Here is a 381,890-nt window from a genome sequence, read left to right as displayed (position 1 = left end):
TGATCTTTCCCGGGCGGCCGGTGAGCCGGTTACCTGCGCCGCGCGATCCGGAACATGGCCGCGTGGCCTGGCCGGAGGCGGGCGTCACGGTCCTGCTGGTGACGCTGTTCTGGCTCGTGGACGCCGCGGTGGTGGTGCTGCTGACGGCTTCGGTCATGCTGATCCTCGCTCCTGTGCTGGTCCGTCACGACATGGTCGAAATCGCCGGGTGGCGGGTGGACAACACCGGTGAGGCGTGGTTGGCGGTGCCCGCCGGCATCCTCACACTCGTCCTGCTGGCGTACGCGGTCACCGCGCTGGCCTGCGGCCAGGCGGCCCTGGTGCGGCACCTGCTGGACCCGCCCGAAGCCCAACTGGCCGAAGCGGTCCAGCAGCTGCGCCGCTCCCGAAGCGGGCTGGTCGACGCGTTCGAAACCGAACGCCGCCGGATCGAGCGCGATCTCCACGACGGCGTCCAACAGCGCCTCGTCGCGCTGACCATGACACTGGGCAGCGCCGAACTGGACCTGACCGACGGCCCCGGCCTCGACCTCGTGCGCGAGGCCCATCAGCAGGCCGAGCAGGCCCTCGCCGACCTGCGCACCACGATCCGGGGCATCCACCCCCAGGTACTGACCGACCATGGTCTCGCCGCGGCCGTGCACGAGATCGCCGGTCGGTCACCGGTCCCGGTCCACCTCGATCTCGCCCTCGACGGCCGGCTCCCCCCGGCCGTCGAGGCCGCGGCCTACTTCTTCGTCAGCGAAAACCTCACCAACGTCGCCCGCCACGCCCGGGCCCGATCGGCACAGGTGCACGCGTGGACCGAGGACCACGCACTGATCGTCTCGGTGGTCGACGACGGCGTCGGCGGCGCTGACCCGCAGGCCGGCACCGGCCTCGCCGGACTGCGCGCCCGGCTCGACGCCCTCGACGGCGACCTGCACATCACCAGCCCCGCCGGCGGCCCGACCCAGGTGAGGATGACGTGCCCAATCCACTGACGCCGCAGCCGAAGGCACTGCGCATCGTGGTCGCCGAGGACGCGGCCCTGCTCCGCGAAGGGTTGGTGCGAATCCTCGAACGCGCTGGCCACGACATCGTCGCGGCCGTCGCAGACGCGCAGGCCCTGCTCACGTACGCGGCCAACTGCCGCCCCGACCTCGTCGTCACCGACATTCGCATGCCACCCACCCACACCGACGAGGGCCTGCGCGCGGCGGCCACCATCCGAGCCGCCCATCCCGGCATCGCGATCCTGCTGCTGTCCGCCTATGTCGCCGACGCCTACGTCGGCGAGCTGCTCGACTCCGCCCCCGGCGGCGGCATCGGCTATCTGCTCAAGGACCGGGTCGGTCACGTACGCGACTTCCTCGACAGCGTCGACCGTGTCGCCGCGGGCGGCACGGTCATCGACGCCGAGGTCGTCCGCCAGCTCGTCGTCCGCCGGCAGACCGACGGTCCGCTCGCCGGCCTCACCGAACGCGAACGGGAGGTGCTGGCGCTCATGGCCGAAGGCCACACCAACCACGCGATTGCCGGCAAGCTGTTCGTCAGCGAGGCCGCGGTGCGCAAGCACATCGGCAACATCTTCGCCAAGCTCCCGCTCGACCCGCACTCGGACCGCCGGGTGTCGGCCGTTCTCACCTACCTTCGCGGCTGACCGAACGGGATCGATCACGCCTGTCAGGCGTGCCATCGGATCGGCCGGGACCGCGGGTGCCGCGTGCGTCGGGGGCGTGGAACTGGAGCTGGTCACGGACTTCTGCACCGCAACGGCGGCCACGCGCACCAAGACGAGAGACCCGTGAAGGGCTCGTTGACCTGCGGAAGAGTGGGCCGCCAGGGACTCGAACCCTGAACCTATGGATTAAAAGTCCACAGCTCTGCCATTGAGCTAGCGGCCCGCGCTGCTCAGGGTACCTGAACGGCTTCCGAGCCACGGCGTCGCTGAGGCCCACCCCCGCAGCCCCACTCACCGCCCGTCGACCATGCGTCGGACAAGCAGAACGCCCACCGGGCAAGGCTCCAGGACCGGACGCGAAGCCAGCGCCGGCACGGCAGGGGCTGACGACAAGCCGACTGTTCTCGCGTGACACAGCCCCGGATACTAAGACGACCGCGAGGCGGAGCGAGGAGTCTGGATGAGTGACGAGCCGGCACTGCGCACAGCCGCCAGAAGCGGTGACCTGGACGCGATGGCGGACCTGGGCGACCTTCTCGTCGCCGACTACACAGTGGCGCAGGAGCTGGGGATGCCGCCGTCGTACCGCGTACGCATCGACGAGGGTGCGGCCTGGCTGCGGCGGGCGGCCGAGTCGGGTCACCTGAGGGCCCTGCTGCTCAGCGCCCAGTTCGCCGCGCAACGCGGGCAGACCAATGAGGAAGAGCGGTGGCTCACGCGGGCGGCCGACAGCGATGATCTCCAGGCGTGTGAGCGACTGTGGGGCTTCTACGTCCGGCAGGGACGGCGAGCCGAGGCCGAAGCCTGCTATCGGCGGATGATGCCGAGGAAGGCCGAGGCGGGAGACCCGTCGGCGATTCTCCAGCTCGCCCAGCAGCTGGCGATGGGGGGTCGCCACGACGAGGCCGAGCGCTGGTACGACCGGCTCTCCTACACGCCGGCCTTCGACTGGCAGCAGCTCGGCCGGGAACTCGTCGAGCAGGGTCGGGTGGCGGAGGCGCGTCCGTGGTACGAGCGGGCCGCCGCGACCGGGGACGGCCACGCGCTGGCGTCGCTGGGTGATTTCGAGGACCGCTGTGGTGATCCGGCCGCCGCCGAGGAGCGCTACCTCCAGGCGGTCAGGGCCGGAGCGGAGTTCGCCACGGTACGGCTGGGTCTTCTCCTCGAACGCGGGGAGCGGCACGAGGAGGCCGAGCGGTGGCTGCGGGCCAACCCACTCGGTGAAGCGGACCTGCTCGCCTTCCTGGAGCGTCGCGGCCGGACGGAGGACGCCGATCGCGAACGTCGACAGCAGGCCCAGCTCCGACCGCTCCCGCCGTCGCCACCGGAACCTGTTCGTAACGCCCCTGGTAGTGAGCTGACAGTGGCCGCCGCCGTGGTGATCACCGCAGGCGTCGTGCCCTTCCTCCAGGCGCTTCTCGCGCGGGCCGCCGAGGACACCTACGACGGTGTGCGCGGGTTGCTGCGGCGGCTGGTCGCCTCGCGCGGGCGTCGGCGCGCCGCACAGGAGCAGTCGAGCAGCCTGCTCGTCATCGAGGACCCCGGTCGCAGCGGTCTCAAGCTGCATATCCGTACCGATGCGACCGACGAGGCGCTGCGCGCGCTCGGTGACCTGGAGCAGATCGTCGACAAGGCTGACCGGCCCGGCGCCAGGGTGGCCTGGGACCCGGCGACGCGGACCTGGCGCATCTCCGAGCGGTAAGGGGCGGCAGGCATGGCCGCGCCGGCTCGGGGAACCGTGCGGGCATGAGGATGAGCAGCACCCCGGCCGTGGCGGCGTCGAGCGAGGAGACCGGGCCCGACGGCGTACGCGAACCGGGCGGCGAGGTGCACGCCTGGTTGCCCGGGCAGAACCAGACCGTCTGCGGGCTGCCGCTGAGCCGTACCCGGCTGCGCCGCTTTCCCCACGTGCGGTTCGACTACACGGGCACCGACGTGCTCACCGAGGCCGACCCGGTGGGCTGGATCTGTCCCCGCTGCCTGGCCGCCACCAGCGGCCGGCGTCCGGGCGAGAAGCGCTGGGTCCGGAACGCACCCCGCCCCTGACGGCGGGATTGGAGGACGGCTGACCGGGTACGGGTCGGGCATGCGGATCGTGGTCGTGGGAGCGAGCGGCAACGCCGGTACCGCCCTGTTGCGGCGGCTGCGCCGGGAACAGGGCGTCGACCTGGCCGGGGTGGCGCGGCGGCTGCCCGGCCCGGACGCCGGTGAGCCGTACGACCAGGTGGAGTGGCACTCCTGCGACATCGGGAAGCCCGGGGCGGCCGACCAGCTCACCGAGGTCTTCGCCGGGGCCGACGCGGTCGTGCACCTGGCCTGGCAGATCCAGCCCAGCCACGACCAGCGCGTGCTGCACCGGACCAACGTCGGCGGCAGCCGCGCGGTGGTCGACGCGGTGGTTCGGGCGAAGGTGCCGGCCCTGGTGTACGCGTCGTCGGTCGGCACGTACGCCCCCGGCCCGAAGGACCACCCGGTGAGCGAGCGGTGGCCGGCGACCGGGGTGCCCGGCTCGTCGTACAGCCGGGACAAGGCCGAGGTGGAGGCGATGCTCGACCTCGCCGAACGGGAGCACCCGGAGTTGCGGGTGGTGCGGATGCGTCCCGGTCTGAACTTCCAGCGGGCGGCGGCCACCGAGATCACCCGGTACTTCCTCGGCCCGTTCGTGCCGGTGCGGCTGCTCCGCTTCGGCCGGATCCCGCTGGTACCGACCAACCGGCGGCTGCGCATGCAGGCGGTGCACACCGACGACGTCGCCGACGCGTACGCCCGGGCGGTCCTGGGTGATGCGCGCGGTGCCTTCAACCTGGCGGCGGACCCGGTGCTGACCCCGGAGCTGGTGGCCCGGCACTTCCACGGGTGGACGGTGCCGGTGGCCGGCCCGGTGCTCCGGACCGCCGCCGCGCTGACCTGGTACGCCCGGTTGCAGCCGATCGACGCGGGCTGGGTGCAGCTGGCCCTGAACGCGCCGCTGATGTCCAGCGAGCGGGCCGAGACCGAGCTGGGTTGGCAGCCGCGCGTCGACGCCCTGGCCGCGCTGAAGGAGCTGTTCGCCGGCATGGCGCACGGTGCCGACACCCGGACCCCGCCGATGGCCGGCGGCCTGCGGGTGACCACGCCGTTCCCGGGCCACGGCAACCCCTACTGAGGTCAGCGCAGCGTCGAGCCGGAGACGGTGGGGTTGCGGGCGCCGAGGAAGAAGATGCCGGGGTAGCCCTGGGTCTCGAACTGCCCGCTCGGGTTGCGCCGGAGCGTGGACTTCTCGATCGTCATCGTCCCGGTGCGGTTGTTGCTGACGAAGAAGACCGCGCCGCCGCCCTCGTTGGCCTTGTTGTTCTCGATGATCGTGCCGGCGAGCCGCACGGTGAACTCGTTGCCGTCGCAGTAGATCGCGCCGCCGCTGCCGCCGCCCGGCGTGCCGGCCTTCGCCGGGTTGGCGCCGGTGCCGATCGCCTCGTTGTCGCGCAGGACGCTGTTCAGCACCACCCAGGAGACGCCGATGCTGCTCAACGCGCCGCCGTTGGAGCAGGAGCCGCCGGTGAAGGTGCTGTTCACGACGTACACCGGCTTGTTCTCGTACTGGCTCAGCACCCGGACGGCCGCGCCACCCAGGTCGGGGCCGGTACGGTCGCAGCGGTTGCGGAGGAACGTCGAGTTGACGATCTTGAACCGGCCACCGCGTACGAAGATCGCGCCACCGCCGCCGCCCTCGCTCTCGTCGCCGGTCGAGTTGCCCTCGACGAACGTGAGGTTCTGCACGGTGAGCTGCGGGTGGTCCTGGTTCTGGCAGTGCGAGGTGGTCCAGCCCTGCGCGCCGTCGCAGGTGTTCATGTAGAGGATCCGGCGCTGCCCCTGGCCGCTCAACGTGACCTTGCCGCCGCCGTCCAGCACGACCTTCGGGCCGTTGGCGTTGCGGACCTTGGCGGTGGCGGTCATCTTGATGGTGACCGGCGCCGGTCCACAGTTGAACGTGATGATACCGCCGGCCGCGACGGCCTTGACGACCGCAGCGGAGGTGCAGCTCGCCGGGGTGCCGGTGCCGATGGTGCGGGTCGGCTTCGAGGTGTCCACCGCGCGGGCGTCGGCCGGCACGCTGGTGCCGCCGTTCGGGTTGCCGGCCTTCGGGGCGGCGCCGGCCGGGGCCGCGGAGGGCTTCGGGCTGGCGCTGCGGCCGGGGCCGCCGAGACCGGAGCGGGCTGCCGGAGCGAGCGCCGCACCGGGGGCGGACGGCGCGACGGACACCGTGGACGTGTCGGCGACCGGGGCCGCCGTGGGAGGCTCGGACGATCCACAGGCGGGCAGTGCGGCGACGGCGACGGTGAGGGCGGCCAGGACGGCGGCGGACTTCAGATGCACCCCGTGATGGTAGGGGTCGGGACCGACCGGGGACCGGACAGTTAAGACGTTTCTAAGGTGGCAGCCGGTCTCAGAAGTCGGCGAACAGGTACGGCAGCTGGCGCGGGAAGAGTTTCCGCAGCTCCGCCCCCGCCTCCACCGGCAGGTCGCCCAGCCCGCGCAGGGACACCTCCACCGGGTCGAGCACCCCGTACGCCAGGGCGGAGAGCCCGGCGGCGGTCAGCGTGGCGGCCGGCGGGGCACCGGCGGTGGCGGCCGGCCCGGTCGTCAGGTCCAGCGTTCCGGTGGTGCCGTCCAACAGGTACGAGCCGGCGAGCCAGCGGTCGCCGGTCAGCTCCACGCGCACCCGGCCGGGGCCGACGGGCAGGCCGGCCAGCGCGTCCATCGAGAGCAGCCGGGCCATGGGCGCCGAGGAGCCGGGGCGGGCGACCCGGGCCTCCACCTGCACGTCGAGGTCGGTGAGCCACAGCTCCGGCAACTCGTCGACCGGGAGCCGCACCCGTACCGTGGCGACCTGGTCGATGTGGCGGGCGAGGAACTGCAACAGCAGCGTCCGCGCGTACGGGTCGGTGACCAGCAGGTCGTCGGCGATCAGTGTGCCGCCGTGGTCGTCGATCCGGTACGTCACGGCCCCGGTCACCGTCCCGCCGGCACGCGCGGTCAGCAGCCAGCGCTCGTCGCGGTCGCGCAGGGCCACCGCCCGGTAGTCGGGGAAGATCGCGAAGCCGTGCCGCTCGCGCAGGCAGCGCTCGGTGAACCCGCGCCAGGTCGGGTAGCCGGTGCCGATGCGCTCCCACACCACCTCGCCGGGCAGCTCGGCCCGGAGCAGCGGGGCCAGGTCCGCGACTGCGAACGTGGCGGTACGCGCCATGGGCAGCCCGACGTAGCCGAAGCGCTCGTAGAACGACGGCCGGAACGGCCACAGCGCGGTCAGCGGGTGGCCCTCGTCGCGCATCTCGTCGAGGAGCTGCCGCAGCAGGGTACGGACGTGCCCCTGCCGGCGGGCGAGGGGGTGCGTGGCGACACCGGCGACGCCCGCCATGGTCTGCACCCGACCCCGGAGGTTCTGCCGCATCGGGATCGCCGACGCGGCGGCCCGTGTCTCACCGCCCTCCTCGACGACAAGGGTCCGGTTGCACTCGTTGTAGGGCAGGTACGCACGGAACTCGTCCGCCCGGGTCGCGGTGATCGGCGACGACTCGAAGGCGTACGCCTGGAGTGGGAAGCTGGTGGTGAGGCGTTCCTCGGCGTGCACCCGGCGGATGGTCATCCGTTCATCCCAACCCGGCCCGGCGTCGGCCGCAACCGGGTTGGGGCCGCCGGCCGGTCGGATCAGACCTCGGTGACGTCTGAGACCACCACGGTGACGTTGTCCGGCGCACCGGCCTGGTGGGCGAGCTTGACCAACTGCTCGCCGCAGAGCTGCCGGTCGCCGTAGTGGGCCAGCGTCTGCCCGATCGCGTCGTGCTCGACGTAGTCGGACAGCCCGTCGCTGCACAGCAGGATTCGGTCCCCGGCCACGACGGTGAGCACCCCGACCGCGGGCGGCGCGTCGACGCCCTGCACCGCCCGGGTCACCAGGGATCGCTGCGGGTGGTGCCGCGCCTGCTCCGGTGACAGCGCGCCCTGGTCGACCAGCGCCTGGACGAAGGTGTCGTCCCGGGTGAGCTGGGTCAGGTCCCCGTCCCGCAGCAGGTAGCAGCGTGAGTCACCGACCTGGGCCAGCACCAGCGTGTCTCCGGCGAGGAGGGCCGCGGTCAGCGTCGTACCCATGCCCTCGCGGGCGGGGTCGACGGTGATGGCGGCAGAGATGCGCTGGTTGGCGGTGCTGACCACCGCGCGCAGCGCGTCGGCGGCCTCGTCGGCGGCGGTCGGTGGGGTCAGCTCGTCCAGGATGCGGATGACGATCTCGCTGGCCACCTCGCCTGCGGGCAGCCCGCCCATGCCGTCCGCGACCGCGACGAGGCGGTCACCGGCGAGGGCGGAATCCTCGTTGTTTGTCCGGACCAGGCCGATGTCGTTGAGGATGGCCGAGCGGAGGATGAGCGTCATGGGGACAAGCTTGCCAAGAACACCCCGCCCGCGTCTCTTCACACCACCGACGAGGTTGCCGAACATTGCCGTCCACTGTGCCCGACGGGGGAGGGATGTCACCGTGGGTAGCGGATGAGCAGGCTGGCGTGAACGTCACCGTCGCCGACGGCGGCGTACCGGTGCGGCACGTCCGAGGCCCACCGCAGGTGCTCACCCGCGGCGGCGGTCAGTGGCGCGTCGACCGGACCGGCCCGCAGCACGCCGGCGAACACGGTGACATGTTCGGTGACGCCGGGTTGATGTGCCGGGGAGAGCTGTCCCGGGCCCGGTGTGACCAGCATCCGGTACAGCTCGTACGTGGCGTCGGCGTCCTCGAAGACCTCCAGCAGCGTGGCGTGGACCGCCGCGCCGCGTACCGTCGGCTCCTCGGACGGGCCGGAGAGCACGGCGGCCAGCGGCACGCCGAGCTGCGCGGTGATCGCGTAGAGCGTCTCCAGCGTCGGGTTGCGGGTGCCGTTCTCCAGGCCCGAAAGGGTGGCCTTGCCGACGCCGGCGCGCCGCGCCAGCGCGGACAGCGACAGGCCGCGGTCCTCGCGCAGGGCGCGCACCCGCCGCCCGACCGCGCCGGGCCCGCGCGGCGACGACTCGGAGGCATCGGTACGACGACCTGGTGACGGCTGCGGCACACCGCTATCGTGCTACACGACCACCGTTCCGTAAACGGAACGGAACGGTGACGTGGACCGGGGGAGACAGGATGGCCGGGCGTACCCAACCGTTGCTGGCCGGCGCGGTCACGGCGCTGGTCGGCTTCGCGAGTTCCTTCACCGTCGTGCTCGCCGGCCTGCGGGCCGTCGGCGCCACCGACGCGCAGGCGGCCTCCGGACTGCTCGCGCTCTGCGTGGCGTCCGGCGCCTCGGCCGTCTGGCTGGGCCTGCGACACCGGCTGCCGATGAGCGTCGCCTGGTCCACCCCCGGTGCGGCGCTGCTCGTCGCCACCGGCGCGGTACCCGGCGGGTGGCCCGTCGCCGTCGGGGCGTTCCTCGTCGCCGGCCTGCTGATCGTCGCCGCCGGGCTGGTACCGCCACTCGGCCGGGCGGTCGCCGCCATCCCGAAGCCCATCGCCGGGGCGATGCTCGCCGGTGTCCTGCTGCCGCTGTGCACCGCGCCGGTCCGGGCCCTCGTCGACGTGCCCCGGCTGGCCGCGCCGGTGGTGGTCGCCTGGCTGCTGCTGTACCGGTTCGCGCGGCGGTGGGCGGTGCCGGGCGCGCTCGCCGTCGCGGTGGTGGCCATCGCGGCGACCACCCCCGCCGGAGCCCTCCGCGACGTGGGCCTGCGGCCGGCGTTCGCCCTCACCACACCGGCGTGGGAGGCGTCCGCGCTGGTCGGTCTGGCACTGCCGCTGTTCCTGGTCACCATGGCCGCGCAGAACGTGCCGGGGATGGCGGTGCTGGTCGGCTACGGCTACCGGCCGCCGTTCGGTGCCGCGCTGCGGGCCACCGGACTGGCCAGCGTGCTCGCCGCGCCCGCCGGCGGCCACGCGGTCAACCTGGCCGCGATCACCGCCGCGCTGGCCGCCGGGCCGGACGCCCACCCGGACCCCGACCGCCGCTGGATCGCCTCGGTCACCGCCGGACTCGGGCTCGCCCTGCTCGGCTTCGGCGCCGGGGCGGCCACCGCGCTGGTCGCGCTCGCCCCACCCGTACTGATCGAGGCGGTCGCCGGACTGGCCCTGCTCGGCGCGTTGGCGACCGCGCTCACCGCCGCGCTCGCCGAGCCCGACGCCCGCGAGGCCGCCGTGGTGACCTTCGTGGTCACCGCCTCCGGGGTGAGCCTGCTCGGCATCGGCGGGGCCTTCTGGGGCCTGGTCGCCGGCGGGCTGCTGCTCCTGCTCCTCCGCCGCCGCGCCACCCCGCCCGCACCGCCCGACGCGCCGCCCGCGCGGGCGGCTGTCGAAGATCACGCTCGAACAGGGAAGTAGTGGCCTCCCGGCGCGCGGAGGCCACTACTTCCGCGACTTAGCGTGATCGTGAAGCCGTCACTCCTCGGCGGGGAGTTTGTCGAGGGGAACGTCGAGGTGGACCTGGTTACCGTCCACGACGGCGATCCGGTCGGCCGGCACGTAGACCGCGCCGGTGGGCACCAGCTCGGTGGAGACCTTCAGGTAGCCGCCGTGCAGCAGCCGGGCCGCCAGGTCGGCGGGTACGTCCGGTTCCCCCACGGCGGTCGACTCGATCAGCTCGTCCAGGCTACTGCCCGGGTCGGCGGCCGGCGCCTGCACGGTCACCGCGTTCGGGTCACCCCGCTGCACGAGATCCACCGTGCCGATCCCGACGCCGGTCGAGTCCGTCACGGGCATGCCGGTGGTCACCCGGGATACGGCGGTGTCCTGCTGGCTCATGCGATCGCGGTTCCCGACCCGCCGCGTCCCTAAACGCCAGAGGGGTTCGACCAGCCGGACGGCGGGCGCGGAGACAGCTCGCGCCACGTGTCGGTGCCCTGGAGCAACGCCCGGATCGTCTCCTCGGCCTCGTCCGCACTGTCGTACTCGTAGAACTGGGAGACGCCCTCCGAGCCGCCCGCCCGCTGCTCGACGTACCACCGGTCGGCGTCGGTGCGGAGGAACACGTCCCGCCGCGCCAGTCGTCCCCATTTCCCGTTCCACCAGTGCTTTCGCTGCTCCATGGCGGGGACTCTATCGAACACGCGTACGAAAAGGTGCGGCCCCCGCGGGATTCCCGCGAGGGCCGATGTGCGTGTGCCGGGTTCAGTACTTCGTGGGCGGTTCCTGCCGCCGGCCGAGTACGTCGTCCAGAGCGCCGCGCTGCTGACCGGGGGTGGAGTGGCCGGCGGCGACGAGCGCGTCCCGGATCTCGGTGAGCAGCTTGACCTCTTCGCTCGGCGCCTTCGGCGGCGGTTCCTCGCCCCGGTGCCGACGCTCGGCGAGCTTGTTCATGGGGAAGACCACGAGGAAGTACAGCACCGCGGCGGTCAGCAGGAACGTGATCAGCGCGTTGACGAACTCCGCCCAGGTGATGAAGTTGTCCTCGCTGACCTTCCAGGCGCCGGCGAAGTCCCCTGCGCCGCCCCCGATGAGCTTGATGATCGGCTTCAGGAACGAGTTGGTGAAGGCCGTGACCAGGCCGGTGAACGCGGCGCCGATGACGATACCGACCGCGAGGTCGACGACATTCCCGCGCAAGATGAAGTCTTTGAAGCCCTTGAGCATCCGTACTCCCGAGGTGTCCGGTTCTGTGTCCGGCACAACCTATGCCCCGGAAGGGGGCTCCAGAAAAGCGCCGGCCTCGATTGCCGCGCGCTCCGGGTCGCCGGCACGGATCGCGTCCACCAGCCGGGAGTGGTCGACGTGGCGCTCGGGCTCCAACGCACCGCCCATCGCCTGCGCCACGGTGCTGCGCAGGGCGGTGCCGACGGAGGCGTACAGCTCGGCGAGCATGCCGTTGTGCGCGGCGGCGACCACCGCCGTGTGCAGCGCGGCGTCGGCCTCGACGAACTCGTCGACCCGGCCACCGCGCCACGCGGCCTCCCGGTCGGCGAGCGCCGCGTCGAGCGCCGCCAGGTCCTCGGGCGTACGCCGCAGCGCGGCCAGCCGGGCGGCCTCCACCTCGAAGGCGCGCCGCACCTCGACGACCTCGGTCATCCGGTCGTCGGTGAGCCGACGGGCCACCACGGGGGCCAGTTCGTCGGTCGACACCACGTACGTCCCGGAGCCCTGCCGGCACTCCAGCACCCCGGCGTGCACCAGTGCGCGGACCGCCTCGCGGACGGTGTTGCGGCCCACCCCGAGGGCGGCGACCAGTTGCGGTTCGGTGGGGATACGCCCGCCGACCGGCCACTCGCCGCCGAGAATCCGCTCCCGGAGCTGGGCGGTCGTCTCCCGCACCCGCTGCCCGCGCGGAGGTACGGGCGCGGAATCAGTGGTCGGTGGCACTGGTTACAACCCCTGCCGGAAATTCATCCCATGATTGTAGGTTCGACCTCATGACCCCGCCACCCCCCACCCCCACCCCCTCCGGGCGAACCGCGCAGTTTCACGGAAAGAGTGGCCACGGAGGCACCGATGGCCACTCTTTCCGTGAAACTGCGGGTGCGGGGGCGGGCGCGGGGGCGCTCGTGTTGGTGGGGATGTTGCTGGTCGCGGTGAACCTGCGGGCCGCTGTCACCAGCCTTGGTGCCCTTCTCGACGAGGTGCGGGGTGGGCTGGGGCTGTCCGCGACGATGGCCGGCTTCGTCACCACCCTGCCGACCATCGCGTTCGCCGGGCTGGGCGCGCTCACCCCGTGGCTGGTCCGCCGGTACGCGCCGGCCCGGGTGCTGGTGGTCGCCATGTTCGCCCTGGCCGTCGGTCAGGTGCTGCGGGTCCTCACCGACTCCCCGCTCGTCTTCGTGCTCACCAGCGCGCTGGCGCTCGCCGGTATCGCGGTGGCAAACATCCTGCTGCCGATGCTGGTCAAGCAGCACTTCCCGCACCGCACCGGGCTCGTCACCGGGGCGTACACGATGGCGTTGACCGTGGGCACGACGGCGGCCGCCGCCTCGGCGGTGCCCATCGCCCATGCCTTCGGGTCCTGGCGGGCCGGGCTCGGGGTCTGGGCCGGGCTCGCCGCGGTGGCCGTACTCCCGTGGGTGCCGCTGGCGCTCCGGGCCCGGGCCGCGGCGCGGCGGGCGACCCGGACGGCCGCCGCCGCTCCCCGGGTGCGGATCCGACCCGGGCGCACCCGGCTCGGCTGGGCCATGGCGGTGTACTTCGGCGCGCAGTCGCTCAGCGGGTACGCGATCATGGGCTGGCTGGCCCAGCTCTTCCGGGACGCCGGCTACCGACCCGAGACGGCCGGTCTGCTGCTCGCCGGGGTGACCGCGCTCGGCGTGCCGATCGCGCTGCTCATGCCGACGCTGGCCGGCCGACTGCGCACGCTGCGTCCGCTGGTGTTCGGGCTCACCACCGCCTCCAGCCTCGCCTACCTGGGCCTGGCGCTGGCGCCACACGACGGCGCGCTGCTCTGGGTGGCCCTGCTGGCGATCGGACAGGGTGCGTTCCCGCTGATCCTCACCACCATCGGACTGCGCGCCCGCACGGCGGACGGGACGGTGGCGCTGTCGGCGTTCGCGCAGAGCACCGGGTACGTCATCGCGGCCCTCGGGCCGCTGCTGGTCGGCGTGCTCTACGAGGCGACCGGGGGCTGGACCGCGCCGATCGGGTTCCTGCTGGCGGCCCTGGCGGTGCAGACCGGAGCGGGAATGGTCATCGCCCGTCCCCGGTACATCGAGGACGGGCGGTGAGAGGACGGATCAGGACGAGGCCGGCGTGGGTTCGCCCGCGACGGCCTGCTCGACCGTCGGATAGGTGTGCAGCACCTCGACCAGGCCACTGACCTCCAGGATGCGCAGCACTCCACGCTGCGGCGCGGCCAGCCGCACCACACCCCCGGCCTCGTCGCAGCTGTTCTTGGCGCGAACGAAGACGGAGAGGCCGGTCGAGTCGCAGAACGACACGTCCGCCAGGTCGAAGACCAGTCGGCTCCGACCCTTGTCCAGCAGGTCGGTGATCTGGTCCTGCAACTGCGGTGCGGTCGCCATGTCCAGCTCGCCTGCGACCGACACGACGACGACGTCGCCGCGCTGTTCCGTGTGCACCGTCAAGGACATTCGCCAGACCTCCAAGTTATCGGTGAAACGGTATCCCACGATGGGGGTGGTACGCAGAACGGGAGGTGGGATCCGGTGGGCGTCATCATTCCTTTGCCACGTGGCAAGTAGTTCTCGGGCACCCGGTGATAGAGTCCGCCCGGTTCCAGGTCGAGGGGGTCTGACATGGCGCTGAGCGCCGATGAGAGCGGTCGACTGGCGGCCTTGCTGACCAGCCACACGGACCGGGTCGTTTCCCGGTGGACCGAGATCGCCGGGGCGTCCCTGCGCGGGCGTCTCAGCCAGGCGGAACTCCGCCGCCAGGTGGAGGACCTGCACCGCGGCATGGTCGCCACCGCCGAGCAGGGCCTGCTGCACCTCGACGCCGAGAACGCCGCAGAGCTGCGTGCCGTCCTCGCCGACCTGTCCCGCGGCCGCGCCCGGCAGGGCTTCTCCGCCACCGAGACCGCCACCAGCGTCTTCGCCCTCAAGGACGTGCTGCTGGAGGTGATGGAGGCGGACAGCGGGGCGGGCACCCTGCGCGACTACGTCGCCTACTCCCGCCTCGTCGACCAGATGGGCCTGTTCACCTTCGAGACCTACGTGCGGACCCGGGAGAGCCTCATCGCCGACCAGGCGGAGCAGCTCCTCGAACTCTCCACCCCGGTCGTGAAGCTCTGGGAGGGCGTGGTCGCCGTCCCCCTCGTCGGGACCCTCGACTCGGCCCGCGCCCAGGTCGTGATGGAGCGGCTGCTGCAGACCCTCGTCGACACCAGCTCCCCGTACGCGATCATCGACATCACCGGTGTGCCGGCGGTCGACACCCAGGTCGCCCAGCACATCCTCAAGACCGTCGTGGCCGCCCGGCTGATGGGTGCCGACTGCATCATCTCCGGCATCCGGCCACAGATCGCGCAGACGATCGTGGCCCTGGGCATCGAGTTCGGTGACATCGCCACCAAGGCCAGCCTCGCCGACGCCCTGCGGCACGTGCTGCGCCTCACCGGCGTGGAGACCGCCCGCCGCCAGACGCGCCGGGAGCGCTGATGGACCGGGTGCCGATCCTCAAGATCGGCGACATCCTGCTCGTCTCCATCCAGGTCGACATGTCCGACCAGACCGCTCTCCAGCTCCAGGAGGACCTGGCCGAGCGGATCGTCGACACCGGCTGTCACGGCGTCATCATCGACATCACCGCCCTGGACATCGTCGACTCGTTCGTCGGCCGGATGCTCTCCACCATCGCGTCCATCTCCAAGGTGCTGGACGCCGAGACGGTGGTCGTCGGCATGCGCCCCGCCGTCGCCATCACGCTGGTCGAGCTGGGCCTGTCGCTCAACGGCATCCGTACCGCACTGAACGTCGAGCGGGGCATGGAGCTCATCGCGGCGGCCCGCGCCGACGAGCACGAGGAGTTCGACGACGAACCGGACGCCGAGACGGCGACACCGTGACCGCCGGCGTCGACGTGGGCCAGCCGCAGGCGCAGGCGATCCGCAGCGACGAGGACGTGGTGCGGGTCCGGCAGCTGGTGCGTACCGTCGCGGTCGCCGTCCGGCTCTCCCTCGTCGACCAGACGAAGCTGGTCACCGCGGCGAGCGAACTGGCCCGCAACACCCTCGTGTACGGCGGCGGCGGCACCGTCGAGGTGACCACCGTCGACAACGGACGGCGGCGCGGCGTACGGATCGTCTTCGCCGACTCCGGACCCGGCATCGCCGACCTCGACCTGGCCCTGACCGACGGCTACACCACCGGCGGGGGACTCGGCCTCGGGCTCAGCGGCGCCCGCCGCCTCGTCGACGAGTTCGACATCTGGACCGCTGTGGGTGAGGGAACCCGCATCACGGTCACCAAGTGGTCCCGATGAACGAAGAACCGGTCCCCGACCGCGGAATCTGGTTCCGCGTCGAGGCCGGCAGCACGGCCAGCGCCGTCCGCCGGGCCGCCGAGCGGCTCGGCGCCCAGCTCGGGCTCGGCGACGCCCGTACCGCCGACCTGGCGATCGTCGCCGCCGAACTCACCAGCAACCTGGTCAAGCACGCCGAGGACGGCGTGCTGCTGCTCCGCCCGGTACGCCGCGAGGCGGAGGCCGGGGTGGAACTGGTCGCCATCGACTCGGGCCCGGGGATGGCCGACCTGACTGTCTCCTCCCGCGACGGGCACTCCACCACCGGCACCCTCGGCATCGGCCTCGGGGCGATCACCCGCCAGGCCAGCTGGTTCGACGGGTACTCCCGGCCGGGGAAGGGCACCGTCCTCGCCGTCCAGGTCTGGCCGGGGGACGACGTCGAGCAGCCGTGGGTCGGCGCGCTGACCCGGCCGATCACCGGGGAGACGGTCAGCGGGGACGGCTACGCCTGGCGGACCGTCGAGGGCCGGCGACAGCTGCTGGTCTGCGACGGCCTCGGGCACGGCTCGCTCGCCGCCGCCGCCACCGACGCCGCCCTGGACGCGTTCCGGCGGGCACCGGCCGGGCCCCCGGCCACCGTGGTCGGGCACCTGCACCGGGCGATGTCGCACACCCGCGGCGCGGCGCTCGCCGTCGCCGAGCCGGACCCGGCGACGGCTCAGCTGCACTACGCCGGTATCGGCAACATCTCCGGCGCCGTCGTCGACCGCGAGGGCCGCCGCAAGGGCCTGGTGTCGCTGCCCGGCATCGCCGGGCACCAGCGGCCGTCGGTACGCGAGTACGACTACCCCTTCGGGCCGGACGCCCTCCTCGTCATGCACAGCGACGGGGTGGTCGACCGTTGGCGGCTCGACGAGTACCCGGGCCTGCCCGACCGGTCGCCCCTGGTGGTGGCCGCGACCCTGCTGCGCGACTCCGGCACCCGCCGGGACGACGCCTGCGTCCTGGTCGCCCGGGCGGCGTCGTGACCACGCCCCCGGTGTCCCTGCTGACGATGGCGTTGCGGGTCGAGCACGACATCTTCCTGGTCCGGCAGCGCGGCCGCGAGGTGGCCGCCGCCGTCGGACTGGAACACCAGGACCAGGTCCGCATCGCCACCGCGCTCAGCGAGGTGGCCCGGGACCTGCTGCACGCCGTCGGCGGGGCGGACGTGACGTTCGCGGTGACCGCCGCCGACGACGGTCGGCAGCACCTCCGGGTCGACCTCGCCCCGGTCGGTCCTCTTCCGAGGGAACGGTACGACCCGCGGTCCGGGGCGGTGGCACGACTCGTGGACAGGCTGGACATGGTGGTGGGAGAGAGGGATACGGTCGTGAGGATGTCCCGACGTGTCCCGGTCAATGCGCAGGCGCTGACCCCGGAGCGTCTCGCCGAGCTGCGTACCGCACTCGGGGAGAACGCGCCGGGCAGCGCCCTCGACGAGCTGACCGCCCAGAACCAGCAGCTCATCGCCGCCCTCGACGAGGTACGCAGCCAGCGTGACGAGCTGGCCGTGCTGAACGAGGAGCTGGCCGAGACCAACCGGGGCGTCATGGCGCTCTACAACCAGCTCACCGAGGAGCTGGAGGAGACCAACCGCGGCGTGGTCGCCCTCTACGGCGAGCTGGACGAGAAGTCTGCCCAGCTCCGCGCGGCCAGCGAGTCCAAGAGCCGGTTCCTCGCCAACGTCAGCCACGAGCTGCGCGCCCCGGTCACCGCGATCATCGGGCTGGGTCGCCTGCTTGCCGACTCCTCCTCCGACCCGCTCACCGCCGAGCAGGCCCGCCAGGTGGGGCTGATCCGCTCCTCGGCGGCCGACCTGCTGGGGCTGGTCAACGAGCTGCTCGACCTCGCGAAGGCCGAGTCCGGGCGGATCGAGCCGGACTGGGCCGAGGTGGACCTGCGACCCGTCTTCGGGCAGTTGCGGGGCACGCTGCGCGCGTTGGCCACCCGGCCCGAGGTGGAGCTGGTGGTGGAGGAGCCGCCGGCCCCGGCCGTCCTGCGTACCGACGAGGTGCTGCTCGCCCAGGTGCTGCGCAACCTGCTGCACAACGGGCTGAAGTTCACCGAGCGCGGCGAGGTCCGGCTGCGGGCGGAGCGCCGGGGCGACCGGTGGCAGCTCACCGTCTCCGACACCGGCCCCGGCATCCCGGCGGAGCTGCACGAGCGGATCTTCGAGGAGTTCTACCAGGTCCCCGGCAAGACCCGGGTCGGCGGCACCGGCCTCGGCCTGCCGTACGCGCGACGACTGGTGACGCTGCTCGGCGGAAGCCTCGACCTGGCCAGCGAGCCCGGCCGGGGCAGCACCTTCACCGTCTCCCTGCCCGTGGACGGAGCCTGACCGTGGACGGCGGTCGGGCGACCGTGCTCGTGGTCGACGACAGTCGTACCAAGCGCTACCTGCTGGTCAGCTGGCTCTCCCGGGCCGGTTACACGGTGCTGGAGGCGGAGACCGGCGGCGAGGCGCTGGCCCGGGTCGGGGTGGACCCGATCGACCTGGTGGTCCTCGACGTCCGGCTGCCCGACCTCAGCGGGTTCGAGGTCTGCGAGCGGATCAAGTCGGCCCACCCGGCGATGCCGGTCATCCACGTGTCGGCGCACGCGGTGGACGTGGTGGACCGGGCGCAGGGGCTGACCCGGGGCGCGGACGCGTACCTGGCGGAGCCGATCGAGCCCGAGGAACTCGTGGCCACCGCCTCGGCGGTGCTGCGCTACTACCGTGCCCGGCAGCGCGCCGAGCTGCTCGTCGATCGGCTCACCGGGCTCGCCGACACCACCGTGGCGGTGCACGCGGCACCGACCTTCGCCCGGCTGCTGCAGGCCGCGGCCGAAGGGGCCGCGAAGGTCTTCAAGTGCCCTGCCGCCGTGGTGGCCGAGACCTTCGACGGCGACTGCATCGCGGGTGTGACCGCCGGCCCGGACCAGCCGGCCAGGATCGTCCCGTGGATCGTCGACGACACCGGGGTGCCGATCGGGGCGACGGTACGCGTCGAGCAGCCGGCCGACTGGGGCCTGGTCGACTGGCCGGCCGACGACACGGTGACCGTCGCCGCCGGCCGGCTGCGTGAGGACCGCGCCCCGCTCTACGTGGTCGTACCGACCCGCACCCAGACCGACCGCAACCCGGTGCTGGTGCAGCTCGCGCAGGCGGTCGCCGCGGCGGTGGAGGCGCAGCGCTCCTTCGACGAGGAGCACCGGATCGCGGTCACCCTCCAGCGCAGCCTGCTGCCCCGCCAGATCCCCACCGTCGTCGGACTGGACCTGGCGGTGCGCTACGAGCCGGCCAGCGCCCAGACCGAGGTGGGCGGGGACTTCTACGAGCTGGTGATGCTCGACGGGCACCTGCTGCTGGCGATCGGCGACGTGGCCGGCCACTCGCTGCACGCGGCGACCGTCATGGCCGAGCTGCGGCACGCGGTGCGCGCGTACGCGGTGGAGGGGCACCAGCCGGGCGAGATCCTGCACCGGGTGAACGAGCTGATGCGGACACTGCTCCCCAACGAGCTGGCCACCATCTGCGTCCTGCTGGTGCACCCGCCCACCGGTCGGGTGCGGATGGCCAGTGCCGGCCACCTGCCGCCGGTGCTCAGCGTGGACGGCAAGGTGGAGTTCGTACAGCAGTCCGCCCCGCTGCTCGGGGTCCGTGCCCCGCGCCCGCCCGACCTGGAGTTCGTGCTGCCCGCCGGAGCGACGCTGGTCTTCTACACCGACGGGCTGATCGAGCGGCGGGACGCCACCATCGACGACGGACTGTCCGCCCTGGCGGCCGTCGCCGCCCGGGTCGACGAGAACCTGGACCGGTTCTGCGAGCGCCTGCTGGTCGAACTGGCCCCGCCGGAGATCCAGGACGACGTCGCCGTGGTCGCCCTCCGCCGCCGCTGAGCGGAAAGGAAGGGCACCTTCTTAACGCCTGGCGTTGTAGAAGGGCCCCTTCCCAACACGTCAGCCGACGGTGCGGGCGTACGCAGCGGGAGAGACGCCGACGGCGGCCGTGAAGTCACGGATCAGATGGGCCTGGTCGCTGTAGCCGAGGTCGGCGGCGAGTGTGGCCCAGTCCGGCGGGTCGCCGCCGGCCCGCTCGATCGCCTCGTGCAGCCGGTACCGGCGGATCACCCACTTCGGGCCGACGCCCACGTGCGTCACGAAGAGGCGTTGCAGCCGCCGGGTGGACACGCCGTGCCGGCGGGCGAAGTCGTCGACCCGCAGCACGGTCCGATCGGCGCGGATCGCCTCGACCAGCCCCACCACGTCGTCGTCGACCGGATCCGCAACCGGTGCCCAGCTCGTCAGCAGGGCGTCCAGGGCACGGCGGCGCGCGGTGTCCGTACCGTCGCAGGGGTCTGCGGGCGTCGCGCCGCTCCCGGCCGACGCGGCGGCGACCACGGCGGCGGCCGGCGGCCAGCGGTCGGCGAGCGCGGCGAACGGCAGCCGTCGGCCGGTCAGCTCGGCCACGGGCCCCGGCCAGAACGGCCGGAAGCCGCCCGGCCGGAACTGCACCCCGCTCACCGTGCCGACGCCGGTCAGGGTGAGCGAGAAGAGTTCCAGGCCGACCCCGGCCACCTCGGCCCGCACCGGACCGTCACCGTCGCGCGCGAAGACCACGTTGACCGCCGGATGCGGTACGACGTGCTGCGTGAACGGTTCGCTCAGGTCCCAGTCGAGGAGCCAGTAGTGCTCCACGTGCCGCCGCAGCGCCGGAGTGGGCAGATGTCGCCGGAAGCGGACGCGGCGGCGCAGCCGGGCCGGGTCGAGGACGCCCCGGTTGTCCCCGCGTGGCTGTCGCATTTCTTCAAGACCGCCTTCATACGCTGGCCCTATGGCCACACACACTAGCCACCTGCTGGCGGCCGCGGCCCCGCGTACCGTCGCGGTGGTCCGCGGAATCGCCGACGACCAGCTCGACCTGCCGACGCCCTGCCGGGACTTCGCGGTACGCGACCTGCTGAACCACCTGTACGAGGTGGTGGTCAACTTCCAGCGGCTGGCGGCGAAGCGACCCGTCGAGTGGGCGGCGAAGCCCGACCACCTCGTCGACGGCTGGCGGGACCGGTTCGAGGTCGAGACCGGTCGTCTCGTGGACGCCTGGTCCGACCCGGCCGCCCTGGAGAGCGTCTCACCGGGGATGGGGATGCCGCAGCCGGTCGTCGGAGGCATGGCGCTGCTGGACCTGACCGTGCACGGTTGGGACCTGGCCGCCGCCACCGGGCAGCCGTACGAGCCGGCACCCGAGGTGCTCGGCGCCCTGCACGACCTGGTCGAGCAGCTCGGTCCACAGGCCCGGAAGATGGGCGTCTTCGCCGAACCGGTGCCCGCCTCACCCGACCTGCCGGACGTCGACCGTCTCCTCGCCCGCACCGGCCGGGACCCGGTCTGGTCGGCGACCGCCGGCTGAAGCGACGGTGCAAGGAAGGGCCCCTTATTAACGCCTGCGGTAGAGGAAGGGCCCCTTCTTAACGCCAGGCGGCGATCAGGTCGTGCGATCAGTTCGCGGTGAAGAGGCCGCCGGCCAGCGCGAGCATGGTGCCGGCGGCTGCGGAGCAGCAGCACACCAGCAGCACCGCGACCGCCGCGATGATCGCCCAGACGCGCCGGTCGCGCGCCGCCGCCCGCAGGCTCGACCGGGGTACGTCCGCCGCCCGGTCCTCGTCGCCGTCCCCCGCCACCCGCGCAGTCTAGGTGACCCCAAACGGCCGACGACGTGTTCTTCGGGTGGCGGATGCGTGCGGGCCGCGACGGGACGCGCGCCGTTAAGAAGGGCCCCCTGTACAACGCGAGGCGTTAACAGGGGGCCCTTCCTTCCACAGAGCCGGGCAGGATGGGGCGATGGAACTGGTCTCGATCGCCGATGTCCGGGCCGCTGCCACGGACATCGCGGGCACCGTCCTGCGTACGCCACTCATGCGGACCGGATGGGACGCGGACCTGTGGCTCAAGCCGGAGAGCCTGCAACCGGTGGGCTCGTTCAAGCTGCGCGGCGCGACCCACGCGGTCGCGCGGCTGACCCCGGCGGAGCGGGCGCGCGGCGTCGTCACGCACTCCTCGGGCAACCACGGCCTGGCGCTGGCGTACGCGGCCCGGGCGGCCGGCGTGCCGTGCCGGATCGTGGTGCCCGAGGGAGCCCCGGCGGCGAAGGTCGACCGGATCCGCGCGCTCGGCGTGGAGGTGCTGCTCGTGCCGCCGCCGCGACGCGTCCCGGAGGCGGAACGGATCGCGGCGGCGACCGGTGCGGTGCTGGTGCCGCCCTTCGACGACCGGCGCATCGTGGCCGGGCAGGGAACGATCGGGTTGGAGATCGTCGAGGACCTGCCCGACGTGGACGTGGTGCTGGTGCCGGTGGGCGGCGGCGGGCTCTCCTCCGGCGTGGCGACGGCGGTGCGGGCGCTTCGGCCGGAGGCGACGGTGGTCGGCGTGGAGCCGGAGCTGGCCGCCGACGCCCGCGATTCCCTCGCCGCCGGGTCGGTGGTGGTGTGGGGTGAGGAGCGGACCTACCGGACGATCGCCGACGGGCTGCGCCTGCCGCCGTCCGAGCTGACGCTCGCCCACCTGGCCGCCCGGCTCGACCGCATCGTCACGGTCACCGAGGAGGAGATCAGGGCCGCGATGGTCCGGCTGGTCCGCGACGCCCGGCTGGTCGTCGAGCCGAGCGCCGCGGTGGCGGTGGCCGCCCGGCTGTTCCGTGCCGCCGAGATTCCCACCGGGCGTACGGTCGCCGTGGTCACCGGCGGCAACGTCGACCCGGCGGTGCTGGCGTCGGTCCTGGTGCCGTGAGGTCAGGGACGGGCCCTCGTGCGGGACGAGGGCCCGTCCCGATCGCGGCGCGCGTTGCTCCCGCCCGGCCCTGTCTTCCCCCGGCTCCACCGTCCTTGCACGTCGGTGGCCTTCGCCGCGGTGCTGCTCGGGCTGCCCGTCGTGGCGGGCCTCGCCACCGCGCTCATGCTGCGCCGGGTGACCGTAAGCCCGCTCGGCGTGGCCCGGACGGAGCGGCGCGAACGCGGCCTCCGCCCCTGGGCCGGCATCCTGATCGGGCTCGGGCTGGTTGCCTTCGCCTCCATCGGGCCGATCAACCGCTGGTACGCGACCCGGGACACCCAGCCGCCCGAGTGGCTGACCTCCGCCCTGCTGACGGGCGGCGGGCTCGCCGCACTCGTCGGTGTCGTCGTCGGCACCGGCTGGATCTCGTACGTCACCGGGCGGCTGCTGCGCCGGTGGGCACGCCGCCCGGCCACGCTGCTCGCGGCCGCCCGCTTGACCTCCGACCCCTGGGCGGGCAGCCGTGCCTTCGCCGCTCTGCTGGCAGCGGTACTCCTCGGTGCCGGGGCGGCGGGCATGCGGGCCTACTTCGAGGCCGCGGGGGAGCTGGAGCGCCGGAGCGGGGGCCGGCGGGGCGGCACCGACGACTTCTACCTGAGCACGATGGACCTCGTCGACCTCGCGGTCGCGGTGGCCATGGTGGTGGCCGCCGGCGGGCTCGTCGTCGCCCTGGTCGAGGGGGTCACCGCCCGGCGGCGGGCGTACGCAGCCCTGGTGGCGACCGGGGTGCCCGCCGCCACCATTGGGCGGTCGATCGCCTGGCAGGCGCTGGCTCCGGCGGTGCCGGCGGTCGCCCTCGCGCTCACGGTCGGCCTGCTGCCGGGCCGCGGCCTCTTCGGCGCACCGAGCAGCGGTGGTTACACCAGCGAGGTCTGCGACGCGGGGGAGCAGCTCTGCACCGACCCGGCGACCCGGGAGCAGTACACCCGTGTCGAGGTGGAGTCGCTCGTCAGCGTCACTCCTGACCTACCGCTCGGGCACCTGGCCTGGCTCGGAAGCGGCGCCGTCGCGGCGGTGCTGGTCACCGTCGCGATCGGCCTGCTCTTCCTGCGGTCCGGTACGGCGGTCGAGGAACTGCGCGCGACCTGACAGAGGGCTCCCGGCCGGGCGGGCCGGTTCGCCCGTGCGGGCCGGCGGCCGAGGGCGGAGCCGTTAGGAAGGGCCCCCTGTACAACGCCAGGCGTTAACGGGGGGCCCTTCCTTGCACACCTCAGGCGCGCCCGAGGCGGTCCAGGATCCAGGCGTTGACGAACGCCTCCTCGCGCCACGAGTCGTAGCGGCCGCTCGGGCCACCGTGCCCGGCGCCCATCTCCGTCTTGAGCAGGTAGTCGCCCTGCGGGGCGACCTCCCGCAGGCGGGCGATCCACTTCGCCGGCTCGTGGTACAGCACCCGGGTGTCGTTGAGGCTGGTCACCGCGAGGATCGCCGGGTAGTCCACGGCCCGCACGTTCTCGTACGGGGTGTAGGACTTCATGTACGCGTACACCTCGGGGTCGTCGAGGGGGTTGCCCCACTCCTCCCACTCGGTGACGGTCAGCGGCAGCGACGGGTCGAGGATCGAGGTGAGCGCGTCCACGAACGGCACCTGCGCGACGATCCCGCTGAAGGCGTCCGGCGCGATGTTGGCCACCGCTCCCATCAGCAGGCCGCCGGCCGAGGCGCCCCGGGCGACCAGCCGGTCGCTCGCCGTCCAGCCGGCCTTGACCAGGTGACGGGCGCAGGCCACGAAGTCGGTGAAGGTGTTCTTCTTGGCCAGCAGCTTGCCCTGGTCGTACCAGCGCCGGCCCAGCTCGCCGCCGCCCCGGATGTGCGCCACCGCGAAGACGACGCCCCGGTCCAGCAGGGAGAGCCGGGCGACCGAGAACCACGGGTCCATGCTCGCCTCGTACGAGCCGTAGCCGTAGATCACGCAGGGCGCGGAGCCGTCGCGCGGGGTGCCGGCGCGGCACACCAGCGAGATCGGCACGCGGGTGCCGTCGTCGGCGAGCGCCCAGTCGCGGTGCTGCTCGTACTCCGCCGGGTCGTAGGGCCGTCCGTCCGGCCCGGGCTGCACCGGCTTCCGCCGCCGCAGCGTCATCTGCCGGGTCACCAGGTCGTAGTCGTAGACGGAGTCCGGCGTGACCAGCGACGTGTAGCCGAGCCGGATCTGCCCGGTGCGGTACTCCGGGTTGGCACCCAGGCCGACGCTGTAGAGCGGCTCCGGGAAGTCGATGTCGTACGCGTCGCCGCCGCCGATCGGCAGCACCCGCAGCCCGGTCAGCCCGTTGCTGCGCAGCGACACCACGAGGTGGTCGGCGAAGGCGTCGACCGCCTCGAGCCGGGTGCCCGGCGAGTGCTCGATCAGCGGGACCCAGTCGCCGGGCGCGTCCGCCGAGGTGTACGCGAGCGCGAAGTCCTCCGCGCCGTCGTTGTGCAGGATGAGGAACCGGTGCCCGTGGTGCTCCACCGTGTACTCCACGCCCTGCCGGCGGGCCGCCACGGACGCCGGGGCGCCGGTCGGGTTGCCGGCCGGGATCACCAGGACCTCACTGGTGATCTTGCTGTGGATGTCGATGAGGACGAACTTCTCCGAGCGGGTCAGCTCGACGCCCACCCAGAACCGTTCGTCGTCCTCCTGGTGGACCACCACGTCCTCACCCGACGGGGTGCCCAGGGTGTGCCGCCAGACCCGGTTGGGCCGCCACGCCTCGTCCACGGTCACGTAGAACAGCACCGACGCGTCGGCGGACCAGGCGGTGCCGTAGAAGGTGTCGGGCACCTCGTCGGGGAGCAGTTCGCCGGTGCTCAGGTCCTTCACCCGCAGCGTGAACCGCTCGTCGCCGGAGAAGTCCGTCGAGTACGCGAGCCAGCGCCCGTCGGGGCTGACGTCGAACGCGCCGAGCGCGAAGAAGTCGTGCCCCTCGGCGAGCAGGTTGCCGTCGAGCAGCACCTCCTCGCCGTCGAGCGGGGCGCCGTCCACGCTGACCGGCGGCTCGGTCTCGCCGTCGCGGACGGCGCGGCGGCAGTGCACCCCGTACTGCTGGCCCTCGACCGTCCGGGTGTAGTACCACCAGCCGCCCTTGCGGGCGGGCACCGTCAGGTCGGTCTCCTGGGTGCGCTGGCGGATCTCCTCGAACAGCTCCCCACGCAGCCCGGCGAGGTGCGCCGTCCGGGCCTCGGTGTACGCGTTCTCGGTGGTCAGGTGGGCGATCGTCTCCGGATCGTCCTTGACGGACAGCCAGGCGTACTCGTCGACGACGGTGTCGCCGTGGTGGGTGCGCTCGCTCGGCACCCGCTTCGCGGCGGGCGACGGCTTCAGGTCGTGGCGCGGCGTCAGACGCGCCGAGCTGAAGTTGTCGGGGGTCTCGGTGGTCACGGGCGCCACGTTACCGGCCGAGCGCCGCCCGCCGCGCGGGCTCGTCCGGCAACCCGCCGCCAGGTCTTTCGAACATGTGTACGATGACCGCCATGGCGGCAGCAGCGAGCTACACCGACCGGCCCGGCGCACTGGACATCACCCGACGGCTGACGGAGATCTGCGGCCCGCCCTTCGCCCGCCTGGCCGGCCCGGCCGACGAGGTGGCCGGTCGCCCGGCCCGCTGGGTCGCCGTCCCGGGCGGCCCGCACGCCGCCTCCGAGGTGCTGCGCCTCGCCGCACGCCACGACCTGACGGTGGTGCCCCGGGGGGCCGGCACGAAGATCGACTGGGGCGCCGCCCCGGATCGGGTCGACATCATGCTCGACACCGGCCGGCTCGCCGGGATCGGCCACCGTTCGGTGGCCGCCGCGACCGTGGAGGTCGGTGCCGGCACCCCGCTGCGCGCCGTGCAGGCGACCCTGGAGCGCACCAACCGGCGGCTCGCGCTGGACGCGCCCTCACCCGGCGCGACGCTGGGCGGGGTGCTCGCCGCCGGCGAGGCCGGCCCGCTGCGGCACCGCCACGGCACCCCGTGCGACCAGCTCGCCGGCCTCCGCTACCTGGACGCCGGCGGTGAGCTGGTCGACGCCGGTGGTGGCGCCGAGGGGCTGGAGCTGGCCCGGGTGCTCTGCGGCTCGGAGGGCGCGCTCGGCGTGCTGGTGTCGGCCTCCCTGCGCGTCCAGGCCGTGCCGGCGAGTCGCATCTGGGTGACCCGTCCGGTGTGGACGCCGTTGGAGGTGCACGACCTGGTGCGTACGGTGCTCGCCGCCCGCCTCGACCCGGCGGCGGTCGAGCTGGACCTGCCGGCCGGCGCGGGACCCCGGCCGCAGCGGGACGGCCGGGCCGAGTCGATGGCGCGGCACCCGTCGATGACGGGTCGCGCCACGACCGGCCCGGCCGGTGCCGGGTCCCTGGTCGTCCTGCTGGAGGGCGGTCCGGCGGACGTCGCCGAGCGGGCCGACCGGCTGGTGTCGCTCCTCGGCCCGCGCACGACCGCCGCGCACTCCGCGCCGCCGTGGTGGCGGCGCTACCCGTTCGCCCCGGGCGACACCGCGTTGCGCATCGAGGTGCCGATCAGCGACCTGCACGCGGCGGTCTACGCGCTGCGGGACGCGGCCGGCGGTCCCGTCCCGCTGCGCGGCTCCGCCGGTCTGGGCGTCGTGCACGCCGCTCTGCCGGGCGCGATGTCCCCCGACCGGGTCGCCTCGATCCTCGCCGCCGTCCGGGGTGTGCTCCTCGCCCGGCAGGGCCGGTGCGTGGTCGTCTCCGCACCGGAACCGGTCCGCCAGGCCGTCGACCTGTGGGGCGACGTGGCCGGGCTGGCCCGGCTCCGGGCCGTGAAGGAGCACCTCGACCCGCATCACCGCCTCGCGCCCGGCCGCCTCCCCGGCGGCCTCTGACCGCCGCTCGATCGAGCCGGGCGGGCCGGGCGTCAGACGGCGTCGTTGCGAAGGACCAGGATGGCGATGTCGTCGCGGGGGGCCTCCGGCGAGAAGCCGATCGCGGTGGACCGGAGCCGGGCCGCGACCACGTCCGCGGAGTACCCGGCCAGCGGGGCGGCGGCCTCCCGCAGCCGGTCGGTGCCGAAGAGCTCCCGCCCACGCCGGCGTTCGGTGACCCCGTCGGTGTAGAAGACCAGCGCGTCGCCCGGGTCGAGTGGGAACTCGGCCGTCGGCGAGGCGATGGAGTCGAGCAGGCCCAGCGCGGTGCCACCGGTCCCGACGAATTCGGCGCCGCCGCCGGAGCGCAACAGCACCGGACGGTCGTGGCCGGCGAGGTGCAGCGAGACGTCGAGCTGGTCGCCGTCCCCGGGCCGGACGGCCGCCAGCGCGAGGGTGCAGTACCGGCCGCCGCCCCGCTCGCACAGCGTCTCGTTGAGCCGGGCCAGCGCCTCGGGCAGCGGCTTGCCGTCTCCGACCAGCACCCGGATGACGTCGCGGACCAGGCCGGTGACCGCCGCGGCCTGCACACCCTTGCCGGAGACGTCCCCGATGACCACCAGCCACCGGCCGTCGGGCAGTGGCAGCACGTCGTAGAAGTCGCCGCCCACGTCGGCGTCGTCGCCCGTCGGCACGTACTCGGCGGCGAAGCCGATGCCCTCCACCACCGGCAGCACCGGCGGCAGCAGCGACTGCTGGAGGGTGTGCGCGACGCGGCGGCGTTCGGCGTGGATCCGGGCGTTCTCGATGGCCAGGGCCGCCCGCCGGGCCACGTCCTCCAGGACGGCGACCTCGTCCGGGTCGTGCCGGTGCCGCTGGTGCCGGCCGACGGCCAGCGTGCCGAGGCGCTGGCCCCGGGCGATCAGCGGGACCGCGAAGCCCTCCATGGGCGCACCCAGCGGCGTGTGCGTGCCGTTGCGGGACGCCTCCCGCAGCCGGGCCTGGATCGAGTCCGGTCCGGTCTCGCGGAGCACCGCGTCCAACTGCGGCAGCATCGACTCGTCGGCGTGGCTGGCCGCCGCGAGCCGCAGCCGGCCCCACTCGTCGGTGGTGTGCACCGCGCACCACTGCCCGAGCCGGGGCACCACGAGCTGCGGGATCAGTGCCATGGTCAGCTCGACGTCGAGGGACTGCGCGAGCAGTTCGCTGGCCTCGGCGAGGAACGTCAGCCATGCCCGACGCCGGACGTCCGCCCGGCGCAGCCGGTCGTTCTCCAGGTGCAGGGAGAGCCGCTCGGCCGTCAGGACGGCCAGCGGGCGGGCGTACGCGGACGGTGCCGCGTCCAGCTCCAGCTCCCCGGAGTACGGGCGGTGCACGGTGAGCGGGACCCGGAGCAGCTCGGCGTCGGCGCGGGGCTGGCGCCCGTACCGGGCGAGCACCTGGCGGCCCTGCCCCTCGCCCCGGTCCAGCTGGACCACGCCCCCGGCCGCGCCGACCATCTCGGCGACCCGGGTCAGCAGGCTGGTCGCGAAGTCGGGCAGCGGGTCCTCGGCGTACGGATCGGGGATGGTCTGCATCAGCTCGCTCATCGCGCCGGCGCTCGGCGCGGAGCTGTCGCTGGCGGTGAGACCGGTCACGGCGGACGCGGCCTCGGGGCGCGGGACGCGGCCGTGCCCGGCGGCGCCGGGAAGGTCCAGCCGGAACCAGACGCCCTTCCCGGTGGGCAGGTACGTGGTGCCCCAGCGACTGGCGAAGTGGTCGACCAGCAGCAGGCCCCGGCCGCGTTCGGAGACCTCGCCGATGTCGGAGGAGTCGTTGCGGACCCCGACGACCAGCTCCTCCACCGGGCCGCTGGCGAAGTCCGACACCGTCACGGTGAGGCCGACCTGGTCCGCGACGACCTCGATGTCCAGTTCGGTACGGGCGTGTTCCACCGCGTTCGTGGACAGTTCGGTGGTCAGCAGCAGGGCCTCGTTGGCCAGTTCGTCGAGGTGGGCCTCGGTGAGGACGGACCGGACGAGGGCGCGGGCGGCGGCGGGCGTGCGCCGGTCGGCGGGGAGTCGGACCCGCCGGACGTGCTCGTCTCCGCCCCCGGTCGACACGGGCCCGGTCTCCGCTGACACCCCCGTATCCTCCACCGCGGTCCCCTCGAGTGCCAAGCCGGACCCGCACCCCGACCCGCCGGGGGGTACGACCCGACCGCGCGCCGACCTGGCGCGTCCGAGGTGGCGGGCACAATATGGGGTGGCCGGCGTGCCGACACGAGCCGACGGCCCCCCGACCCTGAGCGAGGGATGATGACCACGGCGAAACAGTCGGTGACGGCCGACCAGTCCGCGCCCGACCACGAGGCGGTCCTCGTCGAGCTGACCGAGGCGCTGCGGCGGGTGCGCCGTGGCGACCTCAAGGTCCGGTTGCCCCGGCGGGCGGGCCGGGCCGGCGAGGTGGCCGACGCCTTCAACGAGGTCGTCTCGCTCCAGGAGCGGCAGTACCTCGACCTGCGCCGGATCAGTCGCATCGTCGGCCGGGACGGTCGGCTCACCGAGCGCTTGGACGACGAGGGGCTGGACGGTTCCTGGGCGGAGGGGCAACGGGCGGTCAACTCGCTGATCGACGACCTCGGCCGGCCGACCACGGAGATCGCCCGGGTGATCGTGGCGGTGGCCGACGGCGACCTGTCGCAGCACATGGCGCTGGAGATCGACGGGCGGCCGCTGCGCGGTGAGTACCTGCGCATCGGCCGCACGGTGAACACGATGGTCGACCAGCTGTCGTCGTTCTCGAACGAGGTGACGCGGGTGGCCCGGGAGGTGGGCACCGAGGGCAAGCTGGGTGGCCAGGCCGACGTCCGTGGCGTCGCCGGCACCTGGAAGGACCTCACCGACTCGGTGAACACCATGGCGTCGAACCTGACCGGCCAGGTGCGGTCTATCTCACAGGTGGCGACGGCGGTGGCGAAGGGCGACCTGTCGCAGAAGATCACGGTCAGCGCCCGCGGCGAGGTCGCCGAGCTGGCCGACACGATGAACTCGCTCACCGACACGCTGCGGCTCTTCGCCGAGCAGGTGACCCGGGTGGCGCGCGAGGTGGGCACCGAGGGGAAGCTCGGCGGGCAGGCCGACGTGCCGAACGTGGCCGGCACCTGGAAGGACCTGACCGACAGCGTCAACTCGATGGCGTCGAACCTGACCGCCCAGGTCCGGAACATCGCCCAGGTGTCCACGGCGGTCGCCCGGGGCGACCTCAGCCAGAAGATCACGGTGGCCGCCCAGGGCGAGATCCTGGAGCTGAAGGACACCGTCAACACGATGGTGGACCAGTTGTCGTCGTTCGCCGACGAGGTCACGCGGGTGGCGCGTGAGGTGGGCATCGAGGGCAAGCTCGGCGGTCAGGCCCAGGTTCGCGGCGTCTCCGGCACCTGGCGGGACCTGACGGAGAACGTCAACCAGCTCGCCGGCAACCTGACCAGCCAGGTCCGCAACATCTCCCAGGTCTCCACCGCGGTGGCGAAGGGCGACCTGAGCCAGAAGATCACCGTCGACGCGCAGGGCGAGATCCTGGAGCTCAAGAACACCGTCAACACGATGGTGGACCAGCTCTCCTCGTTCGCCGACGAGGTGACGCGGGTGGCCCGCGAGGTGGGCACCGAGGGCAAGCTGGGCGGTCAGGCGCAGGTCAAGGGCGTCTCCGGTACGTGGCGGGACCTGACCGACAACGTGAACTCGATGGCGTCGAACCTGACCAGCCAGGTGCGGAACATCGCCTCGGTCACGACCGCCGTGGCCAAGGGCGACCTGAGCCAGAAGATCACCGTCGACGCGCAGGGCGAGATCCTGGAGCTGAAGTCGACGGTCAACACGATGGTCGACCAGTTGTCGTCGTTCGCCGACGAGGTCACCCGGGTGGCCCGTGAGGTGGGCACCGAGGGCAAGCTCGGTGGTCAGGCCCAGGTACGCGGCGTCGCCGGCACCTGGCGGGACCTGACCGACAACGTGAACTCGATGGCGTCGAACCTGACCGCCCAGGTCCGCAACATCGCCCAGGTCTCCACCGCGGTCGCGAAGGGTGACCTGAGCCAGAAGATCACCGTCGACGCGCAGGGCGAGATCCTGGAGCTGAAGTCGACGGTCAACACGATGGTCGACCAGTTGTCGTCGTTCGCCGACGAGGTCACCCGGGTGGCACGTGAGGTGGGCACCGAGGGCAAGCTCGGTGGTCAGGCGCAGGTCAAGGGCGTCTCGGGTACGTGGCGGGACCTGACCGACAACGTGAACTCGATGGCGTCGAACCTGACCAGCCAGGTGCGGAACATCGCCTCGGTCACGACCGCCGTGGCCAAGGGCGACCTGAGCCAGAAGATCACCGTCGACGCGCAGGGCGAGATCCTGGAGCTGAAGTCGACGGTCAACACGATGGTCGACCAGCTGTCGTCGTTCGCCGACGAGGTCACCCGGGTGGCGCGCGAGGTCGGCATCGAGGGCAAGCTCGGTGGCCAGGCGCAGGTCAAGGGCGTCTCCGGCACCTGGCGGGACCTCACCGAGAACGTCAACCAGCTCGCCTCGACGCTGACCACCCAGCTGCGGGCGATCTCCCAGGTGTCCACCTCGGTGACCCGGGGCGACCTGACCCAGCGGATTGCGGTCAAGGCGCAGGGCGAGGTCGCCGAGCTGAAGGACAACATCAACCAGATGATCGTCACCCTCCGGGAGACGACCAAGAAGAACGCCGAGCAGGGCTGGCTGGACTCCAACCTGGCGCGCATCGGTGGTCTGCTACAGGGCCAGCGGGACCTGGGCGAGGTCTGCCGGATGATCATGATGGAGGTCACCCCGCTGGTCGACGCGCAGCTCGGCGCGTTCTTCCTGGCGGACACCTCCGACGGCAGCGTCCGGCTGCGGCTGACCGCCTCGTACGGATACGTGGCCCGCGGGCACGACGTCACGTTCGGCCCGGGCGAGGGGCTGGTCGGGCAGACCGCGCTGTCCCGGCGCACGATCCGGGTCGGCGCCGCGCCGGACGCCCGCCTGACGCTGCGTTCCGGCCTTGCCGACACGCCGCCGTCCGACCTGGTCGTGCTGCCGGTCCTCTTCGAGGGCGAGCTGCTGGGGGTCATCGAGTTCGCCAGCGTGCAGAGCTTCTCCGAGCTGCACCTCTCCTTCCTGGAGCGGCTGGTGCTCACCATCGGCATCGCGGTCAACACCATCCAGGCCAACCGGCGTACGGAGGAACTGCTCGCCCAGTCCCAGCGGCTCGCCCACGAGCTGCAGGAACAGTCGGCGGAGTTGCAGCGCACCAACGCCGAGCTGGAGGAGAAGGCCACCCTGCTGTCCGAGCAGAAGGGCAACATCGAGACGAAGAACCGGGAGATCGAGCTGGCCCGGCTCGGCCTGGAGGAGAAGGCGCAGCAGCTCACCCGCGCCTCGGCGTACAAGTCGGAGTTCCTGGCCAACATGAGCCACGAGCTGCGGACGCCGCTGAACTCGCTGCTCCTGCTGGCCCGGCTGCTGGCCGAGAACTCGGAGCGGAACCTCACGCCGAAGCAGACCGAGTTCGCCCGGACGATCCACAGCGCCGGCTCGGACCTGCTGTCCCTGATCGACGACATCCTGGACCTGTCCAAGATCGAGGCCGGTCGGATGGACGTCGAGCCGACCGAGATCCGGTTCGCCGAGATCCGCAGCTACGTCGAGCAGGCGTTCGCGCCGCAGGCCGAGGAGAAGGGCCTGGACTTCCAGGTACGCGTCAGCAAGGACCTGCCGCCGGCGCTGGTGACCGACGCCCAGCGGCTGCAGCAGATCCTGCGCAACCTGCTCTCCAACGCGGTGAAGTTCACCGACAACGGCGCGGTGACGCTGCGGATCGCACCGGCACCGGAGAACGCGGTGTTCGACGTGCCGGCGCTCACGAACGCCCGGCAGGTGATCGCGTTCACCGTGATCGACACCGGCATCGGCGTCTCCGACGACAAGCTGTCGATCATCTTCGAGGCGTTCCAGCAGGCCGACGGCACCACCAGCCGCCGCTTCGGCGGCACGGGCCTGGGCCTGTCGATCAGTCGGGATTTGGCGCGGCTGCTCGGCGGGGCGATCACCGTCTCGTCGGCGCCCGGGCAGGGCTCGACATTCACCCTCTTCGTACCCGATGTCCTGGCGCCGGACGCGGTGGTGGCGCCGGCGGCGCCGTCCCCGCAGCGGGCCGGCCTGCCCTCGTCGCTGCTGATGCCGCCGATGGAGCTGCTGCCGCAGCGGACGGAGGCGCCGGCCACCCGCCGGCTGGACGGCGCGACGGTGCTGATCGTGGACGACGACGTCCGGAACGTCTTCGCGCTGACCAGCGCATTGGAACTGCACGGGATGGCCGTGCTGTACTCGGACAACGGGGCGGACGGTGTCCGCCTGCTGGCCGAGCATCCGGAGGTGGACATCGTGCTGATGGATGCCATGATGCCCGAGCAGGACGGTTACGAGACGACACGGCAGATCCGGCGCAACCACCGCTTCGCGGACCTGCCGATCGTCTTCCTGACCGCGAAGGCGATGCCCGGCGACCGCGAGTCGGCGCTGGCCGCCGGGGGTAGTGACTACATCACCAAGCCGGTGGACCTGGACCAGCTGATCGAGCTGATGGCGTCCTGGATCAGCGGCAGTCGGAACGAGGAGAGTTCGTGACCCAGATGGCCAAGGCGCTGCTGGTGGACGACCGACGGGAGAACCTGATGGCCCTGGAGGCGATCCTCCAGGGCCTGCCGGTCCAGTCGGTGGCGGTCGAGAGCGGCGAGGCGGCGCTGAAGCAGCTGCTGGTCGACGACTTCGCGGTGATCCTGCTCGACGCTCAGATGCCGGACATGGACGGTTTCGAGACCGCCAGTCACATCAAGCGCCGGGAGCGTACGCGCCACGTGCCGATCATCTTCCTCACCGCCGCCGACCGGGACGCGCAGCTCGCGCTCCGCGGCTACGCGGTGGGCGCGGTCGACTACCTCACCAAGCCGTTCGACCCGTGGGTGCTGCGCGCCAAGGTCTCGGTCTTCGTCGAGCTGTGGGTCAAGAGCCGCCAGCTCGCCGCCCAGTCGGACCTGGTCCGGGAGCGCGACAGCCAGTTGCGGGTGCTGACCGACGCGGTCGACGAGGCCACCGCGCTGCTGCGCGCCGACGACGACCCGGACGCGCGGGACCGCGCGGTGGAACTCCTCGAACAGGCCCGCTGGGGCAGCACCCCCTGAGCGGGGGTCAGCTGGTGGGGGACTCGTTGCGGACCATCAGGGCCGAGCGCAGGCCGGTGATGTCCAGGACGCGGAGCAGGAAGTCGCCGACGTTGGTGAGGATCAGCAGGCTCCGTGCGTGACTGGCCTTCCGGCTCAGCACGACGAGCGTGCCCAGGCCCTGGGAGTCGCAGAAGGTGATCCCGCCGAGGTCGAGCACGATCCGCGGGGGTGGGTCGGCCAGGACCTCGTTGACGATCGTCGCCAGCTGGGCGGCCGTGAGCATGTCGATCTCACCGGCGAGGCGAAGCACGGCTTCGTCTCCCGTCCGGTGCAGGGTGATGGACAGTTCGGCACGATCCACCCGGCCAGCCTAGCGCGATCTCGTGACGCGGGCCTGTCGAGGCGATCAGCCGTGCGCCGGGGCGACGGCCCGGCCGGGTCTCGGCGTGAGACTGGTAACGCCCCACGCGGGGTGGCTGCCGATTGGCCGTCCGACGCTGACACAATGGCGGCATCGTGACCGATATGTTTCCCGCCGGGTCCGGCCGCTACCCCGCCGACGCGCCGGCCTCCGAGGCCCTGTTCGACCGCGCCACGGCCATCGTGCCGGGCGGGGTGAACTCCCCCGTGCGCGCGTTCCGTGCCGTCGGCGGCACGCCGCGCTTCATGGTCCGGGGGGAGGGCCCCTGGATGTACGACGCGGACGGCCGGCGCTACGTCGACCTGGTCTGCTCCTGGGGGCCGCTGATCCTCGGGCACGCCCACCCCGAGGTGGTGGAGGCCGTACGCGAGGCCGCCACGAAGGGCACCAGCTTCGGCACGCCGACGCCCGGTGAGGTGGAGCTGGCCGCCGAGATCGTCGACCGCACCCCGGTGGAGCAGGTCCGGCTGGTCAATTCGGGCACCGAGGCGACGATGTCGGCGATCCGGCTGGCCCGGGGCTTCACCGGCCGCGCCAGGATCGTCAAGTTCTCCGGCTGCTACCACGGGCACTCCGACGCGCTGCTCGCCGCCGCCGGCTCCGGCGTCGCGACCCTCGGTCTGCCCGACTCGCCCGGCGTGACGGGCGCGGCGGCCGGCGACACCATCGTCCTGCCGTACAACGACATCGCCGCCGTGGAGGCCGCCTTCGCCGCCGAGGGGCAGCACATCGCGGCGGTCATCACCGAGGCCGCCGCCGGCAACATGGGCGTGGTCGCGCCCCGCGACGACTTCAACCAGCGGCTCGCCGCGATCGCCCACGCGCACGGCGCGCTGCTCATCGTCGACGAGGTGATGACCGGGTTCCGGGTCTCCCGCGCCGGGTGGCACGGCCTCGACGCCTCCGACGCCGACCTGTGGACGTACGGCAAGGTCATGGGGGGTGGCCTGCCCGCCGCGGCGTTCGGCGGGCGCGCGGAGGTCATGGCGCGGCTGGCTCCCGCCGGCCCGGTCTACCAGGCCGGCACCCTCTCCGGTAACCCGCTGGCCTGCGCCGCCGGCCTGGCCACGCTGCGGCTGGCCGACGACGCGCTCTACCGCAAGCTGGACTCCACGGCCGCCGTCGTGGGCAAGCTCGCCGCGGACGCGCTGGCCGCCGCCGGGGTTCCGCACCGGCTGTCGTACGCGGGCAACATGTTCTCGATCTTCTTCACCGACGCCGACGTGGTCGACTACGACAGCGCCCGCACCCAGCAGGTGCCCGCGTTCAAGGCGTTCTTCCACGCGATGCTCGCCGCCGGCGTCTACCTGCCGCCGAGCGCGTTCGAGTCGTGGTTCGTGTCGGCGGCGATCGACGACGCCGCTCTGGAGCAGATCGCCGGGGCGCTGCCGTCGGCGGCGAACGCGGCGGCAGCAGCGGGTCACGGGGGGTAGACAACGGTGAGCAAGACGGTGGTCCACGTGCTGCGGCACGGCGAGGTGTACAACCCCGACCAGATCCTCTACGGCCGGCTGCCCGGTTTCCGCCTCTCCGAGCTGGGCGTGCAGATGGCCAAGGCCGCCGCGCAGGGGCTGGCCGAGCGGGAGGTCGTGCACGTGGTGGCCAGCCCGCTGGAGCGCGCCCAGCAGACCGCCGAACCGATCGCGGCCCAGTTCGGGCTGCCGGTCGGGGTGGACGAGCGGCTCATCGAGAGCGCCAACTGGTTCGAGGGCAAGAAGGTCTCCCCCGGGGACGGGTCGTTCCGCGACCCGCGCAACTGGTGGGTGCTGCGCGACCCGGTGACCCCGTCCTGGGGCGAGGCGTACCGCGTGATCGCGGAGCGGATGTTCGCCGCCCTGCACGCCGCGCGGGTGGCCGCCGAGGGGCGCGAGGCGGTGCTGGTCTCGCACCAGCTGCCGATCTGGACCCTGCGCCGGTACGTCGAGCGCAAGCGGCTCTGGCACGACCCGCGCCGGCGGCAGTGCGGCCTGGCCAGTCTCACCTCGTTCCACTTCGACGGCGCCAAGGTGGTCGGGATCGGTTACTCCGAGCCGGCTGCGCACCTGATCGCGATGTCGCCGACCGCCCGGACGGCCAAGGGAGCCTGACATGAACGCCCGGAGGTGGACCGCCGGTCTGCTCACCGCCGTCGCGGCGGTGTCGCTGACCGCCTGCTCCTCGAAGAGCGCGGAGGAGACCTGCGCCACCCGGGACGGCATCGTCGAGTGCGCCCCCGACCAGCGGTCCGCGGCCCCGAAGCTCGCCGGTGAGCTGCTCACCGGCGGCAGCTACGACGTGGCGCGGGACCGGGGCCGGGTCGTCGTGGTCAACTTCTGGGGCTCCTGGTGCAACCCGTGCCGGGCCGAGGCGGACGACCTGGAGAACACGTACCAGGCCACCAGGGACTCCGGTGTGGCCTTCCTGGGCATCAACGTGCAGGACCAGCGGGACAAGGCGAAGGCGTTCGACCGGGGCCGGGTCACCTACCCGAGCCTCTTCGACCCGCCGAGCAAGCTGGCGCTGGCTCTGGACATCCCGCCGAACACCATTCCGGCGACCGTGATCCTCGACCGGGAGGGCCGGATCGCCGCGGTGATCCGGGCCGCGGTCACCCAGGAGGGCCTCCAGCCCATCGTCGAGCGGATCGCCGCGGAGTCGTCCGCGCCGACCGGCCAACGCTGATGGGCGAGACCTTCGGCACCCTCGCCCAGTCCGGCCCGTTGCTGCTGGCCATCGGCGCGGCGGCGCTGGCCGGCCTGGTCAGCTTCCTGTCCCCGTGCGTCCTGCCGCTGATGCCGGGCTACCTGTCCTACGTCACCGGCCTGGCCGGCGCCGACCTCGAAGGCCGCAGTGAAAGGAAGGGCCCCCCGTTAACGCCTCCGGTAGAGGAAGGGCCCCTTCTTAACACCGGGGGTGGCGGCGCGGACGTGGCGGTGCGGGAGCGTACGACCCGCGCCGAGGCCGCCGCCGTCAAGGGGCGGGTGCTCGCCGGGACGCTGCTGTTCATCGCCGGCTTCACCGTCGTCTTCACCGCCACCGCCATCCTTTTCTCCAGCGTCGGCCGGGTCTTCGTCCAGCACGAGCGGACGGTGGAGATCGTCGTCGGGGCGCTGATCGTCGTGCTGGGTCTGAGCTACCTCGGGGTGGTCCCCGGCATGCAACGCGAGTTCCGGATCCACCGGCTGCCGGCGGCCGGCCTGCTCGGCGCCCCGGTTCTCGGCGCGGTGTTCGCGCTCAGCTGGGTGCCCTGCGTCGGGCCGACCCTCGGTGCGGTGCTCGGCCTGGCCGCCACCAGCGGTCAGACCGACCGGGCCGTGGTGCTCGCCGTGGCGTACTGCCTCGGGCTGGGGATACCGTTCGTCGTCTTCGGGCTGGGCTTCCAGCGCCTGCTCGGGGTCTTCCGCGCCGTCCGGCGCAACAGCCGGTGGGTGACCCGGGTCGGCGGCGCCCTGCTGATCCTGATCGGCCTCGCGCTGGTCACCGGCGGCTGGACCAACATCGTGATCTGGTTGCAGACCACCGTCGGGGTGGGTGAGGTGAGCATCTGATGACCGTCGTGGACGAGCGGCCGGCGACACCGGCCGAGGCGCCCCGGCGTCGCCCCAACCGGCTGCTGGCCCTGCTGCGCAACTCGTGGCGGCAGCTCACCAGCATGCGTACGGCGCTGGTGCTGCTCTTCCTGCTCGCGGTCGCCGCGATCCCCGGCTCGGTGCTGCCCCAGCGCGGCGTCAACCCGGAGGACGTGCGGGACTACTTCGTCGCGCACCCCGACCTGGCCCCCGTGCTGGACCGGATCGGCGCCTTCGAGGCGTTCGGCTCGGTGTGGTTCTCCGCGATCTACGTGCTGCTGTTCACCTCGCTGATCGGCTGCATCACCCCCCGGCTGCGGGACCACGTCCGCGCGCTGTGGTCGAAGCCGCCGGTCGCGCCGAAGCGGCTGGACCGGCTGCCGCAGCACGCCGTCTTCGCCGCCCCGGCCGGCGGCGCGGGCGCGATCGCCGAGGCGCTGCGCCGGCGGCGCTGGCGGGTGGTCGTCCGCGGCGACGAGGTCTCCGCCGAGAAGGGCTACCTGAAGGAGACCGGCAACCTGCTCTTCCACTCCTCGCTGGTGGTGGTGCTGGTCGGTGTCGCGCTCGGCTCCTGGTACGGGTGGAGCGGCAACAAGCTGCTGGTCGCCGGGCCGGACAACGGGTTCTGCAACACCACCCAGCAGTACGCCGAGACGAAGTTCGGGCCCCGCGTCGACGACGTCGACCTGCCGCCGTTCTGCATCCGGCTGGACGACTTCGAGGCACGGTTCCTGGAGTCCAACGGCCAGCCGGAGTCCTTCAACGCCACCGTGACGGTCGACGAGGAGGGCGCGGCGAGCCGGCAGGCCGATTTCTCGGTCAACTCCCCGCTGCGCCTGGACGGTGCGAACGTCTACCTGCTCGGCCACGGGTACGCCCCGGTGATCCGGTACACCGACCGGTTCGGCCAGAGCCAGACCAGCACCAAGCCGTTCCTCAGCACCGGCGACGTGGGGTTGACCGGCGAGGGTCTGGCCGACTTCCCGGACGCCAACGTCGACCCGGCCACCGGCAAGCGGGACCCGAACCTCCAGGTGGCCTTCACCGGCCTCTACCTGCCGACTGCTCCGCAGGAGGGCCCGTTCGTCCGGTCGGAGTTCCCGACCGAGCGGAACCCGACGCTGAACCTCGTCGCGTACCGGGGGAACCTCGGTCTGGACGCCGGTATCCCCGGCAGCGTGTACGAGCTGGACCAGCGGCAGGTCCGGGCCGGCAAGGTCAAGGAGGTCGGCGCCAAGCTGCTGAAGAAGGGCGAGGCCTGGACCCTGGACGACGGCACGACGGTCGAGTTCCTCGGCACCGAGCCGTACGTCGTGCTCTCGGTCCGGTACGACCCGGGCGCGACGCTGCTGCTGGTCAGCTCCGGCGCCCTGTTGATCGGCCTGATGGGCTCGCTCTTCGGGCGCCGTCGGCGGGTCTTCTTCCGGGTGGGCGCGGCCGACCCCGCGGGTGGATCTCCGACGAGCGGTAGTAGTTTGGTCGAGGCCGGTGGCCTGCCGCGCACCGACCATCCCGGGTTCGCCGACGAGTTCGCGTCCCTCGTCGCCGCCGTCGGCGGTGCGGGGGAGCGGGACCAGCGGGCCGGTGCCGGTCGCGACGACGACCGGGCCGGAGCGCGAGAAGGAGCCGAGTGATGTCCGCACTCTCCGACCAGTTGGTGACGTTCGCGATCCTGGCGTACCTGATCGCGATGATCAGCCACGCCGTCGAGTACGCGCTCGGCAACGCGCGCGCCCGCACGGTCGCCGCGCCCGCCCGGGAACTGGTCGGCGCCGGTGTCGGCGCCGCCGGCGGGACGACGACGCAGGCTCCCGCCACCGGTACGCCCACCCCCGCCGAGCGCACCGCGGCGCGGGCCCGGCTGGCCGGCCGGATCGCCCTCGGCGCCACCGCCGTGGCCGCCCTGCTGCACCTCGCCGCCCTGGTCACCCGCGGCCTCGCCGCCGACCGGATGCCCTGGGGCAACATGTACGAGTTCGTGCTGACGGTCTCGTTCATCGGGGCGGCCGGCTGGCTGGGCGTGCTGTGGAAGCGGCCGTCGCTGCGCCGCCTCGGGCTGTTCCTCACGCTGGTGATGGTGCTGCTGCTGGCCACCGCCGAGCTGGTGCTCTACACCCCGATCGTGCCGCTGGTGCCGGCGCTCAACTCGTACTGGTTCATCATCCACGTCTCGACGATCGTGTTCAGCTCCGGCATCTTCCTGCTCGGTGTGGTGCCCGCCGTGGCGTACCTGATGCGGGCCGGCTGGGAGCAGGGCCGGCGCAGCTTCCCGTACACCCTCGCGAAGCGGATGCCGGAGGCGGCGGCGCTGGAGCGGCTGACGTTCGTGCTGCACGCCTTCGCCTTCCCGGTCTTCACCTTCGCGGTGATCGCGGGCGCGATCTGGGCCGAAGCGGCGTGGGGCCGGCCGTGGGGCTGGGACCCGAAGGAGACCTGGGCGTTCATCTCCTGGGTCGTGTACGCCGGCTACCTGCACGCCCGGGCCACGCCGAGCGTCAAGCGGAACGTGGCGACGTGGCTCGCCGTGCTCGGCTTCCTCACCGTGCTGATGAACCTGTTCGGCGTGAACATCTTCTTCGAGGGCCTGCACTCGTACGGCGGCCTCGACTGACACGTGGTTCCAGGTTCTGCGGGTGACCGTCGGTCAGCCGCCGAACCAGCCGGGTACGTCGAGGCGGAAGAAGTCGGCGGGGGTGACCGCCCGCAGGTCGTCCTCCAGCGCGGCGACCCGGTCCGCGCCGAGCTCGCCCACCCACCGCTGTCGTAGCTGGTCGAAGATCGCTGCCGAGCGGCGCAGCCCGTCCAGCCCGCGCGGGGTCGGCCGGACCACCTTGCGCCGGGCGTCCCGCGGATCGTCTGCGCGGTCCAGGTAGCCGAGGGCGACCAGCCGGTCCACGGTCTTGCCGGCGGCCTGCTTCGAGACGCCGAGGCGCTGACCCAGCTCGGACGCGGTGGTGCCCTCGGGGCCGACGGCCTGGAGCACGAAGCCGTGCAGGGGTCGCAGATCCGGATGCCCCTGTCGGGCCAGTTCCTCGTGCAGGTCGTCGATGAGCGCACGGAAGCCGGCGAGCAGCAGCAGGGGCAGCAGGAAGCCGGGCCTCCCGGGGTCAGCCGTTGCCACGGACGACAACCTGGTTTACTGTTTCGACAACCACGTTGACGATCGTACGTCATGCCGCCCGCCACACCGGAAAGCAGGCCCGCCATGTCCGCCTTCACCCTGCACACTCGCGAGACCGCCCCCGCCGCCGCCCGGCCGACCCTCGACGCCGTCGCACGGAAATTCGGCGGGCTGCCGGACGCCGTCGGCCTGATGGCCGGCTCCCCGGAGCTGCTCACGGGGTTCCTCGCCGCCAACGCCAGCTTCGAGGCGAGCAGCCTCGACCCGATCCAGCGGGAGGTCGTCGTCCTCACCGTGGCCACCCGCAACCGGTGCCACCTCTGCGTGGCGATGCACACGGCCACCCTGGTCCGGCTGGGCGTCGACGAGACGTCGATCCGAGCGCTACGGGACGGCGGGCCCCTGTCCGACGACCGCCTGGAGGCGCTGCGGCGGTTCACCCTCGCCGTCCTCGACCGCGCCGGTGCCGTGCCCGACGACGAGCTGCGTGCCTTCCTCGACGCCGGTCACGAACCCCGGGCGGCTCTCGACGTGGTGCTCGGCGTCGGCACGTACACCATCTCCACCTTCGCCAACCGACTCACCCGGGCACCCCTCGATCCGCCCTTCGCGCCGTACGCCTGGGAGCCGGCCGCCTGACCTGGATCGGCTGGTGCCCGTCCGGCTCGGCAGGGTGCCGGCAGAGACGGGCGTTAAGAAGGGGCCCTTCCTCTACCGGAGCCGTTAAGAGGGGGCCCTTCCTTACATCACACCCCCGGCTTGGTCGTGGGGCGGGTTGGTGCGGGAGACTGGCAGGCATGGCGGCTCGTGGCTTCCCCTACACCGATCTCAAGGACTTCCTCGCGGCGCTGGAGAAGGCGGGTGAGCTGCGGCGGGTGAGTGTCCCGGTCGACCCCACGCTGGAGATCAGTGAGGTCGTCACCCGGACGGTCCGCCAGGGTGGGCCGGCGCTGCTCTTCGAACACCCCACCCGGGGTGAGATGCCGGTCGCGATCAACCTGTTCGGCACCGAGAAGCGGATGGCGATGGCGCTCGGCGTCGAATCGCTGGACGAGATCGGCGACCGGATCGGCGCGCTGGTCAAGCCGGAGCTGCCGGTCGGCTGGTCCGGCATCCGCGAGGGTCTGGGCAAGGTCATGCAGCTCAAGTCGGTGCCGCCGCGCAAGGTGAAGACCGCCCCCTGCCAGGAGGTGGTCTACCGGGGCGACGACGTCGACCTGAACAAGCTCCCCGGCCTCCAGGTGTGGCCGGGCGACGGCGGGATCTTCCACAACTACGGGCTGACCCACACCAAGCACCCGGAGACCGGCAAGCGCAACCTCGGCCTGTACCGCCTCCAGCAGCACGGCCGCAACACCCTCGGCATGCACTGGCAGATCCACAAGGACTCGACCGCGCACCACGCGGTCGCCGAGCGGCTCGGCCAGCGCCTGCCCGTCGCGGTCGCGATCGGCTGCGACCCGGTGGTGTCGTACGCGGCCAGCGCGCCCCTGCCGGGTGACATCGACGAATACCTGTTCGCCGGCTTCCTGCGCGGCGAGCGGGTCGAGATGGTCGACTGCCTGACGGTGCCGTTGCAGGTGCCGGCGCACGCCCAGATCGTGCTGGAGGGCTACCTGGAGCCGGGCGAGCGGCTGCCCGAGGGCCCGTTCGGCGACCACACCGGCTACTACACCCCGGTGGAGCCGTTCCCGGTGCTGCACATCGAGGCGATGACGATGCAGCGGAACCCGGTCTACCACTCGATCGTCACCTCGAAGCCGCCGCAGGAGGACCACGGCCTCGGCAAGGCCACCGAGCGGATCTTCCAGCCGCTGCTCAAGCTGCTGATCCCGGACATCGTCGACTACGACCTGCCGGCGGCCGGCGTCTTCCACAACTGCGCGATCGTCTCGATCCGCAAGCGCTACCCGAAGCACGCCCAGAAGGTCATGAACGCGATCTGGGGCGCCCACCTGATGTCGCTGACCAAGCTGATCGTGATCGTCGACGAGGACTGCGACGTGCACGACTACGACGAGGTCGCCTTCCGCGCCTTCGGCAACGTCGACTACGCCCGGGACCTGCTGCTCACCGAAGGCCCCGTGGACCACCTGGACCACTCGTCCTACCAGCAGTTCTGGGGCGGCAAGGCGGGCGTCGACGCCACCCGCAAGCTGCCGGCGGAGGGCTACACGCGGGGCTGGCCGGAGGAGATGACCATGAGCCCCGAGGTGGTCTCCCTGGTCGACAAGCGCTGGAAGGAGTACGGGCTCTGATGGCGGTCCTCGACGCTCCGGCCGAGCGACCGGGCCGGGTCAAGTCCTTCCTCAAGCTGGTCGCGATCGAGCACTCCGTCTTCGCGCTGCCCTTCGCGTACCTGTCCGCGCTAACCGCGATGGAGGTCAACGGCGGTCGGGTGCGCTGGCTCGACCTGCTGCTGATCACCGTCGCCATGGTCGGGGCGCGGACGTTCGCGATGGCCGCCAACCGGATCCTGGACCGGCGGATCGACGCGCGGAACCCGCGTACGGCCAACCGGGAACTGGTCACCGGGGCGGTGAGCGTCCGGACGGCCTGGACCGGCGCGGCCGTCGCGCTCGTGGTCTTCCTGGGCGCCGCCGCCCTGCTCAACCCGCTCTGCCTGGTGCTCGCGCCGCTCGCGGTGGTCCCGCTGGTCGTCTACCCGTACGGCAAACGGTTCACGAACTGGCCGCACGCGATCCTCGCGATCGCCCAGGCGGTCGGTCCGGTCGGCGCGTGGCTCGGCGTCACCGGCACCCTCGACGGCTCGTGGCCGGCGTGGTTGCTGGGCGCGGCGGTCGGCCTGTGGATCGGCGGCTTCGACCTGATCTACGCCTGCCAGGACGCGGAGGTGGACCGGCGGATCGGGGTGCGCAGCGTCCCGGCCCGGTACGGGCTGCGCTTCGCACTGCACGCCTCCACCGTGGCGCACGTGGTGACGTTCGCGCTGTTCGTCTGGTTCGGCGCGCTGGTCGGCTTCGGCTGGCCGTGGTGGATCGGGCTGGCCCTCACCGCCGTCGCCTTCGGATACCAGCACGTCGTGGTCAGCCCCACCGACCTGAGCAAGGTCAACCGGGCTTTCTTCACCGCCAACGGGTTCGTCGGCATCGCGCTGTTCGCCTTCGCCCTGCTCGACCTGGTGCTCCGGCTCAACCTGCGGCCCTGACGGTGAGGGCGCTCGCGTAGCGGGCGCTCTCCAGGGTCCAGTCGACGGTGCCGCGGACGGCGTTGGCGACCACGTCGAGATGGTCGGTGACCGCCTCGTCCAGGGCCGGCCCGAACGACGGTACGGCCGCGCGCAGCGCCACGAAGTGGCGCATCGACTCGCGCCAGCGCTCCGCCACGAGGTCGACGGCGACCTCCAGGGGCACCTGTTCCTCGGCGGCGATCGCCAGCACCAGGTTGTGCCCGCCCGAGGTGGCCTGGTCCCGTTCCAGCGAGGCCAGGTCGTTGTACCAGGAGAGCAGGTCGTTGCCGGTGTCGGCGATCCGGGTCAGCAGCGGGTGGTGGTAGACCGGATCGGGCAGCGGACGTCCCGTCACGAACTCCACCAGCGGGTACGACACGTACGCCGCCGACGTGGCCCGCCGCAGTTCCACGTATCCGGCCACGTCGGGGCGGCGACCGGCGGCCTTCCCCGCCGCCTCCCGCCACGTGCCGTCGAGGTGGTGGGCGACCGCGTCGGCGAAGCGGTTCCGCCACCGTGCCGGCATCCGGCGTCGCGGCTCGCGCCAGGCCCGCCTCAGCAGCCGCCGCAGCGGGCCGGGGAGGCCGGCGTGCCGGAGCCGCGGCCCTCCCCGGAGCAGGATCAGCACCTCGGTACGCAGGGTCCGGACCTCGTCCGGCGTGAGCCGGTCCGGCCCGTCGCAGAGGTCGTCGACCAGGAAGAACCAGGTGAACAGGGCGGTGATCACCCGGAGGTCGGCCTCGGTCGCGTCGGGGTACAGCCGGGCCGCGTACCAGGCGAAGCGGGCCCGCTCCAGCCGCCGGTGCCCGGTCGCGCTCAGCGGCAGTTCGAGGCTCGGCAGCAGCTCACCGTCCAGCCACCTCTGCACCCGGTCGGCGTGGGGCGACAGTCGGGACGGGATCGGACACTCGGCATGCAAGGACCGGAGGACCTCGCCGGTGATCACGGATTCCTCCCGCATGGGATGTCTGTCCGAACAATTCGCCTTCGGCAGCATGTCAGGTCCACAGGAGACACGAGTACCCGGTGGACATCGGGGCTACCGGGGAGTAATCGCCTCAGGCGAGCACATACCGGTCGGAGGGCGGCCGGGGGGTGCGCGCGGGTGGGCGGTGGCGACCAGGCAGGCTGGACGACATGCGCGAACCATGGGTGGTCGGTGTCTCCGGGGCCTCCGGCACGCCGTACGCGGCGGCCGTCGTACGGGCGCTCCTCGACGCCGGGGAACCGGTGGACCTGGTCGTGTCCCGGGCTGCCCGGCTCACCGTGCTCGACGAGACCGGCCGCGCGTTCCGGGACGCGCACTGGGTCGAGGACCTCGGCGCGTGGCTGGACCGGGACCTGGCCGGCGCGGACGTGCGCTACTGGCCGGCCGGTGACCTGGCGGCGGGGCCGAGCAGCGGCTCCTACCGGGTTCGCGGCATGGTCGTGGTGCCGGCGAGCACGGCCGCCTGCGCCGGGATCGCGATCGGTCTGTCCAAGGACCTGTTGCAACGCGCCGCCGAGGTCAACCTCAAGGAGCGCCGGCCGGTGGTGGTGGTGCCCCGCGAGACGCCGGTGACCCGCAGCCACCTGGAGCACCTGATCGCGTTGCACGACGCGGGCGCGGTGGTGCTGCCGGCCAGTCCGGGCTTCTACGGCGCGGGGGCGACGGCCACCGCCGCACAGCTCGTGGACTTCGTCGCCGGAAAGGTGCTCGACGCCCTCGGCGTACCGCACACGCTCTTCACGCGATGGGCTGGTGAACTCGGCGTGGCCCGCGGCCGGAGCGGGTCGGAAGGAAACGCGGACCGGACCTGACGCCCGGTCCGCGCGCCGATCAGCACCTTCTCAGTACATGCCGGCGTTGGCCGGACCCGGCCCGGTCGAGGCGGCGGGGCCGGCGTTGCGCGGCTTGCCCATGTCCTCCGCCTCGTCCAGCATGCCCTCCCCCTCAAGCAGGGCCCGCACCTCGGATTCCCGAAACCGGCGATGCCCGCCTGGAGTCCGGATGCTGCCTATCCGGCCCGCCGCTGCCCACCTCGTCACAGTTTTCGGGTCAACCCGAAACAGCGCGGCGACCTCACCCGGTGTCAGCAGGCGATCTCCAGTGTCCACAGCCCCCTCCTCGCGTCGACGAAGCCCCCGGCTGAACACACTGCCCCCGGCCGGTGCGAGCCCAGAGCCGTCATGAGGGACGTATGGCAATTACAGCACCAGCGACCTGGCCTGTCCGCCAAACGCGAAAAACGCACTGAGTGGGAAGTTAGTAAATGGTACCGGTGGGACGCTCCCTTGACTGGGCGTAAGTGAACTGTGACCTTCTGTGATGTTCAACGGATGCCGGACGCCCGGCGTTACGCCCGGGCGACTAGTGTCTACAGTCCGTGGACGCGATCGACCTGAGCCTCGTTGAGCTGCTGCGCGGCAACGCCCGCCTCTCCTATGCCGAACTCGCCCGGCAGGTGGGCCTCTCCGCGCCCGCCGTGCACGAACGCGTCGGCAAGCTGGAGTCCAGCGGTGTCATCCGGGCCTACCGGGCGGAGGTCGAGCCGGAGACCATCGGCCTCGGCGTCACCGCCCTGATCGGCATCGTCGAGGACTCCGGCGCGGACACCGACGACGTCCTGGAGGGGTTCCGGGCGATACCGGAGATCGAGTCCTGCTACTTCATGGCCGGCGTCGAGTCGTTCCTGCTCAAGGCCCGCGTCGGCACCATCGCGGAGCTGGAGCAGCTGATCATGCGGCTCAACCGGACCCCGGGCGTCGCCTCCACCCGCACCAGCATCGCCCTCTCGACCAAGTGGGAGAACCGCCCCCAACCCGTCGGGTCCCCGCCCGCCTGAGCAGTCCGGCGGACGGTGCGGGGCCGTCGGGCCGGGTCTGGTGGACGGGCGTACCCCGGCGGTAGCGTGCGCCGATGACCACCGCGGCGGCCACGCCGACCCCCGGACCAGCGCCCGAACCGCAACCCGGACCGGCTCCCCGACCCCCGACCGGCGGGGGTGCGGCGGTCGTCACCGGAGCCGCCGGCGGGCTCGGCCGCGCCATCGCGGCGGCACTGCACGCCGACGGGTGGACGGTGCTCCTCACCGACCTCGACGGCGACGCCGTGGCCGCCACCGCGGCACCGCTCGGCGGGTGGTCCCGTGCCCTGGACGTACGCGACGAGGCCGCCTGCGCCGAGACCGCCGCCGAGGCGGCCGGCCGGGGCGGCCTCGGCCTCTGGGTGAACAACGCCGGCATCCTCGTGACCGGCCCGTCCTGGGAGCAGGACGCCGCCACCCGGGCCCGGGTGATCGAGGTCAACGCCCTCGGCGCGATGAACGGCACCGTGGCGGCGCTGGCCGTGATGCGGGCGCAGGGCCACGGGCACGTGCTCAGCGTCGTCTCGCTGGCCGGTCTGGTGGCCGCACCCGGGGAGACCGTGTACGCGGCCAGCAAGCACGCCCTCGTCGCGTTCAGCATCGGCACGCTGGCCGACCTGCGGTTGGCCGGGCACCGGGGCGTACACGTGTCCTGCCTGTGCCCGGACGGGATCTGGACGCCGATGCTGCACGACCGCCTCGACGACCCCGGGGCCGCGGCGTCCTTCACCGGGACGCTGCTCGACCCGGAGCGGGTGGCCCGCCGGGCCGCCCGACTCGCCCGCCGGCCGCGCCCGGTGGTCAGCATGCCCCGCTGGCGCGGCGCCCAGGTCCGGCTGTTCGACGCGCTGCCTCGGGTGGCGCTGCGGCTCGCCCCGCTGATCCTCGCCGCCGGTCGCGCCGGGCAGCGTCGCCAGCGTCGTCGTACCGGTGCCGACCAGGGCTGAGCCTGCTTGCTAGGTTTCCGGCGTGACGCATCTCGACCGGTGTGACGAGGCCAGCCGGCGGTGGGTGACTGAGGCGATCGCCACCGTCGAGGCGGACGCCAACCGGTCCGCCGACACCCACCTGCTGCCCTTCCCGCTGCCCCGGGAGTGGGGGATCGATCTCTACCTCAAGGACGAGTCGGTGCACCTCACCGGGTCGCTCAAGCACCGACTGGCGCGTTCGCTCTTCCTGTACGGGCTCTGCAACGGCTGGATCGGCCCGGCGACCACGATCGTGGAGGCGTCCTCCGGGTCCACCGCCGTCTCCGAGGCGTACTTCGCCCGCATGCTGGGGTTGCCCTTCATCGCGGTGATGCCGGCGTCGACCTCGCCCGAGAAGATCGCCCAGATCGAGTTCCAGGGCGGCCGCTGTCACCTGGTGGACGACCCGGCGAAGGTGATCGTCGAGGCGCGCTGGCTGGCCGAGGACACCGGCGGGCACTACATGGACCAGTTCACGTACGCCGAGCGGGCCACCGACTGGCGGGGCAACAACAACATCGCCGAGTCGATCTACGCGCAGCTGGCCCTGGAGCGGCACCCCGTACCGGCGTGGGTCGTGGTCGGTGCCGGAACCGGCGGCACCAGCGCCACCATCGGCCGGTACGCCCGCTACCGGCGACTGGCCACCAAACTCTGCGTGGTCGACCCCGAGAACTCGGCGTTCTACCCCGCCTGGCTGGCGGCCGACTGGTCGGTCCGCACCGGCCGCGGCTCCCGGATCGAGGGGATCGGCCGGCCCACCGTCGAGCCCTCGTTCCTGCCCTCGGTCGTGGACCGCATGGTGCAGGTGCCCGACGCCGCCTCGCTCGCCGCCATGCGGGCCGGTTCGGGGGTCCTCGGCCGGCGCGTCGGCGGTTCGACCGGCACCAATCTCTGGGGCGCGTTCGGCCTGATCGCCGGGATGCTCGCCGAGGGCCGGACCGGTTCGGTGGTCACGCTGATCTGCGACGCCGGCGACCGGTACGCCGACACCTACTACTCCGACGACTGGGTGGCCGCCCAGGGACTGGACCTGGCACCGCACCTGGCCACCATCGAGCGTTTCCTGACCAGCGGCGCCTGGCCGGCCTGAGACCCCGTCCCGGTCAGGCGCGCTCGGCCAGCCCCGGGTAGCGCCGGACGTAGCCGTCGGCGTCCAGGTGAATGTCCGCGGTGAAGGTGTCGCTCCTGAACCGGATCCGCCCCGGGCCCGCTCCCGAGTAGACCTGCTCCGCCGCGACCACCAGCAGGCTCGGCACCTGCACCCAGGCGACCGCGATGCGGTGTGGCGTGTCGGCCGGTTCGTCGGCCAGCCCGAGACGCCGTACCGGGAGGGTGTTGAACAGCGGTGACCCGCCCAGGTCCACGTCGCGCGCGTCGGCCAGTCGGTCCGGGTCGTCGGTGCCGGGCAGGCCGGCGGGGGGATGACCCGCGGCGGTCAGCGCCGCATCCAGGTCACCCTGCTCGGCGGTGGTCACCCGCCACCGGTCGGCGGTCCGTTCCAGGCGTACGCTCCGCAGCCACCCCGCGCCCTCCACCTCGACCGCCAGCCGGGTGGTCGACCAGCCCGGGTCGGTGGTGAGCTGGTAGCGGCAGGTGTACGGGACCGGGTCGACGGCCACCTGGGTACCCCGCGCCGTCAGACCCTGTCGGTCGTCGACGAGCGCGTGCTCGGCGCCGGCGGTGTCCGTACGCGTCCACAGGAACGACTTCGGCATGGTCGGCATGTACCGGACGTTACGCGACCGGCCCGGGACCGGCACGGCATGCGACAACGCCGCCGTGGGGCTCGGGGCCCCGCGACGGCGTTGTCAGGTGACGCTCGTGATCAGTGGGTACGCGCCGGCGGCCGGCCGCCGAAGCCCCGCCGCTCGTCGCGCGGTCGGTCGTCCCGGCCGCGCCCGTCGGACCGGACCGCCCGGTCGGAGTAGCTCCGGCCCTCGGTGGGCCGGTCGCCGTAGTGGCGCTCGCCCTGCGGCCGGTCGCCGTAGGCGCGCGGAGCCCGGTCGGAGTAGGTCCGGCCGTCGGTGGAGCGGTCCCCCTGGGGACGGTCGCCGTAGCCCCGGCTGTCGGTGGGCCGGTCGCCGTAGCCCCGGCTGTCGGTGGGCCGGTCGCCGTAGCGGCGGTCGGAGCGGTCGCCGAAGCCCCGCGCGTCCCGGTCGCCGTAGCGACGGTCGCCCTGCGGGCGGTCGCCGTAGCCGCGCTCGCCCTGGGGGCGGTCACGGTAGCTGCGGTCGCTCTGCGGGCGGTCGCCGTAGCTGCGCTCGCTCTGCGGGCGGTCGCCGTAGCCGCGGTCGCCCTGCGGGCGGTCACCGTAGCCGCGGGCGTCGGCGGGCCGATCGCCGTAGCGACGCTCGGAGCGGTCGCCGTAGCCGCGCGGACGGTCCCCGTAGCTGCGGGCCTCACCGGACCGGTCGCCGAAGCGGCGGTCACCCCGGTCGCCGAAGCGGCGCGGGCCGCCGGGCCGGTCGCCGTGCCGGCGCGGCTCGGGCTCCGCGCGCACCGGGACGCCGCTGGGCTCACGGGCGCCGGTCAGCTCGGCCAGGGCCGGGTCACCGGCCCGCACGCGGGTCTCCGCCGGCTCCACGCCGGCCTTCTCCAGCATGGCCAGGGTGGTCCGGCGCTGCTTCGGCAGCACCAGGGTGGCCACCGCGCCGGACTCGCCGGCACGTGCGGTGCGCCCCGCCCGGTGCAGGTAGTCCTTCGGGTCCTTCGGCGGGTCGACGTGCAGCACCAGCGAGACGCCGTCCACGTGGATGCCCCGGGCCGCCACGTCCGTGGCGACCAGCACGTTCACCCGGCCCTCCTTGAACTCGGCCAGGGTCTTCGTCCGCATCCGCTGGGTCTTGCCACCGTGCAGGCCACCGGCGCGTACGCCGACCGCCGCGAGCTGCTCGACCAGCCGGTCCACACCGAGCTGGGTACGGGCGAACACCATCGTCCGACCGTCCCGGGCGGCGATCGACGCCGCCACCGGGAACTTGTCGTGCGGCGGGATCAGCAACATGTGGTGGTCCATCGTGGACACCGAGGCGGTCGACGGCGCGGTCGAGTGGGTGACCGGGTCGGTCATGAACCGCTTGACCAGCGCGTCCACGTCACCGTCCAGAGTGGCGGAGAAGAGCAGGCGCTGGGTGCCGGCCGGCGTCTTCGCCAGCAGCTCGGTGACCTCGGGGAGGAAGCCCATGTCGGCCATCTGGTCGGCCTCGTCGAGCACGGTGATCTCGACATCGTCGAGGCGGCACACGCCCCGGTTGATCAGGTCGCCCAGGCGACCCGGGGTGGCCACGACGATCTCCACGCCGCGCCGGAGCGCGTCGATCTGCCGGTCGTACGGCACGCCGCCGACGGCGGTCTTGAGGAAGACGCCCACGGCCTTGCCGAGCGGCACCAGCGCGTCGTTCACCTGCATGGCGAGTTCCCGGGTGGGGACCAGGACCAGCGCGCGAGGGTGCAGCGGGCGGGCCCGGTTGCGCTCGGCCATGCGCGCCAGCAGCGGCAGGCCGAAGGCGAGGGTCTTGCCGGAGCCGGTCTGGCCGCGGCCGAGGACGTCCCGGCCGGCGAGCGCATCCGGCATGGTGGCGCGCTGGATCTCGAAGGGGGTGGTGATGCCCTGACGGGTGAGCACGCGGACCAGCGGCTCGGGCAGGCCCAGTGCGGCGAAGTCGACCGGCGCAGTCTCCTCGGCGGCGGCCGGCTCCCCGGCGACGGTCTCGTCGGTCAGCGGGGCGGTGGAGTCGAGGGCGGACGGAGTCGTGCCGGGGTCAGCAAAGATGGTCAAGAAATGCCTTTCGAGCGGGGCGCATCTTCGCGATGGCCTGCCGCAGCTGAGTGCCGCCGAATCGCCCGCAAGACCGCCCAGGGGCGCGCACGGCGCGCGCCAGGTCAGTGATCTACACCAGTGTACGGCGGTTTGGGAAACCCGCCACCGCGCCACGGACGCGTAGTGGGCGGGCTCACCCGCCCGTGGGCCGCGCTCAGTTGTTCAGGACCTTGCCGACCAGCCCGTCCACCGCGTCGCCGGCCAGCAGGACGACGAGCACGCTGATCCCCACGAGCAACCCCAGCGCGGTGGCCAGCACGACCACGACCCGGGCCGTCCGCGACCGCTCCTCGGCCGGGCTCGCGGCCCAGCCCTGGGCCAGGATGTGCCCGGTCAGCGAGCCGGAGTTCTCCAGGCCGGGGTTTCCGGGCAGAGCGACGGTGGCGAATCCCGGCCCGTCCGTGCCGCCGTAGAGGGTGCCCAGGTCGGGGCCAACCTGGTACCGGCCGGGTCCACCGCCGGTCGACCCGTCCCGGGCGGTGGGCCTGCCGGCGGGTACGCCGGGTGTGGCGGCACCGCCGGCCGACGACGCGGGAGGCGTCCACGCCCCGGAGCCGCCCGTGCCCGCGGTGCCGGACCGCCGGTCGGACGGATCGGTCGGCGGCGGCCAGGTCGGCAGAGCCGGCGCGGGCACCGTCGGAGGAGCGGAGCCCGGCGCGACGCCCCGTCCGGCAGGCGGCGCGGAGACCGGGGCGCCGGCCCGCGTGGAGGGGACGGACGGCGTGAAGGCGGGAAACGCCACAGCGGGCGGTGGGGCGACGGCGGGCGGTGCGGAGACCGGTGGGGCGACGGCGGGCGGCGCGGAAACCGGTGGGGCGGTGGCGGGCGGTGCGGAGACCGGCACGGCGGCGCGGCCGGTGAGGCGGCCCGGCGGTGCGGAGACCGGTGCACCGGACACCGCCGGTGGCGGCGGGAACGGCGGTGCCGGCGCGGGGCCGGGCGGCGGCGGGGGAGCGGGCACGGGTGGACCGGGCGGCGGCGCCGGCGGTCCGGGCAGCGGCGGCACGGGCCCCGGTGGGGTCGGGCCGGGCGGTGGCACCGGGCGGGGCAGGGGCGGCGTCGGCGCCGGCACGGGCGGCGGCGGTACCGGCGGCGTCGGGGAGGGCGGGTTCGGCCCGGGTACGGGAGGGATCGGCGCGGGTGCCGGCTCCGGTTCCGGGGTCGGTGGGGTCGGCGGCTTCGCCGGCTCCGGCGGCTGGGCGGGCTCCGGCGGCTCCGGGTTCACCGGGCCGGCCCGGTAGATCCGAGCCTCGCCGGTGTGCGAACGGATGGCCGCCGCCTCAGCGGCGGAGACCCGACTCGTGTCCGGAACCGTGACGCTGCCCCGGGCGGCACCGGCGGGTGGCTCCGACGACGCCACGGCCGGGGAGTCGGACTCGTCGGCGGGCGGGGTGGTGCCCCGCTGGGCGGGCACCGGAGGCATCGGGTCGGCGCTGCCCGTGGCCCGGTAGGTGGTGCTCCCCGCACGGCCGGGGGACGGGTCGACCCCGTCCTCGGGAGGGGCCACGGCGGTGGCGACGGTCGCCCGTGCCCGGGCCGGTACGGCGGCGGGCTGCTGCGGGCGTACGGCGTCGGGGCCGCCGGTGCCGGTTGAGGGGTCGGCGGGCTCGGGCGCGGACCTCCGGTCACCCGGTTCCGCCGGGACCTGCTGATCGACCATGCTCGCCTCCGCGCCACGCTTGCGCCCGGAGCCGTGCGGTCGGCCCGGGAGTGCCTGAGTCTCACCGTGCCACATTCCGCCCCTACGGCACAGTCGGAGCGCATTCCCTGGGCGGCGCGGGCGGGCCGCACCGCCCGGGGTGCAGTCGGTCGAACCAGGTCAGCTGCCGGTGCTCGCCGACGCGGTGGCCGAGGTGCTGCCGGAGGGTGCCGCGCTGCTCGCGGCCGTCGTCGGACTGGCGTTGCTGCTGGTGACCTGCGGCGACGGCGTGGTCGGTCCGGGAGCCGGGGGCGGCGTCGTGGCCGTGGGGGACGGTGACGTGGTGGGCGACGGAGTGGTCGTCGGGGTCGGCGTGGTCGTGGGGGTCGGCGTGGTCGTCGGGGTCGGCGTGGTCGTCGGGCTCGGGGTGGTCGTCGGGCTCGGCGACGTCGTCGGCAGCGGCGACCGCGTCGTCGACGGGGTCGGCTTCGGGGTGGGCTTCGGCTTCGGCGTGGCCGGCGCGGCCGGCGTGGTGGGCGGCGCCGGGACGGCACCGACGACCCGGGTCGCGGCGTAGAGCCGGGACCAGCGCACGTTGGAGATCTTGACCACGTCGCCGGTGGTCGGCGCGTGGATCATCTTGCCGCCGCCGATGTACATGCCCATGTGGTGGATCGTCGTCCAGCTCGTGCCCGAGGCGAAGAAGACCAGGTCGCCGGGGAGCAGCGCCGCCGGGGGCACGGTGCGGGAGCGGGTCGCGTAGTACTGGTCGCGGGACACCCGGGGCAGGCCGTCGTAACCCGCCGACCGGTACGCGGCCCAGACGAGGCCGGAGCAGTCGAACCGGTCCGGGCCCTCGGCGGCCCAGAGGTACGGGTCGCCGAGCTGTGCCCGCACGTAGGCGACGGCGGCCAACGCGGCGGGGTGCGCGGCCAGCCCGTTGGCGGTCTCGTTGGCCACGTAGCCGGCGCCGAGCTGCTGCTCGGCGGCCTCCTGCTGGCGTTCGATGACGATGAGCTGCGCGGCGTTGTCCTTGCGCAGCTGGACCAGCTTCGCCTCCTCGGCGCGCAGGCCCCGCTCGCCGGCGACGTACGCCTGGCGGGCCGTCGTCACCCGGCTCTCGGCGGCCACGAAGGCCTGCTGGGCGGCCTGCTCGCCGGTCCGGGCACGGGCGATCTCCTGCCTCGCCTCGGTCGTGTCGCCGCCCTCGACCCGCTCGCCCCGGGTGATCCGGGAGAGCTGGCTCAGGTCGTGCAGATCGCTCGCGAAGTCGCCCGGCGGCAGCGCCGCAGCGGCCTTGATCGCCTCGGTGGCGGTGGCGTCGGCGATGTCCTGCGCCCGGGCCAGGGCGTCGCGGGCCAGGGCCAGGTCCCGTTCGGCGGCGGCGAGCTGCGTCTCGGCGTCGGTGCGCCGCTGACGTAATACGAGCAGCTCGTCACCGAGTTGCCCGACCCGCGCCTCGACGGCGTAGATCTGCGCGGCGAGCGGGCCGGTGCCCACGTTGGTGACCGGCGTGGTGAGGCTGCCGGGACGGGTCGGCGTGCCGCCGGGCAGGTTCAGGGAGCCGGTGACGACCGGGCGGGCGCCGGTGTCCGGGACGGTGGTGGGCAGGCCCGGCTCCGCGTACGCGGGAGCGGCCAGCACGGCGGCGACGACCGCGCCGAGCAGGGCGGACCAGAGCCTCGGACGCAGCACCGGTGAGATCACCGGGCTCCGCCGACGCCGTCGTCGCCCGTACCCGCTGTCGACCATTCCGCTCCCCGTCCGACCGGCTTCGCCGCGACCGGTGCGCGCGGCGTCAGGACGCTATCAGTGGTGTGAAACGTCCCATCCTGTCTTACCGCACGCCGGCAACGATGTCGATGTGTCAGCGGGTAACGGAAGGCTGTGAGTCCGGTGAAGTGCGTCGCTGCGGGAGACCGTGCCGACGGTCCGTCGGGCGGCCGACGTAGGCTCGATCGGGACACCAGGGTGGAAGGACGTGGCTGGAGATGGACGCCGGACTCAAGCGTGAGCTCGAAGCGAAGGTGTACGCCGGCGAGCGGCTGACCCGTGAGGACGGGATCGCCCTCTACGAGAGCGACGACCTGACCTGGCTGGGCCGGCTGGCCCACCACCGGCGTACCGAGCTCAACGGCGACCGGGTGATGTTCAACGTCAACCGGCACCTCAACCTGACGAACGTCTGCTCCGCGTCGTGCGCGTACTGCTCGTTCCAGCGCAAGCCGGGCGAGAAGGACGCCTACACGATGCGTATCGAAGAGGCGGTCCGCAAGGCCAAGGAGATGGAGGACGAGCAGCTCACCGAGCTGCACATCGTCAACGGTCTGCACCCGACGCTGCCGTGGCGCTACTACCCGAAGGTGCTGCGCGAGCTGAAGGCGGCGCTGCCGAACGTCAAGCTCAAGTGCTTCACGGCCACCGAGGTGCAGTGGTTCGAGAAGATCAGCGGCCTGAGCGCCGACGAGATCCTCGACGAGCTGATGGACGCCGGCCTGGAGTCGCTGACCGGTGGCGGTGCGGAGATCTTCGACTGGGAGGTCCGCCAGCACATCGTCGACCACGCCTGCCACTGGGAGGACTGGTCGCGCATCCACCGGCTGGCCCACTCCAAGGGCATGAAGACGCCGTCCACGATGCTCTACGGCCACATCGAGGAGCCCCGGCACCGGGTCGACCACGTGCTGCGCCTGCGTGAGCTGCAGGACGAGACCGGTGGCTTCGCCGTCTTCATTCCGCTGCGCTACCAGCACGACTTCGTGGACTCGGCGGACGGCAAGATCCGTAACCGGATCCAGGCCCGCACCACGATGGCCTCGCCGGCCGAGTCGCTGAAGACCTTCGCGGTCTCCCGGCTGCTCTTCGACAACGTCCCCCACCTCAAGAACTTCTGGGTGATGCACGGGCTCTCGGTGGCCCAGCTCTCGCTGAACTTCGGCGTGGACGACCTGGACGGCTCGGTCGTGGAGTACAAGATCACCCACGACGCCGACTCGTACGGCACCCCGAACACCATGCACCGGGACGACCTGCTCCACCTGATCTGGGACGCCGGCTTCCAGCCCGTGGAGCGGGACACCCGCTACAACGTGGTCCGCGAGTACGACAAGGCCCCCTCGCTGGCCGAGCGTCGCGCCGAGCCGCAGCAGGTCTGGGCCTGACCGCGTACGCGGTGGCGCGGACGCCCGCACCGGTGGCGGGCGGCGGCTCGCGTACCCTCGTAGGGCCATGACCGAGCAGCGGAGCGGATTTCCCCGGCGCGACGCCGAGGGGCGTGTCCTCAGCCTGGGTGACCTGCTCGGGGTGGGCCTGGCGGGCCTGGTCGTCGGCCTGGTCGCGCTGGTGCTGTTCGACGCGGCGTTCGTGTCGTTCGGCGCGGGGGAGTTCGGTCGCGCCAACGGCTGGCTGGCGGTGATCCTGCCGGCGTGGCTCTACTGGGACGACTTCCGGGCCTGGGAGTTCGGCGCCGCCCGGGTGGTGGCCGCGCTGACGGCCGGCGTGCTGGCGGGCGTCGCCGGGCTGGGAGCGGCCGGCCTCGCGGCCGGGGCGCCGCCGCTGCTCTCCGGTGGGCTGGGCGCGGCGGTCTTCACCCTCGGGTACGCGGTGGTCTGGTTTCCCGGTGTCCGCTGGCTGGTCCGCAGGACGGGCTGAACCCTCCGCCCGGGGGCGACCCGGCGGCGAGAAACGGAGTGCGGAGAAGTGAGCGCGGCGGTCAAGTACACGCTGGGCCGGATCGGGCTGTTCGTCGTCGTGCTGGCGGCCCTCCTGCCCACCGACCTGGACATCTTCCTCAAGCTGATCGTGGCGCTGGCCTTCTCGGCCGCCGCGTCCTTCTTCCTGCTGCGGGGCTGGCGGGACGAGATGGCCGAGGAGATGGCCGCCGCCGCCGAGCGCCGCCGCGCCGAGAAGGAACGCCTCCGCTCCGCCCTGGCCGGCGACGACCAGCCCCCCACCTCCCCGGACTCCCCCGACTCCCCGCGTTGATCATGAAGCTGTTGCCCGCGGGCACGGCGTGTCGCGACGACAACTTCATGATCAACGGCGGGGGCGACGGGGTGGTTACCAGGTGGTCGAGTCGGGGGCGGCGGGCCAGGGGACGTCGGTGGGCTTGATCAGGTAGACCACGCCGCCGGAGCCGCTGCCGGTGCCGCCGGTGGCGGTGGTCCGCTTCGTCCGCAGCCAGATCTGCTCGAACTGCTCCCGGGGGTAGATGTGGCGGACCGCGTCGTTGCTCGACGAGGCGGGGTCGTTGACGACCACGTCGCCCTCGGCGGTGAAGCCCACCACCACGAAGAGGTGCCCCGCCGTGCCGTAGCCCGCGCCGTCCAGCTCGCTGGCGACGAAGGACTGGCTTGTCACCACGGGGATGCCAGCGGCGATGAACCGCTCCAGGTCGTCCAGCGAGTGCAGCCGGGTGACCCGAGCCTCCAGCCCGGCGAAGGTGGCCGCGTACGCGGTGTTGAACGGCCAGTTGCCGGCGCCGTCGTACTGGTGGTCGTAGACCATCCGGGCGGCGTGGTTGACCGTCGGATCGGGGTAGGCCGGGTTCACCCAGGCGGTGTCCGCCGCGGACGCCCGCCGACCCCAGTACTCGATCACCATCGTGGTGGAGGTGGGGGAGCACCAGGCCTGACCGCCGCCGTCGTACTCCGGGTAGTGGCCGGTGTGGATGTTCTGCGAGTAGCGGGGGACGGCCAGCTCGGTGCCCCAGGCGATCCCGCCGGCGCTCGGCGGCACGGTGAACCGGTCCGGCACCGTGGAGCTCATCGCGCCGACCATGCGTGCCGTCGGCGTCGCGCTGGTCGTCGGGTCCCGGTAGAGGGTCACCCGTAGCTGGTACGCCCGCAGCAGCACCCCGGCGGACGGATCGTTGACGGCGAACGTGTCGGTCCAGACGCTGGAGACCTTGTCGCCCTGCTTGTCGACGCTGGTCCGCTTGATGTCCGCGTCACCGGAGGCCCACCGGCTCAACACGTACCACGGGGTGCGGGTGCCGGTGCTGTAGGTGCCCTGGAGTTCGACCTGGAGCCAGGTGCCGGCGGGGGTGTCGGCGTTCCAGGAGGCGATCAGCTCGGTCGCGTCGAACCCGACCGCGGTGACCGGCGAGGTCCAGGTCCCGTACGCCCAGGTACGTCGGGTGCCGGTGTGCGGGTCCTTGTAGAGGGTCGTGCCGATCGGGGTGCCGAGCGTGAGACCGGTGGGAGTGACCACGGTGCCGGCGGCGCTGCCGGCCCGCCAGTCCGTCTCGCCGGACCAGTCGTGGAAGGCGATCTGTTCGTCGTGGACGGTGCGGAGAGCCGGGGCGGCCGTCGGGGCCGCCCCGGCGGGGGTGGGTGTGAGGGTGCCGAGCAGGGTGAGGGTGGTGGCGCCGGCAAGGGTGGCGGCACGAAGGCGAGATCGGGTCACTGGTCCTCCGCTTCCTGATGGGCGGATCGTTGGCGGTCAGTGTCCCGCTCGGAGGGAATTTTCGCCAGAGGTCGCCAGAAGGAAACTTCTTGCCGGCATGAGGATCCGGCTGACATGGATCAATTAAACGACGGATGTTGATATGACCATGTGACGGGTGGTGGAGTGTCCTCCACCGTGCGGGATCTCTCCCGCGCCCCGAGGAGGTTGTCCATGGCCTTCCGCAACCCCGCCCTCCGTCGCCGTCTCGCCCTCGTCGTCGCCGGTGCACTCGGCGTGCTCACCCTCGCCGCACCCCCGGTCTCGGCCCGCCCCGGACCGGACCGCTCCGGCGAACCGGCCGCCGTGTCGTACCGGGTGCTCGGCCCCCGTACGCTCGCCGACCGCAACGCCGTCGCCGGCACCGGCGCGTCGATCGACTACTCCGAACACGGTGTGCTGCACATCAGCGCCACCCGCGCGGAGGCCGCCGCGATCACCCGGCTCGGCTTCCGGCTGGAGGCCACCGCCGCGGCCCCCACCGACCGGGGAGCCGACACCCACGGTCACGCCGAGGGGGACGTCGGGACGCTCGCGTTCCCGCCGGCCGACTCCAACTACCACGACTACGCCGAGCTGACCGCCGTGGTGAACAAGGTCGTCGCCGACCACCCGACGATCGCCCGGAAGATCAGCATCGGGACGTCGTACGAGGGACGCGACCTGATGGCGGTGAAGATCTCCGACAACGTCGCCACCGACGAGGCGGAGCCGGAGATCCTCTTCAACGCCCAGCAGCACGCCCGTGAGCACCTGACCGTCGAGATGGCGATCTACCTGCTCAACCTGTTCACCGACAACTACGGCACCGACTCCCGGATCAGCAGCATCGTCAACGGCCGGGAACTGTGGATCGTGCCGACGGTGAACCCGGACGGCAGCGAGTACGACATCGCCACCGGCTCGTACCGGTCCTGGCGGAAGAACCGGCAGCCCAACAGCGGCTCGTCGTACGTCGGCACCGACCTGAACCGGAACTGGGGCTACCTGTGGGGCTGCTGCGGCGGCTCGTCCGGGTCCACCTCGTCGGACACCTACCGGGGCCCGTCGGCGTTCTCCGCGCCGGAGACCCAGGCGCTGCGGAACTTCGTCAACAGCCGGGTGGTCGGCGGCAGCCAGCAGATCAAGGCGAACATCGACTTCCACACGTACTCGGAGCTGATCCTCTGGCCGTTCGGCCACACGACCGCCAACACGACCACCGGGATGACGGCCGACCAGTACAACACCTTCGCCACCATCGGCCAGCAGATGGCGAACACCAACGGCTACACCCCGGAGCAGGCCAGCGACCTGTACATCACCGACGGCGGCAGCATCGACTGGATGTGGGCGACACACGGCATCTGGGCGTACACCTTCGAGCTGTACCCGGGCTCGGCCGGCGGCGGCGGCTTCTACCCGCCCGACGAGGTCATCCCGCAGCAGACCACCCGCAACCGGGACGCCGTGCTGCTCCTCAGCGAGTACGCCGACTGCCCGTACCGGGCCATCGGCAAGCAGGCGCAGTACTGCGGCGGCGGTGGCGGCGGCACCACGGTCTGGTCGGACACCTTCGAGACCGCCACCGGCTGGACGACCAACCCGTCCGGCACCGACACCGCGACCCTCGGGGCGTGGGAGCGGGGCGCCGCCCAGGCGACCACCTCCAGTGGCGCGAAGCAGCTCACCCCGTACGCCGGGAGCAACGACCTGGTCACCGGCCGGCTGGCCGGCACCGCAGCGGGTGAGCACGACGTCGACGGCGGCGTGACCAGCGCCCGGTCCCCGGCGGTGACCCTGCCGTCCTCGGGCACGTTGACGCTCTCCCTGGCCTGGTACCTCGCCCACGGCTCCAACGCCAGCTCGGCGGACTACCTCCGGGTCAGCGTCGTGCACAACGGCGGCACCACCGCGCTGCTCACCCAGGCCGGCGCGGCGACCAACCGCAACGGCTCGTGGGCGGTGGCCAACCTCAACCTGACCCCGTACGCGGGCCAGTCGGTCCGCATCCTCGTCGAGGCTGCGGACGCCTCGGGCGCGAGCCTGGTCGAGGCGGCTGTGGACAACGTCACCATCACCAGCTCCTGATAGCCGGTGGGGCCCCGTTCAGCCCCCATCGGGGCCCCACCCACCTCCCATCCCTCGCCGATCCGGGACATAACGGCGCTGCTCACGACCGTCGAGCAGCGACCGGCCCCCGGATCGGCGAGGCGCGTACGGGGCGTGCGCTACCGTCGTACCGACCAATCCGCAGCGAAGCCGGTGCGAAACCGGCGCTGTCCCGCAACTGTGATGCCCCTGATCGGGGACGAGCCAGGTCGCCTGCGGTCGGTCGCGACACGCGCTCTCGAGGAAGGGCGCCTCGCGGACGGGCGCCCCCGCTCCCTGTCGGCGAAGCACCACGCTCCTCGACCGACAGGAGGACCCATGTCCAGACGTACCCCCCGGCTCTTCGCCGCGACCCTCGCGGTCGCCGCGATCGCCCTCGGCGCCTGCGCCGAGAAGACCGCCGACACCCCCGCGGCCGGCGGCAGCCCGTCGGCCGCCGCCAGCTTCCCGGTCACCGTCGGCTCGCTGACCCTCGAAGAGCGGCCGGAGAAGATCGTGTCGCTGTCGGCGACCGCCACCGAGATGCTCTTCGCCATCGGCGCCGGCAAGCAGGTGACCGCCGTGGACGACAACTCGAACTATCCGGCCGAGGCGCCGAAGACCGACCTCTCCGGCTTCCAGCCGAACGCCGAGGCGATCGCCGCCAAGAGCCCCGACCTGGTGGTGCTCTCCGACGACCGCAACAAGGTCGTCGAACAGCTCACCGCCCTGAAGATCCCGGTGTTCCTCACCCCGGCGGCCACCACGCTGGACGACTCGTACCGGCAGATCACCGAGCTGGGCACCCTCACCGGGCACCCGGCCGAGGCCGCCGACGTGACGAAGCGGATGAAGGACGACATCGCCAAGCTCGTGGCGGAGCTGCCGAAGCGGACGGAGAAGCTCACCTACTTCCACGAGCTGGGCCCGGACCTGTACACCGCCACCAGCAAGACGTTCATCGGCTCCATCTACGCGCTGGCCGGCCTGGAGAACATCGCCGACCCGTCCGACGCCGACGGCAGGAACGGTGGCTACCCGCAGCTCTCGCAGGAGGTCATCGTCAAGGCCAACCCGGACTTCGTGTTCCTCGCCGACACCAGGTGCTGCCAGCAGAGTGCCGACACGGTCAAGGCCCGGGCCGGCTGGGCCGGCGTCACCGCGGTGAAGAACAACCAGGTCGTCGGCCTCGACGACGACGTCGCCTCCCGGTGGGGCCCGCGCGTCGTGGACCTGCTCCGCGCCATCGTCGACGCGACCGCCAAGGTGCCGGCGTGACGCTCGCCCACTGTTAACAGGGGACCCTTTCCATGCAGCAGGCGTTAAGAAGGGGCCCTTCCTTGCCAGCAGCACCTGCCCGGCCGGCCGGGACGCCAAGCGCGTCCCGGCCGGCCGGGCTGCGGCCGGGCTGGCTCGTCGCCGGCGTCGCCGCCGTGCTGGTCGCCCTGGTCGCGGGGGTGTCGTTCGGCGCGGTGAGCCTGCCGCCGGGCAGCGTCGCGGCCGAGCTGCTCAACCTCATTCCCGGCGTACGCCTCGACAGCGGGCTGACCGAGCGGGAGATCGCCATCGTCACCGAGCTGCGGCTGCCCCGGGTGGTGCTCGGCCTCCTCGTCGGTGGACTGCTCGCCCTGGCCGGCGGCGCCTACCAGGCCGTGTTCCGCAACCCGCTGGCCGACCCGTACCTGCTCGGGGTGGCCGCCGGCGCCGGTCTCGCGGTCACGGTCGTACTCACTCTCGGCGTCGGGGCGGGCGGTGCCCTGACCGGCCTGCCGGTCGGTGTACCCCTCGCGGCGTTCGTCGGGGCGATCGCGGCGGTCGCCATGACGTACCTGCTGGGTGCCTCGTCTGAACGGGGCCGCTCCCCGGCGACCCTCATCCTGGCCGGCGTGGCGGTGTCCGCGTTCCTCTCCGCCGGGCAGACCTACCTGCTGCAACGCAATTCCGACAGCATCCAGCAGGTCTACTCGTGGCTGCTCGGGCGGCTCGCCACCGCCGGCTGGCACGACGTCCGGCTGGTCCTGCCCTACTTCCTGCTCACCGCTGTGGTCGTGCTCCTGCACCGCCGGGAGCTGGACGTGCTCTCCCTCGGCGACGACGAGGCGGCCAGCCTCGGCCTGCACCCGCAGCGCTCCCGGTACCTGCTCATCGCCGCCGCCTCGCTGGGCACCGCAGCCGCCGTGTCCGCCTCCGGCCTGATCGGCTTCGTCGGCATCATCGTGCCGCACGCCGTACGCCTGCTCGCCGGGTCGAGCTACCGGGTGATCCTGCCGCTGTCGCTGCTGTTCGGCGGCGCGTTCCTGGCGCTGACCGACGTGGTCGCCCGTACCGCCGCCGCCCCCGAGGAGATCCCGATCGGCGTGGTCACCGCCCTACTCGGCGGCCCGTTCTTCGTCCTCGTCCTGCGTACCTCCCGGCGGGTCCTCGGATGACGGCCCCGGCACCGGCCGGCGGCCCGCCCGCGCCCGCCGTCGAGGTCCGCGACCTGCACGTCCGCCTGGACGGCGTGCCGATCCTGACCGGCGTCGACCTGACGGTCGCCGCCGGGGAGTGGGTCACCGTGATCGGCCCGAACGGCGCCGGCAAGTCGACCCTGTTGCGCGCCGTCGGCGGCCTGCTGTCCGCGCCGCGCGCCATCACCCTCTTCGGTACGCCGAGCGAGGCGCTGCGCCGCCGCCACCGCGCCCGGGTCGTCGCCACCGTGGCCCAGTCCCCGGCCGTGCCGGCCGGCATGTCGGTGCTGGACTACGTGCTGCTCGGCCGGACCCCGTACATCCCCCCGCTCGGGCGGGAGTCCGCCGCCGACCTCGCCGTCGCGTACGACGTACTGGACCGGCTGGACCTGACCGGATTCCACGCCCGGGAACTGGCCACCCTCTCCGGCGGTGAGCGGCAGCGCGTCTTCCTCGCCCGGGCGCTCGCCCAGGGCGCCACGCTGCTGCTGCTCGACGAGCCGACCAGCGCACTCGACATCGGCCACCAGCAGGAGGTGCTGGAACTGGTCGACCAGCTCCGCCGCGAGAACGGCCTGACGGTGCTCGCCACCATGCACGACCTCTCCATCGCCGGCGAGTACGCCGACCGCATGGTGCTGCTCTCCGACGGCCGGGTGGTCGCCACCGGCCCGCCTCGCGAGGTCCTGACCGAGGAACACCTGGCCCGCTACTACCGCGCCACGGTCAAGGTCGTCACCGGCGACCACGGCCCCCTGGTGGTCCCCATCCGCCCCCACTGACCCCCCCCGTCCCCGCCCCGCGCCCCGCGCCCCGCGCCCCGCGCCAAGATCATTCACGCCTTCATTGAAGTCGGGCTGTCCCCGACACGCCGACACCCCGACTTCAATGAAGGCGAGTTGATCTTCGGAAGCGGAGACCGTTGGGGCGTCGCGATCATGCACTTTGTGTCCCGGCACAAGCTCCGGAAAAGGGGCTTATCGGCGACCCAAAGTGCAAGATCGCCGGGCCGAAGCCGGGTCGGGGTCGGCGCCGGGGTGGGCGGGAGTAGGGGGCGAAGGGAAGGGGGTCAGGTGCCGGGGGTGATCAGGGCGATGACGTTGAAGAGGGCGCCTTCGGGGTCGCAGAGGGCGGCGTAGCGGCCCGTCGGGATGTCCCGGGGCGGGACCAGGATGGTGCCGCCGAGGGTCGCCGCGCGCGCCGCCGCGGCGTCGGCGTCGTCCACCCCGAAGTAGACCGTCCAGTACGCGGGTGAGTCGGCCGGGACGTCGTCGCCGAGGCGCGGCATCATCCCGCCCACGATGCGCTCACCCAGTCGCCAGCCCGTGTAGGTGATCGGACCCATCGGCTGGTCGTCGGGTCGCCAGCCGAAGACCAGCTCGTAGAAGTCCTTCGCGCCGTCCGGGTCGGGGGTGACCAGCTCGGTCCAGCTCAGCGCGCCGGGTACGTCGAACACCTCGGCGCCCGCCATGGCCATCGGCTGCCAGACGCTGAAACTCGCGCCCGCCGGGTCGGCGAAGACGGCCATCCGGCCCCGGTCGAACACCTCGAACGGCGGCACCACCACCTGCCCACCGGCCCGTTCCACCCGGCCGGCCACGAGGTCCGCGTCGTCGGTGGCCATGTAGACCGACCAGATCGGCACTTGGTCGGGGATCGCCGGCGGACCCACCCCCGCCACCGACCGACCGCCGAGCAGGAAGACCGTGTAACCGCCCGCCTCCGGCTCCGGGGTGATCCGTCCGGTCCACCCGAACAGCTCCGGGTAGAAGCGCCGGGCATCGGCCAGCCCCGGCGTGGCCAGGTCGGTCCAGCAGGGCGTGCCCGGCGGGACGGTGCTCACGTCGACCCCTCTCGGCGGAGGCGGCCACTCCTCGGCACGCCCTGTCGGCATCGTGGCACCGCCGACCCGCCGTCCGGGGCGGGAACGGGCGAAACGTCAACTGAACCGGCGACCCCCGTCGTCACCGCGTACACCCGACGGGCGTCAGCCCAGCGGAGCGGGCAGCGGCGCGGTGTGCAGCACGGCGAGCCGGGAGACGGCCCGGGTGAGCACCACGTACAGGCGGTGCAGCCCGCGCGGCTCGGCGGCGACGATCGCGGCCGGCTCGACCACCACGACGTGGTCGTACTCCAGGCCCTTGACCAGGGTCGCGGGCACCACCGTGACGCGGGCGGCGGACGCCGGGTCGTCGGCGGTCGCGGTCGGGATCCCGGCGGCGGCCAGCGCCGCCCGCAGCTCCTCCACCGCGTCGTCCGCCGCGATCACACCCACCGAGCCGTCGTACGTCAGGGCCGCGCGCACCTCGAGCACCGTCGCGGTGACCAGGTCGCCGACGGTACGCACGTCGAGCGCGCCGTCCCGGCGCAGCGACTCGGCCGGGGGCACGTCGACGGCGAGCGCCGGCAGCAACCGGTTGGCGAACGTGACCACGGCGGCGGGCACCCGGAAGCCGACGGTCAACGGCACCACGACGGCGTGCGGCTTGCCGAGGTGGCGCAGCGACTCCCGCCAGTCGGTCGCCGCCCACGGCGCGGTGCCCTGCGCCAGGTCGCCGAGGAGGGTGACCGATCCGTGCTCGCTGCGGCGGGCCAGCGCCCGGCACTGCATGGGGGAGAGGTCCTGCGCCTCGTCCACCACCACGTGCCCGTAGCCGGCCGGCCGCTCGATCAGGCCGGCGGCCTCGTCGACGAGCACGGCGTCGGCGGCGGTCCACCGCATCGCCTTCGGGGTGCGTGCCGGCTTCGCCGGGCGGAGCAGGGCCGACTCGTCCGGAGTGAGCAACCCGTCGGCCGCGGCGGCCAGCGCGTCCGGATCGGTGAGCAGGCGGTGCACCAGCCCTTCCGGGGTGAGCGCCGGCCAGACCGCGTCGAGGAAGCCGACCACCTCACGGGACTTCCCCATCCGGCGCAGCCAGGCGTCGCTCGGTGACTCGGCCCGCCGGGCCTCCGCCTGCCGCTGCAGCAGGCCCACCACGCGCGCCCGGACCCGCTCGCGACCGGTGCCGTACGGCAGACCCTCCCGACGGGTCTCCTCGACGATCCGGTGCAGCGGCTCCAGACCGATCCGCCAGCGGAAGGACCCGTCCGGCATGACGATCGGCTCGGTCGGCTCGCCGATGTGCGCGTCCACCGCGCGCCGGAGCACGTCGGCCATCCGCGCGTCGTGCTTGACCGCCGCCACCCCCGGGTCCTCGACCGCCCGCACCGGAACCCGTTCGATCAGGTCCTCCACCGTGGCCTGGTCGACCTCCACCTCACCGAGAGCCGGCAGCACCGCCGCGATGTACGACAGGAAGGCCCGGTTCGGGCCGACGATCAGCACGCCCGAGCGGCGCAGCCGCTCCCGGTGCAGGTAGAGCAGGTACGCGGCCCGGTGCAGGCCGACCGCCGTCTTGCCGGTGCCGGGGGCGCCCTGGACGCAGATCGAGTCGGCCAGGTCGGCCCGCACCAGCTCGTCCTGCTCGGGTTGGATGGTGGCGACGATGTCCCGCATCGGCCCGACGCGTGGTCGCTCGATCTCGGCGGTGAGGATCCGGCTGGCCGTACCCAGCTCCTCGCCCCGGTCCAGGTGCTCGTCCTCGAAGCTGGTCAGGTCACCGCCGTTGAAGCCGAAGCGGCGGCGGACGGCCACCCCCTGCGGTTCACGGGCGCTGGCCCGGTAGAACGACCGGGAGACCGGGGCCCGCCAGTCCAGCACCAGTGGTTCGCCCCGCTCGTCGGTGACGTGTCGCCGACCGACGTGGTACGCCCGGCCGGCGTGGTCGGCGTCCTCGTCGTGCGGTCCGCCGGCGGGTGTCCCACCGAAGTCGAGACGGCCGAAGAAGAGCGGCGTGGTCGGGTCGTCGGCCAGCTCGGCGACCCGCCGGGCCATGTGCCGGCCGAGCTGTTCGGCCGTGTACGCGTCCCCGGCGACCTTGTCGCCGGTGGCGAAGAGCGCCTCGGCGCGTTCGCGCATCCGGCGCAACGCGGCGCGGGACTCCTCCAGATGGTCCCGCTCGGCGGTGAGCTCGGTGTCCAGTGACTGTTCATGGGCGTGCAGGGTCATCCTCGTACCTCTCGGGGAAGAACTCTGCCGCTCGCGTGTCCGACCTGTCGGTCGGCGCGGGGACGTCCGCTGCGGTGCTACACACCTCGGCCGTCGGGCGGGAAGGGAAGCAGTTTACTGCGATCCCGGACGCCGGCAACCGCATTTCCGCCGGTCCCGCCGGACGGGGCTGGCCGGGTCTGGTCCCGCCCGCTACGCTCCGGTGCGACCTGGTGATCCACAGTCGACCGCGTCGCGCCGGATCCGGTGCCGAGTCGGAGGGCCGAGCATGGGGCTGGAGCTGCCCGCCGAGCTGACCGAGCCGTTGAGCTGGATCGGCCTGGAATGGCCGCAGGCCGACGAGGAACTGCTCTTCGCCGCGGGACAACGCTGGCTGGAGTTCGGCCTGCACCTGCAACAGGTCGCCGAGCGGGCCGAGGCGGCGGCGCAGTCGGTCTGGCAGGCCAACGTGGGTGAGACCGTCGACGCCTTCCAGCAGTGGTGGCAACGCGACGACGGCCCACGGCTGCGGCTGCGGGAGGACGCGATCGCGGCCCAGCTCATCGGTGCGGCGCTGATCGCCTTCGCGGCGCTGACCCTGGCCATGAAGATCGCCTTCTTCGTCCAGCTGGTGGTCCTGCTGGTGCAGGTGTCGATGGCGATCGCCGCCGCCGTACCGACCGCCGGGGCGTCGACGGCCGCCGTGCCGGGTTTCGTCGCCGCGACGCGGATCGTCTGCCAACGGCTCGTCCGGATGCTCGTCGACCAGGTGCAGACGCTGCTCAAGGAGATCCTGGAACGGGCGAAGAGCCTCCTCAAGATCGTCCGGCGGCGGCCGGGTGCCGCCCGGCCTCCGCGCACTCCCGGACCCGACCCGACGCCGGTCGGCGCTCCCGCGGGGCGTGCCCTCACCGACGCCGACCGCGCGGCCCTCACCGACTACACCGGCCCCGGCTACCGGGCGATGAACCCCTTCCTGCGCGACCCGGGGAAGTACACGCCGGACGAGGCCGCCGCGCTCCAGGCCCGCGCCGACCGGGTCTCCGAGGCCCTGGCCAGGTTGCCCGAGCGGCCGGGGACCACCTACCGGGGTGGCCAGTACCCCGACGACCTGCTGGCCCGCTACGAACCGGGACAGGTCGTGACCGAACGCGCCTTCACCAGCACCTCCACCGATCCACGGGTCGCTCAGGGCGCGTTCGACGGCAACACGGTCATGGTGATCTCGGGCCGGAACGGGCGCGACGTCGCCCCGTACTCCGAGTACCCGGACGAGGCGGAGATTCTGTACGACCAGGCGACCAACTTCAAGGTGACCAGCAAGGCGTGGGATGCTGACCTCGGTAAGTGGGTCGTGACGATGGAGGAGGTGTGAGCCGCATGACGCCAGCCCAGGAGCCCGTCAGCGACGAGGAGCGGGAGCGCGCGGCCCGCGCGGTCGAGCAGCTCAAGCGCGATCTCGCCGCCGCGTCCGGCCGGCCGGCGCCAACGCGTACCGACCCGGGGAAGTTCAGCGACCCCATCGGCCTGGACCGCGACGGCAACTACCAGCGCCCGCTCGACGAGCGGGAGCGCGCACACCTCGACGAGGTGCGCCGCCGTGCCACCGAGGACTCCGACGAACGCTGACGACACGACGGTACGGACGGGTGCGGGTTGGGTTGGCCACTCCGCTGGCGTCCCGCTGAGTCCGCGAACCGGGCCGGGGATACCGTCGGGGCATGGCTGAGCGCGTCGCACGCCCCCGGGTCGGACACATCCAGTTCCTGAACTGCCTACCGATCTACTGGGGTCTGATGCGGTCCGGCGCCCTGATCGACGTCGACCTGCACAAGGACTCGCCGGACCGGCTGAGCGCCGCCCTCGTGGCGGGCGACCTGGACATCGGGCCGATCTCCCACGTCGAGTACCTGCGGCACGCCGACGAGCTGCTGCTCCTGCCCGACCTGGCGGTCGGGAGCGACGGCCCGGTGCTGTCCGTCAACGTGGTCTCGACCCGGCCGCTCGACGAACTGGACCACGGCAAGGTCGCGCTCGGCTCGACGTCGCGGACCGGCGTGCTGCTCGCGCAGCTCCTGCTCGCCGAGCGGTACGGGGTGAACCCCGAGTACTTCCGCTGCCCGCCGGACCTCACCCAGATGCTGCTGGAGGCCGACGCCGCGGTGCTGATCGGCGACGTGGCCCTGCGCGCCCACTACGAGGCGCCGCGCCGGGGCCTCCAGGTCACCGACCTCGGGCAGGCGTGGCGGGAGTGGACCGGTCTGCCGATGGTCTTCGCCGTGTGGGCGGTACGCCGCGACTTCGCCGCCGCCCACCCGGGGCTGGTCAAGGAGGTGCACGAGGCGTTCCTGCGCTCCCGGGACCTCTGCCTCGCCGAGCTGGACCAGGTCGCCGAGGGGGCGGCCCGCTGGGAGCCGTTCGACGCGGAGACGCTGGCCTCGTACTTCCGGGTGCTGGACTTCTCCCTCGGCGACCGCCAGGTCGCCGGCCTGCGAGAGTTCGCCCGCCGCGCCGCCGCCATGGGCGCCGCCCCCGACCTTCCGCCCAACGGCCCGGAGTTCTTCGCCGGCTGATCCCCGGCCCGCGCGGCTCAGTTCGCGGTGCGGAGCAGGGCCTCGGTGATCTTCCGGCAGTTGTTCATGCCGTACTCGTAGCCCTTGGTGATCGGGTAGCGGACCATCACGCCCATCGTCCAGGTGTCGCCGATGGCGAGGCAGTTGATGTGGATCTCCTGCTCGCGGGTGCGGTCCACCCAACCGTTCTTGATCGCGATCGTCTTCTGCTCGGCGGCCGGGAACGCCTTGCGGATGCCGAAGTCACCCGTCCCGCGCACCAGCCGCATCTCGTTGAGGAGCCACTTCGTCCACTTGGGGCCGGCGGCCCGCCCGTCGGCGATGCACTGGCCGAGCCGTGCGGTGTCGCGGGGCGACAGGTTCGTACGGCTCCAGCCGCGGTCGCTGGCGACACTGCTGTCGGTCAGCTTGCACAGGGAGAGCAGTCGCGTGATCGAGGCGGAGCGGCCCAGGGAGTTGTAGAACTGCTCGGTCCGGGTGTTGTCGCTGTCCCGGATGATCCTCGTGGCGTCGGCGAGCTTCGCGTCACCGGGCGTCTGCCCGGCGTCGGCGGCCCGGCGCAGGTAGTCGGCGACGATCCAGGACTTGATCAGCGACGCGGTGGTGCTGGTCTCGCCCATGTTGTCCGAGCCGATGATCTCGCCGGTGCGCCGGTCCAGCACGCTCCACGAGTACCAGCCCTCGATGTCGAGGTCGAGGTCCTTCGCCGCGAAGGGCAGGGGTTCGAGCTCGGCCTTCGGCGACGGGCTGGGCGCGGGGGCGGGACGGTCCTTACGGTTGGTGGGGGAATCGGTGGAGCGCTCGGCCGGAGCGGTGGGCTCGCCCCAGCGGGCGGCGGCCGTGGACTCGAACGGGGAGCCGGGCAGCAGGCGCAGGGACACGAGCGCCAGTCCGATGAGGATGGCCACGACCGCGATCAGCTTGCCCGGTGACGTCCCACCGGATGCGGGGGCGGCGCGGCGGCGGGCCATCAGAGCTTCCCGACCGGCTGCTGCGGCACCTTGAGGGCGGCGCCGGGCTGCGGGGTGACCAACTGGCTGGCGACGCTCGCACAGACCTGGGCCCCGTACGTGAGGCCGCTCTTCTGCGGGTAGCGCAGCATCACCGCGAGGCTCCACCGGTCGGTCACCGCCAGGCAGTTGACGTGCCAGTTGCCGTCGTAGCTCAACAGGGTCCAGCCGTTCTTGATGCTGACCGGACCCTGACTGGCGATCGACGCGGGCAGACCGTCGATGATGCCCCAGCGGCCACCGCCAAAGCGCAGCTTCTGGTCCTTCGCGGCGGTGGAGCCCCGCACCTTGCTCATCTCGTCCAGCAGGTAGCCGGTCCACTTCGGGCCGGCGGCCTTGCCGTCGCCGATGCAGTCACCGAGCCGGACCGCGTCGCGGGGGGACATCCGGGTGAAGCTCCACCAGCCGACGTATCCGGGCACGTTGCCCGGCTTGGTGTCCGTCAACCCGCAGGTGCCGATCATCTTCTTGATGGTGGCGGCCTTGCCGACCGCCGCGTAGAGCGCGTTCGCCGCGTCGTCGTTGCTGTCCCGGATGGCGGTGGTGATGTTCTTCTTCATCGCGGCCGGGATCGGCTTGTTGCCCAACTGCCGCAGGTAGTCGGCGGCGAACCAGGACTTGATCATCGACTCGGTGGAGCTGGTCGCGGCGAGGTTCTTCGAGCCGGAGATCTCGCCGGTCGCGCGGTCCATCAGGGCCCAGGAGAAGAACTCGCCCTTGAAGTTCACCGACACCGTTCCGGCCGCCAGGGTCGGCGGCGGTGGCGCCTGGGGCGCGGGCGCCGCGACGCTCTGGGTGCCACCTCCGCTCCCACCGGCGGCACCGTCGGCGGCGAGCCGGGCGTACGCGGCGGGCACCACCAGGGCGCCACCGAGAAGGACCGCCACGACGGCGAGCACCAGGGTCACGCGGGATCGCATGAGTGGGTGAGCTCCAGATGTCAGGGCCGGGGGGACCGGCTTCACGTTGTCCGGACGGATCGGCGGACCGCCGAGAGGCCGGGGGTGGCCTCCGCTGGTGCTGGTGGGGGGCGATCGTCGTGAGCCGAACGGTGTGCCGGGGGAAGTCTACGTCCGGATCGGTGACACGCCAGGATCCGCCACTTGGCAACATGCCATGAACTCAGGACATAGAACCGGTATGCCTTTTCTGAGTGGATTCATCTTTGTGTCGTGACCCAATTCACAGTCCCGGCCGTTACCGAAGGTTGTCGTCCGGTCACCGGTTACGTCTCAGAATTCTGTTACACCCTCTGGTGCGCGGCGCGGAGAGCTGTAACACTTGTCCTCATGTATGGCAACGACTTCGGCGCCGAGGACACTGCCGGCGGCGGCCTTCTCGGCGAGGTCGAGGCGGCGGAGGCGGCATTGCGCGAGGCTGCTGCCCGGGGACGCCGGGCCGGCGCGGCCGGCCCGGACGAGGACCTGGCGGCGTACTTCGCCGAGGTCGTCGACGCCGACCAGAAGATCGAACCGCGCGACTGGATGCCCGAGGGGTACCGGAAGACGCTGATCCGGCAGATCGCCCAGCACGCCCACTCCGAGATCATCGGGATGCAGCCCGAGGGCAACTGGATCAGCCGCGCCCCCTCGCTCAAGCGCAAGGCGATCCTGCTGGCCAAGGTGCAGGACGAGGCGGGCCACGGCCTCTACCTGTACGCGGCGGCGGAGACCCTCGGGATCAGCCGGGACGAGCTGGTCGACATGCTGCTGACCGGGCGGCAGAAGTACAGCTCGATCTTCAACTACCCGACGCTCACCTGGGCCGACGTCGGCGCGATCGGCTGGCTCGTGGACGGCGCGGCGATCGTCAACCAGGTCCCCCTCTGCCGCTGCTCGTACGGGCCGTACGCGCGGGCCATGATCCGGGTCTGCAAGGAGGAGTCGTTCCACCAGCGGCAGGGCTACGAGATCCTGCACACCCTGGCGCACGGCACCCCCGAGCAGAAGGCGATGGCGCAGGACGCGGTGGACCGCTGGTGGTACCCGTCGCTGGCCATGTTCGGGCCGCCGGACACCGACTCCACCCACTCGGCGCAGTCGATGGCCTGGAAGATCAAGCGCTTCTCCAATGACGAGCTGCGCCAGCGCTTCGTGGACATGTGCGTCGGGCAGGCCGAGGTGCTCGGCGTGACTATCCCCGACCCGGACCTGCGCTGGAACGACGAACGCCAGGCGTACGACTACACCCAGCCCGACTACGACGAGCTGATGCGGGTGATCAAGGGCGACGGTCCGTGCAACCGGCAGCGGATGGAACATCGTCGCCGTGCCCACGCCGAGGGCGCCTGGGTCCGGGAGGCCGCCGCGGCGTACGCCGCCAAGCAGTCCGCGCGCGCGGAGCAGGAGAAGGAGAAGGTGGCAGCGTGAGCACCGAGCACACCCCGCTCTGGGAGGTCTTCGTGCGGGCCCGGCGCGGGTTGTCGCACACCCACGTCGGCAGCCTGCACGCACCGGACGCCGAGTTGGCCCTGCGTAACGCCCGTGACCTGTACACCCGCCGGCAGGAGGGTGTCTCGATCTGGGTGGTGCCGGCGGGCGCGATCACCGCGTCGAGCCCGGACGAGAAGGATGCCTTCTTCGACCCGGCCGCCGACAAGGTGTACCGCCACCCCACCTTCTACGAGGTGCCAGAAGGCGTGGCCCACCTGTGAACGGTCCCTTCGACTTCGTCCTCGCGCTCGGCGACGACGCGCTGATCGCGGCGCAGCGGCTCGCCGAGTGGTCGACCCGCGCGCCGGAGATGGAAGAGGACATCGCGCTGTCCAACATCGCCCTCGACCAGCTCGGCGCCGCGCGGTTGCTGCTCACGTACGCGGGGGAGCTGGAGGGCGCCGGCCGGGACGAGGACGCGCTGGCGTTCCTCCGCGACGACCGGGAGTTCCGCAACTGCCTCCTGGTCGAGCTGCCCAACGGTGACTTCGCCGTGACCATGGCGAAGCTGCTGTTCCTGTCGGCGTACCAGCGTTCGCTCTACACGGCGCTGGCCGGGTGCGGCGACGAGCGGCTCGCCGCGATCGGCGCCAAGGCCCGCAAGGAGTCGGCGTACCACCTGGACCACAGCTCGATGTGGGTGAAGCGGCTCGGTGACGGTACCGAGGAGTCGCACCGCCGGATGCAGGCGGCCGTGGACGAGGTCTGGCCGTACACGCACGAGCTGTTCGCGGCGGACCCGGCGGCGCCGGTCGACCCGGCCACCCTGCGGGCCGACGTCGACGCCGTCGTGTCGACGGTGCTCGACGAGGCGACGCTGACCCGACCGGAGACGACCTGGGCGCCGGCGGGCGGGCGGGACGGCGTGCACACCGAGCACCTGTCGTACCTGCTGGCCGAGATGCAGGTGCTGCACCGGGCCCACCCCGGAGCGCGGTGGTGAGTACGCCGAGGGAGGCCGTCGCGGCGGTGGTGGACCCGGAGATCCGGGTGATCACCATCGACGAGCTGGGCATCCTGCGGTCGGTGGACGAGGACCCGGCCACCGGCCGGGTCGTCGTGACCATCACCCCCACCTACACGGGCTGCCCGGCGATGGACGTGATCCGGTCGGACATCCGCCGGGCGCTGGCCGTCGCCGGCCATCCCGACGCCGAGGTCCGCACGGCCTACAGCCCGGCCTGGAGCACCGACTGGATCTCCGAGCGCGGGCGGGCGAAGCTCGCCGCCGCGGGTATCGCCCCGCCGGCTCCGGTCCGGGCCCGCAACGTCGTCCCGTTGACCCTCGCGGTCCGCTGCCCGCGCTGCGGGTCCCCGGAGACCGAGCAGATCAGTCGCTTCGGCTCCACCGCGTGCAAGGCGCTCTGGCGCTGTCGCTCCTGCTCCGAACCCTTCGACCACCTGAAGGCGCTGTGACTGTCACCATCACCCGCCCGGTCCGTCGCCGGCCGGTCTTCCATCCGCTGCACGTCGCCGCCGTCGACCGGCTCACCGCCGACGCCGTGGCGATCACTCTCGCCGTACCCGAGGAGCTGCGGGAGACCTTCGCGTTCTCCGCCGGTCAGCACCTGACCGTCCGGCGTGCCGGTGCCGGCGGGGAGGACGTGCGCCGCTCGTACTCCATCTGCTCCACCCCGGACGAGCTGGCGCGGCACGGCCAGCTGCGGATCGGCGTGCGCGAGATTCCCGGTGGGGCCTTCTCCGCGTTCGCCTGCGGCGCGCTGCGCGGCGGGGACACCGTCGAGGTACTGCCGCCGCTGGGGCACTTCACCACGGCCTTCGCGCCGGGCCGGGTCCGCCACTACGGTGCGGTCGTCGCCGGCTCCGGCATCACGCCGGTGCTGTCGTTGGTCGCGACCGCCCTGGCCATCGAGCCGGCCAGCACGTTCACCCTGGTGTACGGCAACCGCACGGCGAACACCGTGATGTTCGCCGAGGAACTGGCCGACCTGAAGGACCGGTACCCGGCCCGGCTGCACCTGGTGCACGTGCTCTCCCGCGAGCAGGGTGAGTCGCCGCTGCTGTCCGGGCGGGTCGACGCCGAGCGGTTCGGTCGACTGCTGGACACGATCGTGCCCGGCGAGGCCATCGAGGAGTGGTTCCTCTGCGGCCCGTACGGCATGGTGGTGGACGCCCGGGAGGTCCTGACCGCGCGGGGTGTCCCGGAGTCCGCGGTGCGGACCGAGCTGTTCCACGTCGACGCGCCGCCGGAGCCGGTGCGCCGCCCCGGCGACACCCCGGGCGCCGGCGCCGAGGTGACGATCGTGCTGGACGGGCGGTCCTCGACCTTCACGATGGGCCGTGCGGAACGGGTGCTGGACGCGGCGCTGAAGGTGCGCGGCGAGCTGCCGTACGCCTGCAAGGGCGGCGTCTGCTCGACGTGCCGGGCCAAGGTCGTCGACGGCGCGGTGACCATGGCCCGCAACTACGCGCTGGAGCCCGACGAGGTGGCGGCCGGCTACGTGTTGACCTGCCAGTCCAGCCCCACCACGGAGCGGCTGACCGTCGACTACGACGCCTGAGCGCCCGCCGCCCGCCTTCCCGCCGCCCGCCGTCGGCCGCCCGCCACCCGCCACGCGACGTCACGGCGGCGCTTCGGCGGCCCGGTCACGCCGGGTCACGTCCGATCCGTCCCCGGCACAGGGGCCGTTGGCCCCTTTGCTCTGCTGCCCTGTACGCACCACGCCCCTCAGCAGGGCCTTTCCGCCGAGCCGGCGGGAGGCGCCGGCATTGGAGTGACTGCGCAGAGTGACCGGTGCGTATCGGGCAGCAGAGCAAAGGGAGCGGACGGGTCTCCTGCCGGGAGATCCCGGGGTGGGTAGTGAGCCACGGAGAGTGATGGGTGGGTGGGCGGACCGGTGGGCCGCGCGCGTACGCCCTGGGGTCGCGCTCCGGTCGGGCCGGCGGAAGCCGGGGAGGTCACACCCGGGTGGCCGCTGATCGCAGGACGTGGGGCGGCGACGTAGGCTCGGAGGCGTGACGGTGAGCCGGGAGATCGACGACATCCTGCAGCGTGGCGCGGACGGCGGGCGGATCACGCCCGAGGAGGCCCTGCTGCTCTACACCGAGGCGCCCTTCCACGCCCTGGGCGAGGCGGCCGACGCGGTACGCCGGCGGCGCTATCCGGACAACATCGTCACGTACCTGATCGACCGCAACATCAACTACACGAACGTCTGCGTGACGGCGTGCAAGTTCTGTGCCTTCTACCGTGCGCCGAAGCACAAGGAGGGCTGGACCCACCCGACCGAGGAGATCCTGCGTCGCTGCGGCGAGGCGGTGGAGCTGGGCGCGACCCAGGTCATGCTCCAGGGCGGGCACCACCCGGACTACGGCGTCGAGTACTACGAGGAGCTCTTCTCCTCGGTCAAGCAGGCGTACCCGCAGCTGGCCATCCACTCGATCGGCCCGAGCGAGATCCTGCACATGGCCAAGGTCTCCGGCGTGAGCCTGGACGAGGCGATCTCCCGGATCAAGGCGGCCGGCCTGGACTCGATCGCTGGCGCCGGCGCGGAGATGCTCCCGGAGCGCCCCCGAAAGGCCATCGCGCCCCTCAAGGAGTCCGGCGAGCGCTGGCTCGAGGTCATGGAACTGGCCCACCGGCAGGGCGTCGAGTCGACCGCCACGATGATGATGGGCACCGGCGAGACGGCCGCCGAGCGGATCGAGCACCTGCGGATGATCCGCGACGTGCAGGACCGTACGCGCGGCTTCCGCGCCTTCATCCCGTGGACGTACCAGCCGGAGAACAACCACCTCAAGGGCCGCACCCAGGCCACCACCCTGGAGTACCTGCGGCTCGTCGCGGTGGCCCGACTGTTCTTCGAGACCGTGCCGCACCTGCAGGCGTCCTGGCTGACCACCGGCAAGGACGTCGGGCAGCTCGCCCTCCACATGGGGGTGGACGACCTCGGCTCGATCATGCTGGAGGAGAACGTCATCTCCTCCGCGGGCGCGCGGCACCGCTCCAACCTGCACGAGCTGATCGGCATGATCCGCTCGGCGGACCGGATCCCGGCCCAGCGGGACACCCTCTACAACCGCCTGGCGGTGCACCGGACTCCGGCGGACGACCCGACCGACGAGCGGGTCGTGTCGCACTTCTCCTCGATCGCCCTGCCCGGCGGCGGCGCCGGCAAGACCCTGCCGCTCGTCGAGGCACGCTGACCCGTCCACCCGGAACGTCCCACGGTCCATCAACGATCGATCACACTCAGTGATCATTGCTGATGGGCCGTTCGGTCATCCCATGGAGTCCGTACATATCGATCAGGTGAACGTTGTACCGATGTCCGTTGACCACGTGCGATGACAACCCCCATCAATCCGGACAATCCTTAAGTCGTCCTTAGGTCGGCAGGCCGAAACGCCGTGCCACGGGGCTGGCGGCGAAGATCGCGGACCGCTAACGTCCCCGCCCGTACGTTTCCTTTACCCCAACGGGGGGACCTTTTCATGATCTTCCGTAACCGTGCTGCCGCGTACCTGGGCGCCGGCGCCGCCGGTCTGGTCGCCACGGGCGCGTTCGCCGCACCGGCCCTGGCCGCCAACACCGCCGACCTCGCCATCAAGGCGACCGGCACCACGATCGCGGTCGGGGCGCCGGGCAAGCTCGCCAGCGTCTCGCTGCTGAACAAGAGCGCCGTCGACGCCCAGCGCGTGCTGGTCGCACTCAACATCAGCAAGCTGGACACCAAGCTCGTCGACATCGACGAGCGCGGCTGCAACACCCGCGAGGACGGCTGGATCCTCTGCGGCATCGAGGGCGACACCATCGGCGCCGGCGAGGACATCGACTGGGCCTTCCCGCTGACCCGCAAGGGCACCGGGGTCGGCCCGGCCGGTTCCATCGAGGCGCTGATCCTGCACGAGGGCACCGACCCCGACGAGTCCAACAACCTGGTGAGCGTCGACGTCAAGGTCGAGGGCACCGGGCCGGACCTCTCCGTCGTCGCTGACGACGTGCGTAAGGCGGTCAAGGTCGAGGGCGGCACCATCACCCCGGTTGGTGACCTCCAGGCCGGCAACACCGGCCAGCTCATCTACAGCGCGCTCAACCAGGGTGACCAGGCCACCACCGGTCTCCGCATCTCCGTGAAGCTGCCGAAGGGCGCGACCTTCGCGGAGAAGGAGCCGGACTGCACCTACAACGACGCGATGACCGCCCTGACCTGCCAGTACCCGGCCGTTCTGGTCCCGAAGTCGCAGGACAAGGACGGTGACAAGCTCTACGCGGGTGCCCGCTTCTACAACCTGGTCAAGGTCGACGCCGGCGTCAAGCCGAGCAGCCTGACCGGTGGCGAGGTCACCATCGACCCGCTGTGGAAGGAGGGCACCTCGGTCAGCACCACGACCAAGGCGACCACCTCCAACCTGCCGCAGAACGCCGAGGGCGTGTCCGACAAGGACGTGGACGCCAGCGACAACACCGACGACTTCTCCGTGATCGTGGCCGGCAAGGGCGGCTCCGGTGGCGGCGACGGCGGCGGTCTGCCGGTCACCGGCCCGCAGGCCGGCCTGATCGGCGGGATCGGCACCGCGGTGCTGCTCGCCGGTGGTGTGATGTTCGTGGTCGCGCGGCGCCGGCGGGTCGTCCTGGTGACGCCGGGCGACGAGAAGTCGGCGGTCTGACCGCTGTCCTCCATCGACCCGCGAGGGTCGTTCACATAGATGCACGGCAGAACGGGCGGGATGGGTCACCATCCCGCCCGTTCTGTGTCCCGGCCCGTTCGGACAGGCCGGACACACCCCCCGACGCTGGCGTACGGGGATGGGCTTCGATAGCGTCCGCTCGGTTCCGCAACCATCCACACTCCCTAACCCCGGGGGATCGATGACTCTGTTCCACCGCGCGGCCCTGGCACGTGCCGGTGCCGTGGCGCTGCTCGCCGCCGGCGGCCTGACCGCCGTCGCCGTGCCGGCCCACGCCGCCGACCAGGCCGACCTCGCCGTGACCCCGCTCAGCTACGAGCTGGCCAAGGGCGTCGAGGACGCCAAGGCCAAGCCGTTCAAGTTCCAGGTCGACAACACGCGTGGCACTGTCGACGCCAAGGGCGTCCGCGTCACCGTCGAGACGAAGGGCCTCAAGGACCGCAAGGTCGCCGTGGCCGTCCCGGACGGTTGCGAGGTCGCCGGCACCACGTTCAGCTGCCTCCTCGGCGACCTGGCCGCCGGCACCACGGAGGACTTCGGGATCCCGCTGTTCTCCACCGGTGGTCGCGGCGACGCGGGCACCCTCGTCGTCACCGTCACCGCGGCGACCGCCGACCCGAACCCGGACGACAACACCGTCGAGCACGACATCACCGTCGCCAGGCCCGGCTACGACCTCACCTCCTGGGTGCAGGACGTCCAGGGCAACGTGATCGTCAACGGCGCGGTGGCCGACGAGCCGGACCTGCGGCCCGTCCGCCGCGGCGAGACCGTCCCGGTGGACTGGGCGATCTACAACGACGGCAGCCGCAGGGCCACCGGCGTCGCCTACGGAATGGTGCTGCCGGCCGGCGTCACCTTCGCCGAGCTGCCGGAGAGCTGTGTCGAGCAGAAGCTGGGCGGGCTCGCCCAGGCGTACTGCGAGGACCCGGGTGTGGTCGTGAAGCCGGGCGAGTACTACACCGCCGACGTACGGGTGACGATCGGCGAGGACGTCGTCTCGCCGGTGCTGCGGCCCGGCTTCCTCTTCGCGTCCGGCCTGGACGCGGCCGAGGGCCAGCCGGAGGAGCAGCCGGAGGTCGCCAGCACCGCCCAGCGGCGGACCTTCACCGAGGTCGACCCGGTGGACAACTCCGCGCAGTTCGACGTCTTCGTCGACCTGACCGCGCAGCCCACTCCCACGCCGACGCCGAGCGGGCAGCCGACGGCCACGCCGACCGTCCCGCCCACGGCCGCACCCACCACCCCCGGCACCGGCGGTGGCGGCGGAGACGGTGGCCTGCCGGTGACCGGCGTGCAGGTCGGCCTGATCGGCGGCGTCGGTGCCGCCGTGCTGCTGGCCGGTGGCGCGCTCCTGCTGCTGTCCCGGCGCCGGAAGGTCGTCCTGGTCAGCCCCGGCGACGAGAAGCAGGCCGACTGACCGTCGTGACGTCAGCGGGGGTCGGGGTGGCTGTCGGGCCACCCCGGCCCCCGTCGCCGGTCGCACCACTGTGCCCGGCGGCCGACCGTGCCCGGCGGCCGACCGTGCCCGGCGGCCGACCGTGCCCGGCGGCCGACCGTGCCCGCCGGCCGACCGTGCGCGGCGGTCGGCCGGCGTTAAGAAGGGGCCCTTCCTCTACCGGAGACGTTAAGAAGGGGCCCTTCCTTCGGTTTCAGGGGCGGCTGGCAGAGTGGAGGGGTGAGCCGTACCCCGCAGGGCCAGCGCGCCAGCCTGGACAAGCAGCCGCACGAGGTCGCCGCGATGTTCGACGGCGTGGCCGCCCGCTACGACCTGACCAACACCGTCCTGTCGTTCGGGCAGGACCGCGCCTGGCGGCGGGCGACGCGGGCCGCGTTGGACCTGCGGCCGGGGGAGCGGGTGCTGGACGTGGGCGCGGGCACCGGCGTGTCGACCGAGGAGCTGGCGCAGTCCGGGGCGTACGCCGTCGGCGCCGACCTCTCCCTCGGGATGCTGTACGCGGGCAAGCGGACCCGTCCCGGCGTACCGCTGCTGGCCGGCGACGCTCTGCGGCTGCCGTTCGCGGACGGCAGCTTCGACGCGGTCACCATCTCCTTCGCGCTGCGCAACGTCAACGACACCGACGCCGCACTGCGTGAGCTGGCCCGGGTGACCCGGCCGGGCGGCCGGCTGGTGGTGTGCGAGTTCAGCACGCCGGTCAACCCGGCCTTCCGCACCGTGTACCTGTCGTACCTCATGCGCTCGTTGCCGGCGGTCGCCCGCGCGGTGTCCAGCAATCCCGACGCGTACGTCTACCTGGCGGAGTCGATCCGCGCGTGGCCCGACCAGTCGGCGCTGGCGGCGCGGGTCGCCGCCGCCGGCTGGGGCCGGGTGGCGTGGCGCAACCTGACCGGCGGGGTGGTCGCCCTGCACCGGGCGGTCCGGGACTGATCACGGCGGCCACGGGTGCGGTGGCGCATCCGTAGAAATGGACCTCTTTGGTCCAGTTTGTTCCGTAGGCTGCCCTGCATGACGGGACCACACCGGACGGACCCCGCGGCGACGACCGACGACGACGCCGCGGAACTCATCGCGCAGCTCAAGGAGCTGGCCGGTGCCGATCCGGCCGACGTCCGTCAGGTCGTGGCCGAGGTGCTCGCCGCGCTCGACCGCGCGGCCGGCGGGGCCCTCCGCGAGCACCTGCCGGAGACGATCCGGGCGGACGCCGGCCTGGACGCCACCGCACGGGCGGGCGGCTGACCACGACGTGGACGCCGACCGGCCTGTTTCCGGCAAGTTAGGTACCCCTCACCGGGCGGCGGTGTAACGCCGGTCATAGACTCCTCAGCGTCTGGCTTGTGAAGCATTTCACGAGCGTGCGGGAGGAGGCGCGAGATGACCTCGGTGGAGAACGACGCCGACGTGATCGTCGTGGGCGCCGGTCCCGGTGGATCGGCTACCGCGTACCACCTGGCCCGGCACGGCGTGCGGGTGCTGCTGCTGGAGAAGACCGAGTTCCCCCGGGAGAAGGTCTGCGGCGACGGGCTGACCCCGCGCGCGACCCGGCAGCTGATCCGGATGGGTGTCGACACGTCCCCGGAGGCCGGCTGGTTGCAGAACCGCGGCCTGCGGGTCATCGGCGGCGGCATCCGGCTGGAGCTGGACTGGCCCGATCTCGCCAGCTACCCCAACTACGGCCTGGTTCGCACCCGGCTCGACTTCGACGACCTGCTCGCCCAGCGGGCCCTCGCCGCCGGCGCGAAGCTGCGTACCAGCGTGAACGTCGTGGGTCCGGTGCTCGACGCCGACGACCGGGTCATCGGCGTGACCGCCGAGGTCGGCCCCGACAAGGAGCCGGCCACCTTCCACGCCCCGCTGGTCGTCGCGGCGGACGGGGTCTCCGGCCGGTTCCCGCTGGCCCTCGGGCTGGCCAAGCGCGAGGACCGACCGATCGGCGTGGCCGTGCGGCGCTACTACCGCTGCGAGGCCAAGCACGACGACAACTACCTGGAGTCCTGGCTGGAGCTGCGCGGCCGGGACAGCGACGCCCTCCTCCCCGGGTACGGCTGGATCTTCGGCCTCGGGGACGGCCGGGTCAACGTGGGCCTCGGCGTGCTGAACTCGTCGTCGGCCTTCGGCAAGACGAACTACCGGCGACTGCTCACCGACTGGCTGGCCAACACCCCGGCCGAGTGGGGCATGACCGACGAGACGAACGCGGAGGGGCCGATCCTCGGCGCCGCGCTGCCGATGGGCTTCAACCGGGTGCCGCACTACACCCGCGGGGTGATGCTCGTCGGCGACTCCGGCGGCATGGTCAACCCGTTCAACGGCGAGGGCATCGCGTACGCCATGGAGTCCGGTGAGCTGGCCGCGGAGATCGCGGTGCAGGCCCTCGCACGGCCGGCCGGTCCGGAGCGCGAGCGGGCGCTGATGGCGTACCCGACCGAGCTGAAGGCGCGCTTCGGCGGCTACTACCGGCTCGGCGGCATCTTCGTGAAGCTGATCGGCCGTCCCGAGGTGATGCGGATGGCGACCAAGCACGGCATGCCGCACCCGATGCTGATGCGCTTCGTGCTCAAGCTGCTGGCCAACCTGACCGACCCGCGCGGCGGGGACGCGATGGACCGGGTCATCAACGCGATGACGAAGGTGGCACCAGCGGTATAGACGACCTGCTCAGGGTCGCTTCCGACCCCGGGCACGGTACAAAGATCGACCCCCGCTGACGGTCGTCACGAGGGACGTGAATAGTGTGATTTTCGTCAAGCACCAGGGGCAGGGAAGGACGAGCAGGAGAAAACGATGTCGCTCTCGCCTTACGCACCGATCATCGGGCTGTTCGCCCTCGCCGCGGGGTTCGCGCTGTTCTCCGTGGCCGCCGCCCGCCTCACCGGCCCCCGGCGCTACAACAAGGCCAAACTCGAGGCATACGAGTGCGGCATCGAGCCCAGCCCGCAGCCCGTCGGCGGCGGCCGGTTCCCGGTCAAGTTCTACCTGACGGCGATGCTCTTCATCGTCTTCGACATCGAGATCATCTTCCTCTACCCCTGGGCGGTCTCGTTCGACGCCCTGCCGATCTTCGGCTTCGTGGAGATGGTCCTGTTCATCGTCGCGGTCTTCGTCGCATACGCCTACGTCTGGCGGCGCGGCGGCCTGGACTGGGACTGAGGGAGGAACCTCAGATGGGTATCGAGGAGAAGCTCCCCGCCGGTGTCCTGCTCACCTCGGTGGAGAAGCTCGTCAACTGGTCGCGGAAGTCGTCGGTCTGGGGCGCCACGTTCGGCCTGGCCTGCTGCGCGATCGAGATGATGGCCGCCGGTGGTCCGCACTACGACATGGGCCGCTGGGGCATGGAGGTCTTCCGGGCCTCGCCCCGACAGGCCGACCTCATGATCGTCGCGGGTCGCGTGAGCCAGAAGATGGCCCCGGTGCTCCGCCAGATCTACGACCAGATGGCCGAGCCTCGCTGGGTGCTGGCGATGGGTGTCTGCGCCAGCAGCGGCGGCATGTTCAACAACTACGCGATCGTCCAGGGCGTCGACCACGTCGTCCCGGTCGACATGTACCTCCCGGGGTGCCCGCCGCGGCCGGAGATGCTCATCGACGCGGTGCTCAAGCTCCGCGAGAAGATCATGTACGAGCCGCTGGGCGCGAACGGCCGCAAGATGCTCCAGGCCCGCCAGGAGCGCGGTGACATCCCGGTCGTGCCGTACGGCTCGATGCCGTCGTCGTACCGCAGCGACAAGGCCCGGCGTGCCGAGTGGACGAAGGCGGTCCGCGAGGGGCGCGAGGAGCAGCTGCGGATCGAGAACTGGATGAAGGCTCAGAACCACCTGCACGAGCACGGGGGTGTCCAGAAGTGACCGCACCCAACGACCGGGTCGACGGCGGCGGCGTACCGGTGCCGACCACGCCGGCCGGTGCGAGCAGCACCGCCCCCGCCGAGTACCCGCCGGCCAGCCCGGCCGGTCGCGGCATGTTCGGCAACCAGGGCACCGGCGACGTCTCCGGCTTCGGCGGCCTGGTCCGTCCGCGCCGCGCGATCGCCGACGCGGCCCGGCCGTACGGTGGCTGGTTCGACGAGGTCGCCGACGCGCTGGAGGAGGCGTACCCGGCCTTCGGCGAGGCGATCGAGAAGGTCGTCGTCGACCGGGGCGAGCTGACCCTGCACGTACGCCCCGAGCGGATCGCCGAGGTGTGCCAGGTGCTGCGGGACGACATGGCGCTGCGCTTCGAGCTGTGCTCCTCGGTGTCCGGCGTGGACTACCTGGGCGCGGACGAGCGTCGGCTGCACGCCGTCTACCAGCTGACCTCGATGACGTACCGGCGCCGGATCCGGCTGGAGGCCGCGGTCTCCGCCGAGGACCCGCACCTGCCCAGCGTCACCGCCGTCTACCCGACCGCCGACTGGCAGGAGCGGGAGGCGTACGACATGTTCGGCATCGTCTTCGACGGCCACCCCAACCTCACCCGGATCCTCATGCCGGACGACTGGGAGGGCCACCCGCAGCGCAAGGACTACCCGCTCGGCGGCGTGCCCGTCGAGTACAAGGGCGCCGAGATCCCGCCGCCGGACCAGCGGAGGTCGTACCAGTGACAACGTCGAACTACGCCACCGAGCGCGAGACCACCGAGGGCCGGGTCTTCACCGTCACCGGCGGGGACTGGGACGAGGTCGTCTCCGGCACCGACCCGATCAACGAAGAGCGCATCATCGTCAACATGGGTCCCCAGCACCCGTCGACGCACGGTGTGCTCCGGCTGATCCTGGAGCTGGAGGGCGAGACGGTCCGCGAGGCCCGCTCGGTCGTCGGCTACCTGCACACCGGCATCGAGAAGAACCTCGAGTACCGCAACTGGGTCCAGGGCTCGACCTTCGTGACCCGGATGGACTACCTGTCCCCGCTGTTCAACGAGACGGCGTACAGCCTCGCAGTGGAGAAGCTGCTCGGCATCGAGGAGCAGATCACCGAGCGGGCCACCACCATCCGGGTGCTCATGATGGAGCTGAACCGGATCTCGTCGCACCTGGTCTGGCTGGCCACCACGGCCATGGAGCTGGGCGCGATCAACATGATGCTGTACGGCTTCCGTGAGCGGGAGTACATCCTCGAGATCTTCGAGATCATCACCGGCCTGCGGATGAACCACGCGTACGTCCGGCCGGGCGGCGTCGCCCAGGACGTACCGGACCAGGCGATCGTCAAGATCCGTGAGTTCCTCAAACTGCTGCCGAAGAAGCTCCGGGAGTACGAGGACCTGCTCTCCGGCCAGCCGATCTGGCTGGAGCGGACGCAGAACGTGGCGGTGCTCGACGTGACCGGCTGCCTCGCGCTCGGCGTGACCGGCCCGGTGCTGCGGTCCGCCGGTCTCGCCTGGGACCTGCGCAAGACCATGCCGTACTGCGGCTACGAGACGTACGAGTTCGACGTGCCGACGCACCCCGACGCCGACGTCTGGGGCCGCTACCTGGTCCGGCTCGCCGAGATCCGGGAGTCGCTGAAGCTGGTCGAGCAGGCGGTGGACCGGCTCAAGCCGGGCCCGGTGATGGTCGCCGACAAGAAGATCGCCTGGCCGGCGCAGCTCGCCATCGGTGTCGACGGCATGGGCAACTCGCTGGAGCACGTCGCGAAGATCATGGGTCAGTCGATGGAGTCGCTGATCCACCACTTCAAGCTCGTCACCGAGGGCTTCCGGGTTCCCCCGGGCCAGGTCTACGTCGCCGTCGAGTCGCCCCGCGGCGAGCTGGGCGTGCACGCCGTCTCCGACGGTGGCACCCGGCCCTACCGGGTGCACTACCGGGAGCCGAGCTTCATCAACCTCCAGGCCCTCCCGGCGATGGCCGAGGGTGGCCTGATCGCCGACGTGATCGCCGGTGGCGCCTCGCTGGACCCCGTGATGGGTGGTTGTGACCGATGACTGTTTTCACGGAAGAGACCCGCGAGCGGGCGCGGGAGATCGTCGCCCGCTACCCGGCCGACCGGTCCCGCTCGGCGCTGCTGCCGCTGCTGCACCTCGTGCAGGCCGAGGAGGGCTACGTCTCCCCGGCCGGCGTCGCGTTCTGCGCCGAGGTGCTGGGCCTCAACAAGGCCCAGGTCGGCGCGGTGGCGACCTTCTACACGATGTACAAGCGCCGGCCGACCGGTGACTACCTGGTCAGCGTCTGCACCAACACCATGTGCAACGTGCTCGGCGGCCAGGAGGTCTATGACACCCTCGCCGAGCACCTGGGCGTCGGGCACGACGAGACGACCGCCGACGGGACGATCACCCTGGAGCACGCCGAGTGCCTCGCGGCCTGCGACTACGGCCCGGTGATGACCGTCAACTACGACTTCTTCGACAACGTGGACGCGGGCACCGCGGTCGGCGTCGTCGACGAGCTGCGCGCGGGGGGCCGGCCCATGCCGACCCGCGGCGCCCGGCTCTGCACGCTCAAGGAGATGGCCGTGCAACTCGCCGGCTTCGCCGACGAGCGCGACGGTGCGGTCGCCGACGGCGGGCCGGGAGAGCCGACCCTGCGGGGCCTGCGCCTGGCCGAGCAGCACGGCATCTCGGTGCCCGGCTTCGACCCGAACACGCCCATCCGCAGCAAGGCCGAGTCGGACAAGGCCGCCGCCGAGGCGAAGGCGAAGGCCGAGGCCGCGAAGCCGGCCGCCGCGCCCGCCGGCGCCCCGGTCCGGGGCGGGGACGGCGCGTCCGCCCCGACGGGTACGCCCGGCAGTGCCGGCGTCGGCGAGCCGGCTCCCGCCGCCGCGGCCACCGGCAGCACCACGCGGGACGTGCCGGCCCCGGACGACAAGTCGCCGGAGATCCGGGCCGCCGAGACGCGGCAGCCGGACGCGGGGACCGCCGTCCCGGACGCGCCCGGCACCAAGGTCCCGACCGACAGCACCGCTTCGGCACCCCGGGACGCGCGGGAGGCCGAGGCCGCCGGTGTCGCCGCCAACGCGCCGGCCGGTGACGGCAAGCCCGCCGGCGACGAGGCCGCGGCGCAGGAGCGCAACCTGAAGGAAGCGGAAGCAGGTACGGGCACCGCTGGCCCGGGCTCCGCCGTCGCGAGCGAAACGGGGGTCCAGAAGTGACCGCTCCTCGGCCGGAGACGCTGGCCAAGCTCACCCCGGTGCTGACCAAGCGCTGGCTCTCGCCGGACGCCTGGCGGATCGGCACCTACGAGAAGCTCGACGGCTACGCGGCGCTGCGCAAGGCGCTCAAGGCCCACCCGGACGACCTGATCCAGCTGATCAAGGACTCCGGCCTGCGCGGTCGCGGCGGCGCGGGCTTCCCCACCGGTCTGAAGTGGGGCTTCATCCCGCAGGGCGACGGCAAGCCGCACTACCTGGTGGTCAACGCCGACGAGGGCGAGCCGGGCACCTGCAAGGACCTGCCGCTGATGACGCACGACCCGCACTCGCTGGTCGAGGGCGTGATCATCGGGTCGTACGCGATCCGCGCCAGCCGCGCCTACATCTACATCCGCGGCGAGGCGGTGCACGCCGCCCGACGGCTGCGCAACGCCGTGCGGGAGGCGTACGCCAAGGGCTACCTCGGGAAGAACATCATGGGCTCCGGGTTCGACCTGGAGCTGGTGGTGCACTCGGGTGCCGGGGCGTACATCTGCGGCGAGGAGACCGCGCTGCTGGACTCGCTGGAGGGCTTCCGGGGCCAGCCCCGGCTGCGCCCGCCGTTCCCGGCGACCCACGGCCTGTACGCGAGCCCGACCGTGGTGAACAACGTCGGCACCATCGCCAGCGTGCCGTACATCGTGCTCGGCGGGGCGGACTGGTGGAAGACCATGGGCACGGAGAAGTCCTCCGGGCCGATGATCTACTCGCTGTCCGGCCGGGTGGCCAACCCGGGGCAGTACGAGTGCACGATGGGCGTGACGCTGCGGGAGCTGCTGGAGCTGGCCGGCGGGATGCAGCCGGGACACGAGCTGCGGTTCTGGACCCCGGGCGGCTCGTCGACGCCGCTGCTGACCGCCGAGCACCTCGACGTGCCGCTGGACTTCGAGGGGGTGGCCGCCGCCGGTTCCATCCTCGGCACGACGGCCACGCAGATCTTCTCCGACCAGGACTGCCCGGTGTACGCGACGTACCGGTGGCTGGAGTTCTACCACCACGAGTCGTGCGGCAAGTGCACCCCGTGCCGCGAGGGCAACTACTGGATGGTCCGGGTCTACCGGCGGATCCTCGCCGGTCAGGGCACCCACGAGGACCTGGACACCCTGCTCGACACCTGCGACAACATCCTCGGCCGCTCGTTCTGCGGCCTGGGTGACGGCGCCACCAGCTCGGTGACCTCGTCGCTGAAGTACTTCAAGCAGGACTACCTCGACTACATCGAGGGTCGTACCGCGCCGAAGCTGTCGGACAAGCAGCTGGTGGGAGCCCACTAATGACCGACGTAGCCAAGCAGACCGAGACCGTCACGCTCACCATCGACGGCGTCGAGGTCACCGCCCCCAAGGGGGCGCTGCTGATCCGGGTCGCCGAGCAGTTGGGCACCGAGATCCCCCGGTTCTGCGATCACCCGCTGCTGGCCCCGGCCGGCGCGTGCCGGCAGTGTCTGGTCGAGGTGGAGGGTCAGCGCAAGCCGGTCGCCTCCTGCACCCAGACCGTCGCCGACGGCATGGTGGTCCGCACCCAGCTCACCTCCCCGGTCGCCAAGAAGGCGCAGGAGGGGGTCATGGAGCTGCTGCTGATGAACCACCCGCTCGACTGCCCGATGTGCGACAAGGGCGGCGAGTGCCCGCTGCAGAACCAGGCGATGTCCACGGGTCGCACCGACTCGCGGTTCCACGAGCACAAGCGGGAGTACCCGAAGCCGCTGCCGATCAGCACCCAGGTGCTGCTCGACCGCGAGCGCTGCGTGCTCTGCCAGCGCTGCACCCGGTTCTCCGAGGAGATCGCCGGCGACAAGTTCATCGACCTGATGGGCCGGTCGTCCGCCGAGGAGATCAACATCTACCGGGACGAGGCGTACGGCGAGGAGGGCGACTCCGGGGACGTGCCGTTCAACTCGTACTTCTCCGGCAACACCGTGCAGATCTGCCCGGTGGGGGCGCTGACCGGGTCCCAGTACCGGTTCCGGGCCCGCCCGTTCGACCTGGTCTCCAGCCCCAGCGTGTGCGAGCACTGCTCGGCCGGCTGCGCCCAGCGCACCGACTGGCGGCGTGGCAAGGTCCTGCGTCGGCTGGCCGGCGACGACCCGGCGGTCAACGAGGAGTGGAACTGCGACAAGGGCCGGTGGGCCTTCCAGTACACCCGCGCCTTCGACCGGCTCACCACCCCGCTGGTCCGGGACGAGGGCACCGGTGAGCTGCGCGAGGCCTCCTGGAGCGAGGCGCTCAGCGTCGCCGCCGACGGGCTGCGTGCGGCCCGGGACGGCGGCCACGGCACGGCGGTGCTCACCGGCGGCCGGCTGACCGTCGAGGACGCCTACGCGTACGGCAAGTTCGCGCGGGTCGCCCTGCACACCAACGACATCGACTTCCGCGCCCGCCCGGTCTCCCGCGAGGAGGCCGACTTCCTGGCCAGCAGCGTCGCCGGGGTCACCGACGTGACCTACGCCGACGTGGAGAACGCTCCCGCGGTGGTGCTGGTCGGCCTGGAGCCGGAGGAGGAGTGCCCGATCCTCTTCCTGCGGCTGCGCAAGGCGTACCTGAAGAAGACCCTGACGGTGTACGCGATCGCGCCGTTCGCCACGCGTGGCCTGGAGAAGCTCGGCGCCAAGCTCGCCCGGGTGGTGCCGGGCGAGGAGGCCAGCGTGCTCGCCGAGCACGCGACGGTCGCCGAGGCGCTGGGCCAGCCCGGCGCGATCCTGATCGTCGGCGAGCGGCTGGGTGGCGTACCGGGCGGGCTCTCCGCGGCGGCGGCGGTCGCCCGGCGTACCGGAGCGAAGCTGGCCTGGGTGCCGCGGCGGGCGGGTGACCGCGGCGCGGTCGACGTCGGCTGCCTGCCCAACCTGCTCCCCGGCGGACGCCTGGTGACCGAGCCGGCCGGCCGGGCCGAGCTGGGCGAGGCGTGGGACATCCCGGCCGGAGTCATCCCGAGCCAGGCCGGCCGGGACACCGACGGCATCCTCGCCGCGGCGGCGAACGGCCAGGTGGGCGCGCTGGTGGTGGCCGGGGTCGACCCGGCCGACCTGGCCGACCCGAGGCTGGCCGAGGCCGCTCTGGACGCGGTGCCGTTCCTGGTCAGCCTGGAACTGCGCAACAGTGCGGTGGCCCGGCGGGCGAACGTGGTCTTCCCGGTCGCCCCGGTGGTCGAGAAGGCGGGCAGCTTCCTGGACTGGGAGGGCCGCCTGCGCACGTTCGAGGCGGTACTGAACACCGCCGCGATGACCGACGCTCGGATCCTGGACGCGCTCGCCGCGCAGCTCGACGTGCGGCTCGGCACCGGTGACGTGCCGAGCATCCGGCGTGAGCTGGGCGCCCTGCCCCGGACCCGCACCGACCGCCCGGCTCCGCCCTCGGTGGACCCGGGCCCGGTGCCGCACCCGGGTGCCGGCGAGGCCGTGCTCGCGACCTGGCACCAGCTGGTCGACCTGGGCAGCCTGATCGACGGCGAGGAGCACCTCGTCGGCACCGCCCGCCCGCCGGTGGTCCGGCTGGGCAAGGGCACCGCCGAGGCGCTCGGCGTCGCCGACGGCGACCCGGTGACGGTCGGCACCGACCGCGGCGCGGTCACCCTGCCGGCGGCGGTCACCGAGATGCCGGACGGGGTCGTCTGGCTGCCGACCAACTCGCCCGGCTCGACCGTCCGGCGCAGCCTCGGCGTGACGGCCGGCGCCGTCGTCCGGGTCGCGGCCTCCACGGTGGCGGCCGACCTTCCCCACCAGGCCGACGCATCCGAGCCGGTCGCGGCGGACGCCGCCGGTCGTCCCGGCCCGCTCCTCAACTCCGGGGGTAACCGGTGAGTCCCACAGTCGCGAACGAAAGGTGGGTCCGGGCATGACCTTCCTCGCACAGGACCCGACCCTGGCCGACTTCGGCCGGGACCCGTGGTGGCTGGTCCTCGGCAAGATCGTCTTCGCCTTCGCGTTCGGCCTGCTCGCCACCCTGCTCGGCGTCTGGTTCGAGCGGCGGGTCGTCGGTCGCATGGCGGTGCGGCCCGGTCCCAACCAGGTCGGCCCGTTCGGCCTGCTGCAGACCCTCGCCGACGGCTTGAAGATGGCCTTCAAGGAGGACATCCTGCCGAAGTCGGCGGACAAGGTCGTCTACTTCTTCGCGCCGGTCATCTCGGTGGTGTGCGCGGTCACCGCGCTCTCGGTGATCCCGTTCGGTCCGATGGTCAGCATCTTCGGCCACCAGACGCCGCTGCAGGTCACCGACGTGCCGGTCGCGGTGCTGCTGGTGCTGGCGTGCTCGTCGCTGGCCGTCTACGGTGTCGTGCTGGCCGGCTGGGCGTCCGGCTCGACGTACCCGCTGCTCGGTGGTCTGCGGTCCGGCGCCCAGCTGATCTCCTACGAGATCGCGCTCGGGCTCTCCGTCGTCGCGGTCTTCATGTCCGCCGGCACGATGTCCACCAGCGGGATCGTCGCCGCGCAGGGCAGCGGCACCCAGCTGAGCGTGTTCGGCACCGACATCCCGGCCCCCGGCTGGTACGCGATCCTGCTCTTCCCGAGCTTCGTCATCTTCTTCATCTCGATCGTCGGCGAGACCAACCGGGCGCCGTTCGACCTGCCGGAGGCGGAGTCGGAGCTGGTGGCCGGCTTCATGACCGAGTACAGCTCGCTGAAGTTCGCGCTCATCATGCTCTCCGAGTACGTCGCGATGGTCACCATGTCGGCCTTCACCGTGACGCTGTTCCTCGGCGGCTGGCGGGCACCCTGGCCGATCACCCTCTGGGAGGGCGCGAACTCCGGCTGGTGGCCGCTGCTGTGGTTCTTCGGCAAGGTCGTCCTGCTGGTCTTCGTCTTCGTGTGGCTGCGGGGCACGCTGCCCCGGCTGCGCTACGACCAGTTCATGCGCCTGGGCTGGCGGGTCCTGCTCCCGATCAACCTGGTCTGGCTCCTGGTCCTCGGGGGTCTGCGCTCGATCGAGGACTGGGACACCCGCGGCAAGCTGATCGCCGTCGGCATCCCGGCCGGCATCCTGCTGCTCACCACGATCTTCTGGCCGACCCGGAAGCCGACGGTGAAGCCGACGGTCCAGGAACAGGTCGACAACCGGCCACACGGCAGCTTCCCGCTGCCGCCGATGGACCTGCAGGTACCCCCGAGCCCGCGCACCAGGCGCGTGGTCGCCGAGCGGGAACCGGCCAACGTCGCCGCCGGCCCGGACTCTCAGGAGGTGTGACGTGGGCGCGATCACCGGAACGTTCAAGGGCTTCGGTGTCACCTTCTCGCACATGTTCAAGAAGGTCGTCACCACCGACTACCCGTTCAAGCCGCCGGTCTCGGCGCCGCGCTACCACGGGCGGCACATCCTCAACCGGCACCCGGACGGGCTGGAGAAGTGCATCGGCTGCGAGCTGTGCGCCTGGGCCTGCCCGGCGGACGCGATCTACGTGGAGGGTGGCGACAACACCGAGGAGCAGCGTTTCTCCCCGGGTGAGCGGTACGCCAGCGTCTACCAGATCAACTACGCCCGCTGCATCTTCTGCGGCCTCTGCATCGAGGCCTGCCCCACCCGCTCGCTGACCATGAGCAACGAGTACGAGCTGGCCCGGGACAACCGGCAGGACCTGATCTTCACCAAGGAGCAGCTGCTCGCGCCGCTGCTGCCCGGGATGGAGCAGCCGCCACACCCGATGCGCCTGGGCGAGAGCGAGAAGGACTACTACGTCGGTTCGCTGACCAACCCGGGCACGTCGGCCGGCGCGGAGCGCTCCCCGATGGGCCCCGGCCGCTACCAGGTCGAGGAGCACCCCGGGGTGACCTTCCCCGGTGCCGAGCAGCACGCCCAGCGGGCCGCCGCCGCCAAGGGAGACGACGCATGACAACGCAGACGGTGCTCGCCGCGGCGGGCGAGGTGTCCGGCGGTGAAGAGGTCGCCTTCTGGATCCTCGCGCCGCTGGCGCTGCTCGGCGCCATCGGCATGATCGCTGCCCGCAACGCGGTGCACTCGGCCCTGTGGCTGGTGCTGACGATGCTCTGCCTGGGCGTGTTCTACGTCCTCCAGGCCGGGCCGTTCATCGGCATGGTGCAGATCATCGTCTACACCGGCGCCATCATGATGCTGTTCCTGTTCGTGCTGATGCTGGTCGGCCGGGACGCCTCCGACTCGCTGATCGAGACCCTGCGGGGTCAGCGGGTCGCGGCGATCGCGCTGGGGCTCGGCTTCGCCGGCCTGGTCGGCGGGGGCCTGTGGCGCGCGCTGGACGGCACCACGGCGGTCGGCCTGGAGCAGGCCAACGCCGAGGGCAACGTGCAGGGCATCGCCCGGCTGCTCTTCACCAAGTACGTCTTCGCCTTCGAGCTGACCTCGGCGCTGCTCATCACCGCGGCGGTCGGCGCGATGGTCCTGGCGCACGTCGAGCGGCGCAAGGAGGACCGGATGGACCAGATCGCCACGATGAAGGCGCGGTTCGCTCCCGGCAACTACCCCGGTCCGAAGCCCGGCCCGGGTGTGTTCGCCACGTCCTCCTCGGTGGCCACCCCGGCCCGCCTGCCCGACGGCCGGCTGAGCGAGCGGAGCACGCCGGACATCCTGCCGGTACGCGAGCTGACGGCGCAGGACACCTCGCTGAAGGGGACGGACAAGTGACACCCGACTACTACCTCGTCCTCGCCGCGGTGCTGTTCACCATCGGTGCCGCCGGGGTGCTCGTCCGCCGCAACGCGATCGTGCTCTTCATGTGCGTCGAGCTGATGCTCAACGCCGCCAACCTGACGCTGGTCACCTTCAGCCGGATCAACGGTGACCTCAACGGCCAGATCATGGCGTTCTTCGTGATGGTGGTGGCGGCGGCCGAGGTCGTGGTCGGACTCGCCATCATCATGTCGATCTTCCGGACCCGGCGCTCCGCCAGCGTCGACGACGCCAACCTGCTGAAGTACTGAGGGGCCTGCGGTGATGGAGATTCTGGCGAACGCTCCGGTCGAACCGGTGGGCACCGTCACGTACGGGGCGGCGGACGGGCTGCTCGGCAGCGTCTGGCTGCTGGTGGCGATTCCGCTGGTGAGCGCCGCGATCCTGCTGCTGCTCGGCCGGCGCGCCGACCGCTGGGGCCACTGGCTCGGCGTGGCCGCCATCGGCGCCGCGTTCGTGCTGGGCCTGACCTACTTCCTCCAGCTTCGCGGCCTGGAGAACAAGTCCGTCGAGCTGAGCCTCTGGGACTTCATCACCGTCGGCGATCTGCGGGTGGACTTCGGTCTGCTCTTCGACCCGCTCGCCGGTGTCTTCGTCCTGCTGATCACCGGGGTGGGTTTCCTCATCCACCTGTACGCGGTGGAGTACATGGCACACGACGCCGGCCGGCGTCGGTTCTTCGCGTACTTCAACCTGTTCGTCGCCGCGATGCTGCTGCTGGTGCTCGGCAACAACTACGTGATGCTCTACTTCGGCTGGGAGGGCGTCGGTCTGGCGTCGTACCTGCTGATCTCCTTCTGGTACGAGCGGCCGAGCGCCGCGACGGCCGGCAAGAAGGCGTTCCTGATGAACCGGGTCGGCGACGCCGGTCTGGCCATCGGCATCTTCATCATGTTCGCCACCCTCGGCACCACCCAGTACGACGAGGTCTTCACCGGGGTCGGCTCGCTGACCGCGACCACGGTCCTGGTGCTCGGCCTGCTCCTGCTGCTCGGCGCGACCGGCAAGTCCGGCCAGTTCCCGCTCCAGGCGTGGCTGCCGGACGCGATGGAGGGCCCGACCCCCGTGTCGGCGCTCATCCACGCCGCGACGATGGTCACCGCCGGCGTCTACCTGATCGCCCGGTCGAACCCGATCTTCTCGGCCAACTCGACGCTCCAGCTCGTCGTGGTGAGCGTCGGCGCGCTGACCCTGCTGATCGGCTGCATCATCGGCGCCGCGAAGGACGACATCAAGCGGGTGCTGGCCTGGTCGACCGTCAGCCAGATCGGCTACATGTTCCTCGGCGTTGGCCTGGGCGGCGCGGCGTACGCGCTGGCGATCGTGCACCTGCTGGCGCACGGCTTCTTTAAGGCCAACATGTTCCTCGGCGCCGGCTCGGTCATGCACGGCATGAAGGACCAGGTCGACATCCGACGCTTCGGCGGGCTGTCGGCGTACATGAAGATCACCTGGATCACCTTCATGATGGGCTGGCTGGCCATCATCGGCATGTTCCCGTTCTCCGGCTTCTTCTCCAAGGAGCCGATCATCGTGGCCGCCTTCGAGCGGGACGACTGGACGGCCTGGCTCTTCGGCGGTGCCGCGCTGCTCGGCGCCGGCCTGACCGCCTTCTACATGACGCGGCTCTTCGTCCTCACCTTCCACGGCCCGAAGCGGTGGACCGAGGACATCGAGCACCCGCACGAGTCGCCGAAGCTGATGACGATCCCGCTGATCCTGCTGGCGATCGGCTCGGTCGGCGCCGGCTTCCTGCTGTCCACCTCCGTGCCCGACTGGCTGGAGGCGACCGCCGGGTTGGGCGCCCAGGAGGAGCCGCACGAGGCGGTCCTCTCGCACGCGGTGATCACCGTGCTCTCGCTGCTGGTCACCGTGGTCGGCGCCGGGCTGGCGTGGTTCCTGTTCCGCGGCGGTACGGCGATCGCGCCGCAGCCGGCCGGGATCCTGGTCACCGCCGCCCGCCGCAACCTCTACACCGACGCCGTCAACGAGGCGGTCTTCGAGAAGCCGGGCATCTTCCTCACCCGGGCGCTGGTCTACCTGGACAACCGGGGCGTGGACGGGCTGGTCAACGGCCTGGCAGCCGGCGTCGGCGGTGGTTCCGGCCGGCTCCGGCGGCTGCAGACCGGCTTCGTCCGGTCGTACGCCACCTCGATCCTGACCGGCGCGCTGCTGGTGGTGGCGGCGTTCCTGGCCGTCGAGGCGGGGTGGCTCGCGTGATCGACCTTCAGAGCTGGTCGGGAACGATCTCCCAGGCGGCCGTCCTCGGCGGACCGCGCAGTGACGACGGAGGTAAGGCCGCATAATGTCCGACTTCCCGTTCCTCTCGGTGCTCACCGTGGCGCCGCTGGTCGGTGCCCTGGTGGTGGCCTTCCTGCCGCGTAGCCGGCCGGAGCTGGCCAAGCGGGTGGCGCTCGGCTGGTCGCTGCTGGTGCTGGCGCTGTCGGTGGTCATGTGGGTGACCTGGCAGACCGGCGGCGAGCGGTTCCAGTTCCGCGAGTCCTACCCGTGGATCCCGAACTGGGGCGTCAACTTCACCTTCGCCGCCGACGGCATCGCGCTGGTGATGCTGATGCTGATCGCGGTGCTGGTGCCGCTGGTGATCCTGGCGTCCTGGCACGACGCGGACGCCTCGAAGCGGTCGGTGCCGGTCTACTTCGCGCTGCTGCTCGTCCTCGAGTGCACGATGATCGGCGTCTTCGCCGCCGCCGACGTGTTCCTGTTCTACGTGTTCTTCGAGGTCATGCTCGTGCCGATGTACTTCCTCATCGGCAGCTACGGCGGCCACCAGCGGCAGTACGCGGCCGTGAAGTTCTTCCTCTACTCGCTGGTCGGCGGTCTGTTCATGCTCGCCGCCGTGATCGGCCTCTGGGTGGTCGGCGGGAAGACGTTCGACTGGCAGGCGCTGTCCCAGGTGGACATCACCACCGGCACCGAGCGCTGGCTGTTCCTCGGCTTCTTCCTCGCCTTCGCGATCAAGGCGCCGTTCTTCCCGTTCCACACCTGGCTGCCGGACGCCGGTGGCGCCGCCCCCGCCGGTGCCGCGGCCCTGCTCGTCGGCGTGCTGGACAAGGTCGGCACCTTCGGCATCCTGCGCTACTGCCTGCCGCTCTTCCCGGACGCGGCGAAGTGGTTCGCGCCGTGGGCGCTGGCGCTGGGCGTGATCGGCATCATCTACGCCGCGCTGCTCGCGGTCGGCCAGAACGACCTGAAGCGGCTGGTGTCGTACACCTCGATCGCGCACTTCGGGTTCATCGGCGTCGGCATCTTCGCCTTCACCACCCAGGCGGGCACCGGGGCCGTGCTCTACATGGTCAACCACGGTCTCGCCACGGGCCTGCTCTTCCTCGTGGTGGGCATGCTGATCGCCCGCCGGGGCTCGGCGCTGATCAGCGACTTCGGCGGTGCCGGCAAGCTGGTGCCGGTCCTGGCCGGGGTGCTCTTCTTCGCCGGTCTCGCCTCGCTGGCGCTGCCCGGCACGGCGCCGTTCGTCTCCGAGTTCCTGGTGCTGATCGGCACGTTCACGGTGAACAAGCCGGTCGCGGTCATCGCGACGCTCGGCATCATCCTGGCGGCGGCGTACGTGCTCTGGATGGTGCAGCGCACCACGCAGGGCACCCTCAACCCGGCGCTGACCGAGGTCGAGGGCATGCGGCGTGACCTCAACCTGCGCGAGAAGGTCGTGGTCGCCCCGCTGATCGCGCTGATCGTGCTGCTCGGCTTCTACCCGAAGCCGGTCACCGACGTGATCAACCCGGCGGTGCAGGCGACCATGCAGGACATCGACCGGACCGATCCCGCCCCCACCTCGGGCGGCACCCCTCAGGAGGCGAGCCGGTGAGCGCGAGGAGTGAACGAGCGGAGCGAGTGAGCCCCGCAGTCGCGAACGAAAGGCCGGCACGGTGAACGAGCTGCAACTCCCCTCGATCGACTACGGGGCGCTCGCGCCGACGTTGATCATGCTGGGCGCCGCGCTGCTCGGCGTCCTGGTCGAGGCGTTCGTGCCCCGACGGCACCGGCACGTCGTCCAGCTGACGCTGGCGCTGCTGGCGGTCCTCGCCGCGCTGACCATGGTCGTCCTGCACGCCGACGACCGGCTGGTCACCATCGGTGGGGCGATCGCCGTGGACGGGCCGGCGCTCTTCCTCCAGGGCGCGATCCTGGTGCTCGCCGCGATGTCGCTGCTGCTCATCGGGGAGCGCACGGTGGAGCGGGGCGGGTACTTCGTGGCCCAGGCCGCGGTCACCGCCGAGTCCGCCGAGGACCGCCGGCAGGCCGAGGGGCAGAACGGCGCCACCGAGGTCTACCCGCTGACCACCTTCGCGATCGGCGGCATGCTGATCTTCGTGGCGGCGAACGACCTGCTGACCATGTTCATCGCGCTGGAGGTCTTCTCGCTGCCGCTCTACCTGCTCTGCGCGCTGGCCCGCCGCCGGCGCCTGCTGAGCCAGGAGGCCGCGCTGAAGTACTTCATGCTTGGTGCGTACGCCTCGGCGTTCTTCCTCTTCGGTGTCGCCCTGATCTACGGCTTCACCGCCGGCATCCCGGGCCGCCCGGCCGGCGTGGACTTCGCCACCGTGAACGCCGCCGTCGCCAACTCCCCGGCGAGCCCGGTGCTGCTCTTCGCCGGCATGGCCATGCTCTCCATCGGCCTGCTGTTCAAGGCGGCCGCCGCGCCGTTCCACGTCTGGACGCCCGACGTCTACCAGGGTGCCCCGACGCCGGTCACCAGCTTCATGGCCGCCTGCACGAAGGTCGCCGCCTTCGGCGCGCTGCTGCGCGTCTTCCACGTGGCCTTCGAGGGCGCCCGCTGGGACTTCACCCCGGTGCTCGGCGTGGTCGCGGTGCTCACCATGCTGATCGGCGCGGTGCTCGCGGTCACCCAGACCGACATCAAGCGGCTGCTCGCGTACTCGTCGATCGCCAACGCCGGCTACCTCCTCGTCGGCGTGCTCGCGCCGAACTCCGAGGGCATCTCCGGAACGATGTTCTACCTGGTCGCGTACGGCTTCTCGGTCCTCGCCGCGTTCGCCGTGGTGACCCTGGTCCGGGACGCCGACGGTGAGGCCACCCACCTGTCCCGCTGGGCCGGGCTGGGCCGGCGCTCGCCGTTCTACGCGGGCGTGTTCACCTTCATCCTGCTCGCCTTCGCCGGCATCCCGCTGACCAGCGGGTTCACCAGCAAGTTCGCGGTCTTCGGCCCGGCGCTCGACGGCGGGCAGGCGTGGCTGGTGATCGCCGGCGTGCTGACCAGCATGGTGCTGGCCTTCCCGTACCTGCGGGTCGTCGTGATGATGTGGCTCTCCGAGCCGGGCGAGTCCACCCCCACGGTGACCGTGCCGGGCGGGCTGACCTCGGCCGCCCTGATGATCGGTGTCATCGCCACCCTGGTCCTGGGCGTCGCACCGGCCCCGCTGCTGGACCTGGCCACCGGTGCCGCCGAATTCGTCCGATGACCGATGCTCCTCCGTGCGGGGGCCGGTACGCCACGGCGTGCCGGCCCCCGCGCCGTTTCCCCCGCCCGGGGGAAGGGCTGGTCGAAGGGGTGTGGCATGGTTGAAGACGTGGTGAATCCGGCTGGCGAGCGTTCAGGTGCCACCGGTTCCGGCGGCCGCCGGGACCGGATGGGCACGAGTCAGTTCGGCGCGCTCGGCCTGCATCTCGCCGACCCGCGCGTCGAGGCGTCCGTGCTCGGTCTACTCGCCTCGGTGGAGGACGAGCTGCGGGCCAGCGTGTCCAGTGCCGATCCGTTCGTCACCGAGGCCGCCCGGCACCTCGTGGAGGCCGGCGGCAAGCGCTTCCGGCCGCTGCTGGTGGCGCTGGGTGCCCAGTTCGGTGACCCGACCGGCCCGCAGGTCGTACCGGCCGCGGTGGTGATGGAGCTCACCCACCTGGCGACGCTCTACCACGACGACGTCATGGACGAGGCCGCCGTGCGGCGGGGCGCCCCGAGCGCCAACTCGCGCTGGACCAACTCGGTGGCCATCCTGGTCGGCGACTACCTGTTCGCCCGCGCCGCGGACATCGCGGCGGACCTGGGCACCGAGGCCGTACGCCTGCAGGCGCGCACCTTCGCCCGCCTGGTGCACGGCCAGATCGCCGAGACCGTCGGCCCACGCGCGGGCGACGACCCGGTGGCGCACTACCTCACCGTGATCGCCGAGAAGACCGGCTCGCTGATCGCCACCTCGGCCCGCTTCGGCGGCATGTTCGGTGGCGCGACGTCCGAGCACACCGAGGCGCTCGCCGGGTACGGCGAGACGATCGGCGTGGCCTTCCAGCTCTCCGACGACCTGCTCGACATCGCCTCCGAGTCGGTGCAGTCCGGCAAGACGCCCGGCACCGACCTGCGGGAGGGCGTGCCCACGCTCCCGGTGCTGTACGCGCTGGCCTCGGACGACGCGGACGCCTCGTCGGTGCGGCTGCGGGAGATCCTGGCCACCGGCCCGCTCACCGACGACGACCTGCACGCGGAGGCCCTCGGGCTGCTGCGGGAGAGCCCGGCGCTCAAGCGGGCCCGGGAGACCGTGCGCAGCTACGCCGAGGACGCCCGGTCGCAGCTCGCGCCACTTCCCCAGGGCCCGGCCCGCCGCGCCCTGGAGTCCCTCTGCGACTACATAGCCGACCGCACCAGCTGATCCCCCAGCCCGGCCCCCCGGCCCCGGCCGTCCCGCCGTGTTGATCAAGAAGTTCGCGTCAGAATCCGGCCCTCGGATGACGCAAAGCTCTTGATCAACGCGGGGGGCTCGTGGGTGGACGGGTGAGCAGGCGGCTGCCGGTGAGCATCAGGATGGCCGCCACCAGCATGGACAGGGCCGCCGCCACCCACATGGTCTCGTAGCCGGCCTGGTCGGCGATCGTGCCGAGGCCCAGCGGGCCGAGGCAGCCGCCCGCGTACACACCGGTCTGGGTGATCGAGGTGGCGGCGGCCGGGGCCTGCGGGTGCAGCCGGACCACCGCGAAGTTCATCAGACCGGGCCAGGCCCAGCCGAGGCCGAAGCCGAGCACGACACCCATCGTCAGCGGCACCGGGCCGGCCACCGCGAGCAGGGCGAGCCCGGCGGCGCCGACCACGAGCATGCCGGCGATGACCGCGACGTGGCCGCCGTCCCGGCGGTCGGCGAGCCAGCCCGCGCCGACCCGCGCGGTGACGCAGACCGCGCTGCCGAGCGTGAGGGTGAGGCCGGCCAGACCGGGAGCCAGGCCGCGGTCCACGGCCGAGTCGACGACGAAGGTCCCGAGGGCGTTCGCGGCGGCCGCGGCGAGCGTCGCCGCCACCCCCACGACCACCAGGGCCGCGGTGGCGCGCCCACCCCGGGCCGGTGCGGCCCTCCGGTGGGGTCGGGCTTCCCGCGGCGGTACGGCGGGCAGCGCCGCCAGTGCCACCACGGCGGCCGCCACGAAGGCCCACCGCCAGCCGGCGGTCAACGCGATCGCGGGCACCGCCAGGCCCGCCAGGAGCGTGGAGACCGGGATCGCGGCCTGCTTCACCCCGAAGGACAGCCCCTGCCGGCGGAGCGGCACGTGGCGGGCCAGGGCGGCGTTGCTGGCGAGCTGGCCGAGGGCGTTCGCGGTGCCGGCGAGGGCGAGCAGCCCGACCAGCACCGGGTACGAGCGGGCCACCGACGCCACGGCGAGCATGGTGCCGGCGGAGAGCAGGATGCCGGCGCGTGCGACAACGGTCGGTCCGTAGCGCTCGGTGAGCCTTCCGGACGGTACCGAGGCCAGGGCGCCCACCCCGAAGTACACCGAGACGACCAGGCCGAGGCCGGCGGGGGAGAAGCCGAGGTCCTCACTCATCTGTACAGCGAGGCCACCGACCAGGAAGACCGGCAGGACGCAGGCGATCGTGACGGCGACGGCGCCGGTCGCGGAGCGTACGGGGTGGATCGGGGCGGTGCCGGAGCCGGAGGCGAGAGCGGTGTCGGTCATGGTCCGGCAAACCTACGTGAGCACCCCGTCCGTGACCCAGAGTGGCGGTGGCGGTACAAGGCGTGGATGAGAATCTGGCATCCTCCACCCGAACAGGCATTTCGTCGGAGGCATGTATTTCATATGGTGTAAGTCCCCGGCGGCGGAGGTGGTTGTGCGCGACCCCCTGGCGGAACCTTCGGACCTCATCCGGAGCGTGTCCCGCGCACTACGAGTGCTCGAGTCGGTCGGTCGTGCCCCCAAGGGGTTGACCGTCAAACAGATCGCCCGGCGCTGCGAGCTGACCGTGGCCACCACGTACCACCTGGTTCGCACCCTGGCGTACGAGGGCTACGTGATCCGTCGTGAGGACGGCACGTACATCGTCGGCCTGGAGGTGGCGGACCGGTACCGGGAGCTCGTCACCGCCTTCCGGGGTCCGCCGGCCGTCGGCGAGTGCCTGCGCCGGTCGGCGGTGGACACGGGCTACAGCCACTTCCTGGGCCGGTTCGTCGGCGGTCAGGTGGCGATCACGGCGGTCGCCGAGGGCCACCGCTCGCCGTACCTGGAGGATCTCGTGCCCGGCTTCGACGAGGCCGCACACGCGACCGCACTGGGCAAGGCCCTGCTCGCCACGCTCACCGCCGACCAGCGCTTCCGCTACCTGCGGGAGTACGGCATGCGGCCGTTCACCTCCGCCACCCTGACCACGCCGGAGGCGTTGGAGGCGGACCTGGTCGCCGGTGACCGTCGGGGCATGCATCTGGAGCTGGGTCAGTACCGCCAGGGCGTGGCCTGTGCCGCCGTGCTGGTCAGCCCGGACAAGGACATGGAGCGCCGGGTGGTGCTGGCGTGCTCCTTGCCGGCCAGCGAGATGATGACGTCGGCGCGGGTGGTCCGGGCGAAGCTGCTCACCACTGCCCGGTCGATCGCGGACAGCATCGCCGCGGACGCCTGACGACGGGGCGCCCCGACGGCGGTGCCCCACAGGGAAGGCCCCTCTCCCCGTCGGGAAGAGGGGCCTTCCGGTCGGTCCAGCGCCGGACCGACCCGGGGAGGGCTCAGCTGCCGATCGGGCCGCCGTCGAGACGCCAGGTGACCACGACGGCCGGCTTGGCGTAGTCGCCGTCGGGCCAGTTCGAGGCGGGGTTCTCGACCGACGCCCCGTCGAGCTCACCGGGGTGCTGCACGGCCACGAAGACCGAGCGGTTGTCGGAGGTGATGAACGGTCCGCAGGCCTCCGCACCGACCGGCACGGTGAGGAACTGCTTGAGGTGACCGCGCTCCGGGCCCTCGACGGCGGTCGCGAAGAGGCCGTCGTTGCTGCCCAGCGCGTTGCCGTCGGTGGAGATCCAGAGGTTGCCGGTGGCGTCGAAGGCGACGTTGTCCGGGCAGGAGATCGGGGAGACCTTGGTCTTGTCGTAGCCGGCGAAGTAGGTCGATGGGTCCGTGGGGTCGCCGGCCACGATCGGCAGCGACCAGGTGAAGGTGTCGGCCGTGTTGTCGCCCCGGTGCTCGACCAGCTCCAGCACCTGGCCGTGCTTGTTGAGGTTGCGCGGGTTGGCCTCGTCGGCGGCGGCCTTGCCCGGCTTGCCCCGGTCGGTGTTGTTGGTCAGCGCCACGTACACCTTGCCGGTGAGCAGGCTCGGCTCGACGTCCTCGGGACGGTCCATCTTGGTCGCGCCGACCTTGTCGCCGGCGAGCCGGGTGAACGTGAGCACGTCGGCGGCGGTCATGCCCTCGACGTACGAGCGGTTGCCGCTGACCAGTTTGATCCACTGGCCGGTGCCGTCGAACGCGCCGTCGGTCGGCAGCTTGCCCGAACCGTCGATCTCGCCGGCGCTGGTGAAGCCGAGCTTGGCCACGTAGAGCGTGCCGGACTCCAGCAGCGTCAGGTTGTGCCGGCGGGCGACCCAGGAGTTGCCCTTCATGTACTTCTTGTCCGACACGAACTTGTAGAGGTAGTCGAACCGCTCGTCGTCACCCATGTACGCCACGACGTGGCCGCTCCTGGCGACGATCACGTTGGCGCCCTCGTGCTTGAACCGGCCGAGCGCGGTGTGCTTGCGCGGGCGGCTCTCCGGGTCCAGCGGGTCGATCTCGACGATCCAGCCGTGCCGGTTCGCCTCGTTCGGGTGCTTGGCGAGGTCGAAGCGCTCGTCGGCGCGCTCCCACTTCCGGCTGCCGCTCGGGTAGCGGGCGGTGGTGGTGATCCCGTACCGGGCCAGCTTCGGCTTCGCGTCCTCCGGAGCGGCGTCGCCGCCGACGAAGTACTGGTTGAAGTTCTCCTCGCCGGAGAGCACGGTGCCCCACGGGGTGACGCCACCGGCGCAGTTGTTCAGCGTGCCGATGACCGTACGACCCTTCGGGTCCGCGGCGGTCCGGAGCCAGGCCGAGCCGGCGGCCGGGCCGGTCAGCTCGAACCTGGTGGTGTTGGCGGTGACCCGGCGGTTGTACGGCCGGCGGCCGGAGGTGACCGGCCGCCACTGGCCGGTGCCGCCGACCCGCTCCAGCTCCACGACGGACATGCCGTGCGCCGCCATGGCGATCCTGACCTGCTCGACCGACAGGGCGTCCTGGCTGGTGAAGCCCGGGAACATGAGGTTCTCGTTGGTGTACTCGTGGTTGACCACGAGCAGGGCTCGACGTCGGTTCAGCGGGATGATGCCGACGAAGTCGTTGTTGTAGCCGAACTGCTTCGCCTGGGCCGCGGCGGTCTGCCCGTGCAGGTCGAAGTCGGGGGCGTCCGGCTCGACCGGGTCGCCCCACGTCATGACGACGGCGTGGTCGTACCCGTTCGGGACGATGAAGCTGTCGAGGGTGTTCGGCGGGACCGGCTTGAAGGTCAGCGCGCCGTTGCCGACGCCCTTCTCGGGCCGGCCGAAGCCGATGGCGTCGAGGTCGGCCGGCACCTCGGGGGCGGCGGCGGCGGGAGCGGCCCCGGCCAGCGCGCCGGCCACCGCGCCACCGAAGCCGAGGACCAGCGCGCCGACCGCGCCGGTCCGGACGACACCGCGGCGGGAGACCTCGGCGTTGACGACGTCCCCGAAGTACGTGTTGTCGGAGGTGTTCGGCACCGGGTGGTCGCAGGCGTTGCCGCACCGGTAGAGACAGGTCATGGCGTCACGGCTGCCGTGGCGGGTGGCGCCCAGCAGCGGGAGCAGCCGAGGACGGTCGCTCATGTGGAGAAGCCTCCTGGATGGGGGTCAGGCGCACGCCGGATCAGCAACTGACGTGCGTACCCGCCGGACGCTAGGACGGGCCGGTGAGCGGTCGTCGGCGTCGATGTGAACCAGGCATGAACACCTCACCGGGGGCGACCGCGATGAGCTGGGGCTGAACCGATGCGGGTGGGGCGTACGTATGTCCCGGGGGAAGGCACCGCCGAACTCGCGTCGACAGCGAGGAGACCGTCATCAGCGACCACGACGCCCAACTGCTCCGCGCCCTGCACGACGAGCACGCGGAGGCGCTGTACGCGCACGCCCTGCGCCTGGTCAACGGCGACCGGCAGCGGGCCGAGGACCTGGTGCAGGAAACCCTTCTGCGCGCCTGGCGGCACCCGGAGTCGCTCGATCCCCGGCGTGGCTCGGTCCGGGCGTGGCTGTTCACGACCGCCCGCAACCTGGCCATCGACGCCTGGCGTCGCCGATCCACCCGCGTCGGTGAGGTCTTCACCGACGAACTGCCGGAGCCGCCGGAGACCGTGGACGAGGCGGAGCGCGCCGTGGAGGCCTGGACCGTCGCCGAGGCGTTGAACCGACTGAGCCCCACCCATCGTGAAGTCCTGGTGGAGTGCTTCTACCAAGGACGCTCGGTGGCCGAGGCGGCCGCGCGACTGGGAGTGCCGCCGGGGACGGTCAAGTCCCGGACGCACTACGCACTGCGCTCGCTGCGGTTGGTTCTGGCGGAGATGGGGGTGACCGGATGACCCGGTGCGAGTTCGCGCACGACGACGGCGCGTACGTGCTGGGTGCGCTGGCTCCGGCAGAGCGGGCCGCCTACGAGCGGCACCTCGCCGGGTGCGCCGACTGCCGGCAGGCGGTCGCCGAGATCGCCGTGCTCCCGGGGTTGCTCGGCCGGCTCGACCCGGCCGGTCTGGAGCAGTTCCTACCGGCGCCGGCGGAGACGTCGCGAATGCCCGCGCTGCTCGACGCCGCCCGCGAGCGCCGGCGCCGCGAGCGATCCGCCACCCGCCGCCGGTACGCCCTCACGACGCTGGTCGCCGCCGCTCTGGCCCTGCTCGCCGGCTTCGGCACGGCCGCCCTGCTGCCCCGGGAGTCGACCGTCCCGCCGGGCGGGAACGTCCAGCTGGTCGCCATGCAGCCGGTCGCCGGCACGGTGCCGGTGCACGCCGAGATCGGGCTGACCGGCACCGAGTGGGGGACCGAGGTGACCATGCGGTGCGGGTACGACGCCAAGGTCGGCTACGGCAAGGCGTACACCTTCCGGCTGGTGGCGCACGGCCCCGACGGCGCGACGGAGCAGATCGGCTCCTGGCTCGCCGCCCCCGGCGACGACCTGCGCATCAGCGGCGCGACGAGGTTCACCGACGCGGAGCTGGTCCGGGTGGAACTCCTCCGCGCCGACAACACCCCCGTCCTGGCCTACAACCTCCGCTGATCCCGGCCCCCCTACTCGCGGCGATCATGCACTTCCTGCCCCGGCGAAAGGGATGTTCCTCGCGATCCGGCGACCGAAAGTGCAAGATCGCGGGCGGCGGCGGCGCGGGTGCGGGTGTGGGTGCGGCGGGCGGTGTGGACGGCGTCGATCGTGAAGACGGCCAGGGCGAGCCAGACCAGGGCGAAGCCGGCCAGGCGCGCGGGTGGCATCGGTTCGTGGAAGATCAGCACGCCGCAGCCGAGCTGGAGGATCGGCGCGAGGTACTGGATCATGCCGAGGCTGGTGAGCGGGAGCCGGTTGGCCGCCCCGGCGAAGAGCAGCAGCGGGATCGCGGTGGCCGCGCCGGCCAGCACCAGCAGGACGGTGTGTGCGACCGACACCTGCCCGAAGGTGGCCTCACCGGCGGCGGCGAGCCAGCCCAGGTACCCCAGCGCGGGAAGCGCCAGCACCGCCGACTCCACGAACAGGCCCTCGGCCGCGGGCAGCCCCAGCTTCTTCTTCACCAGGCCGTACCCGGCGAAGCTGAACGCCAGGACCAGCGCCAGCCAGGGCAGCCGGCCGTAGTCGACGGTCAGGACGGCCACCGCCAGCCCGCCGGTGCCCAGCGCCGCCCACTGCGCCGGGCGTAGGCGTTCCCGCAGCACGAAGACACCGAGCAGCACCACGACGAGCGGGTTGATGAAGTAGCCGAGCGCGGTCTCGACCACCCGGTCGGAGTTGACGCCGTAGATGTAGGTACCCCAGTTGACGGCGATCAGCGCGGCGGCCACGCCGATCCCGGCCAACGCGCGGGGGCGGCGGGTCAGCGCCCGCAGGAAACCGACGTTGCGCAGCGCGCCGAGCACGAGCGCTACGAAGACCACCGACCAGACGATCCGGTGAGCCAGGATCTCCAGCGGCCCGGCCGGGCGCAGCAGCTTCAGGTAGAGCGGGAAGAAACCCCAGAGCAGGTACGCGCCGAACCCGTAGAGGTAGCCGAGGCGAAGTGGCGTCACGCCTCAACCGTAAGGGGCCGATCGGGCTCCTGCTCCTTGCCGGTGACCGGCTTCACCCGGTTGTCCAGCTCCATCCAGCGCTCCGCCTGGACCGGTGTGAAGCCGACCTTCGCGTACACCCCGTGGGCGTCGTTCGTGGCCAGCAGGATCCGGCGTACGCCGAGGTCGGCCAGGTGGTCGCGGACCGCTCCGGCCAGCCAGGTGCCCAGCCCGCGACCACGCTCGGCCTCCTCGACGTAGACGTCGCAGAGCCAGGCGAACGTGGCGCCGTCGGTGACCACCCGGGCCACCGCGACCTGGCGGCCGTCCCCGGGCCGGTAGACGCCGAAGCCGATCGAGCCGGCGAAGGCGCGTGCCACCGTCTCCCGGTCCCGCCCGATCGCCCAGTACGCGTCGGTGGAGAGCCAGTGGTGCACCCGATCCAGGTCGAGGCGGGCGGGGTCGGTGCTGAGCAGGTAGCCGTCGTCACGGGTCACGGTGAACACCGGTCCGACGCTAGTGCACCGTCCCTGCCCGCCCAGCAGCCGATTCCCGGCATCTGGTCGGCCGGCGGGCTGCTCAGTCGCGGTCGAGGATGGCGCCGAGGATCCAGGTCACGATGCCGACGAAGAGCGCGCCGAGCACCGCCTCCGGCCAGAAGCTGTCCACGTGGAACGGCAGTCCGGCCTGGCCCGCGATCCAACTGGTCAGCAGGAAGAGCAGCCCGTTGACGACCAGCGCGATCAGCCCGAGGGTCAGCAGGTAGAAGCCACAGCCGACGGTCTTGACGATCGGTTGGAGCACGGCGTTCACCACGCCGAAGATCACCGCGACGAGGACCAGGGTGGTGACGGTCTCGGTGGTGGAGGTCGAGTCGAGCGTGATGCCGGGGATGAGCAGCGTGGCCAGCCAGAAAGCCAACGCCGTCGTGGCCAGCCGGATCAGCAGCCCTTTCAGGAAACCCATGGCGCAAGATGCTGCCACGGACGGATCACGCGCGGAAGCCTCGAACCGGTGCCTTCACCGCCGGCCGGGGTGGCCGACCAGGTGTGCCTCGATGGGTGTGGGGGAGATCAGAGCCCAGCGCAGCGCCCGCCGGTTGACCACCGCCACCATGTCGTCCCTTATCCGGGTCAGCCACTCGGCCGTGCCGCCCAACCCGAGGGCGGTGCCGGCCAGCGCCGCCTCGGCCGGATCGAGGGGTTGCAGCACGGCCAAGTCCGCCCGCCCCAGCGCGTCGGCGTCGGCGGCGGTCAGCTCGTCGCGGAGCAGCAGGGTGGCCCGCCAGGGCGATCCCGGCTCGGGCTCCGGCGGTGTCGGCCCGACGTCCAGCACCACCAGCAGCGGACGCAGCGGGGTGCCGACCGCGTCGCCGAGCGGCCGGCCCGGCGGGAGGAGCGGAATCATGTCGCCCGGCGCGCCGACGCCCCGGACGAACGGCTCCCACACGCGGGGCCGGCCGGTCTGCACGACGACCCGCGCCCCGAGCGCCATCGCCCGCAGGGTGACCAGTTGGGCGGCGCGTACGCCACCGACGAGCATGATCCGGGTGCTCTCCGGACGGAACAGCCGGACGGTCACCGCGCCGCCGTGCCGGTTGGCGCCCAGCATCAGGCCCGCCTCGCCCAGCGTCACCTCCAGCGCGGCGATGCCGGTCGGACCGGGGCTGGGCAGCGCCAGCGGCAGGGTGGCGGCCAGCCCGGTCAGCTGCTCGCCGTCGAGCCGTCGTACCTCGCCGCCCGCTCCGGTCACCACGCGTCGCAGCGCTCCGGCCGCCGAGGCCAGCTCCGCCGGGGTGCGGGCGGCCAGCCGTACGGTCAGCTCGGTCGGCGCCGACGCGGGGTCCGCGCCGGCCCACGGCCCCGCCGCGATCGACACCGTGGTCGCGGTGACCGGAAGCGCGAGCAGCCGGGACGTCAGGTGCCGGCCGCCGTCGGTGCGTGGGTCCGGCCACCGGTGCAGCCGGAAGGTGGTCTGCAACAGGTCGCCCGTACGCACCGCCTGCCAGGACTCCATCGCCGGCCGGTCGTCGTGGTGGGCCAGCTCGCCCACCACCCGCAGGGCCGCCTCCGCACCCAGCGGTCGGGCGCCGACCGGCCCGAGCCGGCGGATGATCCGGCGCAGGGTGCCGGAGAGCGCGCGGCGCAGGTCGTCCGCGGTGAGGTCGTCGACCCGGAGCACCCGCACCGCGAGCACCGCCCGTTCCCGGCCGGGGAGCCGGCCGTCGGTGAGCTGCCGGTACGACGTGGCCACCCCGCCCGACGCCTCGACGGTCGGCGCGGGCGCGCCGGTGAGCAGGAGCTGGACCCGGACCGGCGGACTGCCCGGGGTGGCCGCCGGCAGCAACGCCGCCGGGAGCGGCAGCGTGCGCGGACCGTCACCCAGCAGGTCGCCCGGGTCGCCCAGCTCCAGGACCGCCACCATGCCGGTGGCGTCGTCCAGCACGGCGGCGGACCCACCGGCCAGCTCCACCGGGCGGACGAGCGCGTCCGCGACCACGCCGAGCAGCGCGGCCGGTCCGGCGTGCGCCGGCAGGGTGCGTCGACGGGTGAGGTAGCCCAGGCCGGCGCCGAGCCACTCGAAGAGCCACCGGCCCCGCAGCCGTACCCAGGCCAGCGGCAGCACCACGAGAGCCATCGCCACGGCTGCCAGCATGGGCAGCGCACCCCGACCGGCGGCGGCCACCGGCGCGGCGAGCGCCACCTGAGCGGCGACGATCTGGCCGGCCCGGACCCGGGGACGAACCCGGCCGCCGGCACTGACCGGCGGGGGGTCACCTGCCGCGGCCGGGGCCGGTCGCCCGGGACGCGACGTCGGCCGCTCGGGACCGCCGCCCGTGGTCGACCGCCGGGCGTTCGTGGTGGTGGCCGGCACCGCGCCTCCTCAACCCGATCACTCGCCGCGACGCGGCTGCCGCTCATCGTAAGGGTCCCGGCGGGTGGAGCGGGAACCCCGTTGTCCACAGGGGACCGCAGGGGGGTAGCAGAACGGCGATCGGGCGGCTACCGTCAGCGACGAGTTTGGCTGACCCGCGCCCGCCGTGCTCGACCCTCCGGGGGTGGCGCGAGCGGCGTGCTCCCGGAGCGGGCACGCCGACGGCCAGCCACGACACAGGAGACGAGGTGACGTCCGGGTGTCCCAGACCCAGGCAGAAGCCGCGGTGATGCAGCAGACCGCCGCGAAGTTCGAGCAGGTGGACCAGTCGTTGCAGTCGATGCTCAGCGGGCTGATGGCCGAGCTGGAGGTGTTGCAGCAAGCGTGGCGCGGCGCCGGTGGGCGCTCGTTCGAGCAGGTCAAGCAGCAGTGGGCACAGGACCAGGCGGCGCTCCAGCGGGCCCTGCGGGAGACCGCCACCGCGATCCGCACCGCCGGCCAGCAGTACGACGTCTCGGACACGGAGGCCGCCGGCCGGGTGTCCACCACCAACCGCGGCGGCATCCAGCTGCCGCTGTAGTTCTCCGACCAGGGGGAGGAACCATGGACCACGGTGTGCTGGTCGTCAACTTCGCCGCGCTGCAACAGGCCGGCGCGGACATCCACAAGGCACTGAACACGCTCGACTCGCAGCTCGGGCAGCTCGAGCGGGACGCCGCCCCGCTCGTGGCGAGCTGGTCCGGCGAGGCGCGGCAGGCGTACGAGCAGCGGCAGGCCCGCTGGCGTTCCGCCTCGCAGGACCTACAGGCCATGCTCCGCGACATCAAGCTCGCGGTCGACGACTCCGCGACCGACTACCTCGACACCGAGAAGAGGAACGTCGGCCTGTTCCAGTGACGCCCGCGCACGGTGGCGTCGGCCCGCCCGGCCGGCGCCACCGGCGTGTCCGGGGGCTCACGCCGGGCCGGGTGGCCGCCACCGGCGGCGCGTGCCGCGCGGCACCACGAGTGCCAGCAGCACCGCCGCCGCGACGACCGCACCGCTGATCCCCGCCACCAGCAGCGCCCGGTCCCGGGCCGTCGCCCGCCGCTCCCGCTGTGCCTGCGTGGCGGGATCGGCACGGTCGTCGGCGAGGGCGGCCGGGCGTACCCGGGCGGACGCCCCACCCACGGTCTCGGTGACCGCCCGGTACGGGTTCAGCACTCCGGCGCCGTACGCGCCCCCCGCCGCGTCGCCGGGGGCCGGGTCGGTGGTCGCCACGATCCGCCGGGCCACCTCCGCGGCGTCCAGTTCCGGCCGGTACTGCCGCAGCAGGGCGGCCGTGGCGGCGACGAACGGCACCGCGTACGAGGTCCCCTCGGCGCGCAGGTGGCCCTGCCTCGGCGCGGCCATCAGCACGTCGCCGCCCGGGGCCACCAGGTCGACGTACGGGCCGGTCTGCGAGAACGGTGCGCGCGTCCCGTCCGCCCCGACCGCACCCACCCCGAGCACCCCGTCGTACGCCGCCGGGTAGGGGCGCGGATCGCCGTTCTCGTGCAGGTTCCCCGCCGCGGCGACCACCACCACGTCCCGGTCCACCGCGTGGGCGATCGCGGCCCGCACGGCCGGATCGTCGGCGTACAGCACGACGGAGAGGTTCAACACGTCGGCACCCTCGTCCACCGCCCACCGGATCGCCCGGGCGAAGTCGGCGGCGCTGACCGTACGCCCCGACTCCCGGCCGTCGACCACCTGCTGCTCGCTGACGCGTACCGGGAGGATGCGGGCGTCCGGCGCGAGTCCCCGGAAGGCCACCCCCGGGCGTGGCGCCGCCGCGATGATGCTCGCCACTCCGGTGCCGTGGCCGGCGCAGTCCCGCGTGCCGTCCCCGCCCGGGTCCAGCAGGTCGGTGCCGGCCAGGACCCGCCCGGCGAGCTGCGGGTGCACGCGGTCGACGCCGGAGTCGACCACCGCCACGGTCACCCCCGCCCCGGTGGCGAGTGGCGCCAGGCGCTCCGGCGCGTACCGCTGCTGCGTCCACGGGGTGGCGGCGACCGGTCGGGACGGGGCGAGCGGCGTGGCGCAGCCCGGCGCACGCGCGCCGGCCAGAGCCGGGCCGGGCGGCGGGCCGGCCGGGGGCGGCACCGGCACGGACGCGACCACGGCCGTCGAGAGAACCGCCAGAAGGGCGTGGGCGGGGGACCGGGACATCGACGCCTCCGTATCGTGTCGACTCCGGAACGCGATGTTATCGCCTTCTATGGAACCGGGCGGCCCGCCGCCGGCCAGCCATTGTGATCTTGAATTGACCTTGTAGGTTGTACGCGATGCCTGTGGCCTGTTCTCGGAAGGAGAGGTGGCCGTGACCGAATGGGAGCCGGCCACGGAGGCCGAGGCGGCGATGCGCGAGGCGCTGCACGCCAACGACCAACAGCTCTACTTCCGGATCCTGGCCCGGACGGACCTCTTCCTGCCGGTGTCCACGCAGGCGCTCGCCGGTCAGGCGCCGCCCGGGTGGGGCACCTGGACGACCGGCGGCCGGACGCACGTACTGGCCTTCACCTCGGCGGCCGCCATGCGCGCCTGCCTCGGGGACAACGCCGGGTCCAGCCGGCGCGTGCCGTACCCCGACCTGGCCGAGGAGTGGCCCAACCAGGAGTGGTGGCTGGCCGTCAACCCGGGCCTGCCGATCGAGGGCTACCTGCCGTCCTGGTTCGTCGCGCAACTGTCCCGCGGTGACGTCCGGCTGCCGGGCCGCACCAGGGGCGCCCGGGCCCGCCTGGAACGCGCCGAGACGCTGGCCCGGGCGCGGGCCACCTCGGTCGCGGGGGACGCCGACGCCGTGCCGAGCACCGGACCGCAGGGCCGGACGACGACCGCCGGGGCCGTCCCTGTCGCACCCACGCCGGACCGGGCCACCGCGGTCCTCCCTCCGACTATCCGACCGTCGGTGGAGGGGGTTCCCGCCGACCGGACGGCAAGCGAGCCGTCGCGGGCGGACGCGGTGACCAACGGGCAGCGGCTCGCGCCGCCGCCCGCGTACCCGTCGACCCTGCCTCGTAACGCGGGCGAGGGCCGGCCGATGTCGCCCTGGCCGTCGGCGCGGCCCGAGCCCGGCACCGACCGTCCCGCGACGGCGGACGGCCACGCGGGTGCCGAGGGCGGGGACCGGCCGAACCGCTCCTTCTTCGAGCCGGCGTCCGGCCGCGGCTCGACGTACCGGGATCCGGTGACCCGTTCCGGGGACCGGGCTGTCCCGCCGTCCCGTTTCGCGGGCGGCAGCCAGCCCTTTCCCCGTCGCCGGCCGCCGACCGGGCCGTCGGAGGGGCCGACCGAGGCGTTCCGGACGACCGACCCGGTCGCCGTCGGGCCGACCGAGGAGACCACCCAGGCGCTGTCGGCGCGGCCGGGTCCACCGGACGACGAGCGGACGCGGCCCATCCGCGTTCCCGTCCCCGAGCGTCTCCAGGCGTACGCCCGCGGCCCGGCGGAGTCGGACGTGGACGTCACGCAGGCGCTGCCGCGCCGCCTACCCGTTCCGGAGCCGGACCCGGTCGAGGACCTGCCGGTCTCGATCGCCGAACCGGTCTCGGCGCCACCCGCTCCCCGGCGGAGCTTCACGCCCATCGTGATCGAGGGCACGGTCATCGAGGCCCGCGACATCGCCGCGTCTCCGGTCGCCGGCACGGAGGCCGCCGGCTTCCTCTTCGAGCCGGCGCCGACCGGTACCACGCCGCCCGTGCAGGCGACCGGAACTCCCGCCGCCGGGTCCGTCGAGACCGGCGGACCGTCCGCCGACCCCACCGTGCCCGCCGGTACGGCGAGCGGCCCGCTGATCGGCACCGGTTCCGACCGGGTGGACCCGACGGCCGACCCCACGTGGACGGCGCCGCCGACCGCCGCCGATCCGGGACCGGCCGCCGACCCGACGACCCCCGCGACGGGTTCCGCCGCGTTGGCGGACTTCCTGCCCGCCAACGAGGTGGAGGAGAACCTCCTCGACGCGAGCGGCAGCGGCAGCACCGACACCTTCCTCTCCACGCTGCTGCTGGCCCGCGTGCTGCTCCCGGTCGCGCCCGACTCCGCACCGGGCAGCCGCCCCGGCGAACCGGGTTTCGTCTGGCTGCGGGAGGAGGTGGACGGCGAGACCTTCGTGGTGGTCTACACGTCGCCGGAGCGGCTGGCCGAGAACACCGACGCGCCGGTGGAGACGCTGCCGGTCAAGTTCGTCCAGCTCATCCACCGTTGGCCGGACGAGTCCTGGTCGTTCGTGGTCAACCCGGGCACCCCGATCGGGGCGAAGCTGCCCGGCGAGCAGATCGTCGGCCTGGCGAACTGGGCCGCGGAGGTCGGGCTCGGCACCGATACCGAGCCGGAGCCCTCGCCGGCCGAGGAACCCGTCGCCCGCACCCGGTACGCCCCGCCCGCACCGGACCCGGCCCGGCCCGTCGTCATGCAGAAGGCGGTCGCACCCAGCCAGCTCGCGTACTACCTGGAGCGCGGCTACGACCGGGTCTCCGGCTTCGTGCACCGGGCCGGCGAACTGGCTCACCTGACCACCCCGGCCGAGCTGTACGACGCCCTCGGTCTCGGCTACCCCGACTCGCCGTTTCGGCGGGACGCCGAGGAGATCTACGTGCTGCGGTGGCCGGCGCACCGGCCGAGCCTCTACCGCATCCCGTACGGGGGCCAGAACGAGGCGGCGATGCGGGCCATGGAGGGCTGGGTCATCGAGCGGCCGCCGTTCCGGGGCAACGGTTTCGCGCCGGGCGAGAGCAGCGACGTGGTGGCGGAGTTCAAGGTGGACAGCGCCCGGCTGCCGCACGGGGCCCAGCTCCTGCGGGTCGGCGCGGACGGCACCGAGCGGGTGGTCGCCCTCCTCGACGCCGACGCGCTCCTGTGGCGAGAGGTCGGTGCCGGTGATGCGTGACGGTTACGTGGCCCGGTGGCGCGGGCGTGAGTACCAGGCCAGCCCGGACGGCGACACCGTCCGGCTCTACCAGCCGGAGCCGGGTGACGGCTTCGACGAGGTACGCCCCGGCCGGTACGTGCGCGTCCTGCCGGTGACCGAGATCGAGGACCTGGCGTACGTGCGGACCACCTGCACCTGGCAGGGGCAGCCGTTCATCGTCCTCGCCGAGCACGACGGGTGGCTGCGCGTGGAGTACACGGGCGGTCGCTGGCCGGTGGCCCGGGCGCTCGGCCTGGAGGTCTTCGACTTCGGCGTCTACCAGGGCTGGGCGCCCTCGGCGGAGGTCGCCGACCTGCGCGAGCAGCGGGTGTAGGGCAGCGTCAGGACTTCGTCCAGCGCAGGATCTCGCCGAGCACGACGTCCCGGGCCTCCGCGTGCGGGAAGTGTCCCACCCCGTCGAGCAGCCGCCACTCGTACGGTGCCACGACGTAGCGGCCGGAGCCCTGGGCGGTGCGCGGGAGGGTGGCGACGTCGAGCGCGCCGTGCAGTTGCAGGGTCGGGGTGATCAGCGGCTTCTGCATCAGGCGCACGAACCGGTAGCCGTGCAGCCGCAGCACGGACCGGAACGCCCAGCGGTAGCCCTCCAGGGCACAGAAGGCAGCCTGCGGGATCCGCATCGCCTCCCGGCAGCGTTCCGCGTACGCGGCGAAGGCCGGTGAGGCCACCCAGTCCGGTCCGCCCCAGCGGCGCAGCATCTCCTCGACGGCCGCGGCGTCGTCCCGGGTGAGCACGTGTTCGTACCGGGGCATCTGGAACTTGAGGGTCGGGGTGGAGGCGGTGAACTGTCCGCGCGGGTCGGCGAAGATGGCCGCGCGCAGCCGCAGCGGGTGCGGCGCGCCGAGCACCACCAGCCGGCGGATCAGGGACGGGTGGAACGACGCGACCGTCCACGCGATCATGCCGCCGGCGCCGCTCCCCACCAGCGTGGCCGACCGTTCTCCGAGTGCCCGGATCAGACCGGCGACGTCGGCGGCGAGGGTGTAGCCGTCGTACCCCCGCGGGGGCTTGTCGCTCGCGCCGTAGCCGCGCAGATCGACGGCGACGGCGCGGAAGCCGGCGTCGGCGACCGCCGGCAGCATCTCGTGCCAGGCCCACCAGTGCTCGGGAAACCCGTGCAGGAACAGCACCAGCGGGCCGGTGCCGGCCTCCACGATGTGGAAGCGGCTGCCGTTGGCGCCGACGAAGCGGTGCGTCCACGGCCCCTCGGTGAGGACACAGGACTCGTCGACGACGCCGCCGCGCTGCTCGGTCATGGCAGACAGCCTAGGACCTGCGTGCCGGCCGTCCCGTTGCGCCAGTGCCGCGGGTGGCCCGGATCGCTCCCCTCAGGTGACCGGGGCGATCTTCACGATGGTGGCGGGGGTGCCCGGTCCGCAGTCGACGGCGGGATCGGCGGGTCCGATCGTCACCCGGACCCAGGTGCCGGTGGCGAACGTGCCCTTGTCGGTGCCGTGCAGCGCGTACTCCCGGCCGTCGTCGGTGACCAGGCCGTAGCACGGCCCGTCGCCGCCCCGGGTGATCCGACCGGCGAGCGCGTCGACCCGGCGCAGGTCGGTGGGCCGGCTCGGCGGCGCGGTCGGCGGACCCAGGGTGGGCGGGCGGGTGGGCGACAGCGACGTCCCGGTCCGCCCGGACGGCGCGACCGGCCCGCCGGTCGGGGTGGCGGCCGGTCGGCTCGGGTCGCCGGTGCTCTCGGGCGGGGTGGGCGCGGGGGTCTGTGGACCGGACACGGTGGGTCCCTTCTCGGTGCCCTGGCAGCCGCTCAGCGGTGCGGCGAGGGCCACGGCGGCCACGACGGGCAGCAGGCTTCGGGTGGCACGCATGACCGGTCAGACGCGCCGGGCGGACGCGGCGTTCCTTCCGCCGGGTCCCGGAGAAAGGGCGATGCCCGGGCAGGATTCCTGCCCGGGCATCGCGTGTTGCGATCGGTCGATCAGGAGAAGCGGACCTTGATGGAGGTGCCGTTCTGCTCCAGAACCTTGATCTTGGTCCCGGTGGCGGGGAGCTTGACGCCGTGGTTCGGCAGCTCCTCGTACCAGTACTTCTTGGTGTCGTCGAACAGCGGCTGCGCCGCCTGGCCGCGGATGTACTGCGGCTGGCTGTTGAGGTGCAGCGTGAACGAGTCCGCCTTCTTCAGGCTGAACGGCGCGTCGTAGACCTGGACCCGGGCCCGCCACGGCTGGCCGGTCAGGTTGTAGATCGGCCGCGGGTGCGCGTCGATGATCAGGTTACGACCCTCACCCGGGTGCTCGAACGTGTCGTTGTCCGCCCACCGCAGGTTCCAGTACGAGATGAGCAGGCCCTCCTGGTACGCGTAGTGGTCGACCCAGTCGGGCCGGGTGTTCGCGTAGCCGAAGAAGTACGGGCCGGTCTTCAGGTACTTGTCGTACGAGACGTACGAGCGGCTGCCCGCGATGTAGTAGTTCGCGAACTTGCGCTTGTAGGTCTCCTCGACGATGCCCCAGCCCTTCAGTGCCCAGTCGCCGGCGCCGGCCTCGGCGCCGTCGCTCAGGAGGGCCTGGCCGTCGGCGGTCACGGTGATCGCGTCACCGAAGAAGCCGCCCTCGGACACACCGCCGTCGGTCTGGTAGCGGAAGCGGAACTGCACGACCTTGCCGGCGGCGGCGTCCATCGGGATGGTGATGTCCACCCACTTGCCCGCGCTGCTGCCGTCCAGGGCCGGCTTCCCGCCGACCTCCTTGAGCGGCTGGCCGTCGACCGTGCCCGGCAGCGCCGTCCAGGTCTTGCCGCCGTCGAGCGACGCCTCGAAGAAGAGGTAGTCGAAGCCGGCCTCGATGTCGTAGCGGCCCTTCATGGACAGCGACGCCGACGACTTCCCGGTGAGGTCCAGGGTGCGGGTCATCGTGTTGTTGAGGTCGTCGTCGTTGCCGGAGAAGTACTGCTTGGTGCCCTCGAACGGCTTGCCGTTGTCGAAGGTGTACTCGCGCTCCGGCAGCACCACCACGGCGGCCTGCGGCTTGGCGGAGTTGTACTCCTGCGGGCCGAGGGTCATGGTGCGCTTCTGCCCGGCCACGACCACCTCGTAGTCGAGCCAGCCGAGCTGGAGCTTGTTCCACGCGCCGAGGTCACCGCCGCGCTCGCCGATGCCGCCGTCGTTCTTGGCGCTCAGCCGGCTCTGGGCCATCAGGGTCCAGTGCTCGTTGTTGTTGTCCCCGCCGTTGAGGATGTTGTAGTCGTCCGGCAGGCCCAGGTCGTGGCCGTACTCGTGGTAGAAGACGCTACGGCCACCGTTCTCCGGCTGGATGGTGTAGTCACCGATCCAGATGCCCGTGTCGCCGATCTGGGTACCGCCGGCCGGGAAGTTGGCCGGACCGGTCGAGCCCTGGTCGGAGGCGAAGGCGTACCAGCGGTGGCTCCAGATGGCGTCCTCACCCTGGTTGGGGTCACCGTCGGCCATGTCGCCGCCGGCGTGGACGATCTGGAAGTGGTCGATGTAGCCGTCCGACTCGTTGAAGTTGCCGTCGCCGTTGTGGTCGTACCGGTCCCACTTGTCCATCGCCTTGACGTCCGCGGCGATCTGGGCGTCGGTGCGACCCTGGGCCTTCTGGTCGGCGACCCACTGGTTGGCGGCGTCGCGAACGAGCTCCCAGGTGTTCTGGCAGATGTTGCTGTTGCAGACCGCGGGGTCGTTGGCCGGGTCGTTGCTGTCGTCGGCGATCGGGTCGTTGGACCGGCCGTACCGGGCCTCGTTGTACTTGACCTTGACCCAGTTGCTGACCACGCCGTCGACGCTGTAGCGCCCGGACGACTGGGCCTCGTAGTACTGCTTCAGGGACTCGTCACCCGGCTTGGTGCCGAAGTAGAGCTTGCGGAAGTGCTCCGGGCTGAAGTCCTTCTGCCACACGGTCGAGTTGTCCACCGCGCGGTTCGGCTCGGGGATCTCGTTGTGCAGCGGACCGTCGAACCGCGCCGGACCCGGCCAGTCGGGGTCGATGTCCTTGTCCGGGAAGTCCGGGTGCCGCTCGTTGCCGAACTCGGCCAGGATCACGAAGACCTGGTCGGTGCGCTCCCGCGAGAGCTCGACGTACTGGTCCTTCTTGCCGCCCGTGCGGGCGGCCCGGGCGGTGGCACCGGTCGCGCCGGGCGCGCCGGCGGCGGTCTCACCGACCTTGACGACCGTGCTGCCGTTGATCCGCTGGGCCTTGGCCTTGCCGGACAGGACCTCGCTGAGACCCTCCTGGCGCAGGGCGCGACGCTTGTCCTCCAGCGGGTTGGGCAGGTCATGCTCGGCGTGGGCGTGGGCGTGCTCGGCCTCGGCCTGCCCGGCGACCGACGGTGCGGTCGTCGGCGACTTCGGCTGCGGAGCGGCGTTGGCGGACGGTCCGACCGCCAGTGCCGTCGCCGTCAGCGAGAGCCCGAGCAGACCCACTGCGACTTTGCGCACGTGGTACCTCCGGTGTGAGGGAACCGGCCCAACGGGGGGTACGGGGCCGGCGAATTGGATCCCACGGGTGGGACCAATGGTGAAGATAGACACTCGTGTGACGGGTGGGAAGACGGGCGCGTCGTTTTGTGGCAAGAATTTGTTGAGAACGCTTTTCACTGTCACACCCCGACTCTTCGTCGACGGGCGTGGCCTGCATAAATGGTCAGGGCCATCCGGATAGCGACGATCCTCTATCAGAGGCGCAGGTGGGTGGAATGCAGTGGGGCCGGTGGCGTCTCCGCCACCGGCCCCACTGGTAACACTGTTGTCAGTTGGTCACCTTGACGACCATGTCGTCGGTCGGGTTGGTGCCCTGCTTCAGGATCTCGATCCTGGTGCCGGTGCCGGCGACCTTGACCGAGTTCCACGGGTTGCTGTTGTTCCAGTACTTGTTCGCCCCGCTGTCGGTGAAGAGCGGGTTCGGGGCGAGCGCCGGGACCGTGACCGGCACCCCGTTGCGGTGGAAGGTCTGCGCCGGCTTGGCGTACAGGCTGAACGTGGCGTCGTACCCGTTGCGCCGGTTGCTGATCGTGCCCTGACCGTCGACCTTGATCTGACCCGGCCGGACGTCGACCGGCAGGTTCAGGCCGTAGCCCGGGTGCTCCGAGGTGTTGTTGTCGCCGTACGCGTAGTTCACGTACCAGACCAGCATGCCCGGGTGGTTGGAGAAGCGCTCCACCCAGTTCGGGCGGGTGTTCGCGAAGCCGTAGTTGTACCCACCGGTCCGCAGCGTGTCGTCGTACCCGAGGTGGGTGCGGTTCTCCGCGATGTAGAAGCGGGGGTACGTGTCGGTCACCGAGCCGGTCATCCGGGTGAAGCCCTTGGCCGTCCACGCGGCGTCCAGCGTCTCCGCGTCGTCGGTCCAGGCGGCGGAGCCGTTCTTGACCAGCGACACGTTGTCCAGGAAGGCGCCGGCGAGGTGCACGCCGCCGTCGGTCTGGTAGCGGTAGCGGAACTGCACGGTCTGCCCGGCGTACGCGGACAGGTCGTAGGTCAGGTCGACCCAGTTGCCGCTGGTGGAGCCGTCGACGCCGGTCTCGCCGGAGTCGATGAGCGAGTTGCTCAGCGGGGCCCAGGTGGCGCCACCGTTGGTGGACACCTCGGCGTAGAGGTAGTCGTAGTCCTCTTCGATGTCGTACCAGGCCTTCGCGGTGATCGACGCGGAGGTCGCACCGGTCAGGTCCAGCTGGCGGGCCAGCGTGGTGTTCAGGTCGTCCGCGCTGCCGCCCCACCACTCGTTGGCACCCGCGAACGGGGTGTTGTACGAGGTGGTCTGGGTCTGCGCCGGCAGGTTGACCACCACGGCCTGGGCCTTCGGCCCGTCGCTGTCGCCGGCCGGGCCCAGGGTCACCTGGGTGCTGCCCTTGCCGTACTGCACCGTTGAGTGGTTGAGCCAGCCGAGGTACAGCTTCGACCACGGGTCCATGTAGCCCGGGGTCGACCCGATGTCGTCCTTGCCGCGGCTCAGCCACGAACCGGAGGACATCAGGCTCCAGAAGCCGACGCCGTTGTCGCCGCCGGCGGTGTCGTACAGGTCCGGCAGACCGAGGTCGTGGCCGTACTCGTGGGCGAACACGCCCAGGCCGCCGTTCTCCGGCTCCGTGGTGTAGTCCCGGATCCACATGCCGGTGTCACCGATCTGCACCCCACCGGAGAGGTTGCCCGCCGGACCCGCGGAGCCCGCGAGGTTCGGGAAGGCGGCCCACCGGTGCGACCAGATGGCGTCCTCGCCCTCGGCGCCGCCGCCGGCCTCCTCGCCCTCACCGGCGTGCACCGCCTGGAAGTGGTCGATGTAGCCGTCGGCCTCGTTGAAGTCGCCGTCGCCGTCGAAGTCGTACCGGTCCCAGATGTCGAACCGGGCCAGGTACTGCTTGATCTGCTCCGGCGTCTTGCCGGCGGCGACCTGGGCCTCGTACCAGGCGGTGGCGCTGTCCTTGACGAAGTTCCAGTAGCCGTCCGCCTCGGAGATGGCGTTGCTGCCGTAGCGGGCCTCGTTGTAGGGGACCTTGACCCAGTCGCTCACGTCGCCGTCGAGCGTGTAGCGGCCGCCGGACTGCGTGAAGTAGAAGTCTCGCATCGACTCGCCCGGACCGAACATCATGTCCTGGAAGTGCGCCCGGTTGAAGTCCGGCCGCCACAGGGTGCTGTTGTCGTCGGTCGCGTCGCCGTCCCAGTTACGGTCGGGCTCGGGGATCTGGTTGCGCACCGGGCCGGCAGCTCCGCCGGTCCGGGGGTCGACCTTGTCGCCGAACTCGACAAGCATGGTGAACAGCGGGTCGGTCTTCGGCGCCTGCTGGTACTCGACGAACAGGTCGTCCTTGACCTGGATGACCTTCGAGCCGTTGCGCGTCTGGAGCTTGGCCTTGCCGGAGAGCAGGTCGGCGATGGCCTGCTTGCGGAGTTCGCGCTGCTGATCCGACTTCGGATCGGGGAGGCTGTCCCTGCCGTGCTTCGCCTTGTCGGAACCGGGGGCCGGGTCCGCGGCCGGTGCGCCGGAGGCCGGCGCCGACACGACTCCCGCCGCCAGCAGCGCGGCCGCGGCCGAGGCCAGACCGGCTGTGACTCGTCTCCTCAAAGGTCCTCCTCCTTGTGGATCTGTTACATGGCAGTGACGTATCGAGCCGTGACTGTCATGTGATGCGGCACTCACCCTTACAGAGAGGAGGGGCGGTTGTCACGGGTCAATTGGTGCCTGAGGCGACGATCTGGGGGGTCATAACGCTGCAAAATGGGTTCAAATGCTTCACGAGAGCGGTGCATATCCACGTCACATTTCGGTAACGGTCACTTGGAGTAATCGCGGTTATGGGGTCCCCCTGGTAGAGCGCCGGGGGACACGAAAGTGTCACAGGAAGCGGAGCGGGGCCCGGTCGGAGCACTGTGCTCCGACCGGGCCCCGCGTGTGTGACGGGATGGCGAGACGGTCTAGTTCGCCGGGGTCACGTGGACCGTGGCGTACGAGTTGTCCTTCGCCGTCTTCTTGATGGTGATCGTGACGCCGTACGCGGCGCCCTGGTCACCCGGGTTGCCGCTGCCGAGCACGGTGAACCCGAGGTCGGTGCCGTACAGCCCGGTGGCCGGGCTGCCGTCGGCGTTGGTGACACGGGTCGTGTAGGGCACGTTGCCCTTCGACGGGATCACCACCGACGCGTCGAGGTCCCGGGCGAAGAGCGACGAGCCGCGGACCTCGATGCCCGGGTACCAGCCCTTGGCGTCGGTGAACGCCGAGACCGCCGGCTGGGCGCCGAAGCTGGTGCAGTACTCGCTGTACGGCTCGCCCGTCGCCTCCAGGCACTCCCGGAAGGGGTACGTGGGGTTGAGCGAGAACGCCGCGTTGGCGGACTGCGGACGGCTGGGCAGATTGTCCAGCGTCGACGGGTCCTTGACGGCCGCCTCGCCCTGCCGGCGGTACGGGTCGAAGTGCGAGTCCACGATCAGCAGGCCGCCCTTCGAGCCGTAGCTCGGCAGCGCGGTCGAATTCGCGGTCACGTGGTTGTCGTTGCCCATCGTGGTGTCCCGGTACCACACCAGCATGCCCGGCGCGTTGTAGGAGATCTTGTCGACCTTCCACGCGTCGCGCGAATAGATGGTGTCGTAGCCGTACTTCAGGCCCTCGTCGAACCCGTCGAAGTTGCGCCACTCCGCCAGGTAGTAGTGCGACTGCCTCGTGGTGCCGCCGTCGATGCGCCAGCCGGCGCCGGTGGTGTCGACGAAGGTGCCGCCGGTGGCGGTCCAGCCCGCCGTTCCGTTCTCGACGTCGTCGCTCCACGTGGTGGCGCCACCGCCGGTCACCGAGAAGTCGTCGGCGAACCAGCCCTTCTCCAGGAACGCCTCGTCGGTGGCGTACCGGAGGCGGACCTGCACGGTCTGCCCGGCGTACGCCGACAGGTCGACGTAGTCGTGCCGCCAGCCGTGGGTGTCACCGGTGAGCCCGTACTTCTTGTTGCCGAAGTCGACCATGCGGCCGTTCGGGTCCGCGTATCCGTCGTTCGTGGAGACCAGCTTGCCGGTCGAGTCGTAGACCTTCTGCTCGGCCCAGGTCGTGCCGCCGTCGGTGGAGACCTCGACGAAGCCGTAGTCCCAGTCGGCCTCGATGACGAAGTTGTTCCACATCCAGAACTTCGCGTCGGCCGCCGCCGGCACCGCCACCTGGCGGGCGATCTTGACGTCCGCCCACTCCTGGTCGGCACCGGAGTGCCACATGTTCGCGCCGCTGTGCGGGGTCGCGAGCGTGATCACCTTGTCCGGCAGGTTGACCTTGATGCCGTCCTTGGTGCCCACCGGCGTCCGCGAGGTCTGGCCGAGCTGCACGTCGCGGGGGGACGAGCCCGGGGTGATGGTCAGCGGGTCGGCCCAGCCGAGGATCCACTTGTCCCAGAGGCCCATGTGGGTCGGCAGCGCCTGGAAGATCTCACCGGAGTGCGAGCCCGACGCCATCAGGTCCCAGAAGTCGACGTCCGAGTCGGCGTTGCCGGAGGTGTCGTAGAGGTCCGGCAGACCGAGGTCGTGGCCGTACTCGTGGGCGAAGACACCGACGCCGGCGTCCTCCGGCTGCACGATGTAGTTCGACACCTTGAGCTGGGTGCCGGGGATCGTGTAGCCGCCGACGATCGACGACGAGTGCGCCCACACGGCGTAGGTGCCCTGCGCGCCACCGCCGGCCGACTTGCCCTTGCCGGCGTGCGCCAGTACCAGGTGGTCGATCACGCCGTCCGGCTCGAGGACGTTGCCGTCACCGTCCCGGTCGGCCTGGTCCTCGATGTCGTAGTCCGCCCACGGGAAGTTCGGGTCCATCTTCGCGAGCGTGTCGATCGCGTCGGTGGCCAGCCGCCCGGCACCCTGCGGGTTGTCCGGGTGACCGTTCATCGACTGCTGCCGCCCGGCGACCCAGTTGCCGTTCTCGTCCTGGAAGCAGCGGGAGGCCGCGTACCAGCCCTCGGAGTGCGGCACCTTGATCCACGGGCTGGCCTGCCCGTCGACCGTGTACGCGCCCTTCGACATCTCCAGGTACATGTTGCGCATCGTCCGGCCGGCCAGGTTGATGCCCGGCTTGCCGTCCGGCCCGGTCAGGTCGGTGCGGACCCGCTCGGTGATGCCCTCGGCGGTGTAGAGCATCTTGTTGTAGTGGGTGGGGGAGAAGTCCGGCACCCACATCGAGTTGTTGTCGAGCTTCGGCAGGCTCGCCGGGTTCGGGATGTTGTTGTGCAGCGGTCCGTTCTGCACGGTGCCGAGGACACAGCTCCGGTCCTCGAAGACCGTCTTGGGGACCATGACGTCGGTGAAGTCGTCGTTGGCGTTCTCGTTGAACTCCACCAGCAGGGTCAGCAGCTTGGCGGTCTGGGTGCCCTTGGCCTGCTTGATCTGCCGCGGGTTCTTGCCCGTCTTGATCGCCTCGGCCTCGATCTTCGCGAGCTGCCGGGCGGTCACCGGGTTGCCGCGTGCGAACTTGCGGTCGTACCTGCGCGCCTCGTCGACGGCGGGCGCGTGGACGCCACCCTTGCCCTTGACCTCGCGACCGTCGCTGTCCGGTTGGACGGCGGGCTCCGAGTAGTTGATGTAGTACTCGTCGGCCCCGATCGTGGCCCGGGGGGCCCCGGACTCGGCCGCCGCCGAGCTGCCGGTCACGGTCAGTGACGCGGCCGCCAGGGCGACGGCGGGCAGCGCGACGAGCAACCGTCGACGCGACCCGGAGAGGGATTTCTGGTTCATGCCACTCCATTTCTCGGGCATGGGTGCGGAGGGAGTCGGCCGGCGCGGACATCGAAGTGATACCGATCGAACCGTCCGACCTGCGTGAACATAAATCAGAAACAACATGAACGACAGGGCTGGAGCCGGCCTGTGTCCGTTCAGCTTCTCCCTGGTCAGCCGACTGACCGATGTAACACCGCTCGGATCCTTCGGCTCATACCCGTAAGACATGACGGTGGGTGGCGGTCCGCGCGGACCGCCACCCACCGGTGTGTACGCCTGCCGTCAGTCCTCGTCGGACTTCCCGCCACCCATCCCCGAGGAGATCATCTCCATCACCGACGAGTCCTGGAGGGTCGTGACGTCGCCGAGCGAGCGGTTCTCCGCCACGTCCCGCAGCAGCCGGCGCATGATCTTGCCGGAGCGGGTCTTCGGCAGCTCGGGCACCAGCAGGATCTGCCGGGGCTTGGCGATCGGGCCGAGCGTCTTCGCGACGTGGTTGCGCAGCTCGGCGATCAGCTGCTCACCCGCGTCGCCGGAGGTGTCCGCGCTGCCGCGCGGAATGGCGAACGCGACGATCGCCTGCCCCGTGGTCGGGTCGGTGGCGCCCACCACGGCCGCCTCGGCGACCGACGGGTGCGACACCAGCGCCGACTCGACCTCGGTGGTGGAGATGTTGTGCCCGGACACCAGCATCACGTCGTCGACGCGGCCGAGCAGCCAGATGTGCCCGTCGTCGTCCTTCTTCGCGCCGTCACCGGCGAAGTACACCCACTCGCCCTCGCCGCTCGTGCCGGCGCCCGCGCCGAAGCGCGACCAGTACGTCTCGAGGAAGCGGTCGTCGTCGCCCCAGATGGTGCGCAGCATCGACGGCCACGGCTCCTTCAGCACCAGGTACCCGCCGCCGCCGTTCGGCACCGACACACCCTGGTCGTCCACCACGTCGGCGGCGATGCCCGGCAGGGCGGTCATCGCGCTGCCCGGCTTGGCCTCCGTGACGCCCGGCAGCGGGGAGATCATGATGGCTCCGGTCTCGGTCTGCCACCACGTGTCGACGATCGGCAGCGCGCCCCGGCCCACGTGCTGCCGGTACCACATCCACGCCTCCGGGTTGATCGGCTCGCCGACGCTGCCCAGCAGCCGCAGCGACGACAGGTCGTACCCGGCCGGGATGTCCTCGCCCCACTTCATCATCGTGCGGATCAGCGTCGGCGCGGTGTAGAGGATGGTGACCTTGTACCGGTCCACCACCTCCCAGAACCGGCCCTTGTGCGGGGTGTCCGGGGTGCCCTCGTACATGACCTGGGTGGCGCCGTTGGAGAGCGGCCCGTACACGATGTAGGAGTGGCCGGTGACCCAGCCGATGTCGGCCGTGCACCAGTAGACGTCGGTGTCCGGCTTGAGGTCGAACACCGCGTGCGTCGTGTACGACGCCTGGGTCAGGTAGCCGCCGGTGGTGTGCAGGATGCCCTTCGGCCGGGCCGTGGTGCCGCTGGTGTAGAGGATGAACAGCGGGTGCTCGGCGTCGAAGGCCGCCGGGGTGTGCTCCGGCGACGCGGTCTCCACCGTCTCGTGCCACCAGTGGTCCTTCGCCGACCAGGCGACCTCCTCGCCCGTACGGCGGACGACCAGCACGTGCTCGATCGACGGGCACTTGGCCACCGCCTCGTCCACCGTCGGCTTCAACGCCGACGGCTTGCCCCGCCGGTAACCGCCGTCGGCGGTGATGACGACCTTGGCGGTGGCGTCCTGGATGCGGTTGGTCAGCGCGTCGGCCGAGAAGCCGCCGAAGACCACGCTGTGGGTGGCGCCGATCCGGGCGCACGCCAGCATCGCGACCGCCGCCTCCGGGATCATCGGCATGTAGATCGCCACCCGGTCCCCGGCCGTCACCCCCAGGTCGGTCAGCGCGTTCGCCGCCTGGCAGGTCAACCGGTGCAGGTCCGCGTACGTGAGCGTCCGGGTGTCGCCCGGCTCGCCCTCCCAGTGGATCGCCACCCGGTCGCCCCGGCCGGCCTCGACGTGCCGGTCCAGACAGTTGTACGCGACGTTCAACTGCCCGCCCACGAACCACTTCGCGAACGGCGGGTTCGACCAGTCCTGGACCTGGTCCCACTGCTTCGCCCAGCTCAGCCGGCCCGCCTGCCGCTCCCAGAAGGCCAGCCGGTCGGCGTCCGCCTCGGCGTACGCGTCGCCGGTGACGTTGGCGTTCGCGGCGAGCTCGGCCGGCGGTGGGAACTGGCGTGTCTCGTTCAGCAAGTTGGCCAATGCCTCGCTCATGCCGTGCTCCCTCGTCGCTCGGGTGACCTGCGTCCGGTTGCAGGAGAGGGTAGTCGGGACGTCCGGTGGCGGCGACCACGCGCCGCCCACACCGCGCCGAGCGGCCCGCCGCACGCGCCAGACGGCTCTGCGGTGAAAGGAAGGGCCCCCGCTTAACGTCTGCGGTAGAGGAAGGGCCCCTTCTTAACAACGCATGGGTGGCGCCGGTCGCGTTCCGGCCGGCTCGTCGACGGACCGGGCCGGGCGGTCGATAGCGTGGCGGGGTGACCGCAGACCCGCTCGCCCCGCTGCTCGCGCTCGCCGACATCGCCCCCGCCACCGAGCGGGCCCGCGAGCGCTTCGACCAGGCGCTGGGGCACCGCGCGTTGCGCCGGCACGGCGGCCAGGTCGCCGCCGAGGTCAGCCTGCGGTCCGCGGTGGCCAGCGCAGCCCTGGAGGGGTACGCGAACGACCGCGAGGCGGTCCGCTCGGGCACCGTCACCGAGCCGGTGGTGCAGGGGGCACTGCGGGTCGCCGGCGCGCTGCCGGGCCTGTCCGAGCTGTGGCCGAAGGCCCCCCGGCAGGCCCTCGCCAAGCTGCACGTACTCGCCGCCCGCGAGGTCGTGACCGAGGCGGAGCTGGGCCGGCCGATCGCCGACCCGGTGGTCGCCGCCCGGCTGGACGGGCTGGCCGGTCTGGTGGCCGGCGGCACCAAGGTGCCCCCGCTGGTCCTCGCGGCGGTGGTGCACGGCGAGCTGCTGAACCTGCGCCCCTTCGCCGGCCCGTCCGGCGTCGTCGCCCGGGGCGCCGCCCGGCTCGTCCTGCTCTCCAGCGGCCTCGACCCGCGGGGCCTGCTCGCCGTCGACGTCGGCCACCACGAGCGGGAGCCCGAGTACGTGGGGTCGGCGGGCGCCTTCGCCACCGGCACCCCGGACGGGCTGCGCTCCTGGCTCCGGCACTACATGGCGGCGGTGGAGGTGGGCGTCGACCAGCTCACCGTGATCGGCGACGAGGTCCTCGCCGCGAGCTGACCCGTCCGCCGGGCAACCCGCGACGGGCGGACCCTGACCGGGCGGTCCCGGCGTCAGGCGGTGGCGGGTGTGGCGCGGGTCCGGCGGTGGCGGCCGTACCAGGCGATGCCGATGGCCACCCCCACACCGACGCCGAGCGCGGCGGCGGCGACCGGGACGGCGGGACGTTCCCGCAGGCGCCGACCCAGCGGGATCGGGTGGCGGAACTCCAGCACCGGCCACGCGTTCTCCACCGCCAGCCGGCGCAGCTGCCGGTCCGGGTTGACGACCGTCGGGTGACCGACGCACTCCAGCAGGGGGCGGTCGCTGTACGAGTCCGAGTACGCGTACGAGTCGGCGAGGTCGTACCCCCGCGCGGTGGCCAACTCGCCCACCGCCTCGACCTTGCTCGGACCGGCCGCGTAGAACTCCACCTCACCGCTGTAGCGGCCGTCCACCACGCCCATCCGGGTGGCGATCACGTCGGTCACCCCGAGCAGGGCCCCGATGGGACGCACCATCTCCTCGCCCGAGGCGGAGACCAGGACGACGTCCCGCCCGGCGGCCTGGTGCTCCTCGATGAGCGCGGCGGCTTCCGCGTACACGTAGGGGTTGATCAGCTCGTGGAGCGTCTCCGCGACGATCTGGCGCACCTGCTCCACCTGCCAGCCCTTACACAGGGTGGCGAGGTAGTCGCGGGTCCGGGCCATGGTCTGCTCGTCGGTGCCGCCCAGCCGGAACATCAGCTGCGCGTACGCCGACTTGACGACGTCACGCCGAGTGATCAGCCCGTCCCGGTAGAACGGCCGACCGAACGCCAGGGCGCTCGACTTGGCGATGACGGTCTTGTCCAGATCGAAGAAAGCGGCACTTCGGCCCACGGCGCGAAAGTCTAGTCCGATGGTCTATGGTCGGCGGGTGCCCGGGGTCACGAACCCCCCTCGGACCTGCGGGCCGACCGCGCCTCCTCTGCCCACAGTGACGACAGTCACACTCTGCGAACATCAATTCGCGGGGAGTGGAGGCTACAACACTCGACGTAGCCAGGTTCGCTCAGGCAAACTTGTCACTACGACGAGTGTTCATATCTCGGACAACCGACAGGCCCTCAGCGGTTGCACCCCCCGCGGCCGCTGAGTGGTTCGGCTCAACCCCCCCGGAGCCGAACCTTCGACGACCCCCGTCTCCCCCCGACGGGGGTCGTCCCTATTCCGGGTTCCTTCTGGCCCAGTTGAAGGCGCGTCTCCCGGGTCGACCGGGCGGGGCGACGGCCGGAGAGTCAGCGAATCGTCAGCGAACGTCAGCCGGACCCGGTCGGCGTAGTCCTCCGGCGTGTGCGTGTACCGGTCCAGCGTCGTCGACGCCTTCTCGTGCCCCACCACCCGCCGCACCACGTTGACTGGCACCCCGTCCGTCACCAGCCACGTGATGTAGGAGTGCCGGAGGTCGTGGAACCGCAGCCCGCCGAAGGCCGAAGCCGCCGCGTGCGCCACGGCCGCCGCTTTCGTCGGAAACTCCGCCCGCTGCTCCCGGGCGTCCCGGTCCGGCCACACCGCCAGCCACCGGCCCGGCGCCACCTCGGCGACCCGGCCGAGCAGACCGGCCCGCACCAACGACGGCAGCCACACCCGCCGCCGGAAGTTCGACCGCCGCTGCGGCCCGCCGTCCCCGTCGGCGAAGACCAGCGCCCGCCTGTCCGGCGACGCGGGCCCGCGCCGCCGACGCAGCTCGTCGACGAGGAACGGCGGCATGGGCACCGCCCTTATGCTGGCCCGACTCTTCGGGTACGCCCGCAGTACGATCCCGCCGTGGGTCTCGACCGCCACTTGGGCGACGTGGACAAGACCTTGGGCGAGGTCGACCGCCTCCCACGGCAGGCCCGCGCACTCACCCCAGCGCAGCCCTGCCCCGGCGGCGGCGCAGACGATGCCCCGGTACTCAGCCGGAACGGCGGGCAGCAGTCGGCCGAAGAACACGTCCCGGCTGACCGTGCTCGGCCGCGCCTCCCGCGCCCGGTTGCGGGCCACCCGCACGCCGTCGCACGGGTTTACCGCGATCAGCCGCGCCCGGATCGCCGTCTGCATGATCATCGAGAGCATTCCGACGTGCTTCGCGGTCGTCGAGGGCGCCAGGGTCCGGCCGAGGACGGTCACCCACTCCTGCACCGCCAGGTAGTCGATCTTTGCCAACGGCCAGTCCGCCCACTGCGGCAGCAGATGCGCCCGGATTCGCTTCACCTGCTACGGGTAGAGCCGGGCCAAGCGCGACGCTGCCCGAAAGAAACCCCAACCGAGTGCATGGTCACCGCAACCTCCTCGAAGTTGAAACCGTCGGCCGGGCCTTTCGACTCGCCCCGCCCTGCCCGGCATGGCATGGGGGAGTGGATGGTGTGCGCTGGGCGACGGGAACAGCGGCCGGAGCAAGCAGCCTCAAGCCCGCGCGCTGCACGAAGATCTCTCGCCGGTCCACGGCATCGCCTGCCCGGTCGAGTGAGTAGCCGGTCAGCCAGACCCAGCCCTCGTACGTCGGCTGGTCGCAGACCCTGATAACTCGGAAGATCAGCGAACGGTCCCCGCCGAACTGCACAGACGCATCGGTGCCGACGTGCAGAACATCGCCCGGCTTCGGAATCATCGCCGCCCGCCCTCAATCAGTGGATGGGCACCGAAGCAGGCGGGCTGTGGCCACGGCCGACACCGTGAATCGCCTGCCGGCACCTGCTCCGGTGCCCTGCTCAGGAGGCAGCCGTCACGACAAGCGCCGCCGAGCGTGTCTGCCTACCGGTTCCGACGCAGTCCGGGCAGTCCCGCCGTTGCAGACGGTTCGGATCGCTCGGCGCGCGGAGGGATCGTCGAGGGCTGGCCACCTTCCAACCCCGCCCCTCGCAAGCCGAGCAGGGAACGGGAGGCGGCGAGGCGTGGCGCGTCTTCCCACGCGGCTTCCCTCCGTCCACCCATCGAAGGACCCGGACGCCGCCTCCCGCCACGACCGCAGCCGAACCGGTACGGGCGCGAGCGGGCCGGCGCCGAGTCGGCACGTGTACCTCAGCGGCCAGTACATGCACAATTGCGGTGGGTGAGACGTCCATGGTGGAGATAGAACACCGGGTCGTGGAGACCGATCGAGGACCGATACAGCACCTCTCACGGACCTCGGGCGGACACCATGAGGACCTGCGTTGAGTTCAGGACCTCGTACAGGCGAGCGTGGAGATAGCCCATCAGGAAGGCATCGACGATGGCCCGAGACCGCCGCGAACCTCGCACCGTGCTGGAGCACCTGATCCAGTGCAGTGACCGCACGTACGAGGAACTGGCCGACGAGTTCAGCCGCATGGATCCTCGTGCGGCGATCAGCGCCCGGCACCTCGGACGGCTGGCACGCGGCGAACGGGACCTGGCCTCATCAACCCCCGCCACCCGGCGAGCGTTGCAGGCCATGTTCGGCAAATCAGTCGATGAGTTGCAGCGCCCCTGGGCATCCCACCAGTTGACCCCTGCGCCGGCCCGCCAGCTCCTCGTCGAGCCGACCGGCGCCGGCCCGGAAAGGACCCTCCTCGCCATGGCCGCACAACGCGCCCGCCAGTACGCCATGCTCGCCGCCGAAGCCACCTCCCCGGCAGCCATCGACCAGCTCACCGAGGACGTGCAGCGCCTCGCCCTGGCCTACCCGCAGCGACCGGTCAGCCAGATCCTGCCGGACCTGGTCGAAACTCAGGACACACTCTTCACGCTGCTTGAACGTCGCCAACAGCCGACCCAGTCGCGGGACCTGCACTTCCTCGCCGGCATCACCAGCGGCCTACTCGCCAAGGTCTCGCACGACATGGCCGACCCGCACTCCGCCATGCTGCAAGCCCGAACCGCCGTCCTCTGTGCCGACCAATCCGGCCACCCCGGTTTGCAAGCCTGGCTCCGCGGCCTTCAATCGCTGGTCGCCTACTGGGCCGGTCGGTACGCCGAAGCAGTCCGCTATGCCGAGGCCGGACGCGAGTACGCCACCCAGGCTGGCGGCACCTCCGCTGTCTGGCTGCCTATCAGCGCCGCCCGTGCCTACGCCGCACTTGGCAATGCGGAACAGGCCAAGGCCGCCATCAACGAGGCCGAGGACACCTGGTCCCGCGTACGCCCTGACGAGATGGATGAGATGGGCGGCATCTGTACCTTCAACCAGCCCCGCGCGCTCTACTACGCCAGCGACGCCCTTGCCTGGCTGCCAGGCGAAGCCGCCGCCACCGAGCGCTACGCCCTGCAAGCCGTCCAGGCGTACTCCGACCGCTACGACCCCGCGTGGGCGTTCGGCGACCAGGCCGGGTCTCACACCAATCTAGCCATCGCCCGCGTCGCGAACGGAGAACTCGACGCTGCCGCCGATGCTCTTGCCCCGGTGCTCGACCTCCCCGCCGACCAGCGCATCAACGGCATCGTCCACTCCGTCCGGCGCGTCCACCAAGCCATCACCCGGGCTGGTCACGCCACTGACGCCCGCGACCTCATCGACGGCATCGAGCACTTCACCCACACCCCGGCCAACGCTCTGCCTCGATAAGGCACCATCAGCGCATGTACCCGATCACCATCCCCGGCCGCGTCATCACCCTCCGCGAACTGCGACCCGATGACGCGGCCGACGCTTTGGCGATCGTTGGCGACGACCGCGTGACCCGGTGGCTCTCCTTCGACAGCCGCGACCAGGCCGCCACCGTGGCGATGATCGAAGGCGCCGTGACCAGGGCGCAGCTTGAACCGCGAACCGAGTACTACCTAGCTGTCGCTGGTGGCACAGACCGGATGATCGGCTTCGCCCGACTCGGACTCACTGGGCACCAGGCCGCCAAACTTGGGTACGCCATCGGTGCCGGCCACTGGGGCCACGGCTATGCCACCGACGCCGCCCGCACCATCACCGACTACGGCTTCCGAGAGCTAAAGCTCCACCGCATTACCGCCGCCATTGGTCCCGACAACGCCGCCTCCATCGCCGTCGTTAAACGGCTCGGCATGCAGTACGAAGGCCGCCTCCGCGACCACGTCTTCACCAACAGCGCATGGCGCGACTCCCTGCTCTACTCCATCCTCGCCCCGGAGTGGAACACGATCACCGGCTGACTGCCCTTCACCTGCTCAGCACGCGCAGGCCATACCGATCATGGCGCCGGTACGATCGCCGCCATGCGCGACGCCGACACGCCGCCGCAGGAGCCCGCCGACCGCCACCACACCCGTACCGGACTCACCCCTCGCCAGCAATCGGCCCTCATCCGAGCCGCCGCAGCCGAGGTTTACGAGCGCGTGCAGGAGTGGCGGAGCTCTCCCCGCTGGCAAGACACACCCACGAACGCTCAACGGTATGAGGCAACCGTCGGCGCGGTCACTGCGCTTGACTTGCTACCCGAGCCGGCGACTGCGGAAGAACTCACTGAACTTTCCGATGCCGTCCGACCACTACTCGTCGAGTGGCGACCAAGCCGGCCTGGTCCCGAACAGCAAATCTTCGCCGCGGTTGAGCGACTTCGGCGAGCTTGCGAGTAGTACGTACCGTTGTCTAGTCCCACCTGATGCTTGACGGATCCGTCCCAGGTGTTGCTTGACGGTTGGTCTAGGTTTGTGCTTCGGACGTTATAGATCGATGCGTTGCTCGACGGCCGTTGGGTCGTCTGCCTCGCCGAAGCGCAGCACGGCGTGTGCTGGCCTGGCGTGAAAGGCTCGTAGCTGTGGTTCCATCGCGGCGAAGAGCCGGTTTGCGTCGGGGCCGTATGCGTAGAGTTCGACTTCGCCGCCACCGAACAGGTTGCCGTCGAACTCTCCGGCGTCAGCGGCCTCGATCGCTTCCGTCAGGCGAGCCTCAAGTGCATAGATCGCCTTGCGTTCCTTCTCCTCCCCGAACCGATCGTCGGACAAGGCGTAGGTGACCAGGACGGCGTGCTCAGGCGAGGTCATGGGCTATCCCATCATCGGCCGGTGCCGTGCCAGTCATGGCCACAGCAAAAGCGATCTTGCGGGGTTGGTGGGCTTTGATGCTACGGACGGGTTGGTCGTTGGTGCGTCTGACGGTGCGGGGTCCGGCGTCGGTGTGGATGGTCAGGTCGGTGTCGGTGACGTCGATTCTGACGGTCTTGCCGGCGTGGCTTCGGCCGAGCGCGACTTTCTGCCCGACGACCATGACGACGCCGGAGTTCGACGCGCGGCGTTGAACGAGCACCGGTCCGGTTGCTGGTTGTGGTGGTGGACCGGCGGGACGGACACCCGTAGTCGGCTGATGTCGGCTGGGGTCAGCGGGTTCGGCCGAGTCCGCAGCAGCTGACGGGTGTCAAGGTCGAAGAAGCTCAACGTCGCTGCGTCGATGCGGATCCCGACCCGGCGCCCGCCGAGGATTTCCGCGGCCAGGACCAGGTGCTGACCCAGCGACACGCTGCCGGTCCGATTCACGGTCCGGTCCACCTCGACCGCTTCACCCTGCTCGGCTGGCGGCAGCGGTGGCGGACCGGCCGGGCGGCCTCCCTGACGCATCAGAGCAGCAAGGTCGGCGACCGACAGGTGCGAACGCACTGACTTGATCCGGGCGCCGGCGATCAGCAGGTGGATGACGTCGGTGTCGGCCCAGAACGTCACCGTGACTCCGGAGCAGGCCGAGCCGAGCCAGAACTGTCTCCCGGCGACTTGCAGATTGCCAGACGGTGGGACGACCCGGTCGAACTCCACCGCTGACGGGGGCCAGTGCTCGACTGGCTGTGGGGCAATGAGGGGCTCTGGCCGGGCCGGCGCTTCGGCCGGCATCGTCACCGAGGCGGGCAACTTGACCGGCACCACGCCGGGTCCCGCAGGCCGGAAGCGGCTTGCGGGAAACGCCATGTCGAGGGACTGATGCGGCCGGTCCGTGTTGTATTCGTGCCGGAACACCTCGATCGCCGCCTGAGCGGTATCGATGTCCGGCCAGACCGGCACGTCATCGAGCAGCTCGCGCCGCAGGCTCTGGTGGAACCTTTCCACCTTGCCGGTGGTGGTCGGTGTCGCGGGCTGGGTGAGCCGGTGCACGATGCCGTTCTCCCGGCAGATCCGATCGAACATCACCTCACCGCCGTTGCCGAACCGGGCGGTGAACTGCTTGCCGTTGTCGGTCAGCACTTCCTCGGGCACGCCGAATTCCCGCAGCGCTTCGGCGAACGCGAGACAAACCGCACGGCCGGTGGCCCGACGCACCACCGAAGCGATCACGCAATACCGGGAGTGGTCGTCAACGCCAGTGACGACCTTGGCCTCCGATCCGTCAGGCAGGAAGATCCCGCCAACGATGTCCATCTGCCACAGCTCCATCGGCCGATCACGTTCCCAGCGCACGTAGTCCTTGCGGCCCCGACGACGCTTGGCCGGGCTCATCAGACCGTGACGAATCAAGATCCGATAGACCGTCATCCGCGACGGCACCGGTTCGGGACAACCATGACGGCCCAGCTCGAACGCGACGCGCCGCGACCCCCACTTCGGGTGGTGCCGGCGCAGCTCACACACCAAAGCCTCCACCTCCGGCGACGCCTGATGAGCACACCCGTCCGGACGATGAGACCGGTCCTGCAAACCGGCCAGACCCTCATCGGCATAACGGCGCAGCCACCCATGCACGCTCTGCCGCGACACCCCGACCTTCTCAGCCACGTCCACGACCGGATCACCAGCCAGGACCGCCATCACGGCCTGATACCGCTGCTCCACGATCGACATCTCCACCAGTGCCAATCCCGGCTCCCAGATCGAGTGCTACCGCAACAACACGCGATCAAGAAGCCAAATAGTGATCATGTCAAGCATCAGGTGGGACGTGAGTGTCAAGCATCAGCCGTGACGGGACAGGCCGGCTGCCGGCGAAGTGGTTCAAAGTTTCTGTACGTCTTCAAGGCGGCCCGCAACGGGCCGCACGCGCCGCCGCCTGGGCGCGCGCCAGCCGCTGCCGCTGTCGCTCTGCGGCCGTCACGCCTGACGCCCGGCGGCTGGCGCGGAGAGCGGGAAGCCCGGAGGGCCGCCGCAGCACGACAGGTTGTTGACCGGTGAGGGGTTGGGCCGGCAGCCGGCCGGGCCGCGCGGCCACGAGCCCGCGCGGCGTAGGGGAGGGCACGCCGGCCGCGTCGGCGAGCTGGAGGCGGTTGCGAGGTTGCGGTCACTGCGCCTCCGGCGGGGGCGCTCCGGCTCCAGGATGGCCGGGGCTCCGTCGGCGTGTCACGGTCCGTGGGTGGTTGGGGTAGGCCTTCCCGTCTGCCATCGACCCGGACGAGCCGAGCAGACCACCGCCCGACCCGCCAGCGTCCGAACTTGTGTCAACGTCCGCTTGACGTGGCGGGCCGGGCGGCACCCCGCTCCCCAGAGGGCGGGTCGACGGCAGACGGGATGGCAGCGGCCGTCTAGCTACATTTGCTCATCGTGTTCCAACCAATTGCGGATGGCTCGGACTGGCTGAGGGGTCTGCTGCACCGGAATCGCTGAGCTGGTGGCTGCTGCCAACCTCGTGGCGGGTGTCGAGATACGCGATGATCTTCTTATGATGCAGGGGCTGCTGCAGACTGTGCGCCGCCACCTGCTCGGACGACACGCACGGGCTTGCGCTGAGCGTCCAGCATCTGTCGTCGAGTGATCCGCGTAAGGAGCCTTGTGAGCGCCCTCGGTAGTTTCATCTGGTCGATCGCCGACCAGCTTCGGGGCCCCTACCGCCCCAACCAGTACGGCAACGTGATCCTCCCGCTCACAATCCTGCGACGCCTTGACTGCATCCTTGAGCCCGACCGGGAGATGGTACGCGCGCTGGCGGCGAAGTACGACAACCCCAACCGGCTCAAGATCGAGGTCAAGAAGGCAACCGGCAGGCCGTTCTACAACACCTCGAACTACTCCTTCGCCAACCTGCTGACTGACGCCGATGGACTGGCGGACAACCTGGCCGACTACATCGATCGGTTTTCGCCCGATGTCGACGTGTTTCAGTACTTCGACTTCAAGAAGGAGATCCTCGCCCTGGAGAAGGCGGAGCTGCTGCGCGAGGTCATCACGTCCTTCAAGGCCGTCGACCTGCATCCGGAGGTCGTCTCCAACGCCGACATGGGCGATGCGTTCGAGTACATCATCCGTAAGTTCAACGAGGCCGCGAACGAGACCTCCGGTGACCACTACACCCCGCGGGACGCGATCCGGCTGCTGGTCGACCTTCTCTTCGCCGAGAAGGACGCCGACCTGACCGAGGCTGGCATCGTCCGCACGCTGTACGACCCCACCGCGGGCACTGGCGGCATGCTCGCCTTGGCCGAGGAGCACCTGCTCGCGCAGAACCCCGACGCGAAATTGAGCCTGTACGGCCAGGAGTACAACCCGCAGTCGTACGCGATCTGCAAGTCCGACCTGCTGGCCAAGGGCCACGACGCGACCAACATCGCCTTCGGCAACACCCTCACCGACGACGCGTTCAAGGGCCGTCAGTTCGACTTCTGCATGTCCAACCCGCCCTACGGCGTCGACTGGAAGCAGTACGCCAAGAAGATCACCGCCGAACGCGACTCCGCTGGCCCCTACGGCCGGTTCGCCCCCGGCCTCCCGTCGACCTCAGACGGGCAGATGCTCTTCCTGCTCCACCTGGCCCACAAGATGCGGGCGCCGGAGGACGGCGGCGGCCGGACCGGCATCGTGATGAACGGCTCGCCGCTCTTCAACGGCGTCGCCGAGTCCGGTCCCTCCAACATCCGCAAGTGGCTGCTGGAGAACGACCTGGTCGATGCGATTGTCGCGCTGCCGACCAACATGTACTTCAACACCGGGATCGCCACCTACATCTGGATCCTCGACAACACCAAGCACCCCGACCGCGCGGGCCTGGTCCAGCTCATCGACGGTTCGTCGTTCTGGACCAAGATGCGCAAGAACCTCGGCTCCAAGGGCCGTGAGATCAGCGACGCCGATCGTGCCAAGGTCGTGAAGTTGTATGCCGACTTCAGCGACGCCGACCCCGACTACTCCAAAGTTCTGCGCAACGACGAGTTCGGCTACTGGACCATCACCGTCGAGCGCTCCCTCCTCAACGAGTCCGACCAGCCGGTGCTCGACCGCAACGGCAAGCCCAAGCCGGACCCGAAGAAGCGCGACACCGAGAACGTCCCGTTCACCTACGGCGGCTCGACCGTCGGCGCGGCCGGCAAGGTCGAGGTCATCCAGGCGTACTTCGATGCCGAGGTGAAGCCGCACGTTCCCGACGCCTGGATTGACTGGACGAAGGTCAAGACCGGCTACGAGATCCCCTTCACCCGCCACTTCTACAAGTACGTCCCACCCCGCCCTCTTGTCGAGATCGACGCTGACCTGGAGAAGCAGGTCGCCAAGATCCTCGACCTGCTGCGTGAGGTGGAGCAGTGAGCGCACCTTGGAAGCCGAAACGGCTGGGAAGTTTCTACGATGTGCGCGATGAGCGTGCTGGCCTGTCGGCAGACTCGCTTCCGCTAATGTCGGTCTCGCAGATGCATGGCGTTATCCCGCGCTCGGAGTTGTATGGTGACGACGGGCGCGCAGAGACGCTCGTCAACTACAAGATTTGCGAGCCAGGAGACATCGTCCTCAACCGCATGAGTGCTTACAATGGCGCCGTGGGAGTCGCGCGGCAACGTGGACTCGTGTCGCCGGACTATCTCGTAATGCAGCCACGGGAAGGCGTCAACGCCGATTTTGTCGTTGCCTGGCTAAAGACGCCGCGCGGCATCTATGAGATGACTTCACGACTTCGGGGAATTGGCTCTGCTGACGCTGCACAGGTACGTACTCCCAGGATCAACGAATCGGATCTTCGACTGATCCCCGTCGAGGCCCCGTTGCCTGAAGAACAGCGTGCCATCGCCGACTACCTCAAACGCGAGACGGCGCGCATCGACATCCTCATCGAGGAACAGCAGCACCTGATCCAGTTGCTCCGCGAACGCAGACACGCGGTCGTCGATAGGGCGATCCGTAGGGGAGTCGTGAACGCTCGCATGACCGATTCCGGGGATCCCTTGGTGGGGGAGGTTCCCGAGGGCTGGTCGGTGGTGCCTATCCGCAGAGTGGCGGCTTCTCTTGACTCGCGACGGATCCCCTTGAGCTCTGAGCAGCGAGCCGAGCGGACCGGGCCAATTCCGTATTACGGGGCAACATCCGTCATCGACCACGTTGACGACTTCATTTTCGATGAGCCGTTGGTGCTAGTCGCAGAGGATGGCTTCGGCCTTCTCTACCGTTCAAAGCCCATTGCCGTCCACGTCGAGGGTCGAATTTGGGTGAACAATCATGCCCACGTACTTCGCCCTCTCGGCGTTCCAGCACACCTGCTGGCAGCTAGGATCGAGTCTGAGAATCTCGTTCCCTATCTCGCCGGTTCTCGGCAGCCGAAACTCACGGCCGAGGCGCTCATGGGCATGCGTATCTCGATCCCGCCCGAGGACCAGTGGAGTCAGATTCTGGCGGTACTCGACAATGAGACCGCGAAGATCGACACGTTAATTGCCGAGACGGAGCGGTTCGTCGAACTCGCCAGGGAGCGGCGGGCGGCGCTGATCACGGCGGTTGTGACGGGGCAGATCGACGTACGGGAGATGGCGTGACGGCCGATCACAACGAGGTCGTCTTCGAGTCCGAGATCTGCGTGTACCTGGAGTCCCACGGGTGGTTGTACTCGGCGGACGATACCGGCTACGACCGGGAGCGGGCGCTCTTCCCTGCGGACCTGTTCGCATGGCTGGAGGAGACCCAGAAGGCGGCGTACGCGAAGGCTTTGAAGGCCGCGGGGTCGCAGGCGAAGTTCCTCGACGTGCTGACCACGGCGCTCGACAAGCCTCTCGAACACGGTGGCGGGACGCTGAACATCCTGCGCAACGGGGTGCAGTACATCGGCGGTGGCCGGCTGAAGATGGCACAGTTCCGCCCCGAGACCAGCCTGAACGCGACCACCAACGAGCAGTACGCGGCGATGCGGGTGCGGGTGATGCGGCAGGTGCACTTCTCCACCGCCGACCAGCGCAGCATCGACCTAGTCTTCTTCGTCAACGGGCTCCCGGTCGCCACCGTCGAGCTGAAGACCGACTTCACCCAGTCCCTCGATGAGGCGATCAACCAGTACCGCAAAGGTCGGCAGCCGCGGACCAACGGGCGGCCGGAGCCGCTGTTGTCGTTCGGGCACCGGGCGCTGGTGCACTTCGCGGTCTCCAACGACCTGGCCGCGATGACCACCAAGTTGGAGGGCGAGACGACGCACTTCCTGCCGTTCAACATGGGTCACGAGAGCGGCGCGGGGAATCCGCCGGCTGAGGGCGGGCGGTCGGCGACGGCGTACCTGTGGGAGCGGGTCTGGGAGAAGGACGCCTGGCTCACCATTATCGGCCGGCTGATGATCGTGGAAACCAGGGAGGAGTGGGATGTCGCGACCGGGACGTCGGTGCGGCGTACGAGCATGCTTTTCCCGCGGTTCCACCAGTGGGAGGCCGTGACGAACGTCGTGGCCGCAGTGCGCGAGGAGGGGGTGGGGCATCGCTACCTGATCGAGCACTCGGCGGGGTCGGGAAAGACGAACACCATCGCCTGGACCGCGCACCGGCTGGCGCGACTGCACGTGAACGACGAGAAGGTCTTCGACTCGGTCATCGTGGTCGTAGACCGCACCGTGCTCGACGGGCAGCTCCAGGACGCGATCCGGCAGATCGACGGGTCGGGGAAGATCGTTGCCACGATCAGCCCGCAGGACGTCCGCAAGGCGGGGGCCAAGTCGAAATCCGGGCTGCTGGCGACCGCGTTGAAGAACGGGGAGCTGATCATCGCGGTGACGGTGCAGACCTTCCCGTTTGCCCTCGACGAGATCCGGGCCGACTCATCGCTGAAGGGCCGGCGGTTCGCGGTGATCGCCGACGAGGCGCACTCATCGCAGTCCGGCCAGATCTCCTCCAAGCTCAAGGCCGTGCTGACTGCGGAGGAGGTCAAGGAGATCGAGGAGGGTGGTGAGGTCGACGTCGAGGCGATCCTGGCCTCGGAGATGACCGAGCGAGCCGAGTCGGAGAACATCTCCTACTTCGCGTTCACGGCGACGCCGAAGAACAAGACCCTGGAGCTCTTCGGCCGCAAGGGTCCTGACGGGAAGCCGGTCGAGTTCCACCTCTATTCCATGCGGCAGGCGATCGAGGAGGGCTACATCCTCGACGTGCTCAGGGGCTACCAGTCCTACGACACCGCGCTGAAGATCGCCGGCCGGGCCGAGAGCGGCGACGGCGACGAGGTGGTGGAGGAGGCCACGGCGCGTAAGGGGCTGATGCGGTGGGTGAAGCTACACCCGACCAACATCAGCCAGAAGGTTCAGATCATCGTCGAGCACTTCCATACCAACGTCGCCCACCTGCTAGAGGGCAAGGCGAAGGCGATGGTCGTGACCGACTCGCGCAAGGCCGCGGTGAAGTACAAAAAGGCGATCGACGCTTACATCGCCAAGCGGGCCGCCAAGGACGCCTCGTACAACTACCGCACCCTGGTCGCCTTCTCCGCCTCGGTGAAGATGGCCGAGGACGAGGAGTGGGCTTCGGACTGGGGGCCGCAGCCGAGCAAGGACGACGAGTTCACCGAGGCCAACCTGAACCCCGGCTCCGGCCCGGACCTGGCCGCCGCCTTCAAGGGCGCGACGTACAAGATCATGCTGGTCGCCAACAAGTACCAGACAGGGTTCGACCAGCCGCTGCTCTCGGCCATGTACGTCGACAAGAAGCTGTCTGGGGTCACCGCCGTGCAGACGCTGTCCCGGCTCAACCGCACCCATCGCACTGCCGGTGGGGAGCAGAAGCGCAAGACGTTCGTCATCGACTTCGTAAACAAACCTGAGGACATCCGGGCTGCGTTTGAGCCGTACTTCACCAACGCCACGCTGGAGACCGAGACCGACCCGTACGTCGTCGTCCACCTCGCCACCAAGCTCGCCCAGGCCGGGATCTACACACCAGAGCATGTGCGCGAGGTCGCCGAACTGTGGGTCACCCGCAAAGGCAACAACGCGCTTTCGGCTGCGATCAGCCCGGCCAAGAACGACTTCGCCCGCCGCTACGCGGCGGCGATCGAGGCCGACGACAAGGTCACCCTCAACACCCTCGACCTGTTCCGTAAGGACGTCTCCACCTATGTCCGGCTCTACGACTTCATGAGCCAGGTCGTCGACTACGGCGACCCGTACATGGAGATGCTGTCGATCTTCCTGCGGCTTCTGGAGAAGGTCATCGCAGACTCCTCCTGGGCCGCGGCGGTCGACCTCACCGACGTCGTCCTGGTCGGGGTCAAGCACAACAAGGGGACCGCGGTCGACATCTCGCTGACCGGTGACGGCGAGCTCAAGGGCATCGGCGCCGCAGGCACCGGCACCCGGAAGGAGCCCAAGTACGTCGCACTACAGGTCGTCATCGACAAGATGAACGACCTCTTCGGCGCCGAGTCGTTCTCCGCGTCTCAGATCCGCGAGTTCGTGCAGGGACTGGTGCAGCGGCTGCTCGCCTACCCGAACCTGGTCAACCAGGCCAAGGTGAACTCGAAGAAGCAGTTCATGGAATCGCAGGACTTCCAAGCGGCGGTCACCGAGGCGGTCGTCGACAACCAGGAGGCCCACAACACCATGGCTGACTACTTCTTCAGCGACGGTCCTGGCATCAGCGCTGTCATCATGGCGCTCGCGGACGCCTTCTACGAGGCAGCGATCGATCAGCGGACGGACGTGTGAGCGGGGGGTGGCCTGCACGGAAGGGGCCGCGCGGTACCGGCTGACAGCTAGAACGATCGCAACGCCACCACCACCATCGGCAAACGAGGTTCGACCGCTATTCGCCACCATGGCCTGGCACCCTCCACCGAGTTGGCGATGCGTCAGCCGACAGCGTGAGTAGCCAATCGAGCAGCCAAGCCGGCGAGCAACAACGGACGATCCCGGACGCGGGCGTCAACCATCACACCAAGAACAGAGGTAGGAGCAGCGATAGGCGGCCGACTCGTAATGCGCAGGTCGGCGGTGCGATTCCGGCAGGCGGCTCCACACGGAGGCCCAAGTAACTGGCTTGATCGCCGGCTATGACTTGGACCTTCTGGTCATCGTCGGTGATTCATTCCCCGGCCTCAGTCAAGCGTGAGAAGTCTTCCTTGAACTTTTCGATTAGTTCGAGACGTCGGGAAGCGCCCCAGCCGAAGTCCATTCTGACAAACCGTTCTTGGGCCACCGAGATGAGCAAATCGGGTGACCAAACCTCCCATCGGTCTTCAAGCGAGTGGAGGTATCGCACTAACTCCCGCCCGCGAGATGTCAGCTTGCCCAGGACTTGGCCGGTAAGATTAAGTCGCTCGCCGACTTCATCAAACCAGGCGTAGTCTAACCGTGCGAGATCGAGTGCAATCATCAATTCAATATACCGTCTCAAAAAAAGATGATCGCTGGGGCCAATGCCGTAGACTGGCAAGTTATACTCAAGCAGCTCTACGTAAACCTCCATCCCGAAGTAGAGTGCGTATCCGCCTTCTGTTAGGCCGTTTACAAAGAGGTCAAAGAACGAGACATGGTCGGTCGAAGGGGACTTCTCGTTAAGCATTCTCCTGCATAGATCAGCTGGGGGTATGCCACTAGCAGGAAGTGGCCCGTCCGACGAAAAGATGCCGAGGAAGGTTCGCTCAGTCAGCTTGCGGTGTAGTGGTATGCGGATGGGATCCGCCCTCTCCAGCGAGATCTCGCGCCGCGCGTCGGCCCAGTATATGTTGCGGCTTTCTGGGTCAAAGATGATGAGAATGACGGGCAGTGGGTAATTGGACCAGTACTCTTTGTGCTTTGCTGAGCAGTAATACTGGAGGGTGCTGCTGTTTGTGCGCATATAGGAGGTTCCCGATTTAATCTGCACGGCGACAGTGCGTCCAGTAGCATTGCCGTCAGGATCCACATACTCTACGTGGCCGTCAATGCCGACGTCGCGCATGGGAGTTTCCCGCCATAGGCAGCGAGTTCTGTTCGCTAGGGCCGCGAATGCCAATACGCCCTCCCGCTCCACGAAGGACGACGCTGGCACGCTTGGCCCCACGGGCTCCTCCTCTTGGTGCGTGAGACGCAGTTATGAGCACGGTAGTACGACCAGCCTCCTAACGACAGGCGTGGACCCTGAGACCAGCCGGGCCGGACAGCGGCACGCTGGGAAGGGCTGGCATGGACGAACTCCGAGCGTGTCGCCGTTCCAGGCCGTGTGCGCGGACGCGGTACACAGAGCCTGTAACGAGGTGTCAGGCAGCAGCGACGCAGCGAGAAGTCAGCGCGAGCTCTGGTCTCGGCCGGTTCCGAACGTCAATCGGCGACGGCCGCCACCTACCCGCCGACGCGGGCCGCTGTCGGTCGGCAGCAGCCGACAGCTTGGGTCCGCACCTCCCGGCCGGAGTCAAAATACGAATGCTTGGACGGGCCGACGCGACCTGACATCAGCGGTTGACATCAACGTTGGCGGCCGAGGCCGGACGAGTGTGGACGGGTGCCGCCCAGGAGCCGGGGCCCATGGCCGTCAGCGGACGCCGTGACTTTGCCGAAAACGCCCTACAAGGGAGACGTCACGGGAGGCAGCTGCTCGTAGCCACCAGCGTCCGCACAAGGCTTCAAGGTAGCGCCTGGCGTGGCGGCCCGGCGGTTGGCCGCTGCGCAGGGTGCGGGTCGTGGGTAGACGGGATAGCGGGACTCGCGCTCTTGAGGCAAGGTGTCCTCAGCAAATGCCTCGGCGGGTCGGCGGCCTACCCATGCGATCCCCTGCGGCAGCAAGCGACTGTTCTGCCGCAGCCAAGTAGTTGAGGAGCGTGGTCGAGTGCCCACTTGGGAAGAGGACATCGTTTCAGCCCTAACCAAGTTGGGCGGTACGGGAACTTACGCAGAAATCTACGACGCGGTGGAGTCGCTTCGAGCTGATCTGCCCTCTTCTTGGAAGGACATCATTCGGCGGCAGATTCAGGACCGCTCATCAGACTCAGCGGGGTTTAAGCGCGTCGCCGACCTCTTTTTCTCTGTAGAGGGTCTTGGTCGGGGCGTTTGGGGTCTACGCCAGCTCGTCCAACCGACGCCAATCGCGGCCGATTTGCCAGAGGGGAACACGAATCCCGAGCGGGCTTGGCAGACGACGTACCGAATCCTGCGGGACACGGCCGTAGCGCGACAGCTCAAACTGCTTCATCGGGACGCCTGCCAGCTCTGCGGCAAGGTCTTGCAGATTTCTCCTACTAAAACCTACTCAGAGGCTCACCACATTATTCCCCTCGGGGGACATCACGCCGGACCTGATACGGCCTCAAATGTGATTGTGCTGTGTCCGAACCATCATGCCCTCTGCGATATGGGGGCGATCGCTCTGCGGTGGCAGGAAATCCGCATGGCCGAGGGGCATGAAATCTCTGAGGAGAGCTTGAAGTACCACAACGAACAAATCTTCGGACGAATCTTTTGATCGAGCGGCCGACGCAATCCATCTTTAGCCTGATAGTCGGAGGGAGTCTAGTTGTTCCAGGTGGATCTTCAGGACAGCGTGGACCGGCTAGCCCGCTCGCTGGAAGTGCCCAAGCGTTTGCTCAGCCTCCATCCTCGCCAGCCAGGTAACGCCGGAAACTATTCGGCCTTGCCGCCGGCGGTGGTTCTTGGGGTGATATCGGCGTTCGAGGGATTTGTTGAGGACTTCATGGCCACAGCCCTCTATCTCCGTGGTTATGGTATGGGCCAGATTGCCAAGCGCGTGTCGATGAATAACCCGACGGTATCCGAATTTCAGAAACGGTCTGAAAGCGAATTTCCTGGGATTGCGTCGAGGTTGATGAAGGTTCCTCCGTTGCAGGTGTGGAACATTCCGTCCGTCAGTGGTCGCCCAGTCACCGAAACGATCGCTTGGAAAGAAGTGTGCAAGCGAGGCGATGGGTGGATGGAAGTCCGACATTGCCTAACTCACGGCCTTGCATCCGGCTGGCGTAGCGAGGTATGGCCAGGCCCCTTGAAAGGCAGTATGACGGCCAGCAGCGTGCTTCGTGCAATGCCGGGCGGCAAACACTCAATCGGGCTCACAGGTGCGATTTCGTGTGCACGAATCTACCTTTTTGGAGCAGAGCGAATCGCAACCGCGGTGGCTACGGAACTCGATAGGGGGTTGGTGTGGGGGATTCCCGATTTCCCCGTTAAGGCTGCAGCCCGGCAGGGACTTGAAAGCAAGGGTCCAAAGCCTTAACTGGATCTCTGATCAGCCAGCGGATAGGTCGCTGCCTGGGCTACGGACGTTCCACAATTCGTGCTCGCTGAAACTCCTACGCCCCCACTCGCGGCGCACTGGATGCTGCGGCGACTCCTCGTGCGGGGGATCTGTGTCTACCGTCTCGACCAGGTCCTCGGTGGGCTTGACTCGGGCGGGCAGCTCACCGAACCTGACGTGCCGCAGGCGGGCGAACTCCTCGTCCACTGACCGTTCGGTGGGCCGTCGAATCCTCATCCATCGGCCGGCCTGCATCGTGAAAATCCCTTGTCCCTCGCTGAACATTTTGGCGTTGGCGGCGACCTTTCGAGGTCGCGGGGTTGCCGCCCGGGCAGGAGGGGTGACCGTAGCCGGACGTCGGGGAAACGGCTGTCGATAGCAGCGCTGACAGCAACGCCGCTCGACCATCTTTCTGCCCTGCTCATGACCTCGGCTGGCTGAGGCTGAACGTTGGATCGCAGACCTCGAAAGCATGTGAGGACCGCGGCCGTCTCATTTCTCGTCTCGTTCGGCCGCGTTCAAGGTCATCCGGCCAGTCGCACACAGGGCCAGCCCTGCTGCTCTTACGGCTACAGGTCCCGGTGAACTCTGAACAGCAGACTTGGAAAGCGTGCCTAGCGCACGGCTGTCGACAGCAACGCCCGACAGCAACCGCGCCGGACGGCGGCGCACTGACGAGCGCTGGTACGGACGAAGCCCGGAGCGTGCAGCCGTTGCCGGACGTGTGCGGACGCGACGCGCAGAGCTTGTAAGCGAGAAATCGCCGTTGCAGAGAATGCTTCTGTCTGAGGGGTGGCCGACCCGTTTGCCAGGCCGGCCACGCCCGCTACATAAAATGCGTCATCAGGTACGAGCCAGGAGGAAGGGCGGGCTGTCTAAACGTTTGGCTTGAATTGCGAGCTGGCTCGTTCCTGCCTGTGGGAGAGGTATCTGTATTCAGGCACCTGGGATTGCCCTTTACTTCGATGGCGTCCGTTATTGAACTGCCGCCCAAGCTTTCGGCCCCAGTGGGGGGTAACAGTGCGTAGCGCACCACATTCATTACCTCTAGCGGGAGGTGAGCGCCACTACCTCGCGCATTAACCGTTTCGCGGTAATCTACCTCAAGCTGGTCCCTGGGATGGCAATGAGCGACCGCTCGCGTGGATTGCTCGTAAAGCACGCTTTCCAAGCGCAGGGCCGTATTCGCTCTTATGGTGGTTGAATGCTGGGACCTGCAGAACCGCAAGAGTTTCTTGAAAGCTTCCACGCTCTCCGATCGGTACAGCAGCGTGGCACCTCTTACGAAAGCATCCGTCCGCGTCGCGACGCACGCGTCGATGACTGCTTGGCTGGCAATGGAACTGAACCTATCAACGGCGCAAAGCTGCTCTAACACCTCATTGCGGATATTAGATGCCTGCCGAGCCGCAATATTTAGGCGCTGCTGCTCTTCCTTTGCATCGCCCAAAATTTTTTCGGCCTCTTGGTGGGCCTCTTCTAGAATTTTTTGGGCCTCTGCGCGGGCTTGGGCGATGGTATCAGCAGCGCGCCTAAGGGCGGCGTCCTGGTACTCTTCTGCTTCCTTGCGTGCCTGAGCGCGGATGGAAGCTGCTTCCCGCCGTGCAGTCATGGTGTACTGCGCCGTGGGCCAATTAGAGTTCCGCGCTTCCCGACTGAGCGGCACGATCGGAAGATTTCCCTGATTACCGAGGCTAGGGGTGCAGGTAACTTCCGAGGGAGTGGCCTTCTCGGCCGCTGCCCGCTTAAGCCACTCCCGACGCCTGGCAAGTTCGCCGTTTCCGAGTCGTGCGGCGACAAGCTTGTCGGCCAGTTCGCTGACTTCGTTCGCCAACTCCTCCAGGGACTCCGGCTTCGGGTCGGCCGGGTCCAGGTGGCCATCGTGGGTAGTCACCGGGTCTCCTTCCTCGTGCCCTGAGCGCCGAACTCGTTGTTCTCTCGCCGGAGCTCCCGCTCCAGCTCGACCTTGAGTCGGTCGCGAGCCAGCTGCAGCAGCTTGCGCACGTTGGCGGGCTTCTTGCCGAGCTTGGCGGCGATCTCGTTGGGGCTCAGGCCGTCATACTCATACGCCATCACCGCCCGCTGGTTGTGCGGGAGTTGCTTCAGGTGCTGGAGCACCCACTCCCGTTCCTCCCAGGCAGTCATCGAGGTGTCCTCGAAGCCGGCGGGGGTGAGATGGCCACCGCGGAGTGTGCGGGGCAGTCGCTCGGCCTCCCGCGTTCTGTTCTTCCGAATCCGGTTGATCAGTGCCGTTCGGGCGTATGCCAGCGGGTTCTCAACCGTCTGCGCGATCGTCTCCCATTTGCGGAGGAGCTCGATCATCACCTGGTTGACGACGTCCTCTGCCTCATGGATGTTGCGGACCTCGATGAGAGCGGTCTTCAGCAAGGAGGGGTAGGCGCTGTCGATGAACTCGTCGACGTCGCTGGCCACCGGCAGCGTCGCGTCGGCATGCGGCGCGGGTGCCGCCTGCGCCAAGCCCTTGTCCGCTCGGACCACGGGCGACCTCCCCATCTCTTCGTCGATGACTCCCGCTCTGGGAGGTAGGTCCACGGGAGCCCGGATCTGTGAAACGAATCTTCGAGATTTTTTGGGGCGGGCGGCACCCCACCGGGATGCCGCCCGTCTGGGCTATCGATGCACGATCACGGCCAAGCCGCCGATGATCACCGCCGCAGCCGCCGCGATCCCCGTGGCCGGGAGGCTGACGGTGGTCAGGTAGACCCCGCCGACTCCCGCCAGGACGCCGTTCGTCACCGCGAGCAGGCCCTTGGTGCCCAGCCGCCGGGCCGGCCTCCGGCGGGCCGGCCGCTGACGGGTTGCGCCAAGAACATCGGAGGCGGAACCGGTGTTCGCCACAATCCTGTCCAACTTAGACGATCTCCTCACGTGCCGGGAGCAGCCCTCGCTGCCCTCCCAGGAGATGTGGTCCGCGGGACAGGGCAAACGTGAAAGTCGCGATCGAGCGAGGCGTCAGGCAGCGAGGCAGCAAGAAGGCAGCGCGAGCGCTGATGCGGACCGACCCCGATCGTCAGCAGCCGACGCCCGGCACCTGCTCGTCGACGCAGGTCGTCACCTGCTGACAGCGGCCGACAACCTGAGGCCGCATCCCCCCGACGGGGGTCGTCCCTATCCCGGGCGAGATGCGCGGCCCGCCGCACAAGGGCCTCTTCCGCCGAAAACCGCCCACGAGCGGAACAGCCGGCCACCGCACCACGGCAGGCGGCCGGCCATAGCAGATCATCGGCCTTTTCGGCGGTTGTCCACAGGGAGCTCCGTTGTCCACAGGCGGCCCCGTTGGGCCGGTGAGCGGGACCGACGGCGACCAGTGTTGCGCCTCAGCAACCACGTCGACCGCTGGAGGCCGCGATGCCACCCCGTACCTCCGTCCCGCCGCCCCGGCGCCTGCCACTGATCGTCACCTCGGACGGCGACCTGCTCGACGACCTGCTGCGGCTCGCCGCGGCCGGGGGCGTCACGGCCGAGGTCGCCACCGACCCGGCCGCCGCCCGGTCCCGCTGGCAGTCCGCACCGCTGGTCCTGGTCGGCAGCGACCAGGCCCGATCCTGCCTCCGCGCCCGGCTGCCGCACCGGCCCCGGCTGGTGCTGGTCGGCCGTTCCGGGGATCTCGACCCGGGCTGGGAGATCGCCGAGCTGGTCGGCGCCGAGCACGTCGCCGTGCTGCCCGCCGCAGAACCGTGGCTCGTCGACCGCTTCGCGGAGTGCGGGGCGGACCCCCCGGGTGCCGGTGCCCGCCTCGTCGCGGTCCTGGGCGGGCGAGGCGGAGCAGGGGCGAGCGTTCTCGCGGGTGGCCTCGCCGTCACGGCCGCCCGGTCGCGGCTGCGGACACTCCTCGTCGACGCCGATCCGCTCGGCGGTGGCCTGGACCTGGTGCTCGGCTGGGAGCAGTTGGACGGCCTGCGCTGGCCCGCGCTGACCGATGCCGAGGGGCGCGTCGACGCGCCTGCCCTGGTCCGCGCGCTGCCCCGACGCGGTGACCTGGTGATGCTCTCGTGGGACCGGGGCGATCCGCTGCCACTGCCCGCAGAGGCGATGGCGGCCACCCTCGACGCGGCCCGGCGGGGGCGTGACTTCGTGGTCGTCGACTGTCCCCGTCGGCTCGACGACGCGGCGGTGACCGCGTTGCAGAGCGTGGACCGGACGCTCGTGGTCGTACCGGCCGAGCTGCGGGCGACCGCCGCGGCGGCGCGGGTGGTGGCCGCCGCCGCCCCGCACTGCGCGGACCTGTCGGTGGTCGTCCGCGGGCCCGCTCCGGGTCGACTCAAGGCCGCAGAGGTGGCGCGGGCGCTCGGCCTGCCGCTCGCCGGGACACTACGACCCGAACCGGCGCTGTGCCGGGGACTGGAACGCGGCGAGGCGCCCGCCGCCGACGGGCGAGGGCCGTTGGCCGCGCTCTGCCAACGGATCGTCGCGGAACTCGGCGGGACCACCACGGCGGGTGCGGCGTGACCGGCCCGAACGTCGGCGACTCCCTGGCCGCGCGGGTCCGACAGCGGATCGCCGCCGCTCCCGGGCCGGTCACCCAAGCCGCGATCGTCTCCGCCGTACGCGCCGAGCCGACCGCCGCCGTCCTCGGCGACACCACCGTCCTCCGGATGGCCGACGAGGTGCACGACCAGCTCGTCGGTGCCGGCCCGCTCGCACCTCTGCTGGCCGACCCGGAGGTGACCGACGTGCTGGTCAACGGTGTCCGCGTCTGGGTCGACCGAGGGCAGGGCCTGCACCAGGTCGCGGTGCCGGTCGGTTCCGTCGAAGACGTACGCCGGCTCGCGCAACGCCTCGCGGCCGCCGCCGGTCGACGGCTCGACGACGGCTCCCCGTACGCGGACGCCCGGCTGGCCGACGGCACCCGGCTGCACGCCGTACTGCCTCCGGTGGCCACCGATGGTCCGTACCTGTCCCTCCGGACGTTCCGGCAGCGGCCGTACACCCTGGACGAGCTCGTGCAACACGGCACCGTGCCCCGGCCGGTGGCGCCGGTGCTGGCCGCCGTGGTCGCCGCCCGGCTCGCGTACCTGGTGGTCGGCGGCACCGGTTCGGGCAAGACGACCCTGCTCAACACGCTGCTGGGCCTCGTGCCGTCGACGGAACGGATCGTGCTCGTCGAGGACGCCGCCGAGCTGCAACCACAGCACCCGCACGTGGTGGGCCTCCAGGCGCGTACGGCCAACGTGGAGGGTTCCGGCGCGGTCGGTCTGACGGACCTGGTCCGGCAGGCACTGCGGATGCGGCCCGACCGGCTCGTCGTCGGTGAGTGTCGGGGCGGGGAGGTGGTCGACCTCCTCGCGGCCCTGAACACCGGCCACGACGGTGGTGCGGGCACGCTGCACGCCAACACGCCGTCGGACGTACCGGCCCGGCTGGAGGCGCTGGGACTCCTCGGCGGTTTGCCCCGTGCGGCGTTGCACGCGCAGGTGGCCGCTGCTCTCCAGGTGGTGCTCCAGGTCCGGCGTGGTCCCCGCGGCCGAGTGCTGGAGTCGGTCTGTCTGCTCCTTCCGGAGGGCCCGGACCGCCTGGTCACCGCCGTTCCCGCCTGGGTACGCGGCACGGGTCCCGGCCCCGCCGCCCGTGCGCTCGGGGTCCTCCTGCGGGAGAGGGACGTGCCGGTACCTCCGATCCTGTGCACGCCGTGGCCCGGATCGGCTGGTCCCGCGTGATGGCCCCGGTCGCTCTTCTGGTGCTGGTGGCCGTGACCGCCCTGGTCGTCTGGCCGCTCGTGCGTCGGCTCCGCCCTGCCGCCCTGCCGCCGGGGAGCGCGCGAACCGGCGACGACCCGCTCGTCCAGTGGATCGCCGAGTTACGCCGCACCCCGGCCGGCGAGCCGGGTCGGATCCCGAGCGCCGAATTACGCCGGACCTCGGACGCCGAGCTGCGCCGGACCTCGGACGCCGAGCGTGGTCGGGTCCCGATCGCCGAATTACGCCGGACCTCGGCCGCCGAGCTGCGCCGGATCCCCGCCGCCGGGACGGCCCTGGCGCCGTCGGCGGGTCCGGACGGCGAGGTGGCGTCCCGACCCGACGACGCAGTCGTGCCGCCGGAGCCGGGGGACGGGTGTCGGTCTGCCGGCGCGGGCGACCTGGTGTCGTCGCTGGTGCCGATGTCCCCCGTGGCCGGCTCGGTTGACTCCGACACGCACCACGGTCCCGTCACCGGTCCGGTCGGTGTCATCGTCCCGGGTGGGAGCCGCCGGCCCGGGCGCGACCTCGACACCGGGGTGCGCTGGCCCTGGCCAGCCGGCCGCCCCGGCCCCTCACGACCCGCCGGCCCGACCGGACCGCCGCGTCGACACGACGGCCAGCGACCGCTCGGCCCGGCTGCTCCCGCCGGCCTGGCACGTCCGACCGATCGACGTCCTGATCGGGCGGGACACCCGTCGGTGCCGGTGTCGTCCACGTCGGATGATCCGGCACAGGCCACCCGGGATCGGGGCGCGCCCGTGGCCGCTTCCGGTCGTCGGTGGCGAATCCGCTGCGCAGACACGTGGCTCACCGGATCGCCCCGGCGCACCCTGGTGCTCGTCGGGCTGGGCGCACTGTCCGGGGGTGCGGCCCTGGGCGGACCGGTGGCGGCGGTGGCGGCTGCCATGTACGCCGTGCTGGGTGTTCGGGCGGTTCTCCGCAGCCGGTCCGGTCGACAGGCCGGTCGTCTCCGGCGACAGCAGCTCGACCGGCTCTGCGGCCTGGCCGCCGACCTGCGGGCCGGTCTGCCGGTGTCGGCGACGGACACCCCACCACCGTTCGCGGAAGCCGACCGGATCACGAGGCTGACGCGGGCCGCCGTCCAGCTTGCCGACCGTACGGGCGCACCACTGGCCGAGCTGGTCGAACGGATCGAGGCCGACGCGCGGTCGACGGACCGGGGGTGGGAAGCGGCGGCGGCCCAGGCGGCCGGTGCGCGAGCCACCGCGTGGCTGCTCGCGGCCCTGCCCCTCGGTGGCGTGGGCCTGGGGTACGGGATCGGGGTCGACCCCGTGGCGGTCCTCCTGCACACCCCGCTGGGCGGGGCTTCGGCGATCGTCGCGGTCGTCCTCCAGACCGCGGGGCTGTTCTGGACCGAGCGACTGACCGGCGCCGGACGAGGTGATCGCTGATGTCCGGAACGGCGTTCGTGTCCGTCGGCCTGCTCGGTGCGGCTCTGGTGGCGGCGATCACCGGTCTGCGCCGCCGCCCGGTCCGACGACTGCGCCGACTCACCGCCGCCCCCGGCGGGCCGGGGCGGATCCCGGCCGAGGCCCGTCCGCCGTCGGACGGGCGCTCCGAGGAGTTCGACACCGCCGCCGGCGCGTCGGCCGACACCGCGCCCGCGCGCCGACTCGACGCCATCCGGCTCGCTGCTCTGCTCGGTGGGCTGGCCGTCGCCGTGCTGGGTGGGGGCTGGTCCGGGCCGGTTGCCGCACTCCCGACGGCGATCGTGCTCGACCGGGTCCTGCGCAGGATCGAGTCACCGGCGGCGCGGAACCGGCGGCTGCGCGAGGCCGGAGACCTGCCCCTCGCCGCCGACCTGCTCGCCGCCGCTCTCCGGGCGGGTGCGCCCGTCGACCGTTCGGTGCAGGCGGTCGCCGACGCCCTCGACGGGCCGCTCGCCGAGCGGCTGGGTCGGGTCGGCCGCCTACTGGTGCTCGGGGCCGGCCCGGAGGAGGCCTGGTCCGCGCTCGACCCCGTACCCGGTGCGGAACGGCTCACCGCGGCCGTCCGACGATCCGCGAACAGCGGAGCGGCACTGGCCGGTGCGCTGGTGCGGGTCGCCGACGACCTGCGTGTCGACCGGTCGACCGCCGCCGAGGCGACGGCCCGTCGCGCGGGTGTGCTCATCGTGCTGCCGCTGGGGCTCTGTTTCCTGCCGGCCTTCATTCTCGCCGGCCTGGTGCCGGTGATCGTCGCCGTCCTCGGCGACGTGCTCTGACCCACCGAGAAAGGACACGTACGTGCGCAGACTCATCGCCCGTTTACGCGGGGACGCCGGGATGAACACGGCCGAGTACGCCGTCGGCACGCTCGCCGCCGTCGCCTTCGCCGGCATCCTGCTCAAGGTGCTGACCTCCGGCAACGTCCAGTCCGCGTTGACCGCCGTCATCGACCGGGCACTGAAGTGACCGGGCGCCGGTGGGCCGGCCGGGACCGGGGATCCTTCACCGCCGAGTTGGCGGCCGGCCTGCCGGCGCTGCTCCTGTTCCTGTTCGTCGGCCTGACCGCGGTCAACGCGGTCGGTACGAAGGGAAGCTGCCTGCACGCGGCCCGGGAGGCGGCGCTGGCCGCCGCGCGGGGCGGGGACGGCGCGACCGCCGCCGACCACTCCTTCCCGGTTGGGGCCGAGGTGTCGGTCAGCACCGACGGGGAGCGGGTCCGCGTGACAGTCCGGGCACCGGTCCGTGCGCTCGGCACCCGGCTGCCCCGGTTGATGGTCACGGCGACGGCGGTGGCCGCCCTCGAACCCTCCACGGTCCCGTGACCGCCGCCGACCCGCACCGCCCGACCCAACCGCCCGACGCTCCGACAGGCGTTGCCGCGTCCGTGATCGTCTGCGCGGTAGCGGTCCGACACGCCGACGTTTGGACCGGAGATGCGCAGACGATCACGAGCGGAGATGCGCAGACGATCACGAGGAGGGTCGGGATGCGGCCGGCCGACCGGGGTGGGGCAACGGTTCTCGTGCTCGCGCTCGGACTGGTGTTCGTCCTGTTCGGCGGGTTCGGCGCGGCCGTGGCTGCCGCCCGGCTGGCCCGACAGCAGGCGGCGGTGGCGGCCGATCTCGGGGCGTTGGCCGGTGCCGGTCGGGCGTTCGAGGGCGCGGCGGCGGCCTGCGGTACGGCGGGCGACGTGGCCTCGGCCAACGATGCCCGACTCGTCGCGTGTCGACTCCACGGCCTCGACCTGGTGGTGACCGTCGAAGTGACGGTCGCCCCGCTGCCCGGGCTGACCCGGGCAGCGGAAGCCAGCGCCCGCGCCGGCCCGGTCCGCGCCGGGCCAGCCCCCGCAGACGGCGTGCCACCTGGGCCGGCGGGTTACTGAAGCTGCCGGCGCGGCGGCGCGGCACCGCCCCAGGAGCCGCCGACACCGCCACCGTCACCGCAGCCAGCGGCGCCGACACCGCCAGCGGCGCCGCACCGGAGCCGGCCGCGCGGCGCCGCCACCAGAGCCGGCCGCGCGACACCGCTACCGGAGCATGCCGTGTGGCGCCGCCACCGGAGCCGGCCGCACGGCACCGCTACAGAAGTCGGCCGCGCGGCGCCGCCACCGGAGCATGCCGCGCGGCACCGGCGCGGTGGAGGCGGAGGCTCAGCGACCCTGGAGCGCGTCCAGGGCGACGGCCATCGCGATGACCACCCGGCGGTCGACCTGGGGGTTGTGGACCTGGACGACGTACCGGTCGCGCAGGCCCCACTGCTTGATGACGGAGAAGACGGGCTGGCCGCCGGCGGTGAAGTCGAAGTGGTACGGCAGCCAGGACAGGGAGTCCACGAACCGGCGCAGCAGCGCCACCGGCATGCTGCGCTCCTGGCCGGTGACCTGCGGCAGCCCGGCCTGCTCGACGTGCCACGTCGAGCGGAGCAGGGACTGCGCGAAGTCCTTGCGGAACTGGCCGATCGAGTTGCCGGCGTGGTCGGTGACGTCGTACGTGGCGCCGATGTCGAGACGCTGGCGCGCCTTGAAGCCGAGCAGGGGCTGCTGCTTCGACTCGTCGGTGTAGATCGTCACCTGCTCCTTGAAGGCGAGGCGCTTCTGCTGGGCGAAGGCCAGCATCTCGCCCTCGGAGCCGTCCGGTGCGACAGCGTGGACCTGGTACTGGTTGACCATCAGCCGCAGCTTCTGGCGGATGTGGAACTGCTGCTGGGCCTGCAAGTTTTCGAGCTGCATGAGGTCTCCTTCGATGTTGGGGCGGAGTGTCGCACAGCCCGCCCCACCCCGCAGACCGCCGCCCGTGCACCCGGGCGGCAGGGGCCACACGCGTCGACGGCGCCGCTCATCGGCCGCCGTCGACGGTCGCCCGCAGCGACCACGCGGTGAGCACCTGGTGGATGCTGCGGAGTCGTTCGTTGATCTGTTCCAGCCGTTCCGCCTGCGCGAGCGCCGCCAGCGCGGCGCCGAGCGCGATCTGCTGGTCGGGGGTGAGGTTGTCCTGGTCGATCGTGTAGAGCAGGTCGACGGTCTCGGCGATGGTATCGGCCACCACTCCTCCTCGGCAGGCAGAAGTCTGTCTATGGAAGCGCTCCCATAATGCCCCGGTGGAGCGAGTTCCATGCCAGGAAACTTCAGCGGGGCAGGTTCGCCAGGACCACGTCGAGGACGCGGACCGCGTCCGCCTTGGACAGCGGATTGTTCCCGTTGCCGCACTTGGGGGACTGCACGCACGACGGGCAGCCGGACTCGCACCCGCACTCGACGATCGCGTCCCGGGTGGCGCCCAGCCACGCCGCCGCCGTCCCGTACGCCCGCTCGGCGAAACCCGCACCACCCGGGTGCCCGTCGTAGACGAACACGGTCGGCGCCTCCGTGTCCGGGTGCACGGCGGTGGAGAGCCCGCCGATGTCCCACCGGTCGCAGGTGGCCATCAGCGGCAGCAGCCCGATCGCGGCGTGCTCGGCGGCGTGCAGCGCTCCCGGCACGTCCGCCGGGTCCACGCCGGCCGCCGTGAGCGACTCGGGCGACAGGGTGAACCAGACGGCCACGGTGCGCAGCTCCCGGGCGGGCAGGTCCAGCGGGCGGGTGTCGATCACCTCGCCGGAGGCGATCCGCCGCCGCTGGTACGACACCACCTGGCTGGTCACGTCGACCTCGCCGAGGAAGAGCCCGACCGGCCCCGCGTCGACGTACGAGCGCACCGACACCACCGACAGCGAGGTGACGTCCCGGGCGTGCGTGGACCAGTCCGGCTCCTCGGGATGCACCAGCGCGCACCCGTCGGTCAGGTCGAGCGAGTCGACCACGTACGACACGCCCTGGTGCAGGTAGACCGCGCCGGTGTGGAGCAGGAAGTGCGACGAGCCGCCGTCGACGGTGCCGAGCAGCCGGCCGGTGGCCGCCTCGACCACGCAGACCGGTGCGCCGTCGGAACCACGCAGGTCCACCTCGGGGCGTTCCCGGTGCCGCCAGTACCAGCCGGTCGGTCGCTGCCGTAGCGCGCCCGCCTCGACAAGCGCGTCCACCGCCTCCTTCGCGCCGTCGCCGAACAGGGTGAGGTCGGCCGGCGTGAGCGGAGCCTCGGCGGCGGCGCAGGCGAGCTGCGGCCCGAGCACGTACGGGTTGGCAGGATCGAGGACGGTCGCCTCGACCGGCCGCCCGAACACCGCCTCCGGGTGGTGCACCAGGTAGGTGTCGAGCGGGTCGTCGCGGGCCACCAGCACCGCGAGGGCCTCCTGCCCGGAGCGCCCGGCCCGACCGGCCTGCTGCCACAGCGAGGCCCGGGTGCCGGGGTATCCGCAGATCAGCACGGCGTCCAGACCGATCAGGTCGACGCCCAGCTCCAGGGCGTTGGTCGAGGCCAGGCCGAGCAGGTCCCCGTACAGCAGCGCGCGTTCCAGTTCCCGCCGCTCCTCCCGCAGGTAGCCGGCCCGGTAGGCGGCCACCCGGTCACCGAGTCCGGGCACCGCCTCGTCGAGGGCTCGCCGCGCGTTCGAGGCCACCACCTCGGCGCCGCGCCGGGAGCGGACGAAGGCGAGCGTGCGTACCCCCTCGGCGACCGTGTCGGCGAGTAGGTCGGCGGTCTCCCGCAGCGCCGACCGGCGGACCGGCGCGAGGTCCGCCGCCTCGGCGGCGGCGTCGCGGGGCAGCAGCGGAGGCTCCCACAGGGCGAAGGTCACCCCGCCGCGCGGCGAGGTGTCCTCGGTGACGGCGGCGACGGGCAGGCCGGTGAGCCGCCCGGCCGCCGCGGCCGGGTCACCCGACGTGGCCGAGGCCAGCACGAAGACCGGTGTACGCCCGAAGCGGGCGCACTGTCGACGCAGGCGGCGCAGGACGTGCGCGACGTGTGAGCCGAACACGCCCCGGTAGGTGTGGCACTCGTCGATCACCACGTACGTGAGGCGCCGCAGGAACCCGGACCACTGGGCGTGCCCGGGCAGGATGCCGTGGTGCAGCATGTCGGGATTCGTCAGCACGAAGCGCGAGTGCCGGCGGATCCACTCCCGCTCGGCGCGCGGCGTGTCCCCGTCGTAGCAGGCCGGGCGTACGCCCTCCAGCTCCAGCGCGGCGACGGCGCGTAACTGGTCGGCGGCGAGTGCCTTGGTCGGTGCCAGGTACAGCACGGTGGCACGGGGGTCGGCGAGCAGGGTGGCCAGGGCGGGCAGCTGGTAGGCCAGGGACTTGCCGGACGCGGTGCCGGTGGCCACCACGACGTGCTGGCCGTCGTACGCCAGGCTCGCCGCCTCGGCCTGGTGCCGCCACGGCGCGACCACACCGCGGCGGGCGAAGGCCGCGCGCAGCTCCTCGGGGGCCCACTCCGGCCAGGGGGCGGGCGTGCCCGCGCGGGCCGGCACCCGCTCGACGTGGGTGACCGGGTCGGCCTCGCCGCGGGCGCGCAGCCGTCCCAGCAGGTCGGCCGGGGTGCGCCCGGAGCCAGGACCTGCGGATACGGCGGCGGTAGAGGTCACGTCCTGCACCCTCGCACTGGTGTTCGGAAATGAAAAGCCGGGGGCCTGGGTAAGGGGAAGCCTCGCCCGGTGACCCGACAGGTCGTTCAGGCGTAGTGGTTAGATGCCCAGGAGAGTTTACGGCTCTTGCGAAGGAGGACCGATGGAGCTGTCGCTGGCGACCCGCACCGTGGGCGAGCACACGGTGCTCGAGGTCGGCGGTGAGGTGGACGTGTACACCGCCCCCCGCCTGCGGGAACGGCTCCTCGAACTGATCGACGGTGGTGCCCGTCACATCGTCGTGGACCTGGGCCGGGTGGACTTTCTCGACTCCACCGGTCTCGGCGTGCTGGTCGGCGCGCTCAAGCGGCTGCGTACCGCCGGTGGGTCCTTCGCACTGGTCTGCGACAAGGAGCCGCTGCTCAAGATCTTCCGGATCACCGCGCTGGACCAGGTCTTCCCGCTGCACCCGACCGTCGAAGCGGCGGTCGGCGCCGGCCCGGCCGGCGACGGCGCGTGATGGCCACGGTCCGCCTGTCCTTCTCGCCGGCTCCGGTGCACGTCCGCACCGCCCGGCTGGTCGGTGTGGCGGTCGCCCGGCGGGCCGGGGTTCGGGAGGACCTGCTCGACGAGGTGCGACTGGCGATCGGTGAGGCGTGCACGCGCGCGGTCGCGCTGCACCGGCAGTACGGCGTGCCCGACCCGGTGCTGGTGGAGATGTCCGACTCGGGGGCGTACGCGGTGCGGGTCGTCGACCGGGCGCCGATCGAGGCGGGTATCGGTCTGGCCGCGCTCGGGCCGGACGACTTGGCCAAGGAGTCGCTCAGCGAGGACGCGCTGACCACCGGCGTGGGCTTCGCGCTGCTCGCCGGTTTCGTGGAGGACCTTCAGGTGCGCCCGGTGGACGAGGGCGTCGGCACCGAGGTCCGCATGGTGTGGCCGGTCGGCCGCTGATCTGATCTGCACCACCGCAGGCCGTGCCCCCGGACGGGGGTGCGGCCTCGTTGTCATGGACGCACTCCTATATCAGATTTTTCCTCATAACACAGCGACAGAGATCATCCGGACACGGTGCCCCCTCGATGTGACCTCCAACACTGCGGAGGGCTACAGTACCCGGGTTGTCAGCAAGTGATCCGCCCTGCGGCCAGCGGGAATGGGTGTTCGTCGCTGGATCGCCGGGCCGGGTCGGTGCGTACTTGCGACTCCGCATCCAGGCGCCGGCCGGTGCGTCTCCACCGGCCCGCGCGAGGTTCGGTACAGGAGGACACAGATGTCCGGCACCTTGGCCGCCGAGAGCGGCGGGATCTCCCTCACCGGGAACAATGTCACGTACGTCGTCATCGCCGCGGTGATCGCGTTGGTGGCGCTCGCCTTCGCCGCCGCACTGACGAGAACGGTACTGGCGGCCGACAAGGGCACCGCCAGAATGCAGGAGATCTCCGGGGCGGTGCAGGAGGGCGCCTCGGCCTATCTGCTCCGGCAGTTCCGGACCCTGGCGATCTTCGTGGTCGTCGCCGTGGTCCTGCTCTTCCTGCTGCCGGTGCACGACACCGACGGCAGCGAGACCGCCGTGAAGATCGGCCGCTCCGCCTTCTTCGTGGTCGGCGCGCTGTTCAGCGCGTTCATCGGCGGCGCCGGAATGTGGCTCGCCACCCGCGCCAACCTGCGGGTCGCCGCCGCCGCCCGGGAGCGCCAGGGCGGCCGGGAAGCGGCCATGAAGATCGCCTTCCGGACCGGTGGCGTGGTCGGCTTCCTCACCGTCGGCCTCGGCCTGTTCGGCGCCGCGCTGGTCGTCATCATCTTCAAGGGCGACGCCCCGACCGTGCTGGAGGGCTTCGGCTTCGGTGCCGCGCTGCTCGCCATGTTCATGCGGGTGGGCGGCGGCATCTTCACCAAGGCCGCCGACGTCGGCGCCGACCTGGTCGGCAAGGTCGAGCAGGGCATCCCCGAGGACGACCCGCGCAACGCCGCCACCATCGCCGACAACGTCGGCGACAACGTCGGCGACTGCGCCGGCATGGCCGCCGACCTCTTCGAGTCGTACGCGGTCACCCTGGTCGCCGCCCTGATCCTGGGCCGCGCCGCGTTCGGCGAGGCCGGCCTGGTCTTCCCGCTGATCGTCTCCACCATCGGCGTGCTCATCGCGATCGTCGGCGTCTTCATCACCCGGCTGCGCACCTCCGACCGCAACGCCCTGACCGCGATCAACCGGGCCTTCTACCTCTCCGCAGTGCTGTCCGCGGTGCTGGTGGCCATCGCCGCCTACGCCTACCTGCCGGCCACCTTCGCCGAGCTGGAGGGCGGCCTCACCGACGTCGGCGAGAACCCGCGGGTGGTCGCCATCGGCGCGGTCGTCATCGGCATCGTGCTGGCCGCCGCGATCATGGCGCTGACCGGCTACTTCACCGAGACCAACCGGCGCCCGGTGCAGGACATCGGCAAGAGCTCGCAGACCGGCGCGGCCACCGTCATCCTCGCCGGCATCAGCGTCGGCCTGGAGTCGGCGGTCTACTCGGCGCTGCTCATCGGCGCCGGCGTGTTCGGCGCGTTCCTGCTCGGCGGCAGCTCCATCACGCTGTCCCTGTTCGCGGTGGCGTTGGCCGGCATCGGCCTGCTCACCACCGTCGGCGTGATCGTCGCCATGGACACCTTCGGCCCGATCTCCGACAACGCCCAGGGCATCGCCGAGATGTCCGGCGACATCGACGAGCACGGCGCCCGGACGCTCACCGAGCTGGACGCGGTCGGTAACACCACCAAGGCGATCACCAAGGGCATCGCGATCGCCACCGCCGTGCTCGCCGCGACCGCGCTGTTCGGCTCGTACACCGACACGCTGCGCACCGCGTACGCCGACGCCGGGGTGGCCGACGTGGGCGGGGAGATCCTCAACTCGCTGAACGTGGCCAACCCGCGCAACCTGGTCGGCCTCATCATCGGCGCGGCGGTGGTCTTCCTCTTCTCCGGGCTGGCCATCAACGCGGTGTCCCGCTCGGCCGGCGCGGTCGTCATGGAGGTACGCCGGCAGTTCCGCGAGCTGCCCGGCATCATGGACGGCACGCAGCGCCCCGAGTACGGCAAGGTCGTCGACATCTGCACCCGGGACGCGCAGCGCGAGCTGGTGACCCCCGGCCTGCTGGCCATCCTCGCGCCGATCGCGGTCGGCTTCGGCCTCGGGCCCGGCGCGCTGGCGTCGTACCTGGCCGGCGCGATCGGGGCCGGCACCCTGATGGCGGTCTTCCTGGCCAACTCCGGTGGCGCCTGGGACAACGCCAAGAAGCTCGTCGAGGACGGCGCGTACGGCGGCAAGGGCTCCGAGTCGCACGCCGCGACCGTCATCGGCGACACCGTCGGCGACCCGTTCAAGGACACCGCCGGCCCGGCGATCAACCCGCTGCTCAAGGTGATGAACCTGGTCTCGCTGCTGATCGCGCCGGCCGTGGTGGCCTGGAGCGTGGGCGACGACCGGAACACCGGCCTGCGGATCACGATCGCCCTGGTGGCGACGTTGATCGTCGTCGCGGCCGTGGTGTTCAGCAAGCGCAAGGGCGTGGCGATGGACGACTCCGGCGCCGGCACCGGGGCGGGCAGCCCGGACCAGCGGCCGGAGGCGGTCAACGTCTGACCCGTCCGTGCACCGGTCCCCGGTCGGCCCTCCGCCGGCCGGGGACCGGTGCGTACAACGGGGCAAACCTGAGCGGTGCCGCCGTCGTCCGCACGCCGTACGCTGCAACGCATGCGTACGTGCCGGGCGTCAGCCGCCGGAAGGCTCACGGTGGTCCTCGCCACGGTCGTCGTGGTCGCCGCCGGCTGCGGTGGGGGCCCGAGCCCCCGGGCGTGGGCGGCGTCGGTCTGCTCGGCGCTCACCCCCTGGCGCGCCGAGATCAGCCGGCTGACCAGCAGCACCGACCAGCAGATGACGGCGCAGACCACCCCCGCGCAGGCGAAGGAGAACCTGGTGCGGCTCTTCGACGGCGCGGAGCGGGCCAGCGAGACCGCCCGGCGCAAGGTCGAGCAGGCCGGCGTTCCCGAGGCCGAGCACGGTGCGGAGGTGTCCGAGGGGTTCCGCACGTCGCTGGCGAAGATGCGCGATGCGTACGGCCAGGCCCGGGACACCATCGACGACCTCGGCACCGGCCAGCCCACCGCCTTCTACGACGGCGTGCGGGCCGCGGTGGAGACCCTCAACAAGGAGTACGACGCCAGCGCGCTGGACACCACCCGGCTCAGCTCCGAGGAGCTGAAGCGGGCCTTCGCCGAGGTGCCCGAGTGTCGCTGAGCGGTCCGGGTGGGCAGCGGGACGCCGACGCGCTCCCGGCGCTGTTCCCCGCGCCCGCCCCGGAAGCGGCGGAGTCGCGCCCGCCGTCGCCCCGTGCCGCCGGGGTCCGTCCCGTCGGTGGGCACCGGGACGGGACGGGCGGCCCGGGGGACGAGGACGCCGCCCGGCAGCTCGCCTTCTTCGGCGCGGAAGCCGCGGACCCCTCCCTCGCCGACCTCGCCGGTCTGCTCGCCGGGCCCGCCGAGGTGACCGTCATGGGTGGTACGGCCCGGCTGTCGGTCCTGCTGGACGCCGCGTGGCGGGTGCACGTGATCGTCGCCGAGCTGGCGCAACGCGGGCTTCCGGCGAGCTGGGAGGCGACCGACGACGCGCGGCACACGGTGCGCACCTCGTACACCCGGCTGTTGAAACCGCTCGCGGCGGCGTGGCTGCACGGCCCGGTGAAGCGGCCCCCCGCCGGGTTCCACCTCAACGGCCGGCGACTGCGCCTCTGGCTGGCGGCGGCCGGCACGCCCGAGCCGCCGGACGTCGTGCTCCGCCTCGGCCCCGGCGACGAGCAGGGCCGGGACCGGGTCGGCGCGGCGCTCGCCGCCGTCGGCCTGCCCGGCGCCACCGTCTCCGACGGCCCGGGTGGCCCGGCCTACCGGGTCACCGGGCGCCGCCAGCTCGCCCGACTCGCCGAACTCGTGGGCGACCGCCCGAAGGCCGCCCCCGTCTCCGCCTGGCCCACCCGATCCTGATCCTTCCTCCACCGCGACGCCGACGATGCCATGATCGATGGGTGGAGCGGGCTGTCCGGTAGAGGACAGTGCGGGTGGCGAACGGGTGGATGCGCCTCGGCCGAGGGGTCCGCCATCGTCACAGTGTTCCGCCTCCGGCCACGGACGCGGTGTACGGTGGCGCCGTCCGGCCGGTCCGGTCCGCCGCGCGGCCGGAGGGGACGGACAATCGTCCCACCGGGGCGGTTTGTCGCCCGCGAAACCGGAAACGTGGACGGCGCGTTACGTTGGACGTCCGGACCGCCGGTGCGCAATCGGGCCACCGCGCGAAAGTGGCCGCCAGCCGGAGCCTGGAAGGCCACGAGCAGGAGTGAGGTCGGGGAGAGACGTGCCGAGTAACGCTGGAACCACCCGTCTGGTCATCGTCGAGTCACCGGCGAAGGCCAAGACGATCTCGGGCTACCTTGGCCCGGGGTACGTCGTGGAGGCCAGCTTCGGCCACGTCCGGGACCTCCCGCGCAACGCCGCCGACGTACCGGCGAAGTACAAGGGTGAGCCGTGGGCCCGCCTCGGGGTGGACGTCGACAACGGCTTCCACGCCCTCTACGTGGTCTCCGCCGACCGCAAGCAGCAGATCAGCAAGTTGGTGAAGCTCGCCAAGGAGGTCGACGAGATCTTCCTGGCGACGGACGAGGACCGCGAGGGCGAGGCCATCGCCTGGCACCTGGTGGAGACCCTCAAGCCCAAGGTGCCGGTCAAGCGGATGGTCTTCCACGAGATCACCAAGCCGGCGATCCAGGCGGCGGTGGCCAACCCGCGCGAGATCGACCGCGACCTGGTCGACGCCCAGGAGGCCCGCCGTATCCTCGACCGCCTCTACGGCTACGAGGTCTCCCCCGTGCTGTGGAAGAAGGTCATGCCGAAGCTGTCGGCGGGCCGCGTGCAGTCCGTGGCGACCCGGATCGTGGTCGAGCGGGAGCGGCAGCGGATGGCCTTCCGCACCGCCGAGTACTGGGACATCCTCGCCACCCTCGCGGTGGCGAACGCCGGCGAGGGCCCGCGCACCTTCAACGCCACGCTGGTCGCGCTGAACGGCGACCGGATCGCCACCGGCAAGGACTTCGAGCCCACCACGGGTCGCGTGAAGCCTGGCGCCGGGGTCGTCCACCTCGACTCCAGTGGTGCCCGGGGGCTCGCCGCACGCCTGGAGGGGCGGCCGTTCACCGTCACCCGGGTCGAGGAGAAGCCCTACCGCCGCCGCCCGTACGCGCCGTTCATCACCTCCACCCTCCAGCAGGAGGCGGCCCGCAAGCTGCGCCTGTCGTCGCAGCAGACGATGCGCACCGCGCAGCGCCTCTACGAGAACGGCTACATCACCTACATGCGTACCGACTCGGTGAACCTGTCGGAGACCGCCATCGCGGCGGCCCGCCGACAGATCGTCGAGCTGTACGGCGAGCGCAGCGTGCCGCCGGAGCCGCGCCGCTACACCGGCAAGGTGAAGAACGCCCAGGAGGCGCACGAGGCGATCCGTCCCGCCGGGGACAACTTCCGGACCCCGGGCGAGGTGGCCAAGGAACTGTCCGCCGACGAGTTCAAGCTCTACGAGCTGATCTGGCGGCGCACCATCGCCTCGCAGATGACCGACGCCGTCGGTTCCAGTGTGTCGGTGCGCATCCGCGCGGTCACCGCCGCGCAGGAGGAGGCCGACTTCGGCGCGACCGGCAAGACGATCACCGACCCGGGCTTCCTCCGGGCGTACGTCGAGTCCAGCGACGACGAGAACGCCGAGGCCGAGGACGCCGAGCGCCGGCTGCCGAACCTGGTGAAGGACCAGCCGCTCACCGCCGACGAGCTCGCGGCCCAGGGCCACCACACCCAGCCGCCGTCGCGCTACACCGAGGCGTCGCTGGTCAAGGCCCTGGAGGAGCTGGGCATCGGCCGGCCCTCCACGTACGCGTCGATCATGCAGACGATCCAGGACCGCGGGTACGTCACCAAGCGCGGCCAGGCGATGATCCCCACGTTCCTGGCGTTCGCGGTCATCGGGCTGATGGAGCGGCACTACCCGCGCCTCATCGACTACGACTTCACCGCCAGCATGGAGAACGAGCTGGACGAGATCGCCGGCGGTGACCACGCCGCGGTCGACTTCCTCACCGCCTTCTACTTCGGCAGCACCAACGGCACCGGCGACCAGGCGATCGCCCACGCGGGCGGGCTCAAGAAGCTGGTGACGGAGAACCTCAGCGAGATCGACGCGCGGAGCGTGAACTCGATCCCGCTCTTCACCGACGACGAGGGCCGCGAGGTCGTCGTCCGGGTCGGCCGCTACGGACCGTACCTCCAGCGTGAGCTGCCCGGTGGCGCGCCGGCCGCGCCTCCGGCCGAGGGTGAGGAGGGCGGCGGTCAGGGCGACCGGGCACCCATCCCCGAGGGGATCGCGCCCGACGAGCTGACGCCGGAGAAGGTGCAGGAGCTGTTCCTCGGCGGCGGCGGCGAGCGCAAGCTCGGCGACGACCCGGCGACCGGCGAGCCGATCGTGCTCAAGTCCGGCCGGTTCGGCCCGTACGTGTCCAGCGGCGAGCGCAAGTCGTCGCTGCTGCGCTCGCAGTCGCCGGACTCGCTCACCTTCGACGAGGCGCTGAAGCTGCTCAGCCTGCCCCGGCTGATCGGTGTCGCCCCCGACGGTGTCGAGGTGTTCGCCAACAACGGTCGCTACGGCCCGTACGTGAAGCGGGGCGAGGAGTTCCGGTCGCTGGACTCCGAGGACAAGATGTTCACCGTCACCCTCGACGAGGCGCTGGCCCTGCTCGCCGCCCCGAAGACCCGCCAGCGTCGCGCCGCCGCGCCGCCGCTGCGGGAGATGGGGGCCGACCCGCTCACCGAGAAGCCGCTGGTGATCAAGGACGGCCGGTTCGGCCCGTACGTCACCGACGGCGAGTTCAACGCCTCGCTGCGGCGCGGCCAGACGCCGGAGGCCCTGACCCTGGAGGAGGCCTCGGAGATGCTGGCCGAGAAGCGGGCCAAGGGACCGGCCCCGAAGAAGAAGGCGGCGGCGAAGAAGGCCGCCCCGGCCAAGAAGGCCACGGCCACCAAGAAGACGGCGGCGGCGAAGTCCACGGCCGCCAAGAAGACCACGACGGCCAAGACCACGGCCGCGAAGAAGGCCCCCGCGAAGAAGGCCGCCCCGCGCAAGGCGACCACGTCACCCGAGTGACCCACGTCTGAGATCTTGGAAGGCTTCGGCCCCTCCGAGGGCCGTTTCCTTCCAAGATCTCGACGTTGTCCACAGGGACTGCGGCGGAGGGCCGGAGTTGGGCAGCCTTGGTTCGTGGGGATGCACAGCTATGGATCGATGGCGGCGCTACGGCGCCCCCTGCCGACCGACGACGCCGACGAGTTGACCTGGCTGCTCTTCCGTCAGGAGGACGTCATCGGTCTCGGGCAGGCACTACGGCACCTGTCCCGCAAGGCGATCCGGCACGCGTGTCCACCGGGCGCTGGCGACAGCTGCACCGCGCGGTGTTCGTCGCGCACCACGGTCCGGTCGGTCCGACCCAGCTCGCGTGGGCCGCGGTGCTCGCGGCCGGGCCGGATGCGCTGCTCGGCGGGTTGACGGCCGCGCAGGCGGGGGGTCTGCGTGGCTTCTCGAGTCGGGTCGTCCATCTGCTGCTGCCGGCGGCCACCCGACGGGGGTCGCTACCGCAGGGCGTGGTGGCGCATCGGAGCACCCGACTGCCGGTGGAGGACGTGCTCGCCGTCGGCCAGCCGCGCCGGACCATGCCGGGCCGGTCGATCGTGGACGCGGCGCAGTGGGCGGGGACCGACGAGGAGGCCCGCGCCATCGTCGCCGCCGCTTTCCAGCAGCGCCTGGTCGGTGGGGCCGACCTGCACCGGGTCATCGCGCGGGCACCCCGCATCCGACGTCGGCGGCTGATCCTGGAGACCGTCGCCGACGCCGTGGGCGGTGCCCACTCACTCGCCGAACTCGATTTTCTACGCCTGGTCCGCCGCGCCGGGTTGCCGGAGCCGAGCCGGCAGAGCGTCCGCCCGGACGCCACCGGCCGCCGCCGCTACCCGGACGTCTACTTCGAGCAGTGGAGAGTGCACGTGGAGGTCGACGGCGCCCACCACCTCGACCCGGCCCAAGCATGGGCGGACATGCGACGTCAGAACGCCTTCTGGGTCGAGGGCGACCGTGTGCTCCGCTTTCCCGCGTGGGCTCTGCGGCACCAGCCGGACGAGGTGGTCACACAGGTCCGCGCCGCTCTCCGCGCCGCCGGCTGGCCCGGCTGATCCATACCCGCCGCGGCTGGCCGGACAGCCAAGAGATCTTGGTACGGAAAGGCCCCTGGAGGGGCTGTTTCGTACCAAGATCGCGGTGGTCAGCCGAGGATCCGGGTCAGGTGAGGTGTCTGGAACACGCGGTGGGGGTCCAGGTGGTTGCGTACGCGCTGGAAGTCCCGCCAGTGGGGGTACGCGGGAGCCAGCGACTCCGCGTCGCGCCAGTGCAGCTTGCCCCAGTGCGGGCGGCCGCCCAGCTCCGCGGCCACCTTCTCGAAGGCCCGGAAGTACGGCTCGTACGGCGTGCCGACGTACTGGTGGACGGCGATGTACGCGGACTCCCGCCCGTGGCCGTGGGAGAGCCAGACGTCGTCGGCGGCGGTGAAGCGGACCTCGACCGGGAAGAGGACCTTGAACGGCAGCCGGTCGACGATCCGCCGGAGCGCCTCCAGCGCCTCGGGCAGGGTGTCGCGCGGCAGCCCGTACTCCATCTCCACGAAGCGGACCCGGCGCGGAGTGCAGAAGACCGCGTCGGACCGGCCTGTGTAGACGCGTTCGGTGAGGGCCCGCGCGGAGACGGCGCTGATGGCGGGTACGAGCGCCGGCACGGCGCGGCCGAGCCGGCAGGCGCCGGCGAAGACGGTGTTGGCCAGCAGCTCGTCGTCGAGCCAGCCGCGCCAGCGAGGCAGCGGCCGGTCGTCGGAGGGCACCCGGTCGTTGGTCTTGACCTGGACGCGGTCGGTGTACGGGAACCAGTAGAACTCGACGTGGTCGTGGCCGGGGATCAGGTCGGGCAGTTCGGCGAGGACGTCGGTCAGCGGGGCCGGCCGCTCGTGGGCGCGGAGCACGAAGGCGTCGACGCAGCGCAGCGTCACCTCGGTGAGCACGCCGAGGGCGCCGAGGGAGACGCGGGCGGCGGCGAGGACGTCGGGGTTCTCGTCGGCGGAGCAGCGCAGCACCTCGCCGGTGCCGGTGACCAGCGTGAGCGCCTCGACGAACGTGGACAGGCAGCCGTAGGCGGCCCCGGTGCCGTGGGTGCCGGTGGAGATCGCGCCGGCGACGGTCTGCGCGTCGATGTCGCCGAGGTTGGGCAGGGCGAGACCGTGGGCGGCGAGCAGGTCGTTGAGCGTGTGCAGGGTCGTCCCGGCCGGTACGGTGACGAGTCGGCGAACGGTGTCGACGTGCACGCCGGTGTCCAGTCTGGTCAGTTCCATCCGTCGGTCGTCGGTGACCGCCACCGCCGTGAAGGAGTGGCCGCTGCCGACCGGCCGGAGGGTCCCGCCGGCGGCGGCGGTGGCCCGGACGGCCTCGACGACATCGTCGAGAGTGGCGGGGTGGAGGACGGCGCTGGCGGTGGCACGCTGGTTGCCGGCCCAGTTGGACCAGCCGGCGGTGGAAGAAGCGGTACCGGCCATGGAAACTCCTCGACATGAATATGAACTGTCTTCATATCAGGAACGTTGTACCTGGTAAATACCGCAATCGAACCCCGCTCGTTATACCGGTAGTCACGAACTCGTGACGTGCAGATATGTTCATCCGTCGAAGGGGGGTGGCGCCGAGTGTCCACACCAGCCGCCACGACCGGGCCGCTGCGCCGCGTTCCGGTGCAGGGTCGAAGTGTCGCGCGCGTCCAGCGGATGCTGGACGCGTGCGCCGAGCTCGTCGACGAGGTGGGGTACGAGGGGCTGACCACGACTCTGCTCGCCGAGCGCGCCGAGGTGGCGATCGGGTCGGTCTACCAGTTCTTTCCGGACAAGCGGGCGATCGTGCAGGCGCTGACCCTGCGCACCATGGAGTCCTACCTCCAGCGCCTCGACGAGCGGTTCGCCTCCGACGACCTGACCCACTGGTGGGACGGGGTCGACGCGGGGATCGACGAGTACATCACGATGCACCGCACCGTCCCCGGTTTTCGTACCCTGCACTTCGGCGACGTGGTCGACCTGCACCTGCTCGATGAGCAGCGGGACAACAACGGGGTGATCGCGGACCAGCTGGCCCGCGTCCTCACCGAGCGCTTCGGGCTGACCGACGTCCCCGAGCTGCGCTTCTATCTGGAGATCGCCGTCGAGGCGGCCGACGCGCTGATCAAGCTGGCGTTCCGCCGCCAGCAGGACGGCGACGACCGGGTGCTGACCGAGGCGAAGGCGCTGATCCGTGAGTACCTGCACCGACAGGTCAATGCGCGGCACATCGTCGACCGGCCGGCCGAGCGGGCCGACGTGGTGCAGCCCGCCTGACGAGGGGACCCGCCGGCGCCGGACCGCCCGCAATCGGCCCGGACCCGGCGGGCTTCCGCACCCGGAACACCGCGGGAGCGGGAAGCCCGCCCGCAGGTCAGAGGAACGCCTTACCCTCGCCGCGGTAGGTCGGCACGGTGGCCGCCACGGCGTCGGCGCCCACCAGGTGCAGCTCGTTGACATGCTCGGCGAGCTCACCCGCCTTGGCGTGCCGGAACCACACCCGGTCACCGACCCGCAGTGTCCCGGCGGCCACACCGGTCAGCGGTGTCTGCACCTCGCCGGCTCCCTCGGTGCCGATCAACTTCAGCCCGGCCGGGAACCACGGTCGGGGGAGCCGGCTGGCCTCGGCCGGGCCGGAGGCGATCCAGCCGCCACCGAGCACGGTCGCCAGGCCGGGCGCGGGACGGCGGACCACCGCGCAGGCGAAGAACGCCGCCGGGGTCGGGCGCCAGGCGCGGTACGCGTCGAACAGCGTCGGCCCGTACAGGCCCGATCCGGCGGTGACCTCGGTGACCGCGGGATCGGCGCTGGTCGCGGCCACGCTGCCGGTGCCGCCGCCGTTGACGAACTCCAGCTCGGCGTGCTCGCGGACGGCGGCCACCGCCGCGCCCCGCCGGGCCAGCAGCTCGCGGTACGACCCGCGCTGGGCCAGCCGGATCGCGGAGCCGAGCACCGCCCGCCCCGGCGGCGCGTCGCCCAGGCCGGCGATCTGCGCCTCGTACGACATGAGGCCGACCAGCCGGAAGCCGGGGCGGCCGGTGACGGCGGCGGCGAGCGCCCCGGCGGCCCGGGCGCTGTGCACGGGTGAGCGGCGGACCCCGACGTGCACCCGCCCGCGCAGGGGGCGCCACGAGGCGTCCAGGTCGAGGCAGATCCGCAGCGCCGGCCGACGCCCCGGTGGCACCACGGCGTCGACCAGGTCGAGCTGGTCGCTGCCGTCCACCATCAGGGTCACGGCCGCGGCGAGGGTCGGGTCGGCGGCCAGTTCGGCGATGGCCGTCCGGTCGGCCGTGGGGTACGCCACCAGTGCGTCGTCGGTCACGCCGCACCGGACCAGCCAGATCGCCTCGGGAAGGGTGAACGCCATCACGCCGTGCCAGCCGGGCCGGCCCAACGCACGGCGGATCAGGTCCCGGCTGCGGACCGACTTGCTCGCGACCCGCAGCGGCTTGCCGGCGGCGCGGTCGACCAGCGCCGTCGCGTTGGCGTCGAACGCCTCGAGGTCGACCACCGCGTACGGCGGGTCGAGGTGCGCGGTCGCCCGGTCGAGTCGATCGCGCGCTATGTCACTTTCGGTGGCCACGGTCTGCACGCTAACTGTCCGGCGGTCAATGCGAAATACCCTCGCTTCTGTCTGGGCTGCGGGCGGTGGTCGCGGCGGCCTAGGCTCGGCGAGCAGGAGAATGTCGCGGCGGGGAAGCCTCCCGCCGGGTCTAGAGTGTTGCACCGGGAATGCCCAGCGATGGGCCGCCACGTGGAGGTACGGCCATCGAAAGCCAGCAGAACGGCGAGTCGCCCGGCGTGTCGCCGTCCCGGGACCAGCCCGGCCGACCCACGTCCGGCGACCAGCCCGGCGCGTCCACGTCCGGCGTCTCCACCGGCGGCAACGGCAACCAGACCGGCGGGCAGCCCGACCACTCCGGGTACGCGGCGATCCGCTCGGTCCTGCGCATCCGGCCGTTCCGCCGGCTCTGGATCGTGCTCGGCGTGGCCTCCTTCGGCGACTGGTTCGGCCTCCTCGCCACCGCGCTGTTCGCTGCCGACCAGGTCGAGGGGAGCACGGCCAAGGGCGCGGCCTTCGGTGGCGTCATCTCGATCCGGCTGCTGCCCGCACTGGTGCTCGGGCCGATCGCCGGCGTGCTCGCCGATCGGTTCGACCGGCGCTGGACCATGGTCATCTGCGACGTGCTGCGCTTCGTGCTGTTCGCCTCGATCCCCACGGTGCTGCTGCTCGGCGCGAGCGGGGCCGTGGTGGTCGGCTGGGCCACGGTGGCGACGTTCCTGATCGAGTCGCTGACCCTGCTCTGGATCCCGGCCAAGGAGGCCGCGGTCCCCAACCTCATCCCGCGGGCCCGGCTGGAGGCGGCCAACCAGCTCACGCTGATCACCACCTACGGCCTCACCCCGATCCTGGCCGCGCTGATCCTCGCCGCCCTGGACGCGTCCGTTCGGGGCGCGGCGGGCGGCGACCTGGCGAACTGGGCCGAACCAGCCCAACTCGCCCTCTGGTTCAACGCACTCTCCCGGCTGGCCACCGCGCTGGTGGTGGCGTTCGGCATCAAGGAGATCAGCCAGGGCCAGGCGGCCGAGCGGAGGCAGGCCGAGCAGAGCATGCTGCGCCAGTTCACCGAGGGCTGGCGGTTCGTCGGCAAGACGCCGCTGGTCCGGGGGCTGGTGCTGGGCATCTTCGGCGCGTTCGCCGGTGGCGGCATCGTGATCGGCACCGCCCGGTTCTTCGCCAACTCGCTCGGCGCCGGTGACGCCGCCTTCTCCCTGCTCTTCGGCGCGATCTTCATCGGCCTCGCGGTCGGCCTCGGGCTCGGCCCGATGATCGTCAAGGACATGTCCCGGCGGCGCTGGTTCGGCATGAGCATCGTGCTCGCCAGCGCCGCGGTGATGACGCTGGCCTTCGCGATCCACCTGTCCATGGCGATGGTCGGCGCGATCCTGGTCGGCGCCGGAGCCGGCATGGCCTTCCTCTCCGGCACGACCCTGCTCGGCGGCGAGATCGCCGACGAGGTCCGCGGCCGGGTCTTCGCCGTGGTGCAGATCGGCACCCGGCTGGTGCTGATCCTGGCGATCGGCCTGGGCAGCCTCCTGGCCGGTGTCGGCGGCTCCCGCACGTTCGAGATCGCCGACCTGGGCGTCTCCATCTCGTCCACCCGCCTGCTGCTGCTGGCCGCAGGCGCCGCCGGCATCTTCGCCGGGATCAGCGCGTTCGGCCAGATGGACGACAAGAAGGGCGTGCCCGTCCTGGCGGACCTGTGGGGCTCGATCCGGGGCCGTCCGCTGATGCCGGCCGAGCCGTTCGTCTCCGCCGGACTCTTCGTGGTCTTCGAGGGCGGTGAGGGCGCCGGCAAGTCCACCCAGCTCGTGGCGCTGGCCGACCGGCTGCGCGACGCCGGCCGGGACGTGGTGGTCACCCGCGAGCCGGGCGCCACCGCCGTCGGCGACCGGATCCGGTCGCTGCTGCTCGGGCAGCCCGGCTCCGACGCGCCGTCGCCCCGCGCCGAGGCGCTGCTCTACGCCGCCGACCGGGCGCACCACGTGGCCACCGTCGTCCGGCCCGCTCTCGTCCGGGGCGCGGTCGTGATCAGCGACCGGTACGTCGACTCGTCCCTGGCGTACCAGGGCGCCGGGCGGACGCTCCCGGTCGACGAGGTCTCGTGGCTCTCCTCCTGGGCCACCGGTGGGCTCAAGCCCGACCTGGTCGTACTCCTCGACGTCGACCCGCGGACCGGGCTGTCCCGCGTGGCGGCGCGCAGCGAGGGCCCGGACCGGCTGGAGGCCGAGTCCGTCACGTTCCACGAGCGCGTCCGGTACGCCTTCCTCGACCTCGCCGCGAACGACCCGAAGCGGTACCTGGTGCTCGACGCCTCCCGCCCGGTGGAGGAGCTGGCCGAGGCGGTCGCCACGCGGGTCGAGGGCATGCTCGGCAACCCCGCCGGCATCGTGCACCCGCGTCCCGCGCACGGCCCGGACACCTCGGTGCAGCCCGAGTTATCCGACTCGGAGCTGGTGACGATGGAGCATCGGACCTGATGCCGGACGTCTTCGCCGACCTGGTCGGGCAGGACGAGGCGGTCGACACGCTGCGCCGGGCCGCCGCCGCGGCCAATGCCGTGCTGCGCGGCCCCACCTCGGTGGAGGAGGGCGCTGCCCCGGGCGATCCCGGGGCCGGGATGACCCATGCGTGGATCTTCACCGGGCCGCCCGGCTCGGGCCGGTCGGTCGCCGCGCGCGCCTTCGCGGCGGCCCTCCAGTGCGCGTACGGCACCGGCTGCGGCACCTGTCCCGGCTGCCACACCACCATGGCCGGCACCCACGCCGACGTCCGGCTGGTCGTCCCGGAGGGGCTGTCCATCGGTGTCGGCGAGATGCGGGCGCTGGTGCTGCGGGCCGCGAGCACCCCGTCCGGCGGGCGCTGGCAGGTCGTCGTGATCGAGGACGCGGACCGGCTCACCGAGGCCGCCGGCAACGCGCTGCTCAAGGCCGTCGAGGAGCCACCCCCGCGTACGGTCTTCCTGCTCTGCGCGCCGTCCATCCACCCGGACGACATCTCGGTGACCATCCGGTCGCGCTGCCGGGTCGTACCGCTGCGGCAGCCGCCGCCCGACGCGGTCGCCGAGGTGCTGGCCCGGCGGGACGGCGTCGCGCCGGACGTGGCCCGGTGGGCGGCGGCGGCCGCGCAGGGGCACGTCGGTCGGGCCCGGCGGCTGGCCCGTGACCCCGAGGCGCGCAAGCGCCGGGACGCGGTGCTGGCGGTGCCGCGCCGGCTGACCGGTGTGGGTGCCGCCTTCGACGCGGCGTCGGCACTGATCGAGGCCGCCGAGGCGGAGGCCGAGGCGTCGGTCGCGGAGACCGACGCCGCCGAGCGTGCTGCACTGGAGACCGCACTCGGGGCGGGCGGCACCGGCCGGGGCGCTGCCGGTGCGATGCGCGGCGCCGCCGGGCAGATCAAGGACCTGGAACGGCGGCAGAAGTCGCGGGCCACCCGGGCGCAACGGGACGCGTTGGACCGGGCCCTGGTCGACCTGGCCGGCTTCTACCGGGACGCGCTCACCATGGCGCTGCGTGCCCCCGTCGCGCCGGTGCACACCGACACCGCCGCGATCGCCGAGGCCGGCGCGCAGAAGTGGCACGCCGAGGGGGCGCTTCGCCGCCTGGAGGCGGTGCTGGAGTGCCGAGCGGCGATCGAGGCGAACGTCAAGCCGCGGATCGCCGTGGAGGCGATGATGCTCGCTTTGTGGAAGGGTTGACCCCGACCGTCCCGTTGTCCACAGGCATCGACACCTGCGATTCCTGTGCGGTACGGTCCGGTGTGCCGTTGTGACGGTTGCGGCACGCTGAGTGACGATCGCCGGGGAGGAGTCCGCCGATGCCGCGGGGCGAGATCGACGAGGCCTGGATCGAGGAGGCCGTGCGGCGCTACCGCCGCATCGAGTCCCTCCAGGCCGAGTTCGACCAGGCGGTCGCCACGGTCGAGGTCACCGTGCGCTCGCCCGACGGGCTGGTCGAGGTGGTGGTGACGGCGGGCGGCTCGATCACCGACGTGCGCTTCCTCGGCGCGCTGCACAACCGTCATCCCCGGGAGGTCGCCGCGTCCGTGCAGGCCGCCGTGACCGCCGCCGCCGACGCCGCCCAGTGGGCCCGGGAGAAGCTGCACAACGAGACCTTCACCGCCTACCGCCCGCTCGCGGGGGCCTGAGATGGAGGACCTGCGAGCCCTGGCCGCACGGCTGGACTCGGCCGGCGAGACCGTGGCCGGGGTGGCCCGCACGGTCACCGCGGCCGACCCCGCCCAGGCCGCCTTCGGTGCCGACGCCGTCGGACGGCCCGGCGAGATCGGGCGCGCCCTGCACCGGCAGTGGACGGCGGCCACCGGCGACCGCGCCCGCGAGGCCCACGCCGCCGCCCACCGGCTCGCCGCCGCCGCGTCCGCCGTACGGGACGCGGCCGACCGCTACGCCGACGTCGACCGGGCCGCCCGGCGGCGTCTCGCCGGGGAGGTGTGATGGACGCGCTGGACCGGCTCGCCGAGCCGGGTCTGGACCTGCTGCGCCGCGTCGACACGCTGCTCGCCGCCGGTGCGCCCGACGGCCACCGGGTCTGGCCGCTGCTGCGCCGGATGCAGGTGCTCCCCGGCGAGGCCGTGCGCAGCTTCATCGACCTGCACCCGGCGCCGTTGGCCGGTGCCGGCCACGCGGTGCGCCGGCTCGTCCGGGGGTACGACGAGGTGTCCGCCACGCTGACCGACCCGGTCCTCTGGTCCGGGCCGGCCGCGTCCGCGTACGGACAGGCGCGCACCGCCCTGCTGCACCACTTGGACGAGGGGCCGGAGAGCCTGGTGGGTCGGCTGGAGTCGACGGCCGGGTACGCCGACGCGCTCGCCTCCTGGGTGGAGGGCAGCCGGCTGGCACTGGCCCGCGCCTTGGCCGACGTGATCCGCTCGGCCGAGGCGGTGACCGTCGTCGCCGCCACCTCGGTGTCGGTCGGCACGGCGGGTCGGAGTACGTCGGGGACACCGGGCGGAGTCGAGGCCGCCGAGATCGCCGCGCGGGTGCTGGCGGTGCTCTGCGTCGCGTACGACGGGGCGGAGACGATCCTGCGGGAGTGGGCACCCAGCCTGGCCGAGTCCCGGTGGCGGGCACCGGCGGCCGAGCGCACCCGCTACGACACCCCGACCCACGTCGGCTGGTGAACTCGACCCCTGTGGATGGCTGCGCGGTGTAGTCGTACCGCGACGGTCGACGCGCCGAGGTCGGGCGGCGGACGTAGGGTGAGGGAATGGGCATGCTCTGCGCGGTCAGCTTTCAGCGGTACGGGCGCCTCTACTACCTGGATCCGGGTGATCTGAGCCCCCAGGTCGGCGACAAGGTGCTGGTGCCGACCGACGACGGGCCGGAGGTGGCCGAGTGCGTCTGGGCCGCCCAGTGGGTCACCGAGGAGACCGACGGGTTCCCCCGGCTGGCGGGGCTCGCCCAGGAGGAGGACCTGCGCCGCGACGAGGCGCTGCGGCGGCGGAAGGCCGAGGCGAAGGTCGCCGCGAAGCGGCTGATCCGGGAGCACGGCCTGCCGATGAAGGTGGTGGCCGTCGACCACGTGCTCGGCGAGGCCGAGAGCGGCGGCGAGCGCAGCACCATCTACTTCACCGCGCCGCACCGGGTGGACTTCCGGTCGCTGGTCCGTGACCTCGGGGCGACCCTGCACTGCCGCGTGGAGCTGCGTCAGCTCTCCGCCCGCGACTCGGCCCGCGTGCAGGGCGGCATCGGCTCCTGCGGCCGGGACCTGTGCTGCGCGACGTTCCTCAACGACTTCGAGCCGGTGACCATCCGGATGGCGAAGGACCAGGACCTGCCCCTCAACCCCCTGCGCATCTCGGGGGCGTGCGGCCGGCTGATGTGCTGCCTGAAGTACGAACACCCTCTCTACCAGCGCTTCCAGGAGTCGGCACCGTCCATCGGTGCCCGCGTGACCACACCCGAGGGCGACGGCCGGGTGGTCGGCCACAGCGTTCCCCGCGACTCGGTCACCGTCCGCCTCGACGCCGACGGCTCCCGCTGCTCCTGCTCCCGCGCCTCCGTCTGCGCCCCCCGCCAGTCCCACGACCAGCACTACAACCCCTAACCCCTAACCCCCCCACCCCCCGGCCCCCACCCCCACTGTGTTGATCAAGAGGTTTGCGTCAGGATTCGCCGTTCTGCTGACGCAAACTCCTTGATCAACTTTGTGGAGGGGTCGGTTCGGAGATGCGGACGGGGGGTTCGGCCAGGCGGGGGAGCAGGGGGGTCCTCGGGGCCAGCCAGCTGGCGGTGGGGGACTGGTCGGGGTTCACCTGCCAGGCGCGGGACACCCGGTCGACGGCGATCGGGTAGAGCGTCAGGGTGCCGTCCGGGTCGATACGCATCCGCAGGAACGCCTTGGCGTCCTCGATGCCCTGCCCGGCGAAGAGTTCGTTGACGTTCACCCCGAAAGCGCCCGCGACCAGCAGGTACGCGGCCACAACCTGGCTGGCCACCAGGCCGATCACCGGGCCGTAGAGCACCGCTGCGGCGACCGCCGGCAGTGGCCACGGCCAGTCGTAGAACGGCAGCGACAGCCAGGCCCACGTGCCCGCGACGGCCAGTCCGATGTGGGCCGTGCCGTGGGCCAGTCCGAGGACCCAGTGCCGGGCGCGCCGCTTGCCGCCCGCGCTCGGCGGCTTCGCGAAGACCGCCGCGCCGAGCAGCGTCACCAGCAGCATCGCCACCAGTGGCACGCTGAACAGACGCTGGTCGGTGCCGTCACGATGGGACGCGACGCCGGCCATCGCCAGCATCAGCAGCGTGTGCAGGGTGCCGAGGAGCGTCGTGAAGCCCGGGTTGCGCAGCGGCAGCCGGCCGAAGATCCCCCAGCCGTGCCGCCGGGACCGCTTCGCGTCCGGGTAGCGGCCCGCCAGGTCGTACGGGTGGGAGACGCTGGCGCGCCGGGCGAGGGTGTCCCGCGGCGGCACCTCGATCCGCTCCGGGAGCTTGTGCGTCGGGTAGAGATACGCGCCGCCACCCCCGCAGGTGACCAGGTGCCGGTCCGGGCCGGCGTACCGGGCGTAGTGGTGCAGATCGCCGGAGACCAGCAGCCGCACCTGCGCCCCGGTCGGCGCCACGATCGTACGGATGAAGTAGTCGATCGAGTCGTACGCCGTGGGGTGGTCGACGGCCTTGACCCAGGTCGGTGCCGGCACGGCCAGGATCACCCTGCTCTGCGGCCCCAGGCGCTCGGCGACCGTGTCGAAGTAGGTGAGCTGCGGATCGTCGAGGTACGACCCGGACTGGTCGTCGAGGCCGAGCAGCCACCAGTCGGCCGGCAGCTCCACCGCGAAGTACGAGCGGGACTGGCCGGTCACCCAGCCGCCGAAGTGGCGGTCCCGGGACCGGACGAACAGCCGGAGGAACGCGGTCAGGCCGTCGTACCAGTCGTGGTTTCCGGGCACCGCGAACAACGTGGGCCGCGGCGAGGGGGTGATCGGCAGCGCGGCCTGGTAGGGCCCCTTGCAGCGGTCCTCGTACGCCTCGAACGCCGCCGACGGATAGACCTGGTCCCCGCCCATCACGAGGGTCTGCGCGCGGGGCAGCCGATGCCCGTCGACCTCCAGCTCCGGCTGCGCCAGCAGGTACGCGACGGAGTAGGTGGCGTTGAAGCCGTCGCCCAGGTCGGCGACGTAGTCCAGCCAGAGCCCGCCGTCCGGGCCGATCTGCTTGCCGATCTTCGCGTCGAGGGAGTTCTGCAGCTCCCGTTTGTCCAGGTACGCGCCGAAGAGCATCGCGAGGAGCGTACGGATGCCGGTGCTGATCAACAGGAACGGCGCGAGCCACGGGACCGGCTTGCGCGGCGTGAAGCCCAGCTCGAGCGGATCGGTGCTGCGGGGGCGGCGGGCCTGCCGTCCGCCGGCGGCCTCGCTGGCGTGTGGACCGGGTGGGGTGGCCCCGCCGGGCGGCTCGGGATCGTCCGTCATCCGCCGGAGCGTAGTACCGGTGCGCCGGTGTCGCTGTCCGGTGGACGTCCGATCGTGCCGTCCGTCCGGTTCCTGCGGGTGGGAGGTATCCCGTTCGGCCGGGGCGGGGGGCGTGCACTACACTTTACAATCGTTGCCGCCTTAGCTCAGTCGGCTAGAGCGACGCACTCGTAATGCGTAGGTCGACGGTTCGATTCCGTCAGGCGGCTCCATAGAAAGGCCCAGGTCACCGGCTTGATCGCCGATCATGACCTGGGCTTTTTGCTTGCCCTCGCCAGGCCGAGCAGCGAAGCGAGCAGCCAACCTACTCACGGGACCACAGCTCCCCCTCCAACCGTGACGCGGCTTCCCGCGCAACCTCAGGGGCACGTGTGCGTAGATGTTGAGAGTGACGCTGATCTGAGAGTGACCGAGGATCTCCGTCACGACGCGGGCGGGCACGCCCTGGGCGAGAAGGACGCTGGCCGCCGTGTGCCGCAGGTCGTGAAGACGGACCTGCCGAAGGCCGGCCCGCCGGATGATTTCCCGGAACGACCGGTAGTCGTTACGCGGGTGGATGGGCGTGCCAACGGCCGTGGCAAAGACCAGACCCGGATCAGCCCAGTTGTCAGCGTCGAATCGCTCCCCCCAGCGGGGGGGCGACCTGGACGGCCGGCGGGTTGGCTCTCGACAGCAATGCTGACAGCAACCGCGCCGGACGACAGCAGACTAACGAGCGCCGGCATGGACAAAGCTCCGAGGGTGCAGCCGTTCCCCGGACGCACGCGGACGGGACGCACAGAGCTTGTAGGCGAGGCGTCACGAGTCGGGCGATCGAGCCTCCCTCAGCTCACGGACGCATCCTGTCGGGGGAGTCGAGAACTGCTTCTGCCAGCTTCGCGGGGAACATGCGCTTCACGCTCGCGGCGTACTCGCTCCCGTCCAGAGGTTGGGTCACCTGGTCACCATCTACCCGCACGGGCAAGGAGGCCCCCGATGTAACCCCCGCCTCCGGTGCACCTTCGCACAGCGCCCAGGCGAACGACGAGGAACCTTCCCGTCCAAGCAGTCGAACCTTGCATGTACCCGGACCGCTGAGAATCTTGCCAGGCAGAAGTGAGGCGAGCCGCTCCTCTTCAGCCTGGACAGCGGCGGTGCCGCGGTCGGGTAACACGTACTCCGGCTCAGAGCAGCCGGCGAGTAGCCCGACCGCCAGGCCGAGCCAAGCGGCGTATGGGCGACTCATCCAAGGATCATCGCACTTCCATGGCTGGATGGTTTCCCGCGAAGCAGCCAATCGAGCAGCCAAACCAGCGATCGTCGGCGGACAATGACGGACCGGGACACCCGGTTGAGCAGGTGGACCAGCGCCGGGCGGCTGACTCGTAATGCGTAGGTCGACGGTTCGATTCCGTCAGGCGGCTCGATGGAAAGGCCCAGGCCGCCGGCTTCATCGCCGATCTCGACCTGGGCCTTGTTGCGAGGTTGGGCAGAACGCGGGCGCCGGCCCACCTGATCGATGGGCCGGCGCTTCGCGGTGGAGCCGGGTGGCTCTAGCAGTTGGTGTAGCCGCTTCCGTTGCCCCAGGTGCAGCTGTCGACGAGGCTGCCCGCGGAGTTCCGCAGGTAGGCGGTGTCGCCATCGTTGTTCCAGACGTACCAGGAGCGGCCCCAGTAGCGCTTGGTGCCGGCGTTGGTGCCCTTGCCGGTGTAGATGATGATGCTGTTGCCGGCGGCGACCTTGAAGTCGCTCGCGAACGAGTAGACGTAGCCCGCCTTGTCGCGGACGTAGTAGCCCTTGAGGTTGATGACCGTGCTGCGGGTGTTCGTCAGCCGGATGTACTCGCCGTTCAGGCTCGTGTTGGAGCCGGTGTCGCTGCCCGGCGAGTTGTAGTAGACCTTCGTAATCATCACGGGCGGCGTGGCGGCCTGGGCCGGGGCGGCGGCGGCGAGGGTTCCGCCGACGGCGAGAGCGAGCGCCGACATCATGCTGATCAATCTTCTGGTCAAGCTGTCCCCCTGGACTGGAAATGACGAGCTGTGGAACCCGGTCACCGGCCGATGCGCTGGTGGCGCCAAGTGGGCCAGAGCGTAGCGGCAGCACAACGAGAACTTCCGCCCTGACCAGGGGAAAGTCGGCACTTACAACCGGCCAGACCGCATGCTCCGACCATCCGGAGATCACTGCAGGCTGACCGGATGGGTAAGGATCGACGGCCAGGGGGTCACCTTTCAACCCCTCGGTGGACGGTCGCACAGGTCGTCGACGGACGATGAAGGCCAGCTAGAGCAGTGCGGTTTGACCGGGCAGTTCGGGTCGGCCGGACAGCACTGCCCGGAGCTTGTTGATCTGCGGGAACTCACCCACCCCGGCTTCGCTCCACAGGCTCCGCCACTCCGACTGGTCGCTGAGGACCCGGTCAAGCGCCTCGACGCCCAGCTGCGGCAGGTCGTCCTCAAGGTCGAGGGATTCGCCAGCAAGCAGGAAGTCCGGTGCGTACGGCGAGATTATCGGGTCTCCGCCGGGCAGGTGAGATGCCACGACGGCCGACGCGGCGATCGCCGCGGCGGCAACGCCAGCGTCGAGATGACGGGTGTTCGCTGCTGCCGTTGTCAGCGCAGCACGAACCATTGCCGGCCGCGCCGACGGATCGGCATCGTGGAGGTCGCCGCACCAGTCAGCGGCGCTGTCGTTGTCGAACGGACCGTCATCCCAGGTGCCCATGCGCTCCTCCACGATCGGGGTGAGCGGATCATGATGCCAAACGGGGCGGACGCGGTGGTGCGGAAGCGATTGGCTGTACAGCCGTCGGTACAGCCATGCCGGCCGACGCGAGCCCCGTGACCGCCTTGTCCGGCCCGGTGGCAGCGGTCAGGAGACGGCGGCCCTCACCAACTCGGCGACCCTCTTCTCCACCGTGGAACTCCACGTCTTGAGCGCGAACGACGCCGGCCACATGTCCCCGTCGTCGAGGTTGGCCGTGTCCTGGAAGCCCAGGGTCGAGTACCGGGAGTTGAACTTCCCGGAGTCCTGGAAGAAGACGACGATCTTGTCGTCCGCGTTCGCGTAGGCGGGCATTCCGTACCAGGTCTTCGGCGACAGCTCCGGGGCGTTGGCGGTCACCGTCACGTGCACGCGCTCGGCCAGCTCACGATCCCCCGGTGCCATCTGCGCGATCCGATCGAGGACCGCCTGGAGGCCGTCGGCCTTCTTGGCGCCTTTCTTGCCCTCGGCGCGTAGCTCGGCGGCCCGCTCCTTCATCGCGGCACGCTCTTCGGCGGTGAAGCCGTCGGACTGGTTCGTGGAACTCTTCGTGGCCATCCCGGACTGCCTTTCGATGCGGGCGGCTCGGCGTGCTGCCGGCCATCTGGGAAAAGGCTAGGACCGGCGGAACCTGGGTGCTTCTCGATTCCTGATCGGATCGGGACCGGCTCCTCGCCCGGCAACTGCTGGCCGCACCCGACATCGACCTGATCGTCGGCCACCACGCCCACGTGGTGCAGCCCTTCGAGAAGATCGGCGCCACGTGGGTCGCCTACGGGACGGGCAACCTGACGACCCGGTTCGGCGACGGCGCGCGGTGACCGAGCCGGGCACAAGACCCGGGGGTACGAGGGCCGCCGCGTCGACCCCGACGGGTCCGGACGGAAGCGGCCCGACGGCCGTGTCGGAGGTCCCGGACAGGATGGCCCGATGAGTGTCGAACGGGAGGCCGTGGTCCACCGCAAGCTCGTCCGGGACCGCATACCGGAGATCGTCGAGGCCGCCGGCCTGACCCCGGTGACCCGGGTGCTGACCGTCGCCGAGATGGTGCCCGGGCTGCTCGCCAAGCTGCACGAGGAGGCCACCGAGCTGGGGTCGGCGGAGCCGGAGGAGCGGTTGGCGGAACTGGCCGACGTGCACGAGGTGCTGTCCGCGTTGGCCGTCGCGTACGGCTTCACCGAGGAGGACGTGACGCGGGCGGCGCGGGAGAAGAAGGCCGCGCGGGGCGGCTTCTCGGAGCGGGTGTGGTTGGAGGAGGTCCGTTGACGGTGGACCGACGGACGCGCCAGGGCCCGGCGGGCCCGCCACGTCGACGAACGACGCGCGGGGCCGACCGGGCCCTGGACAGGGGACGCGTGGCGGCCGGTCAGAGGCCGCGCCGCGGGTCGGGGGCACTGGTGTAGCCGACGCCGCTCTCCGGGACGTCGGTGACGACGTACTCGTCGGTGACGACGTACTCCGTCTCGGTCGTGGTGGTGATCGGCTCGTCGTCCTCGTCGGTGCCGGAGCGGTGCTTCACGGCCGCTGCCGCGGCACCTGCCGCCGCCACTCCGGCCACCGCGGCACCGGCGGCCACGGCCTTGCCGGACACGCCGGCCTTGCCGCTGTCACCCCGGGTGGCCGCGGCGTCCTCGACGCCCGGCGTGCCGACGCCGACACCGTTGTCGATGGTGCCGCGCCAGGATCCGGTTTCCGTGCCCCGGCTCTCGATGAACGACTTGAACTTCTTCAGGTCGGACTCGGCCTGCTTCTCGACGATGTTGAGCTTGTCGCCGGCCTTCTCGACCAGGCCCTCCGGCTCGTACTCCAGGTGCAGCCGCACCATGGTGCGGTCCGTGCCGACCGGGGTGAAGTAGACCGCGCCGGCATTGGTCGCGCCCTCGGTGGCCGCCCAGGCGACCTTCGTGTCGGGTACCTGCTCCAGGACGGTCGCGTCCCACTCGCGCTGTACGCCCGCGATCTCGGCAACCCAGTGCATCCGCTTGTCGTCGAGCTGCCGGACCTCCCGGACGGCCCCCATGAACTGGGGGAACTCCTCGAACTGCGTCCACTGGTTGTACGCGGTGCTGACCGGGACCTGGACCTCGATGGACTTCTCGACCGTGGTGGTCATGGGCAATCCTCTCGTCAGGTCGAACCTCTGTCATCAGAACTCCTACCCTCGACGAGGGGACCCAACCAGGAACTTCACGATCGTCCAGGGCGGACCGACGCAGGCCCGGATCGACGCAGGCCCGGACCGGCGGGTGCCGGTCCGGGCCTGTTCGGCGTACGGGTGGGGGTCAGCCGTCCTCGCGGTCGGGGCTCTCCAGGCGGAAGAAGTTGCTCTGCTTACCGTCGGAGCGCTCCTCCTGGTAGATGAAGTTCAGGCGACGCCGGTCGAAGGCGTCGAACCAGTCCTCCCAGCTGATCTCGCGCAGTCGGTCCTCCCGGCCGCCGGCCGGGAAGTCGAAGCGCAGCACGCCCGCGTGGCCGTCGTGCTCGGTCCCGTCGACGGTGCAGGGCACACCCTTGCGGGCCTCCGCCCACTGGCGGATGACGTCGTGGTCGGTGGTGACCAGGCTGCGGCCGGGCCGCTCCGCCTCGTCGTCGACCGAGCGGATCTCCTGCGAGTACTTCACCGAGCTGGACGTGTGGGAACCGGTCCGGACGCCGCCACCGGAGGACCCGGACGCGCCGGAGCCGCCCGAGCCGTCCTTCATGGCCTTGATCAGGGCCTCGACCAGGTCGTCCTTCTTCATGTCGGCGGTGTCGGTGACGCCCCGGGAGCGGAGCCGCGTACGCAGGTCGTCGACCTTGAGCCGGGCGATCTCGCTCTCGTTGATGTCCGGGGTGTTCGGCGTCTGGTTGCCGGGCGGGTTGTCCGACGCGCTGCCGGACCTCGCACTGCCGCCGGTCGACTTCGCGCCGCCCGAGGAGGTGGAGGCACCGTCCTTCATGGCCTTGATCAGAGCCTCGACCAGGTCGTCCTTCTTCATGTCGGCGGTGTCGGTGACACCACGGCGGCGCAGCCGGTCACGCAACTGGTCGACCTTCAGCCGGGCGATCTCACTCTCGTTGATGTCCGGCGTGTTGGGAGTCTGGTTGCCCGGAGGGTTCTTGGTCGCGGTCGATCCCGAGCTGTTTCGCGTGGGCATGGGAGGCACGTCCTTCCTTCGACCCGTTTCCAGGGGGTGGTGCCGCGGGGGTGCGGCGGGCCGTCGGAAGAAATCAGTACCCCGAGGCGGGGACTCAAACGTGGCGCTGGTCAGACGTAGATCTTCGTGGCGTACTCCGGGCCGTAGTGCCGTTCCAGGTCCTCCAGGCTCTCGGTCGGTGCCTCGACCTCCTTGACGAGACGCGCCCGGGTGGGCAGGGCGTCGGGGGCCCAGGCCTCCGGCCGCCACAGCGCGGAACGGAGGAACGCCTTCGCGCAGTGGTAGAAGATCTGCTCGATCTCCACGACCACGGCGAGGACCGGGCGGTGACCCTTGACCACCATGTCGGCGAAGAACGGCGCGTCCCGGACCAGCCGGGCGCGGCCGTTGATCCGCAGGGTGTCGGTACGGCCGGGGATCAGGAAGAGCAGCCCGACGTGCGGGTTGTCCAGGATGTTGCGGTAGCCGTCCGCCCGCTTGTTGCCCGGTCGTTCGGGAATGGCGACGGTCGTGTCGTCCAGCACCAGGGCGAAGCCGGGCGGGTCGCCCTTGGGGGAGACGTCGCAGGTGCCGTCCACACCGGCGGTGGCGACCAGGCAGAACGGCGACGCGGCCAGCCACTGCCGGTCCCGTTCGTGCAGGCGGGTGCGTTCCTTGGCAGCGGAGCGCGCGTTGGGCGTACCGAGCAGCTCGCGCAGTTCCTCGTGTGTCGTGATCTCCACCGTCACGTGTTCCTCCCCCGACCGTTGACTCCGGTGGCGGAAGGCCACCGTTCGTCAGCCTAGGCGCGCGCCACCAGCGCGAGGTTTGTCCCCGGGTGTCGGGGGTACCGCCTCACGCGACCCGCCGGCGGAACACCGAGCAGTGGAGGCCCGGTCATGGAGAGCCGACTGAAGGTGCTGGGCCACCCGGTCCACCCGATGCTGGTGATGTTCCCGGTCGGCCTGCTGGTCACCGCGGTGCTCTTCGACCTCGTCGACACCGTGGGCGGTCCGGACTTCCTCGGTGAGGTCGCGTACTGGAACATCACCGTCGGTCTCGCCGTCGGCCTGCTGGCCGCGGTGGCCGGGACGTTCGACCTGCTGGCCATCCCGACCGGCACCCGCGCGAAGCGGGTGGCGCTCACCCACGCGGCGGCCAACGTCGCGGTGATCCTGCTCTTCGCCGCGGTCTGGGTGGTCCGGCTCAACGCCGACTCGCGAGCGGCCGGCGGCGCGCTGATCGCCATCGAGGTGGTCGCCTTGGCCATTCTCGGCGTCAGCGCCTGGCTCGGCGGTGAACTGGTCGACCGCCTCGGCGTCGGCGTCGACCGCGAGGCCGGCCTGGACGCCCCCAGTTCCCTGCGACCGCCGGCGACCACCCACCGGATCGGAGAGGTACAGCGATGAGCGAACACGGCAGTGGTTTCGGTCGGGGCTGGCGCGGCCGGCAGCAGGGCTGGGATCCGATGGGCGAGTTGCAGTCCCTGCGGTCCGAGCTGAGCCGGCTGGTCGGAGGCCGGTCCGGCCCGTCGGACGTGGAACTCAGCGAGACAAGCGACGGCTGGGAGGTCGTCGTCCGGCTGCCCGGCGTGGCACCCGAGGAGGTGGCGGTCGAGCTGGACGACCGGGAGCTGTGCGTCCGTGCCCGCTCCGAGGCGGAGGTCAACGCCGACCACGGCATCCCGGGCGGCTTCGAGACCCGGGGCTTCGAGTACCGGGTCGACCTGCCGTCCCGCGTCGACCCCGACGCCATCGACGCCGTGATGGACCACGGTCTGCTGCGGGTCCACCTGCCCCGGGCGTCCCGGCCCGCGCCGCGCACCATCACCGTCGGCCGTGCCGGGCCGCGGGATTCCGGCGCCTCCGGGGGTACGCCGACCGTGATCGACCCCGCCGCCGACCGGGAGCTGCACCACCCGGACACCTCGGTCGAGATCGACCGGCCGTAGCGGGCACGTGGTCACCCCGAACCTGCTCGGCCCGACCGCCGAGCGTGTGCCCGACGTCGAACGGATCGCGGTCCTGCGCGCGAACGCGCTCGGTGACTTCATCTTCGTACTGCCGGCGCTGGACGCGCTGCGGGCCGCGTACCCGGAGGCGGAGATCGTGCTGATCGGCGCGCCCTGGCACGCGAAGCTCTGGCGCGACCGGCCCGGCCCGGTGGACCGCGTCCTGGTCGTGCCGCCGGCGCCCGGGATCCGGGCACCGGATCCGGGTGAGCCGGAGTCGACGCTGGACAGCTTCCTGGCGGCGGCCCGCAAGGAACGCTTCGACCTGGCGTTGCAGGTGCACGGCGGCGGGGCGAACTCCAACCCCATCGTCAGCGGGCTCGGCGCGCGGATCACGGCCGGTCTCCGCGCCGAGGACGCGCCGCCGCTGGACCGCTGGATCCGCTACGTCTACTACCAGCACGAGGTGATCCGCTACCTGGAGGTGGCGGCGCTGGTCGGTGCCCCGGCCACGACGATCGTGCCGACGCTCGCGGTGACCGACGCAGACCGGGCCGAGGCGGACGAGGTGCTCGGCCCCGCGGAGCGGCCCCGGGTGGCGCTGCACCCCGGTGCCACCGACACCCGGCGAAGGTGGCCGGCGGAGCGCTTCGGCGAGGTGGCCCGTGAGCTGCACGGCGACGGGTACGAGGTGCTGGTCACCGGCACGCCCGCCGAGCGGGAGGTGGTGGACCGCGTGGTCGAGGCGGCCGGGGTGCCCGTCCGTCCCCAGGTCGGCACTCTCAGCCTCGGTGGGCTGGCCGGCTGCTACGCCGGCTGTGCGCTGGTGGTCTCCAACGACACCGGCCCGCTGCACCTGGCCGCCGCGGTCGGTACGCCGACCGTCGGCATCTTCTGGGTCGGCAACCTCATCAACACCGCGACGCCGCTGCGCGCCCGGCACCGCCCGATCAGCTCCTGGACCGTCCACTGCCCGGTGTGCGGTGTGGACTGCACTCCCGGCATCTACCCGCACCGCCCCGGCGACGGCGAGTGCCCGCACCGGGACTCGTTCGTGACCGACGTGCCGCTGGTCGAGGTGCTGGAGGCGGCCCGCGAACTACTGTAAGGAAGGGCACCTTCTTAACGCCTGCGGTAGAGGAAGGGCCCCCGCTTAACAACCGCATCACACCGCGTCAGGCCGGCTGCGGAGCGTCCTCGTCGGCGAGGACGATCTCCCACGCCTCCACGTCGCGCTCGGTGACCGTGGTCGGCGACTCCAGGTGGTACGCGCCGCTGGGCAGGACACCGGCGCCGCCGTGGCGCGCCAACACGGCGAGCTGGGCGGCGACATCCTCGCCCTGGTGGTTGTCCGGCACCCGTCGCCAGAACTCGAACCCACCCGAGTCGACCAGCTTCGCCCGGTCGTAGAGCACGCACCCGCCGATCCAGGAGACCTTGTACGCCCGCCACGCCCCCGGCGCCAGGCGGAGCTTCCGGGTCACGTGCAGCAGGTTCGCCGCCGGGTGGATCGACGCCCGCTGCCACTCCGGCGTGCCGGGGCGGATCCGCTCCGGCGTCGGCGGCCTGTCCCACTCCTCGTAGTGCCGGTGGGTCTCCGGACGCACGTCGTCGTCGTACGACAGCCCGTGCACCGCGTTGCCGACGAAGCCGCAGCCCAGCTCCTCGATCGCCGTGACCAACCGGCGAAGGGCGCCCGGTTCCAGCCAGACGTCGTCGTCGAGGCAGAGGACGTACCGGGCGGCGGAGGCGGCCAGCAGCGCGGCCCGGTGCTCGGCCAGTCCACGCCGGGGCAGCCGGCGGGTCAGCAGCACCGGGTGCCCCCGGTGGCGCAGCGCCCGGACCATCGTCGCCGCCGCCGGATGCCGGTATGCGGCCTCGCCGTCGGACTGGTCGCTGACCACCACCCCGAATTCTCCGACGCCCTCCTGCGCGGCCAGCCCGGAGAGGGTGACCGCCAGTTCGGCGGGCCGGTTGCGCGTCGGGACCAGCACGTCCAGGCGGCGCGCGGCGCGGAACTCCTCGGGCGAGCCGAGGTCGAGCGGCCGGTTCACGCCTGACCTGCCACCGGGGAGGAGAGGTCGTGCCCGTGCGCCCGGATCCGGTCGATGATCGCCGAGGTGGACCGGTCCGGCACGTACCCCAGGGTGCGGACCTGCCCACCCAGCCGGCGCACCAGCGGCGCCTCGGGAACCATCTCCGGCGGGTAGTCGCCACCCTTGACGTACACGTCGGGGCGGACGACCTCGATCAGCCGGGACGGCGAGTCCTCCTCGAAGACCACCACGTGGTCGACGCAGGCGAGGGCGGCCAGCAGGGCCACGCGGTCCTCGACCGGGTTGACCGGCCGGTCCGTGCCCTTGAGCCGGCGTACGCTCCCGTCGGAGTTGACCGCCACCACCAGCAGGTCACCGAGCGCCCGCGCCTGCTCCAGGTAGCGGACGTGACCGCGGTGCAGCACGTCGAAGCAGCCGTTGGTGAACACCACCGACCGGCCGGCGCTCCGATGCTCCGCGACGATGGTCTCCAGCTCGGCGGCACCGACCAGGGCCTGCCGGCCGGCGGTGTCGAGCGGGGCGTCCAACGCCGCGAGCAGGTCCTCGCGGCGGCACACGCAGGTACCGGTGTCCGAGACGGTGATCGTGGCGGCGAGCTGGGCGAGCTGCGCGGCGGTCGGCAGCGGCGCGTCGGCGGCCAGCGCCAGCGTCATCGCCGCCAGGTACGCGTCCCCCGCACCCACGGCGTGGCTCGCCGGGACCGGGGTGCTGTGGCTGCGCCGGCGTTCGCCGTCGGGCCCGCCGACCACCGCCCCGTCGGTGTCCAGGGTCACCGCGACCACCTCGGCCCCGGTGTGCGCCCGCAGCTCCGCGAGGCGGGACTCGGCGAGCACCGCCCGGTCGACCCCCTCACCGGCGTCGGCGTTCACGGTCACGCCGGTGCCGGTGACGCTGAGGCCGTCCCCGGTCATGGCGACCCGGTCCTCGCCGGGTGTCGGCTCACCGGTCGGCCCCGGTCGGGTCGGACCACCCGGCCGCGTGGTCCCACCGGCCGGCCCGTCGCCGGAGGCCACGCCGATCGTCCCCTCGCCGGGGGCGACGCCGACGGTCAACTCGGACGGGCCGTCGGACGGGTCGCCGTCCGGATGGTCCAGGTGCAGGCCGGCGCCGGCCGGCCGAGCCGGGGCGTCGGCGGCGGCACGGGCCAGCAGACGCGTCGCCTCGGCGAAGCTCGGGGTGACCACGGTCGGCGCGAGGCCCCGCCAGTCGGCCAGGTCGTGGGCGTCCAGCGCGACCGTCGCGTACCGCTCCCGGTTCCTCACCAGCCAGGTGCGGACGGGGGTGGGCAGCCCGCCCAGCCCGTAGTCGCAGACGACCAGGGTCGGCGCCTCACCGCTGCCGGCCCGCAGTTCCTCGGTGGCGCAGTCCAGCGCGGCGAGCAGGTGTTCGACGCCCTCAAGGTCGAGTGCGTCGTCCGGTTCGCCGGAGTCTTCCCGCAGCAGGATCTGGTTGCCGGCGAGCATCCGGCGCTTCACCGCCGTGGGCCGGCCGTGCAGGCTGACCGTCCGGTCCCAGACACCGGCCCGGTCCAGGCAGTCGTGCAGCTCGTCGCCGGCGGCGTCCGCACCGACCGGGGCCACCAGCGCGGCCCGGCCGCCCAGTGCGGCCACGTTCACCGCGGTGTTCGCGGCGCCCCCGGCGGCGGAGATCCGCCGGCGCAGGGTGAGGACGGGTGCGGGTGCCTCCCGGCAGAGCCGGTCGGTGTCGGCGAACCGCCACTCGTCGAGCATGGCGTCACCGAGGATCAGGACGGGCCGCCCCAGCCAGCTCTCCACGACGCTGGCGAGCCGGCGCTGTTCCGCTGCTGCTCCTGCCATGCCCTTCGGGGTCCCCCGGGTCCGGCAGGTCAAACCTTGGCCGCCTCGGCCCAGGCCCTGTCTTCGGCTTCCTTGCGGGCCCGGCCCTGACGGCCGTCGTAGCGGAGGAACGCCGGTAGGGCCGCCGCCAGGGCCACGGTGCCGACGACGCAGAGGACGCCACCGGAGACGATCGAGCCCTGCACGCCCAGCGGCGTACGGGCCATCAGTCCGGAGCGGAGCTGGCCGAGCAGCGGGCCGGTCGAGTAGGAGAGCAGCTCGATGCCGGCGAGCCGCCCGCGCAGGTGGTCGGGGATGGTCTGGTTCCAGATGATCATCCGGAAGAGCCCGGAGACCATGTCCGCCGCGCCGGCCAGGACGAGGAAGAACAGCGCCGCCCAGAGGGAGCCGACCAGCCCGAAGCCGATGATCCCGAGACCCCACGCGCCGGCGGCGAGGACCACCATCAGGCCGTGCCGGTGCACCCGGGCCGTCCAGCCGGAGCCGAGGGTGGCCAGCAGCGAACCGACCGCCGGGGCGGCGTAGAGCAGGCCGAGTACGGCCGGCCCGCCCAGTCTCTCGGCCATGAACGGGTAGAGCGCCTGGGGCATGCCGAAGAACATCGCGTTGATGTCCACCAGGTAGGTGCCGAGCAGCTCGGGGCGGCTGCGCGCGTACCGGATGCCGGTCACGACCGACCGCAGCGACGGCCGGTCGGCGGCCGGCGGTGGTGGCACCGCGCGGACCAGCGCCAGGCAGACCAGCGAGAACGCGAAGGTGGCCAGGTCGATCGCGTACACCCAGACGAGGTCGACGCTGGCGATCAGCACACCGGCCACGGCCGGTCCGCCGAGCTGCGCGATCTGCATGCGCAGCGAGTTCAGGGCGCTCGCCGCGGGAATCTCGTCGGGGGTCACGACGCGCGGCGTCAGACCCTCCAGGGCCGGCCGTTGCAGGCCGTCGAGGGCCGCGGTCAGGCCCGCCACCAGGTAGAGCAACCACAGCTGCGGCTCCGACCCCAGGGCGTTGAGCAGGAGTACGCCGCAGAGCAGCGTGAAGCCGACCTCCGCGCCGAGGACCAGCAGCCGCCGGTCCAGGAAGTCGGCGAGCGCGCCGCCGACGAAGGCCATCACCAGCAGGGGTACGAGTTCGCAGATCCCGAGCAGCCCCACCAGCAGGGGGTCACCGGTGAGCTGGTACACCTGGTACGGCACGGTGACGTACGTGATGAAGGACCCGAAGCCGGATACTCCCGCCGCCGCGAAGACGAGGCGGAAGTCCCGCGAGGTGCGGAGCGGGGTGACGTCCAGCGCCATCCGGCGGAGCAGTTCCACGGACGGCATGCTGGCCGACACCCGCGGACCTGTCGACGGGTTTTTCCTGGTGTGCGCGCATGTTCGCGACCGGCAGGGAAAGAAGGCGGGATGACCACGGAAGCCCCGGTGCTGCACCGGCGTCAGATCCGGCTGCTGATGTTCGGCCTGATGACGGGAATGCTGCTCGCCGCGCTCGACCAGACGATCGTCGGCACCGCCCTGCCGACGATCGTCGGCGAGCTGGGCGGGATCAACCACTACTCCTGGGTGGTGACCGCGTACCTGCTGGCCTCCACCGCCTCGACCCCGCTGTACGGGAAGATGGCCGACCTGTACGGGCGCCGGCCGGTGTTCCTCTTCTCCATCGGCACGTTCCTGCTGGGCTCGCTGCTGGCCGGCCTGTCGCAGGACATGACCCAGTTGATCGTCACGCGGGGGATCCAGGGGCTCGGCGCGGGTGGCCTGCTGACGCTGGCGTTCACCATCATCTCGGACGTGGTGGCGCCTCGGGAGCGGGGCCGTTACCAGGGCCTCTTCGGTGCCGTGTTCGGGATCGCCTCGGTGGCCGGCCCGCTGGTCGGCGGGTACTTCGCGGAGACCGACTGGCGGTGGATCTTCTACATCAACGTGCCGCTGGGGATTCTCGCGCTCGCGGTCTGTTCGCGGGTGCTGCGGCTGATCCCGTTCACCCGTCGCGACCACGCGATCGACTGGCTCGGTGCCGGGCTGCTGGTGGCCGGGGTGAGCTGCCTGCTGCTGGCGCTGAGCTGGGGTGGCAACGAGTACCCCTGGGGCTCCGGCGTGATCGTCGGGCTCTTCGTCGCCGGCGCGGTGCTCGGGGTGCTCTTCGTGGTTCAGGAGGCGCGGGTCGCCGAGCCGATCCTGCCGTTGCGGCTGTTCCGCAGCGCGACGTTCGCGCTGGCCAATGCCGCCGGCTTCGTACTCGGCCTGGTGATGTTCGGGTCGATCATCTTCATTCCGCTCTACCTGCAGATCGTCAAGGGCGCCTCGCCGACCCGCAGTGGTCTGCTCATGCTGCCGATGATGGCCGGCATCATCGTCACCTCGGTGCTCACCGGCCGGGCGATGAGCCGCATCGGCCGGTACAAGTGGTTCCCGGTGATCGGCGCGGCGGTGCTGACGGTCGGGATGCTGCTGTTCACCCGGCTGGAGGTGGACACCTCGCTCTGGGTGGCCTTCGGCTTCATGGTGGTCATCGGTGTCGGCCTGGGGCTGTGCATGCAGTCGCTGATCCTCGCCGTGCAGAACGCGGTGTCCATGCGTGACCTCGGCGCGGGCACCTCGTCGGCCACGTTCTTCCGGTCGCTCGGTGGTTCGTTCGGGGTGGCGATCCTGGGTGCCCTGCTCTCCTCGCGGCTCACCGCCGAGCTGGCCGACCGGCTGCCCGGTGCGGTAGCCCAGCTTCCACCGGACCAGCGTGCGGCGGCCGGTGGCGGTGCGGACGTCTCGATCAACGACCCGGCGACCATCCTGGCGCTCCCCGACCCGGTGCGCGCCGCCGTCCAGGTCGCCTTCGTCGAGTCGCTGCACCTGGTCTTCCTGACCACCGGGCTGATCGCGATCGTGGCGGTCCTGGTCACGCTGGCCCTGCCGAACGAGAAGCTGCGTGGCGCGGGCCCGGAGGGCGCCACCGGGGGCACGGACGGCCTGGGCGGCGAGGCCCCCGCCGCTGGTGGAAAGCCGCTGGCGAAGGAGTCGAAGGAGGAGGCCGCCGCCGACATGGAGTCGAAGAGCCAGACGCTGCTCTGACGCCCACTGTGCCGGTTCGGCGGCCTCCGCCGGCCGTGCCGTGGACGCCGCTGGCCGTCGACGCCGCTGGTCGTACGCGTCGTTGGTCGTCGACGCCGCCGGTCGTCGCGCCGCCGGCCGCCGAGCGACTCCACCAATCGCCTCGACCACTCTGCGTGACCATCGGTCTTGGGGTTCAGGTGACACTCACGCCCACTTTGCTCTGCACCCTCATGCGCGCCAGGCACGGACCGTCACTGGCGCGTATCAGGGTGCAGAGCAAAGTGGGCGAGGTAGCTTGTGCGGCCCTCCATGGGTGGATGGCGTATCCGCTGGTGGTTGCGGTATCGGAGCCGTGGCGCGGCGGCAGCCGGATTCGGGCGCCGGCCACGCGACCACGGACAGTGATGAGCGCGGCGACCGGGTCGCGGATGACGGAACGTGACGAGGGCGGGGAGGACCCGCCGGCTACTTGAGGATCAGCCGGTTGGTCTGTTCGAAGACGTCCAGGTCGGCGAGGGTTTCCGGGACACTGGCCGACAGCGGGGTCGGGAGCCGTTCGCGGGGAAAGAACCCGGCGTCGGTCGTCTCGTCGGTGACCCGGGTCAGATCCCCGTCCCACTCCTCGACCCGGAACGCCGCGGTGAAGATCTGGTAGGTGTGGCCGTACATGTTGGTGCGGATGCGGTCCGGCCCGGTGTAGAGGGCGAAGGCGCATACCCGCAGGGCGCGCAGCCCGGTCTCCTCGCGGACCTCGCGGACGGCGCAGTCGGCGATCGACTCGCCCAGCTCCATCGCCCCCGCGGGCATCGCCCACTGACCGTTGTCCGAACGTCGGATCAGCAGGACCCGGCCGGCGTTGTTCCGGACCACGGCACGGGCGCCGACGAACATCAGCGTCCGGTCACCGGCCAGGGCCCGCAGTTGCCCGACGTACGAGTCCGCCCAGGAGATGCTCACCCGCACAATTTACGAGGCCCGCGCCGGGAGGACCGGCGTTCCGGGGTTCCCAACCTGTGACCGCCGCCACTAGCTTGTTACTCATGCGTAGCACGATGATGGACGCCCCGTTGCAGGTCTCCCGCATCCTCACCCACGGTGCCACCGTCCACGGAACGGCCGAGGTCGTCACCTGGACCGGTGCCGAGCCGCGCCGGATGACGTACGCGGAGGTCGGCCGAGCCGCGGCCCGCCTGGCCCACGCGCTGCGCGACGAGTGCGGCGTCACCGGCGACGAGCGTGTGGCGACGTTCATGTGGAACAACAACGAGCACCTGGTGACGTACTTCGCCGTGCCCAGCATGGGCGCGGTGCTGCACACCCTCAACATCCGGCTCTTCCCGGACCAGGTCGCCTACATCGCCAACCACGCCGAGGACCGGGTGGTGCTGGTCGACTCGACGCTCATCCCGCTGCTGGCCCGGGTGATCGGCGAGATGACGACGGTGCGGCACGTGGTCGTGGTCGGCGGCGGTAACCCGTCCCCGCTGGTCGGGGCGGCCGGCGACCGGATCGCCGTACACCACTGGGACGCCCTGCTGGCCGACCGGCCGGAGACGTACGACTGGCCGGAGCTGGACGAACGCGACGCCGCCGCGCTCTGCTACACCTCCGGGACCACCGGCAACCCGAAGGGTGTGGCCTACTCGCACCGGTCGATCTACCTGCACTCGCTCCAGATCTGCATGCCGGAGGGGTTCGGCCTCGCGCCGACCGACCGGGAGCTGGCGATCGTGCCGATGTTCCACGCGATGTCGTGGGGGCTGCCGTACGCGGCGTTCCTCTCCGGCGCGTCGCTGATCATGCCGGACCGTTTCCTCCAGGCGGCCCCGATCGCCGACATGATCGCCGCCGAGCGGCCCACCCTGGCCGGCGCGGTGCCGACCATCTGGAACGATCTGCTGTCCCACCTGGGCGGTCACGACGTGGACACGTCCTCACTGAGAGAGGTGATCGTCGGTGGTTCCGCCTGCCCTCCGGCGCTCATGCACGCCTTCGCGGAGCGGCACGGCATCGAAGTGATCCACGCCTGGGGGATGACCGAGACGTCGCCGCTGGGCTCGGTGGCCCGGCCGCCGGCCGGGGCGACCGGCGAGGAGGCCTGGCGCTACCGCTACACCCAGGGGCGGGTGCCGGCCGGCGTCGAGGCGCGGATCGTCGGCCCGCTGGGCGAGCCGCTGCCCGCCGACGGGACGTCCGTTGGCGAGTTGGAGGTGCGGGGGCCGTGGGTGACCGCGCGGTACGTCGGCGACGACGTCCCCGACGAGGAGAAGTTCCGCGACGGATGGCTGCGTACGGGTGACGTCGGGCTCCTCTCGCCAGACGGCTACATCACCCTCACCGACCGCGCGAAGGACGTCATCAAGTCCGGTGGCGAGTGGATCTCGTCAGTGGAGTTGGAGAACGCCCTGATGGCTCACCCGGACGTGGTGGAGGCGTGTGTGGTGGGCGTACCCGACCAGAAGTGGGGTGAGCGTCCACTTGCCACGGTGGTACTCCGCGAGGGCGCGTCGATCCGCGCCGAGGAACTGCGCGAGTTCCTGGCCGGCTCGGTGGCGCGGTGGCAGTTGCCGGAGCGCTGGGCCGTCATCGACGCGGTTCCGAAGACCAGCGTCGGCAAGTTCGACAAGAAGGTGGTCCGCTCCCGGTACGCCGAGGGCGGGCTCAGCGTGCGGGAGCTGACCGCCCCGTAACGTTTTCCGGCACCCCGTCGCCGTTAGGGGTAGGGGCACTCTTCGAACCACCCTCCCCAGAGGGCGGCCCCGGCGTTCGCACCGCGCCGGGGCCGCCCGTTTTTTGCGGGGCGACCCGCATCGTCATTCTTGCGAAAGTTGTTCACCTCTGTCCCGGCGACGACGAAACCCGCCCGGCCACGCGCTCACTGGGCGTCGGTGGTGGTGATCAGCACCTTCCCGACCACGCCGTTCTCCACCGCCTCGTGCGCCGCCGCCGTCGCCGCCAGGGAGTAGTGGTGCAGCGGCAGTCCCGCCTCCTGGCCGACCCGGACACCACCCTGCGCGGCCGCCGCCGCCACGTCGTTGATCGCGTGGGCCTTCGCCACCTTGGGCTCGGTGTAGACGAGGACGAACTGCCAGCGGACGTTGTGCACCATCAGCGGGCGGACCGGCAGCGTCACCTCCGCACCGCCGTCGTCCGCGTAGACGCACACCGCCCCGCCGTGCCGGACGAGTTGCGCGTCCACGGCGGCGTTGCTCGCGGCGGCCACCTCGACGACGGTGTGGACCCCGTCGGGGGCGATCTTGCGGACCTCCTCGACCACGTCCTGTTCCCGGTAGTTGATGACGAAGGAGGCTCCGGCCGCCGCCGCGAGCTGCGCCTTCTCCGCGCTGCTCACCGTGGCGACGACGCAGGCGTCCGCCCAGCGGGCGAGCTGGATCGCCGCGTTGCCGACCGCGCCCGCGCCGCCCTGCACCAGCACGACGTGGTCGCTGAGCGCACCCGCGTGCAACTTGTCCGGCATGTACTCCCCGGCCGTCAGGCACCGGTGCGCGGTCAGGAACGGGATGCCCAGAGCCGCGCCCAAATCGAAGGAGGCGTCGCCGAGGCGTACGGCCTGGCGGACCGGGACCACCGTGTACTCGGCGGCGGTGCCCCACGGCCGTTGCCACGCGGCCTCCCACAGCCAGACGCGCTCGCCGATCATGTTCCGTTCGACGCCCTCGCCGACCGCCTCGACTACCCCGGCGCCGTCCTGCCCGGGTGTCTGCCAACCGGCCGGCAGCGGCCACTGCCGCCGCGCCTTCCAGTCCGTCGGGTTCACTCCCGAGACGGCCACCCGCACCAGCACCTCGCCCGGTCCGGGCTCCGGCACCGGCCGGTCCACCAGTTGCAGCACCGAGGCGTCGCCGGTGCGCTCGTACACGATCGCCTTCAACCCCGTCTCCTCACCTGCGACGCGACGCGCGGCCCCGGGCGCGCCGTCGGCTGCGTACCCGGCTCGCCCCGGCTCATCCCGCAAGCCCCGGAAACCGTACAACGGGGTAGTCGGCGGGAGGGACGGGTCATGCGACACGCGGCGCTGGAGAGGGACGTGGAGCCCCCGAGTACCGGGCGGCCGTCCGGGGAGTCCGACGCTCCACCTGCGGAGGTGCGGGGGCCGGACGGCCGGCAGCGGCCGTACCTGCCCCGGTCGAGCCGGAACCGGTCGATCTGACCGGCGTCAGCCGAGTCGCTCCACCGTCTGCGGAACCAGGTCGCCGATCGAGTCGAGCACCACCGCCGCCGCGTCCACGGCGTCCGGGTCCAGCGGGTACGACCCGTGCGGCACCGCCACCACCGTCATGCCGGCGGCCGCGGCGGACCGTACGCCGTTGGAGGAGTCCTCCACCGCCACGCACCGCGTCGGGTCGACGCCGAGCCGTTCCGCGACGGCGAGGTAGACGTCCGGCGCCGGCTTGCCCCGCGCGGTCTCCTCGGTCGACAGCGTCGCGCCGAACACGTCGGTCAGGCCCGTCGCGTGCAGCGCCGCCGCGATCAGCCGGGTCGGCGACGAACTCGCCAACCCCAGCGGCCACCGTCCGGCCATGCGACGCACGACGTCGTCCGCGCCGTCGATGAGCGGTACGCGCGCCGCGTACCGCCGGGTCATCTCCTCGACCACCTCGGCCGCGACCTGCTCGGCGGTCCGGTCGACGCCCAGCTCGCCGCTGAGGTAGTCGGCCCACTCGCCGGTGCTCATGCCCATCAGCCGGCGCTGGGTGTCCGGCTGCCAGGAGCCGCCGTGCGCCGCCACGTACGCGCGCCGGACCTCCTCCCAGACCGGCTCCGAGTCCACGATCACGCCGTCCAGGTCGAAGATCACCGCATCCGTCACGTGCCCATCCTGCCCGACGAAAGCGCGACGGTCAGCTCTGCAGCGCGGGCAGGCCGATCGGGCTGTCCGGCGGGATGACCGTGTGGGCGGCCCGGGCGACCGGGTCCAGCAGCTCGCGCAGGCGGTCGGTGCGGTCCGTACCGAGGATCCGCCAGGGCCGTGCGGCGGCGGCGTCGGTGGCGTCCTCGACGGCCTGGAACGCGGTCCTGCCGTGCTCGGTCGGCTCGCCGTCGGCGGTGAGCCAGCCACGGTCGGTGAGCCGGTCGCGCGCCGCGGCCCACTGGTCCTCGGTCCAGCCCCGGCCGAGCAGGTTCACCGGGGAGGTCCCCAGCGCCACCTTCCAGGCGAGGGTCTCCACCGGGTCGAGGTCGGCGGCGACCAGCGCACCGACGTGCCCGTCGCCACGGTGCTCCCGCAGGGTCGTGGCCGCCTGCCAGAGCCGGGCCAGCGGGTACTCGCCGCGCGGCAGTGCGGCGTTGGCCGCGCCGAGCACCCGACCGGAGTTCTCCAGCTCACCGGCCGCGGTCTCCAGCAGGTCGGCGGCCTCGACCAGGTGCGCCTCGGGCAGCTCGTACGTCAGCTCCGCGAGCGCCTGCACGGCGCCGGTGAGCCGGGCCCGCAGCGCCTCCTCCGGCGTGGCGAGCTTCCACACCGCCGGCAGCGCCCGCGCGACCATGTGCGGGGCGAAGCTGAAGAACGCCGCGACCACCGGTGCGGCACCGACCGGGCCGAGGGGGGCAGCCCGCCCGGCGAAGTAGCCCCGCCAGTAGCCGCGCAACCCGACGGCCTCGTACGCGGCCCGCGCACGGGGGTGGAAGTAGGTGACCGCGTGCACCGGCTCGAAGTGCGTCCACAACAGTCGGGCGGTCCGCCCCGGGTCGTCCAGTGCCGTCACGTGCACCTCCGCGTCCGATCGTCACCCCGGGCGGTCCGAACCGACCGGGGTGACGCCGAACCTACTGCCGTGAGGTGACGGGCCGGAAGCCCTCTGTGGGCAACTGCATCGTCCTGGGGCGACGATCGGGTGTCGCGCCGGTCACTGGGCGGCGAGGACGTCCACGACGAACCGCAGCGGGCCGGTCGGGCGACCGCTGGACTTGTCGTTGCCGTACGCCAGCTCGGCCGGGATGTCGAGCTGCACGCGGCTGCCGACGTTGACCCCGACGAGGCCCTGGTCCCAGCCGGGGATGACCTGGCCGACGCCGATCGGGAAGCTGGCCGGCTCGCCCCGGCTCCACGAGGAGTCGAACTCCTTGCCGTCGGCGTAGAACACGCCCACGTAGTTCGTGGTGATCGTCTGGCCCTTCGCCACCGCGGGGCCGGTGCCCTTGATCAGCGGGGTGACGACGAGCTTGGTCAGCTCACCCTTGCCCGCCTCGACCTTCGGCTGGGTGTTCAGCGCCGGGTCCGCGCCCGCCGGCAGCGGCGCCCCCGCACCCCCCGGGGCGGCCGGAGCCGACGCGCTGGCCGACGGGCCGGCCGACGGGGTGGACGCGGCCTGGTTGGTGGAGTCGTCCTTCCCCTGACCGACGATCACGAAGACGGTGATCAGCACGGCCACCACGGCGACACCGGCGAGCCCACCGGCCCACGCCTGACGGCGGCGCTTCGCCTCGGCCGCCTTCTGCGCGGCGAGCTGGGCGGCCAGACGCCGCTCCGACTTCTGGGCCCGGTCCTGCGTACGCTCGCTCACGGCGTCGACTCCCTGCTCGAAAGGTGGTGGCCGGCATCCGCGTGCCGGGGGAAGGCCGACGCACACGGTACCCGGCCGACCGCTTCCAGTGCATGTAAGGAAGGGCCCCCCGTTAACGCCTGCGGTAGAGGAAGGGCCCCTTCTTAACGCGCTCAGCGCGGGTCGGGCACCACCATGAAGTCGGTCACGAAGGAGGTGACCTGGCCGTCGGCGTCGCGTCCGATCCAGGTGCCGTAGCAGCCGTCACCCCAGCCCGACGACACGGCCACCACATTGGCCCCGTCCGCCCCGTCCGGCTCGGCGATCACGAGACCGGGCACCGGCCCGTCCGCCGGGAGGCCGGCGACGAAGACCTCCTCCACCCGCTCGTGGTCCCACGTCTCCAGCACCGCCATCGCCGCCGGGTCGGCCAGCGTGCCGGTGCCGCTGTCGACGCCGTACCCGAAGAAGTCGCCGGCGTCCAGCGCGGCCACGTCCTGGTCGCCGGCCACCGCCATCTCCCAGCCGACGGTCGGCGCCTCGCGGATCACCAGCTCCAGAGCCGCGACCCGGCGGTCGACCTCGGCGCCGTCCTCCCGCAGCACCACCGCGACCCAGGCCCGAGCCGGGTAGCTGCCGGGCGGCACGGCGACCGTGAACGGCTCCGACTCCGGGCAGACCAGGGGGTCGCAGCCGATCACCCGGCCGGACGGCAGTACGACCGGACCCACAGGGTGGACCTCCAGGACGTACGAGCCGTGCTCGTCGGTCCAGCGTCCGCCGGGCGTGAGCAGCCGGTCCAGGTCGGGGGTGTACGGCATCGGGGTCCTCTCGGCGGGTGGCCGGCGGAGCGTACCCGCCGGGATCCCGACGCCCGTGCGGGGAGCGGTCCCGGGAGATCCCGGTGGAGTTCACCCGACGGCGGTACGTTCGCAGGCATGGCGATCCTCACCGATGAAGACCTTGCCCTGCTGGCCGAGCCGCAGCTCGCTCACGTCGCGACCGTCGAGCCCGACGGGACACCGCACGTCACGCCCGTGTGGGTGGACACCGACGGCGAGTACATCATCTTCAACACCGCCAAGGGCCGGGTGAAGTACGAGAACATCCGCCGCAACCCGGAGGTCGCGGTGTCCGTGGTGGACAAGGCGAACGACTTCCGCACCCTGTGGGTGAAGGGCACCGCCGAGCTGGTCGACGAGGGCGCGGACGCGCACATCGACCGGATGGCGAAGAAGTACCTCGGGCAGGACACCTACCCGTTCCGCCAGGCCGGCGAGGAACGGGTGATCGTCCGCATCCGCCCCAGCCAGAAACTCGGCCGCGGCTGAGGTGCAAGGAAGGGCCCCTTCTTAACGCCACGTGTTAAGAAGGGGCCCTTCCTCTACCGCAGGCGTTAAGCGGGGGCCCTTCCTTACACCTCATGCGGTTTTGCGGGCGGCTTTCTTCGGGGCGGCCTTCTTGGCGGCGGGCTTCTTCTCCGCCTCGGCCGCCTTCTTCGGTGCCGCCTTCTTCGCCGCCCCGGTCTTCTTCGGTGCCGCCTTCTTCTCGGCGGCCTTCTTCGCCGGGGCCTTGGCGGCCTTCTTCTCCGCCGCCTTCTTCTGCGCCGACCGGGCCGCTGAGATCGGCGTCGGCTCGCCACCACCACCGGCGCGCTCCGGCGCCTCCTCGCCGCGGGCCGCGCGGGCCCGCTCCACGGACGCCTTCAGGGCCGCCATGAGGTCCACCGCCGCCGCCGGGGCCGCCTCGACCTCCTCCGGCTGGACGACCTCGCGGCCCTCCACCTTCGCGTCGATGACCTCCTGCAACGCGGCCCGGTAGTCGTCGGTGAACGCGTCCGGCTGGAACTCGCCGGCCATCGAGTCGATCAGCGAGCTGGCCATCGCCAGCTCCGGCGGCCGGACCTTGAGGTCCTCGTCGAGGAAGCCGAAGTCGGGCTTTCGGATCTCGTCGGGCCAGAGCATCGTGTTGAGCAGGAGCACGCCCTCGCGGACGCGGAGGGTGGCGAGCTGCTCGCGCTGGCGCAGCGCCACCTTCACGATCGCCACCCGCTCGGAGTCGGTCAGGGCGTCGCGCAGCAGCACGTACGGCTTGGTGGCCGCGCCCTCGGGCTCCAGGAAGTACGCCTTGTTGTAGAGGATCGGGTCGACCGACTCGGCCGGTACGAACTCCAGCACGTCGATGGCGTGCGAGGTGGTCAGCGGCAGGTCGGCGAAGTCCTCGTCGGTCAGGATCACCATCTCGCCGCCGCCGATGTCGTAGCCCTTGGCGATGTCGTCGTAGGTGACCTCTTCGCCGCAGACCTGACAGGTGCGCTTGTAGCGGATCCGACCGCCGTCCTCGCGGTGCACCTGGTGGAAACGGATGTCCTTCTCCTCGGTCGCGGAGTACAGCTTCACCGCGATCGAGACCAGCCCGAAAGAGACCGCTCCCTTCCAGATCGCCCGCATCCCACTCTCCCTTCCCCGGTATCGACCATGCTCGCATCCGATCGAACCGGGCGCGAGGTGTTCCGCCTGCTACTACAGTCGGATCGTGCCCGGCGCGCCGCTCAAGCCGATGCTCGCGATGACCGGGCCGCTCCCGGCGGGTGACGGCTGGGCGTACGAGTTCAAGTGGGACGGCGTCCGTGCGCTCGCCGACCTCTCCGGCGGCCACCCCCACCTGTACGCCCGCTCCGGCGTGGAGATCACCGTCGCGTACCCGGAGCTGATCCCGCTGGCCGAGCAGGTCGACGACGCCCTGCTCGACGGCGAGGTGGTGCTGTTCAACCAGACCGGCCAACCGTCGTTCACGGCGTTGGCCGAGCGGATGCACGTGCGCAACGCCGTCAAGGCGGCTCGGCTGGCGGCCACCGTTCCGGTCACGTACATGATCTTCGACGTGCTGCGGCTGCGCGGTCAGGACCTCACCGGCTGGTCGTACCGCGATCGACGGGCGGCGCTCGACGGCCTGGGGTTGGGCGCGGCCCGCTGGGCGGTGCCGCCGGTCTTTCCGGACGGCCCGGCCACCTACGAAGCGGCCGGCGAGCACGGCCTGGAGGGGGTGATGGCCAAGCGGGTCGACTCGGTCTACCGGCCGGGCGTGCGCTCCCCGGACTGGGTGAAGGTCAAGCTGGAGGTCACCGGCGACTTCGTGGTCGGCGGCTGGCGGCCGGGGGCACGGAAGATCGGCGGGCTGCTGGTGGGGGTGCCCCGGCCGGACGGGCGGCTCACCTACCGGGGGCGGGTCGGCGGCGGGATCGGCGCGGCGATCGAGCGGGAGCTGCTGCGCGAACTGGAGCCGCTGCGCACCGGCGCGTCACCCTTCGCGGACGACGTGCCGCGCGAGGATGCCCGTGGCGCTGTCTGGGTAACTCCCCGGGTGGTGGTGGAGGTCAAGTACGGCCAGCGCACCCCGGACGGGCGGCTGCGGTTCCCGCGCATCCTGCGTCTGCGTCCGGACAAGCCGCCGGAGGAGGTCGACGATGCCGGGTGACCGGTTCAGGGTGGACGTCGAGGGGCGCACGCTGGAGCTGTCCAACCTGGACAAAGTGCTCTACCCGGAGGCGGGCTTCACCAAGGGCGAAATCATCGACTACTACACCCGCATCGCCCCGGTGCTGCTGCCGCACCTGGCCGACCGGGCGCTGACCCGGATCCGCTTCCCCAACGGGGTCACCGGCGGGTCGTTCTTCGAGAAGAACGCGCCGGCCGCGACCCCCGACTGGGTACGCGTCGAGACGCTGCCCGCCCCCGGGTCGACAAAGGGGCGGGAGACGATCGACTACGTGGTCGCCGACGACCTGCCCACGCTGGTGTGGTTGGCGAACCTCGCCGCGTTGGAACTGCACACACCGCAGTGGAGGGTCGGCGAGCACCCGGACATGATGGTCGTCGACCTGGACCCGGGGGCGCCGGCCGCCCTGAGACAGTGCTGCCAGGTCGCGCTGCTGATGCGGGACCGGCTGGCGGCCGACGGGGTGGAGTCCTATCCGAAGACGTCGGGGAAGAAGGGCATGCAGCTCTGCTGCCCGATCAGCGCCACCCAGTCCGCCGACGACGTGTCGGCCTACGCGCGGGGCATCGCGCAGGAACTCGAGAAGGCGCATCCCAGGCTGATCGTGTCGAAGATGGCGAAGAACCTGCGACCGGGCAAGGTCTTCATCGACTGGAGTCAGAACAACGCGGCGAAGACGACGGTGGCGCCGTACTCGCTGCGGGCCCAGTCGGTGCCGTCGGTGTCGACGCCGCTGACCTGGGACGAGGTGGAGGCCGGAGCGGCGGGGAAGCGGCCGGCGACGAAGCCGTACACCGCGACGGAGGTGCTCAAGCGGGTCGAGAAGCAGGGGGACCTGCTGGCCCCCCTGCTCGACGGCGGCCCGGAACTGCCCGGCCGCTGAATGCGTCAGGCGGCCGGCCAGGTCGTGTACGAGACCCGTGCGTTGAGGTTCGACGGCACGCCCCCGTACGCGTAGCACCGCACGGTGACGACGGTGTCGGTGCTGCCGGACCGGGCCCAGCCCGCCACCCCGCAGTAGCCGTGCGGCGGCCGGTCGGCGTCGTTGCGGAAGGCGTTGACGAAGGCCGTGCCGTACGCCGTGCCGGTGCCGGTGATCCGCATCTGGTAGTGCCCGGTGCCGAGGTGTTGGACGGCCGCGCCGCCGAGTCCGGGGAGCGTCGAGTTCCAGTTCTCCCCGGGGACCACGCCGAGCGTCTGATCACCGTAGAGGACGCCGGTGTGCATGCGCGGGCCGGTGGAATGGCCGAGCAGGCCCACCCGGCGGCCGTAGGTCACGGCGAACCGGGCGTCGACGAGGTTGCCGGCGGCGTTGCGGCACCAGACCTCCCAGTGGTCCGGCGGGCCGATCTGGCAGTGCACCCCGGTGCTGCCCACGGCCGTCACGTGCGCCATGGGGAAGGAGTAGTCGTACCGGTAGTTCATGTGGAAGCGGTAGTGACCGGTGCCGAGCCGCTCGTAGCGGACCTCGCCGCCGGTGGAGTCGTACCGGTAGGTGGCCGCCAGTGTGCGGAGCCCGACGGGGACCGCCTGGTCGGTGACGAACCAGGTGAAACGGCCGTCACCGGTCCACCGGGCGTTGCTGTACGTGGCCACGAAGCGGCTGTCCACCGGCGCGCCGGTGGCCGCGAAGCAGCGCACCTGGATCAGCAGGTCGGGCGCGGCCAGGCTGCGGTACCAGCCGGCGACCGTGCAGAAGACCGGCCCGCTGCCGTACGCCACGACGTGCGCGACGCCGCCGCGCGCCGGCGCGTCCTCCAGCACCACCGTGTACGCCCCGGTGCCTGTCCGCCGGACCAGCACGCCACCCTCGGTGTTGGTGGCGGTGTATCCCCAGCCCGGGCGGTACTCGGCGGTGGTCGGCGAGTGCGCGTAGACGGTGGCGGTGACCATCGGGTCGAGAGGGGGCAGTGGATCGGCCTGGGCGGGGAGCGCCCCGGTCAGCGTGGTGGCGAGCAGCAGGGTCGACAACGCGGTGAGCGCTCGGCGGGTACGTGTCCCCATGGCGGTGGGCCTCCGTCCAGGACGTCTCGGGTCGGGGGCGGGTCGTGACCCGCGCCGCGAAGTCTGCCAACGCCTGTCAATGTGCCGGGCGCCTCGCGACGGGGCGACCAGACGACGTCGGGTCCGGTGGTTAGGGTGAACCGATGACCGGTCTGACCCTTGCCGCTGCCCGGCCCGTCGGCACCGAAGCGCCGCTGCTCACGTACGTCGACGACGCGACCGGCGAGCGGGTCGACCTGACCGCGCAGCAGCTCGGCACCTGGGTGGCGCGCAGTGCCGGCCTGCTGCGGGACGGCTGCGGCCTCGCCCCGGGCAGCCGCGTGGCGGTGCTGCTGCCACCGCACTGGCGTACCGCCGCGGTTCTGCTTGGCGCCTGGTCGGTCGGCCTGGCGGTCTCGTTCCGGCCGCGCGCCACGGCCGGGTTGCCGGTCCTGGAGCCCGGCGGCGACCTGCCGTACGACGCGGTGTTCGTGACGCCCGAGCGGCTGGACGACTGGCTGGAGGATGTACCCGAGGGGACGCACCGCTACCTGGTCGGGAACGGGCCGCTGACCGACCGGCCCGTCGGCTGGCTGGACTGGTCGACCGAGGTGCTCCGGCACGGCGACACGCCACCCGACCATGCCTCGATCGACCCGTCGGACCCGGCCAGCCCGGACGGCACCAGCTACGACGAGTGGGGGAGCGTCGCCCGGGAGGTGGCGGACCAGCTCGACCTGCGGGCCGGCGACCGGCTGCTGGTGGACCCGGCCGAGCACGAGCAGCCGCTGAAGTGGCTGCTCGCCCCGCTGTCCGTCGGCGCGTCCGTGGTGCTCTGCGCCAACCTCGACCCGGCCCGGCGGGACGCCCGGATCGCCGCCGAGCGGGCCACCCGGGTCCTGTAGCCCTCCTCGGCTGCCGGTCGTCACCGGCAGATCAGCCCGCAACGCAGGTCTTCTATCGACGCCACGGACGTGGTTGCATACCGGAGACGACGTCGATGACCTGGTCATCGGCAACCCCGCGTCGAGTCCGCACCGTATCCGTCCCCCGAAAGGTGCACCGATGCACAGGAGACCCATCTTCCGACTGGCAGTCCTCACCGCCACCGCTGCCACGTTCCTGGCGTCCGGCGGCGCCTACGGCGCGGTTGCGGCGGCACCCGTCACCGTCCCCCCGGGTGTCGCCGAGTGCGAGCCGGATGCCCACGAGCACAGCGTCGCCCGCGTCGCCGAGGGCGCCACGGCGAAAGAGCCGGAGCTGTACTCCAAGAACGAGGCGAACGCGTACGGCGTCATCAAGGACGCCCCGCGCCTGGCCAACGGCAGCGTCACCGTGCCGACGGTCTTCCACATGATCTCGGACCACCCCCTCACCGCCGCCGAGACGGCCAGGTGGAACACCCTGATCGCGGCTCAGATGGAGGTTCTGAACGACTCGTTCGCCGGCCGTACGGCCCCGGACGCCGCCGACACGCCGTTCCGGTTCGACCTGGTCGACACCACGTGGACGGTGAACAGCGACTGGTACACCGTCGTGCCCGGCAAGAACGAGCGGGACATGAAGAAGGCGCTGTACACCGGCGACTCCCGGACCCTCAACGTGTACGCGGCGAACATCGGCGGTGGGCTGCTCGGCTGGGCGTACTTCCCGAAGGGCTACAACAACGGCCGCGACTTCATCGACGGCGTGGTGCTGCTCGACGAGTCGATGCCGGGCGGCACGGCCGGCAAGTACGCCCTCGGTGACACGCTGACGCACGAGGTCGGGCACTGGCTGATGCTGGAGCACACCTTCGCGCACGGCTGCTCCGCCTCCGGCGACTTCGTCGCGGACACCCCGCGCGAGGCGCAGCCGCAGTTCAACTGCCCGGTCGGCGCGGACACCTGCACCGCACCCGGACTGGACCCGATCCACAACTTCATGGACTACACGCAGGACTCCTGCATGAACATGTTCACCCCCGGCCAGGCGGACCGGATGAGTGACGCCTGGGTGGCGTTCCGGGCCGGCGGCGCCGGCTGACGCAGTACCGCAGAAGGGGCGGCCGGTCGCTGACCGGCCGCCCCTTCGCTTCCGGTGTCGATGGGACGACGGCCACAGCCGGTAGGTGTCACAGAACGGCCGGGTCCGGCATCTGATGGGTGACGCAGTCGAGAGCGAACAGGAGTCACCCATGGTGGGCACGCCGCAGACCGCCACCGCCGACGACCGCCCGGACCCGGCCACCGAGGCGTTTGTCGCCCACCGCAACCTGCTCTTCACCGTCGCGTACGAGATGCTCGGCTCGGCCGCCGACGCGGAGGACGTACTCCAGGAGACCTGGCTGCGGTGGGCGGGCGTCGACCTCGGCGAGGTCCGCGACCAGCGCGCCTACCTGGTCCGCATCACCACCCGCCAGGCACTGACCCGCCTGCGTACGCTCAGCCGCCGCAGGGAGTCGTACGTCGGCCCCTGGCTGCCCGAGCCGCTGCTCACCGCCCCCGACGTCGCCGACGACGTCGCGCTGGCCGACAGCGTCTCGATGGCGATGCTGCTCGTGCTGGAGACCCTCGCGCCGACCGAACGCGCGGTGTTCGTGCTCCGCGAAGTGTTCGACCTCGGGTACGACGAGATCGCCGAAGCCGTCGACAAGAACCCCGCCGCCGTCCGTCAGATCGCCCACCGGGCACGCGCACACGTCGCGGCGCGCCGGCCCCGGCAGGTCGTCTCCGCCGCCGAGACCCGGTCCGCGCTCGACGCGTTCCGACGGGCGGTCGAAACCGGCGATATCCAGAACCTGCTCGACATCCTCGCGCCGGACGTGGTCATGCTCGGCGACGGTGGCGGCATCAAGCAGGCCGTCCCGCGGCCCATCCTCGGCGCCGACAAGGTGGCCCGCCTGCTGACCGGCGGGTGGGGCAAGGTCCCGGCCGGCACGTCGTGGCAGCCGACGCACATCAACGGCCACCCGGCGCTGATCCTTTACCTCGACGGTGCCCTGGACACCGTCCTGGCGCTGCGGATCGACGACGGCCTCATCACCGGGATCTACGGCGTGCGCAATCCCGAGAAGCTGTCCCACATGCGGCGGGAGAACGTCCTGAGTCGCTGACGTCAGGCCCTGACAGCGCTGCCCGGCCTCCTGCTGCCACACCCACAGCAGGCTGCACGTTTGCGATGTGGAACAGTGTTCCGTATAGTTAACGGAACGACGTTCCGTTCCTGGTTCCGGCGGAGCGGGCCACTCACGAAGAGGAAAGTGACGTCATGGGTTCCTCCATCACCACCATCACGCAGACGCTGGACGACATCCTCGGCGGCGGCACCTCCGTCGTGTCGGTCGCGCCGGTGAACCTGGCCGCGCCGGGCCGCGCCGTACCCCTGGAAGTGCGGGTATCCGCTCCGGCGACCGGCTCCGACCTGCCGATCGTGCTCTTCTCGCACGGCAACGGACAGTCGCTGGACAGCTATGCACCGCTGACAAGCTTCTGGGCGTCGCGCGGCTTCGTCGTCATCCAGCCCACCCACCTGGACTCCCGCCGCATCGGCATCACCTTCGACGATCCCCGCTTCCCGGACATCTGGCTCCAGCGCATCGCGGACCTGAAGCGCATCCTCGACCAACTCGACACCATCGAAGCGGCCCTGCCCGGCCTGGCCGGCCGGATGAACCGTCGCAGCGTCGCCGCCGCCGGACACTCCTGGGGCGGTCATACCGTCCAGTCGCTGCTCGGCGCGCGGATCATCGAGCCGGACGGGCATCTGACCGAGGACAACTTCACAGACCAGCGCGTCAAGGCCGGCATCCTCCTGGCGACAACCGGTACCGGCGGCGACGAGCTGCACCCGTTCGCGAAGGAGAACTTCCCCTTCATGAACCCGTCCTTCGCCGAACTGAGCACCCCGACCCTCGTCGTCGCCGGCGACCGCGACCAGTCCCGCATGTCCAGCCGCGGACCTGACTGGTTCACCGACGCGTACACGCTCAGCCCCGGCGCCACGGACCTGCTCACCCTGTTCGGCGCCGAGCACGCCCTCGGCGGGATACCTGGCTACGAGGTCGCCGAAACCACCGACGAAAGCCCCGAACGCGTCGCCGTCCTACAACGCCTGACCACCGCGTACCTGCGCAGCGCGCTTCTTCCGACGAACGACAACTGGCCGGCCGCCCGCTCCGCGTTCAACGCGACCACCAACCCGATCGGACGCATCGACAGCAAGTAACCGCGGCACACGGATGCGCGGGCTTCGACGTGAGCTCCGCCGGCAGGAGGCACCGTCCGCGCCCCTTCGGCAACAGCGGATCACCGAAGACCCAATGGCGTACGCCCTGCTCGTCCTCGGCCGACACCGTGACGCCGCCCGGGTCCACGCGGGCGCTGAACCGGGCCAGCACCCGGGCGGCGGTCCACGCCACCGCGTCACCAAGTTTCGTCAGGCGGCGGCGTTCTCTTGCTCCTGATTGCGCCCGGCTCGTGCACCCTTGCCGATCTTGCTGGTGCTGTCGACCGTAGCCTTCTTCGGTGCTAGCTGCGACACGCGCTGCGCAGAGATGCCGAGAAGCGCTCCGGCATCGCGAACCGTGTAGCCCTTGGCCAGGAGTGCGCGCGCGGCGGTGAGGGTCGCCTCCTCGGCAGACTCTTCGGCCTCTTCGGCCTTGCGTAGGGCGCTGCGGGCCTTGCGATCGTTTCACGTGTCATCGCTTCAACCTGTCGAGGCGACGCGCCTGGGAGTACACACCTTTGACCTCCGGCACGGTGATCGCCCACCAGTCGCCCGAGCGTACGCACTTCGCGGTGTACCTCATCGGAGGATCGCCCTTCGGGAACACCGTCATTGAGACCTAGGAGATTCAAGCTGGCAGCCGGTGGCGAAGTATGGAGGCATGGTACTGCTGGTAGTACCAAGGACCGTGCCGTCCATAGCCAAGCTCGTCGAAGCGATGCGAAGCAACCCGCGGAACGTGTCCTACAACGATCTGTACGGCTAAGGCATACCAGGTACGGCAGGTGCTCAAGGCGATCGACAAGAAGGAGGCCCTGTGATGCACCCCCAGGTCACCCACTACACCTACCGCGTCACCTGGTCCCCGGATGACGACGAGTTCCTCGCGACCTGCGCCGAGTTCCCGTCACTCTCCTGGCTCGCGTCGTTGCAGATCGAAGCTCTCCAGGGGCTCCAAGATCTTGTGCGTGAGGTGATCGCGGACATGGAGGAGCAGGGCGAGCAGGTGCCGCAGCCCTTTGCCGACCGCAGCTACTCGGGCAAGTTCAACCTCCGCGTTGGCGAGAGCCTGCACCGCGAACTGGCCATCGAGGCCGCTCAGGACGGTCTGAGCCTCAACCAGTACATCCTCCGGAAGCTCCGCGCCGCCTGACGACGACGACGATCGATCCGATGGACACAGCGGTCTAGCCTGTGCGGGTGGAGAACGAGCTGACCTACGAGCGGCTGGCGCGACTGGGCTTCCATCGATGGTGGACGCCACCTGCCGCCGTGCTGGCCGTGTCACTGGTCGCCGTCGCGACGGCGTTCGGGCTGGTGTTCGTCGCGCTCATCGTTATGGCGGCGCTCGGCCGACCTATCGATGACAGTGCGTCGATCGGCAGTCCCCTGGTCGACAACATCGTGGCGCTGGCGTCTCTCGCCCTGTTCATCCCGGTCACCCTCGGTGTCGCGCGAGTGGTGCAGCGGCGGCCCGCAGGGACGCTGCACTCCGTGGCGGGTCGGCTGCGTTGGCGGTGGTTCGCCGTGTGCGGATGCCTCGCCGTCGCCGTGGCAGCACTGATCATGGTGGCGTTGGTCCTGGTCTACGACGACGGGACCGAGCTGCGGTTGACCATCGACCCGTGGCGGTTCCTCGGGCTCACTCTGCTGCTCATCGTCCTGGTTCCGCTGCAGGCGGCCGGCGAGGAGTACGTCGCCCGCGGGTTCCTCCTGCAAGCCCTCGGGGCGTACCACCGTTGGGTCGGCATCATCGGCTCAGCCCTGGCGTTCACCCTGCTTCACGGCCTCGGCACGTGGTCCGGGTTCGTGGCCCTGTTCGTCGGTGCCATCATCTGGGCGCTGCTCGTCATCCGGACCGGAGGTCTCGAGGTGTCCATCGCCGCACACGCGGCGACCAATCTGTTCGCCTTTGTTGCCTCAGCTGCCACAGGTGGCCTGGACGTCGTCGACGACACCAGCGCCGCCGACGCGCCCCTCGGTGCCACCCTGATCCTGCTGGGCGGTGACCTCACCTACATGGCCTGCGTACTCGTCGCCCTGCACCTGGTTGCGCGACACCGGCCTCAATGGATGCCCGCGAACCGCAGGGTTGCCAGGATGGTGGCCGACGCGCCGCAGTATGCCCCGCAGGCGACGGCCACCGAAGACGCGACCTTTCGGTGATGGTCCGGCGAGCCGATCAGGGCCGCCTGACCGAGGACGGTCAGTCGACCGTGGGCAGCTTCGGCCCCAGTACGTCGTCCGCGTCCACGATCGTGTACGCGTACCCCTGCTCGGCCAGGAAGCGCTGCCGGTGCGCCGCGTACTCCGTGTCGATCGTGTCCCGGGACACCACCGTGTAGAAGTGCGCCTGCCGCCCGTCGGCCTTCGGCCGCAGCACCCGACCCAGCCGCTGCGCCTCCTCCTGCCGCGACCCGAACGTCCCCGACACCTGGATGGCGACCGCGGCCTCCGGCAGGTCGATGGAGAAGTTGCCGACCTTGGAGAGCACCAGGGTGCGCAGCTCGCCCGTGCGGAACGCCTCGAAGAGCCGTTCCCGCTCCTTGTTGGTGGTCGAGCCCTGCACGATCGGCGCGTCGAGGTACTCGCCGAGCTGGTGCAGCTGGTCGATGTAGGCCCCGATCACCAGCACCTGGTCGTCCTTGTGCCGGTCGACCAGCGCCTTGATCACCGGCAGCTTCGTGCGGGCGGTCGCCGCCATCCGGTACCGCTCCTCGGCCTCCGCCGTCGCGTAGGACATTCGCTCGGCGTCGGTGAGCGTCACCCGTACCTCGGTGCACTCGGCGGGGGCGATCCAGCCCTGCGACTCGATGTCCTTCCACGGCGCGTCGTACCGCTTGGGGCCGATCAGGCTGAACACGTCGCCCTCCCGGCCGTCCTCGCGTACCAACGTCGCCGTGAGGCCCAGCCGGCGGCGGGCCTGGAGGTCCGCGGTGAAGCGGAAGATCGGCGCGGGCAGCAGGTGGACCTCGTCGTAGACGACCAGGCCCCAGTCGCGGGCCCCGAACAGGTCCAGGTGGGTGAACGCGCCGCCGCGCCGCGAGGTGAGCACCTGGTACGTGGCGATGGTGACCGGGCGGATCTCCTTGCGCTCGCCCGAGTACTCGCCGATCTCCTCCTCGGTCAGGGACGTGCGGGCGATCAGCTCCCGCTTCCACTGCCGGCCGGCGACGGTGTTGGTGACCAGGATCAGCGTGGTGGCCTTCGCCTCGGCCATCGCCGCCGCCCCGACCAGCGTCTTGCCCGCGCCGCAGGGGAGTACGACCACGCCGGAGCCGCCGGCCCAGAACGCCTCCACGGCCTCGCGCTGGTACGACCGCAGCGTCCACGGCTTGCGGCCCTCCTTGCCGGCCTCGGCCAGCTCGATCGGGTGCGCCTCGCCGTCGACGTACCCGGCCAGGTCCTCCGCCGGCCAGCCCAGCTTGAGCAGCGCCTGCTTGAGCCGCCCTCGCTCGGACGGGTGCACCTGGATGGTGTCGTCGTCGATCTTGTTACCGAGCATGCCGGCGAGCTTCTTGCTCTTGGCGACCTCGACCAGCACGACCCGGTCCAGGGCGCGCAGCACCAGGCCGTGCGCGGGGTCGTTGGCGAGTTGGAGCCGGCCGTACCGGTCCATGGTCTCGGCCACGTCGACCAGCAACGCGTGCGGCACCGGGTAACGCGAGTACTTGATCAGAGCGTCGACCACGCCCTCGGCGTCGTGGCCGGCGGCCCGGGCGTTCCACAGCCCCAGCGGCGTGAGCCGGTAGGTGTGCACGTGCTCCGGGGAGCGCTCCAACTCGGCGAAGGGCGCGATGGTCATCCGGCAGGCCTGCGCGTCCGGGTGGTCGATCTCCAGCAGCAGGGTCTTGTCCGACTGCACGATCAGGGGTCCACCGCTCACGCCAGCGCCTCTTTCCCACGTCGGTGTCGGCCACCGGACGGGGCGGTTGACCTGCCCCGAGCCGACCATCCAGTGTTGCACGCATTCGGGTGGCGCCAAGAAAACGCGCAAACGGCAGCAACCATCCTGCTGTGCCGTACGTCTAGCAGAGTGACAGCTGTCTCTCAGGGGGGCGCCATGACGCAGTTCCGGATCTCCGTTCGGCTCGTCGCCCTGGCAGCCGTCACGCTGGTCGGCGCCGGTGCGTGCGCGTTCGATCCGCAGGCCGACGGTGGCGGGGGCGGGGGACCCGTCCCGGTCGGGGCTGCGGAACGGCAAACGGGGGCGAGCGACACGCCCGGGCCGGACCGGTCGACGCGGGCCGTCGAGGCACCGAAGCCCCGGCCGACCCGGAGCCGGCCCGCGCCCACCCCGAGTGCGGAACAATCCCGCCGGGCGCCGACGCCGCGGCCCTCACCGTCGGCCGCCGGCTGCCCACAGGGCGAGCACCAGCGCGAGGTGGAGACGTACCTCGCGCGCCTCGGCGGGTTCGGCGCGGTCACCGTCGACGGCCGGCAGTCGGCCGCCGACTGCGCCGCCATCAAGCGCTTCCAGCGGCGGTACGACATCCGCCCGGCCCACGGCCGCGCCGGACCGACGACGTACGACGTGGCGAAGCGCCTCGCCACCACCGACACCGGCCGGTGCGACGCCGGCTCCGGCACCACCTTCTGCATCGACCTGACCCGGCAGACCACCTGGGTGATGCGCCACGGGAAGGTCGTCGCCGGACCCACCGTCACCCGTACGGGAATGCCCGGGTACCGCACCCCGTCCGGCAGGTACGAGATCAACTATCGGAACGTGAAGGAGTGGTCGAACCCGTACGAGGTGTGGCTGCCGTACTGGCAGCACTTCACCCAGGGGATGGGGTTCCACGAGACCACCACGTACCTGCACGACAAGTCGATCGGCTCGCACGGGTGCGTCAACCTGCTGCACGCCGACGCCGTCCGCTGGTGGGAACTGGGCCGGGTGGGCTCGCGGGTGGTCCTGGTCGGCCGCCGCCCCGGCACCTGAGGTGTCGCACATCCGGTCCGATGGGGGTTTTAACCCCTGTCGATTCCGTCCCGTCGATGCCACCCTGGACCTCTGGGTGGGACACGGGGAGGCGGGATGACGGTCGACCGGGACGCGATCCGGGACCAGCGGGCCGAGCAGGACGAACCGACGACCGACGTCTCCACGACGACCGTCGTCGCGTACGTGTTCGCCGCCGTGCTGCTGGTCGCCTGGTTCCTCTTCGGCTGGCTGGTGCAGCGGCAGGGCTTCGTCGCCTCGGTCGGTGAGGCCGCCGGCACCGGGTTCGGGCTGCTGCTGGTCGTCGCGGTCGTCGGGACGGTACGCCGCAGCCGGCGCTGAACCCGGCGCCCGGTCATTCCTCCAGCACGGCGGCGGTGATCCGGTGCAGGGCGAACGTGTGCAGCATCTCGGTCCGCTCGTCCTCGGCGCGCAGATACCCCGCGCCGATCGACACCGGCCGGACGAGTCGGGACGCGGTCGCCCCGTGCGCGTCGACGTAACCCACCCAGACCAGCGCCTTGTCCCGTACCGCCTGCTGGAGCACCGCCAGGGCGTCGCTGTGGGTGTGCGCCGGCGCGGGACGGGCGGGTGCGCCGCCCCGGACCACCGCGGGCGCGCGGCGGGCCACCCGGGCGGCCGCCTCACCCCGCCGGATCTGCTCGACCACGCCGAGCAGCCGGGGCAGGGGCAGCTTCGGCCCGGTCAGCGGGTCCACCGTCCGGGCACCCACCGGCATCCGCGCCGGCGCCCGCCGGGCCTTCGGTCGGGCCAGCACGGCAGCGCCGGAGGCGTCCTCGGGCACCGGCGCGTACCCGGCCTCGCGCAGCGTGAGGAGCATCCGGTTGACCTGGTACGGGGTGGCCAGCACGGTCGGCGCCAGCCGCCGCAACGCCAGCGCTTCCAGCCGCTTGTCGGCGAGCACCTCGACCAGCAGCGCCTCGTCGTCACTGCGCACGTACGCCCCGGCGGAGCCGACCCGCAGCCCCCCGTGCTTCCGCGCGATGTCGTCGATCAGGTACGTCAGGCCCTGCGGGATCGGGGTGCGGGAGCGGCGCCGGAACAGCCCGTGCAGGTCGTCGGCCGAGTAGCCGGCGTCCAGGGCGTGCCGGACGCTGGCCGGGGTGACCCGGTGCACGCTCGCCCCACCGGCCGACTCGTGCTCGGCCGCCGCGTCCAGTTCGGCTGCGAGCGCCGGGTCCGGCGGGCCGGGCACCACCACGGTCAGGTCGGCCTGCACCAGGAAGTGGTCGACCGGGGCGGGCAGCAGCGCGTCCAGCGCCCGTACGACGGTGGACTTCTCGCCGCTCTCGGTGTCCGCCCGCAACCCCAACGGGTCGTCCGTGCCCCGCTCGTCGGACGCCGTCACGTCGGCGTGCAGAAGCCGCCCGTACGAGGTGAGCGCCCCCAGTCCCGTCACGCCCAGCGTGGCCGCCTCGACCAGCACCTCCCGGTGCGCGGTCTCCCGCCCCCGGGCGCGGCGCGGCGCCCGCCAGTCGAGCAGCTCCAGCACCTCGTCAGGGGTGGGGGCGGTGGCGGGTTCCAGGTCGGCGAGCACCGCGAGCACGGCACGGCGGGCGGCCGGCGCGCCGGCCCGTTCGGCCTCGGCGGAGAGCGCGGTGATCGGGCGGTCCCGGTCGTCGCGCTGCCCGACCAGGCCCACCTGCCGGGTCATGGTCAGCCAGGCCCGGGCGAGCTGCTCCCAGCGCTGCGCGAGGGAGATCGCCCGCCACACCTCGTACCCGCCGGTCGGCAGCACCTGCTGGTCGGCGCCGTACCGGCTGGTAGTGGCGCCGGGCAGGTCCATCTCGCCGAGCAGGCCGGCCGCGTACGCCACCTCGAGCAGCAGGGCGGTCGTCGACTCGTCCAGCCCGGCCGCCCGGGCCAACCGGCGCAGGTCGCGGACGCCGAGGCCGCCGGAGCGCAGCACCGGCGCGGGTTCGGCGGCGAGCTGGTCCAGCAGCGCCTCGGTCTGGCGTACCGCCTCCATGGTCTGCCCCGCGCCCGCGGAGTCGGCGGCCTTCGGCTCGCGAGCCGGAGCCGCGACGGGCGGTGGGCTGGTGCGCAGCGGGCCGAGCGGGCCGGTGTCCCGACGCAGCAGCAGGCCGACCTCGCGGGGCAGCTCCACGGTGCCGGCGCCGCCGGCCTTCCCGCCGGAGACGGGCACCAGCAGCCGGTGGTCGACCAGCCAGCGCACCGGTGAGCCGGTCGGAGCGCCACCGTTGGTGGCGTCCGGCGGCAGGTCGTCCTCCCCGCCGACCGGCGGCGCCTGGAGCGCGCCGGGCGGCACGCTGCCCACGGGTGGGCCGGCGGCGAGCCGGTCCAGGATCGCGCGGGCCGACGGCGGTGCGGCCAGCAGCGTCCGGCGCAGCTTCGCCGGGTCCGCGCAGAGGGCCGCCGTCCGCAGGTCCAGCTCCTCGGCCGGGCGGCCGAGCCCCGCCGGGTACGGGGAGAGCTCGTCGATGCCGCCCACGAGCTGCACCTGGGTGTCCGGGCCGTACAGCAGGAGCAGCCCACGCAGCCGGTCCACGGCGGCGCGCACCTGGGCCGGTGCGGGTGGGTGTGGGCCGGCGGTGGCCATGGCGAGCACCGCGTCGACCGAGGTGCTGCCGTCCGAGGCGTCCCGGGTGAGCCGGGCCGCGTCGAGGATCAGGAGGGTGAACTGGTCCAGCCCGTCCAGGGCGCGCGCCACCGACACCCGGGACTGGGCCCGGATGGCGAGCGCGGACATGTCGGCGGGCACGGGTACGACGAGGTCCGGCCGCAGCTGGAGGAGCGCGGCGAGGGAGTCGTCCGACAGCGACCGCAGGTGGTCGGCGAGTGAGGTGGTCATCGTCGTTCCACGCTAGCCCGCCGGTGGGACTTCCCGCCCCTCGACTAGGTTCGGCGCATGTCTGTGCTGACGGTCGGATTCGACCTCGACATGACCCTGGTCGACTCCCGTCCCGGCATCGCCGCCGCCTTCCGGGCGCTGACCGCCCGGACCGGTGTCGAGGTGGACGCCGACCTGGCCGTGTCCCGGCTCGGCCCTCCGCTGCGCACCGAGATCGCCCGCTGGTTCCCACCGGAGCAGGTGGAGGAGGCCGTCCTGGTTTACCGCGAGCTGTACCCGGCGTACGCGATCACCCCGACCGTGCCGATGCCCGGCGCCCGGGAGGCTCTCGACCTGGTGCGCGGGCTCGGTGGACGGGTCCTGGTGGTGACCGCGAAGATGGGCCGACTGGCGCGCCTGCACCTGGACCACCTCGGTCTGACCGTCGACGAGGTCGCGGGGGACCTGTTCGCGGAGGGCAAGGCGACCGCGCTGCGGGCGCACGGCGCCACCCACTACGTCGGTGACCACGTCGCCGACATGGTGGCGGCGCAGGCGGCCGGCGTACCCGGGATCGGCGTGGCGACGGGGCCGTGCTCGGCCGACGAGCTGCGCGATGCCGGGGCGGAGGTGGTGCTCGAAGACCTGGGCGGATTCCCGGCGGCGCTCGACCGCATGATCCGGCTAGCCTTGGAGCAGTAGACGTGCCGAGCGAAGCAGGGGTTACAGGTGCCGACGGGTCGAGTGAAGTGGTATGACGCGGCCAAGGGATACGGGTTCGTCACCAGCGACGAGGGTGGCGACGTGTTCCTGCCCAAGGGCGCGCTGCCGACCGGTGTCACCGATCTCAAGGGCGGTCAGCGGGTCGATTTCAGCGTGGTGGACAGCCGCCGTGGCGCCCAGGCGATGGGGGTCAAGGTGCTGGACGCGCCGCCGTCGGTGGCGGAGCTGCGCCGCCGGCCGGCGGAGGAGCTGCACGGCCTCGTCGAGGACATGATCAAGGTGCTGGAGGCGAAGGTCCAGCCGGACCTGCGCCGGGGCCGCTTCCCGGACCGGAAGACCGCCCAGAAGGTCGCTCAGCTGGTCCACGCCGTCGCGCGCGAGCTGGAGGTCTGAGGCACGAGCCCGGCGTCGGTGGCCCGACCGAGCAGCGCCTCGACGGCGGCGAACCCGGCCTCACCCAGGTCGGCGGTGAACTCGTTGACGTAGAGGCCGATGTGCCGGTCCACCACGTCGGGCTCCATCTCCTGCGCGTGCGCCAGCACGTACTCCCGGCTCGCCGTCGGGTCGGCCCACGCCTGCCGGACCGACTCGCGGATCCACCCCGCGGCGGCCTCGGGGTCGACGGCGCCGCGCCGGGCCAGGATCGCGCCGAGCGGGATCGGCAGGCCGGTGTCGGCCTCCCACCACTCGCCCAGGTCCACCAGCGCCGTCAGCCCGTGCCGCGGGTAGGTGAACCGCGCCTCGTGGATGACCAGCCCGGCGTCGTACCGTCCGGCGGCCACCCCGGGCATGATCTCGTGGAACGGCACCACCTCGATCCGCGCCGGCGGCCGGTCGGCCGACCAGAGCCGGAAGAGCAGGTACGCGGTCGTCCGATCGCCCGGCACCGCGACCGTCGCACCGGTCAGGTCGGTGTGTCCGGCGCGGTCGCCGCGGGTGAGGACGAGCGGGCCGCAGCCCCGGCCGAGGGCCCCGCCGCAGGGCAGCAGGTGGTAGTCGTCCAGCAGCCACGGCAGCGCCGCGTAGCTCACCTTGACCAGGTCGAACGCCCCCCGCTCGGCGGCCGTGTTGGTGACGTCGACGTCGGCGTACGTCACCTCGACCGGCGGGGCCCCGGGCACCTGGCCGTGCACGAGGGCGTGGAAGACGAACGTGTCGTTGGGGCAGGGCGAGATTGCCAGCGAGAGCGCCACGGCCCCACCGTAGCCCTGCACCGGGCGGACGGCCGTCGACGACCTCCGTCATGTGACCTGGAGGGCGCGCCTGGCCGGGTCGGTGACATGTGTCGCGGGTCCCTTTCGAGCTGATGTCGTGGATGGATCACCGGCTCGCCGTCCCTGACCTGCGCGCTGTGGCGCTCGGCGCTGCTCGTGGTGCCGGGTTCGCGGCACGGCGCTCGTGGTTCGCGGCACGGCGCTCGTGGCGCGGGCTCGCGGCTCCTTGTTCGCGGCTCGTGGCGCGCCGGGTCCCGGGCCTCGGCTCCTGGCTCGCGGGGCCGCAGCGCCGGGTGATCCTCGACCCTCCGCTGGCGGCGTCGCCCGTGATGTCGTCGGTGACTCAGGTCGAAAGGGCGCTGAAGCACCACCACTGTCCCCAGCCCGGCACGTTGTCCACAGGGTTATCCACAGAATGGGTCGGCCTGTTGAACGTGCCAGACCGGCCCGCGAGCATGGTCACGTGAGCGAGCTGACCGGACCGGAGGAGCCGGGCGACCTGGGCGATGTAAGCGACCTGGGCGACCTGGGCGCGACCCTGCGCGCCCTGCGGCGTCGCGCGGATCTGAGTCAGCGCGAATTGGCCGAGAGAGCCGGCGTCCCCCAGGCGACGCTGGCGCGGATCGAGGCGGGGCGGACGGCCGATCCGAGGTACCGGACGGTGGAGCTGCTCGTCCGTGCGGCCGGCGGACAGATGACGATCGGCGCGCCGGCCGTCGACCCGCTCCCGCCGGTGCCGCACGACGGGCTGCGGGACGTGGCAGGACGGCGGTACCCCGCTCACCTGGACGTCTGGGAGGTCCACGAACCGCGGGACTGGCCGGGCGCCTGGTGGGCCCACTGGTACACGCTGCCGCCGGAGCTGTGGCCGCTGCGGCTCCCCGCGGCGAGCTACCGCCGCAACCGGGTCTATCGGGACGAGCGCCGGTGGGGCGAGGAGGTCCAGCGCACCGTCCGGGTCCGGCGGGTGACGGGCGGGGGCCTGCCGACGACGTCCTGGCGGTTCGTCGCCGAGCTCCCCCGTGGTGAACTGGTCGGCGAGCTGAGGGCCCACGAGCGCAGCCCGCACCTGAGGTACGGCGACAGGCCCGAGGAGGAGCGGGAACTCGTCCTCGACGGCGTCCTCGTCGCCGACCCGTATCGCCTCCTCGGGATCGGACGTCGGCTGGTGCTTCGGCTCACCGAGGAGATGGGCCTGGCGGGCATCCGCACCGCCCATGCCATCGCCGAAGGCCCTGCGGTGCACCTGCTGCGCGCCTGCGGATACCGCGAACAGGCGAGCCGACCCTGGAGCATGCGGCTCGACCGACCGCGCGGCCCCGGGTCAGGTCCCGGTGGTGGGGGTGGTCGGTAGGGCCGCTGCGGCGATGGTGAGGGCCTGAAGGGCCTCACGGAGGCGCCAGGCGTCGCGGTCGCGCGGGCCGATCGGGTTGGAGATCGTCCTCAGCTCGACGAAGGGCACACTCGCGTGGGCGGCGGCGACGGCCACCCCGTACCCCTCCATGGCCTCGGCCACCGCGCCCGGGTGCCGGCGGCGCAGCTCGTCGGCGCTGGTGGCGGTGCCGGTGACGGTGGTCACCGTGAGCACCGGGCCGACCGCCGCGGCCGGGAGGCCGGCGCGGAGGGCGGCCAGCAGCGCGCGGTCGGCGGTGATCGTCACGCCGCCGCCCAGCAGCTCGGCCGGCATGCCCAGCTGGTCCACCGGGATGAAGCCCTCCGGTGACTCGGCGCCGAGGTCCGCGGCGATCGCGCTGCTGCCCAGCACGGTGCCGCCGACCGGCACGTGCTCGGAGAACCCGCCCGCCACGCCGGCGCTGACCACGGCCCGGTACGGCCGTCCACCGGCCTCGGCGAGTGCCAGCAGGCGGGCGGTCGCGGCGCCGGCCACGGCCGGGCCGACGCCGACCGCCACCACGGTCGTGTCCGGGTCCGCCAGGCCGGCACGGACCGCCTCGGCCTCGGCGGGCACCGCGGTGACCACCAGCAGTCCCGTCACGACAGCGGTCCCCGCGTCTCCCGCCGGGTCTCGTCGTCCGCCCCGCCCCCGCCCGGACCGCCGACGGCCGAGGACGGGCGGTAGATGTGGTACCCCGGCGGGGCGAGCCCCGGCGCGTCCGGGGAATCGTCGGGGGCCGGTGCCGGTGAGGTCGGTGCCGGGTCGTCGGCGCTCCGGCCGAGGTGCGCCGGATCGGCCGGGTCGGACTCGTCCTCGGTCAGTTCGTCGTCGGCCAGTGGACGGCCCTGCAACCGCTCGGCGCGCAGCCGGCCGGCCATCACCACCCCCCGTGCGGCGGCCAGGGCGGCCACACCGGCGGCGACGGCGATGCCGATCCGGCCGTCGAACGGCACGAGCCCGAGGCCGCCGCCGGCCACGAAGGCGAGCATCAGGACCGTCTCGGAGTGCGCGAAGGAGCTGGCCCGCAGCCGCTCCGGGATGCGCTCCTGGATGGAGGCGTCCACCGTCAGCTTGGAGATGCCGCTGATCAGGGCGGTGACCAGGCAGAGCAGCGCCACCATCGGCAGCGAGAACTTCAGGGCGGCGAGCACGGCCACCCCGGCAACGATGATGGTGCCGCTGGACTGGATGGCGATCGGTCGGTGGATGCGCAGGCGGGTGCCCACCGCGGTGGCCAGGAAGCTGCCCACCGCGAGCGCGCCGCCGACCAGACCGAGGGCACCCTCGTCGCCCAGGTCCCGGCCGAACACCACCGTGGTCAGGTCCCCCGCCTTGATCGCGAACGCGAGGAAGAGCAGCAGGAAGCCGTACAGCGCGCGGAGCGTCGCGGCACCCACCAGGGTGGCGATCACCAGCCGGCCGGCGGGACGGCCCCGACCGAGTGGCCGGTCCCCGGTACGTCGCCCGAGCGCCCGCAACGGCCGGGGCACCCGCTCCGGCGGCTCCGAGTCCGCCTTCGGCGGCAGCCGCAGGGAGATCACCATGCCCACCAGGAAGATGACCGAGGCCACGCGGAGCGGCCACTGCGGTCCGAACCAGAAGGCCGCCAGCCCGATCGGCGCGACCAACGCGCCGGCCACCGTCCCGTACACGCTGGCCCGTGCACCGACCTGGGACAGGCCCAGCCCCTCGGGCAGCAGCCGGGGCACGGCGGCCGAGCGCGCCACCCCGTACGCGCGGGAGAGCGCCAGCACCCCGAACGCCGCCGGATAGAGGCCGAAGCCGTGGATGTAGTCGGAGATCAGCCACGCCAGGAAGGCCCGCCCGAGCATCGTGGCCGCGAGCGCATAGCGGCGCCCGTGGCGGAAGTGGTCGAGCAGCGGGCCCACCACCGGAGCGAGCATGGCGAACGGCACCATGGTCACCAGCAGGTAGAGGGCCACCTTGCTGCGCGCCTCGCCGAGCGGGACGCTGAAGAAGATCGTTCCGGCCAGGCCGATGGCGATCAGCGTGTCCCCGGCGCACGAGATGGCGTGCAGGTCGAACAGGCGGACCATGCCCACGTCGCCGCCGGCACCGCGGGCCCGGGCCCGTCCGGCCCGGCGGGTCATCCACCGGCCACCGCTCAGCGAGCCCCGGAACAGCAGGCGGACGGCCTTCACGCCCGTGCCGACGGTCCGCCCGAGGACGGACCGCTCGGGGCGGGAGAACAGCGGCATGTGCACCATCCTCGCCCATTCGGCTCGCACACGCCGCACCACCGCCCGAAGACCTCTGGAGGGAGTGCCTGTCGGCGAGCGCCACGCATGGGGAACAATGGTCGGGTGACCAGGCCCGCCTCCGCTCGTGCCGCCCGCCTCGACCAGGTCTGCGCCGCCGCCGTCGACGTGGCGCGTGACGCCATCACCGAGGTCGACCCCTCCGACGTCGGCGACCACCTCCAGGCGGTCGCCGAGGGCGACCGTCTCGTCACGCACTACTTCGAGTGCCGGCTCGCCGGTTACCGCGGGTGGCGCTGGGCGGTCACCGTCACCCGGGTGCCCCGCAGCCGTACGGTGACGATCTGCGAGACCGTGCTGCTGCCCGGACCGGACGCGCTGATGGCGCCGGGCTGGCTGCCCTGGCAGGAACGGCTCAAGCCGGGCGATCTCGGCCCCGGCGACCTGCTGCCCACCCCGGCGGACGACGAGCGGCTCCAGCCCGGTTACCTGCTCTCGGACGACCCGGCGGTCGAGGAGACCGCCTGGGAGCTGGGGCTCGGCCGGGCGCGGGTGCTGTCCCGCGAGGGGCGCGCCGACGCCGCGCAGCGGTGGTACGACGGTGACCACGGCCCCTCGGCGGCGATCTCCGTCTCCGCCCCGGCCGCCGCCCGCTGCGGGACCTGCGGCTTCTATCTGCCGCTCGCCGGTGCCCTGCGGCAGTCCTTCGGCGCCTGCGGAAACTTCTACGCCCCCGACGACGGCCGGGTGGTCAGCGCCGACCACGGCTGCGGCGCCCACTCGGAGACGCTCATCGAGGCCGGTGAGTCGCCGGTCGAGGAGATGCCGACGATCTACGACGACAGCGCGGTGGAGGCGGTCTCGGTGAGCCGGGCGGCGGGTTCGGTGGAGGCGGCCGAGCCGGCGGAGCCGTACGGGCACTCCTGACGCGACGACGGCCCGCGGATCAGCGGGCGGCGCGGCGGCGACGGCGGTTGGCGTCGTGCCGCATCATCGTGGCGAGACCGGGGAAGCCCCACAGGAAGCCGGCGAGGCAGGTCCACAGCCAGTTCTCGTGATCGTTCGCGGACAGCCAGCCCCGGAAGAACAGCAGCAGCACCAACCCCGCCACCGCCCAGGCCGCCATGCCGGCGAGGGCGAAGGGCACCATCGGCGGGTCGAGCGGCTCGGGCCGCGGCTGCTGCTGCTTCGGCACGCGGCAAGCGTACGCGATCAACTTTCCCTGCCCGCCGGTGATCTGGGACGATGCGGCGCGACAACGGATGATCACCTGCGAGGGACCCGATGGCAGTAGCCCCGCCCGAGAACGGCACACCGTCCGCAGCGCCGCGGAACGGTTTCGACCGCTACTTCGAGATCACCGCCCGCGGCTCGACGATGAGCCGCGAGGTCCGTGGTGGCCTGGCCACGTTCTTCACGATGGCGTACATCGTGGTGCTCAACCCGCTCATCCTCGGCTCGGCCGTCGACGGCGACGGGCAGAAGCTGCCCATCCCGGCTCTCGCCGCCGCGACCGCACTGGTCGCCGGCCTGATGACGATCCTGATGGGCGTGGTCGGGCGGTTCCCGCTGGCGCTGGCCGCCGGCCTCGGCGTCAACGCGCTGGTCGCGTACGAGATCGCCCCGGAGATGACCTGGGCGGACGCCATGGGTCTCGTGGTGATCGAGGGTGTGATCATCGCGATCCTGGTGCTGACCGGCCTGCGGACCGCGGTGTTCCGCTCGGTGCCGACGCAGATGAAGACCGCGATCGGTGTCGGCATCGGCCTGTTCCTGACCATCATCGGCCTGGTCGACGCGGGCTTCGTGCGCCGGACCGAGGGCAACACCACGGTGCCGGTGGGCCTGGGCATCGGCGGCAAGCTGGTCAGCTGGCCGATGCTGGTCTTCGTGGTGGGTCTGCTGCTCACCCTGGTGCTGGTCGTCCGCAAGGTCAAGGGCGCGATCCTCATCGGCATCCTCGCCTCGACCGTGCTGGCGATGCTCGTGGAGGCGGCGGGGAACATCGGTCCCTCGTTCGTCGACGGCAAGCCCAACCCCAAGGGCTGGGCGCTGAACGTGCCCGAGCTTCCCGGCACCGTGGTGGACGTGCCGGACCTGTCGCTGCTCGGCAACTTCAACGTGCTCGACTCGTGGGGTCGGGCCGGCTGGGTCGTCGTGCTGATGTTCGTCTTCACCCTGCTGATCACCGACTTCTTCGACACGATGGGGACGATGGTCGCCGTCGGCCAGGAGGGCGGCATGCTCGACGAGCGGGGGACCCCGCCGCGGGCGAAGGAGATCCTGCTGGTCGACTCGATCGCCGCGGCCAGCGGTGGTGCGGCGAGCGTCTCCAGCAACACGTCGTACATCGAGAGCGCCGCGGGTGTCGCGGAGGGTGCCCGGACCGGTGTGGCCAACCTGGTCACCGGCGTGCTCTTCCTGCTGGCGATGTTCCTCGCGCCGCTGGTGGTGGTCGTGCCGTTCGAGGCCGCGTCCACCGCGCTGGTCGTGGTCGGCTTCCTGATGATGACGGCGGTACGCACGATCGACTGGTCGGACTACGAGATCGCCATCCCGGCGTTCCTCACGATCGTCCTGATGCCGTTCACGTACTCGATCTCCAACGGCATCGGCGCTGGCCTGATCACGTACGTGGTGATGAAGCTCGCCACGGGCAAGGCCCGCGAGATCCACCCGTTGCTGTACGGCGTGGCGGCACTCTTCGTGCTGTACTTCCTGCGCGGACCGATCGAGTCCGTGGTGCTCTGATCGCCGGCGCTCCGGGCCGGGCGTTCAACCGGACTACCCGGCCCGGAGCAGGGCAAACCTCCTCGTGAGCGTGGTCATATCGGATGTCGTTAGCCAGGCTCATTAGTTATGCTAACTATCGTGACGGAGCGGACGGTGACGGCGAACAGCGTGCCACCGGCGCAACTGGCACCCCAGTTGCGTGATGCGATCATGCGGCTCAACCGACGGGTCCGCCAGACCCGGCCGGTCGGCGACCTCACGGTCACCCAGCTCTCCGCGCTCACCAGCCTCCGGCTGGCGGGCGCGCTGACGCCCCGGGAACTGGCCGAGGTCGAGCGGGTGCAGCCGCCGACGATGACCAAGATCGTCGGGAAGTTGGAGGAACGCGGCCTCGTGCGGCGTACTCCCCATCCGACCGACGGCCGGCAGGTCATCCTCGCGGCGACCGAGGGGGGCGAGGCGGTGCTCGACCAGTTCGAGCGCGCCCGCGACGAGTGGCTGGCCCACCGGCTGGCCGAGCTGAGCGACGAGGACCGGGACACGCTGCACCACGCGGCGGAGATCCTGCACCAGCTCGCCCGCGCCTGACCCGCGCCACCGCGCCCGCGCCGTCCGACGGCGATGACGCGTACGCGAGGAGGCGCACCAAGAGTGCAGGCGAAGCTGAGCACGATGTTCCAGTCCCTACAGGTCCGCAACTACCGGCTCTTCGCATCCGGGCAGCTGATCAAACTGATCGGCGTCTGGATGATGTTCATCGCCCAGGACTGGCTCGTCCTCGAGCTCTCCGACGACTCGGCCACCGCGCTCGGCGTGGTCATCGCCCTCCAGTTCACCCCGGTGCTGCTGCTCACGCTGCTCTCCGGCCGGCTCGCCGACCGGTACGACAAGCGGATGCTGCTCTTCGTCGCCAACGCCTTCTGGACGGTGCTGGCGCTCGCCATGAGCGTCCTGGTGATCACCGACCTGGTCCAGTTGTGGCACGTCTTCACCTTCGCCGCCCTGCTCGGCGTCGCCAACGCGGTCGAGACCCCGGTGCGGCAGGCGTTCGTCTCCGAGCTGGTCGGCACACCGCTGCTGCCCAACGCCCTCTCCCTGAACGCGGCCGTGTTCAACTCGGCCCGGATCATCGGACCGGCCCTCGCCGGGCTGGCCATCGCGGCCTTCGGCGTCGGCCCGGTCTTCCTGGTCACCGCGCTCAGCTCGGTCGCCCCGCTGGTCAACGTGATCCGGCTGCGTCCGGCCGAACTGCACCGGGAGGCCCTGCTGCCGCGCGACGAGCGCGCCTCGGCCAAGGTGATCGACGGGTTGCGCTACGTCTGGGGCCGCGCCGACCTGCTGCTGCCGATGGTGATGATCTCGGTGATCGCCACGGCGCTGTTCAACTTCCAGCTCACCCTCGCCGCACTGGCCAAGACCGTGTTCAACACCGGTGCCGCCTCGTTCGGGCTGTTCAGCAGCGCGCTGGCGGTCGGCGCACTCGCCGGGGCGCTGGCCGGCACCAGCCGGCGCAGCCGCCCGTCGGTCTGGGTGGTGCTCGGTGCCGCGGTGGCCTGCTCCACCTTCGGCACGCTGGTCGGGCTCGCCCCGGCGTACTGGCTCGTCGTGGTGCTGCTGCTCCCCACCGGGTTCTTCATGGTGTTCTTCGCCCAGGCCTGCAACCAGCGGATCCAGCTCGGCACGGACGCCGCCTTCCGGGGCCGGGTGATGGCCCTCTGGGTACTCGTCTTCCTCGGCACCAACCCGGTCGGCGCGCCGGTGATCGGCTGGCTCGCGGAGACGTACGGCGCCGGAGCGAGCATCTGGATCGGCGGCCTGATCTCCCTGGCCACCGCCCTGCTCGCGCTCACCTGGCAGCTCCGCCGGTCGGGCGCCCGCCTGCGCTTCCGCATCCTGCCGGCCCCGCGCTTCTACGTCACCTCGCCCGAGTGAAAGGAAGGGCCCCCGCTTAACGCCTCAGGTAGAGGAAGGGCCCCTTGTTAACACCGTACGACGGGTCCGGGCAAACCGGTGGCGGGGGCGCGACCAGCGGCTTAGCGTCAGTCCGTGGAGGTCGGACGAGGACTGGTGCTCGCCCTGGCGGTCCTCGCCGTGCTCGGTCTGCCGGTGCTCGTCGCCGTGGTCTGCTGCGCCGACGAGCTGCTGGACCGGGTGGTCTGCGGGTTCGCCGACTGGCGGCAGGGCCGCCGCGAGCGCCGTACCATCGCCCGGCTGGACCGGGCGGTCGAGGCCGACGCCCTCACCCGGGACATCGACATGAGCGGCTTCGACCGGCCCGACCGCCCACCGCTGGAAAAGCTCGCCGCCGACCTGCGCCGCATCGGCGGCCGGCGGGGCGGCGGGCGCGCGGTGGTCTGGCACGGCACGGTCCTCCAGGCGTACGACGACCGGCTCCGGATGGCCTGTGCCGCGCTCGGCCTCACCGAACACCTGAGCGAGCTGACCGGCGTCGACCGGGAGATCGAACGGGTCCGGGTGGAGGGCCTGCTGCACGACGCCGGGCTCACCCTGCCGGCCGCGCGGGCCGAGCACCGGCTGCGCCACCCCTGAGCGGCCCACGGTGAGGCTCTTCGTCGCCGTGTACCCGCCGGCCGAGGCCGTCGCGCACCTCGGCGAGCAGGTCACCCGACTACGGCTCGGTACGGCGGCGGCCAACGGCACCAACGTCCGACTCGCCGACCCGGCCAACGCCCACGTCACCCTCGCCTTCCTCGGCGACGTCGAAGCCGACCGGCTGATCGAGGTGGAGAGCGCGCTGGGACTGGCCGCCGAGTGGTTCCGCGACGGCCGGGCCTCCACGCCCCGGCTCCGGCTGGCCGGCGGCGGGCGCTTCGGACGGAACCGGTTCACCGTCGTGTGGGTGGACCTCGCGGGCGACGTCGAGGCCATGAACGTGCTGGCCCGCCTGGTCCGGTCCCGGCTGCGGCACAACCGCCTCCCGCACGACGAGAAGCCCTTCCGCCCCCACCTGACCGTGGCCCGACCCGGCGACCGGGTGCCCGCCGAGGACGTGGCCGCCGACGTGGAGACCCTGCGGGCGTACGAGGGGCCGGAGTGGCCGGCGACCGAGATGGTGCTCGTCCGCAGCCACCCCGGCCCCCGGCCCACCTACGACCGGCTGGCCGCCTGGCCCCTCTGACCCTTCGGGCGGGGCGCCTTTGTCACCAGGCCCACGCCTCCGGGCCGGGGCCGCCGTTGCCGATCGGCGGGAAGAGCTCGTCGAGGCGCTTCGACGCCGCCTCGTCGAGGGTGACGGTGAGGGCACCCAGCGAACGGTCCAGTTGCTCGGTGGTGCGCGGACCGATGATCGGCGCGGTCACGCCGGGCCGGGAGAGCAGCCACGCCAGCGCCACGTCCGCCGGGTCGTGACCGAGGTCGGCGCAGAACTTCTCGTACGCCTCGATGGTCGGCCGGTGCGCGGCCAGCGCGTCGGCGGCGCGGCCGGAGGTGCCGCGCGCCGCGCCGCCCTCGGCCATCTTGCGCAGGACCCCGGAGAGCAGCCCGCCGTGCAGCGGCGACCACGGGATGATGCCCAGGCCGTGGTGCTGCGCGGCGGGTACGACCTCCAGCTCCACGTGCCGGGTCAGCAGGTTGTAGATGCACTGCTCGGAGACGAGGCCGAGGAAGTTGCGCCGCCCGGCGGCCTCCTGCGCCACCGAGATGTGCCAACCGGCGAAGTTGGACGATCCGACGTAGAGCACCTTGCCCTGGGCGACCAGGGTCTCCATGGCCTGCCAGATCTCCTCCCACGGCGTGGTGCGGGAGATGTGGTGCATCTGGTACAGGTCGATCGTGTCGGTCTGGAGCCGGCGCAGCGACCCCTCACAGGCCCGGACGATGTGCCGGGCGGAGAGTCCCTGCTCGTTGGGCCAGTCGCCCATCTTGCCGTACACCTTCGTGGCGAGGACGACCTTCTCCCGCCGGCCACCACCCTGGGCGAGCCAGCGGCCGATGATCTGCTCGGTGACGCCCTCGCCGGTCTGCCACCCGTAGACATCCGCGGTGTCGAAGAAGTTGATGCCGTGCTCCAGGGCGCGGTCCATGATGGCGTAGCTGTCCTGCTCGCTGGTCTGCGGCCCGAAGTTCATCGTGCCGAGGCAGAGGCGACTGACCGACAGACCGGTCCGGCCGAGGTTCGTGTACTCCATCGGTCCACCCTGTCACGCGGGCACTTCGAGTGCCCACCATCAGGGTGGACCGAAGGATCAGGAGGACTCGCGGGCCGCCGGGCCGCTGCCGAACAGCACGTCGTCCCAGCTCGGCAGGCGCTTGCGCGGCTTGCCCCCGGCCTCGGCGGACTCGTTGGCCGAGGCGGCCGGCGCACCCGTGCGGCGCGGCCGCAGCACCGCGAGCGACGGCACGGCCGGCACCTCCTTGGGCGCGTCCGAGTCGTCGTCGAAGGCCGAACCCTGCCCACCGCCGAGGAGCGCAGCGGCACCGCCGCCCACCGCCCGCTGGCGGGGCGACTCCGAACCGGCCAGGGCGGCCGGCGTACGCGGCTCCAGGCCCCGGCCCGAGGTGGAGCCCAGCGGCCGGTCGAGCGAGGCCAGCAGGGCGTCCCGGCCGGCGCGGATCGGGTCGCGGCCGGGACGGGCGTGCTCGCCGGCCGAGGGAAGGCCGTGGCCGCCCCGACCGGGCTCGGAGCGCGACTGGCCGGGCAGCGCGTGACCGCCCCGCTCCGGTGCCGGCTCCTGCCCGAGGATCGGGGTGGGGCGCTCGGCGCACAGGTACTGGGCCATGTCGTCGTGCGGCGTGACGTTCTGCCGGGTCTTGTCGAGATCCCAGACGGCCTGCGCGGTCGCCTTGCCCGACGGCCACGTGGCGACGATCCGCCAGGTGCCGTCGTCGCGGCGCCACGCGTCCCAGGAGATCTTCTCGGTGTCGATCCCGTGCTGGGACAGCCGGCCGTTGACCACCTCGGCCAGCGGGGTGGGCTTCTCGGCGCCCTTGAGCCGGGTGCGGCGCGCATGCTGGGCGAGCATCGCCCGCTCCTGGAGCACCGGACCGGCGTAGCGGAGAACCCGGTCGACCGGCACGCCCGCGATGCGGGCCACGTCCTCCGCGGACTCGCCGGAACGGATCCGGGCCTGGATGTCACGCGGCGAGAGCGAGGGCGCGACATCGGCGACGGCCGGGGCCGCCGCGAGCGGTGGCGCACCGGGCTCGGTGTGCAGGACGGTGGCGATGCGCTCGTCGATGGGAAGGGCGAGCAGCCGCCCGACCTCGTCGGCGAGCACCAGTGCCTGGCCGTCCTCGGAGAGGGCGACGAAGCGTACTGGGCGCATAGCGTTGCCTCCGTCCCGCTTCGCTGGCCGCACGCCACGAGTCGGCCACCCGGGCGTCTCGGACCACCGTACGCTGTCCTGCCCCGAGGTGGGGGAAGCGACACCCGCATGTCGCGACTGAGCTGCGACGACGATCACGGTCGGTGGCCGCCGGAGGCCCGGTGGCCACCGACCGTGACGGTAGGTCAGAGGCGCTCGACGACGTAGTCGATGGACGCGGTCAGCGCCTCGACGTCGGCCGGCTCCACGGCCGGGAAGAGCGCGACGCGGAGCTGGTTGCGGCCGAGCTTCCGGTACGGCTCGGTGTCCACGATGCCGTTGGCGCGCAGCGCCTTCGCGATCGCCGTGGCGTCCACCTCGTCGACGAAGTCGATGGTGGCGACCACGTTGGACCGCAGTGCCGGGTCGGTGACGAAGGGGGTCGCCACGGACGACCGCTCCGCCCAGCCGTACACGATGCTGGCGCTCTCGGTGGTGCGCTTCGCCGCCCAGGCCAGGCCGCCCTGCGAGTTCATCCAGTCGGTCTGCTCGGCGGCCAGGAAGATGGTGGCCAACGCCGGCGTGTTGTACGTCTGCTCCAGCCGCGAGTTGTCGATTGCGGTGACCAGGTCGAGGAAGGCCGGGATGTAGCGGCCCGAGGCCTTGATCTCGGCGGCCCGGTTGAGCGCGGCCGGCGACATCAGAGCCAGCCAGAGGCCGCCGTCGGAGCCGAAGCACTTCTGCGGGGCGAAGTAGTAGACGTCGGTCTCGCCGACGTTGACCTCCAGGCCCCCGGCACCGGAGGTGGCGTCGACCAGGAGCAGGGAGCCCTCGTCGGCGCCGGCCACCCGGCTGATCGGCACCGCGACACCGGTCGAGGTCTCGTTGTGCGGCGTCGCGTACGCGTCCACCCCGCTCTCGGCCACCAGCGAGGGCGCGGAGCCGGCCTCCGACTTGCGGACACTCGGCTCGCCGAGGAACGGGGCGTCCTTGACGGACTTGGCGAACTTCGCGCCGAACTCTCCGAAGCTGGCGAACTGCGCCCGGTCCCGGATCAGGCCGAACGTCGCGACCTCCCAGAAGGCGGTGGTGCCGCCGTTGCCGATGACCACCTCGTAGCCCTGGGGCAGGGAGAAGAACTCGGCCATGCCCCGGCGCAGCCGGGCGACCTGGTCACGCACGGTCTTCTGCCGGTGGGACGTGCCGAGGTAGCTCGTCGCCACGTCGGCCAGGGCGGAGACCGCCGCCGGACGGACCTTGGACGGCCCGCAGCCGAAGCGGCCGTCGGCGGGCTTGATCTCGTCGGGAATCCGGATGGTCGGTGCGTCAGCCACGGTTGTCTCGATCCTTCCGCATGGGCGAGGGCGGGCCCGGTCTCTGCGGGCACGGATCGAGGGCGGGCGCGTGCACTCAGGCGCACGGCGCGCGGCCGGGACCCGAGCCCGGTCCGGCGACACTGCCGACCCTCATCCTCGCACCCCGACAGGCCACCACCGCCGCTGGTCCCACGCCGGGCCCTGAGGCGTACGCCACAGACCCCCGGCCCCCGGCCCCCGGCCCCCGGTCCGCGGTCCGCGGTCCCGGGACATGATCGACTCGACGTCAGTGACATCGGGGTGTCGGGGTGACCTTTTCAGCCCGACTTCAATGACATCGAGTGGATCTACGCCGAGGCGGGCGGTCGTAAGCGAGATCGCGTCCGGAGCAACGTCGGTCTTCGGTTACTGGGTGTCAGGGGATGCCGCCGGTCACGGACTGTCACAGCTGGCTCGCCACCCGCACCTCACGGTCGGAGACTTTGCTCTGCACCCCTGGGCGCACCACCCGACTCACCTGGGCCTCTTCGCTGTACCCGTGGCAGTCCCTGGAGGCCGCTTCGCTGCGTACGGTCACCGGCGCGCATAGGGGTGCAGAGCAAAGGGGGGAATCGCGGTGGTGGGGCGGTCGGGGCCATCTGCACCCTGAGTGACGAATGCGGTGACGGCCGATGGTGGGGCGTGACGGACGGGTGGGGGCCGGGCGCGGCGCCCGGAACGGGTGAACCCCCGTCCCGGAGCGGGACGGGGGTTCGGTGGTGCTGCGGAGGCGTACGGGTCAGACGCCGTGCGGGATGGCGTCCCAGCCCTCGACCTGCTGCGGCTTGCGGGGGCTGTGGCCGACGTACCGGGCCGACGGGCGGACCAGTCGCTGGAGCCGCTTCTGCTCCAGGATGTGGGCGCTCCAACCGCCCATCCGGGCGCAGGTGAACATCGAGGTGAACATGTGCGCCGGCACCTCGGCGAAGTCGAGCACCACGGCCGACCAGAACTCCACGTTGGTGGCGAGCACCCGGTCCGGGCGGCGGGCCTGGAGCTCGGCCAGCGCGGCCTTCTCCAGCGCCTCGGCGATCTCGAAGCGCGGCGCGCCCAGCTCCTTGGCCGTGCGGCGCAGCACGCGGGCGCGCGGGTCCTCGGCCCGGTAGACCCGGTGGCCGAAGCCCATCAGCCGCTCGCCCCGGTCGAGGACGCCCTTGACGTAGCCCTCGGCGTCGCCGCTGCGCTCGACCGCCTCCAGCATGCTGAGCACGCGGGACGGGGCGCCACCGTGCAGCGGGCCGGAGAGGGCGCCGATGCCGGAGGAGATGCAGGCCGCCGCGTCCGCGCCGGTCGAGGCGACGATCCGGGCGGTGAACGTGGAGGCGTTCAGGCCGTGCTCGGCGGCCGAGATGAAGTACGCGTCGACGGCCTTGACGTGCCGCGGGTCGGGCTCGCCCCGCCAGCGCTTCATGAAGCGCTCGACGATCGTCTGCGCCTTGTCGATCTCCTTCTGCGGCACGGCCGGCAGGCCCAGGCCACGGGCGGACTGGGCGACGAACGACAGCGCGGTCACGGACACCCGGGCCAGGTCCTCGCGGGCCTGCTCGTCGGAGATGTCCAGCAGCTGGCTCAGGCCCCAGTACGGGGCGAGCATGGCCACGGCCGACTGGACGTCGACCCGGATGTCGCCGGAGTGCACCGGCACCGGGAACGGCTCGGCCGGCGGCAGACCCGGGCCGAAGCGCCCGTCGACCAGGAGGGCCCACACGTTGCCGAAGGAGACCTGACCGATCAGATCCTCGATGTCGACACCGCGATAGCGCAGCGCGCCGCCCTCACGGTCGGGTTCGGCGATCTCGGTCTCGAAGGCTACGACGCCCTCCAGCCCGGGTTTGAAATCGGCCATGTCGCTCTCCTGGATCTGCTCGGTGCGCCAGCCCGGGCTCGGATACCCGGCCCAGCCGGGCGAGCGCCTTAGGCGACCCTCAGGGATGTGTTCGTGACATCTTGCCTGCTGGTTACGGAAGTGCGCGACCCGCTACCGCTGTGCTACACGCGACATCCCCGAATGGGCGACGGCCCGGAACTTCGGTGAGACTGGGCGGTACGTGCTGGCCTGCACGCAGGACGGTGACCGGCCGGCCGGGGAGGAGAAGGAACGTGACGGGGGACACAATGCCGCCTGCCGCCATGCGTAACGAGTACGCCGCGGACCGGGGCCTTTCCGAGGCGGAGCTCGCGGCGGACTGGCACACCCAGTTCGATCGGTGGTTCGCCGACGCGGTGGCCGCGGGACTGCCCGAGCCGAACGCCATGGTGGTCGGCACCGCCGACGCCGCCGGTCGGCCGAGCGCCCGTACCGTGCTGCTGAAGGGTTACGACCCCGACGGCTTCGTCTTCTTCACCAACTACGACTCGCGCAAGGGCGCCGAGGCGGCCGCCAACCCGTACGCCAGCCTGGTCTTTCCCTGGTTCCCGATGCAGCGGCAGGTGGTGGTGGCCGGCCGGGTGGAGCGGATCGACCGGGCCGAGACCGAGGCGTACTTCGCCAGCCGCCCGCGCGGCTCCCAGCTCGGCGCGTGGGCGAGCACCCAGTCCCGGGTGGTCCCCGACCGGACGGCGCTCGACGGGGCGTACCGGGCGGCGGCCGAGCGGTTCGCGGACGTCGAGCCGATCCCCGCCCCGCCGCACTGGGGCGGCCTGCGGGTGCACCCCGAGTCGGTGGAGTTCTGGCAGGGGCGGGCGAGCCGGCTGCACGACCGACTGCGGTTCCGCCTGGTCGGGACCGGGGAGTGGACCGTCGAGCGGTTGGCCCCGTGACGGACGTGAAGGACGGCCGGCGACGTGGGGCGCGTCGGCTGGCGATCGACCTGCGCCCGCTGGCCGTGCCGGCGTTCCGGCGGATGTGGCTCGGCAACACGCTGGCGATGTTCGGGTTCCAGTTCACCGCCGTCGCGGTGCCGGTGGAGATGTACGCGCTGACCCGGGACTCGCTCTGGGTCGGCCTGCTCGGCATCGCGGGCTTCGTACCCCTGCTGATCTTCGGTCTCTGGGGCGGCGCGGTGGCCGACGCCCGCGACCGGCGCCGCGTGCTGCTCGGCGGCTCGGCACTGCTCTGGGTGTCGGTGCTGGCGCTGCTGGCGCAGGCGCTGGTCGGCGTGGGCAGCCCGACGCTGCTGCTCGCCCTGGTGACGGTGCACTCCATCGCGTTCGCGATCAGCTCCCCGGCGCGGACGGCGATCCTGCCCCGGCTGCTGCCGCCGGAGCTGGTGCCGGCCGCGAGCACCCTGAACTACACCACCTTCACCGCCGCGTCGGTCGTCGGACCGCTCGCCGCCGGCCTGATCTTCGCCGCGTTCGGCACCGGCGGCGGGCTGCCGATCGCGTACGCCCTCGACGCGGTGCTCTTCACCGGGCTCGTGGTGGCGACCCTGCGGCTGCCCGCGATGCCACCCGCGCCACCGACCGACGGCGAGGCGCGGCGGAGTGGGCTGGCCGGGATCCTCGACGGCCTCCGCTACCTGGCCACCACTCCGGTGCTGCTGCTGTCGTTCGCGATCGACCTGATCGCGATGATCCTGGCCATGCCGCGGGCGCTGTTCCCGGAGATCGCCGAGAGCCGGTTCGGCGGTGGCGCGGCGGTCGGCTGGCTCTACAGCGCGATCGCGATCGGGGCGATGCTCGGCGGGCTCAGCTCCGGCTGGATCGGCCGGCTGCGCCGGCAGGGCGTCGCCCTGGTGGTCGCGGTCGTCGCCTGGGGGCTGGCCATCGCCGCCGCCGGTCTCGCCGGGCAGCTCTGGCTGATGGTGCTGCTGCTCGCCGTCGCCGGTGCCGCCGACCTGGTCAGCGCGGTGCTGCGCCAGTCGATGCTGCTGGTGTACGCGCCGGACCGGATGCGCGGGCGGCTCCAGGGCGTCAACCTGGTGGTCGTCGCCGGCGGCCCGCGCCTCGGTGACCTCCGCGCCGGCGCGATGGCCGCCGGCTTCGGTGGTGGGGTCGCCTGGGTCGGCGGCGGGCTCGGCGCGGCCGTACTCGCGGTGGCGCTGGCGGTGGCGTTCCCGGCGCTGCTGCGGTACCGGGCGACGGCCGTGTCCCGTTAAGGTCGCCGACATGGACAACCCCGACCAGCGTCCCCCCTCGGGCGCGCAGTGGACCATCTCCGCAGCCGGCCACGAGGCCGTCGTCGTCGAGGTGGGCGGGGGTCTACGGACCTACCGGCACGACGGCGTCGACTACCTCGACGGGTACGCGGAGGACGAGATCTGCCCCGGCTGCGCCGGACAGGTGCTCGCCCCCTGGCCGAACCGGATCCGGGACGGGCGGTACGCGTACGGCGACCGGGAGCTGCAACTGACACTCAGCGAGCCGGAGCGGGGAGTGGCGATCCACGGTCTGGTCAACTGGGTGCCGTGGTACCTGGTGGAGCAGTCGGCCGACGCCGTGACGGTGGGCTACGACCTGCCGCCGACACCCGGCTACCCGTGGCCGCTGCGACTCCGGACGCGGTACCGCGTCGGCGCCGACGGCCTGCGCGCCGAGCACGAGGTGACCAACACCGGCGGGGAACCGTGCCCGTTCGGGCTGGCGGTGCACCCGTACCTGCGGCTGCCCGGTGTGGCGGTGGACGACCTGACGCTGGGGCTGCCGGCCCGCAGCCGGGTGCAGGTGGACTCGCGGCTGCTGCCGATCGGGGTCAGCCCGGTGGCCGGGACGGAGTACGACTGGACCAGCCCGCGCCGGATCGGCGCGGCGCGGCTCGACACGTGCTTCGGCGACGTGATCCGGGACGACGAGGGCGGCTCCTCGGTCAGCCTGGCCGCCCCGGACGGCTCGTCCGGGGTGCGGATCTGGGCCGACCGGGAGTTCGGCTGGTGGCAGGTGTTCACCTCCGACGCGCTCACCGGTGAACGGCACCGCCGCTCGGTCGCGATCGAGCCGATGACCTGCCCGCCGGACGCGTTCCGCTCCGGCCGGGACGTGATCGCGTTGAAGCCGGGCGTCGGGTGGCGGGGTGCCTGGGGCATCCGGCCCGGGGTCTGAGGAGGTCGGCGTGGAGTTCCGTGAGGTGGTCCGGCGACGCCGGATGGTGCGCAACTACGACCCGGACCGTCCCGTCCCGCCCGACGTGGTGGACCGCCTGCTCGACCACGCCATCCGGGCCCCGTCGGCCGGGTTCGCCCAGGGATGGGGCTTCCTGGTGCTGGAGAGCCCGGAGGACCGGGAGCGGTTCTGGTCGGTGGCCACCCCGGTCGGCGGTGGCCGGGAGCGCTGGCTGGCCGGCATGCAGCGGGCACCGTTGATCATCATTCCGCACGCGAACCGCTCGGCGTACCTGGAGCGGTACGCGGAGCCGGACAAGGGCTGGGCCGACCGGTCGACGGAGCGCTGGCCGGTGCCGTACTGGATCGTCGACACCGGCTTCGCCGCCCTGCTGATGCTGCTCACCGCCGTGGACGAGGGGCTGGGGGCGTGCTTCTTCGGCATCCCGCCGCAGCGGACGGACGACTACCGGTCGGCGTTCGGGGTGCCGGAGGAGTACCAGCCCGTCGGTGCGATCACGGTGGGTTACCGCGCGCCGGACCACCGGTCACCGTCGCTGCGTCGCGGGCGTCGTCCGGTGGACGAGGTGGTCCGCCGGGGCCGGTGGAGTTGAGCGACCCGCGGGGTTCGTCCGGTTGTGAAACGGACGCCCGGTAGCGAAACTGACATCAGGGAGCAGAACGCGGTGTGAAACGGGCGGCTACGCTGACACGGTCATCGGTGCCGCGGGTGTGGTGCCACGCCGCGACCCGGTGCGGGGCCGTGGGTCGGCCCGGCCGCGGGGAGGGGAGCGTGCCGTCGTGATCTTCAGAGCGGTCCGGGACGGGCGTCCCTATCCGGAGCACAACCTGACGCTCAAGCAGTGGGCGGAGATCCCTCCGCGTCCGCTGCGCCTGGACCAGTTGATCACCACCAAGCGCGAGCTGGCGTTGGACAAGCTGCTCGCCGAGGACTCCACCTTCTACGGCGACCTGTTCCCGCACGTCGTGCAGTGGAACGGCGGCCTCTACCTGGAGGACGGGCTGCACCGCGCCCTGCGGGCGGCGCTCCAGCAGCGCAACCAGATCCACGCCCGGGTGCTCGTCCTCTCCGAGGCGGTGGAGTGAGTCTTCGTTAAGGTGGCCCGCATGAGCCCTCTGGACCTGCTCGACCTGGACGCGTCGCTCACCTCCGAGGAGCGGCAGATCCGCGCCGTCGTGCGCCAGCTCATCGACGACCGGGTACGCCCGCACGTCGCCGGCTGGTACGAGGAGGGTCAGGTGCCGGCGCGGGAACTGGCCCGCGAGTTCGGAAAGCTCGGCCTGCTCGGCATGCATCTGACCGGGTACGGCTGCGCCGGCTCGTCGGCCGTCGCGTACGGGCTGGCCTGCCTGGAGCTGGAGGCCGGCGACTCGGGGGTCCGCTCGCTGGTCTCCGTGCAGGGGTCGCTGGCGATGTACGCCATCTGGCAGTACGGCAGCGAGGAGCAGAAGCAGCGCTGGCTGCCGGCGATGGCCACCGGCGAGGCGATCGGCTGCTTCGGGCTGACCGAGCCGGACCACGGCTCCGACCCGGCGTCGATGGCCACCCGGGCCCGCCGCGACGGCGACGACTGGATCCTGCACGGCGGCAAGATGTGGATCACCAACGCGCCCGTCGCGGACGTCGCGGTGATCTGGGCGCGCACCGACGAGGGCGTACGCGGCTTCGCCGTACCCATGGACACGCCCGGTGTCACGGCGCGGGAGATCCGGCACAAGATGTCGCTGCGCGCGTCGGTGACCGGCGAGATCACGCTCGACGACGTCCGGCTCCCGGCGGACGCGCGACTGCCCGGGGCCAGCGGGCTGAAGGCTCCGCTGAGCTGCCTGACCGAGGCCCGGCACGGCATCGTCTGGGGGGCGCTCGGCGCGGCCCGGGACTGCCTGGAGACCGCCCTGACGTACGCGACCACCCGCACCCAGTTCGGCCGGCCGCTCGCCGGGTTCCAGCTCACCCAGGCCAAGCTCGCGGACATGGCCGTCGAGTGGAACAAGGGCTTCCTGCTCGCTCTCCAGCTCGGGCGGCTGGCCGACGCCGGGAAGCTGCGCCCGGACCAGGTCAGCGTGGGCAAGCTCAACAACGTGCGGGAGGCGCTGGCCATCGCCCGGCAGTGCCGCACGATCCTCGGCGCCAACGGGGTGTCCGGCGAGTACCCGATCATGCGGCACGCCAACAACCTGGAGAGCGTGCTGACGTACGAGGGCACCTCCGAGATCCACCAGCTGGTCATCGGGCAGAAGCTCACCGGGCTGTCGGCTTTCGCGTAACCCGTTCGGGTGGCTCGCCGAGCGGCTGTCGTACCGGGGTCGTAACGTCTGAGGTAGACGACGTGTCTGACGAGGACGGAGAGGGCCATGGCCCGCGACGCTGAGATCAACGAACCCACCAGGGAGTTTCCCGGCTACCCGACCGCCGACACGCTCAAGACCCGGTCGGACGCGCCGCCCGAGCCCGCACCGGGCTCGCCGGCACCGTCCGGTGGGCCGGCCCGCGGCCTGCTCTGGGTGCTCGGCGCGGCGGCACTGGCCGTGGTCGCGCTCCTCGGCGTGCAGGCCACCGGCCTGCTGCCGGACTTCCGCAACCCGTTTTCCAAGGAGCAGACCGACCGCAGCCAACCGCCGCTGCTCCAGTCGATTCAGGACCTCAGCCGCTACGTCGCCGCCGAGGGCAACTTCCAGGTGGTCGTCGACCTCCAGAACGACCGGCGCAACGTGCCCGACTGGCTGCTCAACGACCGCACGCTCTTCGTCGGCGCGGGCAGCGTAGAGGCGTACGTCGACTTCGCGAAGATCTCCGAGGGAGCCATCGTCGAGTCGGCCGACCGGAAGTCGGTGGAGATCAAGCTGCCCGCGCCGCAGCTCGGCAAGACCAACCTCGACCTGGAGAAGAGCTACGTCTTCGCCGAGGAGCGCGGGCTGCTCAACCGCGTCGGTGACCTGGTCGGCGGTGACCCCAACCGGCAGCAGCAGGTCTACCAGCTCGCCGAGGAGCGGATCACCACCGCCGCCCGGGACAGCGGGCTCAACCAGCGGGCGGAGGAGAACACCCGCAAGATGCTCGAGGGTCTGCTCCGCTCCCTCGGCTACGAGAAGGTCACCGTCACCTACACCGCCCCCTGACCCCTCCCCGACTCCCGCCGGCAGTTTCAGAGAAAGAGTGGCCATTCCGGCGGCGGAGGCGACTCTTTCTCTGAAACTGCGCGAGCCAGGGGTGGATCAGTAGCGCGTCGTGTAGCGGTCCTCGTTCGGCATGAGGGCCCACAGCACCAGGTAGACGATCACCTGGGTGCCGGGCAGCAGCAGCGACAGCAGGAACAGCAGCCGGATGAACCCGGCCGACCGGCCGTAGCGCTGCGCGAGGCCGGCGCACACACCGGCGATCATGCGTCCCTGACGGGGGCGAACAAGCCTGCGATTCATCGTCGTACTCCCACTCTGCGGCGTTCCGCCGCTCTGCCGTCAACGGTAGGAAGGACCGGCCACCTCGCCCTCGGTCCCAGGGAGGATCAGCGGCCCGCCGACCCGTAGGTGCATACCCGCGAGTGCCACCCGCGACGCCTCTCCCCGACCCCTACACGGTCCGGCCCCCACCGGGCGGCGGGGTCGGGCGGGGCGTGAGCTGGGCGGGTAGGCTCGATGATTGGGCACCCAACACCCCGGGCGTCCGACCGAGCCGCCCGGACCGGGACCGGCCATGACCCCGGCGGAACCTCGCACGACGAGGTACGGCGGCGAGGAAGTGCAGACATGATCAGCGTTTTCGACCTCTTCAGCGTCGGTATCGGGCCGTCCAGCTCGCACACCGTCGGGCCGATGCGGGCGGCACGGACGTTCGTCGCCGGGCTCAAGGCCGACGGGCTGCTGGCCGACACCGCCCGGGTGCGGGCGGAACTCTTCGGCTCGCTGGGTGCCACCGGACACGGCCACGGCAGCGACCGGGCGGTGCTGCTGGGCCTGGCCGGGGAGGCGCCGGAGACGGTCGACACCGACTCGGTGGACGCGCGGGTCGCGCGGTTCCGGGCCGAGCGCCGGCTCGCCCTGCTGGACGCGCACGAGGTGAACTTCGACCCGGACCGGGACCTGGTGCTGCACCGCCGGCGGTCCCTGCCCTACCACCCGAACGGGATGACCTTCGCCGCGTACGACGGCGAGGGCGCGGAGATCCGTACGCGGACGTACTACTCGGTCGGCGGCGGGTTCGTGGTCGACGAGGCGGCGGCCGGGGCGGACCGGATCAAGCCGGACACCACCCGGGTGCGGTACCCGTTCTCGACGGGCGGGCAGTTGCTCGCCGTGACGCGGGAGACGGGGCTGTCGATCGGCGAGGTGATGCTCGCCAACGAGTTGTCCTGGCGTACCGAGGGTGAGGTGCGGGCCGGCCTGCTGGAGATCTGGCGGGTGATGCGGGAGTGCGTGGCGCGGGGCTGTGAGCGGGACGGCGTACTCCCGGGGGGTCTGAAGGTCCGGCGGCGCGCCGCGGAGCTGCGGAAGAGCCTGGACGCGGAGGTCGACGCGAGCGACCCGCTGCGCGCGATGGACTGGGTGACCCTGTTCGCGCTGGCGGTGAACGAGGAGAACGCGGCCGGCGGCCGGGTGGTCACCGCGCCCACCAACGGCGCGGCGGGGATCATTCCGGCGGTCCTGCACTACTACGCACGGTTCGTGCCGGGCGCCTCCGACGAGGGTGTGGTGCGGTTCCTGCTGGCGGCCGGTGCGATCGGTGTGCTGTTCAAGGAGAACGCGTCGATCTCCGGCGCGGAGGTGGGCTGCCAGGGTGAGGTCGGCTCTGCGTGCTCGATGGCCGCCGCGGGGCTGGCGGAGGCGCTGGGCGGTACGCCGGAGCAGGTGGAGAACGCGGCCGAGATCGGCATGGAGCACAACCTGGGGCTGACCTGCGACCCGGTCGGCGGCCTCGTGCAGATCCCCTGCATCGAGCGCAACGCGGTGGCTAGCATCAAGGCGATCACCGCCGCCCGGCTCGCGTTGCGCGGCGACGGGGTGCACCACGTCTCGCTGGACAAGGTCATCAAGACGATGCGTGAGACCGGGGCGGACATGAAGGTCAAGTACAAGGAGACGGCACGCGGCGGCCTGGCCGTCAACGTGATCGAGTGCTGAACCGGTCACGGCCGTCTCCGGGGCGGGAGGCGGCGTGACCTCTGGCGTCGGGGCGTTGTGGTCGCACCGCGACGCGCTGCGCCTGCTGGTCAGACGTGACCTGGCGGTGAAGTACCAGCAGTCGGTGCTCGGGTACCTGTGGTCGCTGATCGAGCCGCTGGGCACCGGCGCGATCTACTTCTTCGTCTTCGGTGTCCTGTACGCGCGGGACACCACGCGCCACCTGGGCGATGCCGCCGACTCGTACCCCCTCTTCCTGATCACCGGGGTCTTCGCCTGGATGTGGACCAGTTCGGCGCTGAGCGAGGCGACGAACGCGCTCACCGGGCAGGCTCGCCTGATCACCACGATGAACATGCCCCGGCAGCTCTTTCCGATCGGCCGGGTGGTGGGTCGGGTCGCCGAGTACGCGGCCGGGCTGCCGATCCTGGTGGCGGTGGCCGTCGCGTACGCGGTGGACGGCCGGGTCGACCTGGGCTGGTCGGTGCTGGTGCTGCCGCTGGCGATCGCGGTGCAGGGCGCGCTGCTGATCGGGCTGGCGCTGCTGCTGTCGGCGGTGAACGTGCTGATGCGCGACGTGGAACGGTTCATGCGGCTGGTGATCCGGGTGCTGTTCTACGCGACGCCGATCATCTACCCGCTGAGCCTGGTACGGGACTCGGACCTGCCCGGCTGGGTGAAGGTCGCCTACGAGCTGAACCCGCTGGTCGGCATCTTCCAGTTGCACCACGCGGTCTGGTACCCGGACGAGTTCCCGAACGCGCGGCTGCTTGCCACCGCCGTGGTCGGCAGCCTGCTGGTGCTGGCCGCCGGCTGGTGGGCGTTCCGCCGGCTCGAACCGGCCGTGCTCAAGGAACTGTGAATGGCCGCGGCGATCATCGAGGCCGACGGGCTCGGCATCCGGTTCGTGCGGAACCGGCGGCGGCAGTTGCGACTGCGCGAGTTCTTCATCCACCGGGGCGCGACGCGCGGCGTGGACGACGGCCGGTTCTGGCCGCTGCGCGACCTGTCGTTCACGATCGCCGCGGGGGAGACCGTCGGGGTGATCGGTCGCAACGGCACCGGCAAGAGCACCCTGCTGCGGTTGATCGCCGGCGTGCTGATCCCCGACGAGGGCAGGATCCGCGTCTCCGGTGACGTGGCCCCGCTGCTGGAGCTGTCCGCGGGATTCTCCGGTGATCTGACCGGCCGGGAGAACCTGTACCTGGTCGGCGGTCTGCACGGGCTGTCCACGGCGTACCTGCGGCGGCACTTCGACGAGATCGTCGCGTTCGCCGGTGAGCAGGTGGAGCGGGCCATCGACTCGTCGGTACGGCACTACTCGTCCGGGATGAAGGTGCGACTAGGCTTCGCGATCATCTCGCATCTACCGCACCCGATCCTGCTCATGGACGAGGTGACGGCGGTCGGGGACGCGGAGTTCCGCCGGAAGTGCTATGCGACGATCGATCGTCTGCTCGGGGAGGGGCGCACGCTGGTGCTGGTGTCACACAACGAAAACGACCTGACCCGGTTCTGCCGTCGGGGGTTCTACCTCGACGCGGGCCGGTTGACCGTGGACGGGACGATCGGCGAGGCGCTGGACGCGTACCACGGAGCGGTGGAGCGGTGACCCTCGCGATCGTGCTCGCCGCCGACGCGGCCGCGGGCCCGCACACGCTGGTGGAGCGCCTGGTGGAGCAGTGCCGGCGGGCCGGCGCGAGCGAGGTGCGCCGCGCCGCCGACCTGGACGAGCTGGCGGCGTTCGCGGAGGCGGCCACCGGCCCGGTGCTCGTCACCGGCACCGACCTGGTCGCGCACACCGCCGTCCTGCGGCACCTGGCCACCAGCCCGGTCGGGCCGACGGTGGCGCTGGTGCTCACCGATCCGCCCGCGCACGGCCGCACGGCGGTCCGCGAGGAGCGCGGTCAGGTGGTGGCCGCCGGTCCCGCGGAGGAGTTGGGCGGCGACGTCACCGGCACGTTCGGGGGCGCGCTGCGGGTCGGCACCGCCGATGTGCCGGCCCTCGTCGCGGCGGCACGGGCGGTGGCCGCCGGGGTGGTCGCGGTGGGACCGGCCGCGCGGGCCGGAGCGGCGCCGGGCGGGTCCGCGGTGGACCGGCTCTTCGCCGGCCTCACCGCGCGCGGCACGCTGACGTTCGCCCATCGGGTACGTCTGCTCGTGGCGCACCGGGTCGCCGACGCGACCGACCTGACCGGGGCGGAGGCGGCGGTCGCCGCCGTCGACGAGGACCGGGCGGAGCTGCGGCTGTCGGTGAAGGAGCGGGACGACTTCTTCACGACGTACTTCGTGAGCACCTGGTCCCCGCACGTGACGAAGCTGTCGGCGCGGCTGCGGCTGACCCCGACCGTCGTCACGATGATCTCGATCGCGTTCGCGGTGGCGGCGGCGGTGCTGTTCGCCGTCGGCGACCGGCCGGCGCTGGTGCTCGGCGGGGTGCTGCTCTACCTGGGCTTCGTGCTGGACTGCGTGGACGGCCAGTTGGCCCGCTACACCCGCAACTTCAGCGCCTGGGGCGGCTGGCTGGACACGATGGCCGACCGGGCCAAGGAGTACGTGGTCTACGCGGGTCTCGGCTACGGCGCGACGGCCGCCGGGTACCGCTACGGGTGGGCGTTGGCGATCGCCGCGATGACCGTCCAGACGGTGCGTCACATGACCGACACCTGGTACGGGGCGCTGCACGACGAGGCGGCGCGCCGCCCGAAGGCCGTCGGCGGGGGCGGCGGGATCGGCGACCGGCTCAACGCCGCGTCCACGCGGGTGCAGGCGGACACCGGGTCGCTGTCGTACTGGCTGAAGCGGACGGTGGTGTTCCCGATCGGGGAGCGGTGGGCGCTGATCGCGATCACCGTGGCGCTGTTCGGTCCGCTGGTGGCCCTGGTCGCGGTGCTGGTGTGGGCGGCGCTGGCGTTCGCGTACACGGGTGCCCTGCGTACGCTGCGGGCCCGCTGGATGCGGGTCGGGGTGCTGGACACGGTCGACACCTCGCTGCACCGCGACGACGGCCCGGCGGCCCGCCGGCTGCCGGCGGTGCCGTGGCGCAGGCCGCTGGAGTCGACCGTGTTCGCCGCGGCGGCGATGGCGGCGTTGCTGGTGCTCGCCCTGCGCGGCGGTGACGCCGTCCCGCGCTGGGTGCCGCTGGCCGCCCTGGTGTTGCTGCTGCCCGCGGCCGGTATGGCGCGGGTGCCGCACGGGGGCGCGCTGGACTGGTTGGTGCCGGCGGCGTTGCGGGCCGCCGAGTACCTGTTCGCGATCGCGGTGGGTGTGGTCGGCGACGTGCCGGCCTGGGTGATCTTCGGGTACGTCTTCGTGCTGACCCTGCACCACTACGACCTGACTGCCCGGTTGGAGAAGCGGAAGGTGGCGCCGCCGCTGCACGCGGCCACGCTGGGCTGGGAGGGGCGTTCGGCGGTGCTGGCCCTGGCTGCGATCGTGGGATTCGCCGGTATCGGGATGGCTACACTCGGTACGTACCTTCTCGTGGTTTTCGTGGCAAGCGTCGCCCTCGCCTGGGTGGTCCTGCCCGCCCGCGCCGCGCGGGCGACGGCCGGTCCGGTCGGCGCCGGAGGTGGCTCGCCGGGCTGAGGTGAGGGACGGCCGGTGTGACCCTGATCAGCTTCGTCGTGCCGGCCTGGCGAGTGCAGGGCTACCTGCGCGAATGCCTGGACTCGATCCTCGGGCAGCCGGAGAGCGACATCGAGGTGATCGGTGTCGACGACTGCTCGCCCGACGACAGCGGCGCAATCCTCGCCGAGTACGCCGACCGCGACCCCCGCGTGCACGCGATCCGGTTGCCGGAGAACGCCGGGCTCGGTCCGGCCCGCAACGTCGGGCTGGACCGGGCCGTCGGCGAGTACGTGTGGTTCGTCGACGGCGACGACTGGCTGGAACCGGAGTGCCTCACCGCCGTCTCCGACCGCCTGCGCGCCACCCGCCCGGACGTCCTCGTCGTCGACCACGTCCGGGCCTGGTGGAACACCAGCACCACCCGCAGCGGAATGCGCGACGTCTACCCCGAACCGGCCGGCCCGGAGACCTTCCGGCTGCGCGAGCGGCCGGAGGCGGTCCGCCTGCTGCACACCGCCTGGAACCGGTTGCTGCGCCGGCAGTTCCTGGTCGACAACGGCCTGCGCTTCGCCCCCGGCTGGTACGAGGACGTGTCGTTCACCTATCCGGCGCTGATGCTCGCCGAGCGGATCGGCGTCCTGGACCTGGTGTGCGTCAACTACCGGCAGCGCCGCACCGGGGCGATCACCCGGACGCGGGGCGAGCGCCACTTCGACGTGTTCGCGCAGTGGCACCGGGTGTTCCGCCTGATGGACGAGTGGGGACCGGCCGTCGACGAACTGCGGCCCGTCGTCTTCGAGCGGATGATCTGGCACTACCTGACCGTGCTCGGCAACGGGGAGCGCATCGCCCCGGAGCTGCGACCCCGGTTCTTCGCCCGGATCACCGACGACTACCGGCGCTGGCTGCCACCGCAGGGCCATCCGGTCCCGCCCGGTGTGGACGGCCTCAAGCACCGGCTGGTCGCCGCGGGCCGGTGGCGGACGTTCAGCGCGCTGCGCAACGCGTACCTCGCCCGGGACGCCGCCGGGCGACGGGCCCGGCGCGTCACGCGGCGGGTGACCCCGGCGGCGCGGCGGACCGCCCGGCGGGCCCGGGACGTGGTGCTGCACGAGTACTACCGGACCGAACTGCGGCGACCCGTCGATCCGACGCTGGCCGTCTACGCCGCCTACTGGTACCGCGGCTACGCCTGCAACCCGGCGGCGATCTACGAGGCCGCCCGCCGGCTGGCCCCCCGCGTGCGGGGTGTGTGGATCGTGCGGCGGGACCGGGTGGACACCCTCCCCGAGGGCGTCGAGTACGTGGTGGCGGGGACGCCGGCCGCGTACCGGACGCTGGCGCGGGCCCGCTGGCTGGTCAACAACGTCAACTTCCCGGACGCCGTCCGCAAGAGGCCCGGCACCGTGCACGTGCAGACCCACCACGGCACCCCGGTCAAGGTGATGGGACTGGACCAGCAGCGCTACCCGGTGGGCGCGGTGGGCATGGACTTCGCCGGGCTGCTGCGCCGGGTGGACCGGTGGGACTACAGCATCACCTCGAACAGCTTCTCCACCCAGATGTGGGACCGGGCGTACCCGGCCGCGTACACCACCCTGGAGGTCGGCTACCCGCGCAACGACCGGCTGGTCACCGCCACCGGTGCGGAGGTGCGCCGGATCCGCGCCGAGCTGGGCGTCGGTGTCGGCGAGCAGGTCGTCCTGTACGCGCCGACGCACCGCGAGCACCTGCCGGGCTACCGGCCGCCGTTCGACCCGGACTGCCTTCTCGACGTGCTCGGCCCGTCGGGTCGCCTGCTCATGCGCAGCCACTACTTCCACGACCGGGACCGGCGGACACTCCGCGCGGTCGACCGGGACCGGGTCCACGACGTCAGCGCCCACCCGCGCGTCGAGGACCTCTACCTCGCCGCCGACCTGCTGGTCACCGACTACTCGTCGGCCATGTTCGACTACGCGGTCCTGGACCGGCCGATCGTGCTCTACGCACCGGACTGGGAGGCGTACCGCCTGGCGCGCGGCGTCTACTTCGACGTGACCGCAGAGCCGCCCGGTGTGGTCGCCCGGACCTTCGCCGGCCTGCTCGAGGCGTTCCGGTCGGGTGCGGTGCGCGGGGAGGCGGCCGAACGGGCCCGTCAGCGGTTCCGGGACCGGTTCTGCTCGCTGGACGACGGGCGCGCCGCCGAGCGGGTGGTCCGCCGCGTCTTCATCGAAGGCGCTTAATAGGACTGTTACGAGTCGAATATGGCACGTTCACCCGATGTGCCAATTGAATGATGCTCGTCACAGTCATTGCCGGGGTCTGACCGGCGAACTGGGGGAGGAGACGGTGACCACCGTCGCGCTCAAGGATGTCACAAAGGTGTTCAAGGACGGCACGCTCGCCGTCGACACCGTCAACCTGGACGTCGAGGACGGCGAGTTCATGGTGCTGCTCGGCCCGTCCGGATGCGGCAAGTCGACCGTCCTCCGGATGGTCGCCGGCCTGGAGGACCCGACCTCCGGCGCGGTGCTGCTGAACGGCGAACTCGCCAACGACCTGCCGCCCCGGGAACGCGGCGTCGCGATGGTCTTCCAGGACTTCGCCCTGTACCCGCACATGTCCGTGAACGACAACATCGCGTTCCCGCTCCGGCTGGCCGGTCTGGAGCCGGAGCGCCGCGGCGAGCGGGTCACCGACGTGGCCAGCGCGCTGGGCATCGGCGACGTGCTCGCCCGCAAACCCAGCCAGCTCTCCGGCGGGCAGCGCCAGCGCGTCGCCATGGGCCGCGCGATCGTCCGCCGTCCGGGGCTCTTTCTGATGGACGAGCCGCTGTCCAACCTGGACAGCGGCCTCCGCGCCGAGCTGCGTGCGGAGATCTCCGGTCTGACGCGGGAACTGGGCGTCACCACCATCTACGTGACCCACGACCAGGCCGAGGCGCTCACCATGGCCGACCGGGTCGCCATCATGCGCAAGGGTGTCCTCCAGGACGTCGGCACCCCCACCCAGGTGTACGGCCGGCCGGCCACCCTCTACGTGGCCGCGTTCCTCGGCAGCCCCCGGATGAACCTGCTGGAGGCGTCGGTCTACGTCCACCTCGACCGGTACGTCACCCTCACCCTCGGCGACCAGGCGCTCTACCTGCCGTGGAACGACATCCGCACCCGGGCCGTGGCGCACTACCACGGGGAGCGGATCGTCGTGGGCATGCGCGCGGAGGCGCTCACCCCGGTCGCTCCGGACAGCCCCGGCGACGTCCTCCAGGGCCGCATCCGCTACCTGGAGCACCACGGGCACGAGTCCCTCGCCTTCCTCGACATCGGCGCCACCGCCGTCGTCGTCGACGAGATGAGCAGCGGCCCGGTCGAGACGCCGGCCGGTGGCCAGCGCGGGCTGCGCCTCTTCGGTCAGGTCGTGCAGCGGTTCGCCGGGCGCTCCGCCGACCAGGAGGACCCGGCCGAGCCGGGCTCCGGCTCGCGGACCAGCGTGCTCCACGACCCGGGCCGTCACCACCGCCGCCCGGCGGAACTCGCCGTACGGCTCGCGCCGTACCCCGCGGTCACCTCCGGTCACCCCATGGCGGTCCAGGTACGCATGGACGCCCTGCACTTCTTCGACGAACGCGGCGACCGCATCGACGTCGGCTGGCGCTGAGTGGTAAGGAAGGGCACCCTATTAACGCCTGGTGTAGAGGAAGGGCCCCTCCTTAACGCCTTGTCGACCGTGTGCCGGTCGCGGTGCGTGCCGGCTCGGGATAATGAGCGGCAACCGTGGCGGCGCACCGGAGGCGGGACCGATGGACTGGGTGTCGACGGTGGTGGGCATCGGCGTCGTCGTCATCGTGCTCCGGGACGTGTTCCACACGCTGCTGCACCCCGCCGGCCGGGGCACCCTCGCCCGACTGGTGATGCGGCTGGTGTGGCGCTCCACCAGCCGGGGCGGCCGGAAGGGGCGCATCTCCGGCCTGGCCGGACCGCTCGGCATGGCGGCGGTGGCCCTGCTCTGGAGCCTGGCGACCATCGTCGGCTGGGCCCTGGTCTACCTCGCGGACATGCCGGAGGGTTTCGCCTTCTCCGTCGAGTCGCACGAGCGCAACAGCCTGCTCGACGCGGTCTACCTGTCGCTGGTGACGGTCACGACGCTCGGCTTCGGCGACATCGCGCCGACCTCCATCTGGATGCGCCTCGCCACGCCGATCGAGGCGTTGATCGGCTTCTCGCTGCTCACCGCCGTGGTCGCGTGGGTCGTGGAGATCTACCCGGCGCTGACCCGGCGTCGCGTCCTGGCGCTGCGCCTGTCGGTGCTGCGCCGGGCCCGCAACCACCCGGAGGACGAGCCGCCCGAGCACCTTCCGCCGGACCTGCTGGCCGACCTGGCGGCGGCGGTGGCCGAGGTCAGGGTCGACCTGACCCAGTTCCCCACGAGCTACTACTTCCGGGAACAGACCGAGGAGACCGCCCTGCCGGCCATGCTCCGGTACGCGCTGGACCTGGTGGACCTGGCCGCCGAGTCGACCGACCCGCATGTCCGTACGGCGGGCCGGATGCTGGGCTGCGCGCTGGACGACCTCGCCACGGTGCTCGACGACGACTTCCTGCGGGTCGGCGGCGACACCCGGGCGGTGCTGCGGGAGTACGCGCGGGACCAGCGGCACCACGCCGAGACCGCGTGGAGCGGCTCCTAACCCGGCGGGTGGGGCCGACGGTACGGGCCCCAGGCCACGAACCTGGTGAAGAGGTCCCGAGGGCTGGGGCCGTCGTCGGGGTTGAGCCGGTACAGGTCGCGGGCCGCCTCGTAGAGCAGCCCACAGAGGTAGATCGACAGGCCGACGGCGTTGTCCTCGTACTCGATCTTGAGCAGCAGCCGGGCGTGCGCGCACGGCCAGGGCTGACCGCAGGCCCGGCAGCACCACATCGGGCGGAGCGGGGTGTGCGGCGTGGCGTGCGACGGGTGCGGCCGGGGACGGTCCGGCGGGGGACCGTAGGGCGGCTGCGGAAGCTGGTGGCGGATCACGAGTGACAGTCTGGTGAGGGCGCGACTACTGTCGGAAGGCGTTCGTGCCCTACCAGCTCGGTCGTGCAATCGGCTGTCGCTCGCGTGCAGAGGTGTGCAGATGTCGGGAATGCCGATGCTGGAGTTGTTCGCCGGTGAGCTGCGCCGGTTGCGGACCGACGCCGGGATGTCCCAGGAGGCGCTCGGCGAACGACTCAACTACTCCGCCTCGCTGGTGGCGGCGGTGGAACAGTCTCGTCGCCCGCCCCGCGAGGAGTTCACCCAGCGATGCGACGAGGTCCTGGCCGCGGGTGGTCTGCTGGTCCGGATCCGGGAGGCGATCCTGCGGGAGAGCCTGATGCCGTGGTTCCGCGAGTGGGTGACGATCGAGCAGGAGGCGTTGACACTGCGGAGCTTCCAGCCGCTGGTCGTGCCGGGCCTGCTCCAGACGGAGGCGTACGCGCGGGCGCTCTACGAGGGCGCGGCGCAGCTCGTGGGTGAGGAGGTCGAGCAGCCGCTCGCGGCCCGGCTCGCTCGGCAGGGGGTGTTGAACCGACCGTCGCCGCCGCAGTTCGTGGTGGTGCTCGATCGCACCGTGCTGGAACGGCCGGTCGGCGGACCGCAGGTGATGCGCGACCAGCTCCGTCACCTGGTCGAGGTGGGTCGTCGACCCCGGGTGCATCTGCACCTGGTGCCGCGTGACGTCGGGGCGTACCCGGGGCTGAACGGCGCGTTCGTCGTCGCCACTCCACCCGAGGGCGACGACATCGTCTACCTCGACAACCAAATGCGGGGGACCATTGTGGAGCGCGCGGTCGACGTAAACTCCCTGCGGCAGACCTGGGAGTCCGTGCGGGCGGAGGCGTTGCCCCACGGGGCCACGCTCAGGATGATCTCGGAGGCGGCAGAGGCATGGACCTGACCGGCGCGATCTGGCGCAAGAGCACTCGGAGCAGCGGCAACCAAGGCGACTGCGTAGAGGTGGCCGACAACCTGCCCGGTGTGGTCGGCGTGCGGGACAGCAAGCATCGGCAGGGGCCGGTGCTGATCTTCGGCCCGGCGACCTGGCGAGCGTTCGTGAGGTTCGCCAAGCGCCACTGAGGCTCCGGCCGGCAGCACCGCCATGGTCGACTCGATATCACTGACATCGCGGTGTCCTCGGCCGTTCGACAGCCCGACTTCACTGACGTCGAGTTGACCTTGCCGGTCGCGCTGCCGACGGCTCTTGCCCGGGAAGTTACTCGCGGGTAACGTGCGGGCATGACCATCGACTCGCGCCAGGTGGCGGCCGGCATGCTCGACGCGGTGCCCTTCGCCCGTACGCTCGGCTTCGAATTCGTCGAGGTGGCTCCGGAGGGCGACGGCGGCGTCCGCGCCGTCGTCCGGCTGCCCGACTCGCCGGCCACCCACAACCACGTCGGCGGCCCGCACGCGGGCGCGATGTTCACCCTCGGCGAGACCGCGTCCGGCGCGGTCGTGCTCGCCGCGTTCGGTCACCTCCTCGACCGGGCGACGCCGCTTGCGGTGCGCGCCGACATCGCGTACCGCAAGCTCGCCATGGGTTCGGTGCGCGCGACGGCCCGGCTGGGGCGCACGGCGGCCGAGGTGATCGCGGAGCTGGACGCCGGTCAGCGGCCGGAATTTTCGGTACGCGTGGAGATCGCCACCGAGGAGGGCAAGCCGACCTCGGAGATGACCGTGGTCTGGACGCTGCGCCCGAACTGAGCGGTCGTCGTCGGGTGATGGGGCCGCGTTCGCCGCGACCCCATCGCCGCACGTCGTCGCGACCGGCTCAGCGACGACGATGGCTCGATGCCTTCGCGTTCCGGACCTCGTTGTCGGGGACTGGTCCACGACAAAGGAGGTGGTGAAACTCTGATCGCTCGTGAGGTGCTCCTTCATTCGAGATGTGCGCGGAGGGCGGCCAGCGGGCCGTCCCAGTCGCGGGCCAGGGCGGCGAGGAACTGCTGCGCCACCCGCATCGGGCCGGACTGGAGGCGGTAGCGGACCCGGCGCCGCTCGCCGGGCTCGGCGGCGACCAGCCCCGCTTCGGCCAGCAGTGCGAGGTGCTTGGCGATCCCCTGCCGGGTGATCGGCAGTCGGGTGGCGAGGTCCGTCGCGGTGGCCGGCCCCTTCTCGGCGAGGGCCGCGAGAATGGCGCGCCGGTTCGGGTCGGCCAGCGCCACGAACACGGCCTCCGCGACGGATTCCGAAGCCTGGTCAGCCATGGAGATAGGCGACCAACTCGTCGAGCTCGGCGGCCCAGCCCTTGGTGTTGCCCTCGAACGCGTGGGCGTAGGCGTCCGGGCTCAACTGGGCGAAGCCCGACTCGACCACGGTCACGCTGGTGCCGTCGCCGTCCGGGGTGAGCGTGAACTCGACGTACGTCCGGCGCGGGTCGTCCTCGGGCAGGCCGTTGATGCCCCAGGTGTAGCCGAGGACCGTCTTCGGGTCGAGTCGTTCGATCCGCAACCGTGCCGTGTCGCCGCTGTCCCACCGCAGCGTCGCGGTGCCGCCGACGCGCAGGTCGATCTCGGCGCTGTTGCCGAACCACGTGCCGAGCCCCTCGGCCGTCGTGATCGCGTCCCACACCCGCTCCAGCGGTCGGTCGATGCGGACGGTGCGTTCGATCCGATCCGGGAACCCCATCGGGGCACCTCCTCAAGTAGCAACCGTTCAGTTGCCATAAACGTATGGCAACCGAAAGGTTGCGTCAACACCTTCGCCCGAACGCGGTTTGCCGGCGCGGAGGTCTGGATAGATTCGTACCGTGCTGGGCCTGCCTGCTCATGTGACCGCCTGTCTCTTCGACCTGGACGGTGTGCTGACGCAGACCGCCCGCGTCCACAACGCCGCGTGGACAGCCACCTTCGACGACTTCCTCCGGCGGCACGCCGCCGCCACCGGGGAACCCTTCCGGCCGTTCGACCCCGGAGACGACTACAACCGGTACGTCGACGGGCGACCCCGCGCCGACGGCGTACGTACCTTCCTCGCCTCCCGCGGGATCGTCCTCCCCGAGGGGCAGCCGGACGACCCGTCGGACGCGGAGACCGTCAACGGTGTCGGCAACCGCAAGAACGTGCTCCTACTGGAGCACCTGCGCACCCACGGGGTTGACGTGTATCCCGGCTCGGTCGCGTACCTGGAGGCGGCCACCGCCGCCGGCCTGCGCCGCGCGGTCGTCACGGCCAGCGCCAACGGCCGGGAGGTGCTCGCCGCCGCCGGGCTGGAGCCGTTCATCGAGGCCCGGGTGGACGGGCTCGTCACCCGCGCGCGCGGCCTGCGCGGCAAACCCGCACCCGACACGTTCCTGGCCGGCGCGGAACTGCTCGGCGTCGACCCCGCCAACGCCGTCGTCTTCGAGGACGCCCTCGCCGGGGTCGCCGCCGGCCGGGCCGGCGGATTCGGGTACGTGGTCGGCGTCGACCGGGTCGGCCAGGCCGCCGAACTGCGGGAACACGGCGCGGACGTGGTGGTCACCGACCTCGCGGACCTGCTGCACACCGGGGAGACCGCGTGATCCGGGAACGGGCGTATCCCGTCGAGCCGTGGCACGTCCGGGAGACCCGGCTCGACATGGACGTCCTGGCCCAGTCCGAGTCGGTCTTCGCGCTCTCCAACGGACACATCGGCCTGCGCGGCAACCTCGACGAGGGCGAGCCGCACGGCCTCCCCGGCACCTACCTCAACTCCTTCTTCGAACTGCGCCCCCTGCCGTACGCGGAGGCCGGCTTCGGCTTCCCCGAGTCCGGGCAGACCGTCGTCAACGTCACCAACGGCAAGCTGATCCGGCTGCTCGTCGACGACGAGCCGCTCGACGTCCGGTACGGCGAACTCCTCGGCCACGAACGCATCCTCGACATGCGCGCCGGCACCCTCCACCGCGAGCTGCACTGGCGCTCCCCGGCCGGCCGGGAGGTGAAGGTCCGCAGCACCCGCATGGTGTCGTTCCGCCAGCGGGCGGTCGCGGCGATCAACTACGAGGTCGAGGCGGTCGACGTCCCGCTGCGCCTCATCGTGCAGTCCGAGCTGGTCGCCAACGAGACGCTGCCACCGCAGAGCCGCGACCCCCGGGTGGCGGCCGTGCTGGAGTCTCCGCTGCTGGCCGAGGAGGAGTTGACCACCGACGACGGCGGTCTGCTCATCCACCGGACGAAGGTCTCCGGGCTGCGGGTCGCCGCCGCGATGGACCACGAGGTCGACACCACCGTCCGGACGACCGTGGAGTCCGAGGGGTACGAGGACTGGGTCCGCACCACCATCGCCTGCGTGCTCAAACCGGGCGAGAAGCTGCGCGTGGTCAAGTACCTCACGTACGGCTGGTCCAGTCGCCGGTCACTGCCGGCGCTGCGCGACCAGGTCGGCGCCGCGCTGGCCGGGGCGAAGCTGGACGGCTGGGAGGGGCTGCTGCGGGAGCAGCGCGAATACCTGGGCGAGTTCTGGGACGCCGCCGACGTGGTAGTGGAGGGCGACCCGGAGGTCCAGCAGGCGGTCCGGTTCGGTCTCTTCCACGTTCTCCAGGCCGGCGCGCGGACCGAACGCCGGGCCATCTCCTCGAAGGGCCTCACCGGACCGGGGTACGACGGCCACGCGTTCTGGGACACCGAGATGTTCGTGCTGCCGGTGCTCACGTACACCCATCCCGACGCCGTGCGGGACGCGCTGCACTGGCGGCACCGCACCCTCGACACCGCGCGGGAGCGGGCCCGGACGCTCAACCTCAAGGGCGCGGCCTTCCCGTGGCGGACCATCGAGGGCGCGGAGTCCTCCGGCTACTGGCCGGCCGGCACCGCCGCGTTCCACATCGCCGCCGACGTCGCCGACGCGCTGCGGCGGTACGTGCTGGTCACCCAGGACACCGCGCTGGAACGGGAGATCGGCCTGGAGCTGCTGGTCGAGACCGCCCGGCTCTGGCGGTCGCTCGGCCACCACGACCGGCACGGCCAGTTCCACATCGACGGGGTCACCGGCCCCGACGAGTACACCGCCGTGAAGAACGACAACATCTACACCAACCTGATGGCGCAGCGGAACCTCGTCACCGCCGCCAACGCCGTGATGCGGTACCGGGACGAGGCCTTCCACCTCGGCGTCACCGACGAGGAGGCCGCCGCCTGGCGGGACGCCGCCGCGTCCATGCACATCCCGTACGACGAGGAGATCGACGTCCACGAGCAGGTGGAGGGCTTCACGCGCCTCCAGGAGTGGGACTTCGAGCACACGCCGCCGGAGAAGTACCCGCTGCTGCTGCACTACCCGTACTTCGACCTGTACCGCAAGCAGGTCATCAAGCAGGCCGACCTGGTGCTCGCCATGCACTGGCGGGGCGACGCCTTCACCCCCGACCAGAAACTGCGCAACTTCCTCTACTACGAGCGGCGTACCGTCCGGGACTCGTCGTTGTCGGCGTGCACCCAGGCCGTCCTCGCCGCCGAGGTCGGCCACCCCGAGCTGGCGCACAGCTACCTGCGCGAGGCCGCGCTGATGGACCTGCACGACCTCAACGAGAACACCCGCGACGGCGTGCACATGGCGTCGCTCGCGGGGGCGTGGATCGCCCTGGTCTCCGGGTTCGGCGGGCTGCGCGACCACGACGGCACCCTCTCCTTCGCGCCCCGGCTCTCCAGCCGCCTCGCCCGGCTGGAGTTCCACCTCCAGTGGCGCGGGATGCGGCTGCGGGTCGACGTACGGCCGCACGAGACCACGTACGCGCTCCGGCACGCCGAGCCGGACAAGGAGTTGGAGCTGCGGCACTACGGCACGCTGGTCACGGTCACCGGCACCGAACCGGTGACGGTGCCGATCCCGGCGGCCGAGGTGACCGGCCCGCGCCCGGAGCAGGCCCCCGGCCGCGCCCCCCTCCTCCGCCTCCCCGAACGGGACGAGTAGGTGTAAGGAAGGGCCCCCCGTTAACGCCTGGCGTTGTACGGGGGGCCCTTCTTAACATCCGTCGCCGCTCGGGCGACGCCTACTCAGAGTGCGCGACCCTGGGAGGGCCGGCCGGCGGCGTCGCGCGGAGCCATCGCCCGCGGATCGTCGGCGGTACGCGCCTGGGCGGCGTCGTCCGCCCAGTCCCGGTTGCGTTCGGCGTCCTGTTCCTGTCGGTCCCGCTCGGCGGTCTGCTGCCGGGACCCTCGCTGCTGCTGCGCCATGGCGATCCTCGCGATCCGTCGGGGCGCTGGTCGCGCCGGTACGGTCTGCGGTCCCCCGTCGCCTACCCGACGCCCCCCACGACAAACACCCACCGCCCTCAGGAAGCGCCCCGCCGCCGGGGGGTTGAGCCCCCTGCTTAACGCCCGCCGCCGGGGCGTTAAGCAGGGGGCCCTGGCGAAGGGGCCGGCGGCGCATGCTGCGCCGGAGCGCCCCCGGCCCCTTCGTCCTCTACCGGAGGCGTTAAGAAGGTGCCCTTCCTTACCGGTGTGCGCGGGGGTTCGAGGGGAAGTCGGAGGGGGAGTGGAGGTGGGCAACGTGGACGTACGCAGCCGTGAGGTGACGATCCCGGCCGGCGAGGTGGACCTCGCCGCCGACCTGCTGGTGCCGGAGGAGACGGCCGGTGTGGTGCTGTTCGCGCACGGCAGCGGCAGTTCCCGGCACAGCCCGCGCAACGTGGCGGTGGCGCACGTACTCAACCGCAGCGCGCTGGGTACCGTCCTGGTCGACCTGCTGACTCCCAGCGAGAACGAGGTGGACGAGCGGACCGCCGAGCTGCGCTTCGACATCGGGCTGCTCGCGCGACGGTTGGCGGGGATCGTCGACTGGCTCGCCGGCGAGCAGCCCTTCGGCCCGGCCCCGACCGGCGCGGCCGGGGGGTTGCCGATCGGTCTCTTCGGTGCGAGCACCGGGGCCGCCGCCGCGCTGGTCGCCGCCGCCGAACGACCTGACCTGGTCCGGGCGGTGGTGTCCCGGGGCGGGCGGCCCGACCTGGCCGGCCCGGCCCTCGGTCACGTACGCGCCCCGACGCTCCTGCTCGTCGGCGGCCTCGACGAGCAGGTCATCACGCTCAACGAGCAGGCCCAGGACGCCCTGCCCGACACCGCCGAGCTGACCGTCATCCCGGACGCCACCCACCTCTTCGAGGAGCCCGGCACCCTGGAGCAGGTGTCCCACGAAGCAGCCACCTGGTTCACGACCCACCTACGCTGACGCCGCCCCCACCGGACCGGCCGCGCCCGTCGCCGGCCCCGCCCGCCGATCATGAAGTTGTTGCCGGGACACGCCGAGGCGCGTGGCAACAACTTCATGATCAACGTAACGCAACGCAGCGTGCCCCGCGCCGCGCAGACGCGGCACCGCGTCAGCGTGCTTCGGCGGGGGTGGCCTCCGGGGGCGGTGGTGGAGCGGCGGGGGGCGGTGGGGCGCCCTCGCGCCGGCGTTGGACCGTGTCGATGACGCGCCAGGCCACCGCCGTGATCGGGACCGAGACGAAGGCGCCCGCGATGCCGGCGATGAGCGTGCCGGCGGTGACCGCGACCAGGATGACGGCCGGGTGCAGGCGTACCTGCCGCTTCATAATCAGTGGCTCCAGCAGGTTGCCCTCGATCTGCTGCACGGCGATGACGGCGGCCAGCACGAACAGCGCGGTCACCGGCCCCTTCGCGGCGAGCGCCACCAGCACGGCCACCCCACCGGCGACCGTCGCACCGACGATCGGGATGAAGCCGCCGAAGAACGTGATCAGCGCCAGCGGGAACGCCAGCGGCACCCGCAGCACCAGCAACGCGATCCCGATGCCGATCGCGTCGATGGCCGCGATCATCATCGTGCCCCGGCTGTACGCGCCGAGCGTGCGCCAGCCGTTGCGCCCCGCCTCGGCGGTGACGCCCCGGCGCGGGCCCGTCATCCGGTCCAGCACCCAGTGCCACATCGTGCGGCCGTCCTTGAGCAGGAAGAACAGCAGCACCAGTGCGAGCAGCGTCGAGCCGACCACCTCGGCGGCGGTCCGCGCGCCGGCCAGCGGGTCGAGCCCCCCGCCCTGGCTGAGGCCCGAGCGCGCCTGCTGGACGATCCGGTCGAGCTGCTGGTCGGTCACCGGCAGCGTGGAGGTCACGAAGTCGCGGGTCCGCTCGACGCCCGCGATCAGTTCCTCACTCAGCTCGCTGAACTGGGCCGCGGTCAGGTTCCACACGATCGCGCCGACGCCGACCAGGATGCCGAGCAGCAGCAGGACCGTGAGCAGGGCGGCCAGCGAGCCGGGCAGCCGCAGCCGGCGCAACGCCAGCTGCACCGGGTCGAGCAGCGCGGCCAGGAAGAGGGTCACCGCGACCGCGATGGCCAGCGGCGCGAGCAGCACCGCGACCCTTCCCAGCAGGTACAGCGCGATCACGAACACGATCAGGCACGCGCTCCACACCACTGCGGAGCGGACCAGCCAGGGCAGCCCCGCCCAGGTCTGCCGGGGGGCCGCGCCCCCGACCGCCTTCACATCGGGCGTTTGCCCGGCACCATCGTCGACCACGTCGGCCCTCCTCGATCTCCGGCGAGTCGGTACCCGGTGGGCGCACCTCCGAACCCCACGCGGGGTACGCCGTGTGCGGCGAGGCGGATCAGGGCAGCCCGGGCCACGCGACGACGTAGCCGCCCCCGTCGCCGGACTGCACGGCACGGGCGCGGTGGAACGGCCCCTTGTCGACCTTCGCGACGGCGGCGGCCACCCCGGACGCGGCGGCCACCCCCCGGACCGCGCCGGCGCCGCCGTCGGTGAAGACCACCCAGGAGGTACGTCGCTTCAGGTCCGCCGACAGCACCAGCACCCACGCGTCACCACCGGCGTACGGGGCGAGGCGGCGGCCGCCGAGGGTGATCCGGGAGCGGTCGGCGATCTGGTACGCGGACACCCCGCCGGCGTAGACGCGGCCCGACTCGTCGGCGGTGACCGCGTACGGCTTGATGGTGTTGCCCTTGTCGCCCTTGCTGTCGATGCGGCTGATCACGACCTGCCCGGCGAGCTGCCGCCCGGTGGCCGGGTCGAGGCGGGCCAGGTAGGTGTAGTGCGCGTTCGAGGTGTTGAACGCCTGGGTGAACTTGTCGATGACGACGTTCGGCGCCGGGCGGGACGGGTCGGCGGCCGAGCGGGCGAAGATGGTGTTGCCGCCGGCGGTCTCACCGGCCAGATAGAGCTTCCCGTCGCGGCCCATCGCCACCCGGTCGGCCCGGCTGTCCGCGCAGAGGTCGCCGAGCCGGTCGGCCGCATGGTCGTACGCGCGCCAGCGCAGCGCGCCCCGCCGGTCGTAGGCGTGCACGTACGCGATCTGCACGGGCACGCACGGACCGGCATTGACCTGCCGGAATCCGCTGACGAAGACGAGGCCGCTGCGGTCGTCGACGGCGACGTCGCTGACGGCGCGCCCCTCGGGGCGGATGGTGGCGAGGGTCGCGCCCTTGAGGTCGTACACGGTGACGGTCGTGCCGGAGAGGGCCGCGACCGTGCCGGCGGCGCCGACCGCGACGCGCGTCGCGCCCTTGCCGCGCTGCCAGCGGGCGGTGGACGCCTTCGGGTCGAGCAGCCACACTCCACGGTCGGTGGCGACGGCGATCTCGCCGCCGTCGCGCCGGACCTCCAGGTCCTCGACCGTGCCGGCGAGCCGCGTGGTGCCGAGCAGCTGTCGCCCGGTGCCGTCGAGCCGCAGCACCGCGCCCGCACCGCCCCGGCCGAGGGTGGTCGCGGTGCCGCCGCTCAGGCCGGTGAACCGGCCCCCGACGACGACCTCGCAGGTGGGTGAGACGTCCACGGCGTTGGCGACGTCGTCACCGTCGCGTCCGAGGTACGAGGCGGCGGTCGGGTCGAGCGAGCTGGCGGACCTCGGTGCCGGCCGGGCGTCGGGGCAGGCGACGGGGGCGGTGCCGAAGCCGCTGGCGGCCTCCGGCGCGGCGGTCGGTGCGGCGCGCGAACCGGCCGGGGGCGTCGGGGTGGCACCCGAGCCGGACCAGCGGGCCGGCTCGGCGCTCGGATCGGCCTGGCAACCCGCGAGCAGCAGCGCCAGCGCGGTCACGATCGACATCAACCGTCGGCGATGCGGGGTCTCGTGCACGGCAGGGATCGTACGCCGCCCACACCGGTGTCCCACCTCGCGACGCTGGGGCGTTGTGCGGCGTTGTGTCCGGTCGGCGGGTGTTTGCCGTCCCCAACCGAGGGAACGCAGTAGATCGAACCCCGATGCGAGGAGGAACGTCGTGAGCGACTTTCTGAAGAAGGCCGACGAGTTCGCCGACAAGCACGACAAGCAGGTCGACCAGGGCATGGACAAGGCCGGCGACATGGCCGACAAGCGCACCGGCGGCAAGTACGACGAGCAGATCGACAAGGGCGTCGACATGGCGCAGGCGCGTACGGGCGAGGGCGACACGTCCCCCCGCTGACGAAAAGATCGGACGCTCCCGGGCCACCGCGACGGCGGTGACCCGGGAGCGTCCGTCTCTACCGGTCAGCTCTCCTTCTTGCGGAGTTCCTCCATCGAGGTGGGGCGACCGCTGATGGCGTCGCGGACCCGGTCCACCAGGCCGGTGCCGGGGGCGAGCATCTTGTTCGCCGGCGGGCGGTCCGGGGCCGCCGGGTGCGGGCGGGTCGGCGCGGACTTCTTCGCGGCCTGCACCTTGCCGGCCAGCTCGACCATCTCCTCGCGCGCCACCGCGGCCCGCAGGCGGGGGAACAGGTCCGACTCCTCGTCCTGCACGTGGTGCCGGATCGTGCTGGTCAGGTGGGCCAGCAACTCGTCGAAGCGGGCGTCGGACGGGTCGAGCGACTCCAGGTCCTTCATCGTGCGCTCGGCGTCGGAGTGTTCGGAGATCTCGTGCTCGGCGATCTGGTCGCCGTCCGGCAGCGCCTTGCGGGCGGTCGGGTAGACGTACATCTCCTCGGCGATGGCGTGGCGGACCAGCTCGGCGATCACCACGTCGGCCAGGTGGCGGCGGTGCTCCGGGGTGCCCTGCCGGCTCTCCAGCTCGACGAAGAGGACCTCGACCTCGCGGTGGTCGGCGGTGAGGACGTCGACGACGTCCTGTTCAGTGGTCTGTGATGTGGTCATGGTGGCCCCTTACCGGTTGCGGACGGTCGGCTGAGGGCCTCGTACCCATCCGTCGCCGACCGAATCCACCTACCTCGCTCCCAGCCCGTTGTCGCTGTGCATGTTGTGCCGTACGCTCACCTCGGCCCGCCCTCACGGTCTCCAGTGAGGAGCAGTCATGCCCTTGAACCGCCTGCTGACCCTCGGGGTCGGCGCGTGTACGGCGGTCGCGTTGAGCGTCCCCCTCGCCGCGGCTCCGGCCTCGGCCACCCCGTCCCACCACCGCTCGGGTGGCAGCCTCGTGCTGGTCGGCGGTGCACTCGCCGACGACAACGCCACCATCTACGGCGACATCGTCCGGCTCGCCGGTGGCACCGGAAAGGCCCGGATCGGCATCTTCACCGCGGGGGCCCCGACGCCGTCGGAGGACCCGGACGCCGACACCCCGGACTGCAACAACAGCGTCTGCAACGGCGAGTACTACGCGAACCTGTTCAAGAAGTACGGCGTGGCCGACGCGCAGTGGATCCCGATCGACGTGGACCAGCCCGAGAAGGCCGACGACCCGGCCGTGGTCGCGCAGATCAACTCGATGACCGGCTTCTTCTTCGGCGGCGGCGACCAGTACCGGTACGTCACGACGATGACCCGGGGCGAGGCGCAGCGCGACTCGGCCGCGCTGGCCGCGGTCCGTCGCAAGCTCCGCCAGGGCGCGGTCGTCTCCGGCACCAGCGCGGGCGCGCAGATCATGGCCGGCCGCGACATGATCACCGGCGGGTCGGTCGACCCCGGCCTGCGGGACGGGTCGAAGCCCGGCTACTTCGACGACTCCACCGTTCTCGGCTACCTGCCCAAGGGCGGGTTCGGGTTCTTCCGCGACGGCCTGCTGGACACCCACTTCTCCCGGCGCGGCCGGGAGGCCCGGTCCATCCGGCTCGCCTCGGACACCGGCAACAAGCGGGTCTTCGGCCTGGACGAGAACACCGCGCTGGAGGTCACCAACGTGGGCTCGCGGCACCAGAAGCTGCGGGTGATCGGCCAGCGCGGCGTGACCGTGCTCGACCTGCGCTGGGCGCGGACCACCGATACCCCGGTCTGGGGCATCGAGGGCGTGCGCTGGACCCGGCTGACCGAGGGCGACCGGTACCGGTCGGACCGCTGGCAGCCGGTCTTCGCCCCGGGCAAGGAGCGCGTCACCGGCGCCCCGGGCTGCAACGTGACGCCGACCAAGGACGTGTTCTGGAACTACGGCCTGGTCACCAACGCGGAGGCGCTGATCGCCAACGCGGACTGCGCCTCGGTCTCGGACGTCTCGTACGAGGACGACCCGCAGTGGGAGGCGACGTTGACCCGGGGCCGGGGCTTCGCCGCGTACCGGAGCGGCGAGTCGACCTCGTTCACCGGCGTCGTGATCGGCATCAACGCGAAGTGAGGTGAAAGGAAGGGCCCCTTGTTAACGCCTGGCGTTGTACAAGGGGCCCTTCTTAACGCTCGTGCAGGATCGCGTCCAGCGTGTGGCGGGCTGTGGCGGACATGACCGGGTTGGTGTCCACGTAGTACGCCAGGCAGCCGATCGCCTGGGCGAGCGCCCAGCCGCGCCCGCGCGCCCACGTCGCGTCGTCGACGTCGAGCGCCCTCCGGTACCGGTCCCGGCCCTCGGCCGGTAGCAGGTTCCACGCCGGCATCAGGTCGACCGCCGGGTCTCCGACGCCGACCGCCCCCAGGTCGATCACCGCGGCGAGCCGGCCGTCGCGGACCAGCAGGTTGCCCGGCATCAGGTCGGCGTGCAGCCACACGTCCGGCCCGTCGTGCGCGGGCGCGTCCCGGCACTCCGCCCAGATCCGGGCCAGCGCGACCGTGTCGGTCAGGTGTGCGCCCGCGGACAGCCACCCGGCCACGTGCCCGTCCATCCCGGCCAGTGGACCGCCGCGCCCGCGGCCGTTCCAGCGCAGGCCGGCGGCGTCCGTCGCGTGCAGCGCCCGCACGAAGCCGGCCAGGTCGTCGGCGAACTCCACCACATCGCGTACGCGGGCGGTGCCCGCCGTCTCGCCGGGGATCCAGCGGTACGCCGCCCACGGCCCGGGGTAGCCGGGACCGGACTCGCCCAGCGCCAGCGGCTCGGGCACCGGCAGGGGCAGGAGCGGGGCGAGGCGGCGGGCGTTCTCCTGCTCCCGGACGAGGTCGGCGTGCCGCTCGGGGTCACCGGGCTGGAGCGGGAAGCGCAGCACCACGTCGTCGCCGAGGCGGAACAGCGCGTTCACCGTGCCGTGCGAGACGACCGGGCGTACCGGAAGGTCCCGCCAGTGCGGGAACTGGTCCGCGACGAGGGCGGAGACGACGTCCACGGTGATGTCGACCTGGTCGGCGTGCATGGGCATCGACCGATTCTGGCAACCCGGCCACCGGCTTGGCGAGCGGGTTTCGCTGCTGCGGGCCGACTCGGGTGTGGACGACCGGGGTCGTCATCAAGATGTAACAGAGGTTACGTATTGAGCAGTCAAGTTAATAGATGTAACTTCTGTTTCATCGATCCGTGGCCCCTCGGAGGTGCCCATGTTCCCTGTCCGCAACCCCCTGCGTACCCGCCTCGCGGTCCTCACCGCCGCCAGCCTCGTCGCCACCGTGGCCCCGATCGGGGTGACCGCCGCCCAGGCCCAGGTCATCCGCGACCGGCAGGGCAGCACGACCGACGTGAGCCGGACGACCTGGTCCGGCCCGGCGTACACCATGAACGGCTCAGGCGGCGTCGTGTCCGCCACCATGACGCAGGCGATCAACGCCATCCGCGGCGGCAGCGGCACGATCGACGTGGCCGTCATCGCCGCGACCGACGGCGGCACGCCCGAGTGCGACGACATCATGGGCCTGGCAGGAGTCAACTCCTGCACCACGCTGACGCTGACAAACGCCAACGACGGCAACAACAGCCAGGTGAACACCGACATCCGCAACGCGGAGTTCGTCTACTTCGCCGGCGGCAACCAGTGCAACTACGCCGCCTGGAAGGGCACCTCGCTGGAGGCGTCCGTCGAGTCCGTCGTGGCCAAGGGCGGCGGCGTCGGCGGCGGCAGCGCCGGCCACCACATCAACAGCGACATCGTGTACGACGCCTGCGCGGCCAGCGCCACCTCGGCGATCGCCCTGGACGACCCGTACGACCGGTCGATGACCTTCACCACCGGCATGTTCCGCTGGGCGAACTACGCCAACACCATCAACGACTCGCACTTCCAGGAGCGCGACCGGATGGGCCGCACGATGGCGTTCGTGGCGCGGGCGATCAAGGACGGCCGCACCAGCGGCGGCGCGGCCTGGGGCGTCGGCGTCAACGAGGGCGCGTCGCTGTTCATCGACAAGACCGGGCTCGCCACGCTGAGCGGGTCGAACGCGTACGTCGTCCTCGGTGACCACCAGCCCGAGGTGGCCGTGTCGGGGCAGCCGCTCACGTACTCCAACTTCAAGATCTGGAAGCTCGCCAACGGCCAGACCTACAACTTCGCCAACCGGCCCACCTGCGGGTACTACCTGAAGAGCGTCACCAACGGAGTGCCGAGCAGCAGCCTGTACAGCGGCACGACGGTCACCGACTGCTCGACCACGCCGCCGCCGACCGGTGGCGGGTCCTCGTACGCCGAGGTCGAGTCGAACGACACCCGCAACGCCGCCAACGACGTCACCGGCAACAGCTACCCGCTGACCCTCACCGGCGACATGAAGAGCACCAGCGACCGGGACTACTTCAAGGTGAGCGTCGCCAGTGGACAGACCCTGACCGTGAACTGCGCGATCCCGACCGCCTACGACGCCGACCTCTACCTGCTCAACTCCAACGGCAGCACGGTCACCCGTTCGGTCAACAGCGGGGCGGGCACCGACGAGTCGGCCTCGCTGACGAGGACGTCGTCCGGATCGGCCACCTACTACGTCGAGCTGGAGGCGTACTCCGGCTCCGGCACCGCCGACTACTCCTGCACCGTCGCCAAGTCCTGATTCCACCCGAGCCGGAAGGCGCGTCCTCCTCGTCCCCCCGGGAGGACGCGCCTTCCGCGCACTCACCGACGGCTACGCTCAGCGCGTGTCGACCTCCGATCCTGCCGGCGAGCCGGGCGTGGGCCCTGATCCGGCGCACGACGACCATGCCGCCGGATCCCACGAGTCAACGGCTGTGGGTGTGGCGGCGCTGATCCGCCAACGGCTCGGCGAGTGCAGTCCGGCCGAGCGTCGGGTGGCCCGCGCCCTGCTGGCCTCGTACCCCGCCGCCGGGCTGGGCACGGTCGCCGCACTGGCCGAGCGGGCGGAGGTGAGCGCACCGACCGTGCTGCGGTTCCTCAGCCGGCTCGGGTTCGGCGGGTACCCGGAGTTCCAGCGGGCGCTGCGCGACGAGCTGGCCGAGCGGGAGACGTCACCGCTGACCGCGTACCGGGCGGCGGAGCTCACCGGGGTCCCACCGGAGGGCGCGTTGCCCCGCGCGGCGGCGACCCTGCCGGAGGCGGTCGCCGGGACGTTGGCGGAGCTGCCCCAGGGGGAGCTGGACGCGGCGGTCCGCCTCTTCGCCGATCAGCAGCTGCGGGTGACGGCGGCGGGCGGCCGGTTCTCCGGCCTGCTGGCGCACTACCTGGTGCTGCACCTGATGCAGGTGCGCGGGGGAAGCCGCCTGCTACCGGCGACCCCGGTGGAGCGCACGGACATGCTCGTCGACGTGGGTCGGCGGGATCTCTTCGCCCTCTTCGACTTCCGTCGGTACGAGGAGCCCACGCTGGCCCTGGCCCGGGAGGTCACCGCGCGGGGCGCCCGGGTGGTCCTGTTCACCGACCGGTGGCTCTCCCCGGTGGCCGGTCTGGCCGAGGTGGTGCTGCCCAGCCGGGTCGAGTCGCCCTCGCCGTACGACAGCTTCGTGCCCACGTTGGCGCTGGTGGAGACGCTGGTGGCGGCGTTGATCGATCGGCTCGGGCCGGTGGCCGGGAAGCGCCTCAAGGCGATGGAACAGGCCCAGCAGACCTTCGGAGGAAGCTGAGGCGGCGTTACAGAAAACTGTAACCCCATCGAAATCGTAATGTGCGTTACAGTCCGGGGGCTGGTTCGACTGGCACCCGGAAGGACACCCCATGCGCATCCGTCACCTTGCCCTGACCGCCACCGCCACGGCCCTCCTCGCCGTCACCGCCGGCTGCGGCGGCGACTCCTCCACCGCCGCCGGCTCCGGCAGCGACGAGGTCAAGACCGTCTCCGTCACCATCGAGGGCGTCGGTGCGGTCACCACCGACGCCAACCTCGCCAAGAAGGTCCCTGGCGACATCCGGGGCCGCGGCACCCTGACCGTGGCGACCAACGCCCCGTACGAGCCCTTCATCGACTTCAAGACCGAGGGCCGTACCGACGAGTTCAAGGGCCTGGACTACGACCTGTTCATGGCCGCCTCCGCCCGGCTGGGCATCAAGGCGACCTTCAGCCAGCAGCCCTTCGACGGCCTCGTGCCGGGCCTGCAGGCCGCGAAGTACGACGCCATCGCCGGCGGCATCACCGACAAGAAGGAGCGCCAGCAGGTTGCCACCTTCGTCGACTACTCCGCCTCCGGCACCGGCTTCCTGGTCAAGACCGGCAACCCGCTCGCCGTGAAGACCGTCGCCGACCTGTGCGGGCGCAAGGTGGCCGTGCAGAAGGCCAGCAACCAGGCCAAGAACCTCGCCGACTACAGCAAGTCCAGCTGCGCCGGCAAGGCCATCGAGGTCAAGGAGTACCCGGAGAACCCGCAGGCGGTGCAGGCGCTGATCGCCGGCAACGTCGAGGTCGTCGCCGCCACCAAGGTCAACCTGGTGGACATCGCCCCCACCCTGACCGGCAAGGCCGACCTGGTCGAGGACCCGACCGCCCCGAACGGCTGGCTGGCCAGCCCGAACGGCTTCGGTTTCCTCAAGGCCCAGAAGGAACTGGCCCAGGCGTACCAGGCCGCGGTGCAGTCGCTGATCGACGACGGCACCTACACCAAGATCCTCGCCCAGTGGAAGCAGGAGCCGATCGCCGTCAAGACGGCCACCATCGACCAGGCCATCGACTGACCTCGGCGGAGGCGACTCCCTGAACCGCGGTCGCCGGGCGTCCTTCCGAAACCGTGAGGGCGGGCCCGGAAGGCGCCCGGCGACCGCCGCACCACACCGTCTTTCGTTCGCGACTGCGGGGCTCCGCTGCGCTGTATTCCTCACGCTCACCCGGTCCCGCCGCTGGAGGCACTCAATGACGAGCGACACCGAGACCGTACGGGTGGTTCCCGTCCGGCACTACGGGCGCTGGCTGACCGCGATCCTCGTGGCCGGCGTGGCGGCCCTCTTCCTCCGGGCGCTGCTGGACAGCCCCAACCTCGAACCCGCCACCATCGGCGAGTACCTGTTCAAGGACTACATCCTCGACGGTGTGGTCACCACGCTCTGGCTGACCCTGCTGGCGATGGTGCTCGGCACCGTCGGCGGCGTCCTGCTCGCCGTCATGCGCCTGTCCGCCAACCCGGTGCTGCGTGCCGTCTCCTGGGCCTTCATCTGGGTCTTCCGGGGCACCCCACTGCTGGTGCAGATCATCTTCTTCGGCTTCCTCGGCGCCCTGTTTCCCCGGATCACGTTCAGCCTGCCCTTCACCGACCTGGTCCTGTTCGACAAGCCGACCAGCGTCGTGGTCACCGGCACGGTGGCCGCCGTGCTCGCCCTGTCGCTCAACGAGATGGCGTACGCCGCCGAGGTCATCCGCGGCGGCATCCTGGCCGTGGACACCGGACAGACCGAGGCCGCGGCCGCGCTCGGCATGAGCCCGACGCTCACCCTGCGCCGGATCGTCCTGCCCCAGGCGATGCGGGTCATCATCCCGCCGATGGGCAACGAGACCATCACCATGCTCAAGTCCACCGCACTGGTGTCGATCATCGCCGGTCGTGACCTGATGACCGCCGTGCAGACCGTCTACCAGGGCAACTACAAGGTGATCCCGCTGCTCGTCGTAGCGGCGATCTGGTACCTGGCGCTGGTGAGCCTGCTGTCCGCCGGCCAGTGGGCGATCGAGCGCCGTTTCGGCCGCGGTTTCGCCCGGGGAGGAGTCCGATGACCACGCAAGCCACCACCACCGGTGCGGCGCAGACCCCCGTCCAGACGCGGCCGATGGTGCGCGCCGAGAGCGTCACCAAGAGGTTCGGGCCGGTCGAGGTCCTCAAGGGCATCGACATGACCGTCGCCCCCGGCGAGGTCGCCTGCCTGCTTGGGCCGTCCGGCTCCGGCAAGTCCACCTTCCTGCGCTGCATCAACCACCTGGAACGCATCGACGGTGGCCAGCTCTGGGTCGACGGCGACCTGGTCGGCTACCGCCGCCAGGGCGACAAGCTCTACGAGCTGAAGGCCCGCGAGGTCGCCCGCCGTCGCCGCGACATCGGCATGGTCTTCCAGCGGTTCAACCTCTTTCCGCACCTCACCGCGCTCGGCAACGTCATCGAGGCGCCCCTGCGGGTGCTCGGGACGCCCCGCGACCGGGCCCGCGCCGAGGCGATGACGCTGCTGGAGCGGGTGGGCCTCGCCGAGAAGGCGAACAACTACCCCGCCCAGCTCTCCGGCGGGCAGCAGCAACGGGTCGCCATCGCCCGCGCGCTCGCCATGCACCCCAAGCTGATGCTCTTCGACGAGCCGACCTCGGCGCTCGACCCGGAACTCGTCGGCGACGTGCTGGACGTCATGAAGGCGCTCGCCGCCGACGGTATGACGATGGTCGTGGTCACCCACGAGATGGGCTTCGCCCGCGAGGTCGGCGACACCGTCGCCTTCCTCGACGGCGGTGTCGTCGTCGAGGCCGGCCCGCCGAGCGAGGTGCTCGGCAACCCGAAGCACGACCGCACCCGCGCGTTCCTGGACAAGGTCCTGTGAGCGTGGAAGTGGTGCCGGTGGAGAGCGCGGACCTGCTCGCCGCGGCGGGGGACCGGCTCGCCCCGTACCACGAGCGCCTGTCCCGGCTGGTCGGTGTCGACTCCGGGTCCGGGCAGGTGGACGGGCTGCGGCAGGTCGCCGACCTCGTGCAGACGTGGTGCCTGGAAGCCGGCATGTCCGTCGAGCGGGAACCGGTCGCCGACCCGTCCGGCACGCCGCTCGGCGACGTGCTCATCGGGCGGCGGCGGGGCCGGGGCCGCCGGCGGATCCTGCTCGCCGGCCACCTGGACACCGTCTTCCCGCCCGGCACGGCCGCCGCCCGACCGTTCCGCGTGCAGGGCGGCCGGGCGTACGGGCCGGGTGTCAGCGACGACAAGGGCGGCGTACTCGCCGGCCTGGCCGCCGTCGAGGTCCTGGCCGCGCTCGACCGCGCCGAGTACGGCGAGCTGGTGCTGGTCTGCACCCCGGACGAGGAGATCGGCTCGACGGGCAGCCGGCCGCTGCTGCGTACCCTCGGGGGCGAGGCCGACGTGGCCCTCTGTCTGGAGTGCGCCCGCGACAACGGTGACCTGGTGTCGGCCCGCAAGGGCGTCGCGGACCTGGAGGTGACGCTGCGCGGTCGGGCCGCGCACGCCGGCATCGAGCCGGAGCGCGGGGCGAACGCCCTGCTCGCCGCCGCCCGGCTGACCGTCGCCCTGGACGGGCTCAACGGCCGGTGGCCCGGCGTGACCGTCAACGTCGGCCACCTGACCTCCGGTGACCGGCCCAACGTGGTCCCCGACCGGGCCCGCATGCTCGTGGACCTGCGTGCCTGGCACGCCCGGGAGTACGAGGCCGCGCTCACCGAGATCCGCCGGCTGGTCGGCGAGCCGATGGTCCCCGGGGTACGCGGCGAGCTGGCCGTGCACGCCCCCACCCCGCCCTGGGAGCTGGACCCGGCCGGTCAGCGGCTCACGGAGCTGGCCGCGAAGGTCGGCGCCGGACTCGGCATACCCGTGTCACACACCGCCACCGGCGGCTGCGCCGACGCGAACCTGCTGGCCGAGGCCGGTGCCGCGGTGCTCGACGGGCTCGGCCCGGTGGGCGGCGCCGACCACAGCCCGTCGGAGTGGCTGGACCTGGACTCCGTCGTACCCCGGACCGCACTGCTCGCCGGCCTGATCGACGAGGTCAGCCGGGCGGACCGGGGTTGATCCCGGCGTACGCCGACCGCCGGGACAGCCGAGGGCCGGTCCCCCCGTCGTGGGGGGACCGGCCCTCGTTCGTCGTCTCCGATCAGGCGGAGTAGCCGCGCTCGGCGATCCAGTTGGCGACCTTCTCCAGGGTCATCCAGTACTCGCCCTGCGGCGCGGCCGGGTCGGCGATCCGGATCAGGTCACCGCCGTCGCGGTAACCCACCAGGGTCAGGTAGTGGCCGCCCTCGTACGAGTGCGGTGCACCGTCGGTGTCGACCGCGGTGCCCTTGATGTTGGCCACCACCGGACGGCCGGCGTCCAGCGCGTCGAGCACGTCGGCGCGCAGCCGGTCCACCTCCTCCGGCTTGGCGACCGGACCCGGGATCTCGCGGGTCTCGTACCCGGCACCGGTCAGCTCGTTGAGCACCCGGGTGGTGTCCAGGGCCGAGTCGGTGCCGGCCTCGGTGGTGCCGAGCTTCGCGGCCAGGTCGTCCTGGGACAGGGACCTGCCCTGCGCGGTCAGGGCGATCCGCGTCGCCGCCGGGCCGCAGTAGAAGAAGTTGGGCTGCGCCTGGTACTCGATGCCCACCATGCGCTCGGCCCGGCGGTCCCGGACCTTGTCCGCCCGGTCGCTCTTGCGGTCCTTGTCGGCCCGGTCGCCCTTGTCGGCGCCCCGGTCGGACATGTCGACGCCGATGGCGCCGAACGGGGCGGTGCTCAGCGGAGTCGCCTCGGCGGAGGCCGCGCCGGCGACGCCGGCGATGCACCCACCGGCCACCAGCAGGCCGGCGACGGACAGGCAGCTCTTCTGCACGATCGGATTCATCAGTCGGGCTCCGTTCGGGGGGTCTGACGCCTCCGGCCACCGGAGACGGCAAGCACCGGGAAAGGCGCTCGGCTCACGTATCCGACGGGCGCACGGAGCGGCCCGCCGGCTCACCGGGGGTGCAACCGCTCTGCTGCCGCCGGCATTCCGCCCTGTCCTGACGGTGGAGGCGGTCCGGCCCCGGCGTACCGGCGGGGTGGACCGTGCCATGATCGGGGTCGCACCGCGAGACAGGGGACAGGACATGCCGGGCGACCATCGGTTGGACCCGTACGACGAGCAGGTCACCGCGTTCTGCCGGGAACGGCACCTCGCGACGCTGACCACCCTGCGCGCGGACGGTACCCCGCACGTCGTACCGGTGGGGGTCACCTTCGACGCCGACGCGAACCTCGCACGGGTGATCACCAGCCGCACCTCGCGCAAGGCCCGACACGTCGCCGAGGCCGGGCCCGAGGGCGCGGCGGTGGCGGTGTGCCACGTCGACGGGCGGCGCTGGTTGACGATCGAGGGCCGGGCCGTCGTGCGGTCCGACCGGCCGGCGGTGGCGGAGGCCGAGCGCCGGTACGCCGAGCGGTACCGCACCCCCCGCCCGAACCCGGACCGGGTCGTCATCGAGATCACCCTGACGCGCCTGCTGGGCAGTCTCTGACGCTTTGCGTCGTCTGTCCGGGTCGTCATCCAGGACGAGGGCTAGATCACCTCGATGTCATTGGAATCGGGTTGTCCGGACGCCTCGGACACCCCGACATCTTCGACATCGAGTGGATCTCCGGCCAGCGGCCTTTTTCGTGTCGAAGGGCTGGTCAGCGGGTGGGGCGGTGGGGAGTCGGTGTGGTCGGGGTGCGGGGCGCCTCGACGGCGGCGGCGCGGCGTCGCCGGACCAGCCGGCCCAGGACGACCAGCGCCACGGCCAGCACGCCCATGTCGTCGAGGTAGATCGGGTCCGGAAGCAGGTCGACCGGGAGCACGGTGTAGACCAGCGCCCCGTAGAAGGCGACCTTGCCGCTCACCCCGAGCGAGCCGAGCAGCCGGCGGGTACGGATCACCCGGATCGCGAGCAGCACCGCACCGATCAGCGTCGCGACCGCCACGACGCCGACGAGGATCCACACCTCCCGGGACACACCGTCACGCTAGCCCAGCGCCGCCCGGTCCGCCCGCTTCGCCACCCGTACGGGGGACGGTGGTGGTCAGTAGGCGGGAACGGCGGCCCGCCCCCGAGCCGTGGCGGTGCGCTCGCGGGCCGGAACGGCCGGCATCTCCCCGGTCTGCTCGGTCGTCGGGGCAGCCGCGCCGAGCAGGGTCAGCACCGAGGGCGCCTCCTCCTCCGGGCGGCGTCCGGTGGCCGCGTACGCCTCCTGGCGCAGGCTGCGGGCGGCCTCGGCGGCGCGCTCGGCGGCCCGCCACGTCTCCTGCTCGCGCTCCCGGGCGGCCTGCTGTCGCGCGAAGAGATGGTCGCGGACGGCCCGGCGGAGCACGAGTTCCTGCTCGACCGGGTGCAGCCGCGGGTCCCACCCGGCCCGGTGGGAGAAGATGTCGGTCAACTGCTCCACCGACAGCTCCCGCCGCCAGTACGCGGTCAGCGCGGTCCGGTGCAGGTAACGCTCGCGGTCGACGTACTCGGCGGGGGTGCGGGCGGTGCGCGGCAGAGGCATGGCGGCGGCGGCGTCCAGCCGACGGACGTGCGCCTCGGCGGCCTCGTACGCCGTCCAGGCGGCCTCGACGTCGTCCTGCGCGGCCAGCCACTCGGTGCGGAGCCGCTGCGCCGTGGTGGCGGCCCGGTCGGCGGCCACCGAGACCTCCTCGACGTACCGGGTCTGCTCGCGCTTCTCCTGGACCCGCTCCAGCTCGCTCGGCATGGCTGCCCGGCGGATCCGGGTGCCGGCGTCGAAGCGGAACCGCCCCGGCCGCACCAGCAGGGCGGCGACGGCGACGGCCACGACGGCCAGCAGGCTGAGCCAGATCGCGGCGGCCTGGGGCACGTCGGGGAGGACGGAGTAGAGAGCGGTCTGCAACTTCAACACCTCGCGGTCGAAGAACGGATATCGACTGTGGTGGGGTTCGTCCGCGCCGCCCGGAGGCGGTCGTAGCCGCCCGCGGGGCGGGCGAGGGCGGTCCGCGTGTGCGGGACCGGTGGCGGACGGGTCAGGCGCGGGGTGGGCCGCGCCGGGTGAGGGCGTCCCGACCCGGCTCGCCGGCCGGTGCGTCCGGACCGGTGGCGACCCTGACCGTGGCGACGGGCCGGAGGTCGTCGGACGCCGGCGCGGGCGGCCGTGCGGCGAGCGGTGCGGTCACGTACCCGGCCGGGGCGGCGCCGATCGGCTCGACCCGGGCCACGGCGACCGACGGGACCGGGGCGACGTGGACGGCCGGCGCGACGTGCACGACCGGGGCCGGCGGCGGGGCCGCGACGGCGGCGGTCGTGCCGCCCAGGCCGACGGCGAGCGCCACCGCGGTCACCGCGAGGCGGGTCAGGTCGCGCAGCGATCGCAGCGTGATCCCCCACAACGGGTGGGAGGACGCTACGGACGGCACCGGACCAACCTATCGTCGGATCTCCACCGGCGCACTCGCTGCGGCGGTGACCGGTGCCACTGAGATGCGTGTGGACAGTCGCGCCCCGATGGGGAAACGACCAGGCCCGACCCGGTGGATGCATCGACGACGATGACGTGGCGGGTGGGCCGTCGTCGTGTCGTGGTCTCTCAGCCGCCGAGCACCGGGGGCGCGGCCTCGTCGCCGTCCCGCCACACGATGTCGTCCTCGGTGAGCCAGGTCAGGCGGCCGTCGGCCGGGTCCTCGTCCGAGATGCCCCGCCCGGCGCCCAGGACGCCGAGCCGGTTGGCCTGGCCGGCGCCCAGGACGCCGAGCCGGTTGGCCTGGCCGGCGCCCGTGGCACCGCCTCGACCGCCGGCCGGGCCGGTCGCCGCGCGACCCGCGTCCGTACGTCCCGCGCCCGTGGCCGGGCGGTCTCCGGCGGCGGCCACCCGGCTGCCGGTCGCGGCCTGGCGCGGCGTCGCCGCGTCCCGGGCCGTGCCGTCCGGACGGCGGCCGTCGAGCCCGCGCCCGACTCCGGTGGCCGACCGGTTGTCCACCGGTGGCGTGCCGGTCGCCGGCCGGGACGCCGGGGCCGGCGTGCCGCCCGACGAGGCGGCCAGGGAGCCGGTGCGCAGCACGCCGCCGGCCGGCGTGCCGCCAGATGCGCCGAAGGACAGGCCCGGGCCGGTGGCTCCGGACGTGGGAGTGCCACCCGCCGGCCGGCCCAGCCCGGCCACACCGGCCACCGCGCCGCCGAGCAGCGCGCCGCCCAGCAGCGGACCCGCCCCGGCGAGCGACGTGCCCGTGGTGCCGCCGGTGACCGGCGCGGGCCCGAGGACACCCGTGCCCGTCGTGCCGACGCCGCCCGTGCCCGGGACACCTGCCCCGGAGCCCGTGCCCGCCAAGGAACCCGTGCCCGGCCCGGAGGCGGGTCGGTCGGGTGCCGCCACCGTGGCGCCACCCGTCCGCGCGACGCCACCGCCGCCCACCGGTGCGGCCGTCGGCGAGTCCACACCGGGACCGCCGCGCGGTGCCGACGGGGTGGAGCCCACCCCGCCCGGCGTCTCCGGGTCCGGCGGCGGCGGGGGGACCAGGTGGTCGTACGCCGAGAAGTCGTAGCCGGCGGCCAGATCGGCCACGACCTTGACCATCCGCTGGTGCGCCTTCTCCCGCTCGGCCTCGTCCTGCTGGTGCCCGAGCACGGCGCCCACCACGGCGCCCGGGACGCCGAAGATCGCGCCCTTGGCGGCGCCGGACAGCGCCTGGTCGTGGTCGTCGGTCTCGGCCGGGCTCTCCGCCTGCGCGCGGGCGGTGCGCAGGTCCTCGGCCATCATCGTCAGGCCCCGGCCGACGTACGCCATGCCGGTGCCGAGCGAGTCGGCGTAGGTCACGATGTGGGCCAGCCGGGCCTGGAACTCCTGCCCCGCCGTGCCGCTCCACGTGTTGGCGAGCTTGCCGAGGTCGGCGTCGAGTTGGCGGCCGAGGTCGTCGACGATGCCCTTGAGTGCCGTCCACTGCGCCGCCACGCCGTCGATCTGGCCCGGCTCGCCGGCCATCACGCCGTCGTAGAGCACCTGGTGGCTGACGCCCTGGTACTTGTGCGTGTAGTCAGACACGAGGGTCCTCCTCGCGGGGCAGCGCCTCGTCCACGCCGCGCAGGGCGGCGGCGATGTCGGCGGCGTTGGCCGCGTTCCGCGCCTCGGTGGTGCGGTAGCTGGCCAGGATGGTGGCCGTGGCGGTGCGCGCCGCCTGCACGGCGGTGCGCAGCCGGTCGACGTGGTCGACGTAGACCTGGTGGATCTCCGAGTACCGGCGGGCGTTGTCGGTCGCGTCGGCGAACGAGCCGAGAGCCGGGGGCCGGCACTGCATCTCGCTGTTGAGCTTCCGCAGGGCGCGCTCCGCCTCGGCCAGCCGATGGGTCAGGGTCCGATGGAAGTCCTCAAGGGACAGCAGGTCCACTGTGGTGCGCCCGGTCATGGCAGCATCCCCGTACGTCGATCCGTCAACGGTTGGCGAGGCACAGGTTAGTCGACCGCCGCCACCCCCGGCGACCCTCCGTCGCTCCGGGTGGGACGCTCGGTGCACGCGTTCAGCCGCCCGACGTGGGAGTGGCGGTGGTGCTCGGTGCCGCACCGCCCGGCTCGAAGTGCGCCAGCGCCTCGTCGCGGCCCAGGGTGGGCCCGGTCGGGACGAGCGCCAGCAACGACGCCGGTACGGCCAGCGGGGCGACCCCCTCGTAGCCGAGTGCGGTCAGCGCCCCGGGGCCGAGCGGGTGACGGACGCCGTCCGCGCCGATCAGGTACACGGTCGTGCCCGGTGCGGCCACCCCGCTGCCACCGGCTCCCGGCGCGGCCTGGGCGAGCACCCCCTTGCCGCCGGGCAGCAGCACCGCCTCGACGGTACGGACGCCGTCCCGGGCGGACTGGCGGACCGGGACCGGGCCGGACGCGTCGGAGGTCAGCTCGGCCGGGGCCCGGTCGAACACCTCCAGCGTGGTGGTGGGTGGGCCGCCGTCGGCGCCGGCCCGGTAGCTCGCGCAGAGCGCCGTCGCACCCGGGTCCACCGGGTGCAGGGCGGGCAGGGCCTGCGGCAGGCCGGGCTCCTCCACGCGCTCGTCGGTGAGGACCCGACCCGCCTGCTCCGGCGTGATGTCGCTGACCGTTCCGCCGTCCCGCAGCAGGAGCAGCGCGCTGACCTCGCCGACGGACACGAGCCCCTCGCGGGTGAGCACGTAGTGCTGGCCGGCGGCCCGGAACACCTGGCCGATCCGGGCCTCGCCGTCACCGACGCGTACGGCGCTGCGCTCGCCGTCGTCGGGAACGCGGGGTTCCCGCAGGGCCGGGCCGGCCGGCACCGCGTTGAGCAGTTGCTGGCCGAGACCGAGGACGGGTGCCCCGGCCATCTTCAACGCGGCGATCGTGGCGTCGCCGCCCACCACCTGCAGCCGGGAGTCGCCGGTGAGCAGGTGCCGCTCGCCGTCGACCTGCACCAGTACGGCGCGGTCGCCGAGCGGCCGGCCGCCGGGAAGCGGCCGGTCGATCACCACGCGGGTCCGGGAGCGGCGGGGATCGGCCGGGTCCGGGATGTCGCAGACCGACCACGGGAGCCCGGTGAGGGACTTCCGGTCCGGCAGCGCGTCCGGCGCGCCGACGATGCCGACCGTCCGGCCGCGCGGCCGGTCCCGGATCGACGCCTGGGACATCGTCCGGACCTCCGGGTCGGCGACGTTCAGGATCAGCCGGGCGGAGGCGTAGTTCAACGTCGGGTGCAGCCGTCCCTCGACGAACACGTACGTCGCCCCGGTCTCCCGTTCGATGACGAGGGTGTTCTCCTCCAGCGGGGCGGTGTTGCCGGTGAGCTGCCCGTACGCGCCGACGACGCCGAGCACCACCGCCGCGGCGAGCGCGCTGCCGAAGACCGCCATGCCGAGCCGCCGCATCGGCAGGTTGCTGGTCTCGGGGTCGCCCGAGAGCAGCGCCGAGACGATGCGGCGGGTGACGAAGCGGTACGCCTGCACCTGGTCGCGGCGGGTCCGCATGACTTACCTCCGGCGGGGGTGGGTGCGCGGCGAGCAGGTCGTACCGGCGCCGCGGGCTTCCCTACGATAAGGGGCCGGCGACGGCCCGGCGGGACCGCGCCCGCGGCCGGCCGCGCCACCCGACGGCCCAACCGTCCAGAAGGGACAGGCACCGATGACGCAGGTTGAGGCGCCACCCGGTCGTCCGACGGCGCAGTCGTCCGGTCGGCCGGCACCGCAGCCGCCCACCGGTACGGAGCGGCCGGTCGCCCCGGCGGACCCGGTCAGCCGGCGAGGCCGGCTCGGCCCGCTGGTGGTGGGGCAGCTCGTCGTCCTGGAGCTGTGCGTCCTGGCCGTCTGGGCGTCCACCGCCGGTCCGGCCTGGCTGCTGGCCGGCGTCGCCACGGCCGCCGTGCTCGTCGCGGTCGCCGTGTTCGCCCGCCGGGGCGGCCGCTGGTGGTACGAGGACCTGCTGCTACGCCGGCGGCTGCGCCGCCGACGGGACCGGGCGAAGCGGGGACTGGCAGCCGGGACGATCGCCGACCCCCGACTCGCGCCGCTGGCCCCCGAGCTGACGGTGACCGAGCTGACCGACCGGGGCACCCGGCTCGGCATCGGGCAGGACGTCCACGGTTGGTTCGCGGCGGTGGCCCTGCACGGGGCCACCGGGGCAGCCGCCGGCCCCGTCGAGTCCACGGTGGTCGACCGGGCGCTGCGGGTGCTGATGGAGTTCAACGGGCCGGTCACCCGATCCCAGGTGGTGTCGCACACGCTGGTCTGGTTCCCCGCCCCGGGTGCGCCGCCGGCCGCCCACCGGACGGTCTGGATCGCCCTGCGGCTGTCGGTCCGCGACGCCCGGGTCGAGGCGGTCACCCGGGGTGGTGGCCTGCCGGGCGTGCACCGCACGCTCTCGGCCGGCATCGGGCGACTCGGCAAGGCGCTGACCGTCGCCGGCCTGGCACACCGGCCGCTCAGCCGCGACGAGCTGCGCGGGGCCGTGCTGTCCGCCACCGGCCTGGACCTGGTCGCCATGCCCCCGTCCGAGACGTGGACCGGCTTGCGCGGCGGCGGCTGGACCCACCGCTGCCTCGCCCTGCGGGCCAGATCCGGCGCGGCGTTCGGTGCCCTCGTCGACGCCGTCACCGCGACCGCGGCACCGTCGCACACCCTCGCCGCCGTGGTGCTCCCCGGCGGCCGGGTCGTCGCACCGCTGCTGCGGGTCGGTGCGACGGACAACCACGTGGAGGCCCTGGTCAAGGTGGTACGCGACGTCGCCGGCCGGTGCGGTGCGCCCGCCCGCCCGGTCGACGGCGAGCACGCGCCCGGCGTCTACGCCACCGCGCCGGTGGGCACCACGGTGGGTGGCTGACGCCCGACGGCGTCAGGGGCGGAGGTTGACGATCCAGTCGTAGAGGCCGACCACCCACACGGCCAGCGGCACCAGCGCGATGATCAGCAGGATCTCCACGATGTCCAGCAACCGGCCCCACACCGGGGAGATCCGCTTGCCCGCCACGGTCAGCCCGTAGACCAGGCTGACCACGGCCACCAGCAGCAGCCCGCCGACGATGGCACCGAGGCGTACGACCGTCGAACCGCCGGCGAACGTGGCGGCGGCGGTGAGACCCAGCCCGGCGGTGCCGGTGAACAGCACCGGGGTGCGTTGCGCTCGGCCGAGGAACGGGCGGGCCCGCAGCAGCGACAGCAGCGCCAGCACGAGGCACAGCAGCACCGCCGCGAGCCGGCCGTCGAGCGCCAGCACCACCTGGGCACCGAACACCAGCAGCGACACCGTCCACAGCAGACCGGTGAGGAACTCGTCGGCACGCTCGCTGAGCTGGAGCACCCGTCGGCCGTCCACCGACTCGGTGTCGGTCTTCAGGTCGTCCGGGCCGGTGGGGATGGACGGCACGGGCAGCCGGGCCAGCCGGTACGCGGCCATCGGCAGGGCCGGTACGGCGCCGAAGGCCACCGCCGCCACCACCGCCGCGGCGGCCGGCGCGCCGATCCCGAACGCGATGGACAGCAGAGCGCCGAAGCCGGTGGCACCCGCCACCGCCACCGCGCAGAAGAACACCGGCAGGCGGTCGCCGACGGCCAGGGCGGACACCGCCCCGGCGACGACCACCGCCGTGGCGGCCAGCAGCACGTGCGGGGCGGCCAACCCGGTCAGCTCCCGGTCGCCGGCGAGCAGCAGCAGGCCACCGACCCCCGCGTACGCCAGACCCGCCAGAGCCAGCACGGACCCGGTGGCGCTGTCACCGGCGGCCCGGGACAGCACCGCCGCGCCGACCACCAGCGCGACCGCGATGAGCAGCGCGGCCAGCGCGGCGGGCAGCTGCGGCGGCCCGACGAACAGCGCGGCCAGCGCGCCGGCGCCCAACGCCACCGCGGCGAAGAGGACCGCGAAGGAGCGGGTGGTGGCGACCTGCCAGGCGCCCGGACGCTGGTTGGTGGCGGTGGCCACGGCGTCGACCACGTCGTCGAAGACGATCTCCGGTGCCGTCGCGGCCCGGGGCTGGAAGTGGAGCACCTCGCCGTCGCGGACGCCGAGCTGCGCGGCGGTGAGGCCGCCGTCCAGCGGCGCGCCACCGAGTCGGGCCAGGCTCCACCCGCCGTGCCGGACCCCGTCGTCGGCCAGGTCCTCGCCGGCGTAGCGCAGCAGCGCGGGCAGCAGGTCTGCGAGCGGCACATCGGACGGTAGCGCGAGATCCATCCGGGTACGCGGGGCCACGATGGTGATCCGGCTCAGTCCACCGGTCGCCGTCTTCGTCGCCACAGTGGCCTCCTCGCCTCTCACCGAACGGCCCCGTCGGTGCACGCCCGGTCGGACCCCGACGCCCACGGGAGATTACCTACGATGGCGAGCACGTACGATGCCCACCCGACGAGAGCGGCCGCCCGCAAGACTCCGTCACGGCCGCCGAACGGGGAGGAGAAGCCGTGAGCACGGTGGTGTTCCGCCGCCCTCCACGCCAGCCGGGGCCTGCGCTTCCCCGAGGTGAGCTGCTGCTGGAATCGCCGCCCGAGCTGCCCGAGCCGACGCCGCGCGGCATGGGGCAACTGCTGATGATCCTGCCGATGGTGTGCGGCGTCGGCGCGATGGCGTTCCTCTACGCGGGCCGGGGCGGCGGCATGATGACGTACGTCGCCGGTGGCCTTTTCGGCGTCTCGATGCTCGGGATGGCGGTCGGCACGCTCTTCAACGGCAACAACGACAAAGCGGAACTGAACGCGGACCGCCGGGACTACATGCGGTACCTGGCGCAGATGCGCAAGCGCACCCGGCGCGCGGCGGAGCAGCAGCACGCGGCGATGGCCTGGCGGCACCCCGAGCCGGACGCCCTGTGGTCGATCGCCGCCTCCCGTCGGCTCTGGGAGCGGCGGGTCACCGAGGACGACTTCGGCGAGACCCGGATCGCCACCGGTCCGCAGCGCCTCGCCGTCGAGATCGTCCCGCCGGAGACGAAGCCGGTGGAGGACCTGGAGCCGATGAGCGCCATCGCGCTGCGGCGCTTCGTCCGGGCCCACTCGACCGTGCCGCACCTGCCCACCGCCCTGTCGGTACGGGCGTTCAGCCGGGTGGTGCTGCGCGGCGACCGGGAGCCCGTGCTCGACCTGGTCCGGGCCGCCCTCGGGCAGCTCACCACGTTCCATGCCCCGGACGACCTGGTGGTCGCGGTGGTCGCCGCCCCGGACCGGCAGGCGGCCTGGGACTGGGTCAAGTGGCTGCCGCACGCGCACCACCCCGGCCGCGCCGACGCGGCGGGTCCCCGGCGGTTGGTCTTCGCGAGCCTCGTCGAGGCCGAGGACGCGCTCGCCGGGGAACTGGCCGGACGGCCCCGCTTCGCCCCCGAGGCGAAGCCGCTGACCACCGCCGCGCACCTGGTCGTCGTGGTCGACGGCGGCGAGGTGGCGGCCACCTGCCAGCTGATGGGCCAGGGCCTGCTCGGCGCCACCGTCATCGACCTCTCCGGCACCGTGCCCCGCGACGCCGGTCGCTGGCTGCTCTGCCTCGACGTGGGCGACGGCACCTCCCTCGACCTGGTCCGCGGCACCTCGTCGTCCACGCTGGGCACGCCGGACCGGCTCAGCGAGGCCGCGGCCGTCGGGCTGGCCCGGCAGCTCGCGCCGTTCCGTCTCTCCCAGCAGCAGGCCACCGCCGAGGAGCCGCTGGCCCGCAGTACCGAACTGCCCGACCTGCTCGGCGTCGGCGACGCCGCCGCCGTCGACGTACGCCAGACCTGGCGGCCCCGCAGCCACCGCGACCGGCTGCGCATCCCGCTCGGCGTCGGGCCCGACGGCAACGTGGTCGAGCTGGACTTCAAGGAGTCCGCGCACGAGGGCATGGGCCCGCACGGCCTGGTGATCGGCGCGACCGGTTCCGGCAAGAGCGAGCTGCTGCGCACCATCGTCGGCGCGCTGGCGGTCACGCACTCCTCGGAGGAGCTCAACTTCGTCCTGGTCGACTTCAAGGGCGGTGCCACGTTCGCCTCGCTGGAGGCGTTGCCGCACACCAGCGCGGTGATCACCAACCTCGCCGACGAGCTGCCGCTGGTGGACCGCATGCGGGACGCGCTCGCCGGGGAGATGACCCGTCGGCAGGAGGTCCTGCGGGCCGCCGGCAACTACGTATCGCGGTTCGACTACGAGAAGGCCCGGACCGCCGGCGAGCAGCTGGAGCCGATGCCCAGCCTGCTCATCATCTGCGACGAGTTCAGCGAGCTGCTGGCCGCCAAGCCCGACTTCATCGACCTGTTCGTCATGATCGGCCGGCTCGGCCGCTCGCTCGGGGTGCACCTCCTGCTGGCCAGCCAGCGCCTGGAGGAGGGGAAGCTGCGCGGCCTGGACACACACCTGTCGTACCGGATCGGCCTGCGGACCTTCTCCGCCGTGGAGAGCCGGATCGTGCTCGGCGTGCCCGACGCGTACGAACTGCCGAACGCCCCGGGCCACGGCTACCTGAAGACCGACACGAGCACGATGCTGCGGTTCCGCGCCGCCTACGTGTCCGGGCCGTACCGGGCGCCGGGGCAGGTCGCCGCGACCTCCCAGGCAGCGGTGCAGCGCCGGATCGTGCCGTACGGCGTGGACGTCGTCCCGGTGCAGGACCCGCAGCTGCCGGTGACCGCGGTGCCGGAGCCGGCACCGGCGGCCGAGGGCCGGACGGTGGCGATGCTGGACGTGCTGATCGACCGGCTCAGGGGGCAGGGGCGGCCGGCGCACCAGGTGTGGCTGCCGCCGCTGGCCGAGCCGCCGGGCCTGTCGGACCTGCTGCCCCCGCTGAGCGTGCACCCGTCGTTCGGCCTGTGCACCGCCAACTGGCCGGGTCGCGGGCAGCTCGCCGTGCCGGTGGGGGTGGTGGACCGCCCGTACGAGCAGCGCCGCGACGCGATGCTGGTGGAGCTGGGCGGCGCGGGCGGCAACGTGGTGATCGTCGGCGCGTCGCTGAGCGGCAAGAGCACGATGCTCCGTTCGCTGCTGGCCTCGCTGGCCCTCACCCACACCCCACGGGAGGTGCAGTTCTTCTTCCTCGACTTCGGTGGTGGGGCGCTGCGCAGCCTGGACGGTCTGCCGCACACCGCCGGCGTGGCCGGTCGCCGGGACACCGAGGCGGTCCGCCGTACGGTGGCCGAGGTGGTGGGCGTCCTCGACGATCGGGAGACGCGGTTCGCCCAGCACGGCATCGACTCGGTGGCGAGCTACCGCCGCCGACGGGCGGCCGGTGAGTTCGCCGACGACCCGTTCGGCGACGTGTTCCTGGTGGTGGACGGGTGGAACACCCTGCGCCAGGAGTACGAGGAGCTGGAGCAGACCGTCACCAACCTGGCCAACCGGGGGCTCGGCTTCGGGGTGCACGTGGTGGTGACCGCCGTGCGGTGGGCGGAGATCCGGATCAACATGCGGGACCTGCTCGGCACGAAGCTCGAGCTGCGCCTGGGCGACCCGAACGAGTCGGAGATCGACCGGCGGGCCGCGGCGAACGTGCCGACCGGTTCGCCCGGTCGTGGTCTGACCCGCGACAAGCTGCACTTCCTCACGGCGATCTCGCGGATCGACGGCCGAAGGGACATCGAGGACCTGACCGAGGCGTCGGTCGCCCTGGCGAAGCACGTCGCGACCTCCTGGCCCGGCCGGCCGGCCCCGAAGGTGCGCCTGCTGCCCCGTCGGCTGCCCGTCACCGAGCTGGCCCGGGTCATCGACCGGTCGGCGCCGGGCGTGCCGATCGGCGTCAACGAGGCGGCCCTCGCCCCGGTCTACCTCGACCTGGCCAACGAGCCGCACCTCACCGTCTTCGGCGACGCCGAGTGCGGCAAGACCAACGTGCTGCGGCTGATCGCCCGGGGGATCACCGAGCGGTACACGCCGGCGCAGGCGCGGCTGGTCATCGCCGACTACCGGCGCGGCCTGCTCGGTGCGGTCGAGGGGGACCACCTGCTCGACTACGCGCCGTCCAACCAGGCCTTCGCGAAGGGGCTCGCCTCGATCCGCAGTGCGCTGTCCAACCGGTTGCCGGGCCCGGACGTCACCACCGCCCAGCTGCGCGACCGCAGTTGGTGGAAGGGGCCGGACCTGTACATCCTGGTCGACGACTACGACCTGGTGGCCTCGGGCGGGTCCAACCCGCTCGGCGCGCTGCTGGAGCTGTTGCCGCAGGCCCGCGACATCGGCCTGCACCTGATCGTGACCCGCCGGGTCGGCGGTGTGGCCCGGGCGTTGTACGAGCCGGTGCTGCAACGGCTGCGCGAGCTGGACTCGCCCGGTCTGCTGATGTCCGGCAACCGGGAGGAGGGTGCCGTCTTCGGCACCCTGCGGCCCAGCCCGCAGCCGCCCGGCCGGGGGACGCTGGTGCGTCGTCGCGACGGTCAGCAGCTCATCCAGACCGCGTGGTCCGAGCCGTCCTGAGTCGACTGTCAGCAGCGTCCGACGGGCCGCCGACGTCACGTCGTCGCGTTGCGGAGGGGCTGCGCTGCGTTGCCGCCGTCCGCTACCGTCTTTGATGGAGTGTCCGTCGATGGGGTCGTGTGCCCGCGGCGGGGGAGGGCGCGGCGGATCCGCCGCCACAACAGGACGGAAGGGTGTGAGCATGGCGTTCGAGGTCGAAGCAGCGACTCTGCATACCGCCGCGAGTGACGTGCGGTCCACGCGCAGCGAGGTCGACGGTGAGCTGAAGAAGCTGTGGAACGTGGTCGACGACCTGGCCATCGCCTGGCAGGGGCAGGCGTCCACGGGCTTCCAGACGCTCATGCAGCGCTGGAGCGAAGACACGACCAAGCTGCTGACGGCGATGGACAGCATCGCCGACCTGCTCGACAAGTCGGGGACCACGCACCAGGTCAACGACGAGGAGCAGCAGCAGATGCTGGACAAGTTCCACTCTGCACTCAACCCGTGATCCGCCGACACCCGCAGGGGAGGAACTCATGAGCATCAAGGTCGACTACGCGGTCCTCGAGAGCAGCAACCAGCAGATGCAGGCCATCTCGCGGACCATCGACGAGAAGCTGGACACGCTGCGCTCCATGCTCTCGAAGCTGCAGTGGGACGGGCAGGACCGCGCCGCGTACGAGCAGCACCAGGCGCAGTGGGACGCCGCCGTCCGGGACATCAACAAGATCCTGAACGAGATCGGTGGCGCGGTGGGCGTCGCCCGCGAGAACTACGTCAACACCGAGATGAGCAACGCCCAGGTGTGGGGCTGACAGAATCGCACCGGTGGCTCCGGCCCGGCTCGGCCGGACCGGAGCCGCACCGTGTGACGAGCGTCGAGGTCCGGGGAGTGCGATGACCGAGAACAGGCCGGGTCGTCCGATGTGGAAGGCGGCCGTCGCGGCCCTCGCGGTGGGCCTCCTGTCGGGTCCGGTGTTCGTCGCTCCCGCGCCGGCCGCGGCCGCCGACACCGTACGCGGCCTCCAGTGGCACCTCGACGCGCTGAAGATCCCCCAGGCGCACAAGATCACCCGTGGTCGTGGCGTGACGGTGGCGGTGATCGACGGCGGGGTGCACGCCGCGCACCAGGATCTGCGCGGCCAGGTGTTGCCCGGCTTCGGCACGGGCCCCGACACGGTCCCGGACGGCCGCACCGACCCGGACCGGGAAAACGCGCACGGCACCGGTATGGCGGGCATCATCGCGGCGCGTGGCGGTGGCGCCATGCGCAGCCTTGGCATCGCTCCCGAGGCCAGGATCCTTCCGATCAGTCTCGGCGAACGTCTGGACAACGTCGAACTGGCGACCGGCATCCGGTGGGCCACCGACCACGGCGCCACGGTCGTCAGCATGTCCCTCGGCGAGGCCGGTCCCGAATCGCCGGCCGTCGCAGAGGCGGTCCGCTACGCCCAGAGCAAAGACGTCGTCGTGGTGGCGTCCGTGGGTAATGTCTCGAAGACCGGGCGCGACGTCACCACGCCGGCTCGGCTGTCCGGAGTCGTCGCGGTCGCGGCGACCGACAAGCTCGGCGCTCGGTGGGACGAGTCGGCGACGGGCCCGGAGGTGGTGGTCGCGGCTCCGGGCGCGCGCATCATCTCGCCGGCCTCCCCTGCCGTCTCACCGAACGGCTACGGAGTCGGGGACGGGACCAGTCCCGCGGCGGCCGTGGTCTCGGGTGTGGTGGCGCTGATCCGGTCCCGCTATCCCGACGCCGACGCGGCGAACGTCGTCAACCGCCTGATCCGGACCGCCCGCGACGAGGGGACGTCCGGCCGGGACCCCGAGTTCGGGTTCGGGTCCGTGGACGTGCTGGCGGCGTTGACCGCCCGGGTGGACCCGGTCGAGGCCAATCCGCTCGCCTCCGGGACCCGGTCCGCCGCGCCGTCCGCCCGGTCGGCGGCGGACGAGAGCGACGACGGTCCGGCCGTCGCGTTCAAGGTCAAGAACGAGGCCGGCCTGATCGTGGTCAGTGGGCTCTGCCTGGCGGCCGTGCTCGTCGGGATGGTCCTGCTGGTGGTGGCCCTGCGCCGGTCGCGCCGTCGTCGCCGCGCGCGCGGCGGGCCGGTTCCCCCGACCGGCGCCCACGGCCCGTACCCGCCGGTCGGCCCTCCCCCCGGGTATCCGGCTCCGCCGCCTCCGGGCTGGCCCGCGCCGATGCCGCACCAGGGCCCACCGCACCAGGGCCCACCGCACCCCGGTCCGCCGCACCCGGTGCCCGGCCCACCCGGGCCCGGAGCGCCGGCGGCCCATCCGTATCCGTACCAGCCATACCCGTCGGGCCAGTCGTCGCCGCACCCGCCCACCGGCCCGTCGGGCCCACCGGCCGGCCCGCCCGCGTGATCCGACGCGAACCGCAGTGACTGACATCGGCCCAGCGCCACGGGGAGGACAGGAATGAGCGAGGACACGACCGGCCCCGACCGGATCGAGAAGTCGGTGCCGATCCCGGTGGTCCTTCCACCGGTCGCCGGCCCGACCGGCGCCTTTCCGACCGTGCTGGACAGTCCGTTCCGGTACGGCGTCCGGCACGACGACGTGGGGTTGAGCCAGGCCCGCACGCCGGAGGAGCTGGTCGCCGGGCCGAACGAGCGGGGTGTGCAGACCGTCTGGGACGCCACCAGCCTCGACTCGGCCATCGACTGGCTGGAGACGCACGCGAACTACCTGCGCCGGCTCTCGTACGACATGGCGTCGATCAAGGAGCGTCTCGGCGGTGACGACCCGACGAAGAGCCCCTTGGGCGGCTTCCCGTACGCGCAGCAGCTCGCCCGCACCCACTCGAAGGTGCACGGCACGACGGAGCAGGGGCTCAAGCAGCTGTCGGAGAGCCTCTACGCGGCGGCCCGGGCCTTGGAGACGGTGAAGCGCAACTACGAGACCGCCGAGCAGGCCAATGCGATGTCGGCCGACGAGATGCGGCAGGCGTTCAGCAACGCGGCCCGCGGTGGCGGCGCGACGGACGGGGGTCAGCGGTGAGCGGCAAGAGCTGGGAGGACATGGCCCGCGAGGTGCTCGTGCAGGGGCGCCCGGCGGACATCGGCAGCGCCGCCCTGGGGTGGCAGGAGCTGATCCGCAACGTGGGCCAGGTCCAGGAGAGCCTGGAGCAGAACGTCAAGGACCTCGGCGCGGCCTGGAAGGGCCCGGCGTACGAGGCGTTCAAGGAGAAGATCGAGGCTCTCGCCCGCGACGCCGGCACGCTCGTCGACGCGGTCGAGCGGCCCGGCAGCGACCGGCGGAGCATCGTGACGGTCCTGGAGGCCGCCGCCCGCAACCTGGAGGATGCCCAGGTCGCCATGCCGGTACCGGCGTCGTGCGTCGGTGACGTGCTGGCCGCGCGCAACGGCGAGACCACCCTCGACACCGGCCTCTTCGAGATGAGCCTCAAGGCCGACTGGATGGGCAGCTGGCCGGTCGAGCAGATCGGCAAGTTCGGCGACTGGCTCACCGAGTTCGTCTTCGACAACACCGAGAAGGCGCGCGAGGCGTACGAGACGGTCGACGGGCAGTTCCAGCAGCGCGACATGGAAGCTCCGCAGGGAGCAACTGTCATCTCGGGGGTCGACACACCGGAGATCCCGAACCTCGCCGGGGGGCCGGGCGCCGGCAGTGTCGGCGGCGTGCCCGGTCTCGGCGGCGGCGCACCCTCCACGGGCGGCATCGGCGGTGGCGTCCCCTCGGTGGGTGCCGGCGGCCTGCCCGGCACCGGCACCGGCTCGGGCGGGGGCCTGGGCTCCGGCGTCCACCCGGACCTGACCCCCGGCGGTCTCGGCACCGGCACCGGCACCACGCCGGGCACCGGGTCGCTCGCCGGTGTGGGACCGGGCACCGGCGCCAGTCTGGCCGAGGACTACGGCAGCGGCCTGGCCGGTGTCGGCACCGGAACGGCTCCCGGGCTCGGGTCCGGGTTCGGGGGTGGAGGCGTACCGGGGACCACCGGGCTCGGTGGTGGAGCCAGCGGCGCCGGCCTCGCGGGTGCCGGCGGCGGGATGATCCCCGGCGGCGGCGCGCTGGGCCGCGCGGTCTCGCCGACCCTGCCACCGATGATGGGCGGCGGCGCGGCCGGCGCGGGTCGCGGCGGCGGTGGCCGTGGTGCCGGCGGCCGGCTCGGCGCGGCGGGCAAGCTCGGCGCGGGCGCCGGCATGATGCCCGCCATGGGCGGCATGGCCGGCGGCGGGGCCGCCGGTCGTGGCGCCGGCCGGGCAGGTGGCGTCGGTGCCGGTGCGGCCGGGGTACGCGGCGGCGGTGCCGCCGGAACGGGCGCGCGGGGTGCCGGTGCCGGTGCGGGTGCTGCTGGTGTGGGTGCCGCCGGTGCGGGGGCCCGGGGTGCCGGTGCGGGCGGTGCGGGTGCCCGGGGCGCCGGTGGTGTGGCCGGAATGGGGCCGGTCGGCGGAGCCGGCTACCGCGAGGAGGAAGCCCCCCGTAACACGTGGCTGGAGGAGGACGAGGACGTCTGGGGCGCGGACGGCGACGCCGCGCCGGGCGTGCTCCGCTGACGACGACCGGGGAGCCGTCCGGAGCCTGAGGTCGGCGAGGGTCAGGTGGTCGGTGTGGGGTCGACGCCCGACGGGCGGCGGCGGCCCGGGCGCCAGCCACGCCGCCGTCCGCGGGCCAGGATCGGCTTGACGGCGAGCAGCACACCGGCGAGCAGCGCGCCCACCGCAGCGGCCCAGAGCGCCACGGTGCGCTGCCCGGCGAGCGGGTCGGTGGGTGCCGGCGGGGCTGCCAGCGCACCGGCCGGCGGGTCGGCGCGCGTGCCCAGCAGGTCGGCCACCGCCCGGTACGGGTTCACCACCCCGTACCCGACCTGGGGGTCCACCCCGGAGGGCGGGGCATCGGCGGTGCGGACCAGCCGGTCGGCGACCTGTTCCGGAGAGAGATCGGGGTGGGCGGCGCGGACCAGCGCGACGACGCCGGAGACGTACGCGGTGGCGAAGCTGGTGCCTTCCCCGGCGGCGAGGTACCCCTCTCCGCCGGGGGCGGGGCCGACGATGTTCTGGCCCGGCGCCGCGACGTCGACGTAGTTGCCGCTGACCGAGGACCCGACGTGGCTCCCCTGCTCGTCGACGCCCGCGACCGCGATGACACCCGGGTACGCGGCCGGGTACGCCGGCAGGTCCTGCTGGTTCTCCGAGCGGTTGCCGGCGGCGGCCACCACGACGACACCCTCGTCGAGGGCCGCACGGACGGCGTCGGCCAGCACCGGCCGGTCCAGGGTCACCAGGGACAGGTTGATCACGTCGGCGTCGTTCTCCACCGCCCACCGGATCGCCTCGGCGATCTCGGCGGGGAGCGCCTCGTCCATGCGGGTCTCGTTGTCCGGCAGGACGCGTACCGGCAGGATCCGGGCCTCCGGCGCGACGCCGCTGAACGGCACGCCGGTGTCGTCGCGGCCGGCGATCAGCCCGGCCACCACGGTGCCGTGCCCGGCCAGGTCGCAGCGACCCTGCTGCGAGGGCAGGCCGTTGAAGTCGCGCCCCTCGAGGACCTGCCCGCGCAGGGTCGGGTGGGTGGCCGAGACACCGGAGTCGATCACCGCCACGGTGACGCCGGCTCCCCGGGAGAGCGGCCAGGCCGACGTTGGCTCCAGCCGGCGAAGCGGCCACGGTGTCGCGGCGGGCGTGCTGTCTCCGGGCGGGCCGCACCGCGGTGCCGCCACGGCTGCCGGAACCGGCGCGACGACCGCGGCACCGAGGAGAACGGTCCCCGCTCCACAGAGGACCATTCCGATCCGGCGTCCGGTACGGCGGGCGGGGCCGGCCCCGCCCGGGCGGATGCTTGCGCGCACGCGGTGAGACTACCGCCCGGAGGGCGCGGAACGGGTGTCGCTGCCGGCCGGCTCGTCGGTGAAGAGGGCGACCAGGTCGCCCACCTGCCGGTCGGCCTCCGCCGGATGCCGGAAGTGCCCCGCCGGGTTCAACGTGTACTCGTTGCGCCGGCCCACCCGGGTGCGGTGCAGGTAGCCACCGGCCTCCAGGTCGGCGACGATCGCCTGGGCGGCGCGTTCGGTGACACCGACCTCGTCGGCGACGTCCCGCAGTCGGGCGGTGGGATTGCGGGCGATGGCGAGCAGCACGTGCGCGTGGTTGGTGAGGAAGGTCCAGTTCCGGGTGCTCCCGGGCTCCCCTGTCGTCGCCATGTCGCCATCGTATGACCTGGCGTTCGGGTTTCGGGTCCCACCCCTGGTTGGAAGGACCACGAACGCCCGTTGTCAAACACATGAAGTGCATATCACGCATACCTTGACGCGCCTTGGCGTGCGTGTGACGGTGGAGGCGGCCCGTGTCCACCGACGGCCGGGGTCCGACCAGGTCCGTCTCGTGAGTACGAGGTGAGCGAATGAGTCGCGTCGAACCGCCCGGCGACCAGCCGATCCCGACAACCCCGCGGCAGGCGCTCGCGGAACTGAAGGCCGGCAACCGGCGCTTCGTGACCGGCGCGCCCCGCCATCCGAACCAGGACGCCGGTCACCGCGCGGCGGTCGCCGACGGGCAGCACCCGTTCGCGGTGGTCGTCGGCTGCTCCGACTCGCGGCTCGCCGCCGAGATCATCTTCGACCGGGGCCTCGGCGACCTCTTCGTGGTACGCACCGCCGGGCACACCCTCGGAGCCGAGGTGCTGGGCAGCGTCGAGTACGCGGTGGCCGTCCTGCGTACGCCGCTGGTGGTGGTGCTGGGGCACGACTCCTGCGGTGCGGTGCAGGCGGCGCGTACGGCGGTGTCGACCGGCACCCCACCCGCCGGGCACCTGCGTGCCGTGGTGGACGGCGTCGTGCCGAGCCTCCGGCGGGCGGAGGCCGTGGGCGTGTCCGACCTCGACGGGATCATCGACATCCACATCGCGCAGACCGTCGAGGCGATGCTGGCCAGCTCCGACGCGCTCGCCGCCGAGGTCGACGCCGGCCGCTGCGCGGTGGTCGGCATGTCGTACCGGCTCACCGCCGGCGAGGTCCGCACGGTGGCTGAAATGTCGGCGGACGGCCCACCGGCCGCGTCGGTCGACGTGCCGGCCGCCGCGACCGCCGCCTGACCGCTACGACGAGAGGGGCGCCCCCGACCGGGGGCGGCCCTCTCGTGCTGTCCGGTGGTCGTCAGAGCAGCGACACGTGGACGTGGTCGGTGTGGTTCGAGGGACCGCTGTACGACTTCCAGCCGGTCGCCGGGAACCAGATCTGCCGGTTCCAGATCACGTAGTAGATGCCGAGCCGGTCGGCGTTGCGGACCAGGAAGGCGGTCAGGTTGTTGCCGTACTTCCGGGTGTCGGTGTTGTGCCAGGGGCTGAAGCCGCTGTTCTGGAGCGACCAGTCGCAGGCGCGGCCCTTGGGATGCTCGTACGGCCCACCCGACCGGTGGCAGCCGACGAACCGGGTGAAGCCGGCCCGCTTGACCTCCTTGTACATGTGCAGCGTCCGGGGAGTGACGCAGCCGGAGGTGGTGGGGTCGTTCTCGCTGCACGACTCGGGCCGCCAGTCGCCGTCCCCCGTCCGGCCCGGTGCGATCTTCGCGACGGGTGAGGTGGCGTTGACCAGGCCGCCGGTCAGGCCGTTGCCGCCGACCAGGTCGAGGGCCTTCTCGGCCGCGACCCGGTCCCGGTTGAGGTCGTTGGTCAGGCGCTGCTGCGCCCGGACTTCGGTGTCGAGCGCCAGCTTCGCCTGTTCCACCCGGGCCTTGACCGCGTTGACCTCGGCGAGCTGCTTGGCGTTGACCATGTTCAGCTCGTCCAGGGCGCCCGCGCGCTGCACGAAGGAGTCGGGGGTCTGGGCCCCCAGCAGCATGGACACGGCGCCGATCCGCCCGGTCCGGTACGACTGGGCGGCGATCTCGTTGACCTGCGGCGCGAGCGCGTCCAGCTCGCGCTGGACCCGCTTGAACTCCTGCTGCAGCTCCAGCTGGCGCTTCTCCGACTTCCTCAGGGCCGCCTGGGCCTTCACGAACTCACGGTTCTTCGTCTCGATGACGTCGTTGAGCAACGTCGGCTGGGCGTCGTGGCCCGAGGGCTTCGGGGGTGTCGGTGCGGCGGACGCCGGGAGGGGCCCGGCGAACACGGCCAGCGCGGCGAGCACGGCCACCACAGGTGTCGACCAGCGGCGTAGGGGTGCCGTCACAATGTTCCCTTCCGTCGACCGCCGACCGGGTTAGCTGACGGGTTCGGGACGGAAGTGGCCCCTACCGCGTGCGCGGATTCACCCCAGGTACCTGGGTCCCCGGTTCGCCTCGCGGCGATTGGGCGGCGGCACCGCAGGCGCCGCTGCGCGCCTTCGGCGGTGACCGGCAGCGAGGTTACCCGACAGTCGTCCTGGGGATCTACGTCCGGAAGCCGACTAAACGAGCTATTTCGAAGCCAAAGCCGATGACCAGTGACGCGACTATCAGGCGGGTGGGTCCGCGTGATCACGCTACGCAGTTTCACCATGCGGTGTCCGTGCTCCTTCCTCGGTCGGGCCACCTGCCGGGGGTGGCGGGCGCGGTGTCCGTCGCGCGGGGGGCGCTGAGCGCCTCCAGCGCCTCCGCCCGTACCGCCGCGCGGGGGATCGGCGGTTCGGCGGGTGCGTCGCCGGCGGTGGCCGTACCGCCCCGTCGGCCGGCCGTGGTGACCACGGCCGCCAGCGCGGTGGTGAGCGGCACCGCGGCGATCAGGCCCAGGGTGGCGACCGCGCTCCGGACGATCTCCTGGGCCAGGAACTCGCTGGTGAGGATCTGGGTCACCGCCCGCGAGTCGGCGGTGAGCAGGAGCAGCACGGGCAGGGAGGCGCCCGCGTACGCCAGCACGATCGTGTTCACCGTGGAGGCGATGTGTGCGCGGCCGACCCGGGTCGCCGCCCGGTAGAGCTGCAACCGGCTCAGCCCGGGGTTGGCGTGCGCCAATTCGGTGACGGTGGCGGCCTGGGTGACCGTGACGTCGTCGAGCACGCCGAGCGAGCCGATGATGATGCCGGCCAGCAGCAGCCCGTGCAGGTCGACGTCGGCCTGGTACATCGACAGCGTCGTGGCGTCCTCGCTGCCGTACCCGGTCAGGTGGGCGGCCGCGGTGGCGAGGGTGCCGAGAACGCCGGTCAGCACCAGGCTGCCGAGTGTCCCGAGCACCGCCACGGACGTCTGCGCGGTCACCCCGTGGGTCAGATAGAGCACCACGAACATGATCAACGCGGCGCCGACGACCGCGACCAGCAGCGGCGACTGCCCGGCGCTGATCCCGGGCAGCACGAAGGTGAGCAGGATGGCGAAGCTCGCCGCGAGGCCGGCGAGCGCGGCCAGCCCGCGCCACCGCCCGAACGCGACGATGGCGGCGGCGAAGAGGGCCACGAGCCAGACCAACGGTGCGCCGCGCTGATGCTCCGCGATGTTGTAGGCGCTGGCCGTCGGGTCGGCCGGGTCGATCAGCTCCACCAGGATGATCTCGTCGCCCGCCTCGACGGTCGGTGCGCCCGGCCCGGCCGGGATCGGCGTCTCGACCTGCTGCCCGGCGTCCGGCCCCTCGTCGACGCGCACGGTCACCCGGCCGCACGGTCCGTCCGCGGCGCCCGGCGACCCCTCCGGGGTGTCGGGTCGCGGCGGGCAGGCTTCGCTGACGACTCTCGTCACGGTGCCGTGGTAGCGGGGTGGCTCGGTGCCCTGGTCCGTCTCGGGGGCGTTGCGGGGCCAGAGCACCAGGGCGGCGACCAGGGTGGCGACGAAGAGGGGGACCACCGTCGCGACGAGGATCCGCCGCACCCCGGGTGGGGTGGACGGAGCGGGACGGGTGTGGTCGGCGCCCATTGCGTGTCTCCCAACGAATCCTCAGACGGGTACGTGCCGGCGAGCCGGTCGGTTCAGAGTTCCGTGAGCCGGAGAGCCATCGGCCGAATGGTAGCCACCGCCACCTCCCGACACCGGTCGCAAGGCCCGGTGTCGGCCGTCGCACGTAAGGAAGGGCCCCCCGTTAACGCCTGCGGTAGAGGAAGGGCCCCCGCTTAACACCGGCCCCCGTCGGCCGGTCGGCACGCTAGCGTGGGCGTGTGCGGACGACGGCAACCGTGACGGCCGGGCGGTGGACCTGGCGGCTCCCGAAAGGTGCAACCGTGAACCCTCGTACCATCGCGCGCCGTGCCGTCCTGGCCGGCGTCACCGTCACCGCCGCCGTCGTGCTGACCGCCTGCGGCGGCGCTGACCACTCGTCCGGCGGGAACCACGGCATGCCCGCCGCCCCCTCGTCGGGCGCGAGCGCGGCGACCGTCGACGACGCGGACGTCATGTTCGCCCAGATGATGATTCCGCACCACCGGCAGGCCGTGGAGATGGCCGACCTGGCCACCGCCCGGGCCGGCGACCCGGAGGTCAAGCGGCTCGCCGGGCAGATCAAAGGTGCGCAGGGGCCGGAGATCGCCACCATGAGCGGCTGGCTGGCCGAGTGGGGTCGGCCGGTGCCGTCGCCCGGGGCCGAGATGCCGCACATGGGCCACGGCATGCCCGGGATGATGTCCGAGGCTGACATGTCGGGGCTGGCGGCCGCATCCGGCCGCGAGTTCGACCGACAGTTCCTGACCATGATGATCGCCCACCACGATGGGGCGGTGACGATGGCCCAGACCGAGCTGTCCGAGGGCGCCGACGCGCGCGCCAAGGACCTCGCGCAGCAGATCATCACGTCCCAGCAGGCGGAGATCGCCACGATGCGCAAGATCCTCGACCGGCTCTGAGCGGAACCGGCCCGCCGGGCGGCACCAGCCCTCGCCGGCCGCCGCCCTCGGGGCCGTGCAGCTTCGGGGAAAGTGCGTCCATCCCGCGTCGGATGGCCACACTTTCCGCGAAGTTGCGAGCGGGGAGCGGGGAGCGGGGAGGGTCAGCCGCGCTTCATGAGGCGGCCGACGGCGGCCATCATCTCGGTGGCCATCTCGTCGGCCCGGCCCTCCGCTGCGCCCTCGTGCATGCAGTGCCGGGCGTGCCCGTCGAGCAGGCCGAGGGCGACCTTGTCGAGGGCGGCCTGGATCGCCGAGATCTGGGTGAGGACGTCGATGCAGTAGCGGTCCTCGTCCACCATCTTCTCGATCCCGCGGACCTGACCCTCCACCCGGCGCAGCCGTGCGAGCAGCTGGTCCTTCGTCGCGGTGTAGCCCCGGACCGGGGCGGGCGTCGGTGTGGTCATGGCGACGAGTCTACCGTACCCCTCGGGGGTATGGTACGTTCTCGGTGTTGATACCCCTGAGGGGTATGATGGGCAGCGGCGAGAGGAGACTTCCGATGGTCACCAGCACGTACCAGGTCACGGGCATGACCTGCGGGCACTGTGTCAACGCGGTCAGCAGCGAGGTGGGCGCCATCCCCGGCGTCACCGACGTCCAGGTCGAACTGGCCACCGGCCAGGTCACCGTCACGAGTGAAGCCCCGTTGGACACCGACACCGTGCGCGCCGCCGTCGACGAGGCCGGGTACGACCTCGCCGGTGCGTGACGGGTCCATCCGACCCGGAGAAACCGAGGTAGCACGATGAACACGGCGATCAAGCTGAGCGGCTTCGCTCTCGGTCTCGCGGCGGTGTTCGGCACGGCGTACGGGGTCGGTCAGGTCGCCGGCCCCGTCGCCCCCGCCGCCGAAGCCGACCACGACGGCGACAGCGGTCATGGCGACGACAGCCACGGCGACAGCGGCGGTGCGGCGGACGACGCTCACCTGCCGGGCGGGTTGCTCGTCTCCGACCGCGGCTACACCTTCGAGCCGGTGGGCGCCCCGAGCGGGGAGTTCGCCTTCCGGGTCACCGGCCCCGACGGGCGGCCGGTGACCGCGTACGACGTCGCGCACGACAAGCGCATGCACCTGATCGTGGCCCGCCGGGACCTGTCCGGCTTCCGCCACGTGCACCCCGAGATGGCTCCCGACGGCACCTGGCGCGTCGACTCCCCCCTGGCCGGGCCGGGGGTGTGGCGGGCGTTCGCCGACTTCACCCCGACCGGCGGGGAGGCGTTGACCCTGGGCGCCGACGTGACCGTCCCCGGGGCGCTGGTCGAGCGGCCACTGCCCGCCCCGGCCACCAGCACCACGGTCGACGGCTACACCGTCACCCTGAGCGGCGCGCTCCAGCCCGGCCGCACCTCCGAGCTGACCCTCGCGGTGAGCCGGAACGGCGCGCCGGTCACCGACCTGGAGCCCTACCTCGGTGCGTACGGGCACCTGGTGGCGTTGCGGCGGGGTGACCTGGCGTACCTGCACGTGCACCCGGACGGGACGCCCGGTGACGGGCGGACCCGGCCCGGCCCGGAGGTGACCTTCTTCGCCGAGGTGCCGTCGGCCGGCACGTACCGGCTCTACCTGGACTTCCAGCACGGGGGTCGGGTGCGCACCGCCGAGTTCACCGTCACCGCGGGCACCCCGTCGGCGACGAGCGCCCCGGCGGCCACGAGCACCCCGGCCGTGCCGGCGCCGCCCACTCCGAGCCCGGGCGCCGACCACGGCACCCCCGGCCACGGACACGACTGACGGGAGCGCGCGATGACGACGACACGCGGGTCACTACCGGTGGCCCCGAACCTGGTCGAGCTGTCGATCGGCGGCATGACCTGCGCCTCCTGCGCGGCCCGGATCGAGAAGAAGCTGAACCGGATGGACGGGGTGACCGCCACGGTCAACTACGCCACCGAGAAGGCCACCGTCCGGTACGCCGACGAGATCACCCCGGCCGACCTGATCGCCACGGTGGAGAAGACCGGCTACACCGCCGTTCTCCCGCCGCCGCCCGCCGCCGCCGGTGCGGAGTCGACCGGCGAGCCGGTCGACGAGCTGCGTGGCCTGCGTACGCGGCTGTGGGTCTCGGCGGCCCTGACCCTGCCGGTGATCGTGCTGGCGATGGTGCCGGCCTGGCAGTTCGAGTACTGGCAGTGGCTGTCGCTGACCCTGGCCGCCCCGGTCGTGGTCTACGGCGGGCTGCCCTTCCACCGGGCCGCCTGGATCAACCTGCGGCACGGCGCGGCGACGATGGACACGCTGGTGTCGCTGGGCACCCTGGCGGCGTTCGGCTGGTCGCTCTGGGCGCTGTTCCTCGGCACGGCCGGCGTGCCGGGGATGACCCACCCGTTCAGCCTGGACATTGCCCGGGGTGACGGCGCCGGCAACATCTACCTGGAGGCGGCGGCCGGGGTGACGGTGTTCATCCTCGCCGGCCGCTGGTTCGAGGCGCGGTCGAAGCGGACCGCCGGGGCGGCCCTGCGTGCCCTGCTGGAGTTGGGTGCCAAGGACGTGGCGGTCCTGCGCGGCGACACCGAGACCCGGATCCCGGTCGACCAGCTCGCGGTGGGGGACCGGTTCGTGGTCCGCCCCGGCGAGAAGATCGCCACCGACGGGGTGGTGGCCGAGGGCAGCTCGGCGGTGGACGTCAGCATGCTGACCGGCGAGTCGGTGCCGGTGGAGGTCGGCCCGGGCGACACCGTGGTCGGCGCGACGGTGAACGCCGGCGGCCGGCTGGTGGTCACCGCCACCCGCATCGGCGGGGACACCCAGCTCGCGCAGATGGCACGGCTGGTCGAGGCGGCGCAGACCGGCAAGGCGGCCGTGCAGCGGCTCGCCGACCGGATCTCGGGCGTCTTCGTACCGATCGTGATCGCCCTCGCGGTGGGGACGCTGGGCTGGTGGCTCGGTACGGGGGCGGGCGCGACCGCCGCGTTCACCGCCGCCGTGGCGGTGCTGATCATCGCCTGCCCGTGTGCCCTCGGTCTGGCCACGCCGACCGCTCTGCTGGTCGGCACCGGTCGGGGCGCCCAGCTCGGCGTCCTGATCAAGGGGCCGGAGGTGCTGGAGTCCACCAAGCGGGTGGACACCGTGGTGCTGGACAAGACCGGCACCGTCACCACCGGCCGGATGACTCTGGTGGACGTGCGGCCGGCGGCCGGCGGTGACCGGGCCGAGCTGCTCCGGCTGGCCGGGGCGCTGGAGTCCGCGTCCGAGCACCCGATCGCCCAGGCCGTCGCGGCCGGTGCGGCGGAGGCCGGCACGTTGCCGGCGGTGACCGGCTTCGCCAACGTCGAGGGCCTGGGCGTGACCGGGTCGGTCGAGGGCCGTGAGGTGGTGGTCGGCCGGCTCCGCCTGCTGCGGGAGCGGGGTCTCGACGTACCGGAGGAGGTCGTGCGGGCGGCGACCGGCGCGGAGGCCGCGGGACGGACGGCGGTCCTGGCCGGGTGGGACGGCCGGGCGCGCGGGATCCTCGCGGTCGCGGACGTGGTGAAGCCGACCAGCCGCGCGGCGGTGGCGCGGCTCCGCGACCTGGGGCTGACCCCGGTGCTGCTGACCGGCGACAACACCACCGTCGCGAGGGCGGTCGCGGCCGAGGTCGGCATCGACGAGGTGATCGCCGAGGTGCTGCCGGCCGACAAGGTCGACGTCGTGAAGCGGCTCCAGGGTGAGGGGAAGGTCGTGGCGATGGTCGGCGACGGCATCAACGACGCCGCCGCGCTCGCCCAGGCCGACCTGGGGTTGGCCATGGGCACCGGGACGGACGTGGCGATCGAGGCCTCCGACCTGACCCTGGTGCGGGGTGACCTGATGGCCGCGGTGGACGCGATCCGGCTCTCCCGGCGGACCCTCGGCATCATCAAGGGCAACCTGTTCTGGGCGTTCGCCTACAACGTGGCGGCCCTGCCGCTGGCCGCCGCCGGCCTGCTCAACCCGATGATCGCCGGGGCCGCGATGGCGTTCTCGTCGGTCTTCGTGGTGGCCAACAGCTTGCGGCTGCGAGGGTTCCGGCCGGTCGCCTGAGCCCGCTGCGCGCCGCCGGTCCTCATTGCGCGAGGGCCGGCGGCGACGCTCGGTGACCGGTGACGGTTCAACCGGGTGGGTCTGGGTACATCAGAGGTGTACCGGCACCAATGATCCGGAGGTTGACATGGGTTTCGACGACAAGATCAACAACACGACCGAGGACGCCGCCGGCAAGCTCAAGGAGGGCGCGGGTCGCGCCACCGACAACGAGCGGCTCGAGGCCGAGGGCCGCAACGACCAGGCCGGCGCCAAGCTCAAGCAGGCCGGCGAGAAGATCAAGGACGCCTTCAAGAGCTGATCCGCGTACGCGTACCGCCGGGCCGACCACGTCGGCCCGGCGGTCCGTGTCCCGCCGACCAGCCCACTCGTTGCCAGGACGGTGCCCTCGTGGTGCCGATCCGGCCCGCACGGTCCCAACTGGACAAGCATCCGTCCCACATGGACAAGTGGTACCCGAACGGGGGTGACCGGTGTCCCGGTCTGTCGTCGTCGCCCGGCGCGCTGCCGCCGTGCTCGCCCTGATCGTGATCGCGCTCGGCAGCCACGAGGCCCGAGGTGACGGGCCGCAGGCGCCGCCCGCCCCGGGCCCGAGCCCCTCCGCGACTCCCTGAGCCGCCGGCCGGCGCGCGCCCCCGTGCCGCACGCCGACCGCCCCGTCGTCAGCGACGCACCCGGTAGGTCACGTGGGTGACCGTCGGGCCGGCCACCACGCGTACCTGCTCCAGGTCCGGCTCGCCGACGTCGACGAAGAGCCGCTCCCCGGCGCCCAGCACGATCGGCACGACGTGGAGCTGGAGCGTGTCGATCAGGCCGGCGGCGAGGTACTGCCGGACGGTGCTCGCCCCGCCCGCGATCGACACCGCCCGGCCGCCGGCCGCCTTTCGCGCCTGGTCCAGCGCCGAGCGGATGCCGTCGGTGACGAACCGGAACTCGGTGCCGCCGGCCATCGGCAGCGGTGACCGCGGGTGGTGGGTGAGCACGAAGACCGGCGTCCGGAACGGCGGATCGTCACCCCACCAGCCCCGCCAGCTCTCGTCCCACGGTCCGTCACCGCCGCCGAACATCCGGCGCCCCATCACGTACGCCCCGACGTCGCGGATCATGTCCTCGACCACGTCGGCGTCCACGCCGGGCCCGCCCCCGTCGACGCCGTGCCCCTCCCGCCACCGGTCGGTGGCGAACATCCACTCGTGCAGGCGCAGGCCGCCCCGACCGACCGGGTCCTGGAGGCTCTGGTCCGGGCCGGCCACGAAGCCGTCGAGGGACATCGAGATCTGACAGGTCACCATGCTCATGCAGGATCGACGTCCACGCCGGCCGGAACTCATCGGTGGCGCGGGAACTTTTCGGGGTCGGTCCACTTGTGACGGTCGTACACACCCGCTAACTTCTATTTGCATGTGCAAGGGGCAGTTGTGACGGGCGATCCTCCGGTCACCGGTGACGAGCTGGTACGGGTGCTGGCGACGCTGGCCAACCCGCACCGGCTCCGGGTGATCGGCGTGCTGGCGCGTCGCCGTGCCTACGTCAGTCAGTTGGCGCGCGATCTGGGCATCAGCCGGGCGCTGGTGCAGGTCCACCTGCGCAAGCTCGCCGCGGCCGGCCTGGTGTCGGCGCACCTGGAGTTGTCGGAGGACGGGAAGGCCATGAAGTACTACGAGGTGAATCCGTTCGCGTTCACGCTCACCCCTGAGACGGTCGCGGTGGCGGCCGAGACGGTGAGCGCAACGGGCGACCAACCGGTGGACGGAGGTCCGGAGTGACCTACATGAGCGAGCACGACTGGACCGAGGTGATCGGCGCGGTCGGCATCTTCACCCTGCTGATCAGCGTGATCACCGTGACGATCGTGCAGGTCGCCAAGACCCGTCGCGCCCGGGCCGCGGGGGCCCGGGAGGACGGGTACCGGCGGCTCGCCGAGATGTCCGTGCAGGCGCAGGAGAGCAACGCCCAACTGCTGGCGGCACTCAACGGCCGCCTCACCGGGATGGAGTCCCGACTGGAGTCCCTGGAACGCGTCCTCAAGGACGTGGACTGAGCCCACCGAGGGCCCCGGGCCGTCGAGCGCCAACTCGACGGCCCGGGTGGAAGAAGCACCACCTCGCCCGAGGGCGAGTTCTCATCGCACTGCTCCTTCGAGGAAAGGACAGCATCTCGTGCTGCGTACGAGCAAATCCGCCCGTCCGGGCGGCAACGCACCCCGGTCGTGTCTGGTCCGGGCCCTCGCGGCCGGCGTCGTTCTCGCGCTCTCCGCTCCCGGCCCGCCGGCGGTCGCCGCGGCCCGGCCGGCCCCCACGGCCCCGACGATCGCCTGGTCGCCCTGCCCCACCCAGCCCGCCGCCGAGTGCGGCGTCCTCTCCCTGCCGGTCGACTGGAGCCACCCGGAGGGGGAGCGGTTCGAGCTGGCAGTGGCCCGGCGGAAGGCCACCGATCCGGAGGCCCGGATCGGGTCGCTGGTGTTCGGGCCGGGCGGCCCGGGCGACTCGGGCGTCGACCGGATCCTCTCCGACGACCGGTTCAGCGCCGAGATGCGCCGCCGGTTCGACGTGGTCAGCTTCGACCCGCGCGGCATCGGCCGGAGCAATCCGGTGGTCTGCTCGGCGGCGCTGCTCGGGCTGCAACCTCAGGTCATCCGTGACCAGGTGGAGTTCGACCGGACGCTGGCCGACAACGCCCGCCTGCGCGAGGACTGCCGTGCGCGCACCGGGCCGCTGTTCGACCACGTCGACTCCGGGAGCGCCGCCCGGGACCTGGACGCGCTCCGCGCCGCACTCGGCGAGTCGCGGCTCACCTTCCACGGCAGCTCGTACGGGACCCTGCTCGGCGCGCTCTACGCGGAGCTGTTCCCGGACCGGGTCCGGGCGATCGTGCTGGAGAGCGTGGTCGACCACAGCCTCGACACCCGCGCCTTCCTCGACACCCAGGCCGCCACCGCGGAGGACTCCTTCGACGAGTTCGTCGCCGCCTGCGAGCGGACGCCGACCTGCCCCCTGCACGGCCGGGACGTCCGGGCCGTGTGGGCGGACCTCCTCGACCGCGCCGATCGGGGCGGGTTGTCCGACGGGTCCGGGGTGGCACTGAGCCCGTCCGCCCTGAGCACGCTCGCGCAGCGCCGGCTGAAGGGCCCGGACTGGCACGGGCTCGCGACCCTGATCGACACGCTGGACCGGAGCGTGTCGCCGACCCGCCCCGCCCCGGCCGGCACGGCCGGACCCGAGGCGGTGGCGAAGAACCCCTTCGCGGTGTTTTGCGCCGACTGGCACCTGCCGGTACGCACCCACCGGGAGTACGACCGGCACCTGCGCCGACTCGCGCGGATCGCGCCCGACGTGCGCTATCCACAGGCCCTCGCCGCGATCGGTGTCTGCCTCGGCACGTCCGCGCCGGTGGCCAACCCGCAACACCGGCTCCGGGTGGACACGGACACGCCGCTGCTGGTCGTCAACAGCCGCCACGACCCGGTCAGCGGGTACGGCTGGGCGACCAACGTGACCCGGCAGCTCGGCCGCAGCGGTGTGCTGCTCACCTACGACGGCTGGGGGCACGGCACCTACACGCGGAGTCCCTGCGTCGGGTCGGCGGTAGACAGCTATCTGATCGCACTCCAGGTGCCGGCGCCCCGCACCCACTGTCCGCCCGTCCCACCGACCGCCTTCTGACGGGCGCGCCCTGAACAACTTCGGGGAAAGAGTGGCCATTCCGCGTCGGATGGCCACTCTTTCCCCGAAGTTGCGCGCTCGCTGGTCAGCGCGGACCGCGTCGGGCGCCGCGGATTTGGCGGGTGGGGCGGGACGGCCCGGCGGCGAGTGACGCTCGGTCGGCGGCGGAGGTGCCGGACGACCAGCCCTCCTCGTCGTGCACGGTGAGCCGGGCCCGGGTCACGCCGGGGAAGAGGGTGTCCAGGTGTTCCCGGACCGCCTCGGTGCGGGCGGCGAGCACCGGCAGCAACCGGTCCGGGCCGGTCTCCTCGACGGCCTGCCGGTTCGCCTCCTCGGTCGCGGCGCGCAACCGTTCCCCGATCCGCACCGCGAACGCGTTGAGGAAGGACTCGTCGTAGGTGCGGGTCCGCCGGGCACTTCCGCCGCGCCGCTCGCCCCGGCCGCGCAGCATCGCGGCGGTGGCCTGGACCAGCAGCGAGGTGTAGAGCAGCTCGACCGCCTCCAGGTCCGCCGGCCAGCCGAGCACGGTGGTGAACCCGAGGTCGTCGGACCACACCGCCTCGCACCGGTTGGCCGCCGCCACCTCCTGCACCAGCAGGGCCTTCGCCCCCGCGTACGGCGGGTCGGTGCCGAGGCGCACACCGTCGGGCAGGTCGCCGCGTTCCGCGCCGGGAGCGAGCAGCGCCTGGTCGATGCTGTGGCGGGCCATCAGCTCCTGCGCCTTTCCGGTCAGCGCCTCGGCCTCGGCGGGGAAGGTCGTCGACTCCGCCTTGGCCAGCAGGGCCCGCACCCGGTCGAGCATCCGGGAGCCGGACCGGGCGGGCCTGGACACCGCTCCGGCCGTTCCCGCCACGCCGGGCGGCGGGCGGAGCACGGCGATCGGGGGCAGCCCCTCGACCAGGGCGAGCACGTCCACCGCCGTCCGCAGCGCCGTGAACCGGTCCAGGCCGTGCCGGCTCGACCAGGCGGCGAGGTGCCGGTCGTCGTCGTCCCACCAGACCCGCGCGTCCAGGTCGCGCAGTTGGGCGTCCCACCACGGCGGGACCGGGTCGGGCAGGTCGCGGCGCTGCGCGGCCAGGGCGTCCACCACCAGCGCGGCGGAGGCGGCGCCGAGCCGGCGGAGGGCGATCCGGGCCAGGTCCGCCGGCTGCCAGCCGCGCGGGGCCAGCCGCGCCACGTTCGTCACCAGCCTCCGGACCAGCGCGGCATCCACCGCCACCCCGTCGTCCGTCGCGCCGGCGATCATCAGCCGGTCGAGCTGGCGCTCCGCCAGGCGTACGTCGGTGCCGCGTACCGCCGCCAGGGCGTCGTTGATCAGGTCCTCGACGTCCGGCACGGCCGCGTCCCTCCCGCTGAAGTGTGGGCGTGCCAGGGGAACCCGTGCCCGCCCGCCGACCGTACCCCCGGAACCGGCCGCTCCCCGTCCGGTCGTGACAGTTCCCACCCGAGTCGGGGTGGGCGCGGGGGCATGGTTCCTCCCGCGCTGGGTACGGCGACGGGCGTGAGGTGAGGCGGTGGGGATGGCGGGATCGGCGTGGCGTCGCTCGGCGCTGGCGGCGGGAGTGATCGGTGTCGCCGTGATGGCGGCGGTGGACGAGATCGTCTTCCACCAGCTCCTCGGCTGGCACCACTTCTACGACCGGTCCACGCCGTCGATCGGCCTGCTCTCCGACGGGCTGTTGCACGCGGCGGAGCTGCTGGCCCTGGTCGGTGGGTTCTTCTGGTACGCCGACCTGCGCCGCCGGGGCGCGCTGCTGCCCCGGGCCGCCTGGGGTGGGTTCCTGCTCGGCGCCGGTGCGTTCCAGCTCTTCGACGGCATCGTCGACCACAAGGTGCTCCGGCTGCACCAGATCCGGTACGGCGTGCACCTGCTGCCGTACGACGTGGTGTGGAACGTGTCCGCCGCCGTGCTGCTGCTGGCCGGTGCCGTGGTGCTGTGGCGGGCCCGTCCCCGGTCCGACGGCCGGCCGTGACGGTCCTCGCGCACGCCGGCTCCTCCGGCGAGGAGCAGCTGCTGCCGCTGGTTCCGGTCGCCCTGCTGGCCGGCGCGTACCTGCTCGCGGTGTCCCGGGACCGGCGGGGCTGGCGACCGGGACGTACCGCGGCCTGGTTGGCGGGGTGTGCGGCGCTCGCGGTGGCCCTCGGGCCACTGGCGGACGGCCCGGGTGATCCCCGCGCGCACATGGCGCAGCATCTCCTGCTCGGCATGGTCGCGCCGCTCGGCCTGGCCCTGGGCGCGCCGGTGACCCTGCTGTTGCGGGTCGCGTCGCCGCCCGTACGGCACCGCGTCGGGCGTGTCCTGCGGGCCCGGCCGCTGCACCTGCTCGGCCACCCGGTGAGCGCCGCCCTGCTCACCACGGGCGGGTTGGCGCTGGTACTGCTCACCCCGCTGTACGCCGCGGCGGAACGGCATCCCGCGCTGCACCACGGCGTCCACCTGCACTACCTCGCCGCCGGTTACCTCTTCGCCTGGTCGGTGGCCGGACCGGATCCGGCACCGCGCCGGCCCGGCCTGGCCGTACGGGTTGGTGCGCTGCTCGGCGCGGCGGCCGGTCACGCCGTGCTCGCCAAGTACCTGTACGCCCACGCCGCGGCCCTGCCGCCCGGCCTCACCGACCGGGACGTGGGCGCTCTCCAGGACGCCGCCCGGCTCATGTGGTACGGCGGCGACGTGGCGGAACTGCTGCTGGCCACCGCCCTCTTCGCGACCTGGTACGCGCGCACCCGCCCGCGGAAGGTTGATCGTCTGTTTCAAGGGGAACCGCCGGGGCAGAGAAGCTGCCAGTTGTCCTTCGATGAGAGGTTGACGTGATGGTGAACAGGGCTGGCACCACCACCGGGAAGCACCCGGTGCGCACGGCGGCGCAGGTCGTCGGGGCGGTCTTCGTGCTGGTGGGCATCCTGGGGTTCATCCCCGGCATCACCAGCAACTACGACACGATGCAGTTCGCCGGGCACGAGTCCGAGGCGAAGCTGCTCGGGCTCTTCCAGGTGTCGATCCTGCACAATCTCGTGCACCTGGCGTTCGGCGTCGCCGGGCTCGCCCTCGCCCGGACGATCTCCGGCGCCCGCACCTACCTGATCGGTGGCGGGGCCATCTACCTCGTCCTCTGGCTCTACGGCCTGGTGATCGACCACGAGAGCGGAGCCAACTTCGTCCCGCTCAACGGGGCCGACAACTGGCTGCACCTGTTCCTCGGGCTCGGCATGATCGGCCTCGGCGTGGCCCTGACCCGCCGGCCGGCCGACCGCCGTTGATCCACCGTGACCGCACGTTCAGCGGTCAGCCGGGGTTCCCGGCGGTCAGCCGCAGGGTGAAGCCGTCGGGACCCCGGCGCAGGGAGACATGGCTGCAGGACTGGTAGGTGATCCACAGGCCCAGCCCGCCGGGTGCGCCGTGGGAAGCGGGGAGCAGCCCGGCGTACGGGTCCAAGGGGCCGGGGCCGGCGTCACTGACCGAGACGACGATGCGGTCTTCGCCGGCCCAGAGCCGCAGGCAAACGGGGGCCCGGCCGTGCCGCAGCGCGTTGGTGACGATCTCGCTGACGGCCACGACGAGGTCCTCGACGTCGTCCTCCTTGAGCTGCCCCCGGTCGGCGTCGTACACGGCGCTGCGGGCCTGCGCCGGCGTGGGCTCGACCAGCACGACGGTCGGGGGCGTCTCCTGGATGGGGTCCGGCGGGATCGGCCGGTCCTCGCGGAGGAAGGTCTCCGGCGGCGTCCAGTCGTCGCTGGGCACGTGCCGGCCGTCGGCGGCGGCGAACCGGGGATGGGTCCGGGCCACGTCCGCCAGCACCGCCGCCGGAGTGGTCCGCGTGTCGTATGCGCACATGCTCCAGAGCGGGAAGTCGTCGTACGCGTGGTTGATCGCCGACTCGTACCGGGCCCACCAGTCCCACGTCACGCCGAACGCGGTGGCCGGCAACTCGCCGATGATCCGGATCTGCGCGGCGCCGGCCGCCACCTGCTCGGCCAGCAGCTCACGGTAGGAGCGGATGGCGGCGGCCGGTCGGGCGTACACGTCACCGCCGGGCAGGAAACGCACCCCGGAGTCGGGCGGCAGCGCCGCGCGGACCAGGCCGCCGGTGCGCTCGCCCAACGCCACGAAGGTCGGCTCGCCCGCCTCGACACCGCTGAGCAGGAACGGCACCACCACGGCGAGCAGTTCGTCGTCGGTGTCGTAGCGCAGGCCCACGTGGTAGTAGCCCCGATGCTGGGCGGCGGCTCCGGTCCTCACGGGCCCACCTCGACCCGCACCGACGACAGGGACAGGAGGGAGACCAGACGGGCGACGGCGGAACGGGACGTCCGGAGGACGGCGACGGCCGCGCGGCGGCGCGCGTACTCGTCCAGGGCCACCAGCGCCCGGTGGTCCAGGAAGCTCAGGTCGGTCGCCTGGAGGACCAGTTCACCGTCGTCGGGCTGCAGGTCCGCGCGGTCCAGCGCGGTGCGGAACAGGTGGCGGTTGTCCGAGTCCAGCGCGCCCGCGACCCCGGCGTGACCTACGCCGGGCGGGGCGGCGAACAGGCGGAACTGCGGCTCGGTGATGTTGGCCGCCGGGTGCAGGCAGGCGAGCTCCGCGACCGCCGGACCGAGCTGCGTCCGGTCGTACGCGCACATCGCCCGGAACGGCCGGGTGAGCATCCAGCGGTCGATCCGGTGTTCGTAGCGGGCGAACGCGTCGAGCTGCGCCGGGGTCCGCACCAGCTCGGTCGCGTCGGCGACGACGCGCAGCCCGCGGTGGCCGGCGGCCAGGGCCGCGGCGGTGGCGTCGTCGTACGCGGCGATCTGTGCGGACGCCGTGACGAGCGCGCCGGAGGCGTAGGCCGAGGACAGCGGGACGACCTCGGCCGCGCCCCGGGCCACGGCGTCGGCGAAGGCGGGCAGACGGAGCAGCCGCGTGGTCGACGCGTCGTCCGGCCGGGCCGTCACGTACCAGACCCGCTCACCGGCGGCCAGGCCGTCGAGGAGGTGACGCTCCGCCTCGGCGGCGAAGGCCCCCTGGTCGTCGTACGCCCAGCAGACATGGCGGAGCGCTGGTTCGCCGGTCCGGGGGCTCCTCACGCCGCCCAGCATAGGGCGCCTGCGGGAGCTCACCGTCCGGGCGGCTGCTCAGGCCCGCGGGAAGGAGGCCCAGATGTTCTTGGTGTCCTCCGTGGCGTACCAGCCGACGTCGAGGGAGACCGCCTGGGCGATCTGGAGGCCGCGCCCCCCGGTGTCGGCCGGCCGGACCTCGTCGAGGTCCGGCATGTGGGCCAGGTCGTGGTCGGCCACGTCCAGGATCAGGCAGTCGTCGGTGGCGAGCAGCCGGACGATGGTGGGCGGGATGCCGTGCCGCAGCGCGTTGGTGGACAGTTCGGTGGCGATCAGCACCATCACCTCGGGCACCTCGTCGAGGGATCCCCCCTCGGCGAGCACGTTGCCGGTCAGCTCCTCGTGCAGGGAGGCGCGGAGACCGCGCAGCTGCGCGGCGTCCGACAGCGTCCACCGTCGCAACTCGGTGGCCTGCGGCGGAGGCGGTGAGGTGCTGATTCTGGCCATGGCCCGGGTTGTACCCGGTCGGCACGCCGCCCAAGCCCGCCGGCGGCCGGTTGTCGGTTGGCCGACCGTGGGTCACCCGCGCGGCGGACCGCCGGGGCCGGGAAGGTGGACGGTGACCGTGGCGGCCAGACCGCCGGGCCGGCGCTGGAGGACCAGCGTTCCGGTCAGGTGGTGGGCCAGCCAGAGGCCCCGCCCGCCGGGCACGTCGGATTCCGGGAGGTCGACGGCCACGTCGTCCTGACCGGTGCCGTGGTCGGTCACCGTGCAGTGGATGACGTCGCCGTTACAGGCGAGCTGAAGATGGCCGGTTCCGCCGCCGTGCCGTACCGCGTTGGTCACCAGCTCGTGCACGGCGAGGACGAAGTCGTCCGCCGGATCGCCGGCCAGTCCGGCGGCCGCGACGCGGACGGCGAGCAGGTGGCGCAGCTCGGTCACCGTGGCCGCGGTGAAGGACCGGGCCAGCAGGACCGGGTCGCGCGGGACGGCGAGGGGAGGACGGTACGGGCGACTCCGCCCCGGCTCCCCCGCATCGCTCATGTCCGCAGGTTACGGGGTTTTCCGGAGCGCGCGACCTTTGCTCGACGGCAAGCACCCCGGCGGCCCCGACCACGCCCGCTCGGAACGGGGTGCCGCACGGCTCGCCGGGAGACCTGCCGACGGGTACGTTCAGGCGCAGGGTCGGGTCCGCCCGCCCACCGGCGAAGGGGGGTGCGGTGGTACCGGAGCAGGCGATGCGACCCCAGCTGCCGGACACCGCCTCACGGCGGTCTCCGACCAGCGCCGGCGGGTTCCGGGGCATCGACCTGGCCCTGCTGGAGACGGTGCTCGTGCACCTGCCGGTGGCGGTCAGCGTGCTCGATGCCGACCTGCGGTTCGTCCTGGTCAACCAGCGCGCGGCGGACATCAACGGCCACACCCCCGCCGAGCACGTCGGGCGTCTGGTCGCCGACCTCCTGCCGGGCATCCCGGAGTCGATCGGCGCGGTCGTCCGACGCGTCCTGGCCACCGGCGAGCCGGCGATCGACGTCGACATCGTCGGCCCTACCCCGGCTCGTCCCGGCGCCCCCCGCTGGCGCGGCAGCTACTACCCGGTCTACGGTGCCGCCGCCGCGGCGCCGACCTCGGTGGCCGTCATCTTCGACGAGGTCGACAGCCCGGACGCCCACGTGGGGGTCGGCGAACTGGCGGCCGACCGGGCCACCAGCCTCGGGGTTCTCGACACCCTGATCGACAACGCGCCGGTCGGCATCGCCGTCCTCGACACCGAGCTGCGTTACCTGCGGATCAACCCGATCCTCGCCGCCTGGAACGAGAAGCCCGTCGCCGCGCACCTCGGCCGTCGGCTGCGCGAGGTCCTGCCGAATGTGGCCGATCTGCTCGAAGGCGTCCTGAACGAGGTGGCCACCACCGGCCGGACGGTCCGGGACATGGAGATGTCGTACGCCGGCAACACCTGGCTGAGCAGCTACTTCGCGGTGCCCGGCGCGTCCGGCGAGATCGCCGCGCTGGCAATCCTCGTCACCGACGTCACCGCCCGCCGCCGTGGTGAAGGAAGGGCCCGTCGCCTGCAACGCTTCACCGCGGCGCTCGCGCAGGCCCTCACCGTCGCCGACGTCGTCGAGGCCGTCGTCGCCACCGGAGTCCGGGCCGCCGGTGCCGACGTGGCGGGCGTGGCCCTGCTCGACGAGCGCGGCACCCGCATCGACTTCCTGCCCAGCACGGCGACCACCGGTGGGCCGCCGTCGCGCTGGGCCGGCGTCGACCGCGATGCCGACCATCCCATCGCCGAGGCACTGCGTACCGGCGAAGCGATCTTCTACCCCGCAGTGGACGCCCTGGTTTCCCGCTACCCGCACCTCACCGCTACCCGCGACCAGACGGGGGACCGCGCCCTCGCCGTCATCCCCCTGCGGGGACGCGGCACCGCCACCGGAGCGCTGACCTTCGCCTTCCGCCGGGAGCAGCCCTTCGACGCCGAGCACCGGGACGTCCTCACCGCCGTCTCCGGTCTGGCCGGGCAGGCGCTGGCCCGCGCCCAGCTCTACCAGCGGGAGCACGAGACCGCCGTACGCCTGCAACGCAGCCTGCTGCCCACCCGGCTACCCCGCATTCCGGGCGTCGACGTCGCCGCCGCGTACGTGACCGGCGACGCGGCGGAGGTGGGTGGCGACTTCTACGACGTCTTCCCGGTCGGCGCCGGGGCGGACACCGAGTGGGTGGCAGTCATCGGCGACGTCGCGGGCCGTGGGGTCAACGCCGCCTCGGTCACCGGGCTGGCTCGGCACACGCTGCGCGTCACCGCGGCGCTGGCCCCGCCGGCGGAGGCCCTGCGCGCGTTGCACGAGCGGCTCACCGCCGACCCGGACGTGGACCGGTTCGTCACCGTCGCCTGTGCCCGGCTGCGGCAGCGGGACGGTGCCGCCACCGTCGACCTCGCCTCCGGCGGGCACCCGCCGGCCCTGGTGCGCCGCGCCGACGGGCACGTCGACGTGATCTCCGTACGCGGCGTCATCCTCGGCGCCTTCCCGGAGGTGCGACTCGGACAGTCCACCGTCGAGCTGCGCCCGGGCGACACCCTCGTCCTCTACACCGACGGCGTCATCGAGGCACGCGGCCCGGAGGGCCTCTTCGGTCAGGAACGCCTCGTGCGTCTGCTGGAGGACCTGCCCGGCGGTGACCCGACCACGGTGGTCGGCCGGATCCGCGAGGAGGTGGCCGCGTACCAGCGCGGTCCGCAGGCCGACGACCTCGCGGTCCTCGCCCTGCGACTGACCGGCGAGCGCCCCTGACCGGCCGGTGTCCGCCGGTCGTTCGCGACGTGGGCGCTCTGGCATGATGTCCGACGTGCTCGCGTCGTCCGATCCCGAGCCGACCGTGCGTACGGCGGCAGCGACTCCGACGGTGGCCGCCGGCCGGAGCCGGCACCGTGCCGCCGACGACGGCAGCCGGACGATGTGGATCGCCGTGGCGGGCGCGGCCGTCGTGGTCGTGGTCGCCGGGCTGATGGTCGCGGTCTCCGGTGACGTCGGCGGGGGCGGGACGGTCCCCGGAGCTGCCTTCGCCTCCCCCGTCGGCACCGGGACGCCGGTGGCGACCGAGGAGCCGGTGTCCGAGGAGCCGGTCGCCTCCCCGACGACGTCGAGCACACCCACGGCCGCACCGACACGGTCACCGTCACCACCGCCGCGGGTGCGTCCCGCCGATGTCGTCGCACAGCTTCAGTCGACGCTCGACCGTCTCGTCCGGCAGGATCAGCTGCCCCGCAATGCCGGCCGTGAGCTGCGCAAACGCCTGCACGACGTGGAGGAGAAACTTGCCGACGGCGACGTCGGCGGGGCGCTCGAGAAGCTGCGCGAGTTCGCCGAGAAACTGGTCGACCTGCGCCGGGAGGGCAAGATCGGCGAGGACGGCTACGCGGTCCTCGCCGCGGGCGCGACGCAACTGGCGCAGGCGCTTCCCGCCCGCTGATCCCGTGAGGGGTGCCGTATGGGTCGACGTTTTCTCCTCCGGCCGGCAGGGCATGGTTGTCGGTGATGAACACCGGGGACCTGATGGACGGGCGCTACCGGCTGCGGGACCGGCTCGGCGCTGGCGGCATGTCGGTGGTCTGGCGTGCGCACGACGAGGTGCTCGAGCGGGACGTCGCGGTCAAGGTGCTGTCGCCGGACCTGGCCGACGATCCGCTGCTGCTCGACCGTGTGCGGTCCGAGGCGCGCGCGGCCGCCCGGCTGCGCCACCCCAACATCGTCGAGGTCTACGACTACGCCGAGGCGGCCGGTCCCGCCGGGCGTCCGCTGCCGTACGTGGTGATGGAGCTCATCGAGGGCCGGACACTGTCGCAGTTGCTCACCGCGGGGCCGCTGCCCTGGCGGGTGGCGGTGCTGATCTCCGCGCAGGTGGCCGCCGCGCTGGCCGCCGCACACGAGCGCGGGGTGGTGCACCGGGACGTCAAGCCGGGCAACGTGGTGGTGGCCGGCGCCGGGGTGAAGCTGGTCGACTTCGGCATCTCGGCCACCTCGGGGGAGAACGACCGCGCGGCCGGGCAGCTGCTCGGGACGCCGGCGTACCTGGCGCCGGAGCGGTTGGAGACGGGCCTGGTACGGCCGGCCACCGACGTGTACGCGTTGGGCCTGCTGCTGTACCGCACCCTGGCGGGGCAGCTTCCCTGGCGCGCCTCCACGACGACCCAGATGCTCGCTGCCCATCGCTACCAGGAGCCCGCCGCGCTGCCCGCGCTCGCCGACCTGCCGGCTGAGGTCGCCGACCTGTGCCGGCGGTGCCTCGACAAGGACCCGGGCCGTCGACCGGCCGCTGCCGAGGCGGCGGTGCTCCTGGGCGCGGCGGCCGGACTCGCACCGGCTGTGCTCCTGCTGCCCGACGGCGACGCCACCGGGGCCCGGTCCACGACCACGGCGACCCGTACGGCCCTGCTCGCCGGTGGCACGGCCGCCGCGGTCCGAGCGGTGGCGTCCGGCCCGCTCGCCGCACCGCTGCGCCGGTGGCGGCGGCTGCCGCGCCGCGGGCGCGTCGTCGTCGGCACGGGTGCCGCCGCGGTGCTGCTCGCCGGTGCCGCCGTGGCGGGCACGCTGAGCGAGAGCCCGCCCGGCGACCGTGCGCGGGCCGGTGTCCCGGCCGCGGTCAGCGGGCTGGGGGAACGCCAGCCGTCGTGCACCGTCCGCTACACCGTCGGTCCGGCCGTCGACGGCCGGTTGTCGACCACCCTCAGCGTCGCCAACACCGGGACCGTCGCGGTCCCGGCCGGACGGCTGACCTTCACCCTGCCCGGTGACCAGCGGCTGGTCGGCGGCTCGCCCGGCACCTGGCGGCAGGACGGCCGTACGGTCTCCGCGCAGATCGGCACCCTGCCGCCGGGACGGACGCTCACCGCCGCGATGCGCGCGACGTACCGGGGGGTGAACGTTCTGCCGGACCGGTTCCAGCTCAACGAGACCGCGTGCCAGGCCGTGCTCTCCCTGCAGGGCGGGACCACCCGACCGGTCCCCGCACCGGACGGCGCACGGCGGGACGGAGGCGACAAGAAGAAGGACCAGGGCAAGGACGAGAAGAAGAAGAACGAGGGCCGGGGCGACGACGAGGACGACGACGGCCGGGGCGACGACTAGTCACGCCCGTCGAGGAACTCCTCGACCATCGGGGCCAGCCACTCCGCGCGCTGCGGCACGGTCACGTGGGTGGTGCCGGGCAGGACGGCCAGCCGGGAGGCCGGCAGGCCCGCCAGGTCGCCGACCACCCCGCCGCCCAGCAGCCGGAACATCTCGACCGCGTGTTCCGGCCGGACGATGTCCGAGTCGGCGAGGACGAGCAGCGTCGGGGCGGTCATCGCCCGGATGGCCGACGGCGGCCACCGCGGCGGGTCCGCGTCCAGGTCCTTGACCTTGCGTACGAGGGTGGGCCACGCCGTCGGCTCGGGGGCGGTACGCACGTACTCCTCGTGGAACTCCGAGCCGTGCAGGTGCTCCGGTCGCAGGTGTTGGATTCCGTCCAGCACACCCGGATGTATGCCGGACCCGTCGAAGCTCACCGAGGCCAGTACCAGCCGGCCGACACGGTGTGCGTGGTCGGTGCCGAGCCGCAGGCCCACCGCCGCGCCCAGGCTCCAGCCGAACACGTCGGCGACGGCGACGCCCAGGTGGTCGAGGAGGGCGACGACGTCGGCCGCGAGGCCGTCCACCGTCAACGGGCGGTCCACGTCCGGTGTGCGCCCGTGGGCCTGGAACTCGACCGCGATCACCCGACGGTTCCTCGCCAGCAGCGGCAGCACCGTGCCGAACGAGGTGCCGATGCCGGAGAGGGCCCCGTGCAGGAGCACGAGCGGCCGGCCCGGCCCGGCGCCGTGCGACTCGTAGTAGACGGTCAGGTCGTTCACCGATGCGTATGCCATGACCTCACCCTGCGCCGGGCCGCTTACGACCCGCTTACCGCAGGTAGGGTGGCCGGCATGCGTTTCGGCGTCCTCGGACCGCTCGCCGTCGTCACCGACGCGGGCGTCCCGGTGACGGTGCCCGGGGCCAAGGTCCGGGCGCTGCTGGCCGACCTGCTCGTGCACCGCAACCGGGTCGTGTCGACCGGCCGGCTGATCGACGACCTGTGGGGTGACGACCCACCGGCGAACGCCGCCGGGGCGTTGCAGGTCCGCGTGTCCCAGCTGCGCAAGGCCCTCGACGACGCCGAACCCGGCGCGCGCGACCTGGTCGGGTCGCGGGCACCCGGGTACGTGCTGCGGACCGACGCGGTGGACGCCGAGCGGTTCGTCGAGCTGGCCGCCGAGGACGACGTGGACAGCCTCACCGAGGCGCTGGCGCTGTGGCGGGGCGACCCGTACGCGGACGTCGCCGACGAGGAGTGGGTCCGCGCGGAGGTCGCGCGGCTCGACGAGGCCCGGTTGGTGGTGGTCGAGAAGCTGGCCGCGGCCCGGCTGGCCCGGGGTGAGCACGCGCTGGTCGCCGCCGACCTGGCCGAGCTGGTCGACCGGCATCCGCTGCGCGAGGGCCTGCGGGCGCTCCAGATGCGGGCCCTGTACGCGACCGGCCGCCAGTCCGACGCCCTGGACAGCTACGCCGACCTGCGGCACCGCCTCGCCGAGGAGCTGGGTCTCGACCCCGGTCCGGACCTGGTCGCGTTGCACCGGCGGATCCTGGCGCAGGACACGGCGCTGAGCCCGCCGCCGGCCGCCGCGCGGATCCGCAACAGCATGCCCGCCCGGCTCGACGAGCTGGTCGGCCGCGCCGAGGTCCTCGCCGAGCTGCGCGCCCTCGTGCCGCAGCGGCGGCTCGTCACGCTGGTCGGCCCGGGCGGCGTCGGCAAGACCCGGCTGGCCACGGAGGTCGCCCGCGAGCAGTCGTTCCCCGACGGCGTGCACCTGGTCGATCTGACCGTGCTGCGCCCCGGCGAGACCGCCGCCGCGGACCTGGTGCTGGCCGCGCTCGACGTCCGCGAGGTCGCGGGCGCCAGTGTCACCGCCGACGACCACCTGGTGGCGGCGCTGCGGCACCGGCGGACGCTGCTGGTCCTGGACAACTGCGAGCACGTCGTCGAACCGGCCGCCGCCCTGGTCGCCCGGCTGTTGCGGGAGGCGCCGGAGGTGACCGTGCTGGCGACCAGCCGGGAACCGCTCGGCCTCGCCGGGGAGGTGCTGTGGGAGGTGCGGCCGCTGCCCGTACCCGGGGACTCCGCGGACCTCGACGCGATCCGGCGGTCGGCGGCGGCCCGGCTGTTCGCGGCCCGGGTCGGCGCGCAGCAGCGCGGCTTCCAACTGGACGAGCGGACCGCGCCGGCGGTCGCGCAGCTCTGTCGGCGGCTGGACGGCCTGCCGCTGGCGTTGGAGCTGGCCGCGAAGCGGGTACGCGCCCTGGGCCTGGACGGTGTCGTCGCGCGCCTCGACGACCGGTTCCGCCTGCTCGGCACGACGCAGCGGGACGTGCCGGCACGCCAGCGCACCCTGACCGCCGTCATCGGCTGGAGCTGGGACCTGCTGGGAGACGACGAACGGGTGGTGCTGTCCCGCCTCGCCGTGCACCCCGACGGCTGCCCGGCCGAGGCCGCCGAGGCGGTCTGCGGCGCCGACCTCGACGTCCTGGCCGCACTGGTCGACCGGTCGCTGGTGGTGCTGGACACCTCCGGCGTGGTGCCGCGGTACCGGCTGCTGGAGTCGGTCGCCGCGTACGCCCTGGAGCGCCTGGACCCGGCCGACCCGGTCCGGGCACGGCACGCGGCGTACTGGACGGAGTGGGCCGAGCGCGCCGACCCGCTGCTGCGCGGGCCGGGCCAGCGCGAGTGGCTCGCCCGTCTGGACGCCGAGACGCCGAACCTGCGCGCCGCCCTCGCGTTCGGCGGCGGTTTGCGCCTGGCCAACGCTCTGACCTGGTACTGGTTCTTGCGCGGGCGGCTCACCGAGGCCCGCCGTGCGCTGGCCCTCGACGGTGACGCCGGCGCGCGCGCCGAGGCGGCCGTGTGGCGGGCGGGGTTCACGCTCCTTCAGGGCGGGTCCGTTCCGGACGGCGACATCGACGCCGCCCTCGCCGGGCACACCGACGGCCGCGCCACCTGGTTCCTGGCCGCGGCGCTGCTCGGCAGCAACGACCGCGTGCGCAGCGCCGAGCTGCTGGACCGGGCCCTGGCGGCCGGCGACGGCCCGTGGGTCGAGGCGGCCGTGTGCGTGACCCGGGCGATGCTGGCCCATGCCGCCAGTGACATCGTCGGGCTGGAACGCGCCGCCACCCGCGCCGCCGCGCTGTTCGCGGAGCTAAGCGACGACTGGGGGCGGTTGCAGGCGACCGACTGGCTCGGTGGCCTGGCCGAGCTGACCGGCGACCACGAGCGGGCCGTCGCCCTGCACCGCGAGGGCCTGCGCTGGGCCGAGGAACTGGCGCTGTGGCCGGAGGTCGGCAGCAAGCTGTCCTGGCTGGCCTGGCTCGCCGTGCAGACCCGGGACCACGGTCACGCGCGGGAGCTGGCCGAACGCGCGTACCGGCTGGCGGTGGAGCAGGACGCGCCGGCCGCGCGGGTCTTCGCCGAGCTGAGCCTCGGCATCGCCGCCCGCCGGGACGGGAGGCTCGACGTCGCCACCACCCACCTGGAGCGCCTGGTGGAGCAGGGCGGGGAAGACGCCCTGTTCCTGCCGATGGTGCTGGGCGAGCTGGCGTACGCGGTGGCGGAGGAGGGGGACCGCGACCGTGCGCTGGCGCTGCACGCCCGCGCCTTCGACGTGGCCGTGGCGATCGACGCGCCCCGGGACGCGTGTGGTGCCCTCGACGGGCTGGCGTCCGCGGCGCCGACCCCGGAGGTCGCGGCGCGGATCCTCGGCGCCGCGCACGCCCTCCGGGTCGCGTCGGAGGTGCCGGCCGCGCCGGCGGAGCAGGACGAGATCGACCGTACGACGACACGGCTGGTCGCGGCGCTCGGCCCGGACGGGTTCGCCGCCGCCTACCGGGCGGGACGCGACCTGGGCCCGGGTGAGGCCCGGGCCCTGGTCCGACCGACGTCCGTCTACCCGGCGGCAGCCGGCGTGTAGGTCGCGATGATCACGCCGTTCTTCATGACCCTGGTGTCGGCAAGCGTGAGCGTGGTCCGCGCGTCGGGCAGTGGCGCCGAGACCGACGGCCCGCCGACGAACACCGGGTGGATCCAGAACCGCACCTCGTCCACCAGGCCGGCCCGGACCAGCGTGTCGGTGAGGACGCCGTAGCCGTACATCAGGATGTCCCCGCCGGCGGAGGCCTTGAGCTTGGTGACGGCCTGGACCACGTCCCCCTGGAGCACCTCGCTGTTCTTCCACTCCGGGTCGGTGAGCGTGGTGGAGGCGACCCACTTCTTGACGTTGTTGAAGTAGGCGGCGCCGGTGCTCGGGTCGCTCTCGTCCATGTTGGGCCAGGCGCTGGCGAAGCCCTCGTAGGTCTTCCGACCCAGGAGCAGCGCGTCGGCCGCGTCGGTCTGCGAACCGGCGAAGGCGGCGGCCTCGTCGTCGAAGTACGGCATCGTCCACGCCGGGTCCTCGATGACGCCGTCGAGGGTGATGTAGGTCGAGTTGATGATCCTGCGCATCGCGGGCTCCTCCTGGTCGTGTCCGTCTCTGTTCGACGAGCACCACTCTGCGGGATGCCGCTTACGGTTCGCTTCAGGTGCCCTTACGGCTGCCCCGGCATTGCCGTTCCCGCCTTTGTTGCCAACGACCCGGCGCGTCTACGCAAACCAGGCAAGACTGGCGTCTCGCCACGACTTTCCCGGTATGTCGTCGGCACCATAGCCAGATGGATACCCGTCACTCGCCGGCCTGCTCAGGCTCGCGCCGATCGGGTATAGCCACACGAGCCGTGCCGCTCTGACCACGGAGCGCAATAGAGTTGTCCCATGGCGCACGCCGCGGCCCTCGTCGCCGACGCGATTGCGTTCCATTCGATGTGGCAATTCGGAATCTTGGGGGAGAGGACGTCTGGGGGGACATCTGCATCGACCCGTACCCGTCGACCATAGAGCGGATATCGCCGATCACCGACGCTGACGAATTCGATGTCGGGTCCCGCAGTGAACTGGTCATTCGCCCGAGCGAGTTCCGGGCGGGTGCGCCCTGCGGCGAGTCGGGGTGATATTGCGATGGCCGTCGCCTGGAAACGGTCCGCGGCTCATTGGCACTATCCAACGGTCTATACCTGCCCACAGGTAGAAACTCGGCAGTAAAGGGTGTCTGATTCGCAATGAGCGAGGAAATCGTCGAAGCATGCTACCCGATGACTCCCACCCAACAGGGAATCATGTTTCAGAGCGCCTTCGGGGGCAGGTCCGGGCTCTTCCACGTCCAGGTGGAGTTCCGCATCGAGCGTGATCTCCACGTCGAGGCGTTCCGCCAGAGCTGGTCGCATGTCATGGAGCGGCACCCCGCGCTGCGAACGGTCTTCCGTGACCTGCAGGGCCAGACGCCGCAGCAGACGGTCCTCAAGTGGATCGACGTCCCCTTCACGGTCGAGGACTGGCGTGGGCTGAGCGCCGACGAGCAGCGGAGCCGGCTGCGCTCCTACCGGCAGCAGGACCTCGCCGCCGGCTTCTCCCTGCACGAGCCGCCGCTCTGGCGGATCCACGTCGCTCGACTCGACGAGGCGTGCTACCAGGTCGTCTGGAGTCTCCACTACATCATCCTCGACGGGTGGAGCCAGACGACCGTCCTCCGCGAGGTCGAGGCGTACTACGGCCACCTGACGGCTCAGCACGCGCTGGAGCTCGCCCCCGCGACGCCCTACCAGGAATACGTGGAGTGGTTGGGCCGCCAGGACATCGACCGGGCCGAGCAGTACTGGCGCACCGAGCTGGCGTCGGTCGCCCCGGCGGCACCGCTGCCGGTGGAGCGGAGGACCCCGCCGCACGAGGAGCCGGGCACCGAGCCTTCGCCGGCCGCGTACGACCAGATGCGCCTCCTGCTGGACGAGGAGGAGACGGCCCGCCTGGTCGCGGTGGGCGAGGGGCACGGTCTGTCGCCCGAGGCGCTCCTCCGGGGCTGCTGGGCTCTGGTGCTGAGCCGGTACACCGGGGGCGGCGAGACCGTCCTCGGTGTGACCGTCTCCGGCCGCTCCGGTGATCTGCCGGGAGTCGAGCAGGTGGTGGGCCTGCTCATCAACACGCTCCCGCTGCGTGTCGAGGTGCCGGGATCGATGCCGTGGGCCGAGTGGATGCACGGTCTGCAACGCCGGTACGCCGACATCCAACGGTACGAGCACAGCCCGTTGCTGCTGATCCAGCAGTGGAGCGACATCGGCTCCGGCAACGCGTTGTTCGACAACGTCTTCTCCGTGGAGCACGGGACCGAGCAGGGCTCCGGCACGGTGCTGCCGATGACCGGGCGGCGCGAGGAGACCCGCGTCCCCTACCCGCTCAGTGTCGTCGTCACGCCCGGGAGCCGGTTGGCGATCACGATCCACTTCGACACCCAGCGCTTCGACGGCCGGGCGATCGAGGCGATGCTGGGTCACCTGCGCCGGACCTGCTCGGAACTGGTGCGCCTGCCCCAGGCCCGCCTGGCCGACATCTCACTGCTCACGCCCGAGGAACACACCCGACTCGTCCACGAGTGGAACGACACCCGGGTGCCGTACGCCCGGGAGCTCTGCATCCATCAGCTGTTCGAGCAGCAGGTGAAGCGGTCCCCCGACGCGACCGCCCTGCTCTTCCAGGACCGCAGCTGGACCTACGCGGAGATCAACAAGCAGGCGAACCAGATCGCGCACCACCTCAAGGGACTGGGCGTCGGACCCGGCACCCACGTCGCGATCCTGATGGAACGCTCCGCGGAGATGATCCCGGCCCTGCTGGGAATCCTGAAGGCGGGCGGAATCTACGTCCCGCTCGAACCGAACGCCCCGGTCAAGCGCTGGCACGGGATCCTCGACTCCCTGGCAGCTCCCTGCATCATCACCCAGCGCGCCCTGGTGCCCTCGATCCTCCGGGCGGATCCACTGCCCGCGCTCGCTCACCTCGTGTGCGTCGACGACCCCGACGACGATTCCGAACCCCTGTCGCCCGGCCCCTACCGACTGCACGCGTGGGCCGACATCGCCCGGATGCCCCAGGACGACCTGCCGCTGCAGGGAAGCTCACAGGACCTCGCGTACATCATCTTCACGTCCGGCTCGACCGGTACCCCCAAGGGGGTCATGGTCCAGCACGACCCCGTCATCAATCTGATCGAGTGGGTCAACACCACGTTCGCGGTGGGCCCCGACGACCGACTGCTCTTCATCACGTCGCTGAGCTTCGACCTGTCCGTCTACGACATCTTCGGCATCCTGGCCGCCGGTGGCTCCATCCGGCTGGCGTCGCGGCAGGACATCCAGGAGCCGACCCGGCTGCTGGACATCATGTCCAGGGAGCCGATCACCTTCTGGGACTCGGCGCCCGCCGCCCTCATGCAGCTCGTGCCCTTCCTGCCCTCCGGCGACGACGCGACGGCTGCGACGGTCTCGACCTCGCTACGCCTGATCTTCATGAGCGGGGACTGGATCCCGGTCAATTCGCCGGCCATCATGCGGGCCGCGTTCCCCAACGTCCAGGTCGTCGGCCTGGGCGGCGCGACGGAAGCGACCGTCTGGTCGAACTTCTTCCCGATCCGCGAGGTCGACCCCTCCTGGACGAGCATCCCGTACGGCAAGCCGATCCAGAACTCCTGCTACTACGTCCTCGACGAGAACCTGCGGCCCTGTCCCGTCGACGTACCGGGCGACCTCTACATCGGGGGCACCTGCCTGAGCCTCGGCTATGCCGGGGATCCGCAGCTCACCGCCGGCAAGTACGTCGCCTCGCCGTTCAGCGCCGAGCCCGGCGCGCGCATCTACAAGACGGGCGACATGGCCCGGTGGCGTCCCGACGGGAACATGGAGTTCCTGGGACGTACCGACTCGCAGGTCAAGATCCGGGGCTACCGCATCGAGCTCGGCGAGATCGACACGGTCATGAGCAGCCACCCCGTGGTGCAGATCGCCGCGACGCTGGTGCGCCACGACCAGCCCGGCGGCGCCTCGCTCATCTCGTACGTGGTGCTGGATCCCCTACGCGCCCAGGCCGCCGTCCAGGGTGAGGAAGCGGCACTGCTCGACGATCGGCTGCACCACTGGCAGCAGGTCTACGAGAGCTTCGACCAGTTGGAGGCCGCGCCGACCGAGGACGGTGCCGACTACTCGGGCTGGACGAGCAGCTACACGGGTCAGGCCATCCCGCTGGACGAGATGGAGGCCTGGCGGCAGGACACGCTGGCCCTGGTGCGCGCCTACCAGCCGCGGAACCTGTTGGAGATCGGCTGCGGCACCGGCCTGCTGCTCTTCCCCCTCGCCGCCCAGTGCCGCCGCTACTACGGAACCGACTTCTCGGCGGCGGTGCTGCAGTCCGTCCGCCGGCGTCTCGACACGATGCCGGAGATCCGCGACTCCGTCACGCTGCTGCAGCGGCCCGCCGACGATCTCCGGGACCTGCCCACCGAGGACGTCGACACGGTCCTCGTCAACTCGGTCATCCAGTACTTCCCGGACGTCAACTATCTCCTGCGCGTCCTGGACGGCGCCCTCGACCGGGTCGGTCCCGGCGGGCGCATCATCGTAGGTGACGTGCGCAGCCTCCCCCTGCTGGAGGCGTTCCACGCCAGCGTCGAACTGAGCCGCGCATCGGAGACGGCGTCCCGTCAGCAGCTCTGGCAGCGGGTGCAGCAGCGCGTACAGCAGGAGAAGGAGCTGACGCTCGACCCGGCCTTCTTCCGGCACTGGGCGGCGAGCACCGGCCGCATCTCCCGGGTCGAGGTACGGCCCAAGCGCGGACGCCACCTCAACGAGTTGACGCGGTTCCGCTACCAGGTGGTGCTGCACGTCGACGGGGCGCCCACCGCCACCCCGGCCCCGGAGCCGCCCGCCATCCCGGAACACGACTGGTCCGCCGCCGGCCTGACCCTCTCCGGCCTGCGCGAGACGTTGGTGCGTGAGCGACCTGACCGGTTGCGAGTCCGCCACGTGCCGAACGCCCGCGTCACGGCGGCCGCGGCCGACCTGCGCTGGCTCAGGGGCGACTCGAACCTGGAGACGGTCGAGGCGTGGCGGGCCCAGGCGCCGCCGTCCACCGGCGTGGACCCGGAGGACGTCTGGGAGCTGGCCGAGCAGGTCGGCTACCACGCGACCGTCGACTGGGGACGCCACGGCGCGGACGGCAGCTACACGGTCCTGTTCCGGCGTGCCGATGTCGAGCACGGCGAGGTGGACGAGGAGGAGCGCATCGACCCCGCGGCGGCGGGCGAAGGCGACCGCGACTGGCAACGCTACGCCAACCACCCGCTCCGGGCCGAGATCGAGGACCTCCTGGTCCCGCAGATCAGGGCGTACCTCCAGGAACGGCTGCCCGAGTACATGGTGCCGTCCGACCTCGTCGTCCTCGACGCCCTGCCGGTCACCTCGAGCGGCAAGCTCGACCGCCGGGCCCTTCCGCTCGCGCAGGCCGGCCAGTCGACGGGGTCCTCCACGTACGCACCGTCGCGCAACACGACCGAGGCCCTGCTCGTCTCCATCTACGAACAGGTCCTCTCGCGCAGTCCGATCGGCATCCGGGACGACTTCTTCGACCTCGGTGGTCACTCCCTTCTCGCGGTCCAGCTGGTCGCCCGCATCCGTCAGGTGTTCTCCGTAGAGCTGCCGGTGCACAGCTTCTTCGATCTGCCGACGATCGCCCAGCTCGCCCCGGAGCTGCAACGACTCCAGGCGGAGCTGCAACCGCTGCGACTGCCGCCGCTGCTTCCCGCTCCGCGGAACGCTCCGCTGCCCGCGAGCTTCGACCAGCAACGCCTCTGGTTCCTGGACCGTCTGCATCCCGGCAGCAACTTCTACACCGTCAACTGGCTGGTCCCCTGGTCACCGGAGGTGTCCCGGAGCGTCCTCGAGGCCGGCCTGCACGAGATGCTCCGCCGCCACGAGAGCCTGCGCACCACCTTCCGCGAGGAGGACGGACAGGTCTGGCAGGTCATCTCGGACGACTGGCGCGTCGACCTCCCGGTGGTCGACCTCTCCACGGTCCCCGCGGACCTTCGGGAGACGCGGGCGCAGGACGAGATCCGTGAGTGGTGGGGAAAGCCGTTCGACCTGGTCGCGGGCCCCCTGCTGCGTACCGTGCTGATCAACCTCTCGGACACCGAGCAGGTCCTGGTCTTCAGCGCCCACCACACGGTGTTCGACGGCTACTCGATCGGCCTGTTCGGTCAGGAGCTCCTCCAGCTGTGTCACGCGCTGGCGGGTGATGCGCCCAGCCCCCTGCCGGAGCTGGCCGTCCAGTACGCGGACTACGCCGTGTGGCAGCGGAACTGGCTGGGCGAGGAGTGGCTCCAGTTCCATCTCGCCTACTGGAAGGAGCAGTTGGCCGAGGCGCCCGAGCTGCTCACCCTGCCCACCGACTTTCCACGGCCGGAGGTGCAGAGGTACCAGGGATCGTTCCTGAGGCGACAGCTGTCTCCCGACCTGACCGAGGACATCACGCGCGTCAGCGGCGAGGCGCAGGTGACGAACTACATCACGATGCTCGCCGCCGCCGCCGTGCTCCTGTCCCGCTACAGCCGGCAGGACGTGGTCGTCATCGGTGTGCCCATCGCCAATCGTCATCGCGTCGAGCTGGAGCCGATGATCGGCTTCCTGGTCAACACGGTGGCTCTCCGCGTGGACCTGCGCGGCAACCCCAGCTTCGCCACCGTCCTGCTCCAGGTTCGCAAGCAGTTGTTCGACGCCCAGAGTCACCAGGAGATCCCCTTCGACCGGGTCGTCGAGGCCCTGAGCCCCGAGCGCAACCTGAGTTACAACCCGGTCTTCCAGGTCATGGTCGCGGACGAGAGCCTGCCACTGCTCGAACATGTATCGGACTCCGTGCAGGCGAAGCCGTGGATGCACAGGATGATCGAAGAGGGTATGAGTCTCCGCGTCGCGCGCTTCGACCTCGTGCTCATGGTCCAGGAGGACGCCGAAGGGCTTCGGCTCGGCCTGGAATACAACACGGATCTCTTCCAGGAGCGCACGGTCGCCCGGATGGCCGACCACTTCGAGGCGCTCCTCGAATCCGCGCTGGCGCAGCCCGGTCAGCCTGTCCAGCGCCTGTCGATGCTCCCCGAGGCCGAACGTGCGCAGGTGGTCGACCAGTGGAACACCTCCACGACGACGGAGACCGCGCCGGAGTACCTGCACGAGTTGTTCGAGGCGCGGGCGTCGGAGACGCCGGACGCGGTGGCGGTGGTGTATGAGGACGAGCAGCTCAGCTACGGCGAGTTGAATTCTCGGGTCAACCAGTTGGCGCGTGCGTTGCAGACCCGCGGCGTGGGGCCGGACGTGCTGGTCGGTCTGTGTCTGGATCGGTCGGTCGAGGTGCTGGTGGGCCTGCTCGGCATCCTCAAGGCCGGTGGGGCGTACGTGCCGCTGGACCCGGGGTATCCGGCGGACCGGCTGGCGTTCCTGGTGGAGGATGCGAGCCTGCGGCTGGTCCTGACGCAGTCGCATCTGAAGACGAAGTTCGCGACGGACGGTGTGCCGACGATCTGCCTGGACACCGAGTGGGTGTCACTTGTGTCGGGAGAGTCGACGCAGGCGCCGATGGCGGGGCTCGCTCCGGACAACGTGGCGTACATCCTCTACACGTCGGGGTCGACGGGCCGGCCCAAGGGCGTGATGGTGACGCATCGGGGTCTGAACCAGGTGTTGCCATGGCAGCGCGAACACGACTGTCTTGCCCGGCCGCAGCGTGTGTCGCAGATCGCGTCGTACAGCTTCGATTTCTCGGTGTGGGAGATCCTCATGCCGATGGTGGCCGGTGGGACGCTGCACATTCCGGCGCGCGGCGTGCACATGATCGGTGCGGATCTGCGTGACGTGCTGGTCGAGCGGGCGATCGAGAACCTGTGCGTCACGCCGGGGGCGTTGGCGACGTTGCCGGCCGGTGAGCTTCCGCATCTGCGGACGGTGATGGTCGGTGGGGAGGCCTGCTCGCCGGATCTGGTTCGTACGTGGGCGCCGACGCGGACGTTCTTCAACCTGTACGGGCCGACGGAGACGACGATCTTCGTTACCGGCACGGTGATCGACGAACACCTGGACGCGGTGCACCTGGGTCGGCCGATCACGAACGCGGAACTGTACATTCTCGACGCCCATCTGCAGCCGGTGCCGGTGGGGGTTCCGGGTGAGCTGTACATCGGCGGTGTGGGTGTCTCACGTGGTTATCTGAACCGCCCGGAGTTGACTGCCGAGTACTTCGTGGCGAATCCGTTCGGTGCGCCGGGCAGCCGCCTGTATCGCAGTGGTGACCTGGTGCGGTATCTGCCCGACGGCACCATCGAATTCATCGGTCGGGTCGACCACCAGGTCAAGATCCGCGGCTTCCGCATCGAACTGGGCGAGATCGAGAACGCCCTGATGCAGCACCCCCAGGTGCAGCATGCCACCGTGCTCGTGCACGAGCAGGGGAACACCAAGCGGCTGGTCGCCTATCTCGATGCGCGCGAGGCTCCGTCTCCCGACGCTCTCCAGCTCTTCCTCAGCGATCGGCTGCCCAGCTACATGGTGCCGAGCGTCTTCGTTCCCCTGGACGGTCTGCCACTCAATTCCAGCGGCAAGGTGGACCGGCGGGCCCTGGCTGCGATTCCCTGGCAGCAGTACGCCGCCACCCCCAGGACGAACTACGTCGCCCCCCGCAATCACGTCGAGGAGCAGTTGGCGGAGATCTGGGGAACGGTGTTGGGTGTCGCCGAACCGGTGAGCATCCACGACAACTTCTTCGCGCTGGGTGGCGACTCGATCGTCAGTCTGCAGGTCATCTTCCGTGCGAAGCAGCTCGGCCTGCATTTCTCCGTGAAGCAGCTCTTCCAGTACCAGACCATCGCCGAGTTGGGGCCGTTGGTGGTGCGGCAGGACGTGTCGGTCGTGCGGGCGGAGCAGGGCGTGGTCGCCGGTGCGGTGGAGTTGACGCCGATCCAGCGGTGGTTCTTCGCCCAGGGGTTCGCTCAGGCGGAGCACTTCAACCAGGCGCTTCTGCTGTCGGTGCCGGCGGAGGTGTCGGCGGAGCAGTGGCAGCGGGTTCTGCTGCGTCTGTTGGCGCACCATGACGGGCTGCGCGCCCGCTACGTCCGGGCCGAGGGCGGTTGGCGGGCTGAGCTGGCCGGCCCGCCGGAGGTGGCGCCGTGGCAGGTGCACGACCTGTCGTCGTTGCCACCGGCGCAACGGGCGGACCAGCTGGCGGCCGTGGCCGAGGGAGTCCAGGCGAGTCTGGAACTGTCCGAGGCGCCGTTGTTCAGGTCGGTCCTGTTCACCGGTCTGGACGAGGGGCCCCGGCTGCTTCTGGTGGCGCACCACCTGGTGGTCGACGTCGTCTCCTGGCGGATCCTGCTGGAGGACCTCGCGGCCCTGATCGAGCAGGTGCGGCAGGGGCAGGAGTTCGTCCTCCCGGCCAAGTCCAGTTCCTGGCAGCAGTGGGCGGAGCGCCTGGGTCAGGAGGCGCTGAGCGACACCACCGCGCAGGAGCTCGCGTACTGGCTGGAGCACGTCGAGCCGACGCGGCCGCTCCCCGTGGACGGGCCCGACCACGAGAACACGACCGGCCGCAGCCGTGTGTACGAGGCGAGTCTCAGCCGGGAGGAGACCCAGGGCCTCTTGCAGGCCGTTCCGGCCGCCTTCGACACCCGGGTGAACGACGTGCTGCTGACGGCTGTCGCGTCGGCGGTCGGGTCGTGGACGGGTGACTCGCATGTCCGGGTCGACGTCGAGGGTCATGGTCGGGAGGACCTGTTCGACGATGTGGACCTCTCCCGCACGGTCGGCTGGTTCACCACGATCTCGCCGGTGCGGCTTCCGGTCCCGTCCCTGGCCGCGATGGGCGAGGGACTGAAGGAGATCAAGGAACTGCTCCGCCGCCGGCCCCGACAGGGCATCGGCTACGGCCTTCTCCTGGACACCGAGGCCGGCGCCCGGCTCCGACAGGCCCCGGCTGCCCAGGTCAGCTTCAACCACCTCGGCGCATTCGAGGGCGACGACAGCTTCGCCGCCGCGTACGAGGCCATTGATTCGGACATCGGGCCGGACAATCACCGTCCCTACCTGATCGACATCGTGAGCCGTATCCAGGACGGCGAACTGCGGATGCAGTGGACCTACGACGGGTCGGCCCACCAGCGGCAGACCGTCGAACGTGTCGCCCGGCAGGCGCTGGAGGTGTTGAACCACCTCGCCGGCGAGGCCCGGCGTCCCGAGGTCAGCGGCTACAGCCCGTCGGACCTGCCGGTGAGTGACCTGACCCAGCCGGAGATCAACGACCTGGTCGGGCAACTGCGCCCGCTTCCGGTCTGGCAGGACAGCGACCGGGTCCGCCCGCTGGAGGACTGCTACCCGCAGACCCCACTGCAACAGGGCCTGTGGTTCCAGAGCCAGTACGCGCAGGGTCAGGGCCTCTACCACGTCCAGCTGATCCACGACCTTCAGCAGGAGCTGCGGGTCGACCTCTTCCGGCAAGCCTGGGCCGAGGTCATGCGACGCCACCCCATCCTGCGCACCAGCTTCTGGGCCCTGCCGGAACACGAGCCCCTGCAACTGGTCTGGCGCCAGATACCCGTACCACTGGACGTGCGGGACTGGCGCGACGAGAGCCCCACGCGGCAGCAGCAGCTTCTGGACGCCTATCTCGAGACCGACCGTGTGCGGGGGTTCGATCCCTACGAAATTCCCCAGTGGCGCATGCTGCTCGCCCGCACCGCCGACGACAACCACCAGTTCGTCCTGAGCATGCACCACGCCATCCTCGACGGCTGGAGCTACGCCCTGCTCCTGGCCGAGGTCGTGCAGACCTACGACGCGCTCGTCCACGGGGCCCGGGAGGCCCTGCATCCGACGCGCCCCTACCGCGACTACGTGGCCTGGTTCAAAGAGCAGGACATGCAGCAGGCCGAGCGCTACTGGCGCGAGACCCTGCACGGGGTCGAGGAGGCAACCCCGTTCAGTATCGAACGCCATGACGTGACCCCGCCCCCGTCGTCGGGACCGGGCCGTCATGCCGAAGCGAGTCTGCTCTTCGGTGTGGAGGAGAGCATCCGCCTGCAGGAACTCGCCCAACGGCACCGGCTGACGCTCAACACCATCCTCCAGGGCTGCTGGGCCCTCCTGCTCGGCCGCTACGAGGACACGGACGACGTCGTGTTCGGTGTGGTGGTCTCCGGGCGGCCCGCGGAGATCCCGGACATCGAGCGGACAGCCGGCCTCTTCATCAACACACTGCCGCTCCGCGTCCGCCTGCCGGCCGGGATGCCCTGGCTGGACTGGGTGCGCGGTCTGCAGGAGCAGAACCTCCAGATGCGGCAGTACGAGTACAGCCCTCTCGACCGGGTGCAGCGCTGGAGTGGGCTGCCGTCCGGCTCCCCATTGTTCAACAGCCTCTTCGTGTTCGAGAACTATCCGGTGGAACAGGCGCCGGCAGCGGCCCTACGTCTGGAGAAGCCGCGTTCCGAGGAGCGGATCCATTACCCGTTGGGCGTCGTCGCGACGCTCCAGGGTCAGCAACTGCACTTCATCGTCCAGTACGACCCGCGGCGTTTCGACCCCGAGACGATCGAACGCGTACTGGCCCATGTCCAGTACATCTGCGCCCAGGCGGTCGAGTCGCCCGAAGCGCGACTGGCGCAGTTCTCGATCCTCACGCAGCAGGAACATCTCCAGGTACTTCAGGGGTGGAACACGCCGCCAGACGACGCCACAGATCCGTCGACCGATGAACAGGAACTCCTGGCGCAACTCGTCGCGGAGATCCAGCAGCTCTCGTCCGAGGACCTGATCGCACAGCTCCACGATTCTTCGCCTGCTGCAGAGAAGAGTGATCCGAATGAATGAGCGTCTCCCTCAGCAAATATCGCAGCTCTCCGAGGAGCAGCAGAAGTTGCTGCGCCTGCGCCTCCAGCAGATGAAGCAGAAGGCGGAGCACCCGGCGTGTTTCCATGAGATGTTCGAGACGCAGGTCCGTCGGTTCCCCGACCGTGTGGCGTTGGTGTCCGGGAATTCCCAGTTGAGCTACGCCGCCCTCGACGAACTGTCGAACCGGCTCGCCCATCTTCTCCGCGGCGAGGGTGTCGGCCCCGAGACGCTGGTCGGGCTGTGCGTCCCGCGGTCGACGGAGATGGTGGTCGGCCTGCTGGCCATCCTGAAGGCCGGCGGCGCCTACGTGCCACTCGACTCCACGTACCCCCGCGAGCGTCTGGCGTACATGGCCACCGATGCCCGGTTGAGTGTCCTGCTGACGCGGCAGTCCCTGGTCGACCTGCTGCCGGACTGCGACGCGACGGTGCTGGACATCGACGCCCTGTGGTCCCGGTTGCCCGACTGGCCCGCCGAAGCTCCGGTTGCCGGAGTCACCGCGGACAACCTGGCCTACGTGATCTACACGTCCGGCTCCACCGGACAGCCCAAGGGGGTCCAGGTCCCTCATCGGGGAATCCGCTCCCTCGTCCAGTGGCAGCGGGACAACTTCCACCTCGACACGCCTCAACGAGTGCTGCAGAGCACCCCGCTCAGCTTCGACATCTCGGTCTGGGAGGTGTCCACGGCCCTGCTCTCCGGCAGCACCCTCGTCCTGGCGCCGCCCGACCTGAAGATGATCGGTACCGATCTCGCCGACTTCCTCGACGAGCAGGCGATCGAGAACATCGGCCTCACCCCCTCCGCGCTGGCTACGCTGCCGGCGGCCTCCCTGCCCTCGCTGCGGTACATCGGCGTCGGCGGCGAAGCCTGCCCCCTCGACCTCGTCCGGGTGTGGGCGGCGGACCGCGGCTTCTTCAACGGGTACGGCCCCACCGAGACCACCGTCGCCGTGTGCCTCGCCCGCTTCGGGCCCGACCTGCAACGCGTCCACATCGGTCGGCCGGTCCCCGGCGCCCAGGTCTACATCCTCGACTCGCGCCTCCAGCCGGTGCCCGTCGGCGTCGCGGGTGAGCTCTACATCGGCGGCAGCACGGTGACGCGCGGTTACCTGGGGCGGCCCGATCTGACTGCCGAGGTCTTCATCGCCGACCCGTTCGGTCAGCACCCGGGCGGCCGTCTCTACAAGACCGGCGATCGCGTCCGCTACCTGGCCGACGGCACGATCGAGTTCCTGGGACGGATCGACGCCCAGGTCAAGATCCGTGGTTTCCGCGTCGAGCTGGGTGAGATCGAGAGTGCGCTGACCGAGCATCCCCGGGTGCGGAGTGCCGCCGTGCTGCTGCACGAGGAGACGAGCACCAAACGGCTGGTGGCCTATGTCGTGTCCCGCGAGCCGCTGACTCCCGAGGCCCTGCAGGCCTTCCTGGCTGATCGACTGCCCAGCCACATGGTGCCGAGTGTCTTCGTCGCTCTGGACGCTCTGCCCCTCGACCCCAACGGCAAGCTCGACCGGCGGGCCCTGGCCGCGCTGCCCTGGGAGCAGCACGCCTCCACGCCGAAGGGGGAGTACGTCGCTCCCCGCAACCTGGTCGAGGAGCAGCTCGCCGAGATCTGGCGGGCGGTGCTGGGCGCTGCCGACCCGGTGAGCATCCACGACAACTTCTTCGGCCTCGGCGGCGACTCGATCCTGAGTCTGCAGGTCATCTTCCGCGCGAAGCAGCTCGGCCTGCACCTGACCGTCAAGCAGCTCTTCGAGCACCCGACGATCGCCGAGTTGGGGTCGGTGGTGGTGCGGCGGGATGCGGCGGTCGTGCGGGCGGAGCAGGGCGTGGTGACCGGTGCGGTGGGGTTGACCCCGATCCAGCGGTGGTTCTTCGCCCAGGGGTTCGCGCAGGCGGAGCACTTCAACCAGGCGCTTCTGCTGACGGTGTCGGCAGAGGTGACGGCGGAGCAGTGGCAGCGGGTCCTGCTGCGCCTGCTGGAGCACCATGACGGGCTGCGCGCCCGGTACCTCCGCACCGGGGACGGGCGGCAGGCGGAACTGACCGGCCCGCCGGAGGCGGCGCCGTGGCAGGTGCACGACCTGTCGTCCCTGCCGTCTGAGGCGCGCGAAGAGCGGCTGATGCAGGTGGCGCAGCAGGCGCAGACGAGTTTCGACCTGGCCGAGGCGCCGTTGTTCCGGGCTGTTCTCTTCACCGGGCTGGACGACGGGCCCCGTCTGCTGCTGGTGGCGCATCACCTGGTGGTCGACGTCGTGTCCTGGCGGATCCTGCTGGAGGATCTGGCGGCCCTGACCGAGCAGGTGCGGCAGGGGCGGGAGTTGGTGCTTCCGGCCAAGTCCACGTCCTGGCAGCAGTGGGCGGAACGCCTGGGTCAGGAGGCGCGCAGCGACATCACGATGCAGGAGCTCCCGTACTGGCTGGAGCAGAGCGAGGTCACCGAGCCGCTTCCGCTCGACGGGTCCGACCGCGACAACACGACCGCCTCCCGCCGCGTGCAGGAGGTGAATCTGACCCGGGAGGAGACGAAGGCCCTTCTGCAGGCCGTTCCGGCGGCGTTCGACACCCGGGTCAACGACGTGCTGCTGACCGCCGTGGCGTCGGCGGTGGGGTCGTGGACGGGTAACTCGCACGTGCGGATCGACGTCGAGGGGCACGGTCGGGAGGACCTGTTCGACGACGTGGACCTGTCCCGCACGGTCGGGTGGTTCACGACGATCTCACCGGTGCGACTTCCGGTGCCGTCCTCGACGGCGCTGGGCGAGGGGCTGAAGGAGATCAAGGAACTGCTCCGCCGCCGGCCGCGGCAGGGCATCGGCTACGGCCTGCTCCGCGACAGCGACACCGAAGCCGGCGTCCAGCTCCGGCAGGCCCCCGCCGCCCAGATCAGCTTCAACCACCTCGGCGAGTTCGACGGGACCTTCGCCGGCGACTTCGCTGCCGCCCCCGAAGCCATCGGCCCGGACGTCGGGCCGGCGAACCAGCGTCTCTACCTGATCGACATCGTGAGCCGGATCCAGGACGGCGAGCTGCGGATGCAGTGGTCCTTCAACGAGTCGGCCCACCACCGGCAGACCGTCGAACGTGTCGCCCAGCAGACACGGGACGTTCTCCAACAGCTCATCCGTGAGGCCCAGCGCCCCGACGTGAGCGGCTACAGCCCGTCGGACCTGCCGGCGAGTGGCCTGACCCAGCCGGAGATCAACGACCTGGTCGGGCAACTGCGTACGTTTCCGGTCTGGCAGGACAGCGACCGTGTCCGCCCGCTGGAGGACTGCTACCCGCAGACCCCGCTCCAGCAGGGCCTCTGGTTCCAGAGCCAGTACGCCCAGGGCCAGGGCCTCTACCACGTCCAGGTGGTCCTGAAGATCGAGCAGGACCTGCGTGTCGACCTCTTCCGGCAAGCCTGGGCCGAGGTCATGCGGCGCCACCCCATTCTGCGCACCAGCTTCCGGGCGATGCAGGAACACGAGCCCCTGCAACTGGTCTGGCGGCACATACCCGTACCACTGGACGTGCGGGACTGGCGCGACGAGAGCCCCGCGCGGCAACAGGAACGCCTCGACGACTATCTCCAGCACGAGCGCAGCCGGGGATTCGACCCGCACGAGGTGCCCCAGTGGCGGATGCTGCTCGCCCGCACCGCCGACGACAACTACCAGTTCGTCCTGAGCGCCCACCACGCCATCCTCGACGGCTGGAGCAACAGCGTGCTCCTGGCCGAGGTCGTGCAGACCTACGACGCGCTCGTCCGTGGCCGCCAGGAGGCACTGCCGCTGACCCGCCCGTACCGCGACTACGTGGCCTGGCTGAAGGAGCAGGACATGCAGCAGGCCGAACGCTACTGGCGCGAGACCCTGCACGGGGTCGACCAGGCCGCCCCCCTCAGCGTGGAGCGCAAGAAGGAGTCCCAGGGCCCGGCGGAGCCGGCCGTGTCGGCGATGGTCAGCGCGTTCCTGGACGAGGAGGAGACCGCCCGGCTGCAGGAGCTGGCCCAGGCTCACCACCTGACCTTGAACACGGTGATGCAGGGCTGCTGGGCCCTGCTGTTGAGCCGTTACAGCCGCAGCGAAGACGTCATCTTCGGCTCCGTGGTGTCCGGGCGTCCTCCGGAGTTCGAGGGCGCGGAACGGATGATCGGCCTCTTCATCAACACCCTGCCGGTACGCGTGCAGGTTCCCGGTCGGACGACCGGGCTCGAATGGCTGCGGCAGCTCCAAGAGCAGAACATGCGGATGCGGCAGTACGAGTACAGCCCGCTGATCCAGGTGCAGCAGTGGAGTGAGATCCCCGCCGACGGTCAGCTCTTCGAGAGCCTCTTCGTCTTCGAGAACTACCCGCTCGAAGCGACTGCCGACAGCGCCCTGCGTTTCACGGTGGTCGACGCGGAGGAGCGGACCCACTTCCCGCTCAACGTCGTGATCAACCCCGGCGAGCAGCTCGGGATCAGCATCCTGTACGACACGCAGCGCTTCGACAGCCGCACCGTCGACGGCATGCTCGCGCACATGCGGCAGACCTGCCGCGCGCTGATCAGCGCGCCGCAGACGAGACTGGCCGAGCTCACGATGCTCACCGACAGCGAGCGCGTCCGGATCCTCGAGGAGTGGAACACCTCCACCACGACGGACACCGCGCCGGAGTACCTGCACGAGTTGTTCGAGGCGCAGGCGTTGCGGACGCCCGACGCGGTGGCGTTGGTGCACGGGGAGGAGCAGCTCAGCTATGGCGAGTTGAACCGCCGGGCGAACCAGCTCGCGCGATTCCTCCAGGCCCGGGGCGTCGGGCCCGAGGTGCTGGTCGGTCTGTGCCTGGAGCGGTCGGTCGAGGTGCTGGTGGGTCTGCTCGGCATTCTCAAGGCCGGCGGGGCGTACGTGCCCCTGGACCCGGGGTACCCGGAGGACCGGCTGGCCTTCCTCATCGAGGACGCCGGTCTGCGCCTGATCCTCACCCAGGCCCACCTGGCACCGAAGCTGTCGACGGGTGACGTGCCGACGGTGTGTCTCGACACCGGTTGGGCGGAGGTCTCCGGTGAGTCGGCGGAGGCTCCGGTGGTGGTGGGGCTGGGTCCGGAGAATCTGGCTTACATCATCTACACGTCGGGGTCGACGGGTCGGCCCAAGGGTGTGATGGTGGCGCATCGGTGCCTGAATCATGTGGTGCCGTGGCAGCGGGAGTACGAGTGTCTGGCCCGGCCGCAGCGGGTTCTGCAGGTGGCGTCGTACAGTTTCGATTTTTCGGTGTGGGAGATTCTCATGCCGTTGTTGGTCGGTGGGACGCTGCATGTTCCGCGGCGTGGTGTGCACATGATCGGCTCGGATCTGCGTGAGGTGCTGGTCGAGCGGGCAATCGAGAATTTGAGTTTCACGCCGGGTGCGTTGGCGACGTTGCCGACGGGTGGGTTGCCGCATCTTCGGACGTTGGTGGTCGGTGGTGAGGCGTACTCGCCGGATCTGATCCGGTCGTGGGCGCCGGGGCGGACGTTCTTCAACGTGTACGGGCCGACGGAGACGACGATCTTCGCTACCGGAACGGTGATCGACGAGCACCTGGACGTGCTGCACATGGGGCGGCCGATCACGAATGTGGAGGTGTACGTCCTCGACGCGTATCTGCAGCCGGTGCCGGTGGGTGTGCCGGGTGAGTTGTACATCGGAGGCGTGGGTGTCACCCGGGGCTATCTGAATCGTCCGGAGTTGACCGCGGAGTATTTCGTGGCGAATCCGTTCGGGGAGCCGGGTAGTCGTCTGTATCGCAGTGGTGACCTGGTGCGGTATCTACCCGAGGGCGCCATCGAGTTCGTGGGTCGGGTCGACCACCAGGTGAAGATTCGCGGCTTCCGCATCGAACTCGGCGAGATCGAGAACGCCCTCCTGCAACACCCCCAGGTACGCACCTGCGCCGTGCTGGTCCTGCCGGACGGTTCGGGGCAGCGTCTGGTCGCCTACGTCGAGCCGGAGCAGGGAGCCGGCGATCTCGGCGAGGCACTGCGTACGTACCTGGGCGAGAAGCTGCCCCGGCACATGGTGCCGTCGGCCTTCGTCTGTCTGGAGACGTTGCCGCTCAACCGGAACGGCAAGCTGAACCGCCGGGCGCTCCCGCTGCCCGAGGAGACCTCGGCGGCGCCCCTCGCCGAGGGGGCACTCCCGCGTACGAAGACAGAGGCCCTGCTGGCGACCATCTTCGAGCAGGTCCTCGGTCGTACCCCCATCGGCATCTTCGACGACTTCTTCACCCTCGGCGGGCACTCGCTGCTCGCGGTCCAGGTCGTCGCGCGCATCCGCCACACCTTCGACATCGAGGTGCCGGTCCGGGTGATCTTCGAGCAGCCGACCATCGCCCAGGTGGCCGTCGAGCTGGAGCGCCTGCAGCAGAACCAGCAGGCGCAGCCGACCGCGCCGCTGGTGCCCGTACCGCGGGACCGGCCGTTGCCCGCGACCTTCGACCAGCAACGGCTCTGGTTCATGGACCGGCTCAACCCCGACAGCGCCTTCTACACGGTCGGCTGGCTGCTCTTCTGGCCCGAGGCGTTGGACTCGGACGTGCTCAGGGCCGGTCTGCGCAGTCTGATCGAGCGCCACGAGACGTTGCGTACCACCTTCCACCAGCGCGACAGCCGCGTCTGGCAGGTCGTCGCCGACGAGGCTGAGGTCGCGTTGTCCGAGGTGGACATCTCGGACGTGCCCCAGGACCAACGGGAAGCGGCGAAGCGGCTCATCGTCGACTGGTGGAGCCGCCCCCTGGACCTGGCGCAGGGGCCGCTCCTGCGGACGTTGGTCATCCGTTTGTCCGCCACCGAGGCGGTCCTGGCGTTCACCGCCCACCACACCGTCGTCGACGGGTACTCGATCCGGCTCTTCAACCGCGAGCTGCGGCAGCTCTACCAGGCGGCCGCGGCCGGTGAGCCCTCGCCCCTGCCGGCGCTCCCCGTCCAGTACGCGGACTACGCCGTCTGGCAGCAGCAGTGGCTCGAGGAAGAGCGCCTGCGCCCGCACCTGGACTACTGGAAGGAGCAGCTGGCCGACGCCCCGGTGTTGATCACGCTGCCCCTCGACCGGCCGCGGCCGGCGGTGCAGACCTTCCGCGGCGCGACTCTCACCGGTTCGCTCTCACCCGCCGTGACGCACCAGGTGAAGCAGATCAGCCTCGACAACCAGACGACACAGTTCATCACCGTGCTGAGTGCCTTCGCCGTGCTCCTGTCGCGGTACAGCGGCCAGCAGAAGGTGGTCATCGGCGTGCCGATCGCCAACCGGAACCGCATCGAGACCGAACCTCTGATCGGATTCCTGGTCAACACGGTCGCCCTCTGTGTGGATCTCGACGGCGATCCGGAGTTCGGAAAGGTGCTCGAGCAGGTCCGTTGGAAGCTGTTGGACGCGCAGAGCCACCAGGAGATTCCCTTCGAGCGCATCGTCGAGGAGCTGAAGCCGGAGCGCAGCTCCAGCTACAGCCCCATCTTCCAGGTGATGTTCACCGGCCTGGACAAGATCTTCGAGGAGCTGCCGGAGGAGCCGGAGGAACCGGCCTGGATGCAGGACGTCACGAACGACGGGGTGGGAGTCGCGAAGTTCGACGTCGGACTCAGCCTCCAGGAGAAGGCCGGCGCGCTGCAGTACACCTTCGAGTACGCCACCGACCTGTTCGACGAGAGCACGATCGCCCGGATGGCCGGGCACTTCGAAACCCTGATCGAGGGGGCGTTGTCCGCGCCCGGTACGCCGGTGACCAGCCTGCCGCTCCTCAGCGACGCGGAGAGCGTCCAGAGGATCGAGACGTGGAACGCGACGCGGGATGATGACCTGCTGCAGCCGGGCTGCCTGCACGAACTGGTCGAGGCACAGGCCCGACGTACTCCCGATCGCGTCGCCCTGTCGTACGAGGATCAGCAGCTCAGTTACGCGGAGCTGGACCGCCGGGCCAACCAGGTGGGCCGGGCCCTGCGGGCGGCGGGCGTCGGACCCGAGACCCGGGTGGGCATCTGCGCGGAGCGTTCCCTGGAGATGGTCATCGGCCTGGTGGGCATCCTCAAGGCCGGCGGCGCCTATGTTCCCCTCGACCCCGCTTACCCGACGGACCGCCTCGCCTTCATGGTCGAGGATGCCCAGATCCAGGCGATCCTGGTGCAACCCCAGACCCGGGAACGGATCGAGGCCCTGGACGCCTCCGCGATCCCGCTGCTCCCGCTCAGCGGTTGCGGAGCCGTCTGGCGGGGGGAGAGCACCGAGCCGCTGGTGAGTGGCGTGGGGCCGGACAACCTGGCCTACGTCATCTACACGTCGGGCTCGACCGGCAAGCCCAAGGGCGCGATGCTGTCGCACCGCGGCATCGGTAACCGACTGCTGTGGATGCAGGACGCCTACGTCCTGCGGGACCAGGACCGCGTCCTGCAGAAGACTCCCTACAGCTTCGACGTCTCGGTCTGGGAGTTCTTCTGGCCCCTGATCGCCGGCGCCCAGCTGCACGTCGCGCGCCCCGAGGGACACCGCGATCCGGGGTACCTGGCCGAGACGATCCAGCGGCAGGGCATCGGCGTGCTGCACTTCGTTCCGTCGATGCTGCAGGCGTTCCTGGACCAGCCGTCCGTCACCGAGCACTGCGACAGCATCAAGCACGTGGTGTGCAGTGGCGAGGCGCTGCCGCTGGACCTCCAGGAGCGCTTCCTCCGCCACCTGCCGGGCGTGCGCCTGCACAACCTCTACGGGCCGACCGAGGCCTCGGTCGACGTGAGCTTCTGGGAGTGCCACCACGTCGAGGGCGCGAGCACCGTACCCATCGGTCGCCCGGTCGCCAACACCCAGCTCCATGTCCTGAACCCGGCCATGGCTCCGGTGCCGGACGGCGTCATCGGTGAACTGTTCATCGGTGGCGTGCAGCTCGCCCGTGGCTACCTGGGGCGCCCGGACCTGACCGCGCAGCACTTCGTGGCCAACCCCTTCGGCGAGGGCCGGCTGTACGCGACGGGCGACCTGGCCCGCTATCGGCGTGACGGTGTCATCGAGTACGTCGGGCGCAAGGACCACCAGATCAAGATCCGCGGTCACCGGATCGAGGTGGGCGAGATCGAGTCCGTGCTGGCGCAGCACTCCGCGATCCAGTCCTGCCTGCTCACGGTGCACGAGGTCACGGCGACCGACAAGCGGCTGGCGGCCTTCTACACCATGCACGAGGGGAAGACGGCGACCGTCGACGAGCTGAAGGAGTACCTGCACCAGCAGCTCCCGGAATACATGATCCCGACCTACTTCGTCGCACTGCCGGAGTTCCCGCTCACCTCCAACGGGAAGGTCGACCGCAAGGCGCTGCCCTCGCTCACCACGATCGTGCGTCAGGCGCAGGAACGGGAGAGCTTCGTCGCGCCCCGGACGGAGACCGAGCGGGCGCTGGCCGAGATCTGGACGAAGCTGCTGAACGTCGAACGGGTGGGCGTCCACGACGACTTCTTCGTCCTCGGCGGTCATTCCCTGCTGGTGGCATCCCTGGCGACCGAGGTGCAGGCGGCATGGGACGTGTCGCTGATGCTGCCGATGGTCTTCCAGAACCGGACGTTGGAGACGCTCGCGCAGGTCATCGACGAGAGCCTCGCCGACGTCGACGGCGAGGAAATGGACGCGGACGAGCTGTTCCAGCTGCCCTGACGTCATCTCGACGATTCGCCCGACCATGACGATGCGCCGAACCGGCGCTAGGAGAATCCGATGATCGTTCCCACGAAGACCCAAACGGATCACCGCATCGTTCAACTGAAAGAGGCCGTCGCTGCCGGCGACGACGGGGCGCTCGACACCTTCTGGAAAACCGTCTCGGCCGACGGATCTCCGTTGATGGAGCCGATCGAAGGAGACGACACCAGAACCCTGGTGACCTTCGTGTGGCGCGATCCGGGCGACACCCGCAACGTGCTGGTGCTCTTCTACAGCGCGCCGACGCAGAACGGTTTCGACGAGTACCTGATGGAGCAGGTTCCCTCGACCGACCTCTGGTACAAGACCTACATCCTGCCGTCGGACCTGCGCACGACCTACCTGCTGTCGGTCAACGATTCGCTCGTCCCGTACGAGACCTACGCGGACGTGCTGGCCCGCATCCCGGCGTACCGGCCCGATCCGCTGAACCCCCGCGAGGTCACGGTCCTCGACGACCTCCGGGTGTCGGTGCTGGAGCTGCCCCAGGCGCCCAAGCAGCCGTGGAACATCGCACGGCGCGGCGTCCCCAAGGGGAAGAACCACATGCACCTCGTCGACAGCGAGGTCCTGCAGACCAAGCACCACATCACGGTGCACGTGCCTCCCGGCTACCGGACCGACGGCGAGGAGTACCCCCTCTTCGTCCTCTTCGACGGGTGGGCCTACTTCAACTTCGCAGCCACACCCACCGTGCTGGACAACCTGCTGTACGCCGGCCGGATCCCGCCGTTCGTCCTGGTGATGCACAGCAACATGGACCAGGCGGTCCGTGCCCGGGAACTGACGTGCCACGAACCGTTCAGCGACTTTCTGGCGCAGGAACTGATGCCCTTCCTCCGCGAGAACTACCACGTCACCTCCGATCCCTCGAAGACGTATGTCGGCGGCTCCTGCTTCGGAGGACTCGCCGCGGCCTACGTCGCGTTCAAACTGCCCCATATCTTCGGCAACGTGATCTCCCAGTCGGGCTCCTTCTGGTGGCCCGAGCGGGAAACTCCGGAGACCGAGATGGAGTGGCTGACCCGGCAGTTCGCGCTCAGTCCCAAGCTGCCCATCCGCTTCTCCATGGAGGTCGGCTCACTCGAGGCCGCAATTGTCGAGTTCGATCAGTTGAAGACCAACCGGAACCTGCGCGACGTCCTTCTCGGCAAGGGCTACGAGGTGGACTACTCGGAGTACTCCGGTGGGCACGACATGATCACGTGGCGCGGCACGCTGGTCAATCGCCTACTCGCCCTGGCGGCCAAGAAATAGTCGTCACCCGCACACGTCGAAAAGGGTGCCAAAATGGGAAACCACGCGATAACCGTACTGCCCGGCGATGGTGTGGGGCCGGAGGTCACGGAGCAGGCCGTCGAGGTGCTGCTCACCGTCGCGGACCTCTATGAGCACGACCTGACCATCCACCACCGTCTGGCCGGACTCGCCGCCATCGCCGGCGAGGGGGTGGCGATCTCCGATGCCACGCTCGAACTCTGCGAACAGAGCGACGCCATCCTGTTCGGCGCGATCGGCAGCCTGCCGGCCCACGAGCGCCAGCACGCCTCCGTCAAGCCGGAACAGGCCCTGTTCCGGCTGCGCAAGAGCTTCCAGTTCTTCGCGAACCTGCGGCCCATCCGGCCGTCGCGAAGCCTCTACCACGCCTCGCCGCTCAAGCCCCGCTACGTCGAGGGCACGGATCTGATGTTCGTCCGCGAGTTGTCCGCGGGCCTCTACTACGGGCATCTGGAGTCGATCCCGGGCAAGCCCAGCGAGATCCGGCGCACCGAACGGGGCGAGGAGGCCGTCGACACCCTCCTCTACACCGAGCAGGAGATCGAGCGCGTCGTGCGGGCCGCGTTCGACATCGCCGTCGCCCGTCGTGGAGTGGTCACGTCGGTCGACAAGGCGAACGTGCTCAGCTCGTCGATCCTCTGGCGGCGGGTCGTGGAGCGGGTCGCGGTGGACTATCCCGCGGTCACCTACGAGCACCTCCTCGTCGACGCCTGTGCGATGTACCTCCTTCGCGAGCCGTCCCGCTTCGACGTCATCGTGACGGAGAACCTCTTCGGCGACATCCTCACCGACGAAGCCTCCATGCTGACCGGCTCCATCGGCATGATCCCGTCGGCGAGCCTGGGCGTCCGCCGGACCCGGTCCGGCACCTTCGGCCTGTACGAACCCATTCACGGCTCTGCTCCCGACATCGAGGGGCAGGACAAGGCAAATCCCATTGCCGCGATTCTTTCGGCTGCCCTTCTTCTGCGGCATTCGCTCGGTCTGCAGCAGGAGGCCCTCGCGGTGGAGGCGGCCGTGGAGGAGGTGATTCAGGACGGTTATCGCACGGTCGACATCAAGGAGGAGGGAACCAAGGTGATCGGAACCCGCGAAATGGGGAAGCGCATCGCGGCGGCCCTGCGCCGGACATGATTCCGGCCGGTTCTGGTCCTGCGTCTTTTCTATCCGCGAACGGAGGCCGTCACCGATGGCACTGCAAACTGAGGTAATCAGGTCCGAGGCTCGTCTGCAGGACCAACGCCTGCTCGTCCGGCAGGTCCGCAAGGAGCTGGTGCACAAGTACCGCACCCGCCTGCAGACCAGCAACGAGCCACCGATCCGCATGATGGCGTCCATCGTCCAGGCTCTCGAGCGCGAGTGCGCCGAGCGTCAACTCGACCCGATCGCCACGCGCATGGAGATCGTGAACCGGACGATCGGTGACGTCAACGTGCGCCTCATCTCCGAGTGCGTCGGAGAAGAGGGCGGCCCGGGCGACTACCGGCGGCTCGCCGACGAGCTGGGGATCGCGCTGCCGGGCGAGAACCTCCAGGGATACGTGGCCACCGGCACGGTGTACCGGTGGCTACGTGACCAGATGCTCGACCTGGAGCGTCAGCTCATGCGGGTCGGCTTCGACCCCCGCATCTACGACCTCGCGAGCATCGGGAACTCGATGCTGCGGGGGTGGCTGGCCGACGACATGCGGCAGTGGGGCCTGCCCGTCACCGCGCGACACATCGCACTCGGGCTGGGCGCGACCGACTGCATGGACAAGGTGCTCCGCGGCCTGGGTGCCCTCGCCCGACTCCGCTCGCGAGCCGCCGGCGCGGTGCTCCTGCCGGCCCCGGGCTTCAACGTCCTCGAGTCGCAGGCCGCGGCCAACGGCTACCGCATCCACCGGGTGCAGACCCGGCCCGACGACTGCTTCAAGCTGACGGCAGACCAGCTCGCCCAGGCGCTGGACGCGAACCCGGCCATCACGATCGTCTATCTCATGGTCACCAGCAATCCGGCCACGTTCGCCTACGAGCCCGACGAACTCCGCGACCTGCTGGACGTGCTGCGTCGGCAGCGTCAGCGCGGACGTGTGGTCCACCTCCTGGCCGACCTGGCCTACGTCGGCACCGGAATCCCCGCCGAGGACGAGGCCCGCATGGGCGCCCTGACCGCTGCCTCCGACCTCCGTGACCAGGTCATCTATGTGAGCAGCTTCTCCAAGACCCACACGCTCACCGGCGAACGGTTCGGGTGGGTCACCTTTGGCGACGCGGACCTCGCCGCCAGCATGGTCGGCAGCTGGATCAACAGCGTGGCCTCGATGCCGGGTGAGTGGCAACTGCGCTTCATGGCCTATCACCGTCTCTTCCAGGAGAACCCGCATCTGATCGGCAAGATTCGCAGACTGTACGACCTTCGGCGTGCGCAGTTGAGGGCCCAGCTCCAGCGTCTCGACGAGCAGTTGGGCCTCTTCGAGCGCATTTATCTCGACGACGACGCGACCATCTACAACTGGAGCAAGCTGCGTAAGGGAGAAGACTGCTTCTCCGTTCTCGAGAAGACCGGTATCGCGGGAATTCCTGGTTCGACGTTCGGCTACTCCGACCAGTACGTCCGCTTCTCGGTTGGAATCCTGCCGGTATCGGCCGAATGATCAGTCGCCTTCGAAAAAAGCAAGCGAACGCTTCACGTCAGGAGGCTCCAATGACAAACCCGACACGTTCCGGCGACGTGCCCGTCGACTTCAACTGGAACACGGAACCCGACCCGCTCTCGCCGCTGCCCGAGTCCCTTCCCTGTGAGCCGACCCCGCTCCAGGCGTCCCGGGCCGAGGTCCTGTCCGAGTGCCTGCGGGACGGACTTCAGGGTGTGAGCAGGTACCCGTCCATCGACGCGATGCTCCAGTACGTTGAACTGCTGAACAACTTCGGCATCACGTCCGCCACGGTGGGGATCCACACCGGGGCCGGCGCACTCGACTCGACGATGAAGGAACTCCTCGCCGGTATGCGCGAACAGTTCCCCGCCATCGTCCCGTCGGTGCTCTCGGTCTGCACGCCGGCCTCGCTGAAGTGGACGGCGGAGTGCAAGGAGATCCACCCGGCCCTGGAGTCGGTCGTCTTCATGGGCAGCTCACCGTCGCGCCGGATGGTTCAGGGCTGGGACCTGGACTTCGTCCTGCGAAAGCTGGAGACGACCATCAAGCAGACCGTCGACCTGGGTATTCCGGTCATCGGCGGTACCGAACACACGACGCAGACCTCGCCGGAGGACGTCCGCCAGATCACCCGGGTCCAGGTGGAGAACGGTGCCTACCGCGTGGCGGTCGCCGACACGATCGGCGTCGCCCGGCCGGCGGGTGCCTACCGGCTCTGCCGCTTCATCCGGCAGTTGCTCGACGAGCTGGGCACGCCGGACATGAAGCTGGACTGGCACGGGCACCGCGACACGGGCAACGCGCTGGGCAACGCCATGATGGCCATCTCGGCCGGCGCCAACCGCATCCATGTCGTGTCGCGCGGTGTCGGCGAGCGCTCGGGCAACGCCTCGCTGGAAGAGGTCGTGCTGAACCTGGCCGCCATTCAGCAGGAGGGTGGCCTGCCGGTTTCCTGGAACATGTCCGAGCTGCTCGGCCTGATCTCCTTCTACCAGGAGATGGTCGGTGTCGTCACTCCGGACCACGGCGTGCTGGGCAAGCGCTACAGCTACACGAGCTCGGGCATCCACACCGACGCCATCCTCAAGGCCAACGCCCTCGCGGACAACGCGCGGAAGGCGCAGGACTTCCCGCTGGAGGCGAAGCTGCGCACGATGGCCCGCACCGTGTACTCGGCCATCGACCCGGCCACCGTCGGTGGGACCTACTCGGTGGGTGTCAGCCAGTGGAGCGGAACGAGCTCGGTGAAGCTCGCCTGCCTGCAGAGCGGCCGCGACCCCGAGAAGCTCTCCCCGGAGCGCATCGACGAAATTCTCTCCCACGCCAAGGGGCTGGGCCGTGAGCTGGAGGGCGAGGAACTGGAGGCCTGGTTCTCGCAGTCCTGAGCCCGCCTCGGCACGCAGATGGAGGGGAAGTGCCCGATGTCCCCCCGGATTGGAGTTGCGCCATGAGTCCACGAACCATGTTCGACAAGATCTGGGACGCCCACGTCGTGCGGGACGAGCCCGGCGAGGTGCCCGTCCTGTACATCGATCGCCACCTCACCCACGAGGCCACCTCTCCTCAGGCCTTCGCCGGCCTCCGGACCCGCGGACTGGCGGTCCACCGCACCGACGCCACCATCGCCGTCCTCGACCACAACGTCCCGACGGTTCCCGGTCGCCGGATGGTCGACGTCGTCGACGCCGCCAGCGTGACCTGCATCGAGACGATGGAGGAGAACGCCCGCGACTTCGGGGTCACGCTCTTCGACATGACGGACGAGTACCAGGGGATCGTCCACGTCATCGGGCCCGAGCTCGGTCTCTCCCTTCCCGGTATGACGGTCGTCTGCGGTGACTCGCACACCTCCACGCACGGTGCCCTGGGGATCTTCGCCATCGGCATCGGCACCAGCGAGGTGGAGCACGTACTGGCCACCCAGTGCCTGCTGCAGCAGAAGCCCAGGACGATGAACATCCGCGTCGAGGGGGCCCTCTCGCCGGGGGTCACCGCGAAGGACGTGGCACTGGCGGTCATCCGGAAGTTCGGCACGAACGTCGGCTCCAACCACGTCATCGAGTTCAGCGGCTCCGCCATCCGGTCGCTCTCGGTGGAAGGACGGATGACCCTGTGCAACATGGCGATCGAGGCCGGTGCGCGCGCCGGCATGGTCGCCCCCGACGACGTCACGATCGAGTACGTGCGGGGCCGTCCGTACGCCCCCGAGGGCGACCTCTTCGACCTGGCGGCGGCCCAGTGGAGGGAGCTGGGCAGCGACCCGGGCGCCCACTTCGACGCCGTCCTCGACATCGACGTCGACGATCTGGTGCCCCAGGTCACCTGGGGCACGGATCCGGGCATGGTCGCCGACATCACCGGCACGGTGCCCGACCCGGCGGCGCAGGCCGACAGCGTCACACGCCAGGGCTACGAACGGGCTCTGGAGTACATGGGGCTGACGCCCGGTCAGAAGATCGAGGACATCGAGATCCAGACGGTGTTCATCGGCTCCTGCACCAACTCGCGTCTGGAAGACCTGCGCATGGCCGCCTCGTTCGTCGCGGGGCGGCAGGTCGCACCGAACGTCCGCGCGATCGTCGTGCCCGGCTCGATGCTCGTCAGTCGACAGGCCGAGAAGGAGGGCCTGGCCGAGATCTTCCGTGCGGCCGGCTTCGAGTGGCGCGAGGCGGGATGCAGCATGTGCATCGCGATGAACGGCGACCGGCTGTCCGCCGGCGAGCGGTGCGCCTCGACCAGCAACCGCAACTTCGAGGGCCGGCAGGGCCGCGGAGGCCGCACCCACCTCGTCAGTCCGATCATGGCCGCCGGTGCCGCCATAGCCGGGCACTTCGTCGACGTTCGCAACCTGTAGGAAGAGGAACGCCCTCCATGGAGAAGTTCGTTACCCACCGCGGCGTGGCCGTGCCGCTGCCTCGGTCCAACGTCAACACCGACGACATCGTGCCGGCCCGTTTCCTGAAGACGATCCGCCGCACCGGGTTCGCCGACGCCCTCTTCGCCAACTGGCGCTACCTCGGGGACGGCAGGGCGCCGAATCCCGAGTTCGAGCTGAACCAGCCGGCCTACGCGGGCGCGAGTGTCCTGGTCGCCGGCCCGAACTTCGGGTGCGGATCCTCGCGTGAGCACGCCCCCTGGTCGCTGCGCGAATACGGTTTCCGCTGCATCATCGCGCCGAGCTTCGCGGACATCTTCTACAACAACTGCTTCAACAGCAGCATCCTCCCCGTGGTGCTCGACGCATCCACGGTCGAGGACATCCTGGCGAGTCTCGGACGCGAGGAGCAGTGCCAGGTCCACATCGACCTGCCGGCCCAGACCGTCACGATGCCGGACGGGCGGACCTTCCACTTCGAGGTCGACGCGTTCAAGAAGAACGCACTCCTCGAGGGCCTGGACAGCATCGACTGGACCCTGTCCCGCAAGAGCGAAATCCTCGCGTACGAGGAGCGACGTCGCCAGGAGGCCCCCTGGCTTTTTATTCGGGAGGGCGCGGACCCGAGAAGCGGAGCATCCGCCGCAACTCGCTGATCCCGTCGGAAAGAGAAGCACCCAAATAAGAGATAGGACATGACTCCCATGGAAGACGCTGGCGTGAAGGTTCTCGTCAACCACGAGGAACAGTACTCCCTCTGGCCGCAGTTCCTGGACGTGCCTTCCGGCTGGAAGGACACCGGGGTTTCCGGCACCAAGGAGGAGTGCCTCACCTATGTCAAGGAAGTCTGGACCGACATGCGTCCGCTGAGTCTGCGCAAGAAGATGGAGGAATCGTCTTCGGGGGCCTAGGGGCCACGTGAAACGGGGCAAGCAACTGTTGCGCGCCCGGGCGGGAAACTGTCCGGGCGCATGAGACAGGAAAGAGAAGACGTTGTTTCTGAAGGCTAGCAGAGCCATCATCGCCGGTCGCTGGCTGTCTGTCGTGCTGTGGGTCGTCCTCGCGGCGGTCCTCGTACAAGTTGCCCCCAATCTGCAGGAGGAAGCCAACACCAGCCAGCAGGAAGCCAGGTCGCAGTCGAGCCTGGAGGCTTTCAAGGCCGGCGAGCTGATCGCACAGAAGTTCCCGGACGTCCAGGAGGTGATGAACAACCAGGTCACCGTCACCCTGTACCGGGCCAGCGGGTTGACCCCCGAGGACGAGGCGTACGGCAGGGCCCTGGAGCAGTTCCTCGCCACCAGGAAGGACGACATCCGTCTCAAGTCGAGCAACTCGCCGTTCTCGGATCCGCAGTACGCGAGCACGCTGCTCAGCGAGGACCGGAAAGCGGCACTCCTGGCGCTGAACCTCGACATGGAGTACGCGACCCGGGACAACAACGCGTGGCTGGAGCAGACGAAGGACGTCATCCCGCAGATCAGGGACCACCTGTCCGCCGACGCGGGCGCGCGGGACGGGGCGCCGGCGCCCCCGGCCGGCCTGGACGTGCACCTGACGGGTGGCAACGCCATCTGGGGTGATGTGATCACCCTCCAGGAGGAGAGCCTCGCGCGGACGCTGGTGATGACCCTGCTCTTCATCCTCATCGTCCTGCTGATCATCTATCGTTCGCCGATCGCCGCGATCTTCCCGCTGATCTCGGTCGGCCTCGCCCTGACCATCTCGCAGGGTGTGCTCGGGTTCGCGGCCGACGCGGGGCTCCCGGTCTCGCCCAACGCGCTGGTGTTCCTGATCATCGTGCTCTTCGGTCTCGGCACCGACCACTCGCTGCTGATGTTCTCCCGCTTCCGGGACAACCTGGTGGCCGGCAAGGAGAAGCGGGAGGCGCTGCGCAGCGCGGTCGGCTACGGCGGTGAGGCCATCTTCGCGAGCGTCTGCGCCGTGATCGTGGCCTTCGGTGGCATGGTGTTCGCCCAGGACGCGAACTTCAAGGGGATCGGGCCGCCGCTCGCGATCGCGGTGTTCGTCGAGTTCCTCGTGATCATGACGCTCATCCCGGCGGCGATGGCGATCCTGGGGGAGAAGGTCTTCTGGCCGTTCCCGCCGTCGAAGGTTCGCGCACGGCGTCTCCGGGAAGGGGCCGAGGGGAAGGCCGCGAAGGCCGGCGTCTGGGAGCGGATCTCGGCGTCCGTCACGGGCCGACCGACCCGGTTCATCGTGATCACCCTGGTGGCTCTGGTTCCCTTCATCGGTCTGCTGGCCGGCTTCCGCTTCGACAACAACGAACTGCGGGCCCTGCTGCCCACCTCGACCGACTCCTACCAGGGGCTGACCGTGCTGCGGGAGAACTTCGGCCAGGCGGCCGGAGCGGAGAACGCGGTGTCGATCATCATCGAGTCCGATCAGGCCGGCTGGGACGGCGACAAGCTGCGCACGATCGAGAAGGTGGGCGGCGACCTCGACGCGCTGCCCGGCGTCGACCGGGTGACGACACCCACCCCGGCGTCGAGCGCGGAGTACATCTCCCCGGACGGGACGAGCATCAACCTGAGCGCGACCCTGAGTTACGACCCGTACTCGGAGGAGGCGCTCGACACCATCACCGAGATCCGGAGCACGTTGAAGGAGTCCCTGGAAGGGACGAACCTCGAGAACGCGACCGCGTACGTCGGCGGTGTCAGCGCCGAGGTGCGGGACAACCTCGAGACCCAGAAGAGGGACTCCGTCGTCATCGCCCTCGTGGTGCTCCTCGGCATCTTCACCATCCTGGCGGTGCTCCTGAGGAGCCTGGTGGCGCCCGTCTACATGGTGGCGACCATCGTCGTGGCGTACGCGGCGACGATGGGGCTGACGGTCGCGTTCTTCCAGTACGGCCTGGGCTACTCCGGACTGTGGATCGACGCTCCGATCGCGGCCTTCGTCATCCTGGTCGCCCTCGGAATCGACTACAGCATCTTCCTGATGACACGGGTGAAGGAGGAGTACCACACACACCAGCGGTCGAACACGGAAGCCGTCCGGACCGCTCTCGCCCGTACCGGCTCGGTCATCACCTCGTGCGGCATCATCCTGGCCGGCACCTTCACGCCGCTCCTGTTCTCGGGGATCAAGTCGTACCTCGAGATGGGCTTCGCGATCGTCGTCGGCCTGCTGCTGGACACCTTCGTGATCCGCACCCTGCTCGTGCCGGCCATCGCCGTCAAGGTCGGCGAACGCAACTGGTGGCCGGGGAGACGGCGGCCCCACGACGAGGACGTTACGGCCGAACCCAAGGAAGCCCTGCCCGTCGCATGACAGATTTGGAGGATCTCCCTGTGAACGATCTTATCGAGCGCCTCTCGGTGGAAGGCCGGAGTGTCGTGGTCGGCGGCCCCGATCCGTCCCTCGAAGAACTCCGGAAGCGGGTCACCGACATCGGCTACGTCTTCGTCAAGTTCGTGGACACGCGCGGCGGCACCGACCTGGGCGTACGTGTCGACGAGACCGCCACCGACCTGAGCCGGGCGGATTTCGCCAACGGGACCGGTACCGCCCACATCGAGGGAACCCTGACGCTGGACTACGTGAAGGTCCGGTGCGTCGCCGACATCGACCTGGCGTCGCTCAGTGGTACCGGTCGTCTCGTCAAGCTCGAAGAGGCCCGGGCGGTCTAGTTACCGACGGCGGTGCGTCGCATCGCGGTTCCACGAGAACCGTGCTGCGACGCACCGCCGTGCGATTCAGGAATCGCCCTTCGCCGGGACGGGCAACGGTTCGACGACCGCTTCCTCGCCCGGGATGCCCGACTCCCTGACCTGGAACTGCCGCGCACCGCGAGACCATTCGCGGAAATGCCGGAAGGCGATCGGAATGCCGCGCGCGACGGTCAGATCCGCGCTGTCCATGACCTGCACGTGTACGTGCGGCTGGGTCGAGTTGCCGGAGTTTCCGCAGTCCGCGAGCGGCTGTCCCGTCGTCACCCTGTCGCCGACGCGCACGCGAATCGAGCCGGCCCGTAGATGGGCGAGGCCGACGAATGCGTCGCTGTTCCGCAAGGCGATGATCAGATGGTTGCCGGCTATCGCACCCACTCCCTGCCGGAGCCGACCCATCTGACCCAACACGTACGGCACGAGGGCCAGCTGTGACCGCCGTCCGGCATGGTCGAGCTCGCCGTCGTGCACCGCGACGACGGTGCCCTCGGCCGGTGCCAGGATCGGTCGCCCGAAGGCGAAGAAGCGCTCCGGCGGTTCGGTGGCGAGGACGGTCCGCCAGTCACGGCGGTCCGCGGTCCGGCGGTGATCGTCGACGCCGATGAAGTCGATGGCATAGCGCTCGCCCAGCAGGTCGATCCCGTGACTCGGCACTCGTCGGGCGGGGCTGTTCCGTGCCAGCCAGCGGCCTGTGAACGGTAGCGAGATCTCGATTTCCTGGCTCATCGGACTCTGCGGAGGCAGCTTCTCGCCCATCGACCCAGTATAGGGATGATCACAGTTACCGGCGTGGATCCGATCGTCGGCGCCGCGGCCGTCCCGACGATCGAGACCATCCCGCACCGTCGAGATTCTCGAATGTGAGTGCCGATCACGCCGACGCGCGCCGGAGGCGGACGTCCGCGCCGCGCTCGGCACCGTGCCGCCACGCCGTCCCCTCCTTCCGGGCCGTGCCACTCGATAGTTCATTTCGGCATGCTCCCGCCGAAACCGCCGGAGCTGTCAAATCCGTCAAATCAGTCAACGCCGCCGGGTTCCTGTGTCGTAACGCCGACTCGATGGAGAGCAATTTCGGGAATTCGTCCCATTGGCCTGAATCGCAGTTTCGGCCGGCTTCGTCGCCATCCGGCGTTCACCGGGATGACTGGATCATGAAAAGTCCTCCGGTAACCGCACTGACCTGCTCGATGCCGCCCCGACCTGGTGTCGGTATGGTCCTGGGCCCGGTTCCCCTTGCGATGCAGGAGATGTGATGCTATCGGTTAGCGTCACTGGTTAATCTGCCGGTAGCGACCTGCTCGCATGGGATTTGGCCCACTGTGGATTCCTGTCGTACTCTGTCACGGGCAAGACACACTTCGTTCTTCACGTGGTTGCGCCGGGGGGAGAGCTGATCGACGTGGAGCGATTCGAAAACCCGTTCGACCAGGGTCAGGACGGTTACAGTGTCCTCGTTCTGGCCGACAACGAGTTGGCGCGGCGTGGGCTCAGCGATATGCTGAGCTCGCTTGACCTAGTGACAGAGGTCAATACGTTCGTGACGACCCACCCCGACCATGTCCCTTTTTGTCGCCACAGCCCTGTTGACATCCTGGTCGTGGCGTGCGAGGACCTCGCGGGAAAGGGCGTCAACCTGGTGGCCGACGCGGCGCTCCGGTACGGCACCAAGATCCTGCTTCTGATCGGCCGCCGTTCGGACTGCCTCGACACGGTGACGCGGTTCCCGAGCAACGGCTTCCTGATCAAGGACGACGTGACGGAGGACGCGCTGGCTCAGGCCCTCAACCGCATGATCGTCGGTGAGGTGCCGATGCCGGCCGTCCTGGCCAATCGTCTGCTGGAGCGTGCCCGGGGCGAAGTGGTGCCCCGGGTGCGGACCGACTGCGCCGCCAAGCTGACGCCGCGGGAGCGCGAGACGCTGGTCCTGCTCGCCGAGGGGCTCAGCAACAAGCAGATCGCCCGCCGCATGCTGATCAGCCAGCACGGGGTGAAGCGCCTGGTGGCCAACGTCCTGTCGAAGCTCAACTGCTCCAACCGGACGCTCGCCGCGGCGGTGGCCATCAAGCAGGGCCTGCTCGAGGAGTTGTGAGGACACCTTTCCGGTCGCGGTGACGCCCGTCGCACCGTCGACCAGGGCGATCGTGTCGCCCTGGTCGACGGTGCGGGCCTGGACCAGGTGGGCCAGGCTGTCCGGGCCGGCGAACCGGTGGGTCTCGCCCTGCCGGGACAGCGTCACCAGGCCCCGTTCGGCCTGGTCGAGCAGCGGAAGGTCGACCGCCGGGCGGCCGGGGCCGGCGGTGGTCGACGTGGTGAGCCCACGGACACTCCCTACAAATCGAGAAGCTTGTCGAGATTGACGGCGATGGCGTCGAGGGGATCGATCACCGCAGGCGCGTCGGGACGGGCTCGCAGCGGGCGGGTGAGCAGGTGCGCCTCCGTGCAGCCGGCGACGATGCCACCGCAACCGTGCTCGCGGGCCAACACCTCCACCTCCCGGAGCAGTGATTCGGGCACCGTGCCCTGCTTGAGGCGGTACAACAGCCGGTGCACGTCCGCCTGCGCGGCGGCCTCCGGCATGACGATTCGTCCGGCCACCGACGGCCACCGGGGAGAGCGGTCGAAGACCCGGGCGGTGCGCGTCCCGCTGGTGGCCAGCATCAGGAAAGGCCCGTCGTCCTCGTCGAGCGCCTGCAACTGGTCGATGACGGTGTCCACCAGCGAGATCAGCGGTCGCCGCAGTTCGGGTTCGAGAGCGGCGGCGAAGTGGTGGGCGGTGATGCAGGTCAGCACCACCCGGGACGCGCCCTGGCCCAGCACCCCGCGGATCCGGGAGCGTAGGCGGTCGGTCATCTCCGCGTGGCGGCCGTGACGGATCGCCTCCGTCCGGTCGGGGAAGGTCGGATCGGAGTCGAGCAGGCACCGCGGCAGCGCCTGCTCGACCCCACTCGTGCTCCGCAGTGAGGCCTCCCGGTAGACGGACAGCAGGAACTCGACCGAGGCGTACGGGCCCATCCCGCCCACGATCCCCAGCACCGCACCGTCGGTCCCCGTGCTCACCCGGACCTCGGTCCGTCCTGGATCCGGTGCCCCGTGTCGGGCGCGCAGCCCTGACGCGCGCGCGTCACGACCGGTCCCCCCGGTCGGCGGCGTGCCGCTGACGCAGGCTCAGCGGCCGCAGGCCCGTCCACACCTGCCGGACGTACGCCAGGCAGTCGTCCTTGACGCCGGTGTGCCCGGCGTCGCGCCACCCCGCCGGTAGGTCGTAGTCGACCGGCCAGATCGAGTACCGCTCGTCGTGGTTGACCACCACCCGGTACGGGCGGATGAGCTCGTCGTCGTCGATCAGCACGCTGCTGCTCCTCGGTGCGGGGCGGGCCGGCTGCCGGCCGGGCCGACGGTTCGCCGGACGTCGAGGGTCCGGAACACCACGTCGCGGTGCTGCAGAAGGGCGAAGTGTCCGCCGTGCAGGACGTGACGGTCGAAGGCGCCGCTGGTCAGCCCGCGCCATTCGTTGACGGCGGACACCGGCACCCCGGCGTCGTCGCTGCCGACGAGGGCCGTCACCGGACAGTCGAGCACCGGCCCCGCCTCCGGGCGGTACGACTCCACGGCGGCGATGTCGGACCGCAACGTCGGCAGGTACTCCTGCAGGTACTCGGGATTGTTGAGGATCAGGTCGGGAATGCCCCCGTAGCGACGCTGCAGCTCACCGGCGAACTCCCGGTCGGGCAGGGCGCTCAGCGGCGTCCGCCGGGCACCCGTGCCGGGTGCCGCCGCGGCGGCGACCACCAGACGCACGGGTACCGGCAGGCCGTGGGCCTGCAGGTACCGCGCGGTCTCGAACGCCACCAGCGCCCCGAGGCTGTTGCCGAGCAGCGCGAACGGCTCGGTCAGCAGCGGCAGTGCCGCCCGGACGAAGTCGGCGGCGAGGTCCTCGACGCGGCCCAGCGCCGGCTCGGACCAGCGTCCCTCCCGGCCCGGTGGCTGCACCGGACACACCTGGATCCCGTGTCGGCGGCCGTCATCCAGCCAGGGCCGGAACGTCGAGGCGCCGCCGCCGGCGTGCGGGAAGCAGAACAGTCGCAGGGTCGACTGCCGGCCGGTCGTGTCGGCCAGCCACGGCAGCGCGGTGCGTGTCGGCTCATGCATCGTCGTCAACCTCCGCCGCGGCACGGACGTCCGTCCCGGCCAGCTCGCATCCCTGAATGCCCCCACGGCTCACCTCTCGTGATGCAACTCGAACTGAGCGCGGTTCCCCGGGCTCAGACCGTCCCACGGGCGAGAGGGCGGTAACAACCGGTCCAAACGGGGGGGTCCAATCGGGTACGGGTCACGCTGCGTCAGGGGCGGACCGCTCCGGCACCCTGCCCGCGGCGGTAGGTCGCCCGCGCCGCCTGCGGTGTTCGTCCGCCGCGTGACGTTCGCGCCGTCCGGCCCGGGGTAACGGCGTGTCATGGCGCGGTACACGAAACCGGAACTCCGGGATCAGATCAAAGAAGAGATCAAGGCCTCCGACAGGGGCGGTAGGCCGGGGCAGTGGTCGGCGCGCAAGTCGCAGCTGCTCACCAAGGAGTACCAGAAGCGCGGGGGAGGCTACGAGGGGCCGAAGGACGAGCGACAGAAGTCGCTGCAGCGGTGGGGCGACGAGGACTGGCAGACCAAGGAGGGTACGACCCGGGCGCGTCGGAACGGCGAGACGAGCCGCTATCTGCCCAAGCGTGCCTGGAACGAGCTTTCCGAGAAGGAGAAGCGCGCGACCGACACCAGAAAGCGCGAGGCATCCCGGTCCGGCAAGCAGTTCGTCTCCAACACCGGACCGGCCAAACGCGCGCGCAAGGAGGCGATCTCGGTCGGGCGGCTGTCGGACCTGACGGTTGCCGAGGCCGCGAAACTCGTCCACGGCCTCGACACGGGCCAGCTCAAGGCGGCACTCAAGACCGAACGCGCGGGGAAGGCCCGCAAGACGCTCATCCAGCGGCTGGAGTCGGAACTCGACCGGCGTTGATCAGGGCCGCCCGCGACCGCTCGCCGTCGTTCCGCCGGCGCCGCCGAGCCGCGGGCCCAGCTCCGTCCCGCCGAGCCGCGGGCGCAGCAACTCGCGGAGGAGGGCGCCTCCTCCCGCCAGGGCTACGGCAAGGGGAATCGCCAGGCTGGTCAGTGCCAGGGCGGCGATGGTCCAGCCGGGCAGCCCGGCGGCGAGCGCGACGACCGTCAGCGTGGCGAACACCGCCAGCTTGCGCCGGGTACGGGGAATCGGGACCGGGCCGGGCGTGGCGAGGGAGGGCATCGGAGGCTCCTTTCGTGGGTCACAGGAGGACGAGCAGTGCGGCGCCGACCACCGCCGCCGGAATCGTGGTGATGACGGTGGCCACCGCGGCTGACTGTCGGCGCAACGCGGCGAGCGGGATCAGCGCGTCTCCGTCCTGACTGATCGCGTTGGCGACGAGGGTCGGCAGCGGCAGGCCGCCGCTCACGTAGAGGCCGGTGAAGACGATCTGGACGGCGCATCCCGGTATGAGGCCGATCGCGGCGCCGACCAGCACACCGACGATGCCGGTCAGGGCCAGTTGTGAGCCGTCGAAGCCGGTGGTGGTGGTCAGCACCTGCCAACCGAGATAGGCCACGGCGACCCAGACGGTGACGAAGGACGCCTCGTGGGCGCTGTGCCGCAGCGTGGCGCCGATCGAGCGGGCGTGCGCGGTTTCCAGGGTGTCGTCGGCGAGCCGGCCCCGTCCGGCGGCGAAGATGAGCAGCGCGGTCAGGGTGCCCAGCACGCCGAGTGCCAGGTACGGGTCCACCCCGCCGAGCGCGCGGGTCAGCGCGGCCGGGTCGACGAGCTGGAACACGACCGGAACGGACACGACGAAGGCCGGTGTGGTCAGGCCCCAGAACGCGGTCGATGCAGGGACCTGCGGTGCCAGTCCGCCGAGCAGACGCCGGGAAGCGGTGAGGTCGGGCCCACCGGCGGCGGCGAGGCCGACCGGCGTGCCGGCCGGCGCGAGTCTGGCGCGCCGCGGGACGGCACGGGCGGGATCGATCCCGAGGGCGTCGACGACGTACCCGGTGACCAGGCCGACGCCGAACAGCAGGGCGTGCAGCTGGAGGGCGAAGACCGGGTTCCAGGCGAGCACCACCCAGGACGAGTCGCCCATGGTGGCGACCAGGGCGGCGACGACGGTGCCGAAGGAGACCTTGCCACGGGCGTACAGCGGCATCAGGACGATCGCGCCGCCGCACCCGGGGCTGACGCCGAGCAGCGCGCCGACCAGCGGACCGAGCCGTCGGCGCCGGCTCAGCCCGTCGGTGATCCGGTCCCCGTACCGCCAGCGCAGCGCGCCGAAGAGCGCCACCATGACGGCGACGTACACACCCACCTGCATGAACGCGTCCGCCAGCGGACGAAGCACGAGTTCGGTCACTGCGCACCTCCTGCGTCGGGGCCGGGCGCCGGGCCGCCCACCGCACCTGGGCGGCCCGGCACGGTGGAGTCAGGTGATCTTGCTCTTGACCTTGTTGACGACGCCCTGCGTCATGCCCGGGTTGGTGCCGTACAGACGCGGGTCGCCCGGCGGGAGGACCGGCTCGGGGGCGTGCGCGCGCGGGCTGTGGTCGTAGCGGAACTCGCCCTTGCCGTCCGGGGTCGGCCCGGACGCCCACCGGCCCTCGGCCGCGTCCTGGCCGGGCGAGAAGTCCAGGTACGTGTAGCTGAACTGCTCGGTGAACTCCTTCGAGTCGGGGAAGGCGTCCGGCACCGGCATCTCCTCCAGGCCGTCCTCCTTGAGCTGCTCGATGGCGGCCATCCACATGTTCTGGTGCATCGTGTCGCGGGCGAGCAGGAAGCGGAGCATCTGCTTGACGCCCGGGTCGTCGGTCATGTTGAACAGGCGGGACACCTGGAGCCGGCCCTGGGCCTCGGCGGTGACGTTGAGCTGGAAGTCGGCCATCAGGTTGCCGCTGGCCGTGATGAACGCGGCGTTCCACGGCACCCCGTTGCAGTCGGTCGGCAGCGCCCCGCCGCCGCCGTGGATGAAGTGCGCCGGGTTCGACCCCCCGTAGATCGCGCCGACCATCGGGTTGTCGTCGGCGGCCTCCTGCAGTGACAGCGGCGCGTTCTCCAGCAGGCGCGTGATCATCGTGGCGATCATCTCGACGTGGCCCATCTCCTCGGTGCCGACGTCGAGCAGCAGGTCCTTGTACTTGCCGGGCAGCCGGCAGTTCCAGCCCTGGTAGAGGTACTGGTTGGCGACGGTCATCTCGCCCCACTTACCGCCCAGGATCTCCTGGAGCCGGCGGGCGAACGCCGCGTCGGGGCCGTCCGGCTTGGCCTCGAACTGCAGGTCCTTGATGTGGCTGAACATCGGTCCTCCTCGGTGCCGTTGGCTGGTGCCGAGGAGACTTCCCGCTGCGCTGGCCCGCCCGGGCCAACCGGCGGCCCCGCCGGGTCAACCCGCCGTGGGCGGACCGGGGAGCAGCACCTCGAGCGCCACCCCCTGCGGCCGCAGCCGGTGCAGGCACACCCGCCCGCCGTCGGCGGCGACCAGTTGGCGGGCGATCCACAGCCCGAGACCGGACATCCCGGCGGTCGGCGCCGGTCGACGCAGCGCCTCCACCAGGGTGTCCTCGACGCGCCCCTCGTCGGTGACGGTGACGCTGAGCCCGGATCGGCGCCGCGCCGCGTAGATGCCGACCTGGCCTCCGGGCGGACCGTGCCGCAACGCGTTCTCGACCAGGTTTCCCAAGACCTGCCGGGTGCGGCGCTCCGACACCTCACACACCGCGGCCCGCCGGGTCACCCGGATCCGCCGTCGGTCCGGCGGTACCACGACCGTGACGGCGGAGAGGACCTGCGCCAGGGGCACCCTCTGCTCGTCCTGGCGCCCCACCAGCGTCAGGGAGCTGGTGTTGGCCGCCGCCGCACCGAGCAGGCCCTGCAGGTGCGCCGCCTGGTCGCGGGCGAGTGCGGCGATGGCGCGACGCTCGTCGCCGCTCAGCGGCCTCCGCTCCTCGGCGAGCGCCTGCGTCAGGGCGGCCAGGGTGTTGACGGGCGTACGGAACTCGTGGCAGAACGTCCGCACGAGGAGGCCGGAGGAGTCACTCGGGCCCGGGGCCCCGCCGGGCGCGGCACCGGAGGGGTCGGGTCGGCGGAAAGCTCGCAGTAGTCGTCCCCACCCGTGTCCTTCGCACATACGCCCGACTCCTCCCGTTTGACGTGTACGGCATGATCGGTACCCGCTCGGGAAGGGAACAGGCATGCGCCCGTCCCCCACCATCCGGATGGCCGTTGTCGATGACCACCCGCTCTTCGCCCGCGGCCTCGAACTGCTGCTGCCCGCGGCCACCGATGGACGGGCGTGCGTGGTGGGTTCCACCGGGGACGCGGCGGCGGCCGCCTCGTTGATGAGTCGATGTCTACCCGACCTGGCTCTGGTCGACCTGCACATGCCCGCGCCGGGCGGCATCCGCGCCGTCGCGGCGATCCGGCGGACCACGCCACGGGTGCGGGTCGTGGCGATGTCCGGCGACGAGGATCCGGCACCCGCCCTGGAGGCGCTGCGCGCCGGCGCGGAGGCGTTCCTGCCCAAGAGCGCCGAGCCGGAGGAACTGCTGCCCCCGCTGCTGGCCGTCCTCGAGGGTTGGGCGGTCCTGCCGGCACCACTGCTGCGCGCGCTGCTGCGCCCCGGTCGGGTCGCACCGGTCGACCTCGACACCGACGAACGCGCCCTGCTCCGGTCGATCGCCGCCGGCCGCAGCACCCTGGACATCGCCGACCAGATGCACGTGTCCGAGCGCACCGTGAAACGGATGACCGCCGCGCTGCTGCGCAAGCTGCGGGTGTCCAGTCGGGCGGAAGCCGCAGCCCTCGCCGGGCATGCCGGGCTGCTGCACGACTAGACCACGCCCGCCCTCCGACCCGCATGGTTGGTCGTCCGAGGGGTACGGGGAGGACACCAGGGGCGGAGAGAGGTGACGATGGCAGGGTCGTGGCTGTTGGGAACGGGGGTCGGCACGCCCGGTGAGCGTCCGACAGCGGTGCTGGTGGCGGTGCGCGGGGAGGAGGGCGACGGTGCCGGTGGACCCGGGACCGAGACGTCGCTGACCGAGCTGCGGCGCCTCGCCGACACCGACGGCCTGCGCGTCGCCGACGCCGTCGTGCAGAGTCGCTCCCGGCCGGATCCGGCGACCTACGTCGGCTCCGGCAAGGTCGACGAACTGGCCGCGTTGGCCGAGCGGACACACGCGGACCTGGTCATCGCCGACGGGGACCTCAGCCCTGGCCAGGTGCGCAACCTGGAGCAGCGGGTGGGTGTGCGCGTGGTGGACCGCACCGCGTTGATCCTGGACATCTTCGCCGAGCACGCCCGCACGAGCGAGGGCCGGGTGCAGGTGGAGCTGGCCCAGATCGCGTACCAGTTGCCGAGGTTGCGGGGCGACGGCCGGTCGATGTCCCGCGTGGGTGGCGGCCGGATGGCCGGCGGAGCGGGTATGGGTGTCCGTGGTCCGGGTGAGATGCGCCTGGAGACCCAGCGGCGTACGTTGCGACAGCGGGCCACCCGGCTGCGCCGCAACGCCTCCCAGTTGGCCGAGCGCCGTGAGCGCACCCGGATCAGGCGGGCGCGCAACCAGATACCGTCGGTGGCGATCACCGGATACACCAACGCCGGCAAGTCGGCACTCCTCAACCGGTTGACCGGCGCGGACGCGCAGGTCCAGGACGTCCTGTTCGCCACGCTGGATCCGACGGTCCGGCGGATCAGCACGGGCGAGTCCACCTACACGCTGACCGACACCGTAGGCTTCGTCCGCCACCTGCCCCACCAGCTCGTGGACGCGTTCCGCTCGACCCTCGACGAGGTCACCCGCAGCGACCTGGCTCTGCACGTGGTGGACGCCTCCGCGCCCGACGCGCTGGACCAGATCACCACCGTGCACGGCGTGTTGCACGAGATCGGGGCCGGGCACGTCCCGGAACTGCTCGTACTCAACAAGATCGACACCGCGCCGCCCGAGTGGGTCGACGCGCTGCGGCGCGCGTACCCGGATGCCGTGGCGGTGTCGGCACTGACGGGAGCCGGCATCGACGACCTGCGGGCCACCCTTGCCCACCGGCTGAGCGCACCTCGCGCCCAGCCCTGACCTCGAAAGGTCAGGCCCGGGCGGCGGAGGGGCCGTCCTCGGACAGCTCGCCGCGGAGCTTGCCCAGCGCCCGGGTGATGAGCCGGGAGACGTGCATCTGCGAGACGCCGATCTGATCGGCGATCTCGGCCTGGGTGAGGTTGCCGTGGAAGCGCAGGCTCAGGATCCTGCGTTCGCGTTCCGGCAGCGTGGCGAGCGCCGGGCCGAGGGCGACGCGGAGCTCGACCAGCTCGAAGTCGTGGTCGGTGGTACCGAGGGTGTCGCCGAGTTCCTGGACGCCGTCGACGCCGGTCGGGGTGGACAGCGAGGTGGCCCGGTACGCCCGCGCCCCTTCGAGTCCTTCCAGGACGGTCTCCTCCGACACGTTCAGGTAGGACGCGATGTCCGCCACGGTCGGCGAACGCCCCAGCGTGTGGGTGAGGGTGCTGTTCGCCTCGGTGATCGTCAGGCGGAGTTCCTGCAGGCGACGGGGTACCCGTACCGCCCAGGTGCGATCGCGGAAGTACCGCTTGATCTCCCCGATGACGGTCGGGATGGCGTACCCGGTGAAGTCGACGCCCCGGGTGGGGTCGAAGTGGTCCACGGCCTTGATCAGCCCGACCGCCGCGGTCTGGGTCAGATCCTCGTCCTGGACTCCGCGGCCTGAGTAGCGGCGCGCCAGGTGACGGGCGAGCGGCAACCACGCCTCGATGGTGCGTTCCCGCAGCGCCGGCCGGCGGGGGTCGTCGTCCGGGGTCGCGGCCAGCGCGGCCAGGAGATCGTCCGGGCGGTCGGCGCCGTACGTGCGGTTGCTGGTCGTCGATGCAAAGGTCATGACCATGGGAGTGGTCCTTCCCGTGCCCGTGGATCGGATCGACCGGAAGATCTCCGAACCGGCTTTCGCCGGGAGCGCACGTACGGGCGTATGCGCTGTCGCAAGGCCACGACCACGGGCCTCGCCACCGCGTCATGTCGTTCAGGTAGTGACGCGAACCTTACCTGAAAGACTGACTGATTACTAGCCGAAAGTATGAGTAGGCGCAGCTTGATGCCGAGTGGGGTCAGTCGCGCAGGACCGAGCCTTCGCCGGTCAGCGCCGTCGTCCCGGGCGCGGGAGCGGTCGGGCTCACCGCGAACGGGTGACGCAGCCGCCGCATGGCCTCCTCGCTGCCGTCGAACCTCACGTCGGCGCCGTCGAGCCCGTCGAGGGTGGGGACGGCGAGGAACAACGCCGATACGTGGGTGCCGTTCGATGTCATGCAGAATCCTTCTTGAGGAGCGGAGCGCATCGGGTAGCGGGAGAAGACCTGCCGCGTCGTCGTGAAGCCCGGCGTGCGCACTGGGACCCGATCCGGTGTCCCGGTCGCGGGCGAGTGCCCGTCGACACCGACCATACCCGCCTCGGGCATCCGTCATGCGCTTCGGACGGCTCCGTCCGTCTTTTCTGCGGCCGGGTAGCGGTCCCGACGCTCGTCCGTCTGGTGGCCGCACGGACGCCCCGGTAGTTTCAGCGGTCGAACACCTTCACTGTCTTCGATCGGAAAGTCGGCTCCGTGTCGCACATCGAGAAGATCACCGGTGAACTGCACGCGCTGATGACGGGCGTCGAGCGCGCGCAGCGGTTGGCGGCGGCCGCCGACGGTCAGGCTCAGGAGGTGGCGCTGCGGGCCGTCGGGTCCGGCTTCCTGGCCGTGGCCGCGGGAATGACCCGGGTGCGCAGCACGATCACCGCGATCCAGGGGGGCCTGGGCAGCCTGTCCGGCTCGATCGGCGAGGCGACGAAGGCGACCGCAGCCGTCCCGCACGAAGCCACCGCCCAGGAGACGATCTCCGGGCTGACACCCGTCCACGCCGCGGTGGAGAGCGCACGGGACGCGACGGCCGGGACCATCAGCCAGATCGGCGAGGTGCAGCAACTCGTCACCATGATCCTGCAGGGTGGGCAGCCCGGGCCGCTGCTACAGGCCCTGGACAGCATCAAGCAGGTCCTGGTGCTGGTCGTCCAGCGCACCGGCATCGCCCGTCAGTCCATCGAAGCGGCGATCGCCGACGCGCGACAGCTCGGATCCTCGGGAAACTGATCGAGGCTTGCCGGGACGTGACACACCCGGCTCCGCCGTCGACGGCTGCCGTCGGCGCACCCCGGCTCGTCCTCAGGCGACGAAGATGCAGAAAGGGTGTCCCGCCCGCCGGGTCGGCGTAGACCCGGAACGGTTCGTCGGGGCCGTTCTCCTGGTCGGACAGCAGCCGGCCGCCGAGAGCCAGCACGCGCTCATGCTGCGCCCTCAGCTGCGCGACCGAGGTCACGCTGAGATCCAGATGCAGCTGTCGCGGCACCGGACCGTCCGGCCACGTCGGTGCCGGCAACTGGTCCACCCTGCTGAAAGGCTGCGCCGACCCTTGACGGCCGGCGGCTGGGCCGATCGGTCACCGGTGCCGTCTGACCGTCCCTATCCGAGAAGCGGATCTCGTCGATATCGGCCGGCTGTGTGATCCTTCCTCCGCGGGCAACTCGTCATGATGCCCGCCTTCATCACGGGGAGGAACGGCATGCGTGCCCACGCGCGCGCTTCTCGACGCTTTCTGTCAACTGCCATGGCCCTGGCGATCGGCTGCGCGACGGTGGTCGGCGCGATCGCCACCCCGGCCGCCGCCGATGTCGGCGGGCCGACCGAGCTGACCACCGCCGGCCAGGCGTGCGCCACGCAGGCACCCGGGCCCTACCTCAGCCCGGACCGTCTCAACGACGCCCACGCCGTGGTGCTACAGGGCTCCTGGACCGATGCACCTCAGAGCGCCGACCCGCAGGCCGACTTCCAGGTGTGGGACGTCACCAGGCCGGACGAGCCGCAGCAGTGGCGCGACGCGGTCGACCAGCGCAACAACCGCGTCTACATCCAGCTCGAGGATCCCGCCCGCCAGCTCGACGGCGTCACGTACGCGTGGCGGGTCCGCGTCCTCGATGGTGCGGCCACGTCGCCGTGGAGCGACACCTGCTATTTCACGCTCGACCGAACCGGCGGTCCGGCAACGGCCGTCGCCTCGACGACGTACCCGTCCGGGAGCTGGGAGAACGCCGGCGGTGCGGTCGGCGCCGCCGGCAACTTCGTCTTCACCTCCGCCTCCGACGACACCGTGAGCTACCGCTACCGGTTCTACTCCGGGGAGACCGGTGGCGACGACGACTACTCGACCGTGCCGGCGACCAGCCTCGGTGGCTCGGCGACCGTCACCTGGACGCCGAAGGGCGCCAGCTACCACGCGGTGACCGTGTACGCCGTCGACCGCGCCGGAAACTGGTCCGACCAGGCGGTCTACGAGTTCTGGGTACGGGAGACGCGGCCCTCCATCTTCTCCAGCGCGTATCCGGACTGGAGTACCAACCTGGACTACGGCGTCGGCGTACCCGGAGGGTTCGAGTTCACCGCCAACGTCCCGGGCACGGAGTCGTTCGCCTGGCGCATCGACGGCGACGGCCCGTCCGGCTCGGTCGCGGCCAACGCCGACGGCAAGGCCACCGCGATGATCGCCCCGACCCGGGCCGGCCGGCAGACCTTGTACGTCCGCAGCGTCACCAGCGACGGCGCGACGCATCCGGAGCGGGCCTACACCTTCGTCGTCGACAACGCGCCCAGGGTCACCGGCGATGTCGACCGGAGCGTCATCATCGGGTCGTCCCTCCGGTTCCACCTGGCCCCGCGCATGCCCGACGTCGAGTCCTACCTCTACTGGCGACGCGACTACAGCGGGAACGAGCCCGACCAGAAGACCGTCCTGCCGGCTGGCGCGGACGGTACCGCGGACCTGACCTGGACCGCCACCAACGAGAACATGAATACGCAGGCGCTTCTCGTGCAGAGCCGCAGCGCCGACGGCACCCTGTCGGAGCCCCGGTACATCTCCATCTCGGTTTCACCCGCCAGCCCGTACGTGACCCGCAGCGGGGGCGACGTGCTGGGGTCGACGGCCACCTTCACGGCGCGCACCGAGATGGCGAACGTCGCGGAGTACGAGGTGCTCCTCAACCGCGACCCCGCCACCCGGCAGGTGCTGCCGGCGGCCGCCGACGGCACGGTCACGTTCCAGTACACGCTCACCAAGCGCGGCTACACCTACGTCACCGTGGTCGCCCGCAACGCGGCCGGCGTACGGACGGGCGAGGGCGGCACCTCCTGGTCGGTCACCGATTCCCCGGTGGTCGTCTCCACCGACTTCCCCTCGTCGGGCTCCGGCAGGATCGCGCCGGGCACCTTCACCTTCAAGCCGCGGCAGCCCGCCGCGGTGAAGTACACGTACCAGGTCGCCGGAACCGAGGACACCGTCGCGGCGGCGGACGGCACGGCGACGATCACCTGGACGCCGCCGGACTCCGGCTACCACACGCTGTACGTGAAGAGCCTGACGGCGGACGGCGTCGAGTCGTTGCAGACCTCCTACTCCTTCTACGTGGCACCCGACCCGCTCACCGTGACATCGGTGTCGCCGGCGTCGGTCGCGGCCGGCGCCGTACGCACGATCACCGTCACCGGCGCCGGATTCCACCAGGAGGACCAGGTCACGGTCACCCCGACGGGCGGCGTGGCACTGACCGCGACGGTGCTGAGCGTCTCCGCCGACCATCGGACCCTCACCGCCGAGGTGGACCTGACGTCCGCCGCCGTAGGCAAGGCGTCCGTCTCGGTGCGGCCCAACGACTGGAGCGACGCGGTGTCGCTCGCCGACGCCTTCTCGATCACCGGTGCACAGGCCATCCGGTCGGTCACCGCGCCGACCATCAGCGGCTCGGTGACCGTGGGGGCGACGGTCCGCGCCTCGACCGGGCAGTGGAGTCCGGCGGCCACGGCGTACACCTACCAGTGGGCGGCCGACGGCACCGCGATCAGTGGGGCGACCGGCTCCACGTACGTGATCCCAGCGCCCCTGCTGGGCAAGCGGCTGACGGTGACGGTCACCGCGACCAAGCCCGGCTACTCGCCGGCGCAGGCGACATCGAAGGCCACCGTGCCGGTCGCCAAGGGCGCGGCGCTGCGGGCCACGGTGAAGCCGACCATCACCGGCGTGGCACGGGTCGGCCAGACCGTGCAGGCGACCACCGGTACCTGGACGCCGGCCGCCGACTCCTACCGTTACGAGTGGCGGGTGGGCGGCGTGCTGTCAGGCACGACGAAGACGCTGAAGCTGACAGCCGCGATGCGCGACAAGGCGGTCACCGTGACCGTGGTGGCGGTGAAGGCGGGCCACGTGGACGGCCGCGCCACCAGCGCACCGGTGACCGTCCGCGCCTAGCACGGCAGACCGGCCGGTGCGCCTTCTCGCCGACCCGTTCCGCGGGACGGCGAGAAGGCGCGCCGGCCCGGTCCGGGTGAAGTCCTTCGCGGCGGCGCGCAGAGCGGTTCAGGCGGGCTTCGACGGCGTGGAACTGCACGGCGCGAACGGGTACCTGATCGGGCAGTTCCTCGCCGGGAACGCCAACCTCCGCACGGACCGCTACGGCGGGTCCGTCTCCGGGCGCATCCGGTTCGCGGTGGAGGCGGTCGCGGCCACGGAGCTTCTTGATCATGGTCTGATGGCCGTGGGCCGATGAGCTACGTCAGCGCGCTGTGCGCTTGTATCGCGAGTCGGACCGAGGAACGCACGGTGACCCGCTGACCACGACCGGAGGCCACGGCGACGGGTGCACCCTCACGTCACCCATCACTCTCTCAGGCGGGGCGCAGTGCGGCGGACGGGCGGGCCCGGAGGTGGAACAGCCCGGTCCCGAGGGCCAGGAGCGCCAAGGCTACCGCCAACGAATTGGCGTGGGCCGGTCCCCGTACCACCGCCCACCACTCCGCCGACCCGTCCGGCCGACCGCCGACCACACTGGCCACGAAGAAGTACGCGATGGGCGCCACGACCGCGGCCGACTGCCCGAACACGCTGAGCAGCAGCAGTGCGGCGCCGACGAAGAACAGGGCGTTGCGGACGGCGCCGGCACCGCTGGCGCCGTCCCCCGTCCACGTGGCCGCCGCGCCGACGACGGCCACCGGAGCGAGCACGAGTCCCACCAGCAGCAGGTCCGGGCCGAGGAGCCGGCGGCGCGAGGCGTGCTCCAAGTGGAGGGTCACTCCGCCGAAGCCGTGGGCGACCAGCGGCGCGTAGAGCGCCCCCAGCAGCATCTCGATGGCGACGGGCGCGGTGCGGCCCTGCAAGAGCTGCGGTACGGGAAGGGTGGTGCCTGCCAGCCACCAGCCCACGACCATCAGCAGTGCGCTCCCCGCCACGAGCGGCACCGCCCGGTGCGATCGGAGGTAGAGCGTCATCCGGGGCACCTGCCGATCTCTTGCCAGAGCCGCTGCGCGAGGGCCGGCGTGGAGGCTGGCGAACCGGTAGGGAGGGGAGCGGCGAGCTGGTCCTCCACCCCCAGGTCGCGTGCGAGCAGCATGCTCAACGAGTCGAGCCGCTCGCCCTGGGCGGCGTCGTCGAATTCCGTGAGGCACCCGCTCAGCGCGCGGGGCAGCAGTTGCGCCATCGTCGCCTTCGCCGCCTGGACATCGCGGGAGGCGGTCGTGAGCGGCAGCATCCCGTCCGCCTGGATCGGCCCGACGCGGTCCACCGTCGGCGCGGGCAGCCCCAGCCGGGCCCACGAGGCGCGAACGGCGTCCCACGCGGCGGTGTTCGCGTCGCGGGCGACCGAGTCCTCCGGCCATAGGCACACCGTCCCGCGGCAGACGAGGTCGGCGATGGGGCGGGGCCGGGCCGGTGAGGCGCCGAGGCCGGTCACCGCGCCCGCGGCGGCGACCCCGGCGACCACCGCGGCGACCGCCGTGACCAGGGGGACCCACGGCCGGTCCTGGCTCGGCGCCAGCCGCACCCGGACGAGGCAGAGCGACACCACGAGGATCGCGCCGAGGACGCCTACCGACCCGATCGTCACCCGCGGGTCGAGCAGCTCACTCGTCGAACAGCAGTCGAACGGGCTCCCGTTGAGATGACGCAGCCAGAGCGGCTCCCAACCGGCGGGCAGCGTCAGCAGCAGATACGGCGCCAGCAGCGCCACGGTGAGGGCGAGCACGCGACCCAGCACCAGCGCGACGGCGGCGCCGAAGATCGTCCACGTCACCGTGCCGAGGACGGAGAGGAGGGGAAGCTGCCACCCGGGCCAGCCGAGCCGGGAGGAGGTCAGCAGCACGTCGGCGTACAGGACCGCCTGCACCAGCAGGCCGGCCACGAGCACCGGGGCCAGCCGGCCCAGCAGCACCCGCCACCAAGGCCGGTCGACGGTGAGCAGGCCCCAGAGCGCGCGGAGGGTCAACGCCTCCCACGCCGCGCAGGCCGCGAGCAGCGGGGCGATGATGCTCATCGTCCCGGCGACGGCTGCCGCGCCTGCGGGAGCGTACGCGGCGACTGGCGGGTTGGCCGAGAGGAACAGGTGCCCGAGCACGATGCACGGCACGGCGAGCAGAGCGGCCGGCGTTCGCAGGAGTGAGCGGTCACCTCGGCGGCGTGGTAGGGCCCGCATCCGGAAAGACATTGGGGCGGCGTCAGTCGTCACGGAGCGCCTGCGCCAGGTCCGCCACGACACCGCTGCCGTGCCGCAGCCGGAAGAACTCCTCGACCGAGCCGTCGAACTCGAGCCGGCCGCGGTGCAGCACCAGCAGCCGCTCGAACGGTGGACCGACGTCGGTGGCGGTGTGCGACGAGACGAAAAGACCGGTGCCCTGGTTGGCCAGCCCCTGCAGGACCGCGGTGACCGACCGGCGGGCCAGCGGGTCGAGCGCCGCCGTCGGCTCGTCGAGCACCAGGAAGTCGGGCGCCGACGCCAACGCGCACGCGATGCCCATCCGCGCCCGCTCCCCTCCGCTGAGCTGGGTCGCCGGGCGGTCTGCCAGGTCGGTCAGGTGAGTCTTGCCGAGCGCCCGGGTGGCCTCGTCCACCGCCTCGGCACGGCCGAGACCGGCGAGCCAGCTGGCGTACTGCACCTGCTCTGCAACGGTGAAGCCGGGCAGGGCGACCGTGTGCTGAGCGGCCCACCCACACGCCCCTTTCGGGTGACGGAACCGCTGCTCGGCTTGAGCTGACCGGTGAGCAGACGCATGAGCGTCGACTTGCCCGCACCGTTGGGGCCGATAAGCACCGTCGGGCGGGCGTCCAGAGCGAGACTGACACTTTTCAGCACCTCACTTGCCCCGCGCCTCCCATAGCGGAAGAAGACGTCGTCGCCGCGGACGTGAAATGACTCGCTGATGATGGTGGCGCTTTCTCTCGGGCGAATACGAATCCGTCGCTATTTCGAGTGGCCGTGAGCGGCATGAACTCCGCTCACGGCCATCCCGATCAGAAGTAGGTCTTCACGCTGGTCGCGGAGACCGTGCCAAAGGTGTAGTGCCCGAACTGGAGGAAGTAGGTGCCGGAGGTCTGGTCGCCCCAGGTGCCGGTGCCCGTTCCACCCTTGCAGGCCGAGACGTCCATGATGCCGTAGGACACATCGGGCGAGAGGCTGCGCTCACGGCGGAGGTCGACCGTCAGCGTGAAGTTGGCGCCGTCGGACCGGGAGCACCCGGACAACACCGTCTTCGTGATGACACTGTCGTTGTTGTTGTCGGTCCAGGTCCGGGAAATGTAGCCATTGCGGATTCCGCTCAGGCTGCTGCTCCAACTGCCCTCGGCGAGGGCCGGCATCGGGGCGGCCAGGATCGCGCCGATGACGGCGAGACCGACCAGGCCCTTGGAGCGGCGAAGGTTGAGGGAGCCGACGCCTCGCTGGTCGTCCCCGCGTCGATCACTGAGTGACAGGCTCGATTCATGCTCCATGCAGACGGGCCGTACGCACGAAGAAACGACCCGTCGCCTTGGCCGTTCCCCCGTTTGTCGCGGCGATGTGGCGACGGTCGATACTTGCATCCGGTGACAAACGCCCGCAACCCTCGTCACACTCCGCACTGGTCGTGACCGCAGTATCCACCTGCCGTCCGCGTACGACACCAGCACCGGCATCGTGCCCGCCCAGGTGGGGCAGTGGTGGCGCTCCTGAGCGAAGAGACTCAGTGGCGAAGGGTTGCCGCCGAGCCGCGCTCCTGCAGCCCCGCCGGGCGCTCGGTCACCCCCTCCAGCCGTCGCGGCAGCGGCCGGGCCGCCCCGGCTGACGCGCGAACTCGTCGATCAGCCGGCGGGTCACCGCCGGCGCGAGCATCCCATCGCCAGCGGCCACCACCCGGACACCGGTCGTCGGAGTCGGTTCGTCGCCGGGATCACGGCTCGCGTCTGCCGCTGGTCGGCAACCATCACTTGGTGCGGAGAAGGACCGGCGCAATGGCGTAGGGTGGGCGGCGTAACGGCCGCCCTGGTCCCTGGTGGTGCCCCAGCCGCAGGCACACCACCAGGAGCATCGGATGCGTGTTCCCCCCGCCTATGTCCTCCCTGGCCGGGAGTCCGTGGATGACCTCGTCAAGCGGATCGCCGACCGTGACCGGGCCGCCTTCGGTCGGCTCTACCGCCGCCTCGTCCGTGCGGTCTTCATCCAGGTGCGTGAGGGTGTGGGCAGCCCGTCGGCCGCCGTCGCGGTGACCCGGGCGGTGTTCGTCGAGGTCTGGCACCTTGCGCCGAGGTGCGCCGCCGATCAGGTCGACGGTCTCGCGTGGGTGACGGCCATCGCCGTCCGTCGGGTTGGGGAGCGGCTCCGCGAGATCGATGGCCGCCGTCCGCCCCTCATCAGCGGATACGACGAGTTCCTCGGTCGCGAACTGACCGCCGTGCTGGGCGAGCCGCCGGCATCGCATCGGGCCGACCAGCGGTTCTTGTCGGTCAGCCCACCGGCACCGCAGCCGTCTGCCGGCTCCACTTGAAACTGAATTCAGGCGACACCGTCGTGGGCTCGAACTCGGTGAGGATCCGCGCCGATCAGCGAGGTTCTGCCACCTTCGTCGTCCCACACCGCGTACGTGTCGGAGCCGATCGCCGCCGCAGCCCTGGGCCGAGCCGGTGTGCTGGCCAGGATGTCGGGCGCCCGCCTGAGGTTGGTTGGGTCGGCGGCGGTCGCCATCGCCCACTCGGCCGCCGCGGTCGGGGTGGCGGGCGGTACCACCAGCAGATCGACCTGGAGGTCGCGGCCGGTGGTGGCGACCAGCAGGGCGGGGTCGAGGGTGTCGAACCAGCCGATCCGGATCAGGTCCGGCCCGACGGTCAACCGGCGGATCCGGCTTTCCCAGGTGTGGATGTTGAGCATGAGATGCCGGATCCGGCCGTGGCGTTCGGACAGGGCGAGGACCAGGCCGGGGAGTTCGGTGGCCGGGTCCAGGACCGCGGCCACCACCCGCCGTCCAGAACCGCCCGGTCGTGGGGGAGGGCGAGGGCGAGCCGGGGTGCGGCGATGGTCGATGCGGAGATCGTGGTGGCTGGCGTGGTGACGGAGATGGCTCAGCCGCCCTGATTCTCTGGGCGGGGCGGCAGCGGAACGATGGCGATGCCCGGCGCCGGCGGGGTAGTCGCACGATGCTCGGCCGCGCCGGCTTCCTGCGTGACGCGCCGGCGGCCCAGCATTTCGAGTTGCACGATCCGGGCGGTGCCGGGGAGGGCGACGAGCAGGACCCCGGAAACCGCGGCCAGCAGCAGTGCCACCCCCATCGGCAGGGTGCCGTGCGCGCCGAGGAACGACACCTCAGCGGGTTGCCCGTTCTGCAGTACGAAGACGAGCAGCAGCAGGAGTACGACCGCGAACGCCACGGCAGCGACCCACAGACCTCCGACCCGCGAGCGCTTCACCGCCGGCCGCGGAGGCATCGGACGAGAAGCATCGGTGCCGCGGTGACCGTCGCGCGGGAAGAATCGAACATGACTGTTCCGGGGTGCGGTCATCACGAACCGCCGCCTTCCGAGGAGCATCTGGCCGGCCTGAGCGCGATGGTGCGCCGGCGCGTCCGGTTGATTGCGGACCTGTGACAGACCGTCGCGGTCCGACATGCGGTGGAAGGTGCCTTGCCAGGAACGCGAGGAGGCCCGGTGACCTGACCGGTGGGGATGGCGGGGCGAGTGGTCAACACGGTGACCTCGATCGGTGGGGGGCGTCCGCCAGCGGCGACTGTCAGCCACCGGGGTCCCGAGCGACACTTTCAGCGTACGCTTCCGCGCCTGGATCGGCTCGGCAGCCGTCGGCGCCGTCACGGTCCGGTGAGCCGCCGGTCGCGTGGCGGCGTCATGCGGAGTATGGTTTGGCCTTCGCCCGGGACCTCAGCGCCGTACCGTAACGTCCGCTTCGAACGATCCGGGTCGGAGTCAGCAGTGGGCAAGGACAACCCGGGGCGCGGCGATCCGAGGACCTCCGATCGTCGGCTGCGACTGTGGGCCGCTCTCGGTGATGCGGCGCGAGGTGGCGCGGTCACTGTCGATCATGTCTGCGCGGCGGCAGTCTCGGTCGCGGGCGTCGACTCCGCCGCCGTCGCCGTCGTCCTCGATGCCACGCCGCGCGAACTCGTGTACGCCACGGACCGGACCGCCCTGGAGCTGGAAGACCTGACCCTCACTCTCGGTGAGGGACCGTGCGTGGACGCCACCACCGGTGGACCTGTCCTGGTCGCCGACCTGACTGTGCCGGAGTGCCGAAACCGCTGGCCGGTGTTCGCGCCGGCCGCGGTCCTCGCCGGGGCCTGCGCGGTGTTCGCGTTGCCACTACGGGTGGGCGGGATCAACCTCGGTGTCCTGGACCTCTACCGGGCCCGCGCCGATGACCTCGCGGCAGAGGAACTGGCCGACGTGCTGGTCCTGGCGGACACGGCATGCGCGGTGCTGCTGAACGGCGCGGCGCGCCACGGGGTGGACCGGGACGATCAGTGGCCCGAGGGGACCGGCCTGCACCACCCCGAGGTGCACCAGGCGACCGGGATGATCATGGTCCAGTTGGAAGTGCCCGCGGCGGTGGCGCTCGTCCGGTTGCGCGCCCATGCGTACTCCCAGGACCGGCAGTTGCGGGACGTGGCAACTGACGTCGTCGCCCGGCGCCTGCGTCTCGGCCCGGCCAGGACACGTGGTGACCGGCATGGGTGAACAGGGGATCGGCGCCAGGACGGCGCCTTACGGACCATCCCGTCGGGTGACCGGTGGAACCAGTGATTGACGAGGTGACTGAGATGGCCGAGACCCAGCTGGCCGACGTATTCGTGGAGATGGCCGACACTCTCGTCGACGACTTCGACGTAATCGAGTTCCTGCACGTGCTGACCGAGAGGTGTGTCGATCTGCTGGGTGTGTCGGCGGCCGGGCTGCTCCTGACCGACCAGCGGGACACGCTGCAGGTGGTAGCCGCCTCCTCCGAACGCACCCGGTTGCTGGAGCTGTTCCAGCTTCAGACCGACCAGGGGCCGTGCCTCGACTGCTTCCGTACGGGCCAACCGGTGTCGGTCGCCGACTTGAACCTGACCCCTGCCCGATGGCCGAGGTTCGCCGCCGCGGCGGCCGAGGTCGGCTTCGCCGCGGTGCACGCCCTGCCCATGCGCCTGCGTTCCGAGGTCATCGGCGCGCTGAACCTCTTCGAGGTCCGGCCGGGAGCCCTCGACGAGGGTAAGCTCCGCATCGGTCAGGCACTCGCCGACGTGGCCACCATCGGACTGCTGCAACAGCGCGCCATCCATCGACGCGACATGCTCACCGAACAGCTGCAGACCGCGCTGAACAGCCGCGTTCTGATCGAGCAGGCCAAGGGAATCCTCGCCGAACGCCTCCAGGTGGACGTGGGTCAGGCCTTCGCGTTACTGCGCGACGGCGCCCGCAGCCACAACCGGCGACTGTCCGAACTGTCCCAGGCGATCGTCGACGGCTCCGAGCAGTTCGCGCCGGCGCCGGTCACCCACGGCTCCGACTGACGACCGGTTCGGCACCCGGAACCCGTCCGAGTGTCGGTCGGGGAGATGAAGGCGTACGGTGACGGTGTCGCCCGGGTCCCCGGTGGCCGCCAGTCTCGCCGCCACCAGCCCGTTAGGGGCGTTGGAACAATGGTCACCTCCGCCTTGACACCCACAGCCGTCTCCTTCCCTTCGACGTTGAGCCCGGCTACGGGGAACAGCGAACAGCTGTTGCGCCAACGCGCGGCCCTGAACGTCGATGATCCCGACCGCGCACGGCTGCGGAACCGGATCATCGAGGCGAACCTGCCCATGGCGGCTCGACTGGCCCGCAGGTACACCGGCCGCGGGGAGTCCTACGACGACCTGGCACAGGTCGGCGCGCTCGGCCTGATCAAGGCCGTCGACGGATACGACAGCAGTCGAGGCGTGCCGTTCGCCGCCTACGCCGTCCCGACCATCCTCGGCGGCATCCGGAAGCACTTCCGCGACACGGCCTGGGCGATCCGGGTCCCGCGGGCGGCCCAGGAACTGGGTGCACAGGTGCCCGAGGCCCGGGGCAGGCTGGCGCAGCAACGCGGTCGCCAACCGACGGATCTAGAGCTCGCCGAAGCCCTGGAGGTGACCGTCGCCCAACTCCTGGCCGCCGTCGCCGCCCTCGGTGTCTATCGCCTGGCGCCGCTGAACGAGCCACGGCCCGCGGCCGACGGCATCGATCGCCACGCGCTCAGCGGCGCCGCCGATGCCGGATACACCGCCGTTGACGATCATCTCACCCTCGAGCTGCTCCTCGCGACGCTTCCCCTACGCGAACGCCGGATCCTGACCATGCGGTTCTCCGGTGATCTGACCCAGGCGGAGATCGCCGCCCGGGTCGGGCTGTCCCAGATGCACGTCTCCCGGCTGCTGAAGCGCTCGCTGGCCCAACTGAGAACCGGGATGCTCCGCTGACCCGGCGCCGGCAAGGAACCGCTCGGGCACCCGGGCCGAGCCGTCGGGATCACCAGGAGGAAGTCATGGCCGCTCGTCCGATCACCGCCGCTGGACCTTCGCCACCGGTCATACCGCCACCGGTACGCACGACCATCCCGAACGGCTTCTCAAGGGGGCAGACGATGAGGATCGCCAGGTACAGGATCGTTACGGCTCTGCGCGAGCGCGGCCAGCACGCCAGGGCCGACTGGGTCGAGCGCGAACTACCGGAGCGGGTCGACCCCGCCAAGCACGTGGGGCTGCTCGCCACCCTGCGTCTCGACGCGGCCGATCTCGCCGACGCGTCCCCGTGAGGGTTGCCCTGCTCGGGCCGGTCGCCTGGCGGACACCCCCAGACCACTACGGTCCCTGGGAGCAGGTGACCGGGCTGCTCGCTGAAGGGCTGGTCACCCGTGGCGTGGACGTGACCCTCTTCGCGACGTTGGATTCCGTCACCTCGGCGGCCCTCGACGGCGTGTGTCCCCGGGGGTACGCCGACGATCCGGACCTGGACGGCCGGGTGTGGGAGGCGATGCACGTGTCCCACGCGATGGCCCGCTCCGGGGAGTTCGACCTGGTCCACAGCCACCTCGACTGGCTACCGCTCGCCTTCGCCGAACACTGCCGCGCTCCGCTCCTCACCACCGTCCACGGCTTCTCCGGTCCGGGGATCCTCCCCGCGTACGCCCGGGCCCGCTCGTCCTACGTGTCGATCTCCGACGCCGACCGGAGCGCCGACCTCGACTACGTCGCCACGGTGCACCACGGCGTCGATCTCACCGGGCTGCCGTTCACCCGCGACGCCGGTACCGGACTGGCCGCCTTCGGCCGGATCCATCCCGACAAGGGCACCCACACCGCCATCGCGATCGCCCGCCGCGCCGGCCGGCCGCTGACCATCTGCGGCATCGTGCAGGACGAGCGGTACTTCGCCGAACACGTGGCCCCCCACATCGACGGCGACCAGGTCGTCTTCCTCGGATCGGTCGGCCCTCGACGGCGTGCGGAGGTGCTGGGCGCGAGCACCGCCCTGCTGCACCCGATCGCCTTCGACGAGCCGTTCGGACTGTCAGTGGTGGAGTCGATGGTCTGCGGCACGCCCGTCGTCGCGTACGCGCGGGGATCGATGCCGGAGGTCGTCGACGAAGGGGTGACGGGGTTCCTGGTGCACACCGTCGAGCAGGCCGTCGACGCCGTCACTCGGGTCGCTGGGCTGGACCGGGCCGGCTGCCGTGCCCGAGCCGGGCAGCGCTTCGGCGCGGACCGGATGGTCACCGACTATCTGGCGGTCTACGACCACCTCACCCGCCGATCGCACCGCTGAACCCGGTCATCGCCTACGCATCCGTTTCGCTGGCCACACACGCTGGCCGGCGTGCGCCGATACCGCGTGAGGTTCGCCCCCGTACCCCGGAGGCGGCCGGCAAACGGAAGGCCCGACACCCATGCCCAGCTACGGATTCCTCAGCACGCACCCGCCGACCCGGTGTGGACTGGCCACCTTCAACTCCGCCCTCGCCGCCCACCTGACCGCCGACGGTACGCGTGGCGGCATCGTCCGGGTCACCGACCGCGGCGACGACCTGCGGGCCGGACCCGGGGTCGTGCACACCTGGTCGACGCGTACCCAGGCCGGATGGCGGGACGGCGCGACGGCCCTCAACACCTTTGACGTGGCCGTCGTCCAGCACGAGTACGGCATCTACCCCGGCGCCGACGGCGAGGACGTCCTGCCGTTGCTGCGCCGGCTGACCGTGCCGAGCATCGTGGTCCTGCACACCGTGCTCCGCCGGCCCTCGGCCCGGCAGAGGTCCCTGCTGGAGCAGATCGTGACCGCCGCCGGAGCGGTTGTCACGATGACCGACACGGCTCGCGACCGGCTGCTGGTCGGCTACAACGTACGTCCGGGCAAGGTCACGGTCATCCCGCACGGCGCCGCCGAGCACGTCGGCCTACCCGCCGACCGGCGTACCAGGCCGCACCTGCTGACCTGGGGACTGCTCGGTCCCGGCAAGGGCGTCGAGTGGTCGTTGCGGGCCCTCGCGCAGTTGCAGGACCTCGACCCGACACCCACCTACACCGTCGCGGGTCGGACCCATCCGAAGGTGGTCGAGCACCAGGGGGAGGCGTACCGGTCGGGGCTGCACCGGCTCGGCGCGCAACTCGGCGTCGCACACGCCGTGGACTACCAGGACGTCTACCACGACCAGGCCACCCTCGGCCGGCTGATCCGCTCCGCCGACGTGGTCGTGCTGCCGTACGACTCCCGCGAACAGGTCACCTCTGGGGTGCTCATCGAGGCGGTGGCCGCCGGGGTGCCCGTCGTGGCGACGGCCTTCCCGCACGCCGTCGAGCTGCTCACCGGAGGTCCCGGTCTGGTCGTACCCCATCAGGATCCGGCGGCGTTGGCCGTCGCGATCCGGCGGATCCTGACCGAACCGGGCCTGGGCGCGCGGCTGGCCGGCCGTGTCCGGCCGCTGGCCGCGGACCTGCGCTGGCCGGCGGTGGCGGCCCGCTACAGTACGCTCGCCGAGCGGCTCGTCGCCGCCCGTCGTCCCGCGGTCAGCGCGGCGTCGGCGTGACCGCGACCACCGGTCTGTCCAGCATGCCGGGCAGCGGCCGCCGGCATCCGACGCCCCGGCCGAGCTTCGCGCACCTGAGCCGGTTGAGCGACGACACCGGGCTGTTCGAGCACGCCCGGCACGCCATCGTCCGCCGCGAGCACGGCTACTGCACCGACGACGTCGCGCGCGGCCTGGTCGTCACCAGCCGCGAGCCGGAGCCGACCGAGGAGGTGCTCCGGCTCGCCGAGTGCTACCTCGCCTTCCTGACCCACGCGCAGGACGCCGCCGGCGCCTTCCGCAACCGGCTCGGCCACGACCGGCGCTGGACCGACGAGCCCGGCCTCGGCGACTGGTGGGGCCGTGCGCTGTGGGGGCTGGGCACCGCCGCGGCCCGCAGCCCGGCCCCCTGGATCCGGGAGGAGGCGCTCGTCGCCTTCAGCCGCGGCGCCACCCGGCGCTCCCCGGCCCCGCACGCGATGGCCTTCGCCGGGCTCGGCGCCGCCGAGGTACTGCGCCGCCACCCGGCCCACGCCGCCGCGGCTGCGCTTCTGACGGACGCCGCCACGACGATCGGCGGTCCCGGAGCCGATCCACGGTGGCCCTGGCCCTGGCCGCGGCTGACCTACGCCTCGGCGGCCCTTGCGGAGGTCGTCATCCTCGCCAGCCAACTGCGCCACGACGGCCCGCCCCTCGACAACGGCCTGCGGATGCTGGCCTGGCTGCGCGACATCCAGCTCCGCGACGGGCACCTGTCCGTCGTACCGGCCGGCGGGTGGCAGCGCGGCGCGGCGCGGCTGCGCCACGACCAGCAACCGATCGAGGTCGCCGCCTTCGCCGACGCCTGCGCCACCGCCGCCACGGTCACCGGCGACTCCGGCTGGGAAGCCGGGGTGCGGCAGGCGGTGGGGTGGTTCCTCGGTGAGAACGACGTCGGCACGCGGATGTGGGATCCGGCGACCGGCGGCGGCTACGACGGGCTGACCGCGCACGGACCCAACTTCAACCAGGGCGCCGAATCGACCCTCGCGCTGATCTCCACCTTGCAGCACGCCCGGCGGTGGTCGTGACCGAGGCCCTGGCCGTCCGGCACGGCGCCACCCTCGCCCCGGATCCACGCCGGGTCGTCGTCAAGCTCTTCGTCCCGGGTGAGGACGCCGCCCTGGTACGCAGCCGCGCGAGGGCGCTCATCGACCGTGTCGCGCACCTCGACGACGAGGAGACCGGCCGGCTGCTCAGGGAGACCTTCGACCGCTTCGGCACCCGACACCGGAACCTGGACGACACGTTCCACCACCACCACGACCTCGTCCGGCACCGCATCGCCCGGGCCCGGGACCTACCCCCCACCACCCGACTTCTGATCGGCGCCTACTTCAGCCACGAGTACGCGGTCGAGGCGGCGGCCCTGTGCAACCCGTCGATGGTGGTCCACCCGGACCAGGGCGGTCTGGGCGCCGGGCAGCTGCGCGTCGCGATCAGCCTGCGCCAGATCGGCGAGGGCCACCTGTCGTCCATCGGGTTCGCCACCGCCGTCCTCGGAGCCGGACGCCGGCTCACCGTCGCCGACCGCTCGGGCCCGCTGGTCGTCGGGCAGCGGACGGCCGTACGGCACCGCCGGGACCTGCTCGCCGCCGGCCTGGCCGAGGAGGACTGCGACAACGAGGTCACCGCGTCCGTGCTGGACGCCCTGCCCGACCGGTACGACGAGGCGACCTTCGAGCGGGTGCTCGGCGATCTGCCACCGGACCTGCTTTCCCGCAGCACCGGACCGGACACCCTCGAACACGTACGCCGCACCAACGCCGCCAGTTACGCCATGACCTTCCCCGCCGACACCGGGCTGCACCAACGGGTGCTCTGGCCGGCTGTTCCGGCGGAGAGCAACGGCATGGAGGACGCCCGGTTCGTCCGGTTCATCGACGAGTCCGGACCGGTGTACCGGGCCACCTACACCGCCTACGACGGCCGGAGCATCGCCACCCGCGCCCTGGCCAGCAACGACCTGCGCCGCTTCGAGATCACCCCGATGCGCGGGCCGGGCGTCCGCAACAAGGGCGTCGCGCTGTTCCCCCGTACCGTCGGCGGCCGGCACCTCGCCCTGTGCCGCGCCGACGGCGAGACCATCGGCCTGACCCGCCTCGACGGTGAGAACCGGTGGCAGGAGCCGGTGCCGCTGCACGCCCCCCGGGACAGCTGGGAACTGATCCAGGTCGGCAACTGCGGATCGCCCATCGAGACCGGCGCCGGCTGGCTCGTACTCACCCACGGCGTCGGCCCGATGCGTCGGTACGCCATCGGTGCGCTCCTGCTCGACCTGCGCCGACCGGAACGGGTGATCGCGAGGCTGCCGAGTGCGCTCCTGGCGCCCGACGAGGCCGAGCAGGACGGTTACGTCCCCAACGTCGTCTACTCCTGCGGAGGGCTCGTCCACGACGGTGAGCTGTGGCTGCCGTACGGGGCCAGCGACAACCGGGTCGGGTTCGCCACCGTGCCGGTGGCCGACCTCCTCGCCGCGATGGTGGAGTCCCCGCCGCCGCTCGGCCGGGACGGTTGAGCACCGACCGCCACTCTTACGTGGATCGGTCGCGCTGCTGGTGCCAATGTGGGTCAATCGGGTCAACGATCATGGTGACTGGCCCGCCCGGTGTGGTCGACGTGCGGTCGTCGGCCGAGCCGGTCGACTGGGGGAACGCAGGTCAACGCGGCGCCACCAAGCGGGCCATGCTGGCGCACATTTTGTACTCCTGAGGGCGCGCCTGTTCTGGCCGGGCCGTTCGTGACCACCACGACCCACCGCCACCTCGGAAGGATCACGGCTAAGTCGAGACGGGCGGTGTTTCGCCCGGTGACTGAAGGGCATCTCTGTATCGGGGTCATCGACTCCAACGTTGCGCCGGCAACGCGGTGCCTTCTACCGCAAAGCCAGCGGACGGCTGCCCAGACCTCGCGGCCTTCCCCTCGTCAGTCCTCCAGTTCGGGATCACACGCTGGAGCGCTCCGCAGCGGGCGTACGTGATCATCGGGCCGGTCCCGGAAGGTATGTAGCGATGAGCGTAGAATTGTCCGCCGTCCGCGCGAGTACGCCCCGTCTGGCGCCGAAGCCGCTGATCGAGGGCACTCAGCCGGTCGGCTCCCTGGTGATGTTGTGGGTATTCCTGGTGCTGCCGGTCGCGGCGCTGATCGCGGCGGTGCCGCTGGCCTGGG

333 protein-coding genes, 2 tRNA genes, 7 pseudogenes and 2 riboswitches are annotated in these 381,890 nt (G+C 71.7%); of the genes and pseudogenes, 212 read left to right on the top strand and 130 right to left on the bottom strand.

Annotation, left to right across the window (positions count from 1 at the left end):
• On the top strand, positions 1-983 hold a 983-nt coding region (locus tag ACTMSW_RS18075; RefSeq protein ID WP_441181766.1), incomplete at its 5' end, for a histidine kinase.
• A 17-nt stretch (positions 984-1,000) separates the two neighbouring features.
• A complete protein-coding gene (locus ACTMSW_RS18070) occupies positions 1,001-1,642 on the top strand; it encodes a response regulator (RefSeq protein WP_441181785.1) in 642 nt (213 codons plus the stop codon).
• Positions 1,643-1,814: 172 nt separating this feature from the next.
• On the opposite strand, the gene ACTMSW_RS18065 is transcribed toward ACTMSW_RS18070, so the two are convergent.
• Positions 1,815-1,886: transfer RNA gene (locus ACTMSW_RS18065), tRNA-Lys, on the bottom strand.
• 237 nt (positions 1,887-2,123) lie between these two features.
• Here ACTMSW_RS18065 and ACTMSW_RS18060 point away from each other — a divergent pair.
• Genes ACTMSW_RS18060 through ACTMSW_RS18050 form a run of 3 tightly spaced genes read left to right on the top strand, consistent with a single transcriptional unit; the run spans position 2,124 to position 4,808 of the window.
• On the top strand, positions 2,124-3,365 hold the full coding sequence (locus tag ACTMSW_RS18060) for a tetratricopeptide repeat protein (RefSeq protein ID WP_441181765.1): 1,242 nt from the start codon (positions 2,124-2,126) through the stop codon (positions 3,363-3,365).
• Positions 3,366-3,409: 44 nt separating this feature from the next.
• A complete protein-coding gene (locus ACTMSW_RS18055; protein WP_441181764.1) occupies positions 3,410-3,709 on the top strand; it encodes a hypothetical protein in 300 nt (99 codons plus the stop codon).
• A 40-nt stretch (positions 3,710-3,749) separates the two neighbouring features.
• Positions 3,750-4,808, top strand: a complete 1,059-nt coding sequence (locus tag ACTMSW_RS18050) for an NAD-dependent epimerase/dehydratase family protein (RefSeq protein ID WP_441181763.1) — start codon at positions 3,750-3,752, stop codon at positions 4,806-4,808.
• 2 nt (positions 4,809-4,810) lie between these two features.
• Here ACTMSW_RS18050 and ACTMSW_RS18045 read toward each other — a convergent pair whose 3' ends face one another.
• The 4 genes from ACTMSW_RS18045 to ACTMSW_RS18030 all read right to left on the bottom strand — a co-directional run bounded on the left by ACTMSW_RS18045 (position 4,811) and on the right by ACTMSW_RS18030 (position 8,736).
• The gene (locus tag ACTMSW_RS18045) at positions 4,811-6,010 is read right to left on the bottom strand and encodes a hypothetical protein (RefSeq protein ID WP_441181784.1); all 1,200 of its coding nucleotides are present in this window, start codon (positions 6,008-6,010) and stop codon (positions 4,811-4,813) included.
• Positions 6,011-6,086: 76 nt separating this feature from the next.
• Positions 6,087-7,286: a GNAT family N-acetyltransferase gene (locus ACTMSW_RS18040; protein ID WP_441181762.1), complete on the bottom strand. Its 1,200-nt coding sequence runs from the start codon at positions 7,284-7,286 to the stop codon at positions 6,087-6,089.
• Positions 7,287-7,348: 62 nt separating this feature from the next.
• A complete protein-coding gene (locus tag ACTMSW_RS18035) occupies positions 7,349-8,068 on the bottom strand; it encodes a PP2C family protein-serine/threonine phosphatase (protein WP_441181761.1) in 720 nt (239 codons plus the stop codon).
• Positions 8,069-8,166: 98 nt separating this feature from the next.
• Positions 8,167-8,736, bottom strand: coding sequence for a helix-turn-helix domain-containing protein (locus tag ACTMSW_RS18030; RefSeq protein ID WP_441181760.1), 570 nt, complete (start codon positions 8,734-8,736; stop codon positions 8,167-8,169).
• A gap of 71 nt (positions 8,737-8,807) precedes the next feature.
• On the opposite strand from ACTMSW_RS18030, the gene ACTMSW_RS18025 reads away from it, so the two are divergent.
• On the top strand, positions 8,808-10,031 hold the full coding sequence (locus tag ACTMSW_RS18025; protein ID WP_441181759.1) for a benzoate/H(+) symporter BenE family transporter: 1,224 nt from the start codon (positions 8,808-8,810) through the stop codon (positions 10,029-10,031).
• Between the two features lie 57 nt (positions 10,032-10,088).
• Here the strand turns inward: ACTMSW_RS18025 and ACTMSW_RS18020 are convergent, their stop codons facing one another.
• The 4 genes from ACTMSW_RS18020 to ACTMSW_RS18005 form a co-directional block, all read right to left on the bottom strand.
• Positions 10,089-10,451 (bottom strand): hypothetical protein, encoded by a 363-nt coding sequence (locus ACTMSW_RS18020; RefSeq protein WP_441181758.1) that lies wholly within the window; start codon positions 10,449-10,451, stop codon positions 10,089-10,091.
• A gap of 29 nt (positions 10,452-10,480) precedes the next feature.
• Positions 10,481-10,735: a hypothetical protein gene (locus tag ACTMSW_RS18015; RefSeq protein ID WP_441181757.1), complete on the bottom strand. Its 255-nt coding sequence runs from the start codon at positions 10,733-10,735 to the stop codon at positions 10,481-10,483.
• Between the two features lie 82 nt (positions 10,736-10,817).
• A complete protein-coding gene (mscL, locus tag ACTMSW_RS18010) occupies positions 10,818-11,279 on the bottom strand; it encodes a large conductance mechanosensitive channel protein MscL (protein ID WP_441181756.1) in 462 nt (153 codons plus the stop codon).
• Positions 11,280-11,318: 39 nt separating this feature from the next.
• Positions 11,319-12,002: a FadR/GntR family transcriptional regulator gene (locus tag ACTMSW_RS18005; RefSeq protein WP_441181755.1), complete on the bottom strand. Its 684-nt coding sequence runs from the start codon at positions 12,000-12,002 to the stop codon at positions 11,319-11,321.
• A gap of 194 nt (positions 12,003-12,196) precedes the next feature.
• On the opposite strand from ACTMSW_RS18005, the gene ACTMSW_RS18000 reads away from it, so the two are divergent.
• Complete coding sequence (locus ACTMSW_RS18000) at positions 12,197-13,351, top strand: MFS transporter (RefSeq protein WP_441181783.1); 1,155 nt, start codon at positions 12,197-12,199, stop codon at positions 13,349-13,351.
• Positions 13,352-13,360: 9 nt separating this feature from the next.
• Here ACTMSW_RS18000 and ACTMSW_RS17995 read toward each other — a convergent pair whose 3' ends face one another.
• Positions 13,361-13,717: an STAS domain-containing protein gene (locus tag ACTMSW_RS17995; RefSeq protein ID WP_357030889.1), complete on the bottom strand. Its 357-nt coding sequence runs from the start codon at positions 13,715-13,717 to the stop codon at positions 13,361-13,363.
• A gap of 165 nt (positions 13,718-13,882) precedes the next feature.
• Here ACTMSW_RS17995 and ACTMSW_RS17990 point away from each other — a divergent pair, with 165 nt between their 5' ends.
• Genes ACTMSW_RS17990 through ACTMSW_RS17965 form a run of 6 tightly spaced genes read left to right on the top strand, consistent with a single transcriptional unit; the run spans position 13,883 to position 19,469 of the window.
• Positions 13,883-14,743: an STAS domain-containing protein gene (locus tag ACTMSW_RS17990; RefSeq protein ID WP_441181754.1), complete on the top strand. Its 861-nt coding sequence runs from the start codon at positions 13,883-13,885 to the stop codon at positions 14,741-14,743.
• Positions 14,743-15,150: an STAS domain-containing protein gene (locus tag ACTMSW_RS17985; protein ID WP_441181753.1), complete on the top strand. Its 408-nt coding sequence runs from the start codon at positions 14,743-14,745 to the stop codon at positions 15,148-15,150. Before ACTMSW_RS17990 ends, ACTMSW_RS17985 begins: the two co-directional genes overlap by 1 nt.
• Positions 15,147-15,566, top strand: a complete 420-nt coding sequence (locus tag ACTMSW_RS17980) for an ATP-binding protein (RefSeq protein ID WP_441181752.1) — start codon at positions 15,147-15,149, stop codon at positions 15,564-15,566. Before ACTMSW_RS17985 ends, ACTMSW_RS17980 begins: the two co-directional genes overlap by 4 nt.
• A complete protein-coding gene (locus ACTMSW_RS17975; protein WP_441181751.1) occupies positions 15,563-16,576 on the top strand; it encodes a SpoIIE family protein phosphatase in 1,014 nt (337 codons plus the stop codon). Before ACTMSW_RS17980 ends, ACTMSW_RS17975 begins: the two co-directional genes overlap by 4 nt.
• A 26-nt stretch (positions 16,577-16,602) precedes the next feature.
• Positions 16,603-17,928, top strand: coding sequence for an ATP-binding protein (locus tag ACTMSW_RS17970; protein WP_441181782.1), 1,326 nt, complete (start codon positions 16,603-16,605; stop codon positions 17,926-17,928).
• A gap of 2 nt (positions 17,929-17,930) precedes the next feature.
• Positions 17,931-19,469, top strand: a complete 1,539-nt coding sequence (locus ACTMSW_RS17965) for a SpoIIE family protein phosphatase (protein WP_441181750.1) — start codon at positions 17,931-17,933, stop codon at positions 19,467-19,469.
• A gap of 60 nt (positions 19,470-19,529) precedes the next feature.
• On the opposite strand, the gene ACTMSW_RS17960 is transcribed toward ACTMSW_RS17965, so the two are convergent.
• Positions 19,530-20,372, bottom strand: a complete 843-nt coding sequence (locus ACTMSW_RS17960; protein ID WP_441181749.1) for an AraC family transcriptional regulator — start codon at positions 20,370-20,372, stop codon at positions 19,530-19,532.
• A gap of 31 nt (positions 20,373-20,403) precedes the next feature.
• Here ACTMSW_RS17960 and ACTMSW_RS17955 point away from each other — a divergent pair, with 31 nt between their 5' ends.
• Positions 20,404-20,979: a TIGR03086 family metal-binding protein gene (locus ACTMSW_RS17955; protein ID WP_441181748.1), complete on the top strand. Its 576-nt coding sequence runs from the start codon at positions 20,404-20,406 to the stop codon at positions 20,977-20,979.
• An 88-nt stretch (positions 20,980-21,067) separates the two neighbouring features.
• Here ACTMSW_RS17955 and ACTMSW_RS17950 read toward each other — a convergent pair whose 3' ends face one another.
• A complete protein-coding gene (locus ACTMSW_RS17950) occupies positions 21,068-21,250 on the bottom strand; it encodes a hypothetical protein (protein ID WP_441181747.1) in 183 nt (60 codons plus the stop codon).
• Positions 21,251-21,410: 160 nt separating this feature from the next.
• On the opposite strand from ACTMSW_RS17950, the gene ACTMSW_RS17945 reads away from it, so the two are divergent.
• Both ACTMSW_RS17945 and ACTMSW_RS17940 read left to right on the top strand, forming a co-directional pair.
• The gene (locus ACTMSW_RS17945; protein WP_441181746.1) at positions 21,411-22,355 is read left to right on the top strand and encodes a threonine ammonia-lyase; all 945 of its coding nucleotides are present in this window, start codon (positions 21,411-21,413) and stop codon (positions 22,353-22,355) included.
• 105 nt (positions 22,356-22,460) lie between these two features.
• Entirely contained in the window at positions 22,461-23,486 is a 1,026-nt protein-coding gene (locus ACTMSW_RS17940) for a hypothetical protein (protein ID WP_441181745.1), read from the top strand.
• A gap of 121 nt (positions 23,487-23,607) precedes the next feature.
• Here ACTMSW_RS17940 and ACTMSW_RS17935 read toward each other — a convergent pair whose 3' ends face one another.
• The gene (locus ACTMSW_RS17935; protein WP_441181781.1) at positions 23,608-25,695 is read right to left on the bottom strand and encodes a S9 family peptidase; all 2,088 of its coding nucleotides are present in this window, start codon (positions 25,693-25,695) and stop codon (positions 23,608-23,610) included.
• Positions 25,696-25,844: 149 nt separating this feature from the next.
• On the opposite strand from ACTMSW_RS17935, the gene ACTMSW_RS17930 reads away from it, so the two are divergent.
• Entirely contained in the window at positions 25,845-27,194 is a 1,350-nt protein-coding gene (locus ACTMSW_RS17930) for an FAD-binding oxidoreductase (protein WP_441181744.1), read from the top strand.
• A gap of 32 nt (positions 27,195-27,226) precedes the next feature.
• Here the strand turns inward: ACTMSW_RS17930 and ACTMSW_RS17925 are convergent, their stop codons facing one another.
• Positions 27,227-29,296 carry a SpoIIE family protein phosphatase gene (locus ACTMSW_RS17925; RefSeq protein WP_441181743.1) on the bottom strand — a complete coding sequence of 690 codons (2,070 nt, stop codon included), beginning with the start codon at positions 29,294-29,296 and terminating at the stop codon, positions 27,227-27,229.
• Positions 29,297-29,470: 174 nt separating this feature from the next.
• Between ACTMSW_RS17925 and ACTMSW_RS17920 the strand changes: the two genes are divergently transcribed.
• Together ACTMSW_RS17920 and ACTMSW_RS17915 are read left to right on the top strand one after the other, a co-directional pair.
• Complete coding sequence (locus ACTMSW_RS17920) at positions 29,471-33,841, top strand: HAMP domain-containing protein (protein WP_441181742.1); 4,371 nt, start codon at positions 29,471-29,473, stop codon at positions 33,839-33,841.
• The gene (locus ACTMSW_RS17915; RefSeq protein ID WP_441181741.1) at positions 33,838-34,395 is read left to right on the top strand and encodes a response regulator; all 558 of its coding nucleotides are present in this window, start codon (positions 33,838-33,840) and stop codon (positions 34,393-34,395) included. Before ACTMSW_RS17920 ends, ACTMSW_RS17915 begins: the two co-directional genes overlap by 4 nt.
• A 7-nt stretch (positions 34,396-34,402) precedes the next feature.
• Here the strand turns inward: ACTMSW_RS17915 and ACTMSW_RS17910 are convergent, their stop codons facing one another.
• The gene (locus ACTMSW_RS17910; RefSeq protein ID WP_441181740.1) at positions 34,403-34,738 is read right to left on the bottom strand and encodes an STAS domain-containing protein; all 336 of its coding nucleotides are present in this window, start codon (positions 34,736-34,738) and stop codon (positions 34,403-34,405) included.
• A 155-nt stretch (positions 34,739-34,893) separates the two neighbouring features.
• Here ACTMSW_RS17910 and hemL point away from each other — a divergent pair, with 155 nt between their 5' ends.
• From hemL to ccsB, 6 genes are read left to right on the top strand one after another with little or no spacing between them, the layout of a single operon-like run.
• Positions 34,894-36,231: a glutamate-1-semialdehyde 2,1-aminomutase gene (hemL, locus tag ACTMSW_RS17905; RefSeq protein WP_441181739.1), complete on the top strand. Its 1,338-nt coding sequence runs from the start codon at positions 34,894-34,896 to the stop codon at positions 36,229-36,231.
• 6 nt (positions 36,232-36,237) lie between these two features.
• A complete protein-coding gene (locus ACTMSW_RS17900; RefSeq protein WP_441181738.1) occupies positions 36,238-36,885 on the top strand; it encodes a histidine phosphatase family protein in 648 nt (215 codons plus the stop codon).
• Between the two features lies 1 nt (position 36,886).
• A complete protein-coding gene (locus tag ACTMSW_RS17895; RefSeq protein ID WP_441181737.1) occupies positions 36,887-37,459 on the top strand; it encodes a TlpA family protein disulfide reductase in 573 nt (190 codons plus the stop codon).
• A complete protein-coding gene (locus tag ACTMSW_RS17890; RefSeq protein WP_441181736.1) occupies positions 37,459-38,325 on the top strand; it encodes a cytochrome c biogenesis CcdA family protein in 867 nt (288 codons plus the stop codon). Before ACTMSW_RS17895 ends, ACTMSW_RS17890 begins: the two co-directional genes overlap by 1 nt.
• On the top strand, positions 38,325-39,980 hold the full coding sequence (gene resB, locus ACTMSW_RS17885) for a cytochrome c biogenesis protein ResB (RefSeq protein ID WP_441181735.1): 1,656 nt from the start codon (positions 38,325-38,327) through the stop codon (positions 39,978-39,980). The genes ACTMSW_RS17890 and resB overlap by 1 nt, the downstream gene beginning before the upstream one ends.
• Positions 39,980-40,957, top strand: a complete 978-nt coding sequence (gene ccsB, locus ACTMSW_RS17880; protein ID WP_441181734.1) for a c-type cytochrome biogenesis protein CcsB — start codon at positions 39,980-39,982, stop codon at positions 40,955-40,957. The genes resB and ccsB overlap by 1 nt, the downstream gene beginning before the upstream one ends.
• A gap of 33 nt (positions 40,958-40,990) precedes the next feature.
• Here ccsB and ACTMSW_RS17875 read toward each other — a convergent pair whose 3' ends face one another.
• Complete coding sequence (locus tag ACTMSW_RS17875; protein ID WP_441181733.1) at positions 40,991-41,467, bottom strand: MarR family winged helix-turn-helix transcriptional regulator; 477 nt, start codon at positions 41,465-41,467, stop codon at positions 40,991-40,993.
• Positions 41,468-41,551: 84 nt separating this feature from the next.
• Here ACTMSW_RS17875 and ACTMSW_RS17870 point away from each other — a divergent pair, with 84 nt between their 5' ends.
• The 3 genes from ACTMSW_RS17870 to mqnP all read left to right on the top strand — a co-directional run bounded on the left by ACTMSW_RS17870 (position 41,552) and on the right by mqnP (position 44,636).
• Entirely contained in the window at positions 41,552-42,106 is a 555-nt protein-coding gene (locus tag ACTMSW_RS17870) for a carboxymuconolactone decarboxylase family protein (protein WP_441181732.1), read from the top strand.
• A gap of 158 nt (positions 42,107-42,264) precedes the next feature.
• Complete coding sequence (locus tag ACTMSW_RS17865) at positions 42,265-43,725, top strand: menaquinone biosynthesis decarboxylase (RefSeq protein WP_441181731.1); 1,461 nt, start codon at positions 42,265-42,267, stop codon at positions 43,723-43,725.
• Positions 43,725-44,636, top strand: a complete 912-nt coding sequence (mqnP, locus tag ACTMSW_RS17860) for a menaquinone biosynthesis prenyltransferase MqnP (protein ID WP_441181730.1) — start codon at positions 43,725-43,727, stop codon at positions 44,634-44,636. Before ACTMSW_RS17865 ends, mqnP begins: the two co-directional genes overlap by 1 nt.
• Here the strand turns inward: mqnP and ACTMSW_RS17855 are convergent.
• On the bottom strand, positions 44,620-45,618 hold the full coding sequence (locus ACTMSW_RS17855) for a terpene synthase family protein (RefSeq protein WP_441181729.1): 999 nt from the start codon (positions 45,616-45,618) through the stop codon (positions 44,620-44,622). The genes mqnP and ACTMSW_RS17855 overlap by 17 nt on opposite strands.
• Positions 45,619-45,794: 176 nt before the next feature.
• Here ACTMSW_RS17855 and ACTMSW_RS17850 point away from each other — a divergent pair, with 176 nt between their 5' ends.
• Positions 45,795-46,457, top strand: a complete 663-nt coding sequence (locus tag ACTMSW_RS17850) for a UbiX family flavin prenyltransferase (RefSeq protein WP_441181728.1) — start codon at positions 45,795-45,797, stop codon at positions 46,455-46,457.
• 30 nt (positions 46,458-46,487) lie between these two features.
• Here ACTMSW_RS17850 and ACTMSW_RS17845 read toward each other — a convergent pair whose 3' ends face one another.
• Positions 46,488-46,754 (bottom strand): BldC family transcriptional regulator, encoded by a 267-nt coding sequence (locus ACTMSW_RS17845; protein ID WP_357034504.1) that lies wholly within the window; start codon positions 46,752-46,754, stop codon positions 46,488-46,490.
• A 269-nt stretch (positions 46,755-47,023) separates the two neighbouring features.
• Between ACTMSW_RS17845 and ACTMSW_RS17840 the strand changes: the two genes are divergently transcribed.
• The 3 genes from ACTMSW_RS17840 to ACTMSW_RS17830 all read left to right on the top strand — a co-directional run bounded on the left by ACTMSW_RS17840 (position 47,024) and on the right by ACTMSW_RS17830 (position 49,564).
• Positions 47,024-47,482 carry an Lrp/AsnC family transcriptional regulator gene (locus tag ACTMSW_RS17840; protein WP_357034501.1) on the top strand — a complete coding sequence of 153 codons (459 nt, stop codon included), beginning with the start codon at positions 47,024-47,026 and terminating at the stop codon, positions 47,480-47,482.
• A 74-nt stretch (positions 47,483-47,556) separates the two neighbouring features.
• Positions 47,557-48,450, top strand: a complete 894-nt coding sequence (locus tag ACTMSW_RS17835; protein ID WP_441181727.1) for an SDR family oxidoreductase — start codon at positions 47,557-47,559, stop codon at positions 48,448-48,450.
• A 22-nt stretch (positions 48,451-48,472) separates the two neighbouring features.
• Positions 48,473-49,564 carry a PLP-dependent cysteine synthase family protein gene (locus ACTMSW_RS17830; RefSeq protein ID WP_441181726.1) on the top strand — a complete coding sequence of 364 codons (1,092 nt, stop codon included), beginning with the start codon at positions 48,473-48,475 and terminating at the stop codon, positions 49,562-49,564.
• Between the two features lie 13 nt (positions 49,565-49,577).
• On the opposite strand, the gene ACTMSW_RS17825 is transcribed toward ACTMSW_RS17830, so the two are convergent.
• The 4 genes from ACTMSW_RS17825 to ACTMSW_RS17810 form a co-directional block, all read right to left on the bottom strand.
• Positions 49,578-50,198, bottom strand: a complete 621-nt coding sequence (locus tag ACTMSW_RS17825; protein WP_441181725.1) for a putative glycolipid-binding domain-containing protein — start codon at positions 50,196-50,198, stop codon at positions 49,578-49,580.
• Between the two features lie 101 nt (positions 50,199-50,299).
• On the bottom strand, positions 50,300-52,252 hold the full coding sequence (locus tag ACTMSW_RS17820) for a DEAD/DEAH box helicase (RefSeq protein WP_441181724.1): 1,953 nt from the start codon (positions 52,250-52,252) through the stop codon (positions 50,300-50,302).
• A 196-nt stretch (positions 52,253-52,448) separates the two neighbouring features.
• Positions 52,449-53,954 (bottom strand): hypothetical protein, encoded by a 1,506-nt coding sequence (locus ACTMSW_RS17815; protein ID WP_441181723.1) that lies wholly within the window; start codon positions 53,952-53,954, stop codon positions 52,449-52,451.
• 159 nt (positions 53,955-54,113) lie between these two features.
• On the bottom strand, positions 54,114-55,685 hold the full coding sequence (locus tag ACTMSW_RS17810; protein ID WP_441181722.1) for a C40 family peptidase: 1,572 nt from the start codon (positions 55,683-55,685) through the stop codon (positions 54,114-54,116).
• 239 nt (positions 55,686-55,924) lie between these two features.
• Between ACTMSW_RS17810 and mqnE the strand changes: the two genes are divergently transcribed.
• The 3 genes from mqnE to ACTMSW_RS17795 all read left to right on the top strand — a co-directional run bounded on the left by mqnE (position 55,925) and on the right by ACTMSW_RS17795 (position 57,917).
• Positions 55,925-57,094 (top strand): aminofutalosine synthase MqnE, encoded by a 1,170-nt coding sequence (mqnE, locus tag ACTMSW_RS17805; RefSeq protein WP_441181721.1) that lies wholly within the window; start codon positions 55,925-55,927, stop codon positions 57,092-57,094.
• 67 nt (positions 57,095-57,161) lie between these two features.
• The gene (locus tag ACTMSW_RS17800; RefSeq protein WP_441181720.1) at positions 57,162-57,584 is read left to right on the top strand and encodes a hypothetical protein; all 423 of its coding nucleotides are present in this window, start codon (positions 57,162-57,164) and stop codon (positions 57,582-57,584) included.
• Positions 57,585-57,632: 48 nt separating this feature from the next.
• The gene (locus ACTMSW_RS17795) at positions 57,633-57,917 is read left to right on the top strand and encodes a DUF4229 domain-containing protein (RefSeq protein WP_441181719.1); all 285 of its coding nucleotides are present in this window, start codon (positions 57,633-57,635) and stop codon (positions 57,915-57,917) included.
• 75 nt (positions 57,918-57,992) lie between these two features.
• Here the strand turns inward: ACTMSW_RS17795 and ACTMSW_RS17790 are convergent, their stop codons facing one another.
• Entirely contained in the window at positions 57,993-59,339 is a 1,347-nt protein-coding gene (locus ACTMSW_RS17790) for a peptidase C39 family protein (RefSeq protein WP_441181718.1), read from the bottom strand.
• A 213-nt stretch (positions 59,340-59,552) separates the two neighbouring features.
• On the opposite strand from ACTMSW_RS17790, the gene ACTMSW_RS17785 reads away from it, so the two are divergent.
• From ACTMSW_RS17785 to ACTMSW_RS17770, 4 genes are all read left to right on the top strand, one after another.
• A complete protein-coding gene (locus ACTMSW_RS17785; RefSeq protein WP_441181717.1) occupies positions 59,553-61,448 on the top strand; it encodes a M14 family metallopeptidase in 1,896 nt (631 codons plus the stop codon).
• A gap of 126 nt (positions 61,449-61,574) precedes the next feature.
• Positions 61,575-61,704: riboswitch (cobalamin riboswitch) on the top strand.
• 83 nt (positions 61,705-61,787) lie between these two features.
• Positions 61,788-62,726, top strand: coding sequence for an ABC transporter substrate-binding protein (locus ACTMSW_RS17780; protein WP_441181716.1), 939 nt, complete (start codon positions 61,788-61,790; stop codon positions 62,724-62,726).
• 32 nt (positions 62,727-62,758) lie between these two features.
• A complete protein-coding gene (locus ACTMSW_RS17775; RefSeq protein ID WP_441181715.1) occupies positions 62,759-63,877 on the top strand; it encodes a FecCD family ABC transporter permease in 1,119 nt (372 codons plus the stop codon).
• Positions 63,874-64,680: an ABC transporter ATP-binding protein gene (locus ACTMSW_RS17770; protein WP_441181714.1), complete on the top strand. Its 807-nt coding sequence runs from the start codon at positions 63,874-63,876 to the stop codon at positions 64,678-64,680. The genes ACTMSW_RS17775 and ACTMSW_RS17770 overlap by 4 nt, the downstream gene beginning before the upstream one ends.
• Positions 64,681-64,967: 287 nt before the next feature.
• Here the strand turns inward: ACTMSW_RS17770 and ACTMSW_RS17765 are convergent, their stop codons facing one another.
• Positions 64,968-65,741, bottom strand: a complete 774-nt coding sequence (locus ACTMSW_RS17765; protein ID WP_441181713.1) for a VOC family protein — start codon at positions 65,739-65,741, stop codon at positions 64,968-64,970.
• A 144-nt stretch (positions 65,742-65,885) separates the two neighbouring features.
• Entirely contained in the window at positions 65,886-67,946 is a 2,061-nt protein-coding gene (locus ACTMSW_RS17760; protein WP_441181712.1) for a HelD family protein, read from the bottom strand.
• A 268-nt stretch (positions 67,947-68,214) separates the two neighbouring features.
• Here ACTMSW_RS17760 and ACTMSW_RS17755 point away from each other — a divergent pair, with 268 nt between their 5' ends.
• The 3 genes from ACTMSW_RS17755 to ACTMSW_RS17745 all read left to right on the top strand — a co-directional run bounded on the left by ACTMSW_RS17755 (position 68,215) and on the right by ACTMSW_RS17745 (position 70,498).
• Positions 68,215-69,300 (top strand): ADP-ribosyltransferase, encoded by a 1,086-nt coding sequence (locus ACTMSW_RS17755; RefSeq protein ID WP_441181711.1) that lies wholly within the window; start codon positions 68,215-68,217, stop codon positions 69,298-69,300.
• Between the two features lie 5 nt (positions 69,301-69,305).
• On the top strand, positions 69,306-69,554 hold the full coding sequence (locus ACTMSW_RS17750; RefSeq protein ID WP_441181710.1) for a hypothetical protein: 249 nt from the start codon (positions 69,306-69,308) through the stop codon (positions 69,552-69,554).
• 92 nt (positions 69,555-69,646) lie between these two features.
• A complete protein-coding gene (locus tag ACTMSW_RS17745; protein ID WP_441181709.1) occupies positions 69,647-70,498 on the top strand; it encodes a menaquinone biosynthetic enzyme MqnA/MqnD family protein in 852 nt (283 codons plus the stop codon).
• Positions 70,499-70,515: 17 nt separating this feature from the next.
• Here ACTMSW_RS17745 and ACTMSW_RS17740 read toward each other — a convergent pair whose 3' ends face one another.
• Complete coding sequence (locus ACTMSW_RS17740; protein WP_441181708.1) at positions 70,516-71,469, bottom strand: hypothetical protein; 954 nt, start codon at positions 71,467-71,469, stop codon at positions 70,516-70,518.
• A complete protein-coding gene (locus ACTMSW_RS17735) occupies positions 71,469-72,428 on the bottom strand; it encodes a hypothetical protein (RefSeq protein WP_441181707.1) in 960 nt (319 codons plus the stop codon). Before ACTMSW_RS17735 ends, ACTMSW_RS17740 begins: the two co-directional genes overlap by 1 nt.
• Positions 72,429-72,797: 369 nt before the next feature.
• Between ACTMSW_RS17735 and paaA the strand changes: the two genes are divergently transcribed.
• The 26 genes from paaA (at position 72,798) to ACTMSW_RS17605 (ending at position 101,427) form a co-directional block, all read left to right on the top strand.
• Positions 72,798-73,877, top strand: a complete 1,080-nt coding sequence (gene paaA / locus ACTMSW_RS17730; protein WP_441181706.1) for a 1,2-phenylacetyl-CoA epoxidase subunit PaaA — start codon at positions 72,798-72,800, stop codon at positions 73,875-73,877.
• Entirely contained in the window at positions 73,874-74,161 is a 288-nt protein-coding gene (paaB, locus tag ACTMSW_RS17725) for a 1,2-phenylacetyl-CoA epoxidase subunit PaaB (RefSeq protein ID WP_441181705.1), read from the top strand. The genes paaA and paaB overlap by 4 nt, the downstream gene beginning before the upstream one ends.
• Positions 74,158-74,883, top strand: coding sequence for a 1,2-phenylacetyl-CoA epoxidase subunit PaaC (gene paaC / locus ACTMSW_RS17720; RefSeq protein WP_441181704.1), 726 nt, complete (start codon positions 74,158-74,160; stop codon positions 74,881-74,883). Before paaB ends, paaC begins: the two co-directional genes overlap by 4 nt.
• Positions 74,880-75,356 carry a 1,2-phenylacetyl-CoA epoxidase subunit PaaD gene (gene paaD, locus ACTMSW_RS17715; RefSeq protein WP_441181703.1) on the top strand — a complete coding sequence of 159 codons (477 nt, stop codon included), beginning with the start codon at positions 74,880-74,882 and terminating at the stop codon, positions 75,354-75,356. The genes paaC and paaD overlap by 4 nt, the downstream gene beginning before the upstream one ends.
• A complete protein-coding gene (gene paaE, locus ACTMSW_RS17710) occupies positions 75,353-76,462 on the top strand; it encodes a 1,2-phenylacetyl-CoA epoxidase subunit PaaE (protein ID WP_441181702.1) in 1,110 nt (369 codons plus the stop codon). The genes paaD and paaE overlap by 4 nt, the downstream gene beginning before the upstream one ends.
• A gap of 454 nt (positions 76,463-76,916) precedes the next feature.
• Positions 76,917-78,107, top strand: a complete 1,191-nt coding sequence (mqnC, locus tag ACTMSW_RS17705) for a cyclic dehypoxanthinyl futalosine synthase (RefSeq protein ID WP_441181701.1) — start codon at positions 76,917-76,919, stop codon at positions 78,105-78,107.
• 288 nt (positions 78,108-78,395) lie between these two features.
• Positions 78,396-79,571, top strand: a complete 1,176-nt coding sequence (locus ACTMSW_RS17700; protein ID WP_441181700.1) for a hypothetical protein — start codon at positions 78,396-78,398, stop codon at positions 79,569-79,571.
• Positions 79,572-79,773: 202 nt separating this feature from the next.
• Positions 79,774-81,012: a cell wall anchor protein gene (locus ACTMSW_RS17695; protein ID WP_441181699.1), complete on the top strand. Its 1,239-nt coding sequence runs from the start codon at positions 79,774-79,776 to the stop codon at positions 81,010-81,012.
• 258 nt (positions 81,013-81,270) lie between these two features.
• Positions 81,271-81,981, top strand: coding sequence for a demethylmenaquinone methyltransferase (locus ACTMSW_RS17690; RefSeq protein ID WP_441181698.1), 711 nt, complete (start codon positions 81,271-81,273; stop codon positions 81,979-81,981).
• A 78-nt stretch (positions 81,982-82,059) separates the two neighbouring features.
• Complete coding sequence (locus ACTMSW_RS17685; RefSeq protein WP_441181697.1) at positions 82,060-82,290, top strand: hypothetical protein; 231 nt, start codon at positions 82,060-82,062, stop codon at positions 82,288-82,290.
• 135 nt (positions 82,291-82,425) lie between these two features.
• Complete coding sequence (locus ACTMSW_RS17680; RefSeq protein ID WP_441181696.1) at positions 82,426-83,700, top strand: geranylgeranyl reductase family protein; 1,275 nt, start codon at positions 82,426-82,428, stop codon at positions 83,698-83,700.
• A gap of 135 nt (positions 83,701-83,835) precedes the next feature.
• Positions 83,836-84,201 carry an NADH-quinone oxidoreductase subunit A gene (locus ACTMSW_RS17675; protein WP_441181695.1) on the top strand — a complete coding sequence of 122 codons (366 nt, stop codon included), beginning with the start codon at positions 83,836-83,838 and terminating at the stop codon, positions 84,199-84,201.
• A 14-nt stretch (positions 84,202-84,215) separates the two neighbouring features.
• The gene (locus ACTMSW_RS17670) at positions 84,216-84,896 is read left to right on the top strand and encodes a NuoB/complex I 20 kDa subunit family protein (RefSeq protein WP_441181694.1); all 681 of its coding nucleotides are present in this window, start codon (positions 84,216-84,218) and stop codon (positions 84,894-84,896) included.
• A complete protein-coding gene (locus tag ACTMSW_RS17665; RefSeq protein ID WP_441181693.1) occupies positions 84,893-85,630 on the top strand; it encodes an NADH-quinone oxidoreductase subunit C in 738 nt (245 codons plus the stop codon). The genes ACTMSW_RS17670 and ACTMSW_RS17665 overlap by 4 nt, the downstream gene beginning before the upstream one ends.
• Entirely contained in the window at positions 85,627-86,952 is a 1,326-nt protein-coding gene (locus tag ACTMSW_RS17660; protein ID WP_441181692.1) for an NADH-quinone oxidoreductase subunit D, read from the top strand. The genes ACTMSW_RS17665 and ACTMSW_RS17660 overlap by 4 nt, the downstream gene beginning before the upstream one ends.
• Entirely contained in the window at positions 86,949-88,118 is a 1,170-nt protein-coding gene (nuoE, locus tag ACTMSW_RS17655) for an NADH-quinone oxidoreductase subunit NuoE (protein WP_441181691.1), read from the top strand. Before ACTMSW_RS17660 ends, nuoE begins: the two co-directional genes overlap by 4 nt.
• Entirely contained in the window at positions 88,115-89,431 is a 1,317-nt protein-coding gene (gene nuoF / locus ACTMSW_RS17650; protein ID WP_441181690.1) for an NADH-quinone oxidoreductase subunit NuoF, read from the top strand. Before nuoE ends, nuoF begins: the two co-directional genes overlap by 4 nt.
• Positions 89,431-91,953 (top strand): NADH-quinone oxidoreductase subunit G, encoded by a 2,523-nt coding sequence (locus tag ACTMSW_RS17645; protein ID WP_441181689.1) that lies wholly within the window; start codon positions 89,431-89,433, stop codon positions 91,951-91,953. Before nuoF ends, ACTMSW_RS17645 begins: the two co-directional genes overlap by 1 nt.
• A 34-nt stretch (positions 91,954-91,987) precedes the next feature.
• Positions 91,988-93,334 (top strand): NADH-quinone oxidoreductase subunit NuoH, encoded by a 1,347-nt coding sequence (gene nuoH, locus ACTMSW_RS17640; protein ID WP_441181688.1) that lies wholly within the window; start codon positions 91,988-91,990, stop codon positions 93,332-93,334.
• A gap of 1 nt (position 93,335) precedes the next feature.
• Entirely contained in the window at positions 93,336-93,977 is a 642-nt protein-coding gene (gene nuoI / locus ACTMSW_RS17635) for an NADH-quinone oxidoreductase subunit NuoI (RefSeq protein ID WP_357031284.1), read from the top strand.
• Positions 93,974-94,744: an NADH-quinone oxidoreductase subunit J gene (locus ACTMSW_RS17630; RefSeq protein ID WP_441181687.1), complete on the top strand. Its 771-nt coding sequence runs from the start codon at positions 93,974-93,976 to the stop codon at positions 94,742-94,744. The genes nuoI and ACTMSW_RS17630 overlap by 4 nt, the downstream gene beginning before the upstream one ends.
• Positions 94,741-95,040, top strand: coding sequence for an NADH-quinone oxidoreductase subunit NuoK (nuoK, locus tag ACTMSW_RS17625; protein WP_030486270.1), 300 nt, complete (start codon positions 94,741-94,743; stop codon positions 95,038-95,040). Before ACTMSW_RS17630 ends, nuoK begins: the two co-directional genes overlap by 4 nt.
• A 13-nt stretch (positions 95,041-95,053) precedes the next feature.
• The gene (nuoL, locus tag ACTMSW_RS17620) at positions 95,054-97,009 is read left to right on the top strand and encodes an NADH-quinone oxidoreductase subunit L (protein ID WP_441181780.1); all 1,956 of its coding nucleotides are present in this window, start codon (positions 95,054-95,056) and stop codon (positions 97,007-97,009) included.
• Positions 97,010-97,094: 85 nt separating this feature from the next.
• A complete protein-coding gene (locus ACTMSW_RS17615) occupies positions 97,095-98,630 on the top strand; it encodes an NADH-quinone oxidoreductase subunit M (RefSeq protein ID WP_441181686.1) in 1,536 nt (511 codons plus the stop codon).
• A gap of 61 nt (positions 98,631-98,691) precedes the next feature.
• A complete protein-coding gene (nuoN, locus tag ACTMSW_RS17610) occupies positions 98,692-100,245 on the top strand; it encodes an NADH-quinone oxidoreductase subunit NuoN (protein WP_441181685.1) in 1,554 nt (517 codons plus the stop codon).
• Positions 100,246-100,341: 96 nt separating this feature from the next.
• Complete coding sequence (locus ACTMSW_RS17605) at positions 100,342-101,427, top strand: polyprenyl synthetase family protein (protein WP_441181684.1); 1,086 nt, start codon at positions 100,342-100,344, stop codon at positions 101,425-101,427.
• Positions 101,428-101,521: 94 nt separating this feature from the next.
• On the opposite strand, the gene ACTMSW_RS17600 is transcribed toward ACTMSW_RS17605, so the two are convergent.
• The gene (locus tag ACTMSW_RS17600) at positions 101,522-102,721 is read right to left on the bottom strand and encodes an MFS transporter (RefSeq protein ID WP_441181683.1); all 1,200 of its coding nucleotides are present in this window, start codon (positions 102,719-102,721) and stop codon (positions 101,522-101,524) included.
• A 154-nt stretch (positions 102,722-102,875) separates the two neighbouring features.
• On the opposite strand from ACTMSW_RS17600, the gene ACTMSW_RS17595 reads away from it, so the two are divergent.
• Positions 102,876-103,658 carry an IclR family transcriptional regulator gene (locus ACTMSW_RS17595; RefSeq protein WP_441181682.1) on the top strand — a complete coding sequence of 261 codons (783 nt, stop codon included), beginning with the start codon at positions 102,876-102,878 and terminating at the stop codon, positions 103,656-103,658.
• A 103-nt stretch (positions 103,659-103,761) separates the two neighbouring features.
• On the opposite strand, the gene ACTMSW_RS17590 is transcribed toward ACTMSW_RS17595, so the two are convergent.
• Complete coding sequence (locus tag ACTMSW_RS17590) at positions 103,762-105,882, bottom strand: PhoX family protein (protein WP_441181681.1); 2,121 nt, start codon at positions 105,880-105,882, stop codon at positions 103,762-103,764.
• 254 nt (positions 105,883-106,136) lie between these two features.
• Here ACTMSW_RS17590 and ACTMSW_RS17585 point away from each other — a divergent pair, with 254 nt between their 5' ends.
• Complete coding sequence (locus ACTMSW_RS17585; protein ID WP_441181779.1) at positions 106,137-106,631, top strand: sigma-70 family RNA polymerase sigma factor; 495 nt, start codon at positions 106,137-106,139, stop codon at positions 106,629-106,631.
• Entirely contained in the window at positions 106,628-107,323 is a 696-nt protein-coding gene (locus ACTMSW_RS17580; protein WP_441181680.1) for an anti-sigma factor family protein, read from the top strand. Before ACTMSW_RS17585 ends, ACTMSW_RS17580 begins: the two co-directional genes overlap by 4 nt.
• An 11-nt stretch (positions 107,324-107,334) precedes the next feature.
• Here ACTMSW_RS17580 and rarD read toward each other — a convergent pair whose 3' ends face one another.
• The 4 genes from rarD to eccE form a co-directional block, all read right to left on the bottom strand.
• Positions 107,335-108,318 (bottom strand): EamA family transporter RarD, encoded by a 984-nt coding sequence (gene rarD / locus ACTMSW_RS17575; protein WP_441181679.1) that lies wholly within the window; start codon positions 108,316-108,318, stop codon positions 107,335-107,337.
• The gene (locus tag ACTMSW_RS17570; protein WP_441181678.1) at positions 108,315-108,803 is read right to left on the bottom strand and encodes a GNAT family N-acetyltransferase; all 489 of its coding nucleotides are present in this window, start codon (positions 108,801-108,803) and stop codon (positions 108,315-108,317) included. Before ACTMSW_RS17570 ends, rarD begins: the two co-directional genes overlap by 4 nt.
• A 73-nt stretch (positions 108,804-108,876) precedes the next feature.
• Positions 108,877-109,263 (bottom strand): phage holin family protein, encoded by a 387-nt coding sequence (locus ACTMSW_RS17565; protein WP_357040520.1) that lies wholly within the window; start codon positions 109,261-109,263, stop codon positions 108,877-108,879.
• Between the two features lie 54 nt (positions 109,264-109,317).
• Positions 109,318-111,171 carry a type VII secretion protein EccE gene (gene eccE, locus ACTMSW_RS17560; protein WP_441181677.1) on the bottom strand — a complete coding sequence of 618 codons (1,854 nt, stop codon included), beginning with the start codon at positions 111,169-111,171 and terminating at the stop codon, positions 109,318-109,320.
• Between the two features lie 259 nt (positions 111,172-111,430).
• Between eccE and ACTMSW_RS17555 the strand changes: the two genes are divergently transcribed.
• Together ACTMSW_RS17555 and ACTMSW_RS17550 are read left to right on the top strand one after the other, a co-directional pair.
• Positions 111,431-111,751 carry a WXG100 family type VII secretion target gene (locus ACTMSW_RS17555; protein ID WP_441181676.1) on the top strand — a complete coding sequence of 107 codons (321 nt, stop codon included), beginning with the start codon at positions 111,431-111,433 and terminating at the stop codon, positions 111,749-111,751.
• A gap of 23 nt (positions 111,752-111,774) precedes the next feature.
• Positions 111,775-112,068, top strand: a complete 294-nt coding sequence (locus ACTMSW_RS17550) for a WXG100 family type VII secretion target (protein ID WP_441181675.1) — start codon at positions 111,775-111,777, stop codon at positions 112,066-112,068.
• Between the two features lie 57 nt (positions 112,069-112,125).
• Here the strand turns inward: ACTMSW_RS17550 and mycP (ACTMSW_RS17545) are convergent, their stop codons facing one another.
• Entirely contained in the window at positions 112,126-113,361 is a 1,236-nt protein-coding gene (gene mycP, locus ACTMSW_RS17545; protein ID WP_441181674.1) for a type VII secretion-associated serine protease mycosin, read from the bottom strand.
• Positions 113,362-113,512: 151 nt separating this feature from the next.
• Here mycP (ACTMSW_RS17545) and ACTMSW_RS17540 point away from each other — a divergent pair, with 151 nt between their 5' ends.
• Together ACTMSW_RS17540 and ACTMSW_RS17535 are read left to right on the top strand one after the other, a co-directional pair.
• Positions 113,513-116,080 (top strand): SseB family protein, encoded by a 2,568-nt coding sequence (locus ACTMSW_RS17540; protein ID WP_441181673.1) that lies wholly within the window; start codon positions 113,513-113,515, stop codon positions 116,078-116,080.
• Complete coding sequence (locus ACTMSW_RS17535) at positions 116,070-116,435, top strand: hypothetical protein (RefSeq protein WP_441181672.1); 366 nt, start codon at positions 116,070-116,072, stop codon at positions 116,433-116,435. The genes ACTMSW_RS17540 and ACTMSW_RS17535 overlap by 11 nt, the downstream gene beginning before the upstream one ends.
• A gap of 7 nt (positions 116,436-116,442) precedes the next feature.
• Here the strand turns inward: ACTMSW_RS17535 and ACTMSW_RS17530 are convergent, their stop codons facing one another.
• The 6 genes from ACTMSW_RS17530 to acs all read right to left on the bottom strand — a co-directional run bounded on the left by ACTMSW_RS17530 (position 116,443) and on the right by acs (position 128,540).
• Positions 116,443-117,375: an alpha/beta fold hydrolase gene (locus tag ACTMSW_RS17530; protein WP_441181671.1), complete on the bottom strand. Its 933-nt coding sequence runs from the start codon at positions 117,373-117,375 to the stop codon at positions 116,443-116,445.
• A 72-nt stretch (positions 117,376-117,447) separates the two neighbouring features.
• Positions 117,448-117,945, bottom strand: a complete 498-nt coding sequence (locus tag ACTMSW_RS17525; protein WP_441181670.1) for a hypothetical protein — start codon at positions 117,943-117,945, stop codon at positions 117,448-117,450.
• Positions 117,946-118,055: 110 nt separating this feature from the next.
• Complete coding sequence (locus ACTMSW_RS17520; RefSeq protein WP_441181778.1) at positions 118,056-120,512, bottom strand: immune inhibitor A domain-containing protein; 2,457 nt, start codon at positions 120,510-120,512, stop codon at positions 118,056-118,058.
• A 325-nt stretch (positions 120,513-120,837) separates the two neighbouring features.
• Entirely contained in the window at positions 120,838-123,144 is a 2,307-nt protein-coding gene (locus tag ACTMSW_RS17515; protein ID WP_441181669.1) for an immune inhibitor A domain-containing protein, read from the bottom strand.
• Positions 123,145-123,494: 350 nt separating this feature from the next.
• Positions 123,495-126,278, bottom strand: coding sequence for an immune inhibitor A domain-containing protein (locus ACTMSW_RS17510; protein WP_441181668.1), 2,784 nt, complete (start codon positions 126,276-126,278; stop codon positions 123,495-123,497).
• Between the two features lie 267 nt (positions 126,279-126,545).
• Entirely contained in the window at positions 126,546-128,540 is a 1,995-nt protein-coding gene (gene acs, locus ACTMSW_RS17505) for an acetate--CoA ligase (RefSeq protein ID WP_441181667.1), read from the bottom strand.
• A 263-nt stretch (positions 128,541-128,803) separates the two neighbouring features.
• On the opposite strand from acs, the gene ACTMSW_RS17500 reads away from it, so the two are divergent.
• Positions 128,804-129,550 carry an oxidoreductase gene (locus ACTMSW_RS17500; RefSeq protein ID WP_441181666.1) on the top strand — a complete coding sequence of 249 codons (747 nt, stop codon included), beginning with the start codon at positions 128,804-128,806 and terminating at the stop codon, positions 129,548-129,550.
• A gap of 53 nt (positions 129,551-129,603) precedes the next feature.
• Here the strand turns inward: ACTMSW_RS17500 and ACTMSW_RS17495 are convergent, their stop codons facing one another.
• Positions 129,604-130,410 carry an HAD family hydrolase gene (locus ACTMSW_RS17495; RefSeq protein ID WP_441181665.1) on the bottom strand — a complete coding sequence of 269 codons (807 nt, stop codon included), beginning with the start codon at positions 130,408-130,410 and terminating at the stop codon, positions 129,604-129,606.
• A 201-nt stretch (positions 130,411-130,611) separates the two neighbouring features.
• Positions 130,612-131,766 (bottom strand): tyrosine-type recombinase/integrase, encoded by a 1,155-nt coding sequence (locus ACTMSW_RS17490; protein ID WP_441181664.1) that lies wholly within the window; start codon positions 131,764-131,766, stop codon positions 130,612-130,614.
• Positions 131,767-132,796: 1,030 nt separating this feature from the next.
• Between ACTMSW_RS17490 and ACTMSW_RS17485 the strand changes: the two genes are divergently transcribed.
• Together ACTMSW_RS17485 and ACTMSW_RS17480 are read left to right on the top strand one after the other, a co-directional pair.
• Complete coding sequence (locus tag ACTMSW_RS17485) at positions 132,797-134,077, top strand: hypothetical protein (protein WP_441181663.1); 1,281 nt, start codon at positions 132,797-132,799, stop codon at positions 134,075-134,077.
• Between the two features lie 14 nt (positions 134,078-134,091).
• On the top strand, positions 134,092-134,637 hold the full coding sequence (locus ACTMSW_RS17480; RefSeq protein ID WP_441181662.1) for a GNAT family N-acetyltransferase: 546 nt from the start codon (positions 134,092-134,094) through the stop codon (positions 134,635-134,637).
• Between the two features lie 510 nt (positions 134,638-135,147).
• Here ACTMSW_RS17480 and ACTMSW_RS17475 read toward each other — a convergent pair.
• Together ACTMSW_RS17475 and ACTMSW_RS17470 are read right to left on the bottom strand one after the other, a co-directional pair.
• Complete coding sequence (locus tag ACTMSW_RS17475; RefSeq protein WP_441181661.1) at positions 135,148-135,468, bottom strand: hypothetical protein; 321 nt, start codon at positions 135,466-135,468, stop codon at positions 135,148-135,150.
• Positions 135,455-137,247, bottom strand: a pseudogene (locus tag ACTMSW_RS17470) (IS481 family transposase). Before ACTMSW_RS17470 ends, ACTMSW_RS17475 begins: the two are co-directional and overlap by 14 nt.
• Positions 137,248-138,168: 921 nt before the next feature.
• Here ACTMSW_RS17470 and ACTMSW_RS17465 point away from each other — a divergent pair.
• Genes ACTMSW_RS17465 through ACTMSW_RS17455 form a run of 3 tightly spaced genes read left to right on the top strand, consistent with a single transcriptional unit; the run spans position 138,169 to position 144,265 of the window.
• Positions 138,169-139,914, top strand: coding sequence for a type I restriction-modification system subunit M (locus tag ACTMSW_RS17465; protein ID WP_441181660.1), 1,746 nt, complete (start codon positions 138,169-138,171; stop codon positions 139,912-139,914).
• Positions 139,911-141,128, top strand: coding sequence for a restriction endonuclease subunit S (locus tag ACTMSW_RS17460; RefSeq protein WP_441181659.1), 1,218 nt, complete (start codon positions 139,911-139,913; stop codon positions 141,126-141,128). The genes ACTMSW_RS17465 and ACTMSW_RS17460 overlap by 4 nt, the downstream gene beginning before the upstream one ends.
• Positions 141,125-144,265, top strand: a complete 3,141-nt coding sequence (locus tag ACTMSW_RS17455; RefSeq protein WP_441181658.1) for a type I restriction endonuclease subunit R — start codon at positions 141,125-141,127, stop codon at positions 144,263-144,265. The genes ACTMSW_RS17460 and ACTMSW_RS17455 overlap by 4 nt, the downstream gene beginning before the upstream one ends.
• Before the next feature lie 376 nt (positions 144,266-144,641).
• On the opposite strand, the gene ACTMSW_RS17450 is transcribed toward ACTMSW_RS17455, so the two are convergent.
• Positions 144,642-145,571 carry a DUF4365 domain-containing protein gene (locus ACTMSW_RS17450; protein WP_441181657.1) on the bottom strand — a complete coding sequence of 310 codons (930 nt, stop codon included), beginning with the start codon at positions 145,569-145,571 and terminating at the stop codon, positions 144,642-144,644.
• Between the two features lie 792 nt (positions 145,572-146,363).
• On the opposite strand from ACTMSW_RS17450, the gene ACTMSW_RS17445 reads away from it, so the two are divergent.
• Positions 146,364-146,996 (top strand): HNH endonuclease, encoded by a 633-nt coding sequence (locus tag ACTMSW_RS17445; protein WP_441181656.1) that lies wholly within the window; start codon positions 146,364-146,366, stop codon positions 146,994-146,996.
• Positions 146,997-147,056: 60 nt separating this feature from the next.
• Entirely contained in the window at positions 147,057-147,761 is a 705-nt protein-coding gene (locus ACTMSW_RS17440) for a terminase gpP N-terminus-related DNA-binding protein (protein ID WP_441181777.1), read from the top strand.
• A gap of 847 nt (positions 147,762-148,608) precedes the next feature.
• Here ACTMSW_RS17440 and ACTMSW_RS17435 read toward each other — a convergent pair.
• From ACTMSW_RS17435 to ACTMSW_RS17425, 3 genes are all read right to left on the bottom strand, one after another.
• Positions 148,609-149,676, bottom strand: a complete 1,068-nt coding sequence (locus ACTMSW_RS17435; protein ID WP_441181655.1) for a hypothetical protein — start codon at positions 149,674-149,676, stop codon at positions 148,609-148,611.
• Complete coding sequence (locus ACTMSW_RS17430; RefSeq protein WP_441181654.1) at positions 149,673-150,281, bottom strand: RNA polymerase sigma factor; 609 nt, start codon at positions 150,279-150,281, stop codon at positions 149,673-149,675. Before ACTMSW_RS17430 ends, ACTMSW_RS17435 begins: the two co-directional genes overlap by 4 nt.
• Positions 150,282-150,413: 132 nt before the next feature.
• Positions 150,414-150,653, bottom strand: a complete 240-nt coding sequence (locus ACTMSW_RS17425; protein ID WP_441181653.1) for a hypothetical protein — start codon at positions 150,651-150,653, stop codon at positions 150,414-150,416.
• A 498-nt stretch (positions 150,654-151,151) separates the two neighbouring features.
• Between ACTMSW_RS17425 and ssd the strand changes: the two genes are divergently transcribed.
• The 7 genes from ssd to ACTMSW_RS17390 all read left to right on the top strand — a co-directional run bounded on the left by ssd (position 151,152) and on the right by ACTMSW_RS17390 (position 156,811).
• Complete coding sequence (ssd, locus tag ACTMSW_RS17420; protein ID WP_441181652.1) at positions 151,152-152,252, top strand: septum site-determining protein Ssd; 1,101 nt, start codon at positions 151,152-151,154, stop codon at positions 152,250-152,252.
• Complete coding sequence (locus tag ACTMSW_RS17415; RefSeq protein WP_441181651.1) at positions 152,249-153,460, top strand: TadA family conjugal transfer-associated ATPase; 1,212 nt, start codon at positions 152,249-152,251, stop codon at positions 153,458-153,460. The genes ssd and ACTMSW_RS17415 overlap by 4 nt, the downstream gene beginning before the upstream one ends.
• Positions 153,424-154,893, top strand: coding sequence for a hypothetical protein (locus tag ACTMSW_RS17410; protein ID WP_441181650.1), 1,470 nt, complete (start codon positions 153,424-153,426; stop codon positions 154,891-154,893). The genes ACTMSW_RS17415 and ACTMSW_RS17410 overlap by 37 nt, the downstream gene beginning before the upstream one ends.
• A complete protein-coding gene (locus ACTMSW_RS17405; protein WP_441181649.1) occupies positions 154,893-155,705 on the top strand; it encodes a type II secretion system F family protein in 813 nt (270 codons plus the stop codon). Before ACTMSW_RS17410 ends, ACTMSW_RS17405 begins: the two co-directional genes overlap by 1 nt.
• Positions 155,706-155,766: 61 nt before the next feature.
• Positions 155,767-155,895 (top strand): DUF4244 domain-containing protein, encoded by a 129-nt coding sequence (locus ACTMSW_RS17400; RefSeq protein ID WP_208418639.1) that lies wholly within the window; start codon positions 155,767-155,769, stop codon positions 155,893-155,895.
• Positions 155,892-156,251 (top strand): TadE family type IV pilus minor pilin, encoded by a 360-nt coding sequence (locus tag ACTMSW_RS17395; RefSeq protein WP_441181648.1) that lies wholly within the window; start codon positions 155,892-155,894, stop codon positions 156,249-156,251. The genes ACTMSW_RS17400 and ACTMSW_RS17395 overlap by 4 nt, the downstream gene beginning before the upstream one ends.
• Positions 156,252-156,415: 164 nt before the next feature.
• Complete coding sequence (locus ACTMSW_RS17390; protein WP_441181647.1) at positions 156,416-156,811, top strand: Rv3654c family TadE-like protein; 396 nt, start codon at positions 156,416-156,418, stop codon at positions 156,809-156,811.
• A gap of 267 nt (positions 156,812-157,078) precedes the next feature.
• Here the strand turns inward: ACTMSW_RS17390 and ACTMSW_RS17385 are convergent, their stop codons facing one another.
• The 3 genes from ACTMSW_RS17385 to ACTMSW_RS17375 form a co-directional block, all read right to left on the bottom strand.
• On the bottom strand, positions 157,079-157,657 hold the full coding sequence (locus ACTMSW_RS17385) for a hypothetical protein (RefSeq protein ID WP_441181646.1): 579 nt from the start codon (positions 157,655-157,657) through the stop codon (positions 157,079-157,081).
• A 106-nt stretch (positions 157,658-157,763) separates the two neighbouring features.
• Positions 157,764-157,970 carry a hypothetical protein gene (locus tag ACTMSW_RS17380; protein ID WP_441181645.1) on the bottom strand — a complete coding sequence of 69 codons (207 nt, stop codon included), beginning with the start codon at positions 157,968-157,970 and terminating at the stop codon, positions 157,764-157,766.
• An 82-nt stretch (positions 157,971-158,052) separates the two neighbouring features.
• Positions 158,053-160,389: a DEAD/DEAH box helicase gene (locus ACTMSW_RS17375; protein WP_441181644.1), complete on the bottom strand. Its 2,337-nt coding sequence runs from the start codon at positions 160,387-160,389 to the stop codon at positions 158,053-158,055.
• Positions 160,390-160,531: 142 nt separating this feature from the next.
• Between ACTMSW_RS17375 and ACTMSW_RS17370 the strand changes: the two genes are divergently transcribed.
• The 7 genes from ACTMSW_RS17370 (at position 160,532) to ACTMSW_RS17340 (ending at position 169,668) form a co-directional block, all read left to right on the top strand.
• Positions 160,532-160,888, top strand: a complete 357-nt coding sequence (locus ACTMSW_RS17370; protein WP_441181643.1) for an STAS domain-containing protein — start codon at positions 160,532-160,534, stop codon at positions 160,886-160,888.
• Entirely contained in the window at positions 160,888-161,322 is a 435-nt protein-coding gene (locus ACTMSW_RS17365; RefSeq protein WP_441181642.1) for an ATP-binding protein, read from the top strand. Before ACTMSW_RS17370 ends, ACTMSW_RS17365 begins: the two co-directional genes overlap by 1 nt.
• Positions 161,323-161,641: 319 nt before the next feature.
• Positions 161,642-163,996 carry a sodium-translocating pyrophosphatase gene (locus ACTMSW_RS17360; protein WP_441181641.1) on the top strand — a complete coding sequence of 785 codons (2,355 nt, stop codon included), beginning with the start codon at positions 161,642-161,644 and terminating at the stop codon, positions 163,994-163,996.
• A 111-nt stretch (positions 163,997-164,107) separates the two neighbouring features.
• Positions 164,108-164,650, top strand: coding sequence for a hypothetical protein (locus tag ACTMSW_RS17355; protein WP_441181640.1), 543 nt, complete (start codon positions 164,108-164,110; stop codon positions 164,648-164,650).
• The gene (locus tag ACTMSW_RS17350) at positions 164,641-165,390 is read left to right on the top strand and encodes a hypothetical protein (protein WP_441181639.1); all 750 of its coding nucleotides are present in this window, start codon (positions 164,641-164,643) and stop codon (positions 165,388-165,390) included. The genes ACTMSW_RS17355 and ACTMSW_RS17350 overlap by 10 nt, the downstream gene beginning before the upstream one ends.
• A 367-nt stretch (positions 165,391-165,757) precedes the next feature.
• Positions 165,758-168,589 (top strand): type I DNA topoisomerase, encoded by a 2,832-nt coding sequence (gene topA, locus ACTMSW_RS17345; RefSeq protein WP_441181638.1) that lies wholly within the window; start codon positions 165,758-165,760, stop codon positions 168,587-168,589.
• A gap of 269 nt (positions 168,590-168,858) precedes the next feature.
• The gene (locus ACTMSW_RS17340) at positions 168,859-169,668 is read left to right on the top strand and encodes an endonuclease domain-containing protein (protein ID WP_441181637.1); all 810 of its coding nucleotides are present in this window, start codon (positions 168,859-168,861) and stop codon (positions 169,666-169,668) included.
• Positions 169,669-169,757: 89 nt separating this feature from the next.
• Here the strand turns inward: ACTMSW_RS17340 and ACTMSW_RS17335 are convergent, their stop codons facing one another.
• Complete coding sequence (locus tag ACTMSW_RS17335) at positions 169,758-171,071, bottom strand: D-arabinono-1,4-lactone oxidase (protein WP_441181636.1); 1,314 nt, start codon at positions 171,069-171,071, stop codon at positions 169,758-169,760.
• Positions 171,072-171,296: 225 nt separating this feature from the next.
• On the opposite strand from ACTMSW_RS17335, the gene ACTMSW_RS17330 reads away from it, so the two are divergent.
• Positions 171,297-171,899, top strand: coding sequence for a TetR family transcriptional regulator (locus ACTMSW_RS17330; protein WP_441181776.1), 603 nt, complete (start codon positions 171,297-171,299; stop codon positions 171,897-171,899).
• Positions 171,900-171,996: 97 nt separating this feature from the next.
• On the opposite strand, the gene ACTMSW_RS17325 is transcribed toward ACTMSW_RS17330, so the two are convergent.
• Positions 171,997-173,214 carry an amino acid deaminase/aldolase gene (locus ACTMSW_RS17325; RefSeq protein ID WP_441181635.1) on the bottom strand — a complete coding sequence of 406 codons (1,218 nt, stop codon included), beginning with the start codon at positions 173,212-173,214 and terminating at the stop codon, positions 171,997-171,999.
• 140 nt (positions 173,215-173,354) lie between these two features.
• Here ACTMSW_RS17325 and tmk point away from each other — a divergent pair, with 140 nt between their 5' ends.
• The 6 genes from tmk to ACTMSW_RS17295 all read left to right on the top strand — a co-directional run bounded on the left by tmk (position 173,355) and on the right by ACTMSW_RS17295 (position 179,249).
• Positions 173,355-175,664, top strand: coding sequence for a dTMP kinase (gene tmk, locus ACTMSW_RS17320; RefSeq protein WP_441181634.1), 2,310 nt, complete (start codon positions 173,355-173,357; stop codon positions 175,662-175,664).
• Entirely contained in the window at positions 175,664-176,881 is a 1,218-nt protein-coding gene (locus tag ACTMSW_RS17315; RefSeq protein WP_441181633.1) for a DNA polymerase III subunit delta', read from the top strand. The genes tmk and ACTMSW_RS17315 overlap by 1 nt, the downstream gene beginning before the upstream one ends.
• 119 nt (positions 176,882-177,000) lie before the next feature.
• On the top strand, positions 177,001-177,330 hold the full coding sequence (locus ACTMSW_RS17310) for a YbaB/EbfC family nucleoid-associated protein (protein WP_441181632.1): 330 nt from the start codon (positions 177,001-177,003) through the stop codon (positions 177,328-177,330).
• Between the two features lies 1 nt (position 177,331).
• Positions 177,332-177,637, top strand: coding sequence for a hypothetical protein (locus ACTMSW_RS17305; protein WP_441181631.1), 306 nt, complete (start codon positions 177,332-177,334; stop codon positions 177,635-177,637).
• Complete coding sequence (locus tag ACTMSW_RS17300) at positions 177,637-178,323, top strand: hypothetical protein (RefSeq protein WP_441181630.1); 687 nt, start codon at positions 177,637-177,639, stop codon at positions 178,321-178,323. The genes ACTMSW_RS17305 and ACTMSW_RS17300 overlap by 1 nt, the downstream gene beginning before the upstream one ends.
• 86 nt (positions 178,324-178,409) lie before the next feature.
• Positions 178,410-179,249 carry a PSP1 domain-containing protein gene (locus ACTMSW_RS17295; protein ID WP_441181629.1) on the top strand — a complete coding sequence of 280 codons (840 nt, stop codon included), beginning with the start codon at positions 178,410-178,412 and terminating at the stop codon, positions 179,247-179,249.
• Between the two features lie 94 nt (positions 179,250-179,343).
• On the opposite strand, the gene ACTMSW_RS17290 is transcribed toward ACTMSW_RS17295, so the two are convergent.
• On the bottom strand, positions 179,344-181,113 hold the full coding sequence (locus tag ACTMSW_RS17290) for a metallophosphoesterase family protein (RefSeq protein WP_441181628.1): 1,770 nt from the start codon (positions 181,111-181,113) through the stop codon (positions 179,344-179,346).
• A gap of 135 nt (positions 181,114-181,248) precedes the next feature.
• Between ACTMSW_RS17290 and ACTMSW_RS17285 the strand changes: the two genes are divergently transcribed.
• Positions 181,249-181,325, top strand: a tRNA-Thr gene (locus ACTMSW_RS17285).
• A 166-nt stretch (positions 181,326-181,491) separates the two neighbouring features.
• Here ACTMSW_RS17285 and ACTMSW_RS17280 read toward each other — a convergent pair.
• The 4 genes and pseudogenes from ACTMSW_RS17280 to ACTMSW_RS17265 form a co-directional block, all read right to left on the bottom strand.
• Positions 181,492-181,701: pseudogene (locus ACTMSW_RS17280) on the bottom strand (tyrosine-type recombinase/integrase); the annotation flags it as partial.
• 944 nt (positions 181,702-182,645) lie between these two features.
• A complete protein-coding gene (locus ACTMSW_RS17275) occupies positions 182,646-183,101 on the bottom strand; it encodes a lamin tail domain-containing protein (RefSeq protein WP_441181627.1) in 456 nt (151 codons plus the stop codon).
• 274 nt (positions 183,102-183,375) lie between these two features.
• Positions 183,376-183,816 (bottom strand): DUF4259 domain-containing protein, encoded by a 441-nt coding sequence (locus tag ACTMSW_RS17270; RefSeq protein WP_441181626.1) that lies wholly within the window; start codon positions 183,814-183,816, stop codon positions 183,376-183,378.
• Between the two features lie 147 nt (positions 183,817-183,963).
• Complete coding sequence (locus ACTMSW_RS17265; protein WP_441181625.1) at positions 183,964-184,413, bottom strand: iron chaperone; 450 nt, start codon at positions 184,411-184,413, stop codon at positions 183,964-183,966.
• Positions 184,414-184,523: 110 nt separating this feature from the next.
• Between ACTMSW_RS17265 and ACTMSW_RS17260 the strand changes: the two are divergent.
• Together ACTMSW_RS17260 and ACTMSW_RS17255 are read left to right on the top strand one after the other, a co-directional pair.
• Positions 184,524-184,676, top strand: a pseudogene (locus ACTMSW_RS17260) (CapA family protein); the annotation flags it as partial.
• A 109-nt stretch (positions 184,677-184,785) separates the two neighbouring features.
• Positions 184,786-185,121 (top strand): phosphoribosyl-ATP pyrophosphohydrolase, encoded by a 336-nt coding sequence (locus tag ACTMSW_RS17255; protein WP_441181624.1) that lies wholly within the window; start codon positions 184,786-184,788, stop codon positions 185,119-185,121.
• Between the two features lie 397 nt (positions 185,122-185,518).
• Here the strand turns inward: ACTMSW_RS17255 and ACTMSW_RS17250 are convergent.
• The 3 genes and pseudogenes from ACTMSW_RS17250 to ACTMSW_RS17240 form a co-directional block, all read right to left on the bottom strand.
• Positions 185,519-185,968: pseudogene (locus ACTMSW_RS17250) on the bottom strand (SRPBCC family protein); the annotation flags it as partial.
• Between the two features lie 169 nt (positions 185,969-186,137).
• Positions 186,138-186,992 carry a hypothetical protein gene (locus ACTMSW_RS17245; protein ID WP_441181623.1) on the bottom strand — a complete coding sequence of 285 codons (855 nt, stop codon included), beginning with the start codon at positions 186,990-186,992 and terminating at the stop codon, positions 186,138-186,140.
• Positions 186,993-187,102: 110 nt separating this feature from the next.
• Positions 187,103-187,720 (bottom strand): pyridoxamine 5'-phosphate oxidase family protein, encoded by a 618-nt coding sequence (locus ACTMSW_RS17240; RefSeq protein ID WP_441181622.1) that lies wholly within the window; start codon positions 187,718-187,720, stop codon positions 187,103-187,105.
• Positions 187,721-187,870: 150 nt separating this feature from the next.
• On the opposite strand from ACTMSW_RS17240, the gene ACTMSW_RS17235 reads away from it, so the two are divergent.
• From ACTMSW_RS17235 to ACTMSW_RS17225, 3 genes are read left to right on the top strand one after another with little or no spacing between them, the layout of a single operon-like run.
• Positions 187,871-188,380, top strand: a complete 510-nt coding sequence (locus ACTMSW_RS17235) for a DUF2231 domain-containing protein (RefSeq protein WP_441181621.1) — start codon at positions 187,871-187,873, stop codon at positions 188,378-188,380.
• Complete coding sequence (locus tag ACTMSW_RS17230) at positions 188,377-188,922, top strand: Hsp20/alpha crystallin family protein (RefSeq protein WP_441181620.1); 546 nt, start codon at positions 188,377-188,379, stop codon at positions 188,920-188,922. The genes ACTMSW_RS17235 and ACTMSW_RS17230 overlap by 4 nt, the downstream gene beginning before the upstream one ends.
• Before the next feature lie 7 nt (positions 188,923-188,929).
• Positions 188,930-190,030, top strand: coding sequence for a glycosyltransferase family 9 protein (locus tag ACTMSW_RS17225; protein WP_441181619.1), 1,101 nt, complete (start codon positions 188,930-188,932; stop codon positions 190,028-190,030).
• Between the two features lie 67 nt (positions 190,031-190,097).
• On the opposite strand, the gene ACTMSW_RS17220 is transcribed toward ACTMSW_RS17225, so the two are convergent.
• Genes ACTMSW_RS17220 through ACTMSW_RS17210 form a run of 3 tightly spaced genes read right to left on the bottom strand, consistent with a single transcriptional unit; the run spans position 190,098 to position 194,109 of the window.
• The gene (locus tag ACTMSW_RS17220; RefSeq protein WP_441181618.1) at positions 190,098-190,976 is read right to left on the bottom strand and encodes a glycosyltransferase; all 879 of its coding nucleotides are present in this window, start codon (positions 190,974-190,976) and stop codon (positions 190,098-190,100) included.
• The gene (gene rfaE2, locus ACTMSW_RS17215) at positions 190,973-192,796 is read right to left on the bottom strand and encodes a D-glycero-beta-D-manno-heptose 1-phosphate adenylyltransferase (RefSeq protein ID WP_441181617.1); all 1,824 of its coding nucleotides are present in this window, start codon (positions 192,794-192,796) and stop codon (positions 190,973-190,975) included. Before rfaE2 ends, ACTMSW_RS17220 begins: the two co-directional genes overlap by 4 nt.
• Before the next feature lie 29 nt (positions 192,797-192,825).
• Positions 192,826-194,109: an MFS transporter gene (locus ACTMSW_RS17210; protein ID WP_441181616.1), complete on the bottom strand. Its 1,284-nt coding sequence runs from the start codon at positions 194,107-194,109 to the stop codon at positions 192,826-192,828.
• 90 nt (positions 194,110-194,199) lie between these two features.
• On the opposite strand from ACTMSW_RS17210, the gene ACTMSW_RS17205 reads away from it, so the two are divergent.
• Positions 194,200-195,861, top strand: coding sequence for an MDR family MFS transporter (locus tag ACTMSW_RS17205; protein ID WP_441181615.1), 1,662 nt, complete (start codon positions 194,200-194,202; stop codon positions 195,859-195,861).
• 447 nt (positions 195,862-196,308) lie between these two features.
• On the opposite strand, the gene ACTMSW_RS17200 is transcribed toward ACTMSW_RS17205, so the two are convergent.
• A complete protein-coding gene (locus ACTMSW_RS17200; protein WP_441181614.1) occupies positions 196,309-196,800 on the bottom strand; it encodes an NUDIX domain-containing protein in 492 nt (163 codons plus the stop codon).
• 98 nt (positions 196,801-196,898) lie between these two features.
• Here ACTMSW_RS17200 and ACTMSW_RS17195 point away from each other — a divergent pair, with 98 nt between their 5' ends.
• The gene (locus tag ACTMSW_RS17195; RefSeq protein ID WP_441181775.1) at positions 196,899-198,533 is read left to right on the top strand and encodes a fatty acid--CoA ligase; all 1,635 of its coding nucleotides are present in this window, start codon (positions 196,899-196,901) and stop codon (positions 198,531-198,533) included.
• Between the two features lie 185 nt (positions 198,534-198,718).
• Here ACTMSW_RS17195 and ACTMSW_RS17190 read toward each other — a convergent pair whose 3' ends face one another.
• From ACTMSW_RS17190 to ACTMSW_RS17170, 5 genes and pseudogenes are all read right to left on the bottom strand, one after another.
• A complete protein-coding gene (locus ACTMSW_RS17190; RefSeq protein WP_441181613.1) occupies positions 198,719-199,735 on the bottom strand; it encodes an NADPH:quinone reductase in 1,017 nt (338 codons plus the stop codon).
• Between the two features lie 285 nt (positions 199,736-200,020).
• On the bottom strand, positions 200,021-200,674 hold the full coding sequence (locus tag ACTMSW_RS17185) for an HAD family hydrolase (protein WP_441181612.1): 654 nt from the start codon (positions 200,672-200,674) through the stop codon (positions 200,021-200,023).
• Positions 200,675-200,705: 31 nt separating this feature from the next.
• A complete protein-coding gene (locus tag ACTMSW_RS17180; RefSeq protein WP_441181774.1) occupies positions 200,706-201,560 on the bottom strand; it encodes an SCO6745 family protein in 855 nt (284 codons plus the stop codon).
• Between the two features lie 150 nt (positions 201,561-201,710).
• Positions 201,711-202,404 (bottom strand): annotated as a pseudogene (locus tag ACTMSW_RS17175) (FKBP-type peptidyl-prolyl cis-trans isomerase).
• A gap of 115 nt (positions 202,405-202,519) precedes the next feature.
• Positions 202,520-203,167: a DUF4241 domain-containing protein gene (locus ACTMSW_RS17170; protein WP_441181611.1), complete on the bottom strand. Its 648-nt coding sequence runs from the start codon at positions 203,165-203,167 to the stop codon at positions 202,520-202,522.
• 117 nt (positions 203,168-203,284) lie between these two features.
• Between ACTMSW_RS17170 and ACTMSW_RS17165 the strand changes: the two genes are divergently transcribed.
• Positions 203,285-203,677 carry a PPOX class F420-dependent oxidoreductase gene (locus ACTMSW_RS17165; protein ID WP_441181610.1) on the top strand — a complete coding sequence of 131 codons (393 nt, stop codon included), beginning with the start codon at positions 203,285-203,287 and terminating at the stop codon, positions 203,675-203,677.
• Between the two features lie 90 nt (positions 203,678-203,767).
• On the opposite strand, the gene ku is transcribed toward ACTMSW_RS17165, so the two are convergent.
• Positions 203,768-204,796: a non-homologous end joining protein Ku gene (ku, locus tag ACTMSW_RS17160; protein ID WP_441181609.1), complete on the bottom strand. Its 1,029-nt coding sequence runs from the start codon at positions 204,794-204,796 to the stop codon at positions 203,768-203,770.
• Between the two features lie 85 nt (positions 204,797-204,881).
• On the opposite strand from ku, the gene ligD (ACTMSW_RS17155) reads away from it, so the two are divergent.
• Positions 204,882-205,823 carry a non-homologous end-joining DNA ligase gene (gene ligD, locus ACTMSW_RS17155; protein ID WP_441181608.1) on the top strand — a complete coding sequence of 314 codons (942 nt, stop codon included), beginning with the start codon at positions 204,882-204,884 and terminating at the stop codon, positions 205,821-205,823.
• Positions 205,813-206,727: a non-homologous end-joining DNA ligase gene (ligD, locus tag ACTMSW_RS17150; RefSeq protein ID WP_441181607.1), complete on the top strand. Its 915-nt coding sequence runs from the start codon at positions 205,813-205,815 to the stop codon at positions 206,725-206,727. Before ligD (ACTMSW_RS17155) ends, ligD (ACTMSW_RS17150) begins: the two co-directional genes overlap by 11 nt.
• Before the next feature lie 5 nt (positions 206,728-206,732).
• Here ligD (ACTMSW_RS17150) and ACTMSW_RS17145 read toward each other — a convergent pair whose 3' ends face one another.
• The gene (locus tag ACTMSW_RS17145; RefSeq protein ID WP_441181606.1) at positions 206,733-207,848 is read right to left on the bottom strand and encodes a hypothetical protein; all 1,116 of its coding nucleotides are present in this window, start codon (positions 207,846-207,848) and stop codon (positions 206,733-206,735) included.
• Positions 207,849-207,991: 143 nt separating this feature from the next.
• Here ACTMSW_RS17145 and ACTMSW_RS17140 point away from each other — a divergent pair, with 143 nt between their 5' ends.
• The 4 genes from ACTMSW_RS17140 to ACTMSW_RS17125 all read left to right on the top strand — a co-directional run bounded on the left by ACTMSW_RS17140 (position 207,992) and on the right by ACTMSW_RS17125 (position 212,033).
• The gene (locus ACTMSW_RS17140) at positions 207,992-208,732 is read left to right on the top strand and encodes a TIGR03089 family protein (RefSeq protein ID WP_441181605.1); all 741 of its coding nucleotides are present in this window, start codon (positions 207,992-207,994) and stop codon (positions 208,730-208,732) included.
• Between the two features lie 160 nt (positions 208,733-208,892).
• The gene (locus ACTMSW_RS17135; RefSeq protein ID WP_441181604.1) at positions 208,893-209,852 is read left to right on the top strand and encodes a zinc metalloprotease; all 960 of its coding nucleotides are present in this window, start codon (positions 208,893-208,895) and stop codon (positions 209,850-209,852) included.
• Positions 209,853-210,003: 151 nt separating this feature from the next.
• A complete protein-coding gene (locus ACTMSW_RS17130; RefSeq protein WP_441181603.1) occupies positions 210,004-210,921 on the top strand; it encodes an RNA polymerase sigma-70 factor in 918 nt (305 codons plus the stop codon).
• 155 nt (positions 210,922-211,076) lie between these two features.
• Positions 211,077-212,033 (top strand): alpha/beta hydrolase family protein, encoded by a 957-nt coding sequence (locus ACTMSW_RS17125; protein WP_441181602.1) that lies wholly within the window; start codon positions 211,077-211,079, stop codon positions 212,031-212,033.
• Here the strand turns inward: ACTMSW_RS17125 and ACTMSW_RS17120 are convergent.
• The gene (locus ACTMSW_RS17120) at positions 211,990-212,247 is read right to left on the bottom strand and encodes a hypothetical protein (RefSeq protein ID WP_441181773.1); all 258 of its coding nucleotides are present in this window, start codon (positions 212,245-212,247) and stop codon (positions 211,990-211,992) included. The two genes, ACTMSW_RS17125 and ACTMSW_RS17120, sit on opposite strands and share 44 nt — an antisense overlap.
• A gap of 606 nt (positions 212,248-212,853) precedes the next feature.
• Between ACTMSW_RS17120 and ACTMSW_RS17115 the strand changes: the two genes are divergently transcribed.
• The gene (locus ACTMSW_RS17115; RefSeq protein ID WP_441181772.1) at positions 212,854-213,186 is read left to right on the top strand and encodes a type II toxin-antitoxin system HicB family antitoxin; all 333 of its coding nucleotides are present in this window, start codon (positions 212,854-212,856) and stop codon (positions 213,184-213,186) included.
• A gap of 47 nt (positions 213,187-213,233) precedes the next feature.
• Positions 213,234-214,199, top strand: a complete 966-nt coding sequence (locus ACTMSW_RS17110; RefSeq protein WP_441181601.1) for a lysostaphin resistance A-like protein — start codon at positions 213,234-213,236, stop codon at positions 214,197-214,199.
• A 40-nt stretch (positions 214,200-214,239) separates the two neighbouring features.
• Here ACTMSW_RS17110 and ACTMSW_RS17105 read toward each other — a convergent pair whose 3' ends face one another.
• Entirely contained in the window at positions 214,240-215,919 is a 1,680-nt protein-coding gene (locus tag ACTMSW_RS17105; RefSeq protein WP_441181600.1) for a DNA repair helicase XPB, read from the bottom strand.
• A 177-nt stretch (positions 215,920-216,096) separates the two neighbouring features.
• Between ACTMSW_RS17105 and ACTMSW_RS17100 the strand changes: the two genes are divergently transcribed.
• Together ACTMSW_RS17100 and ACTMSW_RS17095 are read left to right on the top strand one after the other, a co-directional pair.
• Positions 216,097-216,978: a L,D-transpeptidase family protein gene (locus ACTMSW_RS17100; protein WP_441181599.1), complete on the top strand. Its 882-nt coding sequence runs from the start codon at positions 216,097-216,099 to the stop codon at positions 216,976-216,978.
• 96 nt (positions 216,979-217,074) lie between these two features.
• Positions 217,075-217,320, top strand: a complete 246-nt coding sequence (locus tag ACTMSW_RS17095; RefSeq protein ID WP_441181598.1) for a hypothetical protein — start codon at positions 217,075-217,077, stop codon at positions 217,318-217,320.
• A 13-nt stretch (positions 217,321-217,333) separates the two neighbouring features.
• Here the strand turns inward: ACTMSW_RS17095 and ACTMSW_RS17090 are convergent, their stop codons facing one another.
• A complete protein-coding gene (locus ACTMSW_RS17090; RefSeq protein WP_441181597.1) occupies positions 217,334-219,811 on the bottom strand; it encodes a helicase-associated domain-containing protein in 2,478 nt (825 codons plus the stop codon).
• A 57-nt stretch (positions 219,812-219,868) separates the two neighbouring features.
• Between ACTMSW_RS17090 and ACTMSW_RS17085 the strand changes: the two genes are divergently transcribed.
• Entirely contained in the window at positions 219,869-220,492 is a 624-nt protein-coding gene (locus ACTMSW_RS17085; protein WP_441181596.1) for an HAD family hydrolase, read from the top strand.
• Between the two features lie 27 nt (positions 220,493-220,519).
• A complete protein-coding gene (locus tag ACTMSW_RS17080; protein WP_357039148.1) occupies positions 220,520-220,906 on the top strand; it encodes a cold-shock protein in 387 nt (128 codons plus the stop codon).
• Here the strand turns inward: ACTMSW_RS17080 and ACTMSW_RS17075 are convergent.
• Positions 220,867-221,706 (bottom strand): 1,4-dihydroxy-6-naphthoate synthase, encoded by an 840-nt coding sequence (locus ACTMSW_RS17075; protein ID WP_441181595.1) that lies wholly within the window; start codon positions 221,704-221,706, stop codon positions 220,867-220,869. The two genes, ACTMSW_RS17080 and ACTMSW_RS17075, sit on opposite strands and share 40 nt — an antisense overlap.
• A 484-nt stretch (positions 221,707-222,190) precedes the next feature.
• Here ACTMSW_RS17075 and ACTMSW_RS17070 point away from each other — a divergent pair, with 484 nt between their 5' ends.
• Positions 222,191-223,081: a GNAT family N-acetyltransferase gene (locus tag ACTMSW_RS17070; RefSeq protein WP_441181594.1), complete on the top strand. Its 891-nt coding sequence runs from the start codon at positions 222,191-222,193 to the stop codon at positions 223,079-223,081.
• Here ACTMSW_RS17070 and ACTMSW_RS17065 read toward each other — a convergent pair.
• Together ACTMSW_RS17065 and ACTMSW_RS17060 are read right to left on the bottom strand one after the other, a co-directional pair.
• Positions 223,052-223,723, bottom strand: coding sequence for a futalosine hydrolase (locus tag ACTMSW_RS17065; protein WP_441181593.1), 672 nt, complete (start codon positions 223,721-223,723; stop codon positions 223,052-223,054). The two genes, ACTMSW_RS17070 and ACTMSW_RS17065, sit on opposite strands and share 30 nt — an antisense overlap.
• Positions 223,720-225,342: an MFS transporter gene (locus tag ACTMSW_RS17060; RefSeq protein WP_441181592.1), complete on the bottom strand. Its 1,623-nt coding sequence runs from the start codon at positions 225,340-225,342 to the stop codon at positions 223,720-223,722. Before ACTMSW_RS17060 ends, ACTMSW_RS17065 begins: the two co-directional genes overlap by 4 nt.
• Positions 225,343-225,429: 87 nt before the next feature.
• Between ACTMSW_RS17060 and ACTMSW_RS17055 the strand changes: the two genes are divergently transcribed.
• Positions 225,430-226,269, top strand: coding sequence for a DUF3027 domain-containing protein (locus ACTMSW_RS17055; RefSeq protein WP_441181591.1), 840 nt, complete (start codon positions 225,430-225,432; stop codon positions 226,267-226,269).
• A 19-nt stretch (positions 226,270-226,288) separates the two neighbouring features.
• Here ACTMSW_RS17055 and ACTMSW_RS17050 read toward each other — a convergent pair whose 3' ends face one another.
• Positions 226,289-226,537 carry a DUF2530 domain-containing protein gene (locus ACTMSW_RS17050; protein ID WP_441181590.1) on the bottom strand — a complete coding sequence of 83 codons (249 nt, stop codon included), beginning with the start codon at positions 226,535-226,537 and terminating at the stop codon, positions 226,289-226,291.
• Positions 226,538-226,626: 89 nt separating this feature from the next.
• On the opposite strand from ACTMSW_RS17050, the gene ACTMSW_RS17045 reads away from it, so the two are divergent.
• From ACTMSW_RS17045 to thpR, 5 genes are all read left to right on the top strand, one after another.
• Positions 226,627-228,093: an NCS2 family permease gene (locus ACTMSW_RS17045; RefSeq protein ID WP_441181589.1), complete on the top strand. Its 1,467-nt coding sequence runs from the start codon at positions 226,627-226,629 to the stop codon at positions 228,091-228,093.
• 120 nt (positions 228,094-228,213) lie between these two features.
• Positions 228,214-228,663 (top strand): MarR family winged helix-turn-helix transcriptional regulator, encoded by a 450-nt coding sequence (locus ACTMSW_RS17040; RefSeq protein ID WP_441181588.1) that lies wholly within the window; start codon positions 228,214-228,216, stop codon positions 228,661-228,663.
• 63 nt (positions 228,664-228,726) lie between these two features.
• Positions 228,727-230,007, top strand: coding sequence for an MFS transporter (locus ACTMSW_RS17035; RefSeq protein WP_441181587.1), 1,281 nt, complete (start codon positions 228,727-228,729; stop codon positions 230,005-230,007).
• A 114-nt stretch (positions 230,008-230,121) separates the two neighbouring features.
• Complete coding sequence (locus ACTMSW_RS17030; RefSeq protein WP_441181586.1) at positions 230,122-230,625, top strand: hypothetical protein; 504 nt, start codon at positions 230,122-230,124, stop codon at positions 230,623-230,625.
• Between the two features lie 10 nt (positions 230,626-230,635).
• Complete coding sequence (thpR, locus tag ACTMSW_RS17025) at positions 230,636-231,214, top strand: RNA 2',3'-cyclic phosphodiesterase (protein WP_441181585.1); 579 nt, start codon at positions 230,636-230,638, stop codon at positions 231,212-231,214.
• 22 nt (positions 231,215-231,236) lie between these two features.
• Here the strand turns inward: thpR and ACTMSW_RS17020 are convergent, their stop codons facing one another.
• The 4 genes from ACTMSW_RS17020 to ACTMSW_RS17005 all read right to left on the bottom strand — a co-directional run bounded on the left by ACTMSW_RS17020 (position 231,237) and on the right by ACTMSW_RS17005 (position 236,540).
• Positions 231,237-232,223 (bottom strand): aldo/keto reductase, encoded by a 987-nt coding sequence (locus tag ACTMSW_RS17020; RefSeq protein ID WP_441181584.1) that lies wholly within the window; start codon positions 232,221-232,223, stop codon positions 231,237-231,239.
• 57 nt (positions 232,224-232,280) lie between these two features.
• Positions 232,281-233,360 (bottom strand): septation protein SepH, encoded by a 1,080-nt coding sequence (gene sepH / locus ACTMSW_RS17015; protein WP_441181583.1) that lies wholly within the window; start codon positions 233,358-233,360, stop codon positions 232,281-232,283.
• A gap of 185 nt (positions 233,361-233,545) precedes the next feature.
• Complete coding sequence (serC, locus tag ACTMSW_RS17010; RefSeq protein ID WP_441181582.1) at positions 233,546-234,673, bottom strand: phosphoserine transaminase; 1,128 nt, start codon at positions 234,671-234,673, stop codon at positions 233,546-233,548.
• Between the two features lie 760 nt (positions 234,674-235,433).
• Entirely contained in the window at positions 235,434-236,540 is a 1,107-nt protein-coding gene (locus tag ACTMSW_RS17005; RefSeq protein ID WP_441181581.1) for a citrate synthase 2, read from the bottom strand.
• Between the two features lie 269 nt (positions 236,541-236,809).
• Between ACTMSW_RS17005 and pdxH the strand changes: the two genes are divergently transcribed.
• From pdxH to ACTMSW_RS16970, 7 genes are all read left to right on the top strand, one after another.
• Complete coding sequence (gene pdxH / locus ACTMSW_RS17000; protein WP_441181771.1) at positions 236,810-237,454, top strand: pyridoxamine 5'-phosphate oxidase; 645 nt, start codon at positions 236,810-236,812, stop codon at positions 237,452-237,454.
• Complete coding sequence (locus ACTMSW_RS16995; protein ID WP_441181580.1) at positions 237,451-238,734, top strand: MFS transporter; 1,284 nt, start codon at positions 237,451-237,453, stop codon at positions 238,732-238,734. Before pdxH ends, ACTMSW_RS16995 begins: the two co-directional genes overlap by 4 nt.
• Before the next feature lie 10 nt (positions 238,735-238,744).
• A complete protein-coding gene (locus ACTMSW_RS16990) occupies positions 238,745-239,674 on the top strand; it encodes an aldose 1-epimerase family protein (protein ID WP_441181579.1) in 930 nt (309 codons plus the stop codon).
• A 10-nt stretch (positions 239,675-239,684) separates the two neighbouring features.
• Complete coding sequence (locus ACTMSW_RS16985) at positions 239,685-240,287, top strand: nitroreductase family protein (RefSeq protein ID WP_441181578.1); 603 nt, start codon at positions 239,685-239,687, stop codon at positions 240,285-240,287.
• 187 nt (positions 240,288-240,474) lie between these two features.
• Positions 240,475-240,780, top strand: a complete 306-nt coding sequence (locus ACTMSW_RS16980; RefSeq protein ID WP_091593012.1) for a type II toxin-antitoxin system VapB family antitoxin — start codon at positions 240,475-240,477, stop codon at positions 240,778-240,780.
• Positions 240,781-240,801: 21 nt separating this feature from the next.
• Positions 240,802-241,962: an acyl-CoA dehydrogenase family protein gene (locus tag ACTMSW_RS16975; RefSeq protein ID WP_441181577.1), complete on the top strand. Its 1,161-nt coding sequence runs from the start codon at positions 240,802-240,804 to the stop codon at positions 241,960-241,962.
• A gap of 87 nt (positions 241,963-242,049) precedes the next feature.
• On the top strand, positions 242,050-242,814 hold the full coding sequence (locus tag ACTMSW_RS16970; RefSeq protein ID WP_441181576.1) for a DUF4230 domain-containing protein: 765 nt from the start codon (positions 242,050-242,052) through the stop codon (positions 242,812-242,814).
• Positions 242,815-242,910: 96 nt separating this feature from the next.
• On the opposite strand, the gene ACTMSW_RS16965 is transcribed toward ACTMSW_RS16970, so the two are convergent.
• Positions 242,911-243,114: a PspC domain-containing protein gene (locus ACTMSW_RS16965; RefSeq protein ID WP_441181575.1), complete on the bottom strand. Its 204-nt coding sequence runs from the start codon at positions 243,112-243,114 to the stop codon at positions 242,911-242,913.
• 327 nt (positions 243,115-243,441) lie between these two features.
• Here ACTMSW_RS16965 and ACTMSW_RS16960 point away from each other — a divergent pair, with 327 nt between their 5' ends.
• The 7 genes from ACTMSW_RS16960 (at position 243,442) to ACTMSW_RS16930 (ending at position 253,051) form a co-directional block, all read left to right on the top strand.
• Positions 243,442-244,812 (top strand): L-serine ammonia-lyase, encoded by a 1,371-nt coding sequence (locus ACTMSW_RS16960; RefSeq protein ID WP_441181574.1) that lies wholly within the window; start codon positions 243,442-243,444, stop codon positions 244,810-244,812.
• Between the two features lie 34 nt (positions 244,813-244,846).
• Positions 244,847-245,674, top strand: coding sequence for an ABC transporter permease (locus tag ACTMSW_RS16955; RefSeq protein ID WP_441181573.1), 828 nt, complete (start codon positions 244,847-244,849; stop codon positions 245,672-245,674).
• Entirely contained in the window at positions 245,675-246,424 is a 750-nt protein-coding gene (locus tag ACTMSW_RS16950; protein ID WP_441181572.1) for an ABC transporter ATP-binding protein, read from the top strand.
• On the top strand, positions 246,421-248,400 hold the full coding sequence (locus tag ACTMSW_RS16945; protein ID WP_441181571.1) for a DUF5941 domain-containing protein: 1,980 nt from the start codon (positions 246,421-246,423) through the stop codon (positions 248,398-248,400). Before ACTMSW_RS16950 ends, ACTMSW_RS16945 begins: the two co-directional genes overlap by 4 nt.
• A gap of 17 nt (positions 248,401-248,417) precedes the next feature.
• The gene (locus ACTMSW_RS16940) at positions 248,418-250,607 is read left to right on the top strand and encodes a bifunctional glycosyltransferase/CDP-glycerol:glycerophosphate glycerophosphotransferase (protein ID WP_441181570.1); all 2,190 of its coding nucleotides are present in this window, start codon (positions 248,418-248,420) and stop codon (positions 250,605-250,607) included.
• Between the two features lie 106 nt (positions 250,608-250,713).
• Positions 250,714-252,021 carry an ABC transporter ATP-binding protein gene (locus ACTMSW_RS16935; protein WP_441181569.1) on the top strand — a complete coding sequence of 436 codons (1,308 nt, stop codon included), beginning with the start codon at positions 250,714-250,716 and terminating at the stop codon, positions 252,019-252,021.
• A gap of 103 nt (positions 252,022-252,124) precedes the next feature.
• Positions 252,125-253,051 (top strand): potassium channel family protein, encoded by a 927-nt coding sequence (locus tag ACTMSW_RS16930; RefSeq protein WP_441181568.1) that lies wholly within the window; start codon positions 252,125-252,127, stop codon positions 253,049-253,051.
• Here ACTMSW_RS16930 and ACTMSW_RS16925 read toward each other — a convergent pair.
• A complete protein-coding gene (locus tag ACTMSW_RS16925; RefSeq protein ID WP_441181567.1) occupies positions 253,048-253,380 on the bottom strand; it encodes a hypothetical protein in 333 nt (110 codons plus the stop codon). The genes ACTMSW_RS16930 and ACTMSW_RS16925 overlap by 4 nt on opposite strands.
• Positions 253,381-253,480: 100 nt before the next feature.
• On the opposite strand from ACTMSW_RS16925, the gene ACTMSW_RS16920 reads away from it, so the two are divergent.
• The 3 genes from ACTMSW_RS16920 to ACTMSW_RS16910 all read left to right on the top strand — a co-directional run bounded on the left by ACTMSW_RS16920 (position 253,481) and on the right by ACTMSW_RS16910 (position 255,084).
• On the top strand, positions 253,481-254,281 hold the full coding sequence (locus ACTMSW_RS16920) for a helix-turn-helix domain-containing protein (protein ID WP_441181566.1): 801 nt from the start codon (positions 253,481-253,483) through the stop codon (positions 254,279-254,281).
• The gene (locus ACTMSW_RS16915) at positions 254,272-254,460 is read left to right on the top strand and encodes a DUF397 domain-containing protein (protein WP_441181565.1); all 189 of its coding nucleotides are present in this window, start codon (positions 254,272-254,274) and stop codon (positions 254,458-254,460) included. Before ACTMSW_RS16920 ends, ACTMSW_RS16915 begins: the two co-directional genes overlap by 10 nt.
• Positions 254,461-254,619: 159 nt before the next feature.
• Positions 254,620-255,084, top strand: a complete 465-nt coding sequence (locus ACTMSW_RS16910) for a DUF4442 domain-containing protein (protein WP_441181564.1) — start codon at positions 254,620-254,622, stop codon at positions 255,082-255,084.
• A gap of 173 nt (positions 255,085-255,257) precedes the next feature.
• Here the strand turns inward: ACTMSW_RS16910 and ACTMSW_RS16905 are convergent, their stop codons facing one another.
• Together ACTMSW_RS16905 and ACTMSW_RS16900 are read right to left on the bottom strand one after the other, a co-directional pair.
• Positions 255,258-255,587: an ArsR/SmtB family transcription factor gene (locus tag ACTMSW_RS16905; protein WP_441181563.1), complete on the bottom strand. Its 330-nt coding sequence runs from the start codon at positions 255,585-255,587 to the stop codon at positions 255,258-255,260.
• The gene (locus ACTMSW_RS16900; protein WP_441181562.1) at positions 255,580-256,008 is read right to left on the bottom strand and encodes an SRPBCC domain-containing protein; all 429 of its coding nucleotides are present in this window, start codon (positions 256,006-256,008) and stop codon (positions 255,580-255,582) included. The genes ACTMSW_RS16905 and ACTMSW_RS16900 overlap by 8 nt, the downstream gene beginning before the upstream one ends.
• Before the next feature lie 121 nt (positions 256,009-256,129).
• On the opposite strand from ACTMSW_RS16900, the gene ACTMSW_RS16895 reads away from it, so the two are divergent.
• Together ACTMSW_RS16895 and ACTMSW_RS16890 are read left to right on the top strand one after the other, a co-directional pair.
• A complete protein-coding gene (locus tag ACTMSW_RS16895) occupies positions 256,130-256,882 on the top strand; it encodes a beta-phosphoglucomutase family hydrolase (protein WP_441181561.1) in 753 nt (250 codons plus the stop codon).
• A complete protein-coding gene (locus ACTMSW_RS16890) occupies positions 256,879-259,251 on the top strand; it encodes a glycoside hydrolase family 65 protein (protein WP_441181560.1) in 2,373 nt (790 codons plus the stop codon). The genes ACTMSW_RS16895 and ACTMSW_RS16890 overlap by 4 nt, the downstream gene beginning before the upstream one ends.
• A gap of 83 nt (positions 259,252-259,334) precedes the next feature.
• Here the strand turns inward: ACTMSW_RS16890 and ACTMSW_RS16885 are convergent, their stop codons facing one another.
• Positions 259,335-259,514, bottom strand: a complete 180-nt coding sequence (locus ACTMSW_RS16885) for a hypothetical protein (RefSeq protein WP_441181559.1) — start codon at positions 259,512-259,514, stop codon at positions 259,335-259,337.
• 316 nt (positions 259,515-259,830) lie between these two features.
• On the opposite strand from ACTMSW_RS16885, the gene ACTMSW_RS16880 reads away from it, so the two are divergent.
• Positions 259,831-260,505, top strand: coding sequence for a dienelactone hydrolase family protein (locus tag ACTMSW_RS16880; RefSeq protein WP_441181770.1), 675 nt, complete (start codon positions 259,831-259,833; stop codon positions 260,503-260,505).
• A gap of 151 nt (positions 260,506-260,656) precedes the next feature.
• On the opposite strand, the gene ACTMSW_RS16875 is transcribed toward ACTMSW_RS16880, so the two are convergent.
• Positions 260,657-261,817 (bottom strand): AI-2E family transporter, encoded by a 1,161-nt coding sequence (locus tag ACTMSW_RS16875; RefSeq protein WP_441181558.1) that lies wholly within the window; start codon positions 261,815-261,817, stop codon positions 260,657-260,659.
• 88 nt (positions 261,818-261,905) lie between these two features.
• Positions 261,906-263,390: a hypothetical protein gene (locus ACTMSW_RS16870; RefSeq protein WP_441181557.1), complete on the bottom strand. Its 1,485-nt coding sequence runs from the start codon at positions 263,388-263,390 to the stop codon at positions 261,906-261,908.
• Positions 263,391-263,532: 142 nt separating this feature from the next.
• Here ACTMSW_RS16870 and ACTMSW_RS16865 point away from each other — a divergent pair, with 142 nt between their 5' ends.
• Positions 263,533-263,718: an antitoxin gene (locus ACTMSW_RS16865; RefSeq protein ID WP_441181556.1), complete on the top strand. Its 186-nt coding sequence runs from the start codon at positions 263,533-263,535 to the stop codon at positions 263,716-263,718.
• Between the two features lie 65 nt (positions 263,719-263,783).
• Here the strand turns inward: ACTMSW_RS16865 and ACTMSW_RS16860 are convergent, their stop codons facing one another.
• A complete protein-coding gene (locus ACTMSW_RS16860; RefSeq protein WP_441181555.1) occupies positions 263,784-264,383 on the bottom strand; it encodes a hemerythrin domain-containing protein in 600 nt (199 codons plus the stop codon).
• 157 nt (positions 264,384-264,540) lie between these two features.
• Between ACTMSW_RS16860 and ACTMSW_RS16855 the strand changes: the two genes are divergently transcribed.
• On the top strand, positions 264,541-265,794 hold the full coding sequence (locus ACTMSW_RS16855) for a cyanophycinase (protein ID WP_441181554.1): 1,254 nt from the start codon (positions 264,541-264,543) through the stop codon (positions 265,792-265,794).
• Between the two features lie 52 nt (positions 265,795-265,846).
• Here ACTMSW_RS16855 and ACTMSW_RS16850 read toward each other — a convergent pair whose 3' ends face one another.
• Complete coding sequence (locus ACTMSW_RS16850; protein ID WP_441181553.1) at positions 265,847-266,740, bottom strand: aminoglycoside phosphotransferase family protein; 894 nt, start codon at positions 266,738-266,740, stop codon at positions 265,847-265,849.
• 175 nt (positions 266,741-266,915) lie between these two features.
• On the opposite strand from ACTMSW_RS16850, the gene ACTMSW_RS16845 reads away from it, so the two are divergent.
• From ACTMSW_RS16845 to ACTMSW_RS16820, 6 genes are all read left to right on the top strand, one after another.
• Entirely contained in the window at positions 266,916-268,352 is a 1,437-nt protein-coding gene (locus ACTMSW_RS16845) for a pre-peptidase C-terminal domain-containing protein (RefSeq protein WP_441181552.1), read from the top strand.
• 85 nt (positions 268,353-268,437) lie between these two features.
• A complete protein-coding gene (locus tag ACTMSW_RS16840; protein ID WP_441181551.1) occupies positions 268,438-269,376 on the top strand; it encodes a MurR/RpiR family transcriptional regulator in 939 nt (312 codons plus the stop codon).
• Positions 269,377-269,467: 91 nt separating this feature from the next.
• Positions 269,468-270,418: a transporter substrate-binding domain-containing protein gene (locus ACTMSW_RS16835; protein ID WP_441181550.1), complete on the top strand. Its 951-nt coding sequence runs from the start codon at positions 269,468-269,470 to the stop codon at positions 270,416-270,418.
• A 175-nt stretch (positions 270,419-270,593) separates the two neighbouring features.
• A complete protein-coding gene (locus tag ACTMSW_RS16830) occupies positions 270,594-271,448 on the top strand; it encodes an amino acid ABC transporter permease (RefSeq protein ID WP_441181549.1) in 855 nt (284 codons plus the stop codon).
• On the top strand, positions 271,445-272,254 hold the full coding sequence (locus ACTMSW_RS16825; protein ID WP_441181548.1) for an amino acid ABC transporter ATP-binding protein: 810 nt from the start codon (positions 271,445-271,447) through the stop codon (positions 272,252-272,254). Before ACTMSW_RS16830 ends, ACTMSW_RS16825 begins: the two co-directional genes overlap by 4 nt.
• Positions 272,251-273,447, top strand: a complete 1,197-nt coding sequence (locus tag ACTMSW_RS16820; protein ID WP_441181547.1) for a M20/M25/M40 family metallo-hydrolase — start codon at positions 272,251-272,253, stop codon at positions 273,445-273,447. The genes ACTMSW_RS16825 and ACTMSW_RS16820 overlap by 4 nt, the downstream gene beginning before the upstream one ends.
• Before the next feature lie 82 nt (positions 273,448-273,529).
• Here ACTMSW_RS16820 and ACTMSW_RS16815 read toward each other — a convergent pair whose 3' ends face one another.
• On the bottom strand, positions 273,530-274,255 hold the full coding sequence (locus ACTMSW_RS16815; protein ID WP_441181546.1) for a C39 family peptidase: 726 nt from the start codon (positions 274,253-274,255) through the stop codon (positions 273,530-273,532).
• A 244-nt stretch (positions 274,256-274,499) separates the two neighbouring features.
• Between ACTMSW_RS16815 and ACTMSW_RS16810 the strand changes: the two genes are divergently transcribed.
• The gene (locus tag ACTMSW_RS16810; RefSeq protein WP_441181545.1) at positions 274,500-274,907 is read left to right on the top strand and encodes a pyridoxamine 5'-phosphate oxidase family protein; all 408 of its coding nucleotides are present in this window, start codon (positions 274,500-274,502) and stop codon (positions 274,905-274,907) included.
• A gap of 154 nt (positions 274,908-275,061) precedes the next feature.
• On the opposite strand, the gene ACTMSW_RS16805 is transcribed toward ACTMSW_RS16810, so the two are convergent.
• From ACTMSW_RS16805 to eccB, 6 genes are all read right to left on the bottom strand, one after another.
• Positions 275,062-275,382: a DUF1232 domain-containing protein gene (locus ACTMSW_RS16805; protein ID WP_441181544.1), complete on the bottom strand. Its 321-nt coding sequence runs from the start codon at positions 275,380-275,382 to the stop codon at positions 275,062-275,064.
• 66 nt (positions 275,383-275,448) lie between these two features.
• Positions 275,449-276,282 carry a hypothetical protein gene (locus ACTMSW_RS16800; protein WP_441181543.1) on the bottom strand — a complete coding sequence of 278 codons (834 nt, stop codon included), beginning with the start codon at positions 276,280-276,282 and terminating at the stop codon, positions 275,449-275,451.
• Between the two features lie 121 nt (positions 276,283-276,403).
• Positions 276,404-276,793 (bottom strand): hypothetical protein, encoded by a 390-nt coding sequence (locus ACTMSW_RS16795; RefSeq protein WP_441181542.1) that lies wholly within the window; start codon positions 276,791-276,793, stop codon positions 276,404-276,406.
• A gap of 170 nt (positions 276,794-276,963) precedes the next feature.
• Complete coding sequence (locus ACTMSW_RS16790; protein ID WP_441181541.1) at positions 276,964-278,412, bottom strand: WXG100 family type VII secretion target; 1,449 nt, start codon at positions 278,410-278,412, stop codon at positions 276,964-276,966.
• Positions 278,405-278,773 (bottom strand): hypothetical protein, encoded by a 369-nt coding sequence (locus ACTMSW_RS16785; RefSeq protein WP_441181540.1) that lies wholly within the window; start codon positions 278,771-278,773, stop codon positions 278,405-278,407. The genes ACTMSW_RS16790 and ACTMSW_RS16785 overlap by 8 nt, the downstream gene beginning before the upstream one ends.
• Positions 278,774-278,885: 112 nt before the next feature.
• On the bottom strand, positions 278,886-280,334 hold the full coding sequence (gene eccB / locus ACTMSW_RS16780; RefSeq protein WP_441181539.1) for a type VII secretion protein EccB: 1,449 nt from the start codon (positions 280,332-280,334) through the stop codon (positions 278,886-278,888).
• 154 nt (positions 280,335-280,488) lie between these two features.
• Between eccB and ACTMSW_RS16775 the strand changes: the two genes are divergently transcribed.
• Positions 280,489-281,682: a type VII secretion protein EccE gene (locus tag ACTMSW_RS16775; protein ID WP_441181538.1), complete on the top strand. Its 1,194-nt coding sequence runs from the start codon at positions 280,489-280,491 to the stop codon at positions 281,680-281,682.
• 12 nt (positions 281,683-281,694) lie between these two features.
• Here ACTMSW_RS16775 and eccD read toward each other — a convergent pair whose 3' ends face one another.
• The gene (eccD, locus tag ACTMSW_RS16770; protein ID WP_441181537.1) at positions 281,695-283,092 is read right to left on the bottom strand and encodes a type VII secretion integral membrane protein EccD; all 1,398 of its coding nucleotides are present in this window, start codon (positions 283,090-283,092) and stop codon (positions 281,695-281,697) included.
• A gap of 164 nt (positions 283,093-283,256) precedes the next feature.
• Between eccD and eccCa the strand changes: the two genes are divergently transcribed.
• The 6 genes from eccCa (at position 283,257) to ACTMSW_RS16740 (ending at position 291,736) form a co-directional block, all read left to right on the top strand.
• Positions 283,257-287,219: a type VII secretion protein EccCa gene (gene eccCa, locus ACTMSW_RS16765; protein WP_441181536.1), complete on the top strand. Its 3,963-nt coding sequence runs from the start codon at positions 283,257-283,259 to the stop codon at positions 287,217-287,219.
• A 181-nt stretch (positions 287,220-287,400) separates the two neighbouring features.
• Positions 287,401-287,709 carry a WXG100 family type VII secretion target gene (locus ACTMSW_RS16760; protein ID WP_357039296.1) on the top strand — a complete coding sequence of 103 codons (309 nt, stop codon included), beginning with the start codon at positions 287,401-287,403 and terminating at the stop codon, positions 287,707-287,709.
• A gap of 28 nt (positions 287,710-287,737) precedes the next feature.
• Entirely contained in the window at positions 287,738-288,016 is a 279-nt protein-coding gene (locus tag ACTMSW_RS16755; protein WP_441181535.1) for a WXG100 family type VII secretion target, read from the top strand.
• Positions 288,017-288,098: 82 nt separating this feature from the next.
• A complete protein-coding gene (locus ACTMSW_RS16750) occupies positions 288,099-289,583 on the top strand; it encodes a S8 family serine peptidase (RefSeq protein WP_441181534.1) in 1,485 nt (494 codons plus the stop codon).
• A 54-nt stretch (positions 289,584-289,637) separates the two neighbouring features.
• Positions 289,638-290,219, top strand: a complete 582-nt coding sequence (locus ACTMSW_RS16745) for a hypothetical protein (protein WP_441181533.1) — start codon at positions 289,638-289,640, stop codon at positions 290,217-290,219.
• Entirely contained in the window at positions 290,216-291,736 is a 1,521-nt protein-coding gene (locus ACTMSW_RS16740; protein WP_441181532.1) for a WXG100 family type VII secretion target, read from the top strand. The genes ACTMSW_RS16745 and ACTMSW_RS16740 overlap by 4 nt, the downstream gene beginning before the upstream one ends.
• Before the next feature lie 41 nt (positions 291,737-291,777).
• Here the strand turns inward: ACTMSW_RS16740 and mycP (ACTMSW_RS16735) are convergent, their stop codons facing one another.
• Positions 291,778-292,965: a type VII secretion-associated serine protease mycosin gene (mycP, locus tag ACTMSW_RS16735; protein WP_441181769.1), complete on the bottom strand. Its 1,188-nt coding sequence runs from the start codon at positions 292,963-292,965 to the stop codon at positions 291,778-291,780.
• 72 nt (positions 292,966-293,037) lie between these two features.
• Positions 293,038-293,379 (bottom strand): helix-turn-helix transcriptional regulator, encoded by a 342-nt coding sequence (locus ACTMSW_RS16730; protein ID WP_441181531.1) that lies wholly within the window; start codon positions 293,377-293,379, stop codon positions 293,038-293,040.
• A gap of 200 nt (positions 293,380-293,579) precedes the next feature.
• On the opposite strand from ACTMSW_RS16730, the gene ACTMSW_RS16725 reads away from it, so the two are divergent.
• Positions 293,580-294,269, top strand: coding sequence for a carbonic anhydrase (locus tag ACTMSW_RS16725; protein ID WP_441181530.1), 690 nt, complete (start codon positions 293,580-293,582; stop codon positions 294,267-294,269).
• A gap of 61 nt (positions 294,270-294,330) precedes the next feature.
• Here the strand turns inward: ACTMSW_RS16725 and ACTMSW_RS16720 are convergent, their stop codons facing one another.
• Both ACTMSW_RS16720 and ACTMSW_RS16715 read right to left on the bottom strand, forming a co-directional pair.
• A complete protein-coding gene (locus tag ACTMSW_RS16720; RefSeq protein ID WP_441181529.1) occupies positions 294,331-295,344 on the bottom strand; it encodes a coiled-coil domain-containing protein in 1,014 nt (337 codons plus the stop codon).
• 4 nt (positions 295,345-295,348) lie between these two features.
• Positions 295,349-295,479: riboswitch (cyclic di-AMP (ydaO/yuaA leader) on the bottom strand.
• Positions 295,480-295,645: 166 nt separating this feature from the next.
• Positions 295,646-296,995 (bottom strand): YibE/F family protein, encoded by a 1,350-nt coding sequence (locus tag ACTMSW_RS16715; RefSeq protein ID WP_441181528.1) that lies wholly within the window; start codon positions 296,993-296,995, stop codon positions 295,646-295,648.
• A 302-nt stretch (positions 296,996-297,297) separates the two neighbouring features.
• Between ACTMSW_RS16715 and ACTMSW_RS16710 the strand changes: the two genes are divergently transcribed.
• On the top strand, positions 297,298-297,915 hold the full coding sequence (locus tag ACTMSW_RS16710; RefSeq protein ID WP_441181527.1) for a DUF305 domain-containing protein: 618 nt from the start codon (positions 297,298-297,300) through the stop codon (positions 297,913-297,915).
• A gap of 143 nt (positions 297,916-298,058) precedes the next feature.
• Here the strand turns inward: ACTMSW_RS16710 and ACTMSW_RS16705 are convergent, their stop codons facing one another.
• A complete protein-coding gene (locus tag ACTMSW_RS16705; protein ID WP_441181526.1) occupies positions 298,059-298,361 on the bottom strand; it encodes a metal-sensitive transcriptional regulator in 303 nt (100 codons plus the stop codon).
• A 95-nt stretch (positions 298,362-298,456) separates the two neighbouring features.
• On the opposite strand from ACTMSW_RS16705, the gene ACTMSW_RS16700 reads away from it, so the two are divergent.
• From ACTMSW_RS16700 to ACTMSW_RS16680, 5 genes are all read left to right on the top strand, one after another.
• Positions 298,457-298,666: a heavy-metal-associated domain-containing protein gene (locus ACTMSW_RS16700; protein WP_441181525.1), complete on the top strand. Its 210-nt coding sequence runs from the start codon at positions 298,457-298,459 to the stop codon at positions 298,664-298,666.
• Positions 298,667-298,702: 36 nt separating this feature from the next.
• The gene (locus ACTMSW_RS16695) at positions 298,703-299,689 is read left to right on the top strand and encodes a hypothetical protein (RefSeq protein WP_441181524.1); all 987 of its coding nucleotides are present in this window, start codon (positions 298,703-298,705) and stop codon (positions 299,687-299,689) included.
• Positions 299,690-299,701: 12 nt separating this feature from the next.
• Positions 299,702-301,957: a heavy metal translocating P-type ATPase gene (locus tag ACTMSW_RS16690; RefSeq protein ID WP_441181523.1), complete on the top strand. Its 2,256-nt coding sequence runs from the start codon at positions 299,702-299,704 to the stop codon at positions 301,955-301,957.
• 127 nt (positions 301,958-302,084) lie between these two features.
• Positions 302,085-302,258 (top strand): CsbD family protein, encoded by a 174-nt coding sequence (locus ACTMSW_RS16685; RefSeq protein ID WP_210833190.1) that lies wholly within the window; start codon positions 302,085-302,087, stop codon positions 302,256-302,258.
• A gap of 172 nt (positions 302,259-302,430) precedes the next feature.
• Positions 302,431-302,571: a hypothetical protein gene (locus tag ACTMSW_RS16680; protein ID WP_441181522.1), complete on the top strand. Its 141-nt coding sequence runs from the start codon at positions 302,431-302,433 to the stop codon at positions 302,569-302,571.
• Between the two features lie 48 nt (positions 302,572-302,619).
• On the opposite strand, the gene ACTMSW_RS16675 is transcribed toward ACTMSW_RS16680, so the two are convergent.
• Positions 302,620-303,255 carry a dihydrofolate reductase family protein gene (locus ACTMSW_RS16675; RefSeq protein ID WP_441181521.1) on the bottom strand — a complete coding sequence of 212 codons (636 nt, stop codon included), beginning with the start codon at positions 303,253-303,255 and terminating at the stop codon, positions 302,620-302,622.
• Between the two features lie 120 nt (positions 303,256-303,375).
• On the opposite strand from ACTMSW_RS16675, the gene ACTMSW_RS16670 reads away from it, so the two are divergent.
• The 3 genes from ACTMSW_RS16670 (at position 303,376) to ACTMSW_RS16660 (ending at position 305,619) form a co-directional block, all read left to right on the top strand.
• On the top strand, positions 303,376-303,723 hold the full coding sequence (locus ACTMSW_RS16670) for an ArsR/SmtB family transcription factor (RefSeq protein WP_441181520.1): 348 nt from the start codon (positions 303,376-303,378) through the stop codon (positions 303,721-303,723).
• The gene (locus ACTMSW_RS16665) at positions 303,720-303,998 is read left to right on the top strand and encodes a hypothetical protein (RefSeq protein WP_441181519.1); all 279 of its coding nucleotides are present in this window, start codon (positions 303,720-303,722) and stop codon (positions 303,996-303,998) included. Before ACTMSW_RS16670 ends, ACTMSW_RS16665 begins: the two co-directional genes overlap by 4 nt.
• 118 nt (positions 303,999-304,116) lie before the next feature.
• On the top strand, positions 304,117-305,619 hold the full coding sequence (locus tag ACTMSW_RS16660) for an alpha/beta hydrolase (RefSeq protein WP_441181518.1): 1,503 nt from the start codon (positions 304,117-304,119) through the stop codon (positions 305,617-305,619).
• 85 nt (positions 305,620-305,704) lie between these two features.
• Here ACTMSW_RS16660 and ACTMSW_RS16655 read toward each other — a convergent pair whose 3' ends face one another.
• Positions 305,705-306,955, bottom strand: a complete 1,251-nt coding sequence (locus ACTMSW_RS16655) for a DUF2786 domain-containing protein (protein ID WP_441181517.1) — start codon at positions 306,953-306,955, stop codon at positions 305,705-305,707.
• Positions 306,956-307,139: 184 nt separating this feature from the next.
• Between ACTMSW_RS16655 and ACTMSW_RS16650 the strand changes: the two genes are divergently transcribed.
• Genes ACTMSW_RS16650 through ACTMSW_RS16640 form a run of 3 tightly spaced genes read left to right on the top strand, consistent with a single transcriptional unit; the run spans position 307,140 to position 308,877 of the window.
• Complete coding sequence (locus ACTMSW_RS16650) at positions 307,140-307,592, top strand: DUF2243 domain-containing protein (RefSeq protein ID WP_441181516.1); 453 nt, start codon at positions 307,140-307,142, stop codon at positions 307,590-307,592.
• Positions 307,589-308,431, top strand: coding sequence for a cytochrome c oxidase assembly protein (locus ACTMSW_RS16645; RefSeq protein ID WP_441181515.1), 843 nt, complete (start codon positions 307,589-307,591; stop codon positions 308,429-308,431). Before ACTMSW_RS16650 ends, ACTMSW_RS16645 begins: the two co-directional genes overlap by 4 nt.
• On the top strand, positions 308,431-308,877 hold the full coding sequence (locus ACTMSW_RS16640; RefSeq protein ID WP_441181514.1) for a DUF4383 domain-containing protein: 447 nt from the start codon (positions 308,431-308,433) through the stop codon (positions 308,875-308,877). The genes ACTMSW_RS16645 and ACTMSW_RS16640 overlap by 1 nt, the downstream gene beginning before the upstream one ends.
• Positions 308,878-308,902: 25 nt before the next feature.
• Here the strand turns inward: ACTMSW_RS16640 and ACTMSW_RS16635 are convergent, their stop codons facing one another.
• The 4 genes from ACTMSW_RS16635 to ACTMSW_RS16620 all read right to left on the bottom strand — a co-directional run bounded on the left by ACTMSW_RS16635 (position 308,903) and on the right by ACTMSW_RS16620 (position 311,697).
• Positions 308,903-309,856, bottom strand: a complete 954-nt coding sequence (locus ACTMSW_RS16635) for an anti-sigma factor RsbA family regulatory protein (RefSeq protein WP_441181513.1) — start codon at positions 309,854-309,856, stop codon at positions 308,903-308,905.
• Positions 309,853-310,683: an MEDS domain-containing protein gene (locus ACTMSW_RS16630; protein WP_441181512.1), complete on the bottom strand. Its 831-nt coding sequence runs from the start codon at positions 310,681-310,683 to the stop codon at positions 309,853-309,855. The genes ACTMSW_RS16635 and ACTMSW_RS16630 overlap by 4 nt, the downstream gene beginning before the upstream one ends.
• A gap of 48 nt (positions 310,684-310,731) precedes the next feature.
• Positions 310,732-311,160 (bottom strand): ATP-binding protein, encoded by a 429-nt coding sequence (locus ACTMSW_RS16625; protein ID WP_441181511.1) that lies wholly within the window; start codon positions 311,158-311,160, stop codon positions 310,732-310,734.
• A gap of 72 nt (positions 311,161-311,232) precedes the next feature.
• Positions 311,233-311,697 (bottom strand): ATP-binding protein, encoded by a 465-nt coding sequence (locus ACTMSW_RS16620; protein WP_441181510.1) that lies wholly within the window; start codon positions 311,695-311,697, stop codon positions 311,233-311,235.
• 194 nt (positions 311,698-311,891) lie between these two features.
• Here ACTMSW_RS16620 and ACTMSW_RS16615 point away from each other — a divergent pair, with 194 nt between their 5' ends.
• The 3 genes from ACTMSW_RS16615 (at position 311,892) to ACTMSW_RS16605 (ending at position 316,283) form a co-directional block, all read left to right on the top strand.
• The gene (locus ACTMSW_RS16615; protein WP_441181509.1) at positions 311,892-313,949 is read left to right on the top strand and encodes a SpoIIE family protein phosphatase; all 2,058 of its coding nucleotides are present in this window, start codon (positions 311,892-311,894) and stop codon (positions 313,947-313,949) included.
• 55 nt (positions 313,950-314,004) lie between these two features.
• Positions 314,005-314,628, top strand: coding sequence for an FIMAH domain-containing protein (locus ACTMSW_RS16610; RefSeq protein WP_441181508.1), 624 nt, complete (start codon positions 314,005-314,007; stop codon positions 314,626-314,628).
• Positions 314,629-314,693: 65 nt separating this feature from the next.
• On the top strand, positions 314,694-316,283 hold the full coding sequence (locus ACTMSW_RS16605) for a serine/threonine-protein kinase (RefSeq protein ID WP_441181507.1): 1,590 nt from the start codon (positions 314,694-314,696) through the stop codon (positions 316,281-316,283).
• Here the strand turns inward: ACTMSW_RS16605 and ACTMSW_RS16600 are convergent.
• Positions 316,280-317,062, bottom strand: coding sequence for an alpha/beta fold hydrolase (locus ACTMSW_RS16600; RefSeq protein ID WP_441181506.1), 783 nt, complete (start codon positions 317,060-317,062; stop codon positions 316,280-316,282). The two genes, ACTMSW_RS16605 and ACTMSW_RS16600, sit on opposite strands and share 4 nt — an antisense overlap.
• Before the next feature lie 57 nt (positions 317,063-317,119).
• Here ACTMSW_RS16600 and ACTMSW_RS16595 point away from each other — a divergent pair, with 57 nt between their 5' ends.
• A complete protein-coding gene (locus ACTMSW_RS16595; RefSeq protein ID WP_441181505.1) occupies positions 317,120-320,191 on the top strand; it encodes a BTAD domain-containing putative transcriptional regulator in 3,072 nt (1,023 codons plus the stop codon).
• On the opposite strand, the gene ACTMSW_RS16590 is transcribed toward ACTMSW_RS16595, so the two are convergent.
• A complete protein-coding gene (locus tag ACTMSW_RS16590; protein ID WP_441181504.1) occupies positions 320,167-320,721 on the bottom strand; it encodes a dihydrofolate reductase family protein in 555 nt (184 codons plus the stop codon). The two genes, ACTMSW_RS16595 and ACTMSW_RS16590, sit on opposite strands and share 25 nt — an antisense overlap.
• A 650-nt stretch (positions 320,722-321,371) precedes the next feature.
• Here ACTMSW_RS16590 and ACTMSW_RS16585 point away from each other — a divergent pair.
• The 11 genes and pseudogenes from ACTMSW_RS16585 (at position 321,372) to ACTMSW_RS16535 (ending at position 352,186) form a co-directional block, all read left to right on the top strand.
• Complete coding sequence (locus tag ACTMSW_RS16585; protein WP_441181503.1) at positions 321,372-332,036, top strand: amino acid adenylation domain-containing protein; 10,665 nt, start codon at positions 321,372-321,374, stop codon at positions 332,034-332,036.
• Entirely contained in the window at positions 332,029-341,697 is a 9,669-nt protein-coding gene (locus tag ACTMSW_RS16580; protein ID WP_441181502.1) for an amino acid adenylation domain-containing protein, read from the top strand. The genes ACTMSW_RS16585 and ACTMSW_RS16580 overlap by 8 nt, the downstream gene beginning before the upstream one ends.
• Positions 341,698-341,757: 60 nt before the next feature.
• On the top strand, positions 341,758-342,999 hold the full coding sequence (fes, locus tag ACTMSW_RS16575; RefSeq protein WP_441181501.1) for an enterochelin esterase: 1,242 nt from the start codon (positions 341,758-341,760) through the stop codon (positions 342,997-342,999).
• 33 nt (positions 343,000-343,032) lie between these two features.
• The gene (gene leuB, locus ACTMSW_RS16570; protein WP_441181500.1) at positions 343,033-344,154 is read left to right on the top strand and encodes a 3-isopropylmalate dehydrogenase; all 1,122 of its coding nucleotides are present in this window, start codon (positions 343,033-343,035) and stop codon (positions 344,152-344,154) included.
• A gap of 55 nt (positions 344,155-344,209) precedes the next feature.
• Entirely contained in the window at positions 344,210-345,655 is a 1,446-nt protein-coding gene (locus tag ACTMSW_RS16565; protein ID WP_441181499.1) for a pyridoxal phosphate-dependent aminotransferase, read from the top strand.
• Between the two features lie 50 nt (positions 345,656-345,705).
• Positions 345,706-347,043 carry a hypothetical protein gene (locus ACTMSW_RS16560; RefSeq protein WP_441181498.1) on the top strand — a complete coding sequence of 446 codons (1,338 nt, stop codon included), beginning with the start codon at positions 345,706-345,708 and terminating at the stop codon, positions 347,041-347,043.
• A 36-nt stretch (positions 347,044-347,079) separates the two neighbouring features.
• A pseudogene (gene leuC, locus ACTMSW_RS16555) lies at positions 347,080-348,512 on the top strand (3-isopropylmalate dehydratase large subunit).
• 17 nt (positions 348,513-348,529) lie between these two features.
• Complete coding sequence (gene leuD / locus ACTMSW_RS16550) at positions 348,530-349,189, top strand: 3-isopropylmalate dehydratase small subunit (RefSeq protein WP_441181497.1); 660 nt, start codon at positions 348,530-348,532, stop codon at positions 349,187-349,189.
• A gap of 39 nt (positions 349,190-349,228) precedes the next feature.
• A complete protein-coding gene (locus tag ACTMSW_RS16545) occupies positions 349,229-349,444 on the top strand; it encodes an MbtH family protein (RefSeq protein ID WP_441181496.1) in 216 nt (71 codons plus the stop codon).
• An 82-nt stretch (positions 349,445-349,526) separates the two neighbouring features.
• On the top strand, positions 349,527-351,827 hold the full coding sequence (locus ACTMSW_RS16540; RefSeq protein WP_441181495.1) for an MMPL family transporter: 2,301 nt from the start codon (positions 349,527-349,529) through the stop codon (positions 351,825-351,827).
• Between the two features lie 20 nt (positions 351,828-351,847).
• Positions 351,848-352,186 carry a hypothetical protein gene (locus ACTMSW_RS16535; protein WP_441181494.1) on the top strand — a complete coding sequence of 113 codons (339 nt, stop codon included), beginning with the start codon at positions 351,848-351,850 and terminating at the stop codon, positions 352,184-352,186.
• Between the two features lie 66 nt (positions 352,187-352,252).
• Here the strand turns inward: ACTMSW_RS16535 and ACTMSW_RS16530 are convergent, their stop codons facing one another.
• Positions 352,253-352,981 carry a M23 family metallopeptidase gene (locus tag ACTMSW_RS16530; protein WP_441181493.1) on the bottom strand — a complete coding sequence of 243 codons (729 nt, stop codon included), beginning with the start codon at positions 352,979-352,981 and terminating at the stop codon, positions 352,253-352,255.
• Positions 352,982-353,624: 643 nt separating this feature from the next.
• Here ACTMSW_RS16530 and ACTMSW_RS16525 point away from each other — a divergent pair.
• On the top strand, positions 353,625-354,314 hold the full coding sequence (locus tag ACTMSW_RS16525; protein WP_441181492.1) for a response regulator transcription factor: 690 nt from the start codon (positions 353,625-353,627) through the stop codon (positions 354,312-354,314).
• Between the two features lie 239 nt (positions 354,315-354,553).
• Here ACTMSW_RS16525 and ACTMSW_RS16520 read toward each other — a convergent pair whose 3' ends face one another.
• The 3 genes from ACTMSW_RS16520 to ACTMSW_RS16510 all read right to left on the bottom strand — a co-directional run bounded on the left by ACTMSW_RS16520 (position 354,554) and on the right by ACTMSW_RS16510 (position 356,374).
• Positions 354,554-355,282 carry an aspartate/glutamate racemase family protein gene (locus ACTMSW_RS16520; protein ID WP_441181491.1) on the bottom strand — a complete coding sequence of 243 codons (729 nt, stop codon included), beginning with the start codon at positions 355,280-355,282 and terminating at the stop codon, positions 354,554-354,556.
• Between the two features lie 64 nt (positions 355,283-355,346).
• Positions 355,347-355,574 carry an MbtH family protein gene (locus ACTMSW_RS16515; protein WP_441181490.1) on the bottom strand — a complete coding sequence of 76 codons (228 nt, stop codon included), beginning with the start codon at positions 355,572-355,574 and terminating at the stop codon, positions 355,347-355,349.
• The gene (locus ACTMSW_RS16510; RefSeq protein ID WP_441181489.1) at positions 355,568-356,374 is read right to left on the bottom strand and encodes a thioesterase II family protein; all 807 of its coding nucleotides are present in this window, start codon (positions 356,372-356,374) and stop codon (positions 355,568-355,570) included. The genes ACTMSW_RS16515 and ACTMSW_RS16510 overlap by 7 nt, the downstream gene beginning before the upstream one ends.
• Before the next feature lie 304 nt (positions 356,375-356,678).
• On the opposite strand from ACTMSW_RS16510, the gene ACTMSW_RS16505 reads away from it, so the two are divergent.
• The gene (locus ACTMSW_RS16505) at positions 356,679-357,230 is read left to right on the top strand and encodes a DUF5872 domain-containing protein (RefSeq protein WP_441181488.1); all 552 of its coding nucleotides are present in this window, start codon (positions 356,679-356,681) and stop codon (positions 357,228-357,230) included.
• On the opposite strand, the gene ACTMSW_RS16500 is transcribed toward ACTMSW_RS16505, so the two are convergent.
• From ACTMSW_RS16500 to ACTMSW_RS16485, 4 genes are all read right to left on the bottom strand, one after another.
• Positions 357,231-357,512 (bottom strand): hypothetical protein, encoded by a 282-nt coding sequence (locus ACTMSW_RS16500; RefSeq protein ID WP_441181487.1) that lies wholly within the window; start codon positions 357,510-357,512, stop codon positions 357,231-357,233.
• A gap of 19 nt (positions 357,513-357,531) precedes the next feature.
• Positions 357,532-358,644 carry a putative manganese transporter gene (locus tag ACTMSW_RS16495; RefSeq protein ID WP_441181486.1) on the bottom strand — a complete coding sequence of 371 codons (1,113 nt, stop codon included), beginning with the start codon at positions 358,642-358,644 and terminating at the stop codon, positions 357,532-357,534.
• Between the two features lie 69 nt (positions 358,645-358,713).
• On the bottom strand, positions 358,714-359,583 hold the full coding sequence (locus tag ACTMSW_RS16490; RefSeq protein WP_441181485.1) for a manganese catalase family protein: 870 nt from the start codon (positions 359,581-359,583) through the stop codon (positions 358,714-358,716).
• Between the two features lie 84 nt (positions 359,584-359,667).
• The gene (locus ACTMSW_RS16485; RefSeq protein WP_441181484.1) at positions 359,668-360,300 is read right to left on the bottom strand and encodes a sensor histidine kinase; all 633 of its coding nucleotides are present in this window, start codon (positions 360,298-360,300) and stop codon (positions 359,668-359,670) included.
• A 199-nt stretch (positions 360,301-360,499) separates the two neighbouring features.
• Here ACTMSW_RS16485 and ACTMSW_RS16480 point away from each other — a divergent pair, with 199 nt between their 5' ends.
• Positions 360,500-361,117, top strand: coding sequence for a response regulator transcription factor (locus ACTMSW_RS16480; RefSeq protein ID WP_441181483.1), 618 nt, complete (start codon positions 360,500-360,502; stop codon positions 361,115-361,117).
• Between the two features lie 78 nt (positions 361,118-361,195).
• Positions 361,196-362,359: a GTPase HflX gene (gene hflX / locus ACTMSW_RS16475; protein ID WP_441181482.1), complete on the top strand. Its 1,164-nt coding sequence runs from the start codon at positions 361,196-361,198 to the stop codon at positions 362,357-362,359.
• 10 nt (positions 362,360-362,369) lie between these two features.
• Here the strand turns inward: hflX and ACTMSW_RS16470 are convergent, their stop codons facing one another.
• Positions 362,370-363,173, bottom strand: a complete 804-nt coding sequence (locus ACTMSW_RS16470) for a SigB/SigF/SigG family RNA polymerase sigma factor (RefSeq protein WP_441181768.1) — start codon at positions 363,171-363,173, stop codon at positions 362,370-362,372.
• Positions 363,174-363,399: 226 nt separating this feature from the next.
• Positions 363,400-363,597: a hypothetical protein gene (locus ACTMSW_RS16465; protein WP_441181481.1), complete on the bottom strand. Its 198-nt coding sequence runs from the start codon at positions 363,595-363,597 to the stop codon at positions 363,400-363,402.
• A 294-nt stretch (positions 363,598-363,891) separates the two neighbouring features.
• Here ACTMSW_RS16465 and ACTMSW_RS16460 point away from each other — a divergent pair, with 294 nt between their 5' ends.
• Entirely contained in the window at positions 363,892-364,419 is a 528-nt protein-coding gene (locus ACTMSW_RS16460; protein ID WP_441181480.1) for a DUF6244 family protein, read from the top strand.
• On the opposite strand, the gene ACTMSW_RS16455 is transcribed toward ACTMSW_RS16460, so the two are convergent.
• Positions 364,316-364,675, bottom strand: coding sequence for a VOC family protein (locus tag ACTMSW_RS16455; RefSeq protein WP_441181767.1), 360 nt, complete (start codon positions 364,673-364,675; stop codon positions 364,316-364,318). The two genes, ACTMSW_RS16460 and ACTMSW_RS16455, sit on opposite strands and share 104 nt — an antisense overlap.
• 258 nt (positions 364,676-364,933) lie before the next feature.
• Here ACTMSW_RS16455 and ACTMSW_RS16450 point away from each other — a divergent pair, with 258 nt between their 5' ends.
• Together ACTMSW_RS16450 and ACTMSW_RS16445 are read left to right on the top strand one after the other, a co-directional pair.
• The gene (locus ACTMSW_RS16450; RefSeq protein ID WP_441181479.1) at positions 364,934-367,624 is read left to right on the top strand and encodes an IPT/TIG domain-containing protein; all 2,691 of its coding nucleotides are present in this window, start codon (positions 364,934-364,936) and stop codon (positions 367,622-367,624) included.
• A 16-nt stretch (positions 367,625-367,640) separates the two neighbouring features.
• Positions 367,641-367,922 (top strand): oxidoreductase, encoded by a 282-nt coding sequence (locus ACTMSW_RS16445; protein WP_441181478.1) that lies wholly within the window; start codon positions 367,641-367,643, stop codon positions 367,920-367,922.
• A gap of 118 nt (positions 367,923-368,040) precedes the next feature.
• Here ACTMSW_RS16445 and ACTMSW_RS16440 read toward each other — a convergent pair whose 3' ends face one another.
• The 4 genes and pseudogenes from ACTMSW_RS16440 to ACTMSW_RS16425 form a co-directional block, all read right to left on the bottom strand.
• The gene (locus ACTMSW_RS16440; protein WP_441181477.1) at positions 368,041-368,640 is read right to left on the bottom strand and encodes a hypothetical protein; all 600 of its coding nucleotides are present in this window, start codon (positions 368,638-368,640) and stop codon (positions 368,041-368,043) included.
• Positions 368,637-369,839: a hypothetical protein gene (locus ACTMSW_RS16435; RefSeq protein ID WP_441181476.1), complete on the bottom strand. Its 1,203-nt coding sequence runs from the start codon at positions 369,837-369,839 to the stop codon at positions 368,637-368,639. Before ACTMSW_RS16435 ends, ACTMSW_RS16440 begins: the two co-directional genes overlap by 4 nt.
• Positions 369,840-369,861: 22 nt before the next feature.
• Positions 369,862-370,424, bottom strand: a pseudogene (locus ACTMSW_RS16430) (ATP-binding cassette domain-containing protein); the annotation flags it as partial.
• Positions 370,425-370,654: 230 nt separating this feature from the next.
• Complete coding sequence (locus ACTMSW_RS16425; protein ID WP_441181475.1) at positions 370,655-371,131, bottom strand: hypothetical protein; 477 nt, start codon at positions 371,129-371,131, stop codon at positions 370,655-370,657.
• Positions 371,132-371,709: 578 nt separating this feature from the next.
• On the opposite strand from ACTMSW_RS16425, the gene ACTMSW_RS16420 reads away from it, so the two are divergent.
• The gene (locus tag ACTMSW_RS16420) at positions 371,710-372,162 is read left to right on the top strand and encodes a hypothetical protein (RefSeq protein WP_441181474.1); all 453 of its coding nucleotides are present in this window, start codon (positions 371,710-371,712) and stop codon (positions 372,160-372,162) included.
• Between the two features lie 8 nt (positions 372,163-372,170).
• On the opposite strand, the gene ACTMSW_RS16415 is transcribed toward ACTMSW_RS16420, so the two are convergent.
• Positions 372,171-372,629, bottom strand: coding sequence for a DUF5994 family protein (locus ACTMSW_RS16415; RefSeq protein WP_441181473.1), 459 nt, complete (start codon positions 372,627-372,629; stop codon positions 372,171-372,173).
• Positions 372,630-372,733: 104 nt separating this feature from the next.
• Positions 372,734-373,276 carry a LapA family protein gene (locus tag ACTMSW_RS16410; RefSeq protein ID WP_441181472.1) on the bottom strand — a complete coding sequence of 181 codons (543 nt, stop codon included), beginning with the start codon at positions 373,274-373,276 and terminating at the stop codon, positions 372,734-372,736.
• Positions 373,277-373,594: 318 nt separating this feature from the next.
• Here ACTMSW_RS16410 and ACTMSW_RS16405 point away from each other — a divergent pair, with 318 nt between their 5' ends.
• From ACTMSW_RS16405 to ACTMSW_RS16370, 8 genes are all read left to right on the top strand, one after another.
• Entirely contained in the window at positions 373,595-374,356 is a 762-nt protein-coding gene (locus ACTMSW_RS16405; protein WP_441181471.1) for a GAF and ANTAR domain-containing protein, read from the top strand.
• 83 nt (positions 374,357-374,439) lie between these two features.
• A complete protein-coding gene (locus ACTMSW_RS16400) occupies positions 374,440-375,171 on the top strand; it encodes a GAF and ANTAR domain-containing protein (RefSeq protein ID WP_441181470.1) in 732 nt (243 codons plus the stop codon).
• Between the two features lie 177 nt (positions 375,172-375,348).
• Positions 375,349-376,101: a SigB/SigF/SigG family RNA polymerase sigma factor gene (locus ACTMSW_RS16395; RefSeq protein ID WP_441181469.1), complete on the top strand. Its 753-nt coding sequence runs from the start codon at positions 375,349-375,351 to the stop codon at positions 376,099-376,101.
• 164 nt (positions 376,102-376,265) lie between these two features.
• Entirely contained in the window at positions 376,266-376,436 is a 171-nt protein-coding gene (locus ACTMSW_RS16390) for a hypothetical protein (protein WP_441181468.1), read from the top strand.
• Positions 376,433-377,446: a glycosyltransferase family 4 protein gene (locus ACTMSW_RS16385; RefSeq protein ID WP_441181467.1), complete on the top strand. Its 1,014-nt coding sequence runs from the start codon at positions 376,433-376,435 to the stop codon at positions 377,444-377,446. Before ACTMSW_RS16390 ends, ACTMSW_RS16385 begins: the two co-directional genes overlap by 4 nt.
• Before the next feature lie 121 nt (positions 377,447-377,567).
• The gene (locus tag ACTMSW_RS16380; protein WP_441181466.1) at positions 377,568-378,704 is read left to right on the top strand and encodes a glycosyltransferase; all 1,137 of its coding nucleotides are present in this window, start codon (positions 377,568-377,570) and stop codon (positions 378,702-378,704) included.
• Entirely contained in the window at positions 378,701-379,753 is a 1,053-nt protein-coding gene (locus ACTMSW_RS16375) for a glycosyltransferase (RefSeq protein WP_441181465.1), read from the top strand. Before ACTMSW_RS16380 ends, ACTMSW_RS16375 begins: the two co-directional genes overlap by 4 nt.
• On the top strand, positions 379,744-381,240 hold the full coding sequence (locus tag ACTMSW_RS16370) for a glycoside hydrolase family 130 protein (RefSeq protein ID WP_441181464.1): 1,497 nt from the start codon (positions 379,744-379,746) through the stop codon (positions 381,238-381,240). Before ACTMSW_RS16375 ends, ACTMSW_RS16370 begins: the two co-directional genes overlap by 10 nt.
• Positions 381,241-381,890 lie beyond the last annotated feature (650 nt).

Origin of the sequence: Micromonospora sp. BQ11 (assembly GCF_052068135.1) — a bacterium.
Lineage (GTDB): Bacteria > Actinomycetota > Actinomycetes > Mycobacteriales > Micromonosporaceae > Micromonospora.
Note: the sequence above shows the minus strand (reverse complement) of the source record. Positions and strands in the feature narration are given on the sequence as shown.

What these genes read in the sequence shown, in the direction of transcription:
- ACTMSW_RS18060 (WP_441181765.1), top strand. Translation starts at nt 2,124, where the DNA reads ATGAGTGACGAGCCGGCACTGCGCACAGCCGCCAGAAGCGGTGACCTG.
- ACTMSW_RS18055 (WP_441181764.1), top strand. Translation starts at nt 3,410, where the DNA reads ATGAGGATGAGCAGCACCCCGGCCGTGGCGGCGTCGAGCGAGGAGACC.
- ACTMSW_RS18050 (WP_441181763.1), top strand. Translation starts at nt 3,750, where the DNA reads ATGCGGATCGTGGTCGTGGGAGCGAGCGGCAACGCCGGTACCGCCCTG.
- ACTMSW_RS18040 (WP_441181762.1), bottom strand. Translation starts at nt 7,286, where the DNA reads ATGACCATCCGCCGGGTGCACGCCGAGGAACGCCTCACCACCAGCTTC.
- ACTMSW_RS18035 (WP_441181761.1), bottom strand. Translation starts at nt 8,068, where the DNA reads ATGACGCTCATCCTCCGCTCGGCCATCCTCAACGACATCGGCCTGGTC.
- ACTMSW_RS18025 (WP_441181759.1), top strand. Translation starts at nt 8,808, where the DNA reads ATGGCCGGGCGTACCCAACCGTTGCTGGCCGGCGCGGTCACGGCGCTG.
- ACTMSW_RS18020 (WP_441181758.1), bottom strand. Translation starts at nt 10,451, where the DNA reads ATGAGCCAGCAGGACACCGCCGTATCCCGGGTGACCACCGGCATGCCC.
- ACTMSW_RS18015 (WP_441181757.1), bottom strand. Translation starts at nt 10,735, where the DNA reads ATGGAGCAGCGAAAGCACTGGTGGAACGGGAAATGGGGACGACTGGCG.
- mscL (WP_441181756.1), bottom strand. Translation starts at nt 11,279, where the DNA reads ATGCTCAAGGGCTTCAAAGACTTCATCTTGCGCGGGAATGTCGTCGAC.
- ACTMSW_RS18000 (WP_441181783.1), top strand. Translation starts at nt 12,197, where the DNA reads ATGTTGCTGGTCGCGGTGAACCTGCGGGCCGCTGTCACCAGCCTTGGT.
- ACTMSW_RS17995 (WP_357030889.1), bottom strand. Translation starts at nt 13,717, where the DNA reads ATGTCCTTGACGGTGCACACGGAACAGCGCGGCGACGTCGTCGTCGTG.
- ACTMSW_RS17990 (WP_441181754.1), top strand. Translation starts at nt 13,883, where the DNA reads ATGGCGCTGAGCGCCGATGAGAGCGGTCGACTGGCGGCCTTGCTGACC.
- ACTMSW_RS17985 (WP_441181753.1), top strand. Translation starts at nt 14,743, where the DNA reads ATGGACCGGGTGCCGATCCTCAAGATCGGCGACATCCTGCTCGTCTCC.
- ACTMSW_RS17975 (WP_441181751.1), top strand. Translation starts at nt 15,563, where the DNA reads ATGAACGAAGAACCGGTCCCCGACCGCGGAATCTGGTTCCGCGTCGAG.
- ACTMSW_RS17970 (WP_441181782.1), top strand. Translation starts at nt 16,603, where the DNA reads ATGGCGTTGCGGGTCGAGCACGACATCTTCCTGGTCCGGCAGCGCGGC.
- ACTMSW_RS17960 (WP_441181749.1), bottom strand. Translation starts at nt 20,372, where the DNA reads ATGCGACAGCCACGCGGGGACAACCGGGGCGTCCTCGACCCGGCCCGG.
- ACTMSW_RS17955 (WP_441181748.1), top strand. Translation starts at nt 20,404, where the DNA reads ATGGCCACACACACTAGCCACCTGCTGGCGGCCGCGGCCCCGCGTACC.
- ACTMSW_RS17945 (WP_441181746.1), top strand. Translation starts at nt 21,411, where the DNA reads ATGGAACTGGTCTCGATCGCCGATGTCCGGGCCGCTGCCACGGACATC.
- ACTMSW_RS17930 (WP_441181744.1), top strand. Translation starts at nt 25,845, where the DNA reads ATGGCGGCAGCAGCGAGCTACACCGACCGGCCCGGCGCACTGGACATC.
- ACTMSW_RS17920 (WP_441181742.1), top strand. Translation starts at nt 29,471, where the DNA reads ATGACCACGGCGAAACAGTCGGTGACGGCCGACCAGTCCGCGCCCGAC.
- ACTMSW_RS17895 (WP_441181737.1), top strand. Translation starts at nt 36,887, where the DNA reads ATGAACGCCCGGAGGTGGACCGCCGGTCTGCTCACCGCCGTCGCGGCG.
- ACTMSW_RS17890 (WP_441181736.1), top strand. Translation starts at nt 37,459, where the DNA reads ATGGGCGAGACCTTCGGCACCCTCGCCCAGTCCGGCCCGTTGCTGCTG.
- resB (WP_441181735.1), top strand. Translation starts at nt 38,325, where the DNA reads ATGACCGTCGTGGACGAGCGGCCGGCGACACCGGCCGAGGCGCCCCGG.
- ccsB (WP_441181734.1), top strand. Translation starts at nt 39,980, where the DNA reads ATGTCCGCACTCTCCGACCAGTTGGTGACGTTCGCGATCCTGGCGTAC.
- ACTMSW_RS17870 (WP_441181732.1), top strand. Translation starts at nt 41,552, where the DNA reads ATGTCCGCCTTCACCCTGCACACTCGCGAGACCGCCCCCGCCGCCGCC.
- ACTMSW_RS17865 (WP_441181731.1), top strand. Translation starts at nt 42,265, where the DNA reads ATGGCGGCTCGTGGCTTCCCCTACACCGATCTCAAGGACTTCCTCGCG.
- mqnP (WP_441181730.1), top strand. Translation starts at nt 43,725, where the DNA reads ATGGCGGTCCTCGACGCTCCGGCCGAGCGACCGGGCCGGGTCAAGTCC.
- ACTMSW_RS17855 (WP_441181729.1), bottom strand. Translation starts at nt 45,618, where the DNA reads ATGCGGGAGGAATCCGTGATCACCGGCGAGGTCCTCCGGTCCTTGCAT.
- ACTMSW_RS17850 (WP_441181728.1), top strand. Translation starts at nt 45,795, where the DNA reads ATGCGCGAACCATGGGTGGTCGGTGTCTCCGGGGCCTCCGGCACGCCG.
- ACTMSW_RS17835 (WP_441181727.1), top strand. Translation starts at nt 47,557, where the DNA reads ATGACCACCGCGGCGGCCACGCCGACCCCCGGACCAGCGCCCGAACCG.
- ACTMSW_RS17825 (WP_441181725.1), bottom strand. Translation starts at nt 50,198, where the DNA reads ATGCCGACCATGCCGAAGTCGTTCCTGTGGACGCGTACGGACACCGCC.
- ACTMSW_RS17815 (WP_441181723.1), bottom strand. Translation starts at nt 53,954, where the DNA reads ATGGTCGATCAGCAGGTCCCGGCGGAACCGGGTGACCGGAGGTCCGCG.
- ACTMSW_RS17810 (WP_441181722.1), bottom strand. Translation starts at nt 55,685, where the DNA reads ATGGTCGACAGCGGGTACGGGCGACGACGGCGTCGGCGGAGCCCGGTG.
- mqnE (WP_441181721.1), top strand. Translation starts at nt 55,925, where the DNA reads ATGGACGCCGGACTCAAGCGTGAGCTCGAAGCGAAGGTGTACGCCGGC.
- ACTMSW_RS17800 (WP_441181720.1), top strand. Translation starts at nt 57,162, where the DNA reads ATGACCGAGCAGCGGAGCGGATTTCCCCGGCGCGACGCCGAGGGGCGT.
- ACTMSW_RS17785 (WP_441181717.1), top strand. Translation starts at nt 59,553, where the DNA reads ATGGCCTTCCGCAACCCCGCCCTCCGTCGCCGTCTCGCCCTCGTCGTC.
- ACTMSW_RS17780 (WP_441181716.1), top strand. Translation starts at nt 61,788, where the DNA reads ATGTCCAGACGTACCCCCCGGCTCTTCGCCGCGACCCTCGCGGTCGCC.
- ACTMSW_RS17775 (WP_441181715.1), top strand. Translation starts at nt 62,759, where the DNA reads ATGCAGCAGGCGTTAAGAAGGGGCCCTTCCTTGCCAGCAGCACCTGCC.
- ACTMSW_RS17770 (WP_441181714.1), top strand. Translation starts at nt 63,874, where the DNA reads ATGACGGCCCCGGCACCGGCCGGCGGCCCGCCCGCGCCCGCCGTCGAG.
- ACTMSW_RS17760 (WP_441181712.1), bottom strand. Translation starts at nt 67,946, where the DNA reads ATGACCCTGCACGCCCATGAACAGTCACTGGACACCGAGCTCACCGCC.
- ACTMSW_RS17755 (WP_441181711.1), top strand. Translation starts at nt 68,215, where the DNA reads ATGGGGCTGGAGCTGCCCGCCGAGCTGACCGAGCCGTTGAGCTGGATC.
- ACTMSW_RS17750 (WP_441181710.1), top strand. Translation starts at nt 69,306, where the DNA reads ATGACGCCAGCCCAGGAGCCCGTCAGCGACGAGGAGCGGGAGCGCGCG.
- ACTMSW_RS17745 (WP_441181709.1), top strand. Translation starts at nt 69,647, where the DNA reads ATGGCTGAGCGCGTCGCACGCCCCCGGGTCGGACACATCCAGTTCCTG.
- ACTMSW_RS17740 (WP_441181708.1), bottom strand. Translation starts at nt 71,469, where the DNA reads ATGGCCCGCCGCCGCGCCGCCCCCGCATCCGGTGGGACGTCACCGGGC.
- ACTMSW_RS17735 (WP_441181707.1), bottom strand. Translation starts at nt 72,428, where the DNA reads ATGCGATCCCGCGTGACCCTGGTGCTCGCCGTCGTGGCGGTCCTTCTC.
- paaA (WP_441181706.1), top strand. Translation starts at nt 72,798, where the DNA reads ATGTATGGCAACGACTTCGGCGCCGAGGACACTGCCGGCGGCGGCCTT.
- ACTMSW_RS17700 (WP_441181700.1), top strand. Translation starts at nt 78,396, where the DNA reads ATGATCTTCCGTAACCGTGCTGCCGCGTACCTGGGCGCCGGCGCCGCC.
- ACTMSW_RS17695 (WP_441181699.1), top strand. Translation starts at nt 79,774, where the DNA reads ATGACTCTGTTCCACCGCGCGGCCCTGGCACGTGCCGGTGCCGTGGCG.
- ACTMSW_RS17685 (WP_441181697.1), top strand. Translation starts at nt 82,060, where the DNA reads ATGACGGGACCACACCGGACGGACCCCGCGGCGACGACCGACGACGAC.
- ACTMSW_RS17680 (WP_441181696.1), top strand. Translation starts at nt 82,426, where the DNA reads ATGACCTCGGTGGAGAACGACGCCGACGTGATCGTCGTGGGCGCCGGT.
- ACTMSW_RS17675 (WP_441181695.1), top strand. Translation starts at nt 83,836, where the DNA reads ATGTCGCTCTCGCCTTACGCACCGATCATCGGGCTGTTCGCCCTCGCC.
- ACTMSW_RS17670 (WP_441181694.1), top strand. Translation starts at nt 84,216, where the DNA reads ATGGGTATCGAGGAGAAGCTCCCCGCCGGTGTCCTGCTCACCTCGGTG.
- nuoE (WP_441181691.1), top strand. Translation starts at nt 86,949, where the DNA reads ATGACTGTTTTCACGGAAGAGACCCGCGAGCGGGCGCGGGAGATCGTC.
- ACTMSW_RS17645 (WP_441181689.1), top strand. Translation starts at nt 89,431, where the DNA reads ATGACCGACGTAGCCAAGCAGACCGAGACCGTCACGCTCACCATCGAC.
- nuoH (WP_441181688.1), top strand. Translation starts at nt 91,988, where the DNA reads ATGACCTTCCTCGCACAGGACCCGACCCTGGCCGACTTCGGCCGGGAC.
- ACTMSW_RS17630 (WP_441181687.1), top strand. Translation starts at nt 93,974, where the DNA reads ATGACAACGCAGACGGTGCTCGCCGCGGCGGGCGAGGTGTCCGGCGGT.
- nuoL (WP_441181780.1), top strand. Translation starts at nt 95,054, where the DNA reads ATGGAGATTCTGGCGAACGCTCCGGTCGAACCGGTGGGCACCGTCACG.
- ACTMSW_RS17615 (WP_441181686.1), top strand. Translation starts at nt 97,095, where the DNA reads ATGTCCGACTTCCCGTTCCTCTCGGTGCTCACCGTGGCGCCGCTGGTC.
- ACTMSW_RS17605 (WP_441181684.1), top strand. Translation starts at nt 100,342, where the DNA reads ATGGTTGAAGACGTGGTGAATCCGGCTGGCGAGCGTTCAGGTGCCACC.
- ACTMSW_RS17600 (WP_441181683.1), bottom strand. Translation starts at nt 102,721, where the DNA reads ATGACCGACACCGCTCTCGCCTCCGGCTCCGGCACCGCCCCGATCCAC.
- ACTMSW_RS17590 (WP_441181681.1), bottom strand. Translation starts at nt 105,882, where the DNA reads ATGAGCGACCGTCCTCGGCTGCTCCCGCTGCTGGGCGCCACCCGCCAC.
- ACTMSW_RS17580 (WP_441181680.1), top strand. Translation starts at nt 106,628, where the DNA reads ATGACCCGGTGCGAGTTCGCGCACGACGACGGCGCGTACGTGCTGGGT.
- ACTMSW_RS17565 (WP_357040520.1), bottom strand. Translation starts at nt 109,263, where the DNA reads ATGGGTTTCCTGAAAGGGCTGCTGATCCGGCTGGCCACGACGGCGTTG.
- ACTMSW_RS17550 (WP_441181675.1), top strand. Translation starts at nt 111,775, where the DNA reads ATGGACCACGGTGTGCTGGTCGTCAACTTCGCCGCGCTGCAACAGGCC.
- mycP (WP_441181674.1), bottom strand. Translation starts at nt 113,361, where the DNA reads ATGTCCCGGTCCCCCGCCCACGCCCTTCTGGCGGTTCTCTCGACGGCC.
- ACTMSW_RS17530 (WP_441181671.1), bottom strand. Translation starts at nt 117,375, where the DNA reads ATGACCGAGCAGCGCGGCGGCGTCGTCGACGAGTCCTGTGTCCTCACC.
- ACTMSW_RS17525 (WP_441181670.1), bottom strand. Translation starts at nt 117,945, where the DNA reads ATGCGTGCCACCCGAAGCCTGCTGCCCGTCGTGGCCGCCGTGGCCCTC.
- ACTMSW_RS17510 (WP_441181668.1), bottom strand. Translation starts at nt 126,278, where the DNA reads ATGAACCAGAAATCCCTCTCCGGGTCGCGTCGACGGTTGCTCGTCGCG.
- acs (WP_441181667.1), bottom strand. Translation starts at nt 128,540, where the DNA reads ATGAGCGAGGCATTGGCCAACTTGCTGAACGAGACACGCCAGTTCCCA.
- ACTMSW_RS17480 (WP_441181662.1), top strand. Translation starts at nt 134,092, where the DNA reads ATGTACCCGATCACCATCCCCGGCCGCGTCATCACCCTCCGCGAACTG.
- ACTMSW_RS17475 (WP_441181661.1), bottom strand. Translation starts at nt 135,468, where the DNA reads ATGACCTCGCCTGAGCACGCCGTCCTGGTCACCTACGCCTTGTCCGAC.
- ssd (WP_441181652.1), top strand. Translation starts at nt 151,152, where the DNA reads ATGCCACCCCGTACCTCCGTCCCGCCGCCCCGGCGCCTGCCACTGATC.
- ACTMSW_RS17405 (WP_441181649.1), top strand. Translation starts at nt 154,893, where the DNA reads ATGTCCGGAACGGCGTTCGTGTCCGTCGGCCTGCTCGGTGCGGCTCTG.
- ACTMSW_RS17400 (WP_208418639.1), top strand. Translation starts at nt 155,767, where the DNA reads ATGAACACGGCCGAGTACGCCGTCGGCACGCTCGCCGCCGTCGCCTTC.
- ACTMSW_RS17390 (WP_441181647.1), top strand. Translation starts at nt 156,416, where the DNA reads ATGCGGCCGGCCGACCGGGGTGGGGCAACGGTTCTCGTGCTCGCGCTC.
- ACTMSW_RS17385 (WP_441181646.1), bottom strand. Translation starts at nt 157,657, where the DNA reads ATGCAGCTCGAAAACTTGCAGGCCCAGCAGCAGTTCCACATCCGCCAG.
- ACTMSW_RS17370 (WP_441181643.1), top strand. Translation starts at nt 160,532, where the DNA reads ATGGAGCTGTCGCTGGCGACCCGCACCGTGGGCGAGCACACGGTGCTC.
- ACTMSW_RS17365 (WP_441181642.1), top strand. Translation starts at nt 160,888, where the DNA reads ATGGCCACGGTCCGCCTGTCCTTCTCGCCGGCTCCGGTGCACGTCCGC.
- ACTMSW_RS17360 (WP_441181641.1), top strand. Translation starts at nt 161,642, where the DNA reads ATGTCCGGCACCTTGGCCGCCGAGAGCGGCGGGATCTCCCTCACCGGG.
- ACTMSW_RS17355 (WP_441181640.1), top strand. Translation starts at nt 164,108, where the DNA reads ATGCGTACGTGCCGGGCGTCAGCCGCCGGAAGGCTCACGGTGGTCCTC.
- ACTMSW_RS17335 (WP_441181636.1), bottom strand. Translation starts at nt 171,071, where the DNA reads ATGGCCGGTACCGCTTCTTCCACCGCCGGCTGGTCCAACTGGGCCGGC.
- ACTMSW_RS17330 (WP_441181776.1), top strand. Translation starts at nt 171,297, where the DNA reads ATGCTGGACGCGTGCGCCGAGCTCGTCGACGAGGTGGGGTACGAGGGG.
- tmk (WP_441181634.1), top strand. Translation starts at nt 173,355, where the DNA reads ATGCCCAGCGATGGGCCGCCACGTGGAGGTACGGCCATCGAAAGCCAG.
- ACTMSW_RS17315 (WP_441181633.1), top strand. Translation starts at nt 175,664, where the DNA reads ATGCCGGACGTCTTCGCCGACCTGGTCGGGCAGGACGAGGCGGTCGAC.
- ACTMSW_RS17310 (WP_441181632.1), top strand. Translation starts at nt 177,001, where the DNA reads ATGCCGCGGGGCGAGATCGACGAGGCCTGGATCGAGGAGGCCGTGCGG.
- ACTMSW_RS17305 (WP_441181631.1), top strand. Translation starts at nt 177,332, where the DNA reads ATGGAGGACCTGCGAGCCCTGGCCGCACGGCTGGACTCGGCCGGCGAG.
- ACTMSW_RS17300 (WP_441181630.1), top strand. Translation starts at nt 177,637, where the DNA reads ATGGACGCGCTGGACCGGCTCGCCGAGCCGGGTCTGGACCTGCTGCGC.
- ACTMSW_RS17295 (WP_441181629.1), top strand. Translation starts at nt 178,410, where the DNA reads ATGGGCATGCTCTGCGCGGTCAGCTTTCAGCGGTACGGGCGCCTCTAC.
- ACTMSW_RS17290 (WP_441181628.1), bottom strand. Translation starts at nt 181,113, where the DNA reads ATGACGGACGATCCCGAGCCGCCCGGCGGGGCCACCCCACCCGGTCCA.
- ACTMSW_RS17270 (WP_441181626.1), bottom strand. Translation starts at nt 183,816, where the DNA reads ATGGGCACCTGGGATGACGGTCCGTTCGACAACGACAGCGCCGCTGAC.
- ACTMSW_RS17265 (WP_441181625.1), bottom strand. Translation starts at nt 184,413, where the DNA reads ATGGCCACGAAGAGTTCCACGAACCAGTCCGACGGCTTCACCGCCGAA.
- ACTMSW_RS17255 (WP_441181624.1), top strand. Translation starts at nt 184,786, where the DNA reads ATGAGTGTCGAACGGGAGGCCGTGGTCCACCGCAAGCTCGTCCGGGAC.
- ACTMSW_RS17245 (WP_441181623.1), bottom strand. Translation starts at nt 186,992, where the DNA reads ATGCCCACGCGAAACAGCTCGGGATCGACCGCGACCAAGAACCCTCCG.
- ACTMSW_RS17235 (WP_441181621.1), top strand. Translation starts at nt 187,871, where the DNA reads ATGGAGAGCCGACTGAAGGTGCTGGGCCACCCGGTCCACCCGATGCTG.
- ACTMSW_RS17230 (WP_441181620.1), top strand. Translation starts at nt 188,377, where the DNA reads ATGAGCGAACACGGCAGTGGTTTCGGTCGGGGCTGGCGCGGCCGGCAG.
- rfaE2 (WP_441181617.1), bottom strand. Translation starts at nt 192,796, where the DNA reads ATGGCAGGAGCAGCAGCGGAACAGCGCCGGCTCGCCAGCGTCGTGGAG.
- ACTMSW_RS17205 (WP_441181615.1), top strand. Translation starts at nt 194,200, where the DNA reads ATGACCACGGAAGCCCCGGTGCTGCACCGGCGTCAGATCCGGCTGCTG.
- ACTMSW_RS17195 (WP_441181775.1), top strand. Translation starts at nt 196,899, where the DNA reads ATGGACGCCCCGTTGCAGGTCTCCCGCATCCTCACCCACGGTGCCACC.
- ACTMSW_RS17170 (WP_441181611.1), bottom strand. Translation starts at nt 203,167, where the DNA reads ATGCCGTACACCCCCGACCTGGACCGGCTGCTCACGCCCGGCGGACGC.
- ACTMSW_RS17165 (WP_441181610.1), top strand. Translation starts at nt 203,285, where the DNA reads ATGGCGATCCTCACCGATGAAGACCTTGCCCTGCTGGCCGAGCCGCAG.
- ku (WP_441181609.1), bottom strand. Translation starts at nt 204,796, where the DNA reads ATGCGGGCGATCTGGAAGGGAGCGGTCTCTTTCGGGCTGGTCTCGATC.
- ligD (WP_441181607.1), top strand. Translation starts at nt 205,813, where the DNA reads ATGCCGGGTGACCGGTTCAGGGTGGACGTCGAGGGGCGCACGCTGGAG.
- ACTMSW_RS17145 (WP_441181606.1), bottom strand. Translation starts at nt 207,848, where the DNA reads ATGGGGACACGTACCCGCCGAGCGCTCACCGCGTTGTCGACCCTGCTG.
- ACTMSW_RS17140 (WP_441181605.1), top strand. Translation starts at nt 207,992, where the DNA reads ATGACCGGTCTGACCCTTGCCGCTGCCCGGCCCGTCGGCACCGAAGCG.
- ACTMSW_RS17135 (WP_441181604.1), top strand. Translation starts at nt 208,893, where the DNA reads ATGCACAGGAGACCCATCTTCCGACTGGCAGTCCTCACCGCCACCGCT.
- ACTMSW_RS17130 (WP_441181603.1), top strand. Translation starts at nt 210,004, where the DNA reads ATGGTGGGCACGCCGCAGACCGCCACCGCCGACGACCGCCCGGACCCG.
- ACTMSW_RS17125 (WP_441181602.1), top strand. Translation starts at nt 211,077, where the DNA reads ATGGGTTCCTCCATCACCACCATCACGCAGACGCTGGACGACATCCTC.
- ACTMSW_RS17115 (WP_441181772.1), top strand. Translation starts at nt 212,854, where the DNA reads ATGCACCCCCAGGTCACCCACTACACCTACCGCGTCACCTGGTCCCCG.
- ACTMSW_RS17100 (WP_441181599.1), top strand. Translation starts at nt 216,097, where the DNA reads ATGACGCAGTTCCGGATCTCCGTTCGGCTCGTCGCCCTGGCAGCCGTC.
- ACTMSW_RS17095 (WP_441181598.1), top strand. Translation starts at nt 217,075, where the DNA reads ATGACGGTCGACCGGGACGCGATCCGGGACCAGCGGGCCGAGCAGGAC.
- ACTMSW_RS17090 (WP_441181597.1), bottom strand. Translation starts at nt 219,811, where the DNA reads ATGACCACCTCACTCGCCGACCACCTGCGGTCGCTGTCGGACGACTCC.
- ACTMSW_RS17085 (WP_441181596.1), top strand. Translation starts at nt 219,869, where the DNA reads ATGTCTGTGCTGACGGTCGGATTCGACCTCGACATGACCCTGGTCGAC.
- ACTMSW_RS17060 (WP_441181592.1), bottom strand. Translation starts at nt 225,342, where the DNA reads ATGCCGCTGTTCTCCCGCCCCGAGCGGTCCGTCCTCGGGCGGACCGTC.
- ACTMSW_RS17055 (WP_441181591.1), top strand. Translation starts at nt 225,430, where the DNA reads ATGGGGAACAATGGTCGGGTGACCAGGCCCGCCTCCGCTCGTGCCGCC.
- ACTMSW_RS17045 (WP_441181589.1), top strand. Translation starts at nt 226,627, where the DNA reads ATGGCAGTAGCCCCGCCCGAGAACGGCACACCGTCCGCAGCGCCGCGG.
- ACTMSW_RS17020 (WP_441181584.1), bottom strand. Translation starts at nt 232,223, where the DNA reads ATGGAGTACACGAACCTCGGCCGGACCGGTCTGTCGGTCAGTCGCCTC.
- sepH (WP_441181583.1), bottom strand. Translation starts at nt 233,360, where the DNA reads ATGCGCCCAGTACGCTTCGTCGCCCTCTCCGAGGACGGCCAGGCACTG.
- ACTMSW_RS17005 (WP_441181581.1), bottom strand. Translation starts at nt 236,540, where the DNA reads ATGGCCGATTTCAAACCCGGGCTGGAGGGCGTCGTAGCCTTCGAGACC.
- pdxH (WP_441181771.1), top strand. Translation starts at nt 236,810, where the DNA reads ATGCCGCCTGCCGCCATGCGTAACGAGTACGCCGCGGACCGGGGCCTT.
- ACTMSW_RS16990 (WP_441181579.1), top strand. Translation starts at nt 238,745, where the DNA reads ATGGACAACCCCGACCAGCGTCCCCCCTCGGGCGCGCAGTGGACCATC.
- ACTMSW_RS16975 (WP_441181577.1), top strand. Translation starts at nt 240,802, where the DNA reads ATGAGCCCTCTGGACCTGCTCGACCTGGACGCGTCGCTCACCTCCGAG.
- ACTMSW_RS16970 (WP_441181576.1), top strand. Translation starts at nt 242,050, where the DNA reads ATGGCCCGCGACGCTGAGATCAACGAACCCACCAGGGAGTTTCCCGGC.
- ACTMSW_RS16965 (WP_441181575.1), bottom strand. Translation starts at nt 243,114, where the DNA reads ATGAATCGCAGGCTTGTTCGCCCCCGTCAGGGACGCATGATCGCCGGT.
- ACTMSW_RS16960 (WP_441181574.1), top strand. Translation starts at nt 243,442, where the DNA reads ATGATCAGCGTTTTCGACCTCTTCAGCGTCGGTATCGGGCCGTCCAGC.
- ACTMSW_RS16950 (WP_441181572.1), top strand. Translation starts at nt 245,675, where the DNA reads ATGGCCGCGGCGATCATCGAGGCCGACGGGCTCGGCATCCGGTTCGTG.
- ACTMSW_RS16930 (WP_441181568.1), top strand. Translation starts at nt 252,125, where the DNA reads ATGAGCGGCAACCGTGGCGGCGCACCGGAGGCGGGACCGATGGACTGG.
- ACTMSW_RS16920 (WP_441181566.1), top strand. Translation starts at nt 253,481, where the DNA reads ATGTCGGGAATGCCGATGCTGGAGTTGTTCGCCGGTGAGCTGCGCCGG.
- ACTMSW_RS16915 (WP_441181565.1), top strand. Translation starts at nt 254,272, where the DNA reads ATGGACCTGACCGGCGCGATCTGGCGCAAGAGCACTCGGAGCAGCGGC.
- ACTMSW_RS16910 (WP_441181564.1), top strand. Translation starts at nt 254,620, where the DNA reads ATGACCATCGACTCGCGCCAGGTGGCGGCCGGCATGCTCGACGCGGTG.
- ACTMSW_RS16905 (WP_441181563.1), bottom strand. Translation starts at nt 255,587, where the DNA reads ATGGCTGACCAGGCTTCGGAATCCGTCGCGGAGGCCGTGTTCGTGGCG.
- ACTMSW_RS16900 (WP_441181562.1), bottom strand. Translation starts at nt 256,008, where the DNA reads ATGGGGTTCCCGGATCGGATCGAACGCACCGTCCGCATCGACCGACCG.
- ACTMSW_RS16885 (WP_441181559.1), bottom strand. Translation starts at nt 259,514, where the DNA reads ATGGCGCAGCAGCAGCGAGGGTCCCGGCAGCAGACCGCCGAGCGGGAC.
- ACTMSW_RS16860 (WP_441181555.1), bottom strand. Translation starts at nt 264,383, where the DNA reads ATGACCACATCACAGACCACTGAACAGGACGTCGTCGACGTCCTCACC.
- ACTMSW_RS16855 (WP_441181554.1), top strand. Translation starts at nt 264,541, where the DNA reads ATGCCCTTGAACCGCCTGCTGACCCTCGGGGTCGGCGCGTGTACGGCG.
- ACTMSW_RS16850 (WP_441181553.1), bottom strand. Translation starts at nt 266,740, where the DNA reads ATGCCCATGCACGCCGACCAGGTCGACATCACCGTGGACGTCGTCTCC.
- ACTMSW_RS16845 (WP_441181552.1), top strand. Translation starts at nt 266,916, where the DNA reads ATGTTCCCTGTCCGCAACCCCCTGCGTACCCGCCTCGCGGTCCTCACC.
- ACTMSW_RS16835 (WP_441181550.1), top strand. Translation starts at nt 269,468, where the DNA reads ATGCGCATCCGTCACCTTGCCCTGACCGCCACCGCCACGGCCCTCCTC.
- ACTMSW_RS16830 (WP_441181549.1), top strand. Translation starts at nt 270,594, where the DNA reads ATGACGAGCGACACCGAGACCGTACGGGTGGTTCCCGTCCGGCACTAC.
- ACTMSW_RS16825 (WP_441181548.1), top strand. Translation starts at nt 271,445, where the DNA reads ATGACCACGCAAGCCACCACCACCGGTGCGGCGCAGACCCCCGTCCAG.
- ACTMSW_RS16815 (WP_441181546.1), bottom strand. Translation starts at nt 274,255, where the DNA reads ATGAATCCGATCGTGCAGAAGAGCTGCCTGTCCGTCGCCGGCCTGCTG.
- ACTMSW_RS16810 (WP_441181545.1), top strand. Translation starts at nt 274,500, where the DNA reads ATGCCGGGCGACCATCGGTTGGACCCGTACGACGAGCAGGTCACCGCG.
- ACTMSW_RS16785 (WP_441181540.1), bottom strand. Translation starts at nt 278,773, where the DNA reads ATGACCGGGCGCACCACAGTGGACCTGCTGTCCCTTGAGGACTTCCAT.
- eccB (WP_441181539.1), bottom strand. Translation starts at nt 280,334, where the DNA reads ATGCGGACCCGCCGCGACCAGGTGCAGGCGTACCGCTTCGTCACCCGC.
- ACTMSW_RS16775 (WP_441181538.1), top strand. Translation starts at nt 280,489, where the DNA reads ATGACGCAGGTTGAGGCGCCACCCGGTCGTCCGACGGCGCAGTCGTCC.
- ACTMSW_RS16760 (WP_357039296.1), top strand. Translation starts at nt 287,401, where the DNA reads ATGGCGTTCGAGGTCGAAGCAGCGACTCTGCATACCGCCGCGAGTGAC.
- ACTMSW_RS16755 (WP_441181535.1), top strand. Translation starts at nt 287,738, where the DNA reads ATGAGCATCAAGGTCGACTACGCGGTCCTCGAGAGCAGCAACCAGCAG.
- ACTMSW_RS16750 (WP_441181534.1), top strand. Translation starts at nt 288,099, where the DNA reads ATGACCGAGAACAGGCCGGGTCGTCCGATGTGGAAGGCGGCCGTCGCG.
- ACTMSW_RS16745 (WP_441181533.1), top strand. Translation starts at nt 289,638, where the DNA reads ATGAGCGAGGACACGACCGGCCCCGACCGGATCGAGAAGTCGGTGCCG.
- mycP (WP_441181769.1), bottom strand. Translation starts at nt 292,965, where the DNA reads ATGGTCCTCTGTGGAGCGGGGACCGTTCTCCTCGGTGCCGCGGTCGTC.
- ACTMSW_RS16730 (WP_441181531.1), bottom strand. Translation starts at nt 293,379, where the DNA reads ATGGCGACGACAGGGGAGCCCGGGAGCACCCGGAACTGGACCTTCCTC.
- ACTMSW_RS16725 (WP_441181530.1), top strand. Translation starts at nt 293,580, where the DNA reads ATGAGTCGCGTCGAACCGCCCGGCGACCAGCCGATCCCGACAACCCCG.
- ACTMSW_RS16715 (WP_441181528.1), bottom strand. Translation starts at nt 296,995, where the DNA reads ATGGGCGCCGACCACACCCGTCCCGCTCCGTCCACCCCACCCGGGGTG.
- ACTMSW_RS16705 (WP_441181526.1), bottom strand. Translation starts at nt 298,361, where the DNA reads ATGACCACACCGACGCCCGCCCCGGTCCGGGGCTACACCGCGACGAAG.
- ACTMSW_RS16700 (WP_441181525.1), top strand. Translation starts at nt 298,457, where the DNA reads ATGGTCACCAGCACGTACCAGGTCACGGGCATGACCTGCGGGCACTGT.
- ACTMSW_RS16695 (WP_441181524.1), top strand. Translation starts at nt 298,703, where the DNA reads ATGAACACGGCGATCAAGCTGAGCGGCTTCGCTCTCGGTCTCGCGGCG.
- ACTMSW_RS16690 (WP_441181523.1), top strand. Translation starts at nt 299,702, where the DNA reads ATGACGACGACACGCGGGTCACTACCGGTGGCCCCGAACCTGGTCGAG.
- ACTMSW_RS16685 (WP_210833190.1), top strand. Translation starts at nt 302,085, where the DNA reads ATGGGTTTCGACGACAAGATCAACAACACGACCGAGGACGCCGCCGGC.
- ACTMSW_RS16675 (WP_441181521.1), bottom strand. Translation starts at nt 303,255, where the DNA reads ATGAGCATGGTGACCTGTCAGATCTCGATGTCCCTCGACGGCTTCGTG.
- ACTMSW_RS16650 (WP_441181516.1), top strand. Translation starts at nt 307,140, where the DNA reads ATGGCGGGATCGGCGTGGCGTCGCTCGGCGCTGGCGGCGGGAGTGATC.
- ACTMSW_RS16640 (WP_441181514.1), top strand. Translation starts at nt 308,431, where the DNA reads ATGGTGAACAGGGCTGGCACCACCACCGGGAAGCACCCGGTGCGCACG.
- ACTMSW_RS16625 (WP_441181511.1), bottom strand. Translation starts at nt 311,160, where the DNA reads ATGGCCAGAATCAGCACCTCACCGCCTCCGCCGCAGGCCACCGAGTTG.
- ACTMSW_RS16620 (WP_441181510.1), bottom strand. Translation starts at nt 311,697, where the DNA reads ATGAGCGATGCGGGGGAGCCGGGGCGGAGTCGCCCGTACCGTCCTCCC.
- ACTMSW_RS16615 (WP_441181509.1), top strand. Translation starts at nt 311,892, where the DNA reads ATGCGACCCCAGCTGCCGGACACCGCCTCACGGCGGTCTCCGACCAGC.
- ACTMSW_RS16605 (WP_441181507.1), top strand. Translation starts at nt 314,694, where the DNA reads ATGAACACCGGGGACCTGATGGACGGGCGCTACCGGCTGCGGGACCGG.
- ACTMSW_RS16600 (WP_441181506.1), bottom strand. Translation starts at nt 317,062, where the DNA reads ATGGCATACGCATCGGTGAACGACCTGACCGTCTACTACGAGTCGCAC.
- ACTMSW_RS16595 (WP_441181505.1), top strand. Translation starts at nt 317,120, where the DNA reads ATGCGTTTCGGCGTCCTCGGACCGCTCGCCGTCGTCACCGACGCGGGC.
- ACTMSW_RS16590 (WP_441181504.1), bottom strand. Translation starts at nt 320,721, where the DNA reads ATGCGCAGGATCATCAACTCGACCTACATCACCCTCGACGGCGTCATC.
- ACTMSW_RS16585 (WP_441181503.1), top strand. Translation starts at nt 321,372, where the DNA reads ATGAGCGAGGAAATCGTCGAAGCATGCTACCCGATGACTCCCACCCAA.
- ACTMSW_RS16580 (WP_441181502.1), top strand. Translation starts at nt 332,029, where the DNA reads ATGAATGAGCGTCTCCCTCAGCAAATATCGCAGCTCTCCGAGGAGCAG.
- fes (WP_441181501.1), top strand. Translation starts at nt 341,758, where the DNA reads ATGATCGTTCCCACGAAGACCCAAACGGATCACCGCATCGTTCAACTG.
- leuB (WP_441181500.1), top strand. Translation starts at nt 343,033, where the DNA reads ATGGGAAACCACGCGATAACCGTACTGCCCGGCGATGGTGTGGGGCCG.
- ACTMSW_RS16565 (WP_441181499.1), top strand. Translation starts at nt 344,210, where the DNA reads ATGGCACTGCAAACTGAGGTAATCAGGTCCGAGGCTCGTCTGCAGGAC.
- ACTMSW_RS16560 (WP_441181498.1), top strand. Translation starts at nt 345,706, where the DNA reads ATGACAAACCCGACACGTTCCGGCGACGTGCCCGTCGACTTCAACTGG.
- leuD (WP_441181497.1), top strand. Translation starts at nt 348,530, where the DNA reads ATGGAGAAGTTCGTTACCCACCGCGGCGTGGCCGTGCCGCTGCCTCGG.
- ACTMSW_RS16545 (WP_441181496.1), top strand. Translation starts at nt 349,229, where the DNA reads ATGACTCCCATGGAAGACGCTGGCGTGAAGGTTCTCGTCAACCACGAG.
- ACTMSW_RS16530 (WP_441181493.1), bottom strand. Translation starts at nt 352,981, where the DNA reads ATGGGCGAGAAGCTGCCTCCGCAGAGTCCGATGAGCCAGGAAATCGAG.
- ACTMSW_RS16510 (WP_441181489.1), bottom strand. Translation starts at nt 356,374, where the DNA reads ATGCATGAGCCGACACGCACCGCGCTGCCGTGGCTGGCCGACACGACC.
- ACTMSW_RS16505 (WP_441181488.1), top strand. Translation starts at nt 356,679, where the DNA reads ATGGCGCGGTACACGAAACCGGAACTCCGGGATCAGATCAAAGAAGAG.
- ACTMSW_RS16500 (WP_441181487.1), bottom strand. Translation starts at nt 357,512, where the DNA reads ATGCCCTCCCTCGCCACGCCCGGCCCGGTCCCGATTCCCCGTACCCGG.
- ACTMSW_RS16490 (WP_441181485.1), bottom strand. Translation starts at nt 359,583, where the DNA reads ATGTTCAGCCACATCAAGGACCTGCAGTTCGAGGCCAAGCCGGACGGC.
- ACTMSW_RS16480 (WP_441181483.1), top strand. Translation starts at nt 360,500, where the DNA reads ATGGCCGTTGTCGATGACCACCCGCTCTTCGCCCGCGGCCTCGAACTG.
- hflX (WP_441181482.1), top strand. Translation starts at nt 361,196, where the DNA reads ATGGCAGGGTCGTGGCTGTTGGGAACGGGGGTCGGCACGCCCGGTGAG.
- ACTMSW_RS16470 (WP_441181768.1), bottom strand. Translation starts at nt 363,173, where the DNA reads ATGACCTTTGCATCGACGACCAGCAACCGCACGTACGGCGCCGACCGC.
- ACTMSW_RS16465 (WP_441181481.1), bottom strand. Translation starts at nt 363,597, where the DNA reads ATGACATCGAACGGCACCCACGTATCGGCGTTGTTCCTCGCCGTCCCC.
- ACTMSW_RS16450 (WP_441181479.1), top strand. Translation starts at nt 364,934, where the DNA reads ATGGCCCTGGCGATCGGCTGCGCGACGGTGGTCGGCGCGATCGCCACC.
- ACTMSW_RS16440 (WP_441181477.1), bottom strand. Translation starts at nt 368,640, where the DNA reads ATGACGCTCTACCTCCGATCGCACCGGGCGGTGCCGCTCGTGGCGGGG.
- ACTMSW_RS16435 (WP_441181476.1), bottom strand. Translation starts at nt 369,839, where the DNA reads ATGCGGGCCCTACCACGCCGCCGAGGTGACCGCTCACTCCTGCGAACG.
- ACTMSW_RS16425 (WP_441181475.1), bottom strand. Translation starts at nt 371,131, where the DNA reads ATGGAGCATGAATCGAGCCTGTCACTCAGTGATCGACGCGGGGACGAC.
- ACTMSW_RS16420 (WP_441181474.1), top strand. Translation starts at nt 371,710, where the DNA reads ATGCGTGTTCCCCCCGCCTATGTCCTCCCTGGCCGGGAGTCCGTGGAT.
- ACTMSW_RS16410 (WP_441181472.1), bottom strand. Translation starts at nt 373,276, where the DNA reads ATGTCGGACCGCGACGGTCTGTCACAGGTCCGCAATCAACCGGACGCG.
- ACTMSW_RS16400 (WP_441181470.1), top strand. Translation starts at nt 374,440, where the DNA reads ATGGCCGAGACCCAGCTGGCCGACGTATTCGTGGAGATGGCCGACACT.
- ACTMSW_RS16390 (WP_441181468.1), top strand. Translation starts at nt 376,266, where the DNA reads ATGAGGATCGCCAGGTACAGGATCGTTACGGCTCTGCGCGAGCGCGGC.
- ACTMSW_RS16380 (WP_441181466.1), top strand. Translation starts at nt 377,568, where the DNA reads ATGCCCAGCTACGGATTCCTCAGCACGCACCCGCCGACCCGGTGTGGA.